392 protein-coding genes, 4 tRNA genes, 1 other RNA gene, 2 pseudogenes and 2 riboswitches (2 of these 401 cut by a window edge) are annotated in these 461,373 nt (G+C 45.9%); of the genes and pseudogenes, 99 read left to right on the top strand and 300 right to left on the bottom strand.

Features of this window, described 5'->3' with window-relative positions; genetic code table 11:
- The 4 genes from MHI48_RS10940 to rpiA all read right to left on the bottom strand — a co-directional run.
- Window positions 1-235, bottom strand: partial view of a B12-binding domain-containing protein gene (locus MHI48_RS10940; protein WP_076318470.1) — the beginning only. The gene continues 854 nt to the left of window position 1, outside the view; only the first 235 of its 1,089 coding nucleotides appear in the window; its start codon is at window positions 233-235; its stop codon lies off the left edge, out of view.
- Between the two features lie 286 nt (window positions 236-521).
- The gene (locus MHI48_RS10935) at window positions 522-983 is read right to left on the bottom strand and encodes a MarR family winged helix-turn-helix transcriptional regulator (protein WP_036670259.1); all 462 of its coding nucleotides are present in this window, start codon (window positions 981-983) and stop codon (window positions 522-524) included.
- 15 nt (window positions 984-998) lie between these two features.
- Window positions 999-1,655, bottom strand: a complete 657-nt coding sequence (locus MHI48_RS10930) for a GNAT family protein (RefSeq protein WP_338708403.1) — start codon at window positions 1,653-1,655, stop codon at window positions 999-1,001.
- Complete coding sequence (gene rpiA / locus MHI48_RS10925; protein WP_047842431.1) at window positions 1,624-2,295, bottom strand: ribose-5-phosphate isomerase RpiA; 672 nt, start codon at window positions 2,293-2,295, stop codon at window positions 1,624-1,626. Before rpiA ends, MHI48_RS10930 begins: the two co-directional genes overlap by 32 nt.
- Window positions 2,296-2,805: 510 nt before the next feature.
- On the opposite strand from rpiA, the gene MHI48_RS10920 reads away from it, so the two are divergent.
- Window positions 2,806-4,548 (top strand): methyl-accepting chemotaxis protein, encoded by a 1,743-nt coding sequence (locus MHI48_RS10920; protein WP_036610901.1) that lies wholly within the window; start codon window positions 2,806-2,808, stop codon window positions 4,546-4,548.
- A 79-nt stretch (window positions 4,549-4,627) separates the two neighbouring features.
- On the top strand, window positions 4,628-8,302 hold the full coding sequence (locus tag MHI48_RS10915) for a non-ribosomal peptide synthetase (RefSeq protein ID WP_076327379.1): 3,675 nt from the start codon (window positions 4,628-4,630) through the stop codon (window positions 8,300-8,302).
- A 135-nt stretch (window positions 8,303-8,437) separates the two neighbouring features.
- Here MHI48_RS10915 and MHI48_RS10910 read toward each other — a convergent pair whose 3' ends face one another.
- The 3 genes from MHI48_RS10910 to MHI48_RS10900 form a co-directional block, all read right to left on the bottom strand.
- The gene (locus MHI48_RS10910) at window positions 8,438-9,058 is read right to left on the bottom strand and encodes a TraX family protein (RefSeq protein WP_245837949.1); all 621 of its coding nucleotides are present in this window, start codon (window positions 9,056-9,058) and stop codon (window positions 8,438-8,440) included.
- A gap of 77 nt (window positions 9,059-9,135) precedes the next feature.
- Window positions 9,136-9,594 (bottom strand): N-acetyltransferase, encoded by a 459-nt coding sequence (locus MHI48_RS10905; protein WP_076326898.1) that lies wholly within the window; start codon window positions 9,592-9,594, stop codon window positions 9,136-9,138.
- A gap of 268 nt (window positions 9,595-9,862) precedes the next feature.
- Window positions 9,863-10,336, bottom strand: a complete 474-nt coding sequence (locus MHI48_RS10900) for an RbsD/FucU family protein (RefSeq protein ID WP_036609525.1) — start codon at window positions 10,334-10,336, stop codon at window positions 9,863-9,865.
- A gap of 255 nt (window positions 10,337-10,591) precedes the next feature.
- On the opposite strand from MHI48_RS10900, the gene MHI48_RS10895 reads away from it, so the two are divergent.
- The gene (locus tag MHI48_RS10895) at window positions 10,592-11,014 is read left to right on the top strand and encodes a MarR family winged helix-turn-helix transcriptional regulator (RefSeq protein ID WP_017689281.1); all 423 of its coding nucleotides are present in this window, start codon (window positions 10,592-10,594) and stop codon (window positions 11,012-11,014) included.
- Window positions 11,015-11,044: 30 nt separating this feature from the next.
- Complete coding sequence (locus MHI48_RS10890) at window positions 11,045-12,388, top strand: MFS transporter (protein ID WP_076326899.1); 1,344 nt, start codon at window positions 11,045-11,047, stop codon at window positions 12,386-12,388.
- A gap of 159 nt (window positions 12,389-12,547) precedes the next feature.
- On the opposite strand, the gene MHI48_RS10885 is transcribed toward MHI48_RS10890, so the two are convergent.
- From MHI48_RS10885 to yicI, 4 genes are all read right to left on the bottom strand, one after another.
- Complete coding sequence (locus MHI48_RS10885) at window positions 12,548-13,849, bottom strand: MFS transporter (RefSeq protein WP_076326900.1); 1,302 nt, start codon at window positions 13,847-13,849, stop codon at window positions 12,548-12,550.
- 82 nt (window positions 13,850-13,931) lie between these two features.
- Window positions 13,932-16,889 (bottom strand): glycoside hydrolase family 3 C-terminal domain-containing protein, encoded by a 2,958-nt coding sequence (locus MHI48_RS10880; protein WP_076326901.1) that lies wholly within the window; start codon window positions 16,887-16,889, stop codon window positions 13,932-13,934.
- A gap of 19 nt (window positions 16,890-16,908) precedes the next feature.
- Window positions 16,909-17,919 carry a phosphotransferase family protein gene (locus MHI48_RS10875; RefSeq protein WP_405143932.1) on the bottom strand — a complete coding sequence of 337 codons (1,011 nt, stop codon included), beginning with the start codon at window positions 17,917-17,919 and terminating at the stop codon, window positions 16,909-16,911.
- Window positions 17,920-17,994: 75 nt separating this feature from the next.
- Entirely contained in the window at window positions 17,995-20,313 is a 2,319-nt protein-coding gene (gene yicI / locus MHI48_RS10870) for an alpha-xylosidase (protein ID WP_076326903.1), read from the bottom strand.
- A gap of 172 nt (window positions 20,314-20,485) precedes the next feature.
- Here yicI and MHI48_RS10865 point away from each other — a divergent pair, with 172 nt between their 5' ends.
- The gene (locus tag MHI48_RS10865; RefSeq protein WP_127543864.1) at window positions 20,486-21,406 is read left to right on the top strand and encodes an AraC family transcriptional regulator; all 921 of its coding nucleotides are present in this window, start codon (window positions 20,486-20,488) and stop codon (window positions 21,404-21,406) included.
- A 176-nt stretch (window positions 21,407-21,582) separates the two neighbouring features.
- On the opposite strand, the gene MHI48_RS10860 is transcribed toward MHI48_RS10865, so the two are convergent.
- From MHI48_RS10860 to MHI48_RS10765, 20 genes are all read right to left on the bottom strand, one after another.
- Complete coding sequence (locus MHI48_RS10860) at window positions 21,583-22,503, bottom strand: hypothetical protein (protein WP_076326905.1); 921 nt, start codon at window positions 22,501-22,503, stop codon at window positions 21,583-21,585.
- A gap of 384 nt (window positions 22,504-22,887) precedes the next feature.
- The gene (locus tag MHI48_RS10855) at window positions 22,888-24,747 is read right to left on the bottom strand and encodes an adenine deaminase (protein WP_282321971.1); all 1,860 of its coding nucleotides are present in this window, start codon (window positions 24,745-24,747) and stop codon (window positions 22,888-22,890) included.
- A gap of 310 nt (window positions 24,748-25,057) precedes the next feature.
- Window positions 25,058-27,433 (bottom strand): RNA polymerase recycling motor HelD, encoded by a 2,376-nt coding sequence (gene helD / locus MHI48_RS10850; protein WP_036609543.1) that lies wholly within the window; start codon window positions 27,431-27,433, stop codon window positions 25,058-25,060.
- A 244-nt stretch (window positions 27,434-27,677) separates the two neighbouring features.
- Window positions 27,678-28,169, bottom strand: coding sequence for a hypothetical protein (locus tag MHI48_RS10845; RefSeq protein ID WP_081745914.1), 492 nt, complete (start codon window positions 28,167-28,169; stop codon window positions 27,678-27,680).
- Between the two features lie 286 nt (window positions 28,170-28,455).
- Window positions 28,456-29,523, bottom strand: a complete 1,068-nt coding sequence (locus MHI48_RS10840) for an aromatic acid exporter family protein (RefSeq protein ID WP_017689291.1) — start codon at window positions 29,521-29,523, stop codon at window positions 28,456-28,458.
- A 300-nt stretch (window positions 29,524-29,823) separates the two neighbouring features.
- Window positions 29,824-30,546: an HD domain-containing protein gene (locus MHI48_RS10835; RefSeq protein ID WP_081745915.1), complete on the bottom strand. Its 723-nt coding sequence runs from the start codon at window positions 30,544-30,546 to the stop codon at window positions 29,824-29,826.
- A gap of 1 nt (window position 30,547) precedes the next feature.
- Complete coding sequence (locus MHI48_RS10830; RefSeq protein ID WP_405143927.1) at window positions 30,548-31,987, bottom strand: NAD-dependent malic enzyme; 1,440 nt, start codon at window positions 31,985-31,987, stop codon at window positions 30,548-30,550.
- A gap of 207 nt (window positions 31,988-32,194) precedes the next feature.
- Window positions 32,195-34,267, bottom strand: a complete 2,073-nt coding sequence (locus tag MHI48_RS10825) for a beta-galactosidase (RefSeq protein WP_036609546.1) — start codon at window positions 34,265-34,267, stop codon at window positions 32,195-32,197.
- Window positions 34,268-34,376: 109 nt separating this feature from the next.
- The gene (locus tag MHI48_RS10820) at window positions 34,377-35,462 is read right to left on the bottom strand and encodes an arabinogalactan endo-1,4-beta-galactosidase (RefSeq protein ID WP_081745916.1); all 1,086 of its coding nucleotides are present in this window, start codon (window positions 35,460-35,462) and stop codon (window positions 34,377-34,379) included.
- A 32-nt stretch (window positions 35,463-35,494) separates the two neighbouring features.
- Window positions 35,495-36,373, bottom strand: a complete 879-nt coding sequence (locus MHI48_RS10815; RefSeq protein WP_036609548.1) for a carbohydrate ABC transporter permease — start codon at window positions 36,371-36,373, stop codon at window positions 35,495-35,497.
- 29 nt (window positions 36,374-36,402) lie between these two features.
- On the bottom strand, window positions 36,403-37,293 hold the full coding sequence (locus tag MHI48_RS10810; protein ID WP_017689297.1) for a sugar ABC transporter permease: 891 nt from the start codon (window positions 37,291-37,293) through the stop codon (window positions 36,403-36,405).
- A 189-nt stretch (window positions 37,294-37,482) separates the two neighbouring features.
- Entirely contained in the window at window positions 37,483-39,168 is a 1,686-nt protein-coding gene (locus MHI48_RS10805) for an extracellular solute-binding protein (protein WP_036609551.1), read from the bottom strand.
- Between the two features lie 123 nt (window positions 39,169-39,291).
- Entirely contained in the window at window positions 39,292-40,920 is a 1,629-nt protein-coding gene (locus MHI48_RS10800; protein WP_036609553.1) for a response regulator, read from the bottom strand.
- Window positions 40,921-40,993: 73 nt separating this feature from the next.
- On the bottom strand, window positions 40,994-42,748 hold the full coding sequence (locus MHI48_RS10795; protein WP_036609555.1) for a sensor histidine kinase: 1,755 nt from the start codon (window positions 42,746-42,748) through the stop codon (window positions 40,994-40,996).
- Window positions 42,749-43,047: 299 nt separating this feature from the next.
- Window positions 43,048-43,746, bottom strand: coding sequence for a hypothetical protein (locus tag MHI48_RS10790; protein WP_405143923.1), 699 nt, complete (start codon window positions 43,744-43,746; stop codon window positions 43,048-43,050).
- A gap of 182 nt (window positions 43,747-43,928) precedes the next feature.
- Window positions 43,929-45,458, bottom strand: coding sequence for an ABC transporter substrate-binding protein (locus tag MHI48_RS10785; RefSeq protein WP_076326915.1), 1,530 nt, complete (start codon window positions 45,456-45,458; stop codon window positions 43,929-43,931).
- A gap of 133 nt (window positions 45,459-45,591) precedes the next feature.
- The gene (locus MHI48_RS10780; protein WP_017689303.1) at window positions 45,592-46,500 is read right to left on the bottom strand and encodes a carbohydrate ABC transporter permease; all 909 of its coding nucleotides are present in this window, start codon (window positions 46,498-46,500) and stop codon (window positions 45,592-45,594) included.
- 17 nt (window positions 46,501-46,517) lie between these two features.
- Window positions 46,518-47,504 carry a sugar ABC transporter permease gene (locus MHI48_RS10775; RefSeq protein WP_036670214.1) on the bottom strand — a complete coding sequence of 329 codons (987 nt, stop codon included), beginning with the start codon at window positions 47,502-47,504 and terminating at the stop codon, window positions 46,518-46,520.
- Between the two features lie 180 nt (window positions 47,505-47,684).
- Complete coding sequence (locus MHI48_RS10770) at window positions 47,685-49,298, bottom strand: helix-turn-helix domain-containing protein (RefSeq protein WP_036670212.1); 1,614 nt, start codon at window positions 49,296-49,298, stop codon at window positions 47,685-47,687.
- Window positions 49,273-51,072, bottom strand: a complete 1,800-nt coding sequence (locus MHI48_RS10765) for a sensor histidine kinase (RefSeq protein ID WP_076249870.1) — start codon at window positions 51,070-51,072, stop codon at window positions 49,273-49,275. Before MHI48_RS10765 ends, MHI48_RS10770 begins: the two co-directional genes overlap by 26 nt.
- A 399-nt stretch (window positions 51,073-51,471) precedes the next feature.
- On the opposite strand from MHI48_RS10765, the gene MHI48_RS10760 reads away from it, so the two are divergent.
- Window positions 51,472-52,914 carry a hypothetical protein gene (locus tag MHI48_RS10760; protein ID WP_076326916.1) on the top strand — a complete coding sequence of 481 codons (1,443 nt, stop codon included), beginning with the start codon at window positions 51,472-51,474 and terminating at the stop codon, window positions 52,912-52,914.
- A gap of 222 nt (window positions 52,915-53,136) precedes the next feature.
- Here MHI48_RS10760 and MHI48_RS10755 read toward each other — a convergent pair whose 3' ends face one another.
- The 5 genes from MHI48_RS10755 to MHI48_RS10735 form a co-directional block, all read right to left on the bottom strand.
- Window positions 53,137-53,736: a DUF4269 domain-containing protein gene (locus tag MHI48_RS10755; RefSeq protein WP_083677289.1), complete on the bottom strand. Its 600-nt coding sequence runs from the start codon at window positions 53,734-53,736 to the stop codon at window positions 53,137-53,139.
- A gap of 2 nt (window positions 53,737-53,738) precedes the next feature.
- Window positions 53,739-53,945 (bottom strand): YwbE family protein, encoded by a 207-nt coding sequence (locus tag MHI48_RS10750; RefSeq protein WP_026081155.1) that lies wholly within the window; start codon window positions 53,943-53,945, stop codon window positions 53,739-53,741.
- A 214-nt stretch (window positions 53,946-54,159) separates the two neighbouring features.
- On the bottom strand, window positions 54,160-54,948 hold the full coding sequence (locus MHI48_RS10745; RefSeq protein WP_051447130.1) for a polysaccharide deacetylase family protein: 789 nt from the start codon (window positions 54,946-54,948) through the stop codon (window positions 54,160-54,162).
- Between the two features lie 66 nt (window positions 54,949-55,014).
- Window positions 55,015-55,953 carry an aldo/keto reductase gene (locus MHI48_RS10740; RefSeq protein WP_076326917.1) on the bottom strand — a complete coding sequence of 313 codons (939 nt, stop codon included), beginning with the start codon at window positions 55,951-55,953 and terminating at the stop codon, window positions 55,015-55,017.
- 109 nt (window positions 55,954-56,062) lie between these two features.
- Window positions 56,063-58,087, bottom strand: coding sequence for a Na+/H+ antiporter (locus MHI48_RS10735; protein ID WP_036609574.1), 2,025 nt, complete (start codon window positions 58,085-58,087; stop codon window positions 56,063-56,065).
- Window positions 58,088-58,301: 214 nt separating this feature from the next.
- Here MHI48_RS10735 and MHI48_RS10730 point away from each other — a divergent pair, with 214 nt between their 5' ends.
- Window positions 58,302-58,601, top strand: coding sequence for a hypothetical protein (locus MHI48_RS10730; RefSeq protein ID WP_076326918.1), 300 nt, complete (start codon window positions 58,302-58,304; stop codon window positions 58,599-58,601).
- A 98-nt stretch (window positions 58,602-58,699) separates the two neighbouring features.
- On the opposite strand, the gene MHI48_RS10725 is transcribed toward MHI48_RS10730, so the two are convergent.
- Window positions 58,700-59,182, bottom strand: coding sequence for a MarR family winged helix-turn-helix transcriptional regulator (locus MHI48_RS10725; RefSeq protein WP_036609579.1), 483 nt, complete (start codon window positions 59,180-59,182; stop codon window positions 58,700-58,702).
- Between the two features lie 270 nt (window positions 59,183-59,452).
- On the opposite strand from MHI48_RS10725, the gene MHI48_RS10720 reads away from it, so the two are divergent.
- The gene (locus tag MHI48_RS10720) at window positions 59,453-60,568 is read left to right on the top strand and encodes an FAD-dependent monooxygenase (protein WP_076249875.1); all 1,116 of its coding nucleotides are present in this window, start codon (window positions 59,453-59,455) and stop codon (window positions 60,566-60,568) included.
- 117 nt (window positions 60,569-60,685) lie between these two features.
- Here the strand turns inward: MHI48_RS10720 and MHI48_RS10715 are convergent, their stop codons facing one another.
- From MHI48_RS10715 to MHI48_RS10675, 9 genes are all read right to left on the bottom strand, one after another.
- The gene (locus MHI48_RS10715) at window positions 60,686-60,916 is read right to left on the bottom strand and encodes a hypothetical protein (protein WP_076326919.1); all 231 of its coding nucleotides are present in this window, start codon (window positions 60,914-60,916) and stop codon (window positions 60,686-60,688) included.
- Window positions 60,917-61,131: 215 nt separating this feature from the next.
- Window positions 61,132-63,708, bottom strand: a complete 2,577-nt coding sequence (locus tag MHI48_RS10710) for a glycosyl hydrolase 2 galactose-binding domain-containing protein (RefSeq protein WP_076326920.1) — start codon at window positions 63,706-63,708, stop codon at window positions 61,132-61,134.
- A gap of 90 nt (window positions 63,709-63,798) precedes the next feature.
- A complete protein-coding gene (locus tag MHI48_RS10705; RefSeq protein ID WP_076326921.1) occupies window positions 63,799-65,385 on the bottom strand; it encodes a helix-turn-helix domain-containing protein in 1,587 nt (528 codons plus the stop codon).
- Window positions 65,382-67,172, bottom strand: a complete 1,791-nt coding sequence (locus tag MHI48_RS10700) for a sensor histidine kinase (RefSeq protein ID WP_076326922.1) — start codon at window positions 67,170-67,172, stop codon at window positions 65,382-65,384. Before MHI48_RS10700 ends, MHI48_RS10705 begins: the two co-directional genes overlap by 4 nt.
- A 30-nt stretch (window positions 67,173-67,202) precedes the next feature.
- A complete protein-coding gene (locus MHI48_RS10695) occupies window positions 67,203-68,057 on the bottom strand; it encodes a carbohydrate ABC transporter permease (protein WP_165790059.1) in 855 nt (284 codons plus the stop codon).
- A 36-nt stretch (window positions 68,058-68,093) separates the two neighbouring features.
- Window positions 68,094-68,975 (bottom strand): carbohydrate ABC transporter permease, encoded by an 882-nt coding sequence (locus MHI48_RS10690; RefSeq protein ID WP_076318446.1) that lies wholly within the window; start codon window positions 68,973-68,975, stop codon window positions 68,094-68,096.
- Between the two features lie 101 nt (window positions 68,976-69,076).
- Window positions 69,077-70,390, bottom strand: a complete 1,314-nt coding sequence (locus MHI48_RS10685) for an extracellular solute-binding protein (protein WP_076326923.1) — start codon at window positions 70,388-70,390, stop codon at window positions 69,077-69,079.
- Between the two features lie 258 nt (window positions 70,391-70,648).
- A complete protein-coding gene (locus MHI48_RS10680; protein WP_338708367.1) occupies window positions 70,649-72,742 on the bottom strand; it encodes an acyltransferase family protein in 2,094 nt (697 codons plus the stop codon).
- A gap of 574 nt (window positions 72,743-73,316) precedes the next feature.
- Complete coding sequence (locus tag MHI48_RS10675) at window positions 73,317-73,877, bottom strand: flavin reductase family protein (protein WP_076318443.1); 561 nt, start codon at window positions 73,875-73,877, stop codon at window positions 73,317-73,319.
- A gap of 231 nt (window positions 73,878-74,108) precedes the next feature.
- Here MHI48_RS10675 and catA point away from each other — a divergent pair, with 231 nt between their 5' ends.
- On the top strand, window positions 74,109-74,756 hold the full coding sequence (gene catA / locus MHI48_RS10670) for a type A chloramphenicol O-acetyltransferase (protein ID WP_338708365.1): 648 nt from the start codon (window positions 74,109-74,111) through the stop codon (window positions 74,754-74,756).
- Between the two features lie 82 nt (window positions 74,757-74,838).
- Here catA and MHI48_RS10665 read toward each other — a convergent pair whose 3' ends face one another.
- A complete protein-coding gene (locus MHI48_RS10665) occupies window positions 74,839-77,478 on the bottom strand; it encodes an adenosylcobalamin-dependent ribonucleoside-diphosphate reductase (protein ID WP_338708364.1) in 2,640 nt (879 codons plus the stop codon).
- Window positions 77,479-77,980: 502 nt separating this feature from the next.
- On the opposite strand from MHI48_RS10665, the gene MHI48_RS10660 reads away from it, so the two are divergent.
- The 3 genes from MHI48_RS10660 to MHI48_RS10650 all read left to right on the top strand — a co-directional run bounded on the left by MHI48_RS10660 (window position 77,981) and on the right by MHI48_RS10650 (window position 82,109).
- A complete protein-coding gene (locus MHI48_RS10660) occupies window positions 77,981-79,744 on the top strand; it encodes a DEAD/DEAH box helicase (RefSeq protein ID WP_405143913.1) in 1,764 nt (587 codons plus the stop codon).
- A 3-nt stretch (window positions 79,745-79,747) separates the two neighbouring features.
- Window positions 79,748-80,947, top strand: coding sequence for a YqhG family protein (locus MHI48_RS10655; protein ID WP_405143911.1), 1,200 nt, complete (start codon window positions 79,748-79,750; stop codon window positions 80,945-80,947).
- Window positions 80,948-81,158: 211 nt separating this feature from the next.
- The gene (locus MHI48_RS10650; RefSeq protein WP_405143910.1) at window positions 81,159-82,109 is read left to right on the top strand and encodes a hypothetical protein; all 951 of its coding nucleotides are present in this window, start codon (window positions 81,159-81,161) and stop codon (window positions 82,107-82,109) included.
- Between the two features lie 120 nt (window positions 82,110-82,229).
- Here the strand turns inward: MHI48_RS10650 and MHI48_RS10645 are convergent, their stop codons facing one another.
- Window positions 82,230-82,448 carry a YqzE family protein gene (locus tag MHI48_RS10645; RefSeq protein WP_036609606.1) on the bottom strand — a complete coding sequence of 73 codons (219 nt, stop codon included), beginning with the start codon at window positions 82,446-82,448 and terminating at the stop codon, window positions 82,230-82,232.
- Window positions 82,449-82,643: 195 nt separating this feature from the next.
- On the opposite strand from MHI48_RS10645, the gene MHI48_RS10640 reads away from it, so the two are divergent.
- Window positions 82,644-83,387, top strand: a complete 744-nt coding sequence (locus MHI48_RS10640; RefSeq protein ID WP_127543923.1) for an N-acetylmuramoyl-L-alanine amidase — start codon at window positions 82,644-82,646, stop codon at window positions 83,385-83,387.
- Here MHI48_RS10640 and MHI48_RS10635 read toward each other — a convergent pair.
- The gene (locus MHI48_RS10635; protein WP_405144628.1) at window positions 83,362-84,156 is read right to left on the bottom strand and encodes a divergent polysaccharide deacetylase family protein; all 795 of its coding nucleotides are present in this window, start codon (window positions 84,154-84,156) and stop codon (window positions 83,362-83,364) included. The two genes, MHI48_RS10640 and MHI48_RS10635, sit on opposite strands and share 26 nt — an antisense overlap.
- Before the next feature lie 451 nt (window positions 84,157-84,607).
- Between MHI48_RS10635 and MHI48_RS10630 the strand changes: the two genes are divergently transcribed.
- The gene (locus MHI48_RS10630) at window positions 84,608-86,302 is read left to right on the top strand and encodes a carbohydrate-binding protein (protein WP_405143907.1); all 1,695 of its coding nucleotides are present in this window, start codon (window positions 84,608-84,610) and stop codon (window positions 86,300-86,302) included.
- Between the two features lie 145 nt (window positions 86,303-86,447).
- Here the strand turns inward: MHI48_RS10630 and MHI48_RS10625 are convergent.
- Both MHI48_RS10625 and pelA read right to left on the bottom strand, forming a co-directional pair.
- Window positions 86,448-86,531 (bottom strand) — tRNA-Leu (locus MHI48_RS10625).
- Window positions 86,532-86,707: 176 nt separating this feature from the next.
- Window positions 86,708-87,670, bottom strand: a complete 963-nt coding sequence (gene pelA / locus MHI48_RS10620) for a pectate lyase (RefSeq protein WP_036670167.1) — start codon at window positions 87,668-87,670, stop codon at window positions 86,708-86,710.
- Between the two features lie 418 nt (window positions 87,671-88,088).
- Window positions 88,089-88,220: riboswitch (cyclic di-AMP (ydaO/yuaA leader) on the top strand.
- 5 nt (window positions 88,221-88,225) lie between these two features.
- Here pelA and MHI48_RS10615 point away from each other — a divergent pair.
- On the top strand, window positions 88,226-88,690 hold the full coding sequence (locus MHI48_RS10615; protein WP_036609611.1) for a C40 family peptidase: 465 nt from the start codon (window positions 88,226-88,228) through the stop codon (window positions 88,688-88,690).
- 73 nt (window positions 88,691-88,763) lie between these two features.
- Here MHI48_RS10615 and MHI48_RS10610 read toward each other — a convergent pair whose 3' ends face one another.
- From MHI48_RS10610 to MHI48_RS10595, 4 genes are all read right to left on the bottom strand, one after another.
- Entirely contained in the window at window positions 88,764-89,093 is a 330-nt protein-coding gene (locus MHI48_RS10610; RefSeq protein ID WP_017689352.1) for a carboxymuconolactone decarboxylase family protein, read from the bottom strand.
- A 141-nt stretch (window positions 89,094-89,234) separates the two neighbouring features.
- The gene (locus MHI48_RS10605) at window positions 89,235-89,453 is read right to left on the bottom strand and encodes a hypothetical protein (protein WP_036609613.1); all 219 of its coding nucleotides are present in this window, start codon (window positions 89,451-89,453) and stop codon (window positions 89,235-89,237) included.
- Window positions 89,454-89,572: 119 nt separating this feature from the next.
- Window positions 89,573-89,902: a hypothetical protein gene (locus MHI48_RS10600; protein ID WP_036609615.1), complete on the bottom strand. Its 330-nt coding sequence runs from the start codon at window positions 89,900-89,902 to the stop codon at window positions 89,573-89,575.
- 97 nt (window positions 89,903-89,999) lie between these two features.
- Entirely contained in the window at window positions 90,000-90,581 is a 582-nt protein-coding gene (locus MHI48_RS10595) for a xanthine phosphoribosyltransferase (RefSeq protein WP_076326932.1), read from the bottom strand.
- A 204-nt stretch (window positions 90,582-90,785) separates the two neighbouring features.
- Here MHI48_RS10595 and MHI48_RS10590 point away from each other — a divergent pair, with 204 nt between their 5' ends.
- Complete coding sequence (locus MHI48_RS10590) at window positions 90,786-91,841, top strand: hypothetical protein (protein WP_076326933.1); 1,056 nt, start codon at window positions 90,786-90,788, stop codon at window positions 91,839-91,841.
- Between the two features lie 135 nt (window positions 91,842-91,976).
- Here the strand turns inward: MHI48_RS10590 and MHI48_RS10585 are convergent, their stop codons facing one another.
- The 6 genes from MHI48_RS10585 to MHI48_RS10560 all read right to left on the bottom strand — a co-directional run bounded on the left by MHI48_RS10585 (window position 91,977) and on the right by MHI48_RS10560 (window position 98,682).
- Complete coding sequence (locus MHI48_RS10585; RefSeq protein WP_036609621.1) at window positions 91,977-93,107, bottom strand: glycosyltransferase family 4 protein; 1,131 nt, start codon at window positions 93,105-93,107, stop codon at window positions 91,977-91,979.
- A 193-nt stretch (window positions 93,108-93,300) separates the two neighbouring features.
- Window positions 93,301-93,849: a GNAT family N-acetyltransferase gene (locus tag MHI48_RS10580; protein WP_076326934.1), complete on the bottom strand. Its 549-nt coding sequence runs from the start codon at window positions 93,847-93,849 to the stop codon at window positions 93,301-93,303.
- 106 nt (window positions 93,850-93,955) lie between these two features.
- On the bottom strand, window positions 93,956-94,996 hold the full coding sequence (locus tag MHI48_RS10575) for a hypothetical protein (protein WP_076326935.1): 1,041 nt from the start codon (window positions 94,994-94,996) through the stop codon (window positions 93,956-93,958).
- Between the two features lie 97 nt (window positions 94,997-95,093).
- Window positions 95,094-95,897 carry a Cof-type HAD-IIB family hydrolase gene (locus tag MHI48_RS10570; RefSeq protein ID WP_036670159.1) on the bottom strand — a complete coding sequence of 268 codons (804 nt, stop codon included), beginning with the start codon at window positions 95,895-95,897 and terminating at the stop codon, window positions 95,094-95,096.
- A gap of 344 nt (window positions 95,898-96,241) precedes the next feature.
- Entirely contained in the window at window positions 96,242-96,988 is a 747-nt protein-coding gene (locus tag MHI48_RS10565) for a pseudouridine synthase (protein ID WP_076326936.1), read from the bottom strand.
- Entirely contained in the window at window positions 96,985-98,682 is a 1,698-nt protein-coding gene (locus MHI48_RS10560) for an RsmB/NOP family class I SAM-dependent RNA methyltransferase (RefSeq protein WP_076326937.1), read from the bottom strand. The genes MHI48_RS10565 and MHI48_RS10560 overlap by 4 nt, the downstream gene beginning before the upstream one ends.
- A 221-nt stretch (window positions 98,683-98,903) precedes the next feature.
- Between MHI48_RS10560 and MHI48_RS10555 the strand changes: the two genes are divergently transcribed.
- Window positions 98,904-99,452: a thioredoxin family protein gene (locus MHI48_RS10555; protein ID WP_047842389.1), complete on the top strand. Its 549-nt coding sequence runs from the start codon at window positions 98,904-98,906 to the stop codon at window positions 99,450-99,452.
- 217 nt (window positions 99,453-99,669) lie between these two features.
- Here MHI48_RS10555 and MHI48_RS10550 read toward each other — a convergent pair whose 3' ends face one another.
- The 3 genes from MHI48_RS10550 to MHI48_RS10540 all read right to left on the bottom strand — a co-directional run bounded on the left by MHI48_RS10550 (window position 99,670) and on the right by MHI48_RS10540 (window position 102,187).
- Window positions 99,670-100,152 carry a DUF309 domain-containing protein gene (locus MHI48_RS10550; RefSeq protein ID WP_074094460.1) on the bottom strand — a complete coding sequence of 161 codons (483 nt, stop codon included), beginning with the start codon at window positions 100,150-100,152 and terminating at the stop codon, window positions 99,670-99,672.
- The gene (locus MHI48_RS10545) at window positions 100,139-100,954 is read right to left on the bottom strand and encodes a GTP pyrophosphokinase family protein (RefSeq protein WP_036609636.1); all 816 of its coding nucleotides are present in this window, start codon (window positions 100,952-100,954) and stop codon (window positions 100,139-100,141) included. The genes MHI48_RS10550 and MHI48_RS10545 overlap by 14 nt, the downstream gene beginning before the upstream one ends.
- 135 nt (window positions 100,955-101,089) lie before the next feature.
- On the bottom strand, window positions 101,090-102,187 hold the full coding sequence (locus MHI48_RS10540) for a quinone-dependent dihydroorotate dehydrogenase (RefSeq protein ID WP_017689366.1): 1,098 nt from the start codon (window positions 102,185-102,187) through the stop codon (window positions 101,090-101,092).
- 255 nt (window positions 102,188-102,442) lie between these two features.
- On the opposite strand from MHI48_RS10540, the gene MHI48_RS10535 reads away from it, so the two are divergent.
- Window positions 102,443-102,580, top strand: a complete 138-nt coding sequence (locus MHI48_RS10535) for a hypothetical protein (protein WP_017689367.1) — start codon at window positions 102,443-102,445, stop codon at window positions 102,578-102,580.
- 42 nt (window positions 102,581-102,622) lie between these two features.
- Here the strand turns inward: MHI48_RS10535 and MHI48_RS10530 are convergent, their stop codons facing one another.
- The 3 genes from MHI48_RS10530 to MHI48_RS10520 form a co-directional block, all read right to left on the bottom strand.
- Entirely contained in the window at window positions 102,623-104,065 is a 1,443-nt protein-coding gene (locus tag MHI48_RS10530; protein ID WP_405143901.1) for a L,D-transpeptidase family protein, read from the bottom strand.
- Window positions 104,066-104,283: 218 nt separating this feature from the next.
- Entirely contained in the window at window positions 104,284-104,526 is a 243-nt protein-coding gene (locus MHI48_RS10525; RefSeq protein WP_017689369.1) for a ferredoxin, read from the bottom strand.
- A 116-nt stretch (window positions 104,527-104,642) separates the two neighbouring features.
- Window positions 104,643-105,944, bottom strand: coding sequence for a DNA polymerase IV (locus MHI48_RS10520; protein WP_405144626.1), 1,302 nt, complete (start codon window positions 105,942-105,944; stop codon window positions 104,643-104,645).
- A 531-nt stretch (window positions 105,945-106,475) separates the two neighbouring features.
- Here MHI48_RS10520 and cimA point away from each other — a divergent pair.
- Complete coding sequence (gene cimA / locus MHI48_RS10515) at window positions 106,476-108,095, top strand: citramalate synthase (protein ID WP_047842385.1); 1,620 nt, start codon at window positions 106,476-106,478, stop codon at window positions 108,093-108,095.
- Window positions 108,096-108,177: 82 nt separating this feature from the next.
- Here the strand turns inward: cimA and MHI48_RS10510 are convergent, their stop codons facing one another.
- Entirely contained in the window at window positions 108,178-108,729 is a 552-nt protein-coding gene (locus tag MHI48_RS10510) for a TlpA family protein disulfide reductase (protein WP_405143898.1), read from the bottom strand.
- Window positions 108,730-108,955: 226 nt separating this feature from the next.
- Here MHI48_RS10510 and MHI48_RS10505 point away from each other — a divergent pair, with 226 nt between their 5' ends.
- Complete coding sequence (locus tag MHI48_RS10505) at window positions 108,956-109,447, top strand: M67 family metallopeptidase (RefSeq protein ID WP_405143896.1); 492 nt, start codon at window positions 108,956-108,958, stop codon at window positions 109,445-109,447.
- Here MHI48_RS10505 and MHI48_RS10500 read toward each other — a convergent pair.
- Genes MHI48_RS10500 through MHI48_RS10490 form a run of 3 tightly spaced genes read right to left on the bottom strand, consistent with a single transcriptional unit; the run spans window position 109,433 to window position 112,694 of the window.
- Window positions 109,433-110,170, bottom strand: a complete 738-nt coding sequence (locus MHI48_RS10500; RefSeq protein WP_017689374.1) for an exonuclease domain-containing protein — start codon at window positions 110,168-110,170, stop codon at window positions 109,433-109,435. The genes MHI48_RS10505 and MHI48_RS10500 overlap by 15 nt on opposite strands.
- On the bottom strand, window positions 110,167-111,252 hold the full coding sequence (locus MHI48_RS10495) for a DUF294 nucleotidyltransferase-like domain-containing protein (protein WP_405144624.1): 1,086 nt from the start codon (window positions 111,250-111,252) through the stop codon (window positions 110,167-110,169). The genes MHI48_RS10500 and MHI48_RS10495 overlap by 4 nt, the downstream gene beginning before the upstream one ends.
- Window positions 111,253-111,293: 41 nt before the next feature.
- Window positions 111,294-112,694, bottom strand: coding sequence for an ammonium transporter (locus MHI48_RS10490; RefSeq protein ID WP_338708346.1), 1,401 nt, complete (start codon window positions 112,692-112,694; stop codon window positions 111,294-111,296).
- A gap of 352 nt (window positions 112,695-113,046) precedes the next feature.
- Here MHI48_RS10490 and MHI48_RS10485 point away from each other — a divergent pair, with 352 nt between their 5' ends.
- A complete protein-coding gene (locus tag MHI48_RS10485) occupies window positions 113,047-113,475 on the top strand; it encodes a MerR family transcriptional regulator (protein WP_017689377.1) in 429 nt (142 codons plus the stop codon).
- A 28-nt stretch (window positions 113,476-113,503) separates the two neighbouring features.
- Window positions 113,504-114,184 carry a zinc metallopeptidase gene (locus MHI48_RS10480; protein WP_036609646.1) on the top strand — a complete coding sequence of 227 codons (681 nt, stop codon included), beginning with the start codon at window positions 113,504-113,506 and terminating at the stop codon, window positions 114,182-114,184.
- 44 nt (window positions 114,185-114,228) lie between these two features.
- Here the strand turns inward: MHI48_RS10480 and MHI48_RS10475 are convergent, their stop codons facing one another.
- Together MHI48_RS10475 and MHI48_RS10470 are read right to left on the bottom strand one after the other, a co-directional pair.
- Window positions 114,229-115,140, bottom strand: coding sequence for a LysR family transcriptional regulator (locus MHI48_RS10475; protein ID WP_036609648.1), 912 nt, complete (start codon window positions 115,138-115,140; stop codon window positions 114,229-114,231).
- 69 nt (window positions 115,141-115,209) lie between these two features.
- Window positions 115,210-115,836, bottom strand: a complete 627-nt coding sequence (locus MHI48_RS10470) for a rhomboid family intramembrane serine protease (protein WP_036670140.1) — start codon at window positions 115,834-115,836, stop codon at window positions 115,210-115,212.
- A gap of 148 nt (window positions 115,837-115,984) precedes the next feature.
- On the opposite strand from MHI48_RS10470, the gene tpx reads away from it, so the two are divergent.
- Window positions 115,985-116,503: a thiol peroxidase gene (tpx, locus tag MHI48_RS10465; RefSeq protein WP_036609653.1), complete on the top strand. Its 519-nt coding sequence runs from the start codon at window positions 115,985-115,987 to the stop codon at window positions 116,501-116,503.
- Between the two features lie 72 nt (window positions 116,504-116,575).
- Here tpx and MHI48_RS10460 read toward each other — a convergent pair whose 3' ends face one another.
- From MHI48_RS10460 to MHI48_RS10445, 4 genes are all read right to left on the bottom strand, one after another.
- On the bottom strand, window positions 116,576-116,968 hold the full coding sequence (locus tag MHI48_RS10460; RefSeq protein ID WP_017689382.1) for a DUF1499 domain-containing protein: 393 nt from the start codon (window positions 116,966-116,968) through the stop codon (window positions 116,576-116,578).
- 182 nt (window positions 116,969-117,150) lie between these two features.
- Window positions 117,151-117,342: non-coding RNA, 6S RNA (gene ssrS / locus MHI48_RS10455), on the bottom strand.
- A gap of 51 nt (window positions 117,343-117,393) precedes the next feature.
- Window positions 117,394-118,206 carry a YesL family protein gene (locus MHI48_RS10450; RefSeq protein WP_076326944.1) on the bottom strand — a complete coding sequence of 271 codons (813 nt, stop codon included), beginning with the start codon at window positions 118,204-118,206 and terminating at the stop codon, window positions 117,394-117,396.
- A 218-nt stretch (window positions 118,207-118,424) separates the two neighbouring features.
- Window positions 118,425-120,020 (bottom strand): DEAD/DEAH box helicase, encoded by a 1,596-nt coding sequence (locus MHI48_RS10445; protein WP_047842381.1) that lies wholly within the window; start codon window positions 120,018-120,020, stop codon window positions 118,425-118,427.
- Window positions 120,021-120,325: 305 nt separating this feature from the next.
- Here MHI48_RS10445 and MHI48_RS10440 point away from each other — a divergent pair, with 305 nt between their 5' ends.
- The 4 genes from MHI48_RS10440 to MHI48_RS10425 all read left to right on the top strand — a co-directional run bounded on the left by MHI48_RS10440 (window position 120,326) and on the right by MHI48_RS10425 (window position 124,413).
- On the top strand, window positions 120,326-121,147 hold the full coding sequence (locus MHI48_RS10440) for a YitT family protein (RefSeq protein WP_036609659.1): 822 nt from the start codon (window positions 120,326-120,328) through the stop codon (window positions 121,145-121,147).
- A gap of 174 nt (window positions 121,148-121,321) precedes the next feature.
- Window positions 121,322-121,510, top strand: a complete 189-nt coding sequence (locus MHI48_RS10435; RefSeq protein WP_029880762.1) for a hypothetical protein — start codon at window positions 121,322-121,324, stop codon at window positions 121,508-121,510.
- 163 nt (window positions 121,511-121,673) lie between these two features.
- A complete protein-coding gene (locus tag MHI48_RS10430) occupies window positions 121,674-122,855 on the top strand; it encodes a putative glycoside hydrolase (protein WP_076326945.1) in 1,182 nt (393 codons plus the stop codon).
- 205 nt (window positions 122,856-123,060) lie between these two features.
- A complete protein-coding gene (locus MHI48_RS10425) occupies window positions 123,061-124,413 on the top strand; it encodes an MATE family efflux transporter (protein WP_076327384.1) in 1,353 nt (450 codons plus the stop codon).
- 83 nt (window positions 124,414-124,496) lie between these two features.
- Here the strand turns inward: MHI48_RS10425 and pfkA are convergent, their stop codons facing one another.
- The gene (gene pfkA / locus MHI48_RS10420) at window positions 124,497-125,468 is read right to left on the bottom strand and encodes a 6-phosphofructokinase (RefSeq protein WP_036609663.1); all 972 of its coding nucleotides are present in this window, start codon (window positions 125,466-125,468) and stop codon (window positions 124,497-124,499) included.
- 53 nt (window positions 125,469-125,521) lie between these two features.
- Complete coding sequence (locus MHI48_RS10415) at window positions 125,522-126,601, bottom strand: tetraprenyl-beta-curcumene synthase family protein (RefSeq protein WP_017689390.1); 1,080 nt, start codon at window positions 126,599-126,601, stop codon at window positions 125,522-125,524.
- Window positions 126,602-126,780: 179 nt separating this feature from the next.
- On the opposite strand from MHI48_RS10415, the gene MHI48_RS10410 reads away from it, so the two are divergent.
- Together MHI48_RS10410 and MHI48_RS10405 are read left to right on the top strand one after the other, a co-directional pair.
- Window positions 126,781-128,121, top strand: coding sequence for a multi antimicrobial extrusion protein MatE (locus MHI48_RS10410; RefSeq protein ID WP_076326946.1), 1,341 nt, complete (start codon window positions 126,781-126,783; stop codon window positions 128,119-128,121).
- Between the two features lie 40 nt (window positions 128,122-128,161).
- Window positions 128,162-129,334: an MFS transporter gene (locus tag MHI48_RS10405; protein ID WP_047842379.1), complete on the top strand. Its 1,173-nt coding sequence runs from the start codon at window positions 128,162-128,164 to the stop codon at window positions 129,332-129,334.
- A gap of 155 nt (window positions 129,335-129,489) precedes the next feature.
- Here MHI48_RS10405 and MHI48_RS10400 read toward each other — a convergent pair whose 3' ends face one another.
- Entirely contained in the window at window positions 129,490-129,687 is a 198-nt protein-coding gene (locus MHI48_RS10400) for a cold shock domain-containing protein (protein WP_076326948.1), read from the bottom strand.
- Between the two features lie 162 nt (window positions 129,688-129,849).
- Between MHI48_RS10400 and MHI48_RS10395 the strand changes: the two genes are divergently transcribed.
- The 5 genes from MHI48_RS10395 (at window position 129,850) to MHI48_RS10375 (ending at window position 133,943) form a co-directional block, all read left to right on the top strand.
- Window positions 129,850-130,083, top strand: a complete 234-nt coding sequence (locus tag MHI48_RS10395; protein ID WP_017689395.1) for a hypothetical protein — start codon at window positions 129,850-129,852, stop codon at window positions 130,081-130,083.
- A gap of 3 nt (window positions 130,084-130,086) precedes the next feature.
- Window positions 130,087-130,272, top strand: coding sequence for a hypothetical protein (locus MHI48_RS10390; protein ID WP_036609669.1), 186 nt, complete (start codon window positions 130,087-130,089; stop codon window positions 130,270-130,272).
- A gap of 213 nt (window positions 130,273-130,485) precedes the next feature.
- Window positions 130,486-132,276, top strand: coding sequence for an oligoendopeptidase F (gene pepF / locus MHI48_RS10385; RefSeq protein ID WP_036609671.1), 1,791 nt, complete (start codon window positions 130,486-130,488; stop codon window positions 132,274-132,276).
- Window positions 132,277-132,408: 132 nt separating this feature from the next.
- The gene (locus MHI48_RS10380; protein ID WP_047842377.1) at window positions 132,409-132,789 is read left to right on the top strand and encodes a lipopolysaccharide assembly LapA domain-containing protein; all 381 of its coding nucleotides are present in this window, start codon (window positions 132,409-132,411) and stop codon (window positions 132,787-132,789) included.
- 113 nt (window positions 132,790-132,902) lie between these two features.
- Complete coding sequence (locus tag MHI48_RS10375; RefSeq protein WP_076326949.1) at window positions 132,903-133,943, top strand: M42 family metallopeptidase; 1,041 nt, start codon at window positions 132,903-132,905, stop codon at window positions 133,941-133,943.
- A gap of 121 nt (window positions 133,944-134,064) precedes the next feature.
- Here MHI48_RS10375 and MHI48_RS10370 read toward each other — a convergent pair whose 3' ends face one another.
- The 9 genes from MHI48_RS10370 to MHI48_RS10330 all read right to left on the bottom strand — a co-directional run bounded on the left by MHI48_RS10370 (window position 134,065) and on the right by MHI48_RS10330 (window position 143,516).
- Window positions 134,065-135,003 carry a hypothetical protein gene (locus MHI48_RS10370; RefSeq protein ID WP_036670128.1) on the bottom strand — a complete coding sequence of 313 codons (939 nt, stop codon included), beginning with the start codon at window positions 135,001-135,003 and terminating at the stop codon, window positions 134,065-134,067.
- Window positions 135,004-135,166: 163 nt separating this feature from the next.
- The gene (locus tag MHI48_RS10365) at window positions 135,167-137,098 is read right to left on the bottom strand and encodes an ABC-F family ATP-binding cassette domain-containing protein (protein ID WP_076326950.1); all 1,932 of its coding nucleotides are present in this window, start codon (window positions 137,096-137,098) and stop codon (window positions 135,167-135,169) included.
- 60 nt (window positions 137,099-137,158) lie between these two features.
- Window positions 137,159-137,737, bottom strand: coding sequence for a TetR/AcrR family transcriptional regulator (locus MHI48_RS10360; RefSeq protein ID WP_036609680.1), 579 nt, complete (start codon window positions 137,735-137,737; stop codon window positions 137,159-137,161).
- A gap of 13 nt (window positions 137,738-137,750) precedes the next feature.
- Complete coding sequence (locus MHI48_RS10355; protein ID WP_405143889.1) at window positions 137,751-138,560, bottom strand: DUF92 domain-containing protein; 810 nt, start codon at window positions 138,558-138,560, stop codon at window positions 137,751-137,753.
- Window positions 138,561-138,788: 228 nt separating this feature from the next.
- On the bottom strand, window positions 138,789-139,562 hold the full coding sequence (locus MHI48_RS10350; protein ID WP_074094444.1) for an ABC transporter permease: 774 nt from the start codon (window positions 139,560-139,562) through the stop codon (window positions 138,789-138,791).
- A gap of 17 nt (window positions 139,563-139,579) precedes the next feature.
- Window positions 139,580-140,356 carry an ABC transporter ATP-binding protein gene (locus MHI48_RS10345; protein ID WP_076326952.1) on the bottom strand — a complete coding sequence of 259 codons (777 nt, stop codon included), beginning with the start codon at window positions 140,354-140,356 and terminating at the stop codon, window positions 139,580-139,582.
- Window positions 140,357-140,383: 27 nt separating this feature from the next.
- Complete coding sequence (locus MHI48_RS10340) at window positions 140,384-141,439, bottom strand: ABC transporter substrate-binding protein (RefSeq protein WP_076326953.1); 1,056 nt, start codon at window positions 141,437-141,439, stop codon at window positions 140,384-140,386.
- Between the two features lie 12 nt (window positions 141,440-141,451).
- Window positions 141,452-142,900, bottom strand: a complete 1,449-nt coding sequence (locus MHI48_RS10335) for an aryl-sulfate sulfotransferase (RefSeq protein ID WP_405143886.1) — start codon at window positions 142,898-142,900, stop codon at window positions 141,452-141,454.
- 58 nt (window positions 142,901-142,958) lie between these two features.
- Window positions 142,959-143,516, bottom strand: a complete 558-nt coding sequence (locus tag MHI48_RS10330) for a MarR family winged helix-turn-helix transcriptional regulator (RefSeq protein WP_036670114.1) — start codon at window positions 143,514-143,516, stop codon at window positions 142,959-142,961.
- A 386-nt stretch (window positions 143,517-143,902) separates the two neighbouring features.
- Between MHI48_RS10330 and MHI48_RS10325 the strand changes: the two genes are divergently transcribed.
- A complete protein-coding gene (locus MHI48_RS10325) occupies window positions 143,903-144,310 on the top strand; it encodes a hypothetical protein (RefSeq protein WP_076326955.1) in 408 nt (135 codons plus the stop codon).
- Window positions 144,311-144,432: 122 nt separating this feature from the next.
- Here the strand turns inward: MHI48_RS10325 and MHI48_RS10320 are convergent, their stop codons facing one another.
- From MHI48_RS10320 to hemE, 6 genes are all read right to left on the bottom strand, one after another.
- A complete protein-coding gene (locus tag MHI48_RS10320; RefSeq protein WP_076326956.1) occupies window positions 144,433-145,065 on the bottom strand; it encodes a fumarylacetoacetate hydrolase family protein in 633 nt (210 codons plus the stop codon).
- A 46-nt stretch (window positions 145,066-145,111) separates the two neighbouring features.
- On the bottom strand, window positions 145,112-145,864 hold the full coding sequence (locus MHI48_RS10315) for a glycerophosphodiester phosphodiesterase (RefSeq protein ID WP_405143883.1): 753 nt from the start codon (window positions 145,862-145,864) through the stop codon (window positions 145,112-145,114).
- 24 nt (window positions 145,865-145,888) lie between these two features.
- A complete protein-coding gene (locus MHI48_RS10310) occupies window positions 145,889-147,310 on the bottom strand; it encodes a CapA family protein (protein WP_405143881.1) in 1,422 nt (473 codons plus the stop codon).
- Between the two features lie 185 nt (window positions 147,311-147,495).
- On the bottom strand, window positions 147,496-148,920 hold the full coding sequence (gene hemY / locus MHI48_RS10305) for a protoporphyrinogen oxidase (RefSeq protein ID WP_047842365.1): 1,425 nt from the start codon (window positions 148,918-148,920) through the stop codon (window positions 147,496-147,498).
- Window positions 148,920-149,870: a ferrochelatase gene (gene hemH / locus MHI48_RS10300; RefSeq protein ID WP_036609705.1), complete on the bottom strand. Its 951-nt coding sequence runs from the start codon at window positions 149,868-149,870 to the stop codon at window positions 148,920-148,922. Before hemH ends, hemY begins: the two co-directional genes overlap by 1 nt.
- Entirely contained in the window at window positions 149,863-150,927 is a 1,065-nt protein-coding gene (hemE, locus tag MHI48_RS10295) for a uroporphyrinogen decarboxylase (protein WP_074094433.1), read from the bottom strand. The genes hemH and hemE overlap by 8 nt, the downstream gene beginning before the upstream one ends.
- A 204-nt stretch (window positions 150,928-151,131) precedes the next feature.
- Here hemE and MHI48_RS10290 point away from each other — a divergent pair, with 204 nt between their 5' ends.
- A complete protein-coding gene (locus MHI48_RS10290; protein ID WP_036670103.1) occupies window positions 151,132-152,343 on the top strand; it encodes an MFS transporter in 1,212 nt (403 codons plus the stop codon).
- Between the two features lie 106 nt (window positions 152,344-152,449).
- On the opposite strand, the gene MHI48_RS10285 is transcribed toward MHI48_RS10290, so the two are convergent.
- Complete coding sequence (locus MHI48_RS10285; protein WP_076249917.1) at window positions 152,450-153,652, bottom strand: cytochrome P450; 1,203 nt, start codon at window positions 153,650-153,652, stop codon at window positions 152,450-152,452.
- Between the two features lie 486 nt (window positions 153,653-154,138).
- Between MHI48_RS10285 and MHI48_RS10280 the strand changes: the two genes are divergently transcribed.
- Window positions 154,139-155,350: an asparaginase gene (locus MHI48_RS10280; protein ID WP_405143877.1), complete on the top strand. Its 1,212-nt coding sequence runs from the start codon at window positions 154,139-154,141 to the stop codon at window positions 155,348-155,350.
- 181 nt (window positions 155,351-155,531) lie between these two features.
- Here MHI48_RS10280 and MHI48_RS10275 read toward each other — a convergent pair whose 3' ends face one another.
- Window positions 155,532-156,164, bottom strand: coding sequence for an O-methyltransferase (locus MHI48_RS10275; RefSeq protein WP_036670998.1), 633 nt, complete (start codon window positions 156,162-156,164; stop codon window positions 155,532-155,534).
- Window positions 156,165-156,403: 239 nt separating this feature from the next.
- Here MHI48_RS10275 and MHI48_RS10270 point away from each other — a divergent pair, with 239 nt between their 5' ends.
- From MHI48_RS10270 to MHI48_RS10255, 4 genes are all read left to right on the top strand, one after another.
- A complete protein-coding gene (locus MHI48_RS10270; protein WP_036609715.1) occupies window positions 156,404-157,558 on the top strand; it encodes a class I SAM-dependent RNA methyltransferase in 1,155 nt (384 codons plus the stop codon).
- 215 nt (window positions 157,559-157,773) lie between these two features.
- Entirely contained in the window at window positions 157,774-159,774 is a 2,001-nt protein-coding gene (locus MHI48_RS10265) for an LTA synthase family protein (RefSeq protein WP_405143875.1), read from the top strand.
- A gap of 75 nt (window positions 159,775-159,849) precedes the next feature.
- Window positions 159,850-160,278 carry a cytidine deaminase gene (locus MHI48_RS10260; protein ID WP_340389963.1) on the top strand — a complete coding sequence of 143 codons (429 nt, stop codon included), beginning with the start codon at window positions 159,850-159,852 and terminating at the stop codon, window positions 160,276-160,278.
- A gap of 82 nt (window positions 160,279-160,360) precedes the next feature.
- Window positions 160,361-161,086 carry a DsbA family oxidoreductase gene (locus MHI48_RS10255; protein WP_340019935.1) on the top strand — a complete coding sequence of 242 codons (726 nt, stop codon included), beginning with the start codon at window positions 160,361-160,363 and terminating at the stop codon, window positions 161,084-161,086.
- 355 nt (window positions 161,087-161,441) lie between these two features.
- Here the strand turns inward: MHI48_RS10255 and MHI48_RS10250 are convergent, their stop codons facing one another.
- Window positions 161,442-162,272, bottom strand: coding sequence for an aldo/keto reductase (locus MHI48_RS10250; RefSeq protein WP_036670089.1), 831 nt, complete (start codon window positions 162,270-162,272; stop codon window positions 161,442-161,444).
- Window positions 162,273-162,446: 174 nt separating this feature from the next.
- Complete coding sequence (locus MHI48_RS10245) at window positions 162,447-162,728, bottom strand: hypothetical protein (protein WP_405143872.1); 282 nt, start codon at window positions 162,726-162,728, stop codon at window positions 162,447-162,449.
- A gap of 150 nt (window positions 162,729-162,878) precedes the next feature.
- Between MHI48_RS10245 and MHI48_RS10240 the strand changes: the two genes are divergently transcribed.
- The gene (locus MHI48_RS10240) at window positions 162,879-163,277 is read left to right on the top strand and encodes a hypothetical protein (protein ID WP_405143870.1); all 399 of its coding nucleotides are present in this window, start codon (window positions 162,879-162,881) and stop codon (window positions 163,275-163,277) included.
- Window positions 163,278-163,377: 100 nt separating this feature from the next.
- Here the strand turns inward: MHI48_RS10240 and MHI48_RS10235 are convergent, their stop codons facing one another.
- From MHI48_RS10235 to MHI48_RS10190, 10 genes and pseudogenes are all read right to left on the bottom strand, one after another.
- The gene (locus tag MHI48_RS10235) at window positions 163,378-163,599 is read right to left on the bottom strand and encodes a DUF1450 domain-containing protein (protein ID WP_017689421.1); all 222 of its coding nucleotides are present in this window, start codon (window positions 163,597-163,599) and stop codon (window positions 163,378-163,380) included.
- 21 nt (window positions 163,600-163,620) lie between these two features.
- On the bottom strand, window positions 163,621-163,923 hold the full coding sequence (locus tag MHI48_RS10230) for a heme biosynthesis protein HemY (RefSeq protein WP_036609727.1): 303 nt from the start codon (window positions 163,921-163,923) through the stop codon (window positions 163,621-163,623).
- A 142-nt stretch (window positions 163,924-164,065) separates the two neighbouring features.
- On the bottom strand, window positions 164,066-164,323 hold the full coding sequence (locus MHI48_RS10225; RefSeq protein WP_405143868.1) for a hypothetical protein: 258 nt from the start codon (window positions 164,321-164,323) through the stop codon (window positions 164,066-164,068).
- Between the two features lie 196 nt (window positions 164,324-164,519).
- Window positions 164,520-165,731: a M14 family zinc carboxypeptidase gene (locus MHI48_RS10220; RefSeq protein ID WP_405143866.1), complete on the bottom strand. Its 1,212-nt coding sequence runs from the start codon at window positions 165,729-165,731 to the stop codon at window positions 164,520-164,522.
- Window positions 165,732-165,959: 228 nt separating this feature from the next.
- Entirely contained in the window at window positions 165,960-166,769 is an 810-nt protein-coding gene (gene racE / locus MHI48_RS10215) for a glutamate racemase (RefSeq protein WP_036610949.1), read from the bottom strand.
- 221 nt (window positions 166,770-166,990) lie between these two features.
- On the bottom strand, window positions 166,991-167,368 hold the full coding sequence (locus MHI48_RS10210) for a YtxH domain-containing protein (RefSeq protein ID WP_405143863.1): 378 nt from the start codon (window positions 167,366-167,368) through the stop codon (window positions 166,991-166,993).
- 183 nt (window positions 167,369-167,551) lie between these two features.
- A complete protein-coding gene (locus MHI48_RS10205; protein ID WP_047842352.1) occupies window positions 167,552-168,466 on the bottom strand; it encodes a DUF4261 domain-containing protein in 915 nt (304 codons plus the stop codon).
- Between the two features lie 10 nt (window positions 168,467-168,476).
- A complete protein-coding gene (locus MHI48_RS10200) occupies window positions 168,477-168,938 on the bottom strand; it encodes a DUF86 domain-containing protein (protein WP_076318399.1) in 462 nt (153 codons plus the stop codon).
- Between the two features lie 173 nt (window positions 168,939-169,111).
- Window positions 169,112-169,399 (bottom strand): Dabb family protein, encoded by a 288-nt coding sequence (locus MHI48_RS10195; RefSeq protein WP_017689429.1) that lies wholly within the window; start codon window positions 169,397-169,399, stop codon window positions 169,112-169,114.
- A 286-nt stretch (window positions 169,400-169,685) separates the two neighbouring features.
- Window positions 169,686-170,069, bottom strand: a pseudogene (locus MHI48_RS10190) (holin family protein); the annotation flags it as partial.
- A gap of 448 nt (window positions 170,070-170,517) precedes the next feature.
- Between MHI48_RS10190 and MHI48_RS10185 the strand changes: the two are divergent.
- On the top strand, window positions 170,518-171,114 hold the full coding sequence (locus MHI48_RS10185) for a helix-turn-helix transcriptional regulator (RefSeq protein ID WP_017689431.1): 597 nt from the start codon (window positions 170,518-170,520) through the stop codon (window positions 171,112-171,114).
- A gap of 222 nt (window positions 171,115-171,336) precedes the next feature.
- Here the strand turns inward: MHI48_RS10185 and MHI48_RS10180 are convergent, their stop codons facing one another.
- A complete protein-coding gene (locus MHI48_RS10180; protein ID WP_405143861.1) occupies window positions 171,337-172,491 on the bottom strand; it encodes a sn-glycerol-1-phosphate dehydrogenase in 1,155 nt (384 codons plus the stop codon).
- 158 nt (window positions 172,492-172,649) lie between these two features.
- Here MHI48_RS10180 and MHI48_RS10175 point away from each other — a divergent pair, with 158 nt between their 5' ends.
- Window positions 172,650-172,835 carry a hypothetical protein gene (locus tag MHI48_RS10175; RefSeq protein ID WP_036609735.1) on the top strand — a complete coding sequence of 62 codons (186 nt, stop codon included), beginning with the start codon at window positions 172,650-172,652 and terminating at the stop codon, window positions 172,833-172,835.
- A 106-nt stretch (window positions 172,836-172,941) separates the two neighbouring features.
- On the opposite strand, the gene MHI48_RS10170 is transcribed toward MHI48_RS10175, so the two are convergent.
- A tRNA-Leu gene (locus MHI48_RS10170) sits at window positions 172,942-173,025 on the bottom strand.
- Window positions 173,026-173,251: 226 nt separating this feature from the next.
- Between MHI48_RS10170 and MHI48_RS10165 the strand changes: the two genes are divergently transcribed.
- Both MHI48_RS10165 and MHI48_RS10160 read left to right on the top strand, forming a co-directional pair.
- A complete protein-coding gene (locus MHI48_RS10165) occupies window positions 173,252-174,244 on the top strand; it encodes a Gfo/Idh/MocA family protein (RefSeq protein ID WP_405143858.1) in 993 nt (330 codons plus the stop codon).
- A 224-nt stretch (window positions 174,245-174,468) separates the two neighbouring features.
- Window positions 174,469-174,831: a helix-turn-helix domain-containing protein gene (locus MHI48_RS10160; protein WP_036609739.1), complete on the top strand. Its 363-nt coding sequence runs from the start codon at window positions 174,469-174,471 to the stop codon at window positions 174,829-174,831.
- Between the two features lie 50 nt (window positions 174,832-174,881).
- Here MHI48_RS10160 and MHI48_RS10155 read toward each other — a convergent pair whose 3' ends face one another.
- The 5 genes and pseudogenes from MHI48_RS10155 to MHI48_RS10135 all read right to left on the bottom strand — a co-directional run.
- Entirely contained in the window at window positions 174,882-176,393 is a 1,512-nt protein-coding gene (locus MHI48_RS10155) for a diguanylate cyclase (protein ID WP_405143856.1), read from the bottom strand.
- 272 nt (window positions 176,394-176,665) lie between these two features.
- A complete protein-coding gene (locus tag MHI48_RS10150) occupies window positions 176,666-177,403 on the bottom strand; it encodes a spermidine synthase (protein ID WP_405143854.1) in 738 nt (245 codons plus the stop codon).
- A gap of 160 nt (window positions 177,404-177,563) precedes the next feature.
- Window positions 177,564-178,466, bottom strand: a complete 903-nt coding sequence (locus MHI48_RS10145; protein WP_017689438.1) for a LysR family transcriptional regulator — start codon at window positions 178,464-178,466, stop codon at window positions 177,564-177,566.
- Window positions 178,467-178,525: 59 nt separating this feature from the next.
- Window positions 178,526-179,263: an SDR family oxidoreductase gene (locus tag MHI48_RS10140; protein ID WP_405143852.1), complete on the bottom strand. Its 738-nt coding sequence runs from the start codon at window positions 179,261-179,263 to the stop codon at window positions 178,526-178,528.
- Window positions 179,264-179,287: 24 nt separating this feature from the next.
- A pseudogene (locus tag MHI48_RS10135) lies at window positions 179,288-179,407 on the bottom strand (Atu4866 domain-containing protein); the annotation flags it as partial.
- A 201-nt stretch (window positions 179,408-179,608) separates the two neighbouring features.
- Between MHI48_RS10135 and MHI48_RS10130 the strand changes: the two are divergent.
- Complete coding sequence (locus tag MHI48_RS10130; RefSeq protein ID WP_405143850.1) at window positions 179,609-180,544, top strand: AraC family transcriptional regulator N-terminal domain-containing protein; 936 nt, start codon at window positions 179,609-179,611, stop codon at window positions 180,542-180,544.
- 64 nt (window positions 180,545-180,608) lie between these two features.
- Here MHI48_RS10130 and MHI48_RS10125 read toward each other — a convergent pair whose 3' ends face one another.
- Window positions 180,609-181,046: a MerR family transcriptional regulator gene (locus tag MHI48_RS10125; RefSeq protein WP_053061511.1), complete on the bottom strand. Its 438-nt coding sequence runs from the start codon at window positions 181,044-181,046 to the stop codon at window positions 180,609-180,611.
- 168 nt (window positions 181,047-181,214) lie between these two features.
- On the opposite strand from MHI48_RS10125, the gene MHI48_RS10120 reads away from it, so the two are divergent.
- Complete coding sequence (locus MHI48_RS10120; RefSeq protein WP_405143847.1) at window positions 181,215-182,093, top strand: SDR family NAD(P)-dependent oxidoreductase; 879 nt, start codon at window positions 181,215-181,217, stop codon at window positions 182,091-182,093.
- A gap of 91 nt (window positions 182,094-182,184) precedes the next feature.
- Here the strand turns inward: MHI48_RS10120 and MHI48_RS10115 are convergent, their stop codons facing one another.
- From MHI48_RS10115 to garR, 3 genes are all read right to left on the bottom strand, one after another.
- Complete coding sequence (locus MHI48_RS10115; protein WP_036609749.1) at window positions 182,185-183,543, bottom strand: GntP family permease; 1,359 nt, start codon at window positions 183,541-183,543, stop codon at window positions 182,185-182,187.
- Window positions 183,544-183,635: 92 nt separating this feature from the next.
- The gene (locus MHI48_RS10110) at window positions 183,636-185,060 is read right to left on the bottom strand and encodes a four-carbon acid sugar kinase family protein (protein WP_405143845.1); all 1,425 of its coding nucleotides are present in this window, start codon (window positions 185,058-185,060) and stop codon (window positions 183,636-183,638) included.
- A gap of 58 nt (window positions 185,061-185,118) precedes the next feature.
- The gene (gene garR, locus MHI48_RS10105) at window positions 185,119-186,012 is read right to left on the bottom strand and encodes a 2-hydroxy-3-oxopropionate reductase (RefSeq protein ID WP_036670060.1); all 894 of its coding nucleotides are present in this window, start codon (window positions 186,010-186,012) and stop codon (window positions 185,119-185,121) included.
- A gap of 200 nt (window positions 186,013-186,212) precedes the next feature.
- Between garR and MHI48_RS10100 the strand changes: the two genes are divergently transcribed.
- From MHI48_RS10100 to MHI48_RS10090, 3 genes are all read left to right on the top strand, one after another.
- Entirely contained in the window at window positions 186,213-186,833 is a 621-nt protein-coding gene (locus MHI48_RS10100; protein WP_036670058.1) for a GntR family transcriptional regulator, read from the top strand.
- Window positions 186,834-187,005: 172 nt separating this feature from the next.
- Window positions 187,006-188,169: an oxalate decarboxylase family bicupin gene (locus MHI48_RS10095; RefSeq protein ID WP_405143842.1), complete on the top strand. Its 1,164-nt coding sequence runs from the start codon at window positions 187,006-187,008 to the stop codon at window positions 188,167-188,169.
- A 79-nt stretch (window positions 188,170-188,248) separates the two neighbouring features.
- Window positions 188,249-189,385 (top strand): zinc-dependent alcohol dehydrogenase, encoded by a 1,137-nt coding sequence (locus MHI48_RS10090; protein ID WP_405143840.1) that lies wholly within the window; start codon window positions 188,249-188,251, stop codon window positions 189,383-189,385.
- A 139-nt stretch (window positions 189,386-189,524) separates the two neighbouring features.
- Here the strand turns inward: MHI48_RS10090 and MHI48_RS10085 are convergent, their stop codons facing one another.
- From MHI48_RS10085 to MHI48_RS10020, 14 genes are all read right to left on the bottom strand, one after another.
- Window positions 189,525-190,313, bottom strand: coding sequence for a class I SAM-dependent methyltransferase (locus tag MHI48_RS10085; protein WP_405143838.1), 789 nt, complete (start codon window positions 190,311-190,313; stop codon window positions 189,525-189,527).
- Between the two features lie 199 nt (window positions 190,314-190,512).
- Entirely contained in the window at window positions 190,513-192,480 is a 1,968-nt protein-coding gene (locus tag MHI48_RS10080; protein ID WP_036609761.1) for a PTS fructose transporter subunit IIABC, read from the bottom strand.
- Window positions 192,481-192,570: 90 nt separating this feature from the next.
- The gene (gene pfkB / locus MHI48_RS10075) at window positions 192,571-193,482 is read right to left on the bottom strand and encodes a 1-phosphofructokinase (RefSeq protein ID WP_036609763.1); all 912 of its coding nucleotides are present in this window, start codon (window positions 193,480-193,482) and stop codon (window positions 192,571-192,573) included.
- 2 nt (window positions 193,483-193,484) lie between these two features.
- A complete protein-coding gene (locus tag MHI48_RS10070; RefSeq protein WP_017689448.1) occupies window positions 193,485-194,231 on the bottom strand; it encodes a DeoR/GlpR family DNA-binding transcription regulator in 747 nt (248 codons plus the stop codon).
- Between the two features lie 251 nt (window positions 194,232-194,482).
- The gene (locus tag MHI48_RS10065; RefSeq protein WP_036609765.1) at window positions 194,483-194,968 is read right to left on the bottom strand and encodes a hypothetical protein; all 486 of its coding nucleotides are present in this window, start codon (window positions 194,966-194,968) and stop codon (window positions 194,483-194,485) included.
- A 134-nt stretch (window positions 194,969-195,102) separates the two neighbouring features.
- Window positions 195,103-196,533 carry an NAD(P)-binding domain-containing protein gene (locus MHI48_RS10060; protein ID WP_036609767.1) on the bottom strand — a complete coding sequence of 477 codons (1,431 nt, stop codon included), beginning with the start codon at window positions 196,531-196,533 and terminating at the stop codon, window positions 195,103-195,105.
- Window positions 196,534-196,856: 323 nt separating this feature from the next.
- Window positions 196,857-197,096 carry a DUF896 domain-containing protein gene (locus MHI48_RS10055; RefSeq protein WP_017689452.1) on the bottom strand — a complete coding sequence of 80 codons (240 nt, stop codon included), beginning with the start codon at window positions 197,094-197,096 and terminating at the stop codon, window positions 196,857-196,859.
- Between the two features lie 111 nt (window positions 197,097-197,207).
- A complete protein-coding gene (locus MHI48_RS10050) occupies window positions 197,208-204,341 on the bottom strand; it encodes a beta strand repeat-containing protein (protein WP_405143834.1) in 7,134 nt (2,377 codons plus the stop codon).
- Between the two features lie 351 nt (window positions 204,342-204,692).
- Window positions 204,693-205,652 (bottom strand): NAD-dependent epimerase/dehydratase family protein, encoded by a 960-nt coding sequence (locus MHI48_RS10045; protein WP_076318385.1) that lies wholly within the window; start codon window positions 205,650-205,652, stop codon window positions 204,693-204,695.
- 74 nt (window positions 205,653-205,726) lie between these two features.
- On the bottom strand, window positions 205,727-206,248 hold the full coding sequence (locus MHI48_RS10040; protein ID WP_076318384.1) for a TetR/AcrR family transcriptional regulator: 522 nt from the start codon (window positions 206,246-206,248) through the stop codon (window positions 205,727-205,729).
- A 234-nt stretch (window positions 206,249-206,482) separates the two neighbouring features.
- Complete coding sequence (locus tag MHI48_RS10035) at window positions 206,483-207,295, bottom strand: (2Fe-2S)-binding protein (RefSeq protein ID WP_076318383.1); 813 nt, start codon at window positions 207,293-207,295, stop codon at window positions 206,483-206,485.
- On the bottom strand, window positions 207,292-208,275 hold the full coding sequence (locus MHI48_RS10030) for an ABC transporter substrate-binding protein (protein WP_076318382.1): 984 nt from the start codon (window positions 208,273-208,275) through the stop codon (window positions 207,292-207,294). Before MHI48_RS10030 ends, MHI48_RS10035 begins: the two co-directional genes overlap by 4 nt.
- A 108-nt stretch (window positions 208,276-208,383) precedes the next feature.
- Complete coding sequence (locus MHI48_RS10025; protein WP_405143831.1) at window positions 208,384-209,985, bottom strand: helix-turn-helix domain-containing protein; 1,602 nt, start codon at window positions 209,983-209,985, stop codon at window positions 208,384-208,386.
- 51 nt (window positions 209,986-210,036) lie between these two features.
- Entirely contained in the window at window positions 210,037-212,058 is a 2,022-nt protein-coding gene (locus MHI48_RS10020; RefSeq protein WP_405143829.1) for a helix-turn-helix domain-containing protein, read from the bottom strand.
- A gap of 421 nt (window positions 212,059-212,479) precedes the next feature.
- Here MHI48_RS10020 and MHI48_RS10015 point away from each other — a divergent pair, with 421 nt between their 5' ends.
- The 3 genes from MHI48_RS10015 to MHI48_RS10005 all read left to right on the top strand — a co-directional run bounded on the left by MHI48_RS10015 (window position 212,480) and on the right by MHI48_RS10005 (window position 213,938).
- Window positions 212,480-212,899 (top strand): MarR family winged helix-turn-helix transcriptional regulator, encoded by a 420-nt coding sequence (locus tag MHI48_RS10015; protein ID WP_036609779.1) that lies wholly within the window; start codon window positions 212,480-212,482, stop codon window positions 212,897-212,899.
- 27 nt (window positions 212,900-212,926) lie between these two features.
- On the top strand, window positions 212,927-213,577 hold the full coding sequence (locus tag MHI48_RS10010; RefSeq protein ID WP_036609781.1) for a nitroreductase family protein: 651 nt from the start codon (window positions 212,927-212,929) through the stop codon (window positions 213,575-213,577).
- A 64-nt stretch (window positions 213,578-213,641) separates the two neighbouring features.
- Complete coding sequence (locus MHI48_RS10005; protein WP_036609783.1) at window positions 213,642-213,938, top strand: putative quinol monooxygenase; 297 nt, start codon at window positions 213,642-213,644, stop codon at window positions 213,936-213,938.
- A gap of 171 nt (window positions 213,939-214,109) precedes the next feature.
- On the opposite strand, the gene MHI48_RS10000 is transcribed toward MHI48_RS10005, so the two are convergent.
- The 4 genes from MHI48_RS10000 to MHI48_RS09985 all read right to left on the bottom strand — a co-directional run bounded on the left by MHI48_RS10000 (window position 214,110) and on the right by MHI48_RS09985 (window position 218,462).
- Entirely contained in the window at window positions 214,110-215,459 is a 1,350-nt protein-coding gene (locus MHI48_RS10000; RefSeq protein ID WP_076318379.1) for an FAD-binding oxidoreductase, read from the bottom strand.
- 112 nt (window positions 215,460-215,571) lie between these two features.
- Window positions 215,572-216,093, bottom strand: a complete 522-nt coding sequence (locus tag MHI48_RS09995) for a MarR family winged helix-turn-helix transcriptional regulator (protein WP_340032373.1) — start codon at window positions 216,091-216,093, stop codon at window positions 215,572-215,574.
- A 46-nt stretch (window positions 216,094-216,139) separates the two neighbouring features.
- Window positions 216,140-216,949, bottom strand: coding sequence for an alpha/beta hydrolase (locus MHI48_RS09990; RefSeq protein ID WP_076318378.1), 810 nt, complete (start codon window positions 216,947-216,949; stop codon window positions 216,140-216,142).
- 463 nt (window positions 216,950-217,412) lie between these two features.
- Window positions 217,413-218,462 (bottom strand): LLM class oxidoreductase, encoded by a 1,050-nt coding sequence (locus MHI48_RS09985; RefSeq protein WP_081745922.1) that lies wholly within the window; start codon window positions 218,460-218,462, stop codon window positions 217,413-217,415.
- A 152-nt stretch (window positions 218,463-218,614) separates the two neighbouring features.
- Between MHI48_RS09985 and MHI48_RS09980 the strand changes: the two genes are divergently transcribed.
- Window positions 218,615-220,030: a PLP-dependent aminotransferase family protein gene (locus MHI48_RS09980; protein WP_036609791.1), complete on the top strand. Its 1,416-nt coding sequence runs from the start codon at window positions 218,615-218,617 to the stop codon at window positions 220,028-220,030.
- A 139-nt stretch (window positions 220,031-220,169) separates the two neighbouring features.
- Here MHI48_RS09980 and MHI48_RS09975 read toward each other — a convergent pair whose 3' ends face one another.
- A complete protein-coding gene (locus MHI48_RS09975; protein WP_036609793.1) occupies window positions 220,170-222,596 on the bottom strand; it encodes a flavocytochrome c in 2,427 nt (808 codons plus the stop codon).
- A gap of 13 nt (window positions 222,597-222,609) precedes the next feature.
- Window positions 222,610-223,224 carry an NADPH-dependent FMN reductase gene (locus MHI48_RS09970; RefSeq protein WP_036609795.1) on the bottom strand — a complete coding sequence of 205 codons (615 nt, stop codon included), beginning with the start codon at window positions 223,222-223,224 and terminating at the stop codon, window positions 222,610-222,612.
- 180 nt (window positions 223,225-223,404) lie between these two features.
- On the opposite strand from MHI48_RS09970, the gene MHI48_RS09965 reads away from it, so the two are divergent.
- Together MHI48_RS09965 and MHI48_RS09960 are read left to right on the top strand one after the other, a co-directional pair.
- Entirely contained in the window at window positions 223,405-224,334 is a 930-nt protein-coding gene (locus MHI48_RS09965; protein WP_036609797.1) for a LysR family transcriptional regulator, read from the top strand.
- Between the two features lie 9 nt (window positions 224,335-224,343).
- Window positions 224,344-225,282: an FAD:protein FMN transferase gene (locus MHI48_RS09960; RefSeq protein WP_036609799.1), complete on the top strand. Its 939-nt coding sequence runs from the start codon at window positions 224,344-224,346 to the stop codon at window positions 225,280-225,282.
- 232 nt (window positions 225,283-225,514) lie between these two features.
- Here MHI48_RS09960 and MHI48_RS09955 read toward each other — a convergent pair whose 3' ends face one another.
- Window positions 225,515-226,183, bottom strand: coding sequence for a Type 1 glutamine amidotransferase-like domain-containing protein (locus MHI48_RS09955; RefSeq protein ID WP_036609801.1), 669 nt, complete (start codon window positions 226,181-226,183; stop codon window positions 225,515-225,517).
- A gap of 208 nt (window positions 226,184-226,391) precedes the next feature.
- On the opposite strand from MHI48_RS09955, the gene MHI48_RS09950 reads away from it, so the two are divergent.
- The gene (locus tag MHI48_RS09950) at window positions 226,392-226,922 is read left to right on the top strand and encodes a hypothetical protein (RefSeq protein ID WP_051447139.1); all 531 of its coding nucleotides are present in this window, start codon (window positions 226,392-226,394) and stop codon (window positions 226,920-226,922) included.
- A 95-nt stretch (window positions 226,923-227,017) separates the two neighbouring features.
- On the opposite strand, the gene MHI48_RS09945 is transcribed toward MHI48_RS09950, so the two are convergent.
- The gene (locus tag MHI48_RS09945; RefSeq protein ID WP_405143822.1) at window positions 227,018-235,027 is read right to left on the bottom strand and encodes an immunoglobulin-like domain-containing protein; all 8,010 of its coding nucleotides are present in this window, start codon (window positions 235,025-235,027) and stop codon (window positions 227,018-227,020) included.
- A 433-nt stretch (window positions 235,028-235,460) separates the two neighbouring features.
- Between MHI48_RS09945 and MHI48_RS09940 the strand changes: the two genes are divergently transcribed.
- The gene (locus MHI48_RS09940; RefSeq protein ID WP_076326992.1) at window positions 235,461-239,090 is read left to right on the top strand and encodes an S-layer homology domain-containing protein; all 3,630 of its coding nucleotides are present in this window, start codon (window positions 235,461-235,463) and stop codon (window positions 239,088-239,090) included.
- Between the two features lie 247 nt (window positions 239,091-239,337).
- Here MHI48_RS09940 and MHI48_RS09935 read toward each other — a convergent pair.
- Window positions 239,338-239,410 (bottom strand) — tRNA-Ala (locus MHI48_RS09935).
- 185 nt (window positions 239,411-239,595) lie between these two features.
- Window positions 239,596-240,063, bottom strand: coding sequence for a transcriptional regulator NrdR (nrdR, locus tag MHI48_RS09930; protein ID WP_036609807.1), 468 nt, complete (start codon window positions 240,061-240,063; stop codon window positions 239,596-239,598).
- A gap of 116 nt (window positions 240,064-240,179) precedes the next feature.
- Here nrdR and MHI48_RS09925 point away from each other — a divergent pair, with 116 nt between their 5' ends.
- On the top strand, window positions 240,180-240,401 hold the full coding sequence (locus MHI48_RS09925; RefSeq protein WP_017689472.1) for an alpha/beta-type small acid-soluble spore protein: 222 nt from the start codon (window positions 240,180-240,182) through the stop codon (window positions 240,399-240,401).
- A gap of 82 nt (window positions 240,402-240,483) precedes the next feature.
- Here MHI48_RS09925 and MHI48_RS09920 read toward each other — a convergent pair whose 3' ends face one another.
- From MHI48_RS09920 to MHI48_RS09865, 12 genes are all read right to left on the bottom strand, one after another.
- Window positions 240,484-241,047 carry a lytic transglycosylase domain-containing protein gene (locus MHI48_RS09920; protein ID WP_062833563.1) on the bottom strand — a complete coding sequence of 188 codons (564 nt, stop codon included), beginning with the start codon at window positions 241,045-241,047 and terminating at the stop codon, window positions 240,484-240,486.
- Window positions 241,044-241,640: a dephospho-CoA kinase gene (gene coaE, locus MHI48_RS09915; protein ID WP_076326993.1), complete on the bottom strand. Its 597-nt coding sequence runs from the start codon at window positions 241,638-241,640 to the stop codon at window positions 241,044-241,046. Before coaE ends, MHI48_RS09920 begins: the two co-directional genes overlap by 4 nt.
- A gap of 9 nt (window positions 241,641-241,649) precedes the next feature.
- On the bottom strand, window positions 241,650-242,423 hold the full coding sequence (locus MHI48_RS09910; RefSeq protein WP_245837950.1) for a manganese efflux pump: 774 nt from the start codon (window positions 242,421-242,423) through the stop codon (window positions 241,650-241,652).
- A gap of 142 nt (window positions 242,424-242,565) precedes the next feature.
- The gene (gene mutM, locus MHI48_RS09905; protein WP_036669994.1) at window positions 242,566-243,393 is read right to left on the bottom strand and encodes a DNA-formamidopyrimidine glycosylase; all 828 of its coding nucleotides are present in this window, start codon (window positions 243,391-243,393) and stop codon (window positions 242,566-242,568) included.
- A 118-nt stretch (window positions 243,394-243,511) separates the two neighbouring features.
- The gene (gene polA / locus MHI48_RS09900; RefSeq protein ID WP_076326995.1) at window positions 243,512-246,166 is read right to left on the bottom strand and encodes a DNA polymerase I; all 2,655 of its coding nucleotides are present in this window, start codon (window positions 246,164-246,166) and stop codon (window positions 243,512-243,514) included.
- Between the two features lie 234 nt (window positions 246,167-246,400).
- The gene (gene phoU / locus MHI48_RS09895) at window positions 246,401-247,060 is read right to left on the bottom strand and encodes a phosphate signaling complex protein PhoU (protein ID WP_036609819.1); all 660 of its coding nucleotides are present in this window, start codon (window positions 247,058-247,060) and stop codon (window positions 246,401-246,403) included.
- Between the two features lie 63 nt (window positions 247,061-247,123).
- Window positions 247,124-247,879, bottom strand: coding sequence for a phosphate ABC transporter ATP-binding protein PstB (gene pstB, locus MHI48_RS09890; RefSeq protein ID WP_036609821.1), 756 nt, complete (start codon window positions 247,877-247,879; stop codon window positions 247,124-247,126).
- A gap of 229 nt (window positions 247,880-248,108) precedes the next feature.
- A complete protein-coding gene (locus MHI48_RS09885; RefSeq protein ID WP_076326996.1) occupies window positions 248,109-249,290 on the bottom strand; it encodes a methyl-accepting chemotaxis protein in 1,182 nt (393 codons plus the stop codon).
- Window positions 249,291-249,442: 152 nt separating this feature from the next.
- Window positions 249,443-250,171, bottom strand: a complete 729-nt coding sequence (locus MHI48_RS09880; RefSeq protein ID WP_036609823.1) for a response regulator transcription factor — start codon at window positions 250,169-250,171, stop codon at window positions 249,443-249,445.
- A gap of 279 nt (window positions 250,172-250,450) precedes the next feature.
- Window positions 250,451-252,271 carry a two-component system histidine kinase PnpS gene (pnpS, locus tag MHI48_RS09875; RefSeq protein WP_076326997.1) on the bottom strand — a complete coding sequence of 607 codons (1,821 nt, stop codon included), beginning with the start codon at window positions 252,269-252,271 and terminating at the stop codon, window positions 250,451-250,453.
- 43 nt (window positions 252,272-252,314) lie between these two features.
- On the bottom strand, window positions 252,315-252,662 hold the full coding sequence (locus MHI48_RS09870) for a cupin domain-containing protein (protein ID WP_076326998.1): 348 nt from the start codon (window positions 252,660-252,662) through the stop codon (window positions 252,315-252,317).
- A 292-nt stretch (window positions 252,663-252,954) separates the two neighbouring features.
- A complete protein-coding gene (locus tag MHI48_RS09865; RefSeq protein ID WP_076326999.1) occupies window positions 252,955-253,827 on the bottom strand; it encodes an SDR family oxidoreductase in 873 nt (290 codons plus the stop codon).
- A gap of 390 nt (window positions 253,828-254,217) precedes the next feature.
- On the opposite strand from MHI48_RS09865, the gene MHI48_RS09860 reads away from it, so the two are divergent.
- Window positions 254,218-255,777: a histidine kinase N-terminal 7TM domain-containing protein gene (locus MHI48_RS09860; protein WP_036609826.1), complete on the top strand. Its 1,560-nt coding sequence runs from the start codon at window positions 254,218-254,220 to the stop codon at window positions 255,775-255,777.
- A gap of 263 nt (window positions 255,778-256,040) precedes the next feature.
- On the opposite strand, the gene MHI48_RS09855 is transcribed toward MHI48_RS09860, so the two are convergent.
- From MHI48_RS09855 to citZ, 4 genes are all read right to left on the bottom strand, one after another.
- Entirely contained in the window at window positions 256,041-256,466 is a 426-nt protein-coding gene (locus tag MHI48_RS09855; protein WP_017689485.1) for a hypothetical protein, read from the bottom strand.
- Window positions 256,467-256,601: 135 nt separating this feature from the next.
- Entirely contained in the window at window positions 256,602-257,543 is a 942-nt protein-coding gene (mdh, locus tag MHI48_RS09850) for a malate dehydrogenase (RefSeq protein WP_036609827.1), read from the bottom strand.
- 15 nt (window positions 257,544-257,558) lie between these two features.
- Window positions 257,559-258,851, bottom strand: a complete 1,293-nt coding sequence (gene icd, locus MHI48_RS09845; RefSeq protein WP_036609828.1) for an NADP-dependent isocitrate dehydrogenase — start codon at window positions 258,849-258,851, stop codon at window positions 257,559-257,561.
- 147 nt (window positions 258,852-258,998) lie between these two features.
- Window positions 258,999-260,111: a citrate synthase gene (gene citZ, locus MHI48_RS09840; protein WP_017689488.1), complete on the bottom strand. Its 1,113-nt coding sequence runs from the start codon at window positions 260,109-260,111 to the stop codon at window positions 258,999-259,001.
- A gap of 529 nt (window positions 260,112-260,640) precedes the next feature.
- On the opposite strand from citZ, the gene ytvI reads away from it, so the two are divergent.
- Window positions 260,641-261,759, top strand: a complete 1,119-nt coding sequence (ytvI, locus tag MHI48_RS09835) for a sporulation integral membrane protein YtvI (protein WP_036609832.1) — start codon at window positions 260,641-260,643, stop codon at window positions 261,757-261,759.
- 102 nt (window positions 261,760-261,861) lie between these two features.
- On the opposite strand, the gene MHI48_RS09830 is transcribed toward ytvI, so the two are convergent.
- The 8 genes from MHI48_RS09830 to MHI48_RS09795 all read right to left on the bottom strand — a co-directional run bounded on the left by MHI48_RS09830 (window position 261,862) and on the right by MHI48_RS09795 (window position 272,188).
- Window positions 261,862-262,260, bottom strand: coding sequence for an FxsA family protein (locus MHI48_RS09830; RefSeq protein WP_036669966.1), 399 nt, complete (start codon window positions 262,258-262,260; stop codon window positions 261,862-261,864).
- 7 nt (window positions 262,261-262,267) lie between these two features.
- The gene (locus MHI48_RS09825; protein ID WP_405143814.1) at window positions 262,268-262,804 is read right to left on the bottom strand and encodes an acyl-CoA thioesterase; all 537 of its coding nucleotides are present in this window, start codon (window positions 262,802-262,804) and stop codon (window positions 262,268-262,270) included.
- 101 nt (window positions 262,805-262,905) lie between these two features.
- Window positions 262,906-264,333: a pyruvate kinase gene (gene pyk, locus MHI48_RS09820; RefSeq protein ID WP_017689492.1), complete on the bottom strand. Its 1,428-nt coding sequence runs from the start codon at window positions 264,331-264,333 to the stop codon at window positions 262,906-262,908.
- A 105-nt stretch (window positions 264,334-264,438) separates the two neighbouring features.
- Window positions 264,439-265,470: an acetyl-CoA carboxylase carboxyltransferase subunit alpha gene (locus tag MHI48_RS09815; protein ID WP_036609840.1), complete on the bottom strand. Its 1,032-nt coding sequence runs from the start codon at window positions 265,468-265,470 to the stop codon at window positions 264,439-264,441.
- Window positions 265,471-266,364, bottom strand: coding sequence for an acetyl-CoA carboxylase, carboxyltransferase subunit beta (gene accD, locus MHI48_RS09810; RefSeq protein ID WP_036609844.1), 894 nt, complete (start codon window positions 266,362-266,364; stop codon window positions 265,471-265,473).
- 405 nt (window positions 266,365-266,769) lie between these two features.
- The gene (locus tag MHI48_RS09805) at window positions 266,770-266,958 is read right to left on the bottom strand and encodes a hypothetical protein (protein WP_017689496.1); all 189 of its coding nucleotides are present in this window, start codon (window positions 266,956-266,958) and stop codon (window positions 266,770-266,772) included.
- A 284-nt stretch (window positions 266,959-267,242) separates the two neighbouring features.
- On the bottom strand, window positions 267,243-267,734 hold the full coding sequence (locus MHI48_RS09800) for a phosphatidylglycerophosphatase A (protein WP_036609851.1): 492 nt from the start codon (window positions 267,732-267,734) through the stop codon (window positions 267,243-267,245).
- Window positions 267,735-268,042: 308 nt separating this feature from the next.
- The gene (locus MHI48_RS09795) at window positions 268,043-272,188 is read right to left on the bottom strand and encodes a DNA polymerase III subunit alpha (RefSeq protein ID WP_405143811.1); all 4,146 of its coding nucleotides are present in this window, start codon (window positions 272,186-272,188) and stop codon (window positions 268,043-268,045) included.
- Window positions 272,189-272,455: 267 nt separating this feature from the next.
- Between MHI48_RS09795 and MHI48_RS09790 the strand changes: the two genes are divergently transcribed.
- From MHI48_RS09790 to MHI48_RS09780, 3 genes are all read left to right on the top strand, one after another.
- Complete coding sequence (locus tag MHI48_RS09790) at window positions 272,456-272,785, top strand: YtrH family sporulation protein (RefSeq protein ID WP_026081169.1); 330 nt, start codon at window positions 272,456-272,458, stop codon at window positions 272,783-272,785.
- Between the two features lie 21 nt (window positions 272,786-272,806).
- Complete coding sequence (locus tag MHI48_RS09785) at window positions 272,807-273,295, top strand: hypothetical protein (protein ID WP_036609856.1); 489 nt, start codon at window positions 272,807-272,809, stop codon at window positions 273,293-273,295.
- 82 nt (window positions 273,296-273,377) lie between these two features.
- On the top strand, window positions 273,378-273,719 hold the full coding sequence (locus MHI48_RS09780) for a YtpI family protein (RefSeq protein WP_036609858.1): 342 nt from the start codon (window positions 273,378-273,380) through the stop codon (window positions 273,717-273,719).
- A gap of 148 nt (window positions 273,720-273,867) precedes the next feature.
- Here the strand turns inward: MHI48_RS09780 and MHI48_RS09775 are convergent, their stop codons facing one another.
- From MHI48_RS09775 to MHI48_RS09765, 3 genes are all read right to left on the bottom strand, one after another.
- Window positions 273,868-275,202 (bottom strand): DRTGG domain-containing protein, encoded by a 1,335-nt coding sequence (locus tag MHI48_RS09775; RefSeq protein WP_036609860.1) that lies wholly within the window; start codon window positions 275,200-275,202, stop codon window positions 273,868-273,870.
- A 212-nt stretch (window positions 275,203-275,414) separates the two neighbouring features.
- Complete coding sequence (locus tag MHI48_RS09770) at window positions 275,415-275,699, bottom strand: hypothetical protein (protein ID WP_085981456.1); 285 nt, start codon at window positions 275,697-275,699, stop codon at window positions 275,415-275,417.
- A gap of 195 nt (window positions 275,700-275,894) precedes the next feature.
- The gene (locus MHI48_RS09765) at window positions 275,895-276,242 is read right to left on the bottom strand and encodes a YlbF family regulator (protein WP_036609862.1); all 348 of its coding nucleotides are present in this window, start codon (window positions 276,240-276,242) and stop codon (window positions 275,895-275,897) included.
- 237 nt (window positions 276,243-276,479) lie between these two features.
- On the opposite strand from MHI48_RS09765, the gene MHI48_RS09760 reads away from it, so the two are divergent.
- From MHI48_RS09760 to MHI48_RS09740, 5 genes are read left to right on the top strand one after another with little or no spacing between them, the layout of a single operon-like run.
- A complete protein-coding gene (locus MHI48_RS09760) occupies window positions 276,480-277,847 on the top strand; it encodes a YheC/YheD family protein (RefSeq protein WP_036609865.1) in 1,368 nt (455 codons plus the stop codon).
- 50 nt (window positions 277,848-277,897) lie between these two features.
- On the top strand, window positions 277,898-279,088 hold the full coding sequence (locus MHI48_RS09755; RefSeq protein WP_076327001.1) for a YheC/YheD family protein: 1,191 nt from the start codon (window positions 277,898-277,900) through the stop codon (window positions 279,086-279,088).
- A 60-nt stretch (window positions 279,089-279,148) separates the two neighbouring features.
- The gene (locus MHI48_RS09750; protein WP_036609869.1) at window positions 279,149-280,522 is read left to right on the top strand and encodes a YheC/YheD family protein; all 1,374 of its coding nucleotides are present in this window, start codon (window positions 279,149-279,151) and stop codon (window positions 280,520-280,522) included.
- The gene (locus MHI48_RS09745) at window positions 280,522-281,628 is read left to right on the top strand and encodes a YheC/YheD family protein (protein WP_036669946.1); all 1,107 of its coding nucleotides are present in this window, start codon (window positions 280,522-280,524) and stop codon (window positions 281,626-281,628) included. Before MHI48_RS09750 ends, MHI48_RS09745 begins: the two co-directional genes overlap by 1 nt.
- 35 nt (window positions 281,629-281,663) lie before the next feature.
- Window positions 281,664-282,842 carry a YheC/YheD family protein gene (locus MHI48_RS09740; protein WP_143781367.1) on the top strand — a complete coding sequence of 393 codons (1,179 nt, stop codon included), beginning with the start codon at window positions 281,664-281,666 and terminating at the stop codon, window positions 282,840-282,842.
- 62 nt (window positions 282,843-282,904) lie between these two features.
- Here the strand turns inward: MHI48_RS09740 and MHI48_RS09735 are convergent, their stop codons facing one another.
- The 8 genes from MHI48_RS09735 to MHI48_RS09700 all read right to left on the bottom strand — a co-directional run bounded on the left by MHI48_RS09735 (window position 282,905) and on the right by MHI48_RS09700 (window position 292,905).
- Window positions 282,905-284,827 (bottom strand): alginate lyase family protein, encoded by a 1,923-nt coding sequence (locus MHI48_RS09735; protein ID WP_076327002.1) that lies wholly within the window; start codon window positions 284,825-284,827, stop codon window positions 282,905-282,907.
- Window positions 284,824-285,159, bottom strand: a complete 336-nt coding sequence (locus MHI48_RS09730) for a cupin domain-containing protein (RefSeq protein WP_036669940.1) — start codon at window positions 285,157-285,159, stop codon at window positions 284,824-284,826. The genes MHI48_RS09735 and MHI48_RS09730 overlap by 4 nt, the downstream gene beginning before the upstream one ends.
- Before the next feature lie 68 nt (window positions 285,160-285,227).
- Entirely contained in the window at window positions 285,228-286,625 is a 1,398-nt protein-coding gene (locus tag MHI48_RS09725) for an ABC transporter substrate-binding protein (protein ID WP_076209112.1), read from the bottom strand.
- 133 nt (window positions 286,626-286,758) lie between these two features.
- Window positions 286,759-288,363 (bottom strand): helix-turn-helix domain-containing protein, encoded by a 1,605-nt coding sequence (locus MHI48_RS09720; protein ID WP_076327003.1) that lies wholly within the window; start codon window positions 288,361-288,363, stop codon window positions 286,759-286,761.
- Between the two features lie 11 nt (window positions 288,364-288,374).
- The gene (locus MHI48_RS09715) at window positions 288,375-290,126 is read right to left on the bottom strand and encodes a sensor histidine kinase (RefSeq protein ID WP_076327004.1); all 1,752 of its coding nucleotides are present in this window, start codon (window positions 290,124-290,126) and stop codon (window positions 288,375-288,377) included.
- Between the two features lie 104 nt (window positions 290,127-290,230).
- Complete coding sequence (locus MHI48_RS09710) at window positions 290,231-291,100, bottom strand: carbohydrate ABC transporter permease (protein ID WP_076327005.1); 870 nt, start codon at window positions 291,098-291,100, stop codon at window positions 290,231-290,233.
- Between the two features lie 22 nt (window positions 291,101-291,122).
- Complete coding sequence (locus MHI48_RS09705) at window positions 291,123-292,013, bottom strand: carbohydrate ABC transporter permease (protein WP_076327006.1); 891 nt, start codon at window positions 292,011-292,013, stop codon at window positions 291,123-291,125.
- 205 nt (window positions 292,014-292,218) lie between these two features.
- Window positions 292,219-292,905, bottom strand: coding sequence for an HAD family hydrolase (locus MHI48_RS09700; RefSeq protein WP_076252725.1), 687 nt, complete (start codon window positions 292,903-292,905; stop codon window positions 292,219-292,221).
- Between the two features lie 294 nt (window positions 292,906-293,199).
- On the opposite strand from MHI48_RS09700, the gene MHI48_RS09695 reads away from it, so the two are divergent.
- Window positions 293,200-294,918, top strand: a complete 1,719-nt coding sequence (locus MHI48_RS09695) for a methyl-accepting chemotaxis protein (RefSeq protein ID WP_076327007.1) — start codon at window positions 293,200-293,202, stop codon at window positions 294,916-294,918.
- Window positions 294,919-295,096: 178 nt separating this feature from the next.
- On the opposite strand, the gene MHI48_RS09690 is transcribed toward MHI48_RS09695, so the two are convergent.
- Window positions 295,097-296,068, bottom strand: a complete 972-nt coding sequence (locus MHI48_RS09690; protein WP_076327008.1) for a Gfo/Idh/MocA family protein — start codon at window positions 296,066-296,068, stop codon at window positions 295,097-295,099.
- 411 nt (window positions 296,069-296,479) lie between these two features.
- Here MHI48_RS09690 and MHI48_RS09685 point away from each other — a divergent pair, with 411 nt between their 5' ends.
- The 4 genes from MHI48_RS09685 (at window position 296,480) to MHI48_RS09670 (ending at window position 300,077) form a co-directional block, all read left to right on the top strand.
- Window positions 296,480-298,111 carry a thiamine pyrophosphate-binding protein gene (locus MHI48_RS09685; protein ID WP_076327009.1) on the top strand — a complete coding sequence of 544 codons (1,632 nt, stop codon included), beginning with the start codon at window positions 296,480-296,482 and terminating at the stop codon, window positions 298,109-298,111.
- 12 nt (window positions 298,112-298,123) lie between these two features.
- A complete protein-coding gene (locus tag MHI48_RS09680; protein ID WP_017689521.1) occupies window positions 298,124-298,492 on the top strand; it encodes a carboxymuconolactone decarboxylase family protein in 369 nt (122 codons plus the stop codon).
- 187 nt (window positions 298,493-298,679) lie between these two features.
- Window positions 298,680-299,030: a hypothetical protein gene (locus MHI48_RS09675; RefSeq protein WP_036609902.1), complete on the top strand. Its 351-nt coding sequence runs from the start codon at window positions 298,680-298,682 to the stop codon at window positions 299,028-299,030.
- A gap of 54 nt (window positions 299,031-299,084) precedes the next feature.
- Window positions 299,085-300,077 carry a 3-oxoacyl-[acyl-carrier-protein] synthase III C-terminal domain-containing protein gene (locus MHI48_RS09670; protein WP_076327011.1) on the top strand — a complete coding sequence of 331 codons (993 nt, stop codon included), beginning with the start codon at window positions 299,085-299,087 and terminating at the stop codon, window positions 300,075-300,077.
- A gap of 263 nt (window positions 300,078-300,340) precedes the next feature.
- On the opposite strand, the gene MHI48_RS09665 is transcribed toward MHI48_RS09670, so the two are convergent.
- The 8 genes from MHI48_RS09665 to MHI48_RS09630 form a co-directional block, all read right to left on the bottom strand.
- Window positions 300,341-300,649 (bottom strand): hypothetical protein, encoded by a 309-nt coding sequence (locus tag MHI48_RS09665; RefSeq protein WP_076327012.1) that lies wholly within the window; start codon window positions 300,647-300,649, stop codon window positions 300,341-300,343.
- Window positions 300,650-300,842: 193 nt separating this feature from the next.
- Window positions 300,843-301,412, bottom strand: a complete 570-nt coding sequence (locus tag MHI48_RS09660; RefSeq protein ID WP_036609908.1) for a manganese catalase family protein — start codon at window positions 301,410-301,412, stop codon at window positions 300,843-300,845.
- Window positions 301,413-301,510: 98 nt separating this feature from the next.
- Window positions 301,511-301,786 (bottom strand): spore coat protein CotJB, encoded by a 276-nt coding sequence (locus MHI48_RS09655; RefSeq protein ID WP_036609910.1) that lies wholly within the window; start codon window positions 301,784-301,786, stop codon window positions 301,511-301,513.
- Window positions 301,776-302,015 carry a spore coat associated protein CotJA gene (locus MHI48_RS09650; RefSeq protein ID WP_036609912.1) on the bottom strand — a complete coding sequence of 80 codons (240 nt, stop codon included), beginning with the start codon at window positions 302,013-302,015 and terminating at the stop codon, window positions 301,776-301,778. The genes MHI48_RS09655 and MHI48_RS09650 overlap by 11 nt, the downstream gene beginning before the upstream one ends.
- A gap of 278 nt (window positions 302,016-302,293) precedes the next feature.
- A complete protein-coding gene (locus MHI48_RS09645) occupies window positions 302,294-303,646 on the bottom strand; it encodes a hemolysin family protein (protein ID WP_076327013.1) in 1,353 nt (450 codons plus the stop codon).
- A 46-nt stretch (window positions 303,647-303,692) separates the two neighbouring features.
- Window positions 303,693-304,829 (bottom strand): radical SAM/CxCxxxxC motif protein YfkAB, encoded by a 1,137-nt coding sequence (yfkAB, locus tag MHI48_RS09640; RefSeq protein ID WP_143781368.1) that lies wholly within the window; start codon window positions 304,827-304,829, stop codon window positions 303,693-303,695.
- A gap of 220 nt (window positions 304,830-305,049) precedes the next feature.
- Complete coding sequence (locus tag MHI48_RS09635; protein WP_036669909.1) at window positions 305,050-306,171, bottom strand: HD-GYP domain-containing protein; 1,122 nt, start codon at window positions 306,169-306,171, stop codon at window positions 305,050-305,052.
- A 73-nt stretch (window positions 306,172-306,244) separates the two neighbouring features.
- Complete coding sequence (locus MHI48_RS09630; RefSeq protein WP_036609921.1) at window positions 306,245-307,675, bottom strand: bifunctional UDP-sugar hydrolase/5'-nucleotidase; 1,431 nt, start codon at window positions 307,673-307,675, stop codon at window positions 306,245-306,247.
- Between the two features lie 120 nt (window positions 307,676-307,795).
- On the opposite strand from MHI48_RS09630, the gene MHI48_RS09625 reads away from it, so the two are divergent.
- Complete coding sequence (locus MHI48_RS09625; protein WP_036609923.1) at window positions 307,796-308,542, top strand: molybdenum cofactor biosynthesis protein MoaE; 747 nt, start codon at window positions 307,796-307,798, stop codon at window positions 308,540-308,542.
- 124 nt (window positions 308,543-308,666) lie between these two features.
- Window positions 308,667-309,716, top strand: coding sequence for an HD-GYP domain-containing protein (locus MHI48_RS09620; RefSeq protein ID WP_036669905.1), 1,050 nt, complete (start codon window positions 308,667-308,669; stop codon window positions 309,714-309,716).
- A gap of 132 nt (window positions 309,717-309,848) precedes the next feature.
- On the opposite strand, the gene MHI48_RS09615 is transcribed toward MHI48_RS09620, so the two are convergent.
- From MHI48_RS09615 to MHI48_RS09570, 10 genes are all read right to left on the bottom strand, one after another.
- Complete coding sequence (locus MHI48_RS09615) at window positions 309,849-309,989, bottom strand: hypothetical protein (protein WP_017689533.1); 141 nt, start codon at window positions 309,987-309,989, stop codon at window positions 309,849-309,851.
- A 150-nt stretch (window positions 309,990-310,139) separates the two neighbouring features.
- On the bottom strand, window positions 310,140-310,859 hold the full coding sequence (locus MHI48_RS09610; protein WP_053061508.1) for a M23 family metallopeptidase: 720 nt from the start codon (window positions 310,857-310,859) through the stop codon (window positions 310,140-310,142).
- 208 nt (window positions 310,860-311,067) lie between these two features.
- Window positions 311,068-311,682: a jacalin-like lectin gene (locus MHI48_RS09605; protein ID WP_245837957.1), complete on the bottom strand. Its 615-nt coding sequence runs from the start codon at window positions 311,680-311,682 to the stop codon at window positions 311,068-311,070.
- Window positions 311,683-312,052: 370 nt separating this feature from the next.
- Window positions 312,053-313,450: a Fe-S cluster assembly protein SufB gene (gene sufB, locus MHI48_RS09600; RefSeq protein WP_036669904.1), complete on the bottom strand. Its 1,398-nt coding sequence runs from the start codon at window positions 313,448-313,450 to the stop codon at window positions 312,053-312,055.
- Between the two features lie 20 nt (window positions 313,451-313,470).
- The gene (sufU, locus tag MHI48_RS09595) at window positions 313,471-313,902 is read right to left on the bottom strand and encodes a Fe-S cluster assembly sulfur transfer protein SufU (protein ID WP_017689537.1); all 432 of its coding nucleotides are present in this window, start codon (window positions 313,900-313,902) and stop codon (window positions 313,471-313,473) included.
- Window positions 313,892-315,112, bottom strand: coding sequence for a cysteine desulfurase (locus tag MHI48_RS09590; protein WP_047842300.1), 1,221 nt, complete (start codon window positions 315,110-315,112; stop codon window positions 313,892-313,894). The genes sufU and MHI48_RS09590 overlap by 11 nt, the downstream gene beginning before the upstream one ends.
- Window positions 315,109-316,413 carry a Fe-S cluster assembly protein SufD gene (gene sufD / locus MHI48_RS09585; RefSeq protein WP_237176150.1) on the bottom strand — a complete coding sequence of 435 codons (1,305 nt, stop codon included), beginning with the start codon at window positions 316,411-316,413 and terminating at the stop codon, window positions 315,109-315,111. The genes MHI48_RS09590 and sufD overlap by 4 nt, the downstream gene beginning before the upstream one ends.
- Before the next feature lie 25 nt (window positions 316,414-316,438).
- Window positions 316,439-317,221 carry a Fe-S cluster assembly ATPase SufC gene (gene sufC / locus MHI48_RS09580; RefSeq protein WP_036609931.1) on the bottom strand — a complete coding sequence of 261 codons (783 nt, stop codon included), beginning with the start codon at window positions 317,219-317,221 and terminating at the stop codon, window positions 316,439-316,441.
- Window positions 317,222-317,599: 378 nt separating this feature from the next.
- Window positions 317,600-318,175: a DUF1802 family protein gene (locus tag MHI48_RS09575; RefSeq protein WP_405143797.1), complete on the bottom strand. Its 576-nt coding sequence runs from the start codon at window positions 318,173-318,175 to the stop codon at window positions 317,600-317,602.
- 124 nt (window positions 318,176-318,299) lie between these two features.
- Entirely contained in the window at window positions 318,300-318,761 is a 462-nt protein-coding gene (locus tag MHI48_RS09570; protein ID WP_017689542.1) for a Dps family protein, read from the bottom strand.
- Window positions 318,762-319,057: 296 nt separating this feature from the next.
- Between MHI48_RS09570 and mtnK the strand changes: the two genes are divergently transcribed.
- Both mtnK and mtnA read left to right on the top strand, forming a co-directional pair.
- Window positions 319,058-320,278, top strand: coding sequence for an S-methyl-5-thioribose kinase (gene mtnK / locus MHI48_RS09565; RefSeq protein ID WP_405144622.1), 1,221 nt, complete (start codon window positions 319,058-319,060; stop codon window positions 320,276-320,278).
- Window positions 320,279-320,301: 23 nt separating this feature from the next.
- Window positions 320,302-321,375, top strand: a complete 1,074-nt coding sequence (gene mtnA / locus MHI48_RS09560; RefSeq protein WP_036609936.1) for an S-methyl-5-thioribose-1-phosphate isomerase — start codon at window positions 320,302-320,304, stop codon at window positions 321,373-321,375.
- A 127-nt stretch (window positions 321,376-321,502) separates the two neighbouring features.
- Here the strand turns inward: mtnA and MHI48_RS09555 are convergent, their stop codons facing one another.
- The 16 genes from MHI48_RS09555 to MHI48_RS09480 all read right to left on the bottom strand — a co-directional run bounded on the left by MHI48_RS09555 (window position 321,503) and on the right by MHI48_RS09480 (window position 341,228).
- Complete coding sequence (locus MHI48_RS09555; protein WP_017689545.1) at window positions 321,503-321,805, bottom strand: YunC family protein; 303 nt, start codon at window positions 321,803-321,805, stop codon at window positions 321,503-321,505.
- Window positions 321,806-322,172: 367 nt separating this feature from the next.
- Window positions 322,173-322,934 carry a hypothetical protein gene (locus tag MHI48_RS09550; RefSeq protein ID WP_101313324.1) on the bottom strand — a complete coding sequence of 254 codons (762 nt, stop codon included), beginning with the start codon at window positions 322,932-322,934 and terminating at the stop codon, window positions 322,173-322,175.
- Between the two features lie 635 nt (window positions 322,935-323,569).
- A complete protein-coding gene (locus MHI48_RS09545) occupies window positions 323,570-323,830 on the bottom strand; it encodes a hypothetical protein (protein ID WP_340026892.1) in 261 nt (86 codons plus the stop codon).
- A 144-nt stretch (window positions 323,831-323,974) separates the two neighbouring features.
- Window positions 323,975-325,933 carry a DNRLRE domain-containing protein gene (locus MHI48_RS09540; RefSeq protein WP_405143794.1) on the bottom strand — a complete coding sequence of 653 codons (1,959 nt, stop codon included), beginning with the start codon at window positions 325,931-325,933 and terminating at the stop codon, window positions 323,975-323,977.
- Between the two features lie 11 nt (window positions 325,934-325,944).
- Window positions 325,945-328,023: a hypothetical protein gene (locus tag MHI48_RS09535; protein WP_338708257.1), complete on the bottom strand. Its 2,079-nt coding sequence runs from the start codon at window positions 328,021-328,023 to the stop codon at window positions 325,945-325,947.
- Between the two features lie 48 nt (window positions 328,024-328,071).
- Window positions 328,072-329,337 carry an SPRY domain-containing protein gene (locus MHI48_RS09530; protein WP_338708256.1) on the bottom strand — a complete coding sequence of 422 codons (1,266 nt, stop codon included), beginning with the start codon at window positions 329,335-329,337 and terminating at the stop codon, window positions 328,072-328,074.
- 57 nt (window positions 329,338-329,394) lie between these two features.
- Complete coding sequence (locus MHI48_RS09525; protein ID WP_338708255.1) at window positions 329,395-330,828, bottom strand: hypothetical protein; 1,434 nt, start codon at window positions 330,826-330,828, stop codon at window positions 329,395-329,397.
- A 59-nt stretch (window positions 330,829-330,887) separates the two neighbouring features.
- Complete coding sequence (locus MHI48_RS09520; protein WP_405143791.1) at window positions 330,888-332,060, bottom strand: hypothetical protein; 1,173 nt, start codon at window positions 332,058-332,060, stop codon at window positions 330,888-330,890.
- A gap of 65 nt (window positions 332,061-332,125) precedes the next feature.
- Window positions 332,126-334,297, bottom strand: coding sequence for a hypothetical protein (locus tag MHI48_RS09515; RefSeq protein WP_338708253.1), 2,172 nt, complete (start codon window positions 334,295-334,297; stop codon window positions 332,126-332,128).
- A gap of 3 nt (window positions 334,298-334,300) precedes the next feature.
- Window positions 334,301-334,987: a hypothetical protein gene (locus MHI48_RS09510; RefSeq protein ID WP_338708252.1), complete on the bottom strand. Its 687-nt coding sequence runs from the start codon at window positions 334,985-334,987 to the stop codon at window positions 334,301-334,303.
- Between the two features lie 4 nt (window positions 334,988-334,991).
- On the bottom strand, window positions 334,992-335,564 hold the full coding sequence (locus MHI48_RS09505) for a hypothetical protein (protein ID WP_405143789.1): 573 nt from the start codon (window positions 335,562-335,564) through the stop codon (window positions 334,992-334,994).
- Window positions 335,565-335,597: 33 nt separating this feature from the next.
- Window positions 335,598-336,269 carry a hypothetical protein gene (locus MHI48_RS09500; protein WP_340936425.1) on the bottom strand — a complete coding sequence of 224 codons (672 nt, stop codon included), beginning with the start codon at window positions 336,267-336,269 and terminating at the stop codon, window positions 335,598-335,600.
- Window positions 336,270-336,283: 14 nt separating this feature from the next.
- Window positions 336,284-336,826 carry a hypothetical protein gene (locus MHI48_RS09495; protein WP_340936426.1) on the bottom strand — a complete coding sequence of 181 codons (543 nt, stop codon included), beginning with the start codon at window positions 336,824-336,826 and terminating at the stop codon, window positions 336,284-336,286.
- A gap of 18 nt (window positions 336,827-336,844) precedes the next feature.
- Window positions 336,845-337,606, bottom strand: a complete 762-nt coding sequence (locus tag MHI48_RS09490) for a hypothetical protein (protein ID WP_405143786.1) — start codon at window positions 337,604-337,606, stop codon at window positions 336,845-336,847.
- A gap of 146 nt (window positions 337,607-337,752) precedes the next feature.
- Entirely contained in the window at window positions 337,753-338,511 is a 759-nt protein-coding gene (locus MHI48_RS09485; protein WP_405143784.1) for a hypothetical protein, read from the bottom strand.
- Entirely contained in the window at window positions 338,508-341,228 is a 2,721-nt protein-coding gene (locus tag MHI48_RS09480) for a hypothetical protein (protein WP_083669753.1), read from the bottom strand. The genes MHI48_RS09485 and MHI48_RS09480 overlap by 4 nt, the downstream gene beginning before the upstream one ends.
- Window positions 341,229-341,497: 269 nt before the next feature.
- Here MHI48_RS09480 and MHI48_RS09475 point away from each other — a divergent pair, with 269 nt between their 5' ends.
- Window positions 341,498-342,070 carry a hypothetical protein gene (locus MHI48_RS09475; RefSeq protein WP_076318334.1) on the top strand — a complete coding sequence of 191 codons (573 nt, stop codon included), beginning with the start codon at window positions 341,498-341,500 and terminating at the stop codon, window positions 342,068-342,070.
- A gap of 123 nt (window positions 342,071-342,193) precedes the next feature.
- Here MHI48_RS09475 and MHI48_RS09470 read toward each other — a convergent pair whose 3' ends face one another.
- Window positions 342,194-342,580 carry a DUF423 domain-containing protein gene (locus MHI48_RS09470; RefSeq protein WP_017689551.1) on the bottom strand — a complete coding sequence of 129 codons (387 nt, stop codon included), beginning with the start codon at window positions 342,578-342,580 and terminating at the stop codon, window positions 342,194-342,196.
- 286 nt (window positions 342,581-342,866) lie between these two features.
- On the opposite strand from MHI48_RS09470, the gene MHI48_RS09465 reads away from it, so the two are divergent.
- On the top strand, window positions 342,867-343,337 hold the full coding sequence (locus tag MHI48_RS09465; RefSeq protein ID WP_083669751.1) for a hypothetical protein: 471 nt from the start codon (window positions 342,867-342,869) through the stop codon (window positions 343,335-343,337).
- 105 nt (window positions 343,338-343,442) lie between these two features.
- Entirely contained in the window at window positions 343,443-344,291 is an 849-nt protein-coding gene (locus tag MHI48_RS09460; RefSeq protein ID WP_076318333.1) for a DegV family protein, read from the top strand.
- A gap of 192 nt (window positions 344,292-344,483) precedes the next feature.
- On the opposite strand, the gene pdaA is transcribed toward MHI48_RS09460, so the two are convergent.
- Both pdaA and MHI48_RS09450 read right to left on the bottom strand, forming a co-directional pair.
- On the bottom strand, window positions 344,484-345,263 hold the full coding sequence (pdaA, locus tag MHI48_RS09455; RefSeq protein ID WP_076318332.1) for a delta-lactam-biosynthetic de-N-acetylase: 780 nt from the start codon (window positions 345,261-345,263) through the stop codon (window positions 344,484-344,486).
- Between the two features lie 96 nt (window positions 345,264-345,359).
- Window positions 345,360-345,770: a hypothetical protein gene (locus MHI48_RS09450; RefSeq protein ID WP_036609973.1), complete on the bottom strand. Its 411-nt coding sequence runs from the start codon at window positions 345,768-345,770 to the stop codon at window positions 345,360-345,362.
- Window positions 345,771-345,977: 207 nt separating this feature from the next.
- On the opposite strand from MHI48_RS09450, the gene cysC reads away from it, so the two are divergent.
- Complete coding sequence (gene cysC, locus MHI48_RS09445) at window positions 345,978-346,616, top strand: adenylyl-sulfate kinase (RefSeq protein WP_076318331.1); 639 nt, start codon at window positions 345,978-345,980, stop codon at window positions 346,614-346,616.
- Window positions 346,617-346,695: 79 nt separating this feature from the next.
- On the opposite strand, the gene MHI48_RS09440 is transcribed toward cysC, so the two are convergent.
- From MHI48_RS09440 to MHI48_RS09395, 10 genes are all read right to left on the bottom strand, one after another.
- The gene (locus MHI48_RS09440) at window positions 346,696-348,513 is read right to left on the bottom strand and encodes an ABC transporter ATP-binding protein (protein ID WP_179088658.1); all 1,818 of its coding nucleotides are present in this window, start codon (window positions 348,511-348,513) and stop codon (window positions 346,696-346,698) included.
- On the bottom strand, window positions 348,513-349,646 hold the full coding sequence (locus MHI48_RS09435; protein ID WP_256721285.1) for a nucleotidyltransferase family protein: 1,134 nt from the start codon (window positions 349,644-349,646) through the stop codon (window positions 348,513-348,515). Before MHI48_RS09435 ends, MHI48_RS09440 begins: the two co-directional genes overlap by 1 nt.
- Window positions 349,647-349,698: 52 nt before the next feature.
- Window positions 349,699-350,181, bottom strand: coding sequence for a lasso peptide biosynthesis B2 protein (locus MHI48_RS09430; RefSeq protein WP_017689559.1), 483 nt, complete (start codon window positions 350,179-350,181; stop codon window positions 349,699-349,701).
- 4 nt (window positions 350,182-350,185) lie between these two features.
- Complete coding sequence (locus MHI48_RS09425; protein ID WP_017689560.1) at window positions 350,186-350,485, bottom strand: lasso peptide biosynthesis PqqD family chaperone; 300 nt, start codon at window positions 350,483-350,485, stop codon at window positions 350,186-350,188.
- A complete protein-coding gene (locus tag MHI48_RS09420; RefSeq protein ID WP_053061507.1) occupies window positions 350,482-351,429 on the bottom strand; it encodes a hypothetical protein in 948 nt (315 codons plus the stop codon). The genes MHI48_RS09425 and MHI48_RS09420 overlap by 4 nt, the downstream gene beginning before the upstream one ends.
- 138 nt (window positions 351,430-351,567) lie before the next feature.
- A complete protein-coding gene (locus MHI48_RS09415; RefSeq protein ID WP_174806426.1) occupies window positions 351,568-351,705 on the bottom strand; it encodes a paeninodin family lasso peptide in 138 nt (45 codons plus the stop codon).
- Window positions 351,706-351,758: 53 nt separating this feature from the next.
- Window positions 351,759-351,893, bottom strand: a complete 135-nt coding sequence (locus tag MHI48_RS09410) for a paeninodin family lasso peptide (RefSeq protein WP_179088635.1) — start codon at window positions 351,891-351,893, stop codon at window positions 351,759-351,761.
- 65 nt (window positions 351,894-351,958) lie between these two features.
- Entirely contained in the window at window positions 351,959-353,890 is a 1,932-nt protein-coding gene (locus MHI48_RS09405) for an asparagine synthase-related protein (RefSeq protein WP_036609989.1), read from the bottom strand.
- On the bottom strand, window positions 353,887-355,155 hold the full coding sequence (locus MHI48_RS09400) for a sulfotransferase (RefSeq protein WP_340032331.1): 1,269 nt from the start codon (window positions 355,153-355,155) through the stop codon (window positions 353,887-353,889). Before MHI48_RS09400 ends, MHI48_RS09405 begins: the two co-directional genes overlap by 4 nt.
- Before the next feature lie 424 nt (window positions 355,156-355,579).
- On the bottom strand, window positions 355,580-356,914 hold the full coding sequence (locus MHI48_RS09395; RefSeq protein ID WP_047842292.1) for an MFS transporter: 1,335 nt from the start codon (window positions 356,912-356,914) through the stop codon (window positions 355,580-355,582).
- A gap of 254 nt (window positions 356,915-357,168) precedes the next feature.
- Here MHI48_RS09395 and yhbH point away from each other — a divergent pair, with 254 nt between their 5' ends.
- Both yhbH and MHI48_RS09385 read left to right on the top strand, forming a co-directional pair.
- Window positions 357,169-358,338 (top strand): sporulation protein YhbH, encoded by a 1,170-nt coding sequence (gene yhbH, locus MHI48_RS09390; RefSeq protein WP_036609998.1) that lies wholly within the window; start codon window positions 357,169-357,171, stop codon window positions 358,336-358,338.
- Complete coding sequence (locus MHI48_RS09385) at window positions 358,335-359,771, top strand: SpoVR family protein (RefSeq protein ID WP_405143777.1); 1,437 nt, start codon at window positions 358,335-358,337, stop codon at window positions 359,769-359,771. Before yhbH ends, MHI48_RS09385 begins: the two co-directional genes overlap by 4 nt.
- Before the next feature lie 134 nt (window positions 359,772-359,905).
- Here MHI48_RS09385 and MHI48_RS09380 read toward each other — a convergent pair whose 3' ends face one another.
- The 8 genes from MHI48_RS09380 to MHI48_RS09345 form a co-directional block, all read right to left on the bottom strand.
- Complete coding sequence (locus tag MHI48_RS09380) at window positions 359,906-360,184, bottom strand: hypothetical protein (protein ID WP_405143775.1); 279 nt, start codon at window positions 360,182-360,184, stop codon at window positions 359,906-359,908.
- A 3-nt stretch (window positions 360,185-360,187) separates the two neighbouring features.
- A complete protein-coding gene (locus tag MHI48_RS09375; RefSeq protein ID WP_405143773.1) occupies window positions 360,188-360,421 on the bottom strand; it encodes a hypothetical protein in 234 nt (77 codons plus the stop codon).
- Between the two features lie 117 nt (window positions 360,422-360,538).
- Window positions 360,539-361,123: a restriction endonuclease gene (locus tag MHI48_RS09370; RefSeq protein ID WP_405143772.1), complete on the bottom strand. Its 585-nt coding sequence runs from the start codon at window positions 361,121-361,123 to the stop codon at window positions 360,539-360,541.
- A 301-nt stretch (window positions 361,124-361,424) separates the two neighbouring features.
- Window positions 361,425-363,905 (bottom strand): EAL domain-containing protein, encoded by a 2,481-nt coding sequence (locus tag MHI48_RS09365; protein ID WP_405143770.1) that lies wholly within the window; start codon window positions 363,903-363,905, stop codon window positions 361,425-361,427.
- Between the two features lie 265 nt (window positions 363,906-364,170).
- Complete coding sequence (locus MHI48_RS09360; RefSeq protein ID WP_405143768.1) at window positions 364,171-366,993, bottom strand: endo-1,4-beta-xylanase; 2,823 nt, start codon at window positions 366,991-366,993, stop codon at window positions 364,171-364,173.
- Between the two features lie 273 nt (window positions 366,994-367,266).
- Window positions 367,267-368,271, bottom strand: coding sequence for a LacI family DNA-binding transcriptional regulator (locus MHI48_RS09355; protein ID WP_017689571.1), 1,005 nt, complete (start codon window positions 368,269-368,271; stop codon window positions 367,267-367,269).
- A 129-nt stretch (window positions 368,272-368,400) separates the two neighbouring features.
- Window positions 368,401-369,408, bottom strand: a complete 1,008-nt coding sequence (locus MHI48_RS09350; RefSeq protein WP_405143765.1) for a protoglobin domain-containing protein — start codon at window positions 369,406-369,408, stop codon at window positions 368,401-368,403.
- 243 nt (window positions 369,409-369,651) lie between these two features.
- A complete protein-coding gene (locus MHI48_RS09345) occupies window positions 369,652-371,547 on the bottom strand; it encodes a PrkA family serine protein kinase (RefSeq protein ID WP_036669848.1) in 1,896 nt (631 codons plus the stop codon).
- Window positions 371,548-371,908: 361 nt separating this feature from the next.
- On the opposite strand from MHI48_RS09345, the gene MHI48_RS09340 reads away from it, so the two are divergent.
- The gene (locus MHI48_RS09340; protein ID WP_405143763.1) at window positions 371,909-372,754 is read left to right on the top strand and encodes a DUF2161 domain-containing phosphodiesterase; all 846 of its coding nucleotides are present in this window, start codon (window positions 371,909-371,911) and stop codon (window positions 372,752-372,754) included.
- A gap of 113 nt (window positions 372,755-372,867) precedes the next feature.
- Here MHI48_RS09340 and MHI48_RS09335 read toward each other — a convergent pair whose 3' ends face one another.
- The 3 genes from MHI48_RS09335 to MHI48_RS09325 form a co-directional block, all read right to left on the bottom strand.
- Window positions 372,868-373,494: an FMN-dependent NADH-azoreductase gene (locus MHI48_RS09335; RefSeq protein WP_036610012.1), complete on the bottom strand. Its 627-nt coding sequence runs from the start codon at window positions 373,492-373,494 to the stop codon at window positions 372,868-372,870.
- A 191-nt stretch (window positions 373,495-373,685) separates the two neighbouring features.
- Window positions 373,686-374,909: a PLP-dependent aminotransferase family protein gene (locus MHI48_RS09330; RefSeq protein WP_036610015.1), complete on the bottom strand. Its 1,224-nt coding sequence runs from the start codon at window positions 374,907-374,909 to the stop codon at window positions 373,686-373,688.
- A gap of 136 nt (window positions 374,910-375,045) precedes the next feature.
- Entirely contained in the window at window positions 375,046-375,702 is a 657-nt protein-coding gene (locus MHI48_RS09325; protein ID WP_017689577.1) for a response regulator transcription factor, read from the bottom strand.
- Window positions 375,703-376,141: 439 nt separating this feature from the next.
- On the opposite strand from MHI48_RS09325, the gene MHI48_RS09320 reads away from it, so the two are divergent.
- Window positions 376,142-376,552, top strand: coding sequence for a uroporphyrinogen-III C-methyltransferase (locus MHI48_RS09320; protein WP_017689578.1), 411 nt, complete (start codon window positions 376,142-376,144; stop codon window positions 376,550-376,552).
- On the top strand, window positions 376,549-377,613 hold the full coding sequence (locus MHI48_RS09315; RefSeq protein ID WP_036669840.1) for a phosphodiester glycosidase family protein: 1,065 nt from the start codon (window positions 376,549-376,551) through the stop codon (window positions 377,611-377,613). The genes MHI48_RS09320 and MHI48_RS09315 overlap by 4 nt, the downstream gene beginning before the upstream one ends.
- A gap of 298 nt (window positions 377,614-377,911) precedes the next feature.
- On the opposite strand, the gene MHI48_RS09310 is transcribed toward MHI48_RS09315, so the two are convergent.
- The 6 genes from MHI48_RS09310 to MHI48_RS09285 form a co-directional block, all read right to left on the bottom strand.
- A complete protein-coding gene (locus tag MHI48_RS09310; RefSeq protein WP_405143760.1) occupies window positions 377,912-378,928 on the bottom strand; it encodes a LacI family DNA-binding transcriptional regulator in 1,017 nt (338 codons plus the stop codon).
- A 77-nt stretch (window positions 378,929-379,005) separates the two neighbouring features.
- Window positions 379,006-381,171: a beta-glucosidase BglX gene (gene bglX / locus MHI48_RS09305; RefSeq protein WP_405143758.1), complete on the bottom strand. Its 2,166-nt coding sequence runs from the start codon at window positions 381,169-381,171 to the stop codon at window positions 379,006-379,008.
- A 98-nt stretch (window positions 381,172-381,269) separates the two neighbouring features.
- The gene (locus MHI48_RS09300; RefSeq protein ID WP_036610025.1) at window positions 381,270-382,865 is read right to left on the bottom strand and encodes an ABC transporter substrate-binding protein; all 1,596 of its coding nucleotides are present in this window, start codon (window positions 382,863-382,865) and stop codon (window positions 381,270-381,272) included.
- 53 nt (window positions 382,866-382,918) lie between these two features.
- Entirely contained in the window at window positions 382,919-383,821 is a 903-nt protein-coding gene (locus MHI48_RS09295; RefSeq protein WP_036610027.1) for a carbohydrate ABC transporter permease, read from the bottom strand.
- Between the two features lie 18 nt (window positions 383,822-383,839).
- Window positions 383,840-384,799 (bottom strand): sugar ABC transporter permease, encoded by a 960-nt coding sequence (locus MHI48_RS09290; RefSeq protein WP_017689585.1) that lies wholly within the window; start codon window positions 384,797-384,799, stop codon window positions 383,840-383,842.
- 11 nt (window positions 384,800-384,810) lie between these two features.
- Window positions 384,811-385,575, bottom strand: a complete 765-nt coding sequence (locus tag MHI48_RS09285) for an alpha/beta hydrolase family protein (protein ID WP_036610029.1) — start codon at window positions 385,573-385,575, stop codon at window positions 384,811-384,813.
- 473 nt (window positions 385,576-386,048) lie between these two features.
- Between MHI48_RS09285 and MHI48_RS09280 the strand changes: the two genes are divergently transcribed.
- Window positions 386,049-386,966: a serine hydrolase domain-containing protein gene (locus tag MHI48_RS09280; protein ID WP_405143755.1), complete on the top strand. Its 918-nt coding sequence runs from the start codon at window positions 386,049-386,051 to the stop codon at window positions 386,964-386,966.
- A 101-nt stretch (window positions 386,967-387,067) separates the two neighbouring features.
- On the opposite strand, the gene MHI48_RS09275 is transcribed toward MHI48_RS09280, so the two are convergent.
- The 16 genes from MHI48_RS09275 to MHI48_RS09200 form a co-directional block, all read right to left on the bottom strand.
- Complete coding sequence (locus tag MHI48_RS09275) at window positions 387,068-387,322, bottom strand: AbrB/MazE/SpoVT family DNA-binding domain-containing protein (protein WP_036610032.1); 255 nt, start codon at window positions 387,320-387,322, stop codon at window positions 387,068-387,070.
- Window positions 387,323-387,489: 167 nt separating this feature from the next.
- A complete protein-coding gene (gene trmL, locus MHI48_RS09270; RefSeq protein ID WP_017689589.1) occupies window positions 387,490-387,957 on the bottom strand; it encodes a tRNA (uridine(34)/cytosine(34)/5-carboxymethylaminomethyluridine(34)-2'-O)-methyltransferase TrmL in 468 nt (155 codons plus the stop codon).
- Window positions 387,958-388,053: 96 nt separating this feature from the next.
- Complete coding sequence (gene serC, locus MHI48_RS09265; protein WP_036610035.1) at window positions 388,054-389,142, bottom strand: 3-phosphoserine/phosphohydroxythreonine transaminase; 1,089 nt, start codon at window positions 389,140-389,142, stop codon at window positions 388,054-388,056.
- Between the two features lie 396 nt (window positions 389,143-389,538).
- Window positions 389,539-390,963, bottom strand: coding sequence for a type I glutamate--ammonia ligase (gene glnA, locus MHI48_RS09260; RefSeq protein WP_036669830.1), 1,425 nt, complete (start codon window positions 390,961-390,963; stop codon window positions 389,539-389,541).
- Between the two features lie 413 nt (window positions 390,964-391,376).
- Window positions 391,377-392,441, bottom strand: a complete 1,065-nt coding sequence (aroF, locus tag MHI48_RS09255; protein WP_036610039.1) for a 3-deoxy-7-phosphoheptulonate synthase — start codon at window positions 392,439-392,441, stop codon at window positions 391,377-391,379.
- Between the two features lie 285 nt (window positions 392,442-392,726).
- The gene (locus tag MHI48_RS09250) at window positions 392,727-393,680 is read right to left on the bottom strand and encodes a 4-hydroxy-3-methylbut-2-enyl diphosphate reductase (protein ID WP_036669829.1); all 954 of its coding nucleotides are present in this window, start codon (window positions 393,678-393,680) and stop codon (window positions 392,727-392,729) included.
- Window positions 393,681-393,747: 67 nt separating this feature from the next.
- Window positions 393,748-395,208, bottom strand: coding sequence for a cell wall metabolism sensor histidine kinase WalK (locus tag MHI48_RS09245; protein WP_036669828.1), 1,461 nt, complete (start codon window positions 395,206-395,208; stop codon window positions 393,748-393,750).
- A gap of 1 nt (window position 395,209) precedes the next feature.
- Entirely contained in the window at window positions 395,210-395,899 is a 690-nt protein-coding gene (locus MHI48_RS09240) for a response regulator transcription factor (RefSeq protein ID WP_036610048.1), read from the bottom strand.
- A 175-nt stretch (window positions 395,900-396,074) separates the two neighbouring features.
- A complete protein-coding gene (locus MHI48_RS09235; RefSeq protein ID WP_036610051.1) occupies window positions 396,075-397,739 on the bottom strand; it encodes a S1C family serine protease in 1,665 nt (554 codons plus the stop codon).
- A gap of 148 nt (window positions 397,740-397,887) precedes the next feature.
- Window positions 397,888-398,550: a response regulator transcription factor gene (locus MHI48_RS09230; protein ID WP_017689597.1), complete on the bottom strand. Its 663-nt coding sequence runs from the start codon at window positions 398,548-398,550 to the stop codon at window positions 397,888-397,890.
- 18 nt (window positions 398,551-398,568) lie between these two features.
- On the bottom strand, window positions 398,569-399,594 hold the full coding sequence (locus tag MHI48_RS09225; RefSeq protein ID WP_036669825.1) for a sensor histidine kinase: 1,026 nt from the start codon (window positions 399,592-399,594) through the stop codon (window positions 398,569-398,571).
- A 3-nt stretch (window positions 399,595-399,597) separates the two neighbouring features.
- Window positions 399,598-400,626 (bottom strand): cell wall-active antibiotics response protein LiaF, encoded by a 1,029-nt coding sequence (gene liaF, locus MHI48_RS09220; protein WP_036669822.1) that lies wholly within the window; start codon window positions 400,624-400,626, stop codon window positions 399,598-399,600.
- Between the two features lie 197 nt (window positions 400,627-400,823).
- Complete coding sequence (locus MHI48_RS09215) at window positions 400,824-401,033, bottom strand: hypothetical protein (RefSeq protein ID WP_036669818.1); 210 nt, start codon at window positions 401,031-401,033, stop codon at window positions 400,824-400,826.
- A gap of 112 nt (window positions 401,034-401,145) precedes the next feature.
- Entirely contained in the window at window positions 401,146-401,685 is a 540-nt protein-coding gene (locus MHI48_RS09210; RefSeq protein WP_405144619.1) for a 3D domain-containing protein, read from the bottom strand.
- 428 nt (window positions 401,686-402,113) lie between these two features.
- Window positions 402,114-404,051, bottom strand: a complete 1,938-nt coding sequence (gene thrS / locus MHI48_RS09205; RefSeq protein ID WP_036669815.1) for a threonine--tRNA ligase — start codon at window positions 404,049-404,051, stop codon at window positions 402,114-402,116.
- Between the two features lie 415 nt (window positions 404,052-404,466).
- Window positions 404,467-405,420 carry a putative sporulation protein YtxC gene (locus MHI48_RS09200; protein WP_051447153.1) on the bottom strand — a complete coding sequence of 318 codons (954 nt, stop codon included), beginning with the start codon at window positions 405,418-405,420 and terminating at the stop codon, window positions 404,467-404,469.
- 171 nt (window positions 405,421-405,591) lie between these two features.
- On the opposite strand from MHI48_RS09200, the gene MHI48_RS09195 reads away from it, so the two are divergent.
- The 4 genes from MHI48_RS09195 to MHI48_RS09180 all read left to right on the top strand — a co-directional run bounded on the left by MHI48_RS09195 (window position 405,592) and on the right by MHI48_RS09180 (window position 409,047).
- Window positions 405,592-405,996, top strand: coding sequence for a hypothetical protein (locus tag MHI48_RS09195; RefSeq protein WP_051447154.1), 405 nt, complete (start codon window positions 405,592-405,594; stop codon window positions 405,994-405,996).
- Between the two features lie 294 nt (window positions 405,997-406,290).
- A complete protein-coding gene (locus tag MHI48_RS09190; RefSeq protein WP_036610059.1) occupies window positions 406,291-406,785 on the top strand; it encodes a cation:proton antiporter regulatory subunit in 495 nt (164 codons plus the stop codon).
- Between the two features lie 4 nt (window positions 406,786-406,789).
- Window positions 406,790-408,028, top strand: coding sequence for a cation:proton antiporter (locus MHI48_RS09185; RefSeq protein WP_036610060.1), 1,239 nt, complete (start codon window positions 406,790-406,792; stop codon window positions 408,026-408,028).
- Between the two features lie 113 nt (window positions 408,029-408,141).
- Window positions 408,142-409,047 carry a YitT family protein gene (locus MHI48_RS09180; protein WP_051447155.1) on the top strand — a complete coding sequence of 302 codons (906 nt, stop codon included), beginning with the start codon at window positions 408,142-408,144 and terminating at the stop codon, window positions 409,045-409,047.
- Between the two features lie 85 nt (window positions 409,048-409,132).
- Here MHI48_RS09180 and MHI48_RS09175 read toward each other — a convergent pair whose 3' ends face one another.
- The 6 genes from MHI48_RS09175 to metA form a co-directional block, all read right to left on the bottom strand.
- Entirely contained in the window at window positions 409,133-410,146 is a 1,014-nt protein-coding gene (locus MHI48_RS09175; RefSeq protein WP_036669813.1) for a zinc-binding alcohol dehydrogenase family protein, read from the bottom strand.
- Window positions 410,143-411,120: an aldo/keto reductase gene (locus MHI48_RS09170; RefSeq protein WP_036669811.1), complete on the bottom strand. Its 978-nt coding sequence runs from the start codon at window positions 411,118-411,120 to the stop codon at window positions 410,143-410,145. The genes MHI48_RS09175 and MHI48_RS09170 overlap by 4 nt, the downstream gene beginning before the upstream one ends.
- A 233-nt stretch (window positions 411,121-411,353) precedes the next feature.
- A complete protein-coding gene (gene mqnC, locus MHI48_RS09165) occupies window positions 411,354-412,490 on the bottom strand; it encodes a cyclic dehypoxanthinyl futalosine synthase (RefSeq protein WP_036670972.1) in 1,137 nt (378 codons plus the stop codon).
- Between the two features lie 241 nt (window positions 412,491-412,731).
- On the bottom strand, window positions 412,732-413,904 hold the full coding sequence (locus MHI48_RS09160; protein WP_036669808.1) for a PLP-dependent aspartate aminotransferase family protein: 1,173 nt from the start codon (window positions 413,902-413,904) through the stop codon (window positions 412,732-412,734).
- Window positions 413,901-415,088: a PLP-dependent transferase gene (locus MHI48_RS09155; protein ID WP_036669806.1), complete on the bottom strand. Its 1,188-nt coding sequence runs from the start codon at window positions 415,086-415,088 to the stop codon at window positions 413,901-413,903. Before MHI48_RS09155 ends, MHI48_RS09160 begins: the two co-directional genes overlap by 4 nt.
- A 24-nt stretch (window positions 415,089-415,112) precedes the next feature.
- Window positions 415,113-416,030 (bottom strand): homoserine O-succinyltransferase, encoded by a 918-nt coding sequence (metA, locus tag MHI48_RS09150; protein ID WP_036610071.1) that lies wholly within the window; start codon window positions 416,028-416,030, stop codon window positions 415,113-415,115.
- A gap of 236 nt (window positions 416,031-416,266) precedes the next feature.
- Window positions 416,267-416,390, bottom strand: a riboswitch (SAM riboswitch).
- 451 nt (window positions 416,391-416,841) lie between these two features.
- On the opposite strand from metA, the gene corA reads away from it, so the two are divergent.
- On the top strand, window positions 416,842-417,777 hold the full coding sequence (gene corA, locus MHI48_RS09145) for a magnesium/cobalt transporter CorA (RefSeq protein ID WP_036669804.1): 936 nt from the start codon (window positions 416,842-416,844) through the stop codon (window positions 417,775-417,777).
- Window positions 417,778-417,847: 70 nt separating this feature from the next.
- On the opposite strand, the gene MHI48_RS09140 is transcribed toward corA, so the two are convergent.
- The 8 genes from MHI48_RS09140 to MHI48_RS09105 all read right to left on the bottom strand — a co-directional run bounded on the left by MHI48_RS09140 (window position 417,848) and on the right by MHI48_RS09105 (window position 425,150).
- Window positions 417,848-418,849: an HRDC domain-containing protein gene (locus MHI48_RS09140; RefSeq protein ID WP_036669802.1), complete on the bottom strand. Its 1,002-nt coding sequence runs from the start codon at window positions 418,847-418,849 to the stop codon at window positions 417,848-417,850.
- A 177-nt stretch (window positions 418,850-419,026) separates the two neighbouring features.
- Window positions 419,027-419,905 (bottom strand): ROK family protein, encoded by an 879-nt coding sequence (locus MHI48_RS09135; protein ID WP_047842269.1) that lies wholly within the window; start codon window positions 419,903-419,905, stop codon window positions 419,027-419,029.
- A 72-nt stretch (window positions 419,906-419,977) separates the two neighbouring features.
- A complete protein-coding gene (locus MHI48_RS09130; RefSeq protein ID WP_051449669.1) occupies window positions 419,978-420,664 on the bottom strand; it encodes an MOSC domain-containing protein in 687 nt (228 codons plus the stop codon).
- Window positions 420,665-420,693: 29 nt separating this feature from the next.
- Window positions 420,694-421,800: a phosphodiester glycosidase family protein gene (locus MHI48_RS09125; RefSeq protein WP_152417041.1), complete on the bottom strand. Its 1,107-nt coding sequence runs from the start codon at window positions 421,798-421,800 to the stop codon at window positions 420,694-420,696.
- A 5-nt stretch (window positions 421,801-421,805) separates the two neighbouring features.
- Window positions 421,806-422,699 carry a 5'-3' exonuclease H3TH domain-containing protein gene (locus MHI48_RS09120; protein WP_017689620.1) on the bottom strand — a complete coding sequence of 298 codons (894 nt, stop codon included), beginning with the start codon at window positions 422,697-422,699 and terminating at the stop codon, window positions 421,806-421,808.
- 139 nt (window positions 422,700-422,838) lie between these two features.
- Window positions 422,839-423,204, bottom strand: a complete 366-nt coding sequence (locus MHI48_RS09115; protein ID WP_017689621.1) for an arsenate reductase family protein — start codon at window positions 423,202-423,204, stop codon at window positions 422,839-422,841.
- 390 nt (window positions 423,205-423,594) lie between these two features.
- On the bottom strand, window positions 423,595-424,578 hold the full coding sequence (locus MHI48_RS09110; RefSeq protein WP_036669800.1) for an RluA family pseudouridine synthase: 984 nt from the start codon (window positions 424,576-424,578) through the stop codon (window positions 423,595-423,597).
- A complete protein-coding gene (locus tag MHI48_RS09105) occupies window positions 424,575-425,150 on the bottom strand; it encodes a cob(I)yrinic acid a,c-diamide adenosyltransferase (protein WP_036610088.1) in 576 nt (191 codons plus the stop codon). The genes MHI48_RS09110 and MHI48_RS09105 overlap by 4 nt, the downstream gene beginning before the upstream one ends.
- Before the next feature lie 148 nt (window positions 425,151-425,298).
- Between MHI48_RS09105 and MHI48_RS09100 the strand changes: the two genes are divergently transcribed.
- Window positions 425,299-425,910, top strand: a complete 612-nt coding sequence (locus MHI48_RS09100) for a DedA family protein (RefSeq protein ID WP_405143743.1) — start codon at window positions 425,299-425,301, stop codon at window positions 425,908-425,910.
- 85 nt (window positions 425,911-425,995) lie between these two features.
- Here the strand turns inward: MHI48_RS09100 and MHI48_RS09095 are convergent, their stop codons facing one another.
- From MHI48_RS09095 to MHI48_RS09065, 7 genes are all read right to left on the bottom strand, one after another.
- Window positions 425,996-426,538, bottom strand: a complete 543-nt coding sequence (locus MHI48_RS09095) for a bifunctional adenosylcobinamide kinase/adenosylcobinamide-phosphate guanylyltransferase (RefSeq protein ID WP_017689625.1) — start codon at window positions 426,536-426,538, stop codon at window positions 425,996-425,998.
- Window positions 426,539-426,575: 37 nt separating this feature from the next.
- Entirely contained in the window at window positions 426,576-427,127 is a 552-nt protein-coding gene (locus MHI48_RS09090) for a hypothetical protein (RefSeq protein WP_017689626.1), read from the bottom strand.
- Window positions 427,128-427,304: 177 nt separating this feature from the next.
- Window positions 427,305-427,526: an aspartyl-phosphate phosphatase Spo0E family protein gene (locus MHI48_RS09085; RefSeq protein ID WP_179198508.1), complete on the bottom strand. Its 222-nt coding sequence runs from the start codon at window positions 427,524-427,526 to the stop codon at window positions 427,305-427,307.
- A 187-nt stretch (window positions 427,527-427,713) separates the two neighbouring features.
- The gene (locus tag MHI48_RS09080) at window positions 427,714-428,922 is read right to left on the bottom strand and encodes an aminotransferase class I/II-fold pyridoxal phosphate-dependent enzyme (protein ID WP_036610094.1); all 1,209 of its coding nucleotides are present in this window, start codon (window positions 428,920-428,922) and stop codon (window positions 427,714-427,716) included.
- Window positions 428,923-428,935: 13 nt separating this feature from the next.
- Window positions 428,936-429,436, bottom strand: coding sequence for an Lrp/AsnC family transcriptional regulator (locus MHI48_RS09075; protein ID WP_024628343.1), 501 nt, complete (start codon window positions 429,434-429,436; stop codon window positions 428,936-428,938).
- Between the two features lie 160 nt (window positions 429,437-429,596).
- Window positions 429,597-429,992 (bottom strand): spore coat protein, encoded by a 396-nt coding sequence (locus MHI48_RS09070; RefSeq protein ID WP_036669796.1) that lies wholly within the window; start codon window positions 429,990-429,992, stop codon window positions 429,597-429,599.
- 31 nt (window positions 429,993-430,023) lie between these two features.
- Window positions 430,024-430,260, bottom strand: a complete 237-nt coding sequence (locus tag MHI48_RS09065; protein WP_036610100.1) for a hypothetical protein — start codon at window positions 430,258-430,260, stop codon at window positions 430,024-430,026.
- Window positions 430,261-430,357: 97 nt separating this feature from the next.
- Here MHI48_RS09065 and MHI48_RS09060 point away from each other — a divergent pair, with 97 nt between their 5' ends.
- Window positions 430,358-431,578, top strand: coding sequence for an FAD-binding oxidoreductase (locus MHI48_RS09060; protein ID WP_036669794.1), 1,221 nt, complete (start codon window positions 430,358-430,360; stop codon window positions 431,576-431,578).
- Between the two features lie 95 nt (window positions 431,579-431,673).
- Here the strand turns inward: MHI48_RS09060 and MHI48_RS09055 are convergent, their stop codons facing one another.
- From MHI48_RS09055 to MHI48_RS09040, 4 genes are all read right to left on the bottom strand, one after another.
- A complete protein-coding gene (locus MHI48_RS09055) occupies window positions 431,674-432,888 on the bottom strand; it encodes an MFS transporter (RefSeq protein ID WP_036669793.1) in 1,215 nt (404 codons plus the stop codon).
- Between the two features lie 129 nt (window positions 432,889-433,017).
- On the bottom strand, window positions 433,018-433,584 hold the full coding sequence (locus MHI48_RS09050; RefSeq protein ID WP_036669791.1) for a hypothetical protein: 567 nt from the start codon (window positions 433,582-433,584) through the stop codon (window positions 433,018-433,020).
- A 119-nt stretch (window positions 433,585-433,703) separates the two neighbouring features.
- Window positions 433,704-434,156 (bottom strand): DUF350 domain-containing protein, encoded by a 453-nt coding sequence (locus MHI48_RS09045; RefSeq protein WP_081745925.1) that lies wholly within the window; start codon window positions 434,154-434,156, stop codon window positions 433,704-433,706.
- A 37-nt stretch (window positions 434,157-434,193) separates the two neighbouring features.
- Window positions 434,194-436,560: an endonuclease MutS2 gene (locus MHI48_RS09040; protein WP_036669790.1), complete on the bottom strand. Its 2,367-nt coding sequence runs from the start codon at window positions 436,558-436,560 to the stop codon at window positions 434,194-434,196.
- A gap of 188 nt (window positions 436,561-436,748) precedes the next feature.
- Between MHI48_RS09040 and MHI48_RS09035 the strand changes: the two genes are divergently transcribed.
- Both MHI48_RS09035 and MHI48_RS09030 read left to right on the top strand, forming a co-directional pair.
- On the top strand, window positions 436,749-437,108 hold the full coding sequence (locus MHI48_RS09035; RefSeq protein ID WP_036610114.1) for a phage holin family protein: 360 nt from the start codon (window positions 436,749-436,751) through the stop codon (window positions 437,106-437,108).
- Window positions 437,109-437,325: 217 nt separating this feature from the next.
- Window positions 437,326-437,721 carry a cytochrome C oxidase subunit II gene (locus MHI48_RS09030; RefSeq protein WP_373461337.1) on the top strand — a complete coding sequence of 132 codons (396 nt, stop codon included), beginning with the start codon at window positions 437,326-437,328 and terminating at the stop codon, window positions 437,719-437,721.
- Between the two features lie 104 nt (window positions 437,722-437,825).
- Here MHI48_RS09030 and MHI48_RS09025 read toward each other — a convergent pair whose 3' ends face one another.
- The 14 genes from MHI48_RS09025 to leuB all read right to left on the bottom strand — a co-directional run bounded on the left by MHI48_RS09025 (window position 437,826) and on the right by leuB (window position 458,498).
- The gene (locus tag MHI48_RS09025) at window positions 437,826-440,534 is read right to left on the bottom strand and encodes a hypothetical protein (RefSeq protein WP_036669775.1); all 2,709 of its coding nucleotides are present in this window, start codon (window positions 440,532-440,534) and stop codon (window positions 437,826-437,828) included.
- A 138-nt stretch (window positions 440,535-440,672) separates the two neighbouring features.
- Entirely contained in the window at window positions 440,673-443,126 is a 2,454-nt protein-coding gene (gene pheT / locus MHI48_RS09020; RefSeq protein ID WP_036669772.1) for a phenylalanine--tRNA ligase subunit beta, read from the bottom strand.
- 82 nt (window positions 443,127-443,208) lie between these two features.
- Window positions 443,209-444,243, bottom strand: coding sequence for a phenylalanine--tRNA ligase subunit alpha (gene pheS / locus MHI48_RS09015; protein ID WP_036669769.1), 1,035 nt, complete (start codon window positions 444,241-444,243; stop codon window positions 443,209-443,211).
- 410 nt (window positions 444,244-444,653) lie between these two features.
- Window positions 444,654-446,546, bottom strand: a complete 1,893-nt coding sequence (gene abc-f, locus MHI48_RS09010; protein ID WP_036669766.1) for a ribosomal protection-like ABC-F family protein — start codon at window positions 446,544-446,546, stop codon at window positions 444,654-444,656.
- Window positions 446,547-447,065: 519 nt separating this feature from the next.
- Window positions 447,066-447,136, bottom strand: a tRNA-Gly gene (locus MHI48_RS09005).
- Window positions 447,137-447,296: 160 nt separating this feature from the next.
- Window positions 447,297-449,423, bottom strand: a complete 2,127-nt coding sequence (locus MHI48_RS09000; RefSeq protein WP_036669765.1) for an EAL domain-containing protein — start codon at window positions 449,421-449,423, stop codon at window positions 447,297-447,299.
- 289 nt (window positions 449,424-449,712) lie between these two features.
- Window positions 449,713-450,669: an aldolase catalytic domain-containing protein gene (locus tag MHI48_RS08995; protein ID WP_036610133.1), complete on the bottom strand. Its 957-nt coding sequence runs from the start codon at window positions 450,667-450,669 to the stop codon at window positions 449,713-449,715.
- 83 nt (window positions 450,670-450,752) lie between these two features.
- The gene (locus MHI48_RS08990) at window positions 450,753-452,066 is read right to left on the bottom strand and encodes a DUF4129 domain-containing protein (protein ID WP_036669764.1); all 1,314 of its coding nucleotides are present in this window, start codon (window positions 452,064-452,066) and stop codon (window positions 450,753-450,755) included.
- Complete coding sequence (locus MHI48_RS08985; RefSeq protein WP_036669763.1) at window positions 452,063-453,178, bottom strand: DUF58 domain-containing protein; 1,116 nt, start codon at window positions 453,176-453,178, stop codon at window positions 452,063-452,065. Before MHI48_RS08985 ends, MHI48_RS08990 begins: the two co-directional genes overlap by 4 nt.
- A gap of 4 nt (window positions 453,179-453,182) precedes the next feature.
- A complete protein-coding gene (locus MHI48_RS08980; RefSeq protein WP_036669762.1) occupies window positions 453,183-454,148 on the bottom strand; it encodes a MoxR family ATPase in 966 nt (321 codons plus the stop codon).
- A gap of 121 nt (window positions 454,149-454,269) precedes the next feature.
- Window positions 454,270-455,376 (bottom strand): PAS domain-containing sensor histidine kinase, encoded by a 1,107-nt coding sequence (locus MHI48_RS08975; protein WP_036610143.1) that lies wholly within the window; start codon window positions 455,374-455,376, stop codon window positions 454,270-454,272.
- Window positions 455,377-455,822: 446 nt separating this feature from the next.
- The gene (locus tag MHI48_RS08970; RefSeq protein ID WP_017689649.1) at window positions 455,823-456,239 is read right to left on the bottom strand and encodes a hypothetical protein; all 417 of its coding nucleotides are present in this window, start codon (window positions 456,237-456,239) and stop codon (window positions 455,823-455,825) included.
- A gap of 356 nt (window positions 456,240-456,595) precedes the next feature.
- Complete coding sequence (locus MHI48_RS08965) at window positions 456,596-457,135, bottom strand: peroxiredoxin (protein ID WP_036610146.1); 540 nt, start codon at window positions 457,133-457,135, stop codon at window positions 456,596-456,598.
- A 277-nt stretch (window positions 457,136-457,412) separates the two neighbouring features.
- A complete protein-coding gene (leuB, locus tag MHI48_RS08960) occupies window positions 457,413-458,498 on the bottom strand; it encodes a 3-isopropylmalate dehydrogenase (protein ID WP_036669759.1) in 1,086 nt (361 codons plus the stop codon).
- A gap of 237 nt (window positions 458,499-458,735) precedes the next feature.
- On the opposite strand from leuB, the gene MHI48_RS08955 reads away from it, so the two are divergent.
- Complete coding sequence (locus MHI48_RS08955) at window positions 458,736-459,716, top strand: aldo/keto reductase (RefSeq protein ID WP_340032311.1); 981 nt, start codon at window positions 458,736-458,738, stop codon at window positions 459,714-459,716.
- Window positions 459,717-460,097: 381 nt separating this feature from the next.
- Here the strand turns inward: MHI48_RS08955 and MHI48_RS08950 are convergent, their stop codons facing one another.
- A protein-coding gene (locus tag MHI48_RS08950; RefSeq protein WP_036610154.1) for a 2-isopropylmalate synthase crosses the window boundary here: on the bottom strand, window positions 460,098-461,373 show its 3' portion. 266 nt of this gene lie beyond the right edge of the window; 1,276 of the gene's 1,542 nt are visible here — the last part of the coding sequence; the start codon falls outside the window, past its right edge; its stop codon occupies window positions 460,098-460,100.

Here is a 461,373-nt window from a genome sequence, read left to right as displayed (position 1 = left end):
CAAGTAGAACTTTCAGCCAGGCAATATAATGAGTAAACAGACCTGGACTCTGTACGAGCGTACTTTCTGCCAAATAGTTCAAGCTATACTCCGAATCCTGTTTGGTTCGCATTTTTCCATTCTCGCCAAATCGCTCAAGTAAATCGGGCTGTCTGAGATACTGTTTCTCCGTTATTTTATCAGCTAAGTTCGCAGATTCTTGGAGCAAACGTTCTCCTGCTTCTTGATGACTCATAGATGCACCCCTCCTCATACCCGCATCACACTCAATCTTCATTCGTGACTAATCCAGAATGAGATTGATGTTAGCTAACTTGCAATCGGGATAGGTTCTTCTACTTGATCCAATCCATCCATTCCGCTCTTAATCGTTATGTTCCATTATACATGAACTTTCGATAATCATGTTTTACACACGATGAATGTATAGAACAATCTTCCTATATTATGGAGGGCCTTGCAAGTCAGTCAGCCAGTATATACCTGTACTTTTCAAGATCCACAAAAAAAACTGACCTGCGTTATGAACGCAAGTCAGTTTTCCCTTCTGCCGCCAGTCCCAGCTTCTTCAACATCTTAATCGCAGCTACTTTCTCGGAAGGGTCAAGTCCTTCCAAAGCATCAATGATGACCTGATGGTGTTGAGGAAATATCTGTGTGAACAATTCTCTTCCTTCCTCGGTTAACTCAGCGTAAATGACACGCCGATCTTCCTTGGATGGTCGACGAAACAGCAGATTTTTATTTTGCAACTTATCTACAACATACGTAATATTACCACTAGACATTAACACCTTTTCACCAATCTTTTGCAATGCCTGTGGTCCCTTATGATATAACAAATCAAGCACACCAAATTCTGTCGTATTCAGTCCGTGACTCTGAATGTCCCGATTGGAACGTGAGGTCACAGAATTGTAGGCCCGAACAAGAACCACGAATAATTGTAAAGACAGTTCCCGGTTGTCCTCCGTGTTCAGCATTTCAATAATCCTCCATCAGTTGTTTACATTTCGGCTCGTATGAGGGGCCAGCTTCTGCTCCCACTCCTCACGGAGCATCCCCATACGAATTGAATCATAGTACTGTCCGCGAACGATACGACACTTCCGCATTCGCCCCTCCACCTGTAATCCGGCTTTCACAGCCGCACGCATCATACGTTCATTACCAGACCAAGTAGTCAATCCAACCCGAACCAAAGGCATCTGTTCGAACAAATGACTTGACCACATGACAAGTGAGCGTGTGCCAACCCCGCGTCCCCACTCGACAGATCTGTATATTACAATCCCCATTTCCAGCCACATGGATAACTCATCTTCTATGTAATAGCTGATTGTACCCACAATTTGTCTGTCGGATTCAATAATACGGATTGATACGGGTCTGGAATCGCCTGGATCTACGTCCATACGTTTGAGCATACCTTGTTCAAAACTTTCATAACTTTCGTGTTTAAGTGGGTAATAGGGTGCATCCCATTGCTTCCATTCAGGTACGTCATCACTGTAGATCAATTCATAGAGTTCTTTCAGATCCTGTTTCTCCACACACCTGAGTACAAGTTCACCATCAACGATTGGCAGTTCTTTCATACGATGAAAATCACCCTCTTCCATATTAAGAACGATGAAGCTCTTCGATACTTCCATCCGCATTGGCAAGAATGACTGTACTAGCCATATCAACAAATAGTCCGTTATCAACAACACCTGGTAACATATTCAATTGAACATTAAGGTCCGCAGCGTGATCAATCGCCTCCAAGTGGCAATCTGCTATCAGGTTTCCGTTGTCTGTCAGATAACGTTGCTGTCCATCCATCCGCCACTGTGGTTGACACCCCAATTTTTCGAGCGCCTGGAAGGTCCACTCAGAAGCAAATGGAACCACCTCAACTGGAAGCGGGAATTTCCCCAACTTTTGCACGGCTTTGCTGCCATCCGCTACAATAATCAATTTGTCACTATTGGCCGCCACGATTTTCTCACGCAAAAGAGCCCCGCCCCCCCCTTTAATCAGGTTAAATTCGGGATCAACTTCATCAGCACCATCAATGGTCAGATCCAGACGTCCAATCTGGTCAAATGGGACGATGGGAATCCCCCATTCACGGGCAAGCTTGTCCGAAGCCTCTGAAGTGGCAACCGCTTGAATGTTCAATCCATCACGTACCCGCTCACCGATCCGGCAGATGGCATAATAAGCTGTTGAACCTGTACCCAATCCAACCTTCATTCCATCTTCAACATATTCTGCCGCACGCTCTGCTGCTATCTGTTTAAGATTCATCTATAAACCCCCGCTGCTCATAATTTGAGAAATGCATATGTAGTTATTATAGATAAAACCGCTTCCGATGTATATCCGTGCCTTCTGTTGCATCTCTGCCATCATATTTTTGTTTTGTTGAAGGATGTATTTTTACCCACCATGTTATAGAATACAGAATGAAGCTAAAAAATGGGAAATTTTAAAATAAACAGTTCTAAATACCTATAAACCATCTGATATGTCCATAAATACGTAAAATATTAAAAAAAATTTAACGATACTATTCAATTTAACGACATTTTATACGACATATTAATTATAGATGTGTTTTAATAATTAGACACCTATGGTTCATACGGTACATAAGTCTCTACGAAAGCGACTGATAAACCAAGACCATGGTCGCATAAATTTCCTTTGGAGGGGATCACGGAATGATCTAGTTCACTGTACCAATGCAACCCTAAAGTTTCTTAATTTAAAGAAGATCAGGAGTGGAATTTAGTGAAATCATTAAGTTGGAAAAGCATGTCTTTTTTCTCCAAAAATTTGTTACTCTCATTTACCAATATCGTTATCATCGGGGTAGCACTTATCGCAAGCAGTTACTATTTTCAAAAAACAGTTCTTGTTGAACAGCTGCATGGACAGGTGGAACAAATTACCAAAAAATGGGCTGAAGATATCAATCCTGCCGAGGTACAAGCTGCTATTACGGAAGGTAGCTATGATGGAGCAACACAAACGAAATTACGAGCGTATTTCGATGAGATGCAAGAATATTATCCTAACATTGCACAAGCCTACATCTTCGGTGTTGAGCTCGGTGGCGATAACAAGAGATTAACTTCCCTTGTAGCGATGCCAACCAACCTAAGAGAGGCTTTTCAAAGTGAGAACGTAAATATTGGTGACATGTATGAGCAGCCGGTCGTTGTAGCCAATGCACTGAAAGAAATGCTTAATACGGATCGCCCAACATTCACAACATTTTATTCCGATGATTTCGGAACATGGACAACCATTGCATATCCAATCAAAGACAGCAACGGAAAGATTTTCTCATATTTTGCCGTTGATGCAGATGCATCAGCCGTACCCGCGGGACTAAACTCCTTGCTCAAAAACGGAATTATCATCCTTGTGGCCTTCTTGCTGTTATTCCTGATTATCCAATACCTTGTAGTTAAAAACACACTTTCCCCTATCCGTCACTTGATCAAAGGAATTGATGACGTAAGTCGGGGTAATTTGAATGTCAACATTCCGACAGGCAAAGACGATCTGGGACTCGTTAACGAGAAGTTCAACACCATGGTTCGCAAAATCAACGATACTATCGTTAAAGTGCAAATCACGTCACAAGAAGTAAATCAGTCTGCCAAAGAGCTATATGAAGTTTCCGAGCGCAACAGTGAGAATGCAGATTCTATCAATAATAATGTAACTCAAATCACTTCCAACATTCGTTCACAGGAACAGGCAACCCGGGATAGTGCACGTGCCATGTCCGAGATGGCTACCGTAATCCAGACGATTGCCAGCAGCTCGGCAAGTGTAGCGGATGAAGCCTATGAGATGGAACGTCGTTCGCAACAAGGTAACAGCGTTGTCCGTCAGGTGTCTGAACAGATGAATCTGATTACGGAATCGGTTAAGAATACCGCTTCTGCCATTGAGGTTCTGGAGAGTCGTTCACAGGAAATCGGCGATATTCTCAATATCATCTCGGGTATCTCCAGCCAGACCAACTTGCTTGCTCTTAATGCTTCCATTGAAGCAGCTCGTGTTGGTGAAGAAGGAAGAGGATTTGCAGTTGTTGCAGGTGAAGTACGCAAACTTGCCGAGCAGTCTGAACAAGCAACCAGCCAGGTTGGCGTATTGATCCAAGAGATTCAAGCTGGAATTAAACAAGCTGTACGTGCAATGGAACAAGGTACGTCAGAAGTAGATACAGGACTCAGCGTAGCCGATCAAACAGGACAACTGTTCGAAGATATTTTAGAAGCAGCGAAAAAAGTATCTAATCAGATTCAGGAAGTATCAAGCGCGACAGAAGAAATCTCTGCGGGTACGGAGGAAATGACCGCTACAGCGGACGACTTGTCTTCAAGCGTAAGCAAGACAGCAAACAGCAGTGAACAAATTTCCTCATCTGTTGATGAGCAAAAAGCATCTTTGATAACACTGGTAGACTCCTCCACACGCCTTAACAGTATGTCTGAGGAACTCCAAGAATTGATCTCTCATTTCAATGTAAGCAAACAATAATTCAAATCCACAAACATTCGGTTTGAACCAAGGAGGAATAACTGAAGTGATTGAAAACCAACCATCTTCTTCCCATTCCATGGAATCTAGCTTGCCAGTTTTGCAGATTCCACTGGATTTTGGGCGACGTCAACAATCATTCTCTTATCAGTCTGCTCAAATCACATTACATGCTTCTCTGAGCCGTGAACTTAAACAGAAGTATGGAGAACAGATGGTGTACCCGGTACTCCTCTCAGCTTATGCAGCCTTGTTATTCCGATTGTCAGCTGAACAGGAACTTGCCATAGGTATACTCTCCCCCGATCAGGCAGGTTCCTATCTTTCATTACAGATTCAGGGGAAATTGACCTTCAACCAACTATGTCATCAAGTTACAGAGCAGCTCAAGATTGAATACACGTTGCAAAACGGTGGATACCCTGAATCGTTTTTTATGCTGAATAGTGTACAGTTGCCTCAAGCTCCTCAAATATTAAATTGGAACGTTCGAGATGATCAGAACATGCTCATCCTCGATCTGTTCTATGATAGTTCATTATTGAAAGAGTCTACCGTGCTGAGATATGCAGAATATTATCAGACTCTTCTACTCGCTCTTGTGCGTGACGGTGAGAAAGCAATCGGTACGGTAGATATTCTTTCCGCCTCAGATCGATTGCTTTACCGTGAAATGAATGATACTTCTGTTCTCGAACCAGAGAATCAAACGGTTCATGGCTGGTTCGAAGCAACGGCAGCGGCATATCCAGATTTACCAGCGATAACATCTCCATCCAAAAGTTATACGTACAGGGAATTGAATGAACGAGCTAATCAGGTTGCACGTGTTCTGTTATCCAATGGATTGCAGAAAGGTGAATTCGTCAGTATCTTTATGGATCGAAGTCTGGAGACGATCATCTCCCTGCTTGGTATTCTGAAGGCAGGTGGTGCATATGTTCCGATCGATCCTGAGCATCCACAAGAACGTAACAGTTATATCGTGGAAGATACGGCGTCCTCCTTCGTGCTGACAACGGAAGCTTCTTATGCCCAAGCTTCCAGCTTGTTCTCCAGTATAGCTACGGTCCGTCAGATTCTCTCTGTGGATGGTCGTTTAGCCGGATTTGCAGCAAGTAACCCCAATCTGGATATTCAGCCGGATGATCTTGCGTATATTATCTACACGTCAGGGTCGACCGGTAAACCCAAAGGTGCACTGATTGCCCACCGGGGTGTAACCAATCTTGGCAGTGTGGTTCAGCGTGATTGTGACATTCAACCAGGTGATGTATTAACCCAGTTTGCTACATACAGCTTTGATGCATCCGTGTGGGATACCATTGGCGCCTTGTTCTATGGAGCAGAATTATATCTGTTGTCTGCGGAAGAACGTGTATCCGTTGAAGAATTCGCAAGTGCAATTGAACAGACAGGAACAACCATCATTACGATACTGCCTACGATTTTCTTCAATCAGCTTGCTTCCTACTTATCCGATGAAGGTTTCCACAAGCTTGCCAAAGTCAGAATCATTACTGTAGCCGGGGAAGCACTCTATGGTGAACAGGTTCGTGCCTTCCAGCGCAAATTTGGAAACCAGATTGATATTGTTAATGTGTACGGACCTACCGAATGTACAGTAGCCACAACTACTCACCGCATCAGTGAGCAGGTTCCCGAACATGTGGTGAACATACCTATCGGTAAACCGATTCATAACTACAAAGTATACATTGTGAATGAAGAACAACAGCTCTGTCCGGCAGGTGTACCTGGTGAGGTATATATTGCTACCCCTGCATTGGCCAAAGGTTATCTGAATCAGCCAGAACGTACAGAGCAAGCATTCATTGAGAACCCGTTTGCGATAGGTGAGAAAATCTACAAGTCTGGCGATATTGCCAAATTGCTGGATACCGGTTTGCTGGAATATGTTGGTCGCAGTGACTCTCAACTAAAAATTCGTGGTCACCGGATTGAGATCGGGGAGATTGAAGATCACTTTGCACGGCTTGATCAGATCCAGAACGTTGCCGTCATTCCGAAAAAAGAATCCGACGGACAAAATATGCTGGTTGGTTACTTTACATCGAAAGATGGCAGTACCCTCTCTGTTATGGACATCAAGGCAGAACTGACGGAGAAACTTCCTTCTTATTTTGTACCAAAGTGGATCTGTCAGCTGGATGAAATGCCGATTGCACCAACTGGAAAAATCAATCGCAAAGCGATGGTATCCCTGCCTCATGTGGAACGACATGAAGATCGCCCTGACCGGGTCATGCCTGAGACGGAGACGGAATCCATTATCCTGGACGCATGGAAAGAAATCCTTCAGCACGATGACTTCGGTGTCGAAGACAGTTTCTTCAATATCGGTGGGGATTCACTCCGGGTCATTCATGTACTGGTCATTCTGAAGCCACATTATCCGCAACTGAACATTGCCGACTTCTTTGCCGAGAAAACAGTCCGCGCTCTCGCTCGTCGTGTGGAAGCATTGTCTCTCAGTGCAGCAGTAGTTACGGATTCAGTGGTGACCGAAGGTATGATTACACAACTATCCGAACACCCTGTGGAGCTAACATCCCAGTTGGGTTATCCGCTCATTCGTGAACCTGAGCATGTGTTACTGACCGGAGCGACTGGTTATCTGGGCTCTCATGTGCTGCAACAGTTAATTCTGAATTCCAGTACACGAATCTACACCCTTGTTCGTCGACCTTCCAATGGAATAACTGCAATGGAACGTTTGACTAACGTGCTGGAAGGATATTTCGGCAAACAACTGACTGACCAAATCTCCACTCGCGTGGAGATTATTGAAGGGGATCTCGAACAACCTAATCTCGGTCTGTCCGATGAACAAAGGGCTTATGTTCAGGATCGAATTGACCGTGTCATCCACTGCGCTGCAGACGTACGTCATTTCGGCGATGCCGATCAGTTCGCCAAAACAAACGTGGAAGGAACGGTCGCATTGCTAGACTTGATTCGTAGCAAACCAGGTGCTTCCTTCCACCATGTATCCACGATGGGTATTCCGGAAGATCTGGCACTCAGCGGACAATGGGAATCTTCCCTGCAATATGATCGGTTCCCGGCTGACTTGCATGTGGACAACCTGTATTCGGACAGCAAGCTTGAAGCCGAGAAAGTGCTCATGATTGCGGCAGAGGAAGGTGTACCTGTCAGCATCTATCGTGCAGGTAATCTCACTTGCCACTCCGAAACTGGACGCTTCCAGTCCAATATTGATAGCAACGCCTTTTATCGTATGATCAAAGCGATGTTATTGCTCGGCAAGGCTCCTGCGGCTGACTGGATGGTTGATTTTACACCGATCAACTATGCAAGTGAAGCTATCGTTCATCTGGCCTTACGTCAGGATACCGCCGGTCGTGTATTCCACATCTGTAATCCGGAGCCCATCTGTTATGATGAGCTGATCCGTTCTGTGAATCGGGCTGGTTACGAAGTCGAAACGCTACCTTTCGCCGATTACACACGTTGGTTGTTCGATGCGAGCATCAGCAAAGAGCCGGAAGCTCTTCAGTTGGCTATTGCACAGCTTGAAGGCGACGGTGCGAAGGATTCAGCATATGTCTATGCTTGCCCTGTCACAACGGCTTATGTGGAACCTGCTGGCATCTCATGTGCAAAAACAGATGATCGCTTCATCTCCGCCATGTTAGACTACGCCGTTCAGATTGGATATTTCCCGTCTGCAATCCGGCGCCATAACGGCACTTCTACAGCAATGGAGTAAGTTCTTTATTTTCAACACTTCGTACATTAGCAATAATCATAAATAACACAAATGAAAACAAAGAAGCCACCTTCTCGTCAGTAAATGACGATGAAAGTGGCTTCTTTGTTTTTGGCTTCATTCCGGATCAATCTTTTAGACCCATCGGATAATTGCAATGATGGCAAGATGAGCTGGATAGAAATAACGCCAGACCCAACGTGGCCCCTTCATACGGAATCCCGCTTGATAATACTGAGCAATAGCAATGCCGGCGGTTGCGAGCACACTATACATTTGCACAGAGCTGTTATGCAGCAGAAGATATAGTGCATTTAACACGACATGTGCTACGACAAGTACAGGACCCTGGAAATAACGGAATAACAGAACCAATAACAATCCGTACATCCCGTAATCCATTTGGCTAATTTCCATGAACCAACCTGCTCCAATTACAATCGGAATCGCCAGTAGTTTGGATGGCAATTTATCAATAACGAATAATACCAACAGGGCTGACCACAATGTCCACACCACGTTCAGAGAATAATGATTAAACGCAGCCATGAACGGCACCTGTGATATGATCGCAATCCAGAACAGCCGCCATATGTATTTTTGTACGTCTCGTGTATGTTTATAACCGATATACACTGCAAAAGCATAGATTGGAAAAGCGATACGACCTATGATCCTCAACTCTATAATATGTGGAAAAAAGACAGCCCCTATATGATCAATTAACATCGTGATCATGGCAATCCACTGCATCATGTTGCGACTCCCCTCCCTTGTTGCCGACGACACGAGTGTGCCATTCATTCATATAGTGCGTCTTTTTGAGCAACCTCTTATACATTAAGTTCATAATACATGAATTTGGTATCTTGTGCATATCCTTCGGATTCATATAAAGCTTGCGCTTGTTTGTTACTTAACTCAGTTGAGAGTGATATACGAAGAACTCCTCGCTCAGATGCCAATTGCTTGGCTGCTTGCAAGAGCTTCCTGGCAATGCCTTGCTGACGATAATCCGTATGCACATATAGATCATTAAGCACCCAGACAGGCCCCATCGATACCGAACTGAAACTGGGATACAGTTGAACGAATCCACTACAAATAAAGCCATTCGAGATTGGCTTTTCTGCTACCAAAATCACCGATTCATGGCCTTCCATTCGTTCTCTAATATACTGACGTGCTGCCTCAATGTCAGCATTTTGGTTGTAGAACATCCTGTACTCATTGAACAAACGTCCCACTTCGTTACTATCAAGAAGACCCGCTTGTCTGATTCGGTGCTGCATTTCACTCACTCCTCTGGGATGGAGAGCATCGTCTCCTCCTTTGTATTTCTTTCAATTGTAAAACAGTCCTTCCCTTTTCCCCATTCATCATCTGCATCAAAGTTTGTAGTATCTTGAGCTGTGAGCTGACATTCGTTCGTGCGCGCTTCCAGATTGCATCTTACTTATCTAGTCCATACCAATTCTGTACGTTTTGTTATATTTACTTCGTATTGGTAAAAATAAAAAAAGGCGACCAAAGCATCCACTGCTCCGTCGCCGTAATTAATCAGTTCGATTCAGCATTCTGTTGTTCCTGACCAGGATCAGCATCGGGGAAAATGACGCCTTTCTTCAAAATCAGATTGGCGTATTGCGCTCGCTCACCAGTTGCAACAATCACATAGGCATTCGAAGCACGTTTATAAAAATCAAATCGTTCTTCATGATCAAAAGCATCCGTGATGCCTTCATATTCTTCAATCAACCGGCGGTAGTCTTCCCATATGATCGGGATCACCTGATCCCCTTTCACAACCTGCATGACAGCAGCGGGACGCTCAGCATAGGTATCCAGTGGATATAATTGCAGGATTGCATCCAACAGTTCAACAACTCCCAGTGCATCACAACGTACTAGTCGCTTGGCATGACTGGCTGCGGGGAAATTGCCATCCGCCAGAACCAACTCGTCTCCATGGCCCATTTCGGACATGATTTTGAGTAACTCTGGAGGTATTATTGCGGGTATATTCTTTAGCATACACAGCTCTCCTTGTTCATCTCCAACATCAGTTAGAGCAAATTGGTTTTCTCCATTTTTCAAGCACGCTAGACATCGATTCTATAAGAGCGGTTTCATTACTATTCTAACAGTATTTCTGGATGATTGCACAGCGCACACGTACGTTCGATATGAGAATATTTCATTTTGACAAAAATACTTGTTTGACATATAGTTGTTGTAACAACTAATTAATTGGGACATTTTATTATGGAAGCGAGGTCTAGCAATCACATGGACTATACACTGGAACAATCTGTTGGATTCATGCTGGGTTTCACACATCGTAAAGCTGTAGCTTTACTTGCGACGCGATTCAAACCTTATGATATTACGACAGAGCAATTTTCTGTTCTCTTTAATGTTGACCGCGGTGAAGGTGTGAATCAGAAGGAGCTCGCTGCACGTGTCTTCAAAGACCAACCCACCACTGCGCGGATTATTGATCTGCTTGAGAAAAAAGGCTGGGTAGAACGTCGGACCAGCGAACAGGATCGCAGAGCCTATCTGTTATATCTCACCACGGAAGGCAAAGCGTTAATTGATATCCTCGTTCCGATTGAAAGAGAAATGAATAAAGAACTTGCTGAAGGTATATCCGAAGACCAGATGGAAGCTTTTAAACATACTCTTTCCCTCATTAACCGCAACTTGTAATGAATCACAACTCAGGGGGAATACATCATCATGAAAGAACAATCTACACAACAAGTTAGACTATGGACTACCGATTTTATACTGCTGATGCTGTGCAACTTCTTGTTGTTCTTGCAACTGCACATGATTGTCTCTCCGCTTCCGTCCTACGTTCAGGAGCGATTTCACGCCAATGCATTTGAAGTAAGTTTATTCACCTGTCTGTTTGCACTAAGTGCTATTGCAGCCCGTCTCTATTCCGCGAAAGCACTGGAGAAGGGTCTTCGTAACGCCATGATCTATATAGGCCTGTCCGTAGCCCTGCTGGCAACGCTCGGCTATTATTTTGCTGCCGGTATAGCTGTGCTCTTGTTGCTTAGAATGTTGTTTGGTGTCGGGTTTGGTATGAGCAGTACCGCTTTTCCAACGATGGCCTCGGACATTGTGCCCGTCAAACGAATGGGTGAAGGTATGGGTTACTTTGGTCTATCGACTAGTCTGGCTATGTCTATGGGGCCAATCATTGGGGTCACTCTGCTCCAGGGTGCTGGATTTGTAACCCTGATGTTATGTACTGCGGGTGTCCTCGCTGTGATCTATCCACTGAGTTATTCGCTGACACGAAAAAAAGCAGTCAGAACCGATAACAGTACAACCATTATGCCACAAGCCACAACAAGTGCTTCAGGGTCCAACCCAAAACAGAAGACACCTTTCAACCGCAAGCTGATTCTTCCCAGTGTGCTGAATTGCCTATTATCCATCACCTATGGTGGGCTTGTTGGATTCATCGTTTTGTATGGTAAGGAAGCCAATCTGGCCAATCCTGCGCTGTTCTTTTTGTTCAATGCACTCGCCGTGTTAGTGGTTAGACCATTTGCAGGACGGATCTATGACAATAAAGGTCCAAAAGCACTGCTCATTCCAGGGGCAATATTCGTTGCTGTCGGCCTCATTCTGCTCTCGTATGCAACCTCCATGTCCCTCCTGTTCATTGCTGCCTTTATCTACGGAATCGGTTATGGTTCCATGCAGTCGTCTCTGCAGACCTGGATGATTCAAGTTGTATCTCCTACTCAACGGGGTATGGCTAATGGTATGTTTTTGAACTCGCTGGATCTGGGTATTGCGACCGGTGCCCTTCTTCTTGGCGCCATTGCGGCCATAACCAGTTATACCGATATGTATCGATATTCCGTGATGTTTATGATTCTGTTCTTGCTTATATATCTGATTCAGGGAAAACGAAGCGGCAGCTTCTCCATTGAACCTCATGCTCTGCTCGCTCATACTCATATCACTGCAACGGAACCACCTCAAGATCAATCCAAGAATTCAGAATCTGGAGCCGGCAACAGCGAAACTAACCAGTCGAATAAAAGCAAACACGAATGATTGGTTAAAGTCATTCTGCTCATAGAAACGAGAAACGCGTTTATACCGAGAAAGCAAATTCATCCGCTTTCTTAGGCGTAAACGCGTTTTTATTAAAACAGATTTGAATGTTAAACTTAAGACAGCATGGAAATGAACGCAGCATACAGCACCGTCTATCTAAAATGGACTTTTCTTGCGACCTATGGAAACATACCCTCTACTCGTCTCGATCACATCCATAGATGTTTCATCCTGTTTCTGCTTGCTTCCTGAAGTAGGTTGATCTCCCTTATCCGGTTTAACTGCAAATAAGGTGAGCAATCCGCCCACGCCGCCAGACGCGGCGAGCACACCAAAAAGCAGGAAATGATGAGAACCGATCAACAAAGAAACGACAGGCGGACCGAGAGATACCCCAATGAATCGCATGCTGCTGAACAGAGCCGTGATTGTGCCCCGCTGTTTTTTGTCCACGCCTTCTGTAATCAAGGCATCCAGACATGGTAACGTTGCACCTATTCCGGCACTTCCCAATGTGAAAAGACCTACTACAACATAAATATTATCGAATAAACCTATAACGCCAAGGGATACCGTCAGAAGCGCAAGTCCTGCAAAGCCGAGCCATTTCATTCGTGTTTTGTTCTTCCCAATCCACTTCCCTGCCAGGAAAGAAGAAAGACATAACGCTGCCAGCGGAATCGCAAGGACAAGTCCTTTAAGTACACCTTTCAGGGCAAATTCGCTCTCCAGCGTCTCGGATAGATAATATAACACACCAAAGATGACAAACATGCAAATACCACCGATTGCAAACAACGCATACAACCAGCGTCCCTTTTCTTTTAATACGTCACGAATGGATGCTACAAATTCAGGGAAGGTGGGAGGCTTTTCTTTTTTCCGGGGAGTCTTCACCAGGAAAATAACAAGAACCAGCGAAAGCACACAAAGGATAGGAATAGCCATGAATGGCGCATACCACAACCAGACTGCCAGCGCTGCACCCAGAATCGGACTTATGACTTTACCAAACGTATTCGAGGTCTCAATGATACCCAGACTTTTGCTTACTTCATTCTCATCATTAAACATGTCCCCAACCAACGGGATAACAATAGGAAATGCGCCGGCAGCACCTATCCCCTGCAATAACCTGCCACCCAGAATGGTCCAGTAGGCTATGTTTCCGTTCAGCATCCATGCTGCCACACCAGCGACAGCACCTCCGACGGCTGCAATAACGAGGCTGGGAATGATAACTGCTTTTCTGCCAAAACGATCCGACAAGTACCCTGCAAGAGGAATAAGCAGGATGGCAACTACAGCGTAGACTGTAATGAGCATACTGACCTTAAATGCAGATACCTTCAACTCACGTTCAATCTGTGGCAGGATCGGTATAAGCATGGAATTACCCAAGGTCATAATTAAAGGGATGGAAGCAAGTGCGACGAGGTCCCACTTTTTATCGTTCATACCACAACCACCTTTACAGATTCTACACACAACAGCATTATTGTGCTTGTTTCGGAGGTTGATTATTCAGGACATGCTACAACTACAACAATCTAAAGTGCCGTAACGCTGCTCCACCTTTGAAGACAATATATAGCGCATTCACCTTATGTGGCGCCTCAAGCGAACACTGAACCGTTGCCCACTTGATATCTTTCCCATTCACACTGCCTCCAGGTCCAGAAACTTCACACACACCGAGCAGTTCGCCCTCCAGTCCTCCGGAACGAATCTCCAGTCTGCCCTCTTCCCCAAAAGCTGCCACTCTGGCTTCAAATCCTTGTACTTCTTGAACAGCATTATGGTTGAAAGCGATCCAAGACGACTGCTCCTCTCGATATAAAGGTTCCTCGGGAGTGATTGCCCGAACTGCCGAACGTCCTTCCAGACATTCATCCAGTAGAACACCTGCACAAGCATCGTAATTCTCGGCAAAGGTAAGCAAGTGCAGCGGGCGATCAGGAATCGTCTCACCTTCAATTTTAATATCAGCCGACTGACGTATATCTGCGGAAGAACGCCCTGCCAGGATGGCCCAGGTCGCTGTCTCCAGGCAGTATCGATCTCGGGTAACATCCCATAGCGCAAGCTTCTGAACAGGAACCTCGAAACTTATCGTAACACGCATCCCTGCTTTGACATGAACACGACGGAAAGCAAGCAGTTGCTTCTGAGCACGTTTCACTCGGGAGGTATATGAAGATCCATAGATCTGTACGACTTCATCACTGTCACGTTCACCTGTATTGTGTACCTCCACTTCAATCTTCAATTGATCTGTGGTGGTGGATTCCTCCGGAGCACTTCGACTTACACGAATCGCTTCGTATTCGAATTCGGAATACGTCAGGCCATGACCAAATGCATATTGAACCGGTCCTTCATGATACATATAGGTCATGCCATTCTGAATGATGTTATAATCCATCATGTCAGGAAGCTGTGATTCGTCTTCATACCAAGTCATATTCAATCTGCCTGCTGGGGCATAATAACCTAACAGCACATCTGCAAGCGCGTTCCCCAATTCCTGACCTGCATGTGTCATATAAACGATTGCGCGGGCCATACCTTTCAACTCCTGCAAGGCAAATGGATAACTGCCCATAATGACAACCACTGTATTGGGATTGGCTTCACACACGGCTTTGACAAGCTCGACCTGACTCGGCGGAAGCAGCAGACTTGGGCGGTCAATTTCTTCTTTGCCGTTGATATATGGGCTGTTGCCAACAACAACGACAGATGCCTGACTGCTATGTGCAGCTTCTACGGCTTGTTGTATTCCGCTGTTCACAATATCAATATTGAATGCAGAAGGTCTCTGTGTATTGCCTGGTGTTTGACTTAAGTGTCCAGAGTCACCAATATCATTCGGATTTGTACCTTTACCTGTACCTGTAGTTTGTTCTCCTTGTGGTGGGAGTGGAGATACAGCAGACTGTCCCTGATATTCGCTCAGCCCAAGCGGAATACCGTTCCACGTCCGCAAGGTGTTACTTCCATCCGTTTGAGGATCTATACGAACAACTTCCTTCACAAACCAGCCACCAATCTCCGGTGCGTTTGCCTGATATATGCCTTGCTCGGTTAAACTAACGTATCGGTTATTGTTCACACTCCTCAGCGTATGACTTCCCCAACCCCAATCCTGATGTACAAATTCGGCGGCTGTAGGTACACTGGCTTCCGGTACAGCGATGAGTGTACCTTCCGCACCCAAGGTTATAACCTGACCGTCTGTTGTCTTCAGCTGAATACGGTCATTCCCATCTGCATACGTTATGTCTGATTGAGGTAGTCGATTACGCAGTCCATCGAGGACGGATACACGATAAGGCAGTGTGCCACTGTACCAATCGGTATAGACAACATCCGCAAGGGGTCCAATCACACTGATTTTCTGCAACGCTTCTGGCTGCAACGGAAGCAATCCATCATTTTGGAGCAAAACAATGGATTCGGCAGCGGCACGATAACTAAGCTTGGCATGTTCCGGTGCACATAATACCGACTCGGGAATAGACGCATATGGATTTTGCCCCGACTGATCCAGTTGTCCAAGTCGCATCCGCACACCAAAGATGTTACGAATCGCTCGGTCCAAATCAGTGACCTCCAACAGATTCCGGTCAAGAGCCTCCTCCAGAGCAGATACAACAAGATCAACTTCATCTGTAAGACAATCCACTCCTGCCTTCAATGCACCTGCTGCTGACTCAGCATGGCTGGTATGATAACCATGATAATTCACCGTCTGTGACAGGTCTCCACCATCACATACAATGAAACCTGGCATCGCCCACTCACCCTTAACCACATCATTCACATATGGACTTTCAATGGCAGGTGTACCATTGATGGAATTGTAAGCTGTCATCATGGACAAGGCTCCGCCTTCCACAAATGGCGTTTCAAATGCTTTTAGATAGTATTCCCGCAGATTGCGAGGGTCGATGCTGGATGAACAATTCAGACGATCTTTCTCATTATTATTGGCAAAAAAGTGTTTCAATGTCGCGACCATTTTAAGATAAAAAGGATCATTTCCCTGCATGCCTTTAACGAGTGCTGCCGACATTTCTCCCGTGAGGACCGGGTCTTCGCCATATCCCTCTTCCGTTCTGCCCCAGCGTGGGTCACGTTCCAGATCAACCGTTGGTGCCCACAATGTTAACCCGTGAACCTCAGGATTACAGTGATGGTATGCCCTCGCTTCATCGCCAATGACTGAACCAATCTCCCGCATGAGCCTTGTATTCCAGGTACTGGATAGACCGAGCGGTTGCGGAAATACCGTTGCCTCCCCTTTCCATGCAACCCCGTGGGCAGCTTCGCCCCCAACGTTGTAGGCTGGAATGCCCAGTCTTGGTACGGCTGCTTCGCGTGTAGGAATTAGTCTGATCTTCTCCTCCGTTGTCAATCGTGCAATCAGGTCAGCCAACCTTTCCTCAAGTGAAAGTGACGCATCCCACATCGGGTATTGATGATACTCCTTCATCCTTCATTCCCCCTGCGAATTAGTTAAGTCCAAGTTGCTTCCATTGCTGCAGTAAATCCAGCGTGCGCTGGCGATACTTCTGACCATCTTCAGGTTGGTTGACCTGATGTTCATGAACGTAGGCATTAAAATACGAAGACAGTATTCGGTACGCAAGCCTGCGTGCCTGTCCTTCAGCGGATGAGTCCAGTGGACGATCATATCCTTCATGAAAAGCCACTGATTCTGACGACAATATGGCTTCAAACTCCCTGTCTGCAAACATGGAACGATCTCCGTCAATGATGGCCGCAATGTTCAGCTCACCATTTTCCTGATGAACAAGTACATTTGCTTCCCACAGGTCATTATGAACGAGTACCGGACGGGTCACTTGATCAAATAAGTCTTTATTTTGCATGAAAATAGCAGCGATCTCTTCTCCCACACCTGGCATATAATCGGCTCGTGCCGCTTTAAGTGCTGTTTCTTCTGCAAAAGAGTACAGCACCTCGGACCATTGATCCGAGCCTTTAATTGAACCGTCCCCCTGCGGCCAACCAAACGATGCACCCTCGATCTGATGCATGATGGCGGTATAGGCGCCAAGCTGATGGTACAATCGCTCTTTGTTTATATCTGAAATCGATGCGTGATCCAGCTGCTTACTCGGGATAAACTCCATAAACATGTACGTTCTTGAAATGATCGATCCGCTGTCATCACAAGCGATAATGTTGGGAGCAGGAATGCCTGCCTTACGGTAATATTCATACACAATCGGTTCAGCCGACATCATCGTGCGTTCAAACGAAAATAGGGGATCACTCGCAGAACCAGCCGCCATCTCTCCCCGCTCTGGAGCCAAACGTAAAATCACATCCGTATAGGGTGTATGTTCAAGTTGAATCCGATAGGTTGTATTAAAAAGTCCACCTTGCAGGAGACCAAACACCTTCACTTTGGTATCGCTTCCAAAATTAATTTCTACCAGATGATGCAGCATCTCTGCTGATATCGTGCAATGCAAACCGGAATTCATTGTACTCATTTCATTCAATCTCCTATCATCGTAGACAAACAGACGGCACCTTTCGGCACCGTCCTTTTCTTTTACTATATCATTTTACAGTTGGATTGTAAGCGCGCTTGCGCCTGTTGCTGCTGTAACAACAACACCATTTGCACCAGACACTTGGGAACCACCTTCAACGCTGGATACACTTTCAATACCGCGAAGCACGATGTTCCATGGTTTGCCTGCACCTTCAGCACGAACATCCAGCACTGATCCCTTACGTGTAACGTTAACTGTCAGCTCCTGTTCAGCCGCTTGGTTCACAACGACCGCTTGAGCCGTTTGACCATCAACCAGTTCGAACAAGTGCAAGGACACATCATTTGCAAAGTCATAATCCGGTTTGCTATCCACCGCACCGACAGCGATCAGGCTGTTTGGCTTAACCATCATTGGCAGTGTTTTGAAGTCATGGTTTTCACTGATCCAGCGTCCACCTTGTACTTTCACTCCAGTCAGATAGTTCGTCCAAGTTCCTTCAGGCAGGTAGTAACGAACATCACCCTCTTTGTTGAAGATCGGAGCCACCAGGATCGAATCGCCAAACATATATTGCGTATCCAGGCTGTATGTTGTTGGGTCCTCTGGGAAGTCCAGCAGCATAGCGCGCATCATCGGAATCCCTTTTACCGTTGACTCCACCGCAGAATTGTACAGGTACGGCATCAGGCTGATTTTGAGTTTGGTAAAGTCACGAACAACGTCCACGGATTCCTCGTCAAACAGCCAAGGCACACGATACGAAGTGCTTCCGTGCAGGCGACTGTGTGAAGATAACAGTCCGAATTGTACCCAACGTTTGTAGACATCAGGGCTCGCTGTGCTTTCAAAACCACTGATATCATGGCTCCAGAATCCGAAACCGGAAAGCCCCAGTGAGAGGCCACCACGAAGTGATTCAGCCATGGATTCATACGTGGAAGAACAGTCACCGCCCCAGTGAACCGGGAACTGTTGACCACCTGCTGTTGCAGAGCGTGCAAACAGGGCAGCTTCGTTTTTGCCAATCTTCTCTTCAAGCAATTCAAATACAGCTTTGTTATAGAGCTGTGTATAATAGTTGTGCATTTTAACGGGATCAGAACCATCGAAGTACACAACATCTGTCGGAATTCTTTCGCCGAAGTCGGTCTTGAAGGAATCTACACCTTGATCCAGCAGGACTTCCAGCTTGCTCTTATACCAGTTCACAGCATCCGGATTTGTGAAATCAACCAGAGCCATACCTGCTTGCCACATATCCCATTGCCATACGCTGCCATCCGCTGTTTTCACCAGATAACCGTTCTCCATACCTTCATCGAACAAGTAGGATTTTTCTGCAATATATGGATTGATCCAAGCACAGATTTTAAGGCCCTTCTCTTTCAGACGTGCAAGCATGCCTTCCGGATCCGGGAACATCGCTTCATCCCATACGAAATCAGACCATTGGTATTCCTTCATCCAGAAGCAGTCAAAATGGAATACAGACAGCGGAAGATCACGTTCAGCCATGCCATCTACGAAATGGTTAACCGTTGCTTCATCATAATCCGTTGTGAATGATGTTGTCAGCCACAGACCAAAAGTCCATGCCGGTGGAAGCGCTGGTTTACCTGTTAATTTCGTATAATTATCAAGTACATCCTTTGGATTGTCACCGCCGATAATGAAGTACTCCAACGTCTCGCCTTCTACGCTGAACTGAACTTTAGATACATTCTCGGATGCAATCTCATACGATACGCGTTCCGGATGGTTTACAAATACGCCATATCCTTTATTGGACAAATAAAACGGAATGTTTTTATAGGACTGCTCACTGCTTGTACCGCCGTCCTCATTCCAGGTATCGACGATTTGACCATTCTTAACAAACGGTGTGAAGCGCTCACCGAGTCCGTAAACGTATTCACCAATACCGAGATCAAGCTGCTCGCGGAAGTACGCTTCCTTGCTTGGACCTGTAATATAACCGGCAGCTCTTTGACCGCTACCTGTAATCCGTTTTCCTCCATATAGGAAGCTAACGTCCCAACCGTTTGTTTTGTCGATTTGAACTTCCAGGTTGCCACTTTTCAAAACAGCACCTTGTTCATTTTTTGAGACCTCAACGTTGGCTTCTTGTGTGTTAAGCTCAAATACAGGCCCTTTTTTCACGCCGCCCTTATGGTGATTCAAGGTTACACGAATAACGTTAGGCATTGGTGAGCTGTACGTTGCTTTCAGCAATGTACCGTTCAACGTGTCGCCTTTGCTGCGAATATATTTAGTTGCCGCATATACGGTCACAGAATTATCTTTTTGCACAATATCACGAATGTCAGTCGGGTTTTGAATCTGGTACCCTTCACGAGTCATCCAGAATCCATCAGTAAATTTCATGTTTTCTTTCCCCCTTTGGTTATATTATAATAATATTGATATTAATAACGAATTTCTTCTCTTATTTTGACCAAATATATCACGATTTTGATAATAAACATCCGATTCTTGAACATCATCACCAATCTATGGAAACGATTACATTAATAATGATACAAAAGGAGAATCTGATATGGAACGTGAACGATTACGGGAAGACCGGATTCACGGCAATGCCATGTATCCCGTCAGTGTGTACCCGGATATTCAACAACTGAACGGGGATAGCATTCTCGATTGCCACTGGCATGATGAGATGGAGTTCACCATGGTGACCCAGGGCTGCGCCGTCTTTCAGATCGATATGAACACTGTTGAGGTCCAAGCTGGAGAAGCGATTTTCATCAATAGAGGCGAGATTCATGCGGGGTATCTGAAGGGTGATGTGCCCTGCGTATTCTCTTCCATTGTATTTAATCCCGAACTGCTTGGCAGCCGTACCTTCGATACGGTCCAAGAGAAATTCATCGGTCCACTGGTACGCAAAACGGTGATTCCCCCCAGCCATATCAAGGCAGATGAGGATTGGGGACAAGAAATTCTGGATCTCCTGAAACGCATATTTGCAGACCATGCTACCCGAACCGAAACGTGTGAAATGTCAACAAAAGCGTACCTGTACCTCATATTTGCCCGAATGTTCGAACATATGAGACCTGCTCCGCTCAAAGGCACTGTGGCTACTGGGAGTCATGACAAGGTAGAGCGCCTGAAATCCGTGCTCGGGTACATCCACAAACGTTATCCTGAACCATTAAAGCTGAAAGAACTGGCCGATGAAGCCAATATGAGCGAAGGACACTTCTGCCGTTTCTTCAAACAGATGGTGCAGAAAACCCCGGTTGATTACATTAACTATTACCGCGTTCAACAGGCCTGCGTTCAGCTTGAGAATACGGATCACAAAATTGTTGATATCGCCATGGATGTGGGTTTTGAGCATCTAAGCTACTTCATCACTACATTTAAAAAGCATAAAGCCACTACACCTTCACAGTATCGCAAAATGTTCTATGAGAACGTAGGAGTGGAGTCTGCCCTGGTACAGGTGTAAAAGGGTGTAAAAGAAGAAGGTGCTCACAGCTATTCAGCTGCAAACACCTTCTTTATCTACTTTATCAACTTTCCTGGGAACGAGTGAGGTAACGATCTGATCTGAGCCACATTGTCTCAGTTAGAACTCATCTCATTGGCCGCTATCAGCCTTACGCTTTGAAGCTTAACAGTTTCTCACTTTTTCAGTGTCTTCCATGAAGTGTACTCATGTACGGAGAAACCGTTAAAGGACGCATGTACTGAAGCCATTTTTTCGACCAATTTTAATTGTGCTTCCATATAAGCAGATCCCTCTTCATAAAAAGTAATGAAGTCGCCTTCCTTACTTTGCTTTGTTTCCACGGCGATTGAGATCGTCTTGCCAAGCAGAGCTGCTTCTGCAAGTTCATCCTTCGCTACACTATAGATTGCAGCAGCTGTATCGCGGTAAGCCATAATGGTGATGGAATCAAACTTGCGAATCATCCAACTGCTTACGGCCATCGTGGAACCCGGAATTTTGTAGTTATCCAGCCAGAAAGGCAGATCAGCCGCTACCGGCATCTTCATCCGTGATGCTCGCTCAACAATATACTCCACATTGCCTTGCCACTGGGTAATTACACTGGCTTGATTGATTTTCCATTGCGGGTGCACATGTGGTTCAATATCCAGATGAATACCAGCAAATTTCTCATTGGACAACGCCTGCGCCTGATATGCCTCGATCCAGTCCAGGAAAGATGCAATCTGTTCCCGACTTTCCGTCAATCCCCACGCTGATCTTCCATCCATGACGTCAACCGCAATGTTCTTGGCTCTGGCCTGACGGATAAAACTTTTATAATCAGGAATTTTTACATCCCGGTTCATCTGCAGATAGATCGTATTGATCTTATTCGCTGTAGCGTAATTTAACAACTCTTGAGGATTGCTTCGAATCTGGGTTGTGTCCCACACCCACGTCGCTCTTACCGGCACATCAAGGTTACCATGAATCGTTTCATAACTATCCACAGAACCAATGGCAACGGCTTTCGAAGAACAGGCTGTACTCGCACACAAGATCAAACAACTCAGTAATAAGATAAAACGGTAACCCCTTTTGCTTTTCATATTTGTACACTCCCTCTGAAGTTATCAGCTCTGACGTGCAAATCTGGATGAAATTGTGTCGTTTCATATTCATTTAATGGATACTTATTAGGTACGACGAATTCGGATTGCTTTTATATGCAATATCATCTTTAAGACTTACGACGAAAGAATCATATAACTATATTTCGGGAATTCGTAGTTCTGTATGTATAGTTCAAAAGTCACAATTATTTATTATTTTCAAATTCAATCCTTATTCCAGCATGACTTCAGTCATTATTGCCATATGTACACCAAGCTCAGAAGACCTAGAAAGCGTTTTCTCTCAAAACACACCAAAAAACCGCCCTAAGGCGGCTTTATATGGAACCCTATTTAATGATGCCTAGTCGACATTTCCGTTCATTCATTACCCGATGGAGCTACAGGTGTATTATCAACCACTTCATCGAAAAGAGACACCAGTTCAATACCTTCTGCCGAGATCCGCACTAGCCCCTTGTCGGACAAACGTAATTCTGGAATCACAACCAGCGCGAGCAACGAAAGCGTCATGAACGCATTATTCAACGTACATCCTGCGGACTGTAAAGCTTCACTGACTGCTGCCGATTGGGCCGCAACGACTTCAAAAGATTCGGTTGACATCAAACCTGCAATCCGTAGCGGGAATTCGGTTACCCCTGCTGCCGTTACCACGGCCACCCCGCCCTGCATACGAATGACGCGATTACCGGCTTCAGCCATTAATGCATCATCATTACCGATAATCAACAGGTTGTGACTATCATGAGCAACTGTCATCGCAATCGCTGCAGGTGATGTGAAGCCGATGCCTCCAACAAGCGCTACCGCTCGATTCCCGGTTTGTTTGTGACGCTCCAATACCGCAATTTTGCATACTTCCCCTGAAGTTGAAACCACAACCTTGCCGTTCTCTACGGTAACAGGCAGGTGTTTCTCCTTTGTATCCACATGGTTCTCTGTCACATGAATGATTTTGGCACCAATCGTCCCCTCTGCAATCGGTGCAGCCAACTCCAGATCTTCCGGCTGAATATTAGCTTCTAACTTCACCGTGTTCAGTGCTTCTGTCGGATACGTGAAGCTGTCCCAGACCGCCGTCATTTTCCCATTCTCGGCTACAACTTGCCCGGCAGCAATCGTCATGCCCACACGTACATCCGCCAACCGGCCGTCCAGCAGAATAATATCGGCTATATTGCCCGGAATAATCGCACCAATGTCGCGCGCAACACCAAAGCGCTCAGCCGTGTTAATGGTTGCCATCTGGAAAGCCGTAACCGGCTTCACCCCTTGGGAGATTGCGAGACGAACAACAAAATCCATATGTCCTTCTTTGAGCAGCGATTCAGAGCTTCGGTCATCGGTCACCAGCATCATCCGGCGTGTATCCAGACCAAGCTCAGTGCAGGCTTTGATCGTCTCAGCCACATCATGCCATGCCGAACCTTGACGCATCTTCGCGTACATTCCGAGTCGCAGACGTTCAACCACATCTTCCTTGGTCACACATTCATGATCCCCTGTAACACCACTCGCTGCGTAGGCTGGCAGACGCCAGTCATCTGCAGCCCAGGTGAAATGACCGTCTGCCACTTTACCTGCCCGGAGCGTTGCCTGTATCTCACCAATCATCGTCTCATCCCCATAGACCACTCCAGGGAAGTTCATCACTTCACCAAGACCAATCATGTCCGGACCCCAGGAAAGAGCCTCAGCTACCTCTTCAGGCCCGATATAAGCACCTGTTGTCTCCAATCCTGGATGCGTGGAAGGCACACAGGAAGCCACCTGCATATAAGCAGCCATCGGTGTGGTCCGCGCTTCATCCAGCATCAGTCTCAGACCTTTGAGGCCAAGCACGTTAGAGATCTCATGAGGGTCAAAGAAACCTCCGGTTGTGCCTGAAGGCAACACCGCTCTCGCAAACTCGGTTACTTTCATCTGTGTACTTTCGATATGGCAGTGTCCATCCAGCAGACCAGGAGCGATATACTTACCGTTTGCTTCAATAATCCTCGTATGTTCTCCGATAGTGTGGCTTACATCTTTACCGACATAAGCGATTCGAGCTCCCTGTACAGCTATGGACATCTCAGGTAAAATCTCACCCGATATCACGTTTACCAGCGTACCTCCCCGAATGACCAAAGTCGCTGGCAAATCTCCCCGTGCTGTAGCGACCAGATCCGGTACACAATCGGCCATAAGTGGCCGTTCAAAAGATGATTTGTTCATTTTGTTGCCTCCTTTAATAAACGATCCAAAAAAAATATATTGTTACGATTATATGAGTCCGGACCTCATGTGTAAAGAAAAATCACATCCATTGTCCTTGAATACAAATTATCAAGTCATTTTTATCCACGGGACCCAATCCTTACGAATTCACGTTAGGTATTTTTATCAATACGATCACCTATATGGCTGTAACCTCATCACGTATAATTCCCTCGCTAAGCTAGCTTCTTCCCGATATATGTATCATATACAGAAAAACTCCCGTTCCATTGAACGGAAGCCTTCTTCATGCATATGAAGTGTTATGTCAGTCCACTTGCGCAGCAGACACCTTGCCAAGATCATACTTTTCTTCCGACTGGGCGGTAATGAACGGACTAAGTGCGCCCACGCAGTAAACGTGCAGTAGATGCATCGCTCGTGTGCAAGCCGTATAGAACAACTTGCGTTCATGCTCCTGAGCATACTGCTCCGCAGAGCCGTCATAGATCAGGACTGCATCGAATTCCACACCTTTGGCCAGATACGCTGGGATGACATGAACACCCTGCTCAAAAGCCAGCGTCGTTTTTTTGATTAACTTCGGTGCTGTGGGCAGCGCCTTACTCAATGTAGCATGTACGTCTCTGCTCTCTTCGGCGGTTTTGCAGATAACTGCAACCGATTCGTACCCTTCCTTAATCAAGTGCTTGAGGTCTGTCGTGATGACATTCATATGACGCTCTGAATCAGAAGAAACGATCACTTTAGGTTTCTCACCGCTGCGGTTAAATGGAATAATCTCTTCCCCACCAGGCACCATGCCACGTGTAAACTCCACGATCTCCCGGGTAGATCGATAACTTCTGGTCAGCTCAATGACTTCCGTGTTGTCTGGTCCGTACAGGTTAGTCAAAGGTCCTGTTCCACTAAGTACTGAAGAGTGGGCATAGATTGCCTGATTAAAGTCACCAAGTGCTGTTATTTTCGCCCGTGGGAACAATCTCTTCATAAATGCCAACTGAAACGCAGAATAATCCTGGGCTTCATCAATAATGACATGACGAATATTCGAGTTAATATGGAATCCAAGCATAAGCTCACGCAAGTACAAGTATGGCGTAATATCTTCATATGCCAACTCCTGAAGCTTCAATCTGCGTAAAGTCATCTTACAGATTTCATCCCATTGAGCAGGCAGCGCTTCATCACCCAGTAATCGTTCCATCTGAGCCTGATCGTTAAATAGATGTGCATATAATTGTCTTATATCAACGAATCGTAAGGACTTAATCCATTTTCGCAACGGTTTGAGTCGGTCACTGACCACCATACGTGCCAGAATCCCTCTTTCCTGCTCGAAGTCATTAAACGTATGGGTCTTTCCTTTTTGCTTGCGCTTCAACCGTTGATACGCACGTTGCAGATCCTCCGGCTCCATCAGATCAAGCTGCTGATCAACCCAAGGCGCATCCAGTTCACCTTTACCAAAGGCAGACAGTTCTTTCAGCATCCAGTCCCGTAACATCTCCAGTCGACTCACCAGCTTAACGGATGACTCGAAACTGTAGAATTTCTCAGCCATAGCCTCTGACGTGACAATCGCTCGGCCCTGGAAGCGAACCGGCTTGAATTTCATGCCACCTGACAACATACTTTCCTTATAACGTGTAATCACCTTGAGGAACGTTTCGGACGACTTGAAGCGAATGCTGGACATGCGAACATCGTAATCGGGATCTTCCGTCCCCGTAAGTACATATTCAAGCTGAATAAACGGATCTTCCAGTTGATATTCACGACCCAAACGGCGCTCCAGATACTCCTGGAAGGTCGTTTGCAACATGTTTTCCTCCCCAAGCTCAGGCAGTACCGTGGAGACATAACTGTTGAACATTGGATTTGGTGAAAAAAGAACCATCTGATCCGCTTGCAGATGCTCGCGGTATTTATAAAGAAGATATGCCACACGCTGGAGCGCCGCGGATGTTTTGCCACTGCCGGCTGCGCCTTGCACAATGAGCATTCGTGTCCGGTCATTACGGATAATCCGGTTTTGCTCCTTCTGAATGGTCGCTACAATACTCTTCATCTGTGCATCCGAAGTTCGACTGAGCACGGCCTGCAACAACTCATCACCAATCGTGACCCCTGTGTCAAACATAAACCGGATACGACCATCCCGAATGACAAACTGTCGCTTCATCTCTATATCACCGCTGATCTCCCCACTGGGTGTATGATACGTGATTGGACCCGGTGCTCCGTCATAATACAGGTTGGAGATTGGCGCACGCCAGTCGTAAACCAGAAAAGATTCTTCCTTCTCATCCAGCAACGATGCAATGCCGAGATAAATGCGTTCTGCATTTGGATATCCATCTTCTTTGAAATCAATGCGCCCAAAATACGGTGAATGATGCAGTCGTTTCATTTTATCCAACGCAGCCGCTGTATTGAGATGACTGCGCTCCCGATCGGACAATACCTGTGACTGCTGCCGCATGCTGGTTGAAGTCTCCCCGACATCATCCGCTTCGCTAAAGTTCATCGTGACTTCGTCCCAGAAGTCTTTTCTCATGCCAACCACTTCGTCACGGAAGGAACCAACTTCATCTTCCAGCGTTGTGATCTTGCGTTCAATCTGATCGGTCACGGTGTTGACCCGTTGTTGTTCCTCATTCCATTGCTGATCTGTACTCATATGTTAATAGCCCCTCTTTCCCCGGATTGTGTCCTCAAAATCCCATTTGACAAGCCCGAAAAGGCAATGGTATAATTATTAGAAAGTAAACATTTTAATTATATGTTAATTAGTTCTAATTTTCTGAAAACCATTTTTTATTGTACCAGTGACAACGTCCCGATGCAAGCGGAGGCGTTTTTTGTTGTTTTCTTCTTCATTATTACCCAATCACCGGGTACTCAACTGACTTAGCTACTCCTGCCTACTTTCGTAATTCTTCAATTGTCTCTTTCCAGCGTGTAATTGCTCCAAGTTCATCTTTTAATTGAAAGGTTATTCCTGAAGTGATCTCCGCATATGGCGCGTGATCCACACGTACCTGGAGCACTTGTGCTTCAAAACGATCTCTCGGATGGACAGCCCCCTTCATCTCAGGAAGCCGTTCTACTTCTGTACGAATATGCAGCAATCGATGTCCTTGAACCGCAATCAAGGTAGCCTTGCCTGTTTTGCTCATGTTCATACTGGTCTGTGTACCTTGCCATAGAGCCAGTCTAAGCTGATGCGGATTTATCGCAATCACTTCCCCCATACTGATCATGGCCTGATGCGGCCACTGATCCTCAGATACGGTCAGCAGTTGCATGGCTTCATGCTGTTTATGCTCCAGATTTGTCCCACTCAACCATTCCATTAGTTCAGCGTCCAATTCCTCTATAATCATGTCTCTATCCCTCAGTTCGTTAATATTCATTCATGCCCTTCAGCCCTATGTATGACAAAACAACCCGGACACGATGGTCCGGGCTATGTTGTAACTACATTGTATATGATCGCCAAGCAGGTACGCAATTCGCACTTAGAGGTTGTTCAAAAAGTCTAATTTTGATTACGAATCATGCCTAACGGCATCATCAGCATCGAATATGAAATTCAGCCGAAATGTCCGTTGCTCACGTAGTTTTCCTACGCTCCGCTACTCCATTTCTATCTTCATTCCATCTTCTTGGTACTGAAAACCAGACTTTTTGAACTTGAATTTAAGGCCACTTAAGCCAATTCAAAATTTTGTCCTGTGATTCTTTGTCTTCACTGGCGCTATGCACATGTTCGGCAAGTCGATTCAAACGTTCCAACTGATATCCATAATCATAAATGGCAGCAGCCACGATAGACAATCGTAACATCCCTTCCTTGTCGATATCAAACTGGGTGATCGCCTGCTCCATGAAACGGTCATTATCCAATACAAACTGTGCGGCCTCTTCCCCATTAGGTTTCAGCTTATCCTCGAACTTGAGCAGTGCATGCTCATGGAATTTGATAACCAGTTCTAGATGTGAGTCAAAAAACTGATCCATGGCCGTTGTCCGCGGTGCCTGGAAATAGTGGCGTTCCACCGAATCCAGCACCTCATACCCTTTTTGCAAACTCAGCAGCATTTGTTTGTAGACCACCATCTGACGAGTTTCGCTGAATTTCGAACGTTTCATCTTTTTCTGTTCCTCTTCGAACAAGTTATACTTGTCGGACAAAGACTTAATGGAACCGCCCAGGTTGCTTTTCTCCTCCCGGAATACAACTTCCTTGATCTCATCCGAGATCGAAGTTCGCAGAAGCAACGACATACCACTGAATACACTATGGATCTGCTTCACGAACTGAACCTTCGGTTTCGGAGGAAATACCGTAATGTTGATGAGAAACGCCGATACAATACCAACCAGTGTCAACAGAAAACGATTGAGTGCAAAATGCCAGTCACCCGATGCTTCCATAATGGATACAACCGTGACCAGTGTAAGGCCAACCGTCTCACCCATATTTAATTTAAGACAGATCATGATGACAAGTACAATAATTAATCCAACGGCGATTGGCTCATTGGACAACACCATGCCCCCCACCAGGGCGACAATAGCTCCCAGCGTGGTCGTTTGCAATTGATCCAGGAAGTATTTCCAGGAACGATAGATGGAAGGCTGCATGGCGAATATAGCCGCGATTGCGGCAGGCACGGGAGATTGCGGGTTCAAGAACAGGCTGCTTAGGTACAAGGCAAGCGTGACCGCGATCCCCGTCTTAAGTACACGCGCACCAAACGACATGGTGATGACCCCTCCTCTTTACCGAACCTGAAGTTTTACATTTGATAATCATGTTCATTATTACCCCATATTTCTTTTTTTGCCTGAATTCATTCAGGAGAACGATTTATTGTACCATGTAAGGTCTTCCGTTGCCATGTCATAAGTCAGAGGTATTATGAAATTGATTTCTTTATGTATGTTAATACACATTATTAACCCAAAAAGAAGCAAATCTTCAAAATGGATTTTCGCCACTTCAAAGATTCGCCTCTGTTACTTATGATACCTCTGTGGAATTCTCATGCTTATTATGCCTGCCTAACGGTCCGTGCCCTCCCATTCCCTTTTGAACTGGTCCACAAACTGCACCATATAATCATGACGCTGTTCCGCCAGCTCCTTGCCATAGGCGGTGTTCATCAGATCCTTGAGCTTGAACAACTTCTCGTAAAAGTGATTTATCGTTGTGCTGCGCCCATTGCGATATTCCTCTCGGGTCATCTGCTCCCGTGGGGGAAGGGACGGATCGTACATCTCGCGCCCCCTGGCGCCTGAAAAGGCAAAGGTTCGCGCGATCCCAATCGCACCCAATGCATCCAGTCGATCCGCATCCTGTACAACCTGTGCTTCAAGCGAACTGACCGCAGGACGCTGTCCTCCCGCATATGAGATGGTGCTAATAATACCCACAACCTTGTTACGTATATCCGGGTCAAGAGGCTGGGTATCCAGCCAGTCATTCAGTTTGGCCATCCCGGCTTCCAAGCTCTCATTCAGCTTCTCATCCGGTACATCATGTAATAATGCAGCCAGTTCGCAGACAAATGGATCTGCACCCATGCGGTGAGCGAGTTCAACCGCAAGTGCGGTTACCCGTTCAATGTGCGGCCAGTCATGACCATCACTATGCTTGGATGAGTCCCCTTGAACAAAGGATCGGGCGGCGCGCAGAACAGCCTCTCCTGCCGTTATTCCATCTATTTTATGCATGTGCCCTAATTCTTGCAGATTCCCGCCAGGTTGAAGAGGGTTCTCTGACATCTTACGATTCCCCGCCTTCACGGGCCTGTTCACGAGGAATACGTCGAGCTACACCCGTCTTAATAGCTGCTTCAATTACGCGACTGCGCATCGATTTGACTACTTTATCATTGAACACACTCGGAATAATGTAATAACGTGTACGCTCTTCGTCCGTAATGGCCGAAGCAATCGCTTGCGCGGCTGCCAGCTTCATTTCTTCATTAATTTCGGTGGCTCGGCAATCCAAAACTGCCCTGAAGATGCCCGGGAAACATAACACATTGTTAATCTGATTCGGATAATCGGATCGTCCTGTTGCCATTACAGCCACAATGTCTTCCACCAAGGCAGGCATAATCTCAGGCACCGGGTTTGCCATTGCAAACACGATTGGATCTTCTGCCATGGTCTCTACATCTTCGCGAGTTAACAGATTGCCGCGGGATAGGCCAATGAACACATCGGCTCCACGAATGACATCACGCAGCGAGCCAGTCTCCAGTTCGGGATTAGTACGAGCTGCATAATCACTCCAGACTTCATTCTCATAGGTTTGTGTTCGTACAATTGCACCCTCACGATCGACACCTATAAGCCGGCTGGCCCCCGCGGACAATAATATGTTGCTGCATGCTACACCTGCTGCACCGATGCCACAGACCACAATCTTCACATCTTCAATGGACTTGCCCACCAGTTTGAGCGCATTGATCAGACCAGCATATAACACAACCGCTGTGCCATGCTGGTCATCATGAAATACAGGAATGTCCAATTCCTCATTCAGACGACGTTCAATTTCGAAACAACGCGGTGACGAGATATCCTCCAGATTAATGCCGCCAAAACCAGGTGATATCGCTTTCACAGTACGTATGATTTCCTCGGTATCCTGTGTATCCAGGCAGATTGGGAAAGCATCCACACCTGCAAACTGTTTGAATAACATCGCTTTACCTTCCATGACAGGCATCGCTGCACGAGGCCCAATATTACCAAGCCCAAGTACCGCACTGCCATCAGATACGACGGCCACTGTATTCCGTTTAATTGTCAATGAGAAGGCTTTGCCGGGTTCTTCTGAAATGGCTGAACATACACGAGCCACATCCGGAGTGTACACACGTGACAGATCTTCCCGGTTTTGAATCGGGGTCTTTGGTGTTACTTCGATCTTACCGCCCAGATGAAGCAGGAAAGTCCGATCCGATACGTTAATAATGGATACACCTTTGAGCTGGCGCACCCCTTCTATAATTTTACTGTTATCTTGTGCATCTGTAACTGCGACCGTCAAGTCGCGCACGCTTACATCCTGATTGGTGGAAATCACGTCGATGGCAATGATGTCTCCCCCAGCTTCCGAGATGACCGAAGCCACTTCGCCAAACTTGATATCCTTAGTTGTCATTTCCAGTCGAATAATAATGCTGTTACCATCCAGATTTCTTTGATTCATTTCCATTCCTCCCAGACTGAAAGTCTTGAGTTACATGTTACGTGTTTGTCTTCGCTACGCGGACACGTTTATCCTTTATCTTGTCCAGAAAAAGTGGTTCAACAGCCAAATGCATAAATTAAAAAAGATGCCCTGAACACCAATGCAGGCGTTCAGGGCACTCTTTTTCTATCCTAACTCCGTTTATAAAGTAAGGATGAACCTATATTATTTTCGAGCAGCCGGTCTGCGCAGAACACAAATGTCATATGGCTTCAAGCTGAGACTTGCTTTCACAGCATCACCACTGAGCAGATCGGTATAGGACTGTCCATCTAGTTCAACCAGCTTCTCATCTGGCGTGTAGTTCTGTACAAACACATAATCTGCTGTACCATCTGTACGCGTATGTGCCGTTGTTCCGGCAGGCAGCTCAGTTTCAAGTCCACGCTCAATGTTCAGGTCAGCGATTAGCTTCGCATAGAAATCATCATAGAATGGTGCTTTCAGACGTGTCGCTACGTAATATGCTTTTCCTGAACCCAACTGGTTAACCGTCAATGCAGGGCGTCCAGCATAAAAGTCAGAACGGTACGTAGCCAGGGACTTCGCGCCTTCCAGATGAATCAGATCACACAGTTCAATTGCATCATACGCTGTTTTGAGCTGAAGCTCATTGCCCTTCTCCGGAATGATTCCGTTCAGATCACGATCATGCAATCCGTCAATTTCCTCGGACCAGATGCCAAGTGTCTTACGCAGCGGGCCTGGGAATCCACCCAGGAAACACAGATCGTTTTCGTTAACAATACCAGACCAGTAAGTTGCTACAAACGTACCACCTTGTTCTACAAACTTCTCAATACGTTCTCCGACACCTTCACGTACCAGATAGAGCATTGGCGCAATCAGCAACTTATACTTGGACAGATCTGCATCCATATCAATAACGTCTACAGCGACTCCCTTTTTCCAAAACGCTTCGTAATGCTCTTCCACGGTCTGCTCATACTTCACACCGATATTACGCGGTCCCTGGGAATCATTAACGGCCCAGCGGTTTTCCCAATCAAAAATGATTGCAACTTCTGCCGGAACCGCTGTTCCTACAATGGCTTCCATGCCTTCAAGAGCCGTTCCTACGTCGGTGACATCTTGGAACACTCGAGTGTGTTCCGTTCCTACGTGGTCTACCACCGCACCATGAAGTTTCTCACTGGACCCCCGGCTTTTTCTCCACTGGAAGTACTGAACACTATCGGAGCCGTGTGCCACAGCCTGGAGAGAAGAGAGCAGATGCATGCCAGGTTTTTTCAGCTTGCTGACATCTTGCCAATTCGTTGAACTTGGAGTACTCTCCATCAGCAAGAACGGCTGACCGCCTTTGATAGAACGAACGATGTCATGCATCATTGCGATCCGGGATGCCTGTTTCGCGTCGTCATCTGCATCATGCCAAGTCGGATAACTGTCCCAAGAGAGGAAATCCAGAATATCAGCGAACTTCCAATAGTTCAGACCGCCATAGAATTCCATCAGGTTTGTTGTGACTGGCAGATCAGGATTCTGAGCTTTCAATGGTTTTGTTTCATGCACGATAAAATCAGCTGTCTGGTCCGTAACGAAACGGCGCCAATCCAGATTCATTGCGTGTACCTGTGTCTCACCGTGTGGAGCCGGAGATTCCACTTGACTCCAGTCTGTAACCGTATGGCTCCAGAATGTGGTCCACCACGAATGATTCAGTTCATCGAGTGTTTTATACTTCTTCTGAACCCAACCACGGAATGCTTCCTGACAATAATCACAATGACAGTCTCCGCCGAACTCGTTCGAGATATGCCAGCCGATTACAGCCGGATGATCCGAATAACGTTCTGCCAGTTTTGTGTTAATCGCAGTAACCTTCTCACGGTATACCGGGGAAGTATAACAATGGTTGTGACGGAAACCATGCAGATTGCGGACACGCTTCTCGGATACGCGGAGCACTTCCGGGTACTTCGCGGACATCCAAGCAGGTCTAGCACCACTTGGTGTAGCGAGGAATGCATAGATACCGTTTGCTGCAAAACGATCCAACACCTGATCCAACCATTCAAACGTGTATACACCCTCTTCCGGCTCAAGGGATACCCATGAGAAGATACCAATGGACATCACGTTACACTTGGCAAGCTTCATCAAGCGAATATCTTCTTCCAGAACTTCAGGATAGCGGAGCCATTGCTCCGGGTTATAGTCTGCGCCATGCAACATGTGCGGGGCTTTGGAACTTACAGGTGGAAATTTGTATGTCATAATGACAACTCCCTTGCTTTAATTACTGTTTTTTTAGTTTATATACGATAACGATAACGATAACGATAACGATAACAACGACTTCACAGACGATACATATTACGCTAGATTACACGTATGTCACGACATCTGATTCTTCAACAGTAGCAAGTGCTGTAAACGATTCCAACTTGCGACCTTTAAAATCAAACATGGTGAGGTTGCCCCAGTTATTCGGATGACCGACGGACCATTCTTCTTTACTTGGTATCCAGGCAGGTTCCCAATAATAGAATCCGTGACCCAAACCACCAGGAACTTCGCGAATAATCTGCAATAGATCCTTCAGGTATTTGGTCTGTCCCTCTACACTTGCAGGGTATCCTGGTAACAACATATCTTCCTGATTCAAAATCCATTCAATGCCTTCCGGCTGCTCCAGCGTCCAGGGATAAGCGGTTTCAACTACATTGATCGGTTTGCCATAACGCTCAGCCAGATCATGAAGATTGTCACGTAATGCGTCGAGTGTGCCATGCCACCAAGGGTAATACGAGAGACCAATGATATCAAACTCCACACCCAGTGCTTCAAAGCGATCGTAAAACTTGCGGCTCTCGGCGTTATCTCCACCACGATCAATATGTATCATAATCTGAATATCCGCGTCAACGGATTTGACCGCAGCAATTCCGTACTTCACAAGGCCTGCAAAACGCTCCCACTGTTCGTCCGTATCATGCTCTTCTCCACCAACACGTCCCTCATTCCATAACATGCCTGGTGTAATCTCGTTGCCCACCTGCACCATGTCCGGAAGCGCATCGTGTTCCTTCAACGTTCTCAGAACGTCAGCCGTATACATGCATACCGCACGTTGAAGCTCTTCATAGGACAGGTGCTCCCATGCTTTCGGCTTCCATTGATTGGCTGGATCAGCCCAGCGATCAGAATAATGGAAATCAAGCAAAAATTTCAAGCCCTGTTCCTTGATCCGTTTGGCTACCTCCACCGTCCGCTCCAGATTGCAGAATCCACCAACAGGATCATTCCAGATTCGAAGTCGTATCGCGTTAGCGTCATTAATCTTCAGGATGGACAGCAAGTCTTGTTCCTTGCCATCCACATCACTATAACTCCCGCCATGCTGTTCGATTTCATCCATAAAGGACACATCCATTCCCAGAATGAATGTCTTTTCCGTCAAGTTGCTCACTGTATCAACCTCCATTAATTTGGGGTACAGGCTCAGCCTTTAACTGAGCCCAACGTCATACCTTTGACAAAGAAACGTTGCAGGAAAGGATACACAATCAAGATCGGTGCACTTCCGATGAATATCTGAGCTGCCCTTACCGTAGTTTGAGAGAGGGCTTCCATTTCTTTTGGATTCATGCTCATGCTACTCATATCACGTCCAATAATGACCGTTTGCATAAATGTAGCAAGTGGGTAATCCTTGGCATTATTCATGTAGAGCAATCCATCAAACCAGGAATTCCAGTGGAACACCATACTGAACAATGCAATTGTTGCAATGGACGGCATCGAAATGGGAAGAAAGATCCTGAACAATGTTCTGAAATGGCTAGCTCCATCCATCAGGGCCGCTTCCTCCAGCTCTTTTGGAATACCGCGGAAGAAGTTCAGCATCAGAATGACAAGGAATGTGTTAACTGCCCCAGGGAGTACCAGTACCCAGAAGGAATCCATCAACCCGATCTTCTGGATAACCATGTAGAACGGCACCAATCCCCCGTTGAAAATCATACTGAATACAAAAATCCAGGAGTAGATCGTTCTGCCTTTGAATTCACTATTCTCTTTGGACAACGGATACGCCGCCAGGAACGTAATCAGCAAGGTAATAGCTGTACCGATCACTGTACGTAGAAGTGAAATCCAGAGCGAGTTCAAGAAAATTGGATTGTTCATCGTTTTTTTGTAAGCCTCAAGTGAAAAACCTACGGGCCAGAGATTGACCAGATTGGCATCGGCAGCAGCCTTTGTACTAAAGGATACTGCCAGTACATGAATCATTGGTACGATACACATAATGGCGACCAAAATCAGAAAGCAGGTATTGACTATATTAAACACGCGATAAGGCAATGATTTATGATACATCGTGGTCCCTTCTTTCTCTGTTCATTCGTTTAGAATATGCGATATCCAGCGTATTTTTTGGCTAAGCTGTACGATACAAGGATCAAGATCATACTAATAACCGATTTGAACAATCCGATCGCGGTTGCAAAGCCCATCTCACCATTCTGCATTGCGGAACGATATACAAATGTATCAATGATGTCACCCGTTTGATATACGAGCGGGTTATACAAGTTGAATATCTGGTCAAATCCGGCATTCAGTACGTTACCAAGCGCCAGTGTTCCTACAACCATCAACATCGGCACAAGCGAAGGGATTGTAATGTGCAGTGTCTGTTTCCAGCGTCCTGCTCCGTCAATCTCCGCTGCTTCGTACAACGCTGGATTAATTCCGGCAAGGGCAGCCAGAAAGACAATCATGTTATAGCCAAATTCTTTCCACACATCTGTCAGAATGACCGTAGATCGGAACCAACTGTTGTCTCCCAGGAAGAAATATGGCCCAAGTCCAAAGGTTCCCAGAACCCGGTTAACCAAGCCGCCTGTTGACAACAGATCTATCAAAATCCCGCCCAGAATGACCCAGGACAAGAAGTGAGGTAAATATACGAGTGTTTGAATCGTTCGCTGTACAGCCATCTTGCGAACCTCATTCAAAAGAATGGCAAAAACAAATGGAACAAATAAATTGAAAATCAGTTTAAGTACAGCAATAATTAATGTGTTCCAGATGACCTGTAAGCTGTCTTCACGTTCAAACAAATATCTAAAGTTGTCCAGCCCAACCCATTCAGAACCGCTAATCCCAAGCCATGGCTTGTAGTTCTGGAACGCCATAATGATTCCGCCCATAGGCACATAACTGAAGATAATCAGAAAGATAATGGCTGGCAACAGCATAACGTGGAATGGCCAAGTGCGTTTCAAAGTTCTCATGATTGCTCCCCCTGTATTTCTTCCTACTCAAGTACTCCCTGAGTGGCTTATAATGCGATTATATCAACCTTTTACGGGGTCCAAACAGCACATAAAAGCAATATAAATGGCACAAATTCAACCACTTTGCCTCAGCTCTAATAAACAAAAAAAGCGCCCAGACGTTAGTCGTCTGGGCGCTCCTTGTAATTATTTTTTCACACTGTCATACCATTCGTTAACCTCTTGCGTAATTTGGTCACCGCCACCGGATTTCCACGTTTGTACAAAGGTATCAAACGCATCAACCGGATTTTTGCCATAGATAATTTCGTTAAATGCTTGATTCTCGATTTTGTTCAAATAGTCAAGCTTGGATTTCATCGTCTTTGTTGTCGGACCTGTGAACATGTTCTTGAAGGAAATTTCTTCTTGGCTCAGCAACACTTTCGCTGCTGCTGGAGTCTCTTTACCGTAGTTGACAGCAACATCTTTTTCAAGCTTGGTTTCCGGCTCTTTGCCATTGGCCAAATTCATCAGAGCTTTCATCTGTGCATCTGGAATACGAGCACCGTCACGAACAAGCAAATAACGTACAACGTTCACATATCCGCCTTCGATCTCGTCAATCGGCATTTGTTTTCCATCTGCATCCAGTTGATAATCATAGCCTGCAAACAGACCGTTATCATAAGGGCTACCTGGTGCCGGGTCTGCATAATTGTCAAACAGGTAGTTCTGATACGTAAAGAATGCTTCTGGGTGTGCCATATCTTTTTTGATCAACGTAACACCATTAACGAACTGTGTCCCGTGACGCATCGCTTTGCCTTCAGGACCAGACGGAATTTCAATCGGTTTCCACACGGCACTCGGTACATTTTTCACTGTATCGAGAAGTGGCCATCCACTCATCCAGTAAGGTCCTGGAATAATACCCGCAGTTCCTGCAACTGCTGGCTCTGCTGTTTTGTTCTCATCCCATAGAGCTGCTTCCTGCGGGATATATCCTTTTTTGAGCCATTCGCTCAATTTGGTCAGACCTTGCTTCATACCCGGATTGATAGAGCCATACTCCAGCTTGCCGTCTTCCCCCAGATTCCATTGGAACGGCAATGTTCCATATGCTCCGAAGATCCAAGATGGGTCTCCCATCCATGTATTCATGGAAGTTTTGAAACCAATGCTGAGCGGAGTGACTTTATCAGGAGCCAAGCCGTCAGGGTTATTGTTTTTGAATGCTTCCATCACTGCTTCCAGTTCGTCGATGGTTTTTGGTGCCTTCATGTTCAGCTTATCCAGCCAATCCTGACGAATCCAGAGCAAGTAATCATTGTTGTAGGCATAGTCCAGAACAGGGATACCCATTCTTTTTCCATCACGACTATACTGGTTCCATACGTTTGGATCTTGTTCAATTGCTTTTTTCCATGTGTCCGAAGCATATTTATCGAACAGTGGACCTACTTCTTGATACATTCCAGAATCAATCAGATCCTGAGCAAGCAGATTATCACCTACGTTTACAATATCAGGCATTTCCTGTCCTGATGACATCGCAAGACGAAGCTTGGTTGCAAATGCTCCATTTGTGTCTGTTACTGACCACAACGATTTGATTTCAATCCCGAATTGATCTTTGGCCCACTTGGTTGCCACGTTATTTTCCATGGATTCGCCATTTTTAAATTTCAGCTCTGGATCGATTCCCCATGCTGTAGTAATAGTAACTGCCGGATCATATTTCTCTTTGTATTCGTTTTGGGTTCCAGATGTACTTGGTGTTGCACTATCTCCGCCCCCACTGCCTCCTGAACATCCTGCAAGAACGACAGTTAGACTCAGCGTTGTAGCGAGAAGCGTCAAGAATCTCTTTTTTGTTGATTGCGCTCTCATGTTGTTCCCCCTTAAATCGTTTTGGTTACCCTTTCATTATAGGCTGACCAGGCCTTTGAGCCTATGATACGAAATCAAGATTTCTGCACCTTTGCCAACCTATATTCTGGAATGTTGTTGAAATTATGCCTGATCTCGAAATTCATTTGGTGTCATACCATAATGTTTTTTGAACATTTTGCTGAAATATTGCGGATTTTGATAGCCAAGTTCACTCGTAATCTCGTATATTTTTTTGTTGCTATTCTTAAGCAGATATAGAGCACGTTCCATGCGCATACGAATCATGTAGTCCCCAAGACCTTCCCCAGTCTCTGCCTTGTAAATTTTCGATAAATATACGGGGTGTAAATATACCTTGTCCGCAATCATCTTCACCGACAGATCCTGTCCTGTATCTCTTGTCACCAACTCCTGAACCTGCTTGATCACATGTCTGCGGCTCTGCACACCTTCCTGATCGGACAACTCTTCCTGAAGCTTCGCCAGCATCTCGGTGGCCCAACGCCGCAGCTTCTCGGGGGATTGAATCAACTGATGAGCAAGGAGCAGATCGAATCCCGCATGATCAATCTCATGCACCAGATGCCCCTGTTTATGGGCGATATACATAAATGCATTAGTTACCGACAGATACATCTCATACACATGTTCTCTGGACAATCGTACCTGTTCTGCCGCGTCAAAGACCGTGTTCAGCTTACGCGCTGCCGCTTCCCATTGCTTGGTCTCGAGCAATTGCGGAAGTACAGGCGGTTTGTACAGCTCTTCGAGCGCCTGCGTTGCATCATTCTCCGGTCTTTTGCTGAGTGCCTGATCCATGTCCATATATATAATCTTGTGTTCTTCCGGTCCTGAAAGGACAAGCGAACCCAGACTTTTTCGATAAGCTGCTGTCAACTCGTTAAAGGGAAATGACGGTGTAACTACCATGGACAGATCTCCCTGTAAATATCGAATGACATGCTCACGGAAAGTTTCAGCTGAGATTCTCAGCGTCTCCAAGTCCATCTGCGGAGCTACGATCTGATCTTGATTCTGCAAGAACATAACCAGACACTCATGGGGTCCGCGACCAAACCACACGTTAAATTGCTCTCCGAGTACTTCCTCTGCAATATTACCTACCGCAAAATCCATCAGATCCAGAGACTGCTGGTCCATTGATGAGAAACGTCCTGTAAGGCGAATCAGCATCATCACAGCCGATTGTTCTGGATCGATATGAATCTCATATTGTTGCAGTTGTTCCCGAAGTGCCCGCGCCGTGATCTCACGCCCCAGCAGCAGATCATGCATGAGATTTTCTCGTAAAATTTTATAGTCAGACTTCCGACTGTATAAAAGCCGGTGATATTTATCGAATTCATCCCAATCATCGCGAAGAGACGTAATGGCTGCCGACACCGACCCCATAAACTCATCATCGTTTACGGGTTTCAGGATATAGTCCGCTGCCTGCAATTGAATGGCTTTTTTAGCATAATCAAAATCGCTGTGACCCGTTAGTAAAATACAGCGGATATGAGACCAGCGCTTGCTTACCTCTGCAATGAGATCCAGTCCTGACATGCCAGGCATACGAATATCGGTAACTACGATGTCTACTGCATTTTCCTCCATAATCTCCAACGCTTCCTTACCGGATGCGGCACGCAGAACGGTCGTTACTCCAAGCTCTCCCCAGGGGATCGTAAGTTCCAGACTTTCTGTTACGTATGTCTCATCATCTACCAGTAATATATCAATCAAGTGATTCACTCCCTATTTCGTTCATTCTGCCAATGGATTCCATCGTTCATTATGCGCTACACATTCCAAGTGCTTATCCTTCATTCTCCAGAAGAAACTCCTGCTCGGCAGGCCACGACAGCGTAACGCGTAATCCACCAAGTTCAGATTCCGTTACATCCAGTCCTGCCTGCTCCCCATATCGAAGCTGGAGTCTCTGATTCACATTCCACAGGCCACAGCCCATCTCCTGATCCATCGTTCCCCTGAGCTTATTCAGAAGCGCCTCACGTGCCTCCTGCGTCATGCCTTGCCCATCATCTTCAACCACAAGAACCATGACACCGCCCTGTTTTTCCCCTGATACTCTTATTTCTCCGGCCTCCGCGTCCGCTTCGATACCGTGAATCACCGCATTCTCCACTAGGGGTTGCACGATGAGTGGCGGTACCTCCTGTCTTAACATCTCATCAGACAGATCAATTTTGTAATGAATGCGGTCCATACGCATCCGTTGGATCTCCAGATAACAGCTGACAAATTCAATCTCTTCTGTCAACGGTACCACGTCCCGCTCCTGTCTTGTTGTATACCGATAATATCGCGATAGATTATGCGACATCGCTACAACAGCGTCCATACGCTTGAGTTTCGCCATACTTGTAATGAAGGAGAAACAATTATAGAAAAAGTGCGGGTTAATCTGCGATTGCAGCTGCTTCAACCGAGCTTCACGTACATGAATCTGTTCCAGGTAAACGTGTTCAAATAACTGCTGGATCTGCTCCACCATCAAGTTGAAACGTTCGGACAGGAAACTGAATTCATTGCGGCCCTTTGGCTTAATCCTCACTGAATAATCCTCCTGCTTCAATCGCTGGAACCCACGAATGAGTTGTTTCACTGGCACCTGCACCTGTACATAGAACAAGTACGCCACACCAAAACTCATTAACAACAAACAAATCATGGAAGAATAGAACAGCATATTGGATTGGTGAATGGGCTTCAGAATATCTGACAGGGGCATGTAGTCCACCAAATACCAGCCTGTTGTACTGGATTTCACCGTGTTGACCATGTAAGGCTCGTTCCCGATCACTACTGTACGATTATCAACGTCCTGAAGTTTATGGATGGACAGTTCTTCCATCAACTGATTCGTTAATGAACGATCTGAAGTCCGGTTATAGATAACACCCGATTCTTCACGGAAATAGAAGGGGTCATGCCTGCCATCGTCTTTGAATTTGTCTAGCATATCCCGAATGTTATCACTATCAAACTCCAGTTTAATAATCGTTTCTGCATTATTAGCCGGGTCTTTAATACCGTATGGGGATACCGTAATCCAGCTAAACATGAACCGATCATCTTCCCCATCCTGAATTTTGCGTACATCCCAGCCGGAAATGATATTTTCCCTTAGCGCTTCTTTATCGTAAGAACGTGCGTCCCTTTCGGAAACCACCCTGCCCAGCGAAGGAGAATACAGATATAATTTCGTAGCCCAATTGGATGAGCTTTCCTGAATACTCAGCTTATTCTGAATACGTTTGACCAGGTTGATCGCATCCAGATCAAAGTAGTTACTGTCCGCATAGATTCGCCGGAAGCTGCCAATATCAGGATCATGTATGAGCAGATTAGGCCATGAGGATAACAGTTCGATGTGTGTGTTCACTTGATTTTGGAAAAATTCAAGCTGGTTACTATTCGATCGATTCAACTCATCTCTGAGAACTGCTGTTGTTTTGTGATTGGAGTACCAGTATAAAAGCACTACAGGAATCAGCATAATCAAAATAAGAATGACCATTTTGGAAAACAGGTTTGTCCGATATGACATTTTTTCATCTCACCTTGTCTTAATTTGTCGTGACATTAATTGTAATGATGTAAGCGCTAAAGACAAACTATTTTTTTGAGACAAACCGATTCATTATCTAGCGTAAGCGTTACCAATTCAAGGTGAAAGGAGATAAAACCAATATTTCTGCACTAAATGCAACTTCCACGCACAAAAAGAGCCAGCGATTAGCCAGCTCTCTATCTAATTTCAGTATATATCTTTAATCGTTCTATTCAACTCAAACCTTATTCCACTTCTGTATATGTAATTATTCTTTTTTTCTATAAAAATATCAACTATGGAATATCATAATCAAATACCGTATTCGCTCCATCCACGCCTACATCCAGCACAATATCCATAAGTTTCCCATTGACGAACAGAGGGGATTCCGCTTTCCCGTAAAACTCCAACTTACCTGTAAACGTTCCATGGCGTTCAATCTCAACATGTACGGGCCTTAATTGGACAGACTGCAAGGCTTCCAATAGTGGATCGTCCTTAAACTTATAACTGCGTGCGAGATCAGGCAATAACACGGCGGATACGGAATCTCTGCCGTAATTTTTGAGTGTCAGATCACAGGTTGCTCGGGTCTCACCCGTTTTCAGCACGTTAAAGGTACAAGAACTTGCATTCTGTACATAGGATACCGCATTAATGCCTGAAGCTCCCCACTTGGCTACATACATGAATTTATCCGTCATGTACGAATAACTGAGAACGATAGCGATAACTACGATCCATAACCCTTTTGCAAGAGCGGGGAATGATTTCCCGATTTCTTTGCGAGTAAGGTAGAATCCACACGCGAATATCCCCAATCCGATGAAAAGTGTGATATGAACTCCACTCAAGTAAGATGTAGTATACGGTGATATACCTATTGCTGACAGCATGGTATCTCCAACAGAAAAACCAAGATGATGGTTACATGTAAAGATAATAGCAAATAGCAATAAAGCCCCTGAGAACACAAGTCTGGTTCTCGACACACGAACACCCCCTAATCAACCACCTTATTATATCATATTTTTCCTATTTATGATTAACAATCCAAATCAAAAAAACAACAATAAAAAGAACGTCTTCGGTTGTTCACCGAAAACGTCCTCCATTTTCACCGCTGACAAGAGCTTGTAATAACACAGGTCTCTCTGTCATGGCTGACGATCATTTATTGCTTAGACAAGAATGCATCGAGTTGTTCCTGTTTGGCTGCAATAATTTTATCAATTCCCGCTGCTTTCAATTTCTCCAGATATTTCGGAATCATCTCATTTGGATCAACTGCGCCCGATGTCATACCCGGCTTGAACTGTTTGTTCACGTTGTTGACCGCAGCAATTTCATTTTTGACAGATTGGCTGTTGAATGTAAAGCCCAGTGCTGGCGACTTCACACCTTTGGCGTTAAACTCTTTGAACTTCTCCCATTTCTGTGGATCTTCATTATCCCAGAGGAAGTTCAGGAATTGGTTACCCAGTTGCCATTGTGCACCTGGATTGTAGGTACGACTGTTGGCATCTACGCCATCAGGGAGAGCAATGATATTATCCTGTCCGTCTTTTTTTACATAATGTGTACCTTCAATTCCGAAGTTCAGCAAGTTGTTAATTTCCTTGTCGGAATGCAGCAGGTTAATGACCTGCATCGCTTTCTCCGGTTGCTCTGAAGAACGGGAGATTGCAAGCATCGCTCCAGAAGCATCACCCGTCGTGATTGTTGGCTGTGTCATCTCAATCTGAGTGAGTGGGAAACCCACATACCCTTCTTCTTCTTTATCCTTGCCTGGCTTCATGCCATCTGTCCAGAGAAACGCTTTTCCAGCCTTCGCCTGGTCTTTCGGGAACACATTGGACGTAGCAGCATCACTGTTGATATATCCCGCTTGATACCACTTGCGAGCGAGTTCAGCCGCTTCTTTGAATTCTGGGGTCTCCACTTCATTCAGCACCGTTGTTCCGCCTGCTGTTTTGGAGATGACTCCAGGTACGGAAGCATCACCGAGATAATCCCAATCCAGATTCTCCAACAGCCCGTTACCGTTGGTATTGGACATATAGAATGGTGTGATGGCTGGCTCGTTTTCCTTGATTGTTTTGAGAAGTGGCTCCAGATCAGCCCATGTCTTTACAGCTGTCAGGTCCAGTTTATACTTGTCAGCCAGATCTTTACGTACCAACACACCACGTGTGGCAGCAAGTTCCTTATTCGTAGGAACGCCGTAATTCACGCCGTCCACCTGGGAACCTTCCAGAAAGGCAGGGTCCAGGTTTTTCTTAATATCCTGACCATGTGCATCAAGCAGATCATTCAAGGGCAAGAATGCGCCTTTAGCTACATTCACCGTGTAGTTCTGCCAAGCCGCTGTGAAGATAATGTCTGATTTTTCACCTGAGGAAATCATGAGATTCAGCTTGTTATCCCACTGTCCCCAGTCAATTGCATTGATCTTAAGCGTGGCTCCGATCTTTGGTTCCATCTTTTTGTTAATCTCGGCTTCCACCAGAGCGACATCCTTCTGTGGTGTCCCTGGGTAGAACAGTGTCACTTCATAGGGTTTGCCCCCACCTTCACTTGCTCCTCCGCCTTCTGCGCCAGGTGTTGTTGTTCCACCCTTGTCTGATGAGCAAGCAACCAGCACCAGGCTCAGCGCCATAACCGTTGCCATCATGCGTGACCATACCTTTAATGATCTAACCAATTGAACCCCTCCTGTCATGTGTTGAACCATACAACCGAATTCCCCAATTCACAATTAAACCGATAACTACTTCTGTATATGCCCTTTCAGTCCATCTTCATTTACCTTGCCCACTCCGCTAACCGGTTCAGAGTTATCCCTTCACAGCGCCAACCGTAAGACCTTTGATGAAATAACGCTGGAAGAACGGATATGCCAGTACAATTGGACCAATACCGACTACAGCCATCGCCATTTGCAGAGTTTTGTTAGGCAGATTCAGCAATCCACCCTGCGACGAAATCTGTGAAGAGACGTTGGAGTTGGTTGTTAAATATTGAATATCGAGCAGCGTCCGGTACATAAGGTACTGAAGGCTGATCGTCCGGTTATCTGATATAAAAATCATACTAAGGTACCAGTCATTCCAGTAATTCAATGTACTGAACAACGCGACGGTTGCCATTACGGGGAGAGAGAGCGGAAGCACGATACGTGCAAACGTTCTCAATTCTCCCGCACCATCAATCCGAGCCGATTCCAGAATAGACACCGGAATGGAGTTCGCGAAGAATGTACGCATGACCAGTACAAAGAATGGGGATAGCAGTAGCGGCATAATGAGTGCCAGTAGGGAGTTTTTCAGATCCAATACGTTGACATAGACCAGGTACCAAGGTACCAGCCCCCCATTGAACAACATTGTGAAGAAGATGAAAAAGGCGAACCAGCCCCGGTAAGGCAGATCTCTCCGTGAGAGCGGATACGCATACAATGCGGTCAGCGCAACACTTGTAATGGTACCTACAACGGTAACGATAAAGGATATACCATACGAGTGAATGATCTGATCCATATCTCTGAACAGAAACTCATAAGCCGTCAGGCTGAATTTCTCTGGAATAAGCTTATATCCATTGGCAATTACTGTTGTCTCGTCCGAAAATGAGATGGCGAAGACAAGCAGGATCGGCACGATACAGGCAATGGCATAGAATAGAAACATCGCATGAATAACGGATGCGGAACGCTTCGATACGGCTAGTGGATCACGTGATTTCACAGCTGACTTGCCTCCTCTCAAAATAATGCATTATCTTTATCTATTCGCCTTACGATGGTATTGGATACAAGAACCAGCACAAATCCAACGATTGCTTGGTATAGACCGGCTGCTGATGACATCCCGATATCTCCACCGATAAGGAACGTACGATATACGTAGGTATCCAATACATTCGTTACAGGGAACAGCGCTCCCGATTCCAATGGAACCTGATAGAACAGACTGAAGTCTGCATAGAAAATACGACCAATTTGCAATAACGTCATAATGACGATTAATGGGACGAGAAACGGAATGGTGATGAAGCGTATCTGATGCCATTTGGTTGCGCCATCGAGCACAGCTGCTTCATAATATTCTTCATCGATACCCACGACAGCTGCCAGATAAATGACGGCATAATATCCAATATTTTTCCATGTGTTCACCAGTGGCAAAATATACGGCCAATACTTCGGCTCTGAATACCAGTCGATCGGCTGACCGCCGAACATCTGCAGAACCGTTGAGTTCATGAAGCCTGAATCCTTGCCCAGGAAAGCCAGTACCAGATAACTGACCACAATCATGGACAAGAAATACGGTAATAACATAAGTGATTGATATAACTTGGACATTGCCTTGTTCTTCACTTCATTGAGCAGAATAGCAAGCCCGACACCTACTAAGAGATTCAGTGCAATGAACACCGTGTTATACGCGAGTGTATTTCGGGTAATTTCCCATGCATCACTGGTTGAGAACAAATATTTAAAATTGTCCCATCCACTCCATGGGCTACCCCAAATACCATCAGCATAGTTTACATTTTTGAATGCGATCAGAACGCCGAACATCGGCATATAGTTGTTCACCAGTAGAAACAGGACACCTGGCAAGAACATGAGATACAGCACCTTGAATTTGCCAAGATTGTGCCACACAGACTTGCGCTTTCGGACTGTTTCTCCCGGTATTTCCGATATCCGTACTCCCTTACCCGCCTGGGGTTGTGTCTTCATAACTTGTTCTCCCTCACTCCTCTTGAATTCTTCCTCAGGATGAAGCTCCGTTGCGGCTCCTGTGGTTCAAGTATACGGCGGGGCGAGTAAGACCTCTATCTGCTGTGGTGACCTGTTGACTTATCAAATTATGACTTTAGATCCAAAAAAAACAAAAGACGCAGCATGCTGCGCCCTGAACTATACGGTACGTGACTGTTTTCGAAACTCCTGTGGCGTTATACCCGTGCACTTTTTGAACATTTTGGTGAAATGCGAGTAATTATAGTACCCCACCTTGCCAGCGATATCCGTCACTTTGACGGTGGACTGGGACAACAATGTCTTCGCTTTGGCTACTCTGCCCTGCAGAATAAACTCAGATAGGGACATCCCCTTCTCTTTCCGAAACAGACGTGATAGATAAGCTGGATTGAATCCGGCAAAAGCTGCAAGTTCCTCTCGCATAAGTTCTTCACCAATATGAGTTTCAATATAAACGCACAACTGATCCACAATGGTCATGGGGCTATGATCGTCCGGGTACAACACCGGGATAACACGATCAATCAGATCCGACGTCCACTGTTTCAACTGCGGCAACGACCTTGTCACCATACTCTCTTCCGGCTCCCGTTCACCCGGATACAGACTGCGTATTGACACGTTTTTCTGATGAAGCAGCGGATAGACCACATGCAGCATGGCATGATAGTAGAGATGTAGCATTTCAGGAGATAAACCCTCTTGGGCAGCAAGCAACTCAAAAATCTCATCCACACGTTCTCGCAAATCTCCTACTTTACCCGTCTCAAAAAGAATAGATAATTCCGAAAACCATGGAATAGGCAAAAAGCGATCTTCCTGATCTCTTCCCCGCTCATCATAGACAAATACTTCTTCAAGCTCCTTAATATTGCGCCGCTCCATATCCATCAGTTCATTTAACATGCCTTGCAGCTCAGTCACAGCAACCGGGGCACCAACATAACAGGACAACCGACAGTAGAAATACGTACCACATTCCTGAATATATCCCTGACAACGTTGTGCCACTTCGCTCGCACTCGGAATGATGCCATCTTGCTCATAAGCAAGCACAATATTTAATCCACTTTGATCCTGAAACACCTCACCGGGCTTGTCGCCAAGCAGCATCTCTTTGGCTGCATTACGAAGGGCATATTCCAATACCTCTTCGTCACGCAAATCAAAATCACGCACCCATTCCTCTACCGATATCACAATAGGTAACACACGAGCATGCGGATCTATCTCGGCACCATACAGTTCTGCGAGCTCTTGCAACCGTTGTTCGGTTAACGTGATACGCTGAGAGATGGCATCTTTCCAGAAGCGTTCCGTCAGCAGCGGTTTATGGGTTTTCCAGCGTTTGTATACGGTCTCATAAACTTCGTTGGTACGGGTACGCTGCTCCCCATCCTTGATCTTCTCCACCGCCTGGGTTACTACCTTAATCAATTGATCCGCTGGAGCCGGCTTCAACACATAATCAAAGCTGTTTAGCTTAATGGCTGTCTGAGCATAATCGAATAAAGCATGCCCTGTCAGGAAAATGGTCATTATACCTGGATCATGTTTTAACACCCAACTTTGCAGGTCAAGCCCTGTTTCACCAGGCATCTCGATATCACAGATCATGATATCAATAGCATTAGCCTTTAAAATCTTTCTTGCCTCTTCGGCATCACCAGCACTGTATACCTGGTCAATGCCTGCTGCTTGCCAATCGACCCCTTCCACCATTGCTTGTAATGCATACACTTCATCATCCACGATCAACAGGTTCCGCATAGGCTCCCCCTTCTTCCTCTTCGGTCTGAGCGGGTAAATCAATGATGACTTTGGCGCCATGATCCACCTCATTGCCAAACTGCAAACTGGCTTGATCACCATACTTCACTAAAAGCCGATGAGCCACGTTCCATATACCGATATGCTGTCCACTCGGGTCTTCAGCATATTGTCCATGTTGCAGACGCCCCAACAATTCCTCTTCAAATCCGACACCATTGTCCACAATCATCAGTTGAAGCACCGTCCCATCGACCTGACCGGATGACTTCTCACCGAGGCGCGCCACGATCCGAATGACAAATGCTTGTGTCCGGCGCTGAAATCCATGAATAATGGCATTCTCCACAAAAGGCTGAATGGTTAATGGCGGAATCACATAATGTCCCAGATTCGGCTCGACATCCAGTTCAAAATCGAATCTGCTTGGAAACCTCAGCTTTTGAATTTCTAAGTAATGACGAATGTGCTCGAGCTCTTCATCCAAACGAATAACACGTTTGCCTGCACGCAGACTGAATCGAAAATAATCGGCCAGATGACCAGCCATCTGCTGCACCAACTCATGTTTTTGCAAGGAAGCCAGACTATGAATAATATTGAGTGAATTCAGGTAAAAGTGAGGATTGATCTGCATCTGCAGTTGTTTGAACTCTGCCTCCCGCGTCCGCAACTGTTCCTCATACACATCAATCTTCAGATGCCGGATCTCACTGGTCATTTGATTGAAACTTCGTGTCATAAATTCAAGCTCCGACGAAGATGGCGGGTCCAGCTTCACATCGAGATCTCCACGGCTGACCCTTCTCATGCCTCGGATTAACGCATTCATCGGGCGGAATAACAGATGCCGCAAAAAGATCAGTGCAGTAACCAGAATTACTGCCGCACCAATGGGAAGCAGACGAATGATCTGCTGGAAAAACGGGAGGTTACGCATCATGTCTTCCTCAGGCAGCAGCACGATATAATTCATCTGGGACATGGCCGAGGCAGTACCCAACATCAAATATTGACGTGCTTCTCCCTTGTTCACAACTTCAGAGATCACCTGATACGGATTCTTCAGGCCGGGAAGATGCGCTGCAGCCAGCTGAATCTGTGCAGTATTCAATGTGGAATCCGATAGTGCCCCACCGTCTGTTCCAACAATGACTGCGCCTCCCCGATCTCCGGATTCAGTGAATTGTTGTGTATGATTCAGTGCATTCATATCAACAAGTGCACCTGCATAGAACTGCTGGTTGATTCGCACCGTTTTCACCAGCGCATTCCACGTCCCGCCACGCACGATGCTCCATTCCGGCTTCTGGATATCCCCTTCCAATTGCTGCATCTGGACTGGCATACTCTCCTGCACAACCGACTTTTTGACATCATAATTGCCTGAAGTGGCGAGCAGCAGATCATCATTCACGGCATCATATAGAAAAAAAGAATCGATTAGATTATAAAAACCGATATCTGTCATGAATTTGTTCATAATCCGTTGCTTTGCAATGATATAATCGCCGCTGCCGTATTTCAGAAAAAACAGAGAGATAATATCCGGGTCCCGCTCGCCCAGACTATATAAATACCGATTCGTCTCCTGTAACACACGTTCATTCTGCTCCACACTCTTGGCGAGATGATTCATATTGGTGAGGGATACTTTGTCACGTACAACTTTCATGGCGTAGACGTTGTTGTAATAAAGCAGCATGAATAATGGCAGCATGATCAATGTAAGACCCACTATAAATTTAAAACGAAGTGAACGGATAAAGCTCATGGATTATGGATTCCCGCCCTTTTAGAGGTAGTTCAAAAAGTCCGCTGTACTGAAACCAGACTTATTGAACACACACTTTATTTCAACATAGTTTTTTTCTATTTTCTTCCTTATGATGGCATGTTTATTGTAATCACCCCTGCTTGCCACTGTCTATGGGGTCCCGTGACCTTCACATATCAATTCTGGTGACTTCCATCCGCTCCAATTTCAAGAGTAACAAGCTTCATGTAGTAATAAATTCTCCAGTTGTAAAAAAAATCCTTCATTATTACTCAGAAGCTTCTCCCTAAAAATAAATGCTGAGGCAAGCCCCGGACTCCACGAACGCCCGATCTTGACATGCATACGATATATCACTCCTCGGGTTAGTCACCAGGATGTAGGGAGGCCTGTTCGATGAATATTCAACTCACTGCGTTACACTATGTCTATCTGGCATTTATCGTCTTGATTATTGCGGTAATGATCCGGCGCAGGGACACCACGATCATCTGTGTTGCGGGTATTATGACCATTGGAATTCTGGCAACCGAAACCTTAAGCGGGTCAGTTGCCGGGATCTTCAGCAGTTTTATCTATGCAACAAAAGAATTGCTAAGTACGATCTTTATCATCTCGATTATTGTGGCGATGAGCCGTGTTCTAATCAGAACCGGCATTAATGAGGTCATGGTAACACCTGTCACCCGGTTTATCCGTTCTCCTCAGGTCGCTTATTGGGGTATCGGATTGATCATGATGGTAGTATCACTATTTTTCTGGCCATCCCCAGCAGTAGCTTTGGTCGGTGCTGTACTGCTTCCAGTAGCCGTGCGTGTAGGCCTTCCTCCGATTGGAGCTGCTATTGCCATGAACCTGTTTGGACATGGGATTGCACTGTCGGGAGATTACATTATTCAGGGGGCTCCCAAACTTACGGCCGATGCAGCCGGTCTACCCGTTACTTCTGTCATGACGGCCAGCATACCTCTGGTCATTGTCATGGGCACCGTATCTACACTTACAGCCTTCTGGATGCTGCGCAAAGAGATGAAATCAGGTTCACCTGTTCATTCCCCAAACGTTATATCAGGTACCGTGAGCACGGAACCTTCTTCTTCATCAGAGGCTGTGTCCACCTCCCTACCCACTGATCAGCCTGTACAACATCAAGTCATGTCCCCCCGTCTGAAAAAGGTGTTCGCTCTGCTTATCCCTCTGTTATTCGCAGTTGATGTGATTCTGATGTTTGTATTGAAATTGCAAGGCGGCGATGCAACAGCTCTGATTGGCGGAACCGCTGTGGTTATACTGATTGCTGTCACCCTTGCCGCACATCGACATGCCGGACCAGAGGAAACGACCAACTATTTAATAGAAGGATTTCAGTTTGGTTTCAAGGTGTTTGGACCGGTTATTCCCATAGCCGCATTTTTTTATCTGGGAGATGCTGCGATTACGGAGTTGTTCATCAACCCTCTTCCTGAAGGTTCACACGGGATCGTGAATGATCTTGGGGTCGCCCTTGCTGGACTGGTACCATTGAATGATACGGTAGGCGCAATCACAATGACGGTAACCGGAGCAGTGACCGGAATGGATGGTTCGGGGTTCTCGGGGATATCCCTGGTTGGCTCGATTGCGTCCATGTTTGCAGGTTCGGCAGATTCCGCACCTGTACTGACAGCATTAGGTCAGGTTGCAGCCATATGGGTAGGTGGCGGAACCTTGATTCCATGGGCATTGATTCCTGCTGCTGCAATCTGCGGAGTCAATCCTTTTGAACTTGCAAGACGCAACCTGAAGCCTGTACTGCTGGGACTCACGGTAACAACAATTGTAGCCATCTTTCTGATCTGACCAAAGGTTATTTACACTGACACTACGATGACAGAAGCACCTTCCAATCGCTGTTATTCCCAGATTTTTTTGATCCCCTTTCTCAAGGGGAAATCCGGTAATAGCGTATGCTCCCGATGCAGCTTTCTTTCAGAAAGCTTTTAGGCGACCGCTTCGCTTTTTCAGGTTTTTTCTGTCCTCTCCGTTATCGTGTAAATGATTAGTTCATCTCAAATAGACATTTTAAAAAGACGTGCGCGAACGCGCCCAGTTCCAGAGATCTTCACGTTTCATCTCTGCCAGATACAGCATGTCCACATATGGATCTCCCTGTAATCCAAGTACAGAAGCAAATGCAGGCTCCGTCTTCCAACCTGCCTGTTTCAGTCTGCGGATCTCACGGTGTCCCGCGTCTCCCCACAGTTGTAACAATCTCCACTCAACGATCATATGTAGGTATGCATTCTGCCTGTAAACTGGCACGGATTGGGCAAAAATCTCCACAGGCCAATGTCCCACTTGCAAATTACAAGTCATATAAGGACGTTGGTCTGGAAGATCCCCACCACGTACACATTGAAACTCAGCAACGGCTCCAATTCGACTGCGTATCTCGGCTTCAAACACGTCCAGATCCTCTGCATAACACAGCAAATCCAGATCACTGCCCGGAATATCAATATCAATCGGCACCGTTCCTGCTGGATACGGGTGATAGTCAGCTAATATATCGAGCAATCCACTGCTCTGTAACACATGATAGGCGTCCTGCTGACGTGTATTACCCGAAGCCAGATGTGCCATTACTTCTGCGGTATTACTCATCTCCCCGTCTTGGGCCACAGTTAGTTCGAGCCTCCTGTAATGACCTGTTTTACACGTCCCACTTGACCACTCGTCAGTCGTACTTTGATTCCGTGTGGATGCGTAGGTGACTTGGTTAACAGATCCTTCACAATGCCCCGTGTCAGCTTACCTGTAGCTTGATCCTGCTTCAGCACAATGTCCACTTCCAGACCTGGCTTAATATTTACACGTTGTTGTCCATTCATTATGTTCACTCTCCTCTATGTCGTAATTCATATCTTGTATACTATATAACCCTTAAACATAAAGCTCCATCTATTGTAGACGTTTTGGTTTCAAAACAAAAGGGACACGGCAATACCCTCCTAAGGCTGGTTCCATGGTTGATATGAAGACCAAGATAAAGAAACCGCAGGTCTCTTCAACTGAGACCTACGGTTTCTATTTGGATTACCATGTTCAGGGCTTTACGTTCTTCAACGAAGAAGAAGGTGAAGTCCCATCCTTCGCGGCTTCGCGTGCCTTTACAGCAAGTAGCTCAGACACCGTAACGAATTGGTACCCCTGCTGCTGCAGTTTCGGCAGAATCGTTTTGAGTGCTGCTACCGTATGCGACTTGCCTTCCACCTTATCGTGAAAAAGTACAATATCCCCATTACGTGCGTTCTTCAACACTTTGTTAACGATAGCCGATACACCTGGAGAAGCCCAGTCCCGTGTATCCTGATGCCAAGACCAGAGTACAATGGTATACCCTTTTTGTTTGGCAGCCTGGATGACCATGTCATTGTAATAGCCGCCCGGTGGCCTGAACAACAGGGGACGCTCCGCGCCAGCTTTAATAATGGAACTTTCTGCTTCGTTCATATCCTTCATGTACTTGTCCGCACGTGTTGATCGAACTGCATACGTGTGCGCATACGTATGGTTGGCGATTTCATGCCCTTCGAGCTGTTCCTGCTTAATCAGTTTAGGAAATTTATCTGCCCATTTGCCAAGTACAAAAAAAGTTCCTTTAGCATGATACTGCTGTAACAAAGCCAGGATCTGCGGAGTCTGAATCGGATCTGGTCCATCATCAAAGGTAAGGGCGATGAGTTTATCCTGTGTGGGAACTTCCCACACAATCTCTCCTCGTTCCTCATAATACTGACGGTTCTTCTGTACAGGCTTCGCATAGGCAGAACTGCTACCCAGCAAAATAATTAGCGTGAACATTCCGATGACTCGGGCTGCCTTCAGGTTCATGTGGTGTCCTCACTTTGTCTTCATACGTAAACTCCCTGTTAGCATTTCCCGATTCACCCGAACTCATTAACGAAAGATCTGATCCACGACTGCAATTTCCTCAGCAGTTAATTCCACATTTAATGTTTGCAGATTGTTAATGACCTGCTCAGGTCGCTTGGCACCCGGAATCAATGCATCAATAGAAGGCTGAGTCAGGTACCAGGCCAGAACCAGATGCGCGACCTCAACATCTTTGGATTGTGCTATGCTGCGCAGTTGCTCAACTTTATCGAGATTTTCAATGAAAGCTTCACCTGTAAACAGCGGGTTCTTTGCCCGTCCATCCTGAAAGGTTGTATCACGATTATATTTCCCGCCCAGCAGTCCCGCTGCCAGAGGGAAGTAAGGAACAAAAGAAATGTTATGCTCAGCCGTATACGGCAACAGCTCTTTTTCCGCATCTCTTTTGAACAGATTATATTCAGATTGCAGTACGTCTACATGCCCGTCCTTGTTGGCTTCACGCAACTGATCAATGGAGAAATTAGATACGCCAATGGCACGAATTTTGCCAGCGTCTTTTAAATGTTTTAACGTATCTACCGCTTCATCCTTAGGCGTATGTTCATCCGGAAAGTGGATGTAGAACAGATCAATGTAATCGGTTTGCAGACGTTTCAACGCCTCATCCACGGCTATTTTCAGAAAAGCAGGTGAGTTATCTATGACAATCTTGCCATCCACAAATTTATGAGCTGCCTTGGTTGCAATGATGGTATTCTGCCGCTGACCGCTTTCCTTCAGTACTTCACCAATCAGTCGTTCGGAATGCTCCGGTCCATAGATGTATGCCGTATCCAAAAAGTTAATACCTTGTTTTAAAGCTGTACGAACTACTTCCTTACCTGTCTCATCATCCAGCATGTCCGGATAGATATTATGTCCGCCTACTGCATTCGCACCCAGTCCAATGGGATTCACGATCAGATCCGTCTTGCCCAACCGAATTTGTTGTTCTGCCATGTCTCATCTCTCCTTCACTGATCGAATAAGTACAATTTAGTTGTAACGTCTTTCTTGTCCCATATTATATCAAACCATTTAGCATATTTAAAATATCGGATTTATCGGATTAGGTGTTTTTCAGCGCAGTTGCTTCCACGTCGTTAATAAACCGGCGCAGTTTTGCAGCCACATCACGGGTGATTTCGCCGTTTTCATACAGTTGTTGAACTGTATTGCGCTGTTCTTGAATCGCCACCATCTGCAACTCCAATTTCTCCTGATTAAATGGATCTTCCGTTTTACCCTGGTTCCAGGTGCGCAATTTGGCGATTACACGCTCATACTTGGCAATGACCGACAGTGCGACTACTCGATTCCCATCGTTCATATGGGCACGAATAGCCTTAATTGCCGCTTCAGAGGTGCGCAGCTTCACCTGACGGAACAGTTCTGCATTTTCAAGCATAAATGGTTGATTCGGCTTCTGGGACCGGTTGGTGAAGAGATGTCCTAACACACGACCGATTTCGCTGATCGAAGTCATGAACTGAGTGTTTGCACGATTCGCCAGCATCATTTCCTTGCGATCCAGCCAGCTGTCACATTTGAAGGCCGCATCAGAAGCAATTGCATTTTCGTCTAACATTACTTCAACTTCTTTACGCTCCGCCCGGGTGGCAATCAGGTTAATCGCCGTTTCTTGTTTCTGAATATCTTTGCGTTTATCGGCGGTAAGCTGACCTGCGGCCTGTCTGATGTACTTGGACAAGTCGGAGACAACCGCGAGTGCCGCAGCTTTGTTCTCATCGTTCATTTCGGATTTGACAGCTCGTATTGCCGCATTCAGCATAATGTCATGTGCTTTTCGTTCTGACTTCTGCGGTGTTTCTTCTGTGGATTTCCCATCGTCCTTGGCCAGAACTGGAAGAAACACGCTCGCCGCAATCAGGGAGAAGAGGATAACCCCTGCCGCGAGGAAAATAATCAGATCCCGTTCAGGGAAAGGTGATCCATCCTGTAGCACATAAGGAATGGAGAACGCACCCGCCAATGTTACTGCCCCCCGCACTCCAGAGAGGGAAATGATCGTAATATCCTTGAATCTGGGCCTGCCAATAGAGGATTTGGTACGCAGCAATTCATTCCCTTGCCAGAACAGATAGATCCAGAGAAAACGCAGAACCAGCAGTAGCACCGAGATCAAGCCCACATATCCCAACACCTGCAGATTATTAAACGAAACATTTTCAAAAATGGTACTCAACACATCCGGTACCTGTACACCCAAAATAACAAACACAAGGCCATTTAGTATAAATAAAATGACTGACCATGTGCTCGCAGATACCACCTGCATTTTCAACTGAACCGATTCAGCGCGGTCACGCTCAATGGCGTGGATAATACCGCCTGCCACTACCGCAAGAATACCTGATACTCCAATTTCTTCACTCACCAGATAGATGATAAATGGCGTCAGGATTTGCAGCAACATGTGAATGGTCACATCTTCCATGCCCAATCTACGGATCCATACCCCTAGCCTGATTAACAGAAAAGATAACAATGCCCCGACAAGAAGTCCGCCAATCGCAATCAGAATAAAACTGAAGGTTGCATTCGCTAGGGAAAATACACCTGTAACTGTGGCTGCAATTGCGAATTTGAAGGCCACGAGGCCAGATGCATCATTCATTAATGCTTCACCTTCAAGAAGCCTATGTATGCCTTTGGGCAAATGTACCCGGCCCGCCATGGCGCCAACGGCCACAGCATCTGTCGGGGACAGTATGGCTGCAAGAGCAAAAGCAGCAGGTAACGGAATCGAAGGAATCAGCCAGTGAATGGCATATCCCGCCACGACCACCGTCACGAATACAAGCCCTAGTGCAAGCAGAAGTATCGGTGCACGCAGATTCCATAATTCATTCCTTGGCGTTCGCTTACCATCGTTGTATAACAAAGGAGCGATGAACAGTACAAAGAACAATTCCGGATTCAACGGCAGGTGAACACCTGCGGGAAGCAAAGCTATAGCTACACCAAGCACGATTTGAATGAGCGGAATGGGAATAAAGGGTACAAACCGGTTTAAGATATTGGATAAACCAATCAGTACCAGTAACACAAGTACGGCAATAAATATTTCCATGATGACAATCCCTTTCCGCTATAGAAGTGGTGAAACCTCTGTTGTATAGGTTTATTTTAACATAATCCAGACTTTATTATAAAAATGTTGTCATATTCATATACCCAATCAACTCGCCTCAGACCAGTCTGAATGAAAGATTTCTGATGGATTCTGTATATAAGATGTTACAATATGCTCAGGACAATACCCGTTTGGAAAGGAACTTGCATCTATGGCATTTGGAATTAAACGACAAGAGCTTGCTACGTGGAAGGAACAAGTGGCTCGGGGTGAGATTGCGTACCTCACTCATTTCTGGATTGACAACCGATTTCCCGGTATCACCAGTGTCACCAAAGTTGGCTGTGCAGATCTGGAACGTCTCGAACGTTGGTGCAACGATCATGGGCTGGACCCGCGATACATTCATCGGCGGCAGCCCTTTCCCCACTTTGACCTGATGGGTAGCAAGCAAAAAGAAATTTTGATCCAAGAAGGCATGACAGATCATGTGGTTCGCTTTCATTTGTAAACCAACTCAAAAACGCCAGTCTTCAAGGTTCATCCCCCCGCAATTAGGGACGAACTCATGAGGACTGACGTCTTCAAGGAATCAAGTCATATTATGGACTACCGGTGGATCTGCTCAAACGACTTCATGTTCTCCAGCAGTTTCAGTTCAATTTTCTTCAGCATGCCAAACATCTGCTGTTGCTCCTCTTCGGAAAGTGCTTGCAACAATTCCCACGTCATTCGGCCGCGATTCGCATTAAGTGTCTTGGCAAGTTGCGCGCCTTCATCCGTTAAGGACAGCCACACAATTCTCCGGTCTTCTTCACTGCGCACCCGCTGGATCAACCCTTCCGTCTCCAGTTGATTCAGTACAATGGTGGTTGCGCCGGAAGACAAACTGAGTTGTCTAGCCACATCAACCGCCATGCAGCGTTTTTCACGTAAAATCATGCCCAATATATGACTTTTTGTCGGATTCAGTTTACAGTTGGTTTCGGTCTTCTGTTGCTGATCCAATACTTTATTTTTATATCTGAAGAAGGCCTCCAACAATTGATCTACGTTTGCCAATTGAGAGTTTCGCTCCGTATCCGGGCTCATAAACGTTCCTCCGCCTTTCATCATAACCTACCTTATATTGTAACATATTTACACTATGATGTTTGTGAAAAATGCGCTTGTATCCGACACCTTATCGTTGACTGCAAGACTCTTGTTTTATTTTGGGTTTCGCCTATTGCATTATGGCAACGGGTTTGTTTATAATAACCTATATCTTTAAAGTTACTTTTAGTTACTTAATGATTTTAATAAATCTGTTGTTATAAAGTAAATAAAGCGTCACCATTATAATGCAAGGGACTTATGCACATGAATCAGAATACACAATCACAACTCAAAACGGATGTTTGCATCGTGGGCGCTGGACCTGGCGGTGCTTTGCTTTCTTATTTACTGAATCAAAAAGGAATCTCCACGATGCTCATTGAGCGGCAGCCCCACCTGCACAAGTCGTTTCGCGGGGAGTTGCTTAATGTGGACGGCGAAGCCATTTTAAATAAACACGGCCTCTATTCCCTCATTCAGCAACGCGGAGCGCTGCTCTTGGAACAGATTCAGTATTGGGAAAATGGGCAGATTATTCATACGGTATCACCAGGCAATGGAGAATCTCATGTTGGTATTCATGTACCCCAAGATCATCTCCTGGAAGCCATCGTGTCGCATGCTCAGCAGCACAATTCAAACGAACAAGTACTATTCAATACGATTATGACCGGTTTGTTACGAGACAAGAACGGCCAGGTCGTGGGTATTAACATTCGGCAGAAGGGTGTTCCTGCCTCCATTGAAGCATCTGTAATTGTGGGTGCTGATGGCAGATACTCTGCTGTACGCAAACATTCCGGTATGACCCCGGAGATTCGTAAGCATGGGTATGATCTGCTCTGGGCACGCATTCCGGCACCCGTAGGTTGGGAACCCGCTGTTCGAATGGCCAGCATGGATGGTCAACAGCTCGCACTGTTCTCACAGTTCGGCGGTTATGTTCAGATTGGATGGAACATTCCCGAAGGAGCTTACTCCAAGCTGCGAGAGCAGCCGATTGCTCCTTTTGTAGATAAACTTGTATCTGCTTTTCCTTGCCTATCTGATTCTGTAGCTGCCAACATTCAGAGCTGGAGTGATTTTGTTCTGTTATCTGTTGAAAGCAGCTATTGCCAGTCGTGGGCACAGGACAACGTTGTACTCATCGGTGATGCCGCTCATACCATGACACCAACCGGTGCGTTTGGACTTAATGCCGCGCTCGAAGATGCGGATGTGCTCTCCGAATTACTTGTCCAAATGGCTGCAGATCAATTCAGTTCCACTGCACAACTTCAGGAACTTCAGACGATTCGCGGGGCAAAGGTACAGCAACAACTTGCTCGGCAAGTGGAGATGGAATCCTCTTTCCAACAGCGTTATGAATCCTTTCTCTAAACCCAGTAAATACGAGTAAAATGTCTATATGCCCAAAGAGCCGATCACTTCCTCATAGAGAAGAATCGGCTCTTTGGTTTGTTGGTTTATCTTTTTTATGTAATTCCGTATCCTTCTTCATTTTCGTTTGCGTGGAGCAAACGTGTCTTCTCTGGGTGTTCCTTCTTGTACAGTATCAACGTCCTTCGGATAGGATGAGATGTTATCTTTTTCATATACTGCTTTCTCCAGATTGCTTAAGCGACGCAATACTTGTTTGCTTTTACGAACGATATATACAATACCAATAATCAGCAGGATCAACATCAGAATGAATATAACCATCCCCGGGTAAAAGACAAATGACATGAATCCACCTCCTTTGAAAACGATTTCTCTATATCATTCTAACCTTAATGATTCAAGATGTGAACCCGATTGGAAGTTTCGCTTGTGGAATAAGGACTAAACCACCTGACACAACGACAGGAACTCACCCTGCTGCAAAAGTAAAAAAGGTGGCATCCCTGATCAGGATTACCACCTTGAACCTCGAATAAGATTCGAAGTCTGTGATTATTATTTTATCCTTCTCTGCCGTTCATGGCACTAACTCGAAGTTCTGTCAGTGGCAGAGACGTTTGCTCTGGGTGAAGTAGTCTCACTGTTCGGCTCTCACCGGGGAGCAGATCGAAATAATTGTCACTGAATCGGACACGCCCAAGGGGAAGCTCCAGCTTCACCAATCGTGCAATCCCACCACTGGCCGTAACCGTAACAGACTGCTCCTCCTCGTTCACATGTACGCTCAATTGCGACTCTGGCAACGTCACATCCTTAGGATCGCGCAAGAAGTAACGATTACTCGGTGCCGCAAATCCTTCGGATACCAACTCAACCATTACTTCCTCCGCGCGTCTACCCTGTAACACCTCTACTTCAGTTAATTCAACAATACACCGTGAGGATTGGGATGTTACTTCAACAGCATGTGAGCTGGAGTAGATCTTCTCTCCATTCAATGCATAGACATTGAGCCGCAGCTGGCCTTTCATGACGTCCCGAGTATCGTTTACAACCCACAACGCAAGCGGCTCACATGGCTCATGCTCCAGTGACAACAGAACAGGATGAAAGAATATTTTCCCATAATAAAAGGATGCCTTCGGCAGCAGTTCATAATCAATCATGGACCAGCTTGTTCCTGGCCAACTATCGTTCAATTGCCATACAAGCGCTCCGCTGTTGCGGTGATTGATGCGCCGGAAATGTTCAATTCCATATCGTAGCCCTTCTGCTTGAGTAAGCATGGAGTAGTTCATATACTCTTCTATATCTTGCGGAATCCCTGTGTAACCCTCCATCAGCAAAATACCTTTCTGGTGGTTGGTATCTTTGTTACGATAGGCCATCTCCGGACTGCCCCAGTAAAACTGCCCTGCGGGCATATTTTTCTCCAGTGTGTAACGATTGGCCGAGGCGTGCATACCAAATTCACTGCTGAACAGCGCATGATCCTTTTTATAATTTTTGAACGTTACACCTTCAATGCTGTAGTCCAGCAGCGGCGGCTCTCCATGCTTCCTTGGATAGACCGAACCATGCCATACCTGCCAATTGTGGCGATCCCCCACATCCGGGTCATTCGCATCCTGACCGTTACTGTCCCCGAACGGCGAAGAAGGCCAGTACGGACGAGACAGATCCAATCGCTCTAGCACTTCAGGGATTAGCTCATGATAGATCTGTTCACCGTAGAACGGGCTGGTAATATCTCCACTTGCAGACTTCATATCATAGAGCCAATCTATTTCATTATTCCCACACCAGAGGGCAAGCGAGGCACGGTTACGCAGACGTAAGACATTGTTTTCTACCTCTTGCCGTACATTATCCATGAAATCACGATTGAAATCCGGGAACAGTGCATTCGCAAATGCAAAATCCTGCCACACCAACACCCCTTGCCGATCACACTCATCGTAGAAGACATCCTTCTCATATATACCACCAGCCCAGACACGCAACATGTTCATATGCCCTTCCACCGACAGCTCGACAAGCTCACGATACCGGGAGTTTGGTATGGCACCAATCAGATGATCAGCCGGAATCCAGTTGGCACCCTTGGCATATACTTTGACTCCGTTCAGAATAAAAGTAAATGCATCTTCACCCCTTTCATTGTGAAGAGCCAGCTCAATCGTTCGTAACCCATAAGGCTCGTTATAACGATCCACTTCAACGCCATTTGCGAATAATGTAACCTCCAGCGTATACAGATAAGGTTCACCCAGATCATGAGTCCACCATAACTGTGGTGACGTAACGTTTAATGTGGCATCTGCTATACCACCCTCTACGGGTAGTTCAGTGACACTTGCCACCTCGTGTCCACTGCGATCCAACAGACGAACATTACAGGTCGCAACCACAGCCTGCTCACGTTTCTGTCTGCTACGGTAAGACAAGACCGACTTCACATCCGCTGTGACATGTAAGACTGCCAACTCTGAACTGACTGATTCCGTACGAGCATACACATTTTCCAGCTTGGCGATTGTTCGTTTTTCCAGCCTTACCGCACCCCAGATCCCCACCGTAACCATGCGTGGACCCCAGTCCCAGCCAAAATTCATCGCTGCTTTTCGCAACCATGGCCGTTCCTTCGTATACGAGGACCAGTCAAAGGTTTCTTTGTCCCGGTGATGCAGGTGAAGCGGATCAAACTTGACAGCAATCGCATTCCAGCCGCTGCGTACCAGAGACGTTACATTAAACGTATGTGACATAAGCATATTGGCCGTTTTCCCGACCTCATGGCCGTTGACATATACCGTTGCAAACGTATCCAATCCTTCGAACACTAATTCAAAGTGCTCCTCTGTCTCTGCATCGCTCACCAGATTGAAGGTTGTGCGGTACCACCATTCCTTCTGCTCAATCCAGCGACTTTTGGCATCATTATGTCCGTAATAGGGCGGATCAATGATACTGCGCTCAACCAGTGCAGCATGTACATCGCCAGGCACTTCAGCCCCAATCCAGAAACGGTCATCCAGCGCAGCTGCTGCCACATCCATTGCCCGCTTCTCTCCAACTTCAAAATGTTGTATCTTCCATTGTCCCGATAAATCCTGACTTGAACTATAGGTCTTCATCCGTATGCCCTCACTCTCCAATAACCCTGAGTAATACCATATCGAAAACGTTTGCAATAAGGCAAGACATGTTTCCTAATCTGCTCATTTCTAACTTCCCGAAGGCTTGAACGACATTGCCTCTTCGCGATATTCACTCGGGGTTTTGCCGGTATGTTTTTTGAACAGTCTGCTAAAATATTTCACGTCCTCGTAGCCGCTGATGGCAGCGACTTCACTGACCTTCGCTGGAGACACCGCGAGCATATCCATCGCTCTTCGTATACGCATATCGGTGACAAAATCTCCGAAGGTCACACCCATTTCTTTTTTAAACAGCTCACTGAGGTGACCCGGATGCAAATGAACATGTCCAGCTACCAGCTGTAAATTAATATCCTGCGCCAATGATGATTCAATATAACCAATAGCCTTCTGCACATGGGCAGCCTGTCCCTGACCCATTCGGCTATGATAGACATGCATCAGACCATACAGATGATGGAACAGCATATCCCCGAGCTCCGCAGCTTCGGCATCCGGTTCCGGCAACCAGGGCTCGAGCCTTGCGGGTTCTTCACGCCCTGTGGCTCGCATTGTGCGAGTCAGCCAGCGATGACCTGCAATGACGGCCGAGTGTAAACAAGCACTGAACGATTCTGGTGTGACCTCCGGTTCTGTAATCAGATTAGCCACAAGTTCCCGCGTCCAAGTCGTTAACGTGACTGAATCATTATCCAGCAATATTGTACCAAGTCTGGTCTCCTCTTCGTGCGTAAGTACAGTTTTACCACCTTGGCGATTCTGAACGTGCTCATAATGCCATACTTTATCATCCATCAAACCCCGATATCGGAATGCAGCCGAGGCAGTAATGTAGCTTTCGTGCAGATCTGCATATCCACGCACTGGCAGACCCACCGCTACGCGCAGGGTGCACTTCAGTAATTGCTCCACCCGACGTAATGCACTCTCCAGCCTGAATGTAGTTTCATGTTCCACAGGCGGCCATGAAACTACACAGATAATTTGCTGTTTCTCTACATGAGCAATGGCACGAGGTAACATATCCTCCAGGGTATTCTGCACCGCAAATCGTAATAGCGCATCCGAGGATCGATCCCAACCCTCTGCTCGAACAATAATGACTTGTCTGAGAATCTGTTCATCATCAAAGCCAACAACCCCTGCCTCTTTTCCAGCATCAGATCGTAAAAATGAAGGGAAATGACCCGAAGCGGTGTCACCATCAATGATCCATCCAGCAAATAACCGCTCTCGATTCTCCCGCATAAGCTGGCCCTCTTTGGACTTCTCTGCCCAACGTTCCGTGATTCGCTGTTTGGCCTGTAATACGGTTTTGATGATCTCTTCCGGCTTGCTTGTTTTGAGCAGATAATCTGTAACGCCTTGGCGAATCGCCTGTTGGGCATAAGAAAAGTCATCGTATCCGGACAAAATAATGACCTCCAGCTCAGGTAACAATCGCAGGCCCTCTTCTGCCAGTTCCAGCCCTGATCTGCCTGTCATCCGAATATCCGTCATCAGGATATGCGGACGTTCCTCAGCCATGCGTGTTAACGCCTCCTCTGCCGAGGCAGCAGGTTGAAGAAGTTCAATTCCGAGTTCATGCCAAGCGATAACGCTGGCAAGCCCTGTACGGATAATCACTTCATCATCAACAATTAATAGTCTCATGGCGAACCCTCCAAGATTGGAATGGAAAACGAAATCCGGGTACCTCCCCCAACCCTGCTGTCTACTTCAAGCTGTGCATCCGCTCCATAATGGAGCAGCAGTCTCTCATTTACATTGCAGAGCCCATAACCGCCTTGGTTTAGCTGTTTTTCCGGCTGTTTTCCCTTCCATTCCCTAATACTTATCCTTAATTGCTCCAGTCTGTCCGGCTCCATGCCAACACCATCATCCAGCACCAGCACATTCATCTGTTCATTATCCGGGTCCTTACGAATCATTATGGTGATGGTGCCCACGCCTGCTTTGGGCTGAATGCCATGAATCATGGCGTTCTCAACAAGCGGTTGCAGCAATAACTTCAGCATCATTCGCTTCTCAAGCGCTGGATCTACGATATAATGCAACACAAATTGATCAGGGAAACGAATCGACTGCACACGCACATAATGGCGAATATGAGCAATCTCCTGTTCCACAGGGCAGTAATCCTGACCATTATTCAAGCTGATACGCAGAAAATCACTCAGGCCCTCAACCATATCCGCAATTCTCTTCTCTTCAGACATTAAGGCAATCCAGTGAATGGAAGAGAGCGTGTTATAGAGAAAGTGCGGGTTAATCTGCGCCTGAAGCACTCGAAGATCTGCCTCTTTTTTGCGAGCTTCACCTCGAATAACCTCTTCCTTCAATAACTGAATATGTGCACCGAGCAGATTGTAACTCTCCCCAAGCCTGCCAATCTCGTCATCACTTTCAGACCGGAACAGCGGAAGAGGACGCTCCGGATCAATTCGGGACAGATGTCTGGTAAGCACACGAAGCGGCCTCGTCACACGCCGCACCGTAAACCAGACCAAGCCAGCACTAATCACAGCAGACATCGCAACGGCACACCCGGTTAGAATAAGGATATACCGATTCTCCGACTTGTACTGGTCATAGGGAACCGTTCCGACCAACGTCCAACCGGTCAGTTCTTCCGGATAATAGAGCAACGTCCGTTTATCGTCACCACTGCCATACGTGGTGGTTCCGCTACCGCCATCCTGAATTAACGTTGTAATCCCTGGTTCGACACCTTCCAACTTAAGTCCAAGCCGGGATTTGTCCATCGAAGACAGAATCTCTCCAGAACTGCCGATGAGCTCCAGTCTGCCTTGCCCTCTGCCTAATCCCAGAGCGGCCCATCCCTTGGATATGGCCTTCTCATCCAGACTAATAGCTAACCAGCCGATGGGTCGATAATCATGGATACTGCGGATTGGCCGAACCAATGTGATCACATTTTGAATACCCGCGTAATTCTGCACCGGGTATACCCCTGTCCATTGTTTGACTGCTTCACCGCTTGGAACAGAGGGATACGAAAGGTTGGATTCATTGGATTCATTGGATTCATACCAAGTAGCCGTAGACAATGTGGCATCGAATCGGCTTGGATATATGGCGATGTTCGCAATATATTTCTTGGAAGCAGCCAGATTGGTCATCCTGCCCAGGATATCCACCCGGTCCAGCTCATGATCTTCATTGTGGCTAAGATACTGCTGGATGTCCCGTTCTCCAATCAGGAAAATGGAGAGATTCTCGGCATCCTGCAACATATAACGAAGATTTGCTTCCACCTGTTTCAGCGTATCCATGCCGGACAGCTTTGTTTTTTGCTCTGTGATGCGGGAAGAGATCAGAAAGGCGAACAGGCCCAAGGCCAGCAATGGCACAATCATTGAAGCCGTCACGACGACCGATAGCTTCCTTTGTAACGAAGATGTGAACCAGCGTGCCAAACGTTTCTCCTCCTCTGGATGCGCTTTCGCTTATCCTTTGACAGCTCCTGCTGTCATGCCTTTCATAACCTGTTCCTGGAATACGAGATACAAGATAATGGTTGGAATGACCGACAGGGTCATGGCAGCTAGCGTTAATCCGTAATCGGTTTGATATCCATCCGCAAAGTTCGCAATAGCCAGCGGTAACGTTTTTAATCCGGTTTTGTTGATGAATACAAGCGCAAAAGAAAAGTCATTCCACGCATGCAAGAAACTCAGGATCGTAACCGTAGACAACGCAGGTACGGACATGGGTAACATGATCCGGGTAAACAGCCCCCAAAGTCCTGTTCCATCAATAAAAGCTGCCTCTTCAATATCACGTGGAACACTTGTCAGATAAGCAGTAAGCACAAAAATGGCCGTAGGCAATGCAAAAGCCGTATAAGGTAATATTAAGGCCCAGTACGTATTTAGCAAGGACATCTGTTTCATTAGAATAAATAAGGGGACAAGCGTACTATGGATCGGAATGAGCATACCAACAACAAAGAAGGTCATGATTAACCCTTTCCAGCGAAACTGGAAACGAGCCAGGATGAATGAAGCCAGCGCTGCAATAAACAGCGTCAGAATAAGTGACCCCACCGATACGATTAGTGAATTGCCAAAAGCGGTCCCTAGCCTGGAGCTTTCCCATGCATTGCTGAAATTGGCAACATTCCAGTTTTCCGGAAGACCAAAGGGCCTGCTATAGAAATCTTCATTTGTTTTGAATGCACTAATCACGAGCCAGTAGAAAGGATACAATGTTAAAATACCATAGACCGTTAGCAGCGTCCAAACAATTCCGCTACGTAGACGGCGAATCGGATGGCCCGAGCTGCTTCGAGGTGATGGCATGGATACAGGTGTCACGCGCATGATAACTCCTCCTCTCTATTGATTCTCTTTTCGTTTGCGACTAGTTAGCCACTGGCTTGTTCCGATCAGCAGCAGGGAGATCAGTACGATGGTTGTGGAGATCGCACTACCAAAACCATATCGGTATGTTGTAAAGGTTGAATTGTACATATACGTTGCAAGCAGTTCCGTCGCATGTGCCGGACCACCCTTGGTCATGATGTAGACCAGATCGAATGATTTCAGACTACCCGAAATACATAGAATGATCGCTACCTGAACCGTACCCCAGATTATGGGCAAAGAGACCGATACCAGTTTCCGAATTCCTGAAGCACCGTCTATTTTGGCAGCATCATGAATCTCGCCGGGAATATTCTGCAACGCCGAGATGAAGATAATCAGATACAACCCGACAAAGCTCCAGAGCAGCGGCGGTACCAATGAGAAAATGGCAATCTTGTCATCGGAAAGCCATTGCAGCTTCCAACTTTCCAGCCCCAGTGCGTCCAGCAGAAAGTTCAATATCCCGATCTGCGGATGATAGATATACTGCCAGATCATACCGATAACGACAGTGGATAACACCATCGGCAGAAATACGGCTGAGCGCAGAAACCGCTGTAACGGATTACTTTTGTGTAAGATGACCGCCAACATCAGCGCTAATGGAATTTGTCCAAATACCGATGCCAACACAAAAATAACGTTATTTTTCAGTGCTCGCCAGAACACAGGATCATGCCAGATCTCAATGTAATTATCCACACCAATATATTTGGATGCGCCAATGCCGGACCAGTTGAAGAAACCGTAGTATGCCGACCACACGACCGGTACAAATACAAACAATGCATAAATGATGACTGCCGGGGCCAGCCCCAGCATAATAAAACGCCGACTGCGCAGTGCGTTCATCTGTTCACTTCCCTTCCATAAATGCCTTTACCAACTTGTAACTGACTGTCCCATTCATACTTAAAACCCCTCCCCTGCCGGGAAGGGGTTTTAACGAATGGTTACTGACTAACTGCATTGGCTTGAGCCGCCTGAATTTTGGCTGCAATGTCTTCGGCCTTGCCGCCCATAAGCAACTCTTGCAATGCATTATTAATAACCTCAACCGTTGCCGATCCCAGCTTGGAATCGTATACTGGCGTGATCTTCACTTCCTGCATCAGATCATATAATTCTACGAACAATGGATGTGCTTTGGTTTTGTCCAGATCAATCTTGTAACTCACCAATGTGCTGCTATCCAATGTGGCCTTCTGACCATCAGGTCCTGCCAGCGCATAGAACAGCTCCATCGCTGCCTCTTTTTGTGCACCGCTCAGCTTTTTACTTACACCCAACCCGGTTCCTACTACACCGGATGTTGTTCTTGGTTCACCCTGACCTCCGTCCACTGGAGGAAGAATCGTAATATGTGTGTTGTTCAACACCTCTTCAGGTGCATTGTTCACCAGATTTGCCAAGGCCCATCCGCCGTTCATGACCATCGCTGCCTTACCTTGGAAATAAAGCTGCATCATCTGTGTCTCATCGATACTGTTGAATCCATCTTGGAATGCTTTGGTGTTGCCAAGCTCCTGCATCTTGTTCAAGGCTTCAATAAATTGTGGATCGGTAAAGCTTGCACCCTCTTGTGCTGCCGCTTTCAAGAACCAGTCTGTGCCGGTAATTCGATCAGCCAGTGTACTGAATATCGTTGATTGAGCTACCCAGTTGGCTTTGTTGCCAAGTGCCATGGGAATGACTTTATTTTGATTAAAAGTAGCAATCGCTTGTTCCAGTTCCGCCCACGTCTCAGGTACTTTTACGTTGTACTGTTTGAAAAGAGCTTCATTGTAATAAATGAAGGAACTTGGCGCCAGATTCATCGGCACGGAGTAGATATTCCCGTCCACAGTGTATCCGTCCAGTGCATTTGGGATAAAGTTATCTTTCCACTCCGGCTTTGCGTCCAGCTCTGCATTAATGGGCTGTAGCAGATCCCCTTTGACAAATTCCTTCGTCATGGCATCCGGCCACATCACGAACAGGTCTGGCATCTCATTGGCAGCGGCCACCGTACGAAGCCGGGTTTTGAGACCATCTGTTGGCAGGCCTTCATCCACAACTTCAATATCTGGATGCGCCGTGCGAAAATCTTCAATAATTTTGCGCATCGCAACCGCCTTTGCATCCTGTCCGGTCCAGTTGTGCCAGAGTGTGACGGTTACTTTGTCATTCCCACTGCCTCCTTCTGAAGTGTCCCCGCCAGCACAGCCAGCCAGAATAATGGAGAACAATGTTATTGCCAGGAAACCCGAAAGCCATTTTTTCAACATCTCTATAATCCCCCTCGGCGATTTGAATACACTTATTGTAAATGTTAACGCTATCATACCGTAAGGTGACGATCCACGGATGCAGGGGTGAAAAATATCGGTTCCCCTGTTTGAAACTTACTTTGCTGACTTATTTGTTCATAACATATAAAAAGAGCCCTCATAATGAGAGCTCTTTCTTGTTGCAGCCGTCGGTAGCTTCACCCCAGGCTATATATAATGAATAAGTGCTAAATCGTATTAAATATGGATTGCGTATTATTGGATACTGTTCTTCACCAGTTCTGCAAAAGCTTCGGACCCTTGCGTAGTGAGATGTACGCCATCTTTTTCAAAATATTCGTCATGTCCCTCACTTGCACTGTTCCAGTCAATTAACGAGACATTGCTGTATTTGGATGCTGCCTCATTCAACGCCCTGTTCACCGTTCGTTCCCACGGACGAGGTACGCGCACAGTAACCAGATATACCTGATCCTCATCCTTCAGATAATCAAGCACAGCATTCAAGTTTTTGGAGTTAAAGGAACCATTCGTCCCGAGCTCCAGCACCACTTTGCTGCCCATTTGGTTGTTTTGCTTCAGACCTTCCAATACATCGCCTGCCTGCCACATCTGACGACCGACATGTCCGTCCACATACACTCCTGATATACTTTGCTCCAGATACGGTTTTGCATCCAAAATCACCGAATCTCCAATGACGGTATAATGAACCTTGCCATCCTGAGCAGGAGGAGCCGTTTCTTCATTGTCCTGAGATAAATCAGGTGCATCATCCGTATGATCCGTATTATCGGATTGATTCGATCCGGCGTCATCCGGTGTATCATTCTCGTTCGTCACGGAGTCATCAGCCGGCTTATCTTCAGACTGACCGTCCTTGCCAGCATTCACTGAATTGTCTTGGTCGTCAGGTTTTGAGTCTGGAGCAGGCTCTCCTGTTGGCTTCTCATTTTTCCCCGGATCATCTTTCGTTCCTGCTTCCGGTTTATGGGTATGAGCATCGTTCTTTTGGCCAGAGCCTGACGTTCCTGTAATAGCTGGCAACACATCCTGTCCCTGTTCCTCCGCTACGGAATTCTCTCCATTTAATGTGTTGGACATCGATACCGAATGGGAGTCGGAGTTCGCTGCATGTGAGACCATCATCTGAGATACCGTATAGGACAACAGCAGAATCGTCATCAACAGACCTGCCCGCTTCCACCATACGTTACGTATACCGATCGATGACCGCCCTCTTCCCCATAATCGGGACCAAGAATCACGGAATCCATTGTACCGAATCGGATTTTCAATATATTTAAGGGACAATGAGGCCAGTACAACCGTTACAGCAACCTGTAAAATGATTCGTACAGGATGTGCTCCTCCCGTATCCACCGCGGGATTGGTTAACATAATGACAGGATAATGCCACAGATATAATCCGTAGGATCGCTCTCCGATCCAGCGTAATGGCTTCGCGCCAATGATACGTGCCAGTAAAGACGATGGGTGAGCCAACACCGCTACCAGCAACGTTGTTGCGATAGCCTGAAGCACCATGCCCCCTTGATACAGAAACGGATCGTATTCACTGCTGTTCAGCATCATGTAGATTAACAAAGCGAGCGCAGCAAGTCCCGACACATCGAGCACAAGCCGGATCATGCCAGACAGAGAGTTCGATAGCTTGCGACTAGGCCATACCACGGCAAGCGCAGCACCAGCAAGCAGTGCAAATGCCCGCGTGTCTGTTCCATAATATACACGGCTCGGGTCCAAATCCGGATTATACATGATGGCCATTGCGCCAGCAGATAATTCAGCTGCGACGACAATGAAAACGACCAGCCATCCCTTTCTTTTGAACACTACGATTGCTGCGATCAGTAGAAGAGGCCATATAAGATAAAATTGCTCTTCCACAGCCAGTGACCAGAAATGTCCAAACGGTGATGGAGGGCCAAAACTTTCGAAATAGGAAACGTTGTGAAAGATATACCACCAATTGCTTATGTATAATACACCCGAAACGATATCACCACGAAGTGCAGCAAGCCGGGATGGATCTGTACAAGCCAACCAGATCATCACCACAGCTGTCATGGTCAGCATGCCTGGAAGCAAACGCCTTACCCGTCTTACCCAGAAATCACCGAGTGAAATGCGTCCATGTTCCTGCCACTGTGACACGAGAATATCTGTAATTAAATATCCCGAGAGAACAAAAAATATACCTACACCGAGCAGTCCGCCCGGAATAAAATCCAAATTCAGATGATACGCGATTACCGCAAGTACAGCGATGGCTCGCAAGCCGTCAAGTCCGTTCATATGTCTCTTACGATTTAACGATTGTGACATGCATGCCCCTCCTTGTTACTGTGAGTCAACAACATCGGTGTTGGGGGCATAAAGGAACTCCTGATCGTTCTGGTTGTCATTAACATACGTATTGCACCTTCCATCTTTCATTTACAACATAAGAAAAGCTTCTGTTCGAAGCACGATCCGATGATGCGACATTCTGTGTGAATTCTATAATCTTAAAGAAGACGAGTTGCCTGTCCATTAAGTTTAATTATTAAAATATTCTTTATATTCATTCGTGAGTTCACGTTTAGCATTATACGCCCGAAATAAGCCTCATACTTTACAGGAATAGTTACAAACGATTAAACCGATGTAACCTTTCCTGCCAGCTCATATAGCTGTAAAATCATACTCTAATTTTGTCGTTAAATATAGTACTTTTCATCGAGTGGCTAAAATTACCTGTCTCACTTGCGCAAACCAGCATACCCACGCACACATCGATTGAAACAATTGAATTCATAACAAAAGGCTGCCGACTTGCTCAGCAGCCAATATCCATTATAAACCTATGTCAGACCGGATTGAAAGTTTTGCTCATAATTGCTTCTTCTTGCCTAGGACCCTAGAGGTGGAACGGGTGAATCTTTTCTTCTGTCCTCGCATCCATGATCCGGTATGCTGAACGCCCTGTGTACATTGGAATTTGCAACTTCTCCAGATCAACCATTCCATTCTCCAGAAAGTACTTCTGATCCTGATATCGCTGCAATACTTCGCCTGCAATCCATTCATGGTCACCATATGTCGTAATCTCCATAACCTTGCATTCATAAGCAAAATAAGCATCTGTCAAAATGGGTACACTTACCTTGATTCCTTCCTCATACGGAATGCCGAATCTTGTGAATTTATCCGTATCTCTCCCACTGAACGTTCCTGCAGCTTGAATCCACTCCGATCGATGACCTGGCAGGAAATGAACACCGAATACGCCACTCTTCTCAATGAGTTCATAGGAGTATGTTTCCTTACGAAGGGAGATGCCGTATACGCCTGGTGATGATCCGATGTATGTATGCCATCCGGACGCCATCACATTCTGAACTCCCTCATGACGTGAAGTCACCACCGCTACCATTCCAGGATAAGAATAAAATATAGGTTCTTCTATCGGCTGACGCATCTAATCCCCTCTCTTCTTCGTTATAAAGACAATTTTAATTATAAAGGAAAGAAACAGGTTGAAAAAGCGTTTTGCAGACGATTTCGCTATAAGCGACATATTCACTATCATGGTATACTGAAATGGTCAATTTCTAAAAATACGATACTGGGAATGTGATAGGATATGGTCAAATCAGTCAAATATACCTCCTAAATAAATCCATTATTCAAATTTAGGAGGTTATAACTTATGTTTAATTCAATCGTGTTAGATCAGTGGGATCGAAAGCCATACTTTGACCACTACTTGAATCAGGTCAGATGTACCTACAGCATAACTGCTAATCTGGATATCACTCTATTGATCAACGAACTGAAGCTTAAAGGATTGAAGTTCTATCCGGCTCTTATTCATATGATCTCTACGGTCGTCAATGCACACAGGGAATTTCGAACTTGTTTTGATGCCGAGGGGAGATTGGGCTACTGGGACGAAATGTCTCCGAATTATACGATTTTTCATGAGGACAACAAGAGTTTCTCAACGATCTGGACAGCATTCCATGAAGATTTCGAGACGTTCCACATTCGTTATCTGGAAGATATGAAGAATTACAAAGATCACAAACAATTTGTTGCCAAACCCACTGAACCGCCAAATACTTTTCCCGTTTCCAGTATTCCTTGGGTGAACTTTACGGCATTTAATCTGAATATTTACAACGAGGGAACCTACTTGTTGCCTATTTTCACGATGGGGAAATATGTTCAACAGAATGATAAAGTATATCTTCCCTTATCCGTTCAGTTACATCACGCCGTGTGCGACGGCTACCATGCTGGTGTTGTATTTAATGAATTGCAATCACTTGCAGATCGATGCCAAGATTGGTGTTAGTTATCTAAATGACAAAAAGGCACTCCTGACTTCGTAATGGAGTCAGGAGTGCCTTTCTTTTTCTCTTTTTTTCAAAAGATATTTAATTGCATTTACTGTACCCACAGTTGCTGCATGTTTTGCAACCTTCCACATTCATCAGGGATGCCGAGCCGCATGAAGGACATAAATCTCTCGATTCGATAAAGGTTTTCTGATCCTCCACTTCTGGATACGTGCTCTCCACTTGATTCTGTTCTATTAATGCTCCAGTTTCGTTCTCCTGCACATCGCTCTGTACATGACATTCCAATGCTTTGGCGACTGCATCAGCAATCGATTCCACCCGGTTGGCCCCGAAGCCAATCGCTCCCGAACCACCGATTCCCTTGAGATGTTTGATCAACAGTTCAACCTTGTGCCCATGATCTCCGTATCGAAGGAACAGAGAGCATACTCGACCGAGTGCCTCAGCCATGGCAAACACGTCCGATCCCGCTTTGCCCACGTTCAGGAAGATCTCACCCGGCGTTCCCTCCAGATCATTGATCGTAATGTAAGCCATCCCGAATGGCGTATTGATTTTGTATGTCGCACCGCGCAGTACTTGAGGACGGCTTCTGTATTGTTTATCCAGCACTGTAGAAGAGGACGGGGCTTGATCGGAAGAATGCGTTCTAACACCAACCTGGCTATTCGAAGTTCCATCACTTGCCTGTACTTCAGCATTATTCGGGTTTTCTATAGCAGATACGACTGTCTTCTCTTCAGCTTCCGCCGTGTTCTGATCTTCACCTTGGGTCTCTTCCTTCTTCGACGTGGACAACACCTGCACATCCCTGCTGCCATCACGGTATATCGTTACTCCTTTGCAGCCAAGGTCGAAGGCCAGTTCGTACAGCTCAGCCGTATCCTCCATTGTAAAATCAGCCGGACAGTTGGCCGTCTTCGAGATCGAACTATCCACCCATTGCTGAATCGTTGCCTGCACCCGTATGTGATTCTCAGCCGACAAATCCATCGCCGTCACATAATAGTCTGGTAAAGCTTCACCAGGATGTTCATCCAGCCAATCTTGTGCGATCGGTACGAACTGTTCATCATAACCTAGACGGCTTTGACGGAAATACTTGAAGGCGAAATACGGCTCAATACCTGTTGATGTGCCCACCATCGTACCTGTACTTCCCGTTGGCGCTTGTGTGATCAGTGTGACATTTCGAATGCCCTGTTTACGGATGGCCTCTCCCACTTCAGGGTACGTCGCAACCATGTTTTTCATGAATCCACTCTGTAAATACGGTTCAGCTTCAAAAGCTGGGAAAGCTCCCTTCTCTGCTGCAATCTCTGCCGATGCCAGATAGGCCTCCTTCGCCATGAATCCATACAGTCTATCCAGAAAAACAAGAGATTCAGGACTGCCGTATCGAATACGCAGCTTAATCATCAGCTCTGCCAGTCCCATGGTGCCAAGCCCAACCCGGCGTTCACGCTGCTGATTCAGTCTATTTTCCTCAAAATGATATGGTGTTGCATCGATGACATTGTCCAAAAATCTAGTCGAGATACGAGTGGTTTCCGCCAGTTCATCCCATGCCACATCATGATTTGTTTCATCGTAGAATTTGGACAGATTAATGGCAGACAGATTACATACACCCCAGGCAGGCAGACCCTGTTCTGCGCAAGGATTAGTACAGATAATCGGATTGAAGTACCAGCTGTTGGACATCTGGTTGTAGTACTCCATGAATACCACACCGGGCTCTGCCGATTTCCAGGCTGATTCAATAATGGTATGCCAGATTTCGCGCGCCTTCAGTGTACGATAGTGCACCACCGAATGACCTGCGGCTTTCCATTGCTGCATATCCCCGTTCCACTCGATGTCGTAGTCCGGATCGTTCGTATCGGGGAAAACCAAGTCCCAATCTCCGTCCTGCTTGACAGCCTCCATAAATGCGTTGCTCACACATACAGACAGATTGGCATTGGTCACCTGCCCCATCGTTTGTTTCACGGTAATAAAATCAAGCACATCTGGATGCCAGTCATTCATCATCAGCATGAGCGCACCCCGGCGGCTTCCGCCCTGTTCAATCAGTCCAGTCGTATAACTGAACAATCCGCCCCACGATACGGAACCGCTGGATGATCCGTTGACACCTTTCACCACCGCTCGGCGAGGACGCAAAGAGGACAAATTAATGCCAACACCTCCCCCACGTGCCATAATCTCCGTCATCTCGGTCAAAGTCTTCATGATTCCACCCCGACTGTCTTGCGGAGACGGAATGACATAACAATTGAAAAGTGTCAGCTCATCGCTTGCCCCCGCGCCCGCAGCAATGCGGCCTCCGGGTACTAACTTCCAATCTTCCAACACAGAGCGGAACTTGGACTCCCACTTCGCCCGCTGATCAGCTGTGGATTCTACAGAAGCCATCGCTTTGGCAAGACGGTCCCACATCTCTTCTGGAGTTTTTTCTATGTTGAGTGTCAATTTCTCCACGTTTGTCTCAATCATCTCTCCGCTTCGAGTCCTTACCTGTACAAGCTGACCCTGACGTTCTATGATTTCGCCCACTTCCTTGGTTGGGAACTTCGGATCATCCTTCGTTAATACCAATACCACATCTCCGACCTTGGCATGATTCGAATCAGCGTCCTTCCAGGCGTATCGGTCCAGGAATATTTTTTCGCTAAGTCCTTCTAATTGGTACGATCGTTGGTTCGATTTCATCGCTACATTCAACCTCCCCGGCATAAAGCTCCATTTTCACTATAGAAGTAAATTATGATGAAACACCACATATAGTGATATAAAACCAGTATATTACACCATATATTGATTTTCCATACGACTTTTATCACAGACCTTATTTTATAGACTCCCTAAACACGGACAAGCTTCTTGTAAATAAACTGTAGTTCACATTGGTTCAACTAAACTTTTTACACAAGAACGGAGAGGACAGAAATAACCTGAAGAAGCGAAGCGTTGGCCTAAAAGCTTTCTGAAAGAAAGCTGCATCGAAAGCATACGCTATCCCCGGGTTTTCCCCCTTTGGACAAGGGAATCAAAAAAAATCTGGGGATAACAGCGATTGAAGGTTATTCTGTCATCGGAGTGACAAGTGTAAATATTCCTTATTTGAACCCACATAGTTATGAACTGACTCTCATTCGTCCATACTATTACCTACGAATAAAACGTCATCACGTATGGCAGGGGAGGAAACACCATGAACCGGAAAAACCCGCATCACACGAATCAACCTGTAGCCGAGCTGCCCGTTCCTTTAGAATTTGATCGGACTTGGATTAATCAATTAGAATCACGACTGGATAAAGGAGGTCCTTGGGGGGATTATCGACTCTTCCAACTGGGCATTCAAGCCGAAGAGACCAACCTGATTCCCAATTTTGACGAGATCCAATGTCTCAAGCATCTACAAGGCCTTACCCCACTCCCTCACCAGATGGACACTGCTCGCAGAGTATTATTTGAAATGTCAGGCCGGGCCATTCTCGCCGATGAGGTGGGTCTGGGCAAAACCATTGAAGCCGGTCTCATTCTGAAAGAATATATGGTTCGGGGTCTCGTATCCAAGGTACTCATTCTCGTGCCAGCCTCTCTTGTGTTGCAATGGGTACGGGAGTTGAATTCAAAATTTGGCATCCCTGCTATTGCTCAGAAAAAGGCCTATTCCTGGCAGAATGAAGTGGTTGTTGCTTCCATGGATACAGCCAAACGTGACCCACATAAAGATATGCTGCTGAATACCGACTACGACATGATTATTATTGACGAGGCTCATAAACTCAAAAACAAGAAAACAACCAACTATCAATTCATGCTCAAATTGCGCAAAAAGTATTGTCTGTTGCTTACAGCTACACCTGTGCAGAACGATATGAGTGAATTGTTCAATCTGATCAACCTGCTGAAGCCCGGTCAACTGGGTCGTCAGGGTGACTTTGCGGCCAACTTTGTTGTAGACAAACGAGTTCCGAAAAATCAGGAACAGCTTAAGAACGAGTTATCCAAAGTCATGATTCGTAACCGCCGCGGCGAAGGCCCTGTTCAATTTACCAAACGGAATGTCTCCAACGTGAATCTGCAACTATCGCCCGAAGAACAAGCGCTTTATGATGGCGTGACTTCCTTTGTTAAAGACCAGTACCAGGAAGCTGGCGGTAACCTGAGCAGCATGCTCTCCCTTGTTACATTGCAGCGTGAAGTGTGCAGCAGTCGGGATGCTGTATTCGTGACGCTGGTTAATCTGTCGAAGAAACTTCCGCTGGACTCTCCCCTTCGGGACAAGATTTGGGAACTCGTTGCCCATATTAAAGCGATCAAGGAGAATACCAAAGCGGAGAAAACGATGGAGCTGGTTCGGAACATGAATGAAAAAGTAATTATCTTCACTGAATACCGGGCCACGCAGGAGTATCTGCTAAACTATTTCCGCAACAATGGGCTTACGGCTGTACCCTATCGGGGTGGCATGAATCGAGGCAAAAAAGACTGGATGATGGATCTCTTCCGCGGGCGTGTGCAGGCCATGATTGCAACCGAAGCGGGTGGTGAAGGCATTAATCTGCAATTTTGCCATCATATGATCAACTTTGATTTGCCTTGGAACCCTATGCGGGTTGAGCAGCGGATCGGTCGGGTACACCGGCTGGGACAGCAAAATGACGTGAACATCTTCAATTTATCCACGACTGGAACCATTGAGGAACATATTTTGAATCTGCTGCATGAGAAGATCAATATGTTTGAGATGGTGATCGGCGGGCTGGATGTCATTCTGGAACGGTTAGAGAAGAAGGAGTCTATTGAGAAAAGTTTGTACAAAATCATGCTGGAATCACAAACTGATGATGATATTCGCCGCAAAATGGATTCACTTGGACAATCGTTGAACTCTATTCAACGTGAGGTTTCAGATGAAGGGCCTGCCGTATCCGGGTTGTTAGATCTTCGCAAAGGAGGTAGCTAACTCATGACCATGTCTCCCCATGAAGTACAGGCTTATGTTCTCACCTATCTGGAAGCACTGGATTGTCAGATTATGGAGCGTTCCCCTGCCCATGTTACAGTCAAACTCTCGCCTGAGGCGGACAAAGCGTTGACCAATCGCCCCTATTATTGGGGGTTTGTGGAACGAACCGGAGCACCCGCTGAGACAATGTCCTTTACATTTATATTTGATCCTGACAGTTATCAGCAGGCCATTGAGGCAGCAGAAGCCAAAGCTGCGCAAGCATCACCTCCTGCTGGAACTAACCCTGATGGAACGAATGGCGTAACCAACAGCAGTCCTCAAGGCGAGCCACCAAAAGAAACTATTCTAGGCCGTTACTTCGGTATTACGCCATCACTTCCACAGCTGGGACCAGGACGAATATTGCGTGAAGAAGTGGTGTATGGCAGTCGCAGACTGCAGCAGATTTTCGGCGCTGCCCGTGAAGGCGGTGCCTTCGTGAACCTGTTCGAACAGGCTGCCAAACGGCAATTGCGGGCTACAGCGCCAGCCGTATATGAGCCTTGGCTTGGTGTGTGTTTCAAGGTGGAATTCGCCTGTGATTTGAAACGGGAGGAATTGCATTTTCTCGGCATCTCCCTTCGCTCGGGTGAAATTATAGAAAAATTCGGCACTAAGCTGAACCGACGTGATCTCAGTCCGAGGCTTGCGGAGAACATGCATGTACAGACAGCTAAAGTTTCGTTATTTGATGCCGGAGCTGCTTTGGAATCTCATTTGACGAACCGCTTGCTGGAACTCGATTATAGCTGGGCAGAGAAAGCCCAAGAGCGGCTTTATCTGGAGCTGGACGTGTTGGACACCTACTATGAGGCGGTACTCCGGGAAGATACGCCTGAGGTAGAATTACCAGGTAACATAACCTCAGACACGGAGAATGAGAATGTCCATTCTGACCGCACGCCACCTGCACCACTGATAAAAGTTGTGGATATAACTAACGCTAAACCCATTGGAGTAGATGTAGAACTGGCGGCAGAGGCCGCAGTACCGATCGACTCCGAGACAGATGCCGAAGAAGAGAAAGCAAAACAGGCGGTAATCGATCGCGAAGCTATGAAACTGCAGTATGAGACACGCCGGACCGAGATGATCTGGCAATATGAACCCAAAGTGAAAGTGACTGCCATTAGCAGCGGCATGTTTCACTTAAGATAGACGAAGACACTACTTTTCCTGCAAATGCTGGCAAAAGTAGTGTTTATTCATGATCAGCCGCCCGACAGGTTGCAGCAACCTTTGCATAGCCTGTCCCCTAGAATGAAACTAGGACCCGCTCAGGTAACGGATAAATGAAAAAGTAGGTGTAAATTTGAAACGATTCTTTCATACGTGTTGGAACAACGCTCGGAAAACAACCTGTATAACCTTGGGCTTGCTCAGTTGTCTTGCCCTATTCTCTTTTTGGTCGATAGCCAATGCAGAGGAACAAAAAACCTCTTCGCTATCCCCCGCATCATCAATTGAGTATAGTCCCAAACATCATGCCATTCAGAATGAAAAGCTAGCTCCCGCTGCTGTGCAACGGTTTGCAGAGCAACAAGCTGTTACACTTGGTACAGCTAACGGCGAAGTGCATTGGAAGAACGCCGACCTGGACTTCTACCCCCTGGGGCCGGGTTTACATAGCTGGCTCGTACAAGCTGAGTTTGAAGGTAAACCGATCGGATATATGATTATTACTGCCACAGAGCAGGGTCAGTTGACGCTTAGTGAATATGGTCATGGAGAACAGTCACCATACAACAATGAACTTCTTGGACAAACCTTAGATCGACAACATGTGAACCTTGAGGCATTACTTGCTGGAGGAGGAGAGCTTCATCTTGGTTATGCTCTTCCCCTGCTGGCTTATTGGAAAGTGGAGCAACCTAATCATCCTGCACTTTATATTGATGCTACCAACGGAGATGTACTACCGTCAGAGTTTCTGAACCTGCTGGAGGCTGATTCCAAACAGACCTCTGTCAGCATAACTGATTTATCCACAACGCCATCTTTATCAGTCGATCCACTTCATCTGCGACCCGTCTTCAATCCTGCTGACAATCTGTTGTGGATTACCTCCAAACCTGTTGCAACCGACCGGGCACAAGATGTGATACAACACGGGGAGAATCAAGAGATTGTTTTCTCAGCGGGTGATCGTAACGTTGTATACGGCGGTCCTCTACCTGTTAGCGGTTATCAGCTGTGGCATACAGATCAGGTAGCAGAGTCTATTCTATATGTAGCGCTAGGTGGAAAATCATCCATTCAACGCTTTGTCCCTTTAGGCACATTGCAGCAAGATGGCTTTTTTTACATCGTATATCCTTAATCATCAGCAAATTCTCAAGATACATTCAGATAACCTGTAAAACAACAAATAAGACGCCTTCCCATTTTATCAAGGGATTGCGTCTTTTGGTTTACCATTAGTGAAATAGGTAAGGGATCGTCACCCTTTTCCCGAAGAACTTCGTTTATGAGACTGTGTATCGAATTCTTTTTCCTTTTTCCCCACCCACAGGGATACAGCGAAAGGGATCATACCAAACCACTTCATCGCCCACGGCTCTTTCCTTTTGGTGCGACCTTTCCGCTCATCCTTCGGCGTATCGATATAATGTACTACACGTTGCGTAATGTATTTTACCAACTCATCACTTTTGGCCATAACCTCTGCCTCCTTCGCTCCTGCACTTTCACGGAGCTTACGATAGTTCTATTGTGTGCAGGATGTGCAATGGTTAAACATTTTTTTATTGAAAGGAGTATGAAAACCCTCAAAATGCACAGTCTAATGCCAAAGGTATCCATACAGTCTTTAATCTGCATCCGGTACCTATTTCATGAAGGAGTGTGTATTCCCATGTATAAGCTGCTGACCGCTTCGGTGGCCTTGCTCATTAGCTTCCATTGTCTTCCCATGCTGCCCCATGTCGCTTATGGAAAAGCAGCCCCGTCCCAGAACAGTCCATCCATGTTGCCAGTGACCGATGGAGATGCTTATCGCTCAAGTCATCATGCCTTTGCAGCACCCGTTATCCTGCTCGACGTAGGCCATGGGGGTATTGACGGTGGTACGTCAGCCCAAGGTGTGCTGGAAAAAGATATCAACCTGGCGATTAGCCAAAAGGTCTATCTCCTGCTTCGCAGCAAAGGTTATGCCGTTATCATCAATCGGCTTGGTGATTATGCACTTAGCGATGAGAACCGCTGGCTGAACAGCCGCTCCCGTCATACCAGAGATCTTGCCCAACGTAAAAGCCTTAGCGAAGAAGTAAGTACAGATATCGTGGTCAGCATTCATGCGAACTGGAGTCCCCGATCTACTGCACACGGCCCGGTGGTACTGCACCAGAAAGAAGGCAGGAGTTATTTGCTGGCCCAATCCATTCAGGATGCCATGAACAAGTTGTACGGAACGGAGCACGGGGTTGTATGGGGCAAGCCCTTTTATATATTGAATTACGTGAAGCAACCTGCCGTCATCGTCGAAACCGGATTTTTGAGCAATGCGGCAGATCGAGCTAGAATGAATGACCCCGCTGAGCAAAAACGAATCGCCCAGTCCATTGCCAATGGCATTATTTATTATCTGTCGGTAGTGTAGGAGCAGACTGCCATTGCCACACATCTCGAACCAGATCACCAATCCCTACAAATTGGACCTGATTTTGCAGACGGGAGACGGATTCACGAATTACTGCGGATGTGTTCATCCCCGAATGACCGACATGACCAATGACAACACAGATATCCTTGTCAATCGCACGCTGAGCAGCCAGATCCAGTTGCTTGCGAATGTGTTGCTTGGAATTTTGATCATCCAGGAAAATGTCATTACCTACAGGTGGCATATTTTTGGATACGGCCAGTTCCCCCACCACAGAGCGAAAGTTCGTACGGCTGTCTACAAAGAAGAGGCCCCGCTCCTTGCATACATCGAGCACAATGGACATGATGCGTTTGTCCGAAGTAATTTTGGAACCCATATGATTGTTCATGCCAATGGCGTGGGGCACATCATCAATCGCTTTCTCCACGCGTGAGCGGACTTCTTCATCTGTTAGATTGGATGTGATTGCACCCGGGCCCAGCCATTCAGGTCGTCCTTTCTTGGGTTCCATGGGCATGTGCACAATCACATCCATTCCCTTTTCATGTGCAGCCATCGCATCTTTTTTCGTTGTTGGCAAAAAAGGCATAACCGCTACCGTTAGTTTAACTGGCATCGCCAGGATCTCTGCCGTACCCTTCATGTCATTACCAACATCATCGATGATAATCGCTAACCGTTTGTGATTCGATGTGGACTCTGAAGCTGCCGCTGTAGGCCCTCCTGCCGATATGCCTGCGTAGAACACAATCAACAATGCCATGATACCTGCAATGAATCGATAAATCTTTCTCTGTACCTTCATCATGATTCCCTCCCCGTAACTTCTGTGATCTCATTGTTTGATAATGAAGGGAGGATTATGTAAGCCAAACCCTTCCTTAATAATCATATCCCCGCCATTGAAGACCTCTATCTCAAGTGAAGATCTCCATCATTCCAGTTTTCTCCTTAGCATTCAGACAAGAACTGTCATTGAACAGTTAGAAAATAGAGATTAATTAGAAAAAATACTGTAATTTGTCAGGTTTTCAGTTTAGGAATTATTTAGTAGAATCAACAAATGAAAGAGGTTCTATGCTTCATTTCTATCCTATGATTTATGGGAGGAGGTTTTGAAAGGGTTTACATAAAATAAATGCCAGACAATCCGCTATTCTTGTTTGTTATTCCTGGTTGCGGTTTCTCTATGTAACTTACTATTATCGAGGAGGATGAAAGTAGTGAAATTCAAACTAAAAAAGACGATTAATGTTCTTTTGGCCTGTTTAACAGCCCTGCCTTTGATGTTAACCCCGACAAATGTGTCAGCAGCCAGCGATGCCAACATTAATTTGTCCTCGGAAAAACAGCTGATCAAGGGCTTTGGGGGCATTAACCTTCCTGCCTGGATTGGTGATCTGACTCCCGCTCAACGTGAAACTGCTTTTGGTAATGACCAGAATCAATTAGGCTTCTCCATTCTCAGAATCTACGTTGATCCAGATTCCAATAACTGGTATCGTGAAGTTGCCACAGCCAAACGGGCTATCGAAAAGGGTGCTATTGTATTTGCATCCCCATGGAATCCTCCAAGCAGCATGGTTGAAACATTCAACCGCAATGGGGACACAAATGCCAAACGTCTGAAATACGACAAATATACCGCATATGCGCAACATCTGAACGACTTTGTAACCTACATGAAAAATAACGGCGTAGATCTGTATGCCATTTCTGTACAAAACGAACCGGATTATGCTCATGACTGGACTTGGTGGACTCCACAAGAGATCCTTCGATTCATGAAAGAAAATGCCGGGTCCATCCAAGGTACCAAAGTCATGGCGCCTGAATCCTTCCAGTACTTAAAGAACATATCCGACCCAATCCTGAATGATCCGCAGGCACTTGCCAACATGGACATTCTGGGAGCACATACGTATGGAACCCAGATTTCGAATTTTGCCTACCCTCTCTTTAAGCAAAAAGGAGCCGGTAAAGAACTGTGGATGACTGAAGTGTATGTTCCAAACAGTGACAACAACTCAGCAGACCGCTGGCCTGAAGCATTAGAAGTTTCCTATCACATGCACAATGCCATGGTAGAAGGTGATTTCCAGGCCTACGTGTGGTGGTACATCCGCAGACAGTATGGTCCGATGAAAGAGGACGGTACCATAAGCAAACGCGGGTATAATATGGCTCATTTCTCTAAATTCGTGCGTCCAGGCTACCTGCGAGTCGATGCAACGAAAAATCCGGATACGAACACATTTGTCTCAGCCTATAAAGGTGATAACAAAGTCGTCGTCGTGGCAATTAACCGTGGAACTTCAGCCACAAGCCAAAAATTCGTTCTGCAAAATGGTAATGCCTCTACTGTGTCCTCATGGATTACGGACAGCAGTCGAAACCTGGCAAGCGGAACCTCGCTTAACGTATCCAATGGAGCCTTCACGGCACAGCTCCCGCCTCAGAGCGTAACAACGTTTGTTGCCAACGTTACTGGCGGAAATAGCGGCGGGAATACAGGCAGTGGCACGACGTATGAAGCCGAGACCGGAACGTCACTTACGGAAGCTGCCATTGAAACAATCTACCCCGGTTACACTGGCTCCGGGTATGTTAACTTCAATGCGATGACTGGTTCAGCCATTCAATGGAACGGCATTAATAACACGACAACAGGTACCAAAAACGTAAAGTTTCGTTATGCGCTGGAAAGCGGCACTCGGAACCTCGACATTTTTGTGAACGGAACCAAAGTCATCAGCAACGAGCCCTTTCCCGCTACGGGAAGCTGGTCCACTTGGGTTGAAAAAACAATACAGGTCCCCATGAACACGGGGACCAATACATTGAAAGTGGTTACCACCGGATCGGAAGGACCGAATATTGACAGCGTTAATGTTACCGCAGCACAATAAACGTTCCGTATGGCTGATGGAAGACATTTGCTGTACGTGCAGCTAAGCACTAACCTCTTGAATACTCATCACTAAAGTTAGTGTTATATCAAAAAATGCAAAAAAAGACTCCTTAAGCGTTAGCTTAAGGAGTCTTTTTATTAGATGCGGTCGAGAGGACTCGAACCTCCACGGGGGTTAGCCCACACGGACCTGAACCGTGCGCGTCTGCCAATTCCGCCACGACCGCATATTGTATCTTCGTCATCCATATCGGCGACAAGAAACAATATATCATGCGTAATCTATCATGTCAACACTGAAAATAATAACAATAAAGCCCGAATCAGACGTCCATGTCGATTCGGGCCTTACCTTTAACTGTTGCTAATAGTTTGGTTCATTAATACGGAAGCATACTACAAATTACAGCTTGGAAGGCCAGTTGCCATACCATGCATAACCGCCTCTTCTTTCTTTATCAATATCACTTAATTTGTATTTAACTACCCCGTCACGACCAATAAAGATTGGTTTATCCGTTCCGATCTCATAGAAGCGTGCCCAAATTGGTGCAGCTTTGGAATCAGCGATAATTTTACTATCTCCATTAGCTCTTTCATACTTGTAACCCGTAATTTTCACTTTGTTAAACCAAGCCTCCGCTCCTTTAATGGATGCGGTAATTTTAGCGTTAGCAGGTCTGGTTTTCAGAAATTTAACAATCGTTACACTCTCTCCAGCTGTCAGTGATGGCACTTCGTAGATTCTTGCGCTCGCTGGTTTAAGAGAGCTGGAATCATGTTGTTGTCCCCATGCTGTCAGCTTACCACCTGAAACGACCTGTGTATTCAGAATCGCCTCCACACCTTTGGCAACTGAATTTTTACTGCGGTTAGCAAGTGTGCTGTCGATAAATGAGAAATCACCTTTTCGTGCTGCTACTTCATCCAGCATGATCATTACATTAATCATGGCATCATCATTGTAAGTGATGTGCTTGTGGTATCCGGAGCTTTGGTAAACTTGTGGCCACCCGCCGTTTGAATACTGCATGTTGATCAAAAAGTTAATTCCTTTGATTGCAGCTGTGGAGTAACGCGGATCATTCGTCTTTTTAAATTCCTTCGCCAATCTTCTAATTTCTGAGTATGTAGCCTTGTTGTCTATCGTGGACTTTGCCCACTCTCCACTTGTCTGTTTATAATCTTTTCTCCAACCTCCATCCGGCAGCTGGTTCTTCAAAATATCAGAAATACTCGCTGTAGTACCCGACGCATCTGCAGCAGATACCGTCCCTACAGGGAGAACTGCCATTCCAACTACTGAGAACACCATCGTACATGCCAGGACAAAAGTAATTATTTTCTTCGCTTTCAAATGTAACACTCTCCTATGTTCGTTTTTATAAATCTTCCACTTCTACTTTACGTATGATATACGCCCCAAACCTCCTTTATTTGTATTTATCGCATAATAAAATCAATTTTCATCCAATATGTGGATTGGATAATCAGATAATATGCAAAAAATCGATTTTTGTCAATATATGCAACTTAATGAATATAATCTCTCTAATTCTACATAACGGGATAGTTCTTTTAACTCATGACAAACCTATTTATTTATCCAAATTCGTCTTAAACGAACCAATAATGACGTTTTTGTCATGAATGATACCCAAACTTGATCCCTTCTTTCATATAAAAACCTTAATTCCGCTAACATTGAGGTATTACGAAGGGTTTTAAATGGGTTTGACAATTACGCATTTATGCAATATAGTTTCAAATAGTTACAAAAACTTAATTATTCATTGCCGAGTTTCATGTTTGAAAACGGGGGAACCAATTTGGGTGAATTATTCTTATACATAGGAAATATAGGGAACCTTCTACCGAACCCTTAGCTAACTCCGTAGGCATCGAAGGGAGAACATTGATTTTGAAAAAACTGATTATCTCCATTTTTGGAGCAGCTGTATTATTTACATCCGGGGCAACAAGCACAGAGGCAAGCAGTATCAACTCCGTAGTGAACAACATGACAGGTATTCCTTACAAATGGGGTGGCACAACTGTAGCCGGCTTCGACTGTTCTGGTTTTATGAGATATCTTTTCAACAAATACAGCATTGAATTGCCACGTACTTCGCAGCAGCAAGCCAAAGCAGGTACTCCCGTATCCAAGAGCAATGTTCGGACAGGTGATCTGGTGTTCTTTAATACAACAGGCAAAGGCATTTCACATACAGGTGTATATATCGGCGGCGGACAATTCGCTCATGCCTCCAGCAGTAAAGGTGTAAGCATCACGAAGTTATCGAATCCATACTTCAATGATCGTTATGTAACAGCACGTCGGGTAACTGGACAGTTTATGTATGATAAAATGCTAGGTAAAATGTGATTCACATACAAAAAGGCATCGGTTATTAACCGGATGCCTTTTTTGCACTTAAAAATGTATGTTGCATTGCTTACTAATGCAGCGCCTTCTGCACTCGCATCGCACCCTGAGACAGGGCATGTCCTCCTCCAACAGCTCCAGCCACGGCTACGGTCTCCATAATCTCCTGATCTGTTGCGCCCTTAGCACGGGCTTCTTCTACATGGTAGAAGGTACACACCTCATTGTTGGCGAATAATCCAATGCCAAGCGCAATTAGCTGTTTTGTCTTCGCATCAATCACACCAGGTTGGAAACATTCTCCGGTAAACTCATGATACGACTTCACCACACCTGGCAGCACATCGCTTAATGCTCCAATCTGATCCTTGTAGGCATGAACTTTATCATTCATCAATGTCATGGCTTGTAGCACACCCTCTCGGCTATAGTTACAGATCTTCCTCACTGTACCTATCTTCTCTCCCGAGTGAGCCAATTATGCCAAGAAATCATGGTAATTCCAAACATTTAAAGCTCATGGCCCTGCCATAATTATCAGCTGTTACTCACTAAGTGGACTCTGGCGCGGCTCGCTGAACAGCTGATAGCTGTAACCTCGGTCCAGCTTAACGACACGTCGATTCTGACGACGGATAAGTACCTGCTCGCCATCCCAGGCAACCACAATCCCCTTCACGTCGTTCGATTCCAGCTCGTCCCGTACGACTCTAACTTTCTCACCTGACAGACGCAGGGCGTCCAATTCTGTATCACTAATCATCTTCATGGCTCCTATATTTCAAATTTATTTACAAAAAGAGACCTAAATGAAAAGTCATTTAGGTCTCACGTGACTGTATTGGACTGTCATGTCATTCGAAATTATGTCCCGACTGAAAGTTACCGCTGCGCGTGCTCTTTGCTGTCGTTCTTCTCGAACCAAAAATCAAGCACTTTGGCGGACATCACACGTTCTTCAAGGTACTCCACTTGATGCGGTGTAAATTGTTCTTTCCAAGAGAAGGACAACTCTTCGCACAAGCCTACAATCGTCAGTAATTCTGACCAGGCAACATAGCGTTTGTACCAGAAAAATTGAGGATGTTCAATCATATAGGGATAAAGGTCATCGAATTCCGTATGTTTACAATCCAGGGCACGTTCAAAATGAACTTTCGATTCCGCCAGCTTATCATTAAAAAATTGTTCTGTTGCCGGTTGGTTCCCCATGGTGTTGCCTCCTCTCCCTAACATAACCCCATTATAAATGAAATCGGCGGTCATGCAAAGGCATAGTTCAAAAAATAGGCCCTATTCCTTTAAAATGTCACATTTCGTTATCGTCAAATTGTACTGTTCCATCATTCAGGGAACGAATGCGTACCAAGGCTTCCACCGGAATACCCTGTTCACGAATCGTGCGTGCCCCCGCCTGAAAACTTTTCTCGACCACAACGCCGAATCCGACGAGTTCCGCACCGGAACGCTCGATAATTTTGATGACGCCACGAGCGGCATCTCCATTGGCAATAATATCATCAATAAACAAAATGCGGTCATTCTCATGAATGAACTCGCGGGATACCATAATATCAGTTACAATTCCTTTGGTAAAGGACGGTACACGTTCACAGTATGCATCAGGATCAGCCAGAAGTGTTTTTTTTCGACGGGCGAATACAAGTGGCACCCCCAGTTCATAGGCTGCGGCAAACGCAACCGGAATCCCTGAGGATTCTACCGTGATTACCCGAGTTACTCCACTTTCACGAAAACGGGCAGCGAACTCACGTCCCATCTCCATCGTTAATCCAGGATCAATCTGGTGGTTCAACAGACCATCCAGCTTTAATACTTGATCCGAGATAACCACACCTTCTTGTAAAATTCGTTGTTTCAATAATTCCATGATTTGACCTCCCAAGCCTATCCTATGAGGTAAAAGTATCATATATCTATCTATAAGTTCAAGCGAAATTGCCTTGACGCTGTCCTTGGGACGCATTTCAAGCCAAAGTTCATTATCGATTGTCATGACTTTCGTGGGTCAAGCATACCTTGTACCATGGTACCCGCATGTCCAAACTATACAGGGGCCTGAGAGGGGAAACACATGAAACAGGCATTTCGGGTGCTGCAGATCGCATTTACATACATTGGAACGGTTGTTGGAGCCGGCTTCGCTACAGGGCAGGAAATTTTGCAGTTTTTTACCCAGTATGGCAAATGGGCCACCATCACCATAGGCTTATCCACCATGCTCTTTGTCTGGTTAGGTACCAAAATGATGCTGATCGCTCACGATACCGGGTCCCGCTCTTATGAGGATCTGAACAAACATTTATTCGGCCATAAGGCGGGCAAATGGATCACCTGGGTGACCCTTCTCATTCTCATTGGCGTGAACAGTGTCATGCTTGCCGGAGCAGGCTCCGTTTTTGTCGAGCATCTGGGTTTGCATTATCAGACAGGTCTGATCGTCACACTTGTAGGGACATATCTGCTTCTCGGTCGAGGCATTCAAGCCATCCTACAAATGAATAGCATCGTCGTGCCCATGATGCTCCTGTTATCTCTGCTCATGATCACAAGTACCATCCATCATCCAGGTGCTTCCCGATTCATCACACTGACGACAGACTCAAACCCTATTCAAGTGTGGCTGTCTCCACTATTGTATACTTCATTCAATCTGGTGTTGGCTCAAGCTGTTCTTGTGCCCGTAGGTAACCAGATTCGTAGCCGGAATGTACTGAAGTGGGGTGGAGTATTGGGTGGAATTGGCGTTGGTTTCATGCTGATGGCAGCTCATTTTGCCATGTCAGCTCAGATGCCCGGCATCATCCAATTCGAAATCCCGATGGGCAGCATTGCCTTTCAACTTGGATGGGCAGTGCAATCTGTCTATGTATCCCTTATTTTCATGGAAATATTCACTACCTTTGTAGCCGATATCTATGGAATGACCTTGCAACTGAGACAACATATACGTGTCCATCCCCGTTTCATTACATTAACCATTATGCTATTGTGTTACTCACTCAGCCAGTTTGGATTCAGTTCCCTGCTGTCCATCCTTTACCCCATCTTTGGAAGTATGGCATTAATCTGGGCTGCCAAATTGGTACTGAACCGCTGGGGCACCTTTCGTAAACGCAACAATATATAAATCTCACGGTCCATGTATTTCATGAATATGAGCATCCGTTTGCCTTCTAACCACAATTCACCGAGGGTACTCTTTCCTTAAACATGATAAAAAGCCGCTGTTTATCACAGCGGCTCGCACTTTTTGCACTACGTTTTAGGCTTGGCTAGGAAACTGTAGATACATCTTTTTCAACTCATTGACCGATCTACCGAGCGAGTAATGTGTCTTGGCTTTTTCACACGCTGAACGGGCAAGTTCATAACGATAAGCGGGGTCCAGCATCACCTTTTCAAGCGCTTCAGCTAATGCAGAAGGATCTTCTGCCGGTACAAGCAACCCATTACTACCGTTCTCGATCTGTTCCGGTATACCACCTACATCCGTACCCACAAGGGCAAGACAACTCAGCGCCGCTTCAGCAAAGACGGAACCAAATGCTTCTGCCCGTGAAGGAAGTACAAAAATATCAAAGAATGGCATGAATTCCTCAGGGTGCAGTGTGTAACCATAGAAGATGGTCTCATTATAGATCCCCAATCGCTGCGCCAATTCTTCCAGGTCAGGACGAATCGGTCCATCTCCAATAATATGTAACACATAATCATGACCTCGGCCCTTCAGTTCCGCACAAGCTTTGAAAAGAATATCCAACCCTTTTGCCGGAACAAGTCGACATACCGTGACCAGCTGTGGTATCGCATTATCATGAGGGATCGGCTTAAAGCGCTTCTCATCAAATCCATTGGGAATCACACCGATGACATCAGGTTCCTTCACGTAGGGAGCGAGATAACGACGGAACGAATCCGACACCGTCAAGAGGCGCTCTGCCTGGTGTTCCAGCTCACCATATATCGCAAGCAGGAATCGATGCTCCGGTCCATCCGTTTCAATGCGTCCATTAAGGATTAATTCTCGTTCATAACTGGAGTGAATCGTCTGAATGAGGGGTGTATCCGGGAAAACTGTTTTCATCGCAAGTCCTGCAATTGGGTGGTGGGCATGGATCAGATCATAGGGCTTCTGAATTCGCAGTTTGGTCCACCAAAGATAATCACGATATGTTTGAATATATTTTTGGACAACAGGACTATCCTGATATTCAGTCCAGTCAAACGTTTCGAACTGAACTTCCTCTCTGCCCTTATTGCGAATTCGCTTTGGCAACGAGAACAGATCCATTTCCCACCTCGGGGTTGTAAATCTCTCTTGCATATACGGAATCATAGAGGATACACCTCCGGGCTGCTCCGGAGGAAAGAAAAGCGCCTGCAGCAATTTCACCGTTAGTTTCCCCCTTTCTAACTTACGTACTGCTCTACTATCCATTATGACATAGGGAAGCCGGAACATCTATATTACGATAACTCGTATATACAACATATTCATGAAACGTCCCCATCAGAAGCAAAAGCTTTAATTCAGCAGTCCATCGCTTGCGGTTGTCGTCAACATATTCATAGGATAGTCAGAATTCTCAGCTCAGTGGCTCCACGGGCTTCTCATATGTACTGTAACCATCGGTCACTCCCAAAAAAGTATACCCGTTCCGCGCGTAAAAGGCGTTCAACGTAGCATTGCTCGCTCCGCAATCTAACCGAACAGTATGTTTGCCTTTAAAATGTATCCCGCTGCTGGACCATTGCAAAATGGACCGTCCTAAACCGCTCTGAGCATATTTTCTTCGAATCGCTAGCCGATGCAGATAAATTGCGCCATCCTCGGCATGAGCTTTTGAACCCCAAAGATGAATATCCCAAGGACTTGGCTGAACCAAAAGGATGACCATCCCCGCTACGTCCGCCCCTTTTTTAAATACAAACACATCCCCACGCCGAATCGCCCCTGCCGTATCATGTGAATCTTCACCTTTAAGCAAAGCGTTCCATTGGGAAGAACCTTGGCTCTGTAACCATTCGGCTGTCTCCACCAGCAGCGACATCACATCCTCCATATCTTCCGGCTTCGCCTGAACCGCTTGAAAACCATCGTTAATATATTCGCTACTGATCCTGAATGAGTGCATCATTGTTCTCCTCCGCTTCCTGATCTCTTTTAAACTAATGGTACTATACCGGGAAATGGATTTTTCGTCAAAACGAGAACAAAAAAAGGTAAAAGGCGGTTGCCCTTTACCCATCTATTCTGGCTTCATCAATAATCTGATTTCGATACAACATCGTCAGGTGCAAGGTGTCAAACTCCATTTCCTTGTCCAACTCCTGCATCAACACTTCGACCAGGCTCTTTCGCTGAATGCTGGTACCAGGAACCTCGTAATCAATGTATCCCGTCAGATCGGAATGAGAAGTGTCTATAGTTGCTGTTCCCACAGGCAATCCACCTCGTTCCTGAAGAAACAGCTCATATACCCGGAACTCCCGATCCTTACGCTTCAGCATGACATAACATGTTTCTTCAGCAGCTTCAAGCTCATCCAGATCCGATTCATCGGTATCCTCAAATTCCTCGGAGAAATCGCGATGTACCCACTCTAACGTTTCGAGTTCATTGCCCTGATGCCACATGCGGATCGTAATCGTATCGATGATATCTTCATCCAGCTCTCTGACCAGTAACTCTGCCGCAGCTTCCAATTGATTCTCTTCCGGCTCGTCATACCAGTGTATTTCACCTTGTACATCAGCGCCATATTGTTTTAAGGAAGCTTCTGCAAGTTCCTGCCCTTCGACATCATTGAATATATACGTCGATATGCTGCGTCCTGCGCTTACCATTTCCATCTCCAGAACCTGATCCCGATCTTCATATGTAAACGATTCGGCTTGTGAAACAGGGATTACCTTACTTCCACTGCTGTCTATATCGTCATAGCTGCCTTCGTCATGATTCATCTCTTCAGACGGCCACACTGTCTCTGACTCAGGCATATGCAGAACCGTATGTAATGAACCACAACTAACCAGCACTTCATAATACGCAGCTTCCAACGCATCTGCAAGAGATCGGATATAGGCATGCACTTTTTCCACGATACGTTGCTCTGTATCATCTGGCAGAGACTCCTGCTCGATCTGAAGACTACCAGATAAACGATCTCCTTCTCTGTACACAAGGAAAAGTGATCCTGCATATTGACCATTGACCATCACATCCTGTACTTCTCCACCTGATGTCCGCAGGTCTGCAACCAATTCCACATCATATTTCATCACGTGTCCTCCTCCATTCCTAACGTTATTCTCTTAGGATGCCCCGAGGACGGTAGATTATGAGGAAAGCGTGCATTTTAAGTATAGGATGTAGGGGTTAGACGGATAACACATATTTTTGGATTGCGTGTGCCACACCCTGCTCGTTATTGGAGAGTGTAACCTCGTCCGCAGCAGCTTTCACCTCGTCCGGTGAATTATCCATGGCAATGCCTTTTCCCGCAAAAGTCAGCATCGTAATATCATTGAAGTAGTTACCAATCGCCATAATCTCCGAAGGCATGATTCCTTTCGATTCGGCAAGCCTTTTAAGCGCAGCGCCTTTGGACGCTTCGGGATGCATCAGATCAATAAAAAAGTCACCACTCCGTGTCATATAATAAGGCAGATTCCAAGTAGACCATTCCTGAAGTACTGCATCCATCTGTTCAATCGGACCAAATGCAGTGAACTTCGCCAGCGGTTCTGTCATGTCAACCCACTTGGGTAACTTCAGTGGCTCGGCCATAAAGTTGTAATACATCTCACGCACCTGCAACCCCAAACCTTCCGGTTGATCCACATACAGACCAAATGCCGTATTGATGTCAAAATGTACTCCATTGGTTCGACAGTAGGATATGATCGGCTCCAGTCCTTGTCCATCTAATGCAAAATGATGAACTACCTCACGGGTATCGACTTGCGCGGTAACGGCGCCGTTATGCGTAATCACATATCCATCCAGTCCCATCTGCTCCATAAAAGGAATCGTGTTGGCAGGACCTCTACCTGAACACAGGACAATCTCTGCTCCCTGACGGGAAGCTTGGATCAAGGTCTCCTGAGTCCATTCGGTAAGTTCATGATGATCATTCAGCAATGTTCCATCTACATCAAGTGCAATTAATTTATAAGTCATCTGGCTTCATCCTCATCTGTTAGTAGTCGTACCCACCCAAACCCTCCCTTCCGAGGGAGGGCCCCAGAGGGCTCTGCCCTCTGGACTCCCGTCTTGCTCACCGGTGTTAGGTCGGGTCTTGCTATGTCACGGTTGTCGTCGGAACGCTTGTTGCCGGGCACACCGCTGGTCAGCGGCGGTCCCGCCCAAGCTTGACCGGGACCATTACGGGCAGGGCTTCGCTCTCTGCCCGGCTCCCTGCTTCACTTCGTGAAGGTCGGGAGCTTTCTCGCCTTCGGCGGTTAGTATCGGGGCTTCGCTTCCCTCCACGACTCCCTGCTCCGCTTCGCAAAGGACGGGAGCTTTTACTTCCGCAGAAGGCTCAACTCATCTGCGGTTAGTTCACGATAGCTTCCGATAGCAAGATCGGAAGCTAGTTCCAGCTCACCCATGGCTACGCGTTTCAGATAGACCACACGCTTGCCTACCGCCTGAAACATACGTTTCACTTGGTGAAACTTCCCTTCGTGAATAATAAGCGAGATCGACGAGATCGTACCTTCTTCCGTCTCTTCCTGACAAAGTATAGTCAGTTCGGCCGGCAGCGTCTCGTATCCGTCATCCAATTGAATGCCCGCCTTGAAACGTTGCACATCCGCTTCATCCACGTTTCCCAGCACACGGGCTTCATAGGTTTTGGGCACATGCTTGCGTGGAGATAACAGATCATGGGCAAGTGGACCGTCATTCGTAAGAATGAGCAGTCCCTCCGTATCCTTATCCAGTCGTCCCACAGGAAAAGGATTGAACACCCGATCCTCTTTGCGCAGCAGATCCAGTACCGTCTTATCTCTGTTGTCCTCGGTAGCAGACACGACACCCGGAGGTTTATGCAGCATCAGATAGATCATCTCCCGATACACAATCCGCTCTCCATCGGCTTCAATGACGTTGACCTCGGGGTTCACCTGTACCCCGCTGTCTTTCACCGCTTTGCCGTCCACGTGGATTCTGCCTTGTTTCACCATCTTTTTAAGTTCACTTCGTGTTCCCACACCCATATGGCTTAATATTTTGTCCAGACGCAACGTTTGTTTTCCTTTTCCACTCATACCGATGTCCACCTCCAACCTGCCGGATATTCATTCTTCAGTACACCATCCAGCCATTTTCCCCAGCCAGCGGCATAACCATCTACACATACAAGAACATACCCTTTGGCAAACGTATCCGCCTTGAGCACCACTCGTTCTTCTTCAATATTTAACGTTTCACCCTTGAGGTATCTCACGGCTTCGCCATCAGCGGATGACAGATTTACGCTTCGCCGTGCTTCAGATGTATTCAAAGCACACGCAAGCGGGTGGGACGGAACAAATCGTCCATTCTTAATCGTGCCCATAAACCAGCCTGGACGAATGACTTTCAGTCCCTCCAACCGAGCTGCACCAACTGATGATTGATACACCCGATCTCCGTAACATACCGTCTCTCCAGTTAACTCAATCTCCAATTGTTCTTTCATAAACTGACTGTATATCGCAACCGGATCAATACTTGCCGGATCAGTTCCGCGTCCCTGACCTCGTTCCGATTTACGTCCACCGTGATCTTTACCTTTTTTACTCTGTCTACCCGAATTCTTGCCGCCACCAGCCTGTCTGTCATGGGACTCTCGGGATTCGATTCGCAATAAACGTTCCTTTTTACGATCAGCCTTGGTCATAGCAATTGAAGAAGCAGCAATAGAGTGATCCTTGTTCCCCTCTGCTTCAATCCTGGACACATCCACGACCTGTCCATACTCCATTGCTCCTTCTTTAACTACTCCAGGTTGATCTGTTTCTATTTCTTGCCCTGCACGATGCTGCAACACAGCGACATAATGCCCCTCTCCTTCCAAAAGGTGAGGCCACAATCTTGCGGTGCCACGCGTTTGATCCAGTACAGCTTCCGTCTCCTCTGCCTTCTCTGGCATCATCTGACGTACCCATTCCGGACGTCCTGGAGCAAATCCTTTTTCTTCAGGAATGTCCCTGACAACGAAATCATGGTTTACATTCAGAAACTCCGCAATCATTGCTTCGTTTTCCTCCGGCGCAAAGGTACATGTCGAGTACACGATAGTTCCGCCCGGGGCTAACAATCGTGCCGCAGTCTCCAAGATATCTCGCTGCATGAGCACACATTTTTCCACCGAATGATGTTCCCATGATTTCACCATGTCCTCATCCTTGCGGAACATGCCTTCACCTGAGCAAGGCGCATCTATTAATACTTTGTCAAAATAATGAGGAAATGCATTTGCGATCCGCTCTGGCGACTCATTCAAAACAACCGCGTTACGCACCCCGTACAGTTCCACGTTCTTGGCCAGCGCTTTGGTGCGTTCAGCATGGATATCGTTCGTCACAAGTACACCCTTGCCTTGCAGCTTTGCAGCAATCTGTGTGGTTTTTCCTCCCGGAGCAGCACACAGATCAAGCACGCGATCTCCAGGCTCCACCTGCAATAATTCAACTGGAGCCATTGCACTTGGTTCCTGTATATAATACAGGCCTGCATGATAATAAGGGTGCAGCCCCGGTTTAACACCATGAGGTACATAGAATCCTGTCTCACACCACGGAATAGGTCTTAGATCAAACGGAGCAATCTCATCGAATTGTTCCATCGATATTTTTAGCGTATTCACTCTCAGTCCCGCATGAGGAGACTGTTCATAAGATTTCATAAATTGTTCAAACTCATCACCCAGCAAACTTTTCATTCGCTCAGCAAATATCAAAGGTAACTTTACACCCATATTCCCACTCATCCTGTCTTGGTAAGATTGCAATATCGTTTTATTTTATCATATCCAAGCTTTGCTTTCCTATCATATCGTATCTATTCCACTACAGCGTGTAATGTAGTATAATGGCAAGTAGATTGATTCCTGAGCAAAAATTCGGGTGTTTATGCATATTATCCCAACCTTTATTTTTGCCCAAACTATATTTCGATATGATCGATGGGGGATGTCCAATGAAATCCAAGAAGAAAAAGAAAAGTGCTGCGATCCTTATTTTCCTGGGTATTTTAATCATTATGATTGCAGCACTGGTTGTCGTAGACCAGCAATCCAAGAAACAGATGGATTCAGTGGAAAATGCTTATGGCATCGCTGCTTCCAAGCTTAATCCAGCTACACGGGAGCTACTTAGTGATCCCAACTATCAACAAATTATTGTTCCCACTGATCTCAAAGCCAAAATCGATAACAAAGACAGCTTTTTTGTTTATTTCTTTGCTTCCGACTGCTCGCACTGCCGTGCAACAACACCTCAGTTGATGCCACTGGTTGACAGTGAAGGTATTGAGCTTCCACAGTTCAATCTGCGTGAATTCGAAGCAGGATGGACCGATTACAATATCGAGTTCACGCCTACACTCGTCTATTATGAGGCTGGTGTCGAGAAAGACCGTATGGTTGGCGGACTGCAAGAGAATGGTAGTGACCAGGGCTACACGCTGGATGATTACAAACAATTTTTCCAAAAATATAAAGGCAGTGCCGCTCCTTCGGCAAGCTAACTGCTAGATCCGTTCCCACAAGTATCTACAATCAGGCACTTGTATCACCAGAAACTGTTCTGTTAAAGGACAGGCTATGCCACCTGCAATCATCTGAATATGACGCAACATTCAAAAACACCCCGATCTTTCCCTTTACAGGAATCGTCGGGGTGTTTCATATACATGGAACTTCATATCCATGGGATGCTCATTTGAATGTTAGCATGATTACGGTTCAACTTTTACTCTGATCCATCGCCTTCATCTTCTCTTCGTATATTCGCCCTCTGGTAGGACTCCGGCGTTGCGGAATATTTGGTTTTAGCTCAAGCGATCTTCTAGATATCTCTTGTTCTAAGACCTCATCAACAATTCGTATGGACAAATCCCTGTAAGTTACAGACTGAACATCTGATTGGGACAGTTGCTTCACGATTTCCTGTACATCCCGTACCAAAGCCCCTAGGTCAATGCCCAGAATCGTAGCAGGATAAGGTTCCAGAAGATCAAGTGAGCTCTGTAACATCATCGTTCCTCCGCGGAGATTGCCATTCCTGAAGTGGTATAAACCAACTGCAATTTGCAACAACCCTTTATAGAGAGAATCCCGGTTACGTTCCAGCCACAATTCTTCCAACACCTCATGACACTCGAAATAATCCTGATCCCGATTGAAGTAGATTAAGTAGTCAACGTACAGTGGCTCATAGATGCTCATCCGGGTTTTCGCCCTTTCTGGCGTTGTTCAGAAGTTTCTTCACGTCATCCAGCAAGTCTTTGAGCCCTTCCATATCATGCCGTTCCCAGTAATCGTTAAATCGCTTCTGTGCTTCAATTGCTTCACTGACAAGGTGGTAGAAGTATAATTGATGAATGATATTCAATGTTCTTGACACGATATTGGAATCATCCTCAAATGCCTTCTGCGCCTCCAAAATCTGTAGACGAATAGCAGACATCTCGTTGTCCAGTATAAACGCGGCCTCAGCCGTTTTTTTCAGCCTGGTTCTCATCTCATCAGGTAACCCTTCGCGAAACTTGTAACTCAGCGAATGTTCAATGGTAGCCCAGAAATTCATGGCAAGCGTCCGGATCTGTATCTCGGCCAAAACTTTCTTTTGTCCCAGAGCCGTCTGAACGGGATACTCAATAATCATATGGAAGCTTCGGTAGCCGCTCTCTTTGAAATTCGTAATGTAATCTTTCTCAATGAGTACCGTGAGATCCTTACGACCTCGAATATACTCGGCAACCCGACGGATATCATCCACGAACTGGCACATAATGCGGATACCTGCAATATCCTCAATGCCTGTTTCCACGTCATCAAGCGACACATTCAGTCGTCTGGATTTCTCCAGAATACTGGATATTTTTTTGACACGACCGGTAACGAATTCAATCGGGGCATACTCTTCCCGTTTCTTCAGTTCCGCTCGCATTGTCTTAAACTTGACTTTCAATTCCTCTACCGCTTGTTCATAAGGAAGTAAAAATGTACCCCAGTCTCTACCGTCCATGCTTATGCCTCCTGTCTCTATAGCGTCCCCTGTTCTATTCCATTATACATGATGTTTGGTGGGGGGAAGAGTCCCGAACCATTTTACGCTCTTCCCATGCTTCTATATTTTCATTCCGGGGATTCACATTCCTTCTTAACGATGCTCCGCACCAACCGCTTCAGAGATATGACGATAACCGTCTTTGCGCAGCAACTCACGCAGTCCGGCATGAATGCGCCGATTCACCTCGGGTCCTTCATAGATCAATGCTGTATATATTTCGACCAAGCTTGCTCCGGCTTTAATTTTCTCGTATGCATCCTCACTTGTGAAAATGCCACCTGAACCGATAATCGGAAGTTTGCCTTCGGTCTGGCGATAGATCTGGCGAATAATCTCCGTTGAACGGTCACGTAGAGGTTTACCGCTCAGACCGCCTGTTTCCTTCGCATGTTGGTGGGAAAGTCCTGTACGACTGATGGTTGTGTTCGTAGCAATAATGCCAGCAACACCGCTGTCTGCAATTGTTCGAACCATATATTCAAGTTCCTGATCATTCACATCCGGTGCGATCTTCACCAGAACGGATTTGGTCGCTCCGCCCGCTCGTGCATGCTGCACGTTCATCTCGTTCATAACCGCAGCGAGCAGTTCCTTCAATTCATTCCCATGTTGCAGATTACGCAAATCCGGTGTATTTGGTGAACTGATATTAACCACGAACAGATCAGCATAATCGTATAGTGCCTGAATGCACTTCGAATAGTCCAGGTGAGCTTCCTCATTAGAAGTTGCCTTATTCTTGCCGATGTTAACAGCCACTGGAATACGCCGATCCTGTAGACGTGCCAATTCACCTGCCATGGCTTCCGCACCAAGATTGTTAAAGCCCATTCGGTTCACCAACGCCTCATCTGGAGGCAAACGGAACAGCCGTGGTTGATCGTTACCTGGTTGTGCAAGTGGTGTCACGGTTCCCACTTCCATGAATCCAAATCCGATGGAAGAAAAGCCCGTTACGGCCTGCCCGTTTTTGTCCAGACCCGCAGCCAGACCAACAGGTGTAGGGAAATGACACCCAAACATGTCAACAGCCAGATCAGACGTTTCACGAACGCCGTACATCACACGCAGTCCGGAAGGAACCGGACGGATGCTACCCACGCCACTAAGGCCGCCAATAATCAGATGATGGGCCTGTTCAGGGTCCATTTTGAACAACAAAGGTTTAGCAAGACTTCTGTATAACAAATCACTCACTCCGTTCTGGTCCGGTACGCCAAAAAGCCGTTGTCCGTCTTTTCATATGTAAAAAAACACTCTACTCACAAGTTTATCTGTTTCTTATTAAAAAGGAAAGTAGTTTGCGCATAGACAGCACAAATCGAATAATACAAAATGCTCACAAGAAATCCACCCGCCCACTGGAAATGACGAGTTGAATTCTTTACAATGAGAGCATGGTTACTCTACACCAGTTCTATTCCAAATAAGGAGGAATAACTCATGGCTCCCAAACGTAAACCACCTGCATTACAGCAAAAGAAAGAAGAAGTGAATCGCAAAGCCATTGCATGGACAGCAGCCAGTGTAGGCGGCCTGATCATCATCATTGGTGCTCTTATCATTATTGCCAACATGTAGATGATTCAGGCTGAATCCATCTGATTCTACATATCAAACAGATCAATTCAGCCAGTGATACGTTTTGTTCGGATTATTCTGCTTTGGAACAAGCGTATGCTGATAACGCTGCTTTGCTTCCGGAACAAGCGTCAGATCTGGCAGTACATCTTCTCCAATGCGTACCGGAGTGCCTTGCGGAGCAAGAGCGAATAACTCTTCTACATCTCCTGTACGCATTCTCACACATCCAAGGGACTCATCCAGCCCGATACTGTCTGGCTCGTTGGTCCCGTGGATGGCATAATTCGTATTCGAGAGTTGCATACCTCTGCTTCCAAACTCACCGTTCGAGCGTCCATTCGGATTGACCACTTTATCTGTAATGACAAATGACCCCTCCGGTGTTCGATCACCGCCAAGTCCCACATCATACATACGAACAATGGTATCCCCACTGATTAATGCAAGTTTATGTTTATCCTTATCAATGACAATCTCCAGCGGTTCCTGCAAAAAAGGCTGACCTCCCAGCGTATCTGCAAAAGCGGCATTTCTGCCTTGAGACGAATTCGAAGTCGTTGAACCATTCTCTTTACCACTCGAATCGTTCTTTCCTTCCTGTGCCTTTCCTTGATGCAGAGCTAACAGCTTCGGAAACATCTCGGTCATCCCTGACGCAGTCTCTCCCAGAATATTGTTCGGAAATGGCTGAGCCATTTGCGTTACACTCTTGGGCCAAGCATCATTTTTTTTGCGATAGGCAACGATTGCACTTGATAATGATGCAGCTGCTTCCTGCTTGGCGGTCCACGCCAAGGCCATCTTTTTGATTTTCGGTGTAATTTCAGGAGGTTCACAGTTACATTGCTTGGCATCATAACTCTGTGCAGTCAATTTCCCGCTTGTATTGGTTTGTACTATGTATTTCACAGGCATATTTCGTTTCCATAAAGACCAGTCATCTGAGGTTTGCATGCCCAGTACAGCAGAGGTCTCTACTTTTGGGCCAGACCCGGACCAGGCAGCTGCGAGCGCAGCCTCGCCATGATTACCTCCACCAAATGCCGCAGCAGTGAACACATTGCTTGGCGCAATGGATGCAGTTCCAACCTGTTTATCCGCTTCTACAGGCGCTTCGATGTCATCTGTGGATTCCAGTGCTGCTGACAGTGCGTCGGCCGCTTCCCGACTGAAACCCGGAGCGTCCGCAGGTGGCAGACCTGCCAGCACAAGCAGCATGAGCAACGTAAGCCACATTTTGCGTCTACGTTGTTTTTTCTCCTTTTGCTCAGACATCTCCACCAGTTTCTCCTGATAGTCTACCCAGATGTCAGCAGGAGCTTTACTGCGTTCAAATGCCTCATAAACCTCGCCCGCTTGCTGAAAGCAATAGTTGGCTTTGGCCTCCTGTCCTTCGCCCAAATACTCCTTTCCGAGCAAGTACCAAGCCATTTTATTGTCGGGATGTTTCTTGACATATGTTCTTAGATGAGTATTTTGCATCCGATCCTCCACTAATTCGCCTTTTTCCGTATATCATTATATATCGGCATAACCAGGCGTTGAATCCATAGGACTTGAGTACCCGGTGGAAAAAAGGGGGTTCGACAATGTTCGTCCTTGATCCATAGTCAGATAATCACAGTTAAATGAATGCAAAAAAAGCACCTTCCCTTGTCGTTAAGACAAAAGAAAGTGCTCTATGTTCATGTGAGAGATACTTAGCCTTCTTTATTGAAAGGCTCGTCCGCTACTTTGATTGAATCTGTAGGGCAGCCATCGCATGCATCCTGCATATCGTCAAACAAGTCGTCTGGAATAGCTTTGACACCATGGTTAGCATCGCCGTCAAAGATAACTTCAGCCAAACCTTCATCATCATAATCGTAGATGTCTGGAGCCGTTGCTCCACAAGCGCCACATGCGATGCATGTGTCTTTTTCAACCCAAGTATATTTACTCATTTACATTCTCTCCTCCTAAAATTCAAAACGTACAGTGTTTTTATCTAGAAACATATTAATACAAAGTAAGGATAATTACAAACATTTTGCAACCACAAGTCTCTATTATCCCTTATTTAATCAAGACTTTGCAAGTTATCTTTTTGCAGGGAAGTACCGCGCACTTTATGATTACGAAGCAGCACGGAAGGATCGTCTCCAAGCATGCCCGCGGTCACAACAGCATTCTCACCAAATTTATCACGTAACTGATCCATAATCCGAATCAGATTGTCCTTCTTGGGCTTCTGCTCATATTCGAACAAGTCCATCTGTACAGCGGATTCCTCTCTTGGAATCAGGTTTTGAAGTGTCACACCCAGCATGCGTACAGGCTTGCCACTACCCCAATGCTTCTCAAATAGTTTACAGGCCTCACGGTAAATGACCGTTGCATCCTCCGTAGGAACTTCCATTAGACGTGATCGAGTGATTGTCTTCATATCCGGTGTCCGGATTGTAATCTGAATACCCTGGCTGAACATTTCGTGCTTACGCAACCTTCTGGCTACCTGGTCACTTATATTGAGGAACACCCGATGAATCTCATTCATATCCGATACATCCGCCGGTAAAGTGGTTGTATGCCCAATGGATTTATTGGCCTCACGTTCCGCGTGAACTGCGGAATGGTTAATGCCATTTGCGGAATTTTTGAGCCATGCTCCATTAACTCCAAATAGTTCGGTCAACATGTTCTCATCCGACTTGGCCAATTGACCAATCGTTTCAATGCCCAGTTTTTTCAACTTTTCGGCCGTTTTTTTGCCAATGCCAAACATCTCGTTGCATGGTCTGTGCCAAAGAATCCGGGGTACATCCCTCATGCGTAAAATGGAGATACCGTTCGGTTTTTTCAGATCCGAAGCCATTTTCGCCAATAATTTGTTGGGTGCAATGCCAATGGAACATGGCAGCCCCAATTCATCCTTGATTCTCCGCTGAATGCTCTCCGCAATCTCCATTGGATTCCCGAATTGCCTTGAACCTGTAATATCAAGATAACATTCATCAATGGATGTAGCCTCAAGTTGAGGCGTATAACTATACGCAATCTGCATGAAGGCTCTTGAATATTGACGATATAAATGGAAGTCAGGACGAATCACAATGAGATCAGGGCACTTTTTCATGGCTTGGTGGACAACCATACCTGTTGAGATGCCTCGATTACGAGCGGCATATGAGCAGGTCACAATTACACCCTTTCGCAGTTCACTGCTGCCCGCAACGGCCGTTGCTTTTCCTCTATATAAATCTGGTTCCTCGGCTTCATGTACAGAGCAGTAGAAAGCATTCATATCGACATGCAGAATCACCCGTCCGGCTGCAGGGTAATATTGATCCACATTTGCTGGACGATTGCCGTCTGAAGACATCATGAACCCCCGCCCTTTCTTGCACACTAATTAATGAAACGAATTTCTTTCTTCTATAGTATATCAAACCCGTTATGTTAATTCAGTCATGAGCATTTATTTTCTGCGAGATCTGATCAGAGACCGAATAATTAACCAGCCTACACTCACAAAAAGTATCAAAGTGATCAGAGCAATAATCGTATTTTCCCATACAAAAGTCAAAATTAACCCTCCTTTTCTTCCATATATTCCAATTAAAACTCAATAATAGATTATAACATACATCCGGATTATGATTAACATCCTTCTTTTTTCTCTAAAATCCGTTAATTGTTACATGAAACTGCGATTTCTATGTAGCATTTGGCTATAATGGTGCTATAATAATTAATTATACAAATTGACGACTTTAGGACAAATCAGCGCATTGAGTTTAACACAGTGTAGCGTTGCCGAATCGAAGGATTCGTCCACTAACGTACTTAACAGCTTTTCCTAACTTAAAATCCAAACTTTTAAAAGAGCGCTTTATCTCAAAGGAGGATCTTCATGTCAAAGGCCATTTCCATCTTCGATACGACTTTACGTGACGGCACACAAGGGGAGGGTGTCAGCTTATCGGCAGACGACAAACTCAAAATTGCCAAGAAGCTTGATGACCTGGGTGTCCATTATATTGAAGGCGGAATTCCCGGCAGCAATACCAAGGACATTGAGTTTTTCAAAAGAGTCAAGGAATTAAACCTGAACGCAAAGGTTGTTGCTTTTGGCAGCACCCGCCGAAAAGGCAGTGTTGCTAGTGAAGACGCCAACCTGAAGCGCATGATCGAATCTGGTGCTCAGGCTGCAACCTTGGTCGGTAAATCATGGGACTTCCATGTGCATACTGCTTTGCAGACTACTTTGGAAGAAAATTTGTCCATGATCTATGATTCCATCGCCTATCTGAAACAGAATGGAATGGAAGTGATCTTTGATGCAGAACACTTCTTTGACGGATTCAAACATAACCCGGAGTATGCTCAAGCGGTCTTGACCAAGGCCCACGAAGCTGGAGCGGACTGGCTCGTTATGTGTGATACCAACGGCGGGACGATGCCAAACGAGGTGCACGAGATCGTATCCACACTGCATAGAAGCCTGCCTCATGCACATCTCGGGATTCATACACATAATGATTGTGAATTGGCTGTGGCCAACACACTCAGCGCTGTACAAGCCGGAGCCCGTCAGGTGCAAGGAACGATGAACGGTTATGGAGAGCGTTGCGGTAACGCCAACCTCGCATCCATTATCCCGAACCTGCAACTGAAACTTGGCTATGAATGTGTTACTGATGATTCCATGAGACAACTTACAAACGTGGCTCGTTATGTTAGCGAGATTGCCAATGTGAATATGCCGATTAATCAGCCTTATGTCGGCAATGCTGCTTTTGCTCACAAAGGTGGAATTCACGTCTCTGCCATCCTGCGGGATTCACGTACCTATGAACACATCGTGCCTGAACTGGTTGGTAACAAACAACGTGTGCTGGTCTCTGAACTTGCCGGACAAAGTAACATTGTATCCAAAGCACAGGAACTGGGGCTTGAGTTCGATCCAAGCAGTGCCAATTCACGTCAGATTATTGAGAAGATTAAAGACCTGGAACATCAGGGTTACCAGTTCGAGGGTGCAGATGCTTCGCTTGAATTGTTAATTCGTGAAGCGAACGGTGACATGAAAGAATTGTTCACGTTTGAATCATTCAAAATGCTTGTGGAGAAAACGGCGGGTAAATCCGTTGTTTCTGAAGCTTTTGTCAAAGTGAATATCGCTGGAACAAGCGCTTATACCGCTGCTGAGGGCAATGGTCCGGTTAACGCACTCGATAACGCCCTTCGGAAAGCGCTGGTGCAATATTTCCCTTCACTTGCCAACATGCATCTGTCGGACTACAAAGTGCGTGTTCTGGATGAGAAGGATGCCACAGCTGCTAAAGTTCGTGTATTGATCGAATCCAAAAATACGGAGAACACATGGAACACTGTTGGTGTATCCGAGAACGTGATTGAAGCAAGTTGGGAAGCGCTTGTTCACAGTTTCCGCTATGCTTTGCTTCAAGAAAAATTACAGGATGAGCCGGGCACACTCCCTATTCCTGCTCATGGGATAAGCAACCACTAATAACGCTTATTTCCCGGAAAATATAAAGAAGCCTCTGTACCCATGATTCATGGATGCAAAGGCTTCTTTGTTTACATGAAAATTAATTCGCAATTAACTTTTTAATCTTACGTTCCAACTCTTTCTCAGGCAATATGCCCAGAACAATCTCCTGTATAACTCCTCTGGAGTCAATCAGAACATTCGTTGGAAAAGCCACCCCATTGTATTGAGCATACACAGTCCCCTTCTCATCCAAGGGAATAGGGAATGTCAGTTGGTACTCATCTACAAAAGCTTTGGCATCTTTGAGTTTATCGTATGACGTTACATTAACCCCATACATGTCAAGCTTATCCTTGTATTTCGCAGCCATTCTGTTCAGCTCTGGTGCTTCCTGCTTACACGGCTCACACCAGGATGCCCAGAAACTGACGAACGTGGCCTTATCTTTGGCACCGCCCACACTGTACGTCTTCCCATCCAATGCTGTCAGAGAAAAAGCAGGCGCCAGAAGACCCCCACGTGGTCCCGTCTCTGTAGGCATCGGTTCTTCCTGCTTAAAGACGGCTGCAATGCCGTCACCCGCATTCTGGGCCAGTGCAATACCAACCAGCAAGACAGCACCAAGGAGTATGTATATGTTTCGTTTCATAACCCGCCACCCTTTTATATAATTAGCATATTGAAACTGAAACCGTAATTTCTGCACATGCTAAGTGTTTATCACGCTCTATGACAGTTCACCAGAACATGATTCCCAAATGTTCTCTTTATTATTGTACCCTTTTCCTTTAAAATTTTACAATCCGCATCACAGAAAATAAAATGAAAAAGGACTCCTGCCATAGCAGGAGCCAAAGAGAGAGGGGTGAATACAAATGGCAGCACTTCACGGGCAGCAAAATGCCTTCTACATTCCTTCTTCCGTAGAACAAGAGATGTCAAAGCACATGTTCCTTTCGCTGCCGCAAGAAGCCTGCGGGGTTATGCTGGGTGAAACCGCAGCGGGCGGTATACGAATCAGTCGGTTTCAGCCCATTCGTAACGTAGCACCTGACCCGCTGCACCATTTTACTCTGGACGATGCCGAATGGATTCGGTGCGTATTCTCCGAGCCCAAGCTCATCGGTATCTTCCATTCTCATCCGCATACAAGGCCCGTTCCATCCTTAGAGGACATCCAAGCGCTTCCGGCCTTCGCAGGTTTGCTTCAGATGTACCTAATCGGCTCACCTGACCTTACAGCCGGATTAGGATCTCATATGCATCTGAACGGTTATCTGATTGAATCTTCGAAGGAATCGCAGGATCCGGCACAACACGTTGTGCCTTCATACAATCTGCTTCCCGTTCCGTTATGCGTGACTTAGCTGGGTATACAGATCACCCAATGTCTCCACATTTTTACGAGTCATGTCCTCCAAGTAGCAGGACCATAACTGTGCAGTCATTTTTGAATCTTCCAGTGCATGGTGACGTCCATAGATCGGAATCCCTCTGGATTCCAGCAATTCATCCAGACCATACCCCGGCCTGCTTGGTTCAAGCCAGCGGGCCAACATCATCGTATCGATTAAACGATGCGTCAGCCTTACCTTTGAAGTCCGCCACAGAGCTGCATTCAGAAAGGCTCGGTCATGCGCACTTGCGTGTGCAATCAGAACATTTCCACCTACAAAAGACATGAAATCATGCAACCCTTCCAGCAAAGTCGGTGCGTCCAACGTCATCTCCTGTGTAATACCTGTAAGTTCAGTAATATGTTCCGGAACCGCAGTCTTGGACTGCACCACCGTGTAGAACTGCTCCCCTTCCAGTACCACACCACCATGTATACGGACCGCACCAAATGAGATAATCTCATCCCCATGCTGGGGCGAAAATCCCGTCGTTTCCAGATCAAATACAACTGCGTCCAACTCATTTAGAGGTGTATGCAAAACCTCAGGTCTGCGCTGTTCTCTCATCATAGAGCGGATAAACGCCATGTGTTGCGCCGTAGGGGCTCCCATAATGGAAGCGATGGCGGAAGGAACCCCTCCCTGACGCAGCGAATTCCAGAATCCTGTATTGCCCCTTGCCGGCTCTCTCATGGACGTCTCCTTTCTGCAAAACGCAACTCTCTTTGCAAAGCACGATGCACTCGTCGTACCAACCCGAGCGTATCCCTGAGCTCATAATGAATTTGCTTTTGTTTCATCTGTTTCTCATCCAGGAACCCACTGCTATGTTGCAAATCCCCTTGGATGACAACCGGTGTACTTCGGCGAAATTTCAAAGCGGCAAAGAAGGCCCGCTGGCATGCATCCAGTAATGTAAATGGAACAGCTTCAAGTGAAGTCAGTCTCTCCATTCTTTTTAACGTAGATGACTCCTTGATTCCATGTTGCAAAGCCAAATAACGAGCACTGTTCACCAGCGGAATGTACAAACCATACTTGACATCAAATCCGCCTGCATGTTCACCAAATCGTTCTGTGACCACACGTCCAAGTACATTTAATGTAGCTTTATGTTTAACCGTATTGCGAAGAACCGCATCCGAAAGTTCAGGAATCAGTCTGAACTGTTCATAAAAACTCGTGATCCATTCCTCCGCCAGACTTTGCTCACCTGCAACAAAACGCATGTCTGAAGCAATAATCAGATTACGAACGGGCTCCCAATTCAGATCCGAGCTCCAATCTGCTAATTGTTGTTTCCATGACGCCAGCGTTTTTCTCCACAGTGGCTCAGAGCACATGACTTTGCCTTCGCACTTGGCGTAACCAAGCTCTTCTAACATATCCGTCATTCGCAGTCCGAGCTGAGCAAAATATTCCTCTTTACCTTCATTCGGAGTATCGCTAATGATCATGCCATTATCCTGATCACTCCATAACGTTGCTTCTTCCCTGCCGGAACTGCCAAATACGATAAAGGCATAGGGGACGGGAGGTTGGCCGAAGCCTTCCTCAACCATCCCCTGAATGCATAACTCTACTGCTTTCCGTGCAATCCGGTCATGCAGTTCATTTACCGTTTGGTACCACTCGATCGGCGACAAGGAAGCGGACAACAATTCCTGGAGCTCGTTCTGTAATATTACACGTGCCTGGCGCAGTTCTTGAGAAGACACCGCACCATCGATTCCCTGATAAGACCAGGAATAGTTTGTATACGAGATGGGTTCCATCATGTCCAGCCTCCTTGAAGCATGATTCAGCATCATTCATCTCAGGAGCTGAACGTACCACCATTGGATTTAGAATCTACATTTTTCATTTGTTCAGGGTATCCGTAAGTACCGTGCTCACTGATATCCAGACCCATTGTTTCTTCTTCTTCAGTAACACGGATGCCCATGATCGCTTTCATACCGCCCAGAATAATGAAGGACATTACCAGTACGAAGGCAAAAGCACCTACCAGACCGAGAAGCTGTACGCCCAATTGGTGGAATCCACCGCCATAGAACAGACCCGCTTGACCTACACCCGCATGCTCAGCAAGTTCTGGTGTAGCGAACAAACCTGTGGAGATTGCTCCCCACATACCAGCAACACCGTGTACGGAGAAAGCGTAGATTGGATCGTCAATTCCTTTACGATCGAAGTACTGTGCCGTGAAGAATGTGATAACACCAGCCAAAGCACCGATAACCAGAGCTGCCCAAGGTTCAACGAAGGCACAAGCACCTGTAATTGCAACGAGTGCCGCAAGCACACCATTCAACATGCTAGGAATATCGGACTTGCCTAGAACTGCCCAAGAAATCAACAGTGCAGCAACACCACCAGCTGCAGCAGCTACGTTAGTAGTTAATGCAACATAACCAAAGAATCCATCATCCAAGGCCGTTAACGTACTACCTGGGTTGAAACCGAACCAACCGATCCAGAGGATAATAACCCCGAGTACGGAATACACTTGGTTGTGACCTGGAATGATGTTAGGTTTGCCGTCTTTGTTGTATTTACCAATACGTGGTTTCAACAAGATGGTCGCTACCAATGCTGCAGTCGCACCAGTCAAGTGAACAACCGTCGATCCTGCAAAGTCTTGCATACCCAGCTCAGCCAACCAGCCGCCGCCCCATACCCAGTGAGCAACAACCGGATACATGATAATGGTATAAAGTGTACCGAATACAATATATACGCTCATTTTTGCACGTTCAGCCATACCACCGCAGGCAATGGCCAGAGATACCGCCGCAAAAGCGAGGTGGAAAACGAATTTAACAGTCAGTGGAACATCGGAGAAAGCCAGTGATTCGAAGGAAGCAGCCATCTTGTCACCGCTCAGGAAAAATCCTGTTGTTCCAAAGAAGCTGTTACCATTACCGAAACCAAGACCGAAACCCAAAGCCCAGAAGGCAATAACTGAAATTCCCAATGTCAGGATGGTCTTACCCGCAATGTGTCCTGCATTCTTCATTCGTGTTGAACCCGCTTCAAGTAAAGCAAATCCCCCTTGCATCAAGAACACGAGTACAACAGCCAGAAACGTAAAGGCTGAGTTCAAACCACTTTGAAGTTCAATGTTAGTCGGACCCTCCGCAGCCGCAAATACGCTAACCGGAAAAGCGAACAAAGTAAGCATTACTAACATGGAAACCAACCATTTCTTTCTCATATACCCCACTCCCTCTTATGTTAAGTTTCTTCACATAACGTGAAACTCTTAATGTCATTATAAGCAGAAGAGAGGAAAGTTGACAAGAGTATTTTCATCAAAATTGAAAATTATTTCTGGGAATAAAGTCATACGTCTTTTTCTTGCACTTAAGTACATAATCACATTCTATGAGTACATAGATATAGAAATGCAGTATGCTGATTGCCAAAGCATAACGTTTGACTGTACGGTTAAAGATCATGTATCATACTTATTAGTAAGAAAAATTGGGCGTAGTCTAGAAATTCACAAGTGGAAACTACAATTCCCTACATTTGAACTTGCAAGCGAGGTGAATATCATTGGGGATATGAAACTTTTTCGGATTGGCGAACTTGCCAAGACCGCTGGTGTTAGTGAACGGACGATTGATTATTACACAAAGCTTGGACTAATCGCTCCCGAAGAACGTACACAAAAAAATTATCGTCTCTATAGTAATGAAACTTTAACGAGGCTTGAACGTATTGTACAGATGAAACAAGAGAAGTATAGTCTCGACGAGATTAAGCAATCTCTTGAGAAGTGGCGTCTGGTTAGTACAGAAGAACAAGTTGCCAGCAAATTGACAACATTGGAACTTCACGTACAACAACTTGAGCGAGAGGTTAACGAACTCAAACCGCTACTTGGAGAGATGAAACCTGTACAAGCACGTAAAATGATGGCAGGACTCCTCACCAAAAGTGCCGGTACAATGGAGGCACTAAAAATCTTGCTTGAGAACACCATGATGTAGCTTATTCTTAGAAAGCGGAGGAATGAATATGAGTTTTAATAACGGTATGTTCGTATTGATCATTATCGCCTTTTTGCTCTCTTTATGGGCGCAATTTCGCGTTAAAGGTACGTTTAGACGTTGGTCGGAGGTACCGAACCAGAACGGAATGACTGGTTACGATGCCGCTCGCCAGATGCTTGATGCTAACGGCCTGCATGATGTTCCAATTGAACCTGTACGCGGCACGCTCTCTGATCACTATGATCCGATCAATCGGGTTGTACGTTTATCAGAACCAGTATATTATGAAAACTCAATCTCAGCTGTTTCGGTAGCGTGTCACGAAGTTGGCCACGCCATTCAGCATAAAGAAAGTTATCCGATGCTGGCACTGCGTCACCGGATCTTCCCAATTGTGAACTTTGCATCCGGATTAGCTCCATTCCTGTTAATTGCAGGATTCATCTTCAATGCCATGAACCTTGTAGGTATCGGTATCATCTTCTTCTCCGTAACTGTAGCATTCCAACTCATCACTTTACCGGTTGAGTTCAATGCAAGTAATCGCGCTAGAGAGATTATGGTATCCGAAGGGTACATCCGTAATGAAGAAGAAAAAGGTGTTGCAAAAGTTCTGAATGCCGCAGCCTTGACTTACGTTGCTGCAGCGTTGATTTCACTGCTTGAGTTGATTCGTTACATCGGAATCTTCAACAGCCGCGATTAATTGGATACTTAATACAACAAAAACAACAAAACAATACCCCACCGTTAATCGGATGGGGTATTGTTTTGTTGTAAACCGAAATAATCAAGCAAGAATGAACGAAAGGACTGAGCAACCAGCGGCAGTTTATCATGCGCACGATGAATTAACCCGATAGTTCGCGTTACTTTTGGATGGGAGATAGCCACATGTGCCGGTTGCAACGGATTCGTCTGGAATAACGCCATCTCAGGTAGCAGACTGACCCCCATGCCCGCAGCGACCAATCCGCGGATGGTGTCGGTCTCTTCCCCTTCAAAAGCGATCTTGGGTGTAAAACCAGCTTCCAGACAAGCATGCCATACAATAGGACGAAGAGAATAACCTTTGCTGAATAATACAAATTTATCATCCTTGAGCTGTTCAAGCGCAATTGTCTCTTCACCAGCTAACGGGTGATTAGGAGGAAGGATCGCATGTAATTCTTCCGTGAGTACAATATCGCCATCTACTTGATCATGCTTTTCTGGAAAAGGAGAAATGAATGCCAAGTCTACCTCTCCGGATAACACATCACGAATCAGCGTAGGGAACATCCCCTGCTTGAATCTGAATTTCACGTTGGGGTAGCGCTGACGGAAAGCAGCCACCACGGAAGGAATGAGATGAATCCCCAGGCTATGCGGAAACCCAATTCGAATCTCTCCATGCTCCGGGTCCAGAAACTCATGAACTTCACCAACTGCCTTGTCCAAATCTTTTAATATACCTTCAATTCGTTTGCAAAAAAGCTGCCCCACTGCAGTCAACTGCAGGTTTCGTCCCTTTTGCATAAAAAGGTCCACGCCCAGTTCTTCTTCCAGCTGATGAATCTGACGACTCACCGCCGACTGTGCCACATGCAACTCTTCAGCAGCCTGTGTTACATGTTCCTTCTGTGCCACTTTCAAAAAGTAATGCAACTGTCTTAATTCCACTCGCCTGATCGCTCCAATCTGTTATACCCTACTTATCCTTGACTGTATTCCATCTTGAGAACGTTCTGACTACCGCTTTAAGCTGCGGGGTTTCCACAATCTGATCAACAGTCCGTAAATAAAGAATCCACCCAACAATCCGCCAAGGTGAGCCATCCAATTGATGCCTGACATGGCGAAGGAGAATATGATCCCGAACAAAAGCAATGTGTACATCGTTTTGCGCGAAGCCTCGTCCATCATCGTTCGCTGGAACAGCGCTACATACAGGAATGCACCGTAGACGGCATAGATCGCTCCTGAAGCACCTACCGAGATGGTAATACTCCCAACCGAGTTGTACCACGCAACAGCAAGAATATTACCCAATACACCACCACCCAGGTACAATACACCATACCTTACCGACCCGAGCAACCGCTCCATCGGTGGAGCAAATACAATTAACGCAAAGCTGTTAAACAATAAATGACCGAAGCCCGCATGCAAGAACATGGATGTAATGTAACGCCACCATTCATGCGCGAACAGTTCATGATTCGTAAGTGCCCCGAATTTCAGCAGCACCATATTGTTCGTTGATCCACCGTTCACCGTTAACACAATAAACATGACTACATTGGCAATTAAAAAAAGCGACGTCAAAGGGAAATACTTCAAATAACCTTTCCAGTTCTCATAGCGAATAAATATCATAAATTTCTTCTTTCACTCCACCCTGTTCAGATCGGACTCACATCTCTGATCCATCGTAATGGTACATGCCCGAATTGGACAATGCCTTTCATAAAAGATTATAATGGATTTTGGCACGGATCACCAATTTATAAGGAGGAACATTATTATGACACAAGAACGTACAGGCGCAGCCACATTTAAAGGCAACCCTATTACATTGATCGGACCCGAACTGAAAGTGGGCGATCAAGCACCTGATTTTACACTGAGCAAGAACCTGGTTGAGGACGCTTCCCTGAAAGACTTCGCAGGCAAAATCAAATTAATCAGCGTTGTTCCTTCCCTGGATACTGGCGTATGCGATGCGCAAACTCGTCGTTTCAACGTGGAAGCTGGAGAACTCGGAGACAATGTTGTTGTCTTGACAGTAAGCGTTGACCTTCCGTTTGCTCAGGCTCGTTGGTGTGGAGCAGCTGGTGTTGACCGCGTAGTTACATTGTCAGACTACAAAACACGTTCTTTCGGTGAAGACTACGGCGTTCTGATCAAAGAATTCCAACTCGACATGCGCTCCATTTTTGTTTTGGATGCCGAAGACCGGATTACATATGTGGAGTATTTGCCTGAAATGACAGACTCCCCTAACTTCGAACAAGCGATTGCTGCTGTAAAAGCTTTGCTGTAGACGTTATCATACGTTCAGAACAAAAGCGAGGAAGGTTAACCTTCACTCGCTTTTTGTTATTTATCATCTATTTCAATCATTTGCTTTATACTTGCTTAGCTTTTTATCCAGTACAGAGAATAAGTTCATAATCGTGCGATAATTGGAACCCAAATCTCCAAGTGAACCACGTGAAGCTGAATACATATCCACCGCACTGCGAACAGGACTTACTGAGATAATGGAAACTGTAATATCCATCGTCCGCCCAAAGGTAGTCCGCTTCTCCAGAATAACTTCTCCAACAGAAGGCACTTCATGCAGCACTTTATAACCCGGAATCTTTTTGAGTGTCGAAGAGACCTCTTCCCAGGCTCTGTCTTTGGATAAGTTATAATACCGTGTTTTTAATTTGGGATCCTTGGCTCGATCGCTGGTCCCCTCCATGCTGCGGATGATACCGACGAGCGTTCTCTTTAAGGTCAAGACCCTTCCTCCTTTGATTGTAACCGTTCCATTTATGTATCTTAGTGTAACATTGTTCAAGTAGTAACAAAAGGGCAAGCATCATATTTATCGTAAAACCAATCAAAAACATTCATCACAACTTAAAAACACCCTGAAATTCCTTTTGTAGAGGAAAAGTCAGGGTGCTGTACATGAAGATTTAGGAACCCGCCTATGCCGTCCGGCTACATTGTCTTATGAACCTGCTTGGCAGGTGGGTGACCGCAAAAATGCTTTTTGAAGTCCCCATGTCGTATAGACAGGGCTTTTCAGCAACATTCTGTGTTGATCTCCCGAAGACATCATCATTGGTTCAAAACAACGAATAACCGAAACGTACATCGCAGGATGTACAATTATTATATCCCTAACTGTGTAAAAAGTAAATGGCGATTCATCATGTTTTATTTTTGCAATGTAATGTTTTTGTCGTCTGATCGCTCAGATGTTTCACCATTCTCTGCTGATTGTTCTGCCAGTGCAGCAGCTTCCTCTTCTTCCTTCTTGAGTTGCATCTTCTCCATCTGCTCCTGCATCTTGTTGAAGGTTGCGTAGAAGTTAAAGAAAGCAAACCAGGCAATGATGCTGATAATGAAGAAAACAAACAAGACCGGATAACGGAAACCGATGTAGAACAGCAATCCACTTCCCAGCAATGTGGAAAATACACGGAATGGTCTGATCAGCGTAAGCAATACCGCGTTTTTGATAATGAGTCCGATGGACATATGATAATGTACAACCATCGAGAAAAAGTTAAAGAGTGATACAAATAACAAGAGTAACAGTACTAACATGATGATTCCCACGAGCTGCATATTGCGGAACTGCGTCATGTACACTGTATAATCCAGATACATAATCGCGAATAGCAGTGTGTAAAAAATACCCCCAATTAAACTTTGCTTGTAGTTTTCCTTGTAACCTACAAAGAAAGTACGGAAGATCGGTACATCCGTATCACCCATATTCCATTTACGAACAACCGTAAACAACGCCGATGTCGCCGGGAACAGTGTAAGCGGTGCCACAATAGCTATAGCCCAGTTCATTTGCAATGATTCGTTTGCGAGGTTCTGCTGCATCACGAGCAGTTTCATAATCAAGAAAAACAAGAACGGAGACGAACAAATAGCCCACAACAGATTGGTTGCGGCCAGTCTCGTAATCCACTCTGTAAGCCGGTAGATCCCACCCATAGCTCCTTTAAATTCCAAACATTTCTCCTCCTCTGCAGCCTTGCGAATTACCTGAAGTCTAATATTAATATACCTTATTATAGATAGGAAAAGCCAGTACTTCCCGAAAAGAGATCGTCATTGTCCTTAGCTAGCGCTTCTGGCCGCTTCTAACAGTATAATAAAATGATTTAGTCACTTTGAAAATAAAAAAATGGAGCAGTTGCCCGCTCCATTTTTCAGATCATACGTTTATATTATTCGAAAGAAGAATCTTTCGCTGGACGACGTCCTTCGTTACTGCTTGGACGCGGTTTGCGGTCACGGTTGTAACCACCTTCTCTGCTTCCACCGCCAGTGCTGCTGCCGCTGTTACGATCACGGTTGTAACCGCCACGTCCGCTGCCACTGCTGTTGCGATCGCGGTTGTAACCACCACCACTGCCGCCGCTACCACTTGTACGGTTACCGCTGTAACCTGATGGTTTACGTCCGCCAGAGCGAACATCCGGTTTACGACGTTTTGCACGGATTGGATCTTCAGGAGTCAGATCAACTTGAGCATCTTTCTTGTCACCTGTCAGGAGCTTCAGTGCAGCCGACAACAGTTGAACAGAATCATATTGCTCAAGCATTTGAATCGCAATACCTTTGTATTCGTTCAGTTCGCCTGATTGTACGATTTCCAGCAAGCGCTCTGCTGTCAAACGTTGTTTACCTTCAACCGCTTCTGCCATTGTTGGCAGTGGTTTACGTGGAATACGGTGACGTGTTACACGCTCGATGAAGTGCAAGTGATCTATCTCACGCGGTGTAACGAAGGACCAAGCAGCACCCTCTTTACCCGCACGACCTGTACGACCGATACGGTGAACATAGCTCTCCGGATCTTGCGGAAGGTCAAAGTTAACAACGTGAGTTACGCCAGATACGTCGAGACCACGTGCAGCCACGTCTGTTGCAACGAGTACGTCAATGCTGCCGTCACGGAACTTACGCATTACCGCATCACGTTGATTCTGGGACAAGTCACCATGAAGACCGTCTGCAGAATATCCACGTTTTTGCAAAGCTTCAGCCAATTCGTCAACACGACGTTTTGTACGTCCGAATACGATCGCCAGTTCAGGAGATTCCATATCCAACAAACGGCTCAATGCTTCGAATTTTTGACGCTCAGGTACTTCGATATAGGATTGGTCAATCAATGGTGCACTAACATGTTTCGGAATCACAGAAATGTGTTCAGGATTGTTCAAGAATTGTTGTGCCAATTTTTGAATGTTAGGAGGCATTGTTGCTGAGAACAGCATAGTTTGGCGCTCGTCTGGAACTTGTTTCAGGATGGATTGGATATCCTCCATGAAACCCATGTCGAGCATTTCATCTGCTTCATCCAGTACAACAGTTTGTACATCATCTAGTTTGATTGTTTTGCGGTTGATGTGGTCAAGGAGACGTCCAGGTGTACCAATGATGATCTGTGGTTTTCTTTTCAGTGCACGGATTTGACGCACGATATCTTGTCCGCCGTAGATTGGCAGGGAGCGAAGACCTTTGAAGCGAGTAAGTTTTTCGATCTCTTCAGCAACTTGAATTGCAAGTTCACGTGTAGGTGCCATAATAAGGGCGCGGATTTTCTCGTCACTTTTTGAGATTTTGCTGATCAACGGAATACCGAATGCAGCTGTTTTACCCGTACCTGTTTGAGCTTGACCAATCAAATCTCTGCCTTCGAGTGCCAAAGGAATCGCTTTGGATTGGATCGGTGTTGCTTCTTCAAACCCGAGCTCAGTGATGGCTTGCAGCACCAGTGGTTCAAGATTGAAATCTGTAAAGTTTAAATTTGTCAAAATTATTCATGCTCCTTTTATATGGTGGACATGGTGGACAATCCACTTTGTTGTCTGTATTCTTAAGTAGCGTTAATATTTATAGGGTATCCCAACGGGACGAATTATTTTCACTAACGAATATAATTCCATGAATGGGTCCCCAACATAAGACTAAAACTACATACATGTGTTTGAAACATTTCAAAATTTTATTGCTCCATTTAGGAAAAGTTTCCTACTCAAGAATATCCACAAATTATTATATCACAAAACAATTCAAGATTACCAGCAATCTGGTTTTAAATATAAATGAGGTGATTAAATTGCCCAAAATAATTTGGCACTCTTTAGTGATCATTTTGGGTGCTGCAGCTATTGCCTGCGGCTTCAACTGGTTTTTGGTCCCCCATCAGCTTTTAAGCGGCGGGGTGTCCGGTATTTCAATGCTTCTGGGTTATTTTACAACGTTGAATCTTAGTATAATGTATTTTGTTCTTAACATTCCCCTGCTCATTGCAGGTTGGTTTATTCTTGGACGACGCTTCATTACATTAAGTATTCTTTCGGTAGCAGCCACTTCCTGGTTCATTGCGCTTCTGCCTGTTTTTGCTGTGGCTACAGACCCTTTACTTAGTTCTGTATTTGGCGGTGTGCTTATTGGAATGGGTACTGGCGTTTCCTTCCGAGTCGGCGGCTCCACAGGAGGACTCGACATTGTTGGGTCCATTTTCACGCGTAAACGAGACTTTCCGATTGGTACAGTGATGGCCGGCATGAACGGTACGATCATTATGCTTGCAGGATACCTGAGTGACAATTGGAATACAGCCTTGGCCTCGATGGTATCCATCTACATTACAGGTAAAGTGCTTGATCTGATCCATATCAGTCACGTCAAAGTAACACTGTACATTATTACAAACGAAACCGAAGCCATGTTAAAAAAATTACTTGTTCGGCCTCGTGGAGTTACCAAAATTAAGACTCAGGGAGCCTACACGGATATTGAGAAGGACATGCTCATGACCGTCACCACCCGCTACGAGTTGGTTGAAATTAAACGTATTATCAAGGATACAGATCCAAACGCTTTTGTTAACATTGTGGAAACGGTTGGTGTTATGGGTTCTTTTCGCAGAAGTTGAGACACCTGTACGGTTAACAATTCACAACATTGTGGTATAATAACGGTGTACGGCTCCTAAATATGTTGTATAGCAGGTTCAACCCTTCAATTTCACAGGCCATATGCTTTCCCGAATCGCGCCGAATGACTTACCATTTTGGAATTCGAGTAGGAAAGGGTGATTATTGTGGATATGGAAACGGTAAAACTGTTTGAGATTGTCAACAGATGGTGCCCGGAAATGCTCCCTTTCTTGAAACCGAATGAACTCGACTCACTGATTGTCCTCCGGGATGGGCTGGGCATCCTGGAACAGGGAGACGCCATGGAAATCATTCAGTACAGTATTTGTGAGCATCAAAATGAGATTTACATTCAATAATTTTTTTCAGATTGATCACGCCGCTTCTTGCAGGGGATTTCCTCAGCAGGAAGCGGTTTTCATTTTTTCCATGTGTTTCATTACTTGATTAATATGGTTAAAAGCCCAGAGGCTTTAATGTATAATTCATACATGGAATGCACACATAAGGGAGTGGAAATGAATGAACATGTTTTGGGCTTTAATGGCTATGGCCTTTGGAAGCTTTGGTGGTGCCCCCGCAGTGGCGGACCAGGGAACCCCTCAATTCCAATCGTTAACCAACAGTTTTAACACCGCAATTATCCAATCTCAAAAAGATCAGGTTGTTATTGATGCCGATAACCCACCTGCCAAAATTGATCCTCAACCTGATGCACCCGTGGTCAAAGGTATCTATGTAACGGCCTACAGTGCCGGCGGTGCACGTATGAAAGAATTGCTGGAACTGACCGACAGTACAGAACTGAATGCCATGGTCATTGATATCAAAGACGATCTCGGATACATAACTTATCCCACAGAAAACAAAGCGCTTCAGAAAATGGGTAAATCGCAACCTTTTATCCGGGATATCGATGCCTTGATGAAACGATTGCAAAAACATGAGGTCTACCCGATTGCACGTGTCGTTGTATTCAAAGATACGATTCTTGCCAAGAAAAATCCGGAGCTCTCCTTCCGCAACAAGGATGGATCTGTATGGGCAAATGGCAAAGGCGACAGCTTTGTGAATCCGTACAGCAAGGAAGTATGGGACTATAACATTGAGATTGCAAAGGAAGCTGCCAAGCTTGGATTTAAAGAGATTCAATTTGACTACGTTCGTTTCCCGGAAGGTTTCGAAACTCGAGCCGATGTACTGAAATATACCAAATCTGACAAGTCACGCGTCGATGTTGTGGCTGAATTCGTGCAATATGCACGCAAGGAGTTGGCCCCGCTAGGTGTTCGTGTCTCGGTTGATATTTTCGGTTATGCCGCTTCTGTACCTGCGGCTGAAGGCATTGGACAGGATTTTGTTAAAATATCCGAAAATGTGGACGTCATCTCACCGATGGTATATCCGAGTCACTATTCAACTGGCTGGTATGGGGTCAAGGATCCTGACAAAGATCCTTACACAACCATCAAGGGTTCAATGGAAGATACACACAAGAAACTAGACCCTACCAAAGAACTCAAACCCGTCATTCGTCCGTGGATCCAGGACTTCACAGCAAGCTGGCTGGGCAGTGGACACTATGTCAAGTATGGCAAGAAACAAGTGGAAGACCAGATTAGAGCAATGAAAGACATGGATGTACATGAATATCTGCTCTGGAATGCGTCCAACCGTTATACATCAGGTGTACATTATAAGTAATCCGCACTCTTTCATACTTCTCATTTCATCCAACCTCGTTCTGCTTGAAGCGGAGCGAGGTTTTTTGGTGTTCATTTTTCTCTGTTCACCCCCTACTCTGCTTCTGTCCCTATTCAAATTGAACAAAATCCACTACAATAAATAGCTGTCCAGATATGACACTTGGATGACATCTCTTTAGAATAGCGAGGCACTGCCAGTGAACATGAACACAACAAGTTTTTCCCAAAAAGTGAAGCAATTCCTGATTATATTTTTGCCCATCTTCACCACTCAAATCGCCCTCTCTGCCATGTCGTTCTTCGACACGAATATGTCAGGCAAGTTTTCTCCGGCCGACCTTGCAGGCGTCGCAATCGGCACAAGTCTATGGATGCCAGTTCAAACTGGACTAAACGGGATTCTGATCGGTATTACACCTGTCGTTTCCCATCTGTTAGGTTCCAAACGTAATGATCAGATCGGGTATAACGTCATCCAGGCGCTGTATCTCGGGATCGCAGTCAGTCTCGTCGTTATCGGAGCCGGGGCGTTGTTACTTGGCCCTATACTGAACGGAATGCCTCTGGAACCCCGAGTTGCCCAAGTTGCCTTCTATTTTTTGTGCGCACTTGCTTTTGGCATTATCCCACTCTTCGGATATACAGTGCTGCGCAGCTTCATGGATGCACTTGGCCAGACACGGACTACGATGTTTATTACGTTAGTTTCCCTGCCCGTTAACATCTTTCTAAATTATCTGCTAATATTCGGCCGCTGGGGTTTTCCACAATTAGGCGGTGTTGGTGCTGGTGTTGCTACAGCATGTACATACTGGCTGATCTTTCTTATTAGTCTCTTTTTTGTCCATCGGGTCGAACCTTTCGCCCAGTATGGCATTTTCCGTCAATGGACCCGTGTCTCATTGTCCAAATGGAAAGAGTTACTCAAGATTGGAGTGCCCATCGGATTCGCGACTTTTTTCGAAACGTCCATCTTCGCTGCTGTGACTTTAATGATGAGCCGTTTCGATACCACAACAATTGCTGCCCACCAGGCGGCGCTGAATTTCGCTTCTACGCTCTACATGCTGCCTGTGAGCATATGTATGGCTCTTACGATCCTTGTGGGCTTTGAGGCAGGTGCGGGGCGTCTGAGAGATGCCAGACAATACAGTCTGCTTGGAATTGGTGGAGCCATCGGGCTCTCACTGCTGACAGCGATCGTGTTGATTGTGTTCGGCGAACAGATTGCAGGCGTGTATTCGAACGATCGAGAGGTCATTGCACTTACGCAGCATTTCCTCATCTACGCCATTTTCTTTCAGATCTCGGATGCGATTGCTACACCGACCCAAGGAGCATTGCGTGGCTACAAAGATGTTAATCCGGCATTGATCATTACGTTCATAGCGTATTGGATTATTGGTCTGCCTGTAGGTTACCTAACAGCTACGTATACTTCACTCGGCGCCTTCGGATACTGGATCGGGCTTATTGCCGGCCTTGCCGTAGGAGCAACAGCGCTTCTCTGGAGACTCTTCCTGGTACAAAAACAAGCCGCACTCCGCAAGGCGTAACATTGATATACTCACTCCGTGAAACAACAAAAAGAGCACAATCCACGTTAAAGCGGGATTGTGCTCTTTGCGTATGAATCGAATTATTGGGACAAACGTTGTGCAAGCTCGTAAGTCACCATATCGAAATCTTTTTTTGTGTTAACCACTTTATCAATATCCGTCAGGGTAAGTTCACCCTTGATAATGCCACAACCTTTGTCTGTCTCGCCTGCAATCAGACTGCGAACAGCGAAGTCGCCAAGACGGCTTGCCAGGTTACGGTCGAAAGGTGTTGGCGTACCCCCACGCTGAATGTGACCTAGAACGGTTACACGTGGCTCATACGTTGGGCAACGTTCCATCAGTTCTTTTGCTACATCCTCACCTTTGCCTACGCCTTCTGCAACGATGATAATACTGTGACGTTTGCCATGTGCAAAGTTAGCTTTCATCCGATCTGCTACTTCGTCCATATCAAATGGAACTTCTGGGACAAGAATCGTTTCAGCACCCGAAGCAAGTCCGGCATGCAGAGCGATATCCCCACAGTGACGACCCATAACTTCAACGATGGAAGAACGTTCGTGTGAAGACATCGTATCACGTAATTTGTTTACTGCATCAACTACTATGCTTACAGCTGTATCAAATCCGATGGTATAGTCGGTGAATGAAACATCGTTATCAATCGTTCCTGGCAGACCCATGGTGTTAATGCCCAGCTTGCTCAGTTTGTTTGCTCCGTTGTAGGAACCATCCCCACCGATAACAACCAGACCGTCAATGCCACGCGCACGCAGAATGTCCGCACCTTTTTGCTGACCTTCAGCGGTATAGAACTCCTTGCAACGTGCCGATTGAAGAACCGTTCCCCCACGTTGGATGATATCTCCTACACTCCGCAAATCCATTGGGAAAATGTCATTATTCAAAAGACCCTGGTATCCACGTTGAACTCCAAATACTTCGAGACCGTGAAACAGTCCGCTGCGAACAACCGCACGAACAGCCGCGTTCATCCCCTGTGAATCACCACCGCTCGTTAATACTGCGATTTTCTTTACTGCTGTCATGATGTTTCTTCCTCCTCTAGTTTCACTTCAGGCTCCGCAATATCACACCTGACTTACATATTTTTCCGTATCCAGCGACTGAAAATGAAGAAAAATATTCTTGTGATCGGACTATTTTTCAGCAGACGTTTGGATACAACGCGAACTTCCTGTTGTTCGCTGACTTTGGGATCAGACAGGTAAATGGCAATCAGTCCTTCGATGATCATCCGGTGAAAGGAGCTTCCCGGAATCTTCTGCACATCGCTGCGTGCCATCTCCACAATAAAAGCAATTCGGTCCAGCATTGTCTCCACATTCTCATAATAGTTGCAGAAGTTGAGATCTCCCCCGATGCGGTCCTCATCCTGATCAATTAAATAATCGAGCATAATGTGCAATGCGCATACATGTGGGAAATAGGCCGTGTGGATCGAGGCCGCTTGCTCTTCAGTCAACTGATCGTCACTCGCAGCCAGAAACAGCATGAAAACGCCCAGTGTAGAGCCAGTTGCAGCAGCAAATTCGTTCCAACGAAACTGAGGTGTGCGATGGCGATGCTCCGACCACCATTCGAGCAGTGCCGTTTCTCTCAGTTCCGGCTTGATATGCTTATATACCTGCAGGTCCGTGTATAGGCCTGCCAGATCCTGAATTTGGGGCTTGGCGGACGTATAGCCTGGTAACTGACGGGTCAGTTCCTGACATGTGGTCACCAGATTCCGCAGATATCCGCCGTCATCCTGCTCCTCACGGAGGGCATAATAATTGACGGGAATTGCTTCGGGATCTACCGCATCAAGCATGGATTGATGGAGAAGACGAAAGTCATCCGGGTCCATCGACGTGCTGCGGTCGCACAGATTGTCCAAATAATCACTAATAGTTTGATATGAAACGATCAGCGGAATCAGAATGTGTCTGTTTGGCAAATCAGCTAATGCGTAGACGGTTCCGCCTTCACAGTGAAACTGTTTATCCTTCAGACTGGCAAGTGCCTGTGTACGCAATTCCTCATTCGGAATCGCCTCAGCTTGAGCACGCCATCCATTCAGTGCCTTCCGTGTTTCCGGAATGGTGTATTTGTACACCCCTCTCATCAATGCCAGCGGTCCACGCGGATATTGATGACGTTTTCGATTTGATTGGCTCAAAATAAATGTGCCTCCACTTGGTTGAATACGTATTAGAGCGATTTTTAACCATTCCTATTATAATATGATCCCCTTAATTGTACAAATGATCTGCCGCATATTCCGCATAAAAAATCGCATCCGCGCCCAAAGCTTTGTGATATACTAGGCATATTTCATCCATCAAAGGAGTCGTTGACATGTCGTCAAGTGAATCACTTTCGTGGAGACGGTTATTTTCTTTTTTTGTGCCACTTGGCATTTCCGCCTCTCTCGTCACCATTTCTCACGTCATCATAAACAGCACATTAGCACGTTCCGCTCATCCCGAGACGGTTATTGCCAGCTATGCCATCGCCGGTAGCTTGTTAACCCTCACGGAACGCCCCTCCACCCTGCTGCGGCAAACCTGTTCCGCACTGGTCCGCGATCGCCTTTCCTTTCAGGCCCTCACGTTTGTGACCAAAATATTTCTTGCCTGTGTGCTTCTCATTGGGTTTCTTATCGTATACTCTCCCGTTGGTACCGGGGTGTTCAAATACTTGTTTGGTGTAAGTCCGGATCTGCTGAACAAAGTCATCGACGTATATGAAATTCTCATGTATGTAAGTATCTTTTCAGTGATCCGCAACATCTATCAGGGGATCATTATTACGAATAACCGCACCAAGTGGTTAACCATCGGGATGGTATTCCGTTTAGCCGGTATGTACGGCCTTTCCCTCTATTTCATATATACAGACAGCATTAACAGTGGACGTGTAGGCGCTATCATTTTTGCTACTGGCATGATGATTGAAGCGCTTGTCAGCTTTCTGGAGGGTAACAGCATCAAGCGCAAGATGCCAGCCAAGCTTGAGGATCATCCCGTCGAGAGCAAGGGAGACGTATTTCGCTTTTATAAGCCGCTTCTGTTATCCAGCTTTGTAGCGCTGTTCATAGGACCGGTTATTAACATCGTACTTGGCAAAACGACCGGGATCGCACTAGCCATTTCATCCTTTGCCATAGCAAGCAGTCTGATGCAGTTGATGCTAAGCTTCTTTACATACATCCATCAGATCGTGCTGAATTTCTACCTTGTAGACGCCAAACTGGTACGAAAATTCGCACTTGTCACCGGATTTATTCCGTTTGCGATGATGGTGTCGATTGCCTATACCCCCTTAGGACCATGGGTACTCGAAAATGTCATGAGCGTTCAGGGCGAACTGTTGCAACAAAGTCTGTGGACACTGCGTGCGTTCGTCTTATTTCCGCTGATCTTCCCTTTTCTGGATTTCAGCAATGGCCTCATTCTGCTTCGCGGTCAGACAAAAACGATGTTTCGTTCGCAAACGGCGAATGCAATCTGCACGGTAATTGTGCTGCTTATACTGGTTAGTATTTTTCCTGCGTGGAACGGCATGATTGGCGCTGTTGCCCAATCCCTTGGCCTGCTCGCCGAACTCATCATTGTCTGGCTTGTTATCCGACGCACGAAGCAAGAACCTACGATGTCCGTGCCGAAAGTCCGTAAATCAACATCCCTGAAAGGGTAATAAAATCATTGAATTGTTATCAGGATTGGAGTCTCTCATCATGAAATTAAGTCACAACGCCCGCCCGGATCAGAACTGGCTGCGGGCTCTCATGTTCACCATCTTTGGTTCCACCGTTCTGGTGGTATCCTACTTCCAGCTTTACTTCAGTCATCTGGGCTTCAGTCGAGCTGAGATTGGATATCTCTACGGAATTGGCCCCCTCATCTCTGTGTTCTCCAATATGTTCTGGAGCATGGCCAGCGACCGCTACCAAACGGTACGCAAAGTGATGATCATTCTGCTTGGTGGTCAATTGATCACAGGGATCATGCTCGCCAATGCAACAACTTTCGGTCAGGTATTTGTACTCGTGACCCTGTTTTACTTTTTCTATTATCCGGTCTATCCACTCTCCGATACGATGGCTATTACAACGGCCAGCAAGTACGGCCGAAATTTCACTTCCATTCGAGTCTTCGGATCGATCGGTTATGCCTTCTTTGCATTAAGTATCGGGTATTTCCTTGGATCTTTTGGTCCAGCATGGACGATTTGGGTCTGCGTTGGTCTTGCTGCAACTACACTATTGATCGGTTTTCAATTGAAGGATCAACCTTCGGGAAGCAGTAGCAAAATGGATCTATCGGGGTTATGGGCTATTTTGAAACGCAGAGATGTGCTCACCTTTTTTGGCTGTGTATTTTTGCTTGCCATGGGACATCGCATGAACGAAGCATTTCTTACCATCACGCTAAAAGATCTGGGTGCCAGCGAGGGGCTGATCGGCTGGTCTTTGCTGATCTCTTCCGTAAGTGAAATCCCCATATTTCTACTGCTCAGCAAGTATGGAAACCGTTATAAAGAACTGCCGCTAATTGCTTTTGCTGCACTGATGTATACGGTTCGTTTGCTTCTCATGTCCATATCCGATACACCTGCAGCCGTTGTTGCAATTCAGACGATGCACAGTGTTACCTTCGGTATTTTTTACGTTACGGCGGTCCGCTACATCATTCGCCTAGTTCCGGACGGCTACAGAGCTACAGGTATGGCCTTGTTCACCATTGTCTGGTCCAGTGCTTCGGGACTTCTTAGTGGAACGTTGGGCGGACTGCTGCTGGAACATGCAGGCAGACAAACCTTCTATCTCACCGCTATGGCTTTCTCCCTGGCTGCACTAATCGGTTTCGGATTAAAGTTATGGTCCAGCATGACCAATCGTGTCTCCTGAACACACAGGGAAACTTACATCGTATTCTACCGTTATTTACACTGAAAATTTTAGAATCAAAAAAAGCACAGCCTCCCATGGGGGACTGTGCTTAGGTTCTTAATATTCAGCTATAAATTTATAATATATAAGAAGTCCGTTAACCGGATAAATTCTTACAGTTTGTTTACGTTAGCTGCTTGAGGACCACGGTTTCCATCAGTGATTTCGAATTCTACCGCTTGACCTTCTTCCAATGTTTTGAAGCCATCTCCTTGGATTGCGGAGAAATGTACGAATACGTCCTCGCCGCCTTCAAGTGAAATAAAGCCATAGCCTTTTTCTGCGTTAAACCATTTAACTGTACCTTTCAAATGAAAAACCTCCTAAAAATATCGCCATCTATGGCGAATACCCTTATTATACTGTATGGGCTTCCATTTTGCAATTTATCTTTCCATAAATGTCGAAAAAATTTGCTTTGAATCGTAGGGTACGGTATCATTTTACCAAAACCGTTAGTTTGGAGACTACCTATGATAAAAAAACATGAAATATACAAAACAGACAAGTGGAATATGATGACCGTAGAAGTTCAAGGCAAATATCTCGTACTGCGAGAAATTTCGGAAGAGTGGGGCGAAGAATGCCATACTTTCCTTAGCCGTCCTGCATTAATGCACTGGGCTGAACGCCGTTTTCCAAAAGCAGATTTTGAGAACCGTGAGGATGAATGGCGTCAATTGATGGCTGCCTTCAAAGGGGTCTAACCCATGCAGCTTGACTCAAGCAATGTCGTCATCTTTATTATCCTTGCCTTCTCCCTTGGTATTGTGCTTATTCTGGGTCGCAATTCCATCCCGGATCGACTGAGACGGGGAATGGCGCTTATTGCTACCCTGCTCATTTGTTTCGCCTTTTTCCTGATCGTTTATTTTCTGTATAACATGGGAGCCTAATCACGGGGACCCAGATGCTCAAATATTTCAACGTGCCTAAGGTCATACTATACGAGATTATTCGTATCGTAAGGAGGAAGGCCGTTGAAATACCAGAAATCGCTATCTGTTATCCTGGTACTTAGTCTGATTCCTTCGTCTCTCTCCGCACAGGCAAGCGAGACGAAGGCAGCTTCGTCCATACATTCATCAGATCATCAAAGGAGGATTTCCATGAGTCAATTATTGAAACGTTCCGAGGTGCCGGCTGAACATAGCTGGAAACTGGAAGATTTATTTGCCGATCAGAAAGCCTGGGATCAAGAATATGAAGAAGTATCGTCTTTGACCAAGAAGGCCTCCGAATTCCAAGGCAAACTGAATCAACCCGATGTACTCAAATCTTGCTTCGAATTCGAAGATGAGATCAGCCTCAAAATAGAACGCCTCTTTGTGTACGCACGTATGCATCAAGATGAAGACACAGCAAATCCTACATATCAAAACCTGTCCCAAAAAGCCCAGAAATTAGGCGTACGGGTTGGTGAAGCACTTTCTTTTGTCACACCGGAGATTCTTTCCCTGCCCGATGATCAATTGGACGCATTTATTGCAAACGAAAAACTCTCTGCTTATACATTTACGCTGGAAGAGATGAAACGCGAAAAAGCCCACGTTCTTAGCCAAGCAGAAGAGGCTTTGCTTGCACAGGTAGGCAACCTTTCACAAGCACCACAGACAATCTTCAGCATGCTGAATAACGCCGATCTCAAGTTTCCAAGAATCAAGGATGAACATGGTAACGAAGTTGAACTGACACACGGCAGCTACATTCAGTTCCTGGAGAACCCTAACCGTGAAGTTCGCGAACGTGCCTTCAAAGCGGTATACGAAACCTATGCCAAACAGAAGAACACAATTGCGGCTGCCCTGAATGCAAATGTAACCAAAAATATGTTCTATGCTAATGTTCGGAAGTACCCTTCCGTGATGGAAATGTCCCTATATGGAGATAACATCCCAACGGATGTGTATACCAATCTGGTAGACACCATTCACGAGAGCCTTCCGTTATTGCATCGTTATATGGACCTGCGCAAAAAGTTGCTGGGTGTGGATCAATTGCACATGTACGATCTGTTCGCTCCACTCGTAGACGAATACAAAATGGATATTACCTATGAGGAAGCGAAACAAACGGTTAAAGACGGTCTGAAACCACTCGGCAAGGACTATGCTGACGCATTGCAGACTGGATATGATAACCGTTGGATCGATATATATGAGAATGAAAATAAACGTTCAGGCGCATATGCCTGGGGCGCTTACGGCACTCACCCGTATGTCTTGTTGAATCACAAAGATAACCTGAACAGCATGTTCACACTCGCACATGAAATGGGTCACGCTCTGCATTCACATTACTCGGATACAACACTTCCGTATCGTGATGCCCAGTACACCATCTTCCTGGCTGAGGTTGCATCCACAACCAACGAAGCGTTGCTGATGGATTATCTGCTTAACAAATCAACAGATCCAAAGGAAAAATTGTATCTGTTGACCTATTATGCCGACCAATTCCGTACAACGGTATTCCGTCAGACCATGTTTGCTGAATTCGAGAAAATCATTCATGAACGTGCGGAACAAGGTGACGCATTAACACCACAATTGTTATCCGAGATCTATTATGATCTGAACGTTAAATATCACGGAGAAGGCATGGCTGTTGACAAAGAAATTGAAATGGAATGGGCTCGTATTCCCCACTTCTATAACAGCTTTTACGTTTACAAATATGCTACAGGCTTCTCCGCAGCAACAAGCTTTTCCAAGCAAATCCTGGAAGAAGGCCAACCGGCTGTTGACCGTTATCTTGGCTTCCTGAAGAGTGGTGGCAGTGATTACTCCATCAACATTCTGAAAAAAGCAGGTGTGGATATGTCTACACCACAGCCAATTCGTGAAGCTATGAGTGTGTTCAAGGAATTGATTGAACAGATGGAGCAGCTAACCAAATAAGGTTGTCTTCCCATGTGACCTGCATCCCTTGCCCGTTTGGGCAGGGGATTTTATAATCATTGCAAGATGCAACATACCCGAATATGGGTAATGCATATCTAGTTCTCAATTGTTCAACAAGGAGGCAACACCATGAAAATGCAATGGGCACTCATAGCAGGTCTTGTTTTTGCACTGCTCACGGGAATCTTTGCGGTCATTAATGTGGATTCCGTACAAGTCAACCTGTTATTTAACACGGTACAAATCCCGCTGATCTTGCTGATTCTCGGCTGTACCCTGATCGGTGGAATTATTGTAGGGTCATATGGCATCTATCGCCAATACAGACTGCAACGTGAGAATAAACAATTGAAATTGCGTGTATCTGAATTGGAAAGCTCCGCGACAAGCAAATCTACGTTGGATTCTTTCAAATCGATGGATTCGCTTGACTCAAATGAATCCGACAGCCTATTGGAGAATGATTCGATCCAGAGTCAGCGCAAAGGAAACCCTACGGGAACACTGTAACCAATCAGAGACAGCCTGCTGGCGAGTCAGGAATGGTAGTATCACATTCTCTCCCCCAGACAGGCTGTATTTTGTTTCACACCATACCCATGATCCGAGGAGGAAATTACACAATGAGTTTTACAATTGATGAATCATACGTTCTGTCTTTCCTGAAAAAATTGCTGGACACACCAAGCCCAAGTGGTTACACACATCATATTATCGAGATGATCCGGAAGGAAGCAGCAGCACTGGGCATCGCCTGTGAGCTGAATAACAAGGGCGGTGCGGTGCTTACATTGCCCGGACAGGACTCTTCCAAGACAATTGCTTTAAGCGCTCACGTGGATACGCTAGGGGCCATGGTACGCTCGGTTACATCCTATGGCACATTGAAGCTTACCTCTGTCGGTGGCTTTTCGATGCAAAGTATTGAAAACGAATATTGCAGCATCCATACTCGGGATGGAAAGACATACACAGGCACCATTCTCTCCCTTCATCCATCTGTCCACGTTTATCCGGATGCACGTACCTTTGAACGGTCCGAGAGCCATATGGAAGTTCGAATCGATGAAGTTGTCTCCTCCAAGGAAGATGTGTTGAAACTCGGGATCTCTGTCGGCGACTTTATCTCCTTTGATGCTCGCGCAGTCATCACGCCGAGTGGTTATATCAAATCACGTCATCTGGACGACAAAGCCAGCGTAGCTGCCCTCTTTGGCATCCTTGAGTCTGCACATCGTGAAGGTTGGCAACCATTACATAACGTCTCTCTGCTTATCTCGAACTATGAAGAAGTTGGACATGGCGCATCGTATATCCCTGCGGAAATCAGTGAAATGATCGCTGTAGACATGGGAGCCATGGGCGATGACCTGAGCTGTAAAGAAACCGACGTTTCCATATGTGCCAAAGATTCTTCTGGCCCGTATGACTACGATATGACCAGTCGTCTCATTGAACTGGCCAAACAGGATGGGATGGATTACGTCATAGACATTTATCCCCACTATGGCTCAGATGGCAGTGCAGCATTACGCGGAGGAAACAATATCCGAGCAGCACTGATCGGTCCGGGGGTTCACGCATCTCATTCCATGGAGCGTACGCATAAGGATGCTGTACTGAATACGGCACGATTGCTCGCAGCCTACATTACAACCAAGTAAAACAGAATCATTTTTCTACGAAATCATCATGGTGACATTCATATGTCTTGTCTAATCAAAAAGGCCCCTTCCAAGCACAACAATTCAGTGTGCTTGGAAGGGGCCTTTGTTGTCATATCTTTTAATCTGCCTGTTCGACATATGCATGATACTTACGATCCAATATCTCTAACTCTGCCTTATGGTCACGCATTTCATTTCTTAACACATGCATGGTTTTCCGAACCGCGCTCAGTCCATCCTTCACCTGACGTTCGGCTTTACGAATTTTGTCTTGAACCATCCAGTCCACGAAGAGGTTATCGAAGAAATAGTCTGCGAATGAAAGCAGACCCCCCAGATGCAGATCCGCATGTACTGCCATCTCTACATCCTCCAGTTCCTTCTGAAAACGTCGTAGACGCTTACCTGCATCCATGATGGCGACCTGAGCGTCATCCATTCGTCCTCGCTTGATATGTGTGGAGATGACCCCACCACCCATCATGTCATATACACCCCAATTACCTGCCGAAGCCAAAGCCTTCTCGGCACGTTCAAGGGCATAGAGCAGGTATTCCCCCTCCCGGAAAGCTTCATCCAGTTCCTGAAGCTCACTCGCCAGATGTTCCCGATTCTCAGCCATCTGTTGCAATTCCGCATCCTGGTCCAGCAGTCGACCTTCCTTCTTCCCCCACAGCGCGTTGTAATCGCTCTGCCAGTACTGATACTGCCGCCCGCCCTCTAACTCCTGCTCCACATGAATTCGTTGCTCCTGTACGTCTTGTAACATGCGACAAGCGGTGTCGTATGCAGCCTTGCTCTCCATGAGTTCCAGCTCTTCCTTCTCCAGACGCTCTGTCTTCTTGCCAATCAGTTGATAGAAAAATGCCGACAATGTCATACTGTTCAGTCGATCAACGTCCTTCTGCTCCTTCTGGAGATGCTCCAGACGACGTTTTACCTTAGCTTCCCATTCGCTTTCCTCCGTTTGAAGCTTCTCCAGACGTTTGGTCCATTTCTCGTAAATTCTCCCCTTTTCCTTGAGCGCTGCCAACTGTTGATTAATTTCCTTATACATAAGTGTGGTGTTCTCTCCCTTCTATGGAATTCTTTACTTATACAACGTAATGAACATACAGAACGTTTCACATAAAACCGCAAATTCGCAGACAAAAAAATCGCCCTCTCTACCTATGCGACATAATGTCACGAAGGAAAAAAGGGCGATGGTTAGTTATAAATCAAGACTTGCTCTGTTCAATCTGCTCTGCAAGTTCATTCAGAACGGTCCAGCGTTCCATCAATTCATCCAGATGACGTTCAGCCCCAACCTGCTCCGCCATCAACTCCTGCAGACGGGCAGAATCACTAAACGACTCTTCCATCTCTTTGTTAATCCGGACAAGATTGGCTTCAGCCTTCTCAATATTTTCATCAATCTGGTCGTATTCACGTTGCTCTTTGAAGCTGAATTTCAACTTCGGTTTAGCCGCTGACACAGCAGGAGTCGTTTTCTCCGATGACTGCTTCACCTTCGCCGCTCCTGTGTCACTCTCTTGAGTAACTCCGGGTGCATTTTTCAGCATCCATTCCGCATATTCACTGTAGTCGCCGACGTGTACACGTACAGCACCGTTGCCCTCAAAAGACAATACTTTATCCACAGTACGATCAAGGAAATAGCGATCATGGGATACGACAAAGACAACACCGGGGAAATCATCCAGGTAGTCTTCCAGTACAGCGAGTGTCTGGATGTCCAGATCATTCGTCGGCTCATCCAGCAGCAATACATTCGGCGCAGCCATCAGCACACGCAGCAGATACAGACGACGCTTCTCTCCACCAGAAAGACGGGAGATTGGCGTCCACTGGGATGCCGGAGTAAACAGGAACCGCTCCAGCATCTGGGATGCTGTAATCAGAGAGCCATCAGCTGTTTTCACATTCTCGGCCACTTCCTTGATGTACTCAATCACACGAAGAGATTCGTCCATCTCCTGATGTTCCTGTGTGAAATAACCCAGATTGACCGTAGGACCAACGTCAACCACACCTGCATCAGGTTCCAGCTTGCCAGATATCATCTGAAGCAACGTGGACTTACCACTACCGTTCGGTCCGACAATCCCTACCCGATCTCCAGGTACGGCAATATAACTCAGATCTTCGATCAGCGTGCGGCCACCCACGGATTTGGAAAGATGCTCGATCTCCAGAATCTTTTTACCCAAACGAGTGGAGCCAACGGATACTTCCAATGAACCCGAGCGCTGGACTCCTTGTTGGTCTTTGAGTTGTTCGAAGCGATCAATTCTCGCTTTTTGTTTCGTCGTCCGAGCCTTGGCACCACGACGAATCCATGCAAGCTCCGTCCGAAGCAAGTTCTTACGCTTCTGTTCCGAAGAAGCTTCCCGTTCTTCGCGCTCCGCCTTAAGTTCCAGGAAACGTGTATAGTTCGCTTCGTATCGGAACAAACGTCCATGATCCAATTCCAGCATGACATTCGCCACACGATCCAGGAAATACCGATCATGCGTAATCATAAGCAGTGCGCCGCGGCGCTTCTGCAAGTACTGCTCCAACCAAACGACCGAATCATTATCAATATGGTTCGTCGGCTCATCCAGAATGAGCAGTTCACAAGGGTGAATCAGCGCAGCAGCGAGTGCTACCCTTTTGCGTTGTCCACCAGACAATGTGCCCATCAGTGCATCGAATTGACGAATACCCAATTTGGACAAAATGCTCTTCGCTTCGCTCTCCATCTGCCAGAGCTGAAGCTGCTCCATTTGCTGATTCAAACGTAATAACCGCTCTTGCAACGCTGGATCGGACGAATTCAGTTCCAATAATTCCATCGTTTCCGTATATTCACGCACGGTTTTCATTTCCATGCTGTCACCTTCGAATACTTGTTGCAGTACCGTATTATCCGGATTGAAGTCCGGATTCTGTGCCAGGAACTGAATACGTACGTCATTACCGATCGAGATCTGTCCCGCATCTGCGGGTTCCATACCAGAAATCACACGCAAAAACGTGGATTTACCGGTTCCATTTACCCCAACGACACCAATCTTGTCCTGATCAGCCATACCAAATGAAGCATCCTTGAACAATATTTTTTCGCCATAACTTTTTGCAATTTGCTCTACCGTCATTATGTTCATTGCTCGTACCCACTTCTCTGTGAATTAAAATTCAATATTACGTACATCCGCGCACTTACTTTAAACTTGTAAAAAAGAACGGCATCCGTCCAGAAACAATGCTGCTGCAAAAGCAATTCGTTTGTTCAGATGTTCCTCATTAAACTCCGGATTCAACATGATATCCATCTTCAGCCGGTCCAGAATTCCAATATAGGCTTCAGCGAGCAATACAGGCTCAGGTACACTTGCACTTTCCAATACCTCACACACCATACTCATGTATTGATTCATGAATGCCTTCATGAATTTCATCAGATCCGGATCATTATTGGGTGCCATAAAAAAGAGCTTGGTATGATTGCGACGCTCATAATAATACGTAAGGTGGGTCTTGGCTATTGCTCCAAGTTTATCACCTGTGTTCTCATACGAGTTCAAAGCATATTCAAGACGGCTGATAAAACTGTTACAATCCCGCTTGGATACTGCGATAAATAATTGTTCCTTGCTTTTGAAATATAAATAAATGGTGCCTTTTGCGATGCCGGCTTCGTCTGCAATATCAGACATTTTGGTCTCATAAAAACCTTTCGAGCCAAAAATACCATAGGCCGCATCCAAAATAGCCTCCGATTTGTCTCCCTGTACAGTGCTCAAAATGTACTCCCCCCTACAACGCCAAAATGTTACCTAAACCAATCGCCACACATCCGCCGATCACCGAGCTAAGCACGTTCACCAGGTCGTTACTCATCCATGCCCAGCCACGAGCCCGAACCGTTGGATGCCCGCAATGTTCATGTACCTCAACTTCACGGCCACACACAGTACAACGATACATCATCTGCACCGTTGCGCCCAGATAGGAATCGGCAAAAGCCCCTGCCAACCCGCCTGCAAGACCGACAAAAGTCCAGCTAAACAGACTAAGCCCTTCTATCCCGGCGATCCAGGAAAACAAGAATGCTCCCGCACCAATCAGACCCCCGCCTACGGCTGCAGCCACGGTGCCAAGAAGTGAGACACCTCCTGAAGCACCTGGCGTAAGTACCTTCCACGTGAGAACAGAGCGCGGCGGCTTGCGACTGAGACTCCCAATTTCGGTTGCCCATGTATCCGATGTAACGGTAGCCATTACACCAATGAAAGCATACAACCATGCCGGATGTGGAAATATCCAGTATCCCAGACATAGGAACATACCCATTCCACCATTAGCCATCACTTGTCCGGCATCCCGATTTCCTGACTTGGCATAGGATTTCTCCAGCTCCTGCTTCCGATCTTTACGAAACCTGGAGAGCAACGTTGAAGTAATGAAAAACAACAATAACGTGCCAAACCAGAACAGGTTACCCGCTCCGTAATATATCGTTCCCATCATGATGGCTGCCAGGCAGCCAGACAAGGTTAGCGACTTTTTCGCATAGGCAGCACCTGCCACCATAGAAGCGCATACGGCGCCAATAATCCAATCCATAATGTCTCCTGCATGCAGCGTATGTACAGCCCGCATGACGTTTATTGTATTTTTGAAATTCAATTATACCACGGTTTGATCCCAATGCCGAAACTCCTTACGCCAGCACACAAAAAACCTGTTTTGGCCTCGTGTAGAAGTGCCAAAACAGGTTTTTGATCAAACGTTAAAACAAGATACCCTCCCTCTTCAAGTAACGTCTGGAATTCGGTGTTCCCAGGTTCTGTTTCAGACCCGCTTCGCTCCTCCAATAACCCCATATCGGTAGAGTACTCTGCGACCAAACCAGTTGAACAATCGATCCGTCAGGAATCCCATAAAACCCAGGGAAATCAGCCCGACAAAGATCCAATCTGTTCGGAAAAAGAGTCTGGAATTCCAGATTAAGTAACCCACTCCCTCATTCGAGGCAATCATCTCAGCACCGATTATGGCCATATACGAGGTTCCCATCGCCAGTCGCACACCCGTGAAGATATACGGGGTTGTCGCCGGAACAATCACATGCAGCAGAATCTGCCGTTCATTGGCTCCCATACTGCGGGCCGACCGGATTTTGTCCTCTTCGACGGAGAGTACACCTGTCAGTGTATTCAATACAACAATGAAGAAGGTTGCGTACATAATAAGCGCGATCTTGGATTGTTCTCCAATACCGAACCACACCAGAAATAAGGTAATAAAGGCGATCGGCGGGATAAAACGTATAAAGTTAAGGAACGGTTCCGCGAACAGCCGGATGAGATGAACTTTACCAATAATCAGCCCTACCGGAATAGCAATGATGCTTCCGAGTACCCAGCCTGCCAGTACACGTGTGAAGCTGATTCCGATATACTCCATTAGCGTACCGTCAGCAATCAGTTCGCGTGCTCCCAGGATCGTGTGCCACGGACCAGGGATTACGTCAGGCCCATAGATAAGGGCACCAAGCTGCCAGATTAAGATGACCGTTACCCATAGAAGCGGGATAGACACCCATTTTTTCTCCAACCATTTCATCTTGTATATCACCTCAATTATTCTTCAAAGTGGCCTTGAATTCGGTCATACAAAGTGTTGAACTCAGACGAGGCGATGTTCCTCGGGTAAGGTAACGTGTTGTGGTAAATATCCGTTATATTCGAAGACGGACCTACAGACATAATGCCTATGCGCTTACCAAGCAATAACGCCTCCTGAATATCGTGAGTGACAAAGATAACGGTTTTATGGGTTTCTTTCCAAATATTCACCAGTTCTTTCTGCATGGTCCGCCGCGTCATTGCGTCCAGCGCACCAAATGGCTCATCCATCAGCAAGATCGCCGAGTCATTCGCAAGTACCCGGGCCAATTGAACCCGCTGCTTCATGCCACCCGAGAGTTCTTTCGGAAATTTCCCCTCATGAGCACTCAGTCCCACAAGCTGGATGTATCGATCAGAGATCTCACGTCGTTTTGTCTTAGGCACCTTGGACATTCGAAGTCCGAATTCAACATTTTCCCTCACAGTTAACCATGGAAAGAGAGACGAATCCGCCTGCTGGAATACCATTGCCCGATCCCTGCCCGGTCTGTCGATCTCCTTGTTGTCTACCTTGAGCTGTCCACCCGACTTGGAGATAAAACCAGCGATCATGTTCAGCAGCGTTGACTTCCCACACCCACTGGGACCAAGCAGGACAAAGAACTCTCCTCCCTTGATAACCAGATCGACATCCTTAATGATATAATGCACATCCCCATTGGTCGGGGCATGATACGTTTTCCGAAGCTGTTCAATATGAATGGTATGCTGAGTTGCAGGTAAGGACATAACGGACACCTCCCATTTCAATAAGAATTATTTACTAAATGTCACTTTTTCCGGCAGAGCCTGCTGGAGAGAAGTCAGATCGAGTTTGGTGTCGAGATCAAAATCCTGTTCGATGATTCCGGTGTCCACCATATATTGCTTCTGACCTGCCAAACTATCATAAGTAGCCTGCGTAAATCCAACTTCCCATGGATTGATCGGGAGGTCTTTCAACGTGGCATCTTTAGGCTGTTTGGTCTCTTGATACATCAGATCGGCAACCTCTTCAGGATGCGCTTGAGCATACGTGGATGCTTCATCCAGCGCCGCAAGGAAGTCACTTATCTTTTCAGGGTTTGCCTGGATGAATTCATTACTCGATACCAGTCCCATACCAAGGCGTATAGGGGTCTGAGACATATCCGTCAGCTGATGTACTCCTTCGAGTGCATCGAATTTATCGGTTAACGCGGAACCTATAACCCAAGCGGCATCAAGGTCTCCCTGTTTCAGTGCGATGTAGGCTTCATCAAAAGCCCCCTGACCAATTTGCGTCACATCACTCAGCGCCACCCCCTGATCTTTCAAATATTCATCCCATAGATACGGAATAAATGTGCCTCGAATGAAACTCACTTTCTTGCCCTTCAAATCCGCTCCACTCTGAATATCCTCCCTTGCATACAGCTTCCAGGCGGCTGCCGCTTCATCCGTAGTCTGGCCTGCAGAAGCGACGACTGAATATTCCCCTTTAGACAAAGCATTTAATACAGGGAAGTCCGCCCCGTAAGCAATATCTACCTGTTTGATAAATAGTGCATTTACACCTTCAGCCGGTGAGCCAAACGTAATACTCTCTGCATCAATGCCCCTGTTTTCAAAAAAACCTTTGGCAATGGCTACCCTGAACGTTGGGTTCGTACTTGTATCTGCGATTCGAATTTTTACATTATCGGTATTCTTGCCGGTAGCGTCTTTTGCTCCAGATCCTGCTGCGTTTGAACTGCATCCGGATAATAGGAGTGCCGTAGCCAGGAATAATATCAATATGCCGGTTACTATGGATGGTTTTCTCACAATATACACCCCATTCGATCTAGTCATGATTCTTGACGCTTAACCGCCTGACTTGCCTTCATCCGACGTTGCCACACAGGCTGCACCCTCCACAAATGGAAGAGTTGTCTCTACGCTCACGATGGATGCAGAACCTTTGGGTGCTGCTCCCGGCATCCTGTAGGTGGAGACATCAATGGCTTCGATGGCAACTTCCTGCGGCTTCTCCAACTGTGGAACCCACTGATAAGGAACTCGATATGAGCGATAGACCATATTGGTATTCCGCCCATCCGTGTACGGGGAGACATACTCCCAGACCAGTTCATGCTCCACTGTCACTTCGAACAATCTGCCATTGGAACCCTCGGTTATTAGGGTGTTGCCGTTAGGTAAACGCTGGGCGGAACTGATGTATGGGCTATAAAATTTATAAGAATCCGTCGGAACCGAGAAACCTGCTTCTGCCGATGCATACTGCCAGACAATCTCCAGGGTGACCGGGTTAATCTCCAGTACACGGGAGTGATCCCGAATCGCATGTTTCAATCCAAATGGAGAAGCCGGATTTGGAAGGCCGTAACCTGCCCAGCCGCCATTGTCGAATACGAGCAAGTTGCCTTCACCCGGTAGACCTTGGGGAATGATATGTGCATGATGCTGCCCGATAATTGTACCGATGTGTTTCACTTCAGGTGAAGTATAGTCTGGCCCTAATCTCCACACGATCTTTCCACTCTGTCTGTCTGTAATGGCAATAATGTTGGCCTCTCTGGCATCCCAGATAATATTGTCGGGGTGGAACCGTTCGTCTCCTTCTTCATAGAAACGGTTGGGTCCGACATAAGAAGCAGAATTAATATGTAACCAGTCACCAACGCCACCACCCAGATGACCGAAAGAACGTGTATTCGGATCACGGAACAGGACATTTCGAGCAGCTTCATCAAAACCTAATTCTTCAAAATGTTCGTTAGGCAGCCACTCCCAGAGTACCTTCCCTTCCCAATCCACTTCGATAATGGCATCATCAAGCAATGGCTTATCTGAAATTTGCGGGTTACTCACATTTTTGTGTGCCAGAATAAGGGTTTTACCATTCTTCGTCTTTGGCGCAAGGCCAGGTGCATAATAACCTACCGGATTCCCCTCACGCTGATAATCATGATGCTGGCGGGCATACCATAGTGGCTCATACCCCGGATCTTCGATGTGTTCGTAGCTATTGTATTTCCATACAATGTTGCCGTCCCAATCCACTTGGACCAGATCGACATTGTCCTGAATACCGAACTTCGGATCTCTCCGACCCGTGCTGCCCAGCACGTAGCCGCCAGGTAATATTTTGGCCGGAAAACCTAACAATCCTTTCCACAGGTGAACCTCCTTGCCATTCATATCGATCAATACTACGCCTTCTTCACCTGCCTGATAAACGGTATAACCGCCCCAAGCCTTATCCGGATTGTATAACGTCGCTCCAGTTGGATATATTGTTGAGTGTCCCATTGCTCATCTCTCCCTAGAATGTTTGTGGTATATCAAATGTCGTTACATTGACCCAACCTCAATAACTGAGATAGTTCCTCTTCCCGGCATTGTCCCGCTGCTTCTGCTCAAGGTCACTTGTGGAGGACCGATTATGTTCTTGTATCCCGTTGCTCTCCGCCAATTCCAGCACCGTGTCCGAGAATCCCTCCAGATTCGCTACTACCCGCTCGTAGAATTGACTTTGCTGCTCCAGTTCCTCACTCGTAAAACCCTCAAACAGAAGCGTGATACATCGGGCACCGATGTTGCTGTTTCTCGCATACATCTCCCGCCCGCTGGATGTGATGTCCAGTAAAACCGTCCGGCGATCGTCTTCCTTTCGTCTGCGGATGGTGAGTCCCTTTTTCTCCAACTTATCGGTTAGAGCAGTAATGGCACCGGATGTAAAGTCCAACTGTTCTGCCAGATCTCCAAGCCGCTGTTCTCCCTCACGAATGATTTTGTGCAGGATAAGCATGCCTGGCAGGCTGATACCTTCTACAGAGATGCGATCCCGCTCTTTGACAAATCGTCTGACCATTTTGCGAAATAACCAATCCGTCCGCTCCAACGCTTCCCAGTCTCTATCGCTCATTTCATAACCTCCTTGATCGTTTGAAGCTTCAATAAAGATACAAAAAAAGGCCCCCGAGGACATTCCTTAGAGGAGTAGTCCTGGGAGCCTTTGGTGGTCCAATCAGCTCAATGCAGTTTTCAGTTCAAATTAGTTCACTGTTCATTTAATGAGTATTAAAATAATTGAGATTATCATATAACCAACTAACCCAACCTGTCAAGTGAGAATTAAAATATAGATCTACTTTTACAGTCATTACCCGCCGGTTTGAAATTACTTATCCTGTTTTAAGTTTCACTTCAGGTTTCCCGTTTACACTATTCTCAGATCGAAACATCTACAACTACATCAACGACAAGCTACGATTCAGTTCGTACTCAACTACAGAAATGAGGATTATCCATATGAATATGAAAAGAGTCATTATTATAGGCACAATGATTGTCACCATGTCCTTTGCCGGAACAGCATGGGGCCAATCCGCCATCTCTCCCATACCTACTGCTAAATGGTCCATCGTTGACTTGGACACTCGTGAGGGAAGCAGTGATGAGCTGCTCGACGCTCTGAATCAGGCTTCAGAAGCGGATCTGTACCAGGAACTGTACAACGGCAAGTCACTGAGGACGATTACGGAAGAAAACAACGGAAATTTGGATGAGGTCATTGCTATACAAGTAAGGCAGCTCAAGGAACAGTTGGATGAACGGCTCGCAAGTGGAAGTATCAGCTCGGAGCAACATGCTGCACAACAAGCTGAACTGGAAGAGTTGGTCACGCGGAGTGCAAACACAGCATACAGCTTGGCCTAGATTAGTAGCGTATCCGTACGATGAAGATATAAACATATATCCACGATAACACAGCAAAAAGGAGCGTATTCACGCCCCTTTCTTGTACCCTACTCACCTCAAGCAGGTATGATGTGTAATCCTTATTGTGCTGCCCCAATCGTGCAGGCACCCAAGGATTCGCCGTCCCATGCCAGTTCGAGCACATCTCCTGCTTGTGTTGGTCCAACACCTTCCGGTGTTCCTGTAAAAATGACATCGCCCGGCCCCAGGCCGTAATGGTGACCTACATAATCCACAATATCTTGTAAACTGAAGATCATGTTACGAATATTACCACGCTGGACTTCCTCACCATTTTTGGTCAATGTAAAATCTTTCTCCAGTAAAGCTGCCGCACCCGGGAATGCCTGAAATGCAGTAACCGGAGCGGAATTTCTGAACCCTTTGGCCGCTGTCCACGGGTGGCCTTTTTTCTTAATCACGGTCTGTACGTCACGTAACGTAAAATCAATACCAAATGCATACGCCTCCACCAGCTCATCTACCGCCATACCTGGCTCATAACTCCGGCCGATTTGCACGACCAATTCAGCTTCATAGTGAACTTCACCCTTGGTAGCAGGCAATCCAAGGGTTTCACCATTCAAGGGCACGACTGCATGGGAAGGTTTCATAAAGATCATTGGCTCATCCGGAACCGCGTTACCCAATTCTTCCGCATGAAGTTTATAATTGCGTCCTACACAGTATACATTGCGAATGTTAGTCAACATGGGTATATTACCACCTTTATCGGATTCATTAGTGCATATAGTAAAGTTAAGGTCTGAAAAATCGGCTGCTCGTCTCCTGAAATGCCAGCTCCCATACGTCAGGACGGTTCGTACATAACATGAGTTCTGGATCAACCGCCGCCAGTTTCTTCATAATGGTCTTGTCATCCACTGTCCAAGCCATCACCCGAATGCCTGCACTCCGCATCTCGTTCATTAAGAATTTGTCTACATTGGTGTATCCAATCGAGAGGAATGTACAATTCATCTGCCGCAGGGCGGTTAACAGATCGCCTGGTCGTGCATCGATAATCAGCCCTGTCTGGATCTCCGGTGCAAGTTTCTTCACTTCGATCAGAGCGGCTGGTTCAAATGAGGTGATCACAACATCATTTTGCATATGTCTTTTTCTCACTTCATGTATAACAGCCGCAGGCAGACCCGGGTACATGTCTCCCTGCGTTTTCAGTTCAATGTTCAAACGTACTCTGCCGCACGAGCGATCTAACAATTCACTCAGCGCCGGAATCCGTTCGCCTTTGTAAGACTTGTTTTTCCATGCTCCGGCATCCAGACGTTGCAGATCAGCCCAATCAGTTTCCCGAACCAGACCCTTGCCATTTGTCGTGCGATCCACTGTAAAATCATGAATGACCACTGGTACACCATCACGCGACAACTGCACATCCAGCTCCATCCACTGAACTTCAGGCCGCTCCATGGCCATCAGGAATGCAGCCATCGTATTCTCTGGTGCAATAGAAGAAAATCCACGGTGTGCTACACAAAGGTTGTTCATTCGATTCCCTCCTCAAAAAGGTTTTTAATTAGGCGAAGCGACTCCATTCCCATCATATCGAATACCCGGGGAGAGCTTTGCCATCTGTTCCAACAGCAGTTTGTTCGCCTCATCAATCATTGGAATGGCCTGACCTAGCCCGGCCTCATAAGGGATAACTTTCATGCTGCAAGCTGCATCTTGACTACAGCGAGCCTGAAATACCGCCGTTTTCCAAGTCTCTTCGGTTGTTGATCTGGAGAAAATGAAATTTCCCGTACTGTATGCAATCCACTTCCCCTTATAGTACTCCAACCCTTGCAACACATGAGGATGACCACCTATGACCAGATCAGCGCCAGCATCTACAAACTCATGAGCCAATCGGGTCTGGTCACTATTCGGAGTACTTACACGTTCTTCTCCCCAATGTGCAACCACGATCACCAGATCAGCCTTCTTACGGGCCTCCTGGATCGCTTTGACTGCTCCTGTAGAATCATAGGCTTCAGCCACGCCAGCCCGATTGCCTTCCGCCTTCCAACTCGTTTCCGGTACAACTCGGGAGAACCCAAGCAATGCAATCTTCATGCCTTTGCGTTCCAGATATGCTGGTGCATAGGCCTCATCCCTGTTCATACCTGCCCCGGTGTGAGCTATGCCATATTCCTTGAGATAAGTTAACGTATCCACCAAGCCCTCTACGCCCTGATCCAAAATATGATTGTTAGCCAAATTGACAGCATCAAAACCCGCAGAGGCCATTGCCGCCAATGCTTTGGGCGAAGATTTGTACACATAGGTTTTGTCAGCTGCACTGGTACCACCATGAGTTATTGGTGTCTCCAGGTTACCGATGGTAAGATCATCATCCTTGAATAATCTGCCGAGTTTGGCAAAGGGATAATCATAACCGTTCTTATCCAGCAGTTCAGCAACTTTGCCCGAAAATTGAATATCACCAACAAAGTTAATCGTGACATCCTTCGCTGAATTGGAAGGTTTCGACGTCCCTGATTCCTGATCCACACCTGCATTTCCCTTGGTGCCGGACGGTGTCGAATCTGCCGTAGGTTTTTTCGTTCCGGATTCTGCTTTCTCACTATTGGTATTGCCTGAAGTGTCAGGTGTCGCTACTCCAGATGTCTTATCTGCATCCGCTGTTGTCTCTTCATCCGTAGCTTCGGGTTCTTCTTCCGAAGTCTCATCGGATTCTGAGTCTGGAGAAGTTACTTGATCGCCGCCTTTGGCATCGTCTCCAATGGAAGGCTGATCCTGATCGACGATTTCTTGTTTCACCGGCTGGTCTGCCTGTTGCTGACGTGTATTAATGACATAAAAAATGCCCACCAAACCAATTGCAATGATCAATACAATATTAACTGTCCAGATGATTGTGATTGTATTGCGGGTGCGTTTACTACCTTTTTTCTTCTTTACACTTCGCTCTGATCTTGGGGGATACATAAGCAACTCCTCTTCTTCTTCACAGCCATACATACCATTATATCAGGCATATTCTGGATTTCCATCATTCCTTGGAACTGTATCGATTGAAAGGGTATGAACTCAGTTAGCTTCCAGATCTTCACATAAAAAAAGCCATCTCTCCAGTAGATAATTCTACGTTTGAGACAGCTCTCTTGCTGTACTTAATCTGCTGCAAGCTCTTGTGTAGCCTGAACAGACATTTCCTTCGCTTGTCTGATGCAATCAGGCAAACCTACGCCCTCATAACCTGCACCTGCAATGTACACACCCGGTAATTTGCTGCCAAGCTCCTCACGGAGGGCGGCAATATGTTGGAGGTGTCCCACCGGATACTGTGGCATGGATTTACGTAGCCTTGTAATCTCGGAGAAGATCGGCACTGCTTCAATACCCATCGTCTCTCTCAGATCCTTGAGAACGAGATTCGTCAGCGCTTCATCCGGAAGCTCTACGTTCTGTTCGTCACCGGAGCGACCAACATAACAGCGAAGCAGCACCTTATCATCCGGGCTCGTATGCAGCCATTTCGTCGATGTCCAAGTGCAAGCCGTAATATTACGGCCCTCTTTCCGCGGAACAAGGAAACCCGATCCATCGAATACATGCTCGACCTCTTTTTTCTCAAAAGCAAGCACCACATTGGCTACAGATACATAGTTAATCGCATCCAGTGCCGCCGTGTCCACGTGAGGTTTCAGCAGCTCCGACGCGACATACGTTGGCACAGTAACCACTACATCATCGGCTTCAAGCATTTCGCCATTACCAAGTTCAACACGGTATCTGGTCTGCGCTCCATCAAGACGTTGCAGCGACTTCACCGCAGTGTTCAGACGTTGGTCCACATCCTGCAACTCATGGACGAGTGCATGAACAAGGCTCTGAAGTCCCTGGCGAAAGTTCAAAAAAGCGCTCCGTTTTGTTCCGGTATGCGTCTCAGCCGGTTTCCGGCCAGTCATCATGCCCCGAATCAAGCTGCCGTAATCGCGCTCTACTTCTCCGAACTGCGGGAAGGTAGCCTGGAGGCTCAATCGCCGCATATCACCTGCATAGATTCCCGCGAGCAGTGGTTCCGTCAAGTTCTCCAGCACTTCTGCTCCAAGACGGCGTTCAATCATATAACCGAGCGATTCATCTTCTGTTGTACGACGCGGCGGGATGACAAAATCCATCAACGCCCGCAGTTTGCCTGCCGGAGAGACCAGACCACTTCTCAAGAATGGTCTTAGTTCTGTCGGAATACCGAGAACAAGTCCTGCTGGCATAGGATGAAGCTTGCCACGCTGCATGATATACGTTTTCTTCGACTCCGGATTCTGACTTACCAATTCATGATCAATCTCCAATTCTTTGGCAAGATCAATCATTGCTGTTTTGCGAGCCAGGAAAGAATCGGGCCCTTTTTCAATCACAAATCCATCCCGGTGCAGTGTCTCAATCATGCCTCCCATGGACGAGCTTTTCTCGACCAAAGTAATCACAGGTTCAACTCCTGCTTCCCGGTAATGCTTGCGGATATAAAATGCCGCGCTGAGGCCGGTAAGGCCACCGCCGACAACAACAACACGGCGTTTCTTATCACCCATTACTCATCCGACCCTTGCTGCCATTGGCTTATAATAACGTCGCTTAACGTCTCCATGTATAGAGGATCGCTATTGAGAGAATCAATACGCATCAGGCGCATGTCGATCTCTTTGGCAATCGATTTGGCCTCAATATCAAGATCATAGAGCACTTCGAGATGATCCGAGACAAACCCGATTGGTGCAACAAGCACATCCTCTACCTGTTCACGCGAAAGCTCCTGTAACGTATCCAGAATATCCGGTCCAAGCCAAGGCTCAGCTGTTCGTCCGGCACTTTGCCACGTAAATTGCCAATTGGTTATGCCTACACGTGAGGCAATCACTTCCGAAGTCTCCAGCAATTGTTGCGGGTATGGATCACCCATCTCCACAATACGCGCCGGCAGACTGTGCGCACTAAACAACACCTTCACATCTCCGCGTTTTGCTCCAGCTTCTTCGAACGCATCCAACTTGGCACTGACACGTGTGGACAACGCCTGAATTAACTTTGGATGCAGATGATAACTCTCAATAAAGGACATATGAACGCCCAGCTCTTCTGCTTTTTCACGCGCACGTTTGATATAACTGCCTACACTCATCGTGGAAAAATGAGGAGCCAGTACAATACCAATCGCTGTCTGAATTCCATCCTTCGCCATCTGCTCCACGCCATCCTCAATAAACGGATAGGCATGCTTCAGTCCTTGATAACAACGGAATTCCACATCAGTGCCACGCTCATCGCGGTTTAATGTCTCTTGAAGGGCCTTGACCTGATTGTCTGTGTTCTCCCGAAGTGGGAAAACACCGCCAACAATGGCTTCATAACGATCCGTCAGTTCTTTCAATTGCTCTGGTTCAGGCGGACGTCCTCTGCGGATATGTGTGTAATACGCTTCAACACTCTCCATATTTTCCGGTGTGCCATACGACATCACCAGTACACCTACAGTATTAGTCATTGGTTACCGTCACCCCAGTCTTCATTGCTTCGGCAGAATATTCATGAATATACGCCGTTAGTTCTCTGAGCTTTTCTAGCGATGCTTCAGGAAATAATCCGTGTCCGAGGTTGAATATATAACCCGGCTCCTTGATTCCTTCGTCAATAATCACTTTGGCTTGCTCTTTAATCAGTTCCATCGGGGCAGTCAGCAAATATGGGTCCAGGTTACCCTGTACTGCAAATTTGCCGCCAAGACGTTGACGCCCTTCCGAAATGGATACTCTCCAGTCCAGTCCAATCACATCGGCTTGCAAATTATGCAGTGCTGGCAACAACTCACCGGATGCAACACCAGGGAAATAAATCTTCGGTACATTCAAATCCGATAATTCGGTAAAGATACGGGTAATCGTAGGCAACACATATGTTCTGAAGTCTTTGGGAGAAAGTGCTCCAACCCAGCTGTCAAACAACTGGAATGCCTTACCGCCATTCGCAATATGCGCACGGACATATGTAATAACCATATCACCAAGCTTCTGCATCAGCTTGTGCCACACCTCAGGCTCGCTGTACATCATCGTTTTGGTGCGGATATACCCTTTCGAAGGTCGTCCTTCAATCAGATAACTCGCAATCGTGAATGGTGCGCCCGCAAACGTAATAAGAGGCACATCAAGCTCCTTATCCAGAATTCGAATGGTTTCCAGAATATGTGACAGATCTCCTTCTACGTCGATGGGACGCAGCCGATCCACATCTGCAGCGGACCGAATAGGATTATCGATAACTGGACCAATATTTTTTACAATGTCAAAATCAATGCCCAGAGAGGCAACCGGATTCATAATATCGGAATACAAAATAGCCGCATCTACACCAAGTTTGCGTACCGGCATGAGTGTAACTTCAGCCGCCAGCTCGGGTTGTTTGCAGATTTCTAGCAAGGAGTACTTTTCTTTAATTTTGCGATATTCAGGATCGTAACGTCCAGCTTGACGCATGTACCATACCGGGACACGGTCTACCTGTTGTTTAAAACTTGCCCGAATCAGTCGATCATTATAGCTCATGTAAGAAGCCTCCAATAGTTTTTGGACTCATAATTACCATTATGCCCTTTTTAAACAGCCGTAACAACCACATGCAGATGCGTTCTACGTGACAATACTATGACATTCCTTACACCCATCCCTCATATGCCAATTATGTTATAATGAAAGAATGGTGTTTTTTTGAGAATTACAGAAATATCTTTGAAAGGAAGTGAAAGCACTTTGAAAACGTGGAAAGTAAACCTCATTGTGCTTTGGTTCGGACAATTTTTGGTCAATTCGGGCATGACCATGATTACCCCATTTTTGTCTCTTTATCTCGCAAGAGATCTGGGTGTTGTTGGCGAACATGAAATTGGCATTTGGGCGGGCTTTATTTTTGCAGCCAATTTCCTCACCTCATTTTTGTTCCAACCGCTCTGGGGCAAGTTATCGGACAAGTATGGCCGTAAAGTTATGCTGCTGCGGTCGGGATTCGGGATGGCCATCGTAATTGCCCTTATGGGTCTGGCACAGAATCCTTGGCAGCTTCTCTTATTGCGTTTGCTTAACGGTACCATCTCCGGTTTCAATCCTGCAGCTGTTGCACTGATATCGGGTACCACACCGAAAGACCGCATGGGTTTTGCCATGGGAATCAGTCAGTCCGGGCAGGTTGCCGGCACCATCCTGGGTCCACTCATTGGTGGCTTGTTAGCGGATGCGGTAGGCTTCCGCCCCATTTTCTACATTACAGGTGGACTGATCTTTGTTGCTTCCATGCTCGCCATGTTCCTGGTGAGAGAGAAGTTTGACCGTCAAGAAGCAGCCAAACTGCCGGCACAATCCGTATTGTCCGGTCTGAAGGAATTGAACAAGTCACCTCAACTGCCCGCACTGTTTGCTGTGACGTTTCTGTTGCAGTTTGCGATGATTAGCCCCATGTCACTCTTGCCGCTGTATGTGCAAAAATTGCATGCTTCGGATGTAAATGTGGCCTTCTGGGCAGGACTTGTCGGTGCAGTTACGGGACTATCCAATATGGCGATGTCTCCGATTCTCGGGAAACTGAGTGACCGGATTGGTCCTCACAAGGTGCTGACGTTCTCTCTCATAGGAACAGGACTCATGCTTATTCCGCAGGCATTTGTTCAGACCGTGTGGCAGCTCATTCTTGTTCGTTTCATGATGGGTGTGTTCATGGGTGGCTTGCTTCCGAGCGTTAATGCCTTGATCCGTTCCTATACATCCGATAGCATGATCAGCCGTGCATTCAGTTTTAATACGAGTACTCTGGCGCTGGGCAACATGCTTGGAGCGATCATTGGAGGATTTATGGCAGGATTCATCGGGATTGAAGGTCTGTTTATCGTCTCTGGCGGACTGCTGCTTCTTAATATGGTTTGGGTCCGATTCAAATTGTATAACAAACCTGCTTCTATTCGGGAATCCTGATTCCCTATTCATTTCTTAAATAGTCCATCTTAATTTTTCATTTGAAAAAGCCGCTTCCAGCGCCTAATTGGCCTGAGAGCGGCTTTTGTCATTCATGCGCCATTCATCATTTATTTATTAGATTGAATTCTATCGGATAATGTTTCACACCAAATACAAAAGCACTTTGTATCGGTTGCAGAGCCGTTCCAGACACAAGTTGAATGTTTCCCATGTGCTGAAGCAATGTATGAAGAACTACCCTTGCCTCCAATCGAGCGAGTGGTGCACCCAAACAAAAATGAATGCCAAAACCAAAGCCCATATGCCTGTTAGGCTTGCGATCAGAGATGAAGTCTTCCGGGTTTTCAAATTGGGCACTGTCCCGATTGGCTGCTCCAACCCAGGAAATCACCTGCTCTCCAGCTTGAATCGTCTGACCATTCAACTCTACAGTTTCCTTGGCGACCCGCCCAATCGCCACAATTGGCGGATAATATCTCAACGTCTCTTCAATCGCAGAAGTAATCCGCTCAGGATGTTCGCGCAACTCCTGTTGTAGCTCGGGTTGTTCAGACAGAATACGAACCGCATTGGTAATCAGGTTGGTTGTTGTTTCATTACCGGCAGCAAGTAAGAGAATACAGAAGCCTACCACTTCATCTGAAGTCAATTGCTGACCATCAATCTCCGCAGCAAGCAGTAATGAGATCAGATCATCTTTTGGCTGCAACCGACGTTCTTCCATAATGCCAGTGAAATAGATATGCAACTCCTGCATATTTCTTTTTTTCTCCTCCAATAACTCCTGGAAGGCCTGCTCACTATCATCACGCGCGCCTTTCACCAATACATCAGACCAGTCTTTGAACTTTTGACGATCCGTCGCAGGGACTCCGATCAATTCCGCAATGACAATGACGGGCAATGGTGTTGCAAGGTCATCGATAAGTTCCATATGTCCTTCTGACAGGTGTGGAGCAATTAACTCATCTGTGATTTCCTGAATACGCGGAGCCAATGCTTCAATTGCCTTGGGTGTAAACGCCTGGTTCACCAGATCACGCAGCTGTTTGTGTTTGGGAGGGTCTGTCGTCAACATGCTCGTATTGGCACGATCACGTGCAGAAGAGAATAGTTTCGGATTTTTCAGAACATACTTCACATCTTCATAACCAAAAACATCCCAACATTCTCGATGCTCATCATAGCGGACTGGAGTGTTATCACGAAGTTCTGCATACACCTTGAAGGGAGATAACCTCTCTTCCAAAGTCTCCAGTTCCCGAATCGGAATGTAATTTGCATACTTTCTCGGTGCCTGTTTCATCGTTTCTCCTCCAATCAATATTATATATTTATTTACATATGGTGATCACCCCTATTATAAACATAACTCTATTACGAAACCACTCTTTAGACCGTAATTGATCCCCATTACCTAATATGCGTTACTATCATCCTCTCATTCTGTTACCTACTTCTGATATGAGTCCCAATTCGACATTCTTTTATTGAAATTCTTCATTTTATCAGGACAAAAGACTCATTATGTAATGTTAACTAACATTAAAAGGGTTTATTTTCCTTCAAAATTACTAAAACCAGCTCTTATATATCTCTAGCAAAATGAATATTCTTTCGTAATTCCTCATAAATAATCACTTTACTCTCATTATCTACGAATGTAACCGATTACTCTACCATTATCTACGTTTGTCATATTAATTAACATGAAATACAATAAATTTGAAATGGTATACATATTCTTCTTAACAAACTTAACATCACACTTACTTGAAGGAGAGTGCTATTCATGAGTAAAACATCCAATCTTCGTCCCTGGGCCGTATGGAGTACCGCAGCTTTAACAGCATTGACCATCTCGTTGTCCCCCATTGGAACCTACGCCGCGCACGCAGCTACGGTAGAGGTGAAAGGCACAACAGGTGCTGTTCAGACAGCAACTACTACTCCGGCTCGCAATACTTCCATTCCTGCAATACCAGACTCTTCCAAACAATCTGCACTTCCTAATGTATTGGTGATTGGAACTGGCGGAACGATTGCCGGTCAATCCGAGGATGCCACCAGCTTCCAGAATTACAAGGCAGGTACACTTCCCATTGGAGAGATGGTAGACGCCTTACCGGATAAACAGAAGATTGCCGATGTTAGCACACTCCAATTCGGAAACTCAGGTTCAGGTTCCTATAGCATGACCGACCTCTATGACTTGTCGCAGACGGTAGACAAAGCTCTAGCAACGTATGACAGTGTTGTCGTTACCACGGGTACAGATACAATGGAAGAAATCGCTTATTTCCTCGATATGACTGTTCAGAGTGACAAACCTGTCGTGATCACAGGCTCCATGCGTCCATGGACCGTCATCGGTTCTGACGCTCAAGCCAATCTGTACAACGCCATCAAACTTGCAGGCAGTGGTCGTACCACTTCATTTGGCACAGTACTCATGTTGAATGATACAATCCAGCTTGCTCGTGGTGTAACCAAGACAAATGATTATCGGACAGATACGTTTGAAACGCCGATGCTCGGCGCTGTAGGATATATTGATGAAGAAAATATCCGAATCTACCGTGCTCCTGCACGTGCCTTGAAACCTGAAGGCACAGCAAAGCCCGTATTTGATCTAAGTAAAATCACAAAGGCAGATCTGGCCAAAGTAGAAATTGCGATCTCGTATCAAAAAGCTGGCGGCGGAGCCATTGAAGGATTCGTGAGCAGCGGTGCCAAAGGAATTGTGACTTCCGGTACCGGAGCTGGCGGTATCTCCAGAGCTATGGGACAAGCTCGTACCAAAGCCATTGAAGAAGGTGTCATCTTTGTGACCACCACTCGGACGGGTTCAGGAAGTGTGTACGGTGGCGGCAAAGGTATCATTGCAGGCGACAACCTGAGTCCACAACAAGCTCGTGTATTATTGATGCTGGGCTTGTCCTTCAGTGATGATTTTGACACCATCAAAAAATGGTTTGAAACGTACGGAACACCTGAAGTATAAATCGAACTACAACAACGATATCTGTAAATACAAAGAAAGAGACGATACTCCCTGTGATTCAAGGTGTGTCGTCTCTTCTTTTTGTTTTCAGAAAACTCCGTACAGAATCACTATCCCCTCACAAACATAAAAGCGTGAGGTCGTGTTCCATCGGAGTTTTATCTTTAGGAAATATCCACTTTTACTTCACCCAGGCAAGTACCAGCCCATCGTAATCCGGCAACATGGTCGTCACCAGACGCGGGTCACTTGCCATCTGTTCATTGAAACGACGAACAGCAAGCACGGCCGGGCCCTGCTTGTCCGGATTCAGTGTACGACCACGCAGGAAACAGTTATCACCAACAATAACAGCACCTGGCCGAGCCAGCTTGATGGCATAATCGAGATATACCGGATAATTCTCCTTATCTGCATCAATAAAGAAGAAATCAAATGTGCGACCTTCCTGCTCCAATTGCTCCAGGCTGTCTGCCGCCGGGCCAATGCGGTACTCCACCTTTTCGCCAAAACCGCCTTCCTCCAGATGACCACGCGCCATTGCCGCATATTCCTCTTTCAGTTCCAGCGAAGTCAGGGTTCCATTCTCACGCAAACCACGCGCAATGCAGATCCCACTGTAACCGCCCAGCACGCCGATTTCGAGCGCAGCTTCTGCTTTGGATGTCTTCGCTAGAAACGTGAGCAATCGTCCATATGCCGCCGCAACCGAAACTTCCGGCATACCGTTCGAACGGATGGCCTCTTTCACTTTCAGCAAAAGCTCATCCTCTTGAAATAATTGATTTACATATTCATCAGGGGTCAGATTCACCACTAAAATCCTCCTCGGACACTTGGACTGCTTTCCATATGGATGCCAATGTTCTATAATAAATGTTTGTTATCAACACAGGCGGTTGACTGGTGCATCACCTTGAAAGAGGAGTGCATACGTTCACCGCATTTCTCATTGTAAGTTTTTTCACGGAAAGCGGCAAGGCCGCACCGTCACTATACAGCAGAGAGAAGGATTTCCCTTCTCCAGCTTGAAATGGAGTTGAAATGAATCACATGGCTCAATTGCAATTGATTGCAACCTCGGCGATGGGACTCGAGGCTGTTGTTGCCCGGGAACTGAAACAACTGGGGTATGAAGATGTTACGATCGACAATGGCCGGGTTTTCTTCACAGGAGATTATATTGATATTTGCCGTTGTAACCTGTGGCTGAGAAGTTCGGATCGTGTATTGGTGAAAATGGGTGAATTCCCTGCCACGACTTTTGACGAATTGTTTGAAGGCACCAAAGCGTTGCCTTGGGAAGAGTGGATTCCTGCCGACGGCGAATTCCCTGTAGAGGGTCGTTCTCAAAAATCCCAGTTAAGCAGTGTGCCTGCATCACAAGGGATCGTGAAAAAAGCAATTGTAGAGAAACTGAAGCTGACTTATGACACAGAGTGGTTCCCAGAGGATGGATCTCGTTATGTGATTGAGGTCATTCTGCTGAACGATCGCGCCCTGCTTACTTTAGATACAACGGGACCAGGTCTGCATAAACGGGGTTATCGTAAACTCGTCACCGAAGCGCCACTGAAAGAAACGCTTGCTGCAGCTCTTATTCAGCTCAGTCGCTGGAATGTATCCCGTCCATTTTATGATCCATGCTGTGGATCAGGCACAATGCTGATCGAAGCCGCTATGATCGGCTGGAACATTGCACCAGGACTTCGTCGGACCTTCAACTCTGAGGACTGGGCTGTCATTCCTGAAGAATTGTGGGAACAGGCGCGCGAAGAAGCATTTGATGCTGTACGTGACGATGTCCCGTTACAGATTTCAGGTAGCGATATTGATCCTGAAGCGATTGAAGTTGCTATGGCAGCGATCAAAAGTGCTGGGTTCGCCAAAGATATTGAAGTCAGCGTCCTGCCCGCTCATCGCGCTAGACCACAGGGTGAATATGGTGTCATCATTACCAATCCCCCATATGGTGAACGTTTGAGTGAAGAAAAAGAAGTTCAGAAGTTGCTCCGCTCATTAGGGCGCAGTTATCTCGATATGCCAACATGGTCCTTTTTTGCCATCACGTCAACCAAAGCTTTCGAGGAGTATTTCGGTCATAAGGCAGACAAACGTCGCAAGTTGTTCAACGGACGAATTGAAACCCAGTACTATCAGTATTTGGGCCCACTGCCTCCACGAAATAAAACACCACAATCTTCATAATTGTTTCGAATCTAAAGTGCTCCTGCCATTCATGGCCGGGGCGCTTTTTTTTGTGCGTTATTCTAGTCATATGAATTCACCGACTTCGGTCTTCGCTTCCGCAGAAATCAATTCTCCCTGAGGCATAGTTGAAAACACATGAGGCCACGCTATAATGGATGGAGCCCTATTTTACACTCCGATTACAAAACAACAAAAGCAAGGGGGACATACATATGGTTGTCACTCGGCCTACGCGTAGCTCCATGCCACGCGGGCTTTTAAATCATCCATTAACGTTATATCTTATTTTTCTTGTGCTCATGCTGCTCAAACTCATGTGGCTCCATCACAATCTTCACGCTTATAACATTACGATGGGACTGCTGGATAAAGTCATTGCTATTGGATCTTTACTACTCTTGTCCTTCTGGACCTGGTTGCTACCACGTAGAGGAATGATCGTGTCTCTCGTGGTGCTTAACCTGCTGCTTACCGCACTAATCTACGCCGATATGGTGTATTATCGCTATTTCCAGGATTTCTTGACCATCCCGGTATTGTTGCAGGCGAGACAAGTTGACGCATTGGGTGACAGCATCGCTACATTGATCTACACAAGCGATCTATGGTTCTTTGCCGACTGGCTTGTTGTCATTCCATTCGCAGCTATCGTACTGTTCAGCAGAAATTACCGTTCGAAGTACTCCAGTAGATCTGTTCATGGCTATGGGAGTTATTCGTACAACGATGGCAAGGCACGGTTGCGCCGCCGTCTCACGGCTGGCAGCATTGCCCTTGTGCTGGGACTTGGCCTCGCGGTCGGCCCGATTTATTTCTACAGCAAAACATGGGCCAAAGGCCTGTTTGATAACAACTGGTGGAATGTATCCATGTACAATGTGACTGGACTGCTCGCTTTTCACGGTTATGATCTGTACAACTATGCCAAAGACCACATCGGCTCCGGGCCGCAGGCTGATCCCGCTGATGTTGAACAAGCAAAGGCGGTTTTCGCCGAAAGGCAAGGAACTGCCCCGCAGAATGATGCCTTGTTTGGCAAATATAAAGACAGCAATGTCATCATTGTTCAGGGTGAGGCTTTTATGAACTTCATGATTGGCCAGAGCATTGGCGGTCAGGAGATCACACCCCATTTTAATGAACTGATGAAGGAAAGTCAGTATTATAGTCACTTTTACCACCAGACCGGTCAGGGCAGAACGTCAGATGCCGATTTTGGCGCAAATATTTCCCTGCATCCACTTCCGGTTGGATCCGCGTTTGTACGTTATGCAGACCATACGTATGATTCACTTCCTTCCATTCTGAAGGATAACGGGTATAGCACCAACGTATTTCACGCTTATGAGAGCGGCTTCTGGAATCGGTATACGATGTATCAGAACATGAAGTACGACAAGTTTTATAGTAAAAATGATTTTGCACAGGATGACCCGCTTGGCTGGTCCCTGTCTGACGAATCCTTTTTCCGCCAATCCGTTGAGAAAATGAGCAGTGAGGTGACCGAACCGTTCTATTCCTTCCTCATTACACTCAGCAGTCACCATCCATACGCCCTGCCTAAAGAGAAACAGCAACTGGATGTAGGCGAGTTCCAGGGGACCATGTTTGGTAACTATCTGCAATCCGTTCATTACGTGGATTCGGCGCTCGGCAAGATGGTCGAGGATCTGAAAAATCGGGGATTATGGGAAAATACCATTTTTATGTTCTACGGAGACCACGACAACTCGATTAAGGAACAATCACAATACGAACAGTTCCTGGGACGTTCACTGAACGAACTGGATATGGCACAGATCATGAACGAGGTCCCCCTGCTCGTGCATTTACCGGACGGAGCAGCTGCCGGAACCATCAACGAACCTTCGGGACAACTGGACATCACGCCTTCCGTACTGCATTTGCTAGGCTTATCCGACCAGTCCTATTATCACATGGGTAACGACGTATATGACGGGTCTGGGCGTACGGTTGTGCTGCGTAATGGCACATTCTCGGATGGTTCTGTATTCTATATTCCATCGGATGATTATATCTATGAGAGCGGTGCTTGTTATGACCTGTCCACACGCGACAAAACGGACATCAATGCTTGCCGCCCCGGTCATGATGAAGCAACCAAACGATTGCATGTCTCGGACACGGTCATTACTTATGATTTGATTCAGCGCTTTCGAGAGGAAGACAGTTCAACAGCAACATCGCAATGAACAATATCGTAATGACAAGCTAAACAAATACACGAAATGAATTAAATTGGATTTAAAAAGGAGAACTTGCATTACATGACATCACACACTGAACCACTCAATATTGAACAGCAATTGTTCGATGCAGCCGCAAAATTTGTGAAGCAACGTTATCCTCAGGGATGGGGCGGTGCGGGTGCCGTCTATACCGAAGCTGGCTCCCTGCTGATTAGTGTAGCTCCAGAGGTCATCAACGATGCCACGCATCTGTGTATGGAAACAGGAGCTTATCTGGAAGCCCACAAATTGAACGAACGCGTCACCCACTCCCTCTGTATCGCTCGTAATGACGAGCATTCAGAATTTAAGGTTCTTACACCTTGCGGTGTATGCCAGGAACGATTATTTTACTGGGGCGAAGAAGTCAAAGCTGCCGTATACGATCCTTCTGGCCAACTGGTCTTCAAGAGACTGGATGAGATTCAACCTTACCATTGGTCCAAGGCATATCGGGATAAAAAGTAATCTCCTTGCGAATTATAGAAAGTGGCTTTATAATTGTAACCATATTAGTTTCAACTAAAAGGATGATGGAGGTTTTAATAAAATGAATATTGAGATATGGTCTGATTTTCTGTGCCCTTTCTGTTATATCGGTAAACGCCGCCTGGAGAATGTACTGGAACAGTTCCCACACCGTGATGAAGTGAAGCTGCAATTCAAAAGCTTCGAGCTTGATCCAAACGCTGCATTGAACCCAGGCAAAACCAATTCGGAATATTTGGCTGCCAAATATAATATGAGCGTGGAACAAGCCAAAGGTATGAATGCCCAGATGAATGCCAATGCTCGTACGGCAGGACTGGAATACAATATCGATGCCATGATCCCTACAAACTCCTTCTCAGCTCACCGCTTGACACACTGGGCAGATACACAAGGCAAAGCGCTTGAACTGAGTGAACGAATCTTCCAAGCTGTGTTTATTGAAGGTAAACACTCCGGCGACACTGAAGTGTTGGCTCAGTTAGCAGAAGAAGTCGGCTTGGATCGAGATGCAGCTACGGCAGTGCTGTCCAGTGATCAATTCACCGACAATGTCCGTGCTGACCAAGCAGAAGGAGAGCAACTTGGCATCCGCGGTGTACCATTCTTTGTATTCGACCGCAAGTTCGCCGTATCGGGCGCTCAGCCTGACGAGGTGTTCCTGGATGCCATTCAAAAAGCATGGGACGAGCGTTCCCCATTCACCATGGTTGAATCCAACACAACAGAAACAGACGGCAGTGGCATCTGCACAGATGACGGATGCGAAGTCCCGAAAAAAAATTAAGCCAATTCACACACAAAAAGCAGCAGGATCAGGGAGTATCCCCTGATCCTGCTGCTTTTTTATATGCTTCTTAATTACCCACCAAATTTAAAGATGGATTTATAATTTTCACGATAACGGAGTGGGCAGAAAAAAGCTGGAGAAGCAGAGCGCTCGCATTTATCACCGGATTTCTCCCTTGATACAGGGAATTTCAAAAAAATCCGAGGATAACGGCGATCGAAAGATTGTTCTGCACAAGTAGTGTCTTAGCGTGACCGATTATGCTACATCTTAAACCCACGAAGAACGATTCCGTAACCGGAACAATCACAAGTAGTTCATCAAACACTTATATTCAATTAGCGCCACCCACTTAATCCCAGAACAGTTGATCCGGATGTGGACCCGTCCGCTTATCTGAATCCAGTGCATCAATCTGTCTCAACTCATCAGGTGTCAATTCAAAGTCAAAGATGTCCGCATTCTCACGAATACGCTCCGGGGTAACGGACTTCGGAATCGTCACAATCTGATTCTGAATGTCCCAGCGCAGAATGATCTGTGCTGGCGTTTTCCCATATTTCTGGGCCAGCGCTTTGAGGGTGGACTCTTGGTTCAGCTTACCTTTCATAATAGGACTCCATGCCTCCAACTGAATTCCCTGCGCCCCGCAGAAATCCTGCAGTTCCTGCTGGATCAGACCCGGATGCAGCTCTACCTGATTAACCGCAGGTACCGTTCCGCCCTCATCTATGATATCTTGCAAATGATGTACTTGAAAATTACTCACACCAATCGCACGGATGCTTCCTTCGCTATATAGACGTTCGAATGCTCTCCACGTCTCCTTGTACTGGTCTCTGCCAGGCCAGTGAATTAAATAAAGATCAATCACATTCAGTCCAAGTGCCTTCTGACTGGCTTCAAATGCTCTCAACGTTGAATCAAATCCCTGATCCTCATTCCAGAGCTTGGTCGTCACAAACAGTTCGTTACGGGCAACACCACTGCTTGCAATAGCTTGTCCCACTTCTTCCTCATTGCCATAGATGGACGCGGTATCAATACTACGATATCCAACCTCCAAAGCGGTCTCAACCGCCTGTTGTACTTCCTTACCTTTTGCTTTATATGTTCCAAATCCTAGCCATGGCATCGTTACTCCGTTGTTCAGAATCGTACAATCTGTAATATGTTTTGTCATTCTGTACCTCCCGTATGGAATTTTGCCTGCTCTTGTTCTATTAACCTTCTCACAGAATTTTAAGCGACCATTCGACATACTGCCGGAGTAAACCCATGGACCCAGAGTCTTTGCAAAAGATATGAAAAACCCGCAAAGCATTGCTGCCCTGCGGGTTCTGATGTGACAGGAACGTTATAAATCCCTTTGACCGTGCTGATTCTGGATTGAATTCAATCTTCTCTTCTCCTCGATGAACATTTCCTCTGCCAACTCAACACCTTGCCCTCCGAGTGAAAGCTCTGCTTGTCGCATCGCCTGCTCCGTGTGTGCCAGACGTCGTTCCGCCTGTACAATGGTCTGTGCCGTCGGATGAGACATGGCCTGAGATACAGCATAATGAAGCTTGTTCACCGCATTTTGCGCCTGAGATACGGTGGTATCGGCTTGCAAACTGGAATCATAACGCTTCGGCATGAGTATTCCTCCTTGGGATTATCATGTTCCTGTTACCCCTTTAGGATGGATAACACAAGCCTTCCTTATTCTTCTTTTGTGTTTTTATCGTAACTTTAGTTGATTACGCTACGTTTATTACATAATCATGCCGAATCAGGAGGAATTCATTTGAAGAAAATATTACTGACACTTTGCATGTTGCCCTTGCTCATTTGGGTACAGGGCTGCACTCCTGCTACATACGAGATAGAAGGATATACAGCGTCATCCATGAACCCAGACATCCCGGTTCCAACCAATGCAAAACTTATTGAAAACATAGCTTATTCCGATCATCCCACTCTTAAAGAAGGTGTTAAGTATGAGCTGAAACATATTGGGGGTGAGCAAGGACTCTACCCGCCAATGGATTATTTTCAGAAGCTAGCGGATACAGGATGGGTGGAATTAGAGGAAGAACGGCTGGGACATGTACATTTTCTGAAAAAGGATACTACCGTCATTGCCATTGAAATTCGAGAAGATACCTTCCAAATTACTGAGTTGGTCAAAGGTGCTATGGAGTAACACACCCTTTCACCGCTACCCAAACGCAAAAAAGGAGAGGCACGTAGCCTCTCCTTTCTGATGTGTGGACAGTTTTCTCCACTCACCTTGTTATATCCTACTACTTCACAAACTTTGCGACTTTGGCGAGCACTTCTTCTTCTGTCGGCGCACTGATATACCGACCATTAATAAAGACAAATGCACGTTTCGCGCAAGGACCGCAATAGGATTTGCACCCAATCTTGATCTCCGTGTCTGGAGCCATTTTTTGCAACTTGGGTACAATCGATTTCAGTCGGACATGATTACACTTTTCGCATACGCGGATATCGTTAGCCATGAGTTCCCCTTCTTCGCGCCCTTAGTGGTCGCCGTGATTACCTTGGGACGGATTCGTAATAACAAATCCCTCTTCCGGGAAGTAGAGGTAGTCAATTTTAACACCGTTCAACAAAGGCTGATCATTCGCGAGAATGACATCAATCTCTTTATCCGTAGATACAACCGTATCATTTTCTTTTGGTGTGTCTATATCCAGGCCGTAGTGAGCATGGTCACCATGTGCATGGGTGATGACAACGCGCAGTTTTTTTCCTTCGTTCTCCGGCTTGTCCAATTCAAGCTTCAATACTTTAGCAGCATTACGCGTAATTTTGCAGTTCATTCTCTTCATCTCCTATATTGTAATTGCAGGTTTCAACAATTTCAGCATTCTTAAACTACAGCATCTATTGTAAAGAAAGTTACCGCTCTTCGCAATAACATTGATGCGAATTCATTGTTAAACCTATCCATTTAGGCACAAATTAAGAAGGAGCCCCTTCCTGAAGCACAGGATATTTACGTTCTGCCTGGCTTACAAACCAGTTCATCAGAATCAAAGTGACCCCGATATCATCGATGGGCATAAACGGCATTACGTCAGGAAGTACCCAGTACAACAGCGCTGGAATAATAAACAACAGCTTTTCTCCCAAAGGAATCTGCGGAGCCCGGAGCAGCCGGGGGAGCCTTTTGAAAACTTGTGTCCATCGTTTGAACGACAGTAGTCTTCTCCACTTCATTTGAATCCCTCCGTATAATTATATATGTCGCCGAAAAGGCACATCCATCATTACCCGTTCGAAAACCATTCAGAACGAATGACGTAACATGCCATTATAAAAAATAATAAAAACGGAACGTCGCTCATAGCGTCCGTTCCTGTTATACGAATGATCTACTGTTAAGTTTCACACCATCATAATTCAGGGTCTTGCCTCATTGTCCATTGGATAACAGTTCAGCCAGCAACATTCCCACTTCTATACAAATATCATCAAACTGTTCTACGGGAAGCGGATTAACACCCAATCCAACTTCTACCGTGAAGCCCGGTCTACCGAAATCTTGAATAAACCAGTCCTTGTATCCGGCATCACTGCCACCGAGCTTCACCGCCTTGTATCCGGAAGCTTTGGCAAGTCTACGCGACAGCGGTCCACTCTCCCTGGGTTCCAGATCACGGTAGTTCCAATAGATCTCCTGTCCCTGACTATGCAGGGATACAACCGCATCAAATGTGTGTTGCCGCGTCCACTGCGCAAGCGCCTGTGCCTCCGGTTCTGTCAATGGCGCTGTTCCCGCATAATCCCTGGGGCCAGGTGAGGTCATACCTCTTCTCGCTGCCTCTTCATCCCAATGGGCTGGAAATTGATCATTCAGATCCACCCCTCTGATATTGGCCTTCCAATGGGTGAAATGTGATCTGTCCGCATTCCAGGCTAACAACTGCTGTGCATGTGGATGCTGATTGACCACACCTTCCTGAACCAGTTCAACCCCGTCCGGATTAACCATCGGCACGGCCCAGAGTGTCGTCTCTTGCATCCAGCGTTCTGTCTGGTATTGATGCCATGCCCTATGCGCACCATACGCCTCGGCATACTCTTCAATAAACTTCATCAGAACTGCTGTTGTCAACCACTCATTCGCATGAACGGAAGCGTTAACATGGATATGTCTCGCCCCTTGCCCAATACGCAAATAAGGCAGTGACTTGCCCATGACACTTGTTCCGATTGAACCCGTTTCAATAAACGGGTATTGATTCTCTAGCTTGTCTATATCCCTGATTAATTCTCGATAACCATACTCTCCCTGAATCTTTACAATAGTTTTTCCATTCGAAGCCGGAATATGAATACAGCGACCAACCCAGTCGGTTATATTGGTGATTTCGGGATTGGCCTGGCGCAACAACTCTTCGTCCAGACCAAATCTCCCTGCAATCTCCCCTACACTTTCTCCAGGCGGTACAGCGTATCTGCGACCTGTCCCGGGGACAATACGCAGCATCTGACCTGCCAGCAAGTATGGCTGAGAAGCCACTTCCGGGTTTAGTGCAGCAAGTAACTCTTTGGTCATATGGTGTGCTGACGCAATACGCGGCAATGTATCTCCCCGCTGAACGATAATCCACTGCAGATCCATGTTGTTCTCCTTTCCACAGGAAAAGACAGGTCTCCTGTCCAGTTCTGACCAATTTCGTGTCTGTAACATATGTATGCAGGTCAGGTTGTCCGTCATGTGACAAGAATCATGTTTATCTCCTGTTAATGCATAATGACGACAAAAAATCCCGGAACTTCACAGTTCCGGGATAGTCCACAGCCAAAATACATTAATTAAAAGTCTTATTCATGCATAATTTGAATATAACTATGATAATTGCGTTACCTGCCAGACAACAGGGGTCTTGGAGATCTGCTCCCCCAACCATCGACGGGTGATATTCTGGAACATTCTCGGGTCACCCGTGCAGAAAAATTGATGCACCGGAGTCTCATCCCCACTGGCCAGCTTTCGTTTATCATATAAAATTGTACTGATTTCACGTGCCGTTTCATCTGCTGAACTGATTAACTTCACTTCCTGTCCCATAACTTCCTGAATCGTGTCCATGAGAAAGGGATAATGCGTACAACCCAGAATAAGACAATCGATTGGCTGTTGTTTGATCTCGCCCAATGATTGTTCCACCGTATGTGTCGTGTGCTCGGAACGAAATTCACCTTGTTCCACCAACGGCACCAGCGCCGGACAAGCCTGACTGACCACATCAATATAGGGGGACAACTGCTTGAGTGCCGATGTATAAGCCCCACTACCTATGGTACCTGTGGTACCAATCACACCAATACGTCCTGTACGTGTCGCTGTGATTGCGGCCCGCGCACCCGGATGTATAACACCAATGACAGGCATATTCACCTTGGCACGGATATACTCCAACGCGGCTGCTGTTGCTGTGTTACAGGCGATAACGATAACCTTCGGATCGAATTGGATCAAGAAATCAACGATTTGTTCCGTAAATTGTTTTACTTGTTCGGACGAACGGGGTCCGTACGGTGTCCGGGCAGTATCCCCAAAATAAATGATCTTTTCCCGCGGGAGCTGACGCATCACTTCCTTGGCGACGGTCAATCCCCCCACACCGGAGTCTAATATAGCGATTGCTTGCTGCACGAACACACCGCTTCCTTCTTCATTGAATTGGTTCTCAAAACGATTGTTTCTCAGAGCTTTCTTCCTACCGTATGAACATTCCGGCAAAAAGGTACCTACATCTTACCCGATTTCATCGCAGGGTTCAAATTAAATCCACGCGCTACGTCATCTATGTGTGGACACGCAACAAAGCAGGCTCTCCTCTAATTAGAGGAAAGCCTGCTTATCCCAAGCTTTGCTTAGTTGTCTTCCTTGGACTCATCCGCAGGAAGCTTCGCTACGATGTCAATTTCGGGTTCATCCACTGTTTTATCGATATCATTATCAACAATGGCTGCCGAGATGCGAATTTCTTTCCCTTCAGCGCAATTGCGCCAGGATTGAATATCCTGAATTACAACATCTGCGGTCTCTTTAACTTTGGATACGATCTGCGAACTTTGTTCTCCCACGATACCAGCCAGTTCCTGACCTTTCTCCGATACCTGACGAGCACCTTCTGTAATATCCTGACGAAGTTCACGCCCTGATTTCGGCGCCAGCAATAATGCCGTTACTGATCCAACCACGGAGCCAATAAGAGCTCCCCACAACAAACTTTTGTTAGAATCCTTCACGTCACATCTCTCCCTTTACTATTGTTTAAGTACCGGATCAGAAGCAACGGTCTGTCGCTCAGCCATCCGGGCGAATGCCTACTCTGTTGATGCATTATAAGCAGCACAGGCTTGACTTGACACTCCAGATGTTAAAAATAATCTGAACGCCCTTTTTGAATGGATGCAAATGACGGCTTAAACTCAGTTCTGACGAGCCGGCTCGAGATCAGCCGCGGCATGCTCATCCCCCGGGTCCAAATCAATCACATATCGTCCAGGTGCAATCAATGCTGCCTGATGTTCACAACGCCAGCGACGTCCACCTGAAGAACCCAGCGTCTGTCCATCTTGCAGAACATCCCCCTGATCAAATATGTAATACGCTGCACCCAGTAAGGTCTGAGCCACCGTATCCGGATCAAGACCGACGAAGTGACACTGGACATCAGGTACACCCAGCGCAGATAATCCCACGGTATCCATGACCAACCCGCGCTGTTCCTCTGTACCTCCGGCTTGATACATTCGAACGTTCATGGCTGCATACAGATGTTCCTCACGTTCCTGAGCTTGCGTATATGCTTCCGGTTCAACCAGCTTATCACTGCCATACCAATACAGCGCATCACAGGTCACACTCTCCATGATTGCCAGTACAGTCTTCTGAAACAGCTCCAGGCGCTGTTTACGAGGCATGGCAGCCGTGAACATATCATGTATCCGAATGGAGTAACGCGCAGCTTCCACAGCTTGTCCCACTTCCGGCCAATGCCATGCTTGTTGCAGAGCACCGCCAAAGCGAGCACGATCTGCGATTTCATTCACAGGAAGCATACAAGTCTGAGCAGGGATATCCCCTTCCTGGAAGGATACCTTGTGGTCCAGATGATAGAAGACAAGCATCTCATGCTTTTGCCCTCCGCTCTCTTGTTTCACATCCAGTCGGACTTGTCCTGTATGACGGATCATAGCTTCCTGCAAACGCAGGCGATCCACCTCTGGACGTTCCCGGAACAAAAGTTCAACCATATACACCGGATGGAATCCGGAAGGTGTTTCATTTGTTTCGTTACTTTCAGTATTTACTTCATTGAATTCTTTTGATTCATTTGTCATGCGATTTCCCTCATTCCTTACGCTGTCCCTCGGCTTGTGCCGTATTGAAAGGACCAAGTTCTTTTTCCACGTAGGCGCTAACCTGAGTAGTAAAATGTTCAAGTATACTCGGCAACTCTACACTAAGCGGATGGAGCTCAGACCGCTCCCAAGTGTAATAATCCTGCACCAGTGGCTTGCGTAACGTGACAAGCTGACGCAATATCTCATAGGTCGGATTATCAAAAACCTTTTCTTCATAATTAATCTGAATAATATCATCATAGCTGCTTGCATCTCTCATGATGAAGCCGTCTATCAGATAACTTCCCACATCGGTAACAATCTCGATCGCCAGGTGAAGACAACGTTCCTGTACCATACCCAGCATGAGACTGCCATCCCAAGCTTCTGCTGCCCCGCGAAGCCCTTCAGCTACTTCCGGTACAGCAGCAAGCCGGCGGGCAATCTGTTCTCTGTTTACATAATACATTCGTTCACTTCCCGTTCAGTGAGTTATCGGTTCCGTTTCCCTCTTCGCTTAAGCCAGAATATCATCACAGGACAAGCGATTAGAAACACAACAAAAATATATAGAAATTCCATAACGTCTCTTAAATCGCTCATGCAGAGTCCCCTTTATCTCAACGTAGTTTGAATGACAGATCAGATTTCGTAGTCCACTGCAATTGACTGTTCTCTGACTTCGTTCATGTACTTGATAACTTCCTGATGAAGCGGGTGTACCTGATACGCCTGGAGATCCTCCAGTGACGCAAACTCCGCCGTGAGTGAAATGTCGAACGATCTCTCCGAGCGAAGCACATCAATCCCGATTTCAAGTGAAACCAGGACATCAATTTTACCTTCCAGATTGCGAAGCACCTGGGCTGCAGCTTCAATGCTTTCTGCTGAGCGATCTTTCATTTTGAACAGGACAATATGTTTTATCATCTGGGCAAACACCTCGTTTAATATAATAGTAGAAATGAATGAATTTTCATGTATCCAAAATATATCATAACGTTCTCTATTACGAAAGGATACTTGGAAACGTTCTCTTGATTAAGAAAAACTAATCCGAACCGTTTCCTTTCGATTCGGATTTCTTTTGAGATCCATCCTCTGTCTGTTTCACGGAGTCATCCTGCAAAGTTTGTCCTGTTTCAGCCTGCTGTTTGATGTTGTCCGGGGTTTGCTGCGGTTTGGACCATTCACGATTCGTCAGATACTCCTGATCCTCCTGTTTCTTCAACACTGCAATGGCCTGTCTGAGCTTTGCAGGCAATGGAAGACCGATTTTGGCATAATTCTCGGTAATCGAAATGAGTTCATTCACCAGATAGAAATAAATAGCTCCGCCTTTGATAAAATCGGTTCCCATGATCAGATCAATTCGATGAGCAAGCAAAACAACGGTCAGCATGAGCCCTTTGCGAGCAATCCCCCAGAATCCAATGTTGCTATTCAACCCGGTACCTGTTCTTACCGCCGCTGCCAAACCTGTTATATAATCCACAGCCATCGCGACCGCGAGCAGGCTCAGCAATTGATCCCATCCGCCAAAAGCAAACGTAACAAATGCTCCCGAGATGACAGCAAAGGTATTCACAGATAGATGCACGTTCCTCACCTCTCCTTTACACTTGAGTATCATACAATATATGTAAAAGTAAGAGATTTGACAGGTCACATGTCATGCTGAACATGCGGATTTATCATTTCAGATTTGTGCACATCCTCTTCGCAACAGGGGAACGAAAATCACATGCTTTTGGGGAATTCAGGGAAATAAACCGCATCATATCAACAAAAAACAGATAAAAGTTCTTTAGACCTAGTAATAAGCAATTAGAACTATATTATTTTTATTCCTGTCCAATTTCTCCCCACATTTTTAGTGAAACATTGTAATCTAGGAATATACTAGGATGTGAATTGCGCATGGTCTAGTTCGTAGTTCCCTCTTTATCGTGAATTGACGCATTGACGCATTTGTAACAGGTAATCCCGGCACTTGAAAGTACCCCGTTGTTTATTGTAGTATTTGGTTAAAAAAAATCGGAGGAAATATGCCTAATCAACCAGAACAACATTCCATCCAGGCGTGGTCTCTGATCAACCGTAAATACTTGGGAAAAGGCGTCCGTGTTAAACGATTCCGAAAACCGACACGCTGTCAAATCCGCAATCGTGTTCTTCTTGCCGTGCTGATGGCCAATGATATCAAGTTGTCCCAGCTTGCTGAAGACCTCTCCATCTCTTCACGCAGTGTCAGTGCGTGGGTATATGAAGGACGGATACCCGGCAGTACCAATTTGGACAAGACTTGCCAATTACTCGGCTACCCGCGTCATATTCTCTTCAATGAAGAAGTTGTGCGTAATAGCCCTGTCATATGTCAACCCGAGTCATCTCGCTTCATGAAGCGTACGGTGACCCGTTCTCCGGTTAGTAACCGTATTTTGACAGGCTTGTGTATGGTCCATGATCTGTCGGTGACAGATGTCAGCCACTGGATCGGGGTTCATCCCGGCACTTTCCGCAAATGGCTGCATCAGGGAACACTGCCTTCTGCTGCATTTCAGGAACAAGCGGAGCAATTTTTCCGTATCCCGAAAACTATTTTGTTCGCAGATGTCATCTTGAAAGATCGTCGCAACAACTAAATAAGCGAACAGCCAAAAGGCTCTGATCTCCCCATAGGGAGGCCAGAGCCTTTTTTAAAATAAATGCATGCCTTCTCTCTCGGACTTGAAGCACTGTTCTGGCTATTCCAGCAGAAATGTCAGATAACCTACCCTTTTTCGTCTTTTGCTCCCAAGGAGAGCCATCACAGCCCGCTACAAGTGAAGTTTATGCATTTCATCATGATCATTCTCTCTAAAAGGTCATCCTAAACTCGTGTTTAACACTTCATTGATATATCTCAATCCGGTATATCGAGGACGAAGCGTATGCGCTGTGTTGAATGCATGTTCCACCATCTCCGGGGTTACACCAAGTTGCTCAGTAGTCACAGGTCCACCTACTTGTTCCAACCATGCGATGAGCTGAGTAGCCTCCGGCAATTGGTCATATATCCCAAACACCGGTTCACCCGATGTCTGTGCAAGTTCTTTATATTTCACCGTAAGCAATGCACAAGCTACGCCAACTTTGGCACCATGCAGAACCGGCCTTTCTCCCGCTTGCATCAGATCCATCTCCAAAATATGGGACAGATGATGCTCACCTCCGGATGCCGGACGGGAATGGTCAATGATCAGCATGGAGATACCGGAAACAATTAGTGCGTCCATTAATACAGCTACTCCCTCTGCTCGCCCCTCCGCAATCGCTTGTACATGATCTATGCAGGTATTCAGCGCTTCTTCTGTCATCCGATAAGCAACCGGACAGAACGGTTCCCCGCCCAGATCACGAGAAACAATCCAATCTGCAAGGGAAGTATATTTGCCAAGCATATCTCCGAATCCGGCAGCCGTCATCACTTGGGGAGCTTGCTCCAGGATATTCATATCGGCAAAAATGGCTTCAGGCGGAACAGCCTGAAATGTCTGTTTGATTTCGCTTACAATTAAGGGTGCACCCGCAGAGGTAAAGCCATCTACTGAAGCCGCTGTCGGTATCGACAGAAAGGGCTTATTCATTTTGGAACAAACAAATCTCACCAGATCATGAATGGTACCTGAACCCACCGCAATTACAGCCTGACTTTCGAGTCTCACACCCAACATAACCTGCACAATAGCTGCTTCATCCGCAATGATATCCCCCGTGCGATTCTCCGGAAGAGCGATCTCATCCACATGCATTCCCGCTTCGCGAATACTACTCAGCACATCAGATCCGGCGGCCCGAAACGTATGTCGATCATAAACAACCGTCACCTGACGATATCCTTGCTCAGACAAATAACCCGGTAACCTCTGAATGGCCCCAGCTTCCAGATGTATCAGCATATCCACCACTCGGTGTTGATGACCGCAAGCACACTGCTGTGCTTCCTCATTCCATGCTGCAATTCGTTCGTTCATATTCATTCGCTCTTACCCTCCCATATGAGATATCATGCATAATTAACGGGTTAAAACCACAAGATAAAAAAAGAAATAAAATGTGATGATTTTCCTGATCACACTTTACTGCCTGTACCCAATATTTGCAAATCCATATCTCACATTTCCAAGTAGGTGAAGCAATGAAATTAACGAAAGAATTAGGAATTTCGCTCGGATTTCTCGCTGGAACCACTTTTGGCAGCGGTATCGCTTTTTTGTTTCGTCTCCAGTCGGTTGAAGTGGTTGCCAGTGTAACGCTATTTGGTATTGCAGGAGCCATTGCCGGGATCATCACGGCAGTCATTCTGCGCCAGCGGCAACATTAGCATTAGCATGCTGGTAGCAAAATGTAGGCTTCACACGAATGATCCACAAAATAAAAAAAGGTTCGTGAATTGCCCTAGAGCAACTCACGAACCTTTTTTTGTTAGATGCGGTCGAGAGGACTCGAACCTCCACGGGGGTTAGCCCACACGGACCTGAACCGTGCGCGTCTGCCAATTCCGCCACGACCGCATAATATGTATCTCCTCATCCATCGATGAAAAGCGTTCCGGTGAAACAATTCCTTGTTTTACCGTAATTCAGAGTATACATGCTCCAAAATAAAAATGCAACTTCTTTTTTTACTCATTCAAGAATAGGACATATGTCCTTTTTTCTCAACTTCAAACACCCTATCGTAGCATTAATCAACAAATATACCATCCATAAGAATGCAAAAATGAAGGAGAGATCCACCTTGAAAACAACCCATCTGTGCTTTATCGGTGCAGGGTTTCATGCATCCACGAATATTTACCCTTCTGTTGTTGAAGCCGGAGCGCAGATCCAGGCCATTGCCACACGCAGTATGGAACGCTCTGAAGCAGCTCTGCTCCGATTTGGCAGCAACGGACAAGCGTATGATAACGCTCAGCTTATGTTACAGCAGGAAACTTGTGACGGTGTCGTTGTGGTCGCCCAGCCTGTAGATCAGACCGCTCTTGTTCTCGAATGCATTGGGGCTGGCAAGAATGTATACGTGGATAAGCCGCTCGGATGGAACGCAGCGGAAGCCGCGACTGTAGCAGAAGCTGCCGAGCAGGCTGGCGTCGTTGTCATGGTCGGTTTTATGAAGCGTTATGCCCCCATATACATGAAGTTGAAGGAGCTAATTGATAGAAGTTCGCTAGGTAAGGTACGTTCATTCCAGATGAAATTTGCTGTAGACAGTACCCCATTTTGCAAGGATGAGGAACAGTTCATGAAGCTCGCTGCCATTCATATGGTTGATCTGATGCGTTACTTATTCGGAGAAGCAATACGAGTTACAGGCACAACCGTGAAGGATGGGGAACACATTAATCAAAGCATTTCCCTTGTATTTGAAAATAACGTAGTAGGTAGCGCTTATTTTACCGGCATGAGTGCTTGGTCACGGGAAAGTGAAAGTGTACTCGTCACCTTTGACAACGGATTTGCGTCAGCTGAAGAGATCAACACACTTACTGTTCATCAATCCCGAAGCTCGACCAGCCTTCCCTGGAAATCTCTCGAGGAGCAAGATACTGTGTATACACCTTCCGGATCTCCAATGTCCGGAGCTTATCGGGACCTTTATCTACGCGGGTTTGTTGGTGAAATGGCGCACTTCATCGCGTGTTGCCAGAATCAGACTGTCCCACATTCCAGTGCCAAGGATAATATTGCAACGATGGCTCTATGTGACTCCATTCTAACGTCACTGAAGTAGCGTATATACGCTCATCATCATATTTTATTCATCCAGCGAAGAGCCTAAAACCCGGGCTCTTTTTTTATCTTATAGACATCAACACATCTGCCTTCAACTATAATTAGGGTTTATAATCCGCATCATAAGTGATATGCTCTTTCATGAACTATACGTACGTTATGTAATATAACCACCCAAATAGATACTATAGAAAATCACCGGAAAGTGGAGGTGTACTTATAATGAAAAAGGACGCAACCAAGCTATGTCCCGCGCCATACGGCTGTTCCGTGGAAGTTACCCTCAGTGTGATCGGAGGCAAATGGAAAGGTGCCATTTTGTATCATTTATTCTCCGGTCCTTTGAGATTTAACGAGATCCGAAAATTGTTTCCTGACATCACCCAGCGTATGCTCACCCTGCAACTTCGAGAGTTGGAAAGCAGCGGAATTGTTCATCGTGAAATATACCCCCAGATCCCACCGAAAGTGGAGTATTCCCTCACACCATTTGGTGAAACGTTACGGCCGATTATCTTCAGCATGCGAGATTGGGGAGAAACGTATACAAATGAGGTTCTAGCCAGATCCTCACAAGAGGTATAGTACACAAAAGAAGCTGTCCCTGGTGTTTAGGGAACAGCTTCTTTACTTGCTTATTTAATAACCGATTGGATCGTAACCGTACGGTTACGTCCCTCTTCCTTCGCTTGATACAGTGCATTATCCGCCAAGTGAAACAGTTCTGTGGATGTTGTGGAGTGCTTCGGATATTCAGCAATTCCAGCCGAGATGGTCACGGAACGATCTATAGGCAATACGCTTTCTTCGACCGTTATTCGGATACGTTCAGCAATCTCAAAAGCGACGTTAGACTCGGAATTTCTTAACAAGACTACAAATTCCTCTCCACCAAACCGGGCGCAGACATCTTCTGGTCGAACAGACAATTGAATGATATTGGCAATGTGTTTTAATACTTCATCCCCAGCATGATGCCCGAATGTATCATTAATGGACTTGAAGCGGTCGATATCCAGAACAATAATGGAGAATGGCGCCTCATCCTGAATCCATTCCTGAATGACTTCTTCGAAGGTTCTGCGATTGTTCATGCCTGTTAAAACATCTGTTCTGGCATCATAGACAAGCTGGTTTGTCTGTTTCCTAAAGTTCGCCAATGCGCCAACAACTGCTCTTGTTAGAAGGTCTGCCTCTCTATTCCAGTGAGGTTTCATCACAGGCAGTTCTACTTGTCCCTTATCGACCTGATTCACCAAATCAGCCAGCATAGCAAAAGGACTGGCCAGCTTGCGTGCAACCCGAACCACAATAAGGGTCAGGATCAGGAAAGGCACTGAAGTGTACAGCAACAACATACGGATATGATGATTCAACTGATCGTACACCGTTTGGGTTGGAGACACGATTACGACGCCCCAACCTGTTGATGGAACTTTGTAATAACCTGCAAGCGAATCCACACCTGCCAGGTTTTTGTATTGTTCTTTACCGTGCTTGTTTGCTAACAGCTTTTGCACCACTTCATTTTTACTGACATTTTCACCAATTCGGTTGGTGTTTGGGTGAAATAACAAAGTGCCCTTCTTATCCACAATAAAAAAGTAGGACCCGTTACTTGTCTTGAGCTGACTGCCAAAAGACAGACTCAATATATTATTTTCCTGTAAAAAGATATTTCCACCGATCGTTCCTTGATACTCCCCTGCCGAATCAAAGATCGGTTCACTGACAAATACAATTCTGCGTTTGGTTCTGGGTGTCTGGTACGCTTCGGAGATATACGAAGTCCTCAAGCTAACTGCTTCTTTTGCTGCATTGGAACTAACATGGTGACCTACGCTAGCCTGTGAGTAAGGTGAGGTAGACCTGACTACTCCCGCTTTATCTACCAAAGAAACGGAATTAAAAAAATTACTACTATTGCGAACCAAATCCAATGTGGAATTCAACTCTTTTGTATTGGAGTGATCCATATCCGGGAAATATGTGGCTGCATATTTCAAGCTCTCCTGCATGGAATAAAAAAGCGAATCCAGCGTTTGGCTCATTTGCACAGCGCTTGCATAGTTTAGGGACAGGGTGTTATCAATGAGTGACTGTTTCTGAGATGTATAAGATGAGATGACCATGAGGGTCAATGTCATTATAACTGAAATAGTGACCAACCCGCCGAGTAAAGCCGTGAGGCTGATCTTCTTGATGTTTTTTATTTTTCTTCGTAATCTTCTAGATCTCTTGATCTGTGCAATCATCGTTTACTTCCCCCGGATTTTCATGAAAAAGCATATTCCTTCTATCTTATACGAAAGTTGTTAAGATCAAATAAAGAGACTGAGAAATCTTAACAATTACATCGTAAGATTGACGATTTAATGACATTTTACTTTCCCTGGAAGAATCACTGTTCAGAATCGCCCTAATCGACAATGATATATCCTTCTTCTGGCTCTTGTTCAACAAACCCTGCCATCTGACGAACCTGAAATTCGATCGGGTGATGACTACCCATTAAAATGCGATTTTGAACTTCATCCGCTGTTTCTGTAGGTAATGCGAATGCACGTGTATAGGCAAACTGTGCCTGAAGTGTCGTATAGATCGCATTGACAAGCCGATCGTTGCCCGCACGCCCGAACACATTAAGGATGACAGCTCCGTCCGAGTCCAGCTTGTCCTTGACCATGGCAAAAAAATCACTGGATATAAACTGCTCGGGTGTACCCGTTGCCGTAAAGGCATCAATAATAATATAATCATATGTCGCAGCGGGTTCCTGACCTAATAATTCACGACCATCCCCAATGAGCACAGGGCCTCCCTCATATCCAAAAAAGGTCTGGCTCAACTCCACGACCTCTGCGTCAAGCTCAGCCACTTTTACCTGACGATCAGACAAGTAGGTTGACAATGTGCCAATACCATGTCCCACCACAAATACGGTATCAAACTCAGGATCATTCCGTTCCATTAGATGCACCATCGCTCTCGGATACTCCAACACCATCCGGTTAGGCTCATCCAGATCCATGGCTCCCTGCACAGCTGCATTGGAGAATTCTAATACACGAAACTGGCCCTTCTCTCCATAAAGCTTTTTGGTATCATATACCGTCAGCTCATGCTGTTCACTTTTATTCCGATACAGAACTCTCACTAACCGTTCTCCCTTCGATCTCTTGCACACATTCGACATATACCTTCATTCTATTACACGGGATGACAACATACCACCCTATACTTGAAAGATCATAGTACAACAAAAAAACCGTTCCGACTCATTCGGAAACGGCCTTTTGATGAATCATTTAACACTTCTAAGACCCTATGGCCTCATGCAGAGCCTGGACATATGCTACACCCAGATTAGAGAGAGAAGTGCTCTTGTGGCTTATCCACCCTACATTAATGGATTCCTCACATTCCAGCGGTACAGGAATGATCTCGTCTCCGTTCAGATCAGCGCTAAGTACGCCCGTAGAGATCGTATAACCATTCAGACCAATCAATAGGTTAAACAATGTTGCGCGGTCATTGACCTGTATGCTTTTGGGGTGAGATAACGTACTTAGGATCTCTTCGGAAAAGTGAAAGGAATTGTACTCTCCCTGGTCAAACGACAAGTACGGATAATCCTGCAGTTGCTCGATTGCAACCGACTCCTGCTTCGCCAGCGGATTCTTCACACTGATAAAGATATGGGGCTTGGCTGTGAACAAACTCGTGAAAACCAATCCCGCATCTTTTAACAATTTGTTAATCACCTTGGCATTGAACTCATTCAAATACAGGATGCCAATTTCACTGCGCAGGCTTTTCACGTCCTGAATAATCTCGTAGGTCTTTGTCTCCCGAAGCGCCAACTCGTATTCATCCTGACCATACTGCTGTACCAGACGAACAAAGGCATTCACTGCAAACGCATAATGCTGCGTCGATACAGAGAAGTGCTGCGGGGATGGCTTGGCGTTCAGATAACGATTCTCCAGCAATTCAGCTTGTTCTACCACCTGACGTGCATAACTCAGAAACTCAACGCCTTCTTTAGACAGAGATATTCCCTTATTGGTACGTTCAAAAATAGTAATTCGCAACTCCTGCTCCAGATCCCGAATGGCATTCGAAAGGCTGGGTTGCGAGATAAACAACCTTTTGGCTGCTTCATTCATGGAACCGCGCGTGGCAACTTCGATCACATATTTTAGTTGTTGTAATGTCACTGCACTATTCCTCTTTTCGTATCAATTGAATCTATTATATACCAAAAGAGGATCCAAACTTAAGCCATGCTTGCTGTCGGTCTCACTACAATCTCATTTACGTCCACCTCTGCCGGCTGGCTAATGGCATACAAGATACTTTGCGCACTCGCCGAGGCGGGAATGGATATGCGCCGATACTCTTTCATGAGATCACGTGCTTCTTCATCAGAAATCGTATCCGCGAGTTCCGATTCCGTCACGCCCGGCGATACAAGAGTTACACGGATGTCCCCGCCTACTTCCTGTCGCAACCCCTCCGAGATGGCGCGGACCGCGTATTTGGTTGCACAATACACCGCTGCCGTTGGTGACACGGCATAGGCTCCAATAGAGGCGATATTAATAAACTGGCCGAAACCCTGCTTTTTCATGACGGGTAGTCCAGCTGCAATGCCATGCAGAACACCACGAATGTTAACATCTATCATGCGATTCCACTCATCTACTTTTAACGAATCAAGGGGAGATAGCGGCATAACTCCAGCGTTATTTAAAATAACATCGACACGTCCATAGCGAGTTTGAGCGAGGTCAACGATGGTTTGCATCTCTTCCAATCTGGTAACATCCAGCGAATGATACTCCACGGATCCGCCTTCTAAACGAATGGAGGAGGCCAATGCCTCCAAACGTTCCATACGTCTAGCTCCAATAACTACATGTGCTCCATGTTGTGCAAGCAATCGAGCTGTTGACTCACCAATTCCACTACTTGCACCGGTAATCACAACAACTTTCCCTTTTACATTGGACATATTAAATCGCTCCTTATTTGGTTGTTATTGTACATTTTCTCTATACAAAATCATGCCTGCATGGTACAAAACGCCGTCCCTGAAGTCTCCATCCGCCGTAAATCCCGTATCATCCACGTATTCTATATGTTTCCTACATACGGTTGTTTTGGTTCTTGTTGGTCGCCCATTGAATTGCGCTCCATTGTTTCTCACTCCTCTCTGCTTCAAAAGATTCCGTTGCTTATCTCCATTATGTAGAGGATCAGTCGTTGTACGATAGAAAAATCCCGCAGTATTCTTGCCTATTCCTCCAGAGCATTTTAAAATAATAGTAATCGTGGTTTACAAGGGGGACTGCAATTCATGCTTATCAAAACAAATGAAACGGATACGAGCATCACGGAGCAGCAGCAACAATTGGCTCAACTTATTGAGCATTTCACCCCAAGTGACGGGATACATCCAACAGCAATTCCATCCCTTGCCTTAATCCGTGCCTCCGAGATCTCACAACCCATATATTCCGTTTATCAGCCTTCCCTTTGTATTGTCGCCCAAGGTTCCAAATTAGTTATACTCGGCCGCGAGAGCTACACCTACGACCTGTCACAATATTTGGTGGCTTCCGTAAACTTGCCTATTTCAGGGCAGGTTGTACAGGCTACAACCGAACATCCCTATCTATGTATTCGATTAGATTTTGATTCAGGGCAGATTTTTGATCTGATTCAGGATACGCCTTCTGCACAACCCAAACCTGACCATTCAACACAAAGAGGATTGTTTGTTAGCTCAACCAAACCTTCCCTTCTTGAAGCCGTGATCCGATTGGTTCGGCTGCTGGATACACCTGAAGACATTCCTGTCCTTGCCCCTCTGTTTATCCGCGAAATTCTATATCGTATTATTCAGGATGAACATGGACATTCCATCAAGCAGTTTGCTATTCAGGACAGTCATGCACAGCACATCGCTGAGGTGATCGAAGTCATCCAATCTGATTACGCTAAGCCACTTCGGATTAAGCAACTTGCTGCCATGATCAACATGAGTTCTTCCTCACTACATCATCATTTCAAAGCGATTACCGCCATGAGTCCTTTGCAATTCCAGAAACAAATTCGATTGCATGAAGCCCGGCGAATGTTGCTTGCAGGTTCAACCGATGCCGCCAACGCTGCGTTCCAGGTTGGCTATGAAAGTCCGTCTCAATTCAGCCGGGAGTATGCACGCATGTATGGTCTCCCTCCCAAAAGCGATATCAAACGACTTCGTCATACACTCGATATTAAAAACTAGAAACAACAAAAAGACCCGCGTCATCATGACGTGGGTATTCGGATTCATATAGGCAGCAGTGCCATCAAGAGAATAGGTTTTGTTTTTCAAAAACAGACATCTGGTTCTCCCCGGTAATAGGACATTCATCAGGATACATACTTCGTTTCTCCAACTTCTCGTCGATAAAATCAACCACCTGCTGTAGCGAAGCAATCTGTGCTTCAACTTTCTTCCGGTGATTCACCAGCATCTCCCGTTCATCCGGGAAATCTGCGAGATCGGAATCCATGGACATTTGTAAATATGGCTTCATTTCCTCCAGAGACATTCCTGTTTTTTTCAGGCAAGTGATCAACTTCATCGTATGGATATCCTCCGAGCGATATACCCGATGGCGATTGGCCTTGCGTTCCGCTCGGGGAAGCAGCCCAATCTTCTCATAATAACGAATTGTATCTTCCGATAATCCGGCCTGTTCTGACGTTTCTTTAATGGAGAACACTTCATTCTCACTCATCATATGGGCCTCCTCCACATTCATTTCTCTCCATATTACAACTTGGAGCTGACTCCAAGTCAAGCATGATCCGTTCCATCCCAACACCCCTTGACTTGGAGTCGACTCCAAGTTATAGAATGAGCGCAGCATACAGATTCGTTCTGTAATCCCATTCTTCTGGAGGTATATATGAATATACAAAGTCAGCTTGGCACAGCTCTCATCACAGGATCAACGTCAGGAATTGGTCTTGAACTGACACGCAAGTTACTGGCTGAGAGATGGCAGGTAATCGGTCTCAACCGTTCTGCTTTCCCATCCGAGGATACCGATATTCAGAACGCCTTACGTTCAGGCCAGCTCCGTTGGGTTCAGGCTAACCTGACCAACTATGACAGTCTGAGAACTGCACTGGATCAGATTAAATCCGATACCGATTCGATTGATGTCTTGTTTAACAATGCCGGGGGTAGCGCTGCCGAACTTCGTTTCTCTGATCAGGGGCATGAACTGCATTTTGAACTTCAGACGATAGTCCCTTACATCATCTACATGGAATTAGTTGAGCTATTACTCAAAGGACAGATGAAAACAGTTATTAATACTTCCACCACCTCGTTCAATATGGTCAGACAATTTGATATGAACATCCTGGAACGTCCAGCCGAATTCAAAAAGCTGTTTGGTCCTTATGCCACCTCGAAGCTCGGCTTATCCCTATGGACACGCGAGGTTGCCAAGTCTGCCAGTGCGGATGGCATACAATTACTAAGCGTAGATCCCGGTGGAAATAACACGCTAAGGGGCAACAAAACATCCGGCCTGCCCTTCTATATCAAACCTATCATGAAATGGTTCTTTCCTCATCCAAGCCATGGCGCTTCGTTGCTCTACAATGCGGCCTTATCCCCAGCCAGACACGAATCCGGTGCGTTCCTGGTTAAAAATAAATCGGCAGCGCTTCGTTTCACAGAGCAAGGCCCTGCTGTTTTAAAGCGGGTAAACGAGATCTACGAGCAGCGTTTTCGTACAACGCAGTCTGGAAAGACCACAATCACCCCATCTTAATCATGATGGATGGTGAGCAGTAAACATAACCTAAAAACACGCCATAGCGGCGTGTTTTTAGGTTTATAGGCTTTATGGTTTTTTTTCCTTGTTAGATAAAGACACTCAACAATAACACCATGCCAAAGGCGGCAAATCCGAGAATGGTCTCCATGACCGTCCATGTCTTAAGTGTCTGCGGCACAGACAGATTCAAATACTCTTTGACAATCCAGAATCCCGAATCATTCACATGGGACAAAATAATTGAACCTGCTCCCGTTGCGAGCACCAGCAACTCCGGACTTACCCCCGGCATCGTCATAGCGATTGGAGCCACAATGCCCGCCGCTGTTGTCATAGCAACCGTAGCTGAACCTACCGCCGCACGAATCAATCCGGCAATAACAAAGGCCAGCACGAGTGGCGACAGATGCGCACTTTGGGCAAAACCCGCTATCGCGTCACCTACACCGCTGTCTGTCAGGATACGGTTGAATCCGCCTCCTGCACCGATCAGCAAGATAATGGAAGCAACTGGGCCCAAGCAATCATTTGTATATTTCAATATCTGCTGTTTGCTGAAACCACGTGCATATCCAAAAGAATAAAAGGAAAAGAGCAAAGCGAGCAGCAGTGCAATAATCGGACTACCGATGAAATCAACGACCTGACGGAATCCGTTTGTCTCTGGTAAAATCAGATCCACAATCGTAGCGAGCAACATCAGAATCACCGGAAGCAAGATCGTAAAGAGGGTGATGCCGAAACCAGGCAGTTCCCGATCTTTGGTCTCAGTGAACTGTTCCATTAGCTCACTTGAAGTCTCGACTTTGATCCGCTTGGAAATCCATGTTCCATAGAGCGGACCTGCAATCGCTGCGGCTGGAAGGGATACAATCAGAGCCAGGAATATTGTTTTACCAACATCGGCATTGAAGATTCCTACCGCGAGCATCGCCGCCGGATGAGGCGGAATCAGACTGTGTACCACGGCAAGACCCGCGACAAGTGAAAGTCCGATTTTGATCAGCGACGTCCCTGTATGCTTCGCAATAACAAATACCAGCGGGAAGAGTAGCACGATCCCAACCTGGATAAATACCGGAATACCACAGATCAGTGCAACAACCATCATCGCCCAGTGTACATTCTTCTCACCGAAGACACGAACGAGTGTCTGGGCTATTCGTTCGGCCCCACCAGACTCGGCCATGAGTTTCCCGAGCATCGTTCCAAGTCCCAGAACAATCGCGATGAATCCGAGAACGCTTGCAACACCTTCCTGATAGGATTTCACGATATCCGTGAACGGCATACCCGAGATCAATCCCATAAAGACAGCGCCCACGATCAGGGCAACAAACGGATTCATTTTAAATTTGGCAATCAACAGAATCAATCCAAGAATGGATATCAGTGCGTAGAGCAGCAGACTTGCATCATGACTAAGACCGAATACGGAATACATCCGAATAGCCTCCCCCAAGTTGTTATGTTGTGTCAGCACGCAGTATTACGCTGGCCCAAACGACCTGAACACCGCGCGCCTTCGTATTAAGCTTAAGCTTCGATCTTCTCTACCGTTTCCAACAGCGCACGTTCCCCGCCAACATTCCCTGGAAACACGATATAAGGGATACCACTGAATTTGGCTTCTTCCCCTGTCAACCATACCGGAATGCCCGCAGCCACTTGACCGAGCACCCTTGCTTTACGTATGGCCAGACCTTTTGTTGCCACATCACTGGATGTAATGCCACCTTTGGCAATAATGAACTTCGGTACGACTTCAAGGGATTGCACAATCTCGACCAAAGCTGACGATACCGTCTGACTGATCTTGAAATTGCCCTCATGTCCTTCTACGGTGATGAGCTTACGGCTGCTGTATACAACAACATTGTTGCCCTCCGCAAGCTGTCTGTTCGCTTCACCAATCACACGTCGAATTTCTTCCGTATATCCATCCGGCGTTAATACACGCTCCACATCGATCTCCAGACTGATGATGCCCGGAAACGTAAGCAGTTGTTCCAGTTGACGAGTCGTCTTCTGCACATAGGAACCAACAACAACGATTCCGCCATGTTGTTCCTGTCCGCTTGCGATCAGCTGCTCTTTTGGCAGAAATGCCTGATCCGAGATGCCTGCATACGATTTGACAAAGGAGGCCGCCGTCCGAAAAATAAAAGCTTTCCCCTCATCCTCTGCTTGAAGCAAAGCCAGAGAAAGTACATCCATGTCTGCATAAGAGAGCGCATTCACGATAATCGGTACATTGCTTTCGGCTTTTAGCAAAATCGCTTTGACTATATCGACTCCTTGACGGATTTCCTCCAGTGAAATGGTGAGGCAGCGACTAGCCTTAATACGGCCTGAAGTCTTCTCCTCTACCCACGATGGCAGATCTCCATGCTCATACCCAAATACATTATCCTTGGCAAATTCCGTCTCATGAACTGGAATCAACTGTTCGCCCTCAACCATATAATGCGTGTTGCCTATCGTAACCCGTCCTGCCTCGAAAAAGGCCGGAATGATCAGTTGTCCGTCATATGCACGTCCGCTGACACGCGCCACTTCTTCGGCTAGCACATCCGTCTCCAGCGGATAATAACCACGTAGCATGGAGTCACTACGACTCACAAAGGTGAAACTCGTTCCTTCCTCTGCTGCAACCTCTTGCACATTGCGGGCAATCTCCCGATTAATACGTTCCGCTGAATCTGCATCCAGCCCTCGTGTATTGGTCAGAATATAGAATAACGATTCAGAGGATCGAAACGCCTCCTGCAACAGTGGCTTGTCCCACTGTGTCAACACATCAATATCATGAACCGTCTGTACACCGGTTGGGTCATCATCCAGCACGATAATTTTGCGAGCCCTCGCATCCTGCAATTGTTTAATCTGTCCTCGCACTCCTTCAGAAGAGTTGTCCGTCCGAAGAGCTGCGGGGATATCCGATAACGTCTGATAGGTCATGTCTCTCCACCTCATATCTATATCTATTAACATTCTTTTTTCTTTTTTTAATTTTTTATTAGACCCGATTCACTTCTACACCTGCGAGTTTCTCAAAATACTGAACGATTCCGCCATGGTCATCTGCGGCTTTCCCATCAATCTTCAGTGCATGGAAGATCTCCAGCAACTGACTGCTGAGCGGTAAAGGAACACCGATATCATGCGCCGTTTCCATCACATTGGTCATGTCTTTGAGATTAATATCAATCCGTCCTCCAGCGACAAAGTTACGATCCAGAATGAGTGGAACTTTCGCATCCAGTACCGCACTTCCAGCAAGGCCACTACGGATTGCCTGATACATCTTCTCTACATCAATGCCAGCCTTGGCTGCAAATACAAGCGCTTCGGACATGGCGGCAATATTCAGGTTCACGATAATCTGATTCGCCAGCTTGGCTGTTGCACCTGAACCATTATCCCCCACTCGCGTTACATCCTGTCCGACCACTTGCAGAACCTCTTTCACAGATTCGAAAATCATTTCATTGCCACCCACCATGATGGCGAGTGTACCATCTATAGCTTTGGGTTCCCCACCACTTACGGGCGCATCCAACATATGCAAGCCTGATTTGGATACAAGCTGAGCCAGCTCTTTGGAAACGACCGGCGAGATTGAGCTCATGTCGATAATGATACTTCCCGTATTGGCTCCTGCCAGCACACCTTGTTCGCCCGTTATAACGGTGCGGACATGCTCTGAGTTGGGCAGCATCGTGAAGATGACATCACTATGCTCAGCCACCTCTTTCGGAGATGCTGCGCCTCGCGCTCCTGCATCAGCCAATGACATCACAGCCGTTTGATTAATATCGTATACGCTTACATCATATCCCGCCCGGATCAGGTTCAATGACATAGGACGTCCCATAATACCGAGTCCAATAAATCCAATTCGTTTCTTCATCTCGCAATCCCTCCAGCCTAAATTCTTCGCTTTTCCCTCTTGTAATCGCTATCATTCCTGTTCACATTCGTTATTGTACACAACATTTTAATTTTTGTATACAATTTTATTATTTATGTATCCGAAAATTAAAATTCGGTTTTTAATCTTGTTGTTTATTGCCTTCTTTTTCGCTAAAGTAAAGGGAGAGGTGAAATACAATGCAACCAAGTACGGACAAGTCCCGTCCAGCTTATCAGCAGGCCTATGAAGTTCTGCGGGACATGATTTTGCAAGGCACCCTTTCTCCGGGAACCAAACTTGTGGAAGAGAAGCTGGCGACCGATCTGAATGTCAGCCGGACCCCGATCCGTGAATCCATCCGCCGCCTGGAACAGGAAGGATTAGTCGTGAACAAACGGGTCGTCAAGCTAACCGAGACCGATCTAAGGAATACGTTTGAATTACGGAAGTTACTAGAGGGACATGCGGCTCAATCTGCAGCTGCCTTCTTATCCGCCCAGGAAGTGGCGGCTCTTGAGCATTGCGTTCAAGTGGGACATACCGGAAGCAAAGAAGAGATTATGGAAGCCAATAAAGAGTTTCACGAAATCATTATGCGCGCGAGTAATAACGCATTGATGATTGATCTCTTCGACAAAATGCAATCCGTCATTTATCTATTCCGTCAGACGGTTGTGTATTATCAGCGCCCCTTCCTCATTGAAGAGCATCATCAGATCTGTGAAGCGATCAAGGCACATGACGGGCAGACTGCCGAACGACTGATGAAAGAGCATCTGCAATCCGATCTGGAATTCTGCCTTCATTTGATTCGATAACCGGATTCATGGATTGTTCGACTTTCTCACATCCGTATAAAGACGTGACCGCATGCGGTCACGTCTTTTTTTGTCGTTTGTCCCTCATATTATCCAGGCCCTGATTCATAGGTGTAAACATAACGATACAATGTCACGTGTGACATGTTATTGAATCTGGAGGGATCACTCAATGACTAAAGGACAGCAACCTAACGAAAAATCATTTATTATCCCGCAACCCATTCGCAGTGATGGCGCTGGTGGACCTGATCTGGGACCCAGAGACGTCATGAGAGATATACAAAACCCCGATATACTGGTACCTCCGGCAACCGATAATGGGTTATTGCCCAATCTGAGAATGTCTTTTTCCGATACCCATATGCAATTGAACCATGGGGGTTGGTCACGTGAAATCACCGTACGGGATCTCCCTATTGCCACTACACTGGCAGGTGTGAACATGAGCCTGACACCGGGAGGTGTAAGGGAATTGCACTGGCATCAACAATCCGAGTGGGCCTATATGATCTGGGGAACGGCAAGAATCACTTCGGTAGATCAGAACGGACGTAATTTTATTGCGGATGTCGGGCCTGGCGATCTCTGGTTTTTCCCCAAAGGTCTACCCCATTCCATTCAGGGACTGGAGGATGGTTGTGAATTTCTGCTTGTGTTTGATGACGGGTCCTTCTCCGATCTGAATACGTTATCGATATCTGATTGGTTTGCCCATACCCCACCAGAGGTATTGTCTGTCAATTTCGGCGTGCCCGAATCCGCTTTTCAGTCAATGCCGAAGGAACAGGTCTACATTTTCCAAGATAACGTCCCGGGTTCCATCGAGAGCCAAGAAGTTCAGTCGCCATATGGTACCGTTCCTCTCACATTCAAACACCGATTGCTGGCCCAGGAACCACTCATTACACCCGGTGGAAGCGTGCGGATCGTAGACTCCACCAACTTCCCCATCTCAACTACCGTTGCTGCCGCACTCGTTGAGATCCGACCTGGCGCCATGCGTGAACTGCACTGGCATCCCAATGCAGATGAATGGCAATACTATCTGACAGGACAAGGGAGAATGACTGTCTTTGGAGGCAATGGCATTGCTCGCACATTTGACTATCGGGCTGGAGATGTCGGATATGTTCCTGTCGCAATGGGACACTATATACAAAATACCGGCACAGACACTTTATGGTTTTTGGAGATATTCCGAAGTGATCGATTCGAGGATGTATCGCTGAATCAGTGGATGGCGTTAACCCCGCGGGATCTGGTCCGTGACAATCTGAATGCGCCGCCTGAGTTGCTCGATGCCTTGCGTAAAGTAAAATGGCCTGTCGTTTAATTTAGTATGTATATCTATCATTTAAGCTGAAATGGGGTAATTGTCAGAGAATCCCACTATATAAGGAGGAATATGAAAGATGAGAGCCGTTACGTTTCAGGGAATCAAGGACATTCAAGTCAAAGAGGTTGAAGATCCCAAACTGCAACAGAAGGATGACATTATCGTTCGTATTACTTCCACAGCTATATGTGGATCGGATCTGCATATTTATCAGGGAGCCTTGCCTGCTGCCAAAGATTACGTTATCGGTCATGAACCGATGGGCATTGTAGAAGAAGTAGGTCCAGAAGTGACACGTGTGAAGAAGGGGGACCGTGTGGTCCTACCTTTTAACATCGCTTGTGGTGAATGCTTCTATTGCAATCATGACATGGAGAGCCAGTGCGATAATTCCAATGGCAATCCGGATATTCATACAGGTGGATATTTCGGATTCACCGAACGTTACGGAAACCACCCCGGAGGTCAGGCAGAATTATTGCGTGTTCCCTACGGGAACTTCACTCCGTTTGTGATTCCTGAATCCTGTGAACTGGAAGATGAGGCTTTATTATTCCTGTCCGATGTTCTTCCAACCGCATATTGGAGCGTGGAGAATGCCGGAGTTAAACCGGGAGATACGGTCACTGTACTCGGTAGTGGACCCATTGGGCTGATGACGCAGAAGTTCGCCTGGATGAAAGGTGCGAAACGTGTTATTGCTGTGGATCGCCTGCCCTATCGACTGGAGAAAGCCAAACGTTTGAACGATGCAGAGATCTTTAATTTCGAAGATTACGATGATATGGGTGAGCACATTCGTGAGATTACACAAGGCGGAACCGACGTTGTTATCGACTGTGTAGGTATGGATGGTAAAAAAACCACGCTGGAGGAGATCGGACAGAAGCTGAAACTTCATGGCGGTTCACTGAGTGCGATTGAAATCGGCATGAAAGCAATCCGCAAATTCGGTACACTCCAACTTACGGGTGTATATGGCTCTTCCTACAACATGTTTCCGTTAGGTAATTTGTTTGAACGCAATATCAATCTTAAAATGGGACAAGCTCCTGTTATACATTACATGCCATTGTTCCGCAAAATCACTGCTGGTGAATTTGATCCAACGGAGATCATCTCCCATCGGATTTCACTGGAGAATGCAAGCGATGCATACCGCATTTTCAACGATCATGAAGACGAATGTACCAAAGTTATACTAAAACCCTGAACCGTCGCTTTGATTATAAATATGCAAAATAAAACAAGCAGAACTACCCGTTCAAGGTACTCTGCTTGTTTTATTTTATCGACATTCATCCTGTTACCGTTGCATAAACTGCTGAACCAGCTAAATGGTCTTTACCTAATCAGACATGAGTCAGTTTAATCGCTTGGATATACACACTTTCTCCTTGGAAGCTGTCGAGCTTCCCGTTCGTTGTCACTTCAAAATTGAAAAATTTTCTGATGATGGACGGTGCACTCAACATACTTGCTTCAAGTTCCCTTCTCTCCCGTTCCGGCAGTGCCGCACGGTTACACCACTCTTCAAACTTAAAGCGCTTCTGGAAGGAAACCATCGTTTCCATTCGGAAGCCCGCATACTCCAGCATATGAATCCATTCCGTCTTGCGCCATGACCGAACATGGCTTGCATCCCGACACTTCTCCACTTCATTGTAAAACTGGTCATTCTCATCCCGTTCAGGTGCCACGTTGTCAATGAATAACAACCTTCCGCCGGGCTTCATAACTCGTAATGTCTCATGAACAAACGAAGAAACGTCCGGAAAATGGTGAGCAGCGATTCGGCAGGTTACAAGGTCATAGATATCATCATCGAATGGCAGCTTCTCTGCATCCCCGGCAACAAAATCTACATTACGGTGTCCATTGCCCTGGATAAATGCTTCAGCTACCTGAAGCATTTCTTCCGTTAGATCGAGGGCTGTCACCCGCTGAACAAGTGGAGCCAATGCATTAGCGACATGCCCTCCTCCAGTGGCGATATCCAGCACGTTCATATCCGGAGTGGCTTGAGATGAAGCCACGAGCAACGCGAGATCCTCACCTTTGGCATGCCCCGAACTCGTCACATATTTACCTGCATTTTTCGCAAACTGCTTCTGCACCTGACTTTTGATTACATCAGACATTCCAATTCCTCCTGCATAAGTTTCATTAGACGAAACATAGTTTCAAAATATAATTATATTTATTTTACCATAGATGAATGTAAAAGCTAAATAAGCATTTTACACAAATCCGGAGGCAACTTTCCACTGCCTAACCAAAAAGCTGAAATAAAAAACATCCCCCAAGTGAATTTCACCCAGGAGATGTTTCTTATATTTATTACTTCACAAGCGTTGGTGACTTCTTCCACAGTCCCAGAATCAGACCGGAGATCACAGAACCAATCGCAACAGCGAGCAGGAACAATAATGCGTGGTTCGCCAGTGCTGCAACAAAGATCCCGCCGTGCGGAGCTGGTACATTAATGCTCCACAGTTGTGTCAATCCGCCAGCAACAGCGGAACCCAGAATACAAGAAGTCAATACACGTAATGGATCAGCCGCAGCAAATGGAATTGCACCTTCTGTAATGAAAGAGAATCCAAGTACATAGTTAGTCAGGCCTGATTTGCGTTCTTGCTCTGTAAATTTGGATTTGAAGAATGTTGTTGCAAGTGCAATCGCCAGAGGAGGCACCATACCGCCTGCCATTACCGCTGCCATCCATGCACCGTCTGTGTTACCACTGGATGTGAATACACCAATGGCGAACGTGTAAGCTGCTTTGTTGAACGGTCCACCCATATCGATGGACATCATACCGCCAAGCAACAAGCCCAACAATACCGCATTACCTGTACCCAGATTACCCAGTGCATCTACAAGCCAGGTGTTCAGGGAACCAAAGATTGGATCAAAGACATAGAAACTGATGGCACCCACGATCAGCAAACCAAATACCGGATACAGCAAGATTGGTTTCAAGCCATCAATCGCTTTTGGCAATCCTTTGAACAACTTACGGAGACCAATAACTACATAACCCGCCAGGAAACCGGCAGCCAAACCACCAAGGAAACCGGCATTTGAGTTAACCGCCATCAATCCACCGACCATACCAGGCATCAGGGCTGGGCGATCACCAATGCTCATCGCGATAAATCCGGCAAGTACCGGAATCAGGAAGTGGAACGCACCTGTTCCGCCACCGATCGTTTGAAGCAGTTGCACAATCGGATTCTCAGGGCTAGCAAGCTGTTCGAACAAGAAGGAGATTGCTAGCAGTATACCGCCACCTACAACGAATGGTAGCATATGCGAGATACCATTCATCAGATCTTTATAGATTTTGCTACCTACACTAATCTTGCCAGTGCTTGCACCCTCTTCCTTGGCATTTCCGCCTTGGCTGCGATAGATCGGTGCATCACCGTTAACAGCCTTGCGAATCAGCTCTTCGGATTTACGGATTCCATCACTCACCGGTCTTTGCAATACCGGTTTGCCATCGAAACGTGCCATCTCCACATTTTTGTCTGCGGCAACGATAACCCCTTTAGCACGAGCGATCTCATCAGCAGTGAGAACATTCTGCGCTCCTTCAGAGCCGTTTGTCTCTACGCGAATATTAATGCCCATTTCCTGAGCTTTCTTTTTAAGTGCATCTTCAGCCATAAACGTATGAGCTATACCGGTTGGACAGGCTGTAACCGCAACAACAAAATCTTCCGAATTGGCATTACCTACAATCACACCAGAAGTATTCTGTTGCTGACCAGTAGTAGAAGTGGATGCGGCATTTGCTGCTTTTTCAGCTTTTTCTTTTTCTTTGGCTGCTTCCTTCTCAGCTGCTTCAGCCTGTTTGGCATCAAACAATGCACTAACTTCGGCTGGTGTATCTGTACTCATCAATTGTGAGATGAAATCGCTATCAATCAACAACCTGGAAAGAGCTGCAAGCGTACGCAGATGGGTATTACCTGCGCCTTCTGGAGCCGCAATCATGAAGAACACATGAGCTGGCTGATCATCCAACGCTTCAAAATCAAGTCCTTTTCTACTCTTGGCAAATACAACTGTTGGTTCGTTCACCGCTGTTGTTTTGGCATGTGGCATTGCAATTCCGCCACCGATACCTGTGCTGGATTCAGCTTCTCTTTTATAGATCATTTCCTTGAACAGGACCGGATCATTGATTCGTCCGCTTCGGTTCAGGCTTGCAATTAGTTCATCAATAGCCTCATCTTTGGTTGTGGCTTGCAGGTCCATGATCATCGTTTCTTGGATCATCAAGTCTGTTATTCTCATCTTGGTACACTCCCTTAAGTTCAGTCGGCCTGCATAGGCAGGCCTCACTACATTACAATTACAATTAAGACCTTCTATAAGACCGTTAGACTAGATTGTCGTAATGGTCACTTGATTACGCAATTCATCAATCAATTCACGTGTTGCCAGATCATCCGAGAACGCAGTTGCGCTTCCAGATGCAACCCCTGTGCGGAAAGCTTCCAGCAAATTTCCGCTCTGTACATAGGTACCTACGAATCCGCCAATCATGGAGTCACCGGCACCAACCGAGTTTTTCACAGTACCTTTTGGCACATTCGCATGATGAACTTCCGCTTTGGTAATGAATAATGCACCCTCGCCTGCCATGGAGATCAACACATGTTTGGCACCGGCTTCCAGCAACTTACGCCCGTATAACACCAGTTCCTCGCGAGTATTAATCGTTACACCGAACAGTTCGGCCAGTTCATGATGATTTGGCTTCACCAGCAATGGTGCATGTTCAAGAGCTTCCATTAACGCAGGGCCAGTTGTATCAATCACAAATTCGGCACCCGTTTGCTTGCACACTTTAATGAGACGATCATAAAAATCCGTTCCAAGTGAAGGAGGTACACTTCCGGAGAGAATGACAATATCTCCTTTTTGCAATGAGGACAATTTGTGAAGCAACTGCTCCGCCTCTTCGGCACTTATTGCAGGTCCAAGACCATTAATCTCTGTCTCTTCTCCATGCTTCAGCTTGATGTTAATGCGAGTATCGTCTGCAATCGTAACAAAGTCTGTCCGAATGTTATCTTCTTGCAACTTGTCATTAATGAAACGTCCCGTGAATCCACCAAGGAAACCAATAGCCGTGTTATCTGCTCCAAGTTGATTCAGTATGCGAGAGACATTAATGCCTTTGCCGCCAGGGAGCTTCAAATCCCGATTCATTCGATTCAATCCGCCAAGCTTCAGCTCATCCACTTCCACGATGTAATCAATGGACGGGTTAAGTGTTATCGTATATATCATCGTTATCCCTCAATTATTTTAGTTTTCTGGGCGATTCCAGGCCGCCAATGTTCTGGCATCTGCTCGGTAATCAAATCGGCCTCCTCCAAATCAAACAATTTGGCAAAAGTAATTTCCCCTATTTTGCTGGAATCAGCCAGCACATAAGATTTTCCCGACAATTGATGTGCACGCCTTTTAATCAAGGCTTCCTCCGGATCCGGTGTTGTATACCCCATTTCGGGATCAACTCCGTTGCTTCCAAGAAAACATTTATCAAAACGGAAATTATCCATGTTCTGTAATGCGATACTGCCAATGACTGCTTTTGTATGAATTTTCATCATACCTCCGAGCAAATAACTGCGAATACGCTTGCTTACCAAAGCCTCAACATGTGAAAGTCCATTGGTAACAACCGTTACGTCTTTAGCTTCAATAAAAGGAATCATGGCTAACGTTGTCGTTCCTGCATCCAGATAAATGCATTCGCCATTTTCGATCTCCTGTGCAGCCAAACGGGCAATCGTCGTTTTTTGTTGAATGTTTTTGAACGTTTTTTCTTCCATGCCCGGTTCCAGCGTTTTTTCATTCACCAGTGCGGCACCGCCGTGGATGCGTTTGAGCATCTGACGACTCTCCAGATCGATCAAGTCACGCCTAATTGTTGATTCAGAAGCACCCAACACATCAACAAGCTCTTGCAATTTCACAATTCCCTGTAAATGTAAGCGCTCTATAATTGCAGCATATCGTTCTTCAGTCAGCATCTTCATTCCTCCAACTGCTTCTATAGTATCATAATTCACTCAAAAAACAACCACTTTCATTCAAAATAATTTAAAAACATTCAAAAACCCGCATCTTTCGACTTATTTTCTTGTCCAATTGTCCCTTTCTTACTTCATGTTCTTAAAGTTGGAATTCTGTGCCCTTCAAATCTTCATTAAAAATCCTGCAGCCTCCAGCGCTTGATGCGCGGCGTTGCAGGATTTTGATTTTCATGGGAACTGCATGACGTTTATGACTCTACAACCATAGCATCCGGTTTGGGTTTAAGCCATTTGCCATCTTCATTAATAAAAGCACCCTTGAAGCGGCCCATCTCCAATTGTTCAATTAACCTCTCCTCGTCCATGACCAGAATCTCAGCGAGCTGCCCCGAGGTGTAATAATGAGCGGGATTGTAATCGAGCAGAACAGGAACAGACGTATCATATAGTTCTTTGATCAGATTCTCAAAGGAATGGCGACCCAGGTTCTCCATATCTCTATAAAACTGCAAATGTTGGGACACCATATTACGGAAAGATTTATTCTCCAGATGCATCCACAACGTATTGCAGGCCCGAACACTCATATGATTTTGTTCCACATCGTAAAATTGAACTTCTTCAATCTTCATGTATTTCTCTTGAAATGCTACGATCTTAATCAAAGGTACATTTCGTTTACGCGACGCTTTCTTCAAATGGGCTCTAAATTGTTCATAGTTCATTTCATTCATCTATTATCCCTGCCTTTAACATGTTCCAACCGACATTTTACAACAAATTAAAGGCAAGTGTAACCTTCATCATATGAAAAACGAAAAAACGTGCAGCATCAGATGCCACACGTTCACAATATTATAGAGTGCGATTACTCAGCGAGGGCACCACTTTTCACCCACGTAGCCGTAAATTCCTGTTCTTCATACGCATAGAATTGTTGCAAAATAATCTCCCGATCATCGAGGAACAATTGATCCGCTATGGCAGAGACCAGTTTCGGCACCGCGCTCTTGGTCCCCGATATTGCCGATGCCGACAGACCACAGCTGGCAAGTGCAGAGTAGTTGAATACAAACAGTCCGTGCAACGGTTTCTCACCCTGTTCACTCCTGCTGGTCATTGCAAACCCGGAACTCAGGTATGGATGTGCGTCCAGCAACGCATTGCGAAGCTCTGGCGGAGCCTGGTAACAATCCTCCCAACGTGCGATGTATGGCTCCACAAGCTTCAGTTCAGGACGGAGTGCCGGATCACTGAGAAGACCTGTGCTAATAATTAGAAAATCAAACTCATATGCACCCTGCGCGGTATGCACAATCGCGCCTTGGTCTGTTGCTTCTACACTCAGCCAAGGCGAATTCAAATGTAGTTCGAATCCTGGCCAGGCTGCCGCACGATTAAACGTATCATTGGTAGGCGGTTGATTGAATTTGAAGAAATGAGAGATCACTTCATATTTATCAGCAACCGGAAGAGCGTGGTATCGCTCTATCATACCGGATTGTTCCATCTGACGAATGGGATTAACACTAGGCAGTTGTTCCCGCCGTACAAATACATAAGCTTCTGCCACACCGGTGGCAAGGGCATAACTGGCATTATCGAATGCAGAAGCGCCGCCGCCAAGAACAGCAACCCTTTTACCTTTTAACCGATCAAAATCAATTGCTTCCGACGTATGTGCATACCGATCCCGAGGTAATCTATCCGCAATCATGGATGGCACATGCCACTCTCCACCACCTTGTATTCCCGTAGCAAACACTACTTTGCGAGCAAGTATAACGTCCATCTGAGATCCAGCCTTGTTCACATGAAGTCGATGTATTCCGTTCTCTATAGGCTCAACCAGCGTCACTTCTACCTCATTAAGCACAGGCAGATTCAGCACTTTCCGATACCAGCGTAAATAATTCATCCAGTCTCCACGCGGGATTTTATCTACCTCTTCCCAACCTTCGGGCCCTACCTGTGCTTCCCACCATGAGCGAAAGGTTAACGAGGGGATCCCCAGATCGATGGAAGTCAGATGCTTGGGTGTGCGCAAAGTAACCATACGCGCATAAGTCTCCCAAGGTCCTTCAAGCCCCGATGCATTCTCGTCAATGACAACAATATTGGAGATCCGTTCACGAAGAAGTCCAAATGCCGCTCCTAATCCACTCTGGCCTCCACCCACAATGACGACATCATAGACATGACCATCTGCATGTTCTCTTGGACGTACCCAGTTCGCGCCACCAAATGACAAATAAGCCAGATCATTCTTCACACGTTCATTTAAAGCTTCCAGGCTCATGATTCATCAACCCTTTCGAGATACATATATGAACTAATCTTTCTTTGATTATTTGATGTAAGTTTGTTGTCAGTTATATTGAGAGTAATTGTGATTTTTCTTTGTGTTTCTGAAATATATTAGCGTTATTATATGAGTTATCGGGGATTTTTTGAAGTTCGCGGTAGATTTATTGTCATCAATACTAAAAATATCTAACATGCTTGTTAATTAATACGAAACTCTAACTGGATTATTAATGCAGTTCCTGCTGAGCGGATGATTGCAGAAAATAAAAAAAGACAGACCAAGATGTAACCTTGGTCTGTCTTTTTAAAGGAATGCTATTGGCCGGCTTGTTCACGGCGCTGCAATTTTTCATTGGTTAATTTCTCAGGGGTCACATCATGACCCAGTGGGTCCACAACGGATACTGCCAGCATGGTTGTCAGCACCTGACCTCGAATAGCCTGCAAATATTGTTTTCTAAGCTCTTGCTGCTCGCTTTGTTCTGCTTTTGTCAAGCCGACGCTGCTGCGTTGTTTTCGACTTAATTCGTTAATGCGTCCCAAAATAGGAATCATGCAATCCACCTCACTTGTTAGTCCAAATTTCGAAAGATACTTCGAATATCTTCAAACTAACTTATTACAACTTTACGAATTTGTCCATAGGCGCAATCCGTTGAGAAGTGTTTAGGTGATCTCATGCACAGACCACACAATTCCATTTGTAGCACCACTGCCCAGGTTCAATGTAATCGTCAACCCATTTGCAGCATAGAACAGTCCAATCACATCTCCCGCATTCAATGCGACTTCCACTGCCAAAGTCACTGAACCACTTCCCAGCACTGCCCGCAGTGTGAGTAGCGTGATCGCGACATTTAGGACGGGCAACAAACCACTGACAAGTGTCGTTACCGTAGGTGATGTTCTCTGTACAAGAAAGGCTGGGTTAACCCCAGCACCCAGAGATAGGGCAATCGCTGCAGTCGTTGCATAATTGATCGTGGCCACAATGGAGTATCTTCCGGTTACCGGGACGGTATAGTTTCCTGTTGTTGCATTGAAGTTGGCATTACCGTAATAGGGAGCCGTAGTCGTCCAGTTGGTTAACTGAGTGCTGGTTGCTGTCGAAAGTGTAGCCAGGAATGCCGAGAACCCTTGTGTTGCAAAATTGGGGCCGGTTGGGCCCGTGGCTCCTGTCAGCCCCGTTGCCCCAGTCGCACCGGTAGTTCCTGTTATGCCTGTTGCTCCAGTGGCACCCGTAGCTCCGGTTGCACTCGTTACACCGGTTGCCCCCGTAATTCCATTAGCCCCAGTTGGTCCAGTCGGGCCGGTGGCTCCTGTGATGCCTGTAACCCCAGTAGTTCCCGTAACTCCGGCAACCCCAGTTGCACCTGTAGTTCCTGTTGTCCCAGTTACACCAGTTAGTCCTGTAGCTCCCGTTATTCCTGTTTCTCCAGTTGTTCCGGTCGCGCCAGTTATACCGGTAACTCCTGTTGAACCAGTACTTCCGGTGGCTCCTGATACACCTGTGAGCCCTGTAGCCCCAGCTGCTCCGGTCACGCCAGTAATACCCGTGGTTCCTGTTGTTCCCGTCGCGCCGGTCGTGCCTGTAACGCCTGTTACACCCGTCTCTCCTGTAATACCCGTGGTTCCTATTGCTCCAGTCACACCTGTGATCCCAGTGGCACCAGTCGCACCCGTAGTTCCTGTCGCTCCGGTTACGCCTGTAACTCCCGTAGTTCCCGTTGCTCCAGTAGCCCCGGTTGGTCCCGTCACACCAGTCGTACCTGTGCCCCCTGTTAGACCCGTCTCTCCTGTAATACCCGTGGTTCCTATTGCTCCAGTCACACCTGTGATCCCAGTGGCTCCAGTCGTACCTGTTGTACCTGTTGTACCCGTAACACCAGTTACGCCAGTTGTGCCAGTTGTGCCAGTGGCACCAGTCGCACCCGTAGTTCCTGTCGCTCCGGTTACGCCTGTAACTCCCGTAGTTCCCGTTGCTCCAGTAGCCCCGGTTGGTCCCGTCACACCAGTCGTACCTGTGCCCCCTGTTAGACCCGTCTCTCCAGTTTGACCAGTTGGGCCGGTGGCACCTGTAATTCCAGTAGCTCCAGTCACACCCGTAATGCCAGTTACGCCGGTCGTGCCGGTTGCTCCTGTTTCACCAGTAATACCCGTTGGACCGGTTGCCCCTGTAGCACCAGTCGTACCTGTAACTCCGGTTATGCCAGTCGCACCAGTGGCTCCGGTTGGTCCTGTTGTACCTGTCGTGCCGGTAACGCCTGTTGCACCCGTCTCTCCAGTCGAGCCGGTTACGCCAGTAACTCCCGTAGTTCCGGTTGCCCCAGTGGCTCCGGTCGCACCGGTTGGTCCCGTTACACCTGTTGTACCGATGGCGCCTGTTACGCCCGTCTCTCCTGTAATGCCCGTGGTTCCTGTTGCTCCAGTAGCCCCGGTGGGCCCCGTCACACCAGTCGTACCTGTGACCCCTGTTAGACCCGTCTCTCCAGTGGCACCAGTGGCTCCTGTAAATCCAGTTACCCCAGTAATTCCAGTAGCACCAGTCGCACCTGTAATCCCGGTTAGACCCGTCTCACCTGTCGTTCCTGTGACCCCTGTTGGACCTGTAGCACCAGTAATTCCTGTGGCTCCTGTGCTCCCAGTTAGACCCGTCTCTCCAGTGACGCCTGTTGCTCCGGTCGCACCAATTGTGCCCGTAACACCAGTTAAGCCAGTCGTGCCGGTTGCTCCTGTTTCACCAGTAATACCCGTTGGACCGGTTGCCCCTGTAGCACCATTCGTACCTGTAACTCCGGTTATGCCAGTCGAACCTGTGATACCCGTAGTTCCCGTTGCTCCAGTAGCCCCGGTGGGTCCCGTTACACCTGTCGGGCCGGTAACGCCTGTTACACCTGTCTCTCCTGTAATACCCGTGGTTCCTGTTGCTCCAGTCGTACCTGTTGTACCCGTAACACCAGTTACGCCAGTCGCGCCGGTTACACCAGTAACTCCCGTAGTTCCCGTTGCTCCAGTAGCCCCGGTGGGTCCCGTCACACCAGTTTGACCAGTTGGGCCGGTGGCACCTGTAATTCCAGTAGCTCCAGTCACACCCGTAATGCCAGTTACGCCGGTCGTGCCGGTTGCTCCTGTTTCACCAGTAATACCCGTTGGACCGGTTGCCCCTGTAGCACCAGTCGTACCTGTAACTCCGGTTATGCCAGTCGCACCAGTGGCTCCGGTTGGTCCTGTTGTACCTGTCGTGCCGGTAACGCCTGTTGCACCCGTCTCTCCAGTCGAGCCGGTTACGCCAGTAACTCCCGTAGTTCCGGTTGCCCCAGTGGCTCCGGTCGCACCGGTTGGTCCCGTTACACCTGTTGTACCGGTGGCGCCTGTTACACCCGTCTCTCCTGTAATGCCCGTGCTTCCTGTTACTCCAGTAGCCCCGGTGGGCCCCGTCACACCAGTCGTACCTGTGACCCCTCTTAGACCCGTCTCTCCTGTGGCACCAGTTGTTCCCGTCGTTCCAGTAAATCCTGTATTACCTGTAACCCCAGTAAGTCCAGTTACTCCCGTCTCACCAGTTTGGCCAGTTGTGCCGGTGGCGCCTGTAATTCCTGCTTCACCAGTAATACCCGTTGGACCGGTTGCCCCTGTAACTCCTGTAAATCCAGTTACCCCAGTAATACCAGTAGCACCAGTCGGTCCGGTTACGCCAGTTATTCCTGTGGAACCCGTACTCCCCGTTGATCCTGTAACTCCAGTCGCACCAGTGGCTCCGGTTGGTCCTGTCGTGCCGGTAACGCCTGTTACACCCGTCTCTCCTGTAATGCCCGTGGCTCCAGTTAATCCCGTAACACCAGTAACTCCCGTAGTACCCGTACTTCCCGTTGCTCCAGTCGTACCCGTTTCCCCTGTGACCCCAGTGGCTCCGGTCACACCGGTTGGTCCTGTGAACCCTGTTTCTCCAGTTACACCTGTCGTTCCGGTAATTCCTGTTATGCCACTAACTCCTGTTGCACCTGTAATCCCCGTTTCTCCAGTTGATCCCGTCACACCAGTCGTACCTGTTGGACCTGTAGTTCCAGTAGCTCCAGTAGTTCCTGTTGATCCTGTTTCACCAGTATTCCCTGTTAGTCCTGTAGTGCCTATCGGACCGGGTATACCAGTAACTCCAGTCGTACCTGTGCTCCCAGTTAGACCCGTCTCTCCAGTGACGCCTGTTGCTCCGGTCGCACCAATTGTACCCGTAACGCCAGTTAAGCCAGTCGTGCCGGTTGGTCCTATTTCACCAGTTGGGCCAGTCGAACCGGTAGGGCCCGTTACACCTGTGTTTCCTGTTAGACCGGTCTCCCCAGTAACACCTGTCGTTCCGGTTATGCCAGTCACTCCCGAGATACCTGTAATTCCGGTTGCTCCTGTCGCCCCAGTCGATCCCGTCGGTCCCGTCGCGCCTGTGAATCCTGTTAGACCCGTTTCCCCAGTGACACCAGTCAGTCCGGTAACTCCGGTCACGCCTGTGATACCCGTGGTTCCAGTAATGCCAGTTAGTCCAGTTGTACCTGTAATTCCAGTTTCTCCAGTTGCACCGTTCAGTCCCGTCACACCAGTCGGACCTGTGACCCCGGTTAACCCCGTCTCTCCTGTAGGGCCAGTCGATCCGGTAGGGCCCGTTACACCTGTGGCCCCAGTTATACCCGTTTCCCCGGTGACACCAGTGACACCAGTGACTCCTGTTAGACCCGACTCTCCAGTTACACCAGTTGTTCCGGTTACTCCCGTGGCACCTATACTTCCTGTTGCTCCAGTGGCACCTGTTGGGCCCGTTACCCCAGCTGTACCCGTGGTTCCGGTAATACCAGTTAGTCCAGTCGCACCCATAGCACCTGTAATACCAGTTGCACCTGTACCTCCTGTTAGACCCGTCTCTCCAGTGACACCTGTTGCTCCGGTTACTCCCGTAATACCAGTTGTTCCCGTTATGCCACTAGTGCCAGTAGTTCCGGTCACACCAGTAAGTCCCGTTACGCCAGTTAAACCAGTCGTGCCGGTTGGTCCCGTTACACCTGTGTTCCCTGTTAGACCAGTCTCCCCAGTAACGCCCGTGGTTCCGGTAATGCCAGTTAGTCCAGCCGCACCTGTAATTCCCGTTTCTCCAGTTGCACCGGTCGGTCCCGTCACACCAGTCGTACCTGTGACCCCTGTTGAACCTGTATCTCCAGTAGTTCCGATTGAGCCGGTTGCTCCAGTAGGGCCTGTAACTCCAGTGATTCCTGTTTCACCTGTTGGACCCGTAAATCCGGTGACACCCGTTGGTCCTGTATTTCCCGTCAGACCTGTAGCTCCTGTCTCTCCAGTGACGCCTGTTGCTCCGGTCACACCAATTGTACCCGTAACGCCAGTTAAGCCAGTTGTGCCGGTTGGCCCTGTTTCGCCGGTGACCCCGGTTATGCCAGTAGCTCCGGTATTACCAGTTGAACCAGTAACCCCGGTGAGTCCTGTCGCGCCAGTTACGCCAGCAATTCCTGTTGTGCCACTAACTCCGGCTGCACCTGTAACACCAGTTGTTCCCGTCGCACCCGTACTTCCAGTAGCTCCAGTTAGACCTGTTAGTCCTGTCTCTCCTGTTGGGCCAGTCGAACCGGTTGAGCCCGTTACACCTGTAGCCCCAGTTAGACCCGACTCTCCAGTTACACCAGCTGTACCCGTGATTCCTGTGGTCCCAGTCGCACCCGTAAGACCTGTAATACCAGTTGCACCTGTACCTCCTGTTAGACCCGTCTCTCCAGTGACACCAGTGGCCCCGGTCGCTCCCGTAATTCCCGTCATTCCGGTTACGCCAGTCACTCCCGAGATACCTGTAATTCCGGTTGCTCCAGTCTCACCGGTGATTCCGGTTACCCCTGTTAACCCTGTCGTTCCTGTGACCCCTGTTTGACCTGTATCTCCAGTAGTTCCAGTTGCTCCAGTAATTCCTGTGGCTCCTGTTACACCAGTATTGCCGGTTATGCCGGTTATGCCTGTAACGCCGGTTGTACCTGTACTTCCCGTTGCCCCTATCGCCCCAGCAGATCCTGTAGCACCTGTAACTCCGGTGGTACCCGTTTCTCCAGTAGTGCCGGTGTTCCCAGTTAGACCCGTCTCTCCAGTGGCGCCAGTTGCTCCGGTAACGCCAGTTATTCCTGTGGTACCGGTAGTTCCCGTTACTCCTGTATCCCCGGTGGGTCCTGACACACCAGTCGTACCTGTGACTCCGGTTGTGCCAGTGGCACCAGTTGCTCCGATCGCACCTGTACTGCCTGTAAATCCAGTAATACCTGTTGCACCTGTTATTCCAGTCGTTCCTGTTGTGCCCGCAATTCCAGTAACGCCAGTTACTCCGGTTGTACCTGTTGGTCCTGTTTCACCAGTGACACCACTTATACCAGTGGCCCCAGTGAGTCCTGTCACACCAGTAATTCCCGTGAGGCCTGTAATTCCAGTAGAACCGGTTACACCCGTGGTACCCGTAACGCCAGGTAATCCGGTAGTACCTGTTGATCCTGTTTCACCAGTATTACCTGTTATTCCAGTACTTCCTGTAGTTCCGGTTGTTCCTGTTTCGCCAGTGCCCCCGGTGGGCCCCGTTAGACCAGTCGTACCTGTAACTCCTGTTGGCCCCGCCTCACCAGTACTTCCTGTCGCTCCGGTGAATCCTGTCAAACCAGTCGTACCGGTCGCACCTGTACTGCCCGTAAATCCAGTAATCCCTGAAGCACCAGTATTTCCAGTAACGCCAGTGATGCCTGTCGTGCCTGTTTCGCCAGTTGCTCCCGTAGTGCCTGTTGTTCCAGAAGTACCAGTGCTTCCTGTAACTCCAGTCTCACCCGTAATACCTGTTAGCCCCGTCTCACCAGTATTTCCAGTAGATCCGGTTACACCCGTAACACCAGTAACTCCCGTAGACCCGATCCCCCCAGTGGCACCAGTTGCGCCGATCGCACCTGTTATCCCTGTCATGCCGGTTATGCCGGTTATGCCAGTATTTCCAGTTGGACCCGTACCTCCCGTTACTCCTATCGCCCCAGTAAATCCTGTAGCGCCTGTAACTCCGGTGATACCTGTCTCACCGGTTGGGCCGGTCGCGCCCGTAGTACCTGTCGTTCCAGTTACGCCACTGACGCCTGTAATACCTGTGGTTCCAGTAATACCAGTTGTTCCTGTTGCTCCGGACGGGCCTGTGATTCCAATTTCGCCAGTACTTCCCGTTAATCCAGTCGCACCCGTAATACCTATTAGACCCGTCGCTCCGGTTGGGCCAGTCGAACCTGTAACTCCTGTGAATCCTGTTTCACCAGTAGATCCCGTTAGTCCCATCACACCAATCCCAGTTGGACCAGTTGGACCAGTTGCTCCAGTGAACCCGGTAGCCCCAGCTAATCCTGCAACTCCAGTTGGACCTGTGAAGCCGGTTATACCGGTATTTCCTGTAGCACCGGTCACGCCTGTAACACCAAATCCGGTAATTCCAGTTGCGCCGGTTGTTCCTGTGACTCCAGTCGATCCTGTAACTCCTGTGCTTCCTGTAGATCCAGTTGATCCCGCCTCACCCGTTGGACCGGTCGGACCTGTAAATCCTGTAGTACCAGTCACACCTGTGGTGCCCATCAGTCCGGTAGCTCCTGTTGCACCTGTTGCACCTGTGACTCCAGTTATTCCGGTACTTCCCGTGGTTCCCGTTACTCCGGTCCGTCCTGTTAAAATGGTTGCTCCCCATATGCCGGGATACCCAGGGTCTCCAGTTAACCCAGTAGCACCTGTTGCTCCAGTGAATCCTCTCATTCCCTGATAACCCCGTGGGCCGCGAAGGAAAGGAATCCTGTGACTTTTCTTTTTTTTGCATTTACGTCTGCTTTTCTTACAAGACTTACTCTTCTTCTTTGGGATAGAGTGTTTTTTTGATTTTTTTGCTTTCCGTTTACCTGTACTGATTGAGGAAATTTTGCGTTTCCTTTTGGATATACCACTCACAAGAGAATCCCCCCTCCTTGTACACCACGTCAAATCCCCGCATTTTACAATAGTACACTCTATGCCCTGGACTAGCTTTGTGCGCCCCCTATTCAATATACCTATGAAACCTTCACAGTTAGTGATCAATCAATTACTTTTCTCCAAAAAATATATTCCCCTCTACTCCCCCTGCAACTCCAACTCCTTAATCGTCAACGCAATTCCTTCCTCAAAAGATGTTGCCACAACCGGGCCAATCCGTTCCTCATACTTCTGTCTACTCAGGATCAGGGGTTCCTCAGTCAGATATAACATTTCTACAATTTCTTTCATAACGGGTACACCTAGTCCAATCAAAGACAATCCCACTCTTCCTAACGCCATCACAGGTTTACTTCTTCCTGCAGCCTTCTGTGCCAATCGCACGATGTCATGACCCGAGATGATCCCCAATCCAGGAATGTTCCAGTTCTGTCCATACGTCGTCTCTCTGCTTGCCAGCTCCACCACCATGACCGCAGCATCCGGCAAATAAATATACTCTCTCGGCACGTTCATATTCCCGATAAAAAAAGCCATCTTTCCTTTTGCTATCGCTTCAAGAGTTGAACCCAGATAGGAAGCCTGATTAGCCGATGGGCCATAATAATCTGGCAAACGAACGATCATCACCTGAGCTCTACTCCATCTTGTGCTGAATAACATCTGTTCATAGGCAAGTCGTGTCTTGCCTTTGCGGGTATGTGGCTGCTTCGGATGTTCTTCCGTTACTTCCTTCATTTGTCTTCTGCCATAGGGATAGATTCCGTCTATAACAACCACGTTCAGACCCAAGTGTTCTGCCGCCGCCATCACAGATTCACCGAGCGGAATCAGCCTGCTCTCCATCTCGTTATAAGGGACATTCGCACAATGAAATATGACATCGGCACCCTGGGAAGCAGCAATAATATCCTCCGACCGAAATGCATCTCCAACTGCAATTAGCAGGTGATCCGGATATCCCAATTTTACCGCAAGTTGCTCCAACTTTTGACGGGAGCGCCCAAATGCGATCGTTGAAATCCCTCGTCTAATCAATTCCTCCGTAATTGCTACACCTGTTCCACCTGTGGCTCCAATCACAATAGCTCTTTTCATCGTGGATCGACCTCTTTCATCTATTTAGTGATTGATCAATAATTAAAATATAAAAAGGGACTTTACCTCCCTCTCTATCGTTCCTTCAGCTCCGGCATATCCAGTGCATTAGATACATTACACAACATCCCGATTGCCAGAAAAATCATGGTTCTTTTTAGCGGTTCAGCGATTCCTGCAACGGTGAAAGCTTCCAGTACCATGCTTCGTACATCACTAATGCCTTTTTGCATGGCCTGACGAATGACTTCCTCCCGGATCGTTTGCGCCTGCATCTGAAGCAAGATCTCGCTCTTGTGCGATTCCAGAATCTTATCATAGGCTTCAATGAGATCATTCTCTAACTGATCTGGTGTCGCCGTCTCCACCACAATTCGAAACGAATCAATCACCCGTGTCCATGAGACCTCAATTGCAGTTAATAATAAAGCTTCTTTTGTTTTGAAAAAACGAAATATATACGGCTGTGAGATCTGTGCCCGTTCAGCCACCTGGGCTGTAGTCGCACGATAATAGCCAATTTCCGCGAAGACGTCAATTGCTGCAGAGATAATATCATTTCGCCGGTTAACCGACGCTGCTGTATCCTTTGCCATGATAATCCGCCCTCCAATAGTTAGTAATTAATTGATCAATAGCTTGAAGTATAACGAATACTATCCCTCAATGCAAAGGTATCGTGACCTTGTACAAAGCCAACAAACCCGCAGACGCTGGCTCAAGCCGCTGCAGGTTGTGTAGCTTGGGATAATAGATTCTATCCACTGGAAACCGAAGAGAACATGGATTGTCTGAAACAGATTCGTACCATGCGGTACAAGAGTGTCTGTTCACTGCTGAAGAAGTTTACGCAATCGGGATTCCGAATCCAGCTTCGGACAACTGTCACAATACCCATGTGCGTGACTGCCGCTCCCAACCTGATAAGCCAAACAACAATATCGACGTATCAGGAACGGCGGTCCCTGCCAACTGGAATGTTCGAAGCACTGTAGCTCATTGGCAAATGTACATGCATTATCGTTTTGCCGATCCAGCCAGATGCTTTGATCTTCTTGAATCTTTGCAAGCCGTTCATCTGTCTTCCAAATGCTCTGATCATGGATCATACGTGCATATAGTTGTTGAACATTATGCGCAACCAGAGACCACATGACCTTATCGCTCGCTCCTGTAGCGACGGCCACTGCTCGCAGGACAGGTTCCAGATGTAACAGCATTCTCTTCTTGAGCAAGCCGCTCTCTGACCTGCGCTGAACAGGATCTCCATCCTCCAGAAAGGAGCTCTTCAGCCTAGTCTCATATCGCATGCCACCTGCTCCATTCAATTCAAACCGCACATCATCGTCTGCAATGCTAAGTATCGTATCGTATAGACTTAATGCTGAGATTACGGACATCACAAATACGGAGTAACGTTTGGCAAAAAGTGTACCGACAGCCACACTTCCTTTGCCGCCCAGTTGAAGCCCTTGCTGCGCAGCCTGTTCATGCAATATCGAGTTTCGTTTCTCATCATTCAGCAGATCCTTCACACGAAAAGGATACTTGGAATCATCGCAGTCCACTCGGATCGTCGTCACAAAAAATTGCTGTAATGCTTCCGACATCTCTGAATAATCATGTCTTGGATAACGTCTCATCTATTAATCATGTCTTCAACTTCCTTGATAATCTCGCTTCGCCCAATTGCTCCCCAGCCCTTAAACAACCAGAACGAATCTGTCGTATAGACCTGGTCTGCACCAACAGCCGGTACTCCCTTCCAGAGTGAGCTTGCGTTGATGTTGTTTAAATACTCATCGGCATTCGGGTCAATCTCCAGAACTACGAAATCAGCATCCACATCTGCAATTTTCTCCATGGACAGGTCCTCACGTTGTTCGGCAGGTGTCACAGTCGTTGGCACAAATCCAAGATCATGATATAAAAGTGTGTTGGTTGGATGTCCTTTTGCCGCATAAATTTGCAAGGTCTTCTCTCTTACACGCAGATAAGCCAACTTTTTTTGATCCAGTTGTTCGATCTTCGCTTTTAATTGCTTCGCCTGCTGCTCTACCTCGGCTATCTTTTCTTTTGCCAGATCCACTTTGTTGTACATCCCGGCAATGGTCAACAGATCCTGTGTCCAATATGTTGTATCATCAACAAAATCCAGCCATTCAGTACCAAGTACAATCGTCGGAGCGATTTTCTCCAACTGATCATACGTACTCTCCGCAGTTCGACTCTCAATAACGATGACATCCGGATCAATCTGAAGGATAGCCTCCAGGTTAGGACTGTCTGCAGACCCTACCGTTGGAATGCCGGCAAGCTGATCTGCAAAGTAAGGCAAATAATCTCCTCCGTAACGAACTTCTACATTAACGCCTGCTGGTTTCTCACCAATCGTCAACATGTGATCGATGTAAGCAGCAGATAATACCACCATACGCTCTATTTTTTGCGGTACAACCGTTGTTCCTTTAAGATGCTCAATCGTTTGCGTACCACTCTCTTCCACAGGTGTATCCTGTTGCGGAGGCGTTGCTTCTGTTACTTCTGATGCCTTGCTACATGCTGTCAGAACGAGCACAAGCAGGGCCAACAGTATCATCGTTGTTGCTCTCTGTCTTACCATTTGTAGTAAATCCCCTCTACTATTTAATAATAATAATCATTATCACTATAGTAGGGAAAAGCATACAGGCTTACCATGGATTATTCCACTCTCTTCTCTTGCACAATATCACCGTAAGGTAACCCCAAGTTGCTCTGCCACATATCGCATGGCCCACATGCGTCCGGTGGGACCCAGCGTTTTGAAGAAAATATCTCCTGCATTATATACATGGCCTACTTGAACAGCCTTTAATGCCAACCATGCACTGGATTGCTGCAATTGCCTCAGTTGAGCACGTGCCTCTTCTGTGGGATCGACCATTACAAACACATGATCCGCGTCGTATAACTGCAAATCGCAAACTTTGCTCTCTACAGCCCACTGTTGTTCCGGAAAATCACGAGGCAAATAAAATCCCAAATCATCATACAACAGGGCCCCTGTCTGGTTGTTCAATCCATACATTCGGTAGAAATGAGAAGTCACCCGGATGAACATGACACTCTGTTTCCCCCACCTCGATTGAATGCGCCCTCGAAGAACCCGGCTCAGTTCAGCATGTTGTTCTATCCACTGTACGGCCTGTTCGGTGCGGCCCATAATGTCCGCCATATACAGAAGCCTCTCCCCAAAATGGTTGGTGTGCTCCAGCATGGTGGTAGGCGCGATACGATGCAGGGAGTCATTTGGCTCCAAACGATCACTTGTAATGATCAGGTCCGGTTGGACTCGCCTCAAATCATCATAGTTCTGATTGAAGCTATCCAGAATAAGTCCCTGATGACTGTGTGCTTGAAGCGCAGGTATGGCAACATGTCGAGCCACCCTCTGACCATAGGATAAAGCGGATACTGGCCTCAAACCAAGCGTTATCACATAATCGTCCAACCCGTAATACAAGGTGGCAATGCGATTCACTTTATTTTTCATATACAACGTTGGGGCGATTCCTTCGTTTTTCTTGAAAACTCTGCTGAAATAGTGCTCGTCCTTATAACCCACTTGCTCCGCAATTTCCTTGATTTTATCTGAAGAAAATAACAGCTGCTTGGCCTTTGCCATACGTAGTTTCAGGATATATTCAATCGGGGTCATATTTAATTGTCGTTTGAATGTTCTTATAAAATGATTCACACTGAGCCCTGCCATGCGGGCCATCTGATCAATTCGAATGTCTTCCCTATACTGATGCGTCATATAATCAAGTGCCAAATCCATCCCCGCTACAGGGGGTGTTGCTTCATTCACGTGCATCATTAACTGAATCAACAACTGATGCAAAAGATGTTTCCTGCGCGTCTTTTCCAGACTCGTAAACGAGTGTTTTCCACTCATCAGGGTATCCATCATCTCCTGAATATCACGTGTATTGGAAGGAACATTAAGCTTGCCCGTCACAGGGAGATCAAATGCCTCGGTATGCCAAGCATTCCGACGCCGGGTAAGTGTAACACAGGAAAATAAAATGATCTGATATCGGACAGGTGCTTCCATATCCGTCTGAAACTCCACATGCATTCCTGGCTTCAACAAAAACCACTCGTCTTGAGATACCGTATGTACAATGTTATCCATAGACAAAGATCCCTTGCCAGCGATGACCCTGCAAATGGCGAACCTTTTCCAGATCCGACGCTGAACAGCCCCGGGATTGCTAAAGTAATGGCAGACGTGGACAGCAGAGAAATGTAGTTGCTCCAGTTGTTTGATCCAATCATTTTCCTCCATGCTCACGTCCCCTCCCTGTTTGGATCCGATTCTATGTGAACTGATTACACTCTATTTTTCAGCTCCCAATAGTAAATTCTTTATACTATCCAACTGCAACTCCAGTGAATAGGGATCTTCCATGATGAACTCATCCTCTGTACCATCCAAGGAACCATAGGCGTAGACTTGTCCTTTCTGCACAGCAGGCAGACGTTTCCAAACCTCGCTGTTCAGGATCTCTTTGGCGTCCTCACTACCCGAACCATATAAGAAGATATGATCTCCCATATACTCAGGCAGTACTTCAAGGGAGATCGTCTCGAATCCATCCTTCATTTCGAGTGCTTGCTGAGTTGGAGGCAGTTTCAGCATCTCATAGATCGTGGAACTACCATAGTTCCCGCCTTCTGCACCAAGTACATACAACGCTTTGTACCCTATTTGTATGATGGATACAGTCTCGCCTTCTTTAATTACACCATCAATCTGCTTCTTAGTCTCTTCGATATTCTCTTCATATGTCGTGATCCATTGCTCTGCTTCCTTCTCTTTTCCAAAAACACCAGCAATCCGGCGCAGCTTTTCCAGTGGGCCAGAAGTTTTATCACCTTCCCAATAAGGTAAAAAGACGGTCGTTGCAATTTTTTCGTAATCCTCAATATTTTTATCAATGGAACCGATGATGAGATCCGGCTCAAGTGACACTAACTTCTCCAGATTCATTGGGAACTCTCCTCCCAAATCCTCAATACCCGCTATAACATCAGCAGCAATGCCAGACTTTTCAATCCATCCTTCGTTCAGCATAAATGTTCTTACACCAACCGGTACTATGTCCAGTTTCAGCAGGTACCCCATATATTGATCTGAAGCAACACGCTGCGGATTGGCCGGGATTACCACATCTCCCCTCATTGTAGAGACGGTCCGCGTCTCCGGCTGTGCGGTCGATTTCCCTGCCTCCGTTGCCTGGTTACCCGATTGTGTAGTAGTCGCATTGGTCTCTGTTTGCGTACCACTTGCAGACGGCGCTGGACTGGAACAGGCCGTGAGCAATAACGTGAGACACAACATCATGCTTAGTGCTGTCATTTTGAATTTTCCTTGCATTATTAATTCCCCTCCAACACTCTTTTGATATTGATAATCAATATCATTATATAGATGGGAATGTAACGAATGAAGGGCATTTTCTTGCATTACACTGGGCAAATCTTGCTTGTTGTTCAATACCAATGGGTGTTTCGACTTGTTTAACCGTTGGCTTACTCCTTTTTTGTAGCGAATTGGAGAAAGCCCTTTTATTTTTTTGAAACTGCGGCTCAGTGAATGTGCATCCGGATAGCCGATCTGTTCTGCAATCTGTTGCAGCGTAGCACTGGTATGCACCAGAAGATGTGCGGCCCTCTCCATTCGAATCTGTCCAAGATACTGGATGGGACTGATGTTTAACTTTTGTTTGAACAGCCTCGACAAGTGCCCCACACTGCATTCCATTGCTTTTGCCATTACGTCAAGAGCTATGGGCTCATGGAGATGAGCATTCATATATTCAATAGCCTGTGTGACCGTATCCGGTTTATGTGGCTGAATGGATTGTTCGTGTAAGTCTGTCAATAAAAGATATACCCATTGATGAAATAAGGTTTTGGCATGTAACTTTGCAAGCTTAGTAGACTGCTCCCACTCCTGCTTCAATTCCTCCATACACTGATACATGTGTAGCGGACGGGTTGGTACCAGTGCATATTGGTCCTGAAACGGACGTTCATGGTCCATCAGATACTGAATTTCCATCCCACAGGGCAAGGCTAGGATGGCTTTGTACAAAATCATATAATACGCCACGCCCGAATCCGTCTCCATGTTTAAATACGCCTGCTTGCCTCCATGAATGATGTGGAATCCCTCCACGATGTATCTGTGTTGATCCATTCGTATCCGTGCACTTCCGTCGGTGATATATAGATAGGTACTTGCTGGTAGTTGATAATTCTTCAACTTCTCCTCAGGATGCAAAGCGTTTTGGCGTACATCCAGTATTTTGACAAAAACATGATTCCACAACCTGATGTGATCATTCAAATTCATATCCGCTGTACTTTCCCTCCCGCCATATTACATCGACATACCTTCTTGCTACTCTTTATGAAGAGCCTGTAATTTTCGCTCAGTATGTATATTTCATTTCATTATAAATCAATTGATAACAATTCTCAATAACATGCACAATCAATATTAACTTATCCATTTGGACAACATATTTGGACTGCAATGTATACGTAGCGGGATAATAACGCTAGAATCAGCAACATTTTCTAACCTGTTGCAAAATCATAAAAGGCATGATATATTAATTGAGCCATCAATGATTGACGCATCAAATATTGATACATCAATGATTCGAGAGCATCCAAATAATCATTAGGCAATGGCATTGTATACTGCAACATTAATCATTGGTTAACATACGCCGTTGTTCATGATTCAGATTCACCCGGGAGGTCTAGTCATGACACGTATTGTTTCCAAAGAAGAACAAATCATCAATCTGTTGAACGTGTTGGGTAACAAACTCAGTCCCAAGTTCGAACGCTGTACAGGTATCAGTTCCTCTCGCTTTGAAATTCTGCATGAGCTGGATCAGGTCGATGAGATTAACCAATCCATGCTGCAGAAAATCATTAACATTGATAGTGCTGCGATTACACGCCACTTGAAACAGCTTGAGGCGGACCTGATGGTTACAAGACGTAAAAATCCCGATGATAATCGGGTCACTTTTGTTCGTTTGACGGACCACGGTCGGAAGCAGATTGAAGGCTACAAAGCTGAGAAGACCAATTTTATCAACCAGATTTTACAGGATTTCAGTGAAGACGAAGTTCAATCACTCGCCGATTTCCTGGAACGTATGCAGAACAATTTCTAAACCCATATATAGAGGAGAGATCCATGCATGAGTACAATTCAAAGCAAATTCCAAAAAACCAATGATTTTAACGAAATCACCTACGGTCGTCGTTCTGTTAAACTTTACGATCCTGAAGTGAAAATTAGCCGTGAAGAAATGACTGAAATTCTGTCAGAAGCTTCCCGTGCACCATCTTCGATCAATTTGCAGCCTTGGCGTTTTCTGGTTGTAGATACAACTGAAGGTAAAGAAAAGCTTGCTCCACTTGCGAGATTTAATCAAAATCAAGTGTTGACTTCCTCCGCAGTCATTGGCGTATTCATTGACATGAAAAACGCGGAACATATGGAAGAAATTTTTGGCAAAGCCGTAGAACTCGGTTATATGCCACAAGAAGTTAAAGATATGCAACTATCAAAAGTATTGCCTTATTATGAAAATATGCCTGCTTCCGCTATTCGCGAAGTTAATATGATCGACGCTGGACTTGCTTCCATGCAATTAATGCTTGTAGCACGTGCTCACGGTTATGATACTAACCCAATCGGTGGTTACGAAAAAGATCAAATTGCAGAAGCATTTGGCATGGACAAAGAACGTTATCAACCCGTTATGTTGATCTCGATTGGTAAATCGGCCAAAGAAGGTCATCCTTCCTACCGTCTGCCAGTAGAAACAATCACAACTTGGGCATAATATCAGGGACGGTTTCCCCTTTCTTAACACATTCCAAACAAACACAATATGGAGGTTATACATTATGATTATCATTCACGCTCATCTGCAAGTTAAACCGGACCAAGAGCAAGCATTCCTCGCAGCTGCGAAAGAACTGATGGCTGCTACACGTCAAGAAGAAGGTAACATCAGCTACGATTTGGCAAAAAGCACAGAACGCGAACAACAATACACGATGATCGAACTGTGGAAAGATGAAGCTGCTACAGCATCCCACAACACAAGCGCGCATTTCCAAGCTTTTGTTCAACAAGCAGCAGCATTCATGGCCGCTCCAATGAACGTTGAAGTATTTGCTGGAGAACAAGTTAAAGCTTAATAGCGCATTAACTGCCATGCTTATAGTGCATGTGAAAAAGCTGCTCTTGGTCATATGACCGAGGGCAGCTTTTTAGTTTCCTTTTGAAAATAAGTTCACTTCAACAAAAACACGCCAATTAAGGCGTGTTTTCTTCACTCATTGAAGAGGTATTAAACAAGTGAACATGGACTACACTATCCGAGCCGGAGTAATGCTTTGCGGATTGTTAAACACATTTTTCGGGTCATACTTGGCTTTGACTCTCCGCAGTCTGGCATAGTTGGCTCCATAGTACACTGGACCGGAATTTTTGATCCCTTGGTCTGGAACGTTGATATAGGAACCCACAATGTATGGTTGCAATTTCTTGCGAGTATTACGAGCGAGTGCGATATTTTTGGCGGCATGGGAAGGTTTGAGCCACGTACTGGTCCATTCCACATAAAACTTCTCTTTACGCCAGAAGAAGGCGGTTGATCTAGGTGATTTGCGACTTACTGCTCCGCCCCAGTTGAGGAAATAGAACCCGCCTGGCCCCTCTTCCAGGTTCTCCAAAAATGTTCGCATCGATTTAATGGCTTTGTCGGGGAATGGTTTTCGTCCAAAACCGGACGAGAACTGGTTGCTATACCGTTGAGTTTCGGTCGGATCAGGTTGTAATAAGAACTTCACAACTTCCGTGTAAGGTAACAAACGAACAATGGAACTTGTCGGTGTGCCAACACTCGTAATCGGCTGCAATAGACGGAGTGCCTCTGTTTTTGACCCTAGGAACAGCCCCTCCATGACGACATTACCACCCTTTTTCGGTCCGATGGACAACTCGCTACCCAGTCTTGTATCCACAGAGGGAGCCCACCTCTGCCATACTTTGAGCACCTTTTCGAATTGAGCCCATGGCCAGGTGATTTTAAATACAGTTGCCTTCGCTGGAGCACGGCGCACTTTGAATTTGTAACGGGTGTATACTCCGAAGTTACCGCCGCCTCCTCCCCGCGAGGCCCAAAAGAGATCCGAATTACGATTTTTATTAGCCCGAATCACTTTTCCTTTGGCGTCCACCATCTCTACCTCAAGCAGGTTATCACTGATGAGACCGATGGTACGCTGGAGAGGCCCAATTCCCCCACCTAACGTAATTCCACCGATCCCTACAGTAGGGCTGTCACCAAAAGGAGCTATGAAACCTTGCTTGGCAAGGGTATTCGCAATTCTCCCTACTCGGTTACCCGTACCCACAACAACGGTCCCATTTTTTTTATCAAGTTTGATGGAATTCAGATCACTTACATCAATGACAATTCCGCCGTTAACCTGTGAAAGATTAACCTCAAGCGCATGTCTTCCACTCCGCGGCCTGATCGGTACATTATTTTCACGAGCCCATCGGATAGCGTTGGATACATCTTTCGTCTTTTGGGCAAAAACAAAAACTTTAGGATATTTGTCGGTATGCGGGTCCCAGTTCTTGCGCGCCGCTTCATATCCCGGATCTCCTTTATAAATAACCCGTCCGGTAAGCTTTGTTGATGATTTCACACATCCCACTCCCTACTGAATAATCGTCCTACAGCCTCTGCTGCATCAAGCACTTTATACTGTATGACGGACATTCGCGGAGGGAATGGGCTGTTGCCCTTAATTTCAAGGTTCATGTTTCAGAGGAATCAATTCTGATTAACTTGCGCGCTTCCTGTTCTTTTTCACCATACCAGACGAGCACGTCAGCAAACAAATCCATGATGCGAATAAAGTTCTGCTTATCCGCCTCTGAAATCTGATCTGCATACTTGAAAATCTCATCAAAGCAAAGCTCCCTTACAAATTCAGTGTACTTCGCATATACCTCGCGACCTTTCGTCGAAGGTTTGACGTATATGTCTTTGCGGTTGCCGCTTAAATGAAATTTTTCGAGTAGACCTTTTTCCGTCAGATTCTTCACGTTCTTGGAAAATGTACTGCGGCTTACGCCCAGGCGTGCGGCCATCTCCGACATCTTTTCTTCCTTGTCCTCGGCTTCCAGAATGTATTCCAGCGTCTGAATCTGTGAAGCCGAGAACATCATGTCTGTACCATAACTTCGCTGCAGCTTATACGTGTTTGAGTACGCATTACCGTATTTGATAATTTTCTCAATCAGTTCCCGATGGTCGCCCATCCAATCTAATTTCATGCGTAATCCCTTTCATATTCAGATTCTCTCTCTTACTCTACTGAAATCAGATCCGTTTTTCAATCCATGTAATTGCTTCTTCAATAACATCATCACGAGTCGGTTCATTAAATATTTCATGCATCAGATGAGCATAAATTTTGAGTGTTTTATCCGTTGAAGCGATATCGCCGTAAAAGTCACGGGAATCCTTTTCGCTGACCAGTCCATCATTGGCCCCATGCAGTACAAGCACGGGATCTGTAAACTGCTTGGCGTTCTCCTTGAGCCATGTTATTCCATTTCCCAGACTATTAAATAAATCTACAGAGATCTGTTTTTCAACCAGTGGGTCATTGGCGTAAGCGGATACAACTGCGGGATCACTACATACGCCGCTGCCCAGCTCATTCGGGAAATACGTGCCTGTAGGAAGTTCCATCGGCAGTTCTCCGGCAACTTTTGTATTGTAACGAGTGAGCGCTCCGGATAGTACGATGCCCTTGACCTTGCCTGGATATTTCGTTCCAAAGGATGAAGTTGCAAAACCGCCCATACTATGCCCGATCACAAACAGCGGAAGATCGCCGCTCTCTTGCAATGCCGAATCGATAATGACATGAACATCTTCAATAAGATGATCAAACTCTTTATAAAACGTACGTTGTCCCTCGGATCTGGCATGACCACGATGGTCAAACCGATATACCCTAAACCCGCGCTGATTCAGCTTCTCTGTCAAATAATCGTAGCGCCCTGCATGCTCAGCTAGTCCGTGTACAATAACGACAGCGGCTTTTGCATCACTAACTAAATTTTTACTAGAATATAGCCGAGTACCGTCAAAAGATTCGATTGTTGTTTCAATTATACTCATAATATTTCCCATCCCTCTCGTTACGCTCAAGCACCAAACAATTAAAATTCTTTAGCACAGGGCGTTATTCGTGTACTTAAGAATGAAGTCCTTATAATTATATTTGATAAGAACAATATAGTTTCTTACAGAAACAATATTATCACCGTCGGCATCCCTTGTCTATATTTAATTAAAGCGTTTACATAAAAATATGTCATACCTTTGGCATCATCCCTGATCTGCTGTATCGAGTCGATTTACAGCTTCATGCACGCACGCGGACTAAGCTACGCATTCGCTACCTGAACAATCCATAACGAAAAAAAACGCCAAAATATATTTCGTAATGACGTCTTTTTCGTTATGGTACCTAGGGGATCGAACCCCTGACCTTACCGCTGTCAGCGGATCGATCCTCTTCTGATCATTAACAGAAATGCGGAGAAAAGCCATCTGTGTCATCAGGCAATAATTTTATGCTCTACCACCCTGTAAACAACGGCTTCGGACCCACATGTGTGGGAAAGAGCGGCAATACTTCCTCTGCTAACTCCTGAATCACCTCAGCAGGAGGCCGACTCGAAAAATGAATGCCTAGTGCAGCATGATTAACGCCGACTGTTCGCCATTCCTCCAAAAGCTGAATTAAACCTGCCCGACCTGTACGTAATATGTACCCGCCACGAAGCGGTGTTCGCGGATAATTGACATCTTCCACAAGATCAATCCATTCGTTGGTCATATGCGGCTTGAACATGCCATTAGGTATTTTTTCACGCCAGGCACTAATCTTATGGGCAAGCATCTGAGGACCAGATTCGTTTGCCGTTGCTTCGGGATACGTAAGCCAGCCGTCACTGTTCTTCGCAATCCAATCTAAAGACTGCCTGCTTGAGCCTGTCACAACGAGCGGAATACCACCAGCTGCTGGTTTCGGGAGTAATTCAAGCCCTTTCAATTGACCAAGAGAAGATTGAATTGCGCCAGTTCTATCCTGTATAAGCTCACGGAAAAACTCCACCGTCTCCCGGAATCGCACATCACGATGCTCCCCATCTATCCCATATGCCGGAAACTCAGCAGGTCGGTCGCCAGAAGCAATCCCTAACACAAGTCGTCCGCCCGAGAGTACATCAATGGATGTAGCTGCCTTGGCTAAATCAATCGGATGGCGAAGCGTGAAGATCGCGCTTCCTGTTACTAGGGAGACGTTTTTGGTTCTTGCAGCAAGATAGGCTAGATAGACAAATGGGTCAAATACTTGTCCAGCATCTCCAAAGCCGGGATCAAATAAAGGGACATCTCGCACCCATACGGCTGCAAAATTGCATTGATCAATGCTTTCCACGAGGTCAGCTTGACCTTTTAGAACATCCATGTGTCCTTTATAGAATTTAAATGGTAAGAACAGCCCTATTGTTAATTGGTCTGGGGCAAACATACGGCGGAAACCAGGGTGTTGATTGAAGTTTTCCACCGCTTTTGTTGACGGATTTTCTATTCGTTCCATAACATCTATAGGTTTGTTCATTCCTTCTCCTCCTACAACAATAGTAATCCAGTGCACTGATATCTTTTCAATTCGACCGGAACTGATATAATTGTAACCATCGATTGACCCCATAAGTAGTGACAACTCTCAACAAAATCATAGGGTCAGTTCTGGCAACGAGGAGGATTAGCATGATTGATTTGACATTATTGTTGAACAGAGAGTCTGGAGATCCGTTATACGCTCAGCTTTATCACTATATTAAGAAAGATATTTTGAACGGAAAGTTACCAGCCGATAGTCGTCTTCCCTCTATTCGTTCACTATCCAGCCACCTCCACATTAGCCGTAATACAGTCGATATGGCCTATCAACAGTTATTAGCCGAAGGTTATGTCCAGAGCAGGCCAAGGAGTGGCTTATACATAATGGATTTGAAGCTGGAAGCATTGCCCCTGTCCCATGTAGTGAGTAAAAATTGGTTGGAAAACAGTATTCAGGATAGCCCTGAGATTCGATACAATTTTCGTTATGGTGACGTAGATGCTGAGCATTTTCCATTTGCTACTTGGCGCAAGTTATCCAATCAGAGCTTGCTCCAGAACCAAATGAAGTTGTTCTCTTATGGCGATCCTCTTGGAGAACCGGGACTTCGATCTGAAATTGCAAATTACCTGCATAGCTCTAGGGGAGTAAATTGTTCACCTGATCAAATTATAATTGGAGCTGGTGTTCAATACCTGCTCGGTGTGTTATCTGGATTAATAGGTAACGTTAGTCATGGTATCGCGATGGAAGACCCGGGATATGACGGTGTTCGGACGGTTTTTCAACATAAAGGTCTAAACATTCACCCGATTCCGCTGGAAGCAGATGGACTTCATATCCATAAGTTATACAAAAGCAATTCCCGCATCGTCTACATTACACCGTCACATCAGTTCCCCTATGGAATGGTCATGCCGCTGGCCAAGAGAATGCAATTACTGAAATGGGCAACAGATCAGAATGGGATCATTATTGAGGACGATTATGATAGTGAGTTCAGATATGTCGGCAAACCGATACCTTCCCTGCAAAGCCTGGATACTCAACAGCGAACCGTTTACCTGGGGACATTTTCAAAGTGCCTTCTTCCTTCATTACGTATTGCGTATATGGTTCTACCACATGCCATGGTAGAGCTACACCGTAAACAAGACTACCGATTATATGATCAAACGGTCTCTCATTTTCAGCAGAACACCTTAGAGCTGTTTATGAGTAATGGACATTGGGAAGCCCACATTCGCAAGATGAGGAAGGTATATCGACAGAAGCAATTCACACTTATTTCAATGATTCAGAAGATGATGGGTGCTCAAGTTACCATCATTGGTGAGGATGCAGGACTTCATATTTTGTTGCGTGTACATAACGGAATGGATGAACACAAGCTGATTGCTACTGCTGAGAAGGAAGGTGTTCAGGTCTACCCGGTATCCCCCTTTTGGGCGCAACCAGCTCAAGCGGAGCAATCCATGGTTCAGATTGGTTTTGGTGGATTGAGTATTGAGGATATTACAGAAGGTGTATATGCCCTTCACCGGGCTTGGTTTGGGGTCTGAGAACATTCGTATTACCACGACCACAAAACCAAACCATTTCCACATCGAAAAAACCCGCTTAACACTCGAAAATCCTTGTGTTAAGCGGGTTCTTTACATATGGGAAACCTGGAGTGATCTATATTTCTTATTTTACATTCTAATCATTCATCTCATCAACAGCAGTCTTACCAGCGATACGTCCGAAAGTAAATATATCCGTCAAGGCATTACCGCCTAAACGGTTGCCTGCATGTATACCTCCTGCAACTTCCCCAGCGGCATACAGATGTGCAATCGGCTGACCGTTTTCATCCAATACGCGGGTTTGGGTGTCGATCTTAATTCCGCCCATGGTATGGTGAACCGCCGGTTTTCTAGGTGTGGCATAAAATGGAGCTTGTTCGACTTTTAAGCTAAACGTATCCTTATGGAACTCCGGATCAAAGCCCGCATCCACATATAAGTTATACTTATCAATCGTATTTCTAAGAACTTCAGGGTCCATATTGATTTTCACTGCCAATTCTTCTATGGTGTCGGCTCTGAACAAGGTACCTGCTTCGACTTGACGGTCTATCTTTTCCTGGCTTGTGTTCGCTGCGGTTTTCTTGATCTCGTCATCCGCGATCAGGTAAAATAAACTTCCCTGCTCGATAGCAGCTTTGGTTAAGACATCTCTTCCAGAGAATTCATTAACAAATCGTTCTCCCTTTTTGTTAACAATGACAAAGTTTTCAGGAGGTACTTGCAGTCCACTGAAGAGTTCGCCCGTATCCGGATCGGCTACCGGCATCATTTGAGTGAAGCCCATGCCTGTCAGTGCTGCTCCTGCACTCTTACCAAGCGATATTCCATCACCAGTCATCGCATAGGAATTTGTTGTTTTGATATCATCGTCAATATGGCTCCAGTATGTGTTATATTCCTTGAGCATCTGAGTATTTGCACCAAAACCGCCACTAGCAAGAACAACCGCTTTTGCATGAATAGTAATTTTCTGTCCGTTAACTCCGGTTGCGATGACACCTGTTATTTCTCCATCTTCGATGATCAGTTGTTTGACCGGGCTATCTGTAATAATTTTCCCCTTATTCTCTTCTACATATTTGCTAAGTGCAATGATAAATGCAGAGCCATAACTTTTCACAGGTTTATGACCACGGCGCCAAAGGGCACCCACTGGAGCAAACACGATGCTTTTATCGTATTCAACACCGATTTCCTCAAGCCATTGCACACTTTCCAAGGCACGGTCTGTAAGTACTTTGACCAGATCGTATTGTCCATAGATCATGCTCCCATTCAGGTCTGCACGTTTGCCCCCAAAATACGTTTGCATTCTGTGAAGAAGTGGGGAGTCGAATAAATAAGCCTTTTCTGTGCCGAACTTATCCTGATACGCAGTAAACTCTTCTTTGAGTGCATGAAAATCATCTACATATTCTGGATGGATCAAGCTCTCATCGGTATTTAATAAATTCTCAATCGTCTGTCTTTCCCCTGGATTCTCAGTGAACTGTTGTTGCCATACAGGATCTGCAGCATTGACAGGACCACCTGAGCGGATCGTATTTCCCCCAACAGCAGGATATTTCTCAAGTACAATCACACTTGCTCCTTGTTGTAAAGCTGTAGCAGCAGCACTGAGTCCTGCGCCACCTCCACCTACAACGACCACATCGCAAGTGTATTCTTCGTCATCTTTCATCTGGCTGCTAGCAGGTTTTGGACGTCTTTTCAGAATATCCGGGTTAACTCCGGCAAGCTTAACCGCTTTGGCTACACCATTGATGACAGCATTACTGGTTTCAGAAGCACCTGAGAGAGCATCTACATTCAGCGTCTGTCCCTCAATGATTTTATTCGGAATTCTTATAAAAACAACATCCGCGATGCCTTCGGTTTCACCCTTCGAATCGATATCGATACTTTCAATTCTATTTTCACTAAAGGAAACCTTCATCGGCAGATTGCCACTGTGACCTATGGCATTGATCTTATACACACCGGGTCTATAGGTAAACTCCTCTTCTTCGTTGAGCTGATTTGAAATTTTGGCAAACCGAAGGAACCGCAGGAAACATGTTTCCAGGAAATCGATCGTTCCTTCATTGTTCAGGTTACCTGATTCGTCAAATGCTTTATGTGCACTTCCAAGCAAAAACTCATACCCTGGCATCACGTTAGCTTCGACACCTGGTGCATCCAGGATTTGACGAAGATGCAGCTGTGCACGCGAGGAACCTTGTGTTCCCTGTGACGCACCTATGATCATCACGGGTTTTCCAGCCAGCGGATGGATTTCAAAGCTCAACCATTCCAGCAGGCTTTTAAGGGATGAAGGGATGGAATGGTTATATTCTGGAGTCGCAATAATGACACCATCACTTGCCATAATTTTTTCATTAAACGATTGTATAATTGCACTGTTTGTTTGGTTATCGGACTGATTAAACATCGGAACATCTGTAATATCGAGGATTTCAATGGCTGCTCTGGACTCAAAATGCTTTTGTATGAATTGAAGCAGCTTGCGATTATACGATTTCTTTGCATTTGTGCCAACGATCGCTATGATTTTCATTGTGATTGGCCCCCTACTCTTGCCAGGAAAATTTTTTCGTTTTTTTCTTCAACGTCCTTTTTGATAACAGTTCCGTAGTGATCTCAGTAAACAAAATAAACTCATTGAAGATTTCGTCAAGCTCCGCTACTTTGTCAGCGTCAATGAGATTACCACTGCTATCAAATGCACTCTGTGATTTTCCCAAAAGAAACTCGCTACTAGGCATCATTCTCGCACCAAGCTCAGGTGAGTCCAGGATTTGTCTAAGATGCGCTTGTGCCCTGGAAGAACCGAGTGCACCATGTGAAGCACCCACAATCAGTACAGGCTTGTCTTTCAAGGTTTGAGTCGTGTAACTGATCCATTCCAGCGCACTTTTCAACACGGCAGGGATCGCATGATCATACTCAGGAGTAGCGATAATGACACCATTCGCTTTAGAGATTTGATCTAATAAGTCTTGTACCTTCACAGGAATATCAACTTCAGCATCCTCTAATTCATCTTTTTCAATAAAAGCAGGCAAATCCTTAATTTCAAACAAGTTAATCTGGGCCTCACTAGCAAAATGCTTTTGCATAAATTGAAGTAGCGTCCGGTTCGTTGACACATCCGAATTCGTGCCCACGATAGCTAAATAGTTCATCGTAATCCCCTCTCTGTCATTCGAGATGATGTTCGTAACTGTCAGGCTCAATCTTTCGGCCTAACTCTAACATATCAAAGCTCAAATGATCTAATAGTTATTCATTGCAGTTTGATAACTAATTTGTTATAATCACCTCAAATTAAAAGTTTGTTACTTTTTTCACAAGGGGTGAGGAACATGTCTAAGTTAGAATCTCAAGATATCTTGTGTTACATTGACAGCCTATTAAAATACAGCAACTATAGCAGGGCCGCACAATCCCTTTACATATCTCAGCCCTACCTCACAAAGGTTATCAAAAAAATCGAAATTGAGTTGGGCTGTGAGCTAATCACTCGCAACAAACTTCCGTACCGATTAACCGAGCAGGGGAAAATATATTATCAATACTTAACTTCACTCGAAAACAGCTACGCCAAGCTTATTAGGGAAATCTCATATGTATCGGATATTGGCAATAAGGTGATACGGATCGGCATTCTTCCGAGCCTTGGTGTGTACTTAACGCCCCTTTTTTTACCAGATTTTCTCGAGCTTCATCCTGCTTATAAAATTAATCTTGTCGAGGATTTACCTGAAAAAAATGAGAAACGTCTCCAAAATAATGAGCTGGACTTCTGGATCGGGCAAAATTCAAGCAGTATCTCCCCTAACTTGAACTCGTTTAACTGGGGCAGGCACAGTTACCAGGCCATCATTCCGCGTTGCTGCGAATTATATCAAGAGAATGTTGCAGTCATCCCGGAGGGCACGATTGAGATCAGCACCATTTTGAATCAAAAGCTTATTCTAACGTCCAAAGGTTCGGCAATCCGAAAACAGATTGATCAATTGCTCAGTGTCTACAAGGTGCAGCCTAATATCGTTATGGAGAGCAATGAAATCTACACGGTACTGAAGCTGGCAAAGCATAATTTAGGTCTGACCTTTGTGCCTGAAAGTATCCATATCAAGGAGTGCCCTTCGGAATACAACATCTATCCAATCCCTGTAGAGAAGATGAGTCTGGATTATTTTATAGCCCATCATGGAGAAAAAAAGCTGCATAGCGTGGATCATGACCTCATCCATACTTTTCTCAATCACGGACAACAATGTGCAATATAGGAGGCTATCATGAAACCTTTTACGAGAACGATACCACTTATGGGAACGAACATATCCCTCTATATCGAGGGGACAGATGCTGAAGAGCTTGCCGAGGAAGCCGTGAATATGCTTGTCCATTATGAACAAGTGTTCAGTGCCAACAGTGAGCAATCGCAGCTTGCCATGCTAAAAAAAGAAGCCACATCACATCCGCTTAGAGTAGACAAGGAACTGTATGATCTTATTAAGATAGGCAAAGAACACAGCCTGAAAAAAGATTCATTTTTAAATATTGCGATAGGGCCTTTGATCAAATTGTGGAGAATTGGTTTTCGCGAGGCACATGTGCCGGAGGATACCGAGATTAAAGCGGTGCTGGAGCTCTTGAATCCGGAGCATATACAGCTTGACGATGAGCTACAAACGGTCCATTTATTCAAAAAAGGCATGGAAATCGACCTTGGAGCGATCGCTAAAGGTTATTTTGCTGATCAAGTTATGTCATTTTTCAAGAAAAACGGAGCTGCATCAGCTATGGTCGATATGGGCGGCAATGTTTTGGTTCATGGCGATTCTCCCACCGGGTCCAGTCACTGGAAGGTTGGAATTCAAAATCCCTTTTTACCTAGAGGAAATGCAGCAGCACTCGTTAGTATACGGGAGCAATCCGTCGTTACATCAGGAATATACGAGAGAGTTTTAGAGAAGAAAGGGGGTCAGTACCATCATATATTTAACAGCGGAACAGGCTATCCAATCGAAAGTAATATCGCTTCTTTAACGATTATTGCGGATAGATCGCTCGACTGCGATATATATACTACAGAATTATTTGGGTTAGATGCGGTCTCCATTATTCATAAAGTTAATAATATGAAGGATATCGAGGCTGCCGTAATCACGACGGATGGAAATCTGGCCTATACCGATAATCTTAGGGGAAAAATCCATCCGATATCAGGGTAAAGTTATGAGATTGTTGATTGGCTACATTTCCGAAAAAGATGGTAGAGGCAACAAGCTAATTTTTCCTTTTTACACAGGTCACTCAGATGACAGAATAACTTTCCTATCGCTGTTATACCCAGATTTTTTTGATTCCCTAGGAGCATCCAAAACCTTTAAAGCTAAAAAAACCGCCATTGAAGGCGGTCTAAAAATGCTCATTCTCTGCAGCTGTTTACAAACCGTATGTATATCAGAGCGTTTCCATCAATTTCTGAATTTTAGATTCAGAAATTAAATATACAGGGCCTAAGATATCCATTTTACCATCCTTTACACGAATAGCACTCTCCTGCTCTGCCGCATAAACATTCATCTGTTCAGATAGTGGAAACAGGTATCCTTTAACAAACGTGCTGTAGTCGCGTCTAGCATGAGATTCATAGGCAAAATGATTAAAGCTCAGACCCTCATAAAACGTAGTTGTTTCATCCTTAGGATTAGTATCAGCCGAAGATATCCATTTTGCAGCCATATTTAATGCACCGGCACTTGCACCGAGGATAACGGCGTTACTGTTCTTAATAATATCGGATAGTTCATATTCCGCCAAAAACTCGTGCTGCTGAACAGGATATCCTCCACACATAAAAATGACAGAAGCGTTCCGAATCAACTGATGAGCCTCTTCTTTCTGCATACGATAATCAATGAAGTGATATTCATCAAAACTAAGGTTAGCCTGCGTTAACCAAGTCCATTCCGTAATATCCTCAAAGTTCACTTGCTCTCCTTCATAATCAGAAGGCTTAGCGCTTATCATCACAAGCGATTTTCTATCTGTGATATCCTCATGTAACCGCCCGACCAGCTTTTCTGGAAAAAAATCATTAAACCAACTGAAATAATAGTGAGTACTCAAACGTTATTACCTCCATATGTATAATTGACATGCTCCTATTTTTAAAAATTAAACTTAAAAGACAACTCTCCATTATCATAACATCGAATTGAAAGATGAGAGTAGTTCTATTTCCGAAAAGCAGTATGTCTGTTGCCCTATTCAGAACTGATCATCTTATAGGATAATATAGAGTATATATCAACTTTATATAAGGGATGGGATGACAATGAGTACGCTTCAACCGATTATCCATGTCTTGAAACATTCGTCCGATGAAGACGTCATAGAACAGTTTTTAGAGTACGAGTCGTTAATCTGGATTGATTGGAGAGAAGACGAGGGAGATATCATCCATTACTTTAACGGCCAACTGCCGGAATCTCACCAAATTCAGTGTAAAATTATCCAAATCGACAAACCAAGGGGCGTCGATATCGTGTTAAGTTCGGACGAGCGTACGCTGACGATTCCGTTCGCCGATGATTGGACTGATCGGGACAGTGCCGTTCGGGCTATGGAGGAGATGATCGCTCCCCAATATCAGATTCGATGGTTTATGGAATCCCTGGGCAGTGACACGTTGGCATTTCTATTATTGTCAACGGAGCAGTGGACGGAGTTAGAGAAGCAATTCGGCAAAGAAAAGCTGGAATTCCACTTCCAGCCGATAACGAGCAAGAGCATGATGTTTTCCCTCGACGTGGATGACGTATTCAAATTAATTGAGACAAGGCAAAAAGCGCGTACCTCTGAATAGACAACAAAAACTCTTCCTTGTACACTGAGTTCCCCAGTATTCCAAATAAAAACGCCATCACGTAATGTGATGGCGTTGCTCTATACTTAATGTGTCTACATCAAACCCAACAAATTATAGATCATCACTGCTGCTTCTGCACGGCTAGCATTCTTTTTCGGTGCAAACTCATCGTTACCTACACCGTTTATTATGCCTGCTCCCTGTATTGCCTCTACCGCTTGCTTCGCATAACTTGCGATGTTTGCTTCATCCTTGAAGGCTGTAGCTTCACCACTTGCTAACGCTAGTTGCTTAATTTGGATCGCCTTGTATACCATAACCGCCATATCTTCTCGCGTAATGTTCTCATGAACTCCGAATCGTCCATCTGGTTTCCCGTTCACAATCCCCAGCTTCTGCGCGGTTGCGATATTTCCATGGTACCATTCTCCTTGCTTCACATCACTAAAGCTTGTCGTTGCGCTCTCATCCGATAGCTCAAACAACTTCATCAGCATGGTGATGAATTCTGCTCTTGTCACTTGACCATTCGGATTAAACTCGCCGTCACCTACACCCTTCACAATGCCTCTTGCCCCCAATGCTGAGATCGCATCCTTCGCCCAGTCTTGAGTCACATCCTTAAAGCTCGTTGCAACATACGCTACCGTATACTTGCTCAGATACGTTGGCTTGAACTCTACTTTTCCTGTCGCTGCATTGTATTTACCATTCGTCACGACTCTTAGCTCTCCGTTGTCCTTCACATCGTATACTACGACGTTGTTTGGATTTTCGTTAGCCTTTAGTGTGTATGGCAATTCAATCACGAGATCATCTCTGCCATCAAACTGTGTAAGTTTCTTACCATCAATCGTTAGCTCGATATCGTATACGACCTCACCGTTCAGCTGAGCTTGTGCGCCAGCTGGCAGTTGATTAGCTGCAATTTTCTTAATCGACAATCCTAACGTTTTCCCTGCACTTGTTCCTGTTCCAAGCAGTTCGGTTGCCACTGTTACAACTGCAGAGCCTATGTTGATCTCGATGCGATCTACCGTAGAAGATCCACTTGTTAAGCGCGCATCTACTGCGAGCTCCATCGTTAGCCCGTTCAAGCTTGCATCAGCTTCAACTTGCATGTGTAACTTACCGCCTGTCGTTTGATCAAGCGCACGCTTCATTGTATCCGCACTTAACTTCACTTCAGAAGTACCGCTCTCATTTACAACTGGTTTAATGTTTATTTGGCCGTTGTCTATGACCACTGGCTCATTTCCACCTGGAGCTGTTGGTACTGTAGGTGCAGGAATGTTACCGTCAACGCCACCATTTCCATTACCACTGTTTGGTGCTTGTGGTGTTCCATCAACCAATGGTGTTACCGTTACCGTAGCGCTTGATGATAAACCACCATCCACTGTAGTTACTGTAATCCTTGCTGTTCCTGGTGCCACCGCTGTTACTTGACCTGTCGCACTTACAGTCGCTACAGCTGTATTGCTAGAGCTCCATGTTACTGCTTTTTTCGTTGCATTAGCTGGTGTTACCGTAGCTGTCAATTGCCCTGATTGACCTTCTACGATGGACAACGTCGTTTTGTCCAAGCTAATTCCGCTAACGGGTACGTTCTTCCCGTTGAGTGCATCATACTCACTTTGTGTAATTGGAATTACCGTTCCGTGACGCGGACTAGCTGGTAAGTTGTAGTTAGAAGATAATGTCCAGACATCTGATGCAAGATTTGTTGTCTCGAATGGAACATAACCTCTTCCACCAAACTCATCTACGAATAAATACCATTTTTCATCTGTATTCGATTTGAAGATCGTTGGACCCTCAACCCATTTGATGTTACCAACGCCTTGATTAATCATCTTGAAGGTTGGATCTAAGATCGAGTCACCCACCTCTTGGAAGATCATCTTGCCAAATGGAGCAGAAGCTCCGTTGTTTTGCTCATCTTTCGTAAAGCGATACACTTTTCCTTCATGCTCAATCATCGTTGTGTCAATGATTGAATATCCATAATCCAAATATACTTGCGGTTCAGTAAACGTATAGAAATCTCTTGTCTTGCTATACATCATTTTTTGATAAGCATCGCCTGTATGGGATGCGTCATCAAACATTCTTGATGCCCAAAATACGATATATTCACCTGTTGTGTTGTCGTACATAATTTCTGGTGCCCATGTATTACCCGCTTCTTCCGGTGCAACCTCTACCATGCGTTGATCTGTCCAATTGACTAGATCATTCGATTCCCAAACCATAATGGAACGACTGCCCCATGTGTGTGCTCTGCCCCAGTTACCATTGCCGTTAATTTTCAGATCGGTAGCGATCATGTAGAACTTATCACCTTCAGGCGAACGAATAATGAACGGATCACGTACCCCCTTCTCCCCTAAGGTAGAGGTCAATACAGGTTTACCATTATTCAATTCTCGCCAGTTCAACGGATCATTACCGTTACTTAGTGCAAAGTATACTTGCTCCCCTGTTGCGGTACCTTCTCCAGTGAAATATGTGAAAAAGTATCCCGCATATTTTTCATCAGCAGGCAATTCCTTCACCTTCGCAATGAATTCCTTCGTAGTGGATGCTGAATTTAATGTAATCGTAGCTGTAAGCTTCACGTCTACATTTCCACTACCGTGTGCCGGACGTTTTACTTCTCCAGTAACTGAAACAACGTTTGGTTGAGCAGAAGCCCAAGTAATCGTTGTTCCATATAGTCCAGATGTTGGTAATGATATATGACCTCTTACATCATTAATGTTATGAACGACTAGTGCTGCTTTTGCTTCATCTACAGAAGTGACATCGTTTGGCAATGCCTTAACCGTCAACTGAAAAGTTTTGTTAACTGTCTCTGTACCATCTGTAAATACTGCTGTTAACGTTACAACTTGATCACCTGTTGCGTTAGCTGGTCTAGTTACGACACCTGTAGTTGAGATGACATTCCCCTTATCTGAAGTCCAGCTTATTGTTGTGCCATAAGCACCTGATGTTGGCAATGTTACATTGCTTATAATCGCATCTTTTGATGCATTAGAAGCAAGAAGATCATGAATCGTTAATTTCTCTGTCGCAGCCGATACAAGCATGCCCGCCATCAAAGCAATCTTCTGATCTGCATGAGCCTTAAGTGATGTAATATCTGCCGCAGTCATAGCACCATCATAGATTTGGAAGTCTGCAATCAACCCGCCGAAGTATGGATCAGCTGTATAGAATGACTTACCGATGGTTCCACTACTGCCTGAAGTATTTTTTATTTGTTCTAGTGTCATTCCATTCGTTGAGCCTGATGCAACAGCAACACCATCGATATAAAGCGTTAGTGTACCATCCGTGCCTGAAACAACAGTCGTAACGACTTTCCATTCATTATTCTTTAAGCCTGTGGTAGAAGTTGAAGACTCATTATTCCAAGCATTCGTCGCGATACCAAGGCGAGCTAGACCGTTAGCGTTATAACGTGGTGTGAAGTACGTATAGTGCGTATTATTGTCTGGTCTTCCTAATGCATATAACCACTCGGCAGCGTTTTTACCGCTCCAGTTCACAATGGATGAAACGGTCATATCCGTTAATCCATCGAGAACTCCTTGTGGCAGTTCTACATAAGAGTTAGTTGTGCCACCAGTAAAGCTTAGTACACCAGCATCTTGTGTACGAATCCATTCTGCTTTAGACGGATTCATCCATTTTCCATTGAAGTTTCCTGTTTGGTCAATAACCGTTGCACCATCAATATCATCCATGTTGTAGTGAAGAATGAGCTCTGCCCCAGATGGCTGCTCTACTGGAGGAGTAACGTCTTCATCAGCTAATGTTGCAATCTCTTCAACGGATAATGCACGATTATAAATACGGAAATCATCAAATTTACCATCAAATAAACTATGAGAGCTGTTTCTCGATTTACCAATATAATTCATCGTTGTTTCCAGTAACATTCTCGGCTCAACGTTAAATGTCGAGCTACGTTTAACCTCTTGACCATTCACATACAATACGGCATCAAATTCATCCATTGTAATTGCAACATGCTGCCAAGTCTTCGTTGGTAATAACCCGGAATTTCTCACCGCATATTTATATTCTGATCCCAGTCGCGTGCTGTCATTGCTAAATTTCTCTGTAAAAGGTGTTACCACAGCAAACTCTAGACTACCTGTATCACCTTGTGTGCTCAAGTACATGGTGTTGCGGTTAACCTGTCTGCCTGTGTCGGAAGCAAAATCAAATATTCTTTGATTTGCTTGATTTCTGTCCATTTGAACCCATGTAGAGAACGTAGCCTTCTCAAGATTCAAGGATTGAATCAAGTTATCTGGCAGCTTCACATATCCTGTTGATCCATTAAGCTCTAGTGCACCACCCGTTTTACCAATGCGATCCTCTTCATTGATCGTTGCTCCACCTACTAGTGTTGCGTGATGACCGTTGCCAGAAATATCATTCACCGTTGTACCATTCACTGTATTTGCATCGAATGAGTAATGTACAACCGGGTCTGTTGATGGTGCCGGACCTTTCCATGCATACTTCTCTTGCAAAGCATAATACTCTGCACGTGAGATTGGAATTACCGTCCCGTGTCGTGGTCCTGGCGGCAGTGCATATTTATCACTACTTAATACATTGTTCAGATATTGCGTGCTACTATCCAGATCTGTTGTATATCGAACATGATATGGCCATGAATCAAGGAACAGATACCATTTGTCTTTATTATTATCTTTAAAAATCGTCTGCCCTTCGTTGTTTCCATTATTTCCGATCAAGCCAAGTTTATTATCACGTGTACCCGGAACAGCGTCGTATTGAAGGCCGTTTGCTGCAATACCGTCCTTGTCATAATAAAAAGTTGGTGCTTTCTCCACATACACTTTAGTATTCACTTCTGATTTGGTGAATCGGTACAACATATCATTATGCTCAATAAACGTCGTATCAATTGTCGGAAGTGACTCATCAATCATGACCTTTGGCTCAGAGAAGTTGTAGAAGTCTCTTGTTGTTGCGTAGTACATCACATTGTACTGACCTGCAGGTCTTCCGTTATAATCACCATATGTCTCTGTGTTTTTCATCGATGATGCCCAAAATACGATATACTCTCCAGTTACTGGATCATAGATAGCTTCTGGTGCCCACGTATTTCCTCCAGTCTTAGGAGCAACCTCGATCATACGTTGCTCGCTCCAATGAACGAGATCCTCCGACTCCCAAATCATCATGTAATGACTACCCGTAATTTGAGCTTGGTCGAAATTTGTACTTTCACCCATCTTCAAATCGGTTGCCAGCATATAGAATTTATCCCCTTCTGGAGACCGTATAACGAATGGATCCCGAAGTCCTTTTTCACCCATATCAGATTGAAGGATCGACTTACCGTTATTCAACCCTTTCCAGAACAATGGATCTTCAGCTGTAGCGAAGGATATCTCTTCACCACCCTCATATTCACCTGTAAAGTACGCAAAAAAGTAAGCATCATGCTGCACTGGCGCAGTTGCTTGTTTAATCGTAACGTTAAACGTAAGCTGTTTAGAAGCTGCACCATTCGTAATTGTAGCTATTAGCGTAACGGGCGTATCCATAGCTTGACGGCTTACCCAGCCTAGCTGTGTAGCGTTACCAGCCGCTTCAGCCGTTCCTTTCACAACTGCCGGTCTGCTAGATACCCATGTAATTGTGGAGCCTTGTTCACCTGTAGCAACAAGACGTAAGTTACCTTTAACGTTCTCAGCATTGTAGATCTCTATTTGTTCAGCGTCCAGATCAACCTTCTGCTGATCATCGAATTGCTTCAAGATCGTAACAGGGAATACAGCTGTAGTTGATACTCCTTGATACGTTAAAGTAGCCGTAAGCTCTGCCTGAACATTATCTGCTTGAACAGCTGGACGTTGTACAGTGCCATGGTTAGAAATGACAGTAGGATGACTGGAACTCCAAGTAATGCTCACGCCGTTTTTACCGCTTGTCGGTAATGTAACGTTTCTTGTTATCTTATCGGTGCTTTTATCGCCTTCACCTAAGTAACGACTGATGTTGAGTTGATTCGCTGCATCATCAACAGTCAGCTGACGTATTTTTGAGATGTGAGTTGCTCCTTCTTGTTGATATAACTCGCCTACTTCTTGGTCTGTCAACGCGCGATCATATACTCGAAAATCAGCTACGCTACCTTGAAGGTATGGATCGTTTGAGAAGATTGATTTACCGATAAAGCCAGAGAAAGTAGCATCCGGATTAATAATTTCTGACAGCTTTAGTCCCTTTGCATTACCCGAAGCAACCTTAGCTCCATCCACGAATAACGTTATCCTATTGCTAGCTTCGGACAAGGACACCGTTACATGCTTCCACTGCCCACCGATAAGGTTTGAGTTTGCGCTACCTGTAACTAATGCTTCGTTCGGCCAGCCATTTTTAGAGATACCTGTGGCAATCATATTACCTGATCCACTACCGTGACGTGGTGTTACGAAGAAATATTTGTTCGTTTCTGGTGTTAATACAGTACCCAAACCGAAGATCCAGCGATTCGTCCCATCATTCGTCCAGTTCACGATTGAAGATACTGTAATCTCATTCAGACCGTGTAGTAGATCTAGTCCATTTGAGCCCTTAGGAATCTCAACATGCCCACTAATAGATATAGAGCTTCCACCATTGAAGGAAACAAAGCCAACCTCACTGTTTGAAATGAATTGTCCATTGTTTGGATTTCTAAATATTCCGTCAAATGTAACTGCCTTGTTGGCAACATCCTTCAGTACGAGTTGACCGTCTACTTCTTCAGTCGTCTTCATGTTGTAATGAAGAATAAGATCATCTTTTAGCGATTTTCCCTTAACGGTAACGGCTGATGTAGCTGTAAACTCTCCATCTTCAGTCTGTACCGTCATTGTGGCTGTACCTTCACTAACAGCTGTAACTTTACCCGTTGAATTGACAATCGCTACACTGGAGTCACTAGATGCCCAGATAACTCTTTTATTTGTTGCATTTGAAGGTGAAATAGTAGCTACTAATATCTCGCTGTCCCCCGCTGATAAAATAAATGTAGGTTCATTAAGCAAGACATTCTTAACGGCAATCTGCTCAATAGAGTCATCCTTAGGTAGTAAGGTAACAATAAACTCCTTCGTTGCCTGGCTTCCACCTAAAGAAATGGTTGCAGTTAACGTCACTTGTTGCTCCATTTCTCGTAAGAACACTTCCCCGGTTGCACTAATCGCACTCTCATCACTAGAAGTCCATGAGATCATTGCGCCATTCTTATCTTGAGTAGGCAGTTCAAGAGATTCTGTAACTGCCGATATATCACCTAACGTTAGCTCTATTTTGCCTTGTTGTATTTGCTTTTCATTAAACGATTGTTCATATACTACAGCGATATCTTCATTATCTAGTGCCTCTCCGTAAATTCTTAAATCTTGAAAGCTGCCTGCAAAAGTAGCATCCCCTAAATAATTGGAGCGACCGATGTAAGCATGCAAATCAGTACCAAAACTTGCTGTTGTTTTCTCTTTGGCGGTCGTGCCTATACTTACACCGTTAATGTAACCTGTAATAGAGCGTTCTGTAATGACCGTCGTATAGTGAACCCATTGACCTTCGTACTGTGACGTAGAAGTGCCTGATACCCCTACCTCAGTCGTCCAAGGCTGGTCAACATTATTGTTATTCGTAAATACTGACTTAAAATCACCACTTGGATTCGATGGATTAAACATCCAGTAATTCGTTGGCAAGTTATTGCCAGCTGCTGGAGTACCGTAGAATAATGCTGAGTAGTTCCCACTTCCAGTGTTGCTCTTGATCCATACAGATATCGTTGTATTTTCTTGATTATCAAACAAACCCGTAGGAAGCTGAACGTAGTTTGTATTACTATCTGTTCCCCCAGGTAAAGTGAGACCATCGGTGTAAGTAATGTCTCCTACGGCCGTTCCATGCTTTTCATTACCTGATATATCCTGTACATCCTCAAGCAATGGATAATGCGCCAACATCGTTGGTGTTATTGTGTCCGCTGAAGCTTGATTGCTAAATGGCAGAACAAGATTAAACCAGCTACTGAAGGTCATAAGTAAAACTAACATTAGGATTGTAATTTGCTTCCGCATAGCATTCTTCCCTTCGATTAATTTTCAGAAGCATACAACCCATATCTCTCACCTATAAAACCAGACCACCTCGCTCAAGGAAATAGAGATACGTTTTAAAAAAAGAATGCGCTTACATTTCTTCTCATATTACGTCTTCAACACTTCCAATTCAATGTAGTATCTTGTTAATAAGGTGGATTTTTTTATTGTAATTCCCGCAAACTTCAACACTATCCCTATGCTTCGAAGTAATCGTTTTCATTCTTAATATACTCTATAGGTAAATTAAAGGATTGAACGCCTGATAAACATAATATATATAGTTGGGCGCTTGTCATATGGACAACGTGTCCGAATACGATGCGGTAAGCCATGGGCACACCGAATCGAAAAATAAGGAGGATTTTCATTTATGCCAAAACGATTTAGCAGAATGCTCGCGTTCCTCTGTTGCTTGGTAATGGTGGTGTCATTAATGCCTACCAGCTATGCCGCCGCCACTGACAACATCGAGAACGCAGAAGCGAATGAAACACCCACCGCCATTTTTGGAACTCCCGAACTCGGGTCAAACGACCCACTCTGGGGCCAGACCATGGAGCATCACATCAACAAAAGCACTGTGCCCGCCGATCCCAGACCCCATGCCACGGGCACAGCCAGAATCCTTTGGGACCATGACTACCTGTATTCCCGCGTAGTTGTGAATGACAGTAATCTATATCAGGGAGCTGGCGGAGATCACCAGTACGACAGCCTGGAGTTTTATGTCGGCACCGGAACCGGAGGCTCAAACCAATGGCGCGTCAGCGCGTCGGGTGTGTTCTCAGGGCAGGCCGCTCCGGGCAGAGCTGCATGGACCCAGATCACGGAAACAGGATATATCGTGGAGATGAGAATACCCAAAAGAACCTTGACCTTGGAGGAGGGCAAGCTTACCTTTGAGGTTTATATTAATAACTCAACGGAAAAAGGCGGTGATCGTTATGAAGTCGTTTCCAGTTTCGGAGATCCGGACGCGGCTTACACCAGCGCTGCTTCTTTTACAGACAGCCTGCAGCTCATCTCAGCCAATGAAGTGGACACCAGATTATCAATTACCGCCACTGCCGGACCGGGCGGCTCAATAATGTCGAACCCACCCGGCGATGTGCTGAGAGTAGATCGGGGCTCTAACAAAGAAATTACGTTTACTCCCGATTCCGGCAAAATTGTGGATACTGTAACGGTAGACGGCGAGACCGTGACTCTATCTGCTGGCACTTATACCTTTTCGAATATTGAGGCTGACCATACAATTCACGTAACATTCAAAAACGATCCGGACGCGGGGCTGCTTCCCTTTGTTGTATGGAATGACAACTTCGCCAGTGGCGAGTACACAACGGCTGTCATCATCGACTTAGGCGAGGGGAAGGCAGCGTTAGGCTCCGCGCTTAATCCGGACTTGTTTGCCTTATCGGCTAGGAACACAACCCTGAACGGCGAAGCAGTGACCTTTGAAGGACCACGCAAAATCACAAGGGTATACGCTAATGACGAGCCGAAAGTACGCGGCTATCTGGGGCCAGTAAGCAATTCACCGGATTATCAGGACGGACTGGCAAGTGGCCGTTACATCGTAGTTGAGTCTGAGTTTTATTCAGCGAGCGGCGGCAAAACAACGCTGGATGGCAGCAGTAACTCGACAAAGCAGGTTTACAACATCGTCCCAAACGGAGAGATCGTACTGACAGAGGGGAGTCCACTTCGCAACGTGGTTTTTGAACAGGACAAAGTTGTGAATCCGATCCTTGACAAGTTTACAACATTCACGGACAATTCGGTCAATCGCTCGCTCTACCTACACAAGGATGAAGACGGTAAAGTGATCAAAGGATTGCCGCTGTATGTTTATACTCACGGCATGTCACGCGGCGGTACAAACGCTGCGACAGACCAAAAAGCGGCCATGAAATCCGCCAACGGCTCGGTCGCTCTAATGAAAAAAATGGAGAAAAATCCTGACAAGTACGCCAGCCATGTACTGAATATTTCCTATAATGGCGTATCTGTTCCCTCAACAGAGAATGTTAAGAAGGTCATAGACGCCCTGATTGCCAGCGGCGAAGTAGACCCTAACCGTGTTTACGCGGCGGGCTTCTCATGGGGCGGCCAGTATACAAACAACTTAGTTAACAGCCACCCTGGCTTCTTCGCCGCCGCCGCACCTATGGCCCCGGTAAGCGGTTCACCGAATGCTAAGGACAACGACGCTCACAACAACCTGGCCTATTGGATGTTTTTAAATGCTCATAATGTTGGAGGCTACCAGACTAACCTCAATAACTTTATCAATAACAATATGCCAAAAATGATCAACGCGAGGGCTTCGCGCTTTGAGAGTAATGAGGTCCTTACGTGGCCCTACAATCAATTTGATCAGCCGAACCTGAGGCCGAATCCGGCCAACACACCTGTTCTGGCTGATTACATAGCGCACGAAGTTGAAGCGGCGGTTCTTTACAACCAGATAACTATGGGGAATTGGAGCATAGCTCCCACGGCGCAGTCCTCTAACTTGCCAGCTTGGAACAATGACTACACAGACGTCTTTGATTGGATGTTCGCGCAGAGAAAACCGGTCGTGCCAGGTGCTCCGAGCGGCTTCAAGGCGACAGCCGGTGACGGTCAGGTCACATTGAACTGGACCGCCCCTGCTGACGACGGTGGCAGTGCGATCTTGGGCTACAAGGTATGGTATGGCAACGGGACGCCGATCACACTGGATGCGACGGAGACCAAATATACCTTTAAGAACCTGACAAACGGCCAAGGCTACAACTTCACCATCATCGCGGTGAATGCAAAGGGCGACGGCGCGGAGATCAGTGCTACGACGACGCCGATGAAGACGACGACTCCCACTGTGCCTGATTCTGGCGGCAATACGGGCAACACCGGAAACACCGGAAATACCGGCAACATCGGTAATACGGGCAACACCGACAATACGGGCACCGGGACAGACCCTGGAACGTTGAAGTCGACCTACACAGTGAATACACCGAAGGATAAGCCCGCGGTCACAGACAAAAACGGCAACACCACCCTCCCCGGTGGCGGCGAGATTGCGACCAAAGGCGGGACGAAGATTAAGGTGCCCGAAGGCACAACGATAGACTCAAACGATAAGGTAACCATTCCGGCAGACAAGAGCGCCGAAGTGACACTACCCGGCGAAAACAACACAGTGACCATTTCGGGAGGATCGACGATAGCGAGCGACGGTACGGTTACAGTAGGCGGCAAAGACGCGCATGTGACCCTGCCCAACGGCAACCGTGTGGATATTCACGGCGGATCAAAGATACGGAGCAACGGAGCGGTTGTGGTAGGACCGAGCGGCGCAAGAGTTGACTTAGACAACGGCATGTCGCTGAACATCCGTGAGGGTACGGAGCTAGCATTTGATGACGCCACCCCACTGGGCTTCCTCGTGCTATCGGGCAATCCTTTCAGAGATGCCAACATGGACGACTGGTTTTACAACGATATAAATTTCGCCTACACATACGATCTTTTCAACGGCACCACGTCCACAACTTTCTCACCGGGCACCGCAATGACGCGTGCAATGTTCGTGCAGGTACTGGCCAATCTTGAGAACGTAAACCTCTCCAGCTACACGAGTTCCCGCTTTAACGACGTGACGGACGGACAGTGGTACACGGCGGCAGCCGAGTGGGCAGCCGAAAAAGGCGTAGTCAACGGTACAAACGCAGAACTGTTTGACCCCAATTCAACGATGACGCGCGAGCAGATGCTGGTGATACTGTACAACTACATGAAGTACAAAGGCTATGAGCTCCCTGAAAGCCACGCTAAGCCCTTCACGGACGAGAGTGAGATCAGCTCATGGGCATTGGAGGCCGTTCAGGCGCTACAAGGCATCGGCATTGTATTAGGCAAGTCGGACAACTTTTTTGCTCCCAAAGCCACCGCCACCCGCGCCGAAGTAGCCACGATCTTTGTAAGATTCGTCGAATATCTGGCTAAGTGAAAGCGTATACAGAAGAATGTAGCCCCTTCCGGCTGGACAATATCCAGCCGGAAGGGGCTCCTTGTTTACAAACTGTACTTTTTTTGACAACTCCACAGTCAGGACTTTAAACCCTCTATTTTTGCATCTAGAATATTCGTCCCCAAGCTCGTCCCCAAGTCCAAAAATTCTAATTAATTAATGCATGTTCTGATTTATTTCACGCACAAAAAAACGCCATCACATGACGTGATGGCGTTCTTGATTATGGAGCCTAGGGGGATCGAACCCCTGACCTCATCGCTGCCAGCGATGCGCTCTCCCAGCTGAGCTAAGGCCCCAAGATATGAAATAGATAACTTGTCCAGCACTGCTACGTTCCACAGGCGACTCCTATATCATATAAAATCCAGCTTTCGCTGTCAATCACTTTCTCAAGATCCAAAGTGATTGGAGAAGAACAACCGATTTCTCTGGTACACACGGACTGGAACTCCAGACTGCTCTTCTCCCTTTACCAACTTCACTAATCCTCCAGATCGTCTTTGGACAACAGGGATTTCAGTTCTTTCATGAACATATTGATATCTTTGAACTGGCGGTATACCGACGCAAAACGGACATACGCCACTTCATCGACTGGAAACAACTGTTCCATCAATAGCTCACCAATCTGGCGACTCTCGACCTCAGCATCGGCTGTATTACGCAGGGATTTCTCTACTTCAGATACCATCATCTCCAGGGTCTCTACGGAGACTGGACGTTTCTCACAGGCACGAATCAGCCCGCGGAGAATTTTATCCCGGCTGAACTCTTCACGACTGCCATCTTTCTTAATGACAATCAGTGGAGTCTCCTCAATCATCTCAAACGTTGTAAATCTTCGGGCACACTGCTCACACTCACGGCGACGACGAATGGATTTTGCTTCGTTGGCCGGACGCGAATCAAGCACTTTGGTACCCATATAACCGCAATAAGGACACTTCAAAACAGATCACTTCCCACGTTTTACTTTTTACCACATATTCCCTGTACTGATTTTGTAATGAAAAACGCATTGCCGACACATAATACTTTTACCAACCCGCGAGGAGGTGAACAGCAATGGCACAAAGCAATGGTAACTCCAACAACTTGGTGGTAACTAAAGCTTCCGCAGCACTCGAGCAAATGAAATATGAAGTTGCTCAAGAACTCGGAATCAGCATCCCACAAGACGGATACCAAGGTAACATGACTTCTTACGAGAACGGTTCGATCGGTGGGTACATCACGAAGCGTCTGGTAACAATTGCAGAACAGCAATTGGCAGGTCAATACCAATAATATCTGCATCGTAATACGCTACACAGAGGAGCATGGAGCGGCCGGTGAATAACCGGCCTGCTCTGTGCTTCTACTTATATACTTAGAACGTATTATAGATCTTTACATACTGATTATAATAGTAAATGACTCTTTGTACATAGTGACGCGTCTCACCAAACGGAATATCTTTCACTGTATCAAACGAGCCATCCCATACACCATCTCTAAGCCAACTGTTTACTTTGCCTGGTCCCGCATTATAGGCAGCGATCATAACTGCTTCATTGCCATCGAATTGATCGGATAGATTCCGCAGATACCATGTGCCTAATTGAATATTTCGTTCAGGCTCGTGCTTCAATTCCTCCAGCGAAGTGTCGGGAATTTTGGCTTGTTCCAGTATCCAATTCGCGGTGTCCGGCATCAGTTGCATGAGCCCAATGGCACCTCGTTTGGATTCCTTGCTTGTCTTAAAATTAGTCTCCACCTTGATAATGGAAGCAATCAGAAACGGATCAACCTCATAACTCTGAGATTGGGCACGGATCTCTTCCTTATAATGTATGGGATAGAACCATGCCATCCAGTTTGTATTCAGAAATAACACCAGTACAAAGGACACAAACATCAACAGCAGTACACGTTTCTTACGCAATATCTTCATAACAAACCCTTACGCTGTAGATATGAGTCAATTTGCTGCTCCGTCTCTGTCCATAAGCGGCTGTTATCGATGACAATGTCTGCCAGCTGCTTTTTGCGCTCAATATCCATCTGTACATCCATTCGAGCCTCGGCCTGTGCTGCAGTCATTCCATCCCGACTCATCAAGCGATCTCGTTGCACCGATCTCGGGACATATACTACCATGACTTCCTCGAAACCATCCTCCAGGCCTGATTCGTAGAGCAAAGGAATATCAGATACCACAAGTTTATCCGGATGTTGCAACGCGTATGCAGCAGCCCGTTCGCGCATCTCTCTTCGGATCGCCGGATGTGTGATAGCCTCCAATGCCTTTCGTTCCTCTGGTTGTTCGAAAACAATACTTCCGAGCTTTTTCCGATCCAGTGTTCCATCTTCGTTCAGTATGGCTTGTCCAAACCGCTTAACAGCGGCGGCCAACACGGGATGCCCGGGCATCATAACTTCCCGGGCAATAACGTCTGCATCGATGAGCAACGCTCCCTTACTGGCGAGATAGGCGGAAACACTGCTTTTGCCTGTCGCGATCCCGCCGGTTAAGCCTATATTCATCGTTTCACCTCATAACAACTTCATTATTCCCATAATCATTAACAATAGCGCTGGCAATACAGACAGTCTTCGCATCCAGCGCAGAGCTGAGAATCGTAGGCCAACCTTCATGCCGAGTGACAGAAACGCCCCACTAAACAGTGCAATAATGAGTGCTGTCCATAGTGTAGGGAATCCCAGAAGTGCCGCTCCCAAACCTGCTCCAAACGCATCCAGAGACAGGGCAATACCAAGCCACATCGCTTCTTGAGCAGATATACTCCCCGAGTTATCCATATCCGCCTTGGAGGGACTGCGAAGGATCTGAATGACAACGCCCAGCTTGCGCAGCTCCAGTGTAAATACCATTCGTTCCAGTGATCCATTTGAAGCCGACTGCTCCAGATCCAGTGCAAGCACCTGATTCCTGCCCTTTGAATCCGACAGTCTCTCTTGTGCTTCTCCCACTCCAGTTACCTTTGCTTCTGTTCCCTCACCCATTCCAGTGTCTGTTTCCAGCTGTTCTTTGCCTTGCTTTCGAATTAGTTGCAACAGTGACCATGCACCAATACCTATCAATATAACAGCTCCCACGATCGAAGCGATATCCGGTGACACCACATGAGACAACAACACACCTACTTGCATCGACAAGGCAATAACCAATCCTGAACAGATCGAAATAACAGCGATAGATAACAGGGGAATCTTAGTCCTCCGTAACCCATATGTAATCCCGACTCCAAAACCATCTAAACTAAGCGCCAAAGCAAGCGCCAGCAATGAAATAAAATGATGCAGCACCCCGGACTCCTCCTCTGTGCGGTACTCGTGCCAACTGAAGATGCCAGTATGGGTATACGCCCGCTTATTTCTGCCATATCAGTATATGGAGGGAGGAATCCAAGGGTGCTATGATTTCATCATTTCGTTCATTCAGTTCATGTTACAGCAGCTGACAGTTCGGACAAAAATGCGTGCCACGGCCACCAACCACCGTTTTTTCAATTAACGTACCACAAGTTGTACAAGGTTCTGATTTGCGTCCATAGATTTTCAGTTGATGCTGGAACATCCCCATCTCACCCTGTCCATTCACATAGGACTTGATGGAAGATCCACCTGCATTCACTGCATCTTGCAACGTAGCCACAATCGCTTCATGAAGCACCGTTAACTGAGCTTCGGTCAGTGTCTTGGCGATGGTCTCGGGATGGATACCTGCGCGAAATAGAGCCTCGTCCACATAAATATTCCCGATACCAACCACATATGCCTGATTTAAAAGTACAGCCTTGATTTTGGTTGTACGCTTGCCAACCGCCTCGCGGAATGCAGTTACCGTAAAGGCTGGATCAAGCGGCTCCAGTCCCAGCTTCAGCAGAGGTTTGGACACCAGTTCCTCACCTGCATTAAACAGATGCATCGTACCAAATTGACGCACATCCTTATAACGCAATTCCGTACCATCATTAAAATGGAAGATCACATGTGTATGTTTCTCCACATCTTCATGCTGCTCGTACACACCGTACCTTCCTTCCATCCGCAGATGGGAGACAAGCACCAGCCCGTCCAGCAAAATACGCAAAAACTTGCCGCGGCGCTCCACCCCAATGACGGTATGTCCCGCGAGTTCCATTGCAAATGCATCTATGTCGTCCGGCCGCTGAATAATCCGCGGCAAGCTAACGGTAACATGATCAATCGTTTTGCCCACAATAAGTTGATTCAATGTTCTTCTGACTGTTTCGACTTCCGGTAATTCCGGCATGATGTTCTCACCTCCCCTATATTATAACGGAAGATGGCGCTCAGCGGGACCCTTTTCTTATATCTCAAACATGGAAGGGCCTATTGTAAAATACCGGAAAAACCGCGCAGCACTTGATTTATTTCGCTTCGTACCAGTTATCACCAAAGCTGACTTCGGCTTTCAGCGGAACCGACAGTTCCAATGCTTTTTCCATAACAGAAGGGACTAACTCTTTCATCAGTTCCAATTCATCCGCAGGCACTTCGAATACAAGTTCATCGTGCACCTGAAGCAACATACGGCTCTTCAACTTGCGTTCCCGCAGCGCTTCATCCATCTGTACCATGGCCAGCTTGATGATATCTGCCGCTGTTCCCTGAATCGGTGTATTCATCGCCGTACGCTCTGCGAAGGAACGCAGATTGAAGTTACTGGCATTAATCTCTGGCAGGTAGCGACGACGTTCCAACAGCGTTTTGACGTAACCATCCTGACGAGCTTCCTTCACAATGTCATCCATATATCGGCGGACACCCTGGAATACTTCAAAATACTGATCTATAAACTGCGCAGCCTCTTTACGTGTAATATGCAGGTTCTGTGATAAGCCATAATCACTTATTCCATACACGATACCAAAGTTAACTGCCTTGGCGGAACGACGCATATCCCCATCCACATCCTCAGGCTTCACACCGAATACATCCGAAGCTGTCTTTGTATGAATATCCATATCGTTGACAAACGCTTCCTTCAAGCGCTCATCGTCCGAAATGTGGGCCAGTACACGCAGTTCAATCTGGGAATAGTCTGCTGCCAAAATGGACCATCCTGGCTCGGAAGGAACAAATACCTTCCGGATTTTGCGACCTTCTTCCATCCGAATCGGAATGTTCTGCAAGTTCGGGAATTGACTGCTAAGTCGTCCAGTAGCGGCGATGGTCTGACGATAATACGTATGCACCTTGCCATCCCGATTGGATATCTCTTTGAGCAATCCTTCCACATAAGTGGATTGCAGCTTGGCAAGCTGACGATATTGTAGAATATGCTTGACCACATCATTATAAGGAGCCAATTTCTCCAACACTTCAGCATCTGTGGAATAACCCGTTTTTGTTTTCTTCACCACTGGCAAGCCCAGTCTATCAAATAAAATCTCACCCAGTTGCTTTGGTGAATTCAGATTAAATTCCGTTCCTGACAGCTTGTAGATCTCAGCCATCAACCTGCTGATCTGTTCTTCAAACTCACTGCCCAAAGCCTGTAGATCGGCTGTATTGGCCTTGATGCCCTGTTTCTCCATGTCCGCCAATATGCGTGACAACGGCATCTCCAGTTCATGGAACAGTGAATTCATCTCATCGGTTTCCAGCACCTGCTCCTGAAGTGGAATAATGGCTGCTACTGCAGCAGCCTTCCGACATAGGAAATCACCCAAGATCTCCACTTCCGGTACCTTGTACTTGGCCCCTTTGCCCATAACCGTGTCATCCTCCACAAGCGACGGCAGACCATACTTGGTCGTGAGTCCACTAATCGTCTGGTTGGATTCCGTTGGATCAAGCAAATAAGCCGCCAGTTGTACATCAAATGACGCACCAGCGAATTCAATGCCATGCGCATGCAGGGCCAGGTCTACACGATGAAGATCATAACCGCGCTTCGGCTGGTCTGAATTACCAAGCCATGCCCGCACTGGAGCCGCAGCCTCGGAATGAAGCAATTCGGGAGATATGAACGTATATGTTCCAGCAGAACCTAGAGCTAGTCCAATCAATTTTGCTTGGTGCGGGTTATCCCCATGTGTCTCCACGTGGAGTACATCAATGGAATCGAGGGAACTGAACAACTCACTGATGTTGTCCTCTGTTGCAATGGAGGATTCAACTTCGGCAGCAGGGACCGCTTCCTGTTCAGAACCGATGCTGCCACTGAACGACAGGCGTTCGAGCAAGGATTTGAATTCCAGCTTGGCCAATGCAGGGCCCGCATTTTCTTCTTTTAATCCAGCGAATTGCATATCCTCCCACGTCTGCTCCAGCGGAACTTCCCGGTGAATCGTCGCGAGTTGTTTGCTCATCCGGGCATCTTCGGCATGGGCCTCGATCTTTTCTTTCATCTTGCCTTTCAGCTCACTAGTGCCGTTCAGCACATCTTCTACCGATCCGAACTGGTGCAGCAGCTTCAACGCTGTTTTCTCTCCAACCCCGGGAATGCCTGGAATGTTATCGGACGCATCGCCCATCAGACCCTTGAGATCAATAATTTGCAGCGGCGTCAGACCATAACGCTCCTTAATCTGAGCAGGATCATACAGCTCAATATCGGTTACCCCTTTACGCGTCAGCCCGATATGTACATGTTCGGAAGCAAGCTGCAGCATATCTTTGTCACCCGATACAACGAGCACCTGTCTACCCGCTTCATCTGCGCGTTTGGTTAACGTTCCGATGATGTCATCCGCTTCAAATCCAGCGAGCTCAAACTGAGCAATGCCAAGTCCTTTCAACAGTTCTTTGAGCAAAGGGAATTGCTCTGACAACTCTGGTGGTGTTTTCTCCCGTCCACCCTTGTATTCCTGATACCCTTCGTGGCGGAACGTGATTTTGCCTGCATCAAATGCAACCATGACATGTGTAGGCTGATGCTCTTCAAGCAATCTCAGCAACATCGTAGTGAAGCCATATACCGCATTGGTATGCAAACCTTTCGAGTTGGTCAGAGGCGGCATTGCAAAAAACGCCCTGTAAATAATGCTATTTCCATCTATGAGAATAAACTTGTCCATTCCAGCACCTCGCGTATTATATGGTCAACCTCTTCAAATTACATCTACTCTCATGATACCATACCCACCTGTCACATCAAAAAGAATAGCCTCTTTCACTTCACATTTAATCGCAAAAAAGAACCTTCTCCACAGACAGCTGTACACAGCCTACCTGAGAGAAAGTCCTTTTCCATTCATATGATTGCATTACTTAATCAGTACTGATTCCCCAATTCCAAAGTAATGCTCTTCCTATTGATTCAGATCCGGACGTTTACCTGTCACCAGGTATACCGTGCTCTCACCAATGTTGGTTGCATGATCGCCAATACGTTCAATGTAACGCCCAACCATCATCAGCAGCATAGCCTGTGAAGCCTGATTAGGATGCTCTGACATTAACGTGTAGAGATCACTGATCATGTGGCTGTACAGTTGATCGACCTGATCGTCTGTCTGAGCCATTTTGTAGGCCAGGTCTGTGTTTTCTTTCAGGAAAGATTCGATGGATTCATCAATCATGGATTTCACGATTTCTGCCATTTGCGGGATATCCACCAAAGGTTTAATTAGCTTCTGTCCATCCATACGGAGTGTCACCTTCGCCACGTCGAGCGCAAGATCTCCCATACGCTCCAGATCACTGGAGATTTTGAATGCCACGATAATACGTCTGAGATCCTTTGCCACCGGCTGTTGTGTGATGATCAGTTTGGAGCCAAGTTCCATAATTTTGTCTTCAAGGGCATTCAGATTCGCATCATTCTTGATGATGACCTGAGCTTTCTCCGCGTTCATCGTTTGTAAACTCTCAATAGCACCATCCAATGCTGCTCCTACATGTTCACCCATTTGTTTGAGCAAGGTACGCAGCTCTTCAAGCTCCTGATCAAATTCTTTTCTGCGAATCATAGATTTCATGTCCTCCTTATCCATCATCTCCGGGTATGCCGGAATCATTCCAATTCAGCTCGCTTAACCGAACCTTCCAGATATATAATCCTCGGTCCGGGAATCTTGCGGTGTGGAGAATAACGTCTCCGTATCAGCTGCCTCCACCACTTCACCATTCAGGAAAAATACCGTGCGTCCAGATACCCGTGCCGCCTGGTGCATATTGTGGGTAACCATAACGATCGTGTACTTGTGATGCAATTCTTTCACTAGCTCCTCAATCTTCAATGTGGAGATCGGGTCGAGTGCAGACGTTGCTTCATCCATCAGCAGAACGTCAGGCTGTACAGCCAGCGCCCGTGCAATACAGAGACGCTGTTGTTGTCCGCCAGACAAACTAAGTGCCGACTTTTTCAATACATCCTTCACTTCATCCCATAGGGCAGCATGGACAAGACTTTGTTCCACCAACTGATCCAGTTCAGCCTTTTGGGTTACCCCGTGCAAGCGAGGTCCATAAGCCACGTTATCGTATATGGATTTTGGAAAAGGGTTCGGTTGTTGGAACACCATGCCAACTCGTTTGCGCAATGTCTCCACTTCAATCTCATTACTGTAAATGTCAGAGCCATTCAGCATAACCTGTCCTTCCACACGAACACCCGGAATCATGTCATTCATCCGGTTTAACGTGCGAAGCAATGTCGATTTACCACAACCTGACGGCCCGATGAACGCAGTAACGGTTTTTTCCGGCAGATCCATCGATATATTTTTAAGCGCGTGATGCGTATCATAATATAAATTAAGATTTTCAATGTGAATGAGGTCCTTCATGGATGTTCACTTCTCCTTCGCTGCAGGGACACGGAAACTCCCTTTACGTTGAGACCGATACTGATAATCTTTCATCGCTGCTCGGCCATCTTTAATATCCTACCCTTTCATTGTAAAAACAGTATCACTTTCATGTTAACGGAATGTAAAAAAGACATCCTTAACCTTCATGATCTGCTTGATGGATCAATCTGATTGCTGATGCCTGCTTTATTGACTACCTTATAGTTTACTCTCCATTCGAAACCATCTCATCCAGCTTCGTACGAATGTGCTCTGCAACTTCTCCAGCTTTCCCGCCTTCCATGGCGATCTCCTCTGCTATACGAGACAAATCTCTCACCGCACTGTTCAGTTGTCGGAACGTTGCTCCCCCTGCGGTGACATGCACCGAACTGTCGTCAATCTCCGCTCCGCTTGCCTTAACCAGTTCAACAGTCTGAAGGGTCAATCCACCAATATTCTCTAGCAATGAAGACATGTTCCCCGCAACTTCACGGGTCTGTTTTGCGAGCGCTCGAATCTCGCCTGCAACAATCTGAAAACCTCGTCCATATTCACCGGCATGAGCTGCTTCAATGGAAGCATTCAGGGCGAGGAGACCACTTTGATCTGCCAGGGAGCGAATGGATTGTGCCATGCCTGAGCCTGTTTTGATCGAATTCAGCATGTGATCCGCATGTTGACCTTGACTTTCCATATGCTGATGTACCCGGTTATAGGAAGCATCAACGTGCTTCAAACTCTCTTCGCCCTGCTTGGACAATGCCATGATCTCACGGGCCTCATGAACGGTCTGATTCGCAGCATTCACCAGCTTGGTGACCGCATCGTTGATTCTGGATATCTCCTGTCTGCTCTCGGTTACTGTACGTATGCGCTCTTCCGTAACAGCCTGTTGCAATCTGCGAGATAGCGACATTACGTCCCGCATCGTCAACACACCAAGCAGTCTGCCTTGGTCCGTAACCAACAGACAATCGTAGAAATGCTGTTCATTCCGTCCAAGTGCGATATCAATAATCGTTGCGGCTTCCATATGAATATCTGCAATAACCGGAGATGTATTCACTACTTGTATGACCGGCTTACGGTAGAATAGATCTGCGGCAAAACGGCCATTTAACATCCGATATAACGTCTCTCTCATTAACAATCCAGTGGGTTTCATCTGCTCATCACACAATACGATACATGGGTGTTCCTGATCCTGATTCATCATCGTGGCTGCTTCTCCACAGGTGGTATGGACTCCGGCGACAGGTACCTGACGATAATAGTCATGCAAATGGATCACAGATTCTTCAGCAACTAGTGCTACTTCAGTTTGCTCCATTATGAGTGTAGTTAATTCTTCATTATGTAAAACAACATGAGGCTGGTCAGGTTTCACTTCGAGCAACATGGGCATAAATGCGCAATCTCCTTTACGTAATACCTCCGTCTTGAGGTGGGTTATGTAGGTACAAAGTATCACTCAGATAAGTCCATGCTACTCCCTCTACGTAAAGAAAAATCTTCCTTTATGTTAAATGAACGTAAAATAAAACTCCCCGATCATTGCTAACTTGAATGATGGGGAGTTTTTCTTTTGACAACCAATTTATAACCTACACCACGAATCGAATCAATGTGAACCGATTCCGGGTCCAGCTCCAGCTTTTTACGTAATGAACTGACGTGAACGTCCACGGTTCGTTGACCTCCGATATAATCGAAGCCCCACACAGCGTTCATCAGATCATCCCTTGTCAGTACCACACCCGGCTTTTTGGCCAAATATAGAAGTACTTCGAACTCTTTTGGACGCAGACTGATGGATTGTCCACCCAGTGTCACTTCATATTTCAGAGGATAAATCTCCAGCTCTCCCAGAATAATTCGTGAGCCATCCTTGTCCTCAAGCTGTGGTAAATCTTCACCATTGGAATAACGTCTTAATACCGCATCCACTCGGGCTAATAACTCAGATACACCAAACGGTTTGGTAATATAATCATCGGCACCTGATTTCAGTCCCTGTACAACCTCGGCTTCACCGTTCTTGGCCGTCAGAATGATAACCGGTGTACTAACACCCTGTATTCTTAACTTGCTCAGAATGTCCAGACCATTCATGCCCGGAAGCATCAAATCCAGCAAAATGAGATCAAATTCCTGGGACAAGGCCCGATCATATCCTGCAGATCCGTGATCCTCTGCCGTAACGTCGTAACCTTCCTGTGTCAGGTTATACGTGAGTAATCTTGATAATGTAGGTTCATCTTCAATAACTAATAAACGCTGTGCCATGATACCCCTTCTCTCTTCATAGGTTGTCTGTTGCCACAACACTTTTTCTATCATAGCACTAATTTGTTAACGCGGTGTAAAACAATACACACTTTTTACATTTTGATAGGGCGTGTCTGAAAATTCTGAAGGAAGCAGATTTTTCCGAATTTTCGTTCCAAGCCAGGAAGTTTTCCGCAGGCGTGCCGGGGCACGTCAAGGGAAAGTGACGCAGCAGGGGGCGAAAAGGCGGTAAAAGATGCACTTCAGCGAATTTTGAGACACGCCCTAACCAGACGCCTACATCTCTTCTTCCTGAATGAATGGAAGGATCACACCGAACGTTGTCCCCATGCCCAGTTCACTCTCTACAGACAATTTGCCATGATGCAATTCCACCAGATGTTTAACGATGGAAAGTCCAAGGCCTGTGCCCCCTGAATTACGAGATCTGCCTTTATCAACACGATAGAACCGCTCGAAGATTCGCGGCAAATCTTTTTTCGGTATACCAATTCCTGTATCTGACACCGCAAAGACAACTTCATCATCGTTATCCATCGTCACCTGTAACTTCACTCGTCCACCATCGGGGGTATAGTTGATGCCATTGGATAACAGATTGATGAATATCTGCTTCATCTTGTCCTCATCCGCTTCAATGTACAGTTCCTCCGGAACATGCATTTCCAGACGAATTTGCTTTTTCTCCGCCACCTTGGACAAGGTGCCCAGCACCATTTCGAAGAAAGAGTGTACATGCACAGGTGAGCATTGCAGCGGTGCGCGTTTCGATTCAATTTTGGATAACTCCAGAATATCCCCGATTAATCGGTTAAGTCGATCTCCTTCATCATAGATGATTTTCAGGAATGATCGCTCTGTCTCCTTATCCTGTACCCCGCCACTGAGCAACGTTTCGGCAAACCCTTTGACCGCAGCAACTGGTGTCTTGAGCTCATGAGAGACATTTGCAACAAACTCACTGCGCATGGACTCCAATCGGCGAATCGCCGTCACGTCCTGCAACAGGAACAACATGCCTCGATACCCACCATCATCTTCGGACATCGGTACTCCATCAATACGGATCAGTTTTTCCTCCGGGTTGAACACACTCACTTCTTCATGCATCCGTTCTTTCAGTGCAACACTCTCTTCAATGGTGCGAGTTAATTCGTAGTGTCTTTTCAATTCAGTATAAGGTTTACCCGTAACCTTTCCTGCCTGAATACCAAGCATACGCTCCGCTTCCCGATTGACCAGTGCAATGGATTGCCCTGCGTCGATCATGACAATACCTCCGGTCATGTTCGCGAGGACACTCTGTAACAACGCTTCATTGTCACGGATCGTCTTCAGCTGGGACTGCAAGCTGTCTGCCATTCCGTTTATGGCAAGCCCCAGCTGTCCGATCTCATCTCTACGTGTTACATCAACTCTGGCATCGTATTCCAGCTTGGTGATCCGATGGGCCACTTTTGTAATATGCTCAATCGGGGAGGTTAATCCACGTGCAACCCGATAACTGACAAACGCGACAATTAAGAACAATAGCCCAAGTGCAGCAAACATTATCATCCAACCACGCTGAAGCCCTTGATCCACAGCCTGTAGACTCATGGATAGACGAATGTAACCATCAAATTTGCCACTAGGTATTTCAATCATGTCACTTTGATCCGAATTCACAGGTAGTGCTACATACAGCATGTCTTGTCCCAATGTCTCACTGTAACGTATGGATTGCCCGTATCCATCTCCGACGGCACCCTTAATCTCCTCACGGTTCAAGTGATTATCCATGGAGGCCGGATCACTCTCGGAATCCCCAATGACCATGCCGTCTTTATTGATGAAGGTTACCCGGGAATCCGTCAGACGATCCAGTTCCAGCGCCCGATCTGAATAATACTTTCGTGTGGCTTCCGAGGTTGGATCACTTGCATCATGGAATGGAAAAGTTGCTTTGAGCAAATTAATCTCGCGCACCATGGTTTGCTCCAATGCGGCTATATGCGTAGTCTTAAACACTCTGCCCATCGTATATCCAGCCACAATGACGGATACGCTGATCAGCACCATCATAATGATGGCAAGGCGAATTCGGAACGGTCTCATCTATCTCTTCCTTTATGATCAGATTAATATCTAATGAATTGCTCTACATTGAATCCAGTTCAATTCGGTCCCCACGGGTACCCGGATTGGAAATTACGAGAAACTCCACTTCTTCGTCGCTCCGATTCATCATCTGATGCGGCATTCCGGGTGCAATCTCTATTCCTTCATGGGTTTCCAGCACAAACGTCTCTCCATTAAGTTCCATACATGCTTCACCGCTGAGGATGAAAAAAAACTGACGGCTTACCGAATGATAATGTCGTATTTCAGCCGTTCCTGCGGGCATTCGTTCATGAATAATGCTCAGTGTTTCATTTTGAACGAGATGCCAACCATCGCACTGTGCACCCCATATATAATGTGTTGCATTCTGTTTGCTCATTTTCATATGACTTGTCCCTCCGAGTATAATTGCTCGATCTATCATATCACAGATTAGGGGACTCCCAATCTTTTCAGTCAGTACTTTGCAATACGCTATCAACTGCAGTGAGACAAGGCTAATAATAAAATATCATAGTTGTATCAACAGAGATGCCGACTTTTGTAAACAGGTGCTAACCGCATCTTTGACATACATATTCACCTGATATAAAAAAGACGCACCGCTCAGCCATGCTGAAAGCGATACGCCTCTCTATATAATCAATCCTATCCTGAATCTAAACGTTCTTAACGTATTATCCGTTCACCACTTCGCCACCATTCACATGCATCACCTGTCCGCTTACATACGAAGAGTCATCCGAAGCAAGGTATACGTAAGCGGGAGCCAGTTCATCCGGTTGTCCTGGCCGCTTCATTGGCTGCGTTGCGCCGAACTCACTTACTTTTTTCTCATCAAATGTAGATGGAATGAGTGGTGTCCAGATCGGCCCTGGTGCAACGGCATTGACACGAATTCCCTTCTCAATCACATTCATTGATAACGAACGAGTGAACGAAGTGATTGCTCCTTTGGTAGATGAATAGTCAAGCAGGGTTGGGCTTCCGCGATAAGCTGTGATAGAGGTTGTATTAATAATCGTGCTGCCCTTCTTCAGATGTGGCAGGGCTGCCTGTGTCACATAGAACATGCCAAAGATATTGGTACGGAATGTACGCTCCAACTGTTCTGGCGTAATATCCTCCAGATTCTGCTGTGGATGCTGCTCTGCTGCGTTATTCACGACAATGTCCAGTTTGCCCAGTTCATTCACTGTCTGCTGAACAGATTTCTTCGCAAAGGCATCATCACCAATGTCACCTGCAATCAAGATGCACTTGCGTCCTTCTTGTTCGACCTGACGTTTCGTTTCCTTGGCATCTTCGTGCTCGCTCAGGTATACAATGGCGACATCCGCGCCTTCCTTGGCATACGTAACAGCAACAGCACGTCCAATTCCGCTGTCACCCCCTGTAATAAGGGCCACCTTACCCGTCAGTTTACCTGCTGCCTTGTATTCAGGCTTCTCAAATTCCGGTCTGGGATGCATCTCCGATTCAATACCGGGGCGTTGATCCTGATGCTGTGCTGGCATTGTTTTTTGATTTTGTTGTGTGTTGGTTGACATCTAACATTCTCCTCTCAAAATGTGAACATGTTTGGATTACAGAAGACATGGACCCTAACTGTATACTTCCTTGTCTTTCGTTCTCTGAAAAAGTCTCATTCTGTAGGATGGCATGAACAGTTTAGATTATTCTTCTGCGATGAACAGCAACTTAAGCCTCAGCGTGCTGTCTCTAATCGTTATTTACCACTCTCTTTAGATATCAAACAACCAATTTGCTTCAATGCCTGTTTGGCCAAAAATTCGAAATTTATTCGAAATTAGACTGTTTCATGATACAAAGTGTATTCCTATGCTGCTTGGGCTGATGTACAATGTACAGTATACTGATGTGCTTTAACTCTCATCTTTATTGGTTTAATCATTCTAACCTAACATGGAGACCTGACAATGGAATCGCATATTAATTCATATATAACACTCGTCGCTACTTCAGCCGTGCTGAATGTCTTTTTGTGTTTATATACCTATTTCAGAAGATCCGAGATTCCCAGTTCCAAAATATTCATTCTCTACACAGCAGCACTCTCCGTATATACTTTTGGTTATGCGATTGAGCTAGCCAGCAACACGCTGGAACAGATGATGTTTTGGACCACCGTGGAGTATATAGGCATGCCCTTCTCCGCATCTCTTGGCCTCATGTTGATGATAAAGTACACAGGAAAAACGTTATCCAAAAAGGTAACTGCCGCGCTGTTTGTAATCCCTTCCATTACCCTAGGTATGGTTGCAACCAATGACTTTCATCATCTATTTTATAAAAAAGTATGGCTGAGAGAAGATAGTCCCGTTCCTCTGATGGATATCGCAGTGGGTCAATGGTATGTTGTACATGGTGCATTCACCTTCTCCTGTCTGTTATGTGCCTGCCTCATTTTGATCGGACAATGGAGACACACCAAAAAGATGTATCGTCGTCAATTACTTACTCTCATTACTTCACAGATTATTCCTATGGTCGCAGCTTTTCTGTATTTGCTTGGTTTGACCCCCGGCGGGATGGACCCCGTACCCGTACTCATGTGTATCACATCTGCCATGTATATCTGGGCGATTCTATCCTCACGTCTACTAACCATCGTACCCATCGCCAAAGACAGTATTTTCGAGAGCATGCGTGAAGGTGTTATTGTACTGGATAGCTTCAATCGACTGGTCGATTACAACAGATCTCTGCGTGACATGTTGCCAGAGCTTAATACAACCATGATTGGCCAACCCTTGGATGATATCTGGCTTAATCTTGCTGGAAAGACATTTCCCGTTGAATACGGAAGAGAAGGATTGCAAACGGATCTGTACTGGCAGTTAAATGGAGAGACCGTCTGTTATCAGGTCAGGACATCTTACGTATATAACAAGGATGCACAGACTGTGGGCAGTCTAATTATGTTAATTGATATAACGGAACAACGCTTCTTGCAAGAACAGTTGAAACAACTGGCTTATTTCGATGGTCTGACCAAAATCTATAATCGCACTCAATTTTTGCATAGAGGACGGGAGATTTTGAGTGAAGCTCAGCTTAATCCGCAACCTGTTTCATTTATTTTATTTGATATTGATTACTTTAAACGTATCAACGATACGTACGGGCATGATGTTGGCGATCAGGCCATCATTCATGTGGTCTCTGTCTGTAATCGATATTTAAGCCCTGAGATGTTATTTGCCCGTTATGGAGGAGAGGAGTTTGTCATCGCTCTTCCGAATACCTCGCTTCAAGAAGCCGAGAAACTTGCCGAACAACTGAGAGTTGCCTTGTTGAATGACCCCCTGGATGTTAAGGGAGTGCCTATTACGCTCACCTCAAGCTTTGGTATTGCCCAGTACAATGGAGGGTCAGATTCGCTGGAGTCCTTGTTACGCGATGCTGATACTGCCTTGTACGAATCCAAGCGTAATGGTCGAAATGCAGTGCGGGCGTATACTGTGAGTACATCCTAACCAATGTAGACCTTGTCAGATAAATATGTATGATGATATGTATGGTAGTGATCCCTCTAGTTCCAGTTCAAATAAACCGAGGACTGCTGATTTCATCTTGGTAATAACAAAAAATAGACAGCCAATGAGGCTGTCTATTTTTTGTTTGTTTCAACGAAACACCATCTTACATCTCATCCGGCTTGTCCTAAGTACGTCTGCAAACGCTTAACCAACAACTAACAATACATCTTCATAAGGTGGATTAACCGTCCGCAACGCATTTAGATCACCTGATTATTCACCATCAGGTACACCATGATTAGCAAGAATACAGCCAGAAGTGTACTGAACATACGGATCTTGCTTTGCTCAGGACCCACATCACGTTTGTTTTTCACACCTTCTGCAGCGAGTCGCAGCGGTTTACCCATAATTCCTCCAATAGCCGCAATAGCCAAGAGCAGAACAACAACGACAGCCATCCAGACATGAGAATACTCACCTTTGGTCATCAGGTAACCACCAGTAAGAAGTTGGATTACAAGTCCATACTGCGCGACTTTGTTCAAAGAACGAAGTGATGCAAAGGCTCCCTCTTGTGCTGCGGCATTCAAAGTACGGATTTTACCGACCACAAATGGCAGAATCAAATAGAATCCCATCGCCAGTGCTCCAACAATATGGAGCAAATACATAATCATTGTCAAAATTTTCATCCTCCTCAACATTTTCGGTGTGCTATACATCACATCCCATTATACTGGGGAACTTATCCAAAGAAAAGAAAACCTCCGGGTTTACCGGAGGTTTTCTTTTAGCTTCTGTTCAAAAAGTTTTCAAACTTACAGGTTTACTACCGAAATGACGTTGCGAACCGAATCAGCAGATTTGTCCAATCCTGCTTTTTCTTCCGCTGTCAGGTCAAGTTCGAATATTTTCTCAATGCCATTACCACCCAAAATGGTTGGTACACCGAGGAACAGATCATTATAGCCATATTCACCTTCAAGATAAGCGATCACTGGAATGATACGTTTCTTGTCCTTCAAAATCGCTTCGGTCATCTGAACAAGCGAAGCTGCTGGTGCATAATAGGCACTGCCGTTACCCAGCAAATTCACAATCTCGCCTCCGCCAACACGTGTGCGTTGAACAATGGACTCAATGCGGTCTGCCGGAATCAACGTATCGATCGGAATACCACCTACACTCGAATAACGAACGAGTGGCACCATGTCGTCTCCGTGGCCGCCAAGAACGAATCCACGAACATCTTCAACAGATACGTTCAACTCTTGCGCAATGAAGGTACAATAACGTGCTGTATCCAGAACACCTGACTGACCGATAACACGGTTTTTAGGAAAACCAAGGGTCTGATAAGCTGCATAAGTCATCGCATCCACCGGGTTGCTTAGAATAATGACGATGGAATCAGGGCAATATTTTTTCACATTTTCACAAACGGACTTCACGATACCCGCATTCGTATTGACCAGATCGTCGCGGCTCATACCCGGTTTACGGGCGATGCCAGCGGTGATGATTACAATCTCAGAACCTGCAGTATCTTCGTAGTTGGAAGTACCGACGATATGACTGTCAAATCCTTGAACAGGACTTGCTTCCATCATATCGAGTGCTTTCCCCTTCGTCGGGTTCTCCAGTTGAGGAATATCAACCAGCACAACATCCCCGAGTTCTTTTTGGGCAAGCATTAATGCGGTCGTAGCACCGGTAAAACCGGCGCCGACTACTGTGATTTTTTTGCGCTGAATAGTCAAGATTCACATCTCCCCTTACAGGTTTTTAATGATTTGATCCGCGAATTCAGAACATTTCACTTCAGTAGCGCCGTCCATCAGACGTGCAAAGTCATACGTTACTGTTTTATTGTTAATGGATGTTTCCATACCTTTGTAGATCAGGTTAGCTGCTTCTTGCCATCCCAAGTGCTCAAGCAACATTACTCCGGACAGAATAACGGAACCAGGGTTCACGACATCTTTGTCCGCGTATTTAGGTGCAGTACCGTGAGTTGCTTCGAAGATAGCATGTCCTGTTACGTAGTTGATGTTCGCTCCAGGAGCGATACCAATTCCGCCAACTTGCGCTGCAAGTGCATCGGACAGATAGTCACCGTTCAGGTTCAATGTTGCGATAACATCAAATTCGCCTGGACGAGTCAATACTTGTTGCAGAGCGATATCGGCAATCGCATCTTTTACGATGATTTTACCAGCATCTTCAGCAGCTTTTTGTGCTGCATTCGCTGCATCTGTACCTTCGTTTTCTTTGATGATGTCGTATTGTGCCCATGTGAATACTTTGTCAGCGAACTCTTCTTCAGCCACTTCATATCCCCAGTTTTTGAAGGCACCTTCTGTGAATTTCATGATATTACCTTTGTGTACCAGTGTAACCGTCTTACGGTTATGGTCAATTGCATACTGCACTGCTGCACGTACCAGACGTTTCGAACCTTCGGAAGAAACTGGTTTGATACCAATACCGGAAGTCTCAGGGAAACGGATTTTGTTAGCACCCATCTCCTGTTGAAGGAACTGGATCACTTTTTTCACTTCTTCAGAACCTTCAGCATACTCGATTCCTGCATAGATATCTTCCGTATTCTCACGGAAAATGACCATGTCTACCAACTCAGGACGTTTAACCGGAGAAGGTACACCGTCGAAATAACGAACAGGACGCAAGCATGTGTACAGGTCAAGCTCTTGACGCAGGGCTACGTTCAGGGAACGAATACCACCACCGATTGGCGTAGTCAATGGTCCTTTGATCGCTACGATATACTCACGAATGGCTTCCAGTGTATCATTCGGCAACCACTCACCGTATGTATCGAATGCTTTTTGTCCAGCAAACACTTCATACCATGCGATTTTTTTGTTGCCATCATAAGCTTTTTCAACAGCTGCATCCAATACACGTTTGGAAGCTTTCCAGATATCACGGCCTGTACCGTCACCTTCGATAAATGGAATGATTGGATTACTAGGTACTTGAAGTGTACCGTTATCAATTTGGATTTTTTCGCCTTCAGTTGGGTGAGCAAATTTTTCTAATTTCATAGTTAAAATTCCTCCTAGGTTTCGTATATGCAGTATTCATCATACCACTAGTCTTGTTGAGAGAAGGGTCCTGAGAGCTTAAGCCAGTAAAGCCTCTGCTTTCCAACCCTTCACCTCGTCCATATTATTATACTGTTTTTACGGCTATTAGCGAAGTTCAATAGAAACGTATTTCTGTTCTGTAGGGCCAGTGTACTCCGCACGTGGACGAATGATGCGATTGTCCGCAAGCTGTTCCAAAATATGTGCTGTCCATCCAGACACCCGGCTGATGGCAAAGATCGGAGTGAACAATTCCTGTTCGATCTCCAGTTGGGTGTATACAGAAGCAGAATAGAAGTCTACGTTAGGCTTCAGTCCTTTTTGTCCTGTTACCAGTTCCTCGATCTTCACAGACATATCATACAAACGCGTATCATTGTTCATCTCGCCAAGTTCCTTGGACATCTTCTGTAGATGTTTGGCGCGTGGATCACCGTTTTTGTACACCCGATGTCCAAAACCCATGATTTTTTCACGATTATTCAGTTTTTCCTGAATTGCCGCTTCAAGACGATCTGGCGTACCGATCTCATTCAACATTTTCATAACGGCTTCATTAGCACCGCCATGCAGTGGTCCCTTCAGTGCGCCAATGGCGGAAGTTACACCGGAATAGATATCTGACAGCGTAGCAACCGTTACACGGGCTGCAAATGTCGAAGCGTTTAACTCGTGATCCGCATGCAGGACAAGGGCTTGATCCAATGCTTTCACTGCGGTCTCGGATGGTTCTTCACCAGTCATCATATATAAAAAGTTCTCTGCGATGGAAGCGCCTTCTTTTGGAGCCACAGGTTCTTTGCCCTGACGGATACGGGCGATGGCTGCCACAATCGTTGGCAACTGTGCTTGCAACTTAACCGCTTTGTTCTCATTCGCTTCCGTTGTCATCTCATCCGCTTGCTCGTCGTACAGTGCAAGTGCAGAGACAGCGGAACGAAGTGCTGCCATGGTACTGACATTTTTCGGGTACAATTGGATTTGTGCAATCAACTCGCTCGGAATCGGCGCGTAATCGCTCAGGCTTTTACGAAGGGATTTCAGTTCATCCGTTGTTGGCAATTTACCAAACCACAACAAATAGGCAACTTCTTCAAAGCTGGCATGTTCAGCCAAATCGTCGATATCGTAACCACGGTATGTGAGCACACCGTCTACAATAGAACTGATCGAAGAGGTTGTCGCAACGATGCCTTCCAGACCTTTGGTAGCTGTCATATACATCTCTCCTTTAATAAGCGAAATCAGGAACCATTCCAGAGTGTCATATAAGTGCCAAAATGCACCTATTCTCTTTTTGTAAACATTTTCATTTTAAAATTAACAAATATTTCAAACTACGGTTTTCCTATCTGTCAATCGGTATTTACTTATAACATCATACTGGATTTTGTCGTTTATGTGAACACGATGAGAGTTCATTCGCACATCAAACTTCTTTATCGGACCGATAAAGCATTTTTGAAAGCCTTTACAAAAACAAGGTTGACATTTAATGTTTTTTAACCAATCCTGTCGTATGAGAACTTTCTATTGCTATATTCTGTAATACTAAGGCATACTCTAGGCAAAAGAAAGAATCCCCATACATCTTGTTCAAAAATCCGCTTTTGAACAAGATCTGGTAACATCCCGGCGTTTCAAAACCTTGTAAATGCTCTATATTAATTAAGATAGCCATCTATTTTTAATACTGCTCCATGGATCATACATAGGTCGGCTTAATTGAAATAAGGAGAGTTGATGCTTGGATAGAATAATAATGAAACGCCTGCTCCGTGGCTTATGGGTTATCATTGCGGCCGTTCTGATCGCCGTTGCCATATACTTGCTGTTCCCGCTTTTGTACCCTTTTGCGATTGCCTGGATTATCGCCTATGCCATGAATCCTTTAGTGAAACTGCTTCAGCATCGAGCACGATTCCCGCGCTGGCTGGCTGTGACTCTTTCATTGATCCTTTATTTTGGAGCCATTGCGGTGGTGCTGTCTGCGGCGATTACCCGCATGGTAAAAGAAGTCATTTCACTTACGACAAGCTTTGATCTTCATGTTGATGAGATCAAGGACACGTTTGTGCGCTGGACCCAGAATGACACCATTCAAAGTTTGACTGCGCAGATCAATGAATTTTACAAGGAAAATCCCAACTACCAGGAAACCATCAACAGCAATATTAGTAAAACAACTGAAACGGTGGGTACAGCCGTCACAGATCTGGTCACCGGATTTTTCAACATGATTCTGAGTCTGCTGACTTCCCTGCCGAACATGGGCGCGGTATTAATCGTTGTTCTGTTGTCTACATTCTTCATTAGCAAAAGCTGGACTAGGCACAACATCACCGTATCGGGATGGGTACCCTCTTCCATTCGCAAGCCGATATCCGACATCTGGACCGACCTTAAGAAGGCACTGTTCGGATACGCAAGAGCACAATTGATCATGATCTCGATTACAGCACTATTCGTCATGATTGGACTGCTTATATTGCAAGTCAATTCAGCCTTCACCATCGCTCTGATGATTGGTTTGGTCGATCTGCTTCCTTATCTGGGTGTTGGCCTTATCATGGTGCCTTGGGCAGCGTACCTCTTTATGAATGGGGATCTGTATCTGGGCATTGGGATTAGTATTATCTATTTGATCTTATTGATCGCCCGTCAGATTATTGAACCGAAGGTACTTGCAAGCAGTGTAGGGCTCGACCCACTCGCCACGCTGGTTGGCATGTTTGTGGGTTTGAAGTTGTTCGGTGTCCTGGGCTTGATTATTGGCCCTGTCAGTCTCGTGATTCTGGATGCGTTCAATCGGGCTAACGTATTACGCGACCTCAGAACGTATATCATCAACGGCCGTGTCCGATGAGGCATCATCTTATGAGCACCCAGGAAAATAGAAAAAGGCTTCGTTCAACAGAAATCATCTGCTGAGCGGAGCCTTTTTCTATTATGCAAAACAACTGGTGTTTCATTTCGGACGACGATAAAACGTAATTTTGCCACTTTTCATTTTTTTCTCCAGCCACCCCAGGAAGAACAGACGGTACACCGGACGTGTTAATGGAAATACCAGTGTAAACCCGATCAGATCCGTTACAAAGCCTGGAATCAAAAGCAAGAAACCACCGACAAAAATAAAAAGACCATCGACCATTTTTCTTCCAGGTACCTTGCCACGCTCCATCTCGGATTTGGCGTCCACAAGTACTTTTCGCCCTTCAAACTGCAACATTGCTATACCAATCAAGGACGTGAGAATCATGAGAAGCAATGTCTTTCCGGCTCCGATCCAGTCACTCATCAGAACAAAACCAAATAATTCAATCACCGGAATGATTAAGAGTAAAGCCCACATCCATTTTCGCATTGACGTATTACCCCTTTCCCGAAAGCCACACCTTTTCAAGCGCGCTGTATAACTCAGAGACTGCCTTATCCAGCCGAACTGGCTTCCAGTCCCCATTCACCCATACATGCTGTGTAGAACCTGTAACTAGCCGTTCACCGGGGAGTGATTCATCAATTGACCATACCCGTTCTCCAATCGCCATATGCTCATCAGGTTCTTCAGACATGCGTCTTACGTCATACTCATAATTCAGTCGCAGACCACTAAATGCAGCAATACGGGTGAAAATGATAATCTCATCATCATATCGGGCAGGCTTGTGATACTTCACATCCAGTCCGGTTACGGGAAGCAGTAACCCCTGTTCCTCCATTTTACGATATGTATACCCCATTTGGCGAATCATCTCAGTTCGACCGATTTCAAACCAATTCAAATAGTTCGCGTGGTAGACCACGCCCATCTGGTCACTTTCTTGATAGCGTACACGAAGACGTGCCGCATACCAGTTACCATTGCTCTGTTCTCGCACGTTATCGGCCTCCTTCGCTCTATCATTCATACGTGTTACCTCGTTGTAAAGTGTCAATAAGATGGAAAAAAAGCAACGGGACAATAAAGCCCCATTGCTTCTTTCCTGTTGCTTCTCCATCCAAGACGCTATTAAGCGTTGTTTGGAATTTGGCTTACTTTAATCAGGTTGGTAGAACCGGAACGACCCAAAGGTACACCTGCTGTGATCACAACCAGGTCTCCTTCTTTAACAAGTCCGGATTTTACGCCGCCTTCAATTGCATTCTCGAACAAAGCATCCGTGGAATCAACCAGTCTTCCTTTGACAGGAGTTACACCCCAAGCCAGAGCCAAACGACGGGAAGTTCTGTCTTCCGTTGTCACAGCGATGATTGGAGATTCTGGACGATACTTGGAAATCATGCGTGCAGTATGTCCTGATTCAGTCGAAGTAATGATCGCTTTTGCGTTCAAATCTTGAGCTTGAAGAGCAACCGATTGGCTGATTGCTTCTGTAACTGTTGTTTGTTGAGCAACACGTTGTTTCAGGTACAACTCTTGGTAAGGCAGAGCAGATTCTGCTTTTTCAGCAATACGGGACATGGTCAGAACAGATTCAACAGGGTATTTACCCGCAGCTGTCTCACCGGACAACATGATTGCGTCCGTACCGTCGAAGATCGCATTGGCCACGTCACTTGCTTCCGCACGTGTTGGACGCGGGTTACGCTGCATGGAATCCAGCATTTGTGTAGCTGTGATAACCGGTTTACCTGCAACGTTACATTTTTGGATCATGCGTTTTTGTACCAATGGTACTTCTTCCGCAGGAATCTCAACACCCAGGTCTCCACGAGCAACCATCAGGCCGTCAGACACTTCAAGGATTTCGTCGAGGTTATCGACACCTTGTTGGTTTTCGATTTTGGAGATGATTTGGATATGACCAGCATTGTGTTTTTCAAGCAATTCACGAATCTCAAGTACGTCACTTGCTTTACGTACAAAAGAAGCCGCGATGAAATCGACACCTTGTTCGATACCAAATACGATATCGTTAGCGTCTTTTTCGGTGATACCCGGTAGAGAAATGGCAACGCCCGGAACGTTAACACCTTTTTTGCTTTTAATCGATCCGCCGTTAACGATACGGCATTTGATCTCGGTGCCTTGCACTTCCACCACAGTCAGTCCGATCAGACCGTCGTCGATCAGAATTGTAGATCCCGGTTCAACATCATTCGGAAGATCTGTATACGTAATGGAAAGACGTTCTTTGGTTCCCAGAATTTCTTCTGTTGTCAAAGTGATGTACTCGTCTTGAACCAATTCGATCGGTTCAACTTCGAGTTTACCTGTCCGAATTTCCGGTCCTTTGGTGTCCAGCAGGATCGCTACTGTTTTGTTCAACTCTTCGCATGCTTGGCGAATCGCAATGATCCGTCCGCCGTGCTCATCGAAATCACCGTGGGAGAAGTTCAGACGGGCCACATTCATACCGGCCATAATCAATTTTTTGGTGTTTTCCAGAGATTCACTGGATGGACCAATGGTACATACAATTTTCGTTTTACGCATTTTGGGTTTCCTCCGATTTTAAAGGTATTACTCTTTATCTATTTTTCTTTTTCCAACTATTAAATTTACTATACTTTTGCTCATTTGTATAGGAAATTCGTCACATTATTCAGCATTTCCCGACAAATTACTCGCAACATCGACTTTTACAAGCTCTTGAGGGGCTTCAATGGATGCTTGAGGTTCAAACGTGACCGATCCAATTTTACGGAATTTCTCATAACGATCCTGTTTCAGCTGATCCCCGCTCCAACCCTTCATATCGTCGAGATGACGGACCAAAGCTTCACTGATGAAAGCAGCAGATGCTTCATAGTCCCGATGAGCACCGCCGCGTGGCTCAGGGACAATCTCTTCAATGACTTCCATCTCCAACAGGTCTTTGGCTGTTATTTTCATTGCTTCAGCCGCCTGATCTGCCTTGGATGCATCCTTCCAGAGAATCGAAGCAGCGCCGTTCGGAGAGATTGCAGAATAGATCGCATGTTCCAGCATCAACACACGATTACCCACAGCCATAGCGAGGGCACCGCCGCTTCCACCTTCGCCGATGACCACAACAATAACAGGAACCGATAGCTTCGCCATTTCCATCAGGTTGCGAGCAATCGCTTCCGATTGACCTCTCTCTTCTGCAGTATTACCCGGATACGCCCCTTTAGTATCAATAAACGTAATAATAGGACGGCCAAATTTGTTCGCTTGTTTCATCAGACGAAGTCCTTTTCGGAAACCTTCTGGATGAGCGCTGCCGAAAAAGCGGGCGATATTATCCTTCGTGTCTTTCCCCCGCTGTTGTCCGATTACCGTTACTGTCTTTCCATTCAACTTGGCAAGTCCGCCAACAACCGCAAGATCGTCTCCGAACATGCGATCACCGTGCAGCTCAATGAAGTCCGTAAATATCAGTTGGATCAGGTCCAGCGCCGTTGGGCGCTGCTGATGACGGGCCAGATGCATCTTCTGAGCTGCTGTTATGCCAGTGTAGATCTCTTCTTCAAGTCTATGGTAACGTTCTTCCAGGCGGGCAATCTCGTCCGTGAAGTCGATCCCTTTTTCCTGTCCAAACTGTACGAGTTCATCAATCTTTTTGCGCATCTCAACCAGAGGCGCTTCATATGGCAACTCACCCGCCATTTAGACCCCTCCTTTTTCACTATGCATATCCAGAAGCTTGCCAAGAGTGGCCCGAAGCTCTTTCCGGTGCACAACCATGTCCAACTGACCATGTTGCATATTAAATTCAGCCGTTTGGAAATCATCAGGTAACTTCTGACGGATCGTCTGTTCGATAACGATTCTGCCGGCAAAACCAAATACAGCGCCAGGTTCGGCAATATTAATATCGCCCAGGCTCGCAAAACTTGCCGAGACTCCACCTGTCGTTGGGTCCGTAATGACCGAAATGTACAGCCCGCCCTGTTCATCTAAACGGGATAAAGCTGCGCTTGTTTTAGCCATTTGCATGAGGCTAAGAATACTCTCTTGCATCCGGGCACCACCTGATGTTGAGAAAATAATCAATGGTAACCGTTTCTCTGTGGCATGCTCAATGGCACGGGTAATTTTCTCCCCTACAACAGAACCCATGCTGCCTGTGAAGAAATCAAAGCTCATGACAGCAACAACTACAGGCAGGCCATCAATGGTTCCTTCCCCTGTAATTACCGCTTCCTTCAGGCCCGATTTCAGACGCTGTTGTTCCAATTTGTTGCTATATCCAGGAAAGCCAAGTGGATCAACCGATATCATATCAGCGTCAAACTCAACAAATCCTTGATCATCAAGTACCATAGCAATGCGCTCCATAGCGTTAAGACGCATATGGTAACCGCAGGCAGGACATACTTTCAGATTTTTCTCCAATTCCTTGCTATATTGAATCGTGCCGCATTTGCTGCACTTGTTCATAAGCCCTTCAGGTATTTCACGTTTTGGGCGTTCTAGGACTTCCTGGCCTTCGCCGGGAAGTGCACGCTCGGAAGGTATGGTAGCGTACTTCCGTTTCTTCTGGAATATATCTTTGAACACAACTACACCTCTCCAGCCGTTGATTTGATGGCCGCAACCTGCAGAGCGCTGCTTGTGGCAGCTTCATCCACGTGTTACGGTAAACCGCTTACGACCCACACGCTGCCATGGGCCTTGTCCAGCATTCACAACAAAAAAATCCGCCGGTACAGGGCAAGGATCACCGGCTTCTGTCAGCACGATTGATGTTACCTGCAAAAACCGAAAGATTGTTGCGCCGATGTTTGAATCTATCTTGGTAGGGTCTCCGGGAGCAACCAGGTCGGTCCTTGTCCTAACAAAAAAAGAAGGAAGGACAGCAGCATACAATACATGCAAGTCGATTCCTCTCTCCGCTTACGCGATTAGTCCCTTATGTACCGATGGTACTTCTTCATCTGCCAAGGCACGTTGATGTCGAACAAATCAGGAATGCAGAATGGAATTCAACACTTCCTGGACCTCTTCCAATTCCCCAGAAGGGACGCGAATCTCAAATTGCTGCTTGGATAAACTGATGGGACGGGTCTGTACCAGAAAACCTTCTTCCGAAAGCTTGGTCTTGATCTTGTCCGCAACCTTTGCTGTCGGTGCAATGTAAATCACCGTCCACATGCCTTGTCCGCCCCCTAAGCTAATGTTCAGAGCCCGTATATTGGACTAATGATAACATACCTCACTTTTTTTCTGCAAGAAAGGGTTCGGGACCTTTGGGGAGAATTTGGGATCATGAGGGACATTAGTCCCCCACGAATAACTCATATGGTTGACGAAATCTTCTTGTTCATACCTCTTCCATAAGCAGCCGCAAGCTTATCAGGGCAGCGTCAGCCGCCCTTGAAGACCTTCATATGAGCCATTAGATTGACCATAACAGACAAGCATGGAAATACAGGGGGTTAAAGGTCTGAGGGGTATTTTTTGGCTTTAATATTTTTGTGTGCAATCCGGGCAGAAGCCGCAGCAGCCACCCCTGCGACCAGATCATCCAAAAAGACATGAATGGCTGTTGTGTGTTCGTTCAAATCATGAATTACACCTATTTTTTCTTTATCCAGGTAACCAAAGCTGGTTAAACCAATCATACCATACACATGAGTAATGCCGAGGGCCAGAGTCTCGTCCACTCCATACAGGGATTCATCCGCTTCCATAATAGCCTGTAACGGTTGGGGCAAGAGTTTTTTCTCCGCAAGTTCGTCGAGAGCAATACCCGTATAGAGCGTATATTGCACCTCTCGTTTCTGCAGAACGGATTTCACGCTGGTTACACAGTCGTCCAAGGTCAGTTCGGGGTGGTACCCTTTTTGCAGACGGTATACAATTGCTGCGATTGCATCAATCCGTACACCCCGCCGGGCCAGCATGGCTTCTACGATTTCATATGACATATCTCGACCTCCCGCATCAATCCCCCGAGGACCACGAGGTCCTTCGGTGTTCTCAAGTGTATGCAGCAACCTGTTAAAATGTTCATAAAATGTGCGGATGGTTAAGACCAGTCGCACCCTGGACCTGTTGCAGGATTGTACATTCCGCTCTGGTCTGTAGCTGGCCTATAACAAGTCTGCAATTTGTTTGTTTAAACCCTGTCGTCAGGGAACCGAGCTCGCACTAAAATAATCAAAAAAACCTGTTCAGCATTGAGCCAAACAGGTTTCATACTATGGATAAGTGCTATCACTTACGGGACAGCCTCTTATTTAATTTTGACTGTGCCTTCACCCAGCATTTTCTCCATCTCGGAGAACAAGGTTGGTGATGGCTTAATCCGGTAGGCATCACTCAGCGCAAGCAGCTTCTGCTGCTGCTCATAGAAGAGCACCGTCGCCACAGGTCCGGGATGCTCCTGAAGCAGCTGCTTCAGACGTGCCAGAAGCTCAGGCTTCTCCGCATGCGGGGCAATCTTCACGAACACCCGCTGCTCCACGGCCCGCGGTTCGCGGCTCTGCGCCGGGCTGCCTGCCGCCTCAGCGGCACCGCCAGGCCGGGAAGCCGCCGCCGTGGCTGCGCCCGTACCCGCCCCATCGCTGCGCGTCGCTGCCGAGCCTTGGCTCCCGCTGCTACGCGCACCGGAAGCATCGCCGCCTGCGCTGCTGCGCTGCGCTTCGGCTCCTGCGCCCGCTGGTCGCCGCGGCGAAGCCGCCTGCGCCGGGCGCGAAGAGCTGCCGCTGCCGGGCTTGACGCGCCGGTCACGGCTGCGCAGCTGCTGCTCCAGTGCCGCCGGTGACAACGGCACCACTTCCTCAGCCAGCAGCTTAAACCCTTCGTCCTGCTGCTGCACTTTGGCACGCACGACGAGCAGTTCACCTTTCCCGACATGTTGCTGGCTACGCCGCCATACCTCGGGAAAGAGAACCACTTCACAGCGTTCAATCTGGTCTTCCAGCTCCATGAACGCCATAGCCTTGCCCTGTTTCGTCGTAATCGACTTCACAGACACAACCATACCCGCTGCGACGGTCATCGTATCGTCTGCCGCCTCGGTCAGCTCCATGATCCGGTCAGCCCCACTCGATTCCAGCACATCTTCATAGTCATCCAGAGGATGCCCAGAGAGATACAAACCTAACAACTCTCGCTCTAGCTCCAGTTGCTGCCCTGAGGAATAAGGAGGAATTTCCGGATATTCAATCTCCCAGTTTGGCGTCTCAACAAAGTCGAACAATTGAATCTGCAGATCCTCACGTTCCTTGCGCCATTTCAACGCTGCTTCAACAGTCTCATCCAGCATCGCCAGCAATTGGGCACGGTGCCCAGGTAATGAGTCAAAAGCTCCGGCCTGGATCAGCGATTCAATCACACGTTTGTTGCATACACGCAGATCCACACGACGACAAAAATCGAGCAGACTGTCGAACGGTCTCTCTTGCCTTACGATCATAATGCTTTCCATTGCCTGGGTACCGACATTTTTCACAGCGGCCAGACCAAATCGTATTGCACCCGTTAATTTTTCCTTATCTTCATCCGAATTATCATTAGACACTGCAACGTTCTTCTCCACAGAGGACAGCTCCTCTTGTTCCGCGCGCGAAGAAGACGCCTCTTGTCCTTCGTCATTACCATTATCCATTGAAGAAACCGTCACCAATCCCGGTTCCTTCCGGTTGTCGGATGCCTCAGGCATGGTTGTCGCTGCCTGCCACTCATATCCACCACCGTCCTCTTCCGGTCCAGGACCGGGATCATCCGGTAGAGGTGCTTCACCATATTCGGTTTGTCCCGAATGCCCATCATGCTCATGAACGCGATCTTCCCTGAAGGAACTCCCGTTACCATTCGTGGCATGTTCTTCGGCAGGGCTTCCAGCGTCATTCTCTGCATCTGCTCCCGCAGTCTGCTGCGATGCATTGCTCTGATCCCCGGCTCCTGCGCTGCCGGACGGCACAAATACAGGTGTAAACAGAATACCGCTCTCATTCACATCCGGCGGAAGCACCTCCATGTCCATACGCCGACATTCCACTACGTACTCTGCCACTTTCCGATGACTGCCCATTACGGCTGTTAACATGGATGCCATAAAATGAACCGGATAATGCGCCTTCAGATAAGCCGTCTGGAACGCAAGCACACCATATGCCGCGGCATGAGCACGCGGGAAGCCATAGTTTGCAAACTTGACGATCATATCATAGACCAGGTCTGCCTCTTCTTCGCTATACCCTTGTTTCAGGCTGCCTTGTACAAAGTGTCCACGCTCCAGATCCAGCACTTCCCGTTTCTTCTTGGAGACCGCTCTGCGGAGCAAATCTGCCTCACCCAGCGAGAAACCCGCCATCCGGGAGGCTATCTGCATGATCTGTTCCTGATACACGATGATCCCGTACGTATCTTTCAGGATAGGCTCCAGATCCACATGGGGGTAATCCACTTCAATCTGTCCATGCTTGCCCTGAATGTATTTGGATATGAACTCCATCGGACCCGGACGGTACAAGGCAAGTACAGAGATTACATCTTCAAAACTACTTGGCTTCATCTCTTTCAGCACACGGCGTACCCCGGCAGATTCCAGTTGGAATATGCCCATCGTGTCCCCTCGCCCAAGCATCTCGTACGTTAACGGATCATCATCGGGGATAAGGCGGAAATCCGGAATTTCTCCATGTTCCCCAATCCAGCGTACACACCGTTCAATGATTGAGAGGGTACGCAAACCAAGAAAGTCCATCTTAAGCAGCCCAATAGACTCCAAGTTTTCCATGGAATACTGGGTTAACGCTGTCCCTTCACTGCCCTCCTGAAGTGGCACCGCATCGGTCAGCGGGTCACGGGAGATAACCACTCCCGCAGCATGGGTCGAAGCATGACGTGGCATGCCCTCGACCTTCATCGCCATATCCAACAGCTCACGTGTCTTAGGCTTGGTTTCATAGAGCGCCTTCAGCTCAGGTGTAGCTTCCATGGCCCGCTCGATGTTAATACCAAGTTGAGCCGGAATCAGCTTTGCAGCCTTGTCCACTTCACCATAAGGCACATTCAGGGCCCGTCCAACATCACGTACGGCAGCACGGGCAGCCATCGTTCCAAACGTAATAATCTGGGCGACATGGGCTTTGCCATATTTATGCGCGACATAATCAATGACCTCATCCCGCCGCTCATCGCTGAAGTCAATATCAATATCCGGCATGGAGATCCGCTCGGGATTCAGGAATCGTTCGAAGAGCAGATTGTATTTCATCGGGTCAACATCGGTAATATGCAAAGTGTATGCTACCAGACTTCCTGCCGAGGAGCCCCGGCCTGGTCCAGTAACAATGCCTTGTTTATGCGCATAGGCGATAAAATCCCAAACAATCAGGAAATAATCCGAGAATCCCATGCTGTCGATTATACCCAGCTCATACGCCAATCGTTGTTCGAGTTCGGATCGAAGCTCTGCATCTGTCCAACGTGTGGACTGCGCATAACGCTCCTCCATTCCTTCTTCGCACAGCTGACGCAGATACACCGAAGGGCTGAGTCCATCAGGAAGCGGTCTGTATTCCGGCAAAATCGATTTGCCAAATTCCAGCTTCAACTCACAGGAATCCGCAATGCGGACGGTGTTTGCCAGAGCTTCCGGTACATGAGGAAACAAACGAGCCATCTCTTCTTCACTTTTCAAATAGAGCTGATTGGTTCCAATTCGGAGCCGATTCTCATCATCCACGGTCTTGCCCGTTCCGATACAGATCAATACATCCTGAAGCTCCGCATCCTCTTCGGACAGATAATGAGCATCATTGGTGGCTACAAGCGGAATCTCCAGCTCGGCAGCCAGTTTGATCAACTGTGGATTTACCCTTTTTTGCTCCGACAGCCCGTGATCCTGAAGTTCCAGATAGAAGTCGTCACCAAGAATATTTTTGTAGCGTAACGCCGCACGTCTCGCCTCTTCTTCTCGTCCATGCAGTAAATGTTGTGGTACTTCACCACCAAGACACGCACTTAGACAGATAATGCCCTCGTGATGGGCAGCCAGACTTTCCATATCTACACGGGGTTTGTAATGAAAACCTTCGAGATGTCCAATCGAGCACAATTTCATCAGATTTCGGTAACCCGTCATATTTTTTGCTAACAAAATCAAATGATGAATCGGTTGATCCTTGCGGCTTCCCCGCTCTTTGCGGGACCCTGCTGTCATGTATGCCTCGCACCCTATAATTGGCTTGATGCCTCGTTCAACGCAGGCTTTATAGAAAGGAATTGCACCATACATCACGCCATGGTCGGTCAGCGCAAGTGTCGTCATTCCCAGATCTGCAGCCTTATTCACGAGATCCGGAATACGCGCAGCGCCGTCCAGCAAACTGTATTCGCTATGAACGTGCAAATGCACAAAAGAACTCATGTTTTTTTCTTCCTTTCGCCGCAGATAGTCGCAGCATCGATCTTCTGATCCGTCTGCTACCCTATCTATCTCATACTATATGAATTAAATAAATAAAAAATGGAATCCCCATATTAGAATTTGTAACAACCTCTTAAAAGGAGACTTTATTATTCTATTTTATCATAACGTTCGGGGGCACGCCCATACAATAGAAGTACAAGCCGCTCCCCCTGTGACAGACCGAAGACAGGAGGTGTGCTGCTAGGTCTGAAAGGGGTGTTGCCAGTGAGCACATTTTTGTCCAAAGCCATTCTTGATTTCTTTATTGCGTTTGGAATCGTGCTGGGCGGCGCGATGATCGGAGGTATTGGAGCAGTGATCTCTCTTCAGCCTCCGACACAGACGATGCTCGATATTTCTGGAAAAATAAAGATATGGGCACTCGCAGCCGCTGTCGGCGGCACAATAGATCCCATGCGTGTCATCGAGAGCAATTTCCTGGATGGTAACCTGTCTCCGGCGGTCAAACAAATCCTGTATTTAATCTCTGCTTTTATGGGCGCGCATATGGGAACCGAGCTGGTGAAATGGGTGTGCGGCGGAGGCCGGAGCTAATATGAGACAGGAACAGCGTTCATGAGAGTTCCGCCATTTTCTCGTTACCGCCCGCTGATGCGAATGACCGCTGTGTTTGTTCTGGGAATGATCGCTGGATGTGTCGTCTACAACGGCGTATTTCACCTGAGTTACAATGCATTGTGGCTGAACAATCAGGAGCTGCAGCTTCAGCTGCATCAGAATGAGGAGGATATCAAAACGCTGAAAAAATACAGTAAACGCCAAACCGTTATCAAGGAAATCAAGGTCCGTGCAGAAGAATCGGATAAGGGGCCAGACGAGGCTTCTCTGAAAGTGATGTTACAGAAGCTCGGAGACGAACTTGAGGTACTTCGGGGCAGAGATGTATTCAACATCGATGAGTATAGCAAAATGACGCGAATCATGCTGAATCAGAAAGTGTACTCAGTCAGGGAAAAGGAATACACCGTTCAAGTCAAAACGATGCTGGTTATGGAAGGGGTACTGCAAGTTTGGGTACAGATTCGCATGCACGTTCCTGCGTAACAGCAAAAAACTGCCCTTGTCTGCATCTCTCCATGGTACAATAAGGGCAGTAAATGCTTTCCAGAAAAGGAGCTGCGTCTTTGTGTTCATTGATGTACTCAAATATGCTCTAATCGCCATCTTTGCTGTTGCCATGGTTTTTGCAGCGTTGAACAGTATTCGTTCACACAGAAGTTCGGATGCTACCAGCGCCGGTCTGTACCGTTCGTGGACAAATATCTGGATGGGTGGCATGCTTGTTGTTCTTGCCCTGATCCTGATGTTTGTCTTCACGGGCTCCACTTTATCTGTGATTGTGGAAGCGCTATTTCTGATTATGGGTGCGTACAATGTATTTGCCGGAATACGTAACCGCAGTTATTATGCGCGGCTTCAACAACGGTCCAGTAATGGATCAGGTAAAACCTCCGGACAATCTGCATGATTCGTTGAAGCTCTATCGTTGTGACTGCAAAAAGAGAGTACTTCCCCTTCATTAAGCGAAGCCAGAACCGCGCGACAGCGCAACCCGGCAGAGCTTCTTGATCAGGGAGTACTCTCTTTGTTGTCTATGCCCGAGGCAACGTACCCTGCTAGGCATGGTCAATCGACTGCAATGTCATTACCGCTTTGCATACCACACTGCCTTCACGGGTAACCACAATGTCCATTTTGCACGTTCGACGACTGGTTTCCAGAATTAACGGTCGAACCAGGATCTGATCCTCAATCTGTACTGGTCGAACAAAATAAGTTGTTACATTATCCACCACATGGTCGTTCCCTGTAACATCCCACGCTGCCCGCCGGCCAGCCTGTGTCATCACATTCAACAGAACACCTTCGGAGATCGTACCCAGATCCGTTGCCATCTGAGGAATGATGAATCCGTGAAACAACAATTCGTTCTGTTCACCGCGCTCCTCAGCAAACCCGTTCCAGATCAGATGATCAAACGTCTCTCCCAGTTGTGGTTGCTTCTGTGCATCCCGCATGGCCTGAAGCACTTCCTTGCGTGTGACGGACGCAATCAGTTTGCGATTCCGATCCACGATTGGCAGAAAATCGATGCCTTCCCAGGTCATAATCTGGGCAGCAGAAGCAAGAGATGTCTGCAATGAGGCCGTAATCGGGCGGCGTATCACACATTTCTCAATACTTTGATCTTCTTTCAGCTCACTAACATCCTTCAGACTCACAATCCCGATGACCCGGTTCCATTCATCCACCACCGGGAAGCGATGTTCACCCGTCTCTGAAACCAACATATGAAAATCTGCGGCTGAACTGGTCACCTTCAATACCTGCAAGCGAGGTTTCTGACCAATGATATCCTCAACAAGCATAATTTTTTTCTTAATCAGCCGGTCGAAGATCGCACGGTTAATCATCGAAGCCACCGTGAATGTATCATGTCTGGATGAAATAATCGGTAGCCCAAGCTCGTCAGCCATAATTCTTACTTCACGACTTGTCCCAAAACCACCCGTAATCAACACGCCCGCTCCCTGTTCGAGGGCAAGCGAGTGAGCATCTTCACGGTTACCTACAATCAGCAGACTCCCAGCGTCAATATAACGGGCCATTGCCTGTTCTTTCATCGCTCCAATCACATACTTGTGCAGCGGTTTGGCGAGACCTTCGTTCCCCCCCAGCACATGGCCCTCCACAATGGTCACGACATCAGCAAAGGTCAACTGTTCCGACATGCCCCGAGGTCTCTTCTCGATCCGCACCGTTCCAATTCGTTCCTTGGTCACGACCAGCCCGAAGTTCTCCGCCTCTTTCACCGCACGATACGCTGTCCCTTCACTTACACCCAGCTCCCGCGCAAGTCCACGTACTGATATTTTGCTGCCAACCTTCAGTTGTTCAATATGTTGAAGTAACTGTTCATGCTTCGTGACGTTCTCTTCCTGTCCGTCCAACTGTACCACCCCCGAAGATGCATCTGTACTATACTGTATCTATTATAACACGGCTTTAGGAAAATAACCCCACCCCTACCCATTCTCACAGGCAAGTTCGCCATCTGAATTTAATCATCCCATTAACCTCTAATTCTGTATGTACCAAAAAAGACCGGGGCCCCTTTGTACCAAGGGATTCCGGTCTTCCATGTTGGATCTCATACTGTACCTTATACAGACTCGCTCCGCTCCTGCTTGTCCAACAGTTTCATCTCCCACTGCCGCAGCTTCGCCCGGCGAACGGCTTCCAGTGCACGCTTCTTCTCTTCATCCACACCGAGAATAAAATGCAGATGTGCACCAACGATTAATAAGGAGAACAGCACCCATACGATGCCAAAAATATTAACCCAGTCCATTCCTCCAGCAAAGGAAATCCGCGGCAGTGCAATGACCAGCATCGACAACGCAATAAGCAGATAGATCACATGTTTTGCTTTTTTCAACCTCTTCACCATTCACAGCTCCTTCGTTCTTGATCGACTCTATATGTCTAGTCTATGAACGATAAGGAGCTAATATGAAAGGTTCAGGTAAAAAACAAGACAACCTTTTAGTACGTGTTCAAATAGATCAGTTTTCAGTACCGAGAAGATGGAATGAAGCTAGGCATCCTTCGTAATCAAAAGTGGACTTTTTGAACTACCTTTTTACGCTTCAGCGCCACCGTACAGATGACCCAGGCTGTCAGCAATAATTTTATTCACGTCTTCAATGATGACACTGAGGCGACGCTCCGCATCAAACAAACGACGGATGTTCAGATTCAAACTCAGTACTTCAAACAGCTTCTCCATTTTCTCCATCTCATCCGGAGCTGGCATATCCCCGCTCATCATACGTTGTTGCAATTCCATTTGTTGATCACGGAAGTTATCCAGCATTGCTTTTGCATCCGGATCAGCTTCAATCAGCTTCATCGCGGAAGTAATCTCTTCCACCTCGCTGCTTTCTCTCAGTGCTTTGGCCAAATCATTGGCTTTGTCATAAATGTTCACTATTATTCCTCCTCAGATTGGTTTGTTCATCCGTGTTAATACACGCTTTTCTCTCCTGTCAAACAAGGGCGCTCTGAAACAGGCCATCCATAACCTGCCTCGAAATCAAATGCATTTAATCCATATGGGTCAATCACCAAGGGTTATATGTCCTCATATGATGAAGCACATGCCATGTTCAGATGCCGTTCAACTTCGAGATCAGACATCAAGTTGCCGCCCGGAAGGAGATCCGTGATGTCCACTAAAAAAGTAACGATTCAGGTTACCGGCTCGGGCATCCTGCAGGACGACGTCATCATGCTGGGCGAAGGGGTGCTTAAGGCGCTTAAAATCCCTTCAGGAAGGCCGCTTCAGTTGCAATTTGGCTCTTTCCGCCGCGAAGTCACTGTTATTCCGGTACCAAGGTATGACGGGCTGCGCATCAATCAGACAGTTGCCAGCAAGACCGGTCTCGTTCCACGTTCGGTCCTGAGGGTATCCTATCGTTCAGCCAGCCGTACGCTTCGCCTTGGACCCTACATCAGTGTACTGGTTAGCCAGGATTATCCCGATCAGCCCGATCGGCCCTTTGGCTCCATCACGATGTTCTGTCAAGAACTGGTGAACGCCTGCCGTAAGCAAGGCGCCTATGTATCCTTTTTCACACCGGAGGATATTGGAGCGGTAACGGGTTATATGAAAGGCTGGGTGTATGATGACGGCTGGAAAAAGACTGTTCTGCCTGTAGCAGACGTCGTCAATAACCGGCTAACGTCCCGCAAGCTTGAGAACAAACCTAGCGTACAGCATTTTATGAAAGAAGTAAAATCGCTCTACGGCACGCAAACCTTCAATGAAAAGTTTCTGGACAAAAACGAAGTGTTTGACGCACTCAAGTCCATTTCAACGCTTAAACGAGTTCTTCCCGAGTCTCATTTGCTCAAGACGTCTGCCATGCTCAAGACGATGTGCAACCGACATCCGGTTGTATTTCTGAAGCCCGTACGCGGTTCTTTGGGTAAAGGGATCATCCGGGTCTCACGTCAGATTGACGGAAGCTTCCTGACTCTGGCGACTGGCGTCGGGGGCACCCGGAAACAAACGTATACTTCTCTGGATAAACTGTATGCCAGTATGTCGGGGAAAATGAAAACAACGCGTTATCAGATCCAACAAGGGCTGACTCTCATTGACAACAGTGGCAGACCCGTGGATTTCCGTGCGCTCGTGCAAAAGAACCGTACAGGTAAATGGAGTGTAACCTCCATCGTCGCCCGGATTGCGGGCGGGAGTCACTACGTATCCAATCTGGCACGGGGTGGAAGTCTCAGCACCGTCAAGGATGCTGTTGCCAAAACACAGTTGTCTGGATCAGCCAAAGCTTCCGCATATGCAGGATTGCACACCGCAGCACTGGATATCGCTAAAGGGATCGAGAGTGCCATCCCTGCTCATTTTGGTGAACTTGGTATTGATCTGGCCTTGGACACCACTGGGCGCGTATGGCTGCTCGAAGTCAACTCCAAACCATCCAAGAATGATAATACACCACTGAGTGAGAGCAAGATCCGCCCTTCCGTCAAAGCCATGCTTGAATATTCTACGTACCTGGCGGGTTTTTGAAAAGTTATTCCCTATTGGAAACAAATCTGATAGAGGAGAGGTGTAGCGTAATGTTTCCAACATCTCAGACCAAGACACTGGCCATTCTGGTACGTGCAACCGAAGGCTCACCTCCCTTTACGGATGAACTTTTCTGCCGTCGTCTCAGTTTGGGGAGCATGAAATACGCCCTTCAGATTATTGTGATCCCGATATCGAATGATGCAGTCCATCTCCCTCTTCAATGGGGATATGTCTATCATCAAGGGAAGTGGAATTCGGTACCTGTTCCTGCAGTCGATCTCATTATGGATCGTTGTCTTCGCCCTATCTCCAGGTACGTCAGACAACAGCTTAAGGAATGGATACCAACCAACGGCACAGATCAACACCGTTATTGGTCTGCTTCCCTTCCAGGAAAATGGGAGGTACATCGTGTGTTGTCCCGAAATCCTGAATTGAGGTCACAACTTGCTCCCACAACCCGGATCGGATCGCATATTCCTTGGGAAACATGGCTGGACCGTTGGCCCAAAGGACTGTTCTTCAAACCGGTATCCGGGACTCATGGCAAAAATACCTTTCGCCTGTCTCGGGGAACGACTCCATCAACATGGATCGTGGAGGGGCGTAACGAGGACAATGAAACCTTTTTTCTTACATTCAACCATACCCAGGCTGTTTCTTCCTGGCTAGCATTACATCAGGCTGAACGTAAGATGATCGTGCAGCCATATCTGGAGCTTAGCCATCATGGAAGAGCATTCGACATACGGGCTCTAATGCAAAAGAATGGGCAAGGTCGCTGGACGCTTACCGGATGTATGGTACGGGAAGGACCCGAAGGTTCACTCACGTCCAATCTTCACGGTGGGGGGAAAGCATATCCTGCCCACGCATATCTGCTCCAGCGATATGGAACGAACCGCACGGAAACTCTGCTGAAGAGCATCCGGCAGACTGCTACGCTTATCCCCACCCTGCTGGAAAGCCGTTTCGGCAGGTTAGCCGAATTGGGGCTTGATTTCGGAGCAGATGCAGAGGGCCAACTCTGGCTAATTGAAGTCAACTCCAAACCAGGCCGCACCTCATTTGCAGAAGCGGGCGACCGACGCATGCATACCCTGACTTATACCCGGCCGCTTGCCTATGCCCGTTATCTGTTGCAACAACATGTTCTCACGGACGTCGTTCGTCCAATGAAATTGCCGAATACATCCAGCAAAGCTGGCCTGAAACCCATCCCGATTCACGGCGGCTGAGGCCCGCAGCGCCCGCTTGCCATGGAGCCCAAGGATCTTTTCAGGATAGGAGGATAAATCATGAGTTTGACCTTTTGCAATCTGCATTTCACCAAGCAACCGGATAAAGTGGTTTATGTATCCAACGCTTTAATGAAGAGCCTCAACCTGTCCGGCAAAAAAACGGTGCACCTTCGCTTCGGGCGTGACCGGGTACCTGCAACGATCAAACCAATCAAAAAAGCAGGTAAACATCTGTATCTCGCTTCAGGTATCCGTAATATGATGAACGTTCCCAAACGGGGCAGTATTTATCTCCGGAATTTGCAAAATGATGAGGTCCAGTTAGGTCCACTGATCGGCGTACTCTCTGATGGGCCTGCGACGAGCACGAATCCATTCGGTTCCCGTACTGGTTTCATCAAACAGTTACTCCGTGAAGGCAGCCGTAAATCCTACATTTACGCTTTTACTCCTCGGGATATCAATTGGCAGAACGAGACGGTATCGGGTTTTTTCCTGAATGATAACGGAAGCTTTACCCGCAGAACCGTACCTCTGCCCGATGTTGTCTACAACCGGTTACCAAGCCGTCGTTCAGACTTCTCACCAGCAATCAACCAGCTGCGGGAACGATTTGTTCGCCGAAAAATTCCGTTCTTCAACTGGAGCTTCTTCAACAAATCGGATATCTATACGTTGCTGGAGAACGAGCCGGCAGCAGGACGGTATATCCCTGAATCGATTACCAATCCTTCCGTTGAACAGATGAAGGAAATGTTGGAACGCCATCAGTTCGTCTACTATAAGCCTACTGCAGGAAGTCTGGGGAACGGGATCTACCGCCTGACTTATTCGCCCAAACGTGGATATTTCGCACGTTATCGCAAAAAAGGCGGTAATGCACTCCTGCGTTTTGGGTCCTTCAACAGTCTGATGCGCATGCTTCAGGGAAGACATGGTAAACAGTTACGCGGATATGTAGTTCAGCAGGGAATACGCCTAATTGAGATTGATGAATGTCCAATTGATTTCCGTTTTCACATGCACAAAAATGGTAACAATCAATGGGTTGTTGTCGGAATTGGAGCCAAAAAGGCAGGACGTGGCAGCGTCACAACACACATCAAAAATGGCGGCTCCCTAATGACTCCTGAGCAGGCGCTCAGTCGCAACTTCGGCGATCGTGCGGGAGAAGTTCTTCAGCATGCCAAATCCGTCGCTATTACACTGGCCCAGGCGATTGAAACCCAGCACCAGCATCTGATTGGTGAGATTGGCTTTGATCTGGGCATTGATCAGGAGGAACATGTATGGATGTTCGAAGCGAACGCCAAACCCGGGCGCTCCATTTTCCGTCACCCTTCACTCCGGGTGGAGGGCAAATCGTCGGTGGAGCACATCTTGGAACACTGCCTGTATTTGAGCAAGTTCCGGAAGAAGGAAGAGATTTGATGACCCTTCATGATGATTTCAAACCTGTCATTGCTGTTTTGACCATGCATGATAAACAGCGTATGTTCAGGGGAAATCATCAAAATTTTCAAGATATCTTACAGACAGGCGAGAGCATGGGATACGTGGTGTACATTGTAACTGTACGGGATCTGAACGTGAGTGGTCCCACCGTGAAAGGATATACGTACAACAAGGGGAGTGGAAAGTGGGTTTCACAACCTTTCCCCCTTCCCCATGTTCTGTACAATCGTATTCCCAACCGGGAAGACGAAGGAAAACCTTCCGTGCAGCGTAAAATTGACGAATGCATGCAATCAGGAATCGAACTGTATAACCCATTCTTTTTCAACAAATGGGATCTGTTCGAATGGCTCAGGAAATCCAAATCGACTCAGCAACTGATCCCTTATACTCGGCGGATGCGAAGTGCTTCTTCTCTGGGTGCCGTTCTACGGGCGTATCCTTATCTGTACCTTAAGCCCGAGAGCGGCAAAGCTGGTAAAGGAATCATGATGCTTAAATTTCAGGAAAAAGAACGGCTTCCCTATCGTCTCAAAATACAAACCACACGTAGAAGCACGACCTATAAAGCATCTACACTTGCCAAGTTATGGGCACGAATTCGCAAAGAAACCGGACATACGCCCTATATCATGCAACAAGGCATTGAACTGGCATCCTCTCGTAAACGCCCCTTCGATTTGCGTGTTCTTGTACAAAAGAACACCAAGGGCCAATGGAGCGTAACCGGTGTAGGAGCGAGACTTGCTGGCTCCCGTAGCATTACAACTCATGTGCCGCGCGGCGGGAGCGTAGAAGACCCTGAGAAGCTGCTGACCGAGCTTTTTGGCGAAGAAATGTCAACAACCCTGATGAAACGTGTGAAATCCACTTCATTAATGATCGCAAGACAGGTAGAACGGGGATCAGGTTACACGCTCGGAGAAATGTCCATGGATCTGGGCATTGATGACCTGGGGGAACTCTGGTTCTTCGAAGCCAATGCAAAGCCCATGAAGTTTGATGAACCACAGATCAGACGGCGGTCATTGGAACGTATATTTCACTACAGCGCTTATCTTGCCCGTCAGTCCAAACGATGATAGACAGGAATACTGCAAAAAGAAGGTGATTGTTTGTGTCCTCACCTGTTCTGGGCATTATGACGTTGTACTTAAATGAACATCGCGCTCTTGAAGAACGAAGCGTTTATCGCAGAATGATTCTTGAAGGGCGCAAGCGGGGACTCGATATCTATGTATTCACACCAGCCGACGTACACCCCGGCGGCAAACAAATTGAAGCCATGGTTTTTCATGAGGGAAAAGGCTGGTCCAGGGAGTGGCGATCATTCCCGGACCTGATCTTTGATCGCTGCCGGATACAGCGTAACCGAAGGTTCCAGCAATTGCTTGCTTTTCGTGAGAAATATGGGCATCTGCTCTTTCTGAACAGGCCACTGCGCAATAAATGGACCATCCACCAGACCCTTTTGCAAAAAGCCAACTTTCGTGAACACCTGCCGGAAACCGCTCTATTTCAGGATATGTCCGATGTAAACCGGATGCTTAAAGTTTCTTCTCTGGTCTATCTCAAACCCATTAATGGAACAGGCGGACGTGGTATTCTGCGCATTGAACGCAGCAGTAGCGAGGCTAATACAGTGCTTGTTCAAGGGCGGGATCAGAAGCGTCGTATCATCACTCCACGTAAAGTTCATTTATCACGACTTGGCGCGTTGCTCCAGCACTGGAACATGAAAGACAAGTATCTTGTACAAAAGGGCATTCAACTTCAGCTTCCGAATGGACGTGTGCATGATTATCGCATGCTCGTTCAGAAGAACGGAGAAGGACAATGGGAGCTTACTGGATGTGCTGGACGCATGGGTGCAGAAAAAAGCGTAACCTCCAATCTGCATGGCGGCGGTCAGGCAATAGCGATGGACCGACTCATGAAGCAATGGATCGAAGATGACGACCTCCGGGCAGAAATTAACACAACTGCAGAGAAATTCGGCATTGATGTTGCTTCGTTTCTGGAAGATACGTATGGGAACCTATGTGAGTTGGCACTGGATTTGGCGATTGACAGAAGCGGGCGTATCTACCTGCTTGAAGTTAACCCCAAACCTGCACGTGAAGTATTCGCTCGCATCGGGGAGCGGGATATCTATTATAAAGCCATCACTCAGCCGCTGGAGTATGCCTTATGGGTATATCGCAACAGACCTCCCGGAACGGCCAGAAAGCCAGCCAGTCCCAAGCCCGTTACGCAAAAATCACCCAGAGTAAAAAGAAAAAATAAAGCCAAGTGAGTGAAGAAAAAGCAGGAGTCTATGTTCGCCAAGTGCGAGCATCTGCTCCTGCTTCACTGTTTTTATTTCTGTTCTTTCGACCATTGCAGCGTGTCGTTGTCAATCACAATATACCCTATTTCCTCACCTTGCACATAAGATAATGCCAATCTCATCAGGTCAGGTTCCAGTTGGCATGTGGTTACACGTGTAACCTGGTCTGTATGATCTGCGGGCAGGCACAACGTCAGAATACCCACTTTACCCGAGAAATCAGTCTTGCCCTGGATGACCGATGTTTCCGACTTGGAACCATACACCTCAGATACCCAGCCGGGCTGCTCCGTCAACGCGAAGGCTCCCTTCCCGATGCCTGCCGTAACCCATTGCATCGTCAGCGTTATGGAAGATGCCTCATAGCTCATATCCGCTGTCATTTCTCCAGCTTCATTCATTCTCAACGCAATATCCGCTTGCGGATGCAGGTGAAAACGTTGCTCCAGAGTATGCTCTGCTTCTGCCTCCAGCCAATCCACAATTAGTAGTATAGGGATCTCCACCCCTGCCAGCATCCACCGACGGTGTGTAACTGGATCTGGCAAATGTGTATATCCATCCTGTGAAGCATCAATGAAGTGATAGGTGTCATTGCTCTCCCAACGTAACGTTGTGGCCTGAGCCTCCGGTTCTCCCCATTGCTGTGTGGAGAGATAAGGTGTCTGATCCAGACCATCCACCGTGACGGTATTGTGCGCCCGCGTACTTTTGAAATACCGACGCCATTTCCCTTCTTCATACGTATAACGTCCAGTGTCCGTGAAGAAAAGCTGGTTCTTCCACATCCACTCCACATTCAGCGCATCCGCATGTCCGTGTGCTCCGCCCATGGCAGCCGCATCAAAAAAAAGATAGTGATACTTGTCCCTCATGACATAATATCCTGTCTGCGGAAAGGCTCGGCTCGACAACACCGGAGAAGAGGAAGCCTGTAGTCTGAGGCATCGCTCATATTTTTCCACACCCAGCAACCAGAGACACTCCGAGCTATCCGTTCCGCGAGCCATCAAATCATCATCGTCCAGGATCGCGCCAAGCAGGGTCAGTCGTTGTCGTCCATCGCCAACCCAATCCGAATCACCAATACCGGTAGACTGATGATCTGGTCGGATCAGCGCCTCAGTAAATGCGGCCATTTGGCGTAGACAGCGGGCATACCATGCCGAGAAAGGATGTCCTGAAATCTCACCCAACCGATAAGGTGTGCCAAACATTTCGATGCTGGCATTGTGGTAATGTGTTGTCAGTTCAACCTGTATCCCTTCTTCACCCAACTGATGCAGCAAACACAGCTCAAGACGTTCCATCGCCACTTGACGCCAGTATGGACTTCGCGGGTGCTGGTGGTAGAACGTAGCGATCATGAACAACCCTTGCATATGCATAATGGCATGATTGATTTCCGTGCTGCCGAGGTAACGGGTCAAAAACTCGGCGTGCTCGTCCAAACCTTGTAGAAACTCCGCCTGAAAGCCTTCGTCTATCAGTGAACTCGCTTCCATATATTTATATGCCGATATCCAGGACTGCACACGTAGTCCCGTCTCCAGCAGGCGCCACGGACCGGGTTTTTGAAAGAACACAGCCTCGTCGTAAAACAGATTTACAGGTACCGGGTTTTGCTGTCTCCAGCTACGGAAGTGGTCAATAAATGCTGTTACATATAGCGGATTGCCCTTCATCAGATACGCCTTGCCCAGATCGAGCATATGCCAGTGTCGATTGATGCCCCATGTGAACTCCAGATCATCGGTCGGGTTGTGAAGCCAGTCCACAGGTGTCCCCATCGGAATCCAGCGATTCAGATCGTTGGTATAAGGAACGATAAATTCATTCAGGATGGCACGATTGGCAATCGTGAGCGAATTTCGGGCTTCTTCCGGAAAATGTTTTTCATAATATTGGGTAGCCCGTTGCAGGTCTGTTGCCGAAAGGTAAAAATCGCTCATTGGGACGCCTCAAGAAAATCCTGACGGAACGGCGTAAACACATCCAGAATGACGGAGTCCTCCAGTGCCTTGACCCCATGCGGGACGTTAAAACCGGCATAAAAGCTGTCCCCTGCTTTTAAGATGCGAGTTTCTTCACCGACCTGAACCTCAAAGCTGCCTTTGACGATATAACTGACCTGCTCGTGCGCATCATGGGAGTGAACTTCTCCAATACCACCTTTAGCAAAGGTAACCTCCACCATCATTAATGTACCGCCCATACCCAAGATCTTCCGGGAACTCGTTTCGTTCACGATATGTGCATCGATAGACGCATGATTAATAATCATTTTGCTTTTCCCCTTTCCTTGTGAATAAGCGACCGAAGTCGTTAAACCACGGCCGCTATGAACGTTTATTAGTCTTCTGTGGACAATTTACCCTGAAGTTTGGAAGAATCAAACGAAGGATCAGCAGTTATGTTGGTCAGCCCTGCCGCTTTGGTTTTCTCCAGAGCTGCATTATACCTTGTATCCAGATCCTTGATCACAGCATCGAGATCGCCACCCGTGAATACAAAGATTGAAAAAGCCTCACCCCATTTGGTGCCTTCCAGTGAACTCTCGGTCACCACACTTGGATTTGCCGGGAAAATGGCATCATATCGTTTGGGCAGGAAACCTTCAATGCCCGGAATGCTTGGTTTTTTGTCAGAGCTTAGTACAGCAGGAATCAGTGAGATTCCGTATCCTTTTTCGTAATACTCACTCTGAAGATCTGTGCTGTACACATACTCCATAAACTTCCATGCCGCTTCCTTGTTGGCAGAATCTGCATTGATGCCGATGTAGGAGCCCCCGATGACTTGTGAAGCGCCCTTGATCGTTCCATCATTAGTTGGTACAGGAGCGGCTGCCCAATTTTCTTTTGTAGGAAACTGATCTTTATATACACCTGGTTCACCGGAGTGGTTAATGTACATTCCGATTTTGCCTTGAGCAAACTGGGCTCTGAGTGGATCGATGTCCAGACTTTCAACCCCTGGCAGCATGCTGCCATCCTGATTCATCTGACGAAGCGCCATTGCGATATCCTTGTACATCCCAAAATCAAATTGACCAGTCTTGTAGTTGTAACCATCAATACCAACATTATTGCTTGCACCTGCAATCGTATTGGCTGCTCTCCAGAAGCCGCTGCTGCTCTTGAATGGGCTGGCAAAGCCATAGATGCCTTCACTTTTACCAACTTCGGTAATTTTTTTGGCATCCGCAACCATCTCAGCCAACGTTTTTGGCGGACTCTCGATCCCTGCCTTTTTGAAAATATCTTTGTTATACACAAGCCGCCAGACCTGCCCTGTATTGGGGAGGGAATATATTTTTCCATCAATCGTGTTTTTATTTTCAATCAAGCTGTCTTTAAATACGGCCTTCATCTCATCACTCATGTATCCATCGATCGGGGCGAGATACCCCTTCTGATAATACGTCTGAAAATCATTAACTTGCAGCACATCGGGTGCCTGCTTGCTGGCAAAAGCAATATCGACCGCCTGTGGATAGTTGTCCCCCATCACGGTCATCTCCACTTCAATGTTGTCCTTGTTCGTCTGGTTGAACTCATCGATCTTGGATTTCATAAAATCAGCATCATGGCGGTCCGGTGTCCAATATATGATTTTGGTTTTCCCTCCGGCATTCTCCCCGCTGGTCCCCGATTCGCTATTTGCCGAAGTACCACTGTCAGCAGAACAACCTGCCAAACTTAGCGCCAGCAATGCACTTAGCGTAGTCACCATCCACTTTTTAACCATTGATATGCCCCCTTATGCTTGTCTGGACAACCCGTTTGGTTATCCGTTAACGTAATGATAATCGCTACGCTTTCATGGAGGTGAGGGACATTCTGACTTTGCATGGTGGGAAAAATGACGATCCGTATCGGTTTCAATTCTCATACATTTGTCGGAAGCAGGTTGGTGTCATACCGCAATATTTCTTGAACAAACCGCTGAAATAAGGCCTGTCCTCATAACCCAGCCTCTGGCAGATCTCTTGCACCTGTACACCTGCAACCAGCAATTCTTTGGCCTTTTCCATCCTCATCTTAGTAATATATTGAATCGGCGTTATGCCCGTTTCCTTTTTGAAGGCATTGGCAAAGTAACTCGGACTTAAATGTACGGATTGGGCACAGGCATGCAGCGTCAGATTTTCTGCAAGATTCAGACTGATATATTCCTGCGCCTTGCTAATCGCCTGTTTGACATCGGTGAGTCGTTTTTTGTCCATAATCTCGCAACCCATACTGCTAAAATGTTTGATATATCCCCTCCAGCCCTCAAACGTCAAGGAACGCATCGCCTCAAGCACTGTCAGGTCGGCCTCCAAACGCAAGCGTTCCTCTGCTGTAATCTCATCACAAAAGGCACGGTAGATAGCAAAAGCCAGTCCAGACAGCAAACGAATCATCGTGAGTGGCTCGGGAAAACCTTCGGAAACCTGCCATTCTTCGAGAATTTCATCAATGATGCGGTGACAGGTGCTCTCATTACCACATTTCAGTGCATAAAAGAGCTCTTTCTCCTTCTCCAGAGGATATATCGGAGCCACACAGGCCTGATTCTCCAGTTCAGCATACTGGAGGATGCAATTGCCTTCACTGTAAAAACGATAGGATATCGCCTGATCTGCATGTGCGTAGGACGTCCAAATTTCCTGTGGTCTGCGGGCAATCGTACCCACACCAATCGAGACTGTTTTTTTGCTGAATCGCTCCACATTTTGGCGGCATTGCTCCAGTAGATCGGAGACGTCGATCTGGCTTGGTGTGTTCAATATGGCTGCAAGCCGGTATCGGTTTTCCCGTAAAACAACGCCTTTGGTATAGCGGTTTATGGTTTCTCCAACAATATTTTGAACCGCAAAAGGAACGATTTCGGCATCCAGATGCATCGTGTATCCATATCGCGTATAACCATCCACCTCGATAACCATGACGATAAGATTGGAGGAATCGAGATCAATATGCAGCTCGTTCCAGCGACTTTCATTCAGGAATCCCCCGATTTCATGACGCAACAAACCCAGTAGATAGCTGTGACGCTCGTACTGGCTGCTGCTCTCCACCTTCTGCTCCAACTGTTCCAACTGTTTGCACTGTGCCTGTTCTTCCTTAATCACCTGTCTTACCTTCAACACCGCACCGAGTATTTCTTCAGGGGTAAACGGTTTGAGTAAATAATCGGATGCACCCAGCTTGATGGCCTCCTGTGCATATTGGAAATCCGAATAACCACTGATGAAAATAAATTTGGCTCGCAGTCCGGCATCCAATGCCCGCTTCATTAGCTCCAGCCCGCTCAACTTGGGCATCCTGATATCACTAATCACGATGTCGGGTTGCTGCTCCAGCAACAAGGACCAACCGCGCTCTCCATTTCCCGCCGTGCCTACAATCCGAACCTGATGATCTTCCCACGGAATAGTTGAAGATATGCCCTTTACAACTGCCTGGATATCATCCATAACACACATCGTCAATTGTCCCATACTGCCCCTCCTCAGGTGATCGGAATCGTGATAACAACCGTTGTTCCCACATCTGTACTGCTATGAAATACAATTGAGGCCACATCCCCATAGTGCAGGCTTAATCTGCCATGGAGATTGGATAGGGCATAACCTTTGCGTCCCCCGTCAGGAACATCCTCAGCATAGATGCTGGCTACATCCATACCACATCCATTGTCAGCCACCTCCAGCCGTAGTGTGTCACCCTGACGATCAATGCGGATGATGATAACACCCAAATCTTCTTTATCATTGAATCCATGCAGGATGGAATTCTCCACCAAGGGCTGAAGTAATATTTTTAAAATACCAACAGCGTAACAAGAGGGGTCCCCCACCTCAATCCGATAAACGAACAGATCCTCGTAACATTTTTGCTGAAGCTGCATGTATTGTTCGACATGTTTGATCTCCTGCTCCACACTGGTGATGTCTTTCCCATCATTCAGTCCCAGACGGAATAATAAGGATAAGGAGACGATCATCTCACTTACATCCTTCTTCTCTCCGCTCTCACTTTTCCAGAACATCGTATTAAGCGTATTGTAGAGGAAATGAGGATCAACCTGCGCCTGAAGCGCCTTGACTTCAAACCGCCGTTTGTCTTGCTCCGTTGTCCGTACTTCTTCAAACAGAATCTGAATCTGGTCCAACATCCGATTGAAACGATGCCCTACAGCGCTGACTTCATCGTCATACTTGCTGCGAAACCGTACATCCAGATCATTGGACTCCACCTCAACCATCAGGCGTCGCAGTTTGTTCAGTGGCTTCAGCAGAGCGGAGGCCACCAGGCTGGACAACCCGAGTGCGAGCAAGATGCAAAACAACATGATCAGGATGATCAGCCAGCGTATCTTTTGTAGGGGGGACAACAAGTCAGCCTTGGACTGTACACTTACGATGACCCAATCCTCGTTCATCGACAATCCCGAATAGTTAACAAGCATGTCCTCCCCCTGATCGTTCCTGTAGGTAAAATCCCCAGCATCGCCACGGCTAAACTGCTGGGTAAAGTCAGGCTCCATAATGAAATCGTAATTTTGGGACCTGGGCCGAATGACTTCATTTCCGTTTTTGTGCAGCAAAAACAGTTGAATCTGGTTATTCATGAGATCCTGCGTCAGAATGTCTCGCATCGCCTCTTCCTTCATATTGACGACCATATATACATTCGAATAGGTATGATTATCGATCACAATGGGTTTGAGCAACAGAGATAACACATTTCCTTGGGATTGGAATAACTGACTCTGATGTGAACCAAACCACATCGTATTCCAGCCTTGTAGCTTCACGTAGCGTCCGTATTCCTTGTTGAACGAGTTATTGCGATTCGGAAAATCTTTGGTCGAGAAAAAATCACCGATGGGTGTTGTCAGATATGCGGTATCAATCAGTGGCTCTACGAGCTTCAATTGAGCAAACGATGTTTGCAGCAGCGAGAGATTCTGATAATAATGAGATGTGTTATTTTTTCCCACGTCCTTCATGACCTGGGTGAACGTTTCATTGAGCATAAAAGAAAAAGAGGATACAACAATGTGCCTCAGATGTTCATCCATAACCTGCACTGATTTGTTCAGAATGCTTTGTTTCAGTTCAAGTGCATTCTGCTCAATGCTTCGTGCAGCAAAGAGATAAGAGCATATCCCGGTCACACTGATGCACAAGACAACGAGAAAAATGTACAGCAGCTGTATTCTTTTTTTCAGGGACATTTTATAAAAGTTGAATATCATCGGCGCTCGCTCCTTGAACACGGCTTGGCCCGTCCGCTGTGAATTAAAATGAGTATAGCACAGTGGAATAACCCGTAAAACCGTTTCCATGATTGTGCTCACGCCTATCCTTTCACAGCTCCCAAGGTCACCTGCATGAATGATTTGTTGGCAAAAATATAAACGATGAGCAGTGGCAAAATGGACAGACAGGCTCCGGCCATCATCAGTTGGACCTCAGCCGCAGCTCCGATGCCATATCGCAGATTAGCCAGCCCAACCGGCAAAGTCTGCAAGTCCGGATTGCTCATGGTGAACACAAAAGGAAGAATATATTCATTCCATGAACTCTGGAATACACCCAGACCTGCAACGGCGAGTCCGGGCCGCAGGAGTGGAAGAATAATTCGCCAGTATGTGGTGAAAAAATTACAGCCATCAATCATCGCCGCTTCATCCAGTTCGCGCGGGATGCTCTTGAAGAAACCAATCAGAATAAAGTATGTGGCAGCGTGTGCGCTGATCAATATAATAATAACGCCCCACAACGTGGTATTCAGCCCCAGCTTGACCATGAGGTCAAATTGCGGACGCAGCACAACCGCGCCTATGGAAATAAACAGAGTGGATGCCATGAGCAGGGTGTACCCCTTTTTCCCTTTGAAATTCACTCGATCCACAGCGTAGGCTGACATCGAAGCTACCAGCAGTGTGCCAACTGTTGTACTGATGCTAACAAACACGCTGTTCATCGTAAAACCCGAAAAATTGGCGGTTTTCCAAGCCTGAGCATAGTTGGAGAACTGCCAAATCTTCGGCCAGATGGTAGCTCCTCCGGTCAATTCCTGGTTTGTTTTGAAGGAACCGAGCAATACAAGTATGATGGGGAACAGCGACAGCAGAGCGATTGCGATCAAAAACAACCAAAGTACCGTTCGTTTGGTCCAGCGAATGAGTTGGGGAGACCCTGAGGGCGCAAGTACGTTTTGAGTCATCATCGTTTCCTCCTGATAGGGATTAATAGACATCATTTAGCTTTTTGGATATACGGAAATAAATGAGCGTCACAGCCCCTACGATGAGAGCCGTTGTGAAACCAACTGCACTGCCATAACCGAGCTGCTGGAGTGATTGTGTGTCAGCCGACACGGGAAACAACAGTTTGAACAAATACAGATACATCACCTCTGTTTTGCCATACGGCCCCCCTTCGGTCAGCACCATAATACTCTCGTAACCTTTCAGCGCCGTGGTAATCGCCAGCATGATAATCATCTGCAGAACAGGACCAAGCAAAGGAATCGTCACATTACGCAGCTTCTGAAACTCACTGGCTCCATCCAGTGATGCCGCCTCGTAGAGCTCTTCGGGAATGCTCTGGAGACCGGCAATGAACAACAACATATAGTTCCCCACAGCACCCCAGATGGCAATGATAATGGTCGTCAGCATAGCATGCTCAGCTCCCAGCCAGCCGATCGGTTCGGAGATCACATGATACTTAAGCAGCAATTGGTTCAATATTCCGTTATAGGAGTTGAAAATAATAAAAAATACAATCGCCATGACCGAAGCGCTAAAAATAGTGGGAAGATAATAGATCGCCCTAAAGAGGGATCGCCCTCTCCATTTACGATTCAGAATAATCGCCAAAGTTAACGACAGTGGAATCGTAACAACGAGTTTACCCAGGGCATACACACCCGTGTTGCCTACAGAATCCCAGAATTGGCCGTCACGCAAAATTCGTCCAAAATTATCAAGCCCGATGAAGACAGGCATCCCGATGCCTTGATAATCATAGAACATGTAACGCAGCGCCCATAACAGCGGATAGATCCCGAATACAACAGTTAAAAAAAGACTTGGAAAGATGAACATATAGGCATGTATTTTGGATGGTTTCACCAGAATCGGACCCCCTATAGCTTTTGAATGAAGTATAGAGGGAATATGGAGGAAAGCGGGATAGGGAAATCAACTTTCTACAGGGGAGAATGTGACTGCATGATCATATAAAAAAACCTGTATTCAACGAATTTCCGTTGAGTCTACAGGTTCATATCATGTGGTTCGTAATCTTAAATCTCAGTAAACGTATACGGCGTAGAGGCTACTCTGCTTCATCATACAGACGCAGCAGTTCTGTAAAATCAGAGATGAGCACATCTGAGCCTGCAAGCTCCTCATCACGACCAAACCCGGCATAGGCACAGCCGATGACCGCCTGACCGTTCATTTTACCCGCTTCCACATCAGAAGAGCGATCCCCTACCATCCATGCGTCCTGAATACGATGTTTCTCAAGCAGGATCTGCACCAGATTAATTTTGGAAGGAGTCTTGTACTGGCCTGCACTGTATACCCCTTCAAAGAAAGGCATAATCTCGTGTGCAAACGCCACACCCTTCACATAGTCCTCCAGCCCGTTACTTGCGACAAAAAGACGCACTCCTTGTTGTTTTAATGATTGCAGTGTTTCTTTCACCCCAGGATACAATTGGGAACTTCCTTGATCAAGCCCCTCAATCTCCAGTTGAAGCAACAGTTCGTCTGCCCGGCGATGTGCCGCTTCCGATGCCTCAGGCATAACCACTTTCCATATATCTTCGAGCAACATGCCCAAACTTCCCAGCATCCGTTCCTCGGGTGGAGTTTCTCCTTCAAAGTGCCCTTCGGCACGCAATGTATCAAATAGTTGCTGGTAAGCTGGCAACAACAGGGTCTCTGTTTGGAACAGCGTACCATCCATGTCAAAAATCATCGCTTCCGGTTTGAGCAATACCTTCTCTTTATTCATGTCCAATGTTCCTTTCGGATTGGGATATTGTATATGTAATTGGAATCGTTCCCTTCCCATGATAAACATAACGTTTGAACGTGTAAACCTACGATTGTAAAACATCATCAACCCCAACCTTATACAGCATCAACCGAACGTTATATTGTAGTTAAACAAACTATATACAAAAGAAGTTCCTTTACGTATAATACTAAAAAATAGTTCTTTAGACACCTAATCTAAAGACCTACAATTATCACATTTCCGTTTTTTTCGACAACTACATATACCCCATAGAGAGGAATAACAAACATGAAAAAGCGAAAGACCTTTAAGATTTTTTATAAGATCGGATTAGGATATTTACTCGTACTGGCTGTACTGGCTGGTTGCATCCTGCTGATTCAGAACAGCACAAGTCAGCTCCAACGGGAACTGGATTTTCTGGTCGATCACGATATGAGGGTACACGCCCTCACCTATGAACTCGAAAGAAACATGGTAGATATGGAGACAGGTCAACGCGGTTACATCATCACGGGTCAGGACAATTATCTCGATCCCTACACCCAAGGAAAAGAGCAACTTATTACACTCAGAGATGAACTTGCTGCTTTAATTTCGGATAATCCGGCTCAACTTGCACTTTTGGAAGACATACATACTAATATGGAGAACTGGGTCCAGGTCGCTGGTGAACCTATGGTCGCCCTTCGCCAAGCCAATAATACACAGGCCATTCGAGATTTTTTCGCAGATGATCCAGGTAAAAGAGACATGGACCAGATTCGGACTGCTCTCGATACGTTTCGAACCAACGAGCATACGTTAACCGATAACCGTACAGAAGCACTGAAGCAAAAAAACACACTACTGAACTTGGAACTATATGGGGCACTTATCGTTGTGGCCATTATCTCGTTCATCACTGCTTTGGTCCTGTCACGTGCCATTGTTAGAAATATTCGTACCGTAAAGCAGGCATTAAATGACATCGGTTCTTCCAATGGCGACCTGACACTGAGAATCGCTACGCCAATGAAAGACGAAACTCGTGAACTCGCGGAGGCGGCCAATACAATGCTCACTGGTTTGCAGCAAATGATGCTGGATGTTCAGAGCAATGCCATGATTCTGAGCACAGCTTCGAATCGATTAGATAAAGGGGTTGCCGATAGCCATCTTGCAGGAAAAGAAGTTGCCACTGCCATGGAACGTGTCGCTGAAGGCGCTGATGAACAGGTTGCTCTTACGCAAACCATGGTAGCTGCGATGCAGCAATCCCTCAACGGGCTTAATCGTGTCGCCTCCTCGGCAAGTGATGTGGCAGGCCGTGCAGTTCGTACCGAATCCATTGCCGTGGATGGGCAACAGCGCATTGATAATGCTGTAGGTAAAATGAGTTCCATTGAGCAATCCTTCCTCTCTGTACAGGAAGCCATTAATGAAATTTCGAAGATGTCTGATCAAGTGATCAACATTGCAGATTCAATGTCAGGTATTGCGAGACAAACCAATCTGCTTGCACTTAACGCCGGAATCGAAGCTGCCCGCGCTGGGGATAATGGACGCGGCTTCGCTGTCGTTGCCGCGGAAATCCGTAATCTTGCAGACCAAAGTGCAACATCAGCCAAAGAGATTACAAGTATATTGGAAACCGTGGTAGCAGGTGTTCAAAGTACGGTGCAGGTGGTTGATGAGAGCACGCTACATGTGAATGAAGGGTTGCGGACCATTGAGGATGCAGGTAATGCTTTTTCAACCATTACTCAGCATATTCATAACCTCAGTGGTGAAGTTCTGGAGGTATCTGCTGTTGTCGAGGAGTTAACTTCCGGTAGTGAGGCTGTGATGAAGTCCATTAATGAAGTATCGGCTGTTGTGGAAGATACTGCATCAGCCACGGAAGAAGTATCTGCGATGACGGAGGAACAACTTGCTTCTCTGCAGGAAATGTCTGACACGTCCAAGCAGTTGAATGAAATGTCCGATGCACTTGATCAGCTGGTTAAGCAATTCAAGCTGGCTTGAACTGAATCAACATACTGATCGAGTTCTAAATAGCTGTATCATGAACATATATCAAAGGAAAGAAGCATCGCAGACAGACTCACCCGAGCCTCTGCGATGCTTCTTTGTGTTAAGGAGAGCTGAATCAGGAAAAGGTGCACCGGGCACCTCATATGAAAAAACCTAAGCACTCCTTTTCTTATCTCGATTGTTCCGTGTTCCGTAGCGCTTCCAGTACCAATTGTGCCTGATACCCATCGTTAAAATCATATATCTTAGCTGGTTTGCCTTGTATACGGGCAATGACATGTTTAAGAACCGGCAATTCACTGGCGGATTCAAGCACTTCCACTGGAGAAAGTGGCTGTCCCACCAGGCCCGTCTTCAATTCTTCCCAATTTTCCAAGGCAATCGTGCCCTTCGCACCGTACACCACCATGGATACACGTTCTTCCCCGGCAAATTGAGAGATGCCGTTCAGCTGAATTCGGGTTCCGTCTTCCAGTTCCATTGCAGCCTGTACTTCTAGTTCACAGTCACCATTCTCAGGATATTGAACCTGAGTGCTAACAACCCGGATGGCACCAAACACCTTTTGAATCATATGAATCCAGTGAATCCCCACTTCAAGAATAAATCCACCCTGTTCCCGGCTCGTAATCCATGCATTCTGTTGCCATGATCGTGGCCACTGCGGGAATTGCAAAATGAGATCTATTTTGCGAATTGTCCCCACTGTACCCTGCTCAATCATCTCTTGCAACTTCAGCACGGAAGGTTCATGCGGCATCGAGAAATGGATGGCATGAACAACGCCCGCCTGCTCTGCTGCATCCAGCATCTTTTTGGCTTCTTCTACACTATTGGCAAGTGGTTTCTCACAGAATACATGAATTTTGCGCTCCAGCGCTTCCATGACAACCGGATAATGAAATTTCGGAGGAACTGCAATATACAGCAGATCAATCTGATGTTCATTCATCAATTGCTTGTAATCCGTATATGTCCTAACTCCCCGATGAGAAGCTGCAAAAGACGCCAAACCTTCCTCATTCGCATCACACACCGCTACAATCTCAATCTCCGTGTCCATCTTGGTATTCTCGATTAGATGAACCATATGTAGTCCCATTTTACCCAGCCCAATCAGAGCCATCTTGATGACTGTCATTCCATCCCCTCCCAATTCCTTTCCAGTATAGCAGAAAGCAAAGAATTGCGAATGTGATGCATTGATACGAAAAAAAATAAACCTCTAGCTTTCAAGTCGCTATTAGAGGCTGAAATTCATCATTTACAGTCATTTTTTTACATTATTTGTAACTTCGTTGTGATTGGGTAATTCGTTGCAGGGATATATAACCAATTATTTTTACTTTATCCAGCAATACTTAAAGCGTTACCAACTTAAGAATCAGGAATTTAGACTCACAAAAACAGGTTGACAAAAAACCACAAAAAAAGATACTCTTCCTAATAACAATGAATATTTCCTCTTACAACCTTAGACTGTAACTTGCATTCAATAAATGGAATATGCGTATGGTTCTAATAACCTATTTCATGAAGCGAGGTGTCCCGCATGAGAACAGTTGCGGACTATTTGGCAGAAACTCTGCGTAATCTAGGCGTTACTCATGTCTTTGGTATTATTGGTAAATCCATCTGTCCTGCTGTACTGAAAATGGTGGATTACGGATTAGAGTTCATTCCAGGCCGTCATGAATCCAGCTCAGGTTTTGCCGCATCCGGTTATGCATTACAGACAGGTAAACTCGGCGTTGCCTTTGCCACATCCGGTCCGGGCGGAACCAATCTGCTTACTGCAGCAGCCCATGCAAAGGCCAACAATCTGCCTGTACTGTTTATTACGGGTCATCAATCCATTCAGGAACTGGGGCTCCCCCAGTGTCAGGATTCTTCTTCTTATCTGGCTGATCTGGCCGAAATGTTCAGGCCTGCTACGCTATTCAGCAAACTGGTTGAGCGTGGAGATCACTTCGGCACACTGCTGAATCATGCCCTTTCCATTGCACTCGGCCCTAATAAAGGCCCTGTTCACCTCTGTATTCCTTTTGACGTACAGACCGAATTGTTATCCCAATGCCGGATTGTCATTCCCGAACCGGAACCTCTGCTTAGCGTATCTAATCTGAATCGCATTTTTCCTCTCATTCAACAATCCAATCGCCCTTTAATTATTGCTGGTAAAGGTGTAAGTCGCGCCAGAGCCCATGATGAATTGCTTCAATTGGCCGAATCGTTCAACATTCCCGTCATTACTACTCCTGGTGGAAAAGGAGCGATTGCGTGGGACCATCTCTTGTACCATGGACCTTGTGGTGTTGGAGGTTTCCCGCATGCAGACGACATGTTGAACCAAAGTGACCTTTATATCGTACTCGGTTCACGTCTAAGTGACATGACCCTCTGCAATCTGAAGCCTGAACATCACCCGGCACACCTCATTCAATTTGACGCTGATCCTACATTTGTAGGCAAGATTCTGAGCGCTCAAACCTTACATATCACCGGTGATTTGAAGGACAACCTGCAATATTTGCTGGGCACATTAGAAGACCTTCCTACTCCTGTGAGAACCACAGCACCCATGGATTACACTGTCCCTTTACCAGATCTCCCCCAACTGTCTCTGGCTTCTGTACTAGATGGAATGAGCGATCTGCTTCCGTATGATCATAAGCTGTTTGTTGATGATGGCAGCCATGGATTTCATGCGGTTCAGCGATATAAAGTCAAGAAACCAGGCAGCTTTGTGTTTGACGCTTACTTTGCCTGCATGGGGAACGCCATTGGTATGGCGATAGGTGCAAAAGCCGCTTCACCCGGAGAGACCATTGTATGCATCACCGGTGACGGATGTTTCATGATGCTTGGGACGGAGATCAATACTGCGGTATGCAACAATCTGAACGTCATTTTCATTGTCGTTAACAACAAACAACTGGACATGGCACTCAAAGGAATGGAAAAAACAACAGGCAGAATCGATGGCACATTATATGAAGTTCCTATGGATGCTGCCAAATTCGCCGAATCTCTCGGTGCGGTTGCGTTTCGAGCAGAGACTCTTGCTGAATTCTCATCTGCGTTGAACACAGCCCAGACGTTGAATCAGGTAACTGTTATTGAGCTTCTGACCGATCGAGATGAAATTCCACCCACAGCTCACCGCACCGTAAATTTGAATTAGGAGGAGCATATCATGAGTGAACATGTAGCTCAGGGACTAGACCGTTTCGCGAAACTATCTGGTGAGTACGGCGCAAGAGCTCTCGCACCCATCAAAGAACATTTTCCCGAATTGTCGGAATTTATTATGGGGACGGCGTACGGGGATATCTTTCAGCGCACCACGATTACGGATCAATGGAAGGAAGTTGCTATCATCTCTTCGTTGATCACCCAAGGACAGTATGAACAATTGGGCGTACATTACACGATGGCTCTGAGTGTCGGGGTAACTGTAGATCAGCTCAAGGGAATATTGCTACATCTGGCGCCATGTGTGGGTGCTCCACGCATTATAAGTGCATTTAATATTTTGCTTGCCACCTTGGACGAAATACAGTAATTCACTTTTCTACATTTTTATACATGATTCGACTTTTTTATTGATCTTTTTACATTCCTACCTTTATAATATGGTTAAATTATCCTTCGAACCAGCTCTCATCTTAGAAGCTTTCAGCAGAGGCCCTATGGGGCTGTGTATCCACTAACAGGATAGCCTTAACTCATTTAAAGGAGAGAGATCAAACATGGGAAATTTCATTCTGAAGACTGACGTTCCAAACAAGGTGTTAAACATTGAACTGGAGGGTTCTTTCTCTCAAGAAGACGGTTTGCGTTCCATCTCGGCCTATCAGGATACGATCGCTTCTATTAACACCAAGGAGTATGACCTGAACATCGATTGCAAAAAGTTGAATGTTACTGCTCCGGAGATTGTTCCTCTTCTGGAAGGCTGCCTTCAATTGTTCAAAAAAGATGAATATAAAAAAGTCGTGTTGACCCTCGAGAACAACGCGATTCTAAAAATGCAATTGTCCCGGCTCGGCCGATCAGTCGGTCTGGACAATCTCGAAATCATATCTACCGTTACCACTTAATAAACCAGGCGGACAAGCTGTGAGTTCACCCTTCCGCTCAAGAGGAGAATGAAGATGGCCGGAATTCGTATTGTAGATATCGATATCTATCATCCAGCAACCAAGGTGCACAATGATTTTTATATTGAACATTTTGATGCAAGAGGTGTAGATATTCGTGGATTGTTACAGGCACTTGGTCGTGATACACGTTATAAAATTGACAACGATGACGAAAATTCACTAAGCATGGCCTATGAGGCAGCCAGTAACCTACTGGAGAAAACCGGACTCACCGGTGCAGATATTGATCTGATTGCTTATGCAAGCCAAACGCCAGAATACATCTTTCCTACGAATTCCCTGATGATCCATCGCCTGATTAACGGAGCTTCTCACACGATCTGTATTGACAGCAACGCCAACTGCGCGGGTATGACTGCTGCTTTCGAACAAGTTAGCCGGCAGATGCTGGGCAATCCTCGAATTCGCCGCGCATTAATCATCGGCTCTGATTATGTGGCTCCTCACGCCAGTCCCGATGATCCCGTATACTTCGCCAATTTCGGTGATGCAGCAGCGGCGGTTATTGTAGAACGAGATGAACATGCTGTCGGTTTCATTGATTCAATCTATCAGACGGATACCTGTGTGTATGGTAATTCTCTTTTTCCTGCAGAAGGCTTGGCAAAGCTGGCCAAAACGGGTGTAGATGCGGGTGCCTTTCATGTGAAATTCATCCCATTTGATGATTCGATCTGTGTGGACGCCGCTTCGGAGTCCATTCGTACGTTGCTGACACGTAACGAGATTGCTCCAGATGAGATCAGAGCCGCCTGCTTCTCCCAACTATCCATTAGTAACATTCGGGCTGTATCCGAGAACGTCGGCATTGGTGATGATATTGCCGTCTATATCGGAGATGAGTTCGGGTATACCTCAACCAGTAGTCCGTTCATCGCATTACATCGAGCGGTTACAACCGGTCAGATTCAGCGTGGTGACAAAGTTCTGTTCTGGACCGTTGGAGCCGGGTGGCAAAATGTTGCCATGGTAGTTGAATATTAGGTATACACTTCAAAATCCAATAAAACCATCCCAGTAGTATACCGGGGATGGTTTTATTTTTTCCTTTTTCTCCCCTATCATTGGAGATTAAACATCTATAATTGTGAAAAGCACCACTTACATATTATTACACAATAAATATGATTTAAAAATGAAAAGTAGCAGTCCAAATTATTTTATCTTGGAACTGCTACTTTCAATTCTATTATAAATGCGTTGTTATAAGAATTTAAATACTAGAAGGTTTAATCTACCATTTCTGATTATCTGTAAACGGTCCCTTCGTATCTTGCAGCAACAATTCCATCCACAGTATGATAACTAACCAACACCAAGGTTCCTACATAGCCATCTGGCGTAATATAGTCCGTAAGATATTTCGGTACTCCAAAACCTACAGGGTAATAATGCACTACAGAAAAAAATTTACTTTCAAGCATAGGAGATACTACGTCTGATACATTTGTACTGGTATTCGGTTGAACTTTTGCCGCAGACACGCCTCCACTTGAAATGGAAGTGGTCAGAATAAAGGAACATGCAGTCAACATAAGAACTTTACTAAGTCTCAAAATGATCATCTCCTAAATAGAATTTTTAACTACAATTTCATTGTATAGTATGCGAGTACATTTAACAACAATATTTGTAAATTATATAATTATATGTAATTTTATTTTAAAATGAATTATTTAGTAATACTATCTTTTCATACAAAAAAGCAGCCCTACTGGACTGCTGAACTTCTGCCTCGATATCAAATATTCAGAAAATTTTCTTCGTATCCCGATCGTCTTTCAGAATCTCCACGGCTTCGCGGAATCTTAGAGAATGCACAATCTCCCGTTCCCGCAGAAACTTCAGACTATCCTGCAGATCCACGTCATCGGTCAGGTCGATCAACCATTGATATGTAGCCCGGGCTTTCTCTTCTGCTGCAATGTCCTCGTACAGATCCGCAATTGGATCACCCTTTGCAGCAATGTAGGCAGCTGTAAAGGGTACACCGGAGGAATTGGTATAAAACAAGGCAGAATCGCGTTGAGCATAGTTCGGCCCAAGTCCCGCTTCTTCCAATTGATTCACCGACGCGTCCTTGGTCAACTTGTAGATCATGGTGGCAATCATCTCCAGATGAGAAAATTCCTCTGTAGCAATATCCGTCAGCAGACCGATAATCTTGTCTGGAATCGTATAACGCTGATTCAGATATCGAAGGGCAGCGGCCAACTCCCCATCGGCACCGCCATATTGTTCCATCAGCAATTTCGCCATACGAGGATCACATTTACTAACCCTTACGGGATATTGCAGTTTTTTCTCATACACCCACATGTAAGACGCCTCCCTCTACGTTATTAAAATACAGCCCTTCTTCTAACCCTCGGGCTTCCTGTCCCTAAAGTCCTGCAAGGAAGCCTGAGGCTGATGTGTCACACTTGCCATGGCCAGGGTGTCTGAGACCATTCCCAAGGATACTTGGAGAAAGCATGCCCAAAGTTCATCAACGGTCCGTACAACTGCTGAAATTCATGGGCTACCCTCATTCGCTCCTGGCTGAACTTGTTGTACTGCTCAATGCTTTGGAAGTCTCCCGGATGGGTGTCCAGGTACAGATTCAGTTCCACCAACACGAAATCCAGCGCCTGAAGTTCTTCAAGCAATTCGTAGTATTTAGCGTCACAGGGTTTCGGCACTTCAGGTTCCATCCACTTCCACCTTCCTTCCCTTTGATCTAGCTGGTGTATAAGGGCTGTATAATGCAGGCCATAAGGTTCCCAATCTCAACGCTTCCGCCGGGCTGTACTGCGGCCAGCCCATGGGCTGAAATGGAATAAATAACTGCGGAGGTACCAGATACGTCCGAATCGCTACCGGCGGACAAGGATCAAACGGCCCCACAAAAGGGGCGTAAGCACGAAGCTGCGGATCTTTCACAAAACAACGCCTCCTTATTACATCGTTGGTGCATATTGAATAACACTGAGTTCTTTCCCGCTTCCCGTCTCTATATCCATATGACGCTGTCCCCGAAGTTAATCCGAAATTCGTTTCAACTATGTGCAGAATTTCTCCAAATTCTTCTTTAAAATAAAAAAAGACCTTCGGTTCGTTCCCCTTTCAGGTAACGTCCAAAGGTCTTACATCCTGGCAGATCTTCGTAATCTGCATCATTTTATACTTTTGCTCGTCTTATCTTACTCCTGCAACGAGTTCTATTCTGCTGGTTTTTCTTCCGAATTCATGTCTTGATGGACAGATTGCTTGTACACTCGAACCCGGGTAATTCGCAAGCGAGTCGATTCTTCCACTTCAAAAACGTACCCATTCAGCTCCTGCGTTTTCCCCTTAGTTGGATTGCCCCCAAGCTCTTTAAACAACCATCCGCCGATTGTATCCACTTCTTCATCCTCAATGATGGCTCCAGTCCACTTATGAACTTCTTCAATAAGCGAACGACCATCAACGGAAAATGAATCTCCACTCCGTTCCATATGCGGACGCTCATCCTCAAACTCGTCATACAAGTCTCCAACGATCTCTTCCAGAATTTCTTCCGCGGTCAGCAATCCAGCTGTGCCGCCATATTCATCCACAACCAGCGTCATCTGTGAATGTTTCTTCTGCATGAGACGCAGCACATGGCTGATTTCCATCGATTCAGGAACGTTTAAGATTGGACGAACAAGTGAAGCCAGATCATGTTGTTGCTCCGGTTTAGCCAGCAACAGATCGGTGATGTGTATAAATCCAATGATCTCATCCTTGTCTTCTACTGCTACGGGATACCGGGAATGTTTGGTTGCGTTAATGATCTCCAAGTTCTCTTCCAAAGACATATGCGTGTACAAACAATCCATGTCTGTACGTGGCAGCATCACTTCACGTGCCAGCATATCGGAGAAATCAAAGATGTTGTCCATCAGTTTGATCTCATCTTTATCGATGACACCACTTTTGGCACTCTGCTTCATCAGAATACGAAGTTCATCTTCCGAGTGAGCTTCGCCTTCACTGGCAGGTTCGATACCCGCTAGACGCAGCAATGCATTGGCCGATACATTCAGTACCCAGATGAACGGGAAGAAGATTTTGTAGAACAACAGCAAGGGCGCAGATAAAAACAATGCCACTCCGTCTGTTTTTTGAATTGCCAACGATTTAGGTGCAAGCTCACCCAGCACAATATGCAGAAACGTAATGATACAAAAACCGATAATGACCGACACGGTCGAAATAAGCCCTGTATCTCCTACACCAAGTTTAAACATGAGTGGCTCAACGAGCAATTCGGAGATGGCCGGTTCTCCCAGCCACCCGAGTCCAAGCGATGTCAGCGTAATCCCGAACTGAGTTGCCGATAGATAGGAATCCAGTTTACTATTCACCTTCAGTGCATAACCAGCCATACGATTTCCTTCACTCTGCAATTGAGTTAAGCGTGTCTGCCTTACTTTCACAAGGGAAAATTCCGCTGCGACAAATACGCCATTCAAAAATACGAGCAAAAAGACACAGACCAGATTAAATACCAGCTGCCCAAGATGAAATTCGGTATGAATATCCAAGTTGAAACTCCCCTTTTCTATCTATTTCAGGAATACACCTGGAATATCAACGTGTGATTGCCTTTCTCGATTTGAAATCCACACCTTTGTAATACATATCTGCCACTAGCAGGTTTGGTCCGCAACAGGATGCAATATCGCAATGGCAATTGACCGTTTGATTCAACGGATGTTCAGCTGACCATTCATGGAACACATCATCCAGTTTACGATCACGAATATTACCAAATTCCGGGATATCGGCAAAATCGGTCACATACACATTACCCGTGAACATGTTGACGTTAACGCGGTTGCGTCCGTCCGGATCATTACGTACCGTCACATTTGGTTCGCTGTATAAACGGTTGATCAGTTCCCGATCCTGCTCTGCTGCACTGCACGCGAAGAATGGCAGGGTACCGAAGAGCATCCACATATCCTTGTCACGCACATCAAGCAAACGATGAATCGCTGCTCTCATATGGTCCAGTGATAAAACAGGCAACGACGAAGCAAAGTTCGAATTATACATTGGATGCACTTCGTGACGAACACAGCCCATCTCACGAATCAATTGATGAATACCATCCAGCTTGTCGTGTGTACGGAAGTTAATCATGGACTCGGCAGAGATAAACATGCCTGCTTCACTTAATTTGCGGGAATTTTCAATCATTTTCTCATACATCTTCACCGCGACTTCACGTTTCACAGGTCTGCCACTATTTGCAAATCCGACTTGATGGAAATCGTCAGCATTCAGGTAGTTGAATGAGATATGCATAACGTCCAGATACGGCAAAAGTTGCTCATATCGGCTGATATCCAGCGTTAAATTCGAATTGATCTGGGAACGGATTCCACGTTCCTTGGCATATTTGAGCAGCGGGATGATCATCTCATCCACTGTTTTCTGGCTAAAGCTTGGCTCGCCACCCGTCAGACTAATCGTCTGCAGATGCTCCACTTCATCCAATCGTTTCAGCATCAGCGGTAATGGAAGAGCCGGCGCTTCACGCATCGTAAGCATATCTCCTACGGCACAGTGCTCACACCGCATGTTGCACAGATGTGTCACAGTCATTTCTACACTGGTCAACACATGGCGTCCATATGTACGCAGAGAGCCAATCGGATCCCACGGATCATTCGTCGGAGATAAAGGCATCGGTTGTACCGATCCTGAGTTTAGCATGGTCATTGTTCTTCACCTTATTCCTTTTATTAACCTAAAAAGTTTTATTTACATCATACCTTGTGTTTCTCTTTTTGGAGTTATCTTTTATCATAGCACAATTTTGAATGCTCCGGCATACGTAGACCCTGTCCATTACATGACAAAAAACACTCAGGTAACTCCGGGCCGAATCACGAAACGGCCCCGATATTACGACATGAGCGCTAATCATTTCTAAGCTTGTTCAGCTTTCCAACCGTTCACTTTGGGCAGATGAAGGTGTATCCTCCAGACCCTCTACACCTGTGATCATCACAGACAGTGCTGTAGACAGGTTAATTTCGTAGGGCGAAGATAAGGTCTGGCCGTCGGCATCCTTGAGCACCCGGATAAGTGGACGTTGAGGAACACGTGGATGAATCGCTGCGACCACCCCAACCTCTCCCGTACTGAGCGTGACCGATAGACCCACGGGGTAGATCGCTACACAATCCCTGAATCTCTCCAGCATTCGTTGTTCATAAAGTGTTCCTGAGCCCGTATACAGCACCTCTACGGCCTGATGTGGCAGCAAGGCTTGCTTGTAGACTCGATTCGTTGTCATGGCATCATACGAATCAGCAAGAGCAATCCACTTGGCATACTCATGAATCTCTTTATCCTTCAGCCCAAAGGGATATCCGCTGCCATCAATTCGCTCATGGTGCTGCAATGCACAATGTGCAGATAGAAGCGGTATACCTGGTTCGTCTTTGAGAATACGATGTCCATATGTAGTGTGCTGCTGAATGATTTTAAATTCCTCGTCACTTAATCTGGAAGGCTTATGCAGAATTTCTGGTGCAATCTGTGTCTTGCCAATATCATGCAATAAGGCACCCAGACCAATCTCCATTAATTGCTGGCGTGTGTAACCCGAAGCGACACCAAGAACCAGTGTATACACACATACATTCAGCGAATGATTATACAGGTCAAAATCACTGGAGTTCATGTCCATCAGCATAATCATGGCTTCTTTCTGACTGCCGATGTCTTCCAGAATCGCATTCATCACACCACTAAGCGCTTTACCGAAATGAGGAATCCGATTCTTCGTTTTCATTCCCGACATGCTCTGAAATTGCTGCTTGATCTCTACCAGTGCCTTCCTTCGGGTCTCTTCCTGCAACATTTCAGGAACAATGATGTCCTCTGTCGCAGCATCTTTAATATACACATAACCGACTCCGAGATCCTTAAGGCGTCCAATCAATCGACTGGTTAGCTCTACATCCTCACTAAGTAATACAAGGCCTTCTTCACTATAAATACGTTTCCCCAGCTTCATGCCAGGCTGCAATAAGTTTATATGTACTAAACGCACAGCCTATCCTCTCCCGCTCCGTAGATGTAATTACCACTAGCCGCCGCTTCAGCAGAAGGCAAGCACTTTAAATTTAGCTTTGATGCCAGCGGGCTCGCAGGCTGTCGTCCAGAGCCCCTGGTCGTTTTATTTCCGTTTCCAGCAAATCGCGTATGAATTCCGGAAGATGATAGAGCGTACGGGTACCATGAGCAAGAGGAGGATACCCCACATTGAACGTAAACATGTCCAGTGTCCCAACGATATACTCACATTGTTCGTCCATAGGCTCCCCATTGATGGATATGGTCTGGATCTTCTCATAGGCTGGCGCATCTGGGTTGTATTGAACTTCTATTCCGTCCATACATAACGTGCCTAGAATATGACCACGAAAACCAAATCCCACAATGGGCTTACCTGAAAACTCGTCCAACAAGGACTGCTCAAGTGCTTCACGAATATAACTTCCACTCAAGCATATTGTACAAGCATTTATAGGAGATGGACATAGGGAATGCAACATTCCTTTTGTAATATTACCTTGTGGAAGATCTCCGAGAAGCTGACCTGCATTCACCAGAGACAGCTGTGCCCCCGTGAAATGACGTACAGCTTGTGCAAGCAAGGTTGCAAACGGGGACTCCCGGTCATACGTGATGGGCAGCACCCGATCCGTTATCACTGCCGTCTGATTGAGTGTCCTTTCGGCCTCCGTACGATTCGTAGCGATTGCCAGCGCGACCTGATCATCCAGTAATATACTCTTGGCAGCCATACAACCGCTACTTACCAGATGGAGAGGTTCTCCCACACTTATTCGTTCCAGAACCACTTTCCCAAGCCATTGGCCAAATTTTCCAGCTGCGCCCAGCACGGTCTGACCAATGACTAAAGGTTCTTCGAGAACATGATGGGTATGTCCACCGAGAATAACATCAATTCCAGTAATCTGCTCCGCCAGTCTCCGATCTGTCGAAAGCCCCAGATGAGAAAGAATAACCACAACATCTACTTCATCACGTAATGCTTCCACTTGAGCTCTTAATGACTCCACAGGGTCCAGAACATCCCACCCGAGCAATTCGTAAAACGTGGTAAAAGGGGCCGTTGCCCCCAGCAGACCAACGCGAAATGGACCTTTCTCCACAATTAGAGAAGGTTTCATCCACACTGGCGCAAGTCCAGTATCTTGCTCCACAACATTGCTGCATACCACAGGACACAGAAGTCCAGCGTAGGACTGTGAGAGCTGAGCTGGCGTAAAGGTTAGTCCTTCGTTGTTACCGATTGTAATGGCATCGTAGCCCGTCAGGTTAATAACATCAACATTAGCCGTACCCAGTGTTCCCTCTGTTTCAACGGCCATCCGGTCCATATGATCGCCGATATCCAATACAAGGAAGTTGCCACCTTGGTCACGTTCCTCATTGATCATAGCGGCGATGGTGCTCATGGAGCCGAAGTGGCTATGAATGTCGTTGGTGTGCAGAATCGTTAACTTTTGCTTCTCCCTGGTGCTCATCACACCGCCTCCCCTGCTCTTCAATAAACGTTCATTCTTCTAATGGATAAGCATAACATTTTCCGCGTCGTTATGATATATTTATAGGGTTTAGAGATCAAAAAGAGGTGAGTCATATCTATGAAATTGACAATTCAACTATTTGCAGGCATTGCAGAACGTTTAAATACATCCCTTCTGGAGTTTGAGTACATTGGAGACATTCCAACCGCTGCCGATTTAAAAGAAAAACTGAGTCTGGCCTACCCAGAGGCAGCTTCTCAGATAAGGACATCCTTTTTGGCAGTTAACCAGCAGTACGCTCCTGCCGATACTATACTTAGCTCAGAAGATGAACTTGCGTTGATCCCTCCCGTCTCTGGAGGCGATGGTACGGATATATCCGATGAACAGCTTCGCTCTACCGTTCCAGAGCATCGGACTGAAGATGGCTTATTTCTAATTACAGAATCCACTTTGTCCGTGGAAGCAACAACGGCGCTAGTGATTACCCCGAATCACGGGGCAGCTCTTACTTTTGTAGGTACAACTCGTGAAATGACCGGTGAACAGCGCACCGTTCATCTTGAATACGAGGCCTATGTGCCGATGGCTCTTTCTCAGATGGCAGCCATTGGTGTGGAAATCTCCGATCGCTGGCCTGGTGTGTTATGTGCAATCAGTCACCGAATCGGCAAAGTAGATGTGGCAGAGATTAGTGTAGTCATTGCTGTTTCCTCGCCTCATCGCAACGACTGTTATGATGCAAGCCGTTACGCCATAGAGAGACTGAAACAGACCGTTCCGATCTGGAAAAAGGAAATTTGGGAAGATGGATCTGAATGGAAGGGGCATCAATTAGGACCATGGAACCCCATGGAGAACTAAACAATGAGCCTTTACACCTTTTTAGACAGAGTGGGTTAATAGTAAATAAGTCGTTGTCAACCCATTTTTTTCTTGTTATTATAATTATATGTGTCGATATTAGTCGAGAAAAGGTGGTTTATACGTGAGAGTGCATGTTACTGATCTTAAACCGGGTGACCTGTTACAAAATGATGTATACAACAGTTCGGGTCTCCACATGCTGATGAAAGGTTCCACCCTCAGTGAAGATGACCTATCCAAACTGTTGCAACATGGAATCGAGTACGCAGATGTAGAACACACACCATCCGACCTACACTCTGATGCACAAACCTTACCTTCCGATCAAACCCGTCTGTTAACTAATTTGTTTAACGATACGATCAAAGGTACTGAATCTCTATTTCAACAAGCGATGGAGAAGGGTTTTATTGATGAGACACAGGTCGATGAGATTTTGTTTACCCTAACAGAACAGTTGGAAAAACAAAAAGATGTTGTCTCCTTGTTGCTTATGCTGGACGGGGATAGCGATTATACGTACAACCATTCATTGCAAGTCGGAATGCTCGCTTTTTATATCGCCGGCTGGATGGGTTACAACCCCGAGGAATGTCTAACGGTAGCCAAAGCAGGATATCTTCATGATATCGGCAAGTCCAAGATTCCTTCTGAGATTTTACATAAACCTGGTAAATTGACTACGGAAGAATTTGACGAAATGAAGAAACACACATTCTATGGGTACGATATCATTAAAGAATCCACGCAGGATGAAATTCTGGCAACGGTTGCACTTCAACATCATGAGCGCGAGGATGGAAGTGGTTATCCTCATGGACTGCGAGGAGACGAGATCCACCCCTATTCCCGTATAACTGCTGTAGCAGACGTTTACAGCGCCATGACGACGAATCGGGTATACCAGACCAAACAGGAACTGATCTCTGTTCTGTGTGAGCTGTACAGCCTCAGCTTTGGTCAGTTAAATGCTGAAGCAACACAGGAACTGATCAAGCACATGCTGCCTAATTTTATCGGTAAAAGGGTTCTGCTCACCACGGGTCAGACGGGACTCATTGTCATGAATAATCCTGCGGATTATTTCCGACCACTCGTTCAGACCTCTACGGCCTTTATCGATTTAGCGAAAGAAAGAGATATTGCTATCGTTGAGATTTATGTACAATAACTGTTCATTGTACACAGCATGTATACGAAGAACCCCATAGTAACTGAAATAACCAACTTATAGGTTGGCATATGACAAAAGGGAAGCCGTAATCGGCTTCCCTTTTGTCTATTCCGATTCAATCATGTTGGATTACACACAGAATGCTTTTGTAATGATAACCAACAGAATGAACAGTACCAAGATTGCACCAGTGTTTGTGAACATATTGTATCCACCAACGCCGCCTACTCCGCCTACATTGCCACCACAGCCATATCCTACTTCGCTCATGTGATTGCCTCCTCTTCATCAGGTATACCCTAACATATGACGTTTCCGTTGGAATGAACCGGGCGAACAGGCAACATTCGATAAATGGTTGTCTGTCTGCATCTACCTGAGTGGGTTAGCCTTTTGCTACTCCCTGTTCTTTGCAGGGATCTATATATCGGACTCCGAATGAACCTGGATGCCTTTTTCCTTGCGGTACATGATAACAAGTAATCTCCAAAATTCATAACTGCCTTTGTCATTCATAATAAACGGTCGATAATAATCAAATGCTTGTTGAGCCCATGCGGGACAATCCATATTGGAAAGTTGCTCCTGTTGCTGAATCCATCCCCCTTGAATCTCCAGCGTTTTCTGCATGGCTTCAAACATTTTCTTCTGCTCAGTCGTCATCGGCGGAGCCTCCTGTTCCTGAGATGCAGTTCCGTATTCGGCCTGTAGATACACACCCGGTTCTGTCACACCATCTTCGCTGGCAGTATATCCGTAAGATGGCGCGCTGGTTTTCCGGATCTCATAATGTACATGCGGGCCGGTACTCTGACCCGTGCTTCCCTGATTACCGATAAGCTGGCCTCTCTTCACCCGCTGCCCAACGTTTACGGCAATCCGCGAAAGGTGAGCATAACAATGCAAGTAACCGCGATGATCTTGAATTGCAACTGTAAGCCCATAACCACCGAATCCGGAGCCTGTAACTCCTTCGGAAGCAAAACGTACCCTACCTTCCATAAAGGCATAGACGGGGCCATTCCAAGGCTCTGTCACGAGATCAATTCCGCGGTGGAATGTCTGTCCACCATGAATAGGATGAATTCGATAGCCGAATGAACTTGTAATCCGATATCCCTCGAAAGGGTTCACGCTCATACACTCACATCCTTTTCTATCATTAAATGCTTAAATCTATGAAATGGCTTGTGCTATTGGTCTTATTTTATTCCACAAAAATACCGCTCAGAATATCATTAAGGAAACCTTATGGTCTCTCCAACGGTATATTCCAAGCGGCGCTGTGCTAATATGAACACTCTATGAGATGTATATATTATTATTTCATTTTAACCACTGCTCACTTCTAATTCAGAGGTCTGTATATGACGCCTAGCTGATCCAATTCCTGTCCTGCTCTTCCATAAAATCCGGCAATGTACCACCCCGCTGGTGCCTCAAGTTTGATTTGTTCTGTGGTCTTTTGTCCGCCTTCTACTTTATTTCCAAGATTGGTGGACAACTCCACGTAAAAGATCCGTTTATCTCCATTACGTGTCCCCTGACCAATTGTTGCCTCGGTTAAGTACTCTCCGTCTGCCAAGTTCAGTGTGGCAATGTTGGATTGACCACCATGTACCAGGTTCGTTCCATCCCTGTACAGCGTTGAAATGCCGTCTACACGATTGCCCGAGTTAAGCACCACTGAGCTAGGTCTGGCATCGGGAATCTGATTCAGATCATTAAACCCAGTTCCTCCGGATCCTCCGATTGTTGAACTTAGTTGGTACTGAGAAGATGTGCTGTACACAAATTCCGCTGTAATCGGATAATGATCGGAGAGTTGCTTCCCACTCGGGTCAACAAATGTTTGATTTTCCAAACGGTAGCTCTGTGCATTAAGGGACAATGCTTTACTTCCGCGATACAAAATTTTGTCCACGATCTCATAGTTGGGTCCATTTAAATTGCTTGCATCCATAAGGGCGTCTCCATCAGCGGGAATACTCCCACCACGAATCAAATCGATCCACGGATCTCTTAAACCATTCTCAGACATGAGTAGCTCTATATTGTCAGCGGCACGGGTGTACCGTGTATTGGTATCCCCGAATACGATAACTGCGTTCCCGTCCGAGTGCTCCTTTATGTAATTGGAGAGTCGCTTGCCACTCCGATAACAAATAATCTTCTGATCACTGTTATCCCCAGATTTTTTGAATAAAAATACCCCCTAGAGAGACTTTTTAGAAAGTCTGTTCTAGAGGGTATTCGATCACATAAAACGATATCTACCGCTTAACATCAGCAACTAGCTTCAGCTTTACGGCTTCAAAAGGCGCTGCATTGGATTAACCAATGGAGCCCTCCATTTCGAATTTGATCAATCTATTCATCTCAACGGCGTATTCCATTGGCAATTCCTTCGTGAATGGCTCAATGAAGCCCATGATAATCATCTGTGTTGCTTCTGCATCAGTCAGACCACGGCTCATCAGGTAGAAGAGTTGATCCTCAGACACTTTGGATACTGTAGCTTCATGCTCCAGCATGATGTTATCATTCATGATCTCATTGTAAGGAATTGTATCTGATGTGGACTCATTATCGAGAATGAGTGTATCACACTTGATGTTGGATTTCGCGCCCTCAGCTTGACGCCCAAAGGAAGCCAAACCACGGTACGTTACTTTACCACCATGTTTACTGATGGATTTGGAAACAATCGTAGATGTTGTATCCGGAGCCAAGTGGATCATTTTCGCACCTGCATCCTGATGCTGGTTTTTACCAGCTACAGCGATGGAGAGTACGGAACCTTTAGCTCCACGGCCTTTCAGTACAACCGCTGGATATTTCATCGTCAGTTTGGAACCGATGTTACCATCGACCCATTCCATCGTAGCATTTTCTTCAGCAACCGCACGTTTCGTAACGAGGTTGTAGATGTTTGGTGCCCAGTTTTGAATCGTTGTGTAACGAACACGAGCATTTTTCTTACAGATGATCTCAACAACCGCACTGTGCAGTGAGTTCGTGCTGTAGATTGGAGCTGTACATCCCTCTACATAGTGAACGAAGCTGTCTTCGTCCGCAATGATGAGTGTACGCTCGAATTGTCCCATATTCTCGGAGTTAATCCGGAAGTAGGCTTGCAGAGGTACTTCACATTTAACGCCCTTAGGCACGTAGATAAAGCTTCCTCCGGACCATACCGCACTATTCAAAGCAGCAAATTTGTTATCTGCTGGTGGAATAACCGTTGCAAAATATTCACGCAGGATTTCCGGATGCTCTCTGAGAGCCGTGTCGGTATCCATGAAGATTACACCTTGGTCTTCCAATTCCTTTTGCATGTTGTGGTATACAACCTCGGATTCATACTGAGCCGATACACCTGCAAGGAACTTTTGCTCTGCTTCAGGGATACCCAATTTATCAAAGGTTTCCTTGATTTCGGAAGGAACTTCCTCCCATGTTTTACCTTGTTTTTCAGAAGCACGAACGTAGTACTGAATTTCATTGAAATCCAATCCGTCGAGATCTCCGCCCCATTTCGGCATTGGCATCTTTTCGAATTGTTTCAAGGATTTTAAACGGAATTCCAACATCCATTCCGGTTCGTTCTTAATCTTGGAAATTTCGGTAACTACTTCTGCAGTCAGACCTTTACCGGTTTGAAAGATGGATTTGTGCTCGTCGCGAAAACCATATTTGTACTCTTCCATTTCTGGTGCTTTTTTAGCCATCTTGCTCTACCTCCCTATCGTTATTGTACTTTGTTCTCTTCGTCAATCCCTTTGCGTAATGCATTCCAGGCCAGAGTGGCACATTTGATGCGTGCAGGGAACTTGTTCACACCGGATAGGGCTTCGAGATCTTCATAATCGTCGAAATCGACTTCTTCACCTTTCATCAGTGAGGAAAAACGGTTAGCGATATCGAGTGCTTGTTCCATCGTTTTGCCTTTGACGGCCTCTGTCATCATCGATGCAGAGGACATGCTGATGGAGCAGCCTTCACCCGTATATTTGGCTTCCTGGACGATTCCGTCTTTCAGCAAAATTTGCAGTGAAATCCGGTCGCCGCACGTTGGATTGTTCAAATTCACCGTGACAGCGTCATTATCAAATGTTCCGCGGTTACGCGGGTTTTTGTAGTGGTCCATTATAACACGTCTGTACAGATCATCAAGTTGCATCGCCAAAATACTCCTTTGTCTGGATTAAGGCGCTGACAAGCCGATCTACATCTTGTTCGTTGTTGTATAGATAGAAGCTGGCACGAGCTGTTGAGCTAACTTCAAGCCAGCGCATTAGCGGTTGACAGCAATGGTGTCCGGCACGAATGGCTACGCCACTCGCATCCAGCACGGTTGCCACATCATGCGGATGAACATCCCCCAGATTAAAGGTAACAACACCCACATGCCGCTTGGCTGGGCCATAGATGGTTAACCCATCGATCTCGGCCAGTCGTTCTGTTGCATAAGCTGCCAGCACACTTTCATGATGTGCGATCTCATCCATACCAATCTGCTCCAGAAAATCAATGGCAGCTCCCAACCCTACCGCACCTGCGATAATCGGGGTTCCACCTTCGAACTTCCAGGGAAGCTCTTTCCAGTTGGATTCGTACAGACCCACATCATCAATCATTTCACCACCGAACTCAATGGGTTCCATGGACTCCAGCAGCGCCTTTTTGCCGTAGAGTGCACCGATTCCGGTTGGTCCGCACATTTTATGACCGGATAATGCATAGAAATCACAGTCCAGATCCTGAACGTCCACCTTCATGTGAGGTGTGCTTTGTGCGCCATCAACAACGATGACAGCACCATTGCGGTGTGCAATTTCAGCAATTTGTTTCACTGGATGGATCAGACCCATAACATTGGATACATAAGCGATTGCTACAATTTTAGTATTGTTCGTAATCGTCTTCTCAACATCAGCCAATTCAATATGACCGTCAGGCTGAAGCGGAATGTATTTCAATGTTGCACCTGTCTCCTTGGCAACTTGCTGCCAAGGAATCAGATTACTATGGTGCTCCATTTGCGTGATAACAATTTCATCGCCTTCTTTGCAATTGGCGCGGGCGTACGATGAAGCCACCAGATTGAGGGCTGTCGTTGTACCGCGAGTAAAGATAATCTCCTGTGTACTGCGGGCATTGATGAACTTGGCTACCTTCTCACGTGCGCCTTCGTAAGCGTCCGTTGCACGGCTTCCAAGGGTATGAACACCACGGTGTACGTTGGAGTTCTCATACTCATAATAATGTTTGACTGCTTCGATCACAGCATGAGGCTTCTGTGAAGTTGCAGCACTATCTAAATATACGAGCGGGTGTCCGTTAATTTCCTGGTGGAGGATCGGGAACTGCTCGCGAATGGATGGGTTCATTGTCCCAGCTTCTTCTCAATCAGGGACTGCAATTGGGTCCGCAGTGCTTCCAGAGGAATATCCGCCACCACCGGAGCCAGGAAGCCATAGATGATCAGGCGTTCGGCATCCGTACGGTTAATTCCGCGCGACATCAAGTAATGAATCTGCTCGGCATTGACTTGACCAACAGAAGCCGCGTGACCTGCTGTTACATCATCTTCATCAATAAGGAGGATTGGGTTCGCATCTCCACGTGCTTTAGGGCTCAGCATCAACACTTTCTCTGTCTGCTGTCCATCGGCTTTGGTAGCGCCTTTCTCAATCTTCGTGATTCCGTTAATGATTGCAGATGCTTCTTCACGCATAACTGCACGTGTAATCATCTGACTTGGTGTATTCTTGCCGAAGTGACGAGCTTCTGTGGTGTAGTTGATTTTCTGCGAACCGGAACCTACAGCGATGACTTTGGAATCAGAACTTGATCCATTGCCTTTCAGCACGGTCATCGTGTTGCTCGCTGTGTCGCCATTGTTCATTTCGCCTACAATCCACTCTATGGAAGCATCATTCTCTAACACTGCACGACGGAATGAAACATCAGTTACATTCACACTCAGTTGATGAACCGATGCGAAACGTACTTTAGCACCGGATTTTGCGAATACTTCCACAACACCATTATGGAAAACAGGTGCGGACAATTCGCCAGATACATAGTTATCAACATAAGTTACTGAACTGTTTGCTTCTACAACAACAAGCACGTGAGGTGCAAACGTTGCAGATGCGTCATCCGTAAGCAACACTGCTTGCAGTGGTACTTCGATTTCGACATTTTTCGGAACATACAGGAAGACCCCGCCATTCCAAAGTGCCGCATGTAATGCAGCGAGGGAATGCTCATCCGCTTTAACTGCTGTGTTCAGATATTGTTTTACCAGATCGCCATGTTCGCGAACCGCTGTAGCCAGATCCGTGAAGATAACTCCTTTTGCTGCCAGATCAGCAGACACCTTGGAGTATACCGTACCGGAATTGCGCTGGATAACCAGACTGCCTTCAGCTTGATCCTGAACCAGATCTTTGATAGAAGCAGGTACTTCTGTCAAAGAAGAAATGGCTTCACTTGTTTTATATGTTCCGTACTCGCTGACATTCCAGCGTTCGATTTTTTGTTTTTCCAGTTTAGGAAGCGCAAGCCCGCTCGCAAGCTTTAAAGCTTCAAGCCGCTGTTCGGTCAACCAGCCGGGTTCATTGTTGCTTTCCGACAAGGCGCGAAGCGCTTCAGATTCAACCGGAAGAATTGTTTGTGTAGTCATTAATTAATCCTCCTCCGTTTTGTCTTTACGCTTCTTGGCCTACAGTTTCGTCTGTAATTCCCAGCTCTGCCTTTACCCAGTCATACCCTTCCGCTTCCAAACGGTGAGCCAATTCAGGTCCGCCGGATTTCACGATACGACCTTGCATCATTACGTGAACATAGTCAGGCGTAATGTAGTTCAACAGACGTTGGTAGTGAGTGATGATCAGGAAGCCACGGTCTTCGCTCTTCATAGCGTTCACACCGTCAGCCACGATTTTCAAAGCATCGATGTCCAGACCGGAGTCAATTTCATCAAGTACTACGATTTTCGGATCAAGCAGCATCATTTGCAGAATCTCGTTACGTTTTTTCTCACCACCGGAGAAACCTTCATTCAGGTAACGGTGAGCGAACTCAGGGTTCATGTCGAGTTCTTTCATTTTACCTTCCATTTGACGAATGAACTTGATCAGGGAGATCTCGTTACCTTCGCCACGACGTGCGTTAATTGCACTACGCAAGAAGTCGGAGTTTGTAACACCTGCAATTTCACTTGGGTATTGCATAGCCAGGAAGAGACCTGCACGTGCGCGCTCATCTACAGCCATATCCAATACATCTTCACCATCAAGTGTAATTTTACCGTCTGTTACTTCATATTTAGGGTGACCCATCAATGCAGAAGCCAGAGTGGATTTACCTGTTCCGTTTGGCCCCATGATTGCGTGGATTTCTCCACCTTTCATTTCCAGGTTGATGCCTTTCAGGATTTCCTTACCTTCGATCGTCGCTTTCAGACCTTCAATGACGAAATTCGTAGCCATGTGTATTGTTTCCCTCCATTGATTAAATTGATGTTAGTTGTCGAAAACGAAAAAGCGCCTATTATATCTGAACAGGGCTTCCCCTGAATTTCTCCTGTACTCGATTCTTAAAGCAAGAACACTTTAGAATAATTCTAAACTGATTCTCAATGATAATCAAGTCATTTCCTAAGAACCTTTGTCCATTGCATGAAACCTTATTCTTTCTGATTCTATAGTAAAAGACAAATTGAATCAAATCAGAAAACATCTTAAGCACAAATGCACAGTGAGAAAAATCACAGCAATTCAAGCTTTTATGTCATCTGCTGTACACTAATCTAAAAAAAGGACTCATCCATATTATGGACAAGTCCCTCCGTTAAATAACGTTACCATTTACAATTTGAGCATCTCGCTAATCTTCTGTACCTGTTCGTCAAAATCCGCAACGTCCACCACCGGCGTCATTTCGCGCGGCACCGGACCATTCGGAATAGAAATCCATGAACGGCAACCGTTATATTCAGGCAGTACGGGGATTTCCATCGGTTCTTTCAAAAGGTACACACGTAAAATCAATACATGGAGCGGATCTTTCCGTTTCCATTTCAAACGGTCATCGGCAAAATCCGCTGTCCACATATGAAAGTCAAGAAGTCGATCCAGCATCTCCTGATCTCGTATCTCCAGATCCTGCGTTACTTCGGCATATGCAGTAATACGGATTGTCGAAGCTTCGGGCACCCATTCGGCCAGTGATTCTTCAACATAGGATTGATCCGAGGACTTAATCAGTTCTTTACGCTGATGTTCATAAGTCGGATACAGATAAAACGCTGGACTTTTCAGCTCAAAATGTCGGGTTTCCTCTACAATGCCACCTTTGCGCATCACCATAATCTGGCGACCCGTTTCCAGTGCTTTGATTGCAGAAGCCCATTCTTTTAAAGCCGGTATCGTTGGTTCTAACATAAGCGGTCCCCTCCCCTATCGTTCTTGTCAGCAGTATAGACGCTCAGGGCGTTTCTGACAACATGATCCAGGCTCAGAAAGCTTACGTAAGAGACCATTTGTATTAGGCAAAATCTTGGCTATATTAACCCAGGAAAGAGCGAAGCATCCACATGTGTTTCTCAAGGTCAGCCTTGAAACCTGTCAGCATATCGGATGTTGGTTGATCTTCAGCTGCATCTGCAACTTCGATACCTTCCTGATATTCATTCGAAAGTGTAGCGAAGTCCTCGATCAGGTTTTGCACCATTGTTTTTGCGTCTTCTCCGCCTGCTGCTTCCTGGATAGAGGAAAGCTCCAGATACTCTTTCATTGTAGCCGCCGGGCTACCTTTCAGCGTAAGGATACGCTCTGCGATTTCATCCATTTGCACCGTAACTTCGTTGTAGAACTCTTCGAATTTCACATGCAACGTGAAGAAGTTAGGTCCTTTAACATACCAGTGATAGTTATGGATTTTAACATACAATACGTTCAGGTTAGCTACCTGACGATTAAGTACTTGTTCCACCGATTTCGCTTGATCTGTTTTGTTTTTTGTAGCCATATTAATCCCATCCTTTATTTAAAATTAGTCTGTCATGCCATGATAAGCAGGTTGTCCCGCAATGCATAACAGAGAGTTAATAATGTGTCACCACATGTAGTGGAGAGGCTTGTTAACGGCGTTTCTCTCAACCGTCCGGCCTATTTGTTTTTACCCTTGAACCGGAAGTTCGAATCAGGATCGACTTGACTTGTCTCAAAAAAAAGTTCAAAAACCGCGTTATTTCCGATATACTGACATATACCAAGCAAAGAAGTGGGTTTTCCTGTTTCTTCATATATATGGAGGTGGCACCTTTGTCCCAATATCGCCCGTTTACCCCCCAGGATGCAATTGAACTGGCCAAAACATTACCGGGTCCATTTGCGGCAGATGCGAATCTGGATTGTCACGAGATCGGCGATGGCAATCTGAATTTGGTATTCCACATCACGGATCAGAACTCCGATAAAAGTATCATTATCAAACAGGCGCTTCCTTATGCGAAAGTGGTTGGAGAATCATGGCCGCTCTCTCTGGTACGTGCCCGCATTGAACGTGAGATTCTGCAGGAAGAGTATCGTCTGTGTCCAGGGATGGTACCCGAAGTGTATCATTACGATGATGACCTCGCGTTAACGGTTATGGAAGATCTGAGTGATCATGTGATCATGCGTAAAGGCCTGATCGAAGGTGTTTCCTATCCTCTTTTTGCACAGCATATTGGGGAATTCATGGCAAGAACGCTGTTTTTCACATCCGACTTGGGCATGGATCAGCAATTGAAGAAGGAACAACAGGGCAGATTCATTAATCCGGACCAATGCAAAATAACGGAGGATCTGATCTTTGATGAACCCTACCGGATCGCCGAGAAAAATAATTATGATGTTTACATTGAGGACGAGGCTGAAGCCCTTCGCACAGATGGAGTGCTTCACCTTGAAGTGGCCTTGCTGCGGGAAAAATTCCTAACACATGGGCAGGCATTGCTTCATGGAGATCTGCATACAGGCAGTATTTTTGTTACACCTGAATCAACTAAAGTCATCGATCCCGAATTTGCATATTACGGCCCCATGGGATTTGATGTCGGTGCAGTCCTTGCGAACCTGCTCTTGAATTACGCATCCCTGCCAGGATGGATACAGGATATGTCTGCTTTGCGTGAGCGTGAGACGCTTTTACTGATTATGGTTCGTGATGTATGGACTGAATTCGAATCTCGTTTCCGTGCCCTCTGGGTTAACGACCTCGTTGATCCGATGGCAAAAACGCCAGGCTATCAGGATCTGTATGTGCAACAATTGTTCAGAGATTCGATCGGCTTTGCAGGTGCCAAAATGGTTCGTCGTATCGTAGGACTCGCTCACGTGGCGGATATAGATACCATTCCAAATGCAACTGAACGTGAACATGCTCAGCGTAAAGCATTGTCCATTGGTAAAGCGTTGATCAAGAACAATCGTCGCTTGAATACCATCGGCGAAGTACTGGATATTGTATCCACAGCTGTTACTACTACTACTAAGGTTTAACATAAGGAACGGAGGAACCACCCATGACAACCCCTGAATATCAGCCTCTGTCCTCTCTCATCTGGAAAAAGGACAAGCTTGAAATGCTTGACCAGCGTCTGCTGCCCGAAACGATCCTCATGTTGAAATTGTATACACCCGAGGAAGTATGGGAATCCATCCACTCCATGAAAGTGCGCGGTGCTCCGGCGATTGGTATTGCTGCTGCATTTGGTGTTGTATTGGGTGCCAAATCTTATGACGGAACAACCGTTCAAGGTTGGTTGGATCACGTAAAATCCATATGTGCTCATCTGGCTACTTCCCGACCAACAGCGGTGAACCTTTTCTGGGCACTGGATCGCATGATGCAAAAAGCAAATGAGGTCGTTGAATCCGGCCTGAGCCTGGATGAGGGCAATGATGCTCTTGAAGTAGAAGCTCTGTTGATTCAGAAAGAAGACGAAGAAGTATGCCGCATGATCGGTGAGAATGCACTGCCATTGTTCGAAGATGGTATGGGTGTACTCACTCACTGTAATGCAGGTGGACTAGCTACTGCGAAATATGGTACGGCAACTGCTCCAATGTATCTCGCACAGGAACGTGGCATTCACCTGAAGGTATTTGCAGACGAAACTCGTCCCGTACTTCAGGGTGCACGCCTGACTGCATTTGAGTTACAGCAAGCCGGCATTGACGTTACGCTGCTCTGTGATAACATGGCAGGCATGGTGATGTCCAAAGGCTGGATTCAAGCCGTTATCGTCGGAACAGATCGTGTTGCTGCCAATGGCGATGTAGCTAACAAAATCGGAACATACAGCGTGGCTGTGCTTGCCAAAGCTCACAATATTCCGTTCTATGTAGCCAGCCCATTGTCGACTATCGACTTGTCCACTCCATCCGGGGACCTCATTCCGATTGAGGAACGCGCTGCGGAAGAAGTCACTGAAGGATTTGGCAAACGTACAGCACCGCAGGGTGTTAAAGTATACAACCCAGCATTTGACGTAACGCCTAACGAATATGTAACAGCTATTATCACGGAAAAAGGCGTTGTTCGCGCTCCTTTCCAAGAAAACCTGGCTGCCTTGTTCGCAAAGGAAGAAGCTTAATTTAATAAGAGTATTCAAGAAGAGATTGTCGTGTATAGCGTTAGTACTTACGATGTGCCAGGCTCTGTATTAGAACGCTAAGACGCTAAAGAAGGGCTTCCCATATGGGGAGCCCTTCTTTAGCGTCTTAGATCATTTTCAACAAAGCCTCTACACCCGTCATGCCAACCGTAATGCCCATGGCCTCGGCTTCTGTTGTCACCGACTCCATAGGTGCATGCAACAATTGCTCCAGTGTACGCACACCAACCGCCCGAGCCGCAATAATTTTGCGATCCCCGAGCTTCTCATTAAGTAATCCCACGTCGAGTGCTCCGCACATGATATATCCTTTGGATGTGTTAATAGTCAACAACGTTGTTTTGGGCAGCTTGACTTCTACCCCTACCAATACATGCTCTCCAACTACAATGGGCTCCATCGTCACCATAATTTCCCGATCCACCTCCTCTTCCACAGGTCACGATAATTGTATGCCTCATTCTGGATTGTCGTGTGGACACCAGCCGTGTTTGAGAAAATGTAGGTACTTACAGTTCAAATATACTGTTGGTAATTCTCCTCGCAGACTTAGATATAGATATACACTTTCATTGGAATATGAAAAGCCACCTCAGAAATGAGGCAGCTTTTTAACAGGACAAAAAATGCGATATAGTACGAACTGGACTTCTTTTTAATTTCTCATAAAATAAAAAAAGAGATCTATTAGGACTGCTTAGTTACTGTTAAAATTAATCTTTTAAAAATGAAAAAATGCCCTATAACGGGCATCTCATTTTTATTCTAATATTAACCTATTTTGAATCTACCTCTAATCCAACAGCAGTTTTCGCTTCCATTAATTTCAAAATACCCTTCATAACAAATGAATCTGCCATAGAGATTTCTTCTTTAAATTTGGACATATGACTGGGCTTCTGATCGTCCAAGAACTCAAGAACTGCATCGAATGCTTTACCTTTAGAATAATAGGCTGTACTCAAGTTCGAAGCCGTTGCATTCAACATTTGTTTCACATCTTTAGGGAGATTTTCTGGAACATCTAAATTATAGAATTTGCTCTGCAAGTGTTTGGCGGCCTTCTGTGCATTTTCTGTTGCTTCATAGACAGTATAGATGTCAACCGTACCATTTCCTAAGCCTGTCATAGCTTCTTGATATGTATTCATAATTGGAGACATAGTCTCTTCTAATGCATAAACAGATTTTTCAAATGCTAATACTTCTTTTTGATTGGCTTTTTTAGCAGCAGCGTCAGTTTCGTTTTTCAGCTTAGCCTCTTCTTTAGCCTTTTGATCATCTTTTTTCTCGGTTTTTGTATCAACCACAGCAACTGCCTTTTCCACTTTTGGTGCTTTTTCCTGTGAGGCCACTGCATCTGTTTCTACGGTTGCTGTCACGTTTGGCTTTTCCTCAGTTGGTATCACAATTATCAATAAAATAAAGCCAGCCCATATAGCACCGCCGATTTTCGCAACCTTGCCAAGCTTCTTCCATGAGACAAAAATCATAATGAAAGGAACGAATAACCAAGCTAAAATTCTTAACAACTTCAAAACACTACCTCCTAATGTATTATTTACATTGCTAATTATATAGTAAATAATGACTAATGTCTTTAAATAATTGCCATTTCATCCCGCTTGAAATAGGCCTTAAATACCAGCATAGAATTAATCTTTCATTTTAGATTCAATTTGTTTCTTTACGTTTATCTCTTTTAAACCATATAACTATTATTATAAGATTCAGGCAGATTCTCCTCTAACAACTTTAAGTACGAACACGAAGACCAATACTAAACATGGTTGTGGATGTAGAAAACAACAAAAGATATCACCGAAAAAAGACTGTAGTAGCAATAGAGAACCTGTTGTTCGTTCCTCTCCACTTTCAGATAAAGCTATTAGAAATAATCAATACATCAATATATCGCAAGAAAATAAAAAACAGAGGGCGCAAGTATATAATCACCACCTATCATCAATCAACTATCTCTGTTTCAGGAGGTGGAGATGGTTATTTTTGACCCTCACCCAATTAGATTCAAAAGCAACCGCATCGGCGTCTATATCTTTTTCTACGTCTTTGCTATCATAAATTTAACTGGTTAAAATATACTATAAATGGAATTCACACCATATGAAAACGGATTAAAGCGTCGTCTAAGGTGAGTCGAATTGGGCCTACCTTAAAACGTATGCTCATCATTCTTTAATCGCCTTATCTCCGTTAACTCTCTTCTAATTCCCAGTACACGTCTATGAAGTACACTTCTATCTATTGATTCAGCTACCGACTTTTTGAACTGGACATCCAAATCACTTAATTGCTCCTGAGCTAGTTTCTTTTTATGTATTGGTTTAACTAGAACTTTTGTAGTTTCAGGCTTGATAGGCTTCAATCTTTTCTGCTTCATAATCTGTTCAAATACACTGTCCCCTTGTTGCATGGTCTTCATTCCTTAATGTATGATGAACACATTGTATCATAACGAGAAGATGACTGTTACACAATAAAGTACAGATGCATAGAGTTGGGCAAAGCCTAAACGCAAAAAAAGAGGGCCAATGCCCCCTTTGATAATTAACTCATTTTATAAAATGTAAAAATACGCTTGATTTCCTGGACTCTTCACAATTACTGTGGTCACTAAATCACCGGCATCCCGTTTACGGATACTTGTGATCGAATCTAACTCTACATTCGCAATAACTCTTGGTAAGACATACGCGGCCAGATCAGGCTTGGAAATTGTCACTTCAGTAGCCATATCGACAATCTGTCTCACATCTACTGTAGACCGCATATCCTTCCACTCTCGCACCTGAAGATAGCTATCCAAGTATTCTCTTTCCTTGATACTAATATGTGCATCCAAAACATCCATATACTTGACCTCAATGCTGGAAAGCACATCAGGTCTGGAAATATATAATTGCCCAAGCTGTTCTGCCAAATAAGGAATCTCAAGACTGCCTGCCCTCTCATCATGATTTAATGCTCTGACTTGAAGAACACTATTCAGATCAGGCTTATTAACCGTAATCTCCGAAATCACAATCGAATCACCGTCGTACATGACCGTAAGCAAAGACCCCAACGTTGAAGTTGCTTTTATATAATTGGAGACTTCCAATGAAGCATGAAGATCTGGTACGGATACAATTAAACTCGTATCCCGTCCATCATCGAGCAGCTGTGATATCGTTAACGTACTGACTAGAGACATTTGTCTATCTACCGTAATAACTGAAGGTAAGTCAGGATGAGACACTGCGATTTCTACAGTTTTTTCGTCGTCCAGACCTGTTCTAACGGCAAGATTACCGTCTGTATCCTTAGTTGTTCGTATAGCAGTAATGAACTGCGAATGAAGCTCGGGCTTAGAAATAGAAACCCATGTTTCCTTCTCTTCTGTCCTACTTTCAGCAATAGAAATGTTCGAATCCAGTTCTGCATCTATACGTTTAGCTACTATCAGATCTACATCCACGTCCGGACGGCTGACCGCGATTACTTGAGGTATATCATGATGCATGTGATCCTGATAACGGTGGACGTACAACTGAGATTTGAGCCAGTCCAGCCCAATATCACTGTGTACAACTAACGTTGAAGCTATGTCCTTGTGACCTGCACCATAAATAAAAATTTCACTTTCGATTTCGGTTCGACCGATAGAATAGATTTGAGAAGTGATATATTTGATCTGCAAAACAGGTGGTTTGGAAGACTCTCGAGTGTTGAAATAAATCGGCGTGTTACCGCTAGACTGAATAATCAGTCCAACATTCGAAAGAATACCTTCTCTCCACATTTGAAGTAATGCCATCATATCAAACTCAACATAACGTTCAGTCGTATCCAGGATATAACTGGACGATAAGAGCTGAATGGACTGAGGTCTGTTCGCATACGTAATCCCGTACTCACGCCACAACGTATCAGGCTGATGCAGCTCAATGTGTGCTCCAGGTGCCAGGGTTCCTGTGTAATATAACCTCAATTTAGCGTCTTCCAGATATAACAGATCAGGTATTCTAGTATCCAAATCACCGAAATGTATAAACGATTCGAATTGCTCTATCTCGTCTCTACCGATCATCATACGCTGTGTATCACCAAAGTTGAGCGTCTGCAGGTGAGTTTGGCTTCGTGTGGTCGCATCAGCAACAGGCTTAAGATTAACAGTTACACGCGGTGCTTCCAGTAATTCATATTTGCCGTGTGCACGGTTATGTGGGCGAACGTACAACATGCCTTCAAGATCAACTTTGGATGCCGCTTGAATGGTTGCGCCCAGATCTCCTTGCGACCTGTACATCACCGATAGCGAATTGCTCAATTCCTGTGACCGTCTGACACGTACGGATACACTAGAGACGATCTCGGACACTTTTCTTGTAGCAGCTATTAGGGTTGAAGACAGTTCTTCATCCACCTGATTGTACAGGATATACTTTGCTGCAAAACGATTTTCCGGACTTTTAATATGTATATAACTATCTAATAGAGTCTCCCCGTTATTAATTCCACTCACTTCCTGTCTCATTGTATTGAGAGCTACACCCGGTCTGCTGTGACTTTCATTTCAAAATTGCCATTAGGATTCGGCTTGGCATGAATATCCGTTGCGATACGAATATAAAAATCGATGCTATCCTCCGGTTGAATCAGACCATAGGTCAGATAATCGATCGGAAGAAACGGGTCGGCCTGTCTGGATAATTGGACTTCAACACCATCCGTTTCGAATTTCTTATCCATCTCCAGGTAAACATGATCCACAGCATAACCAAGCAAGTTTTTGATTCTGACTTTCTTTGTTAACGTCGTCTGTCCGGCAATGATCACCCCATAATCAAGTTTTTTCAAAATACCACCAAAGGTATCTGAAAGAAAATCTCCAGACTCGTCCATAAACATTAATCCTGAATACGATCCGATAAACTTGATTTCCCGTGAGTCTACGGCACCCCAATAATCCTGAAATTCAACCTTCAATGTATTCTCTTCGCCAAAATTAACATTTCTCTCGTCAATATTGAGTTCAATATTGAATGGAGATGCTGCTAGTCGTGTAAAATTGCCATCCGCCGGATAATACGTTTTACCGTTCAACAAGACGCGGTATTTAACCTTGCCCTGATCTGCATCATCCAGCACACCTGTAAGTTTGTTACCAGAGAAGGTCAGGTCGATTGTGGCTGTGGTGTTTAACAGTTGCAGTGACATATCTCTAAACTCCACTGCATGTCGCGGTGCATCAACGACCATTTTCACTTCGTCAAGCGAATAGCTGTTTTCATAGTGCTTACTGCTATCGAAGTAGTAGGCAATTCGAGTTAAAGCTATTAGATCCTTTTCAGGGATGGCGTTGAGTGTGTCCAGGTTCATTCCTTTTCTTTTGAATAACGTTGTATCCTGGATATCCAGATCAAGCCACTTGTTGAAACGGTATGTCTTCCATGTGAGCCCTGAGTCGAACGAAGCAGCCATTCTTAATATACCTTCCGGACTGTTCTCCGTTACTTTCGTAGCGACAACCTTTTTCACGTCTCCATATAACGCTATGTCTGTTGGTTGCACAATTAATTGCTCAAACGGTAGCGCGTTATACGTCAGCATCATGTCCCGATTACCGGCAATAACCTCTTCATCATTCGTCCACGTAACCACGTCAAAATCTCCCTCAAGTTCATCCAATAGGGAGTAGTTAGCCGTGATATTTAGTTCCGCTGATGTTTTGGTTGGATCGTCCGTGTAGTATAAAACGTCTACACTATCACCCAACTCGTCGTAGAGGGTAAAAGGTTCGGTTTCAATTGTAATCGTTGATTCGGTTTGGTTGGGGTCATCAGTGTATTCGATGATTTTGATCTCTTTATCTTCCCATTCTCCCGCTAGGGTGAATGGATCAGTTTCGATTGAAACTACTAATTCAGTTTGATTTGGATCATCAGTATAATAAAGCACTTCAATATCCTTGCCTTCCCACTCCTCTTCAAGAGTAAAAGGATTGGTTTCGATGTTGAAGAATGCTTCTGTTTTTGTGATGTCATCCGTATAGTAGCATAGTTCCACTTCTCCTTGAAGTTGTGACCATGCGGATTCACGTATGATAGAGATGTCTTTAATGCCATTATTCAAATACTGCTGTTCTGTAGGTGAGTCTAAACTGACTATACTCCAAGTATTATTATCAAATGACTTATATCCTTGATTATCTTTTACAAGTGTACTTTTGAAGATTAGTTCAATATCAACAGAAAACACTTTTGACGCTCCATTAGCTGTGTTGGAAGCAATAAGTCTATAGTCTACATCATCAGTACTAAAATAAATGTTATACGACTTACCAAAAGTAGTATTAGACCAGTCAATTAATTCAAGTGCGAAAGATCCACTGTATTCGAATTTGAAAATATAATATCCTTTTCCACCTCCATTATAGTATGGAGGTTCGGAGGTACTCGTAAATAACAAGCCCATATTTGCTACCCTTTGATCCATATTATGACTATATATATTACTCAAATCTAATGGGAGATATTGACCAGAAGATTTAGATTTGAGTTTTACATTCCAAACCAATCCTATACCGCCTTTGTTTAAAGCTTCAGTCTTAATGTAAAAAGCCATTACTTCATCTCCTTTCTAAATTCTAAATCAAACAATCATTTTACATAACTATGTGATTGATGCTTTCTTGATTGGTGTTTTTGATGTATCTATTTTTTGCTTGAAGACTTTTCCCGAACCTAATATGCTGGTGTTGCTGTTCTGAAAAGAACGTTCACTTAACTCGAAATGCATATCAATTTCATCTCTCACGTTATGCCCATAACTCAAGAAATTTGATTCTGACATAGTATCTAAAAACTTCATTTTTGGTTGTTCTAATATTTCGTACATTAACAATTCTGCAACCTGTATTAAACTACCGCCATTATTACTAGTTATATTAATTCTATATATCTTAAAACTGGCTGTATTTTTGAATGAGAAGTTTCTAACCTCTCCAACTGTCCAATTCGTCTGATTTTCTTGCTCATCTAAAACAGTCCAATTAACTCCATCATTAGATCCTTCGAATGTCCAGTCTTTAGAATTGTTCTCAGCGGTATATCCAAGCAATGAATACTTCCCAATAACTCTAGACTGAGTAAACTCATACTGTAAAGTTATTGGAAAAGATGCTGTTGCATACCATGTCCCACCAATATCTCCGTCAAATGCTCTATAAGGAAATGATGGGCTATTCGTGTTACTTGCACTTGAGATACCAGAAGGAGCAGTATTAGATGTCATCTTTGGAATGACAGTATTGTCGCTATATTTTAAGGTTGAAACTGAATAATACTTATCTTCTGATGAAATCAAGAATTTATTATGCCATTTGCTTTGTCTACCATCGTAAGAATAAAAACCATATGGTATATCGTAATCAAATGGAGTTGCACCAAAATTAACTGTGATAACTTTACTGGTTGTAGATTGACTCTTAATAAACGGATAAACTTCTCCCATTGATAATATGTTTGTGTGAGATACTCCTTGACTTTTCCCATTTATATAAAATTCCAATTTTCCTTCATCCAGATTAAGGGCAATACCGATTACATCCCCAGCCGCTGGTCTTGAACTATATGCTACATTTTCAGGAAATTTAGCTCCAGTTGCTGCATAAATAGTCCTAATATTTAACGCATTTCCGCTTGTTCCATAGTAGTCAGGACTCGCGATGGGATAATTCATATTTGCGATCCCAACAAAAAACCAATCATGCCCAGTGTACTTAATCTCCCAATACCATTTTCCAGTAGTTTTACCATGTGTGGCACGAATATTCCCCGTAGTTGCAGTGGTCATAGTAACAGTTAAGTTCCCATTAGATAAGGTAGTTGTACCATTCTTATCAGTGGGACTTAGTGTTACATCTAAAATATCTCCCATTCAGCCATCTCCTTTCAAAACAAATAGAACACACCATATAGATGTGTCCTCATAAATTTAGCCTAATATAATCTTGTTTGCTTGATGCTTCGACCTGTCGATTGGTTGTCTGAAGAGTTTTCCTGAACCAAGAGACTGAACATCTTCAACTACATTTTGTATGTGAGATATGGAAGAATTCAAGTCAATTGCATCATTTTTATTCATTCCATACTTTATAAAATTAACATCCGAGGCATGTGGAAATTCCCGAACCAAACTTGAAGTGTATTGGTACATTTTTAGTTCTCCCACTATTGCATATCTCCATCCATTGGTAGCACTCCAATTCAGTCTATACATTTTATGTTTTCCAATCTTGCTTTTATCAATATAATACTCTTTATCTGTGTATGCAGTTGTCCACGCTTGATTGGTTTGAGTGTCTAGAACATTCCAATTTACCCCATCATCCGATCCTTCAAATGTCCAATCCTTTGATAACGCTTGTAGAGTTGAGCTATCACCGGTCGCACTTTGTACAGAGTATTTTCCGATAGTTATTGCTATGTTAAATTCATATCCTAAATGCCCTGTCATTCCTGCTCCATCTCTACTTGCATAGGTTGTTTGAGTTTTGTCGAACGATCTCCAAGCGCCCCTATCTGTTGAATATTCACTACTTGAAAAAGCTTTTCCTAGTGGTGTGACATTGCTAGTCATGGCAGGTATCACTGTATCTTGGCTGTACGACTCCGATCTTACAGAATAATATTTATCTTCTGCTGAAATCAAGAATTGATTGGCTGTCAGTTTGCTAATATCCAAACGAAAAATCTTGCTTCCGGGGCTATATACACCGACAAACAACTGATTATCTCTCGCTCCTAAACCTGTTAATCTAGCAGTGTTATACGTATATATTTGAGTAAATGTTAGATTTTCTGTAGATTTACTTATATCGCTAGAAACAAAAATCATATTATTGAAATACTGAGACACAACAATATGCGCTTTAGAAATCCCCTTTTTCCTATAAATAATTGCACCACTACCAGAAGTAGTTATAGGCATTCTATATGTGTTTAACACTACACCTGTGGAATATCTAGTGATATACACCATACCACCAGAATATGTTTGAAACACAATTAAGTCTCTCTCAAGGTCAACATCAAATGTTGCGGTTAGACTAAATCCATAACTTATAGTTCCTATCTTAATTACAGCCCCAGTTTCCTTGTCTATAGTTACGATGCACTCACTGCTATTGGAAACCATTAAATTTGTTCCATCTGTACCTATTGACCCATACTGATTTGCTGTTACACCACTAACATTAAACTCCCTTTTAACGGTATAGGCATCTGCATCAAAAACTCTAATTCTATAGGTAGTTACATTGTATTGTGATACAAATATTTCATTTCCAATAACGGTAATTCCCCAAGGAATGAATCCAGTAGAACTTACTGCATCAATAGCATCACCTAAAGCAACTATCTCTGTCATTAAACCATCTCCTTTCAAAATAAAATAGAACACACCCTATAGATGTGTTCCTCATGAATTTAGCCAAGTGTAATTTTATCTACTCGGCGTTTTGACATATCAACTGTGTGTTCAAAGGTTTTGCCTGAGCCAAGCACAGTATTTCCTTTTTTTAAATTTTTCTTTGTTTTTAAAATTTGATTGAAATCATTTAAATCTCCTACACCACGATTCAAAAAATCTGTTTCGGTTTCGGACTCCATTTGAACTAGATAAGATGGTTTCATTTCAAACATTTGAAGTTCATAGATACATGGTAAAGTTACACCATTGCTGAGCACAGTAATATAGAGCCTATAATAAATATAAGATTTTCTATTCGGAATAACATAATCTAATACACCACTAGCTCCTCCAACAATTGAGTGAAGAGTGTCATAGTTAACACCATCATTACTTCCTTGAAATTCATAGTTACGAGGATAATAAGTTGTGTTTGTAACATAAAGCCTGTACTTTACTATCAATTTTGGTTTTATGAATTTATATCCTATCCACTTTGGCATAGTAGTAGGTAGAGTGTTGTTCCCCCATCCATTAGTTAAACCTCCATCGAATGATTCCCATCCGATAGTAAAACTTCCATTAGGCGTGTTACTAACAAGCACCTCACCTTCTGGAGTTGTATTGCTAGTCATTTTAGGTATAGAGGTTGTTTCTTGAATTCCATCGTTTAGAACGGAATAATACTTACCGCCTGACGAAAGTAAGATTTTATTTGAATAAATAACTTCAAACATTTCAATTTCTTCAACTATTATATATTTCTGACTAACCACACTAGAAATGTTGACTCTATAGCTTGTGTATGATTTATTATTCGACAATGTGAAGACTCTTCTTATGCTCATTCCAGTTCCCCACACTGATTCATTGATTTTAGTGTCTAAAATGTCCCATGTAACTCCATCATTAGAGCCTTCAAATGTCCAGCTTTTTGGAGAAAAAGACTGATCGTAAGATCGAATCGAATACATTTGAACCTGTTTACTCGTTGGGAAGGTGTAGCTTATCCAAGCTGATGTAATATTATTGGAAGTAGCCCAAGAGTTGGCAATTTCATACGCACTGTCAAATGCTCTCCACGCTACATAGGTGGAATCTCGATTGTTGCTGGTTTTAACAAGACCAGATGGTGCAGTGTATGATGTCATTTTAGGGATTAAATTTTCACTGTAATATACATGTACCATTTAACCATCTCCTTTCTAATCAAAATCATTGTTCCCCAAACTAAAAGAAGTAGAGCATCTAAGCCCTACTTCACACTTACACTTGTTATTTCGAAATACTTTTTCAGATCGATTCTTTCTTTTAACAACTTGCCTGATCCTAGCGATCCATTGGCAGTCATAGTCTGAACGAAACTTTCGTTTTTTCTATCTAATACAGAGAGATCATCCATTCCGTCATTAATAAAAGTGTCTTCTGATGGTAAAGTTGCTGAAATTGTATTCCATTCTAAAGTTACAGTATCAAGCCTTTTATAGGCTCCATCATGTTTGACGAAGGATTTAAACATTGGCAAAGTTTCTAGTTCCACTAATGGTTTATATCCAATAGCGGTTGAACTTGTGTTTGTTGCTATACTTCCGTTGTTGTTTGCTATGAAAGCATCTGCGGATGTTCCACCTCTTTGAACTCTTCTGTCAGTAAAAGAAGGGTAAGTAGTAGAAGTCCAACTTCTAGTGGTTCCACTCCAATTCCATACACCATTGCTTCCAGCAATGATTGCTCCATTCAGCGTAGAGCTAACAATATATTTATCCCACTCATTATCCTTATCCGTTGCGTTGATACCGCCTCTGAGTAATCGATAAAGAAAGGTATAATTCTTCTCTCCCAATTCCTTTTGAACGCCAAATACAAGACCACTACTGTTCAATGCATCCCATGAAATTGTGGATTGAATGTTCCTGTCTGCAATTAAAATTTTCTTTCCATTATATGCATCAGCAACAATGAAATAGAAGTCACCATTAGGCACACTTGGAACAGATGTTGTTGATATAAAGTCAGATGTTTGTTTTCCTATATTTTTAAACTCTCCTGCCACACCAGCGGTATTCGAAACATAGTTACATCTAATACGCTTACCAACTTCAAGTTCAGTAATACTTGTCACTTCGTCTGGATGAAATAACCGACCATCTGAGTCTATATCTACGGCATCAAGAGCCATAAAAGTAGTCGTTGATCCACTGGATTTATTCACCATTTCTACTCGATGTCTTGATTTCGGTAATCCCACAATTTCAACCTGAAGTACTTGTGCAAGTTCTGATCCTAGTTGTGAATGAGTCCCATGCAATTTTCCATCAACGTAAACTTCGATTAAATCACTTCGATTGGTATATCGTGCTCCAATTAATCTTAACTTAGTTCCTTCAAAGTCAAAGACAATCTTGTCTCCTATTGTCGAAGTGTAATTAGAGTATCCATTGTATGCACCCGCACCAACACCGTTAGTGAACCTTCCAACATATTTAATAGAAGATACACTATCATCATATCTCTTCCATCCTGCTTCGGGGGCGGTTAATCGCGAACCAACACTAGCTAAAAGTTGTCCATTATCATCAATGTCGATAGCATCAATATCCAATCTCCAATCTCCGTTAGTTCCGCTGATAAGCTTAACTTCATGGACACCTAAAGGTAGATTAGTTTTTTCATAGGTTAACCGTTGTCTTTCGTCTATTGTTGTTGCCATTTTTGAATTAAACTTTTCAGTTGCTCCATCAATGACCACTGAAATATCATCTGCAAAAGTCGAACCTATACTTGATATTAGTCTTAACTTGGTTCCGTAAAATTTAAATCTAATTTCGTTGCCGCCCATCCCTTTTGCAGAATAGTGATGGGTTGCATTGTACAGAGTTGGCGTTCCTGTTTGAGTTTGAAATATCCAATTATCTCCATGATATACAAAAGCATCGTGTGTATCGTCATACCTCTTCCATCCTGTTTCAGGGGAGGTTAGAGTGTGTCCATACAGATACCCCGTTTCATCAATATCTATAGCATCTAAAGTGAAATTTATACGATTATGACCTGTTGCAATAGTAACCGTGTGAAATGCAAGAGGTAATCCAGTCTTTTCATACACTATGGATTGCTGAAGGCTAGGGGAACCTACTGTACGAAACGCACTATACATCTCTGTTACACCATCTATCGTGATAGAGTTATCAGAATGCCTATCTGAGTAAAAGTCAGAGATAATCCTAAGCTTTGTTCCGAAAAAAGAAAATTTAACATAGTTATTGTCGACAGCTCGGCTAGTTACTCTTATACTGCCACCATAATAAACTGTATTGGATGGGGATGGGGTGGTCCAAGTTCCTGTATACTTTAAGCCAACATGTGTATCATCATAGCGTCTCCACCCTGATTCGGGTGCAACTAATTGATCTCCTAATACTGCCATTCATTACACCTCCTTATATTCAAATACTGGGCGAAACCCAATATAATTCTGCGACGAAGCACTTCCTGTAAAAGCAACACCTCTATTATCGTCGCGCTGTTCATATCCTCGTACTATTCTGCTTGAAGAGGGTGCAGATAAGACTGTTCCTTTATTCGTAGTCCATGAGCCGAGAACAGGTGTTTCCTTTGCCCAACAAAACATGTTATGGTGATGCCAAACATTATCAACATTGGGTCTAGCCTTGCCACCCAAGTTGGACTTCATAATATATTTGTCATATTCATTATTACTTGGAAATGCCCCCAATCCTAAGTCCTTCATACTCAGTTTGCCATCTTTGTCTGCATATCCTACTCCACCAGATATACTACGGACAATTCCTGAGACACCACCAAAGGTTTTAGGCAAACCTTCAATAATCTTATTTGCATTCATTGAATCCCAAGTGACAGTATGATGTCTAATGCGATCAGAGATTAAAAGACCTTTGTCTACTTTAATAGCGTACCAGTAGTAGTTGTTTAAACTTGTAGTACCAACCAACCCATTTACAGGTATTTCGTTTATTCCTAGAGTGCCATCTATAAATTGCTCTCCAGAAGAATCATATCTCCATACAATATAGTCGCCAATCTCCATATCACTTATATTTGATCTCAATACGCCTATAGTCGCTGGAACTGCCATAAAATCACCCCTTACTCACTCTGATTCCATCTACTTTTTGAAATTTCGTATTTTCAACCTTCTGACGTAGCACTATCCCTGCTGGAGTGTCCGATGCTCGTTCCATGTTCAATTGATATATTTTCTTTAAGCCTAGTGAACCAGATTCACTTTCAATAAAGGGATTACTGTATTTCCCCTTCTGATTAAATTCGTCTATGTAGAAATTCGAATATTCTTTCTCAGCAACAATCTCAATTTTCACCTTCATATACTTTGCAGGAGCTTTAGTAGCAGTCACATCTGCTAAAATTTCCTCATACGCCCCCCACTCAAACCCATCCTCAGATGTACTCCAGTAGATCTTGTATGCTGCGCCACCCGCAATATCTACGCTTGTAGCCACACCTTTAAATGAAGCAATCTTATCCTGAATCCGAATGGGAGTGGACTCCCAAGACCCATTAGCTGGATAGATTGAATTCCCGTCCGCATCCTGGCTCAACTCTCTTAATTTCAACTTCTGGGCCTGATATATCGTATCTTTGAAAACACCTATAGATAGATCTATATCCAGTGCTATTTCTTGAATCGCCATACTCTCACCACCTATCTCATCTCAAAATCCAACTCAACGAATGTCCCAGTTTATGATCCCTGCATGATTTGCCTTCAGAGGGGCTACGATTTGATCTATGACAAAGCCATTTTTACGAATAACTAATTGCCCAGGCAGGTCCTGATCTGAGGTAATTTTAATTTGGAGAAACGCAGTTTCTTTCAACGGCAGGGAACACACACATTGAAAGTTAATCTGCACATCGTTCAAATTCATCATTTTTTTGTAACCGAAGTTAAAACATTCAATCGTATTATGGAAAGCCCCCGAACTCCCATTACCTGAATGTCCACTCATATTCACATCTGAAGAAACATTCTTAAATTGAATGATGTCACTGTATAGAAAGGTCCTACCCGTTAGCGGGTATTCTTGTTCTTCACATACGTATGATATAGAGTACCGATCCGCATTAATATGAAATACACCGTTGGCAACGTTGTGATACACGTGAGATCCTTGCCCAATCAATCCAAAAGAGACCAACTTTTCCTTGTTAATTTTATAAAAACTGTTTGATTGTTGTGTCTGCAAATCGAATTCGCTTAAATAAGTACCATCATAGTAATCAGCAATCCATACATAAGCTTGAGATACAGGTGAGCGCGTAAATTGTGTATTACCTAGAATCACAGGACTTCCCCCTTTTAATAAAAAGGACAGGCTGCAATAGCCTGTCCACATGACTGTTTCTTTTTTTACACGTAACGATAAGAGATACGTTTCTTGAACTGTTGCTTGCCACTTTTCGCGTTCAGCGGCACTACACATTGAATGGATAGAGTTACATAGTTACCTGCCGCATCTTGAGGATTTCCATTGTTACTAACGCCCAGGATTTCTTTCGGTCCCGGTGCAAATGGTGTTGCATAAGGGGTTCCTGTATGATCTTTGGTTGTCTTGCCTGTTGTTCCGATAGGTTTGGAAAAATTCTTACCAATACGTGAACTTTCTTCTTCCAGGTCTGTCTCCCCCAAGGAATCAACCTGAACGTGGAACCAGTTATTCTTCACCACTTCTACATCATGAGCCTCCGTGTCACCAGTACCACCAGTCATATCTCGCGTTGTAATCGTGCAATCTTCCATTTTAGATACGTCCGAAGCACCATTTTTATTGTTCCATACATTGAAAATAAAAATATCACTTTTGCTATCCGCATCAATAACCTTGTAGTCAAAAGGGGTAATAATCTCATTACTATGTGTAGCATCCATCCATGAAATAATTGGTTGTGTCATTATAATCCATCTCCTTTTTTATGTTCTGATCGTTAATTGAATCGTAAGATGCTGAATGTTTGAACCTGCTTCGATGATGTTGATTCTGAAGATATCTCCAGCCTCCACTTTTTTTGTCTCAAATGTAGCCTCACCGTCATCTTGATGTTGAAATGCTTCAAATTTCAGTGGACTCCCCATCACATCCTGCCAGTGAATGAGATCCTTGGATCGTTCAATTCTTATTTCAGTCGCGGTATCTCCAGAAACTCCACAGTAGCCCTTTACATGTAAAATCTCGCCATCGAATGGAAATGGGGCTAAAATCCCCAGTACTTCCGGGTACACCCGTGATTCTTTGCAAAAGACTATAACCCGATCCTGTACTTCCAACGGAATCTCATTTAATTTCAGGTGTTCAGCTGTACTCATGAGCCCATCCATATCGGAATTAACGACCTGAAGGTTTTGACCAAATACATCAATCTCTACCCATGTCTGTCCATCAAAACGATATCTTTTACCATCCTTATACGTCTGTACCGTCCAGCCTATTTCAGGAGAAGGGTACTTCATACTTAGCTCCTCAGAATCAGCAACTGGACTCTGATACACAAGTCGAGTCGTCTGATAAGCCTCTTTTGCTTTTCCGGCAGCCTGTAAGGCTTCCCCAGCAGCCTCCAGTGCCCGCTTGATAGCGAGTTCAGTTTCGCCAGGATCTCCTGGCTGTCCCGGACCGCTATGTTTCACCGCTTCTCTAATTAAAGACTCTACATGTGCTAAAGTTATCCCATTTGACATAATTCACCTACCTAAGCGTTATGTAGCATATTTTCGTCATAAGACGGTTTCCAAGTTGATACCTCCCCCATAACTAGGAAACCTGTCTCTGGCTTATCATTAAAGAAATTCTTGAACAACCATGAAAAGCATTGCTGTGTCTAGCTTTAGAGAAGTTTTCTAATGGGATTAATGCCGGCTTTTTTGCACTCCTTGCAGTATTTCATTCGATTCGATTTTGCAAGCATTCGTTTTCCGCATACGGTACAATTTTTAATGTTTTCTCCTTTCCAGCGAGAGTACTCCAACACAAAATCATCGAAGCGAACTAACTGGAAGGCAACCTCACCATGCTCCGCAGCGAACAAAACCTGTACGTTAGTCGAATCGACACGTTGACTTTCTTTGAGATACCCTAACTGAATAAGTTTGTGCACCAATAACCCCTGATCTTTTTTGCTTACGGCCATTTGACTATCACCGTAGATTTCTTTCCATTCATGATTAATCCAGTACGTATCATTTTCATTGATTCGATTATTAATCTTGCTGTAGACCAGTAAAACAAAGGCCAATTTCTCGAGTCGTTTACTTTTAAGTTGTTTGATCTTTTGAAGTTCTTCGTGCGTTACAGGTACATGATCAATCTCGATTAGCGTGCTCTTGCTTGCCTCCTCCCTTATCTTGATATACTTCTGAGACTGCTTAATGATACGATTGAGAAATGTATCCCACTGGACAGCATTGTAGTCTGGATAATACTTGGTCATAAACTGATTTAACAACACATATGTATCTTCGGCGTTCTTCCCTTGTTGAAGCCCGTATTTAGCTAAACAAATCAACGTTTTGGTTGGCTTCTTATCCATTTTCCCATGTGCAATTGCTTGCTCGGCATGATGACGTTCATTCAGAATGATTTTCAAGGGCGCTGCTCCTTCACATGCATTTGGGTCATTTTAAAGGTTTTTCCCGCGTACTCAATATCGCCGTCCCGGTCTCTAACCGGATAATGGATAATGTGTTCATTGCTGAGCAATAGATTGCGAATAATCTGATCCCCGGAGACATCCCATACAAATTGCTTTGATTTCTCCGCATTTCGATAACACATGTCCACAATCATATTGCACAAATCTTCTTCGTTATTGCAGATCTCCAGCGCCTGCTCCTTGAAACGTGAAACAAACAACTGCCATCGGGCAGATCTTTCTTCCTTTTTCACCTTACTCTTGCGCAAGTTAGTCATATAGCTACGTAGCTCTTCGTTATGCATCTGATATAAACGTTGAATCTCTTTGTAACGAGCTTGTGAGTATTTTTTGGTACTCATCAATATCGTATGATCAAATGGACTCTCGGACTGTTTTAGCTTTAACTTGTTGAACTCATCTTCCACTTGATGGCATAACCGGTTCATCACAGATGGTGCCGTGGATACAGGCATTCTCTGTTCATACTGTGCCAGGAACTGTTCCTGATCCGGAGATAGCTCCTTCTTCGAATACAACTCATCCACAGTCATGCCAAATAACTGCAAGCACTTCTGACTCGTTTTTTCTACATAGGTGGTATATTCTTTTTTCTGCTCCGGGTCATTGTATATGAAAAAATAAGGCTTCTTGTGTGCTACCATTTTCAAGGCAGACTCGTCCGTTACCGCAGCGCGAATATCATACCAGTGCTTCGGCATTTTTTTACATTCAATACCTTTAGCCTGATCAATGGCATTTTGTTGATAATGCTGACCACATTGAATTCGGTACATCATTTCCTGATATTCTGCACTATGCTCCTCATAATTGGCTAATACATCAAACATCGACGTGATTTTGTTCGTTGTAAAACCGATCAGATCACCAAAGCTGTCTTTGTTAGCCTGAATCAGATCCTTCTCATCCGGAATTTTTTGGGCTGAGGTTTTCTGTACACATACAATCGCATCAAGCTCCTGAATTGCCCCAAGAATTGTGTGGTTGTCTGTAGTTAAGACCTGATCACTATCCATATCTGCACCATTTAAGGAATGTGTCGTCGTATCCCATGAATTTAAGATCGTGACCGTGTTCATATAGCGATACCAATGCTGCATCTCATCTGTATTTTGAAAACGAAGCACCTTGATATTGTTATGACAAGTCATCGGAGCTCTGAAGCAAGCTACGCGGTCCACATGGTGTTCATTCCAATATCTGGAGTAGAACTCACCCGAGCTCAGCAATCCTGTTAAAGGCAAGCCAAAAATGCTCTGACACAATGTATAGGGATCGCCAGATATAATGCTGAAATTGCCTTTCACTCTTAGAACTCCGATCTTGGCTTCATTCATTCGCTTACGTATTAAGGTATGAATTTTGTTGCGCACAAAAGGATCATCTATAAGTCGCGGGTCTACCATCAACCCTTTGATATAATCATCTGGACTATTGCTGTAGTCATTCTCATGGATGTGAATTCCTTTGAGAAATAACAGTGCCTTGCGATAGTCTTCACCTAGCACATCTTTAATCGAGTCTACTGTGGGACGAATAAGTTCACCAATCTCGTTATCATCCAATTGGAGTGACTGAATAAACTGGTAATTTAAATGACGCTCATCCTCCAGTTCTTCGGGTGTAACCTTCGTTACGCTGAACGTGTAGCCATAATAACCGCAACATAACAGGTAATCGTCGATACTGTTGTATGAGCTCCATAGTTTGAGCATGGACGTTGTGATGATCAGGTCTACCTCTCGAATATCCACAGGATTACCCCAGGCATCGTCCACCATATCATTGCCTGCAACTCGATCTGCAAATTCGTGATAATCAAATGTAAAGACCATCCCTTTACAGAAGCTATTACGAATACAAAATCCACTCGGGATATATGCATGTCCCAGCTCGGTTGCCCATCGTTCACTAAGTGCAGGAGAGATAAGACCGAACCCATCACTCATATTCATCTGAATAGGCTCATTTTTCCTACTCTCTATGCGAGGGTATTCTGTCTCGGTATCATCAATCTGAATGATGTCTGCACCAAATTCAGTTATACAATCATGAACAACCAATACCCGCTCGGGATGTGACACAGGCGTGCTTGTACTGCAAGCCAAGGCCTTATATGCCTCCAGTTTGGCAGGAACCAGCTCTTTATTGGGATCTCTGCCGTTATTCAATCTTTTCTCCAACAGCGAATGAATATCCTTACTCACATAGATGACCGTCGAACTTTTGGCTCCACCTGTCGTAGCCAATAACCGCTTGTATTTCTTGCCGTTGATGGAGAAAGCTTTCGATGAATTCAGCCGATCATAGTCTTTATTATTTTCAATGACCACCAGCAAGTAATCATCGGCAAATTTCAGGTTTTTCAGTTCTTCATGCAATTTCTTCATTGTTCTTTTATGTTCAGCATTGGTTTTCAAGGCTTTTAATCGCTCTATTTCCAGCTTGATTCTAGCCAGATCTTGTTCCCTCTCCTTGGTGCCTCGAATACGATCTATAAAACGAAACACCTGATGGTTTCCAATAGATGCCACTTCTCCATTTACTGTCGCTTCTTGATAAGTAAGATGCAGATCATAATCCGCTTTTCTAATTCTGGAAGATGTAATTTTATAAACGTATCTCAATCGATCCTGATATGCATTGCCCATTCCCGATTCCCCCTGTTGCTTCCTGTCCTGATTAAATAAATTATAGAGTAGACCCGCACGACTGGCGCAGGCAAACAGGACGATCAGGGGATGAAAAAAGAAGAATATTTGTTCTATTCTGGGGAGAAATTATGGGGCACTCCGGGACTAGATACATCTCGAATCGGCATATTTCTGCGTCTCTAGCACTATGATAATTTCCTTTTTAATGATATAGTGAATTGAAGCGTTTTTTTGAGCTGACATAATTTTTAACGGGGCTGGGATGAATGAAAGAAACCTTATCCAATCAAGAGGACATCGGCTTTTTATTTAATGTCGATATACTTATTAAGAGCCGCTCAAATGCATTGGCACTGCAGTCCCTGTTGGAGTTCATAAACAATGAAGAACAAATTGCGGACTTTCGGATTCAATCCGGCATAGAGCTAGGCAAAATTATTGAAGCGACACTCCAGTCCAAGAAGGACTCTTTCGTCACACTTCACAACGAACGCAAAAAAGCCAACGCAGCACAGAAGGCGTCCACTGCAGCTCAGACACCTGCCTCACCTGCTCCAGTCAAAACACAGAATCTACAAGAACAACCGGTTAGCGAGAAAAAGCCTGCCACCCAAACATCCAATGTATCCGATGGAAACTCGTTTGATGCGTGGATTGACACACTCATTAAAGAGAATAAACTCACCCGTATTGTTGTCAATAACAAGAACGGTAAACATCAGAGCATTCCTTGCCGTATTCTGAATTTTGATCGTGATACCAGTATTGTGAGCATCTACCATGTCGATGAAAAACAGGTGTATACGTTCCGAACCAATGAAATCGATGAGTTCCTGTAACTAACTTCATCGGATTAAAACAAAAAGCAACTTGCGTTAGAATGACGGTACATTCTAACGCAAGTTGCTTTTTAGTTCTATGGTTCATGTAGGATTTAACCCTCCGAGATTTGTTTGGACCGGTCAGGAGCGATCCTTACCTCGCTGCCATACATCTAATGCCAATAACAACCATCCGGCAATAAAGGCTACCCCACCAATCGGTGTGATGGCACCCAGAATCTTGATGCCAGAAATACTAAGCACATACAAGCTGCCTGAGAACACAATAATTCCGATAAACAACAGACGCGCTGCCCACTTCAGTTTTGTCGATGCTCCAAGTTGACCAGCCGTCAAACCAATAATGAGCAAGGCCAATGCATGAATCATGTGATATTGCACACCCGTCTCATATGTAGCGATGGCCGCCGGCCCAATCGTATCCTTGAGCATATGAGCACCAAACGCACCAATCGCCACCGATAGCATGGTCATTACAGCTCCAAGCATCATCCATCTTCGTTGCATATAAGTTCTCTCCCTTAATTCAACTACAATTCACTCCTATTATTGTAGCGAATCCACTCCTCCTTTACCAGTCGGGACGGAGCTTCAAAGATCATATGTCTGTTTATACTTAACAATCCTATCCCTGCCCTATAAATTGTAGGAAACAAGCGTAAATCCTTGATTTTTATCGATATTTATGGAAAAGTAAACAGGTATGTAATCGTTGTATTTTAAGAAAGAATCATTACTCATCGATTAGGTTAATAACACTCAGTACGATGATTAAGGGAGGCAAGTCAACATTATGGATAATCGCGATTCCTATAATTCAGGTTATAACAACACGGATCAGAATCCTGGCCATGCAGATCCATACAATAACAATGGGTATGAAGCATACCCGCCAGATCATGAGAGGCAACCAATGGCACCACTGAAACATTCCGGACCTGGGATCGCCAGCTTTGTCATTGGATTGGTTGCAATCTTGGGTTATATTCTGATATTCTTTATTGCCACCATGGCTGTAAACGAGTCCATCGGAGTTCTAACCCCGTTGCAGACAGAAGAGATCGCCTTGCATCCAGCAGTGGTTCTGGCTTCGTTAGCCATCCTGGTCTGCCTGATTCTCAATCTGGCCGGAGGCATCGTCGGAATTATTGGTCTTGTCCTCAAGAATCGAAAGAAAGTTTTTGCCATTATCGGAACCCTATTAAATGGGATCATGATTCTGTTATTCGTTGGACTTATCTTGGTAGGCATGACGCTGATGTAACGCTTTGCATCAGCGTCATGTTTCCTTATAATTAAAATGAATGGGTTTACACATAAGGATAATCTATATTTTTTGCCAAAATTATTGTTTTCAAAGGAGATTGACATGTCACGAATCAAAATTTTTGCGGACAGCACAAGTGATCTGGCTCCAGAATGGATCCAGCAGCACGATATCGGTATCATCCCCTTATATGTCGTGTTCGGTGAAGAATCACTGAAAGACGGTGCTGAGATTAAGCCTGAACAGCTATATGAACGTGTTAGCCAAGATGGGCGTCTTCCCAAAACAGCTGCACCTTCCCCCGCTGATTTCATAACGGCATTTCAACCTTACATAGATCAAGGGGATGAGATTTTATATATCAGCTTATCTTCTGAACTTTCCTCTACCTATCAAAATGCACGACTAGCGAGTTCCGAGTTCCCGGAAGGTCGAATATCGGTCATTGACTCACAGAATCTCTCATCAGGAATTGCACTGATGGTGATGAAAGCTGTACATGCTGCTGATAAAGGGCAAAACCTGACTCAGATTACACATCTGATTGAGGCAATGAAATCAAATGTACGCACGGAGTTTGTCATCGATACACTGGAGTATCTGCATAAAGGCGGACGCTGTTCGGGCATGCAGAACCTGATTGGAAGCCTGTTGAAGATTCGTCCTGTCATCCGGGTAACAGATGGCAAGATGGCACCTGCCTATAAAGTGCGCGGCAAACGGGAGAAAGCTCTGGAACAAATGCTGAATAATACGCTCAGCCAGAAGGATCAGATCGATCCAGACCTGCTGATTGTTGTGCACACCATGGCTGAAGAGGATGCGCTTGACTTGAAGAAGTCTTTACAGGAACAGACGGGTGCCCGAGTTGAACTAACCACTGCTGGTTGTGTAGTATGCAGTCATTGCGGCCCGAAAACGATTGGAATCATCTATAACACTGTTTTATAGTATTACACGTTACATCGTATCGTATTACCCAATCCTTCTTCTAAATCTGTATGTGGTTCATCAATAGTTGGACTGGCATACCGTTATAACTAAAAAGGGCATTCCGAGCTTAATCGCTCAGGATGCCCTTTAATATTTTTGCTAAACTTTTGAATGACCTACATTTGGTCCATTGCTCATTATAATAATGGATCAATAACTTTTGGTCCGCAGATCATCCAGACTTTTGAATACGTATCCTTGCTTGCGGGCCTCATCAATAATGGAACCAAGAGCCTCCGTGTTATCTTTGGATACCGAATGAAGCAAAATGACAGCGCCCGGATGGAGTTGTTTCAACACCTGTTGATGAGCATATTGTGCGCCACGCTGCACATTGGTATCCCAATCTTTATAAGCAACAGACCAGAACACATTCACATACCCTTGGGCATGACTCTCTGCAAGCGTTCGATTGTTAAAAATCCCGCGCGGTGGCCGTAAAAAGGTCGCTTGTTGACCGGTCAGCCGATTGACCTCCGACTTGACCTTCTCAAGTTCCTCTCTAAGCTTTTCATTGGAGATGCGGGTCATATCCGGATGACTCCATGAATGATTACCGACAATATGACCTTCAGCCGCCATACGTTTGACCAACTCAGGCTGATCTTTTAGATAATGACCTGTCACAAAGAAAGCCGCCGGCACCTTCTTGGTACGCAAAACATCCAGTATGGCAGGTGTGAATCCATTCTCATACCCGTTATCAAACGTGAGATACAATTCCTTCTGTTTTGTATCCCCCAGGAAAATGGCATCGTTATGTTGTAAGATTGATTTAAAGCCTTCCTGATCAATGGAGGGCAGTTGACCGTTTTGACTTTTTTTGAAGCCAAAGTGATACGCTCCGGTAACCGGTGATGCTTCAGTCTGTGCCGGTACCATACTGATGGATAACAGTCCCAACAGTATATATAGAACCATTCGCTTCATTCTATCCGCTCCTGTTCCTGAAAATTCGGTTAGTCGTTTGCACACACGAACACCTTCAGGTAATATGCCACAGGAACGGCTAATGTATGTAAATCATTAACGATCGAAACGTTTATTTTCAGGTTGTGGCGGAGATTGATGGAACAATTCAAGTAAGGTCTGAGGTTTGCCACTGGAAGCAAGCCATTCCCTCACGGTCTGTATGGCACGGGTCTGTCCATCTCCCCGATCACGCCATGTAAGCAACTCGATAACTTTGATAATCAAGGCCGACATATTGTGATTATCCAGTTCGGACCGCTCTGCCCTCAGCTTGTGATACAAAGCCTCCTGCTCCCAATCCAGTAGAATCTCATCACCGATGGTTGGCTTCAAAAGTGTATACGCTCTGTCACAACCTTTACAACGAACCGTGCTGACCTGTTCATCTATAAATTCCGCTCGAATATCCTGCTGGCAATCCGGGCATTTAAATCCAACTTGTATGTTTTGTATGTTTTTGTTCATGACATTGTTCCTCCTGCAATGTGAGCATTTTGCATCATTCGATTCAAAATACTCTTTGGATATATGCATAATGCTTATGTATGTACTACATCTATACCCGATATTTTGTCGATTCACGCTTATTTTGAAGAAATATGTAAGGTGCTATAATCTTGTAAATATGTTAAAATATTATACATATCATGGTAGGGAAAAGGCGGGATACTCATGTCGAAGGAAGAGCGCAACATAACCTGGCAATCATCCAGCATCAACAGACAAGACCGGGAGAAGCATAATGGGCACCGTAGTCGTGCCATATGGTTTACCGGGTTATCAGGTGCAGGAAAGTCATCCCTTGCATTTGCCCTGGAGCAGTATCTCTACGATCAAGGCGTACGCTGTTATGTTCTGGACGGGGATAATGTACGTCATGGACTGAACCGTGATCTCGGTTTTACAGCAGGGGATCGTCAAGAAAATCTGCGGCGAATTGGTGAAGTATCAAAGTTAATGGTAGATGCCGGGTTGTTTGTACTTTCGGCTTTTATCTCTCCTCATGAACAGGATCGGGAGATGGTCAGACAGTTATTTGAACCAGATGATTTCATTGAAATCTATGTGCGCTGTTCAATTCAAGAATGTGAGCGGCGTGATCCCAAGGGTCTATACAAAAAAGCACGCAATGGTGACATCCCGCATTTCACAGGCATTTCCGCCCCCTATGATGTACCCAAATCTCCTTCATTTATCATCGATACAGAGCAATGGTCCATTGAGGAAGCCGTGCAAGAGATCGTACAGCATTTGGAGCAGATCGGTGCTCTTCAACTGCCACTTCCTACGAAAACAGCCCTCGTTCATTAATTCTTGCTCATTATACTAACTACTTACATGAAAGGCGCGCCCATCGTGGCGCGCCTCTTTACGTTATGTCATAACCGACTTACTGCCCCACAACACCTGCTTGCATGTTCAAAAGTTTGCTGAACGTCCCTACCGGATCAGTAGATAACTGCTGGTACCCGCCCTCTTGAATCACCCGACCTTCATCAAGTACAATTACACGATCTGCCGTCCGAATCGTAGACAATCGGTGTGCAATCACAATAATGGTCACATGTCCTTTTAACCGTTCCAGCGCCTCATGAATGTACTGTTCATTCTCACTATCCAGCGCACTCGTTGCTTCATCCAGTACCAATACAGAAGGATTACGCAACATAGCCCGGGCAAGCACCAATCGCTGACGTTCGCCCCCGGATAGACGAATGCCCCGATCACCAATAATCGTATCCAGACCTTGAGGCAGCTTCCGTACAAATGCCGCAGAGGAGGAAAATTGCAAAGCCTGCCACATCTGTTCTTCACTTGCATTTGGATCAACCAGACGCAGATTCTCACGAATACTTGTGTGAAACAGGAATGGATCTTGGGAGACATATCCGATGGAACTTCGCCAGCTCAATAATCGTTCTTCTGACAGAGGAACACCGTCAATCAAAATACGACCAGTTTCAGGCCTCACAAGGCCCATAATCAGATCTATCAGCGTGCTTTTGCCTGCTCCGGATTTCCCCACAATTGCGGTCATACCCCTTGCTGGAATCGAAGATTGCACATTTCTCAATGAGTAAGCATCACTTCCCTCATAGCGATAGCAGACATCCTCACAGGTGATAGATCCCTTCAGTTCCATAGGTTGAATCCCATCAGTTCCAACGTCTCCTGCCGAAGCAATCTCTTCACTAATCTCACGACTCTTCGCCGTCTGCGCTTGTAATTCTCTGACTACCCGAAATGCAGGCAGCATGGAGCTGATGTACTCCAGATTGGACTGAATTGCCGTAAACCTTGGCCATAAGCGGGAAAAGATTAGGATGATGAGCAGCAGGCTTGCGGGTGGCACCGTCATTACACGGAGAGAAAGATAGATGAATGCCGCAATAATGATTGCCGCGGACATCCGGTGAATTAGCTGTGTTCCACTGTTCAATTGGCTAAATTGAATGACATTGCGTTCTATCTGTCTGCACATGCGCTCAAACCAGTTCATGTGGGAGCGCTCAAGCATGTTGCTCTTAATATCCTTAATGCCGTTGAAATGCTCGGTAATGCCGTTATAATAACTTTGCGAGAATTCAGAGGTCTGGTCCCCGATCTGCTTGGCGCGCTTGACGAATTTTCGTAAGACGATAAATAATACCAATCCACAGACCAGCACAAGTGCCGTCAGCTTGGCGGATAACCAGAAAGCAAGACCGATCTGAATGCCCGTAAAGATCAGAGAGGCTGCCATTTGCAGCATAATGCTCGTTCCCTGGCTCACACGTGCAAGTTCAGTCGTTAATATATGGTTAAAATCGGATTTTCGTTTTTGGAGAAAAAATGACCATTGCGCCATAATAATAGCACCATAGGTTTCCATGCGCAGCGTTCGTACAAATTGCTGTTGGATTCGAGTATTACGGATCGTCTGGAGACGCTGCATCCAGGCCTGTCCGGAGACAATCAACACAAAGGTGAACAATACGAGTAACAATTGGCTATTTTCAGAAAAACGATTCAGTACTTCGCCAATCCAGGGAATGTTTAAGCCTGTGGAGCCCATCTCAAATATGCCAATCAGACTCAGCATCGGAACAAGCATGTAGATACCGATCCCTTCCATGAGACTGATACAGATCATCCCTAGCAGATTCCAATATAAGATGGGCCCCGTGACATGATGCAACTTTCGCATGAAATACCTTAATTCCGAGATCATACTTTACCCCTTTCCGTCACCGTATACCTTTTAATTCGCCGCCAGAACCAGAGAAACGGACGTAACGGAAAGTATAGAAAAAACAAAGAACGTGGAAGTGGCAATTGATCCACATCCCATGTACTTGGATATAAACGTTCAATAAAGAAAAACCATTTCTGTTTTGTACTTCGAAGTTTAAACAAATACGATTGATAAGACTTCATATCAGCCGGACTTTCCAGCATGTCGTTCATGAACTTTGCGCCTTCGTTGGCTAATCGCTTGCCTGTACGGTCACTTAAGGACATCAAGGACCTGTACTCTACATCCAGCGGCGTATTCAACAGATCTGAGGCTAAGTGAAGAGCCTGCGAACCGATCGATAAACGCCCCTCCGCTTTCAGACGTCTCTCTAATTTCTTCACATCAAGTGGCATGCTGCGGATCATCTGGTCGATATCCAGTAACCAGCGCAGTCTGAACCAGCCGTGTCGTGCACCATGGGTTACGAGATAAGCCCATAGGTCTTCTTGTTCGAGCATACGGACAGGTGTCTGTGTGTATGAACTGAACCGGCTGCGTTTCCACAGCAATTCAAAATCGGTTTCTTTGCCCGAATCCGGGTTCAAGCGCCAATGGATCTCCACTTGAGTCCTTTTGACCGGATGGATGTAACAGATATGATGTTCCCGCCATTTCCAGCTGCGCACCGTAGGTGCCCGCTCCCCTTCCTTGGATACATATCCGAGGGTAGCCAGAATGCCTTCAGCCGCTTCCACATCATCAAACGGAATCAGGATATCCAGGTCTTTGGAGGTTCGCATCGATACATCGCCATAGAGATCATGGGCGAGCGCTGGTCCCTTTAGTGTAATATTGCGGATACCGCGTTCACGAAAAGCACCACACACCTGCTCCATTTCAGCTGTTAGATGTAACATGCGGAACGTATTGACCGTATATTGTTGTCTCAGACTCTCCATAACATCTGCAGGAATGATTGCAGAGTTGAATTCTTTCATTTTCACATAAAGGACAGAGTATAAACGGTGATGATAGACAAGCCGCAGAAAAAGTTGCCAATCGGTTCCTTGCAAACCCGCCTTGAGTTCTTCAGGGGATAGAGCCGTCAGATCACCTCTAATCATGCTCAAAATCAGCTTAAGCTCCTTCGGAAACCCTGATGAATAGAGTTCACTTTCATGTATCATAGACAATCTCCCCAGATCCCTTCTCCGGACACCGTTTGCCAAACACACCGACAACCGTATATTGGTCCATAGTATCAGCTCCGGTCACGATCAATTTACCACTTCGCAGCCAGGCATGAGCCATCATATGTCCTTGCTTATTCCGTGCAGTCCCCATATATAACGTACTCTCTATCTTGCGTCGCTCAAGCATCTTCATCCCGGCAATCGCCATTACAAGGCAGCGGCTTTCCCATAACGTATATTTGCTGGCGAGCGAAATTGCTTTGGAAATATTCCGTATAGTGATGACCTCGCTGCGTTCGAGTCCTGTCATCGGTGTTTCTACCATAGGCGTACCCAGCCCTGGCGCGATTTTAGCGAATGGCATAGCCTTCTGTATGCGTGCCCAGCCAAGGAGGATATAGGCCTCCCATACCAGTCGACGCATCGACCGCGGGAGCGAGAGATAAGCCTTTATTTTTCGCAACATGTTTCTACACTCCGCGAGTAACGTCGATTAAACCTTCACGGGACAGATGTTCCAGGAATTGCACCACCTGCTCACGACATACATCTGGCTCAATCTCATACTCCGCAGCAAGTACCTCAACAACTTCACCCAGCGTGCGTTCTTCTGCGATCAGGTCCCAGATTCGTCCACCGGTACTCCCGAGATTATAGTATTTTCCAGAGCTAATGCTCATCATGACTTTCTCACTGCCCATATCACTGACCAGATTGCCTTCCTTCCGGGTTACCCGGTCTTCCACATTCATCGGCGTAGTCGCTGTCATTGTCCTGTATGCACTCCTTTACGTATATGATCTGTGATCCGATCCACCATCTCAAATGCTGTAAACTCAGCACCCGTTCTGACCAATCTGCCAATCTCCACACTTGCTGAAAGTCTTGAAGCCGTCTCAAACAACCATTGTGCCAGCCCCTGTCTTGCAACGAGTCCACCACGGAACGTATGCGAGCATAACAGATGCAGTCGTTCTAGCCCCGTCACTTCCACCAGTTGAACAGATGTATGGTTTGCCTCCGGTTGTGGAGCAAGTTCGAATATTCCACCTAGTGGTACGGCCATCTCATGAAAATAGTGCTGAACAGGTATCGCATACTTTGTAATCTCCGCGTGAACCGTTGCATAATCCTGCTCCTTCATGCCGAAGCCGTCCAGACTGGGTTGCCATAACTTCTGTTGCGGGTAACCAGGTGATACAATAGCTCTTCCTCCGGCATCCCAGGTCAGTGCAACAACATCATCGGTGAGAAGCGGATATCCGCGTGATGCCAGTGCAGCCGACAACGTCGATTTGCCTGCTCCCGAATGTCCGACAAATGCGTAAGCCCAGCCATCAATAACCACTGCACTGCCATGCAATGGAAGGATGCCACGCTGCATCATAATGACCGCCATACAGGTGCCCAGGATGAATAATCTGACCTTTTTCTCATCCGCTCCTGGCTGAGGGGATACAACAATGCGCTTTCCTTGTTCCATTAGAAACAGACCTGTATCTTCGATTTTGAAAAAAAGACTGCCCTCTCGTGCCACAAAGTTGTCGTTGCCTACATCCCAACCCTCCCACAATAGGGTCAGATCTGAAGACTCGATGTGCACATCCACGACATCAAAATCAGTCTCTGCATCCTTGGGTGCGATCTGTAGTTCAGGCATTCGAATTTGACTCGACCAGCGCAGACCATACGCCACATAATGCACAGGCAACAATGAACGACGCCTCCTTCGTAATAAAATGTAAAAAAAGCCCTTATATTCATGTTGCTCAATATAAGGGCGGAGGCGAAAAGCTGGATTTGTTGCATTTCCGCCCTTTAAGTATGATGACACTTCATAAAACTAAACAACTTAGGAAGTTGGATCGTACAGATCCGCATCGTGAACCGTGATCCAGTCAATTTGTCTGTAGCCAGTACCGGCCATTGTTTGATTGACTTCCAACACTTCAAGAGCTGGTGCTTGCCATTCCTTTTTTTCCATTTGCATCGTATTCACCTCCTTTTCGCACTTCTAAGTATGATGGCATATGGTAAAGCTTTCTAACTAGTTCCGTAGAGATCCGCATCGTGAACCGTAACCCAGTCGATATGTTTGTAACCTGTGCCCGCCATTGTTTGGTTGACTTCCAATATTTCCAGTGCTGGTTCTTGCCATTCCTTTTTTTCCATTTGCATCGTATTCACCTCCTATCATGAGTCAATTGTAAGAAAAATCCGGGCCCACAGTTCACCGGGCTATATCAGAATTTCCGAATGAACCGATAGACGATCAGACTATGCATCATCAATCGCAGATCTGGATGTGAAGCAAGCTCTGGTCTCGGACTTGGAAAGTTGGCCAGGGCGGATTTGATACGCTCCGTGTTTAATATGCCAGCGACCTTGCTGTCAGAACACAAAGCACGTAACTCAGCGGTAAAGGCATCCCAATTCGGAATGATACGATGTAACCAATCTGCAGGCTGCACACCCCGTACCCGCTGATTCAGTCTGACCTTGTCAGGCAACTCCGGTGAAGTAGCCCGGCGAATCAATGAACGATCCGTCCCTTGTTTCACATATTGTTCAATCGGAACGGACAGACAGAACCGGATGACTCTGGCATCACTTGTCGGATCACGTTCCCAAGCGCGGTAACGCAGAGAACATTTCGTAGCTACAGCACCGTTTTTGTTGGCGATGGCCAGGTTATTAAATTTCTCGGCACGTACTTTGAGTGCATCAGCCTGGGCACCGCCCTGCAGAACAATAATGGATTTGAGTCTTTCCAGTACACCCGTTCTCTGCGCAAAGTCAGGATGGATCAATTGTACGGATGCGGCCTGGCTGGCTCCTTTGGACTGAGCCTTGAACCAATCCGGATATGCCTTTTTCCCGGTGATCTTGGCTATACGTGAGAAAGGCATGCCCGTTCGTTCACTATACTGCTGCATCTCACGGAACCAGCGGTACCAGCGGCCACTTTTCAGTAGACTGGCGTAATAATCCAGAGCCGGTCCCCAGGAGATGGTGAAATTACCACGTGCCCCTGTGAGCAGGATGCCTGCATCTTGCTGGCTCGCTTTTTCATAGAATCCGCGAATCCAGAATGAATTTTCAAAGTATTTATAGGGCATTTCCATAATGTCGAGCCAGGTATCTACTTCACTGAGTGGACTTCTGCCTTCAAAATCGAGGTAGTTCTCTGTGATATTGCCGACATGATTAATCGTGGAACGTATGAAGGGCCGTTCGTCTGCGAGCAACGTTTTCGACGTATAATCTGTGAAATCGGGTACGGGAACATAACTATAGGCCTGCAGCCGTTTGCCCTGACTTCTCAGTGTTCCGGAAGCAAAACCAACCACGGCTCCCGAGTCCAGTCCGCCACTTAATGCAGCAGCCACCTGTCTGTGCGTTCGCAATCGTGATCCAACCGCCTGCCCAAAGACCTCCCTAAACGCTTCTACATACTCGCCATCGGATTTAAGCCTTAGAGGTTCCACTTCATTCCAGCGATGATATTGCTTCAGCTCCAGTCTCCCATCCCGGAAGACAAGTGTATGTGCAGAAGGCAGCTGGCTTATTCCCCGATATACAGTTGAATTGATATCTGCTGAATCATGCATGTCAGGAATGGCAAGGAATTCGGACAGCCAGGTCTCATCAAGTTCTTTATGTACCCCTTCAAGCCCGAGCAACGGATTCATCAGTGTGCAGAAAGCAAAACGTGAACCATCATGTCGGTAATAAAAAGCTCTCATGCCTGTAATATCTCTTGCTGCATACAGTTTTCGATTCCGCTCATCCCATATCGCGAATACAAAATCCCCCAGCAATCGGACGGCTACATCGTCTCCCCAGCGCTGATAGGCACGCAGGATCAATTCACTATCCGCCAACATAGCCAGTTCAGCTCTGGATATCTGTAATTGATCTGCCAGTTGTTCCCGGTTATCCAGAATCGCATCTGCCGTGATGGTCAGACCACTTTCCTCATCATATAAAGGCAACTTCTCGCTAACCGACTCCGGTGTAATCCATTGGGCATGACAGCTGAGGAACGCCTCATTGCCTTTCCACACCCCTGTTGTATCCGCAGGGACATGCCCCAGGCTTGCGTACAGACGCCAGCTGTCTTCCCATAGCGCCTGCTGACCATCGTTGTGAACAATTCCTGCTATGGCGCTCATGACTTGCCTCCCCGTAGAATCTTGCGCTGTGAAGCCCATGCGCTGATCTGATGACCAAATGGTACCCATGATTTGATACGCTGTATTTTGCTTTGAGCAGAAGCCAGCTGGACTTTCAAGCGTTCTCGCTCACTGTAACCCCGTTCCAGACGATGATCTGCTGCACGTAATGCGGCTTGCAGCTGTCTGATCGTTACCAGTGCAGCTAGCGTCGGGTCTGTCTTTTCCGGTTCTTCGACAACTGGGTCATTACGATTCCCAACCGGATCATGAACGACAGAATCTGCCGGTTGCATTCGGTATTGTGGTTGCCACTGGCAACCGGTCGCTGCTGTCAACTGATGCGTGATTCGGTCAATGACCTCTTGATCCGGACTTGCATCATAATGTACACCCGTCCATTGTTCGGCTTCTGCGAGCTGTTCACTGTATCCCATCTGGTGGAACAGATCTGCCCCCATCACACGGCAATACAGTTCAACTTCATGTGGTTCTAATATGTTTTTCCAGTTGTTAACAGAACCCTGATGTGCCTCTTGATGCGAAGAGAGGAAAGGATCACCCACGCCCATACTGTAGAACATGTCAGACTTGGCACTGTCCAGAAACTGTCCATACTGCTCCATTCCCTGTTCATATCGAATTCCCAGAAACGCACATAGTTTCTCAAGTTCTTCTTGAGGATTGGAAACCAATCGTTCATATTGCAATTCATACGCATTGGAGTGGGGTTTGGCAAAATAATCATTCAAGCGGAGCATCCCAAGTGTGAGATCTACGGATTTCATATTTAATTTGGGGCTCTGCAGACTATGAATCAGGTCGAATCCTTCTCCTGTATGGCGGTTTACCTTTTTGAATGATGCTGCTACGGCCAGAGGATTACGCTGGAGATGAATACGCTTGGACTGAGGGAACAGACGATCCAGCCATTCCAGCATGTAATAGTACCGTGGAGATTTATCAACGATGAAGTCTGCTCCGCTCCCCTCCAGGAATCCATTGTAGATTTCAAGAGCAAAACTTCTGCACGCCTTCTCAAAGACATCCTCAGATACCATGGCATTGTAGAACTGGCGCATGATGGAGCTGCCACCGTAAGCACGTGAATCAGCCTTGGGTAAATCGACAAGATTCATCAGAAACCACATTTCCTGGGTGGCAAATATACGACTATGATTTTGCAGCATTACGGTGGATAAGGAACTACCACTGCGGGGAACACATAGTAAGAAAACAAGTCCGTTACCTTGAGCATCGATCAATGGCAGCCTCTCCTCTGTTCATTAGTATAAATGTGTAGCTGGGATAGACCAGACTCTACCTTTGTGTTTGGCAAAACGAGTAATATGCATGCTATAGGTGAGCATTTTGCAATATTCCGTCGGAAGTTCACCCGGGAATGAAGCAAAACACATGATTACATTCGACAACTCTCAGATACAATATGTATTTATAGTTTTACTCTATGATACAAAATGTATCATGTCAATCTTTTATTTTCACCTTTTCATAAATTGATACTCTTTCACTGTATTCTGCTGTCTGTCATTTAAGCACTTATTCATGGATCAATTATGTTCTGATTGCACAAACGCGAATAAGCTCCAGACATGTTCTGTGAGGAACAATGCCTGAAGCCATACGTAATCCGTTGAGAAACTTAATATGAAAACGGGTGAACAACCATCAGGTAAATCTTACATCTGAACTTTTCCCAGTAGCTCCAACGCTCCCATTTCGCTCTTCTTCCTGATCTGCCCGTGTAGCATCCTGCAACCCCTTCTGTACCTTCACGGTTAACAATACAGCAATGCCCGCGACGAAAAAGAAGATGAGCGACAGAATACCCCAACGTGTGGAACCCGTGATCTGCCCAACATAACCAAACACAAATGGACCAAAGATCGAAGAGAATTTGCCTGTAATATTCACAAAACCAAAATACTCTCCTGTTCTGCCTGCTGGCATCAGATTGCTAAACAGGGAACGCGCTGTGGATTGACTCACACCCTGCACGACACCAACCAACCCGGCGAGTACGTAGAAGTGGATCGCTTGTGTCATGAAATAACCGAGAATCACAATACATATGTAGACCGATAAGCTAACGATTAATACCTGCTTTGCTCCCCAACGCTGTGCCCATGCTCCCAGTAACAATGTACACGGGAACCCGATGAACTGGGTTAACAGTAGCGCGAGCATCAGGTCGGCTGTGCCTATGCCTATACTTGTCCCATAGATCGTAGCCATTAGAATGATGGTATTAATGCCGTCATTAAAAAACCAGAAAGCCACCAACATGCGGATTAACTGGGGAAAACGCCGCATCTGACGAAAGGTTTGCCGCAGTCTGCGCACGCCCACCGCAGCATACCCTGTCCACGTTCCGGGCAGATCCGGTGATGCAGGCCGTCTCGGAGCATGGCGGAAGATCGGTATCGAGAACAGCAACCACCACAACGAGACGGAGATGAAAGCAAGTCTTGTGCCTGCCAGTGTACTGCTCATCCCGAACCAGCCCGGTTGCTGAATCATCAGCAGGTTCACTGCAAGCAACAAGCCTCCTCCAATATAACCATAGGCATAACCTTTGGAGGATATCATGTCCCTTCGTTCCACGGGTACCAGATCCGGCAGCATTGCATCGTAAAAGGTATTACCACCTGCAAAACCAATCGTAGATATGACCAGCAACGCGGAAGCAAGGAACCAGTCCCCTTCACCGATTGCGCTGAATCCCAATGTGGCAAGGACGCCTATAATTGCAAATACACGCAGGAAGTCGCCCTTCCGTCCTGACAAATCAGCTAGCGTGCCTAGCAACGGTGTTAGCAGAGCTACGCACAACATGCCAATGGAGTGTGTATAGGCCAGATAGGAGGCGGCGGTATCCGTATCCAGCGTTGCGGCAGCCACCGAAGCATAGAATACGGGCAGTACTGCGGCAAGCACAGTTGTTGCATAAGCCGAGTTGGCCCAATCATACATAATCCAAGCCTTGATCGCCTTTTTATTCACATAAATCCTTCCTTTACATGCATCTATTAAATGATTGATGTCTTTCTCCTATTGTAAAGGAAGGATATCACACTTGTTCACTATTTCTGTAAAATATGGTGGAGTTCTGTTCTTACGACTCACCTTACCTCTGAGGTGAACTTGCGTAATTGTATCATTTTATATCCACTCTCATCACATATCGTCCTCGCCCGTGAATATACTTAATTACCGACAGGCCAAACTGTGCCGCGTAATCAATGGGGGGTGCCTACATGTCAAATTCACACCAGCCTTACTCGTTCGTTGTGTCGAAGGAAGATTGGTCGCTTCACCGCAAAGGGTACCAGGACCAACAGCGCCATCAGCAAAAGGTGAAAGATGTCATCAAGCAGAATCTGCCTGATCTGATTACGGAAGAAAACATCATCATGTCCGATGGAAAACAAATCATCAAGGTACCAATCCGCAGTCTGGATGAGTACCGTTTTGTGTATAACTACCAGAAGCAAAAACATGTCGGTCAAGGAGACGGTGACAGTCAGGTCGGAGACGTCATCGGTCGGGATCCCTCTGCTTCGCAGAAACCCGGCAAAGGCGAAAAAGCTGGTGATCAGCCTGGTCATGATATTGTGGAAGCCGAAGTGAGTATTGAGGAATTGGAAGATATGCTCTTCGCTGAGCTGGAATTACCCGATCTGAAGCAGAAAGATAAAGACCTGATTGAGACACATACGGTAGTTTTCAACGATATTCGCAAAAAAGGCATGCAGTCCAATATTGACAAGAAACGTACCATTCTGGAGAATCTGCGTCGCAATGCAACGACTGGTACGCCAGGCATCCATCACATCAGTCCGGATGACCTGCGCTACAAGACATGGGAAGACAAAATCATTCCACAATCCAATGCCGTTATTATTGCCATGATGGATACATCCGGGTCCATGGGTTCGTTTGAGAAATACTGTGCGCGCAGCTTTTTCTTCTGGATGACCCGTTTTCTACGCCGTCAGTATGAGAAAGTTGAGATTGTTTTCCTCGCCCATCATACGGAAGCCAAGGAAGTAACCGAAGAAGAGTTCTTTACCCGCGGCGAGAGCGGAGGCACCATCTGCTCCTCTGTATATATGAAGGCGCTGGATATTATTGACAGTAGGTATCCACCTTCCAGCTACAACATCTACCCGTTCCACTTCTCTGACGGGGATAATCTGACCTCGGATAACGAACGGTGTGTGAAGCTGATCGGTGAGTTAATGAAGCGTAGCAATATGTTTGGATACGGCGAAGTGAATCAGTACAACCGCAGCAGCACACTGATGTCGGCTTATCGTCATATCAAGATGGATCAGTTCATGTATTATGTGATCAAAGAAAAAGGCGAAGTGTACAAAGCTTTGCGCAGCTTTTTCCAGAAACGGGAAGGAGGCAGCGTTAGATGACAGATGAGATCCGCGACCTAGAATACGCTATTGCCGAGATTATGGAGATTGCCAATGGTTTTGGTCTGGACTATTACCCCATGCGGTACGAAATTTGCCCATCGGATATTATTTATACATTTGGAGCCTACGGCATGCCGACCAGATTCAGCCACTGGAGCTTTGGCAAAACATTTCATAAGATGAAAATGCAATACGATTTTGGACTCAGTAAAATTTATGAGCTTGTCATCAACTCCAACCCTTGTTATGCCTTCTTGCTGGATGGCAATTCCCTGATTCAGAACAAATTGATCGTAGCCCACGTATTGGCACACTGCGATTTTTTCAAAAACAATGCCCGCTTCTCTAAATCCAACCGTAATATGGTCGAAAGCATGGCTGCTACGGCGGATCGGATCAGCAATTATGAGATGGAGTACGGAACGGAAGCGGTTGAAGCATTTATCGATGCCGTGATAGCGATTCAGGAACATGTGGACCCACAGCTGATTAAACCCCGCCATTTGGACAAACAACGCTACATGGAGATGAAAATGCGGGAGCAGCGCGGTGAGAAAAAACCACGGCCGGAAGGCCGCTATGATGATCTGTGGTCACTTGATGTCGTGCAGACCGAAGAAGCACCCGCTGAAGGTATTCAGGTTCATCATTTTCCGCCTGAACCGGAGAAGGATGTCATGTGGTTTATTCAGGAATTCTCCGAAGTGTTGACCGACTGGCAACGGGATATCATGAGTATGATGCGTGAGGAGATGTTATATTTCTGGCCACAGATGGAAACCAAAATCATGAACGAAGGCTGGGCATCCTACTGGCATCAACGCATTATCCGTGAGCTCGATCTGAACAGTGAGGATACGATCGAATTTGCGAAGCTCAACTCCTCCGTGGTACAGCCATCCAAACAAAGTCTGAATCCATATTATTTGGGACTGAAGATCTTTGAGGATATTGAACGGCGCTGGGATAACCCAACCCGTGAAGAACAGGAACGTTGGGGCCGCAAACCAGGCCAAGGTCGTGCCAAAATGTTCGAGGTGCGTGAATTCGATTCCGATACCTCCTTTATCCGCAATTACATGACCAAGCAATTAACCGAGGATTTGGACCTCTACGTATTTGAGAAAAAAGGCCCGGACTGGAAAATCACCGACAAGTCCTGGGAGAACATACGGGATCAGCTCGTATTTTCACGTGTCAACGGGGGCTCCCCTTACTTGGTCGTGCAAGATGCCGATTATCTGCGGACAGGGGAACTCGTGCTGAAACATCAATATGAAGGCATTGAGTTGGATCTGAAATATATGGAACGCACCCTGCCTTATCTGTATCGCCTCTGGGGACGTACGGTACATGTGGAGACACGTGTCGAGGATAAACCGATCTGGTTTACGTATGATGGAAAGAAACACCACCGCAAGTTTATGTAAGGTTCCAACAGCCCTTTCCCTTTTAAAAAAGAGAACCTTCGAATCACGTATGAAGGATGGCGACATACCATAAAAAACAAAAAAAGCGGCAAGCTCCCGACATACACGGGGACTTGCCGCTTGGCATTTCATAATTAATATTTAAAATTACGTTTCATTGCAACATGCTTAAATGAAGTGATTACATACCGCTCACCATTGTCCAACAGCTTGTAAGATACAACGTATCGATCCACGAAACAGTAGTACGTGTTGCGGTACTCACGAGACGGCAGCATTGTTCCCATAGTAACAATCTTCTCTTCAACGCGGCGAATAAGATTAATTTTGTATTCCATCGTTTCTTGATCTGTAAAATGTTCGCTTTTGATCTGGCGAAGTCGGTTCATTGCCGTGGCGGTCCATTGAACCATCAATTACAGCTCACCACGCTTCACCAGTTCAATCAAGTCATCTGTTGAATACAGCTTGCCTTGTTTAATGTCTTTCTCGGAAGCTTCAATCATTTGCCGTATCTCCGGATCAGAGTCTAACTCATCCACCGGGTTATAGACTTCATATTCCAGACCGTCAATACGAATGAATTCCTTATGATCCTTCTCATAGGATTCAATGACAGTGCCATCAGGAGCCTTAAGACTAAAGTTCATCCTTAGCAACCTCCTTTGATGATATCGCTAAATTTGGTGAATCCTACTTTCACCTGAATTATAGCATACAACTAGGTGGCATCTCAGCCCAGCCATGAAACCATTACTTTTTGTCGATTACATTTGCGGAACAGGATTCAGCACTATAACACGTTCACTCTTAGTCTCCAAATGTTCCAACCATAACTCCACCAACTGTGTACCATTAATCAGATCGATATCCAATCCTTCAGCATAGTTACGGGCGTTACTCGTAAAGTCGCTCGTCGTTATCACATAACCACCAAGAGCATCTTGCTTAACCATCTGAGAGTGAATTATTGCAATCGGACCAAAACCGACCAAATTCATATCGTTATAACATTTCACTTGACCAAGGTATAGTCCCTCTTCGGTTTGTTCTTCAATATCTATGCCGAAGTCTCCTGAGCTCTTCGTCACGTGGGTGGTGCCGCCTCGGACAGATGACATAATCTCTGCGACAAAATGTTCGAACAATAATGGATTTTCTTCTTTCTCCTCTTCTAGTTCCCGTTTAAAACGGTTATACAATCCGATTCGAAGAGTCTCCTTCATATCTTCATGGGATGAGAATGCTTCAAGAGCATTGTTACGATAGTCTTCTAACATTTGTTTTTGATTATTATACTTGTACACGAGGTAACATGTGAACATCAGCAAGATACTAAACAATATAGTCATTCTACGTCACTCCTTTACATTCCCATCATATCCAACGCTTTGTCGTTTCAATCCATTTGTCTATTGTCGGGATGGGACCAGGTAACCCCTATCAGAATTGGAGGGAACTCATCTGAAATCCTCCGATTTAATTTAACTAGAATGCTTTTTTTTCGGGATATTTAATGAATTTTCATAAATATTGGACCTAACTTTTCCTCAACAGTATATAAAATGAACAGTACATACTGACTAACATAAGACATAAAAAAGCGGCAAGTTCCCGACATAAACGGGGACTTGCCGCTTGGCATACATAAAATTAGGATGGTGCCGGTGGTGTACCATTACCCTGCAATCGCAGCGGCACAAAAAAATCATGCTCCACTTCACTTGCCGGCAGTGGGCGACTGAAATAATAGCCCTGAATCTCCCGGCAATCATTCTGCATCAGTATATCCAGTTGGCCTTTCGTCTCAATGCCTTCCGCAATGACTTCCATCTTGAGATTCTGTGCCATCGATATAATGGTCGCCACAATGGCTTGATCGCTGTGACTCTCTGTAATGTCCGTCACAAACGAACGATCAATCTTGAGCTTGTGAATCGGGAAATGCTTCAGATAACTGAGTGAGCTGTATCCCGTACCAAAATCATCCAGGCTGATCTTGACACCCAGTGCTGTCAGTTCATTAAGAATCGCCGTGGATACGGCTGCATCCATCATCATGCTCTCTGTTATTTCCAGTTCCAGATATCGAGCATCCAGCCCTGTCTCCAAGAGTGCATTCTTGACCTGTTCTACCAAGTTGGATTGGTGGAACTGCTGGCTGGACAAGTTAACCGATACCGGAATGAGTGGTCCGCCACTGGCATGCCAGAGTTTCATCTGCCTGCATGCTTCCCGCAGCGTCCAATTGCCAATCTCATAGATCATGCCTGTCTCTTCTGCAAGCGGGATAAACACATTGGGTGCGAGCAGACCTTTGAGTGGATGGTTCCAACGTATAAGAGCCTCCACACCAATCATGCGGCTATCCTCGGTACGAATCTGTGGTTGATAGTACAGGACCATCTCATCGCGTTCCAACGCTTTACGAAGATAACCCTCCAGCTCAATACGTTCATATAGTTCCGAATCCAGTTGGGCCGTGTAGAATTGGAAACCATTTTTGCCGTTTTTCTTCACTTCATACATGGCGGAGTCCGCATGTTTCAGCAAAGCATCCACACCCACTCCATGATCCGGATACATCGCAATTCCAATGCTGGCGGTTACGTAAAAGTCATTCTCCTTCAGTCGATAAGGTAACTGAATGGCTTCAACAATCTGTTTTGCAAGTTCTGCCACTCTTACTTCTGTCGCTTGACCCTGGGTCACAACGAGTGTGAACTCGTCCCCGCCCATCCGGGCCAGCATGACATTCTCCATAGCCAAGGGATCAGAAGCTTCTATGGCTTTCATGATCCGGTTGCTCACTTCTCTTAGAAATACATCTCCAATGGAATGTCCCAGCGAGTCATTAATCATCTTGAAACGATCTATATCCATCACCATAACGGCAAAAGAGTTCCCTTTTTCTGCTGAATCGTTAATCGTACAAGCCAGCACATCATCCAACTTGCGCCGATTGGGCAGCCCCGTCAACGGATCATGCAAAGCTTGGTGACGAATCTTCTCCTGAGCCTGTTTCTCCTCCGTTACGTCTTTGATCAAAATGTGACTTCCCACATGTCTGCCATCAATGACAACAGGAACTACAACAATACTAAGGTCCAGAAGTTCACCCTGCACATCTCTCATTTTGGCCATGTAGTGCGCCTGCTCCAGCCCATGATCATCCCAATCGATGGAATCAAATTCACTTATCCACTCTATATCGATTTGCTGAGCGATCTCATCAATGGAACGATCCATGACCTCTTTTTCAGGATATCCAGTGATTGTTGTTACAGCAGCATTAATCCCTTTAACAATACCTTCCTTGTTCACTGAAATAATAGCATCCGAATGGTTATGATACAGGGCCTGATACCATTGCTCATTCTCATGAATCCGTCGATCTTTCTGTGACATTCGCTGATTGATAAATATGCCAAACAACGTCAAACCCAAAGCAATAAATGTGCCCGATGCGATCAAGTAGGCGAGAATACCTGGCTCAATCTGCATACCTGAACTTACCATCGAGCCATGTGAATGATGGAAATGTGCCGCTGACATCCCGGTATAATGCATGCCAGAGATTCCAATACCCATAATGAGACCGCTGCCCATCTTGTAAACCCAAGTATGTCTTGATTGATGATAACGGAAGAAAAACATGAGCCACAATGCCGCAAATGAAGCAAGCGCTGCAATCAGAATAGATAACACCACTCTGCCTGGTTCATACGTAACCGGAATTGACATCGCTGCCATTCCCACATAATGCATCGAGCTGATCCCTGCCGTCATCAGTACTCCAGCAATCATGAGCTTGCTTATCCTGCCCGATTGTGTACCCGCAATGTTCAAGGCCACCCCCGATGCGACAATAGCAAGTAGAACAGATAAAACAACCTTACCGGTGGAATAGGAGACTTGCGTAGGCAGAACAAAAGCTAGCATACCTACGAAATGCATGGACCAGATTCCTAGCCCCATCGATACTGCACCGCAGGTAAGCCATACATTCCTCGCCATCCCGTTAGCCTGACTTACACGGCCTGCAAGGTCAAGGGCAGCGTATGAAGCTAACGATGCAATAATATAGGATAAAATAACAAGTTCTAAGTTGTACGTGCCATGTAGGTGCTCCACTCACTCTGTCCTTTCAACCGGGAAATGCCTTGTATGTATGCAAAAATGTAAAAAAGAAGCGAGTGCGCTGTCTGGATGACAGGCACTCCCTCCGCATCATTTGACTCGTGACAACAGACTTAGTTGAAGCCGTTGTCATACATTGGAACCCGTTTATATGAATGTATATAGTCTAAACGTCCCAGCCTTTAAAATCAACACTTATTTCCAGATATACAATGTTGAATAGCTAACATTCTTATATTCTAATTCACAACTAAATATTCTATTTACGAGTCAGTAACAGACTGCCGAAACCGGAAGTATCTTGATAAGAATTACCTGATGAATCACTCCAGATGGACACACTGCTTCGCTTGCCATCCCCAGCGCCATCATCATTAACTTGAAGGTCAAACCCAATCCATCTTTGCCCTTCAGCACGAACGCTGTCTAGTGGGATTGCCACTTCAACTGTATAACCTCCGCTTGTTAATCGGGTAGCTGATTTGAAACTTTCTTTCCGTGCATTTCCACCAAAAGAAGCCTCATTATCAAAATTGACCCGGTACTGGGCGTCATCCTCCTGATAGAATGTTGTCTGATCTTTGCTCGGGTCGATAAAAATCTCGATTGAATCCTGCTCATGTGCATTAGAACTTAATTTGCTTCGCAAAGGATCTTTCACATCTGCCAATACGTACAGGTATTTCTCATCCCATAACAGCTGTGCAGTCGCCGTTGCACCGGCGTTTCCGACTACCCAGACATCTGTTTTAACAGATGCAGCCTTTTTCCAGACGTTATCCTTTTTTGCATCAATGACAGGTTTGCCATAAGTGACCTTGGTTTGTTTCAAAACAGAACCGAGCTTCAGTTTGCCCCGGTTGGCTGGTTTGTCCGGCTGTTGATTGGAAATATCATTCCAAACAATGGTCGCTGTCTTTCCAGCAGCATATTCATCCGTAATCCGAAAATCCAGAGACAAGACCTGGCCTTCGGTAAGTAAAGCAGCTGACATAGGCAGTGATGCGTATACAACATACCCGGTTTTTGTCTCCTGTACGTTGTAAGTATTTTTATCTTTGCCTTTACCGCCATCCCGTTTAAATGTATATTGACCATTTGCAGACGGCGGATTTTTCTTCTTGGCAGACAGATCAGCTTCAGAAGTTGCAGCGCCTGTCCCCTTGACTTCTTCCGCGAGGAAAACCTGCACCTGATCCCCTTTGCGACGTGTGGTATCCTTCACTTCCACTCGTAAATTCACCTTTTTGGCATCCCACATCATACGAGCCTCACCCGTAACCGCAGATGTACCATCTGCCAGATGATTAATTTCGAGTCCTTTCACAGCACCCCAAAGAATATCTTCCTGTCCTTTGTGATTCGGGAAAGAAGGGCTGGCCTTCAATGCTGTCCATTCATTACGATAGATCGGAAGGGTGGAAGGGTCCACCAGTGCCCAAAATGCCGGTTTTGCTTTTAATTTACGATCAAATAACAATGGTGCATCTTTGCGTCCTTTGACCGGATGATTATCAAGCCATGTACCATCATCCGCAAGTCCCCATACTGTAACACTGTCCATTACGCCGCGTTCTCCCAGCTCGTCGAACAGGTCGAACAGTTCACGATAACGGTAAGCTTGTTGCAGCATTAATTCATCTGTGACAGGCATCTCCAGTTCAGAATTACTTGAATAGATTGAAACGTCCAGCTCTGTAACCTGTACATTCACACCAAGAGCGATCACTTTCTCAAAAGCCTCACGAATGAGCTTTACATCCGGTCCGTACATGGATACATGCATCTGGAATCCAACCGCATCAATCGGTGTTCCTTTGGCAAGCAGCTTCTCTACAAGCTTCACCATATCATTCACCTTGTTTCCATTGCCCTCCATTCCATAGTCATTAATCACCAGTACAGCATCGGGGTCAGCCTCACGTGCATAACGGAAAGCCAGCTCAATGTAATCACTGTCATCTCCGTCGCCATCTACATCCCCAATAATATCTCTCCACTTGGAGTTACTGGCCTCATTCCTCAACCCGCCTCCGTCTGAGATGACTTCATTGACGACATCCCATGTATGAACCTTTCCTTTGTACCGGGTCACGATGGTTTGAATATGGGTTTTCATCCGCGCAAGCAACTGTTCCCGCGTGGCAGGTTTCGATGCATCATTCGGATCAGTAAAGAACCAATTCGGCACCTGACTATGCCATAACAGCGTATGACCTCTGATTTCCATGTCATTTGCTTCGGCAAACTTCACCAAGCGATCTGTCTCTGACCAGACAAACTCTCCTTCCTTGGGCTGCATCGCATCCATTTTCATAAAATTGTCCGCTGTAATACTATTAAAGTGTTTCGTCAACAACTGGGAATGCTGGTTTTCCGCGTCTAGTGCAGACTGGTTGATGGCAGCTCCCATTGCGTAATTTTGTCCCACGATATCGACCAGATTCGGAATATCCTTCTCAATTTCAATTTTCTGAGCAGCCGTAATCAGAACATCATCCACGTAAAATGAAATCGTATCTGCCGGCGTCACTTCCGCTGACGTCTTCCATGGTGTCTCCACATACATGCGGAATCCGGTGATGCCACTATTTTCTTCGGGAATCACCACATCGGCCTCGACTTTTTTCCACTGTCCTTTGTTCAAGGTAGCGGAGGCAAAGGTAGCATATTCAAGACTCGAAGCGTCTTTATTGTATTCTTTCTCTAGTGCACCGTTAAGGACCTGACTGTCCGGCCCTTCATCGTACATGGCCCAAAATGAAATATGAACTGTGCTGCCCTTCTGTACATGATCCAGCACTTCAACTAAGGGTCCATGGAACGTTTCGGTACGTGAAGAGGTTCTCAGGCTGCGTGTACTGTCATGACCTACTTGCGTTACGATATCAAGCTTTTCACTTGCACGTGGACGCCATTGTCCCAACACACCATCTTCAAAATCAGCCTTGAACAGTACTTCATCATCGCCAGTCTTAACGTCCGCTGCCGAAGCACGTGTCCCTCCTGTTCCCACACTTGGGAACAAACTGAAGATCAATACAGCCGACAAGCACAAGCTCCACCATTTTCTCAAATGCATCCGATCTCCTCCTTGGTTCGTTGTTTGTGAAGAATAACCTTTGCTCTGCCATGTGCCAGCCCTTTACAAGATCGTTATACAGGATGGATAGATGCAAATGGACAGAAAATTGTAAGCACTTTCATTATACGATTGCCAGTAAACTTTGTTTACCCGTTAAACTATAGGACTTGTACCACTCCCTAATCCATATGTTTCCAAATGAGATATATAACGACAAAAAGCACAGCTTATTAGCTGTGCTTCGTGTAAACATCTTTACTATTTACGTTTTTAAGCTTTTAAAGGTGCTGTCGTCTGACGGATGACCAGATTGGAAGGTTCCGTCACCACAGGAGGAGAATAAGATGGATTCTCGATCATGGCAATCAGATATTCAATGGACTTAATGCCAATGGAATAGATATTCTGATTCACCGTGGTCAACCCCGGTTTGAATACCTCAGCATAATACGTGTTATCGAACCCGACAACCGAGATATCTTCTGGTACACTCAGTCCATGCTTTTCAATTTCATGAATCGCACCAAAAGCAGACATGTCTGATGCACAGACAATTCCCGTTGGTTGATCCTGAAGTGCCAGCAATCGTCGGGCAGCCTTGCTTCCCCCGTCGAAGGAATAATCGCAGATCTCCAGATATACCGTAGAATACGGGATGCCGCATTCTCGCAGCCCTTCCCGATATCCTTCCAATCGCAGATTGGCTACAGCAGGTCCAAGTGTCCCTGAGATATAGGCAATTTTGCGGTGCCCAAGCTCATGCAGATGTTTGACACCCATCGAGATCCCGTTCGCGTTATCCGTAGTAATGTAACCGGCACGTTTGCCCAACATGTCCGTATCAACAAACATCGTTGGAATCTCTGCATCCACCAGTTCCTGAATACTCGCGTTTTCTCTGCCTTCCCCGAATACTACTACGCCATCCACATTACGACTGCGGCAATGTTTGATGAACGAGTACGCCGGATCATCGAATCGAGTAGACAACCGGACCAGGTCATATCCACTGTTCTCCAGCGCTGTCTTGATCCCTTCCAGCAACTCGGACACAAAAGGGTTCGTAAACGGAACCGTTAACAGTACTCCCACCGTCCATGAACGGCGTTTGACAAGTCCACGTGCGACCACATTGGGTTGATATTTCAATAATTCGATGGCTATATTGACTTTTTTGCGTGTTTTTTCACTTACATCAGGATAATCGTTTATCACTTTGGAAACGGTTGCAACAGATACTCCCGCTTCCTTGGCTACATCATGGATAGAAGCCATCTGATCACCTCAACCTCTTTCGAATCCCCTGTCTCCGGCTGCATTTTCTATAACATCGGCAGGTTTGTCTACCCATTATAGCTTAAAACAGCCTGAAACGGTATGGAAGGTTCCTAATGCTTTTAAGCTCTATTCCTGCTGTTCCAGTTTCTTCAAATCCAGAGACAGTTTCTCCATTGTTGTTGCAAATACAGCGAGTTCAGCCGAGCGTGAAGCTTGGCTACGTGCCCCTCTGGAAGTATGATCCGACTCCTGCTGCACACTGCTCAGTTTCTTCATGATCTGCTCCAGATTAGACTGAATTTTCCCCTGGGCATCCCGGGAACTGGCTGCAAGCTTGCGCACCTCACTAGCGACTACTTCGAAGCCACGTCCAAACTCTCCTGCATGAGCAGCTTCAATCGCTGCGTTCAGACCGACAAGATGACTCTGATCCGATATCTCGCGAATGAGTTCACCCATTTTTCCGATCTGCTGGATCTCTCCTGTTAATTCGGTAAGCATAACCTGAGCCTGATCCTGAGAAGCCGCTGTTTCTTTGGCAACACTCGATATAGCCATTGCACTTTCATTTAATTCACTAATCATGCCTGTAAGCTCTTGGGTAATCTGCGTAATTGCCTGTAATGTATGTTGTTGGTCATCGGCAAGCTTATGTAACTTTTCTTTTTCTTTCTTCTCATAGGCTTCAAGGACAAGCTGTGAATCCAGATTAAACATTTTGCTGAGCGCTTGAATGACAAGATGCCAGGAATCAGGGATAACCTGTTGGAATATGCTCGTTGCAATATCCAGGTAGACCATATAGGTACCCAGATAATAATCTTCAGACAGACCAATCCGTGAATGCACAAGTCCAATCGCAATCCGTTGCTCAATATATGCGTCGTCCACGATTCCATCCGTCATTGATAACCAGTACATCTTCTGTGTTTCTTTTAGACGATCAATGGTAGAGAATCGAGCGATCAGATCTACCAATTCAGGATAATTCCCCACATGATTGTAGAAATGATCCACCACTTCATTAACGACTTTTTTAAAAACAGGCCGATGATCGGCAAGCAGTTTTAGATCCCCTGCGGTTAATCCCATGTAATCAAGTTGCTTCTGTCTTGTTGCGGAAATACTGCTCATATCTGGTTCAGTCAGCTCCTTAATAAACACTAAATTACTTTAAATTGTAAATATATGTATTGATTATAGACTAAAATACCTAAATATACATATACCATTAGAACTAATTCTCTTTAAAATTAACCTTATTTGTCAGCTTTTCAGACTGATATGACCTTCATGTAATTAAAAAGGCCCTGACCCTGCTGTGAAGGAGCCTCACAACAGGCATCAGGAGCCTGATCCGGAATGGTTCGTTGCCGATTAGCGATTAAGCAGACTACCCACATAACGTAACAGTTCATTCGCGCTGGCTGCGGTGTATCCATGTTCCTCAATTAAACGTTTAATGACTTCATTCATACGTTTCAATTGTGTTGCATCCGGTGTTTTGGTTGAGGTTGTGATCTTGACAATATCTTTCAGATCGGTGAACAACTTTTTCTCAATCGCTTCACGCAAACGGTCATGGCTGCTGTATTCGAACTTGCGCTCCTTGCGGGAGTATGCCGAGATTCGGATCAGAATCTCTTCTCTGAACGCTTTCTTTGCATTCTCGGAGATCCCGATCTGTTCCTCTATGGATCGCATCAGACGCTCATCCGGGTCCATCTCTTCATCCGTGAGCGGGTCACGCATCTTGGACCAGTTGCAAAATGCTTCAATGTTATCGAGGTAATTCTCGAATAACGTTCTTGCGGATTCCTCGAATGAGTAAACAAATGCTTTCTGCACTTCCTTCTTGGCCAGTTCATCATACTCCTTGCGTGCAAGAGCAATGAAGTTCAGATAACGCTCCCGCTCTTCCTTTGTAATTGAAGCATGCTGGTCCAGACCGTCCTTGATCGCCCGCAGAATGTCCAACGCGTTAATGCACTGAAGATTTTGCTTAATCAAAGCACTGGAGATCCGGTTAATGACATACCGTGGATCAATGCCAGACATCCCTTCATCCAGATACTCATTTTGCATCTCGCGCAGATCAGCTTCTTTGTATCCTTCTACTTCTTCACCATCATACATGCGCATTTTTTTAACGAGATCCATGCCTTGTTTTTTCGTTTCCTTCAAGCGGGTAAGTATGGAAAAAATGGCTGCAGTCCGCAGTGCATGCGGTGCAATATGAACATGCTTCATGTCACTTTGCTGAATGAGCTTGGCATAGATTTTCTCTTCCTCGGATACCTTCAAGTTGTACGGAATCGGCATGACAATCATCCGGGATTGCAGTGCCTCATTCTTCTTGTTGGAGATAAATGACTTATACTCCGATTCATTCGTATGCGCCACAATCATTTCATCCGCACTGATTAAGGCAAAACGTCCCGCTTTGAAATTTCCTTCCTGCGTGAGCGACAGGAGATTCCATAGGAATTTCTCATCGCATTTCAACATCTCCTGGAACTCCATTAACCCACGGTTCGCCTTGTTCAACTCCCCATCAAAACGATAGGCACGTGGATCGGATTCCGAACCAAACTCCGTAATGGTGGAGAAGTCGATACTCCCCGTCAGATCGGCAATATCCTGCGATTTCGGATCGGATGGGCTGAACGTTCCTATTCCCACGCGATTATCTTCGGAAACAATGACCCGTTCCACCGGCACCTTGCTGATATCACCACCATATTCGGTACGGAGTCTCATCTGGCAGGATGGGCAAAGGTTACCCTCAATGCGGACTCCAATTTCCTTTTCCACTTCAGGACGAAGCTCCAGTGGAATCAGATGCAGCGGTTCCTCATGCATCGGGCATCCATCAATAGCGTATATGGCACCTTTCTCTGTCCGCGAGAACTGTTCAAGCCCCCGCTTCAGCAGCGTCACAAGCGTCGATTTCCCTCCACTTACGGGACCCATCAGGAGCAAGATCCGCTTCCGTACATCCAGACGACGTGCTGCCGAGTGGAAGTATTCTTCAACCAGCTTCTCAATCGAACGGTCCAGCCCAAAGATCTCCTGTTCAAAAAACTTGTACCGCTTATGCCCACCTACTTCTTCCACCCCAAACGATTCAATCATCTCATACACTCTGGCGTGAGCCGTCATTGCCGGAGTCGGGTCCTCTCTCAGCAGTGCAATATAATCTTCAAATGTTCCGTTCCATGTCAAACGGTCACTCTCTGCCCGATGTTCCGCAACGCGTTCAAAAATATTCATGCTTGGTACCTCCCATGGCTCCTTTAGTGTGATTGTCAACCATTCCGAATGGTATGAAGAAATCAATAGAATTGCGGCTCCTGCTTGAATACCAATCTTGCGGTTCTGTGTAGTCCCGCCACCCTCTGTCCAAACGTCTTGTTTTGTTGTGAAAAGTGTATTACATACCTATGCGGCAATTCGGATAAGTTGACCTCTTTTTTTCAATCAACCGCTTCGAATTTTGGCTTTTCCCTGTTCTATCAGACATCTTGTGCCTTCAGAAAAAAAAGAACGAATATGATATAATGAGGGTTCTAAATTCAGGAAACCGGACAACACATGGTCAGAGACAGGCCACTTCTGGAAAGGAGCACGGACGATGGCAGTGAAATACGAAACCGAATTATATTCGCCTGTGAAGGCTTTTTTCGAGCAGCGTGGCTTCGACGTCAAGGCGGAAGTCAGACATTGTGACCTCGTCGGAGTCAGACCGGACCAGGACGAACCACTCATTGTGGAGATGAAAAAAACATTTAACCTCTCCTTGTTGCTGCAGGGCATGCAGCGCTTGAAACTTAGCCCGTTCGTGTATCTGGCCGTCGAGCGCAATCGCAGTAAACGCGGAGCCGTAAACCAACGCTGGAGCGAACTGACCGCACTATGCAGACAGCTCGGTCTGGGGCTGCTGACTGTCACATTTTACAAAACCAAAGCTCCCCTGATTGATGTATTGTGCGAGCCCTCCGCCCTGATCCCCCCCACTGGCCGCAATCAGGTTGCCCGTAAAAGCGGAGTTCGGCGGAAACGATTGCTCAAGGAATTCGACGAACGCAGCGGAGACTACAATACGGGAGGCAGCACACGAAGACAGCTGGTCACAGCATATCGTGAGAAGGCTTTGCGTGTCGCATCCGCTCTACGGACGAACGGTGAAGCCTCTCCGGCCAACCTTGCCAGACAGACAGGCGTAGGTTCTGCCGCAGCAATTCTGCAAAAAAATTATTATGGCTGGTTTGAACGCCTCTCCCGTGGAAAGTATATTTTGACGATTAAGGGAGTACAGGCGTTAACCGAGCATGCACACATGCTTGAGGATAATGATATGATTGAACGAACCATTAATGAACTCGATGTAACGTATTCTGTATCTGGTGAAAATAAGGACGACCTTGCACACATCGCTGAAACAGCGGAGCAGTACTTAAAAAATACAGGCCATATCTGATATGGAATCATCTGAAGTAACGGATGTGAAAAAAAATGAGAAGGCAAAAAAACACCTGTAATCTCCACTGGAGACTACAGGTGTTTTGATGTGTTCTATATAGAAGATTGTTATTAGAATTTTACTGCTACTTCGGAAGCCAATTTCAGACCTGCAGTAACGATTTCTTCAGCACGATCAGCAGAAGCATTATGTCCTTCAACGATAACCACTTCAGGGTTTTGAATGCCCCACAAGCCGAGAACTGTTTTCAGGAAGTTCAGGGACATTTCAGCAGCTGCCATTGGGCCTTCGGAATAAACGCCACCACGTGCGTTAAGCAAAGCTACTTTTTTGTCGCCAGCAAGTCCTACAGGACCTTCAGCAGTGTATTTGAATGTTTTACCAGCTTGGCTCAGGTAAGCAATGTAGTTTACCAATGGAGCTGGAACAGTGAAGTTCCACAGTGGGAATGCAAATACAACTTTGTCAGCTGCCAGGAATTGATCTTGCAATTGTGCTGCAAGTGAAGCTGCTTTTTGCTCGTCAGCTGTCAGTTCAAAACCGTTTGCTGCTTTGTAAGTACCTGTGATAGCAGTGTTACCATAGAATGGGAATTCTGTATTGTAGAGATCCAACTCAGTAACTGTGTCACCTGGGTGGGACTCTTTGTATGCGCTCAAGAATGCATCGTACAATTTAACGCTGACTGCTTGATCTGCAGGACGGTCATTTGCTTTAACAAATAAAATATTAGACATGTTGAATTTTCCCCCGTTAAATAAAATATATGAGTGCTTTTCCTGAACTGGCCACCATTGTAGCTTATATAAAGAAACCAACAACTCATTAATTCATATTATATATAAAAATGTTAGTGGATGCAATAACGTAATCACTTTGGTCATGAACCAATTTTAATTTTTGCTACAAAATCTATTTTTGATCTGACTTAGCTACGAGCCGTAAATTCGGAAATGGCTTCACTGATCAGGTTCATGCCAAGTAGCAATTCATCCCGGCCCGGGTGGCTAAAGTTCAATCGGATGTAACGTTGATCCTGTACACCTGTGGAGCATAGTGATCCAGGAAGAAAGGATACACCTTTGGGCAAAGCCGCCTTAAGCAGAGCGCCACTATCCAATCCTTCCGGCAACTGTACCCACAGATACATTCCGCCCTCAGGGATGTTGTACTGACACCCTTTCCAGCCCGGCCTCTTCAACAGTTCAAGCATCAGTTTGAGTCTTGTCTTATACTCCCGATTCAACATCGATAGGTGATCACTCCAACGAAATGGGGAATGGGCAAGCAATTGATACAACAGCCGCTGATTCATCGGACTGGACTGACCATCTGCAATTCGTTTAACCGAGGCCATTGCCTGAATCAGCGCAGGATGCCCAGCGGCCCATCCAGTTCGAAGAGCGGGCGCTACTGTTTTGCTGAATGAACCAATGTAGAGAACATGTCCACCCTGATCGGCAGTATCCAGTGCAAAGAGTGAAGGATATTTACGATAGAATTCCGTTGGCTCAAGCCCATCAAAATGGAGCTCTCCGTAAGAATCATCTTCCACAAGCAGTACACCATAGCGCGAACACAGCTCAAGGACAGCCTCCCGCCGCTCCATACTCCACAAAGCACCGGTCGGATTCGAGAAACTGGGTGCAGCAAAAAGCAGCTTCGGTCTAACCTGCTGCATGTGATGCTCCAAAAGGTCTGGCAGTATGCCGTCCCGATCACCCATTACGGGCACAATCTTGGCTCCTTGCATCTCCAGAACCTCAAGACAGCCTGGAGATGTGGGATGTTCAACCAGTACAGAATCTCCTGGCTCAAGCAATAGACGCATCACCAGATCGATGGCCTGCTGGGTACCAGTGGTCAACAGAATCTGCTCGGGTACCGTTCGTATGCCTTTGCGTGCATTCCAGTCTTTGTTCAACCACTCTCTTAGGGGGGTGTAGCCTGCTGGCTCTCCATATTGCAATGCGGAGGGGCCTGAACTAAAGACAGACACCGCTGCTTCTTCCAACAATTTGAAAGGAAACAACTCCTCCGCAGGCAATTCTTCTGCCAGAGAAATGAAATAATCCCTGCCAGACATCTCACGTATATCCCTCAGTGGTGATGACAAAAGCCTGTTGGTACGGGAAGCAAAGAAATATTTCATCGATCCGTTCCCCTTTCATCCCTATTCCGAAACTGTACTCGCAGTCCGCAGCCCTACAACCTATTCCTGCTCGCCATCGAATATGACCGGATGCATATCTAACTGTTGTGATCATGGGAAGAACAAACCTGTTTCGTCAGGATCCCGTCTTCACTTGTCTTGCATGCAAGGCATAACGTTCAATGGCCTGTGCTCTACTGCTCACTTCCAGCTTCACGTATATTTTACGCAGGTAATTATCAATGGAACGTCTGCTAACGTTGATCTCATTCGCTATTTTATCATAGGTTACACCCTGAACAATTCTTTCCATGATAAAAGTTTCGGTTTCTGTTAATTCAATGACACGCGCTTCTGTCGGAGACTCCACAGGTTGCGCCCATTCCGCACTGTTTAACCACGACAATGGAATGGACACATGGCCCTCACGTAATCCAGAGATCAGATGAATCAGCTGGCTAGGGGAAGCCTGTTTGGATAACATGCCACTTGCACCAAGGCTCATCAGATGACGAAACAGCTTCACATTGTCTTCATCCGTCAAAATAATGATGTGACTGTGAGCTGACAGATTCTTCATCTGAGCAATATATTGATCTGCCTGACCCTCCGGAAGACGATAATCCATCAGAATCAGATCAGGCTGGTGAATATTCACCAGATCGAGCCCTTCTGTTCCGGTCGAAGTCATACCACGTACCGTCAGATCTTGCTGCTCTTCCAAAATCAATTTTGTACCGAGCATGCTGGTGGGGTGGATATCTATGATGACCACCTGCCATACTTTTTTCATTGTTGTTCCCCCTGTTATGTATTGGACAAATAACTTTTAAATTCTGTCATGATGATTTCATCGTCTATGCGACAATCCGAGTATAGAAGAAGCATAGGTCGGATTATGTCGAAAAACAGAAAAATACAGGAGGAAGCCGATAAAAAAGCTCTATTTTCACTGTATTTTGTTATAAAAACACCATGACGTCCATCTTCCCATCCCCGGAAAGGTCAAAATATAGTATAAATTTCCTGCATTTCTATCTAAAAAAGTCGAAAAACCTGCCCAAAGTTCCTACTTATTGCATCTATAAGAAATTGTATCCTAGGACTTCCTTCCGATGCAATCTCTTTTTACTCTATTAAGTAAAGAATTTCATTTTTGCGTAATCAATAGGGGCATGATAGAATGAGGACTGGAAATTTTTTTGTACCTATTAATGACCAGGAGTGATGATATGAAACCATCTGCCCCGTCCTCTGACATCCATCACACCCGGAGCGCCAAAGGCAAGGCTGGATCTTCAATCAAGCTGTTTCTGGTAATGTGGATTGTTCTCATTGCACTAGGAGTCGTTGGAACCTACTATTATAGTAACCATCTCCAGCAACAGATGATTAACCAGCTTCAAGCCCATAATCAGCAGCAGATTGCAGCACTAAAAACCGACTACGAAAATCAGCTAACAACGATATCAAAGGAAGTAGAAGACCTGCAGGGACAGGTTCAATCCTTCAATGAATTGCTGACTTTCACCAAGGATAATGCAAGTGACAAAACGGATAACAGCAACAAACTGTATACCCAGCTGAGCGAAGTCAAAAAACAACTGGAGACACTCCAGAAAAAGATGGACCTGCTCAAATGATTACACCCGTCAAACAGGTTAATCGTTTTTTTATGCTTGCACTCGCTCCTTTTGTTGGATTGATATTATGCCTGCTGCTGCTTCGTCCTCCACTTGAACCCGGAGGTTTGATGCCTACCGAACTGTCAGAGGATACGATTACACCCCGGACCCAAGCAATTAGCCAAGAGCTTGCGGGGGCAAAAGATGCTGCTGTCCAGACTTCTTCTTCTATTAAAAGAACGACACAGCTCTATAATAAAACAACTAGTACGATGTCTACACTTGTGCAGAAGGCTTCCACCCAGGCGGATCGTCCGGAAACGATCTACAACAAACGGATTTCATCCAAGCTTGGCGTTCCATTTGAACGGGTAGACAGTGACCGGCTAACGATTGAAATGTACAGAGTGAATCCTGGCAGCTATAAGGGCTATGCCATGAAGATCAAGCTAAAAGACCCTACAGCCATGCAGATGGCTCTAGACAGTGAACCTGGGCGTTCTGAGACGACCATGCAGGCTGTAAAGCGTAACGGCGCAATTGCCGGGATTAACGCAGGTGGATTTGCTGACAGTGGCGGCAAACGTTATCCACTTAGCACAACCGTCATGGACGGGAAATACGTGAATGGTTTCCAGGCCAGTTTCAAAGATCTGTTTTTTGTAGGACTTAACGATGCCGGTAAACTGGTCGGAGGTAAGTTCTCCGACAAAAACTCACTGGATCGCCTGCAACCGCAATTCGGGGCTACGTTTGTTCCGGTGCTGCTACAGAATGGGCGTAAAACCACAATTCCTGCCAAATGGAAAGTATCACCCAAACGAGCACCACGTACAGTCATTGGCAATTATAAGGATGATCAGTTATTGATTATTGTAGTTGACGGATATAATGAGGGCGGAAGTTCCGGTGCTACCCTTGAAGAGTTGCAAGGGCGGTTGTACAAGCTTGGAGTGATTGACGCCTATAATCTGGATGGCGGTGGATCATCCTCGCTTATTCTGAATAATCGGGTTGTGAATAACCCTTCAGATGGCAGCCTCAGACCAGTGCCCACACACTTTTTATTTTACAAATAATAGGGTGAAGCATTTCTTTTCTACCTATAATGGTTATAATAGAAGAAAATGAGCTTGTGCAGGAGGTGCGAAGGGCATGTCATTTTCACTGACATTCTGGATTATTGCAATCGTATTGACTCTCTTCATTACAGGCATTCTCACTTCATCCTACAACAATGACAAAACAAAAGGCTTGTAAAGGCCAAGCCTCTCTCCGGAGAGGCTTTTTCTATTGCTTCATCCTCGAAATAACAAGAGACAAGGCTTAAAAGAATGATTCGATTCTTCTAAGCCTTGTCTCTTGCTGTATTCGGGATCAATAGCTAACCACCCGGTCATTCCGCATAGATATAACAGAATCAGACGAAATAGGCCCACTCACCGACCCACCCTCAACTAATGTCACATAAATTCGTTCATGATCAACGGGTTCTCCAGCAATAATTTTGATCAATTGTTCAGCGGCGAGTGATCCCCACTTGCGCTTGGAATAATCAATGCTTGCCAATCTCGGCTGGACGTATTTGCTCAATTCAATATTGTCGAATCCGATGACATCAATCTCCTGACCAACGCCAAGTGCACTGTCTGCCAGACGATCACATAAGCCAATAGCCATCTCATCATTGAGGCAGAATACCGCTGCGGGTCCATCATACACCTGTACAATCTGATCTGCGGCTTGTTCTCCACCACTCTTCTCAAAATCTCCCGTGATCTCAATCCATTCCACATCGGCTTCACGTTCCGCAACCTGTCTCACAGCCTTTAAACGCTGCACAGAGTCAAACGAACCTTCCGGTCCTGTCACCACGTAGATTTTCTTATGTCCCTGTTCAATAAGATGTTCCATCGCAAGTGTTGCCCCGGCTTTGTTATCCAGCAGAACCTGATTAATGTTGGGATGATCCATCTCACGGTCCAATACAACGATTTTGTGCCCACGATCGGCATACTGCATTAGTTCCTCACTTGCAAACGTATGATCCAGAATAATCGCACCATCAATCATTCTCTCTGGAAGCATGCGATGGGATTGTTTACCACTGCACACGATCAGGTCATAACCTTGAGCATTACATACGGCTTTCATGCCACTCAGCAAGTCTCCATACACATCTCCTCTAAAATCGGTCAAGAATACACCTAGAATTTTGGATTCCCTCTTCTTCAGTGTTCTTGCTGCGGCATTTGGAACATAGTTCAGTTCTTTGGCAATGGCCAAAATTTTGGAACTCGTCTCATCGGTCACTTTGTTGCTGCCATTCAGCGCATATGACACAGTAGAGATGGAAACTCCCGCCTGTTTGGCGATATCCTTGATACTGACCACATTCTTCGCTCCCCTGTTATGTTCATCAGGCCTTCCATAACAAAAGGCCTGACACATTACTCTTTCCATTCATCAGATTAAACAAGTCTGAATGATTTCTTCTGAGTATCCCGACTGTTTGCACCCACAAGAATATGGAACTCGCCTCGATCACTGCGGTAGCTTAAGTCAGAATGATGATAACGAAGCTGTTCTTCATTTAACGTAAACGTGGCTGTACCACTCTCGCCTGGCGCCAGTGCAAGCTTCACATATCCTTTCAGCTCACGCATAGGACGAACGACTTCACCCGTTACATCACGAACGTACAACTGAACGGTCTCTACGCCTGCGCGCTCACCCGTGTTTGTTACATGTACTTGAATGCTCAGGGACTCTTCGGCAGTCATCTCGTTACTTGACACTTCAAGATCACCATAAGAGAACGAAGTGTATGAGAGACCATAACCGAACGGAAGCAAAGGTTCATTCGGGCTGTCAATGTATTTGGATACGTAACGTTCTTCCGTCTTCTCCGGGTTCAGTGGACGACCTGTATTGAAATGGTTGTAATAGACCGGAATCTGACCTACGGACTGCGGGAAAGACATCGTCAGACGTGCAGATGGATTCACTACACCTGTCAGAACATCTGCGATCGCTGCTCCGCCTTCACTACCTGGGAACCAGGCTTCAAGAACGGCATCCGATTCATCGATTACACCATGCAGATCCAATGGACGGCCGTTGAAAATAACGCTGGCAATAGGTTTTCCCGCTGCTTTGAGCTGTTTGACCAATTCCAATTGGGCTGCTGGCAGACGAATATCCGTGCGCGAGCCACCTTCTCCACTCATCTCGGAGTCTTCACCAAGAGCAAGGACAATCAGGTCTGCTTTGCTTGCCACTTCCAGGGCTTCGGCAATCTGCTCAGCTGTAATCGTATGAACATTACTGCCTTGAGCAAATTGAACTTTCCCACCCGTCAGGCGTTCTTGCAGAGCTGTTCCCAACTTAACTGCATCTTCCTTAACTCCTTCGCAGGACCACCAGCCCAAAATATCAGGACTCTGTGCAAAAGGACCAATAAGGGCAACATTAGCGTCAGGTTGAAGTGGAAGCAAGCTGTCATCATTCTTCAACAGGACAGCTGATTTCGTTGCCAGTTCATACGATACCTGACGGTGCTCTTTGGAGAATACAATCTCACATTCACGTTCAGGATCGGCTGCACGCAACGGATTGTCGAACAATCCCAGCTTTTCTTTCAGTTGCAGAATTCGCAGAACGGCTTCATCAATGAGTTTCTCATCCACTTCACCACTCTCAATCAGTTCAGGCACATGATGTACATAACAAGGTGTCATCATCTCCATATCTACTCCTGCGCGAATGGCACGATATGCCGCTTCACGATCATCTTCTGCAGCACCATGCGCAATCATTTCGCGAATGGATGCCCAATCCGAGATTAATACACCATCAAAGCCCCACTCGTCACGCAAAATGCCGCGCATTAACTTCTCATTGCCACTCGCCGGAATACCGTCAACCGTATTGAACGAAGTCATAACCATCTCCACGCCCGCATCCAACGCTGCTTTGTACGCTGGCAAATAGTACTCACGCAGGTTACGCTCAGACATGTCCACCGTATTGTAATCCCGACCACCCTCAGCCGCTCCATATGCCGCAAAGTGTTTAACACAGGCTGCAAGACGATCTGGCTCATCCTTCAAGCTGTCGCCCTGATATCCACGTACAAACGCAGCCGCGAACAAACTGTTCAGATAAGGATCTTCTCCTGTCGTTTCCATCACACGACCCCAGCGCGGGTCACGAACCAGATCCACCATAGGTGCAAAGGTAACATGCAAACCGGATACAGCTGATTCACGTGCTGCAATTTCAGCACTTTTCTCAGCCAGTTCTGTGTCCCATGAACAACCGATCGCGAGTGGAATCGGGAAAATGGTTTTGAATCCATGAACTACATCAGCCATGAACAAAAGCGGAATGCCCAATCGGCTTTTTTTCATATAAGCTTGCTGTACATCAATGATGGCCTGCGCACCGGACAACCCCAGAATGGACCCACTGGCATCCACGGACTGCTCCGTAATTCCCATCTCTTCCATCGGCCCTGTGATCTGACCTTCAACATTTGTTCCTTCATAAAAGTTGGCAGTCAACTGAAGAAGCTGAGCTGTTTTTTCCTCCAACGTCATCTGTTTTACCAGGTCTAACAACTGCTCGTTATTCATCTGATCGTATCCTCCACTACAAGTTGTTGAAATAAAGAACCCGGCTGCGTTCGGGGAGAGACCGCGCACCGGGTTCAAAATTAATTACTGAATGATTACTAGAATTTATCGTTTAGCTCATCCAGATAAGGTTGAACCAGGGACATTTTACTGTTTACCCATTCTTTCCAGTTTGCCTCTAGATCTCCGTTTTTGAGGATCAAGTTGGCATATTCATTCTGGTAGTCGAATGAAGCCTGACTCTTAGCTTTGGAATCGTACAGGTTGACATCCCAATCGTATGGTGCAAGCGATTTGCCTTCTGTACCGAGTTTTGCTTTTTCTTCGAACAATTTCACGGCTCTATCACGGTAATCTTTTTTGATTGCAGGGTTTACAACACTGAAGTCGTCACCGAGCAGGTACAGACCTTCGAAACGTGCTGGATATTTATCTTCCAATACCGTTCCTTCTGGCAACAAGCTAACGAGTTCGTTGTTTTCATCATATTTCCAATCTTTTCCTTCAAAGCCCATGTTGATGAGCAACTGTCCTTCTTTTGTTGCAGAGTAATCGATCAGATCCATGATCCGTTCGAATTTCTCGTCACTAATTTCCGGATTGAAGATCAATGCCGACCAGAAGTTGGCTTGCTCCATGTTACGGTATTTACCGTCATCGCCTACTACGATTGCTGTGTGTACCAGTTCATCACTATCTACACCCAGATTTTTTTTCATATCGGAATCCAGACCTTGTCTGTACGAAGCCAGTCCGCCCAGACTTGTTACAGCAGCTGTACCTGTTACTTTGAAGTTGTTTTGACCTTCATTGTTTTTCCATGTGTAGAACTCAGGATTGAGCAGTCCATCTTTGTAGGCTTTTTGCATCAATTTAAGTCCTGTCAGCGTTTCAGGATCTGCTGGTCCCCAGTGGAATTGGCCATCTTCACCTTTGTAGAACGGAGAGTCAGTCATGGCATGCACACTGTTTGGCATAATCATGTTTGTCATGGCATCTGCCGCATTGTAGGACAGAGGTACAAGTTTGTTACCCACTTTGCCTGGATCTTTTTCTTTTACTAGTGCAGCATATTCATTCAATTCGGTCGTTGTATAAGCATCTTTCAGTTCAAAACCAACCGCTTCAGCCCAGTCTTTACGAAGCGCAATGACACCAATTTGGTTCGTGAGTGGGTCAGCTGGTTTGTTCTCGAAGTAGATTGGTCTAGGCAGGACATATGTTCCACCTGTCAATTCTTCCAACTTGTCTCCAAGACCCGTCAAATTGTAAGCTGCTGCCACGTTAGGCCAGCGTTCTTTCCAGTCATCCGGGAATTTGTAGAACAAACCTTGTTCAATGCTGTTAATGGCATCGCCATGTACGTAGTTCCATACCGCTACATCCGGCAAGTCGCCAGAGTTGATCCACAGACGAAGCTTCTCGCCCCATGAATCCCAATCGATATAGTTGTAGTCCCAAGTTACATTAAATTTGTCTGTCCAGAACTTGTGGAAGTCATTATCCAGGTTCCCGTTTTTGATTTCTGTCAGGTTAGCTACAGAGATGGTCAGGTTGTCTTTGTAATTTCCCTCTGCATCTTTTTCGTTACCACCTGAAGCTCCTTGGCTGGAACAAGCTGTCACCATCAGCATAACTACACTAAGCGTGATGGCAAAGAGAGCTCTTACTGACAACTTTTTCTTCGTTTTCATGTTTTACCCCCATGTTTTTTAGTAGAATTTTATTGCAAAATCCTATACGTATATCAGGTCTTGATTGCCCCTGTTAATACCCCTTTGGCAAAGTGTTTTTGCAGCATTGGGAAGAAACACATAATTGGTACCATGGTGACAAATACGGCCGCCATCTTCATGCCCATTGAGAAGTTGCTTGCCTGGGCAGCATCCACACTGGATGCATTGGATGCATTCGTCGTAGATGTCACGATAATATTTCGGAGTACATTCTGGAGCGGTAACTGATCCGCTTTTCGAAGGAATATCATCGCATCATACCAACTGTTCCAGTAAGCCACACCGTAGAACAACGTGATTGTAGCCATAATTGGTGTAGCCAGCGGAAGAACAACGGAGAACAAAATTCTCCACTCTCCTGCTCCATCCAGTCTCGCCGATTCCATCAGCGATTCAGGCAAGGTGTAGAAGTAGTTCATCATCAGAATCATGTTAAACGCACTGAAGCTTCCCGCCAGGATAACGGACCACAGCGTACCTGTAAGATGAAGTGATTTCATGATCAGGTACAGTGGTACGATACCACCATTAAAGATCATGGTGAACAGTACCAGGAAAAAGAGAAATTTCTTAAACGGAAATTTGTTACGACTAAGGCCATATGCCATGCTTGTTGTCAGGAACAAGCTGAGTGGCAAACCGATGACTAGCAATATAATTGTATTTTTGTACCCCGTCAGAATCGTTCCGTCAGCGAACAATGCCTTGTAGGAATCCAATGTCCATTCTTTAGGGAACATCAAAAATGGATTGTCAGCATATTCTTTTTGTGTTGCAAACGAAATCATGATGACATTCCAGAACGGAATCAGGATCATCAGGGCAAGCACTAGTAATACGGCGAAAATAATGTAATCGAGAAGTGTCATTTTTTCTGTACCAATTCTCGGTTTTTTGTTAGCTTTCTTGCTCATCTCATTTTTCCTCCTCTCTTATCGGAACAAACCGTCTCCGCCAAGCCACTTGGCAAATCTGTCAGCAAGAAGCAGCAAGGCCATATTCACCAGGGAACGGAACAAGCTGACCGCTGTCGAGAATGAGAAATCGGTAGATGACTGGAACGTAATCCGATAGATATATACATCGAGTACTTCCGATACATTTTTGGTAGCAGCATTTGCCAAGTTGAAGATCTGGTCAAACCCGGAAGACATCAATCCACCAACCGAGAGAATAAACATGATTGTGATGGTTGGAAGGATGTTCGGTAAAGTAATTTTGAACATCTGTTGCATACGGGAAGCCCCATCAATCTGTGCTGATTCATACTGATCCTGATCAATACCGGATATGGCAGCCAGGAATATAATCGCGCCCCATCCACTTGATTTCCAAATATCAGTCAACAGCAACATTGGTACAAAGTTGGATTCGGACCCCAGGAAGTTAATCGTTGGCAATCCGAGTAATCCGAGCGCGCTATTTACCAGTCCGTCATATGCCAGCACATTGATGACTACCCCGGATACGATGATCCAGGACAGGAAGTGCGGGAATGTAAGAACGGTTTGGAATAATTTTTTTCCTCTGCGCATCCGCAATTCATTCAGCAACAGCGCCAGAATGATCGGGAACGGGAACTGAATAATCAGTTTCAGAATATTGATGTACAGCGTACGCCATACTGCGTCGATAAAGGTTGGATCACGGAAAACATATTTGAAGTTCTCGAATCCGCTCCATGGACTTCCCCAGATGCCCAGGTTGGCCTTGTAATCCTTGAATGCCAGAGACAGGCCACCCATCGGCATGTAGGCAAACAGAATTAGCCAGACAAGCCCCGGAATAAGCAGGGTGTATGTCATTCGGTGCTTCCAGATTTCAGTCCAGAGCGAATTGCCCTTCACGTTTCCCTTCAGCTTTTTGCTAGGTCCTTCGGCTGCAGGTTTCACATTGCATCTCCTCACTCTACTATGGTCTTGTCGTTGTACAGAAAATCAAACATCGTTCTCAGGTGGTGCTCCCAAAATTTCCATTCATGAGCCCCCGGCGTCTCCACATACCGAAAATCAAAGGCAGTCCCCTGCATGTATTTCGCATAGTCGCGATTCATCTCTACAAAGGGGTCACTATCGCCACAGCAACTGAGGATATCCGGTAAAGGAACACCCTGTTCCAGCAGCTTGGCCGACAGTGCGTAAATATCCTGATCGGCTTTTACCTGTAAACGTTCTCCAAAAACCGCTTTCATTTCCTTGATCATGGTCGCTGGCATATGGGGATCATGAAGCCGTGTCTGGATATCCGTTACGCCGGATAGAGACACTACTTTGCGATATCGCTCTGGATAAGTTAGTCCACATTTCAGTGCACCATATCCACCCATGGATAAACCTGCGACGTATGTTTTCTCCGGATCAGGATTCAGATTGAGCAGACGCTTGCATATTTCAGGTAACTCCTGAGTGATGTAGTGGAAGTAATTCAGGCCGTATTCCATATCGGTGTAATAGCTTCGATTCGCTTCCGGCATAATGATCGTACAGCCATATTGCGCCGCATACATCTCAATTGTGGTTAACCGTTGCCAGGTACTCGCATTATCGCCTGCCCCGTGCAACAGATATAGTGTACCGCCTGAAGTCTCTCCGGAGTCACTGGACACAACATGTATGCTGGTATTCATGCATAAGGTTGGCGATCCAGTTTCGATCGTTATATGTGCCATAAATGTAACTCCTCTCATCATCGCCTGCTGTCTTTACTCATTCGTTTCTCTGGCGTTGGATTGCAGGCTGTTGTAGATTCCCTTGTATTACGATGGGTTATCGAAACGATTTTCTCGAATCGTTTCAAAACATAGCCAACGTTGATTCACATGGACTTCATTACAACACTTTTAATGTGGAAGCGATTTCTTCGAATCGTTTCGAATAAATCATAAGCCCGATGAGTAAATCCTGTCAATAACCTTTTTACAAATTTCGCGTTTTTTTCTCGAAAAAATGCTCTTTTAAGTCTAAATTTGCGTCCAAAGACACTATTATTACGAAAAAATGAAGATTTAGTAAGTACTATTACAACTTTAATTGACACCAAACCAGGTTTATACTAACATGGGTTCTGATTTTGCATTCGAATTACGGAAACGTTTCACCAACCGATTTTACTCAGGTTTCACCTGATATTAGGGAGGTTAATATGTCTGAGCAACTCAAAGGTTTCATTCATACGATTACGGAGCAACAATTGAACGTTTTTTCCATTCGCATATTACAAAAAGGGCATCTGCTTGCCCATTGGGACCGGGATAAGGATCAGCGCAGGGTACAACATTCCATCAGTAAATCCTTCACGTGTATGGCCGTTGGTCTTGCGCTTGAAGAAGGTCTGATACATCTGGATGCGACACTTGGTGATTATTTCTCTTATGATCATGCACCCGTTGCACAACGCAATCTCCCATCGCCGCAAGAATTGAGACTGCGTGATCTTCTCCGAATGACTTCGGGTCATGACTCTCCCCCTCTTTGGGCTGATGAACGAGCTTCATTGACCGAAAAGGACTGGGCGAAATATTATATGTCTCTGCCTCTGGACCGGGTACCTGGAGAACAATTTACATATAGCAGCGGGGATACGTTTATGATCTCGGCCATGCTACAGGCTGCTACCGGCCAAACCGTGAAAGATTACCTGACTCCACGATTATTTGATCCACTTGGCATTCATGATGTAGAGTGGGAAACCTCTCCACTGGGGGTAACACTTGGCTGTGCAGGTCTTTGGATAAGTAATGAGGAACTGAGTCGATTTGGACAGTTACTGCTGCAAGAGGGCCATTGGGAAGGCACACAGCTTGTACCTGCAGATTGGATTCGACAGGCTACGTCCCAGCAGATCGAAACGACTGGAGAAGGAGATTGGGGAAAAGGTTACGGGTATCAGTTCTGGATGTGTTCTCATGACGCTTACCGCGCCGATGGTGCCTATGGTCAGTTGTGTATCATAATTCCCTCAAAGGAAGCTGTCATATGTATTAATAGTGAGGAAGAAAATATGCAAGGCATCCTGAATGCCGTGTGGAATGAGGTTTTACCCCTTTACACCCAGCGTTAGTATACGTATTTTATCTTTTTTTCAAATTGCAATTATGCCATTCAATTGAGAATAAAACAAAAAAAACGCCACGGGGTCAATGGACCCCATGACGTTATTTCTTATCCGTGTTGTGGAAGCTGAGTCATTTCATCTAAACATTGTGCGCATATGTAACGCTCTTTGAACTCGTTGACTTCCTCGATGGATCCGCAGAAAATACATTTTGGACGATATCTCTCCAAGATAATATGGTCCCCTTGTACTAAGATCTCTACAGGATCTCCCTCATTCATTTGATACCTTTTACGCAAAGATTTAGGCAATACGATCCTACCTAATTGGTCAACTTTGCGAACTACTCCAGCTGGCTTCATAGCTACGGCACACCTCTCCTATCTTACTCTAAATTTCTAGGTACATTTGTACTATGTTTATAGATTCGCCAAGATTTTGTCGAATCCTGCTGGAAATAAACATTTTTTGTCCTTTTTTTTGAAAAATGTTTTTTTTCCGAATTCTAGCCGTCATTTATAACCAAATTTTATCCTTCTAACCCCGGGAAATTGAGCTGGCGTAACGCTTCATATACAATAATTGCTGCCGAATTGGACAGATTTAATGATCTAACGTCACCAGTCATTGGCATTTTCATGCATGTATCGGGATTCGCAGCAATTAATTCAGGTGGCAGGCCTTTAGTCTCTTTACCAAAAACGAGGAAATCCCCATCCTGAAAATTAAAATCACTGTATCGGTTCTTGGCCTTCGTAGTTGCATAGAAGAAACGACCTTCCGGATATTTTTCCTGAACCTCAGCAAATGAGTCGTGGTATTCAATATGGACAGCATGCCAGTAATCCAGCCCTGCACGTTTCAATGTAGCATCATCTGTTCGAAATCCAAGTGGACGTACGAGATGCAGATGGGTACCGGTTGCCGCACAAGTACGCGAAATATTGCCTGTGTTCGCCGGAATTTCTGGTTCAACCAGAACGATGTGTAAAGCCATATGTGTTCAATCTCCTTTTCATTTCATGTTGACGACAACCCTCTAATCTTAAAGAAAAGCCCTCCACACGTCAATGTGGAAGGCTCCTATACTTAATTATCCATTTGTCTTCTGGAAGTGGCTCATGAAGTCTGTCAGTGCCTTAACACTTTCATAAGGAGCAGCATTATAAATGGAGGCACGGAGACCACCCACACTGCGATGTCCTTTCAAACCTACAAATCCTTCTTCCTCCGAAGCCTTGATGAACTTTTTCTCCAATTCTTCAGAAGCAAGACGGAAGGTTACATTCATGAGGGAACGATCTTCTTGTTCCACACAACCACGGTAGAAATCACCGGAACCATCAATTGTGTTATAGAGCAATTCCGCTTTTTTCGTATTTTTTTGCTCAATACCAGCCAGTCCGCCCTGTTCTTCAATCCATTTCAATACTTCATTCACCATATATACTGAGAAGGATGGTGGCGTATTGTACAGGGAATTGTTATCTACATGTGTGCTGTAACGAAGCATGGTTGGAATCGTTTTAGGCGATTCGCTCACCAGTTCCTCACGAGCAATTACAACCGTAATTCCGGATGGACCCAGGTTCTTCTGTGCACCCGCGTAGATCATGCCGAACTGATTAAGATCAAATGGTTTACAGAAAATATCACTCGACATGTCCGCAATCAGAGGTACTGAACCGGTATCCGGGAACGACTTGAATTGCGTACCTTCGATCGTTTCGTTGGAAGTCAGATGCACATAAGCCGTACGTTCTGGCAAACTCAGATTCGAAACATCCGGCAATTTCATAAATTTCTCTGCTTCCGAAGATGCAGCAACATGTGTCTCGCCGATCAACTTCGCCTCAGACAGAGCCTTCTTCGCCCAGCTGCCAGTCATCACGTAACTTGCAGTCTGCCCTGCACCGAGCAGGTTCATTGGCAACATCGCGAACTGAGTGCTTGCACCGCCCTGCAGAAAGAGAACCTTGTATCCTTTTGGACTGCCTAGAAGCGACAACAACCGCTCCTGAGCTTCATTATGTACAGACTCATACACCGCTCCACGGTGAGACATCTCCATAATCGACATGCCTGTATTACGAAAATCTACAAATTCCGCCTGTGCACGCTCCAGTACCTCAAGTGGTAACGCCGCAGGTCCTGCATTAAAGTTATACGCTCTTTTTGTCACAAAATCCCCCGCCCTTTCCATCCGTAACTCTGACATACAAACAGCATTTTGCACAATTCGATTAGAATCGCTCACGGTATAAGAGTTGGACAGGAAGAAGCATCCTGATCCAACCAACGTATAGACAAATTGAAACATTTTGATCTATATCTTACTTATTGAAAGTCGCTCTATGGATTTGTGCAAAATGCACTCAAAGTGAATATTATCGCTATGATATCAGTATTCTCTATCTGCTTCAAGGGCAATATGCACTGAAGTGTTGAATTCAGGTCATCAAATTCCTTTATCACCCTGCAAAGTTAAAGCACTACATTGTTTAATTCAAGGAAAAGCCTCCGAGAGCGTGTCCCGGAGGCTTTAAGTTGGAACAAGAACTGTTCCGACCCCGACCGATTAGCAGTCGAAGTAGAGGCTGTACTCGTGCGGATGAATGCGGATCGCTACTGCTTTCGCTTCATCACGTTTGAGGTTGATGTAGTTATCAAGGAAGTCTTTCGTGAATACGCCGCCTTCAGTCAAGAACTCGTTGTCAGCTGCCAGAGCATCAAGTGCTTCTTCCAGGGAAGCTGGCACACTGCGGATGTTTTCTTTATCTGCATCAGACAGGTCATAGATGTTTTTATCGAGCGGACCATATCCAAGCTCAGTTGGGTTAATTTTGCGTTTGATTCCATCCAGACCCGCCATCAACATTGCGGAGAATGCCAAGTATGGGTTAGCTGTGGAGTCTGGTGTACGGAACTCGATACGACAACCTTTTGGTGTCACAGCTGCAACCGGAATACGAACTGCTGCGGAACGGTTACCTTTGGAGTAAACCAAGTTAACTGGTGCTTCGTAACCAGGTACAAGACGTTTGAATGAGTTTGTACTAGGGTTAGTCAAAGCGATCAGTGCCGGAGCATGGTACAGAATACCTCCGATGTAGTGCAGAGCCATTTCACTCAGGTTAGCATATCCCGCTTTGTCATAGAACAATGGGGAATCGCCATCAAAGATGGATTGGTGAACGTGCATTCCGCTACCATTATCACCGAACAATGGTTTTGGCATGAATGTTGCTACTTTGCCATATTGACGTGCAGTGTTGTGCACGATGTATTTGTATGCAAGCAGGTTATCTGCTGTTTTCTTCAGTGTATCAAAACGGAAGTTGATTTCGGCTTGACCCGCTGTCGCCACTTCATGGTGATGACGCTCGATTGACAGGCCAGCTTCTTCCAAAAGGCGACACATTTCGCTACGAATATCTTGTTGTGTATCCACTGGTGCTACTGGAACATATCCGCCTTTAGTACGAACTTTGAAGCCCAGGTTTCCGCCTTCTTCCTGACGGTTGGTATTCCAAGAAGCTTCTTCTGAATCTACGAAGTAGGAAGAGCTGTTCGTGCCGCTCTCATAACGAACATCGTCGAAGATGAAGAACTCGGATTCAGGTGCGAAGAATGCTGTTGTACCTACGCCGCTTTCTTGCAGGAAAGCTTCTGCTTTAACAGCGATACTACGTGGGTCACGCTCATAACGCTCGCCATCCGGAGTGAAGATATCACACATAACATTCAATGTAGGGTGTGCAGTGAACGGATCGACATAAGTCGCTTCAGGGTCTGGCATCATAACCATATCGGACTCTTCAATTCCGCGGAAACCTTGGATAGAAGAACCGTCAAAAGCTACTCCATTTACGAACGTGTCTGCATCCACAGCCGAAGCTGGCAACGAGATGTGATGTGCACGACCAGCTAAATCTACAAAACGAAAATCTACCCACTCGATGTTGTTCTCTTGAATTGATTTCAATACGTTTTCAACCGACATGTATTCGTCCTCCCAAATATTCCGAACATTAAACAACCCCACTAAGAAAATGTCTAAATTCGAATTTTTTTCTGTCGTCATTATAAATTTTAAAACATGACATCGTCAATACTTATGTAAGGTATTTTTTGAAGGGATGTTAGATATACTCACACTTTATAAATAACATAAATTCATATAACAACTAGTTTTATATACATTTAACTGGTTTAATGCGGTAAAGCGCCCTCTATTTTAACCTAAATCATGGGAAAAACTTCACATCATAAATGTTTCTTATCACTATTGATTAATAAATACGTTCAAAACTGCACAATATGCAAAAAACCGAGCATCTATCTGATTCCGTTGCAATGAACGAGATCAGAGGAGATGCCCGGATGATGATCCAGACCTTGACTATGAAATTCTTATTACACGCCTACACGTGCCGGGAAAAATTCTGCCGGTTGTTTGGCAGTGCTGAATGATTTACCCACGATTGGTGCCAATTTCTCCAGATCCTGCAACAGGTTAGCGAATTGGTCAGGGAACAAGGATTGCACACCATCTCCTGTCATGGAGTTATCCGGATCGGTATGCATTTCAATGATCAGGCCATTGGCACCCGCAGCAACGGAAGCTTTTGTCATCGGTTCCACCAGTTCACGTCGTCCAGTACCATGGCTCGGGTCAGAAATAACCGGCAAATGGCTCAGGGACTGCAGAACAGGGATCGCTGACAGATCCAACGTATTCCGTGTGTAGGATTCAAACGTACGAATACCACGTTCACACAGCATAACATTTGGGTTACCACCCGCAAGAATGTATTCAGCCGCATTCAACAATTCATCGTATGTCGCACTGAAACCACGTTTCAACAATACGGGTTTACCACACTCGCCCAATTTGCGGAGCAGGTCAAAGTTCTGCATGTTACGTGTACCTACTTGCAGAATATCTGCGTACTCGGCGCAAATATCCACATACTCAGGTGTCATGACTTCAGTAATGGTCAGCAGGTCATGTTTCTTGCCTGCTTCCGCCATCATGATCAATCCCTCTACGCCCGTTCCCTGGAAGCTGTAAGGACCCGTACGAGGCTTAAATGCTCCCCCACGTAACACTTGCCCACCAGCAGCTTTCACAAGCCCGGCAATCTCATCAATCTGTGCAGCGGATTCAACCGCACATGGTCCGCCCATGACAACAAGTTCTTTTCCGCCGATATCTACACCTTTGATGGAGATCACCGTATCTTCCGGATGGAAGTCACGACTTGCCAATTTGTAAGACTTCGAGATTTTAACGACATTCTCGACACCTTTCATTTGGCGAAGATGCTCTTGCATTTTAGGTTCAACTTTACCAATCAAACCAATGATAGTACGATCCTCTCCGCGAGAGATATGCACCTGAAGCCCTTCTTTTTCAATAACTGCAACGATATCCTGAATCTGTTCCTCCGGTGTAGCTTTGCCTGCAATAACGATCATATTAATTCCCATCCTTCCTTGTATGAGAGCACAATCATTTCTTAATGTGCGTCTGATTAAATTTAAAAATTCTGTCGCGCTTAAACGCTTGTTCGCTTTTAAGCTTTTATCCGTTAAAGTGAATATACCATAGTTATCTGATTGCGTCAAGGTACACACTCCTTATCCATATACAAAAAAAGAATCCTGCTCCACAGGCTCCGACATTCGGATCTGCATAACAGGATTCTTCTCATTCACATCTCGTTTTTAATTCACATACAGTTAGACTTACTTTTACATTTCCTAAGGTGTACGTGTTTTTTCTCTAACTGGAGGCAACAGTTTGCTCATGTTCACGGTACGTTTGATCTCCCACGTCTCCGGCTTGTCATGTTCATACTGTTCCAGGTAAAGGATGACTTCTTTCGTGATCGGCGTTGGTGTTGATGCACCCGAAGTAACCGCCACCTTATTTACACCTTTCAGCCATTCTTGCTGAATCTCGGAAACATCAGATACACGGTAGGCCGTAACACCCGCAATCTCCTCCGACACTTGTGCCAGACGGTTAGAGTTATTGCTGCGAGGATCACCCACCACGATAACCAGGTCCGATTGACCTGCCTGTTCCGCTACAGCTTCCTGACGAACCTGAGTTGCAAGGCAAATCTCATTATGAATCTCTGCGCCCGGAAACTTCTCCAGCAGACGGCTCATAATGTGTTTAATATCCCACTGGCTCATCGTTGTCTGATTCGTAATAAGGATTTTGCCTGGAGATACGTTCAGTTCTTCGATCTCTTCTTCCTTCTCGATCAGATGAACGAGATCTGGTGCAACACCAACGGCACCTTCTGGTTCAGGGTGATTCTTTTTGCCGATATAGATGATCTGATAACCCTCTGCCGTCTTCTCCCGAATGAGATCATGTGTCTTGGTGACATCAGGGCATGTTGCATCCACTGTTGTCAATCCTTTGTCCCGTGCCAACTTGCGCACTTCAGGAGATACACCATGAGCTGTGAAAATAATCGTGCCACTCTCCACTTGGCTCAAAATATCCATCCGGTTCGGACCATCCAATGTAATAATACCTTCATCTTCAAAGGAATCCGTCACATGTTGGTTATGCACAATCATACCCAATATATAAATAGGTCGTGGTAAATCCAGATTGCGTGCCGCTTGACGCGCGAGCACCATCGCATCCACAACGCCGTAACAATATCCCCGCGGCGAAATTCGTAGTACTTCCACTTGGTTGCCACCCGCTTTCTTTCTCGGCAACGTTGCCGATGTAATTGCAGTCCTGTCTATTATACCTTTATTCGATAGGCGGAGCAAAGACAACCGGCAACCAGATAATAAAGGTGGTTCCTTCTCCACGTCTGGTCACAACCTCAACCGATCCGTGGTGTTCTTCAATAATCCACTTCGCAATCGAAAGTCCCAGACCGATCCCCGGTGTCGCCCCACGGGATTCATCCGCCCGATAGAAACGATCAAAGATGAACGGCACTTCGTCCCGATCCATCCCAATACCAGTGTCGCTGATGCGTAGTCCTACCTGACCTTTGTATAATACGGCATCCAGCGTCACAGAGCCTTCAGGTGTGTATTTAAACGCATTTTCGATGAAAATAAACAACATCTGTTGCAGATAGTCCTTGCTACCGTTCACATAAATACCATTAAGGATGGAAAAATCTCCTGGAAGCCAGTCTGCCTGACGATCCAGAAATTGTGCTCTACGTGCCACTTCCTGTACGAGAATTTGCAGCGGGGTCGGATTCAGTTCAATTTTCTGACCCGTATCCGCTCTCGCCAGCGATAACATGTCGCTGATCAGCCTGCTCATACGTTTTCCCTCGTCCGCCATATCTTCAATGGCTTCCAGCGACATTTGTTTGACAGTCTCCTCATCCAGATTCGGTCGGTCGGTCCCCTCCTGATCCCACAGCTTCTTCAGGAAGTCTACGTTCCCGCGTATGGTGGTCAGCGGCGTACGCAGTTCATGCGATGCATCGGATACAAAGCGGCGCTGGGCAGCATTCGTCTCCTCCAAACCGCGGAATGACAATTCTGTACGTTCAAGCATATTATTCACCGTTTCAATCAGACGCCCGATCTCATCCTTCGGCCCGGCATATTGAATACGTACACTTAAGTCATCTCCAGATTGAATCTGATTGGCGGCATCAATGACAGTCACGAGCGGACGCATCGACTTGCGGGCCAAGACGAGACCTGAGGTAATAGCCAATGCCATCGCTACCAGCCAGCCAAAAACCAAAATATTAAGCAACGCTTCCAGCAAGCGCTCCTGTGAACTTACATTCGCACCAACCTGAAGAATCCCACGTACTTCATTGGTTCCCTGAAGAGAAAGGGGAAGCTGATTCACCAGAAACGGTGTACCATCCACATAGATCTTGGATATGCCTCGCTCTTTAAGTATCTCATTGGCTTTTAATACCGGAAATTGAATCTGCAGTTTCTCCATATTACCCGAGATTCTGCCTGAGCGACTCTGATAATCCCAGAGTTGAATATAAATTTGTGCCTCCTGAAGCTGGCTCTCTGTAAATGGGTCCAGATCCAACGACTGCGAAAGAGGATTTACACCAATTTGATCCGTAATCCGGGCACTTTTCACCTTTAATTGCTGTTCGACTTCCTGATAGGAATTAAAATAAACAAAGGCATAGATGACAACGCCCCAAAAAATAAGCACGGCGGCCAGAATACCAGAATACCATGCGGTTAGTCTTAACCGAATGGACATGTCAGGAGTCACCTCTCAGAATATAACCGGCTCCCCGGATGGTCTGGATTAGACGTTTGCCACCGTATTCTTCAGTCTTCTGTCTGAGCATGGCAATGTATACTTCAAGCACGTTAGACTCACCGCTGTAATCATAACCCCAGATTTTATCCATAATCAGATCACGGGACAGTACCCGTCTTGGATTTTGCATGAACAGATTCAACAGTTCAAATTCTTTGGCAGTCAGCTCCAGACGCTGCCCATCTCGCAATACTTCACGTGAGTCATTGTCCAAAATGATATCTTCATACATTAAGCGGTTGTCCGGCGTACCCGCACTATCTGACTTGCGGCGCAGCAATGCACGGACACGTGCCAATAATTCTTCCAGCGCAAAAGGTTTTACAAGGTAGTCATCGGCTCCTGTGTCCAGTCCGGTCACCCGGCTCTGTACTTCATCCTTGGCCGTAAGCATCAGCACAGGCACTTTGCTGCCTGCTTCTCTCAATCTGCGACATACCTCAAATCCGTCAATCTGCGGCATCATCACATCCAGCACAACGATGTCCGGCTCCTTGTCCATCAGTTTGCTGAGGCCTTCGGCTCCATTGGAAGCCGTCTGTACCTCATATCCTTCAAAAGCCAGCCCCCGGCGGAGCATGGATACAATTTTTTCGTCATCATCCACAATCAAAATAGTTGAGCGCATGGTGGTCTTTCTCCTTTATCCTAACGTTTTATCCCATTGTAACAGGCAGAAGCACAATCTGCATCTTCAAGTAGGCGTCTCCAATCCGTCCTGGTCCATTGTAACCCTGCTTCATCAGGGCAAAAAAACGGAAAGGCCTTCAAACCCTTCCGTTGTGTTAATCCTTGCCCGATATTTATGGTTGCTGCTGTTGTGTATCTGTTGTTTGTGAAGTATCAAAATCATTTTTGTTACCGATTTTGATTTTCAAATCCATCTTCTTACCATCACGCACCACGTTCAGTGTAACTTCACTACCGATTTCCTGTTTCTTGATAAAATCAATCAGATCTTGACTTGTCGCGTACGGCGTACCATTGGCACCTGTGATGATGTCATATGCACGAAGATCTGCTTGGTAAGCCGGTGATTGGAAGATCGTGCTGGCTACAACTGAACCTTCGGTAACGTCTGTTCCCATTTGTTTAGCAACTTCAGGCGTGAGAGCCATCAGAGACGCACCGATAAAGGGTACTGGCTCTTTGGGAACTTCTTTGTTCTCTTTAAGATATTTAACGGCTTCAGAGATGACGCTCGACGGGATTGCAAAACCAATTCCCTGTGCATCTGCGCTTACTGCAACGTTCATTCCGATAACTTCCCCATTCAGGTTAAGCAACGGACCACCGGAGTTACCCGGATTAATCGAAGCATCTGTTTGCAACAAATGGCTGTACTCACGTGTTTTTCCTGTTTCTTCATCTGGAATGCTGATCGTACGTTCTTTGGCACTCAGTACACCTGCTGTAACCGTGTGTTCGAATCCTTCAGGGTTACCAATAGCTACAAGCCATTCACCGACTTGAGTACTGTTGGAATCACCCAGTGGAGCTACAGGGAACGCATCGTCACCACTGTTTTTCTCAATTTTCAATACAGCCAAATCCAGATCAAAGCTGCTTCCCAGCAATTTAGCCTCATAAGGCTTGCTGTTGTTCTCCAGGGTTACCTGGATTACATCTGCACCCTGAACAACGTGTTGGTTCGTCAGGATATATCCTTCTTTGTCAAAAATGAACCCGGAACCAATGCCCATAGGCACAAGCTGATTACCGCTTTGTGGTTGCTGGCTTTGGCCTTGATTGCCTTCCGTTCCGCCCCCATTACCAAAGAAGTATTGGTACAGCGGATCACTTGTATTTGATCCACCCTGACCCAATCCTGTACGTGAGGACTGCTTCGCGAGTGTTTCGATTTTGACGACAGCCGGACTTGTACTTGTTACTACGGAAGACACATCTTCTTTGCCTGTTGGCAGTAACGACGCTGTGACATTGTTGCCTCCGCCTGTGTTTGTAGACGCTTCCTGTCCTGAACTTTGATTGTCTGTGTTCGTAAGTGCCGTCTCCGGTGTGAACATGTTTGTTCTATCAGCTGTGTACATGAGAACGGTGATGACCAGCATCCCGGCAATAAAGGAAAATAGAAGTGATCTTACGGAAGAACGTGGCTTGCGGTTATTATAGTTCCAGTTGCCTTTGCCGCCATTCCCTTGATCTCCACCGTTACCTGAGCCGTTTCCGCCGCCTGCTGATGATCTTTTCGCTTGTTCGGATGGTTCACTATTATAGTAAGTAGGTACGGGTCTCACCGGATCAGGTTTTGTAATCTCTACATTTCCTTCTTCACGCTGATTAGTGCTTCCCATGTGATTTGCTGTATCTTCCTGATTCACGGACTGAAAAGGTCCATAAGAATAATAATAGGAGGATTCGTCCGTTCCGGAAGAATTGCGATTCTCCGTTTGTTTGGTTTCGTTTTCCTCGTCTTGACGGTTCGATCTATAGTTGCGTTCATCCATGCCTCTCTACCTCCCAATCTCTTATTCCCAAGAGATATTCTTTAACTGTCCTTATTTTGTACTTTAAACCTTAACCGTACCTTAAAAACAATTAAAAAGGAGATAAAAGCACATAAGAATAGACTCTTTTCCCCGTCACGACAGCATTTTACCCTTTCGTTTTCACCCATCCCTGACGATGAGCATAGATGGCCAACTGTGTACGATCGTCCATCTCACATTTCATCAGCAGGTTACTTACATGTGTTTTGACGGTTTTGATACTGATATGTAATTCTTCTCCAATGTCTTTGTTGGTCTTTCCCTCTGCAATAAGCAGCAGCACTTCCTTCTCCCGTTCAGTCAGACCCGATTCACTCTCTCTCGCTGTACGTTGTCTGATTCCCCGGGTTAACGCCTGCGAAACATCACCTGTCATAACAGGCATGCCTCTATATGCCCCTTGCAGAGCATAGATCAGTTCTTCAGCAGAGACTGTCTTCAGTACATAACTTACCGCACCCGCTTCAATCGCTTGCACAACCAGATCATCCTCCAGGAAACTGGTGAGCATCACAATTTTCATCCCTGGAAATTCAGTCATGATGGCTTTTGTTGCTTCAGCGCCATTCATTACAGGCATCATCAGATCCATTAGAATCAGGTCCGGCATTTCACTATCATTTAACTTACGTAACTGATCAAGCGCATCCTGCCCGTGGCCCGCTTCTCCCATCACATGAAAAGTAGGTTCCAGCATCAGATATGTTTTCAACCCCATGCGCACCATATCATGGTCATCCACAATCATCACGTTTACTTTACCACTCATTGCGTCTCCCCCTCTGGTTCACTCAGGAACGTTCGGGAATTTCGGGATCAATACCCGTACCGTCGTTCCCGCTCCCGGTTTCGATATAATCTGAACTTGCCCCCCAAGCTTCTCCGCCCGTTCACGCATGGTAGATAACCCGTATGAACCCGGACGCTCCGCTTGCTGTAAAAATCCCTGACCATCATCGCTGATGCTCATGCTGATCTGATGTTCACTCTCCCGTATGGACAGACTAACCACTCCAGCCTCTGCATGCTTCACGACATTGGCAACTGCCTCCTGAATAACAAGAAACAGCTGGTGCTCAATGGCATCCGAGATTCCGCCATCCAGTTCCAGCTCTTTCACACCTTTAAGACCATTCTGCCTGCAATAATCAGGAAACCAACTATCCAGTGCTGCGGTGAGGTCACGCCCTTCCAGCTCCACCGGTCGAAGTTGGGCAATCAGTCCTCGCATCTGACGCTGTGCAATATGTGACATCTGTATTAACTGGTCCAGTACTTTACCGCCATGTTCCGGATTCATCTCCAGCAGTCGCGGTAAGGACGAAGCCGACATATGCATGGCAAACAGCTGCTGGCTAACCGTGTCATGGAGGTCCCTTGCCATTCGTTTGCGCTCTTCAAGCACAGCCCGCTCCGAGGCTTGCTCCTTCTCAATGACTTCCTGCTCACCGAGGCGCTGAAGCAGTCTCATCTTTTTCTCAATCGAATCCATCATGACATTGAACTCCTGATAGACACGACCAAACGAAGCGTCATCCGCTTCAGGCATGCGCACCGCCAGATTACCCTTGGATACTTTCAACATGTTGAGATCAAGCAGGTCGATCTTGCGTTGGAGTCGTAATGCAGCGATATATCCGGTGATAACGGTGGCCAGCACAACAACAGCAACATAGGTCCATGCCCGCTGACGACCAGCCCCCATCAACACCTCTCCATACAATAGATAGAATCCGCCCAGCGTAATCAGACCAGTTAGCGCAAAATACATCATCAGTTCCCATTTATTGGCCTTGAGAATTGTTCGAATCATGCATTAACCCACCTTATTCACTTTGACGTCTCCGATAAACACACTTACAATAATCCGTACTTTTTTGCTTGCTTCATGGTAATGGGCAGTTTCAGCCTGGGCACTACTCAGGAATCCGCCGCGTTTCTGGTTCAACAGTGACATATCTCCAATGAAGGAATTTGTCGTCACCGTCACACCCAGATCCATATCTTCCGGAACAAATACTTTCACATCCCCAATAAATGAAGAAATGACAATCTTCGTCTCCCCATAAGGAATCTGTGCCTTCGTCAAATCAATTACAGTATCTCCGATAAAAGCCGAGATGTTCATTGGTTTCAACGAGAACACTTCCTGCCCCATGTACAGATCACCGATGAACGCCGATTTGTTAATGGTATTGCCACTGCCATAATCCCCATAACCATTTCCGTAGCCATCATCATAATGTTTTCCATATCCGGTATCGTTAGAGTTATAGGATTGATGTTTCTTCTTATATTGATGCCCTTGTGATGATGAATCCGTTGATCCTGTGAAATGAGGGCCATGTGCATCGTTCTTCTGTTCCTGTTTTGGTTTGCCAAAGGTTTTCTCGAACTGTTCGTCAAACGACGATGGCATCTCCAGATCCTCCGGAGCCAACGGTTTATAAGGTTGCTCAGCTGCTGGAGGTGGCTGCATCTTGTCATGATGTTTCCGATCACGACGTCGTGGCCCGATCAGTACGAACAATCCTCCGCCAATCAGCATAACCGGTATCAGATAACGAATGAACTCCCCCATGGAGTAATCAATCCATCCCAGGTTACGGGCAAGAAAGTAACCACCAATTGCCAGTACAATTACCGGTCCTATAAAGGCGTAACCCCCGTTGCGACGAATCTCGGAGATTCCTTTGACCCCCCACCAGATTAGAAATAACGGCCAATATGTTCTGAAAATATATCCTACATCAATGTCATATCCCAATTGTCTGAACAAGATCATCGCACCAATAGCAATAAGAGGTATGCCAACCCACCAGCGGTCACGCGTCGATCGTTTCATCGCTCATGTCTCCTTTGTCTGTATTATGTATCCAGTGTAACTCAGACAAGACAATGAGAACAGCGGCGGCAGGTGGAATTCATCTCGGTCTCGAGACTGAGATCAGAGGATATTAATGTAAAAACTTCGTATATGTAAAACACCCCGGAGCTGCTGCTCCAGGGTGCTGAATCATCATTTGATTAATGAATCTTCAATTATTTTTTGTATTTTGATGCTTTGCCTTGGCCAGTTTGGCCTGTGTTTTCTACACCGAACTCGGCATTGTATTTTTCATCAGGTGTTTGGAAATTATCTTGTACTTTGTTTTGAGCGGATTGCTTCACTTTTGCTGCTGCATTCTCTTCTCCAAACTCTGCATTATACTTCTCGTTTGGCGTTTGGTACCCTTGTGATTTTTTAGCCACAACGAATCACCTCTCTCTTCATATTTACGATGCATTGCTGCACCGCGGGGTTCGTCCCCAGTCAGTATTATGTGAAGAGAGCACTTCAGTTATTCATGTTCAACATGTGAAATTAAATGGCCTTGTCCAACCACGAATCCGGTACAGATTTGTACACATCGATTGCATCGGCCAACTCGCTGAGCATCTTTTCTGTACACTTTCCAGCGCCTTGCCTGATCACCTGTACCTCCACATCTTTTTTGCCCCACTCTTTGTACACTTGCTTGGTTGTCGGGAAATACAGATCGATTTTATGACCTTTGATCGCTGAACCCGTATCTGCAACAATTCCGTAACCATAGCCTGGAATATACAGAACGGAACCCATTGGGAACAATTTTGGATCAGCTGCAATCGTGGAAACTGTTTCTTTATCACGACGTACTTTGACACCAGAATACGTAATTCCGTATTGAGGATGTTTTGGTCCTTTTCCTGTAGACTCCACACCTGCCGTATATCCCGTTGCTGTAACCTTTTGTGTACCCAGGATTTGTTCTGAACGCGGAGCAAGCACAGGCATAGACGGATCTGCCACTTGTTTCTCTGGAAGCTCAGGTCTTGGAATGACCATTGGTTGTGGTGACCACAATAAAGCCATATACACCATGGTCGTCAACTGAGCCTCATCGCTGTATTGATGGCTAACCTGTTCCCGAAATTCTTGATCAGACTTGCTCGAAGTTTCAATAATTGGACCTTCAATGCCGCTGCTCTGACTCTCGACATGCAGTACTGTACTTTCCTCTTCAAATGTATAGGCATCCACCTGATTCAGGTTGATCATCATCCCGGCGAATATTACACAGCCAACCAATAAACCCCGTATTTGTTTCTTTTGAATTGAGAATTGCTTTTTCATTGTATAACCTCCCCCTCACTGCAAAGGTTTTCCAAAAAGCAATTAATCTATACTTTTTACTGCAAACACTACGAAAAAACGCCTGAATAACATAGGTCAATCCCATGTCATTCAGGCGTTATTCAGAGTGATCAGCGCAACTTATGCACTGGTTATCTGATAAATCATTTGTTCATTTATACCAAACGTGTTGCAATTTCTTCTTTCAATTGAGCGATAATTTCATCGACCGGTTTCATGCCCAGATCGCCTTCTCCACGCTTACGCACGGATACCGCTTCTGCATTACGCTCATTCTCACCAACAACAAACATATAAGGCATTTTCTCCAGCTGCGCCTCACGGATTTTATATCCAAGCTTCTCGTTCCGCAGATCGGCTTCAGCAGAGATTCCCGCACGTTTCAGTTTCGCTTCCACTTCACGCGCATAATCGTCGAAGTTTCCGGATACCGGAATCACTTTCGCCTGAACCGGAGACAACCACAGCGGGAAAGCTCCTGCAAAGTTCTCCAGCAAGAATGCTGTGAAACGTTCCATTGTACTAATTACCCCGCGGTGAATAACGACTGGACGATGTTTCTGTCCGTCATCTCCCACATATTCAAGTTCAAAGCGCTCAGGCAACAGGAAGTCCAGTTGAACCGTAGACAATGTCTCTTCTTTGCCCAGGGCTGTTTTGATCTGAACATCCAGCTTCGGACCGTAGAACGCCGCTTCACCTTCTGCTTCATAGAATGGAAGGTCAAGCTCTTCCACAACTTCACGCAACATACGTTGGGACATTTCCCACATCTCGTCATTCTGGAAGTATTTCTCAGTATCCTTCGGATCACGATAGGACAGACGGAAACGGTATTCGTTGATACCGAAATCCTTATAGACTGTTTGAATCAACTCGATAACACGAGCGAACTCTTCTTTGATCTGATCCGGCCGTGCAAAAATGTGTGAGTCGTTCAGTGTCATTGCACGTACACGATGCAGACCTGTTAACGCCCCCGACATTTCATAACGGTGCATCATACCAAGCTCGGCAATACGGATTGGCAGATCACGGTAGCTGTGCATGCTGGACTTGTACACCATCATATGGTGAGGACAGTTCATTGGACGGAGAACAAGTTCCTCGTTATCCATAACCATTTTCGGGAACATATCTTCCTGGTAGTGCTCCCAGTGTCCAGATGTTTTGTACAATTCCACGTTACCCAGAACCGGTGTGTATACATGCTGGTATCCCAGGCTTTCTTCCAGATCCACAATATAACGCTCCAGAGTACGGCGCAGCTTCGCACCGTTAGGCAACCAGATTGGCAAGCCTTGACCGACCAGTTGGGAGAATGTGAACATTTCCAGCTCTTTACCCAACTTACGGTGATCCCGTTTTTTAGCTTCTTCGAGGAAGTGCAAATGCTCGTCCAGCTGTGCTTTTTTCACAAAAGCCGTACCATAGATACGTTGAAGCATTTTGTTTTTGCTATCTCCACGCCAGTAAGCACCCGCGACATTCATCAGTTTGAACACTTTGATTTTGCTAGTTGATGGTACGTGAGGGCCACGACACAAGTCGAAGAATTCACCTTGCTCATAAATCGTAATCACGCTGTCCGCTGGCAAATCACGAATCAACTCAAGTTTGTAAGGATCGCCCACTTCTTCGAACGTTTTGATCGCGTCCTCGCGGCTAACTTCCTTACGTACAATTGGCAAGTTCTCGTTCACAATACGTTCCATTTCCTTCTCGATCTTTTGCAGATCTTCAGGATTGAGCGCATGTTCGAGGTCCATATCATAGTAGAAACCATCTTCAATGACAGGGCCGATACCGAGGCGTACCTCTTGGTTACCATATAAACGTTTCACTGCTTGAGCCATCAAGTGAGCTGTACTATGACGCATCACTTCAAGTCCTTCTGGTGAATCCAGAGTGACGATCTCCACCAATGCTCCCTCATGAAGTGTTGTGGACAAGTCCACCACGATACCATCCAGCTTGCCGGCTACGGCATTTTTGCGCAATCCGCTGCTAATTGAAGCGGCTACGTCCTCAATGCTGCTGCCATCCGCGTACTCACGTACTGAACCATCCGGTAATTTAATGTTCACTGCCATTTGTTTCATTCCTCCTGTTAATGTAACCTTCGTGTCCAGATATTTATGGACTGATTATCTATTGCTATTCCAGTCATTTTGCAAAGGAACGCAAAAAACACCCGTCCCGGCAAAGGGACGAGTGTTATATACTCGTGGTTCCACCCTAATTCAGCTGATTCATCCATATTCGGAAATACAGCCCTCATTGGCATGACGATAACGGGCATGACCCGGCAGATCCTTACTCGCGGATAATCCCCAATAAAGGCGATATTCTAACTCCACTTTCAAAATTGCAGCTACAAAGGGGTAAACCATACGTGATATCCGGAGGAAATTTCAGCCTAGGTTCCTCTCTCTGCACCGATCTTGCGTGTGGTTGTTGTCTTTGTCAACGCTTTTGGTTCAATGGTTCACATGAAAAATTCATGGATCAACAGTTATTATAATTGCCGAGATCACTTGCGTCAAGACCTGTCAACAATCCTGAGCGCAGCACTTCGCATTCCGGGCAATGATGACATATTTGCACTTTGTCTTCAAAGATCTGGCATATGGTCGAGATGATTGGCAGATCCGGGGTGCGTGTATGGAGCATGACCTTCTCAGGAGAGATTGAGATGAGTGTACTTACAATCATATCTTCAATATCCATCTCCAGTTCCAGACCCGGCATTTCCACAACGACCTGTTCATCCTTTTGCACGGGTAACAGATTAAGTCCAGCATCCAGGACCTGAAATTCATGCATTCCCTTGTGTACAAGATGAACCAGAGGTACTTTGGCTTCTTGAAAAAACACAAAATATTTCAACAGCCCCATAAACTCTTCATACTGCCGATCCATCCAGAACTCATCCAGCGCATACTCCACTAATTCCTGAAGCTCCTGCTTATATGGCCGTATGCGGAAGTTGATAATGCCTTCAAGGTGAAAAAAGTGAACATCCTCCAGGTCCTGCCGTAGTCCACTGGCTAACGTAGTACGACGGCGCTCTCGAAGTCCGGGCTGATCCAGATCACCATTTAATAGAAGTGGCATGCAGATTCGATTGACCTTTTCCACCTCATGCTCATCCATGACAGAACACGCCTTGGCGATCATATCCTCCACCATGCTCCGTTCTTGTGTCTCCATAATGAAGTCGGCGAGTCCAAGGGAGAGCAGATCACTGATCCGGGGAAGCCATTGCTGGAAGTCTTCGTGATTCTCATTCCCTCTGCACACCCAGGTTGCTCTTCCATCATTATGTTTGAAGGTGAGCCGAAATCCTCTTTTACTTATATGTAAACCTTTGGTTTTTTCCTTGACACAACGATAAAATTGATCCGCTTCCTCTTGCCCCGATACATCGGTCCATACAGCAAACAGTTCCACAAGAATCACTCCTTTCCTTCCTGTTCAAAGTATATGGCAAGGCCGATGGGGATATACGAAGCGGATTGATGGAAAGCGTGTCATGATTTCTCAGTATATTATAAAGAGGTTTGGAGTTAAGACAAAAATGTGTTATTATTTTAATAACAGTATATTTCACGGGAAAGGAGGGAAGCCAGAATGAGACAACAACCTAGAATACTCCACTACACTATCATTATCATTTTGTGCGTTTTCCAAGCCTTGTGCTTCCCTATTCCGATGCAGTCCGAATCTGCCGTTGGGGTGTCTGTAGAAGCAACTTCCAACAAGGAAGTGCTGTTGCAAATACCCGAATCCCAGCAGAAACCTGTCATTCGCAAATATCCACAAGTTATGTCCAAGCTGATTGCGGTTACGCATAATAAGCCTGTCTTTCTTGTCCTCGCATTGTTATTGATGCTGCGAATCCCTACAACGGGTCTGTCCTTTAAACCGTGGTATTGTCTGTTTAAACGCAGATTATTTCTGCTACCTATTAAGTTTACCAGCATGTATGTATCCCTCACCCCTATAGCACCAAAATACGTGAACGCTCTTCACTAGCCGTTACGACGTATTTACAGGTTGCTTTTGCATGAAGACACCTCTGTAATTAAAGACGGTGCGCTTGTGCATAACTTATAACCCTTTTAGCACACGTTAGATAAACCCATGTTTATGACAGTACCTATTTTTGTTGTACCCACACCGACAAATTCAAATCATATGGCTGTGTCAGGAATTTCTGGCTCTGTTTACCCGCATCTTTTGATGTTCCCTTGAGCAGCAGATTAATCATTTTCGGGAAATAAGCCTGTCTTCTATGGCCAGCCCCTAATTATAAGGAGGCAACAATCCATGGATGTACGCGAAACAGACTTGCCGGGAATCGGCAAAAAATTTCAGATTGAAACAAGCAGCGGTGATAAAATTGTCATTATTATTCACGATGACGGTCGCCGGGAAATGTACCACTTCGAGTATGATGATCCCGATCAAAGCATCTCGATGATCACACTTGACGATTACGAAGCACGACAGATTGCTGCTATTGTTGGCGGATTAACTTACAAACCAAAACAGCTTGAAAATATTGAAGTGACGTTTGACGACCTGATTATCGAGTGGTACAAAATCGAACCATCCTTCGGAAGTATCGGTAAATCCATCGGTGAATTGGACGTACGTCAAAACTCTGGGGCAACGGTTATCGCCGTTGTAGAGAAAAATCACAAAAAACATATCAGCCCAGGTCCGGAGGTAGTTATCAGTGCAGAATCCACGGTGGTAGCCGTTGGCGAACGCAATCAGCAGAAACTGTTTAAATCCCTCCTCCTGACTGGAAGGGGGTAAATAGATGGATCATTTGATATTCGAAGTAGGTCTGGCCCTTGTGCTTATTGCAGCAGCCGGCCTTTTATCGGCAAAACTAAGATTTTCGGTCGTTCCATTTTATATTCTGATCGGGATGGCCGTGGGGCCACATGCCATGAAAATCTGGCATCTGGACTTCCGTTTTATTGAGAGTCAGCCTTTTATTGAATTTATGGGTCGGATCGGTATCCTGTTCCTTCTCTTCTACCTTGGACTTGAATTCTCGGTAGGTCGTTTAATTAAATCGGGTCGCTCTATTGCAGTTGGCGGCTCGATCTACATCGGCATTAACTTTACGCTGGGATTAATATTCGGTTTTGTGTCCGGTTTCCCAGTTGCAGAAGCACTTATTATCGCAGGTATAACTACCATCTCTTCCAGTGCCATTGTGGCCAAGGTACTCGTTGATTTGAAACGAACGGCCAACCCGGAAACAGAGATGATATTGGGTATTATTATGTTCGAAGATGTATTCCTCGCTGTATATATCTCGATCTTGTCCGGACTTGTGCTTAGTGATTCATCCTCCATCGGAGGCGTCATCATGTCCGCACTTATTGCCCTCGGATTCATGCTTATCGTGATTATCCTTGGACGCAAAGCAACACCGCTACTAAACAAATTGCTTAAAATTCGATCGAATGAACTATTCTCTCTCGTTGTATTTGGAGCCTTGTTCCTGGTAGCTGGTTTCTCTGAAACTATTCATGTTGCCGAAGCGATTGGTGCATTACTGGTTGGTCTGGTGCTTGCTGAAACAGAACATGCGAAACGGATTGAGCACTTGATTCTACCGTTCCGTGACTTCTTCGGAGCCATCTTCTTCTTCAGCTTTGGATTGTCCATTGATCCGTTGTCCTTGGGTGGCGATGCCGTATGGTTAGCTCTGATTGCAGTTGTTATTACATTGTTCGGTAACTTCCTGGCGGGTATGCTGGCCGGGCGCAGTGCAGGACTTTCACCCAAAGCATCGGCGAATATTGGATTAACCATTGTGTCACGGGGTGAATTTTCCATTATCTTGGCCAACATGGGTAAAGCCGGGGGACTGTTGCCAATGATTCAACCGTTTGCCGCGCTGTATGTCCTAATTCTGGCCATTCTGGGTCCTTTATTAACCAAAGAGTCCAAACATGTATTCCGTTTATTGGATAAAATATTCAAGTTCAAAGATCCTCGGAAAAAGAAAGAAGAACCAAAGGTGCTGCAGAAAGAAGGATAACACCTATGTCTGTACAGAACAGACATACTAACGTACTTCGCGGCTCTTACGCCGATCTTTCTGTGACTAACCCAGGGAGAATGGCTCGAAAGCCGCACTAAGGAGGATGACCTATGAAAGCACCTCTGATATCGGCTAATCCGGTGCCAAACACCGCCAAGACCAGGATATCGTCTACCCGCCGCTGGTTAAACCTGTTTCTCGTTATTGCGGGCGGAATTCTGGCCTCCGTGGGACTTGAATTGTTCTTACACCCCAATAAGATTATTATTGGAGGCATTACAGGCATTTCCTCACTCTTCGCCCACTGGACCGAAATGAGGATTGGATTGTTCCTATTTTTATTCAATGTGCCGTTTATATTTCTGTCTTACAAGATTGTGCAGAAGAAATTTGTACTGGTTACTGTTCTAGGTCTGGTTGTCTTTTCGATCGGTGCCATTGTGCTTCATCCCATGCCGCCACTTGTAGAGCATCCGCTGGCTGCCGCCATGTTTGGCGGATTATGCCTCGGACTCGGAATTGGGCTCGTCGTACGGTATGGCGGGACACTGGATACGCTGGAAATCGGTGATCCGTCTTCCCGCCCACCTGAACGTGTGTTTAGCGGAAAACGGATGCTTATCGAAAAAATAATCATGCTTCTTAACTTGTTGATACTGACAGCCGCTGGTGTTGTCTTTGGCTGGGACCAAGCGATGTATTCCGTAATCGCCTACCTTATTGCTTATGAAATGGTGTACATTGCGTTCAGGGGCTTCTCTTCCAAACGCAAAGTATGCATATTGACCACACAAAGCTCTCAAGTTGAAAAAGCTGTACGCAAACGGCTACGCCGTGAACCTGGAATTCTGGAAGCCACTTCTGACTCAACACAACTCGCGATGGCGGAAGGATGGATCAGGCAAATCCCGGGTGCACTTTATTATGAGGTACATGTGCTGGAGATGATCTGGTTGAAGTCCATTGTGCGTCACATTGATCCACATGCGGGTATTGTAACGAATCCGGAAAAATAAAAAAACGCTCTCTTACCCTATGGATGAACAGTATTGTCCACCAAGGTCAGAGAGCGTTTTTTTCTGTTATTATAATTAATTGTTATTATAGTTCAACGATGGCTTTGACTACATGTGAATCTGGCAAAAGCCATTGGTCTATTGCCGTAGGTAGCTCATTAAATTCCACTCGGTGTGTGATGTACCCATCCATACTTAGTTTCTTTTGACGCAAGGTCGACAGGACCTGTTCAAAATCTTCACGGGTTGCGTTTCGACTGCCCAGGATACTCATCTCCCGCTTGTGAAATTCGGGGTCATGAAAGGTAATATCCGCTTTCACCAGTCCAACAAAAATGAGTTGACCACTATGCGCCACATATTGAATGGCCTCATTCATGGAATTCACGTTACCTGTTGCATCGAAGACAGCTGTAGCATAGTCGCCTCCCGTAATTTCAGCCACTTGTTGTACAGTATGTTCATTGGCCTGTACTAGGTCATCCGCTCCAGCCCAAGTCCGGCTAAGCTCCAGCCTGTCCAGATTACGATCAACGGCAATAACACGCGCTCCAGCCTGTTTGGCGAATGCCATCACACCCAATCCAATGGGGCCAGCTCCAATCACAACCACATGCTCACCAGGTTTAATTCCTGCTCTTCTGACGGCATGGGCTCCAATGCTTAATGGTTCTACCATTGCCGTCTCATCCAGTGTCAAACCCTCTGCTGAGAGCAGATGTGAGACAGGCACGCTGATTTTTTCTCTCATGCCTCCGTCTACGTGCACACCCATGACTTGCATGGACGCACAACAATTGGTTTTTCCACTGCGACATGCAATACAGTGACCGCAGTGCAGATACGGAATAATACTTACCTGATCCCCAGGCTGTAACCCAGCCTCGTTCGGACCGATTTCTTCAATAACAGCCGCCAGTTCATGACCCAGAACACGAGGATAGGTAAAGAATGGCTGATTGCCTTTGTACGCATGCAGATCCGTTCCACAGATCCCAATCCGCCGAATGGCAACCAACGCCTCTCCTTCTGCTCGTTCTGGTTGAGGCAGGTCCTGGAGCTTCAATTGATCTATTTCTTCACATACAATGGCTCTCATCGTTGCTCCCCCTTGGATGCTTCTGCTGACGTGTTGCTTGGCTTCGTATTATATTCAGGTCGTCCGCTTGACCATGTCTCGTTATGCAATGGAGCCAGAATGCGCAGCACTTCATCCAGCAGGCTCTGATCCAACGGTTCCTCTATCCAGGCTGCATTATTGAGGATATTGCGATGGCTGGCACTGCTCACCAGTGTTGTCGGAATTCGTTCATTCGATGTGGAGAATTGCACGGCCAGCTTGGCAATGTCACTACCTTGTTCTGCACAGAAGCGGGCAGCCTTCAGGCAGAGCTCTTTCACCCGATTGTCTGCCGGATGCCAGGCAGGAGCCCCTCGGGTACTCAACAAGCCCATAGAAAGAGGCGAAGCATTGACGAGGCCAATTTCTTTTTTTTCCAACAGGGGCAATAACGATAATAATGAGGTATCATTCAATGAATAATGACAATACGAGATGATCGCATCCGCATCGATCTGTGGCAGAACCTTCTCGAACAACGGTAAGGGCAATCCACAAATGCCCGCATGTCGTATAACTCCCTGCTCTTTCAGACGCAGCAACGTTGGAAAGGCTTCTTCTACGATGATCTCTGCTGGCACAAATTCAATATCATGCAGGAACAGAATGTCGATATAGTCTGTATGCAGTCGATCCAGGCTCTCTTGCACGCTATCCAGAATCCGCTGACGTGAATAATCAAACTCATTTTCCCCATACCGTCCGGCTTTGGTTGATAACATATATGAACTGCGCGGCAAGCTACGGATGGCTTCACCCAACACGGACTCCGCTTTTGTCAGCCCGTAGTAAGGCGAAACGTCTATGTAATTCATCCCCGCATCTACGGCTGCATGTACAGTGCGAATCCCTTCGTCCCGGTCAATGTCACGAAATACAGAACCGAGTGAGGATGCTCCAAAACTCAATACAGGTACGTCCAGTTCCGTCTTGCCAAGTATTCTTCTCTTCATCGGTTTAACCCCTTCCAGCGTGTCTGACTACACAAGTTCCCTTTCATTGTAACAGTTCAATTTCAATATAAAATATCGCCAATTGCGTAACATGTACTGTTTGATGACCTCGAACCGCAGAAAGAAATCAAAAAACCCGCCGTCTCTCCAAACGGAGTAGTCAGCGGGCTTGGCTTCATAAATACTTATCTAACGATCAAAGTTTATAAAGAGTAGTATTGAATTAATTAGAATTAGTTCTGCATTACGAAATCTTCATGTACGGCATTCTCTTCGTCGAACATGCGCACAATCTCGTATCGGGTGTTACGTTGTGCCGGGATATAACCGGACTCCCGAATCAAACGGAGAATGGATTCAATGTTAACTTTATATGTTGCACCAGCAGCAGATACAACGTTCTCTTCAATCATCGTGCTACCGAAGTCATTACAGCCAAATTCAAGCGACTTCTTACCGATCTCAGGACCCATCGTTACCCAAGAGGATTGAATGTTCTTGATATTATCAAGTACTAGGCGGCTGATGGCTACAGTCTTCAAGTACTCTTCTGGAGTCTGACGCTCCAGCTTGAGGTTTGTATTATCCGGCTGGAAAGTCCAAGGAATAAACGCCAGGAAACCTTCGGAGTCATACTTGTTCGCAATACATTCGTCCTGAGCTTCACGTACACGGAGCAAGTGTAATGCACGCTCTTCCATCGATTCACCAAGTCCGATAACCATCGTTGCCGTGGTGTTCATACCGATGCGGTGTGCAGTTTGCATAACGTCCATCCAATCGCGCCATGAGCCTTTCAAGCGGCTAATTTTCCGACGTGTGCGGTCATCCAGAATTTCGGCACCGCCACCAGGCAAGGAATCCAGTCCAGCTTCGTGAATGGCACGAACAACTTCTTCCAATGTAAGGCCATCGGATACTTCAACCATTTTCATAATCTCCGCTGGGGAGAAAGAGTGCATCGTGATGTTTGGGAAACGCTCTTTGATGGCTTTCAACAGGTCTGTATAATAGCTGAAAGGCAAGTTTGGATTCGTTCCACCTTGCATCAAAATCTCGGTACCATTCACATCTTCTGTTTCCTGAATCTTCTGGAAAATAACTTCGTCTGGAAGCACATAACCTTCATCCGAACCAGGTCTGCGGTAGAAAGCACAAAAACGGCAGTACACATCACACACGTTTGTGTAGTTGACGTTACGCCCAATTACAAATGTTCTGTATGGTTCAGGGTGCATGCGTTTCACAATGACATTAGCAGCTGCCCCGATTTTGTCCACTTCATTGGATTCAAATAGCTGAATCGTGTCTTCCAAGTCCAAACGTTCGCCCCGAAGGGCTTTATCTAAGATACGGTCTACCGTACTCATCGTAAAAAAGCCTCCCTCATGAAGAGAAATTATATAACGATCCGTCCCAACTTGTTCAAGAGAAGCAAGTTCTGGTGGCAACATCGTATTTCTGTACTCCACATATCGTAACACAGGTTACATGTGAAAAAAAGCACCTTATGTACAGGTGCTTTAAAAATAAGTAAAAATTTTTACATATGGAAAAGAATTAGTTCGAGATTAAGTGATACGCATCGGCGTATTCGGGCATCCACTTTTGTTAGGATTCCTGAAGTGCTTGTTCCAAATCTACAATGAGATCTTCGATATCTTCCAGACCTACGGAGAAGCGCAGCAACCCATCTGTAATGCCACGGTCACGGCGAACCTCAGCCGGCATTGCCGCATGAGACATCATCGCTGGGTAGGACAGAATACTCTCCACAGCTCCCAAGCTTACAGCAACAATAGGTAGCTTCACCCGGTTAAGAACTGCTTTTGCACGATCACCTGAACCGACGTCAAAAGAAACGACAGCTCCATATCCTGTGGACTGGCGCTCATGTGCCTCACGGCCCGGATGATCCTCCAGTCCAGGGTAAAAGACAGCAGTAATATCACTGCGCTCATTAAGCCATGCCGCCAGTTTGGCTGTGCTCCGTTCACTATGAGCCATGCGAGCACCCAAGGTTTTCATCCCGCGCATCAGAAGCCAGGATTCTTGTGCCCCCAGTACAGTTCCAAGTCCATTTTGCAACTGTTTCAGTTGTACGCCAAGTGATTCCGTGCGAGCAACCGCTAACCCTGCCAGTACATCACTGTGACCTCCGAGAAACTTCGTAGCACTATGTACGACGATGTCCACACCAAGCTCAATTGGACGCTGATAGTACGGTGTCATAAAGGTGTTATCCAGAATTGTGATCAGGTCATGTTCCTTCGACCAGTCAGTTACGGCAGCGATATCCGTAATTCGCAGTGTAGGGTTGGACGGTGTTTCCATATAAACTGCCTTAGTGTTTGGCTTGAGTGCCGCTTTTACTTCATCTATATTGGTCATGTCTACAAAGGTTGTCTCGATCTGCATACGGCTTAATATGGAAGTAAGCAAACGATACGTACCTCCATATACGTCTTCCGTTACAATCATGTGATCCCCTGCAGAGAACATCATGAACACGCTTGAGATCGCAGCCATCCCCGAAGAATAGGCAAAGCCTCGTGCGCCGCCCTCCAGCAATGTGATGTAATCTTCCAGAGCCTGACGTGTCGGATTACCCGAACGACTGTAATCATGTTGAGGCGGATTGAAGATATCAAAATGATGGAATGTTGATGCTTGGTAGATCGGTACACTGGAGGCTCCAGTCGTTTTGTCAATCTCATCGCCAAAATGGAGCAATTTGGTATCAAATTTCAACTCGGAATTGGGCTTGTTGTTGGACTCACTCATGAGTGCACGCCTCCTTCCACTTCCTGTTGTGCAGCTGTCAGAGCATTGCCGAGATCTGCAATCAGATCATCCGCATGTTCAATGCCTACGGAGAACCGGAGCAAACGGTCATCCACACCTACGGCTTCACGAATTTCAAGCGGAATATCCGCATGAGTCTGTACTGCCGGATAAGTCATGAGTGATTCAACTCCGCCGAGACTTTCGGCAAAAGCAATGAGTTGGATATGACGTAGCAACGGTTCAACATAACGTGCATCCTTCACTTTGAAAGAGAAGATACCTGTGTTACCCGTGGATTGTTTGTTCTGTATCTCATACCCCGGATGATCAGATAGACCTGGATGATACACTTCAACCACCGCTGGGTGCTCAAGCAAGTATTTAGCAATAGTAAGTGCATTGTGCTCATGACGCTCCATGCGAAGAGCCAGCGTTTTCATACCTTTCATCAACTGGTAGGAGTCACTTGGAGATAATACCGCTCCAATGGAATTATGCAGGAACGCCATCTCAGCAGATAACGCCTCACCTTTGGTAATAATTAGTCCGGCGAGCACATCATTATGTCCGCCCAGATATTTGGTAGCGCTATGAATGATGATATCGGCACCCAGTTCAATCGGACGTTGGAAAAATGGAGTCAACAACGTGTTGTCAACAATGGTCAACAGGTTGTAACTTTTCGCCCAGGAAGCAACGGCTTCCACATCGGTGATCATCATCAGTGGGTTGGTTGGTGTCTCAATAAATACAGCTTTTGTATTCGGTTGACGAACCTTCTCCAGTGCTGCCAGGTCATTCGTGTCCACATAACTTGCAGTTACGCCGAAACGGGACAGAATACGTTCCAGCAGACGATAGGTTCCACCATACAGATCCAGCGATACAATCAGATGATCCCCTTGACCAAACATGGCGAAGATCGTTTGCAGCGCGGCCATTCCCGAGCTACAGGCAAACCCTGCATCACCGGACTCCAGCGCTGCGGCGGCTTCTTCCAATACTTTACGGGTTGGATTAGTCGTACGAATATAATCAAACCCCGTGCTTTGTCCAAGCTTCGGGTGGCGAAACGCAGTGGATTGATAGATCGGAAAGTTAATGGCGCCTGTTACCGGTTCATTAATGGACCCAATTTGTGCTAAGCGGCTTTCGATTTTCAACTTGTTGTTGTCTTCCATTGCTGCATCCTCCTGTAATCTCGATTAGATTTGCGGGCCAATATCGTAAGGTGTTTCTTGATACACATAGTAATTGAGCCAGTTAGAGAATAATAAGTTGGCATGAGCGCGCCAAGTAGCTGGTGGCACACGAGAAGGGTCGTCATTCGGATAATAATGCCTAGGCAATGCGATATCCAAACCTTTGGCTGCATCCCGGTCATACTCCCACTTTAATGAGAACGGGTCATACTCGGCATGTCCTGTGGCAAAAATCTGTTTGCCGTCTTTGGTAGCAACCAGGAAGATCCCCGCTTCCTCAGATTCAGCCAAAATCTCTAAATTCTCATTCTTTTCAATATCTTCGCGTCTCACTTCCGTATGACGGGAATGTGGAACGTTGAATACTTCATCGAATCCACGCAACAATGGAACATGTGGTTTATTGATGGTATGTGGGAAAACGCCAAAACACTTTTCATCAAGTGCAACCTTGGGTACGTCAAAATGATGGTATAAACCTGCCTGGGAAGCCCAACATATGTGGAGGGTTGAAGTCACATTGGTTTTAGTCCATTCGAAGATCTCCTGGATTTCATTCCAATAGTTCACGTCTTCGAAATCCATCTGTTCCACCGGGGCACCCGTAATAATCATTCCATCGAAACGGCGGTGCTCAATCTCATCGAAGGTTTTATAGAACAGATCCAAATACTCCTGAGACGTATTCTTCGACGTATGGGATTTGGGATGTACGAGAACGACATCCACCTGAATAGGCGTGTTTCCCACCAGACGAAGCAATTGTGTTTCGGTCGTTTCCTTTGTGGGCATCAGGTTTAATATAGCGATACGGAGTGGACGAATATCCTGCTGATATGCAGAAGTTTCATCCATGACGAAGATATTCTCTCCTTCAAGTACTTCTTTTGCTGGTAGAGTATCGGGTATTTTGATTGGCATAGTAAGTCTAACTCCTCCTTGTGCATAGATAGATGCAGCCACCCTTGGCTTGATGTCTTCACATCAATACAGTTATAGACTGCCTTGAGCTTGTAAAAACATTGAATTGCTCTTTCATCCAACGTTACAAACAACCTCAAGTTCCTTAGCGAAAATCACTGCTGAGAAGTCGGGGCATATGACAAAGACCTTCCTCGGATTTCGAGAAAGGTCATATGTAAAATAGATATGCGCCTCTCTCATCTCTCAGTTACAACAGTGCCACCTGACACTTAGTCGCTGCAAGAATTAGCACCGTGCGGTATACCGCCGGTTGCCGGGTTTCATCGGGCCAGTCCCTCCACCTACTCTTGATAAGATTTCGCTGTATTAGATTGTAATTAAATCTGGTTCACCGTCTACTTTATTACATTAATGCCCTCACGTCAAGTTGCAGTTCGATGTCTGCTTCCCAGATCGGAACCGTTCATCATCCGTTGTCATACACTGCCTCAGGGCGCGAAATAGACACATTTTTGCGCTTGAAAGCACCTTGTACCAGCGGTATACTAAACAAGGTGTTATAAACCCTTATGTGAGAGGTGACATATTAAATGGATGGCGACCCGAGGCCTGACTGGCAGCCGAATTCCGACAAACTGCATAAAGAATTAACATCAGCATGCCGGCAGCGGGACGTGACTTCCGTTTGATTATATAGTGAACGCAGCCCTGATCTCCAGGCTCCGCTGCCGACCGGCTGATTTGTTCTTTTTGCGCCCATAATGATAATATCCGCCAAGTTGGCGGGTGCAGAAGGAGTAGATTAACGATGAAAATCCGGTTGGTAAACAACGGTGTATTTATTCCGGTGGACGACATTCAGCAGGCGCTGACTCCACCAGCGGAAGGATTTTACTGGATTGATGCAGACATAGACGATTTGGCGGTACTTCAGCCGCTGTTCTTGATGCATGATCTGGCTGTGGAAGACTGTCTTAGTGACGAAGAACAACGTCCGAAGATTGAAATTTATGAGAACCATTATTTTATTGTGATTAATAGCATCCGTTTTGATGATGAAGAGATATTTCTACGTGCGGTCAACTTATTCCTCGGCAGACATTTCATTATTAGTGTTACCAAGCACAAGGTCAGCGAATTGCGCACACTGAAACCCATCCTGTGGGAACAGGAAATCAGTACACCGGATCGTCTGCTGTATTTGCTGGTTGACTTGATTGTTGATAATTATTTCACCGTAGGTGACCGAATTGAAGCACGGATCGAGAAGCTTGAGGAAGACATTCTGATGCACACCAAAAAGTCACATCTGAATGAAATTATCGGGCTACGCAGTGAGATTCTGTGGCTGAAAAAAGTCCTTGGACCTCAGAAAGAGGTCATTAACACCTTGAATAAAAAAGATCTGCGTCTCATCGATGATCAACTGCAAAAGTATTTCAGTGACATCTATGAGAATGCTGTAAAAATATCTGAAACCTTTGAGACTTATCGCGACCTGATGGGCAACTTGCGAGAAGCCTACCAATCCAGTATTGCGAACCGGGCGAATGAGATCATGCGTGTATTTACCGCCATTACCACGGTCTTCATGCCGCTGACGGTCATTACCGGTATATACGGCATGAACTTTACGAACATGCCAGAGCTTAACTGGAAATACAGCTATTTTGTTGTGATTGGCCTAATGGTTACCCTGGGCCTGAGCATGTTCTTCATTTTCCGCAAGAAAGACTGGGTATGAACTCGTATGAAATAACAAAGACGAAGCGCTCCTCCGGGAGAAACGCCTCGTCTTTTTTCATTTCTGATTATTAACCAACATTCTTCTCTGTCTCTGCGTGCCGACGGAAGCGGATTCGAATCATGCGCAGTCTTTCATAGACCTGCTCCAGACTTCCTCCATCGGGTTTCTCTCCTCCATACACCTTATGTAATACTGGCTTCAGGAACGTATCTCCCAGCTCCTCATACGCACTCCATACGGCCTCTTGTTCGTTCTCTGGCATCACTGCCAGCTCCACATCAAGAAGACAATCGGTGTCATAACCTTCGTGATCCAGTGCCTCTAACAGCTCAACCAACTCGCGTCGGGATAATCCAGATCGATTAACAATCTCCTCTAATGTATACCCTTCCTTCATGCCTTCAAGCACCTGCTTACGCGTGGTAAACTTATCAAGTTCCTGCTTGTACTTCTGCTCTCTTTGCTTGTATAACCAGCTCTCATACTCTTCTTCCTTCAGCGCCGTGTATACCCAGTCCAGCGGGAATGTCGTTGAACGCTCCAACCCGTTTGTAATCTCCATCCATTCCGCACCATACTCGGTTGCTTTGCTCTCCCCTACGCCCGGCAGTTGCATCAGTTCATCCAGCGATTGCGGAACAAAGGCACTGATCAAACGCAGCAGACGATTCGTTGCAATAAAATACGGTGCCTTCCGGTCAGACACAGCTCTCTTCCTGCGCCATGTGCACAGATCCGTATATAACTGCTCATTGCCGTATAACTCACTGTAACAATGGAGCCGCTGTCCACCATAACTGCGTGACTTCAGATCATCATTCTCGTGAAATAACCCCTGCAACTGCGGTCGGTACCCCTCACTCATCTGTATGGCAAGCTGATGACGGTAAATATGAAGCAGCTCCTCCCAAGAAGTCCCTTCATACCAGATGCTGTCCTCACGCTCTCCTTCCTCGTAGCGACTCCATCCCAGCTGCCAACTATCTTCCTCTTCCCCAATCCATAACTGTGCATACTCTGCATTCTGATCTGACATTCTGGACAATCTGTTCATGAAAATGACTTCCATTTTCGTTCCCTCCCTTTGAATATTCAGCTTATACGAGTTAGAGATACTACCTATAGGCAGCACAAAAAAAACACCCCTCCTGCAAAATCCATGCAAGAGAGGTGCTTCCTCATTAACCGTACTATGCTGTTTCCCATATCATACCACAATGGTAAAATTCGTCAATCCCTTAATGACCTACTTATTCAATGCCAACTTGGCAAGCGCCAGTGAACCACACAGACCCGCATTGTCACCAAGTCCTGGTGAAACAACATACTGGTCAATGTCGGATTGAAGTGCCGGATGCTGAACGTATCCAGCCAGCAACTCCTGCAGTTTGCTACGAACCATCGGGAACAGGTGCTCCTGCTTCATTACTCCGCCACCCATGACAATTTTCTGCGGAGAGAGAATCAGAACATAGTTCATCAGGGCGTGTGCCAGGTAATGTGCTTCGATCTCCCAAGCTTTATGATCTGCAGGCAGTTCATAAGCCGGTTGCTCCCAACGTTTGTTAATGGCCGGTCCTGCTGCAAGGCCTTCGAGGCAGTCACCATGATACGGACAGAAACCCTCGTATGTATCCTCCGGATGTCTGCGTACAATGATATGTCCCATCTCTGGATGTGACAATCCATGGACCATTTTACCGCCAACCACAGCACCTGCACCAATACCTGTACCCACAGTGATATACAGACAGCTCTCAAGACCTTGTGCAGCGCCCCAGGTTGCTTCTCCAAGTGCCGCACCATTCACATCCGTATCAAATGTCATCGGCACATCAAAATGCTCCTTGAGCTTGCCAATCACGTTATACTGTCCCCAATGTGGTTTAGGTGTTGTTGTGATATAGCCATATGTTGGGCTTCCTTCAATCGGATCAATCGGACCGAATGAACCTACACCCAGAGCTTCAATGCCTTTGCCTTCAAAAAATGAAATCACTTGAGCCATGGTCTCTTCCGGTGTTGTTGTTGGAAAACTTACGCGTTCCAGAACTTCTCCGTTTTCTGTGCCAATACCACATACAAATTTGGTTCCGCCTGCTTCAATTGCGCCTAAGATCGTCATGTTAGTCACACTCCCAAGTTAGTTTAAAAAGGAATTCGAATTGCTTTACTTGATGACACGATAATTACCCTGCTACTTGTTCTCCAGCTTTGACAATCGTTTCATTAACGTTTGCCTCCAGCTGTCTGACAGCGCAGGAATGGCCAGCAACGCCTGAATACCTTCGACATTTTCTTTCCCCTGATGCATGATTCGATTGGCTTCAAGAACCGTCATTGAGGCTGGATCGGTGCTGATCCGTCGAAATATCGATGAAGGCCTTACCTCACCTTCTTGCAGTACACGAAAGTAAAAGCCGGTATATCCACTCTCCTGAAAATAAACAGGCAGCTCCTTATAGTCATACCTCGCACCCAGCTTGAAGCAAGGTTGTCTGGGCTGACTGACCTGCACTGTGGCTTCGCCCAACTCGTACACATCACCAATCCGTACGTCTTCTTCGGCACAGCCTTCAACTGTCAGATTTTCTCCACAAGCTCCCCAATCCAGCTTGCGATCCATCAGTTGTTCCAGCGCCGGATAACGACTGTAATCGTATACACAAACGGCTTTGTCAGGGCCGCCATGATGCACCAGATCCGCCTGCGCGTCCCCTGTCATTCCAGTGAATGACAGGAAAACCGCGTCGGATACAGGATGTTTCACAATGCCGCTCAGCACTTCACGCTTCTGTCCAGGGAGCGGCTGCGGCAGTCCTACATTAATGGCCAGAACAGCTGTATTGCCCTCCCCTGGCTTTCGATCAGATGTGAGTGTCATTTGCGTCTACCTCCCATAATCACTTTCTTTTAACGCACAGAGCCGCCAAATACGAGTGTATTACTCAAGAGCCGGCCTGGTGAAGTCAGCATTTTGCCCCCGGCATACATACCTGAGGATGCACCACCATCCAGATTCATGGCCTGTTTGGCACCAAGCTTCTGCATCACCGCTGCCCACTCCTTGATTGTTGCTCCGGAAACGGTAGCCAGCATAACAGAACCATCCGCCATGATCGCGATACCACTTCTGGCTCCGGAAGCGTTAAGAATCTTGGCATCCTTGAAACCTTCGCTCGTCGGATTGACAGCTACCTTGCCGTCTTTCACCAGACGTGGCCCTGCTCCCACAGCAGTCACTACATCTTGCCAAGGAATCTCTTTGCCTGCTGCGTTCGTATACTTATAATTCATTTCTACGGTCGAACCAACGGTGAAACGATCCGAAGAAGACTTCTGGTTACCTGTGAAGACCAGTACCGAGCCATTCTTAGGAATCGCTACATTTGTATTAGGCACTTTTTTGGTCACGATACCTTTCTCCATAACAACCGCAGTGCCACCTTTGAACCCGACTGTGGCACCTCGTTCAGGCGTATACAGCATCGTAATGCTTGCGTTCGCTGAAGGTGTTCGATTAATAAAGGTCGCATACCAACTGCGTGATTTACCTTTTGTATCCGTTACTTTACCTGTCAAACTCACCTGAAGTGAATCCATGATCGCCGAGCCGTCTTCCTTAAATCCGATGGATGTTCCGTATCTTCCAATATGTATGACCTTACCATTTGCTATTAACATACCGTATGGATCTGGTGCTCCGTTATATGCTTCAAAAAATGCTCCGTTAATGGCTGCTTGCGCACCATAGGCTTTCACAATCGATGGCAATGTTGCCGTCTGACCAACTTGCTTCTTCGCGAGTCCCACGGTAACCGGTGTTCCCTTTGGAATCGAAACGGTCTGTACGGTAAAATTACGTCCTGCTGCTTTTACTTTCTGTACTTTGGTGCTAATTGCTGCTTTGGCATCCACTGTCTGTGGTGCACTTACTGCTCCCGAAAGAATTACGGGCAAGGCCAGGACGAGGGCCATAGCCCCTGTCCACCACTTTTTACCTGTTCGTACGTTCTGCATGTTGCTCACCCTATTGCCACTCCCATCCAAGAGCCAAGGCTCTTCATCTCAAGTTGTTCAAACTTGTCCATCACCATATCCGGATCAAGACGCAATTCACAGATATCCAGCGCACAGGCAACCGGAACAGCACAATGAATCTCTGCCAGTTTGCGGGACAGATGAAGCATGTCCAGATCATTCTCAATCTTGTTACGCACCGAAGGGGTCAGTTTATCCATGTTGCTCAGAATCCCTTCAATGGAGCCGTATTCCTGTACAAGCTTCAACGCTGTTTTCTCACCAATCCCCCGTACTCCGGGATAATTATCGCTGGCATCTCCCATCAGACCCTTCATGTCAATCACTTGACGAGGTGTCAGTTGTTTCTCTGCCATGAGCGTTTCAGGGTTGTACACCATGTAGTTGCCATGGCCTTTTTTCATAATAATGATACTTGTGCGGTCATTGATCAGTTGCAACATGTCGTGGTCACCCGTCAGTACCATAACATTCATATCGGTCTCTTCGGTATAATACTTCGCAAGCGTCCCGATGCAATCGTCGGCTTCGAATCCTTGTGCACCTATATTCGGAATACCCAGGCTATCCATGACTTCACGAATCAGAGCAAACTGGGGAATCAGGTCATCCGGAGCTTCAGCTCGGTTGCCTTTGTAAGCTGCATATTCTTCACCGCGGAACGTCTTACCGCCCATATCCCAACAACATACGACATGACTTGGCCCAAAAGTCTGAACCGCATCCCAGAAATAACGGATAAATCCGTAGACTGCGTTGGTAGGCAACCCTGCCTTTGTACGTCTGATATATCCGCTTGCAGATGTCGCATAAAAAGCACGGAACAACACCGCCATACCGTCTACCAGCAACAAAGTAGGTTCATTACGTTGATTCACTTGAATTTGTTCTCTCCTATCTAAATCTAGCATATAAAATATCGAAACTAATTCTATCATTATAGCATAGTTCCGCCAACCATCGTTCAGCCAAAAAAGCCCTGAATTTTGAACAATTCAAGGCTGATATTCAGCGCGTTTATGCGTTATTCCATTCCTGCTCGTACGTTTCTTCCTTGAATCCAACCGTCACCTTTTCTCCATCCGTAACGATCGGACGTTTGATCAGACGACCATTGGAAGCCAATAAACGAATCTGTTCATCAGCTGACATTCCCGGAAGTTTGTCCTTCAGTTGTTGTTCTTTGTACACTTCCCCACTCGTATTAAAGAACTTTTTCACTTCCAGTCCACTCTTTTGGATGAGTTCTGTTAGTTCAGATTCTGAAGGCGGTGAGTCAAAAATAGGGATTAACTCCAGCTCATGTCCTTGAGCTTCAAGCCATTTTACAGCTTTGCGGCATGTGCCGCATTTGGCATATTGATATACTTTTAAGTTACTCATGTATGTGTTCCTCCTCTGCTCCGGTTTCGACTTCTCGCTTCCCTTGGTTTGCTTCGCAAATCCAAAAGTCGCTCCAAATCGATACCATCGCCATGTAATTTTACTGACTTTTGCGAATGAGATCAAAACACATTCGCTATATTTTTTTGGGTCAAAATCTCACAACTTTTGTATCCTTAAAAGCTTTTGAAATTTGAATTCTTGAAATATTTAACATCAAATTGGTAAACATCAATACATTAAACCATAATGATTAGCCTACGGCATGTTGTTCGGGTGCATTAAGCATCCCTCACAAGGGTAAGACAAACAGCGTTGAACTCCAAACAGGACAGGCCGTGCAGGAAACTGCGATACGAGGTGCAGATCTAAGGGACTCGTCGCAGCTTCCTACAGTTCTTCTCTGGGAGCTGCCTCATCATTCAAACGTTGCTCCAGCGCGGCCATATCTGCTGGAAAAGGAGCTTGGAACGTTATGCGTTCCTTTAGAATTGGATGTTCAAACGTCAGCTCACAAGCGTGTAATGCCTGGCGTTCGATCCAGCTGTCCCGTTCTTCTCGAACAGCCATGGTCTGCTCATCGATCTCATGCACAGGTAGTGTCTTGTACATTCGATCACCTATCAACGGGCAGCCGATGGACGTCATATGTACCCTGATCTGATGGGTTCTGCCACTTTCCAGCTTGAGGCTTATCGCACTGGCGCTGCCCCCTGACCAACGTGTTACGGTCGTGTACAACGTTCTTGCAGCGTAGCCATCAGGTGTTACGATTCGGCGGTGTGGCTCTTCAGGATCGCGATCGATCGGGCCATCTACTGCCCCCTGTTCCGGGACAGGACTGCCGTGCACAAGTGCAATATATTTCTTGTCCACTGTTCCTGCAATCATCTGTTCAGAGACATGTTGATGGACATAAGGGTTCTTGGCTATGGCGAGAACACCTGACGTTTCCTGATCAAGGCGATGAATCGGTCTAAACCGAAAGCGCTCGCCCTTGGTTTTCCAGTAATGAACAACGCCATTTGCCAAAGTACCTGTATAATGTCCATGTGTCGGATGAACGATGATGCCCGCATCCTTGTTGACAATAAGCAAGTGCTCATCTTCATACAGAACGGTAAATGGAATAGGCTCGGGCAAAATATCATCCGATTCCTCTTGCTCCATCCGAACTTCAACGACATCACCCGCAGCTACCTTGACGCTAATGTACACGCGCTCTCCATTAAGCATGACACCTTGCTCCGTCAGCTTAATTTTGGACAAAAGCTTACGCGACACCAGCAGCCGCCGCTGAAGCACGGTCTTCAGCAGCCAGCCATCTTCTTGTTCGGTCACCGTGTAGACAATCGGCGAATAATACTGGCTCATTCTTTGCGGCGGAAGACTTTTTTGCTCCGCACATATTCAATATCGGCCACCTGTTGTCTCGCGTTGGCCGTCCGTGCAACCACGAAGAAATAATCAGACAGTCGGTTTAGATACCGTCGTACAGACGGATTAATATCTGTATGTTGTCCAAGTGTTACCGTGCGACGCTCTGCGCGACGACATACAGTACGGCACACATGAAGAGCAGAAGACAGCTGACTGCCACCAGGAATAATGAACCGTTCCACTTTTGGGTTCTCTGCATCATACTGGTCGATCCATTGTTCCAGACGTGTGACCATTTCATCTCTCACCTTATATTTGGTCTCACTAATCTTCACAAAGGCCAGATCCGACCCGCAATCAAACAGTTCCTGCTGAACTTCCAGCAGATGTTCACGCAGATCTTCAAATTCCCCTTGAGCAGAGTCAATAAGGCTGATCGCCTGGCCTACAAAACAGTTCAATTCATCAATCGTGCCATAAGCCTCAACTCGGTCATCATCCTTGATGACGCGTCCACCGATGACCGAAGTCTGTCCTTCGTCACCTGTTCGTGTATATATGCCCATCGTTATCCCTCCAATTGGTAATATAATAATGAATACGGGAATGCCATTTTTTCAGAAACCCGTCTATCGCTTTACACGTATATAAGAATTGGTGTGCTCTGCCGAGTATACGACAAATCAAAGGAAACCAAAAGTAAAGGAGACGATTATGGAAAACTGGATAACCGATTTCATGGAACAATACGGCTACATAGGCATTGCACTCATTATTGCTCTTGAGAACGTATTTCCCCCGATTCCATCCGAAATCATCTTGCCGTTTGGCGGATTCATGACCACCTATACCAGTCTCACTCTTCCAGGAGTTATTATCGCCGCAACTATTGGTTCTGTCTTTGGTGCTGTGATCCTGTATGGTATTGGTTTACTCATTGACGTCGAACGCCTTGAGAAAATTGTGGAACGCTGGGGACATGTTCTGCGCATCAAAAAAGAGGATATTCACCGTGTCGATGCATGGTTTGACAAATATGGCATGTGGACCGTATTATTCTGCCGAATGGTTCCCCTCGTTCGTAGTCTTATCTCCATTCCCGCAGGCATGTCCAATATGAAATTTGGTTTATTCCTTCTCTTTACAACCATTGGTACATTGATCTGGAATGTCATTCTTGTCTGCGTTGGTGCTGCGCTTGGCGCATCATGGGAGAGCATTTTGCACTTTATGGACGTCTATTCCATTGTAGTGTATGTCATTCTGGCCATCATTGTCATCGGATGTATCATCTGGTGGATCAGACGTAGCAAAAAGCAGAAATAAAAAGGATAGCTTAATAAATAAAGCCTCCTCGCCACCAATTCGTGGTTAAGGAGGCTTCTTTATGTCACCCGTTTATGTCATCTCGCTATCGTTCATCTTCATTTCGCATGCCCTGACTCTTAAGATCGATAGCCAGACCAGATACCAGCAAGTACATCTTTTCAGCATGTATCTGCAGCATCCGATTAACCGAAGCCATTCTCGCTGTAAATATTCGTTCTTCCTCGGTAGGATGCAATGTGCCATGCATTTCATTGGTAATCACAAGCAACTTCCCCTGATAAGACAATAATGCATCAAGCAAAAGCTGTGTCTCTGAACGCTGATGATCCAGATCCTCTGTTGCCCTGAAACCGGCAGCCATCCAGGAGGTCAGACTGTCTACAATTACAATTCGCTGATCCGCCAAAAACAGATTGGATTCCCGATTAATCTGGGTGATCACCTCTGTCAGATGCTGACCGTTCCCGGCATGAATGGCACGATAATGAGCGGATGGCAATTCGGGAATAACGGGATCATGATCACCGGTGGATAAATATACACCCTCCCGGCTAATCCCGGCTGCGTACTTAAGGGCAAACCGGGTTTTACCACTACCTATGCCGCCTGTGACCGTAATCAGCAATCCGCTTCCCTCCTTCCATAGCCATTCTGAATTTTCTTTACTCTGTCAGCGCCTTCAGCACTTTTTTGGATTCTTCGACATTGGAAGATGACACTGGAATGGTGGCGAACAAATTGCTCGCAGCATATTCTACATCTTTAAACATTTTCATATCTTCGAGTGGAATGCCGTAAAGATGTGATTCTTGCTTGAGATCTGAACCTCCATCTCCTTCACCCTTCTCTACCAATACTCCACCCTCAAATACACCCCGTTCAAACTTCTTGGGATCAAAAGTATCATCCAGCGGAACATTGGAGCCATTACTTCCGTATTGTTTCATGTCGGATTCAGGCAATATGAAAATATCATGTCCTCCAGCCGCATATTCTACCATAATTTTCTGAACATCATACATCGCACTGGTGATCACTTCTACCTTGGGTTCCTCGCCCAGTTTCTGTTGCAGATTGGCCTGTAACTGCTCTGAGATTACAGATGGATTTCCTTGGTTATCAATGATGAAAATCGAAAAACCATCTTTACCTCCACAACCAGCAAGCAGAAAAACGATAGAAATGATTGCAGTAAGCCCCCAAAATCTCTTCATTCCAGTTCCCCCTTTAGTCTCCTATGTCCAATATATCACAATTGTTCCACGCAAAAAAATAACCTGGCTTATCGGGGGATCACCCTGCCTTTACACACAAAAAAAGAAGACCTTCTCAGGTCTCCCTTTCTTTACTTTCTAATTCGATTAATGAAACGTTTCAATCCAGCATAAACGTTATTTTGCTTTAATCGGGTTAGCCTTCATATATTCATTAATCTTTAAATCCAGCAAACTGCTGATTTCAATTACAATATCGGATGTGAATGATTTCTCTTCGAGGAAGATCTGTTCCATCTTGCGACGAAGCATATGAATTTCATCTTCCAAGGAAATGTCATGCAAAGATGCGTTATCGGGTTTCACCGACCATCGGTCGCCATGATCGCCTTCTGCCAGATAGTGCCCACGATTCGTCGGTAAATCATATTCAACACAAAACAAAGCTAACCCCTCCTTGGAAAAATGGTTTCCAAATTTATGAAAACTTATTTCAAATTGAAATTATATCACATTATTTTGTAAAAGAAAGTTATTTTTTTCAATGATAAAAATGTCACATTTGTAAAAAGATTCTACTTTAGTATTAACCCTCTTTTTGCAGTTTGTAAACAAAGTTTCCGATTCGTTCCAAAGCTTCATTTAATTGGGTTACAGAAGTAGCATAAGAACAACGCAAGAAGCCTTCACCCTGAGGGCCAAAAACATTGCCCGGAACAGCAGCCACTTTATTCTCCGTTAACAATCGCTCAGCAAACAGGTCTGAACTCATACCCGTCTTTTGAATGCTCGGGAATGCATAGAATGCTCCCTGAGGTTCATGACAATCAAGTCCAATATCCCTGAATCCCTGCACAATTAAACGTCTACGCTGATTATACGATTCTACCATTCGATCTTTCTCACCCAAACCATTTGTCAACGCCTCAAGTGCAGCAACCTGACCCATGGCCGGCGCACACATTACCGTATACTGATGGATTTTGAGCATGGCTGCAATAAGCTCAGGATGACCACACATGTAACCGATCCGCCAACCTGTCATTGCAAAAGCCTTCGAAAATCCGCTTACGAGAATGGTCCGCTCCTTCATGTCAGGGATAGCTGCAAAGCTAACATGTTTTTGCGTATACGTCAATTCAGCGTAAATTTCATCCGCGATCACAATCAGATCATGCTTTTTAATCACTTCAGCAATAGGCAGCCACTCTTCATACGTCATGATGGCTCCAGTGGGATTACTCGGATAACACAGAATAACCACTTTCGACTTCGGTGTGATACCAGCTTCAAGTGCTTCGGCCGTTAACTTGAACTGATCTTTCGCGTAGGTTTCAACACCAACTGGTATACCGCCACCGATAGAAGCGATTGGTGAATACGCCACGTACGAAGGTTCAGGAATGAGAATCTCGTCGCCAGGTACAATTAATGCGCGCAAAGCCAAGTCAATCGCTTCACTGCCACCCACGGTAACAATAATCTCATCCTTGGGATCGTATTTGGTATCAAACTGAGTATCCAGATATTCACTGATGGCTTCTCTCAACTTCGGCATACCTGCGTTGGATGTGTAGCTGGTCATACCTCTTTCCAGCGAGTATACACAAGCTTCACGCATATGCCAAGGGGTAACAAAATCAGGTTCACCCACACCCAATGTGATAATATCCTTGTTGTCTCCAACCAGATCAAAAAATTTACGAATTCCGGATGGAGGTATCTGCTGCACGAGGGGTGCCAGATAAGATGTCATTTTCTTGTTGTTCCCGGTTGTCTGTTCATTCACTATCATGACACATCTTCCTTTACGGCGAGATCATGAGACGGTTGTCTTCCTGATGGTCTTCAAAGATAATCCCGTCCTGCTTATATTTTTTGAGAATAAAATTCGTTTTGGTTGAAAGTACAGAGTCTATCGGAGACAGTTTCTCCGACACAAAATTAGCGACTTCACGCAGGTTGCCACCTTCTACTTCAACGAGCAGATCGTATGCACCGGACATGAGATATACGGACTTTACTTGCGGATAGAGATAAATACGTTCGGCAATCCCTTCAAAACCACGACCACGCTCCGGCGTGATCTGCACTTCAATCAGGGCCGTTACTTTTTCATCATCTATTTTGCTCCAGTTCACGACGGTTGCGTATTTCACGATGACGTGGTCTTGTTCTAGCTGTGCCACGGCGTTCTTGATCTTGTCTTCCGACTCCCCCAGCAGCGTCGACAGCAGTGCGGGAGTCCTTCTCGCGTCTTCCTTCAGCAGATCCAGAACTTTTAATTGCAGATCGTTCAAATCTTTCATGGTTTTCCCTCCAGCGTCATCCAGGTTCCTGAAAATGAATTAATACTTATATTACATGAATTTGACGTTGATGCATAGACAAAAGACCGCCTGCCCTGAATTCAGGCAAGCGGTGGTATGGTCCTGTAACGTTAGGTGCTTCAAACCTCTTTTGCAAAGGTTACATGTAATAAGGGTTACCGTAATTCGGTTGATGCTGAGACACATTAGGAGCTTGGCTATATGAACTGTTCTGCGTATTCTTTTCCTGAATGAATTGCTGACACTTTTGTTGGGTCTGGTGGGCGGACTGAATTTGCTTGTCCACGTCCTGACGAAGTGCCTTGGACGAGACAGAATACATGTTGTTTTGCTGCATCAGATTGAACAGTTCCCCTTGTAATCTTAGGGTATCGTTCGTCAGGTCTGTGAACATTCGACGTGTCATGGGGCAGGAAGCTTCCGTTGTCGCAGTCGTATATTCGCGCGAGGTTCGTCTTAAATCTGCAAGAATCGACTTCAGCAGATCCTGCTCCTGCATAAAAGCGCCATTAGTTGATAAAGATTGAGAATACATGCGTTTTCCTCCTATACAGTTAGAGTTGTCTTCAATTACTGACTTGCGCCGGTGCAAGAGACTGATGTTGCTGCAGTGCATTGACAAGCGTGTTCAGATGTTGTTCATGTGAGCGAACATAGTGATTCAGAGCTTGTTGAATTTGTGGATTATGTGTGATGGAAGCTGTGGCTGCACACTGCTTAATCAGCAGTTCTTCATTGGTGATAGAGTCCGCAATGTAGTTCAATTCCTTGGGACTCAGCGCTTGCATAGTATGATTCTGCATGTTTCGATGGCCTCCTCGGCATAAAGTTTATGCGCAATTATTGTTAACCCGGTCACACAAAAGTATACAAATTTAAATTATAAAGGAGATGTTTCTAATGGATCTGGTCTATGGCACACCTTTCTGGCCCTCCACTTTCAATTCAACATTTAATTATTCTGCTCTGCAAGAAGACATCTCTTGTGACTGCCTCATCATTGGTGGGGGCATGGGGGGCGCATTGACATCTAAACTACTCACGGAACAGGGTGTTAACACTGTTGTGATTGATAAGCGAGACATTGCCAACGGCAGCAGTTCTGCCAATACAGGTCTTTTACAATACACCAATGACAAGACACTAACCTCATGTATCCACACTTTTGGTGAAGCAAAAGGCGTACGTTTTTATGAGCTTTGTCGTGAAGCCATGAAACAACTTGCTCAAATTGCAGACAGCCTGGATACAGACCCTTGGTTTATCCCACGAACAAGTCTTTGTTTTGCGAGCAGTGAAGATGATGTGGCCCTATTGGAGGAAGAATATCAGACCTTGAAGCGTTATGGTTTTGAAGCTGAACTGTGGGATGCCAACAAAATAAGCCAGCATTTCCCCTTCAGCAAACCCGCTGCACTGTACACCATGGGAGATGCGGAAGTGAACCCCTATCGTTTTGTTCATGCCTTGTTTGAATCCGCCAATAAGCGTGGCGCTCGAATCTATGGTCAGACGGAGATGATACACTGTGAATACGATGAAGATGGTGTAGTCTGCCACACTGCCAACGGTAAAATCCGTGCCAAGAAAGTCATATTTGCTGCCGGTTACGAGACACAGGACATCAAAAAGGATCGCGGAGCCTATCTGAAAACGACCTACGCGATTGCTACCAAACCGTTGTCTGATCTTAGTGAATGGTTTGAACACAGCATGATTTGGGAGACAGCTCGCCCATATTTGTATATGCGAACAACACCGGACGGAAGAATCATCGCAGGCGGTTTGGATGAAGAAACACCTCGAGAAGATCAACGTGAAATACGTTCAAAACACCGGGGAGATACACTCCTGGAAGAGGTCCGTTCCTATTTCCCTTTAGATGATCTTGAAGTCGATTATGCCTGGGGCGCTGTGTTTGGTAATACGAATGATGGCCTCCCCCTGATCGGTACACATCCCGATTATCCGCATTCATATTTTGTAGAAGGATATGGAGGTAACGGAACCGTATACAGCATGATTGCTGCTTCCTTAATTGTGGATGCTATTACTGGCAAACAAAACCCTGATATGGATCTGTTCTCTCTCACACGTACAAGTAAACCATCTCCTGTATAACCAACAACTGAATCAATACAACTACAAATAGGGTACAGCACACGGAAAGTTCTCTTTTCCCGCCGCTGTACCCTGTTTATATATTGGGAAGCCTGCTAAGCCGAGGGCTCTTGCCCTTCCGTTCGGTTCAATAACTTGCGCATAAAGATCCATCCAATTAGCGGAGAAGCACCGAGGACAATAATAAGCCAGGTTAACATGCGTAGAGACGGAGCATTTAAGACTGTCACAATAAATATGGTCAACCCACATAGTCTGCCAAGCATCAGGCATAACTCTCTCAAAACGACAAGTTCAACCCTTTTCTCCACATTTTCGCCACTTGTGCCCATCATGTCGAATCCCGCTGATATCATCGGTAATACATATAACGGCATCGCAACAGCACTCCCAATCCCCATGATTAACAGCGTACCATAGGTCACTTTCCAGAGAAGAGGAAGAAGCACAACGAGCAGAATGAGGGCTCCAATGAACATGCCTTTTGATCTATACTGTGGTTTAAACCATTTCCCGGCTGCCCAATAACTTACTAGTGCCACAGCAGAAGTGATGAGTGAGAACTGCCCCAATTTGTACTCCTGTGCGGTAGCCAAATATACAAGCAGTGCAATCAGGAAGGCAAAGACACCTTCACGTGCACCCTGAGCGAACAAACCCAAGCCTAAGGTCCTCCAGGGACTATCCCGCTTGGATAGCTGTATCCAAGGTTCCGACCAGCGGTATGTACCGCTCACCTTTCTTTTTTTCAGAAAAAAACTAAAAACTACTGCTATGACATAAATAACGAGTGATACCGTGAAGATGAGCCGATATCCTGTGTTGTCTGTCATGCGAGTAATAATCAGACCGGAGAACCATGGACCTATAATTCCTGTCATCGAACCAAGTAACCCGACCCAGCCATTGAATAAATCCCTGTTTGCCCGATCCGTTATTTCAAAATACACAACATTAAATGCAATCCAGAATAGCCCCAAGGAACAACCCAGTAGCATACCCAGAGGCCATATCCAGTCTACAGCTTTGGAACCAGCCCAGAGGACTATCATATAAAATATGCCAGACAGCGCAGTACCTAGTCGTAGTGCACTCATTTTATTGTGTTCCTTGACCCATTTGCCAGCAAGCCAGAATGTCAGTCCAATGGCCAGTTGCTGGCTGAGAGTGAACCACCCCAACATGGCATAATCCGGACGGCTTTTCCACAGAAACACATTCAAAAAGGTTCCCGACAACGCTCCGGCTAACGCAAACAATCCATTCACGCCCAAAAGCAGAATGGATTGTCGGCCTAAAGTAATCTTCATCTGCTCCTCCTTCATCCACCTGAAGTGAACTATGTACAGGTAGGTCTTAGGGTTAACGTGCCCCAAGCAAGAGGAAAACATGATGAATCTTCAGGATTGCTATGAAATTGGTTAGAATCTCCGAAATGTTTATTCCTGCGTACTCAGGTTCTTGATCAGACGCAGACGATCTTCCTCAGACAGACTGTATTGAACTTGGAAACATCCAGAGCATACATAGGTCAATACTTTAAACGGTGATGCCAATAGTGACCCTTCGCCTGAAGCTGCGTTAGCAACTGGTGTGAAGTTATCCTGCGTTGCAGCTTGTGTACCTGCGAGAATCATGAATTCCCGGCAATTCGGGCACTCTGGTACTTCTTCCTGATGATCAAGTTGCTTCTGTACACCTTGTTCATACTGAATGAGATCATTACCTTCATCCGCGTATTTGGTTAACGTTCGCAACTCCGGCAATTTGAGTTCGACTTCATCCCCCCACAGATCTGAAAGATCCGTAGTCTGTTTCTCGTTCGTTACATCGTCTACATCATAGATGTCGTCCTCAGCTTCATCGTTCTCTTCATCATCGATGTTAATGTTGAGTGTACGGTATCCTTTTAACTCATTGTGACAATAAGGACACTCTTCTTCAGGACCGAGTTCCTCATCCCATACAATCTCCGTCTGACACCAAGGGCATACTGTTGTTTCCATATTGATCAACCTTTCTCTTTCATATAATCATGTATTCATTACATAGATGACACCGATGGCAAAAAACACGATCGATGCCGCAAACAGAATCCGTATCAATATCTTCATGACTGGTCCCCCTAGATAATGCTCGCGCCAATAACAAACGACAGCGAGACTGAAATAATCATGGATATCAATCCGACAGCTCGGTTATCCGATTCGATCTCCTTGTCAATGGAGAACACGGGTGTCAGGAATTCGAACAAAAAGTAGGCAATGAGCAGAAGGATAAACCCTACGAATGACCATGTCATGGCTTCATATACCGAAGATTTCGCTTGTATGCAGAACCGCAATACGTTGCAGATCCCGAAGATCTTACCTCCTGTAGCCATCGCAACGGCCACATTGCCCTTCTTGATCTCCGTCCAGCATTTATACTTGGTCACCAGTTCGAAGCAAGCCAGAAATACGAGCAGCTCCATAATCGCTACCGAGAAAAAACCGAGTACCATCCCCAAGGGATGAGACAGCAATTGGTCAATGCTTTCTATCACGCACCGTTCCCCTCTCCCATCTGCGACCTTCATGAATAAGGTCACAGAATATCATTGATTCATGGACCGGCTATTCCAATTCTGCGACGGTCACACCGTTCCCGCCTTCTCCGTAATTGCCCAGCCGGTAGCTTTTAATATGTTTATGCTTACGCAGGTAATCCTGAATACCGGAACGTAAAATTCCTGTACCTTTACCGTGAATAATATAAACTTGGCCCAGGTTGGCAAGGAAAGCTTCATCAATGAACCGGTCTGTCTCCATCAGGGCTTCTTCCAGGTTGGTACCACGCAGATCCAATTCACTTTTTACATTATCATCACGTGTGCGCTTCATACCCGTTACCGGTTTTTGCTTTGGTTTGGCTGCGGGAGCCGATTGCTGCAGTTCCAAGTCATCCAGGGATACTTTCATTTTCATAATCCCCAGTTGTACCATAGCGTCTTTGCTACCCGCCATCTCTACAACATGGCCTTTTTGATTCAAACTGTAGACAAGCACTTCATCACCAGGACCGATAGCACGAGTCTTCGGCGCTGTTGCCGTCTTCTTGACCGTTTTTCTGCGTTTCTCCGGTTCAGCCTCGTCCAGCTGTTTGCGGGCAGCAATGAGTTTGTGCTCCTTCACAGAAGCACCTTCTTCCATAGCCAACAGGCGAAGATCTGCTATAATCTTCTCCGCTTCCGCGCGAGCCTTGTCCACAATGCTACGTGCATCTTCTTCTGCTTTTTCAATCCGGCGATCACGCTGTTGTTCCAGCTTCTCCAGTTCGGTCTGATGACGACTGCGTAATTTCTCCATATCCTGGCGCAAGCTCTCTGCCTTCTCACGCTCTTGTTCGGCCGTAAGACGGTTCTCTTCAAGAGAAGCAATCATGTGCTCAATCCGTTGATCCTCTTCCTTCACTTCGCCACGGGCGTAGTCGAGAATGTAACCCGGCAGTCCCAGTCGCTCTGCAATGGCAAATGCATTACTTCGTCCAGGTACACCCACCAGAAGGCGATAGGTTGGACTCAGTGTGTTGATGTCAAATTCCATGCTGGCATTAATGACACCTTTACGCTCATATGCGTATGCTTTCAGTTCACTGTAGTGAGTGGTTGCAACCATGCGACATCCCGTCCGGTGCATATGCTCAAGCATGGAGATTGCCAGTGCGGAACCTTCAGCCGGATCTGTCCCTGCGCCAAGTTCATCGAGTAATACCAAACTTTTTGGTGTCATGTTTTTCAGAATGCGAATGATGTTGGTCATATGACTGGAGAAAGTACTCAGATTCTGCTCGATACTCTGCTCGTCCCCAATGTCTGCATAGATCGCATCAAATACACATAACTGACTGCCATCCTCAGCCGGAACAAATAAACCGGACATGGCCATCAGACTCAGCAATCCAATTGTTTTGAGCGTTACCGTTTTACCACCCGTATTGGGACCTGTCACGATAATGGATGTATAATCATTGCCCAACTCTATGTCAATTGGTACCACGTTTTCAATTGGAATCAGTGGATGACGGCCTTTCTTGAGCTTCAGGAACCCGCGGTCATTCATGCGAGGCAATGTTGCTTTCAGTTCACGAGCCAGACGTGCTTTGGCAAAGATAAAATCAAGTGATCCCAGCAAGTCGACATCATACAACAGCCACTCTCCCTGCTCACTGACAAGTGCCGTCAATTTCTGCAAAATAATTTCTATTTCGCGTTCTTCCCGAATCCGGGTTTCGCGTAATTTGTTGTTCATTGCAACAATGGATTCCGGCTCAATGAACAATGTCGCACCCGAACCGGATTGATCGTGTACAATCCCGCCAAAGTACGAACGATATTCAGCTTTCACCGGGATCACAAAACGGTCTCCTCTGATGGTGATGAGCTGATCCTGAAGCATCTTGGATACGGTAGAGGATCGAATCATGGAATCCAGTTTTTCGCGAATCCGCGCTTCTCCGCCTCGCAGCTCACGACGAATCTGCGCCAACGTTACGCTTGCACTGTCGGCAACCTCTGCATTATCGTCAATACAGATTTTGATGGCATCCTCAAGCGTTTTTTGCTCTGACAGTTGATCACTGATATAGAACAATGATTCGATGGGCTCATCTTCATGCAAAGTACCAATCTGACGTTTCAATCGCCGCGCTGCAAAGGTTGTATTGGATATTCCCAAAAGTTCGTGAGGGTTAAGTGTGCCTCCAATTTCAGCACGTTTGATGGAAACCGTAATATCTACAATTCCCCCAAACGACGGTGAGCCTTTCAAGCGATCAAATGTGAAGGCTTCATCGGTTTGCTGCAGCAACCGCTTCACTTCTTCAAGTTCACTGCTTGGTTCAAGTTGCTCCGCTTTCTTTTTTCCCATGGTCGTCTGGGCAAAGCTAAGCAATGTATTTAAAATTTTGCGATATTCCAGTGTGTGTAAAATTTTCGTGTCCAAGTGTACAACTCCTTCCAAACTATATCTGTATTATAACGAAAGAAACTTTCTTACGCTATTTAACGAATCCTTCCACACATAACTTCAACCATAACACCACAAACTACAGGTGTCAGGATTGTGCAACCTCTCCATCCCCCTTGGAGTTGCCCTGCTCAGTTCAATCCGAATAAAAGGAGGTAAACACCATGAATTTCCTGGGACATGTCGTGCGATTTGTCATCGCTGCAATTGTATTAATGGTGGTCAGCTGGATCGTTCCCGGATTCGCCGTTGGTGGCTTCTGGAGCGCTCTGTTGCTTGCTCTTGTCATTGCCCTGCTCGGCTGGATCGTTGAAGGTATCTTCGGCAAAAGAGTCAACCCGTTTGGTCGCGGTATTGTCGGATTTATCGTTAGCGCACTGGTGATTTGGCTTGGTCAATATGTTGTAGATCATGTTGAAGTCAGCCTGCTCGGTGCCATTCTCGCTGCGCTGGTTATCGGGATTATCGATCTCTTCATCCCGGTATCCACCCCTTTTGATGCCGGACGAAGCTCCAAAAGTTAATCTCCACTTCACCCTAACGTCCCCATGTATTCTCCTAAACCTCTGAAGGCCCTGTGCCGGAAGGGGTTTATTTCATTCGGGCAGTACACACGCTCTGCCGTACACGTACAATTTTCAAAAAAACGACATACGCAGCGTGTACAGGCATCCACATATTGCGGTATGATGACTGGAGCAATCATTCAAATTTTATCCATATCACGCTTTAAGGAGGCACATGATGAAGAAAGGCATAACATGGCTTGCTGCCTGTATGTTAATTCTGGTCCTCACTGCATGTGGAGGAGCAAAACAGTCCGCAGAATCTGGCAGCAATGGATCCGATGCTGATGCTGGAGTTACAGCCAGTGAAGAATTGGTCATCAAGGCAAGTAACTATGAATTCGATCAACCTGAGTACCATCTTAAAAAAGGCGTTCCCGTTAACATTGTTTATAAAAATGAAAACGGAAATCACGGTATTCTTGTGCCTGAGCTGAATCTTCAACTGGATACCAGAAATAGCTCCAAAGTCATAACCCCGGACAAAGTTGGTGAGTTTGAAATGTCCTGTTCTGTCTTCTGTGGTTCAGGACACAGCAGCATGATCTCCAAAATTATCGTTGAAGAATAGTATTCAAGACAAGGAGCCCCCGCAGCGACGGGAGCTCCTTCTTTAGTATAACAAATTGTACCAGAGTACGTTGCCCACGAGCCAGTTCTGCTGCATTCATTCCGCTAGGTCTGGTCCTGTTCAATCAATTCAATCCATTCGTTATATTCCGTCTGCAATTTCGTATATTCATCATGCAACTGACGATATTCCGTGTTCAGCTGCTCTGCCTTCTCCTGCTCCATTTCACGTTCAACCTGTAACAAACGTAATTGATTGGCCGCTAGTTCGTAACGCTCCCCCATCTCAAGCAGTTCAGTTTCCATGATCTCTTTCTCTTGGGTCGCTTCTGCACGTAACTTGTCCAGCTGCTGTCGTTCTTGCTCCAGTCCCTCCAGCAACTCACTACTTGCAGCACTTTCTCTCTTCCAAACCGTCAGTTCATTCTCAAGTGTAGCCCAGCGTTCCTGCCATGATTGTTCCTGAGCCGCCCATTCATCTGCACGGCGTTGCCATACCCGGTCGTTCTGCTCTGCTTGTTCAACGCTTGAGCGAAGTTCTTCTTCACGTCTTGTCAACTGCTCCAGACGGGATGCCAACTCGTTCTGTTTGGTTGACAGTTCTTCGTGTTTGATCTGCCACTCCAACGCTTCTTCCTCAGTCTGGGCTAGCCGGCTCTCTTGCTCCGAGTAGCGCTCGGAAAGTTTAGCCGAAGACTGTCTCGATTCTTCAAGTGCGCTCACAATCTCTTGTTTCTCCTTGCTCAATTCATCCAGCTTGGAACTGTAATTCTCTTCCCGTTGTAATGCATCACTGTAATCGTTACGGATTTGTTTATAGTTATCCTGAAGTCGGTTCAGCTCTTCCCGAACAACATTTAGCTCAACTTCAAGCTGATTGCGTTTCTCTTCCAAAAGCTCTGCATCCTTCTGGTATTGCACAGCCTCTTCATGGTTGAAACGAGACTCTTCCTTCACCACGGACAATTCATCATGAAGGGATTGCACACCAGACTCCAACGTTTCATTTTGTTCAGCAACTTCAAGAATCTGATTCTCCAGGTCTCCGATCTCAGCCAATCGCTGCTCAGCAAGATCCTTCAAGGACTGCTCACGTTCCGTAAGTGTGCCGATCTCATTCTGCAATGTACGCACCGCAGCATGAGCCTGTTCAAGCACTTTTTGCAGTCTGCGCTGTTCCTCTTCCGACTTCACTTCAGCCTCACGAAGCTTTTGGGCTTCCTGTTCAAGCTGTGCATGTTGCTCCTGAAGTTTGCGTAGCTGTGCTGTGAGAGAGGTTTCTCTATCCACAGTTTCATTATACTTCTGCTTCCATTGTTCCTGTGAATCACGGGATTGCTGGGCAGCCTGTTCCGTTTCACGCAGAAGCTCCTGCAACTGGGAACGGTCCTCTTTCAACTGCTCCAGTTGTTGCTCCAGTTCCGTAATACGGCGCGTCTGAACTTCCTGCTCCTGTTTACGGACCCCATGCTCATGACGTAACGATTCCAATTGACCACGCTCGTGCTGAAGCTGCTGTTCTTGCTCTGCAACCATGTCCTGTGCACTGATGAGCTGGGTCATTACTTCTTCTAATTGCTCTTCGACATCTAATAGTCGAGTCTCCGCCTGTTTACGTTGGTCCTCAAGTTGCTGCTTGAGCTTGCCCTGTTCTTCTTGCAATAAGGCCTCTGCCGCAGCTTCGGCTTCTTTTGCCTGGGACGCTGCTGCTTCCTTGGCTTGCTGCAATTGTTCCTCGAGGGCTGCTTCTTTCTCCATCCATTCGAGTTCCAACTGCTCGGATAACGCCTTGAACTCCGCATTCAACTGATTTATCTCAGTCAGGCGCTTCTGCTCCGCTTGTTCCTGCAAGTCAGCCCGTTCCTGATTCGCCTGATCCGTGAGCTCTTGTGTCTGTTGCAGCGCTTTTTCTTCAGCCTGTTGAAGACGAAGTTCCATCTGTTGCTGAAGTTCGTTATATTGCAACGCTGCTTCTTCCTGAGCTTTCTTCAGATTGCTCTCTGCCTGCTCCAACTCGGACAAAATGGCCGACTCGGCTTCTTCCTTGGCTGTCTGAACCTGCTGCGCAGCCTTGGCTTCAATCTGTTGACGTTCTGCAACGGCACGGCTTTCGGCTTCTTTTAATTGAGCTGCAGTCTTGTCCTGCAGGTCTTTATATTGCGCCGCAGCTTTGGCCTGCGCCTGCTGCAATTCGGCTGCAGAACGGTTCTGAGCTTCTTTGAGCTGGGAAGCAGCCTGTGCCTGTGCATTTTTAAGCTGGTTAGCCGCTTTCTCTTCCATTTCCTTCAGCTGTTTCGTTCCCTTGGCTTCTGCTTCCTTCAGTTGTGCCGTCGCTTGGGCCTGCAATTTCTGCACTCGCTCCGTTGCTTGAGCGCGTTCTTGCTCCAGCAGCTTATTCAACTTGGCTATCTCTGAATTTTTGTCCGATTCGGACTTTTGCAACGCCTGCTCTGCTTCAATCTTCAGCTGTTGCAAATCAGCAAGAGCCTGGTCACGCCGTTCCAATTCTTGTTGATGTTCATTTTGTATGGCGTTTAACCGATTCAATTCGTTTCTCAGTTCTGTACGTTCTCCAGTGAGCATCTTCAGTTCATTACGGATTTCCTGAGTCTGAAGAGACTGTTCAGCCATATGTACAGCCGCCAGTACCGCAATACGCGGAGTATCCAGACGGGAATTTTGCTTGGAGATCGCGCCCATACGCTCATCTACCAGGTTAGCTACTTGTTTCATATAGTCGGCACTGCTGCCAACCAGTTTATAGGAAGTCCCGTAGATCTCTACGGTGACGCGTGTACGATCAGGTGTAGTCACAGTTGTGCCCTCCTTCAAGTCTGTATGTTGATTCTAAGCTGTAATCACAAAAAAGTCACATCGATCCTCTAATGCTAAGGATTCGATGTGACTTCAAACAATTCCTGCTAATCTTTGTTCAAAAAATCTTCTTTTGTCCTATTTACGCAATTCCGCTCCGAATTGCTCTTCCAGACGAGCCACTACACGGGCGTGAACTTCAGTAACTTCCTCATCGGTCAGTGTACGTTCACGATTCCGGTATACCAGTGCCATCGCCACGCTTTTCTTGTTTTCACCCAGTTTACTACCAGTAAACACATCGAACACCTGTACAGTTTGTAACCATTCACCCGCCGATTCACGAATGGCGCGCAGCATATCTCCCGCTTCAATATCCTCATTCACAACAACCGCGATATCACGTTCCATGGCTGGGAAACGCGGAAGTTCACGATAACGAATGTCAGCGTCTGCTTCATTGTAGATCGATTCAAGTGCAATCTCTGCGATGTACACATCATTCAGATCATACTGCTGTTGCAGTTCCGGATGCAATTGACCCAATGTACCGATCAATGTGCCTTCCCCGCCATCCTTACCTTCCAGGTAAACCGATGCGGAACGTCCCGGATGGAATCCTTCAGGGCTGTTTGCTACCAAGCGAATGCGTTGTTCAAGCCCCACATAGGCGAACAGATGCTCAAGAGCACCTTTCAGATCGAAGAAGTCTACTTTCTCCGCTCCAACATTCCACTGCTGGCTTGCACGATTCCCGGTGAGCAGCAAGCCCAGTACCGGAATCTCATGTGGTTGTTTGGTCAACTGATCTTCTTCAGTGAAGAACACATTGCCCACTTCAAATACAGCCAGTGAATCCTGTTTACGGTTCATGTTATACACCGCTGCATCCAGCATTTGCGGCAAAATACTCGTACGAAGCACACTGCGGTCCTCACTCATAGGCATCGCGAGTTTCACGGCTTTACTGCCTTGTGTCAATGCCGGGAACAATGTCGCTTTATCCGGGTGTACAAAGGAGTAACTGATCATTTCCTGCCAACCACTGCCTGAGAGCAATCCACGAATCGTGCGGCGCATTGCTTGAGAGCGTGTATATGCCCCTGGAGTCGTCGGTCCTTCAATCCATGTGGTTGGAATGTTGTCGTATCCGTACAGGCGTGCAATCTCTTCAAACAAGTCTACATCGAGCGTAATATCCCCTCTGCGTGTTGGCACTTCCACATCCAGCAATCCTTGATCAGCATCACCACATGCAAAGTGCAAGCGAGCGAAGATCGTTTTTACCTCAAGCAAAGACAGATCAGTTCCCAGATAACGATTCAGTCTGTTCAGCGACAATTGAATTACACGTTTCTCCGCAGCTTCTGCTCCAGCTTCCACGATTCCCTGGTGCACTTCACCTTCAGCATAACGCTGAATCAGTTCAGCCGCACGATCCAAAGCCGTAATGACCGCACCCGGGTCTACTTCCTTCTCAAAACGCATGCTTGCTTCGGAACGTAGCCCCAGTTGGCGCGACGTTTTCCGAACGGTTCCGCCGTCGAACTTGGCGGACTCCAGCAACAGATTCACCGTACCTTCCGATACCTCGGAATTCTCGCCACCCATAACCCCAGCGATGGCTACAGGTTTCACGCCGTCCGTGATGAGCAACATGTGCGGCTCCAGCTTGCGCTCCTGTCCATCCAGCGTAACAATCGTTTCGCCTTCGTTGGCCATCCGCACTTCAATATGGCCCTTTTCCAGCTTATCCGCATCGAATGCATGTAGCGGTTGACCGTATTCCAGCATGACATAGTTCGTGATATCAACGATGTTATTGATTGGGCGAACACCTGCCGCCATGAGACGGTTTTGCATCCACAGCGGGGAAGCACCCAGCTTAATGCCGGTTACATAACGAGCTGCATAGTGAATGCATTGCTCCTGTGCCTTGATCTCTACAGAGATATGATTCGCGGCTGCATCACCAATTTCAACCAGTTGGTCTTTGGGACTTGGCAGCTTCACTTCACGACCCAGGATGGCACCCACTTCATAAGCTGCACCACGCATGCTGAGACAGTCGGAACGGTTCGGTGTCAGGTCCAGTTCAAGAACATGATCGTCAAGACCAAGAACCTGGCTGATTGGCGTGCCAACCTCTGTTTGTTCCGGCAGAACGAGAATACCTTCCTGCTGATCTTTCGGCAACAATTTATCGTTCATGCCCAGCTCTTTGGCGGAACAGATCATGCCAAGGGAGACAACACCGCGCAGTTTGGCTTTTTTGATATCCAATCCACCAGGGAGCTTCGCTCCAACCAGGGCTACGACTACTTTTTGGCCTGCATCCACATTTTTCGCACCACACACGATCTGCAGATCTTCTTCCTGACCAGCATCGATGACACATACATTAAGTTTGTCTGCATCCGGGTGTTTCTCCTTGCTCTTCACATAACCTACAACAACTTTATTCACGCCCTTGTTGCGGTTCTCCACTACATCAATTTCGACACCCGCACGGGTGATTTTCTCTGCCAATTCCTGTGGCGTCACACCTTCAAGGGAAATATAATCAGACAGCCAATCTGTCGATACTCTCATGGACGTTCACTTCCTTCATCTATAAATTGGTGTTCCCGGTTCATTCGCTTGCTCTATATGGTTAATCTTTCTTGTCTTAAAGTTACAGCCGTCCAAATTGCTTCAGGAAGGTCAGATCGCTATTGTAGAAATGACGGATATCATCGACTCCATACTTCAGCATCGCGATACGTTCTACGCCCATACCAAATGCGAAGCCACTGTATTTCTCCGGATCGTATCCACCCATCTCCAGTACTTTCGGGTGAACCATACCGCCGCCCAAAATTTCAAGCCAGCCTGTTTGCTTACATACGCGACAGCCGCTGCCGCCACATTGTACACAAGTTACATCCACTTCCGCACTTGGCTCTGTGAACGGGAAGAAGCTTGGACGCAGACGAATTTCTGTGTGGGAACCGAACATTTCGCGTACGAATTGCAACAGGGTTCCTTTCAGATCGCTCATACGAATGTTTTCGCTGATGACCAAACCTTCAACCTGGTTGAATTGGAAAGAGTGTGTCGCATCGTCATCATCACGGCGGTATACTTTACCTGGACAGATGACTTTGACAGGCACCTCGCCCTTCATGCTCTGCATGGTACGTACTTGAACCGGAGATGTATGGGTACGCATCAACAAGTCTTCGGTAACATAGAAAGAATCCTGCATATCGCGCGCCGGGTGATTCTTCGGCAGATTCAATGCTTCAAAGTTGTAATAATCCATTTCGACTTCAGGACCTTCCGCTACGCGGTATCCCATACCGATGAAAATATCTTCGATCTCCTGTACCACTTTGGTCAGTGGATGCAGTCCGCCTTGACGTCCACGACGTCCTGGCAGAGTCACATCAATTTTCTCGGATTGCAGACGCTTCGCCGTCTCTTCCTTCTGGAACTGATCCTGCTTGCTGTCGATGACTTCCTCAATGGCAGCCCGAACATCATTGGCTACTTGACCAATAACTGGACGTTCCTCCGCACTAAGCGCACCCATACCACGCAAAATCTCAGTTAATGCACCCTTTTTCCCCAAATACTTTACACGCAGATCACCGAGCGTCTGCGGATCATTCACACTAGACAACTGCTCCAGCGCTTCGATCTTCAATGCCTCTAAACGTTCTTTCATGTGTAATTGCCCCCTTTTTGTGGTGTTTTTGCAACAAAAAAAGGCCTTCTCTCCCCTGAAGGGACGAAAAGACCGTGGTACCACCCTTGTTAGACATCCATTGCTGCGTGGCCCTTCTGGCCTGCAACTGGTTCTGTCTCACTTTGTACGGAATAACGACCGTTAACCGTTTGCCCCTACTGTTGCCTCTGTGTCTGCACACAAACAGGTTCAGGGAACCGCTTCGGAGTGAATTTCGGCAACCTTGTTCTACAGAAACGCTCTCAATCTAAGGCGCTTCCTCCCTGTCCAGAGGCACTGCTTACTTATCTCCATCATCACGTTTGCTTAGTTTACCTATATCGATGTAATCATCGATGATCGTTCATAATTATATGCAAAATAGATCGAAATAGCAAGCCGTCCATATTCTAATTTATGCTTGCACCTTTATCTTTCAATTGTTTCAGGCGCTGCTGGATTTCGCGAATCTCAGCTGCCTCGACTGCTCGCTCATTCGAATGCTCGGGCTGTGTCAGACTGTCTTTTCCAGCAGTGCTCACAGGAGACAGCAACTCCGATAGGCGCATCTCCAATCGTAACCGCTCGTCATCGGATTCCCGGGTCTCCAGCGCCACCTCCCGAAGTTTGGTGGACTGCTCCCAATCCGACACACCTCCTTCAAACAGAGTTGCTGTGCCACCAGCCTCCAGATCGCATAACCGATTCGCAAGTGACTTCGTCAGCATCCGGTCATGGGATACAAGCACCAAAGCACCTGAAGCCTGTTTTAATACATTCTCCATGACTTCCTGGGTATCAATGTCCAGATAATTCGTCGGTTCGTCCAGCACCAGCAGATTGGCTCCGCCAAAGTACAGTCTCAGAAATGCCACTCTGCACTTTTCCCCCATGCTCAAATCCCCAATGCGCTTGAATACATCATCTCTGGAAAATAGGAAACATCCCAGAATGGTACGTGCCGCACTTTGTGTCATGGATGGAAGAGTAAGCAAGCTGTCCAGCAGCGTCAGATTTTCGGGAAGCCCTTCCAGCTCCTGTGAAAAGTAACCGATTTTCAGCTGTGGATGCCGGGTGACCTTGCCTTGCGAAGGTTCCAGTTCACCAATCATCAATTTCAGCAGTGTTGTCTTGCCGGTTCCATTAGGACCTCGTACAGCAAGCCGATCTCCGCGTTCCACAGTAATTCGAAGATTGCGTAGCAATGATTTGTCTCCCGTATATGAAAAACTCACCTCTTCCAGCGCAAGCAGCTGGCGTGCAGCCAGTGGATTCATCTGTAATTCCATGTTCAACTTTGCAGCTTCACGAGGTTTATCCACCCGTTCCCGCTCTAAACGTTCCAGCTGTTTTTGTTTCGCATGGTAACGTGAAATATTTTTGTTGGCTTTGGCTTTGTAGAAACTCTGGGTGATCTTCACCTCCACATCAGTCGCCGAATTATGCGCTTTATGGAACCATTCCTGATAATTTCGAATCGTTTCTTCCAACGCCTTACGTTCCAATTCCTGCCTGCGGTAGATCGTTTCCTGTTCGCGTAATTCACGCTCTTTGTGGATCTTGTAGTCGGAGTAACCTCCCTTGTATTTGGTCAGGGCATCTGGACTGAACTCAATGACTCCTGTTGCTACCTGATCAATAAACGTACGATCGTGTGATACAAATAACAGCGTACCTTCATATGAGGATAACCACTCTTCCAGCCAGCGCATGCTTCCCTCATCCAGATGATTCGTCGGTTCATCCAGGATCAGGAATTTGGGTTTGCTGACAAGTAGCCCCGCCAAACGAGCCTTTGTTTTTTGTCCACCACTCAAGGAATGATAGAGTCTATTCCAATGCTCTGCGGATAATCCAAGGCGAGTCAGTACTTTCTCTACCTCAGTCTCCCACATATAACCGTTCAACTGTTCATATTGCTCCATCACTTGTGTATAAGCTGCAAGCAACTCTTCATCCGCTTCAGTGCTCATGCTCAACCGTTGTTCCAGTTCTTCCAAGTTCCGTTTCACTTCATAGATCTGACCGCTCTCACGACGGACCGCATCCAGTACATTCATCCCGGTCTCAATCTCCGATCGCTGGCGCATGAACCCCCATTCCTGCTGAGGGATATGACGTTCAATCCGTCCACCACCATGCTCCTCACCCAAAATGATACGTAACAACGTTGTCTTGCCGCATCCGTTGCGACCCAAAATGGCGAGTCGTTCGCCCTCATTAATCTCCAAATTCAATCCTGTAAACAATTCAATACCGTTCCACTCTTTTGATACTTCATGTAAGCGTACCAATGTCATCATGAGGCCTCATCCTTCCTGCATCCTTTTTGCTGAACAAAAAAAACCGCTGGCATCAGCCGGCGGTTTGGCAATTCAGGGTTGGATCAAGCATTCAAAGACAGATCTAAGGTAAGCTACGGCATGAACAAAGAAACCCAAAATACAGGGTACACGTAAACCTCAATGGCTTACTTGCTCCATACCTTTTCCCATAGCTGAATTTGGACACACGAATCCCCTCATTGCTCAGCCGCTCTGGCTGACTGCGTCATAAAACCGTCTGCAGTTAACTGGGGTTCAATTCATGTGTTTTACTTCATGGGACGTATGGTTACCTCTCATTCATGTGTAGTATCAATTTCTCCGTTATTGTACCAGAACATTGTAAAAAAGCAAAGGGTACATAATTTAAACTAAAGAATACTTACTTACTCGCCACTCCTAAAATAGAACAATCTTCTGATCGCTGTTACCACGGGATTTCCTTTAGCGCAATAGAAAAAGCCCCTGCATCGCAAGGACTCCGGTACTGCTTCATTAAGCGGGTGATGGGAATCGAACCCACGCTATTAGCTTGGAAGGCTAAAGTTCTACCATTGAACTACACCCGCATGATTGAAGATTTATTGTTAAGTTCCTTAGGAATTTAACAGTGATTTTACAAATAATAATATACCATGATCCTCTATAGCATGCAAGTCATATTTTCCATTTTTTTCATTACGCATCCATCAAAAAAAAGCAGGAGCACCCTCGCGCCCCCGCTGTTCCCTATCCTGTAGGCTTATCCACATCTCTCAAAAACTTCTTTTCAAATTCAGCGGCTTTAATCGGTTTGCTGAAGAAATAACCCTGAGCCTCGTGACAGTGTTGATTGCGAAGAAAGACCATCTGATCTTCGTTCTCCACACCCTCAGCTGTGACTTTCAGTTGTAAATGATGCGCCATTGAGGTGATGGTAGATACGATCGCTGCGTTATTGCTGTCCTCCATGACTTCATTCACAAATGAACGGTCAATCTTAAGCCGATCAATCGGCAGATCCTTCAGATAGTGCAACGAGCTGTATCCCGTTCCAAAATCATCAATACTGATATGCACACCAATTTCTTTGATTTTGCGCAACTGTTCGAATGACCGGTCTTTATCAAATGTCATGCTCTCTGTAATCTCCAGTTCAAGCCATACAGGCTCTAGTCCCGTCTCTTTGAGAATGCCATTGATATTGTCCAACAAATGGGAGTGCCTGAATTGTCTCATCGACAGATTCACCGAAACACACAGTTTACGATAACCGGCTTCCTGCCACTGTTTGTTCTGTGCACACGCTTCACGAAGCACCCATTCTCCAAGTGGCACAATGAGCCCACTCTCTTCTGCCAGAGGAATAAAGTCCGCCGGAGATACCGAGCCTCGTTGCGGATGCTGCCAACGCACCAAGGCTTCCATGCCAACGATTAGCCCACTTTGCAGATTAACCTGCGGCTGGTAGACCAGGTAGAACTGACCTCGATCCAACGCCTTGCGCAGATCATTCTCAAGCTGCAAACGCTCCTGTGCCTTCATCTGCATCGCATGGGCAAAACGATTCAGTTCCATTCCTTGTTCCTTTGCACTGTGCAAAGCCGTATCGGCATTCTGAATAATCTCCAGTGGTGACTCCCCATCATGTGGGAAAATGGCCATCCCAATTCCAAGTGTCAGATGATACTCATTGCCATCAACCAAGACGGGCTTCTCAAAAAGTTGCAAAATGGATCTTGTCCGACGCAACGCTATATCGGTTGAACTGAAATCTGTCATCGTTAATGCAAACTCATCTCTTCCCAATCCAAAGACTTCTTCTCCTGGAAGGGACAATTGTTTCAGTCGTTGACCTACCTGACGCAAAACACGGTTAGCTGCTTGCTGTCCAAGCGAATCATTTATGGTTTTGAACCGATTAATATTCAGGACCAATACACCAACAAGCTGTTCCTGCACCACGGCGTCATCCATCATCTTTTTCAGCTGCTGTGAAAGGCGACGACGGTTTGGAAGTCCCGTTACATCATCATGATGAGCAATATAGTTCATCTTGGCTTCCGCGACCTGCTGTTGCAGGAAAGGTGTGTCCACTACGGACGTATACAGTCCTTTTTGGATGAAAAAATATGCCATACAATTACTCAGCAATCCTAATAACAGATTGAGATCGTTCACCCCAGTTGCTGAAACAAAATAACATTCACCAAAAAAGAAACACAGAATGCCACATAGAATGGTTGGTAAATCACTGTCTTTGGTTTTTTTCCATTGTACAAACAAAAGAACTGCAATAATGCCATAGAGCAATCCAACCATAAGATGAACTCGAGTGAAGATACCACCAAGCACTTCCCCATCAAGCATACTCGGCAACATGCTCCATTCCTGAATAGCCAGTATGTACAAAATAACAAAGGTACCCAATGTCCCACTTAACAGTAAGAATTTGCGTGGTAATGCAAACTCTTTCTCATTTAAGGTATACACGAGCAGTAAACCTACGGAACATACCAAAGATCCCATGGTTGACATCATTAAGGAAAACTCCGATTCCATCATGGCTCCATTTGGAATCTCTTCTGCAAATGAAACGATATGAACCAGTTCAAATAGTCCAATCAATAAAAAGAGTGTTGTCAATAATGTCCTCCGAAGCGTTAGCTTCTGTGTCCGAAACAACCAGCTTTGATTATAGATGCCGATACAAGCCGCTACCGCAGCAAATCCACCCAAGAGTGTCAAAACCGGGTAACCCGATATGATCAGATCAGAGCTTGAAGAAGAACGAAACCATTGACTTGCGAGGAAACATAATAAGCCGCCCACAGCGACCCAAATTATTTTTCTCTGATCTTGCAGATTAACCTTCATGCCGTGTTTTCCTTCCCGGGATCACCTATCCTGAATTACATTAACCAAACTTAACAACTTACTACACGATTCGACAAAAAACATATTAACCAACGTTCAATTCACATGCATACACATGCTATCTGGTACATAATAACATTTAATTTTGTATACGTGAACTAAAAAATAGTTACTCCTAGGAATATTTATTCACAAATATATAGAAAAACAAGGCATTAAGAACTAAAAAAACATGGATCTCCAGTTAGAGTCCATGTTTTCCTATTTTGCAACTGTATTTCAGACTATATTACTTCTCAAAATTCACTTCTGGTGTTGTTAATTTATCATAGAAATCAACAACCTTATCCTTGTCTTCCGATGAGCGAATCGCCATTGCTGAACGTGGATGCTCGTCCAACGCGCCTGTAATCATGTAAGGCAGAATGTAACCCCATTCTTCTTTTTCTCTGAGTGGAACCATCAACTGTTCCAACACACCAAGTACTGGACGCAGATTGTATTTTGTTCCTTTCAGATGAGCTACGAGCAATTCGGTTGGACAGTTTCCTGCCGCACGTCCCATACCATACACAGAAGCATCAAGCAGTTCGACGCCAAGTTCTGCCGCAACCAATGTGTTAGAAAACGCAAGTTGCATATTATTATGTGTGTGAACACCAAGACGTTTGTTAGGCAAGTGAGTCTTGAACTTCTCTACCAGATATTTCACATCATTATGGTCCAAGCTACCGTAGGAGTCTACAATGTAAACAACATCCACAGCGCTTTCTTTGATCAATTCAAATGCTTCCAGCAATTCATTCTCCATAACATTGGAGAGTGCCATAATATTAAGTGTAGTTTCATATCCACGATCATGGAATGTTTGAACCAGTGCAAGTGCCTTGTCTACATCTTTGCTGTAGCAGGCAACCCGGATCAGATCCAGCATGCTCTCACTGCGAGGCAAGATATCATTTTCGTCCACACGCCCAACGTCAACCAGTGCAGACAGTTTGGTATTGCCTTTTTGAGGAATAACTTTACGCAGGAAATCATCGTTCAGGAAACGCCATGGTCCTGCTTCCTCGGCACCTTTAAGCAACTTTGGAGAGTTCTTATATCCAATTTCCATATAATCAACGCCAGCTTCATTCAATCCAGCATATAGCTGTTGAACAAAGTCCACGCTAAAGTCCCAATTATTCACCAATCCGCCATCACGGATCGTACAATCTACAATTTTGCAATGATTTGTCTTCATTAATGTCTGCTCCTTTTCTGACCAACTTGTGTATTCCTCTCATGATACTTGAACGTGACAAGAAAAGTAAAGGGATTCCGGACTTATTTACTTCGATAAGATCTCCAGATTCGGTCAATCTCAACCATATCGGAACGATCGGGAGATTTCTCTCCATAACGGACGGCATTATACGTATCTGGCAGTCTCGCAGACAGCTCATCTTCTTCTACCTTCATACCATTCTGAATAATGGTCTGTGCAGCCTCCAGCGGAGTGTGTGTCCGCTGTATTTCCACGCCTCGATGAGCGGCTCTTTCAATCCAAGTCCGATAGTAATACCGAACACGTTCGGCATCCTGTGCAGGTGGCGCCTCTTTCTTGCGAAACCAATTCTTTCGGACTTTTGCTGGCGCATCAAGCGTCTCACTGACATCGATATACTCCGTCCGTGGTTCTGCCTTCTTTTCACCTGGTTGTAACATCCCCTTGAATCGGTCCATAAGTCTGTTTATCGTTTTTTGTCCCAACCTCAGAAGCAGCCACAGAATTACTCCTGCTACAGCACACATCACTACCCATCCGAGGATGTTCCAGAAGACTGAGGGCTCGGATGGCGGCTCTCTCCAGTCATTCGGTATATTTAACTGCTGATTGGGGTTGTCCATTGGTAATCGTGGCTCCTCGCCGGAAATCGGACCAAACCATCCCCTGATCCATGCAAGCAAGCGATCACGTAGCGGTCCCAGCCAGGCAGCCAGACTTGGGAAAGCACCAATCGCGACGATAACAATAAACATCCACATGAACCGCTGATGATTCGCACGTGCAAAATCTCTTAATACCAATCTTCTCTTGCCGTCATTGAGTATTGCCTGATCCAGTTGCAGCATATATCGTCCAACCAGCCAAAAGGCAAAGCTGATCACTCCCGCAATATAGATCCATAGGGTATAGGTTTGTATCGGCTGCATGAATTCCAACGAATTCGAAGCAATCATAAGCACGATTGCACTGATTACACCCATAATCTGCAAGCGCCATAACAATACAGAATGAAAGACTGGCTGGAGGGTCAGACCTGCATAAGCCGAGATGACTCCACACAGTACCAATGTGATGATATCCGGCAACGGGAGAATAAGGCTCAACCCAACAACGAGTGCGAAGAGAAATCCTATGACGAGTGCCGCTAGTCCACGAATGAGTGTACTTTTCTCGCTAAAACCTGGAATTTTATGCTGAATGAATTGTCCTAACCAACCTACAAGAACAACCAGGATGAATAATGTGTACGGCAAATGTTCCATTGCGTAGAATGAAGCAAGCGTAAATATCGGAAAAAGGTATATGCCAGCCATCAAGACGGCAAGCATTGTTATGAGTCCTGTGGTCGTCACTACCGGTCTGTTCCTCATGCACTCACCGCCTTCGTATTACCCTTCACGTCCTCTACCGGGAGAATCGTTACACGATGTCCTTGTTCGTGCAGACGTGCAATCTCGTGCTCCATAGCGGCAGATACATAGGATGTAATCAGCAGATAACTGCGGATTTGCTGTGCTTCTTCATTCAGACGTACTTCATCATTCAGGAATTGCTCCATGGGCACCATGCATTTCAACTCTGTCTCAGCCATAGCTTCCAGTAACCGTTCCAGATGGGGCGTGCCATAATCCGGTTCAATCCGAAGTGTATCGCGGCCTCCACCCACATGATAACCATTATGGGCGAAACCTGCCGGCAACCCTCTACCGATGGCATCCACTGCAGCTGTGGCAGCGTAACGAAGTGCCCGCTCAATCTTTTCCGGTCGAGTAACAACACTCCACATATCTGCAGATTCCTGAATATTGACTACAATCCAGGATTGCGGATCAGCCGTCCATCCCTGCTTGTAGACTTGTAATTCACCTGTACGTGCACTCGCTTTCCAGTGAATACGATTCATGGGGTCGCCTGCGCCATAAGGCCGAACACCCAGAATCAAGAAAGGATCTTCAACGATCCATCGTGATACTTCAACTTCTCCCTGCCAAACCTGATAAATTGCAGGAAGATCCTCTGCATTCACTAATGAGGGATACACAATCATAGACATTTGCAAAGGAATCGGTTTGGTGGAACGCCACACGCCAAAGAGATCCCCACCTGTCATCGTTGCTGTATTTAATGGATAAATTCCACGCTGAGTACATGTGAAAGGATGCTTGCGCGTAATACGAGTAAACGGTTTTAACGTAAAAATACTCTTATGGTTCTGATAGATTTCGCCTTGACTAATATCCATACCTGAGCCGGAACGAAATACAAACGACACTGGCATCATCGATTCAAGTCTGAGCCACGGTACGGAGACTCGTTTCTCATTCGATATCGTCTCCACCATCTCAAGTTCATCTCCAGCGTAACAACGCAGCTTGCTGAATTGTCTGCTGTACCTGAGCTTTCGCAGTGCAGGTCGTCCAAACCACACACCATGTATAACAACGACAATGCCTCCAACAAGGACAAGCCATAATAATGCCATAAGATTAACGCCCGCTTGTAGCGAGATTCTCCGTAGGCACTTCTGTCTGATTCAGAAGTTCCTGGATGATACGCTCAGCCAAGCCCTCTTGTTGTCTGATCCGGTTACGGAATACCAGTCGGTGCGCCAGCACAGGTCCCGCCAGTGCTTTAATATCATCAGGCAAAACAAAGTCTCTGCCATGCAGTGCAGCCCATGCCTGACTTGCCTTGAGTAATGCCTGGGCCCCTCGTGGACTTACGCCAAGCGAGAGCTCTGGATGTTGCCTTGTCGCTTCGGTTAACTGAATGATATATCGTAGCAGATCTTCGTTGATTTGCACTGTTTTATACGTATCCTGCGCCTTCAAAAGTTCTTCACGACTGATCACTGCCGAGAGATCATCAACAGAACGACTGGCTACCGTACGTCTCAAAATTTCTACACTCTCTTCACTGCTTGGATAACCCATGCGAATTTTCATCATAAAACGATCCATCTGCGCTTCAGGTAGCGGAAAAGTTCCCTGGTTATCTACAGGATTCTGGGTGGCGATAACGATGAATGGCCGTTCCAACTGTCTCGTTGAACCGTCGATACTGATCTGGCGTTCTTCCATACACTCCAGCAAGCTTGATTGTGTACGCGGTGTAGCCCGGTTAATCTCATCAGCTAGTACAAGATTGGCAAACAAGGGGCCGGGTCGGAATTCAAAATCCCCTTCTTTTTGATTAAAAAAATGAATCCCTGTTAAGTCCGAGGGCAGCAAGTCCGGTGTAAACTGTATCCGTTGGAATGTGCAGTCCAATGAAGAGGCTACCGATTTGGCAAGCATCGTTTTCCCAGTACCCGGTACATCCTCCAGCAGCACATGTCCTGACGCTATGATCGCTGTCATCACCAGCTCTATCGTATGCTCTTTTCCCACAATCACTTTTCCCACGTGATCCATCAGTTGTTGATTCATTCGTTCCATTCCTTGGATTTCCATCTGCATCTCATCCTTCCGTTATGGAGCTTATGTATTCGCATTCATTACTAACTATAACCGTTATTGGCAACATAAAACAAAGGAGTTGGCAAATGGCCAACTCCTCGACTCCCCGCTTTTCTCAATATACCAAGGGTAACATAATTATAAACCGCGTGCCTTCACCCTTTTTGCTATCCACAGAGATGGTGCCTCCATGGTTCTTGATGATTCGGTAACTCACCGAAAGTCCAAGCCCCGTTCCGCTCTCCTTGGTCGTGAAGAATGGATCAAACAGACGTACAAGCGTGTTATGGTCCATCCCATGACCGTTATCCGCGATGGAGATCTGCACGAACTTGTTTTCCGTGGCGGTAGATATTCGAATTAGACCCGTATGTTCTTCGCCAACTTCCTCAATGGCATCCATTGCGTTTTTCACCATATTCAAAATAACCTGCTTAATCTGTTTGACATCAATGGACACATTCAGCGGGGCATCCCCTTCATCCAGTACGATCTCGCATCCCTTCATCAACCCTTCGCTTTCGGTCAGCAAGACCACCTCTTTGAGCAAAGAGTCGACGGATATCACGGTCTTCTGTGGAGCTGACGGTTTGGAAGAATTCAAAAATTCGTAGATGATGTCATTCGCCCGATCAATCTCCGTCAGTATGATTCGAGCGTACTCGTCTTTGCCGAGCTGCAGCAAATGGGGCCTGAGCAGTTGAATGAACCCACGGATTGCAGTCAACGGATTACGAATTTCATGAGCAATAGATGCTGATATTCGCCCCAGCATCGCAAGTTTGTCATTTTGATAAGCGGTCTGTTCAATTTGTTTATAATCAGATACATCTTTGACGCTGAATAAGAAGTCGCCATCCATCTGATCACCGTACGTCACAGTAACCAGCCAATGCCTTCCGTATTCATCAATCAACTCATGATAGCGCTTACGATGAAAAATAGTTTCCCGATAGATACGTAAAATTTTCTTTTTCTTGAATCGGCTCATCTGCGGATGATGCAGCATTTGCATCAGGGTGCAGCCGCTCAACAGACTTCGTGGAAGCTCCAACAACTTTGCCATCTGAACGTTAATAAACGTCAATACACCGTGACTGTCAAACAACATAATACCGCTATCCAGATGTTCCAGTACATTCTCGTACTTGTTGTTATCCAGATGCACAGGCGGGAATCCATCCGTTGGTTGAGGCACTGTATCCTGAAATTCACTAATCATGTCAGGTTCCTCCTTTTCACGTAAATGATAAACTTGCCATTCGGACATCATATCATCACAGAAACAGGAAGGGCCGATTTTATTGTTCATTACCGGTGCCCTTTCGTTGGGGGGCTGAGCCGAAAATATGGATGGCATGTCCGGAACTCAAGCTGGTCTATTCCCGGTAACCAACATTCGATCCGGAAAATCATATACGTTTGTTCCATTCTGACCTTCTCCTATTCCCAAACACGAACATTTTTTGCTCCGCCTCTTTGCAAGTCTGTTTTTATCATAGACAAGTTTATAGAAGAGAGTCAATCGGAGAAAGTGTCGAATGGAAATTATTTTAAAAAAAACCTCGAATTAGTTCCAGAACAACGCACAAAAACGAAGCCGTTTCACCCCATAGGTAAATCAGCTTCGTTTTTAATATCTTTAATTTGTGATATATCCGAGTTCATCTATAGTCCGGTCTTATTATGCTGAATTTTCAGTCTGCGCTGACTCATCACAGCTAATCGACGTTTAAGTTCGCTTTCCCACTTCTCGTCTTTGGTTTCCTTCGCGAGCCTGAGCAAATCCAGAGCCATATCAATCTGGCGCTGCACAATGACCATCGCATCCTCGCTCTCACGGTTTACACAGTTTTCGAAAATCGCATCCTCATCTTCTGTAACATAATCTTGAAAGTCGATCTCGGATGCACCGTCTCCATGCGCATATTCAGCCAGGATTTCGTATTCGTTTTCCACTTTATAATGCACCTCAACCCGGTGACACACCGGGCAAAACAGCAGGGGAACATTATGAACCTGGGTGCGGTAATGCTTCAGCGTGCCCTTCGTTCCAACCATACTTGCCCCACAACAGTAACTCATTTTTGTTCACCCTCCTTATTACGTGCCGGGACTTTTTTGTTAAAATGCAATCCCGTACACTTACAGCACTTCCGAAAAGGAATAGTTCCATCAGTGTTTCACATTCATGTACAGATTATAAATGCAGAGCACCGGAATATTTACCGGGTTTCCATACCCTATTCGCCTTAAAGGCCATCAATTCCTCTTTCAACAAATAAAAAGAAGACTTTCTTCTAATATATTATTAACACGCTTAGCTGCTTGTTCAAACACTTTTGATTAACTTCGTGATAACTTCCGGCAAAAGGGTGCAAAAAGCCCTCAATCCCTAACGGGATGAGGGCTTGAACAAAAACCGTTCAAGTTAATCTGGCTTACAGGTTAGTGTCGCCTGGTTTCCAGTTCATTGCACACAATCCGCCGGATTGCAGTGCTTGCAGTACGCGAAGTGTTTCTTCAACACTACGGCCTACATCGTTGTGGTTAACCACTTGATATTTCAATTCGCCTTCTGGATCGATGATGAACAGACCGCGCAATGCTACGCCTTCTTCTTCGATCAGAACGCCGTAATCTTTAGCCACTTGCTTCGTGATATCGGAAGCCAGTGGGAAGTTCAATTGACCCAGACCATTGCTGTCTACAGGTGTATTGATCCATGCTTTGTGGCTGTGTACGGAGTCTACGCTCACGCCAAGGATTTCTGTATCCAAAGCTTTGAATTGCTCGGAAGCAACGCTCAAAGCTGTAATTTCAGTTGGGCACACAAATGTGAAGTCCAAAGGATAAAAGAAGAATACAAGCCATTTGCCACGATAATCGGACAGTTTAACGGAACCGAAGTCTTGTCCGTCTCCCGATACTGTTTCCATTGCGAAATCCGGTGCTGGTCTACCTACCAAACGTTCTGCCATAACTAAAAATTCCTCCTTTGGGATTATGTAAGCATCCTTGCGGATTGCTCATCATCAAGAAAAACGCGTACGCTTTTCCTGTAATTAAAATGATTTGATACTTGATAACAAGTACAAGTAAAATGTTATCATCCGGACTTCCCAAAGTCAAGATTATAAACATTATTTTTTTATAATCATTATAAATAAGGATTTTTCGTGGCAAAAATGATAAAGGAACAGCCCTCTGTACATTCCATAACTGGAAACAAAGGGCTGCCTGTAGTTGGTAATATAATTACGCCTGTTTCTGAATAGCCGCCACGATCAAATCGCCCATTTCGGTCGTGCTGATCGCTGTGCTCTTGTCTACAGCAATATCACTCGTGCGGTGTCCTGCATTCAATACATCCGACACAGCTGCTTCAATGGCATCCGCACCTTCTGTATAACCAAAGGTTGTACGGAACATCAACGCCAAAGAGAGAATGGTTGCAATCGGATTAGCGAGGCCTTGACCTGCGATATCCGGTGCGGAACCGTGTACCGGTTCATAGAGTCCGAAGCTGCCCTCTCCCAGTGATGCAGATGCGAGCATACCGATGGAACCTGTCAACATCGCTGCTTCATCACTCAAGATATCTCCGAACATGTTTTCCGTTACGATGACATCGAAGCTGGACGGACGACGCAGCAATTGCATCGCGCAGTTGTCTACCAGTACATGCTCCAGTTCAACATCCGGATAATCCGGTGCTACCCGGTTCACGACTTCACGCCAGAGACGGGAAGTTTCCAATACGTTGGCTTTGTCTACAGAAGCCAGCTTTTTGCGACGTCCTTGCGCAATTTCGAATGCCTGACGAACGATCCGCTCCACTTCTGTTACATTATATGCACATGTATCTACTGCCTCTTCGCCCTGTGCACTTTCACGTCTGAACTTCTCTCCGAAGTAGATCCCACCTGTCAACTCACGTACCACCATCAGATCTGTACCTTCCAGTACTTCAGGCTTCAGAGTTGAAGCATCCTTCAAGCAATCAAATACAACAGCCGGACGCAGGTTGGAGAACAATCCAAGTGCTTTGCGAATACCCAGCAGGCCTGTTTCCGGGCGAAGCTCCTTGCTGTTGTTATCCCATTTTGGACCACCAACCGCTCCAAGCAGGACTGCATCTGCACTTTTACATACAGTCAGTGTTTCTTCAGGAAGAGGTGTACCCTTCTCATCAATCGCGATTCCGCCAAACAACGCATGCTCTGTCTCAAAACGATAACCGAATACTTCCTCCGTACGTTTAAGAACTTTCTCAGCCTCAGCTACGACTTCAGGGCCGATTCCGTCACCTGCAATAACTGCAATTTTTTTCACGTCTGCCATTGGGTTGTCCACTCCTTATATTTCATTCATTAATTATTCATAACGTAACGTCTCATATTAACTCTCTCTTTTGTATCATATTCCAAGGAAGGTCATTTGACCAAGATATACAATCTATGACTTTAATAGATTTTACCTATAAGCCAATAGAGATTGGCCTTTCCAAGTTGTTCTGACCTCCCGGCTGGGTTAAAATATAGCTGAATTCAAATCAGGTACGCAGGAGGGATAAGCAACATGCAATATTCGTATTTGGGTAAATCAGGCCTCAAGGTCAGCCGAATCTGTCTCGGCACCATGAATTTCGGGCCTGCTACAGATGAAAAAGAAGCTTTCCGCATTATGGACGCAGCACTCGATGCAGGCGTGAACTTTTTTGATACCGCTAACATCTACGGTTGGGGTGAAAATTCCGGCCTTACCGAAGAAATTATCGGACGCTGGTTCAACCAGGGTGGGGGCAGACGTGAAAAAGTAGTTCTGGCCACCAAAGTATATGGCTCCATGCATGATGATACAGATGGCCCCAACAACGAAGCTGGCCTCTCCGCCTACAAAATCAGACGGCATCTGGAGGGCTCCCTCCGCCGCTTACAGACCGATCATATCGAGCTATACCAGATGCATCATGTAGACCCTGCCATATCGTGGGACGAGCTGTGGGGTTCGTTCGAGAATGCCGTTCATCAGGGTAAAATCGGTTATGTAGGATCGAGTAACTTTGCTGCATGGCAGATTGCAATCGCTCAAAGTGAAGCCAAGAATCGTCATTTCCTCGGCCTGGTTTCCGAACAACATAAATATAGTCTCAACTGTCGTTTGCCTGAGTTAGAAGTACTGCCCGCAGCCAAAGAGCTGGGCCTCGGCGTCATTCCATGGAGTCCACTGGATGGTGGATTACTGGGACGTAACGCTCTGCAGAAACTGGAAGGAACACGCAGCGGGGGCATCGCTGGACGGATCGAGCAGCAGCAAACTCAGCTTGAAGACTTTGCCGCACTGTGTCGTGATCTCGGTGAACCACAGGATACGGTGGCTTTGGCATGGGTTGCAGCCAATACGGCGGTGACCGCCCCGATTATCGGACCGCGTACGCTGGAGCAGTTTGAGACCGCACTCAAATGTCTGGACGTGACTTTGGATGAAGCTGTGCTCAAACGTCTGGATGAGATTTTTCCGGGCCCAGGTGGATATGCACCTAATGCATACGCGTGGTAATAGCTTGATAGCGTAAGCCAATACAATAGGAAGCGTAGAAAAGGTTCTGTGTTTTACTGCCATAATTATATAAATCAGCATTTTGCATAATTCGAATTATACCGCTCACGGGTACAAGATATAGACGAACAGAATCATTCCGATCTATATCTTGCTGATTGGAAGACGCTTAGAGAATTTATGCAAAATGCTCAAATACAAGCAAAAGAGTCTGGCCCTCCACAGGAGAGTCAGACTCTTTACGTACCTCACTAAACGTAACAAAGCAAGCCGAACGATCTTCTATATCCATTAAATTAAAGATAGATCATTCTAGCAGCATACATGTGTCTCAGCTTAAAGTTCAGTTCAATGAAAGGTGCGTGCTTCTTGCATTGGAGCCTACAGATTAACGTTTACACGGTTCGTATATGTCTTGCGCTTCTCAATCAATTGATTCAGGCCGTCTACATAGGCACGTGCACTTGCACCCAATATATCTGTGCTTACGCCACGTCCTTGTACCGAAACCTGATTCTGAGTCAGCACAACATGTACTTCACCCAATGCATCCTTACCATGCGTTACCGATTTGATAGAGTAGTCAGACAACGTTACGTCTTCCCCACTCACTTGGTCAATCGCATTGTAGATCGCATCTACCGATCCGTTACCCTCTGCTTGCTTCTCAATCGTATCCCCATCAAGCGTTGCAATGCGGACTTTGGCCGTTGGTACCGATTCATCTCCGTAAGTTACGAAGATGGATTCCAGTTTATACACCTCAGGTGCATCCTGCAATTTCTCTTCAATTACGGCAAGCAGATCTTCGTCAGTAACTTCTTTTTTCTTATCAGCCAGATCTTTGAACTGGGCGAAAGCCCGATTCAATGCTTCTTCTTCCAGCTCATATCCCAGATCAATCAACCGTTCACGGAAGGCATGACGACCAGAATGTTTACCCAGTACAAGTTTACTTTCCTTCAGACCGATGGACTCTGGGGTCATGATCTCGTACGTGGTTTTTTCCTTCAGCATACCATCCTGGTGAATGCCAGATTCATGTGCGAAGGCATTTGCCCCAACAATGGCTTTGTTTCCAGGCACAACCATACCTGTCAAACGGCTAACCAAACGACTGGTCCGTGCAATCTCAGACAACTGCAGCGATGTTTTCGCCTGGAAAAATTCCTGACGTGTCTCCAGTGCCATAGCAATTTCCTCGATCGCCGTGTTTCCGGCACGTTCACCAATGCCATTGATCGTACCTTCGATCTGATCGGCTCCGTTGAGAATGGCTGCAAGTGTATTGGCCGTCGCCATACCCAAGTCATTATGACAGTGGGCGCTCAGCTGTACCTTTTCAATACCGTGTACATTCTCCTTGAGATGTTTGAAAATGTTTCCGTATTCATATGGGCTCAGGTAACCAACCGTATCCGGAATATTCACGACGGCTGCACCTTCTTCAACAGCCATATTCACCATTTCCACGAGGAAATCATACTCGGTACGACCTGCATCCTCAAGGGAGAATTCAATCTTCGAGAATGTTTTCTTTGCATAACGAATCGCGGAACGAGCTGTATCCAGTACCTGCGCTTTGTCCATGCGCAATTTATGTTGGCGGTGAATAGGTGAAGTTGCCAGGAAAACGTGAATGCACGGGTCCTGTGCA

The sequence above is a fragment of the Paenibacillus sp. FSL H7-0942 genome (assembly GCF_045040715.1).
Lineage (GTDB): Bacteria > Bacillota > Bacilli > Paenibacillales > Paenibacillaceae > Paenibacillus > Paenibacillus amylolyticus.
The sequence above is the reverse complement of the archived record's forward strand: the minus strand, read 5'-3'. Positions and strand labels throughout refer to the sequence as shown.

Excerpts from the sequence above, each read along its gene's own strand:
- MHI48_RS10935 (WP_036670259.1), bottom strand. The coding sequence starts at position 983 with ATGCTGAACACGGAGGACAACCGGGAACTGTCTTTACAATTATTCGTG.
- MHI48_RS10930 (WP_338708403.1), bottom strand. The coding sequence starts at position 1,655 with ATGGAAGTATCGAAGAGCTTCATCGTTCTTAATATGGAAGAGGGTGAT.
- rpiA (WP_047842431.1), bottom strand. The coding sequence starts at position 2,295 with ATGAATCTTAAACAGATAGCAGCAGAGCGTGCGGCAGAATATGTTGAA.
- MHI48_RS10920 (WP_036610901.1), top strand. The coding sequence starts at position 2,806 with ATGTCTTTTTTCTCCAAAAATTTGTTACTCTCATTTACCAATATCGTT.
- MHI48_RS10915 (WP_076327379.1), top strand. The coding sequence starts at position 4,628 with ATGGAATCTAGCTTGCCAGTTTTGCAGATTCCACTGGATTTTGGGCGA.
- MHI48_RS10910 (WP_245837949.1), bottom strand. The coding sequence starts at position 9,058 with ATGATGCAGTGGATTGCCATGATCACGATGTTAATTGATCATATAGGG.
- MHI48_RS10905 (WP_076326898.1), bottom strand. The coding sequence starts at position 9,594 with ATGCAGCACCGAATCAGACAAGCGGGTCTTCTTGATAGTAACGAAGTG.
- MHI48_RS10900 (WP_036609525.1), bottom strand. The coding sequence starts at position 10,336 with ATGCTAAAGAATATACCCGCAATAATACCTCCAGAGTTACTCAAAATC.
- MHI48_RS10895 (WP_017689281.1), top strand. The coding sequence starts at position 10,592 with ATGGACTATACACTGGAACAATCTGTTGGATTCATGCTGGGTTTCACA.
- MHI48_RS10890 (WP_076326899.1), top strand. The coding sequence starts at position 11,045 with ATGAAAGAACAATCTACACAACAAGTTAGACTATGGACTACCGATTTT.
- MHI48_RS10885 (WP_076326900.1), bottom strand. The coding sequence starts at position 13,849 with ATGAACGATAAAAAGTGGGACCTCGTCGCACTTGCTTCCATCCCTTTA.
- MHI48_RS10880 (WP_076326901.1), bottom strand. The coding sequence starts at position 16,889 with ATGAAGGAGTATCATCAATACCCGATGTGGGATGCGTCACTTTCACTT.
- MHI48_RS10875 (WP_405143932.1), bottom strand. The coding sequence starts at position 17,919 with ATGAGTACAATGAATTCCGGTTTGCATTGCACGATATCAGCAGAGATG.
- yicI (WP_076326903.1), bottom strand. The coding sequence starts at position 20,313 with ATGAAATTTACTGATGGATTCTGGATGACTCGTGAAGGGTACCAGATT.
- MHI48_RS10865 (WP_127543864.1), top strand. The coding sequence starts at position 20,486 with ATGGAACGTGAACGATTACGGGAAGACCGGATTCACGGCAATGCCATG.
- MHI48_RS10860 (WP_076326905.1), bottom strand. The coding sequence starts at position 22,503 with ATGAAAAGCAAAAGGGGTTACCGTTTTATCTTATTACTGAGTTGTTTG.
- MHI48_RS10855 (WP_282321971.1), bottom strand. The coding sequence starts at position 24,747 with ATGAACAAATCATCTTTTGAACGGCCACTTATGGCCGATTGTGTACCG.
- helD (WP_036609543.1), bottom strand. The coding sequence starts at position 27,433 with ATGAGTACAGATCAGCAATGGAATGAGGAACAACAACGGGTCAACACC.
- MHI48_RS10845 (WP_081745914.1), bottom strand. The coding sequence starts at position 28,169 with ATGAATATTAACGAACTGAGGGATAGAGACATGATTATAGAGGAATTG.
- MHI48_RS10840 (WP_017689291.1), bottom strand. The coding sequence starts at position 29,523 with ATGTCGTTTGGTGCGCGTGTACTTAAGACGGGGATCGCGGTCACGCTT.
- MHI48_RS10835 (WP_081745915.1), bottom strand. The coding sequence starts at position 30,546 with ATGTCAGAGAACCCTCTTCAACCTGGCGGGAATCTGCAAGAATTAGGG.
- MHI48_RS10830 (WP_405143927.1), bottom strand. The coding sequence starts at position 31,987 with ATGAATCAAAGAAATCTGGATGGTAACAGCATTATTATTCGACTGGAA.
- MHI48_RS10825 (WP_036609546.1), bottom strand. The coding sequence starts at position 34,267 with ATGACATACAAATTTCCACCTGTAAGTTCCAAAGCCCCGCACATGTTG.
- MHI48_RS10815 (WP_036609548.1), bottom strand. The coding sequence starts at position 36,373 with ATGTATCATAAATCATTGCCTTATCGCGTGTTTAATATAGTCAATACC.
- MHI48_RS10810 (WP_017689297.1), bottom strand. The coding sequence starts at position 37,293 with ATGAGAACTTTGAAACGCACTTGGCCATTCCACGTTATGCTGTTGCCA.
- MHI48_RS10805 (WP_036609551.1), bottom strand. The coding sequence starts at position 39,168 with ATGAGAGCGCAATCAACAAAAAAGAGATTCTTGACGCTTCTCGCTACA.
- MHI48_RS10795 (WP_036609555.1), bottom strand. The coding sequence starts at position 42,748 with ATGTCATATCGGACAAACCTGTTTTCCAAAATGGTCATTCTTATTTTG.
- MHI48_RS10775 (WP_036670214.1), bottom strand. The coding sequence starts at position 47,504 with ATGAAGACACAACCCCAGGCGGGTAAGGGAGTACGGATATCGGAAATA.
- MHI48_RS10770 (WP_036670212.1), bottom strand. The coding sequence starts at position 49,298 with ATGCGGAACCTGTTGATCGTGGATGATGAAGTGTATGCATTACAAGCA.
- MHI48_RS10765 (WP_076249870.1), bottom strand. The coding sequence starts at position 51,072 with ATGAGCTTTATCCGTTCACTTCGTTTTAAATTTATAGTGGGTCTTACA.
- MHI48_RS10760 (WP_076326916.1), top strand. The coding sequence starts at position 51,472 with ATGAATATTCAACTCACTGCGTTACACTATGTCTATCTGGCATTTATC.
- MHI48_RS10750 (WP_026081155.1), bottom strand. The coding sequence starts at position 53,945 with ATGAATGGACAACAACGTGTAAATATTAAGCCAGGTCTGGAAGTGGAC.
- MHI48_RS10745 (WP_051447130.1), bottom strand. The coding sequence starts at position 54,948 with ATGAACCTGAAGGCAGCCCGAGTCATCGGAATGTTCACGCTAATTATT.
- MHI48_RS10740 (WP_076326917.1), bottom strand. The coding sequence starts at position 55,953 with ATGGCAGAACAACAAATTCGGTTGGGCAAGACGGATCTGATCGTGAAT.
- MHI48_RS10735 (WP_036609574.1), bottom strand. The coding sequence starts at position 58,087 with ATGGAAATATTTATTGCCGTACTTGTGTTACTGGTACTGATTGGTTTA.
- MHI48_RS10730 (WP_076326918.1), top strand. The coding sequence starts at position 58,302 with ATGGCATTTGGAATTAAACGACAAGAGCTTGCTACGTGGAAGGAACAA.
- MHI48_RS10725 (WP_036609579.1), bottom strand. The coding sequence starts at position 59,182 with ATGAGCCCGGATACGGAGCGAAACTCTCAATTGGCAAACGTAGATCAA.
- MHI48_RS10720 (WP_076249875.1), top strand. The coding sequence starts at position 59,453 with ATGAATCAGAATACACAATCACAACTCAAAACGGATGTTTGCATCGTG.
- MHI48_RS10715 (WP_076326919.1), bottom strand. The coding sequence starts at position 60,916 with ATGTCATTTGTCTTTTACCCGGGGATGGTTATATTCATTCTGATGTTG.
- MHI48_RS10710 (WP_076326920.1), bottom strand. The coding sequence starts at position 63,708 with ATGAAGACCTATAGTTCAAGTCAGGATTTATCGGGACAATGGAAGATA.
- MHI48_RS10705 (WP_076326921.1), bottom strand. The coding sequence starts at position 65,385 with ATGAGACTATTAATTGTTGATGATGAAGTGATTATCCGTACAGGGCTT.
- MHI48_RS10695 (WP_165790059.1), bottom strand. The coding sequence starts at position 68,057 with ATGCCATCACCTCGAAGCAGCTCGGGCCATCCGATTCGCCGTCTACGT.
- MHI48_RS10690 (WP_076318446.1), bottom strand. The coding sequence starts at position 68,975 with ATGAACGCACTGCGCAGTCGGCGTTTTATTATGCTGGGGCTGGCCCCG.
- MHI48_RS10685 (WP_076326923.1), bottom strand. The coding sequence starts at position 70,390 with ATGTTGAAAAAATGGCTTTCGGGTTTCCTGGCAATAACATTGTTCTCC.
- MHI48_RS10680 (WP_338708367.1), bottom strand. The coding sequence starts at position 72,742 with ATGTCACAATCGTTAAATCGTAAGAGACATATGAACGGACTTGACGGC.
- MHI48_RS10675 (WP_076318443.1), bottom strand. The coding sequence starts at position 73,877 with ATGCGTCAGCCGATAGAAGAACCTATATTTTATTCTTATCCTGGAATG.
- catA (WP_338708365.1), top strand. The coding sequence starts at position 74,109 with ATGTTTAATTCAATCGTGTTAGATCAGTGGGATCGAAAGCCATACTTT.
- MHI48_RS10665 (WP_338708364.1), bottom strand. The coding sequence starts at position 77,478 with ATGAAATCGAACCAACGATCGTACCAATTAGAAGGACTTAGCGAAAAA.
- MHI48_RS10660 (WP_405143913.1), top strand. The coding sequence starts at position 77,981 with ATGAACCGGAAAAACCCGCATCACACGAATCAACCTGTAGCCGAGCTG.
- MHI48_RS10655 (WP_405143911.1), top strand. The coding sequence starts at position 79,748 with ATGACCATGTCTCCCCATGAAGTACAGGCTTATGTTCTCACCTATCTG.
- MHI48_RS10645 (WP_036609606.1), bottom strand. The coding sequence starts at position 82,448 with ATGGCCAAAAGTGATGAGTTGGTAAAATACATTACGCAACGTGTAGTA.
- MHI48_RS10640 (WP_127543923.1), top strand. The coding sequence starts at position 82,644 with ATGTATAAGCTGCTGACCGCTTCGGTGGCCTTGCTCATTAGCTTCCAT.
- MHI48_RS10635 (WP_405144628.1), bottom strand. The coding sequence starts at position 84,156 with ATGGCATTGTTGATTGTGTTCTACGCAGGCATATCGGCAGGAGGGCCT.
- MHI48_RS10630 (WP_405143907.1), top strand. The coding sequence starts at position 84,608 with ATGAAAGTAGTGAAATTCAAACTAAAAAAGACGATTAATGTTCTTTTG.
- MHI48_RS10610 (WP_017689352.1), bottom strand. The coding sequence starts at position 89,093 with ATGACATTGATGAATGATAAAGTTCATGCCTACAAGGATCAGATTGGA.
- MHI48_RS10605 (WP_036609613.1), bottom strand. The coding sequence starts at position 89,453 with ATGATTAGTGATACAGAATTGGACGCCCTGCGTCTGTCAGGTGAGAAA.
- MHI48_RS10600 (WP_036609615.1), bottom strand. The coding sequence starts at position 89,902 with ATGGGGAACCAACCGGCAACAGAACAATTTTTTAATGATAAGCTGGCG.
- MHI48_RS10595 (WP_076326932.1), bottom strand. The coding sequence starts at position 90,581 with ATGGAATTATTGAAACAACGAATTTTACAAGAAGGTGTGGTTATCTCG.
- MHI48_RS10590 (WP_076326933.1), top strand. The coding sequence starts at position 90,786 with ATGAAACAGGCATTTCGGGTGCTGCAGATCGCATTTACATACATTGGA.
- MHI48_RS10580 (WP_076326934.1), bottom strand. The coding sequence starts at position 93,849 with ATGCACTCATTCAGGATCAGTAGCGAATATATTAACGATGGTTTTCAA.
- MHI48_RS10575 (WP_076326935.1), bottom strand. The coding sequence starts at position 94,996 with ATGAAATATGATGTGGAATTGGTTGCAGACCTGCGGACATCAGGTGGA.
- MHI48_RS10570 (WP_036670159.1), bottom strand. The coding sequence starts at position 95,897 with ATGACTTATAAATTAATTGCACTTGATGTAGATGGAACATTGCTGAAT.
- MHI48_RS10565 (WP_076326936.1), bottom strand. The coding sequence starts at position 96,988 with ATGAGTGGAAAAGGAAAACAAACGTTGCGTCTGGACAAAATATTAAGC.
- MHI48_RS10560 (WP_076326937.1), bottom strand. The coding sequence starts at position 98,682 with ATGGGTGTAAAGTTACCTTTGATATTTGCTGAGCGAATGAAAAGTTTG.
- MHI48_RS10555 (WP_047842389.1), top strand. The coding sequence starts at position 98,904 with ATGAAATCCAAGAAGAAAAAGAAAAGTGCTGCGATCCTTATTTTCCTG.
- MHI48_RS10550 (WP_074094460.1), bottom strand. The coding sequence starts at position 100,152 with ATGAGCATCTATGAGCCACTGTACGTTGACTACTTAATCTACTTCAAT.
- MHI48_RS10545 (WP_036609636.1), bottom strand. The coding sequence starts at position 100,954 with ATGGACGGTAGAGACTGGGGTACATTTTTACTTCCTTATGAACAAGCG.
- MHI48_RS10535 (WP_017689367.1), top strand. The coding sequence starts at position 102,443 with ATGGCTCCCAAACGTAAACCACCTGCATTACAGCAAAAGAAAGAAGAA.
- MHI48_RS10530 (WP_405143901.1), bottom strand. The coding sequence starts at position 104,065 with ATGCAAAATACTCATCTAAGAACATATGTCAAGAAACATCCCGACAAT.
- MHI48_RS10525 (WP_017689369.1), bottom strand. The coding sequence starts at position 104,526 with ATGAGTAAATATACTTGGGTTGAAAAAGACACATGCATCGCATGTGGC.
- MHI48_RS10520 (WP_405144626.1), bottom strand. The coding sequence starts at position 105,944 with ATGTCTTCAGACGGCAATCGTCCAGCAAATGTGGATCAATATTACCCT.
- cimA (WP_047842385.1), top strand. The coding sequence starts at position 106,476 with ATGTCAAAGGCCATTTCCATCTTCGATACGACTTTACGTGACGGCACA.
- MHI48_RS10510 (WP_405143898.1), bottom strand. The coding sequence starts at position 108,729 with ATGAAACGAAACATATACATACTCCTTGGTGCTGTCTTGCTGGTTGGT.
- MHI48_RS10505 (WP_405143896.1), top strand. The coding sequence starts at position 108,956 with ATGGCAGCACTTCACGGGCAGCAAAATGCCTTCTACATTCCTTCTTCC.
- MHI48_RS10500 (WP_017689374.1), bottom strand. The coding sequence starts at position 110,170 with ATGAGAGAGCCGGCAAGGGGCAATACAGGATTCTGGAATTCGCTGCGT.
- MHI48_RS10495 (WP_405144624.1), bottom strand. The coding sequence starts at position 111,252 with ATGGAACCCATCTCGTATACAAACTATTCCTGGTCTTATCAGGGAATC.
- MHI48_RS10490 (WP_338708346.1), bottom strand. The coding sequence starts at position 112,694 with ATGAGAAAGAAATGGTTGGTTTCCATGTTAGTAATGCTTACTTTGTTC.
- MHI48_RS10485 (WP_017689377.1), top strand. The coding sequence starts at position 113,047 with ATGAAACTTTTTCGGATTGGCGAACTTGCCAAGACCGCTGGTGTTAGT.
- MHI48_RS10480 (WP_036609646.1), top strand. The coding sequence starts at position 113,504 with ATGAGTTTTAATAACGGTATGTTCGTATTGATCATTATCGCCTTTTTG.
- MHI48_RS10470 (WP_036670140.1), bottom strand. The coding sequence starts at position 115,836 with ATGATATTTATTCGCTATGAGAACTGGAAAGGTTATTTGAAGTATTTC.
- tpx (WP_036609653.1), top strand. The coding sequence starts at position 115,985 with ATGACACAAGAACGTACAGGCGCAGCCACATTTAAAGGCAACCCTATT.
- MHI48_RS10435 (WP_029880762.1), top strand. The coding sequence starts at position 121,322 with ATGGAAACGGTAAAACTGTTTGAGATTGTCAACAGATGGTGCCCGGAA.
- MHI48_RS10430 (WP_076326945.1), top strand. The coding sequence starts at position 121,674 with ATGAACATGTTTTGGGCTTTAATGGCTATGGCCTTTGGAAGCTTTGGT.
- MHI48_RS10425 (WP_076327384.1), top strand. The coding sequence starts at position 123,061 with ATGAACACAACAAGTTTTTCCCAAAAAGTGAAGCAATTCCTGATTATA.
- pfkA (WP_036609663.1), bottom strand. The coding sequence starts at position 125,468 with ATGACAGCAGTAAAGAAAATCGCAGTATTAACGAGCGGTGGTGATTCA.
- MHI48_RS10410 (WP_076326946.1), top strand. The coding sequence starts at position 126,781 with ATGTCGTCAAGTGAATCACTTTCGTGGAGACGGTTATTTTCTTTTTTT.
- MHI48_RS10405 (WP_047842379.1), top strand. The coding sequence starts at position 128,162 with ATGAAATTAAGTCACAACGCCCGCCCGGATCAGAACTGGCTGCGGGCT.
- MHI48_RS10395 (WP_017689395.1), top strand. The coding sequence starts at position 129,850 with ATGATAAAAAAACATGAAATATACAAAACAGACAAGTGGAATATGATG.
- MHI48_RS10390 (WP_036609669.1), top strand. The coding sequence starts at position 130,087 with ATGCAGCTTGACTCAAGCAATGTCGTCATCTTTATTATCCTTGCCTTC.
- pepF (WP_036609671.1), top strand. The coding sequence starts at position 130,486 with ATGAGTCAATTATTGAAACGTTCCGAGGTGCCGGCTGAACATAGCTGG.
- MHI48_RS10380 (WP_047842377.1), top strand. The coding sequence starts at position 132,409 with ATGAAAATGCAATGGGCACTCATAGCAGGTCTTGTTTTTGCACTGCTC.
- MHI48_RS10375 (WP_076326949.1), top strand. The coding sequence starts at position 132,903 with ATGAGTTTTACAATTGATGAATCATACGTTCTGTCTTTCCTGAAAAAA.
- MHI48_RS10370 (WP_036670128.1), bottom strand. The coding sequence starts at position 135,003 with ATGTATAAGGAAATTAATCAACAGTTGGCAGCGCTCAAGGAAAAGGGG.
- MHI48_RS10365 (WP_076326950.1), bottom strand. The coding sequence starts at position 137,098 with ATGAACATAATGACGGTAGAGCAAATTGCAAAAAGTTATGGCGAAAAA.
- MHI48_RS10355 (WP_405143889.1), bottom strand. The coding sequence starts at position 138,560 with ATGGATTGGATTATTGGCGCCGTATGCGCTTCTATGGTGGCAGGTGCT.
- MHI48_RS10350 (WP_074094444.1), bottom strand. The coding sequence starts at position 139,562 with ATGAAATGGTTGGAGAAAAAATGGGTGTCTATCCCGCTTCTATGGGTA.
- MHI48_RS10345 (WP_076326952.1), bottom strand. The coding sequence starts at position 140,356 with ATGTCCTTACCTGCAACTCAGCATACCATTCATATTGAACAGCTTCGG.
- MHI48_RS10340 (WP_076326953.1), bottom strand. The coding sequence starts at position 141,439 with ATGACTAGATCGAATGGGGTGTATATTGTGAGAAAACCATCCATAGTA.
- MHI48_RS10335 (WP_405143886.1), bottom strand. The coding sequence starts at position 142,900 with ATGGGACACTCAACAATATATCCAACTGGAGCGACGTTATACAATCCG.
- MHI48_RS10330 (WP_036670114.1), bottom strand. The coding sequence starts at position 143,516 with ATGAGCGATAGAGACTGGGAAGCGTTGGAGCGGACGGATTGGTTATTT.
- MHI48_RS10325 (WP_076326955.1), top strand. The coding sequence starts at position 143,903 with ATGAATATGAAAAGAGTCATTATTATAGGCACAATGATTGTCACCATG.
- MHI48_RS10320 (WP_076326956.1), bottom strand. The coding sequence starts at position 145,065 with ATGTTGACTAACATTCGCAATGTATACTGTGTAGGACGCAATTATAAA.
- MHI48_RS10315 (WP_405143883.1), bottom strand. The coding sequence starts at position 145,864 with ATGAACAACCTTTGTGTAGCACACCGTGGATTTTCTTCTATTGCACCA.
- MHI48_RS10310 (WP_405143881.1), bottom strand. The coding sequence starts at position 147,310 with ATGTATCCCCCAAGATCAGAGCGAAGTGTAAAGAAGAAAAAAGGTAGT.
- hemY (WP_047842365.1), bottom strand. The coding sequence starts at position 148,920 with ATGGGTGATAAGAAACGCCGTGTTGTTGTTGTCGGCGGTGGCCTTACC.
- hemH (WP_036609705.1), bottom strand. The coding sequence starts at position 149,870 with ATGACTAATACTGTAGGTGTACTGGTGATGTCGTATGGCACACCGGAA.
- hemE (WP_074094433.1), bottom strand. The coding sequence starts at position 150,927 with ATGAGCTATAATGATCGACTGATTCGGGCAAGTTTTAAACAACAGGTA.
- MHI48_RS10285 (WP_076249917.1), bottom strand. The coding sequence starts at position 153,652 with ATGAAACAGGCACCGAGAAAGTATGCAAATTACATTCCGATTCGGGAA.
- MHI48_RS10280 (WP_405143877.1), top strand. The coding sequence starts at position 154,139 with ATGAGTAAAACATCCAATCTTCGTCCCTGGGCCGTATGGAGTACCGCA.
- MHI48_RS10270 (WP_036609715.1), top strand. The coding sequence starts at position 156,404 with ATGGCTCAATTGCAATTGATTGCAACCTCGGCGATGGGACTCGAGGCT.
- MHI48_RS10265 (WP_405143875.1), top strand. The coding sequence starts at position 157,774 with ATGGTTGTCACTCGGCCTACGCGTAGCTCCATGCCACGCGGGCTTTTA.
- MHI48_RS10260 (WP_340389963.1), top strand. The coding sequence starts at position 159,850 with ATGACATCACACACTGAACCACTCAATATTGAACAGCAATTGTTCGAT.
- MHI48_RS10255 (WP_340019935.1), top strand. The coding sequence starts at position 160,361 with ATGAATATTGAGATATGGTCTGATTTTCTGTGCCCTTTCTGTTATATC.
- MHI48_RS10250 (WP_036670089.1), bottom strand. The coding sequence starts at position 162,272 with ATGACAAAACATATTACAGATTGTACGATTCTGAACAACGGAGTAACG.
- MHI48_RS10245 (WP_405143872.1), bottom strand. The coding sequence starts at position 162,728 with ATGCCGAAGCGTTATGATTCCAGTTTGCAAGCCGATACCACCGTATCT.
- MHI48_RS10235 (WP_017689421.1), bottom strand. The coding sequence starts at position 163,599 with ATGGCTAACGATATCCGCGTATGCGAAAAGTGTAATCATGTCCGACTG.
- MHI48_RS10230 (WP_036609727.1), bottom strand. The coding sequence starts at position 163,923 with ATGAACTGCAAAATTACGCGTAATGCTGCTAAAGTATTGAAGCTTGAA.
- MHI48_RS10225 (WP_405143868.1), bottom strand. The coding sequence starts at position 164,323 with ATGAAGTGGAGAAGACTACTGTCGTTCAAACGATGGACACAAGTTTTC.
- MHI48_RS10220 (WP_405143866.1), bottom strand. The coding sequence starts at position 165,731 with ATGGATCTGCAGTGGATTATCGTTCAGCGGGGAGATACATTGCCGCGT.
- MHI48_RS10205 (WP_047842352.1), bottom strand. The coding sequence starts at position 168,466 with ATGACAAATGAATCAAAAGAATTCAATGAAGTAAATACTGAAAGTAAC.
- MHI48_RS10200 (WP_076318399.1), bottom strand. The coding sequence starts at position 168,938 with ATGTATTATGTAAACAGAGAACAGATTGCCCGCCGGCTTGCTGCTGTA.
- MHI48_RS10195 (WP_017689429.1), bottom strand. The coding sequence starts at position 169,399 with ATGATAAAACATATTGTCCTGTTCAAAATGAAAGATCGCTCAGCAGAA.
- MHI48_RS10185 (WP_017689431.1), top strand. The coding sequence starts at position 170,518 with ATGCCTAATCAACCAGAACAACATTCCATCCAGGCGTGGTCTCTGATC.
- MHI48_RS10180 (WP_405143861.1), bottom strand. The coding sequence starts at position 172,491 with ATGAATATGAACGAACGAATTGCAGCATGGAATGAGGAAGCACAGCAG.
- MHI48_RS10175 (WP_036609735.1), top strand. The coding sequence starts at position 172,650 with ATGAAATTAACGAAAGAATTAGGAATTTCGCTCGGATTTCTCGCTGGA.
- MHI48_RS10160 (WP_036609739.1), top strand. The coding sequence starts at position 174,469 with ATGAAAAAGGACGCAACCAAGCTATGTCCCGCGCCATACGGCTGTTCC.
- MHI48_RS10155 (WP_405143856.1), bottom strand. The coding sequence starts at position 176,393 with ATGACATTGACCCTCATGGTCATCTCATCTTATACATCTCAGAAACAG.
- MHI48_RS10140 (WP_405143852.1), bottom strand. The coding sequence starts at position 179,263 with ATGTCCAATGTAAAAGGGAAAGTTGTTGTGATTACCGGTGCAAGTAGT.
- MHI48_RS10130 (WP_405143850.1), top strand. The coding sequence starts at position 179,609 with ATGCTTATCAAAACAAATGAAACGGATACGAGCATCACGGAGCAGCAG.
- MHI48_RS10125 (WP_053061511.1), bottom strand. The coding sequence starts at position 181,046 with ATGATGAGTGAGAATGAAGTGTTCTCCATTAAAGAAACGTCAGAACAG.
- MHI48_RS10120 (WP_405143847.1), top strand. The coding sequence starts at position 181,215 with ATGAATATACAAAGTCAGCTTGGCACAGCTCTCATCACAGGATCAACG.
- MHI48_RS10115 (WP_036609749.1), bottom strand. The coding sequence starts at position 183,543 with ATGTATTCCGTATTCGGTCTTAGTCATGATGCAAGTCTGCTGCTCTAC.
- MHI48_RS10110 (WP_405143845.1), bottom strand. The coding sequence starts at position 185,060 with ATGACCTATCAGACGTTATCGGATATCCCCGCAGCTCTTCGGACGGAC.
- garR (WP_036670060.1), bottom strand. The coding sequence starts at position 186,012 with ATGAAGAAACGAATTGGATTTATTGGACTCGGTATTATGGGACGTCCT.
- MHI48_RS10100 (WP_036670058.1), top strand. The coding sequence starts at position 186,213 with ATGCAACCAAGTACGGACAAGTCCCGTCCAGCTTATCAGCAGGCCTAT.
- MHI48_RS10095 (WP_405143842.1), top strand. The coding sequence starts at position 187,006 with ATGACTAAAGGACAGCAACCTAACGAAAAATCATTTATTATCCCGCAA.
- MHI48_RS10090 (WP_405143840.1), top strand. The coding sequence starts at position 188,249 with ATGAGAGCCGTTACGTTTCAGGGAATCAAGGACATTCAAGTCAAAGAG.
- MHI48_RS10085 (WP_405143838.1), bottom strand. The coding sequence starts at position 190,313 with ATGTCTGATGTAATCAAAAGTCAGGTGCAGAAGCAGTTTGCGAAAAAT.
- MHI48_RS10080 (WP_036609761.1), bottom strand. The coding sequence starts at position 192,480 with ATGAGAATAACAGACTTGATGATCCAAGAAACGATGATCATGGACCTG.
- pfkB (WP_036609763.1), bottom strand. The coding sequence starts at position 193,482 with ATGATATATACGATAACACTTAACCCGTCCATTGATTACATCGTGGAA.
- MHI48_RS10070 (WP_017689448.1), bottom strand. The coding sequence starts at position 194,231 with ATGCTGACTGAAGAACGATATGCTGCAATTATAGAGCGCTTACATTTA.
- MHI48_RS10065 (WP_036609765.1), bottom strand. The coding sequence starts at position 194,968 with ATGAATGAAATGAACTATGAACAATTTAGAGCCCATTTGAAGAAAGCG.
- MHI48_RS10060 (WP_036609767.1), bottom strand. The coding sequence starts at position 196,533 with ATGAGCCTGGAAGCTTTAAATGAACGTGTGAAGAATGATCTGGCTTAT.
- MHI48_RS10055 (WP_017689452.1), bottom strand. The coding sequence starts at position 197,096 with ATGATTCCTATTTTGGGACGCATTAACGAATTAAGTCGAAAACAACGC.
- MHI48_RS10050 (WP_405143834.1), bottom strand. The coding sequence starts at position 204,341 with ATGAGAGGATTCACTGGAGCAACAGGTGCTACTGGGTTAACTGGAGAC.
- MHI48_RS10045 (WP_076318385.1), bottom strand. The coding sequence starts at position 205,652 with ATGAAAAGAGCTATTGTGATTGGAGCCACAGGTGGAACAGGTGTAGCA.
- MHI48_RS10040 (WP_076318384.1), bottom strand. The coding sequence starts at position 206,248 with ATGGCAAAGGATACAGCAGCGTCGGTTAACCGGCGAAATGATATTATC.
- MHI48_RS10035 (WP_076318383.1), bottom strand. The coding sequence starts at position 207,295 with ATGAGACGTTATCCAAGACATGATTATTCAGAGATGTCGGAAGCATTA.
- MHI48_RS10030 (WP_076318382.1), bottom strand. The coding sequence starts at position 208,275 with ATGGTAAGACAGAGAGCAACAACGATGATACTGTTGGCCCTGCTTGTG.
- MHI48_RS10025 (WP_405143831.1), bottom strand. The coding sequence starts at position 209,985 with ATGGAGGAAAATGATTGGATCAAACAACTGGAGCAACTACATTTCTCT.
- MHI48_RS10020 (WP_405143829.1), bottom strand. The coding sequence starts at position 212,058 with ATGAATTTGAATGATCACATCAGGTTGTGGAATCATGTTTTTGTCAAA.
- MHI48_RS10015 (WP_036609779.1), top strand. The coding sequence starts at position 212,480 with ATGACACGTATTGTTTCCAAAGAAGAACAAATCATCAATCTGTTGAAC.
- MHI48_RS10010 (WP_036609781.1), top strand. The coding sequence starts at position 212,927 with ATGAGTACAATTCAAAGCAAATTCCAAAAAACCAATGATTTTAACGAA.
- MHI48_RS10005 (WP_036609783.1), top strand. The coding sequence starts at position 213,642 with ATGATTATCATTCACGCTCATCTGCAAGTTAAACCGGACCAAGAGCAA.
- MHI48_RS09995 (WP_340032373.1), bottom strand. The coding sequence starts at position 216,093 with ATGAAATTAGATTGGATGGGCGACCATCGGGAACTGATTGAGAAAATT.
- MHI48_RS09990 (WP_076318378.1), bottom strand. The coding sequence starts at position 216,949 with ATGAGTATAATTGAAACAACAATCGAATCTTTTGACGGTACTCGGCTA.
- MHI48_RS09985 (WP_081745922.1), bottom strand. The coding sequence starts at position 218,462 with ATGAACAAACCTATAGATGTTATGGAACGAATAGAAAATCCGTCAACA.
- MHI48_RS09980 (WP_036609791.1), top strand. The coding sequence starts at position 218,615 with ATGATTGATTTGACATTATTGTTGAACAGAGAGTCTGGAGATCCGTTA.
- MHI48_RS09975 (WP_036609793.1), bottom strand. The coding sequence starts at position 222,596 with ATGAAAATCATAGCGATCGTTGGCACAAATGCAAAGAAATCGTATAAT.
- MHI48_RS09970 (WP_036609795.1), bottom strand. The coding sequence starts at position 223,224 with ATGAACTATTTAGCTATCGTGGGCACGAATTCGGATGTGTCAACGAAC.
- MHI48_RS09965 (WP_036609797.1), top strand. The coding sequence starts at position 223,405 with ATGTCTAAGTTAGAATCTCAAGATATCTTGTGTTACATTGACAGCCTA.
- MHI48_RS09960 (WP_036609799.1), top strand. The coding sequence starts at position 224,344 with ATGAAACCTTTTACGAGAACGATACCACTTATGGGAACGAACATATCC.
- MHI48_RS09950 (WP_051447139.1), top strand. The coding sequence starts at position 226,392 with ATGAGTACGCTTCAACCGATTATCCATGTCTTGAAACATTCGTCCGAT.
- MHI48_RS09945 (WP_405143822.1), bottom strand. The coding sequence starts at position 235,027 with ATGACCTTCAGTAGCTGGTTTAATCTTGTTCTGCCATTTAGCAATCAA.
- MHI48_RS09940 (WP_076326992.1), top strand. The coding sequence starts at position 235,461 with ATGCCAAAACGATTTAGCAGAATGCTCGCGTTCCTCTGTTGCTTGGTA.
- MHI48_RS09925 (WP_017689472.1), top strand. The coding sequence starts at position 240,180 with ATGGCACAAAGCAATGGTAACTCCAACAACTTGGTGGTAACTAAAGCT.
- MHI48_RS09920 (WP_062833563.1), bottom strand. The coding sequence starts at position 241,047 with ATGAAGATATTGCGTAAGAAACGTGTACTGCTGTTGATGTTTGTGTCC.
- coaE (WP_076326993.1), bottom strand. The coding sequence starts at position 241,640 with ATGAATATAGGCTTAACCGGCGGGATCGCGACAGGCAAAAGCAGTGTT.
- mutM (WP_036669994.1), bottom strand. The coding sequence starts at position 243,393 with ATGCCGGAATTACCGGAAGTCGAAACAGTCAGAAGAACATTGAATCAA.
- polA (WP_076326995.1), bottom strand. The coding sequence starts at position 246,166 with ATGGACAAGTTTATTCTCATAGATGGAAATAGCATTATTTACAGGGCG.
- phoU (WP_036609819.1), bottom strand. The coding sequence starts at position 247,060 with ATGATTCGCAGAAAAGAATTTGATCAGGAGCTTGAAGAGCTGCGTACC.
- pstB (WP_036609821.1), bottom strand. The coding sequence starts at position 247,879 with ATGAAGGACCTCATTCACATTGAAAATCTTAATTTATATTATGATACG.
- MHI48_RS09885 (WP_076326996.1), bottom strand. The coding sequence starts at position 249,290 with ATGCCCATGTTGCTCGAAGTGAAACCTGACCAGCCTCATGTTGTTTTA.
- MHI48_RS09880 (WP_036609823.1), bottom strand. The coding sequence starts at position 250,171 with ATGGCACAGCGTTTATTAGTTATTGAAGATGAACCTACATTATCAAGA.
- pnpS (WP_076326997.1), bottom strand. The coding sequence starts at position 252,271 with ATGAGACCGTTCCGAATTCGCCTTGCCATCATTATGATGGTGCTGATC.
- MHI48_RS09870 (WP_076326998.1), bottom strand. The coding sequence starts at position 252,662 with ATGAAAATGAGCAAACAGAATGCAACACATTATATATGGGGTGCACAG.
- MHI48_RS09865 (WP_076326999.1), bottom strand. The coding sequence starts at position 253,827 with ATGTCAACCAACACACAACAAAATCAAAAAACAATGCCAGCACAGCAT.
- MHI48_RS09860 (WP_036609826.1), top strand. The coding sequence starts at position 254,218 with ATGGAATCGCATATTAATTCATATATAACACTCGTCGCTACTTCAGCC.
- icd (WP_036609828.1), bottom strand. The coding sequence starts at position 258,851 with ATGAAATTAGAAAAATTTGCTCACCCAACTGAAGGCGAAAAAATCCAA.
- citZ (WP_017689488.1), bottom strand. The coding sequence starts at position 260,111 with ATGACAGCTACCAAAGGTCTGGAAGGCATCGTTGCGACAACCTCTTCG.
- MHI48_RS09830 (WP_036669966.1), bottom strand. The coding sequence starts at position 262,260 with ATGCGAAAATGGATGTGGGCTTTACTCTTAATCATTCCGGTGATTGAA.
- MHI48_RS09825 (WP_405143814.1), bottom strand. The coding sequence starts at position 262,804 with ATGAATGATAGAGCGAAGGAGGCCGATAACGTGCGAGAACAGAGCAAT.
- pyk (WP_017689492.1), bottom strand. The coding sequence starts at position 264,333 with ATGCGTAAAACGAAAATTGTATGTACCATTGGTCCATCCAGTGAATCT.
- MHI48_RS09815 (WP_036609840.1), bottom strand. The coding sequence starts at position 265,470 with ATGGCGGGTGAGTTGCCATATGAAGCGCCTCTGGTTGAGATGCGCAAA.
- MHI48_RS09805 (WP_017689496.1), bottom strand. The coding sequence starts at position 266,958 with ATGTGGACGGTGATTTACATTGCACCGACAGCAAAGGTTGCGGACAAG.
- MHI48_RS09800 (WP_036609851.1), bottom strand. The coding sequence starts at position 267,734 with ATGTCATATGAAATCGTAGAAGCCATGCTGGCCCGGCGGGGTGTACGG.
- MHI48_RS09795 (WP_405143811.1), bottom strand. The coding sequence starts at position 272,188 with ATGAGTTCTTTTGTGCATTTGCACGTTCATAGCGAATACAGTTTGCTG.
- MHI48_RS09785 (WP_036609856.1), top strand. The coding sequence starts at position 272,807 with ATGAGAGTTCCGCCATTTTCTCGTTACCGCCCGCTGATGCGAATGACC.
- MHI48_RS09760 (WP_036609865.1), top strand. The coding sequence starts at position 276,480 with ATGTCCACTAAAAAAGTAACGATTCAGGTTACCGGCTCGGGCATCCTG.
- MHI48_RS09755 (WP_076327001.1), top strand. The coding sequence starts at position 277,898 with ATGTTTCCAACATCTCAGACCAAGACACTGGCCATTCTGGTACGTGCA.
- MHI48_RS09750 (WP_036609869.1), top strand. The coding sequence starts at position 279,149 with ATGAGTTTGACCTTTTGCAATCTGCATTTCACCAAGCAACCGGATAAA.
- MHI48_RS09745 (WP_036669946.1), top strand. The coding sequence starts at position 280,522 with ATGACCCTTCATGATGATTTCAAACCTGTCATTGCTGTTTTGACCATG.
- MHI48_RS09735 (WP_076327002.1), bottom strand. The coding sequence starts at position 284,827 with ATGAGCGATTTTTACCTTTCGGCAACAGACCTGCAACGGGCTACCCAA.
- MHI48_RS09730 (WP_036669940.1), bottom strand. The coding sequence starts at position 285,159 with ATGATTATTAATCATGCGTCTATCGATGCACATATCGTGAACGAAACG.
- MHI48_RS09725 (WP_076209112.1), bottom strand. The coding sequence starts at position 286,625 with ATGGTTAAAAAGTGGATGGTGACTACGCTAAGTGCATTGCTGGCGCTA.
- MHI48_RS09720 (WP_076327003.1), bottom strand. The coding sequence starts at position 288,363 with ATGGGACAATTGACGATGTGTGTTATGGATGATATCCAGGCAGTTGTA.
- MHI48_RS09715 (WP_076327004.1), bottom strand. The coding sequence starts at position 290,126 with ATGATATTCAACTTTTATAAAATGTCCCTGAAAAAAAGAATACAGCTG.
- MHI48_RS09710 (WP_076327005.1), bottom strand. The coding sequence starts at position 291,100 with ATGACTCAAAACGTACTTGCGCCCTCAGGGTCTCCCCAACTCATTCGC.
- MHI48_RS09700 (WP_076252725.1), bottom strand. The coding sequence starts at position 292,905 with ATGAATAAAGAGAAGGTATTGCTCAAACCGGAAGCGATGATTTTTGAC.
- MHI48_RS09695 (WP_076327007.1), top strand. The coding sequence starts at position 293,200 with ATGAAAAAGCGAAAGACCTTTAAGATTTTTTATAAGATCGGATTAGGA.
- MHI48_RS09690 (WP_076327008.1), bottom strand. The coding sequence starts at position 296,068 with ATGACAGTCATCAAGATGGCTCTGATTGGGCTGGGTAAAATGGGACTA.
- MHI48_RS09685 (WP_076327009.1), top strand. The coding sequence starts at position 296,480 with ATGAGAACAGTTGCGGACTATTTGGCAGAAACTCTGCGTAATCTAGGC.
- MHI48_RS09680 (WP_017689521.1), top strand. The coding sequence starts at position 298,124 with ATGAGTGAACATGTAGCTCAGGGACTAGACCGTTTCGCGAAACTATCT.
- MHI48_RS09675 (WP_036609902.1), top strand. The coding sequence starts at position 298,680 with ATGGGAAATTTCATTCTGAAGACTGACGTTCCAAACAAGGTGTTAAAC.
- MHI48_RS09670 (WP_076327011.1), top strand. The coding sequence starts at position 299,085 with ATGGCCGGAATTCGTATTGTAGATATCGATATCTATCATCCAGCAACC.
- MHI48_RS09660 (WP_036609908.1), bottom strand. The coding sequence starts at position 301,412 with ATGTGGGTGTATGAGAAAAAACTGCAATATCCCGTAAGGGTTAGTAAA.
- MHI48_RS09655 (WP_036609910.1), bottom strand. The coding sequence starts at position 301,786 with ATGGAACCTGAAGTGCCGAAACCCTGTGACGCTAAATACTACGAATTG.
- yfkAB (WP_143781368.1), bottom strand. The coding sequence starts at position 304,829 with ATGACCATGCTAAACTCAGGATCGGTACAACCGATGCCTTTATCTCCG.
- MHI48_RS09630 (WP_036609921.1), bottom strand. The coding sequence starts at position 307,675 with ATGAGCACCAGGGAGAAGCAAAAGTTAACGATTCTGCACACCAACGAC.
- MHI48_RS09625 (WP_036609923.1), top strand. The coding sequence starts at position 307,796 with ATGAAATTGACAATTCAACTATTTGCAGGCATTGCAGAACGTTTAAAT.
- MHI48_RS09615 (WP_017689533.1), bottom strand. The coding sequence starts at position 309,989 with ATGAGCGAAGTAGGATATGGCTGTGGTGGCAATGTAGGCGGAGTAGGC.
- MHI48_RS09610 (WP_053061508.1), bottom strand. The coding sequence starts at position 310,859 with ATGAGCGTGAACCCTTTCGAGGGATATCGGATTACAAGTTCATTCGGC.
- MHI48_RS09605 (WP_245837957.1), bottom strand. The coding sequence starts at position 311,682 with ATGGATGCAAGCAATTTAAATGGACCCAACTATGAGATCGTGGACAAA.
- sufB (WP_036669904.1), bottom strand. The coding sequence starts at position 313,450 with ATGGCTAAAAAAGCACCAGAAATGGAAGAGTACAAATATGGTTTTCGC.
- sufU (WP_017689537.1), bottom strand. The coding sequence starts at position 313,902 with ATGCAACTTGATGATCTGTACAGACGTGTTATAATGGACCACTACAAA.
- MHI48_RS09590 (WP_047842300.1), bottom strand. The coding sequence starts at position 315,112 with ATGAACCCATCCATTCGCGAGCAGTTCCCGATCCTCCACCAGGAAATT.
- sufD (WP_237176150.1), bottom strand. The coding sequence starts at position 316,413 with ATGACTACACAAACAATTCTTCCGGTTGAATCTGAAGCGCTTCGCGCC.
- sufC (WP_036609931.1), bottom strand. The coding sequence starts at position 317,221 with ATGGCTACGAATTTCGTCATTGAAGGTCTGAAAGCGACGATCGAAGGT.
- MHI48_RS09575 (WP_405143797.1), bottom strand. The coding sequence starts at position 318,175 with ATGTTAGAACCAACGATACCGGCTTTAAAAGAATGGGCTTCTGCAATC.
- MHI48_RS09570 (WP_017689542.1), bottom strand. The coding sequence starts at position 318,761 with ATGGCTACAAAAAACAAAACAGATCAAGCGAAATCGGTGGAACAAGTA.
- mtnA (WP_036609936.1), top strand. The coding sequence starts at position 320,302 with ATGACAACCCCTGAATATCAGCCTCTGTCCTCTCTCATCTGGAAAAAG.
- MHI48_RS09555 (WP_017689545.1), bottom strand. The coding sequence starts at position 321,805 with ATGGTGACGATGGAGCCCATTGTAGTTGGAGAGCATGTATTGGTAGGG.
- MHI48_RS09545 (WP_340026892.1), bottom strand. The coding sequence starts at position 323,830 with ATGCAACAAGGGGACAGTGTATTTGAACAGATTATGAAGCAGAAAAGA.
- MHI48_RS09540 (WP_405143794.1), bottom strand. The coding sequence starts at position 325,933 with ATGAGACAGGAAGTGAGTGGAATTAATAACGGGGAGACTCTATTAGAT.
- MHI48_RS09535 (WP_338708257.1), bottom strand. The coding sequence starts at position 328,023 with ATGGCTTTTTACATTAAGACTGAAGCTTTAAACAAAGGCGGTATAGGA.
- MHI48_RS09530 (WP_338708256.1), bottom strand. The coding sequence starts at position 329,337 with ATGGGAGATATTTTAGATGTAACACTAAGTCCCACTGATAAGAATGGT.
- MHI48_RS09525 (WP_338708255.1), bottom strand. The coding sequence starts at position 330,828 with ATGACAGAGATAGTTGCTTTAGGTGATGCTATTGATGCAGTAAGTTCT.
- MHI48_RS09520 (WP_405143791.1), bottom strand. The coding sequence starts at position 332,060 with ATGGTACATGTATATTACAGTGAAAATTTAATCCCTAAAATGACATCA.
- MHI48_RS09515 (WP_338708253.1), bottom strand. The coding sequence starts at position 334,297 with ATGGCAGTATTAGGAGATCAATTAGTTGCACCCGAATCAGGGTGGAGA.
- MHI48_RS09510 (WP_338708252.1), bottom strand. The coding sequence starts at position 334,987 with ATGGCAGTTCCAGCGACTATAGGCGTATTGAGATCAAATATAAGTGAT.
- MHI48_RS09505 (WP_405143789.1), bottom strand. The coding sequence starts at position 335,564 with ATGGCGATTCAAGAAATAGCACTGGATATAGATCTATCTATAGGTGTT.
- MHI48_RS09500 (WP_340936425.1), bottom strand. The coding sequence starts at position 336,269 with ATGTGGACAGGCTATTGCAGCCTGTCCTTTTTATTAAAAGGGGGAAGT.
- MHI48_RS09495 (WP_340936426.1), bottom strand. The coding sequence starts at position 336,826 with ATGACACAACCAATTATTTCATGGATGGATGCTACACATAGTAATGAG.
- MHI48_RS09490 (WP_405143786.1), bottom strand. The coding sequence starts at position 337,606 with ATGTCAAATGGGATAACTTTAGCACATGTAGAGTCTTTAATTAGAGAA.
- MHI48_RS09480 (WP_083669753.1), bottom strand. The coding sequence starts at position 341,228 with ATGGGCAATGCATATCAGGATCGATTGAGATACGTTTATAAAATTACA.
- MHI48_RS09475 (WP_076318334.1), top strand. The coding sequence starts at position 341,498 with ATGAAAGAAACCTTATCCAATCAAGAGGACATCGGCTTTTTATTTAAT.
- MHI48_RS09470 (WP_017689551.1), bottom strand. The coding sequence starts at position 342,580 with ATGCAACGAAGATGGATGATGCTTGGAGCTGTAATGACCATGCTATCG.
- MHI48_RS09465 (WP_083669751.1), top strand. The coding sequence starts at position 342,867 with ATGGATAATCGCGATTCCTATAATTCAGGTTATAACAACACGGATCAG.
- MHI48_RS09460 (WP_076318333.1), top strand. The coding sequence starts at position 343,443 with ATGTCACGAATCAAAATTTTTGCGGACAGCACAAGTGATCTGGCTCCA.
- pdaA (WP_076318332.1), bottom strand. The coding sequence starts at position 345,263 with ATGAAGCGAATGGTTCTATATATACTGTTGGGACTGTTATCCATCAGT.
- MHI48_RS09450 (WP_036609973.1), bottom strand. The coding sequence starts at position 345,770 with ATGAACAAAAACATACAAAACATACAAGTTGGATTTAAATGCCCGGAT.
- cysC (WP_076318331.1), top strand. The coding sequence starts at position 345,978 with ATGTCGAAGGAAGAGCGCAACATAACCTGGCAATCATCCAGCATCAAC.
- MHI48_RS09435 (WP_256721285.1), bottom strand. The coding sequence starts at position 349,646 with ATGATTAGAGGTGATCTGACGGCTCTATCCCCTGAAGAACTCAAGGCG.
- MHI48_RS09430 (WP_017689559.1), bottom strand. The coding sequence starts at position 350,181 with ATGTTGCGAAAAATAAAGGCTTATCTCTCGCTCCCGCGGTCGATGCGT.
- MHI48_RS09425 (WP_017689560.1), bottom strand. The coding sequence starts at position 350,485 with ATGACAGCGACTACGCCGATGAATGTGGAAGACCGGGTAACCCGGAAG.
- MHI48_RS09415 (WP_174806426.1), bottom strand. The coding sequence starts at position 351,705 with ATGCAAATGGAAAAAAAGGAATGGCAAGCACCAGCTCTTGAAGTGTTG.
- MHI48_RS09410 (WP_179088635.1), bottom strand. The coding sequence starts at position 351,893 with ATGCAAATGGAAAAAAAGGAATGGCAAGAACCAGCACTGGAAATATTG.
- MHI48_RS09405 (WP_036609989.1), bottom strand. The coding sequence starts at position 353,890 with ATGAGCGCCATAGCAGGAATTGTTCACAACGATGGTCAGCAGGCGCTA.
- yhbH (WP_036609998.1), top strand. The coding sequence starts at position 357,169 with ATGTCAAATTCACACCAGCCTTACTCGTTCGTTGTGTCGAAGGAAGAT.
- MHI48_RS09385 (WP_405143777.1), top strand. The coding sequence starts at position 358,335 with ATGACAGATGAGATCCGCGACCTAGAATACGCTATTGCCGAGATTATG.
- MHI48_RS09380 (WP_405143775.1), bottom strand. The coding sequence starts at position 360,184 with ATGGTTCAATGGACCGCCACGGCAATGAACCGACTTCGCCAGATCAAA.
- MHI48_RS09375 (WP_405143773.1), bottom strand. The coding sequence starts at position 360,421 with ATGAACTTTAGTCTTAAGGCTCCTGATGGCACTGTCATTGAATCCTAT.
- MHI48_RS09370 (WP_405143772.1), bottom strand. The coding sequence starts at position 361,123 with ATGACTATATTGTTTAGTATCTTGCTGATGTTCACATGTTACCTCGTG.
- MHI48_RS09360 (WP_405143768.1), bottom strand. The coding sequence starts at position 366,993 with ATGCATTTGAGAAAATGGTGGAGCTTGTGCTTGTCGGCTGTATTGATC.
- MHI48_RS09355 (WP_017689571.1), bottom strand. The coding sequence starts at position 368,271 with ATGGCTTCTATCCATGATGTAGCCAAGGAAGCGGGAGTATCTGTTGCA.
- MHI48_RS09350 (WP_405143765.1), bottom strand. The coding sequence starts at position 369,408 with ATGAGCAGTATTTCCGCAACAAGACAGAAGCAACTTGATTACATGGGA.
- MHI48_RS09345 (WP_036669848.1), bottom strand. The coding sequence starts at position 371,547 with ATGAATATTTTTGAACGCGTTGCGGAACATCGGGCAGAGAGTGACCGT.
- MHI48_RS09340 (WP_405143763.1), top strand. The coding sequence starts at position 371,909 with ATGGCAGTGAAATACGAAACCGAATTATATTCGCCTGTGAAGGCTTTT.
- MHI48_RS09335 (WP_036610012.1), bottom strand. The coding sequence starts at position 373,494 with ATGTCTAATATTTTATTTGTTAAAGCAAATGACCGTCCTGCAGATCAA.
- MHI48_RS09330 (WP_036610015.1), bottom strand. The coding sequence starts at position 374,909 with ATGAAATATTTCTTTGCTTCCCGTACCAACAGGCTTTTGTCATCACCA.
- MHI48_RS09325 (WP_017689577.1), bottom strand. The coding sequence starts at position 375,702 with ATGAAAAAAGTATGGCAGGTGGTCATCATAGATATCCACCCCACCAGC.
- MHI48_RS09320 (WP_017689578.1), top strand. The coding sequence starts at position 376,142 with ATGAAACCATCTGCCCCGTCCTCTGACATCCATCACACCCGGAGCGCC.
- MHI48_RS09315 (WP_036669840.1), top strand. The coding sequence starts at position 376,549 with ATGATTACACCCGTCAAACAGGTTAATCGTTTTTTTATGCTTGCACTC.
- bglX (WP_405143758.1), bottom strand. The coding sequence starts at position 381,171 with ATGAATAACGAGCAGTTGTTAGACCTGGTAAAACAGATGACGTTGGAG.
- MHI48_RS09300 (WP_036610025.1), bottom strand. The coding sequence starts at position 382,865 with ATGAAAACGAAGAAAAAGTTGTCAGTAAGAGCTCTCTTTGCCATCACG.
- MHI48_RS09295 (WP_036610027.1), bottom strand. The coding sequence starts at position 383,821 with ATGAGCAAGAAAGCTAACAAAAAACCGAGAATTGGTACAGAAAAAATG.
- MHI48_RS09285 (WP_036610029.1), bottom strand. The coding sequence starts at position 385,575 with ATGGCACATATAACGATCGAAACTGGATCGCCAACCTTATGCATGAAT.
- MHI48_RS09280 (WP_405143755.1), top strand. The coding sequence starts at position 386,049 with ATGTCTGAGCAACTCAAAGGTTTCATTCATACGATTACGGAGCAACAA.
- MHI48_RS09275 (WP_036610032.1), bottom strand. The coding sequence starts at position 387,322 with ATGAAGCCAGCTGGAGTAGTTCGCAAAGTTGACCAATTAGGTAGGATC.
- trmL (WP_017689589.1), bottom strand. The coding sequence starts at position 387,957 with ATGGCTTTACACATCGTTCTGGTTGAACCAGAAATTCCGGCGAACACA.
- glnA (WP_036669830.1), bottom strand. The coding sequence starts at position 390,963 with ATGTCGGTTGAAAACGTATTGAAATCAATTCAAGAGAACAACATCGAG.
- aroF (WP_036610039.1), bottom strand. The coding sequence starts at position 392,441 with ATGATCGTTATTGCAGGCAAAGCTACACCGGAGGAACAGATTCAGGAT.
- MHI48_RS09245 (WP_036669828.1), bottom strand. The coding sequence starts at position 395,208 with ATGTCCATTCGGTTAAGACTAACCGCATGGTATTCTGGTATTCTGGCC.
- MHI48_RS09240 (WP_036610048.1), bottom strand. The coding sequence starts at position 395,899 with ATGCGCTCAACTATTTTGATTGTGGATGATGACGAAAAAATTGTATCC.
- MHI48_RS09235 (WP_036610051.1), bottom strand. The coding sequence starts at position 397,739 with ATGGATGAACGCAACTATAGATCGAACCGTCAAGACGAGGAAAACGAA.
- MHI48_RS09230 (WP_017689597.1), bottom strand. The coding sequence starts at position 398,550 with ATGAGTGGTAAAGTAAACGTGATGATTGTGGATGACCATGATATGGTG.
- MHI48_RS09225 (WP_036669825.1), bottom strand. The coding sequence starts at position 399,594 with ATGATTCGAACAATTCTCAAGGCCAATAAATGGGAACTGATGATGTAT.
- liaF (WP_036669822.1), bottom strand. The coding sequence starts at position 400,626 with ATGAAACGATCGACGCGTGACCGCTGGTGGGTTGGCATACCTCTTATT.
- MHI48_RS09210 (WP_405144619.1), bottom strand. The coding sequence starts at position 401,685 with ATGGTGTATATGGCTTTATTGTGGTCACCACAACCAATGGTCATTCCA.
- thrS (WP_036669815.1), bottom strand. The coding sequence starts at position 404,051 with ATGGCAGTGAACATTAAATTACCGGATGGTTCAGTACGTGAGTACGCG.
- MHI48_RS09195 (WP_051447154.1), top strand. The coding sequence starts at position 405,592 with ATGAGACAACAACCTAGAATACTCCACTACACTATCATTATCATTTTG.
- MHI48_RS09190 (WP_036610059.1), top strand. The coding sequence starts at position 406,291 with ATGGATGTACGCGAAACAGACTTGCCGGGAATCGGCAAAAAATTTCAG.
- MHI48_RS09185 (WP_036610060.1), top strand. The coding sequence starts at position 406,790 with ATGGATCATTTGATATTCGAAGTAGGTCTGGCCCTTGTGCTTATTGCA.
- MHI48_RS09180 (WP_051447155.1), top strand. The coding sequence starts at position 408,142 with ATGAAAGCACCTCTGATATCGGCTAATCCGGTGCCAAACACCGCCAAG.
- MHI48_RS09175 (WP_036669813.1), bottom strand. The coding sequence starts at position 410,146 with ATGAGAGCCATTGTATGTGAAGAAATAGATCAATTGAAGCTCCAGGAC.
- MHI48_RS09170 (WP_036669811.1), bottom strand. The coding sequence starts at position 411,120 with ATGAAGAGAAGAATACTTGGCAAGACGGAACTGGACGTACCTGTATTG.
- mqnC (WP_036670972.1), bottom strand. The coding sequence starts at position 412,490 with ATGAGTACGGTAGACCGTATCTTAGATAAAGCCCTTCGGGGCGAACGT.
- MHI48_RS09160 (WP_036669808.1), bottom strand. The coding sequence starts at position 413,904 with ATGAGTGAGTCCAACAACAAGCCCAATTCCGAGTTGAAATTTGATACC.
- MHI48_RS09155 (WP_036669806.1), bottom strand. The coding sequence starts at position 415,088 with ATGGAAGACAACAACAAGTTGAAAATCGAAAGCCGCTTAGCACAAATT.
- metA (WP_036610071.1), bottom strand. The coding sequence starts at position 416,030 with ATGCCAATCAAAATACCCGATACTCTACCAGCAAAAGAAGTACTTGAA.
- corA (WP_036669804.1), top strand. The coding sequence starts at position 416,842 with ATGAAAATCCGGTTGGTAAACAACGGTGTATTTATTCCGGTGGACGAC.
- MHI48_RS09140 (WP_036669802.1), bottom strand. The coding sequence starts at position 418,849 with ATGGAAGTCATTTTCATGAACAGATTGTCCAGAATGTCAGATCAGAAT.
- MHI48_RS09135 (WP_047842269.1), bottom strand. The coding sequence starts at position 419,905 with ATGACGATCTTAGGCGCAATTGAAGCAGGCGGAACCAAATTTGTATGT.
- MHI48_RS09130 (WP_051449669.1), bottom strand. The coding sequence starts at position 420,664 with ATGACACTCACATCTGATCGAAAGCCAGGGGAGGGCAATACAGCTGTT.
- MHI48_RS09125 (WP_152417041.1), bottom strand. The coding sequence starts at position 421,800 with ATGCAGAACGTACGAACAGGTAAAAAGTGGTGGACAGGGGCTATGGCC.
- MHI48_RS09115 (WP_017689621.1), bottom strand. The coding sequence starts at position 423,204 with ATGAGTAACTTAAAAGTATATCAATATGCCAAATGCGGCACATGCCGC.
- MHI48_RS09110 (WP_036669800.1), bottom strand. The coding sequence starts at position 424,578 with ATGAGCCAGTATTATTCGCCGATTGTCTACACGGTGACCGAACAAGAA.
- MHI48_RS09105 (WP_036610088.1), bottom strand. The coding sequence starts at position 425,150 with ATGGGCATATATACACGAACAGGTGACGAAGGACAGACTTCGGTCATC.
- MHI48_RS09100 (WP_405143743.1), top strand. The coding sequence starts at position 425,299 with ATGGAAAACTGGATAACCGATTTCATGGAACAATACGGCTACATAGGC.
- MHI48_RS09090 (WP_017689626.1), bottom strand. The coding sequence starts at position 427,127 with ATGAAGAGATTTTGGGGGCTTACTGCAATCATTTCTATCGTTTTTCTG.
- MHI48_RS09080 (WP_036610094.1), bottom strand. The coding sequence starts at position 428,922 with ATGATAGTGAATGAACAGACAACCGGGAACAACAAGAAAATGACATCT.
- MHI48_RS09075 (WP_024628343.1), bottom strand. The coding sequence starts at position 429,436 with ATGAAAGATTTGAACGATCTGCAATTAAAAGTTCTGGATCTGCTGAAG.
- MHI48_RS09070 (WP_036669796.1), bottom strand. The coding sequence starts at position 429,992 with ATGTATTCTCAATCTTTATCAACTAATGGCGCTTTTATGCAGGAGCAG.
- MHI48_RS09065 (WP_036610100.1), bottom strand. The coding sequence starts at position 430,260 with ATGCAGAATCATACTATGCAAGCGCTGAGTCCCAAGGAATTGAACTAC.
- MHI48_RS09060 (WP_036669794.1), top strand. The coding sequence starts at position 430,358 with ATGGATCTGGTCTATGGCACACCTTTCTGGCCCTCCACTTTCAATTCA.
- MHI48_RS09055 (WP_036669793.1), bottom strand. The coding sequence starts at position 432,888 with ATGAAGATTACTTTAGGCCGACAATCCATTCTGCTTTTGGGCGTGAAT.
- MHI48_RS09050 (WP_036669791.1), bottom strand. The coding sequence starts at position 433,584 with ATGGAAACAACAGTATGCCCTTGGTGTCAGACGGAGATTGTATGGGAT.
- MHI48_RS09045 (WP_081745925.1), bottom strand. The coding sequence starts at position 434,156 with ATGAAGGTCGCAGATGGGAGAGGGGAACGGTGCGTGATAGAAAGCATT.
- MHI48_RS09035 (WP_036610114.1), top strand. The coding sequence starts at position 436,749 with ATGAATTTCCTGGGACATGTCGTGCGATTTGTCATCGCTGCAATTGTA.
- MHI48_RS09030 (WP_373461337.1), top strand. The coding sequence starts at position 437,326 with ATGATGAAGAAAGGCATAACATGGCTTGCTGCCTGTATGTTAATTCTG.
- pheT (WP_036669772.1), bottom strand. The coding sequence starts at position 443,126 with ATGAGAGTATCGACAGATTGGCTGTCTGATTATATTTCCCTTGAAGGT.
- pheS (WP_036669769.1), bottom strand. The coding sequence starts at position 444,243 with ATGAAAGAACGTTTAGAGGCATTGAAGATCGAAGCGCTGGAGCAGTTG.
- abc-f (WP_036669766.1), bottom strand. The coding sequence starts at position 446,546 with ATGATGACATTGGTACGCTTACATGAAGTATCAAAAGAGTGGAACGGT.
- MHI48_RS09000 (WP_036669765.1), bottom strand. The coding sequence starts at position 449,423 with ATGAAGGTTAATCTGCAAGATCAGAGAAAAATAATTTGGGTCGCTGTG.
- MHI48_RS08995 (WP_036610133.1), bottom strand. The coding sequence starts at position 450,669 with ATGAAGACAAATCATTGCAAAATTGTAGATTGTACGATCCGTGATGGC.
- MHI48_RS08990 (WP_036669764.1), bottom strand. The coding sequence starts at position 452,066 with ATGAGGAACAGACCGGTAGTGACGACCACAGGACTCATAACAATGCTT.
- MHI48_RS08985 (WP_036669763.1), bottom strand. The coding sequence starts at position 453,178 with ATGGCATTATTATGGCTTGTCCTTGTTGGAGGCATTGTCGTTGTTATA.
- MHI48_RS08980 (WP_036669762.1), bottom strand. The coding sequence starts at position 454,148 with ATGGAAATCCAAGGAATGGAACGAATGAATCAACAACTGATGGATCAC.
- MHI48_RS08975 (WP_036610143.1), bottom strand. The coding sequence starts at position 455,376 with ATGATTAGTGAATTTCAGGATACAGTGCCTCAACCAACGGATGGATTC.
- MHI48_RS08970 (WP_017689649.1), bottom strand. The coding sequence starts at position 456,239 with ATGAGTTACTGTTGTGGGGCAAGTATGGTTGGAACGAAGGGCACGCTG.
- MHI48_RS08965 (WP_036610146.1), bottom strand. The coding sequence starts at position 457,135 with ATGGCAGAACGTTTGGTAGGTAGACCAGCACCGGATTTCGCAATGGAA.
- leuB (WP_036669759.1), bottom strand. The coding sequence starts at position 458,498 with ATGGCAGACGTGAAAAAAATTGCAGTTATTGCAGGTGACGGAATCGGC.
- MHI48_RS08955 (WP_340032311.1), top strand. The coding sequence starts at position 458,736 with ATGCAATATTCGTATTTGGGTAAATCAGGCCTCAAGGTCAGCCGAATC.